The sequence below is a fragment of the Algoriphagus sp. NBT04N3 genome (assembly GCF_019443765.1).
GTDB lineage: Bacteria > Bacteroidota > Bacteroidia > Cytophagales > Cyclobacteriaceae > Algoriphagus > Algoriphagus ornithinivorans.
In genome coordinates this window covers 4333207-4794579 of sequence record NZ_CP048415.1, presented here as the reverse complement: position 1 = coordinate 4794579, position 461373 = coordinate 4333207, and the positions used below count along the sequence as shown (strand labels likewise).

The following is a 461373-nucleotide window of genomic DNA, read 5'->3' as shown; positions in this document are numbered from 1 at the left end:
CGGCGTGGTACTCATGCGTTTTGATAATGGAGCCTCAGGAGTCTTGATGGCCTCACAAACAGATACTGGTTTAGAAAATAATCTTAAAATCCGTGTATTTGGAGACAAGGGAGGAATAGAGTGGCAGCAAGAGGATAATAACAGCCTGATTGTTAGATACCCTAATCAACCAGCTCAGATTTTCCGAGCAGGAACTGGGTATTTGGGTTCATTGGCTCAGGAAAACACCAGAACTCCCGCAGGACACCCTGAAGGCTATGTAGAAGCATTTGCAAATTTGTACAGGAATTTCGCAAGATGTATCTACGCTGAAAGAGCAGGACAAACTCCTAAAGCAGAATGGGAAGATTATCCAGGAATTGAAGATGGAATCCGAGGAATGGCATTCATTGACCATGTATTGGCAAGCACCCAATCAGAAACCAAATGGACTCCATTTATAGTAGAAAAGTAAACTCATAACCTAAAAAACCTTTATAAAAATGAAAACGATCAAAGGACCTGCAATTTTTCTTGCACAGTTTGCTGATGACAAAGCTCCTTTTAATAACCTGAAAAACATCTGTCATTACATGGCAGATCTGGGATATAAAGGTGTTCAGATTCCATCATGGGACGCTCGAATGATAGACCTTCAAAAGGCAGCTGAAAGTAAAACTTATGCAGATGAAGTTGCCGGTACCGTAGAAGAAGCCGGCTTGGTAATCACCGAGCTTTCTACCCATCTTCAAGGACAGCTTGTAGCTGTTCATCCAGCTTACAATGAATTATTCGATGGCTTTGCTCCTGCCAATCTCAAAGGAGATCTTAAAGGAAAAACTGAATGGGCTACCCAGCAGTTAAAATATGCTGCTAAGGCCTCTCACAACCTTGGATTGACTGCGCATGCCACCTTCTCTGGCGCATTGATGTGGCACACTGTTTACCCTTGGCCCCAAAGACCAGCGGGACTAGTAGACACTGGATTCACGGAACTTGCAAAAAGATGGACTCCTATCCTGGATGAATTTGACAAATATGGGGTGGATGTCTGTTATGAATTGCACCCAGGAGAGGATTTGCATGATGGAATTACTTTTGAAATGTTTTTGGAAAAAGTCAATAACCACAAGAGAGCAAATATCCTTTATGATCCAAGCCATTTTGTATTACAGTGCTTGGACTATTTGCAGTTTATTGATTTCTATCATGATAGAATCAAAATGTTTCACGTAAAAGATGCCGAATTTAACCCTACCGGAAAACAAGGTGTCTATGGAGGTTTCCAAGGATGGGTAGAAAGAGCTGGAAGATTCAGATCTTTAGGTGATGGACAGGTTGATTTTGGCGGAATTTTTAGCAAACTTTCGCAATACGATTTTGATGGATGGGCAGTATTAGAATGGGAATGTGCAATCAAGCATCCTGAGCAAGGTGCAGCTGAAGGCGCTCCATTTATTGATGCTCATATTATTCGAGTTACAGAGAAGGCTTTTGATGATTTTGCCGGCACTGGAGCAGATGAATCCTTCAACAAAAAGATTTTAGGAATTTAGAAAACCATATTTAATCAATTTAACATGAAAATTACAAAACCATTAAGCCTTGGAATGTTGGCATTGGCAGGATTAGCCTTTGCTTGTGGAGGGGGAGAAAAATCCTCTGAGAGCGCAGCCACCGAAACAGCTGCTGCACCAGAGCCAGCGAAAGAGATCAGTTTAGAAGAAAAATACCAAGATGATCCTATATACATCAAAGGCTTGGAGAAAATTAAGGCTTCCGACTGTCAGTCTTGCCACATGGTGGAAAGAAAAATTGTAGGGCCATCTTACGCAGATGTAGCGGCAAAATATGAAAGCACCGAAGAAAATGTAGCTATGCTTGCTCAGAAAGTCATCAATGGTGGTGTTGGAAATTGGGGAGAGGTACCAATGCCAGCGCATCCAGGATTGAGTGAGGAAGATGCCAAGGATATGGTGAGATATGTTTTGCTTTTGAAAAAATAAGAAAATGAAGAAAAGTTATTGGATAATGACTTTGGCAGCCGGTCTAATGATCGGCTGTTCTGGTCAAAAAACAGAAGAAACCGAAAATACAGAAGTTGTAGCTGAAGCACCTGCTGAAGAGTGGATCAGTCTATTTGACGGACAAACCTTCAGTGGCTGGCATAAGTATGGTGGTGGTGAAGTAGGAAAAGCCTGGAAAGTAGCAGATGGAACTCTTTATTTGGACGCTGCTAATAAAGACGGATGGCAAACAGGAGACGGGGGAGATATCGTTACTGACGAAGAATTTGAGAATTTTCACCTGAAATACGAATGGAAGATTGCTCCAAATGGAAATAGCGGGGTCATTTTCTTCGTGCATGAATCTCCAGAATACGACTACTGCTGGCAGACAGGCCCTGAGATGCAGGTTTTGGATAATGAAGGCCATCCTGACGCTAAGATCATCAGCCATAGAGCAGGCGACCTTTATGACTTAATAGTGAGTAAGGAGGAAACGGTAAAACCAGCTGGAGAATGGAATCAAGCTGAAATTATTGCTGATAACGGAAATCTTACTTTGGTTCTAAATGGAGTGAATGTGGTAGAAACAACTATGTGGACTCCTGAATGGGAAGCCTTGATTGCAGACAGCAAGTTTAAAGACATGCCTGGCTTCGGCAAGTACAAAAAAGGCAGAATAGCTCTTCAGGATCACGGTGATGTGGTTCATTATCGAAATATCATGTTGAAAAAGCTCTAAGAAATAAGGCCTCTAATTGATTTAGAGGCCTTTATTTTTATAACCTGGTCGTATGTTCTTTTTTGATGTAAGCTATTTTGTCTTTCCACTCAATTTCATACCAGATATCCTTACTGGACTTGATTTTAATCCGGTGACCGGGTTCAACTTGATCCACTAATTCTCCACCAGCAGTAGGCTTAGACACGATGAATGTAGGGCTATGGGTAATTAAGCCAGTTGAAGGGCCTTTCAAGAAATTATTTACAAGGAATATGGAGCAAATCAACAAAACTGTAGGCCAATAAGAAGTAGATTTTTCTTCTTTTCGTCCGGTCCACCAGGTAGTAATCATAGAGAAAACCAAGAATAAGGAAAGAAGCCCCACAATGATCTCCTTGTAATCCACCAGAAATAAGAGGAAACGCCCCCCATCACTTACTTCATAACCATATAAAGTAGTTTGACCGGTCAGACTCTTGATTTTAGAAATAGTCTGTGAATTTGGGCTTTGATCGTAATACTTGCTCAAGTAAAGTGTAGCCTGCTCTTTATCTCCCATACCTTCTGCAATGAAGGCCATTTTCAGAAGCATTGAAGGAGAATAAAGCCCGGATTGATAGTTTGGAACATAAATTTCCATGGCTTCCTTGTAACTTCGAAGCTCAAACAAAGAATCTGCTTTTTGAAGGTCATTTACATTAGCCTGACAATGAATACTTTGCAAGAGTATTGTGAAAAATAATAAAAGTTTTGCGAGAAAGATTGATTTTGAGTTTGGCATTTATAAATCAGAGTCATAAATTTGCAGTCCAATTACGGCAATGATCTAACAAAAAGCAAGGTTAGGTAGTCGATTTGAAAAGATAAAAACAGAGAAAAAAGCGTTAAAAAACGTCAAATCTCACTAATGATTCCGTAGCTCAGCTGGTAGAGCATAACACTTTTAATGTTAGGGTCCTGGGTTCGAGCCCCAGCGGGATCACAAAAAATTGATTCTCATGTAGGGCGAGAAGTTTATTCTGATGAGCGAAGCGAAATCGGAAAGCCCCAGCGGGATCACAGTAAATTGATTCTCCTACAGGGCGAGAAGTTTATCCCGATGAACGGAGTGATATCGGGAAGCCCCAGCGGGATCACAAAAAATTAACTTGCAAGAAGTTAAAAAGAAAGTTTTTCAAGGATTTACTTGAGAGTTTGTGGAGAAGCGAAATAATTCTAATTTCGCAACTTCAATTTGAAAGGATAGAGTTATCAAAGTCTTCGGGGTGTAGCGTAGCCCGGTATCGCGCCACATTTGGGATGTGGAGGTCGTAGGTTCGAATCCTGCCACCCCGACTTATTTATCCAGGTCCTGTAGCTCAACTGGATAGAGCAACTGCCTTCTAAGCAGTAGGTTTCAGGTTCGAGTCCTGACAGGATCACTTTATCGCAAGCGGAATTACGTTCCGCTTTTTCTTTGATTCCGTAGCTCAGCTGGTAGAGCATAACACTTTTAATGTTAGGGTCCTGGGTTCGAGCCCCAGCGGGATCACAAAAGCAGGCTAGAAATAGTCTGCTTTTTTGTTTTATAAATCATTCCACAAAGCTTGGATGGCGAGAAGTTTATCCCGATGAGCAGAGCGAAATCGGGAAGCCCCAACGGGATCACAAAAGCAGGCTAGAAATGGTCTGCTTTTTTGTTTTATAAACCACTCCACAAAGCTTGGTAGGGCGAGAAGTTTATCCCGATGAGCAGAGCGAAATCAGGAAGCCCCAGAGGGATCACAAAAGCAGGCTAGAAATGGTCTGCTTTTTTTGTTTTATAAACCACTCCACAAAGCTTGGTAGGTCGAGAAGTTTTTCCTGGGCGAAAGGAGTAATTCAACTTGGATAGATGGCTCTATATGATTCGAAAAAGAGGCTGTCTCAAAAGTGCAATTTGTCACATTGAGCGAAGGCGAAATGTAGGCCACATCGATAGAAATGGCCTTCGGCTCCCTGCCTGACGTCAGGCAGGCGCTCAGGCTGACACTAGAGCTAATTCTGAGATAGCCTCTTTAAATACTGATTCTCCCAAAATCACACTCAAATATCTACCTAAAAATTCAATGGATCCAGATGCTTGAAGTGACCATTTTGTTTGATTTTTTCCCTCGCTTGTTCTACTGCCTTGATAACCGGTATCATTCTTTTAAAATGACTGATCATATAACGCATCCTATCTTCTTCACTTGTCAACTGAAGTAATTCCAATTCTTCTTCCAACTTTAAGCCGACTTTATGGGCATAAGTAAAGGATGTAACTTCTTTTTCATTGATTTCATGAGGGTAGTTCAAGAGGTATAAAATCTCCTTAAGATAAAAGAGAAACTCAAAATTCAGAGCATCTGTCACCACCGGATTATTGGGCAAAAACTCAACCTCTCCTCCAGCATAGAGCTTACCCTTCATGGGATTGTCAAAATTCAGGATTTTAAAAGCCCTCAGGCCTTTGGTCATAATATCCAACCTTCCATTTTCATAGCGCTGATATATTCGCTCCAGCTTCACCTCAGTGCCAAACCCGGTCAATTTATCGAAGAAGGAACAAACGCCGAAAGTGATTTCTTCCTTTTCCACATCATTCAATAGCTGCCTATATCTAGGCTCAAAAATATGGAGATTCAATTTCTCCTCTGGGAAAGCTACTAGTTTAAGTGGAAATAATCGAAGGTACATCTTTTTGAATTTTAGATGGTAACCATATATACGGGGATTTAGTTATTTCGGCTTCATCAAAAAAAAGCCCCGAATTTTTCGGGGCCTTGAGGTTTATTTCTTTGCAATGAACGTCAGTAGGTCAACTACCTTATTTGAGTAGCCCCACTCATTATCGTACCAAGAAACCACTTTAACAAAAGTATCTGAAAGCTGAATTCCAGCCTCAGCATCAAAAATGGAAGTTCTTGGATCTCCAATGAAGTCATTAGAAACTACTGCATCCTCAGTATAACCTAAGACACCTTTCATGGTAGTTTCGGAAACCTCTTTCATTTTAGCACAAATTTCCGCATACTTGGCAGGCTTCTTCAATCGTACAGTCAAGTCAACTACAGATACATCCGGAGTAGGAACTCTAAATGCCATTCCTGTCAACTTACCATTCAATTCAGGAATTACTTTACCAACAGCTTTAGCAGCTCCTGTAGAAGATGGGATGATGTTTTGACCAGCTCCTCTTCCACCTCTCCAATCCTTAGCGGATGGACCATCTACCGTTTTTTGAGTAGCAGTAGTAGCGTGCACAGTTGTCATTAATCCTTCTTCAATTCCCCAGTTATCATTCAATACTTTGGCAATTGGAGCAAGACAGTTAGTAGTACAAGATGCATTGGATACAAACACCATATCATCTGTGTAGCTATCTTCATTAACACCCATTACAAACATTGGGGTGTCATCTTTTGAAGGGGCTGACATAATCACCTTTTTAGCTCCTGCGTCGATGTGGCCCTGAGCGGTCTCTTTTGTCAAGAATATACCTGTAGACTCAATTACATAATCTGCACCGATTTCACCCCATTTAAGGTTAGCAGGACTCTTTTCGGAGGTCACACGGATAGCGTTTCCATTTACGATCAATTGACCATCTTTTACTTCCACAGTACCTTTAAATCTGCCATGAGTGGAATCGTACTTCAACATGTAAGCCATGTAGTCCACGTCGATCAAATCGTTGATCCCCACAACTTGAATATCATCTCTTTCTTGTGCCACTCTAAAGGCAAGACGACCGATTCTTCCGAATCCGTTAATTCCTACTTTAATTTTGCTCATAATTATTTTGATTATTGTATAGGTTTGATTCCTAAATCTTCCCGGAACCAGCCACTTTTGGCTAAAAAACTTCTGGGTTGGCTAAGTTATTACAATTTTTCGGCTAGCCCAAACGCAATATCCAGCAAGATATGGATGATTTTAAATTCCCTGTTTTCAAACGATTTCGAAAAATGAAAATTCAAATTCTTTTAAAGATTAGTTTTTTAAGTGAGCTTTTAAGTACTTTAAAAATGACCAAGCAAAAATCAAATGTTTGTAAATGCCATCAATGAAGTTGCAGGCTACACCCGGGCTATACACTCCATTTCCAGAAATTTTGGAGGGACACAGGTTAATCGTGGATCTGCCACCCTGTTTTTTGTCAATTCAGAAGGCTGGGCACTTACCTGTAAGCATGTTGCTCAATGGCTTTCCCAAGCTGATCAGATAAACAGAAACTATACCTCCTTTCTTCAGCAGAGCCAAGGAATGAGTGGGAAGCAACAAAACAAGCTAGCTCAAAACTTGGGACTTGGTCCTGATAAAGCTTCAGAAATGAGAATCACTTTTGTGGACTGTGTGGATTCCATGAATAACCTGAAGTTTATTCTTCATCCAGACTATGATTTGGCTTTGATCAAGTTTGAGGGAGTCGGCAACCTATTAGTAAAAAACTTCCCTTATTTCATGGAAGATGAGAGCGCTGTTCAGCAGGGTGCCATGCTCTGTCGTCTGGGCTTTCCATTTCCGGAATTTTCAAATTTCAAATTTGATGCACAATCCCAGACTTTGGTTTGGACCAATGAAGGAAATGCACGATCTCCCCGATTCCCAATAGAAGGCATGATTACCCGGTTTTTAGGAGATAATAAAGGGCAGGTTTATGGGATAGAAATGAGCACTCCGGGTCTGAGAGGTCAAAGCGGGGGTCCTTTATTTGATCCAGATGGAAGGATTATAGGAATGCAATCCCGAACGAAGCATTTGCACCTAGGTTTTGATATCGAGGATAAGGAAGTAGTAGCTCATGGCAAAACCAAAAAAATCAATGATTACGCTTTTATACATCTAGGTGAATGTATTCATGTGAAAGTAATCAAGGAGTTTTTAAGCAAGAATCAGGTCTCTTTTCAGACAAAATAAAAAACGGATCTTTTATCACCCCTGAAAAAGATCCGTTCCTGAAAAGTTGCTTAACGCCTTTAAATATCAAACAATAATCAAGTTTAGTTGAAAATTTAATTTTGATTCATTTTGATAGATAAGTGTGATACTTTTATAAATAAGTGTGGCTATATCAAGTTAATTGTCTTGCCATACGTTCAATAGCCGCTTTTGCCTTTTGGATAGCATGTTTTACTAAATCAGCTTTAACCACTCCATTTCCGAATTGCTCTTCTTCTTCAAGCCATCGTTCCGGATCCTTTTTCCCTTTTGATTGATTAATGCTACGGGTGGTTATAGCAATGTTTTCAGGAAGATTGACGATTTGGGCTATTTGCATATCATCCAACCTGTCCTTATACCGGGAATAGATCAATTCTGAAGGATAGATATGATCATAGTCATATGCATCACCTCCCCAGAGTTCCTGGCCTGTATAGCTGTCAATATAAAATGCTCTACCGTTTCCTTCCTTGATAGCCTGAGCATGAAGCTCGGCCTTCACTTTTTCAAAAGCTTTGTTGATTTCTCCTCGATGATAGGGTCTGGACATGGTTATGTAGATTATAAAGTTGGTGCATGATTTCCTTTGTTGGATCCTTTAGGATGACGATAGCAGGGAAGTGAAGTTAAAACAGCTAAACTGCGATTATTTGTACCACAATATTTACAATCATAAACAGCCTTTTCTGAACCTTCATAAAGCTTATGTTTTCCTTTATTTGGCCCCAAAGGATGCCTAAAACAAGGTGAACTTGTCAGGTTAACAATGGAATTGAATTTAGTACCGCAGTATTCGCAGAGGTGGGTAGGCATAATAATTATTTTTGTTCTATAAGCTCAGGTTTTATTATTGTTGTTAGAAAATGAGAAGCATAATTATTTGCTATGTTTTCAACCGCGTTTATAGTTTTTTCGAGTATCAATTCAAAATTCTCTTTCTTAAATTTTTCAATAGTTTCGAAATGATAATACCTTGGTTCGCCGATTGAAAACCCATTGTAAATTATCTGTTCGGAATACCCTCGATACAAAGTGTTAAAAAATACTCCATCTTCAATCACTAAAGATGGAGTGATTGTCACAGTTAATTTTTTGCGCTCATCCTCCTTCCCTTTCTCAATCCCTCTTAAAAATTCTTTTTCAAGTTTTTCTTCATGTATATTTTTAAGAATATATTCTCCGCCCTTCGTACTTTGATAAAATATTTCTCTTTCCTTTTCATAAGCACCGTCTTTTTTTGATCTGTGTGATGAAAAAAGTAGGAATACAACTACTCCTAATATAAACCCTATAAAAACATTGAATAGGGGTGGGATTTGTGAAATTAATTCCATTTTAATTTTAATATTTTTAGACTACAATTTTTTTATATATCACTTTAAATTATCCTCTTTCATCGAAGTAGTTTTATTTGAATTCGGGTTGTTTTTGAGAATCTTTTTTTTTAAGAAGAAGGCCTGTTACTATGTTTAGGATAGTTATTTTAAAATCACTACTTTGAATAATAAAATTAAATTGATCGGTTTAAATAAAATTTAAAAATATATACTTGATAATAAACACCTAACAACCGTCCCCTTTTCACCCACAAAAAATAATCACCCTTACTTCAGTGCCTTTTTTACTGGATACAAACTCTACACTTTGTTCGGTATAGCCAGGTAATAAACTGAGCTTCTCCCGAATCATTTCCATGCCCTTGGATTGATGGGAAGATCCTTTTTTTGCCTTGATACCTTCTCCATTATCCTTTACTGTGCAAAGAATTTGGTTCTTGGATAAGATCTCATACTGAACCAATAGCTCTGGATTGGGATGGTCTACTGAAAAAGCATGGTTGAACACATTCTCCACCAATGGCTGAATAATCATTGGCGGAATTTTCAGATCTTGCTTTCGCTCTAATGCATCTCCCTCTATGGACCACTTCACCCGATTGTCCATACGGATATTCTCTACCTCTATATATTGTCTGAGATAGTTGATTTCATCCTCCAAAGTGATAAGAGCCTGACTGCTTTGATCTAAAGTACTTCGAATCAGCTTACTGAACTTACCTAAATAAGACAAGGCCTGCTTGGTTTCCTTTTTGAGAATGTAGTACTGGATACTATTGATGGCATTAAAAATAAAATGCGGATTCATTTGAGATTGTAAAGCCTCCAGCTTGATTTCCACAATGCGTTGCTTTAGCGATGATTCACTTCTAATTTGATTTAGCCTAACTTTATATATCACAAAAAATATCCCGGAAAGTAAGACAGCCATCAAAAGGAAAAACCACCATTGCAAATAGTAGGGCCTGGCAATATCAAATCTCAATAATTGATTTGAAGTGATTTTACCCGAAAACAAATCCTGCACCTGCACCTCCAATTGGTAACTCCCGGCAGGCAAATAAGGCAATTCGATCAATGCATCCTCGCTGAATTCTGTCCATTCAGCTCCAGGCTTGATTCGATAATGGTAGCGTAATCTTCCATTACTTAGGTTAGCTTTTGGCTGAAATCTGATGCTTAAAGAATTTTCCTCTGCGCCAAGGTTCAACCTGCTATTCTGATAAGCGAACCATCGAAAATTTTCCTGATCGATGGCCTTTCCATTTATTTTGAGATCCGTTATTACCAACTCAATAGGCGGGTATTCTTTTGCAATCAATTCAGGTAAATTGATGATGTAATATCCTTCGTCTAGTCCTACATAAAGCTTATCCTCAATTCTTTTTGCAGTTTTGAAAATCCTATTGAAAACCCCTTTCTCCTCGGACCAAAATCTGAGCTCACCCTCCTCCAGAATATGAAGTCCCAGCTCAGTACCTATAAAAATCACCCCTTTATATTCCTCTATGAATAAAATGGAACTACCCAACAAATCCTCTTTGGGCCATTTTTTAAGAATCTCAAACTTGGGATGAACTTGAACCTGATATAAGTCGCCAAACTCCGTCCCCAAAAGCAAAATCCCATTGCCTAAGGAGTGCATAGTCTTAAACTTTGACTCCTTCCACAGGCCCTCATTTTTATAAGAGAAAAAGCTCTGACCATCCCAATGGTACAAACCATGAAAAACGGAAGCCAGATAAGTCCTTTGGTCCCCCTTGACTACCTTAGCGATCTGCAATGGAGTATTGGAAAGCTCGGGTTCAAAATAGGTGTATTCAAAATTTCCAGGATTGGAATAGATTCTTACACCAGCATATGGGTTGGTTTCTAAAAGCAGCCCATCCGGAGTGAAACCTATACTATATGCATGTACCGGTAGATAAGTCCGAATTCGACCTTCCAAACTCATTTCGAAAATTCCCACATTGGTATTTACCCACCAGGATTCCCCTTCTTTATGCAATTCGTAATACTCAATTTCCTCAGCTGGAATAGCTGGATCTAATTCAAAAAATCCATCCAAATGTTTAGGTATTTTATGGGGAAACTTCTGATAGAATTCGGATTGTACTTTTTTGAAATCCTTTGAATAAACCTCGGCAAAGCTTCCTTCCTTTTTTTGAATTTGGAGTCCGTCTTGACTTAAAATTGCCAATATATCGCCATCCCCAGCTATTCCTTTTACTTCCCTCTCTTCAAAGCTATTATAGGTAATCACATCATCCAGCCTGATTTGATAAAGGCCTTTGTCCTGAGACCCTAAATAAAGCATTTTCCTTTTTTGATTGACAGCACCAGCAAGGATGAATTTGGAATCTACACCCAACCATTCTCCCACATCTTTCATTTGCCCTTTATCAAGGAGAAAAACACCTCCATCCTTTGAAAACAAACTGGCCGCAATCAAATAGTCTTCTTGATTTACTCCATTCAAATGCCCCCAAACTATAGATTGCCCAAAACTTTGAGTTGGTTTTTCCCCTTTTAAAAATTGGTCTATACTCAACTGCTGAATAGAGCCTTTGTCACTTAAGAATAGTTGATTTTCTTTTGTAAAAAAAGAATATATGGGAAGCCAATCATTAACTTTTACAGCTTCATAACTTCCTCCTTTCAACCTAAGCTCAAAGCTTCCACTTCTATATGTCGAGTAGAAAATCTTATTCTCATATTCAAAAAATCCAGCAGTATAATTCAAATCATTCCCTCGGATAGTAGATGGAATAGATGTGATTTGGAATGTTTGCAAATCCGCCACACTCACCCCGTCTTCAGTCCCGATCAACATTTTATCCTCGTAAGGATAAAAATGCCTAATCCTATTATCTGCTAATCCATCTTTCTGAGTAAAAACGCGGAATTTTTTTCCATCGAAAACCGAGACCCCTCCACCGTAGCTTCCGAACCATAAATTTCCATTTTTGTCCTCTGCGATAGCCCAGCAACTGTTGAATGCAAGTCCATCTGTTTCAAAAAAATTCTTAAACCTCCCATTTTCGAATTTGGAAAGTCCATTCTCGGTTCCAATCCATACTATCCCTCGAGAGTCAACAAAAAGGGACCTAATTGCATTGTTTGGAAGTCCATCAACTGTAGTATAATTATAGGAAGGTACTTGCTGGGAATTTCCTGAAATTGAAACGCACCAAAACAGGAATGAAAGAAACGCGAGTTTTTTAATAAAAGCCCTCATTGAGATTAGCGCTCTTTCTGACAGACACTGAGACTTTATCTCCATTTTTTAGGATCATGTAGCCCTCTTTCTTTTCGTATTTCTGAAATTTTGTACAATTAGCTAAAATGGAATGATGAAGTCTTACAAAAAGATTGCTGGTTTCTAATCGCTTTTCGAAATACCCTATTGACTTTGAAATAAGCCTCCTTTCTCCACCCTCCAAATAGAATTCAGTGTAATTGCCCTCTGCTTTTAAGTAAAGAATCTTTTCTAAAGGGATATATTCATCTAATTCCTGAGATTTTAAGACAATTACTTGATGCTTTTTTAATTGTTTTTCGATAAGAAGTAAAGTTTCATCAATTGGCTTATTCTTCTTAAAAAAGCGTGAAATTGTTTTATGTAATTCGTCGATATCAATGGGTTTGAGCAAGTAATCAAAAGCCTCATTTTTGATCGCATCAATCCCATGCTCTTTGTGGGCAGTAGTAAAAATGACTTCAAAATCTCTCTGAGGAAATTTTTCCAATAAATCAAAGCCATTCTTTTGTGGCATTTGTATATCCAAAAAAATCAAGTCAGGTTCATGCTGCTGTATAGCTGGCAATGCTTGATCGACAGAATTACACATTGCCAAAATCTCAAATCTTCCCGGAAAATTCATTTCCAATAGAATACTTAGAGATTCTAGGGCATGCTTTTCGTCGTCAACAAGGATGGTCTTAATCATAACCTCATATTTCTAATAAAAAATTAATATTGAAATTAAGATTTAAAAAATCCCAGATTCAAGTAATAAGTGCAACACTAAAGGTTTAAGGAAGGAAGCCTAGGCTTCCTTCCTTAGGCTGAAGAATTAAATTAGTGTTGTCATGCAGAAATTCAATCATCTCAGCCCAGAGCAAAGGTACCAAATCGAAATTTTAATCAAACAAGGGGTGACTCAGACCGGTATTGCCCGAGCTTTAGGAGTTCATAAAAGCACCATTTGTCGGGAGCTTCGTCGGAACACGGGTCTACGCGGGCGCAATGCGGGTGAATATGTCGCTCGTGTCGCTCAAAACAGAACCGATGAACGGCATAAGCTTAAACCCAAGAATATCCGTTTCAAGGCTGAGCTAAAGGAACAAGCTCGAGTTTGGCTCAAGGAGGAAAAACTGAGTCCGGAATTGATTGCTGCCAAATGGGAATTGGATGGAAACCGGGCGTGTCCCATGAAACCATTTATCAATGGATTTGGAAAGCCAAGAAAAGTAAGCATTGGTCATTGACCAGAGATCGGGAGCTTTATAAATGCCTCCGCCATGGGAAAAGAAAGCGAAAAAGAGGCAATTACAGAGATTCCAGAGGAATCATAAAGGAAAGAGTGCCTATTGAACAACGACCTGCTGTTGTAGCCCTAAGGGAGCGAATAGGCGATATAGAAGTCGATCTGATGATGGGTAAGAACCACCAGTCTGCTCTTCTGGTCTTGGTAGATAGGGCTACCCTGATTACCACTATGGAGAAATTATCCGGTAAGAATGCTGATGCTATTGAACAGAAATTAGCTAAGCGAATCCAAAGGATTGGGCCTTCCTTTTTCAAATCGATCACCTTTGATAATGACATGGCTTTTGCAAACCATCACTTGATTCGAGACAAATACAATATCCCAACCTACTTTACTCGGCCGTATACTTCGCAGGATAAAGGAACTGTCGAAAACAGAATAGGATTGATTAGAGCTTTCTTACCTAAAAAAACTGACCTCAATGAAATCTCAACAGAACAAATACAAGCAATCGAGGCTAAAATCAATAACAGACCCGTTAGAAAGTTTAATTACCTTAGTCCAATACAAAAACTCAAACAAAAATTAGGTGTTGCACTTATAAGTTGAACACGGCAATTTCAATCAATATATGAGTGTCTAAATTTTCTCCTTAAGTGATATTATTCCTACAAAAACGTCCCCCAGATTAGCATTCCTAGTTTGTAGCAAACAAAAAAAGCCAGACAATTTGCCTGGCTTTTCTTTCATTATTATATCGTTCAGCTTAACTGCTTCAACAGCTCATTGAAACTGGTACTCGGTCTCATGGCCGTGGATGCTTTGGATTCATCCGGTCTGTAGTAGCCTCCAATATCTACTGGCTTTCCTTGAGCCCCATTGAGTTCAGACTCGATCTGGTCAGCTTTATTCTGGAGCAATTTGGCTAGAGGAGCGAATTTTGCCTGAAGGTCTTGGTCTTTTGTTTGAGAAGCCAAGGCCTCAGCCCAATAAAGCGCCAAATAGAAATGACTTCCTCGGTTATCCAACTTTCCAACAACCCTTGCCGGAGACTTATCATTCTCCAACCACTTTCCTGTTGCCTGATCCAAAGTCTCAGCTAGCAACATCGCCTTTTCATTATTGAATGTTTGTCCCAAATGCTCTAGAGAAACAGCCAAAGCCAAAAACTCACCCAAAGAATCCCATCTTAAATGTCCTTCCTCGGTAAATTGCTCGACGTGCTTTGGTGCTGAACCTCCTGCACCAGTTTCGAACAAACCTCCTCCGTTCATCAACGGTACGATGGATAACATTTTTGCACTGGTACCCAACTCAAGAATTGGAAATAAGTCTGTTAAATAATCTCTCAATACATTTCCAGTCACAGAAATGGTATCCAAGCCTTCCTTGATTCGGGATAAGGAGAAATTGGTGGCTTCCACAGGATTCATGATATAAATTTCCAATCCATTCGTATCATGATCCAATAAATAGGTATTCACCTTTTTGATCAATTCTGCATCATGAGCTCTTTGAGGATCTAACCAAAATACTGCAGGAGTATTGGAAAGTCTTGCTCTAGTTACAGCCAATTTTACCCAATCCTGAATAGGGGCATCTTTTGTTTGGCACATTCTCCATATATCTCCTTTCCCTACCGGATGGCTTAAAAGCTCTTTTCCTTCCTGAGTCACCACTTTCACAGTTCCCTGGAAAGGTATTTCAAAAGTCTTATCATGAGATCCATACTCTTCTGCTTTTTGAGCCATCAGCCCTACATTAGGAACAGATCCCATAGTAGCAGGATCAAATGCTCCATGCTTTCTACAGAAATCTATCGTAGCCTGATATACTCCGGCATAGCTTCTGTCTGGAATTACCGCTTTAGTATCTTGAAGTTTCCCAGCTTTATTCCACATCTGACCTGAACTTCGGATCATTGCTGGCATGGAAGCATCTATAATCACATCGCTTGGTACATGCAGATTGGTTATTCCTTTGTCGGAGTTCACCATAGCCAAATCAGGGCTATCCGCATAGCAGGCATCAATATCAGCCAGAATAGCGGCTTTTTCGGCGGCTGGAAGTTTTTCAATTGCAGAAAGCAAGTCACCAAACCCATTATTGACATCAACTCCAGCCGCTTCTAGAGCTGCTGCATGTTTTGCAAATACAGGTTCAAAGAAAACCTTTACTGCATGCCCAAAGATGATGGGATCAGAAACCTTCATCATGGTCGCTTTCATATGAAGTGAAAAAAGCACTCTTTTTTCTTTGGCGTCCTGCTTTGCCTTTTTCAAAAAGGCTTTCAAGGCAGCAATGCTCATTGTTGAAGCATCGATTATTTCTCCCGCTTGAATTTTTAAGCCTGTTTTTAAAATTTCTTTTTGCCCCTCTGCTCCATGAAGCTCAATTGTAACTACAGTTGCTTCGGGTAAAGTGACCGACTTTTCACTTCCGTAAAAATCCCCCTCAGTCATACTGTCTACGTGGGATTTGGACTCTGCAGACCATTTTCCCATGCTATGAGGATGCTTTTTTGCGTATGCTTTTACAGCTTGAGGGGCTCTCCTGTCAGAATTACCCTCTCTTAATACCGGGTTTACTGCAGAACCTTTGATTTTGTCGTATTTAAGTTTAACCGTTTTTTCTTCCTCAGTTTTAGGTTCCTCAGGATAATCCGGAAGCGCATATCCTTTTGCCTGCAATTCTTTAATTGCCGCTTTCAATTGTGGAACTGATGCAGAAATATTCGGAAGTTTTATAATGTTAGCCTCAGGTGTCTTGGCTATTTCACCCAGTTCAGTCAATGCGTCATTGATTTGCTGCTCAGGCTTAAGATATTCAGGGAAATTTGCGATGATTCTTCCTGAAAGGGAAATATCCCGAGTCTCTACAGTCACTCCAGCAGATTTCGTAAATGCCTGCACTATGGGTAATAAAGAATAAGTGGCCAAGGCAGGTGCCTCGTCAGTTAATGTGTAAAGAATTTTTGGGGTTTGATTGCTCATGATAAGAACTATACGAAATAGGTGTAAAAGTCATTTTTCCCTGAACCTTTGAAGTTTCTAATTCCAACAGGTGAATTTTGAAAAAAGAGAAAAAAGACCTGAAAATTATGGGGCTAAAATACGGAAAATATCCTTGCATCAAATCCCGTCAGTGGAATAGAAGGCCTTATTCCTGTACTCTTCTGTCAATGGTGAAATCGTCTGCGTCCATCCAAGCCGGAAATTTAGAACGGTAATTTTCCAATTCGGTTTTTTCTAATTCAATTACCTCCACCCCCTCTTTTTCTCCTAAATGAATCAGTTCCTTTCCTTTGAAATCAAAAACTGCGGAATGACCTACATAAGGAACCTCATTTCCGTCGGTCCCTACCCGGTTTACTCCAACTGAATAGGCCAGGTTTTCAATTGCTCTGGCAGGCAAGAGCTGATCCCAGGCTGAAGCTCGCGGCGCAGGCCAGGAGGCTACGTAAAAAATCAGGTCATAAGCCATTTGATCATTCAGACGGTAATTTCTTGACCAAACTGGAAACCTCAAATCATAACAGACTTGCGGGCAAATTTTCCAACCCTTCAACTCAAATATAGGTTGGCTTTTCCCTGCTGCATAATGATCATGCTCATCAGCCATTCGAAAAAGGTGTCTTTTGTCGTAATGCTTCACTGATCCATCCGGGGTAACCCAAAGCAAACGGTTATAGTAATTTCCATTTTCCTGAATAATCGCACTACCCGTTACTACTGCTTTGGTCTGAGCTGAAATTTGCTTCATCCATTTGCAGATAATCAAATTCATAGGCTCTGCCAGCTCAGGAGCATCCATACTGAAACCAGTAGGAAACATTTCCGGAAGGATAATGAGATCTACTTTTTCCTTGATACCCCATATTTTCTCCTCCAACATGGAAAGATTTGCAGTTTTATCTTTCCAGTAAAGATCCGTTTGGATAAGCGCTATTTTCAAAGAGCTGGAATGACTCATTTAAGCGGGTAAATCATTCTATAATCTGTAGATACTTTCCCTTTACTTACTTCAATCAATTTGGATTGCACCAACCTCTTTTTCAGGCCTTTTAAATAATCCACAAATAAGATGCCTTCTAAATGATCGTATTCATGCTGAATCACTCTTGCTGTCATTCCCGAAAACTCTTCCTCTTTCAGGTTCCAGTTTTCATCAAAGTACTCAATGGTTAATTTTTCAGGCCTGATGATTTCAGCTCTGACATCAGGTATACTCAAGCAACCTTCTTCAAAGCCATAATCATCTCCATACTCGTCAAGAATGATTGGATTAATAAATGCTCTGCGAATCCCCTTTTCCTCATCATTTTCATCCAGCATCAAGGAACTGTCAATTACAAAAAGTCGAACCCCTTGATTTACTTGGGGAGCTGCCAAACCTACACCATTAGCATGATCCATAGTGGCATACATATCCTCAATTAATTTCTGGATATCTTTTCCTTCTTCGATTTCTTCAGCTTCCTTTTTCAGGATAGGGTTTCCATATGCGACGATAGGATATATCATTTTCTTTCTAAATACGATTGTAAAATTATTGCTGCACTGACTTTGTCCAGATTACCTGCTTTTTCTCTTCTGTCCTTTTTTTTGCTCCCCATTGTGATCATGGATTGCATAGCCATTTTAGAAGTGAATCTCTCATCCACCAATTCAGTTTTCAAATTGGGAAATGCCTTTTCTAGCTTTTCCTTCAAAGCCAACACTTTTGGAGTCATTTCCGTTTCCATACCGTTCAATTTGGTGGGATAGCCCAATACTATTGTGCTTACTTCTTCTTTTTGAAAATAATTCTTGAGAAAATCCATGAGTCGATAGGTCTCAATCGTCTCAAGAGGATTGGCCAGCATCTGCATGGGATCTGTGACCGCTAAGCCAGTGCGCTTAGTTCCCAGATCAATGGCGATAATTCTGGGCATTAGTTGATTCGAATTTTATTGGTGATTTTTCTGACAGCTTCCTTCTCCAGTTCAATTGCTTTTGGAAATAAAAGTTCGTCTTCAATCTGTGCATGAATGACTAGTTCTTTTTCAAAATTCTGTAATTCATGATAAAGAACCTTCATGGTCAAAGGCGCATTTTCTTCCAGTGTATAGTCAGAAGTTAATTTTCTAATTCCTTCCATTTCATCATCATGAATTTCATGAGCGTCTGCCAAAAGATGAATAGGGTCCTTTTTCAATATTTTCAGTGCATCATGCAGGGCAAAATTTCCCTCTTCTACATCCTGCAATAACTCTATACGTTTGAAGAGTCTACTTTCTTCCTCATGAATATGGTGGATAAAGTCCTCCACAAACAGCGGGAACATAATCCTCAAATCATTCAGCAAAGCTTGATAGGTTTTATCAACCTGTATTCCTGAAATCAAATTGGAAAGAAAAGGGAGTTCCTGTCTAACAAAATAATAGTGCTTATTCTTCAGATAGGCTACCAGTACTTCGATGGGATTGAGATAAAGCTCCTCATTTGTAGGTTCCTTTTTAGCAGCCCAGGCCTCCAATTCAGTGATCAGCTGACCTGGTTTAACTTTATGCTTTTTGCAAACCTGCTCCAGGGAATGTGTCTCGTATTGGTAAAAACTGATTCCAAAATAATGCAGCACGGAAGCAAACACATAGTTTTCCGATACTAAATCACCTACTAAGATTTTATTGAAATCTTGCCTCGCCTGCATTTGACAAAAATAAATTATTTTAACAGAAAAATGGGGATTTAATCCGACCTTTATCTGTTCCCCTCGTATAAACATTTACTATGTTTATCCAAAACAACTTTTAAACACTGGTTGAATCCGGTAGTTTATAGGGAGAAAATAACCAACTGAAAAAGTAATATCGTGAGCGAGACAAAGAATTCAAAAGCACAGATCCGACTTCCAATTATTCTAGCTTTGGCTATATCTGCGGGAATTTGGATCGGAGCTACTTTTGCTGAACCCAAAAGCAATCAAAATGACTTAAGAGCCGCTCTTTACAAGCTTCAGGAAATCATGACCTATATCAACAGAGATTATGTGGATAGCGTCAATACCAACGAGCTCGTAGAGTATGGCATCAATAAAATGCTGGAACAGCTAGACCCCCACTCCAGCTATATTCCTGCCAGGGACGCCACCTTGGCGCAGTCCCAATTAGATGGAGAATTTGATGGGATTGGAGTGGAATTTGGGATCATCAGGGACACTATTTACGTGGTTGCCCCATTGACTGGTGGCCCTTCAGAAGCTCTTGGAATTCAATCTGGTGATCAAATCATTAAAGTAGACGGTAAAACGGTTGCAGGCACTGGAGTGACCAATCGGGATGTATTTGATTTATTGAGAGGTCCAAAAGGCTCGAAAGTGATGGTTGATATAAAAAGAAAAAATCAACCCGAGCTGATTTCCTATGAAATTACCAGAGATAAAATCCCTCAATACAGCATCAATGCTTCTTACATGGTCAATAAGGAAATCGGATATGTGAAAATTACCCGATTTGCGGCAACCACCTATGATGAGTTCAAAGAGGCAGTAGCTGATTTGAAAGGTCAGGGAATGAAAAAATTGATCATAGACCTTCAGGGAAATCCGGGAGGCTATATGGGAGCAGCCATCAATATCGCAGATGAAATTTTGGGAGATCGTGCTCTGATAGTTTCTCAGGAAGGCAAAGTTGAGCAATACAGTCAAAAGGCCTACGCCTTCAGACCGGGGATCTTCGAACAAGGTTCTGTCATTGTTTTGGTCAATGAGGGCTCAGCATCTGCTTCTGAAATTCTTGCTGGTGCGATTCAGGATAATGACAGAGGACTAATAGTGGGCAGAAGATCTTTTGGTAAAGGCTTGGTTCAAATGCCAATTGACCTTTCTGACGGAGCAGAACTCCGATTAACTATTGCTAGATACTTCACGCCTTCAGGAAGATCAATTCAAAAGCCATATGGCCCGGATTATCAAGCCTACGAAAGAGACTGGATGGAGAGATATGAGCATGGAGAATTCTTTTCAGCTGATAGTATCAAATTCAATGACAGTCTTAAATACGAAACCAAAAAAGGCAGAATAGTGTATGGAGGCGGAGGAATCATGCCTGATTACTTCGTGCCATTGGATACCACCTACAGTTCGGCTTACGTGAGTCGCTTATTTAATTCAGACTCTTCCAGAGAATTTATCCTAGACTACTCCAACAAAAACAAGGACAAGTTTACAGGAATGAGTTTGGAGGAATATTACAAAAGCTTTGAAGTTTCAGATGCTATGCTTCAGGAATTGATTAAAGTTGGAGAGAAAAACAAGGTAAAGTATGATGCCGCAGATTTCTCGAAGTCAAAAAGCTATTTAAAAACCTTGGTTAAAGCTCATTTGGGAAGACAAATTTATGATGATGATGCTTTCTACATGGTCGTAAATGATATCAATGAAGTATACCTCCAAGCAATCAAACTCTTTGATGAAGCCGAGCGAATTGCTTTGGCTAGCAATCTAAGATCAGTCAATGAAGAATAAACCCAATCCTTTCCTAATCAATCAAAAGGGCAGCTGCAGAGCTGCTCTTTTTTTTCATTAGGCAAGAAAAACTTACCTTCCTAATAATAAACCTAATTTACCCACCTATGAAAACCTTACTTTCAGTTCTATTACTAACTATGGCCAGTTCCGCATTCGCTCAAATAAAAGTTAATCATATAGCTGTTCATGTTTCCAATCTTGAAAAAAGCATGAGTTTTTACGAAACAATCTTGAACTTGGAGGAAATTGAAGAACCCTTCAAAGATGGGCTGCATGCATGGTATGATATAGGAGGTGGCGCCGCTTTACACTTAATTGAAGTTGCCAATACACCCACAGAAATTTCTAAAACAAATCATCTCTGCTTTAGCATGGATGATATGGATGCTTTCATCATTCGATTGAAAAGTAAAAATTATCCATTTGAAGATTGGCCGGGAGAGAAAGGAAAAATCACAACTCGTCCTGATGGAGTCAGACAAATTTACATCCAAGATCCTGATGGATATTGGTTGGAAATTAATGATGATTATTAAAAAGAGAGCCCCGATCACTCGGGGCTTTTTTATTTAATCCTCGTAAATCAATTGAGGCCAACTATCATTTCCCAAATTGATATCAGGGAGAATCTTGTCTGGATCAATTGTCACTTTGGTTACTTTTTTATCTGTTCGAATCAAATGATTCCAAGAATCACCTCTTTGCCAAATTTCTACTGGAAGCATTTGTCTTTCCTTGCTTCCATCTTCAAACTCAATTTCTAATAGTACAGGCATTGGAATTTCTCCTTTATTACTTAGGATAGCTAGATAATTACCACCATATGGAATGACTGCATTGATCCCTAAATCAATATTTCCATTTCCATAGAACCATCCCTTCCAATACCAGGATAAATTTTCACCCGCTACATTTTCCATATGGTTAAAAAAGTCTGAAGGCAATGGATGCTTATAAGCCCAAGTGTTAATGTAGGAGCGGAATGCATTATCAAATCGCTCAGGCCCCAAGATATATTCTCTCAGCACAATCAAACCAATTCCTGGCTTCATGTAGGCAACCATTCCCAAGTTCCCTGTATTTGCCACGTCTGGGTAAGTATCTATCCCTTCTCTGTTCTCATTTTGAAAATAATTATTGTATCTCCTAGTTTGATTCAAGTTTGAAGAGTACTCTCCTTCGTTGAAGGCTAAAGTGCTATAATGGTTGATAAAGGTATTGAAGCCTTCATCCATCCAAGCGTATCTACGCTCATTATTCCCTACAATCATCGGGAACCAATTATGTCCAAATTCATGATCAGTCACGCCCCATAAACCTTCACCTTTAGATGTATATCTACAGAAGTTCAACCCAGGGTACTCCATACCTCCAATGTCAGCCGCCACATTAGTTGCTGTCTCATAAGGAAATTCGAACCACATCTCAGAATAGTGCTCAATAGACGCTTTGGAATATTCAGTAGATCTCGACCACGCCTCTTGCCCGTCTGATTCTTTAGGATAAACTGATTGTGCTAGAATCGTTTTGCCGCTAGGCAAATTAATTTTAGCCGCATCCCAGATAAATGTTTTAGAGGTAGCAAAGGCCACATCTCTGGAATTTTTAATCTGGAAATGCCAAGTGATCATTCCATCCTGCTTAGGCCTGGTCAAGGTGGTATTTTTAATTTCATCAGGAGCAATCAGGTAAACCGTAGTATCACTTTGCATAGCTTTAGCATAGCGGTTTTGAAGCTCTTTGGACAAAACCTCCTTAGGATTCATCAATTTACCCGACCCCACTACTACATGATCATATGGTACAGTAATTTTATAATCAAAATCTCCATATTCTAGATAAAACTCTCCTGCACCTAGATAAGGCTCCACATTCCATCCTTCTACATCATCAAAGACAGCCATTTTGGGATACCATTGCGCAAAAGCATAAATCCAACCATCATTAACTTTCAATCTTCCCATTCTATCCATTCCTTTCTGTGGAACCTTGAAAGAAAAATTCATAGAAATACTCGCTTTCCCTCCTTTTGCAGGAATCGGTTCATTGAACCAAACCTGCATTCTGGTATCGGTAATGATATGCTTTGAGGAGATAGATCCTTTTGATCCTACTTTTGCCTGTACAGCAGAAATATCAAAGCCTCCATCGGTATCTCCGTTGTAGCGGTTTCCCTGAACAGGAGTAGTCAATGTCCCTCTGGAATCTGGTGTAAAGCGATTTTGCTCCAATTGCAACCAAACAAAGTCCAAGTTTTCCGGGCTATTGTTGGTGTAATTAATGGTAATTTTCCCAGTTAATACATGAGCGTTCTCATCGAGAGTTGCCTCGATTTGATAGTCGGCCTTATTCTGCCAATAGTTTTCACTGGGTTTACCGGAAGCCGTTCTGGTATAAGTACCTTTCCGGTCCATAAATTCTCCAAAATCCGCCTGATTATTATCCAAACCTTGCTGCGCATAGGTAAAATTTCCAAGCAACAAGCCTGATAATAACAGACCTGAAAATAATTTTCTGATCATATTCGATTTTTTGTTGGACTTAAAAATAAGCACTATCAGCAATTCCTCAAGCGGAATTCTTTCAAGCGGGTGAGGGATTAACGAATTTTTACAAATGCCTAAAAATTGGAATTAGGATTTTTTGAAGTCAATTTTACGCATCCTAAAATAATCACCAATGAGAATTTTGATTTTGGCAACCTTGATCAGTTTCAACCTGAATCATGCAAATGCTCAAACAGACAGTACTACCCAAAACTTAAATGAAGTTATCATTCAAGAGAACAGGATTCAAATTCCTTTCTCTAAACAAAGCAGAAATATATCTGTAATTACCAAACCCCAGATAGAGACAACTCCTGCTAGAAGCTTACAAGAAGTCTTAGCATTTGTTCCTGGAGTGGATGTGAGACAGAGAGGAGTCACAGGCGTACAGGCAGACATTGGCATTAGAGGTGGTTCATTCAACCAGACTTTGATGCTATTGAATGGAATTAAACTCACCGACCCACAAACAGGTCATCATATGATGAACATTCCTGTACCTTTAATCAATATTGACAGAGTAGAAGTATTAAAAGGTCCTGCTTCAAGGATTTTTGGGCAAAACGCCTATGCAGGTGCGATCAATATTATCACAGAGCTTTCAGATCAAAAAAACCTAAGGGTTCAAGGATATGCCGGTGATTTTGGAATGAAAGGGCTGAATTTTGCTGGTTCTTTGCCAAGTGGAAAGTACAAACAAAACCTTTCAATTTCCTACGATGACTCCAATGGTCACTGGTACAATTCAGACTATCAGGTTAGCAATATTTTCTACGAAGGAGGTTTGGATTTAAATGACCATCATTCTCTCCGAGGCATGATTGCTTATACTGACAGAAGTTTTGGAGCGAACGGCTTTTATACAAGTGCATTCCCAGATCAGTGGGAAAGTCTGCAAACTACTTTAGGGGCACTGAGCCACACTTATACCCAAAACAGATTTAAGTTAAATAGTCGTGCCTATTGGAGGAGAAACAAAGATGAATACCGATTGAGAAGAAATGAACCTTCTTTCTATCAAAACTTTCATACTTCAGACATCTATGCTCTTGAATTGAATGGTAGCTATGAAAGCAAAATAGGAACAACAGGATTTGGAGCTGAGGTTAGGCAGGAAAAAATTGAAAGTAATAATCTTGGAAACCATGAACGGGTTTTGGCTGGTTTATTTTTGGAACATTTGATCCAATTGGGTTCAAAAACGGATCTAAGAGCCGGCGTGTATAGCAACTACTATAATGATTATGGTTGGAAGCATTTTCCCGGCTTAGAGTTAGGCTTCCAAGCAACCGAGGAAATTCGATTGTATTCCGGATATGGAAAAAGCTTTAGAATCCCCACCTATACAGATTTGTATTATGTAGGGCCAACTAATATTGGAAATCCAGACTTACAACCTGAGCAAGCTCAAAACTTTGAAGTTGGTGCAAAGTGGACAAAGGCTGGATTATTTGCCGAGTTGGTCTATTTCAATAGAAACACAGACAACTTGATTGAATGGGTACGCCCTGATGCAAACACTCCTTGGCAGCCACAAAACTTCAACGAGGTCAGTTTTAATGGGATTGAAGCAGCTTTTACTTACAGATGGCAAAGAAGAAGTTCTATGCTACAAATAAAAGAATTGATGCTATCCTATAATTATATAGATGCTAGTTTAGTAAATCAGCCGGGAGTGGAAACCAGATATGCATTTACTGCCTTGAGAAATCAGATGATTGGGGGCTTTTTGGTGGGACTAGGCTCTAAGATTGAACTGAATACTAAGATGAGATATGTAGAAAGAATCAGTCAAGACCCTTATTTCTTGTTAGACATGAGATTGGATTACAACAGAATAGGGAAATTGGGCTTTTTTGCGGAAGTCTCCAATATGACTAATACTGACTATATTGAAGCAGGAACTGTTCAGATGCCTGGACGCTGGTTGAGAGCTGGGTTTATGATAAACCTTGATTAAAAAATTTAGAGTATTCTGCATTTGGGATTTCAAAACTTCGCTTATCGAGATTTGAAATCCCAAATTTTTATTTTGTGATCATTGAGCTTAATCGTCAATATTTTTGAAAAAATTAAATAATTAGGGTTGAAGTGCTAATCTACTTTAATACACAACGCCCTGATGATTGGTGAGGTGTTTTTGGACCATTTCACCTAAATCCTCGCAAGTATGGCCCACATAAAACTTATCGAGCTGAGTAGAATATAATATGTAAAAGCAGCAAGGCATAAAACAGTAAAGCTCCAGTTTGCACTGAGGCTAATGTGGGAGCTGAGTCCCGAAAGTTTTCGGGAGAACCCCGACCCTCCCGATTGTATCGGGATGCGCTGAACCAACTGAGCTATGATTTAGCATTCTATTAATTCTTTGATTCTTTTTTTACTTTTCCAGCTTTTTACCTGTCTTTCTCTTGAAAATGCCTCTTTTTTATCATTGTATTCCTCAAAGTATACCAATTCCCAATCCTTAACTTTTGAAGTAAATCACTGATGATTGTTGAGGTGTTTTCAGATTCTTTCAACTAAATCCTCGCAAGTATGGCCCACATAAAACTTATCGAGCTTAGTAGAATATAATATGTAAAAGTAGCAAGACATAAAACAATAAAGCCCCAGTTTGCACTGAGGCTGATGTGGGAGCTGAGTCCCGAAAGCTTTCGGGAGAACCCCTGACCCTCCCGATTGTATCGGGATGCGCTGAACCAACTGAGCTATGATTTAGATTCTATTAATTCTTTGATTCTTTTTTTACTTTTCCAGCTTTTCACCTGTCTTTCTCTTGAAAATGCCTCTTTTTTATCATTGTATTCCTCAAAGTATACCAATTCCCAATCCTTAGCTTTTGAGGTAAATCCCTGATGATTGGTGAGGTGTTTTCGGACCCTTTCACCTAAATCCTCGCAAGTATGGCCCACATAAAACTTATCGAGCTTAGTAGAATATAATATGTAAAAGTAGCATGGCATAAAACAATAAAGCCCCAGTTTGCACTGAGGCTGATGTGGGAGCTGAGGGATTCGAACCCCCGACCCTCTGCTTGTAAGGCAGATGCTCTGAACCAACTGAGCTAAGCTCCCATTTATCTAATACTACCTTTGGCTCCTTTAGACTCTCTCAATATTCCTGAGACCCCCAACTCTCCCGATTGTATCGGGATGCTCTGAACCAACTGAGCTAAGCTCCCATTTATCTAATACTACCTTTGGCTCCTTTAGACTCTCTCAATATTCCTGAGACCCCCAACTCTCCCGATTGTATCGGGATGCTCTGAACCAACTGAGCTAGCTCCCATTTATCTAATACTACCTTTGGCTCCTTTAGACTCTCTCAATATTCCTGAGACCCCCGACTCTCCCGATTGTATCGGGATGCTCTGAACCAACTGAGCTAAGCTCCCATTTATCTAATACTACCTTTGGCTCCTTTAGACTCTCTCAATATTCCTGAGACCCCCAACTCTCCCGATTGTATCGGGATGCTCTGAACCAACTGAGCTAAACTCCCTAAAATGGAAATAACAAAATTAATGTGGGAGCTGAGGGATTCGAACCCCCGACCCTCTGCTTGTAAGGCAGATGCTCTGAACCAACTGAGCTAAGCTCCCATTTTATTGTCTCTTTCCTTCCGAAAGGGAATGCAAAGGTAATTTCTATTTTCAAATCCCCAAATATTTTGATAAGCAAAAAACTTAATCTTCTGAAAATGAGATAAAATATTTTTCATTGGACCTTCCTTCCTTCATAATTTCTCAATCTTTAACCTAAGCCTTATCAATTCCTGGAAATTTTTAAGAAAAGAAATAGGCTCCTTGGTTTTTCAAACAATTTCCTTATTATATAGTTATATAGATAAAGTTTTATTTTAAAAGTTTCTATCATGATTCCGAAAAAATCCTCTTCCCAGATAAAAAATGAAGATCAGTATGAAGCACTTCGAGATAAAGGTATGAGTAAACAAAAAGCAGCTCGGATTGCAAATACCCCAAAAGAGGAAATGGATTTCAACAGTAAGCCTTATGAATCCAGAACCAAAAAAGAGCTTTACCAAAAAGCCCAAGAAATAGGAATCAAAGGTCGAAGCAAAATGTCCAAAAAGGAATTGATAGAAGCTTTGAGATCAAATTAATTTTTAACCTTAAAAAAAATACTATGGAAAATCAAACTAAGAATATTGCCATTTTAACAGAAACTGGATTTGAAGAAATTGAATTAACAAGTCCAAAAAAAGCCCTAGAAAATGCCGGGTTTAATGTTCACGTTATCTCCCCACAATCCAAAATCAAAAGTTGGAACAATGGAAATTGGAATATGGAGTTAAATGCAGATAAACTTTTATCAGATGCGGATCCTTCCGAATATGATGGACTTATGATTCCTGGAGGGGTATTGAACCCAGATAAATTAAGAAGAAATGAAAATGCAATAGATTTTATAAATCAATTTTTCGAATCAGGAAAACCCATCGCAAGTATTTGTCATGGCCCTCAGGTTTTAATCGAAAGTGGAGCTCTGCAAGGTCGAAGAATGACCAGCTTCCCAAGTATCAAAACCGATCTGAAAAATGCTGGAGTAAGGTGGGAAAACCGAGAAGTGGTAACAGATCAGGGCTTAGTTACAAGTAGGAATCCAGACGATTTGAACGCCTTCAACAAAAAAATGATTGAAGAATTTCGTGAAGGTATTCATACCAAAAACAAAACAATCTAATTCAAAAAAAAGGCTGTCGAAAACTCGACAGCCTTTTCTATTTCAATTATATATCAAACTTAATCCCTTGCGCCAAAGGCAATGCAGTGGAATAATTAATCGTATTAGTTTGTCTTCTCATATATGCCTTCCAAGCATCCGAACCAGACTCTCGTCCTCCACCGGTTTCTTTTTCTCCTCCAAAAGCACCTCCAATTTCAGCACCTGATGTTCCGATGTTGACGTTTGCAATTCCGCAATCAGAACCTGCCGCTGACAAAAATGCTTCAGCCTCTCTCATATTCGTAGTCATAATTGCAGAAGAAAGTCCCTGAGGAACTCCATTTTGAATGGCTATAGCCTCAGCTAAAGTCTTATACTTGATCAAATACAAGATTGGTGCAAATGTTTCATGCTGCACAATTTCAAAATGGTTTTCCGCTTCATAAATGGCCGGCTTGACATAGCATCCAGACTCATAGCCCTCACCTATTAAAACTCCTCCTTCAACAACTGCTTTACCTCCCTCCTCTTTTACTTTTTGGAGAGCGTGCTCATACATTTTAACAGCATCCTGATCTATCAGAGGCCCGACATGATTTTTTTCGTCCAGAGGGTTCCCTATCACCAATTTGCTATATGCCGATGCAAGACGCTCTTTAATCGAATCAAAAACAGATTCATGAATAATTAATCTACGAGTACTAGTACATCTTTGTCCTGCTGTGCCTACAGCTCCAAAGAGTGCTCCTCTGATCGCTATATCCATATCCGCATCTTCTGTGATGATTATGGCATTGTTCCCGCCAAGCTCAAGCAAAGATCTTCCCAATCGCTCTCCAACTGCTTTACCTACCAATTTCCCCATTCTGGTAGACCCAGTGGCAGAAACTAAAGGGATTCTGGAGTCATGGGAGAGCAATTCCCCCACTTTATAATCTCCTACAATCAAAGAAGAAATCCCCTCAGGCATTCCATGTTTTCTGAATATTTTTCCAACTATCAACTGACAGGCAATTCCGGAAAGTGGCGCCTTTTCTGAAGGTTTCCATACGGTCACATCCCCACAAACCCAAGCCAAAGCCGTATTCCAAGACCAAACAGCTACAGGGAAATTAAATGCCGAGATAATTCCCACAATCCCTAAAGGATGCCATTGTTCATACATTCTGTGGCCAGGCCTTTCGGAATGCATCGTTAAGCCATACAATTGGCGGGATAGACCCACAGCAAAATCACAGATATCAATCATTTCCTGCACTTCTCCCAAACCTTCTTGATAGGATTTTCCCATTTCGTAGGAAACCAATTTCCCAAGATCAGCTTTTACTTCTCTCAGCGCATTTCCAATTTCCCGAACGATTTCCCCTCTTTGAGGGGCCGGAATAAGACGCCATTTTTCAAAGGCAACCTGAGCAGTTGTTATTACTTTCTCGTAAGTTTCCTCATCTGTCACCTGTACCTTTCCGATTAAAGTACCATCAGCAGGAGAAATAGAGGCGATATATTCTTTTCCGGAATCCATCCAGTTTTCACCGGTAGAAGAGCCCAAATTTTCTGATTTAATACCCAGTCTTGCTAGGGATTCGGCTATACCAAACTGCTTACTCATACATTTAGAATTTTAGGAATACCTTCAAAGCTAAAATAAAAGGAACCTTAGCCCAAGAATTCGATCAATCTTTCTTTATTAAACGCAATGGATTGATTTTGGAAAAGCCACGCTTAAAACCTTCTCCAGGCTGAAATTTGTAGATAAAATTTATCCTATAATTCCCGGTCTCTTTGCTTAAATCAAAATTATCCAGGCGAACCATCTGATTGTTTTTCAGGACATAATTTGCATTGATAGAAAACTTTCTGGAATTGTACCCAAAAAAGCCTCTTAAGAAATAAGTGGGTACTATGCCCCATTGATCTAAATCAGAGGATTCATTCCATTGCGTGTAAGCCAGGCTTAGATTTCCAGAAAATACTCCTGTAAGAAAAAAACCTCCTCCGAAAACTACTGTACCTGCGAATCCCGCATTAGGACCAACCTGAAAAGATCGGTTACTGGAAAAATTACTTTCTCTTTGGTTTTCGAAAGCCGGCAAAAGCAATGAATCCCCTTTGATTGATCCACCATAAACCTCAAACCCTACAAAAGGTGAGAAGGCTGATCTCTTTTGAATAAATGACTGGTTAAATGCAGCCATCAAAGAGAGCTGTTCCCCATTAAATAAGTAATTAAAATTTAAACCCAATTTCCGCAACTTGATATCTTCGCGGAGATAAGGTGAATCAGAATTAGAAAGAAAATCTGACGGGATACTATATCCATTGTAAAACTGTCCAAATACATCTATGATCATGTTTTTTGGATAAAGATGTGCCTGTAAATCCAGGTACAATGGCCAATCTTGTTGCCTGTCTGGATTGAGAAAGCCTACTGGCATAGCTAGATTTAAAGTAAGCTTTTGATAAGTAAAGCCTATACCCAAATTATTTCCTGAATTAGGCTGAAATCGATAAGTATTTCCATCCGCAGTCTTTTGGATCAGGTCAGTATATTTTTTTGAGAAATAAAATCGAAGACTGAAAAGCTCAGGAGTCTCCTCAACATAATTAGAGTCCAATTCAAATTTTTGCCCATAAATGGGATCAAATACCAATATACTGAAAACAATAAGTGGGAGGAAGATTCGCCGAAAAGCCATTTTTATTCATCTTGATAATTTCAAAATATCCAAAAAAAAATCCGGATCGCAAGGACCCGGATTTCTTTAGAAAACTGTTAGAGTTCGAAAATTGAGGCGATAAAACCTCGTGATTTAAAAAGAATAGTTGACAAAAGTTGTTTAATCACCGGAATAAAGTTAAGAATAGGATTTAATTATCCAAATTAAAATTTGCATTTATTGCATAATCTAATTCATAATTAGCACTAGTCAATAAATTTCAAAATTTTTGGGTTCAATTTATAGAGTTTGAAATAGACTTTCTTTGAGTTAGTTTGCAGAATTATGGATTCCGATATGCCTTTAGTCTCTGTAGTAATCCCCTGCTACAATCAAGCCTCTTTTTTGAAAGAAACCATTGAGTCAGTCCTGAAATCAACCTATCCTAAGATTGAAATAATCATAGTGAATGATGGAAGTACCGACCATAGTCTGCAAGTTGCCCTCAAAGCAGCTTCTACCAATCAGCAAATCGATGTGATTGACCAAGAAAATTCGGGAGTAGCTGCTGCTAGAAATAATGGTATTCAAAAAGCAAAAGGAGAGTTGATTTTACCGCTGGATGGAGATGATCTTATTGCTGAAGATTATATAGAAAAATCCGTCGAGCAGTTTCAAAAAGATCCAGAGGTAAAAGTGGTTTATGCCCAAGCTGTGAAATTCAATGAGCAAGGGACTAAGCCCTGGAATCTCAAAAAATTCAGCAGAAATGCATTGGCAAGAGATAACATGATCTATGTTTCCGGTCTATTCAGAAAATCAGATTGGGAGGATTGCGGTGGCTTTTCTGAAGATATGAAAATGGGAAGGGAAGACTGGGAATTTTGGATCAAAATGCTCAAAAATGGAGGAAAAGTGGTTCAATTACCTTTTGTGGGATTTTTTTACAGGCTTAGTCCAAATAGCAAGCGAAAAAGAACTGGTACCAACGAAATGAAAAAAAAGCGCATCGCTTATTTAAATTCTAAACACAGCGATTTCTTCGAGAAAGAATTAAACGGGCCTCTTAGATTTCAAAGAACCTGGAGTAAACCTTACAATACGCTGTTAAAATGGGTAAATAATTTTTTTTCTTGACTCTTTAATTTCTTTATCAAAAACCTTCAATTACTTAAATGAAAAACTCTTTAAAGAACAAAGCAAAGCAATTCTGGAAGGATTTCAGGTTTAACCTGAGCGCCACCGAAAACCCGCTTTTTATGAATTTTTATAAGCATCTCTATCAACCAAAAAAAGGGAGCATTGCTGAATTTTTATCGGAATACTCTTTGAGTAAGCAAGGTGACTTTCATGTGATTCAAATAGGGGCCAATGACGGAATAACGAATGACCCGATCCATAAATTTATTAAAAGAGATAGATGGAAGGGAGTTTTATTAGAGCCGCAACCAGATGTTTACAGGAATTATCTCTCGAAAATTTATGTCAAAAACAAAGGCCTGCATACGCTCTGCGCTGCAATTGGAGAAAAGGATGGTAAGCAGAAACTTTATAAAATTGGATTTAGCACCATGAGATGGGCCACGGGACTTGCTTCATTTTCTTTGGAAAAGCTAAAGGAAAACTTTGCATCAGGGGTAGTACAGAAAAACTGCGATCGGTTTGGAATAGAGATTCCAGAAGATCCTGAGAAGCAAATCACTTCCGAAGAAGTCGAAGTGATAAGTCCTGTTACTTTATTGGAAAAATTTAAAATCCCGAAAATCAATCTTCTCCAAATTGATGCAGAAGGTTATGACCTAGAGGTGATTAAAATTTTTGAAATTGAAAAAACTCAACCCGAAGCTATCATTTTCGAAAATGTGAACTTACCAGAAGATGAATTAAAAGCCTGTCTTCAACTTTTGAAAAACAACAACTATCTATTGAAAAAATTCGGGAGAGATACCTTAGCCCTTCATTCCTCCAATACTGAAATGGCACATTTGGTGTTGAGTTCGAATTAAATCTTATCCAATCCCTTCCAGTATTTTAAAAAGTAGTATTTCAAAGGGTTCTTATATTTCAACTGCTTCCAAGGTCTACTTCCATGTGGCCTGTGCCATACCGGTGCATCCATAAGCACGAAATTCTCAAATCCACAATCTAAGGCTTTTGTAGAAATGAATGTGTCGTACCAATCCTTGGCATCATCCAGTCCGGTAAAATCATAAGCCTTCAGAAATGGAAGAGAAAATAGTGTACAGCAGAAACTCAAACTCCGTTTTGTATTGATCTCAGTCTCTTTTCTTCCTTTGAATTTCAAGTAAGGAAAATTGACAACTCCTGCTTCATCAACAGTAACAGCCCCAGTCAAGCCAGAGCCTGAATGGGATTTTTGATGCGCTAAAAGTTTACTTATCGTATCCGCCTTCACCACCACATCCGATTCGACCACCAAAAGTGGCAAGCCCAATTCCAAAGCTTTCTTCTGAGAAGTCTGAAGTACCAGTTTATAATTTGGAGAAGGGTGATCTGTGATTTCTTCTAAGTGAATCAATTCATAGCCGATTTCAGCTTTCTTTTTCTCTAATTCCACTTTTGTCTCTTCTGTGCTAAAATCATTAAAAATGATATGATGCACTTCAACATCAGAATTGGAAATAGCTCTAGCTGTGTCCAATGTGGTTTCTATGGAGTTTTTAACCGGCGTTATTACTAAGACTTCTGCCATGAATCGATTTTTGAACAAAAGTAAACCATTCTTGTGGGCAAAAAAATAACCCCGACTTTCGCCGGGGCTGTATAGTTAGGCTAACTCAGCCAATGCTTTTTTAATTCTTTTCATTGCTTCTTTGAGCTCATCTTCTGAAGCAGCATAACTCAAGCGAACGCAATTAGGAGCTCCAAATGCACCTCCTGTCACTAAAGAAACGTGAGCAACATCCAATAAATAAAGACATAAATCATCAGCATCTTTGATGGAATGCCCATGAGCCGACTTCCCAAAGTATGCTGTCACATCCGGAAAGAAATAAAATGCGCCCTCTGGAATATGAGTTTTGATACCCGGAATTTCTTTCAGTAGGTCCAATACAATTTGTCTTCTGTTGAAATATGCTTCCGCCATATCCTTAGAAGGAGTCTGATCACCGGCAATGGCGGCCAAGGCTGCTCTTTGAGCAATTCCTGTTCCCCCTGAGGTAAATTGTCCTTGGATTTTTTCCACAGCTTTTGCTATCTCTACAGGAGCACAGATATACCCTACTCTCCATCCAGTCATGGCATAGCCCTTAGAGAATCCATTGACCGTAATGGTTCTTTCAAACATGCCAGGAAGAGATGCAATGCTGAAATTTTTTCCTGTGAAATTGATCAATTCATAAATCTCATCTGCAATCACCATCAAGTTTGGCTTCTTTTTGATCACTGCTGCTATAGCTTCCAATTCCGTTTGGCTAAATACCGAACCGGTAGGATTACAAGGAGAAGAGTAAATAACTGCCTTGGTTTTATCTGTCAATGCATCTTCCAATTGAGCTGCTGTAGCTTTGAAATTATTTCCTAAAGTACCCTCAATCAAAATAGGAACTCCTCCCGCTAGCTTTATGATTTCAGCATAACTCACCCAATACGGAGAAAAAATAACTACCTCATCTCCTTCATTCAACAAACACATGAAGGTATTGGCAATGGAATGCTTTGCTCCTGTAGAAACTACAATATTCTCCGCTTTAGCTTCTGAGATATTATTTTCATCTCTCAACTTTTTAGCCAGAGCCTCTCTCAGATCCTGATACCCAGCTACAGGAGGATAAGAAAAGTACTTTCCTTCGTCAATAGCTGATTTAGCTGCTTCCTGAATGTGTTTGGGAGTCTTGAAATCCGGCTCGCCGAGACTCAATCCAATAATGTCAATTCCCTGGGATTTCAGCTCTCTTGCTTTTTTTGCCATAGCAAGGGTTGCTGACTCCTCCATATTCAAGATGCGATCTGATAGAATAGAATTCATTTTTACAGTAGGTTTTTTACAAATTCCTCAAAAATAGGCAGAAGATTATTAATTCTAAACAAAGAAGCTGATTTGATGATGAATTGCTTTTATGAAAGTACCATATTGATGACAGGAATATCCAGCGTCATTCAGATTGCTTGCAAAAAACTGATAATAATCGTTTGAAATGTTATTTTTGAATAAAATACTCAGAGCGGATTTCCGTTTTTTATTACATGAATAGAATTTATTCCATTCTTCTTTTAACCCTGTTTTTTCAGTCAGCTCTTTTTGCCCAAAGCAAGGAGAAAAAAACCGATCCTGATTCTACAGGAGTAGTAAACTCTTCCCTTTTACCGACCACCATGCCTCTTCTGCTTTTTGATGATTCTAAAGAAAAAGAAGAGAAAAAAGAAAAAAAGAAGAAGGCCCGTAAAAACATCTGGTTTGGAATAAAAACTCAAAAAGGCTTCATCCGAAATAATATTCGGGGACAGCAGATTTATGAGTTCTTCAATTACACGGATTTGGAAAGAAAATTAGATCCTTATATTCGTGATGTTTACTGGTTTGACCCTAAAGATCGCGGTATCAAAAAAGAAGGTTTCGCCAAAGGCAAGGGTTACTTATTGCATGGACCTTACGAAAGAAGAGTCAATGATGTAGTGGTTGAAAGCGGGATGTATTATTATGGTACCAAGCATAAAACCTGGATGCTTTTTGATAGTAAAAATGTCCTTCAGGACAAAGACCACTTTACAGAAGGCTGGCCAAGAGAATCCAAAATCACTTATTATAACAGAAGCACCCAAACCGTAGAGGAAATCACTCCAATCCAATACGGACTGGAAGAGGGGAATTACTTCTATTTTTATGAAGACCGACAAATCGCCGTCACAGGAGAATTCCAATATGGTGAGAAAGTTGGCTTATGGACTGAATATTGGGACACCAACAATAGTAAAACCATCCGAAAAAGGGAGATTCAATATCCAGAAACTCCTTTTGCTGACAATTTCAAACCCTACATTCGAGCAGAGTGGGACAAGGATGGAAATCTCGTTTACAGAAACCCGAGAGCTATCAATAATTAATAGAAGGCATCCTCAAATTGACGGAAATTGATGTTTCCACTTTTATCCTTGTAAACAGCCACTATATCAAAGCGAATATCCTTATGCCAGTCTTTTTCATGGACATAAGCATCTGCTGCTTTGACCAGCAACTTCTTTTTGGTAAAATCCACAAACTCTTCTGCAAAGCCAAAACCAGTCCCTGAACGAAACTTCACCTCCACAAAAATCAAAATCCCCCTGAATTTCATGATTAGGTCGATTTCGGCATGTTTAAAGCGGTAATTTTTGTCCATTAACTCATAGCCTTTCCCAATTAACCATTCGGCAGCAAGCTCCTCGGCCATTTTGCCTTTATCATTATGCTCAGCCATCTTATATAATTGCTTAATTTTGAAAAATCGAAGAACGAATTCAACTCATTGGCGGTTGAATAAAAATCCATTTGGAGACTTGAATGAACGAAGTAATTAATAAAAAGGTTGAGTTCCGCGATTTAGGCTTGATGGATTATCAGCATGCCTGGGATTACCAAGAAGAGCTTTTTGCTAAGACTGTTGCCCGGAAAATCCGGAATAGAAACCTCCCGATTGCTGAACAGGAAGCAACCGACAACTACCTCCTTTTTGTAGAGCATCCGCATGTCTACACTCTAGGAAAAAGCGGCAAAGAAGAAAACCTATTATTGGATGAAGCGGGATTGAAAAGCCATCATGCCACCTACTATAAAATCAACCGAGGCGGAGACATTACTTATCATGGACCGGGACAGTTGGTTGGGTATCCCCTATTGGATTTGGACAACTTTTTTACGGATATCCATAAGTACCTCCGTTTGTTAGAAGAAGCAATTATTTTGACTTTGGCTGAATATGGGATTGAAGCGGGGAGAATAGAAGGCCTCACTGGAGTTTGGTTAGACCATATTGCACAAAAAAACCCAAGAAAGATATGTGCTATGGGAGTAAAATCCAGCAGATGGGTCACTATGCACGGATTCGCCTTTAACATCAATGCTGATCTCAGTTATTTTGGACACATCATCCCTTGCGGGATTGACGATAAAGCAGTCACATCTCTTAACAAGGAATTAGGAAAGCCAATTCCTATGGAGCAAGTAAAAGAAAAAGTTAAAAGGCATCTCAGTCAGCTTTTTGAGATGGACTTATTCGAAAAATGAATTAGCGGAAAAGGATTTCCTCTTTGGAAGAAGAGCAATTACCTCATTTCCCCAAGCCATTGAAAATTTATACAGATGAAAAAAGATATTGACTTTTCTCCGGTAACTGGAGTCAAACTAGCTATCGCAAAAGAAGAAACAGCAAGTGGAACTGAGTGGGGAGTTTATATCATTAACCTCAACCTAATCGAACTCAACACCGTCATGATTACTTCTAAAGGATATGGGGAAATTGACGGAGAGCAAAAAAAGACCTCAATTTTGAGACATATGATCAAAGAATTAGGACCAGAATGTGTGGCTAAGATTGAGCCGATAGACCCACAGGTTTTTGCTCTGACCAATGAGTTTTGGGTAAGCTACTATATTCTTGACCAGATATTTGACAAAAAGTTTATATTTACTCCAGGCAGTTTTGACCCCTCACTGCAGCGCATGATCCCCGAATTAGGTTTGGAAGGGGTTTTACATAGTTAGAATAAAGTATGGCTGATTTTTTTGAGCAATTAGGCGACATATTGTTTTTAGATATTGAAACCGCCTCTCTGACCGAGAAATTTGAAGATCTTGGGGAACGGTTGCAAGAGGAGTGGGTCAAAAAGGAAAAACTCATCAAGAATACTGATCACGGCAAAATAGAACCAGGTTCTTTGTATTTTGACAGAGCAGGGATTCATGCGGAATTTGGTCAAGTAGTCTGTGTTGGTGTGGGTTATTTCCAGTGGAAAAAGAAGGACAAAAAACTGATTTTTCGTTCCAAAGTTTTTTCAGATCCCGATGAAAGGGAACTTCTTGTTGACTTTTCTAGCTTATTAGAGAAGAAAAAATGGATTCTTTGCGCACACAATGGGAAAGAGTTTGATTTTCCCTATCTATCCAGGCGAATGCTGATTCAGGGAGTTCCGCTTCCTGAGCCTTTACAGATTGCAGGCAAAAGACCATGGGAAATTCGTCACCTCGACACCATGGAGCTGTGGAAGTTTGGCGATTACAAGTACTACACCCGACTTGAGTTACTAGCTTCTGTTTTTGGAATACCTTCTTCCAAGGAAGATTTGGATGGAAGTGAAGTCAATGCCACTTTTCATTTGGAGAAAAACCTGGAAAAAATCAAAAAATATTGTCTAAGAGATGTAGAGGTCACGGCAAGAGTTTACCTTGCTATGAATCCACAGATTGACGAAATGAACCTTGAAGTTGTCCAACTGGACGATTTAAAAAAAGAACATAAAAAATAGGGTGTATTTCTTTTTACCTTAACCAAAACAAACACCCAAAACATGGGAAGAAAATCAAATAGAAAAAGTTCTAACAAGCAAAACGGAGGAAAGAAAACGGATGCCGCTTCATTGGCCCGTAGAATTCTCCAATTTTTAGATGCGAATTATGGGCAGGAATTCAATGCCAAACAGATTATCAAAAAACTGGATATAAGAGACTCTCTTACTAAAGGTGGAGTGGAGCCAGTTCTTCATAAACTCGTGGAAAACGGGTCAGTCTCTAAAAGTCCGAGAAACTATTTTTCATCTACTCAAGACCCGGATTTCATAGAAGGAACTGTAGATTTTGTAAATCCTAGGTTTGCTTTTGTAATCCCCGATAATCCGGAAAAAGTAGATGGAGACATTCTTGTCAAAGAAGCCGACCTCAAGCAAGCCTTAGATGGCGACAAAGTCAGAGTGATGGTATATCCTCTAAAGGGAAAAACTGGAAGGACTGAAGGAAAGGTGTTGGAGATTCTCGAAAGAGACAGAGATGAATTCGTCGGAAGAGTAGAAATTTCTCCACGATTTGCATTTGTGGTGCCTGATTTTAAAAAAATGCACAAAGACATCTTTGTTCACAGAGGTGATCTAATGGGTGCTGAGCATAATGAAAAGGTCATTGTCAAAATGACTGAATGGAGAGAAGGAGATAAAAATCCTACCGGAAAAGTCATCAGAGTGCTCGGCAAAGCGGGTGTGCATGAAGTAGAAATCCACTCCATTATGGCAGAGTTTGGGTTGCCATTTGAATACCCTCAAGAGGCAGATCAAGAAGCAAACGCAATTCCTGAAAAAATCACTTCCAAAGAAATTAAAGCAAGAAGGGATTTCAGAGACGTGACCACTTTCACTATTGATCCGGCAGACGCCAAGGATTTTGATGATGCCATTTCTTATAGAAAATTAGAAAATGGAAACCTGGAAGTTGGAGTCCATATCGCAGATGTTACCCATTATGTGAAGCCTAAAACAGCTTTGGAAAAAGAAGCTTATGACCGAGCTACATCGGTTTACTTGGTAGATAGAACCATCCCAATGCTTCCTGAAAGGCTAAGCAATGGTCTTTGTTCGCTTAGACCTCATGAAGATAAATTAACCTTTGCCTGTGTGTTTGAAATGGACTCCAATGCCAATGTGCTGAATCATTGGATTGGAAGAACTATCATTCATTCAGACCGAAGATTCGCCTATGAAGAGGCACAAGAGAACATAGATAATCAATCCGGAGACTTCTTTCAGGAGTTAACGCTGTTGAATGACCTTGCAAAGCAGGTACGAAAAAGAAGGTTCCAACATGGTGCTGTCAATTTCGAAACTGTGGAGGTCAAGTTCAAATTGGATGAAAAAGGCACTCCACTCGGATTGATGATTAAAGAGCGAAAAGACATCCACAAAATGATTGAGGAGTTCATGCTCTTGGCAAACAAATACGTTGCTGAGTTTATCTTCAAAAAGAGAAGTGGTGCAGACACCTTCGTATACAGAACCCACGATTCTCCAGACATGGAGAAGCTGGAAATATTTTCAGGTTTTGCCAAGCGTTTTGGTCATCAAATGGACTTGGATAACGAAAAGAAAATTTCTTCCGCTCTCAATAAATTAATGGATGAAATCCAAGGCAAGCCGGAGCAAAATGTATTAGAGCAACTTGCTATCCGAAGTATGGCTAAGGCTAAATACACCACTGAGCCCAAAGGTCATTTTGGTTTGGCTTTTCCACATTACACCCACTTTACCTCCCCAATCCGTCGATATCCTGACATGATGGTGCATCGACTTTTGGAACACTATCTGGATGGAGGCAAATCACCAGACGCAGAAGCCTGGGAACAAAAATGCGTACACTCTTCCGAACGGGAAAAGCGTGCAGCTGATGCAGAAAGAGCTTCTATCAAGTACAAGCAGGTAGAATATATGGCTCTGGCTGAAGAGAAAGATTATGACGGAATCGTCTCTGGGGTGACTGAATGGGGAGTCTTTGTAGAAATCACTGAAACCAAGTGCGAGGGAATGATCCGAGTACAGGATATGGACGATGATTACTATGATTTCGACCAGAAAAACATGCGACTTATTGGGTCGAGAACAAAAAAAATGATCACTTTGGGTGACAAAGTGAAGGTCCGCGTAGTTAATACCGATATTGACCGAAGAACCATCGATTTGGAATTTGCAAACAATGACGAAAGAAAGCCTCGCGCACGCGCTTTTAGATAAATTAGAGTCCTTTATCAGGGAACAAAACTTTGGAGAAGATCCCAAGGAACTTTACGAACCGATCACCTATATTCTCAGCTTGGGAGGAAAAAGAATAAGGCCTCTTTTGAGCTTGCTGGCCTATGGACTTTATAAAAAAGATCCTAAAACCATTCTGAGCCAAGCGAGTGCTGTCGAGGTGTTCCATAATTTCACCCTGATGCATGATGATATCATGGATCAGGCCCCATTGAGAAGAGGAAAAGCTACTGTTCATGAAAAATGGAATGAGAATGTAGCTATTCTTTCCGGGGATGTCATGTTGGTACGAGCCTATGATTTATTGCTTCCTACGCCTCATACCCTTCTTCCCAAAGTCATTCGTCTCTTCAATAAAACCGCTGCAGAAGTATGCGAAGGGCAGCAGCATGATATGAATTTCGAAAGCAGGGAAGAAGTTCATGAGGATGAGTATGTCAATATGATTCGGTTAAAAACTGCTGTTTTGCTAGGCTTCGCTTTAGAATTGGGTGCAATCCTAGCAGAGGCATCCGAAGAAGACTGCCAAAAAATTTACAATTTTGGGGTAAATATCGGTATAGGCTTTCAGCTTAAAGACGACCTCTTGGATGTATTTGCAGACCAAGCAAAATTCGGCAAGCAAGTGGGCGGCGACATCATTTCAAACAAGAAAACATACCTCCTTATCAAAGCGCTGGAACTTGCCCAAGGAGATGATAAAGAATTGCTTAATTTTTGGTTAACACAAAGTGAATTTGACAAGGAAGAAAAAGTTCAAGCTATCAAGGGACTCTATGAGAAATTAGGAATCCGAAAAAAGGCGGAGGACAAAATGAATCATTATTTCTCAGAAGGCTTCCGGCAGTTGGATACGCTTCATTTTAAAAATGAGGATTTTTATCAAAACCTCAGAAAAATCACTGAAGACCTGATTCACAGGGAAAAGTAATATGGAACTTTCGATCACTGTAATCCTGATTATTATCACAGTAATCAGCAGCTTTTACGGATTCAATAATCACAGCTTCATCGAAAGGTGGATGTTTACTCCCTACAAAATCAAACATCAAAAGCAGTGGGATAGATTTATTCTTTCTGGTTTTATCCATAAGGATTATATCCATCTCCTCTTTAATATGTTTACTTTCTACTTTTTTGGGAGAGTAGTAGAACAGTTTTTAGCATACCAACTTGGGAGCAGTCTCGGAGGTGTTGTATTTGTTCTGTTTTATATTCTGGGAATAATTATCGCGGATATCCCCACATACTTAAAGCACCAGAATAACAGTTATTACAGAGCTTTGGGAGCATCGGGAGGAACTGCTGCGACTGTCTTTTCCAGTATCATCATTCTTCCTTTAGCAGATATTTGTCTTTTCGGGATCATCTGTCTTCCAGGATTTATCTTGGGCGCCTTATTTCTGATTTATTCCTATACCAAAGGAAAGCAGGACAGCGATGGAATAAACCATGATGCCCATCTCTATGGAGCGCTTTTCGGAATCATTTTCATCCTGATTCTTTCTCCTAGCAGCGCTGTGCATTTTATAGATCAAATCAGGAATTGGAGGATTTTCTAAATAAAAAACGAGGTCCTTGGCTAAGATCTTACCCGCTACAATTTTTCTAATTGTCTGATATTTTTATCTGCAACAGACTTTAAAAGTTGTGAAAGGTTATCTCCTTTCTCTTCCGCATAGACATCCGGCCCAGGGATTCCCACTCGCATTCCTACGATTCTGACAGCAGATGATCCATGTCCTTCTGTTGAAAAATAAATGTCGACTGCATTGATTTTGGACGCGTGACGACCAATCTTATCTATCTGGTCCCTAATCAGTTGCTGGATAGAGGAGTCAATATCAAAATCAACTGCTTGTACGTCTATTTTTATGGCTTTATAGTTTTCTGTGTAATTCATGGAAATAATTGATTGTTATTTTAGTTGATAATATAAGAATTTCTTTTTATATTATATGTAGAAATTTTAGTATAAATCCTTTTTAAAACTCAAAATCAATAACCAATTATGAAAATTTTTGATAGAAACTTATTCTTGGAACTCACTCAGAAAGAAAGTGAGCCATTCATTTCTATTTATGTGCCTACATCACGTAAAAGCACAAACGCCTACAAAGACGACCAAACACGATTTAAAAATCAATTATCACAAGTCGAAAAAGATTTAGAAAAGAATTGGGGTATGGATGAAAGAAACATCTCGAAGGCACTTCGTCCTGCTCATCAATTATTGGAAGACTTTAATTTTTGGCAACATAATTCGGACCTATTAGCGGTATTTCTAGCTGATGGTGAAATGGAGTATTTCCAGGTTCCGATTCCAAGAGTAGAATCTATGAATTTTATAGGAACTAAAGCTTTTACAATGCCATTAGTCCCAGAACTCAATGATGATGGTCACTATTATTTATTACTGCTTAATTTGGATAGAATTCGTCTATATGAAGCAACAAGAGATGTCATTCAGGAAATTATTCTTGACGAAAAAGAAGTTGCCGTTTCATTTACTGTAGAAGAGGAAATAGCCGAAAATCAAGGTCATTTACAGGGACAAGGCGGCGTAGGAAGCGCTGGAGCCATGTATCATGGACATGATGGTGGATCGGATGAAGAGAAGAAAACGACAATCCTAAACTATTTTCATCGTATGACCAATATGCTGGAACCGCTTCTCTATAAAAACCCACTTCCCCTTTATCTCGCAGGAGTTGACTATTTGATCCCATTATTCCGCGAAGCTAGTAAATACAATCATTTACAGGATGGCCATGTCAGTGGAGCCTTCACCGAAAAAGATGTGATGAGTCTTCATCAAAAATCTTGGCAATTGGCATCAGACTATTTTTCTTCTGAGAGAAGAAAGCGAATGAATGATTTCGAAGAAAAGCAAAGCGAGGGCTTATCCATTCAAAATGATAAAACCGCATTGATTAAAGCTGCCCATTCAGGTGCCTTGGACACACTTTTTGTTGATGAAAAACATGAGCATGTTTGGGGTACATTCGACACCCAAAAACATCAGGTAAATTATCAGGAATCAAAGGATAAGCACAGTCACTGTTTGATTGATTTGACAATCAGTCAAACCATCAAAAATGGAGGTAAGGTTTTTCTAATGAACTCAGACTCCCTCCCTGCAAATGATATCATGGCTGGTATTCTCAGGTATCCCCTGAGTTAAAAAAAATAAGCCCCGGAAAATTCCGGGGCTTCATCATTTAAGGTTTATTGAATTACTTTTTGATATCCAGTTTGGTTCGAAGCTCCTCAATATTCAGAATCTTCGAAATCTCCTCCTGCTCCAATTTTTTGAATCTCGCAAGTTGCACATCAATTTGCTGAGTTAATTCTTTTCTCACTTCTACAGATTGATCAGTTGGAGGATAATCTCCATTTCCAACCACGCTATTTAAATGAGCCAATTTATTATTCAGCCTGATCGGATAGTTTAGAGGATCTTGACCGCTTCTGTTTTTGGTCTGGTACAAGGTCTCTTCTATCTCCTGCATTTGAGCTTTGATTTGCTCCAGGTTGGCTGGCTTATTTTCCATACTATCCAGTTCAGCTCTGTACTGACGAATCAATTTAATAGTCTGATGCGTTTCTGTCAGCTTGCGGTTCACATTCATGAGAAACTCAAACTGTTTTTCCAATCCCCCCTGAGTGGTTTCATATCTAGGATCTGCCAAAACTTTGAATCCTTGCTCCTGTCTTTCCCCATCCAAAGTAACTCTTACCTTATAATCGCCAGGAACAACCTTTGGCCCTCGAAGATTAGCAGCCCACATGATGAGACCATCAAATCCTTCCGCATCTTCTACTCTTAAATTCCAATTGAATTCATTGCTACCAGCTTTCACTTTTAAAGTATCCCCTTGATAGCCTTTGGTTGAGAAAGTCCTGAGAACATTATTCCCATTATCCAAAAACTCAATTTTAAGCTCCTCTTTAGGCTCCTCTTTGATAAAATAATACACCAAAACTCCTCCAGGTCTGTTGGTCCCCATGGTCGGAGACTTCCTTTTCACACCATCTATTCTATAAGAATCCTGAGGTTTAAATAGATGCAACTTTTTATTCTCAATACCTGGCTCTGCCTGATGCAAAACAGTTAGATCATCGATAATCCAGAAAGAACGTCCCTGCGTGGCAGCGATCAAATTATTATCCTTGATGGCCAAATCAGTAATCGGAACGATGGGAAGATTCATCTGCAAGGAATGCCAATTTGCACCATCATCTTTTGAATAATACATCCCAGTCTCGGTACCTGCGTAAAGCATTCCCTTCTTAACAGGATCTGCACGAATTACCCTGGTGAAATGCTCTGCATCTATTCCTTTGGTAATTTTTGTCCAGGTTTTACCATAATCCTTGGTCTTATATAAGTAAGGTTCAAAATTCCCACTTTTATAACCAGTTGCTGCAAAATAAGCCTCACCTGCTTCATATGGACTCGCCTCAATACTATTGATCTGTAACCATTCCGGCATGGCGGAAGGAGTCACATTCACCCAGGTTACCCCATTATCTGTAGTCACATGCACCAATCCATCATCAGAACCAGCCCAGATTACTCCCTTCTTCACAGGAGATTCTGCAGCTGTGAAAATAGTGGCATAATACTCTACAGAAGTATTGTCTTTGGTAATTGGACCACCGGATGAACCTAATTTACTAGCATCATTTCTGGTCAAATCAGGCGAAAACACTTCCCAGCTTTGTCCCTCATTAGTGGATCTATGAAAGCGGTTACTGGTAGTGTAAAGCATATTAGGATCATGCGGGGAGAAGAAAATCGGGAAGTTCCATTGAAATCTATACTTCATGTCTTCCGCTCCATGTCCCATTGGATTATCAGGCCAAACATTGACTGTTCTGCTGATTCCTTTATCATGATCCTCTCTGGTTAAAAGACCTCCATAAGATCCACCATACACAATGTCATTATTCTTGGGGTCCGGAGCGATCCAACCAGACTCCCCGCCTGCGGTAGGCTCCCAGTCATCTTCAGTGATTCCTCCTCTTCCATCTACTCTGTGGCGGATTCTAACAGTTGAATTGTCCTGCTGCGCACCGTAAATTCTGTATGGAAAAGAATTGTCAGTGGTCACTCTGTAGAATTGGGAAGTCGGCTGATTCATATAAGTGGTCCAATTGGCTCCACCATCTTCGGAAACTTGCGCTCCACCGTCATCGGCGATAATCATACGCTGATTGTTATTTGGATCTATCCACAAATCATGATGATCTCCATGAGGTGCATTAGCTCCTTTGAAAGTTTTCCCGCCATCAGTCGATTTGTGATAGCTCACGTTTAGCACATATACTGTTTCCTCATCTTGAGTATCTGCATAAATTCGGGAATAATACCAAGCTCTTTGTCTTAAGCTCCTATCCTCATTGGTTTTGGACCAGGTTTGTCCTGCATCCGTGGAAGTATACACTCCACCGTTATCATTTTCAATGATGGCATAAAGCCTGTTAGAATTCAATGGAGAAACAGTTACCCCCATTATTCCCAAAATCCCTTGAGGAAATCCTTCTTTGGATGTAAGGTCTTCCCAGTTTTTACCCCCATCTGTGGACTTAAACATTTTTGATCCAGGTCCACCGCTTTCCAATGAATAAGGAGTTCGCTTGATCTCCCAGGTTGTTGCATATAGGATATCAGGATTATTGGGGTCTAAAATCAAATCAACAGCACCGGCCACGTCGGAAACAAAAAGAACTTTTTCCCAAGTAGCCCCTCCATTGGTGGTTTTGTAAACACCTCTTGTAGCATCAGGCTTAAATAAATCACCCAAAACCGCAGCATAAACCACATCAGGATTGCTTGGATGAATTCTTAGTCTTGCAATAAACCGGCTTTTATCCAAGCCTGCTCTTTCCCAGCTTTTGCCGGCATCCTTACTTTTCCAGACTCCGTATCCAAAAGACACGTTTCCACGGACTGTTTTTTCTCCTCCTCCTGCATACACTACACTAGTGTCACTTTCAGAAACAGCTACAGCGCCAATAGAGCCACCGAAAAAGCCGTCGGAAACAGACTTCCAGGTATTCCCGGAGTCAACAGTTTTCCAGACACCTCCACCTGTAGATCCGAAATAGTAGGTATGATCAGAGCCTGCTACTCCGGTAACTGCATCGGATCTGCCTCCACGAAAAGGGCCAACGAGCCTCCATTCGAGGGCTTTGTAAACAGAAGGATTAGGTACATTTTGGGCTTGGGAAGAATTTGCCTGAAAAATAAAACAGAGCAAAATTCCCAATAAACCCAATGAAAATCGATTTCTCATAAGGATAATATTTGGTGGTTTCTTGAAGATAAAAAATTAGGATAAGTCTTCGACTCTATTGCTAAAAAATTGATCAGTGGTCGGAATTCTTTTTTGGCTAGAAACAAAAAAACCCTTTCCGAGGAAAGGGTTTTGATTTTCGTTTAGTAGGTATTAAGCCTCAGCTGGCAAAACACTTACGTAAGACTTACCGTCTGCTTTCTTTTTGAAAGTTACAACACCGTCAGAAAGTGCAAACAAGGTATGATCTTTACCTACACCCACGTTGTTTCCAGCGTGATGCTTGGTACCTCTTTGTCTTACAATAATGTTACCGGCGATAACTTGCTCGCCTCCAAATTTCTTCACACCCAATCTTTTGGAATGTGATTCTCTACCGTTTTTGGAACTACCTACACCTTTTTTGTGTGCCATGGTCTGATTCGTTTATGGTTTTCTAATAGAAAACTTAGAGTGTAATATTTTCAATCAATACTTTGGTGAAGTCTTGTCTGTGACCGTTCTTCTTCTTGTAGCCTTTTCTACGCTTCTTTTTGAAGACGATGACTTTATCACCTTTAACATGATCTAGCACCTTGCCAGATACCTTAGCGCCCTTAATTAAAGGTGCACCAACAGACACATTCCCATCAGCTTCTGCTAATAGTACTTGGTCAAATTCCACGGAAGCGCCAGTTTCTGCGTCTAGCTTTGGAGCATAAACAAACTGATCTTTTGTTACTTTGAACTGCTTTCCTGCGATGTTTACAATTGCGTACATGTGTTTCTTTCTAGATTCTTTGTCGAAATCGGAGTGCAAATATAAGGAAGAGTATTTGAAGAAAAAAATGGCTTCATAAAATTATTATGGCCTTAAGAATTACCTATTCAGCAACTTACATCTGCGCCAAAAGTATTTATCAGTAATCCCTTTTTTCAGGAGCTTTAAAAGCCAAGATTTGTATTAACACATTCAGAGCTTCGCAAAGATAAAAAGTAGCAAGAAACAGGGCAAGGAATCGTTGGACTCAAGCAATTTTAAAAGACAGTAATATTATCGGTAGAAAATTCAAACAGCTGCTCATACCTGATTTTCAGCTGTTTATTTCATTTTAAATCGATTGAATAGAATTGAACCTCGGTCAAAAATCACTTGAATTTTGTTAAAAATATTTTTTTCAAAAAAACTGAAAAAAGTTTCAACGCCTCAAAATGCCCATTTCAGCTTATCTTTTACTTTATTTGAATACATATAAAGTATTGTATTTATGATATTTAAATAGTTTTTGACCATTGTTCAAAAAACACCCTAATTCAGTACTTCGGGGGTTTTATTTCTGGATTTTGGTTCACATATTTGTTCAAAGGCTGTTCTAAAAAGGCAGCCTTTTCTATCCCCAGCAACGATTACTGAAGAGCTATTTGTCTGAATTTAACTTATTTAAAACATTATCAAATAAACCAAAGAGAACGATGCAAGCAGAACCAATTTTAGAAGAGAATAAGAATCGCTTTGTTTTATTCCCCATCCAGCACGCAGACATTTGGAAATTTTATAAACAGGCAGAAGCCAGCTTCTGGACGGCTGAGGAGATTGATTTAGGACAAGATATGAGAGACTGGAAAAACCTGAATGATGGGGAGCGCCACTTTATCTCTCACGTATTGGCTTTCTTCGCTGCAAGTGATGGTATAGTAAATGAGAACTTGGCTGAGCACTTTGTCGCAGAGGTTCAATATACAGAAGCTAAATTTTTCTATGGATTTCAAATTGCCATGGAAAATATTCACTCAGAGACCTATAGCTTATTGATCGATACTTACATCAAAGATCCGGTTGAGCGAGACAAATTATTAAACGCCATCGAGCACATTGACTGCGTCAAGAAAAAAGCAGACTGGGCATTGAGATGGATTGATAATGGAAGCTTCCAGGAAAGATTGATTGCTTTCGCAGCTGTAGAAGGAATCTTCTTTTCCGGTTCTTTCTGTTCGATTTTCTGGTTGAAGAAAAGAGGACTAATGCCAGGGCTTACTTTCTCTAATGAATTGATTTCACGGGACGAGGGTCTTCACTGTGACTTTGCTTGTCACCTTTATACTCAACACGTACAAAACCCGCTTCCAAAAGAAACTATCAAAGAAATTATCATGGACGCAGTTGCCATCGAAAAGGAATTTGTGACCGATGCACTTCCGGTAAGATTGATAGGAATGAATGCAGATTTGATGTGTCAATACATCGAATTCGTTGCGGACCGATTATTGATGGAACTAGGATGCGATAAGGTATGGAATAGTACAAATCCATTTGATTTCATGGATATGATCTCCCTTCAGGGTAAAACCAACTTCTTCGAGAAGCGAGTAGGTGATTATCAAAAAGCCGGAGTGATGAAGTCCAATGATGCAACAGAATCAGCACGCTTCTCTTTAGGGGAAGATTTTTAACCAAAACCACTTTACCCAACCATTAACCTCACCTGAACTATGCTAGTAATAAAAAGAGACGGAAGACGCGAATCAGTTCGCTTTGACAAAATCACAGCACGAATAGAGAATCTGTGCTATGAGCTGGATCCTAAATTTATACAGCCTATCGAAGTTGCCAAAAAGGTAATTGATGGTTTGTATGATGGAGTAACTACCTCTGAGCTAGATAATCTAGCCGCAGAAGTTTGCGCTTCATTGACAGTGAAGCATCCGGATTATGCGATACTTGCTGCACGGATTGCCATCTCTAACCTGCATAAAACAACCAGTCAGTCTTTTTCTAATACCATGAAAAGACTTTACACTTATGTCAATCCGATCACAGGTGAGAATGCGGCATTGATTGACCCGGAAGTGTATGGCATTATTAAAAAGAATGCGGCAAAGCTAGATGCGGCGATTGATTACAAAAGAGACTTTGGATACGATTACTTCGGCTATAAAACATTAGAAAGATCCTACTTGATTCGTTTGGATGGCAAAGTAGTAGAGCGTCCACAGCATATGTTGATGCGGGTAGCCGTAGGTATTCATAAAGAAGATTTGGATTCTGTAATAGAAACTTACAATCTCCTTTCTGAAAAATGGTTTACTCATGCGACTCCTACCCTCTTCAACGCAGGTACTCCTAAGCCACAGCTTTCCTCTTGCTTCCTTCTGACTATGAAGGATGACAGTATTGATGGAATTTATGATACATTAAAGCAATGTGCTAAAATCTCACAATCTGCAGGAGGTATCGGTCTTTCTATCCACCATGTAAGAGCTAAAGGTTCTTATATCAAAGGAACCAACGGCGTATCTAACGGAATCGTGCCGATGTTGAGAAACTTCGATATGACCGCACGATACGTGGATCAAGGAGGAGGAAAAAGAAAAGGATCTTTTGCCATCTACCTAGAGCCTTGGCATGCTGATATCAAAGACTTCTTGGAGCTTAAGAGAAACCATGGTAAGGAAGAAATGCGTGCCAGAGACTTGTTCTATGCACTTTGGATTCCAGATCTATTCATGAAGCGAGTAGAACAAAACGAAACTTGGTCTTTGTTCTGTCCTAATGAGTGCCCAGGTCTTTCCGATTGCTATGGAGAAGAATTTGAAAAGCTATACGAAAAGTACGAGCGTGAAGGAAAAGCAAGAGAAACCATCAAAGCTCAGGAATTGTGGTTTGAAGTTTTGGAATCTCAAATCGAAACCGGCACTCCATATATGCTCTACAAAGATGCAGCAAATGGTAAGTCCAATCAGAAAAACTTGGGAACCATCAAGTCATCCAATCTTTGTACAGAGATTATAGAATACACTGCTCCAGATGAGGTTGCTGTTTGTAACCTTGCTTCTTTAGCACTTCCTAAATTCGTAACACAAGGACCTGATGGAAAGCTTTCCTTCGACCATCAGAAATTATATGAAATCACCAAAGTAGCGACTCGTAATCTCAACAAGGTAATCGATGTCAATTACTATCCAGTAGAAGAAGCGAAGCGATCCAACTTCAGACATAGACCAATTGGTTTGGGTGTGCAAGGATTGGCGGATGCTTTCATCATGCTGAGAATGCCTTTTGACTCACCTGAAGCAAAAGGATTGAATGAAGACATCTTCGAAACCATCTATTATGCGGCTGTAGAAACATCCATGGAGTTGGCCAAAGTGCAAGGTACTTATGAAACCTACGAAGGTTCACCAGCATCCAAAGGAGAACTTCAGTTTGATATGTGGGGCGTGACGCCAAAATCCAACAGATGGAACTGGACAGAATTGAAGGAGAAAGTGAAGAAGTATGGTTTGAGAAACTCCCTGCTAGTAGCTCCTATGCCGACTGCCTCCACTTCTCAAATCTTAGGAAATAATGAGTGCTTCGAGCCTTATACTTCCAATATTTACACTAGAAGAACATTATCAGGTGAATTCATTGTAGTGAACAAGCACTTGATGAAAGATCTGATCAAGTTAGGCTTGTGGAATGATAACATGAGAAACCGATTGATCTCCACCAATGGTTCTGTTCAGGATGTACCGGGAATTCCACAGCACATCAAAGATATTTACAAGACTGTTTGGGAAATTTCTCAGAAGGTGATTATCGATATGGCAGCAGATCGAGGAGCTTATATCTGTCAGTCACAAAGTATGAACGTCTTCTTGCAAGACCCGAACTTTGGTAAGCTTACATCCATGCACTTCTACGCTTGGAAGAAGGGATTAAAGACTGGTATGTACTATTTAAGATCTCAGGCGGCAGCTGCAGCGATCAAGTTCACCCTAGATAAGAGCGCCTTAGAGCCCAAAGAAGATAAAGCACAAGTAGAAACCGTAACCAAGTCCACCAAACAAGAGGCTGTACAATGCTCTTTGGACAATCCGGATGACTGCGAAATGTGCGGAAGTTAAATTTTAGAGTTCGTCAATTGGAAAAAGCGTCTGGGAATCTCAGACGCTTTTTTTTGCAAAAGCCTAGTTGACTGTCTCCAACTCAGAAATTAATTGATAATAAAATATTAGATTGACAGCGATTCAATTGATATCAAAAATTTACTTTTCAGAAAAAAACTCAATTAACCACAATATGTTGAATTCGTCTAAAATCCAATCTCAACTTCAAAATCTCAGCACTGATACTCCAGCCCAATTCGGTATCATGACTCCTCAGCATATGGTGGAGCATATGACCATCACAATGAAACTTTCCAGTGGAAGAATCAAACTCCCGGAATTTGAGCCGAATGAAAAGCAGCTAATGCAAAAACAGGCATTGATTTATACTGATATAGAATTTCCCAAAGGAGTCAGAGCACCCAATTCAAATGGGGAATTGCCTGATTTGAGATTTCCGGACTTGGAAACTGCCAAAGAAAAATTAGTACAAAGTGTTCAAGAGTATGAGGAGGCTTTTGAGAACAATCCCAAGTTCAGGTCAATACATCCTCGATTTGGATATCTCACATTCGATGAATGGGAAAAATTTCATCATAAGCATTTCAAACACCATTTTGGCCAATTCGGGATTTGGTAAAACAAAAAGAGGTTAGCGTTTCCACTAACCTCTTTTTGTTTATCTATTTTCAATTAAGCCATTTCCTCTTGATTAGCATATTCCTCCACAGGAATACAGCTACACATCAAGTTTCTATCTCCGTAGGCAGAATCAATTCTTCTGACAGTAGGCCAGAATTTATTGTCTCTTAAATAACCCAAAGGATAAACAGCTTTTTCTCTTGAATAAGGCAGATCCCATTCTCCGATCAATACCATATTGGCAGTATGCGGAGCATTCTTCAATACGTTGTTCTCTTTTTCTGATTCCCCCCTCTCGATTTCTCTGATTTCTTCTCTGATGGAAATCAAGGCATCACAGAATCTATCCAATTCCGCCTTTGTTTCAGACTCTGTTGGCTCAATCATCATGGTACCCGCTACTGGGAAAGAAACCGTAGGAGCGTGGAAACCATAATCCATCAAACGCTTCGCGATATCCTCCACTTCTACTCCAAATTCCTTGAAGCTTCTGCAGTCGATGATCATCTCGTGAGCTGCTCTTCCTTTGGTTCCTGTATAAAGGATAGGATAATGACCGTCTAATCGCTCTTTGATATAGTTGGCGTTTAGAATCGCCATCTTGGTAGCATTAGTAAGTCCATCGCCTCCCATCATCGCAATGTAGGCATAGGAGATAGGCAAGATACTTGCGCTTCCATAAGGAGCTGCTGAGATAGAAGATACTGCCTGAGTACCCCCAGTTTTCACCAAAGGATTTCCTGGAAGGAACGGGGCCAAATGAGCTGCCACACAGATTGGTCCCATGCCAGGTCCACCTCCACCGTGAGGAATACAGAAAGTCTTGTGCAAGTTCAAGTGACAAACATCCGCCCCGATTCTACCCGGAGAAGTCAAACCTACTTGTGCATTCATATTCGCTCCATCCATGTACACTTGACCACCAAATTCATGAATAGTCGCACAGATTTCTTGGATCGCTTCTTCAAATACTCCGTGAGTGGAAGGATAGGTAACCATCAAAGCTGACAAGTCATTTGCATGAGCTGCCGCCTTTTCCTTCAGGTCAGCCAAATCAATATTTCCTTTTTCATCACATTTCACCAAAACTACTTTCATCCCTGCCATTACAGCAGAAGCCGGGTTGGTACCATGAGCTGATGTTGGGATCAAGGCTACATTTCTATGCCCTTCGCCACGGCTTATGTGATACGCACGGATTACCATCAAACCTGCATACTCTCCTTGCGCTCCAGAATTAGGCTGCAAAGAAGTATCGGCAAAACCGGTGATTTCTGTTAACCAAGTTCTCAAATTGGTAAATAACTCCTGATAGCCTAAAGCTTGATCCATTGGAGCAAATGGGTGAATCTGCCCGAATTCCGGCCAAGTTACAGGAATCATTTCTGCAGTTGCATTCAATTTCATGGTACAAGAACCCAAAGAAATCATGGAATGAACCAAAGAAAGATCTTTTGCTTCCAAACGCTTGATATAGCGAAGCATTTCATGCTCTGAATGAAAGCTATTGAATACTGGGTGGGTTAGGTAGGCTGACTTTCTATTCAAAGCTTCTGGTAGTTCCAAGCTCAAGTTGCTTACCAACTCATCCAAGTTTAAGGTATGCTTACCTTCTTCTGTAGCAAAAATATTGACGATGGTTTTAACATCTTCCAGAGTCTTGGTTTCGTCAAAAGAGATGAAGATGGACTCTGACTCGTAACGGAAGTTCATCTTCTCACCCAAAGCCAAGCCTCTTACTCTTTCGCGGGAAACCTCATTCATTTTCACCTCAATGGTGTCGAAGAATGTCTGCTCTCCTACCTGGAGTCCAACTTGCTTCAGAGCCTGAGCAGTTAATTTTGCAAAGCCATGCGTTCTCAAGGCAATATCCTTCAATCCCTTAGGGCCATGATATACTGCATAGAAGGAGGACATCACCGCCAATAGTACCTGTGCGGTACAAATATTGGAAGTTGCTTTCTCTCTTTTTATATGTTGCTCTCTGGTTTGGAGCGCCATTCTATAGGCTTTATTTCCAGCTCTATCGATGGAAACACCGATGATTCTACCCGGAATTTGTCTTTTGAACTCTTCCTTAGTGGCGAAAAATCCTGCATGAGGACCTCCATAACCCATAGGTACTCCAAATCGCTGGGCGGAACCTACGACAACATCAGCTCCCATTTCTCCCGGAGGTGTCAGTAAAGTCAAGGCCAGTAAGTCTGATGCAAAAGCAGTCAATACTTTATTTTCTTTTGCAGCAGCCACTATCGCTGAATAATCTCTCACAGCACCATCAGCGTCCGGATATTGGAACAAAATCCCGTATAATTCCGGATCCGTCACATCCATTTGCTCGATAGACCCAAATACCAATTCAATCCCTACAGGTTCTGCTCTAGTTTCCAAAAGCGCCTTGGTCTGAGGGAAAATTTTCTCGTCTACAAAGAATTTATTCGCATTCTTCTTTTCTCTCGGCTTCACAGAATGAAGCATAGTCATCGCCTCAGCTGCAGCTGTACCTTCATCCAATAAGGAAGCATTTGCCAATTCCATTCCGGTCAATTCGCTGACTACTGTTTGGAAATTGATAAGCGCTTCTAATCTACCTTGAGCAATCTCGGCCTGGTAAGGAGTGTAAGCAGTGTACCATCCCGGATTTTCTAGGACATTTCTCAAAACCACTCCAGGAACAATGGTATCATAATAGCCCATTCCGATGAAGGATTTGAAAACTTTGTTTTTGGAGGCGAGTTTTTTGAAGTCTCTCAAAAACTCGGATTCCAGCTTAGCTTTGGGAAGATCCAATGGTCTCTCCAATTGAATGGATTCTGGAACAGTTTGGTTGATTAATTCCTCCAGGGAAGAGGCTCCGATTTTATCCAACATCTCTGCGATCTCTGCCTCGGTCGGGCCATTGTGTCTGCTCTCAAACTTGACAGCATTAGAAAGGTTAATCTTCATACGAATTGAATGGAAGCTGTAATGAATATTTGGGTTAGAAATACTTTGTCTTTCTGGCGGCAAAGGTAATATTTATCAACAGATAATCTTCTCTAAACCAGTAGAAATTCACCCTCTCAACACTCCTTTCCTGTAAACAGTTTGTGGGAGGCTCAAATTTTTGTATAGCTTAGGGGCCTAAATAAAACTTTATCAAAAAATTCGAGCATGATCCGTGCTTAATATTCAATCATGCAAGAGGAATCGAAGCTTTAAAGCGACGGTTTTTTTGAATTAAAATCAAATTAAAAACTATATGAACAAACGATTTGCGTTGACTGGAGCGCTTGCCTTGGGTTTGAGTCTGGGAGCAATTGCACAAAATCCAGTGCAGGTGAAATATGCCAATACAATTACGGCAGAAGACTTGAAAGAATATCTGACCTTTTTGGCATCCGATGAGATGAAAGGTAGAGATACCGGTTCTCCGGAAGGATTGATTGCCGCTAACTATTTGGCGGATTTTTACAAAAGTTTGGGATTAACAGGACCAGTAGATGGCAGCTATTTTCAGGCAGTTCCTTTGGTAAGCAGCAAGTTTGACAAAGTGACATTGCAGGTAGGCAAGTCAAAACTGGTTGAAAACGAGGACTTCGTTTTCGTTGGTGATGCCAATATGAAGAAAGCCTCCAAAACTGAATTGGTATTTTTAGGCCTTGTTAATGATGAAAATTTGGCCAAAGTAGATGTAAAAGGCAAGCTCGTTGGAATTTGGGCTGTGGGTGAACGCAGTAATAATTTGCTGAATGCAGTGATGGACGCAGGAGCAGCAGGTGCTGTAATTGTAACCATGGAAGGTCAGGCAAATTTTGACAGAATTGCAAACAGATATAAATCACTAGCAGGTCGCGGAAGAGTAGGGTTTGATCAAGCCACCAACCAAAGACCGGTATTCATGGTCAGCTCAGAAAAAATGGGTGAGCTATTTGGTACCCCGGTGGATGTTTTGAAAGAAGCTGCCAAGTCAAATCCTTCCAGCATCAAATCTCAAAAAGCGTCTTATCAGGTAGTGAAAGATAAAACTCCTTTGGAAGCTTATAATGTATTGGGCTTTTTAGAAGGTACCGACAAAAAAGAAGAAGTATTGGTTATCTCCTCTCATTATGATCACGTAGGTGTAAGCTCTACCGGCGAGGTTTTCAATGGTGCAGATGATGATGGTTCAGGTACTGTATCTGTGATGGAAATTGCTGAAGCATTTGCCACAGCAGCCAAAGAAGGTCACAGACCAAGAAGATCAATCTTATTTTTGAATGTAACCGGTGAGGAAAAAGGATTATTAGGCTCTCAACATTATTCTGAGAATCCTATTTTCCCAATTGCAAACACCGTGAATAATATCAATATCGATATGGTAGGACGTATTGATTATGAATATCAAAATGCTGAAAACAAGGACTATGTCTATGTAATTGGCTCAGAGATGCTTTCTACCGATTTGAAAAAAATCAACGAGTATAATAATATCACCTACACCGATTTGATTTTGGATTATCGTTATGATGCGGAAGATGATCCTAATAGATTTTATTACAGATCAGATCATTACAACTTTGCAAAGTTTGATATCCCGGTGATCTTCTTCTTCAATGGAGTTCACGATGATTACCATCAGGTAACCGATACAGTGGATAAGATTGAATTCCCATTGATGGAGAAAAGAGCCCATTTGATTTTCCACACAGCTTGGGATCTAGCAAATAGAGAAAACAGAACCCGGGTTGACGGGACAAACACTAGAACGGATAGATAAAAAAATAGCCCTGAAAATTTTCAGGGCTATTTTTTTAATTCTTCCTATTCTTCGTTTTCAATTGGTTCCTATTCTTTTTCTTACCGGATTTCTTGGCCTTTACTTTTTCCCCTTTGCCAATATTCTTTTTGGGTTTGGCCTTTTTTTCATGAAAAGCTCCCTTATAATCCGGATTGTCTCTTTGCTTCAGCTTGTCTAACTCACGCGCATAAATCTGATTCTCCGCAAATGGAGTTTCTGTAATAGTGACAGGCTTGGGAATTGCATATTCAGGCACTTCCATACGAATCAGCTCTTCGATTTTCTCAAAATGCCAAGCTTCCGCAGGATTAATAAATGTGATGGCCTTTCCTTCCTTCTCTGCTCTGCCGGTTCTACCTATTCTATGCACATAATCTTCATAGATCAGCGGCACATCAAAATTGATTACGTGAGAAACCATCGTCACATCCAAACCACGGGAAGCCACGTCAGTCGCAACCAAAATCCGCACATTTCCGGATTTAAACTCATCCATGGAGTTTATTCTGGTATTTTGACCCTTATTAGCATGGATTACCCGGATTTCACCAAACTCATTCTTATTTAGAAAATTATAAACCTCCTCGGCATTTTTTCTGCTTCGGGTGAAGATAATTGCCCGCTTCACAGATTCACTGTCTAGCAAATATTCCAAGAGGTAGATTTTAGTCCGAATATTTGGTACATAATATTTGACTTGACCAATCGTCTCAGCAGTAGTTGCGGAAGGCGTAATTTCCACTCTTTCCGGAAATTCTAAAAATTCAGCAGCCAAGCGATCTACTCGGGGCGCAAAGGTGGCTGAAAAGAGTAAATTTTGTCTTTTGACAGGAATCACTTCCAAAATAGACCTAATCTGAGGCATAAACCCCATATCCATCATCTTATCTGCCTCATCCAGCACCATGGTTTTAAGCTCCTTGGTGATCATCACTCCTTTTTTGTATAAATCCAAAAATCTCCCAGGAGTAGAAATCACGATATCCACACCTGCCTGGATTTGCTCAATTTGAGTTTTTGGACCAATACCTCCGTATAAACTCACGATTCGTAAATCAGTGTAAGTAGCCAATTGATGGCAAACTTCCTCGATCTGCATGACCAGCTCACGGGTAGGTGCCAGAATCAGGGCTCTCGGAAGATTCCCTTGGGCATATTTGACCTTCATCAGGATAGGTAAGACATAGGCTGCCGTTTTTCCTGTTCCGGTTTGTGCAATTCCCAACACATCATGGCCAGCCAAAGCCAAAGGAATTGCTTTTTCCTGAATAGCCGTTGGAGAAGTGTAGCCAGCTTCGGCCACTGCATTTAGCAATTGCTTATTCAGCTTAAATGCATCAAATCCTACTGCCTCATTGCTCATGATTCCTTATTTTTGGGAAAACTTAAAAGATTGAAGATGAAAAGTATTCTGATCACCGATGCAAATATAGTCAATGAGGGCCGGATCTTTCGGGGAGATATTTTAATCCAGAAAGGAAGGATCGCCAAAATCGGCGAAAAACTGACTCATGAACAAGTAGACCAACATATTGATGCAAATGGAAAATACCTCTTCCCCGGGGTGATTGATGATCAGGTACACTTCAGAGAACCGGGGTTGACACACAAAGGTGAAATTTATACTGAAGCAAAGGCTGGAGTAGCAGGAGGCACCACCTCTTATATGGAAATGCCCAATACTGTTCCTCAGGCTGTAACTATTCCCCTTCTCGAGGAAAAATATGCTAGAGCCAAAGAAGTGTCATTGGCCAATTATTCATTCTTTTTCGGAGGAACCAATAACAATTTGGAGGAAATCCTGAAGCTTGATTTGAAGAATGTCTGCGGCTTAAAGGTTTTCCAAGGATCTTCTACCGGAAACATGGTCGTCGACAATATTGAGTCTTTGGAAGGGATTTTCAGAGAGTATAAAGGTCTTCTGGCTATCCACTCTGAAAATGACCACATCATCGCTGCCAATATGGCGGAGTACAAAGCCAAATATGGAGAAGATATTCCTATTCAAGCACATCCAAAAATCCGTTCTGAGGAAGCTTGTTACGATGCCTCTAGCAGAGCAGTTGCTATGGCTAAGAAGTTTGGAACACGACTTCATATTCTCCATATCAGTACTGCCAAGGAATTGAGCCTATTTGACAACAGTATTCCATTGGAAGAAAAAAAGATCACAGCAGAAGCATGCATCCATCATATGTGGTTTTCGGAAAAAGATTACGACACAAAGGGCACCTTGATCAAATGGAACCCTGCTGTAAAAACAGCCAATGATAGAGATCAGATTTTCCAAGCGATATTGGATGATAGAATAGATGTAATTGCCACAGATCATGCTCCTCATACATTGGAGGAAAAAGATCAGGTTTACACTAAAGCTCCTTCTGGAGGACCATTGATTCAACACAGCTTGGTAGCCATGTTGGATTTTTATCATCAGGGAAAAATCAGCTTGGAAAAGCTCGCTGACAAAATGAGTCACAAAGTAGCCCAACTATTCAGAATCGAGGAAAGAGGATTTATTCGGGAAGGGTATTTTGCGGATTTAGTCTTGGTTGATCTCAATGCTCCATGGACAGTCAGCAAAGAAAATATCCTGGCAAAGTGTGGCTGGTCTCCTTTTGAAGGACATACATTTCAGTCACAGGTGACGCATACGATCGTTTCTGGACATTTGGCGTATGCAAACGGACAGTTTGACGAAAGTAAAAAAGGAGAGCGGCTAACTTTTTCAACAAATATTTAGGACCATCCTTGCGCTGATTAAAGCGAATACTTACCTTTGCCAACCGATTGAGAAATGAGTTCTCAATCCAAAACAAATGGTGATTGTAGCTCAGCTGGTTAGAGCGCTGGTTTGTGGCACCAGAGGTCGCCGGTTCGAACCCGGTCTTTCACCCATAACCCCTCCTAGTGAGGGGTTTTTGCTTTAAATAGGGTGCATTTGGCACAACATTTGACAAATTCAGACCAAACTAAACCAACTTGAGATGTTTACTTTGTTCAAATCCTCACCAAAATTCCCTGTGGTAAAGCCTGTGAATATTCATCAGGTGAGAAGCTACATGGTAAAGTTTGAGGAGTCCTTGCGCAACTTTGAAGAGATTCAAAAAGAGGCAGTTCACTCCTAATTGAAAAAATCAACCAAGGTTATGGCAACATAACCTTAATTTTTGCCCTTTTCATTTTTTCTATCAATACAAAATTCTATTTTAACGGGCTACAATATTAGCCCCTATGAGTTATATCCATTTTGATAAAACCCAGTTGATTAATCTGAATTATTCTCTAGATAGAGAAATCATTCGGACCAACCGATCTGGAACCTATACCAGCACCTCGATAATCGGATGCAACACCCGAAAATATCATGGACTTTTAGTTGCTCCTCAGCCTCAAATCGATTCCCAAAATCATGTTTTCCTTTCAACGGTACATGAAACAGTCATTCAACGAGGTGCAAGTTTCAATCTAGGTATCAGCAAGTATCCTGGTAATTACTCTCCTAGAGGCCACAAGTATCTGGAAGATTTTGATTCAGAGCCTATTCCAAAACTCACCTATAGAGTAGGCGGAGTATTGTTACAAAAAGAGCTAATTCTGGACACCAACAGAGACCGAGTAATGATCCGATACACCTTATTGGAAGCTCATTCCCCTACAAAAATCAGGATTTCTCCTTTCTTGGCATTCAGAGGTTACCACACCCTTTGCAAGGAAAACAATGATATCAACAAAAAATTCGAGAAGGTACCCAATGGAGCAAAATTCAAGCTTTATCCGGTGTATGACCCATTGTATTTACAGCTTTCCAAAAAGAATGAATTTGTCTCGGATCCAAACTGGTATCACAATGTAGAATACATTCTGGAAAGAGAAAGAGGCTACGAATACCAAGAAGATCTATTTGTTCCAGGATACTTTGAATTTGACATAGAAAAAGGAGAGTCAGTGATTTTTTCCGCTGGCTTGACAGAGGCAGACCCCAAGACGAGAGAAAGGGCTTTTGCCAAAGAAATAGCAAGAAGAATCCCTAGAAGTAATTTTGAAAACTGTCTCAAAAACTCTGCTTCCCAATTTATCAGAAGAAGAAATGGGGACACAAGAATCATTGCAGGTTACCCATGGTTTGGTTGGTGGGGAAGGGACACATTCATTGCTGCTCCTGGATTGACACTAGCTAATGGAGATTCTGAAACATTTTTGGAAATCATGGATACCATGTCCAAAGATCTCAAAGGTCCCTTATTCCCAAATGTGGGAAGCGGAACCTACACCAATATGAATTCCATGGATGCTCCTCTCTGGTTCTTTTGGTCATTGCAACAATACATTCAATTTACGGGAGACAGTAAAACCGTTAAAAAGAGATACCTTGATAAACTTAAAGGAATCATAGACGGATACAGGGCTGGAACTGACTTCAATATCCACATGCTGGATAATGGGCTGATTTATGGAGGAGAAGAAGGAATCTGTCTCACTTGGATGGATGCGGTAACTCCAGATGGTCCGGTTACGCCAAGAACAGGATGTCCTGTTGAAATTCAGGCCTTGTGGTACAATGCCTTATGCTTTTATCATGAATTATCAGGAGATCAAGAAATAGCCGAGTTGGCGGAAAAAGTAAAATCATCTTTCGAGGCCGAATTTTGGGATGAGGAAAAAGGCTATTTGGCTGATGTGGTTCAAGGAAATGAAAAAGACTGGTCCATTCGTCCCAATATGGTTTTCGCCACTTCCTTACCTTATACTATGCTCAGCGAAGGGCAGAATGATCAGATCTTGGAACTGGCAAAGTCCAATCTTTTAACAACCAGAGGCCTGAGAACTTTAGCTCCGGATGACCCGGCATATAAAGGATATTATTTTGGGGACCAGATCAGCCGTGATCAAGCTTATCATAATGGAACGGTTTGGGTTTGGCCGATGGGTCATTTCGTGGAAGGCTATATCAAGCTTCACGGGAAGTCTGCCAAGAATTTTATAGGAAAAATTATTAAAGGATTTGATGGTGTCATGACACAATATGGTGTTGGAACAGTTGCCGAGATCTTTGACGGAGATCCTCCACATAGACCAAAGGGAGCTGTATCTCAAGCCTGGAGTGTTGCGGAATTGCTGAGAATGATGGAATTGGTCAAGAGTTTATAAATAGATTATGAAAGTTTTAATGTTCGGTTGGGAATTCCCGCCACATATTTCTGGAGGACTAGGAACAGCCTGTTATGGATTGGTCAAGGGATTGGCCCATCATAATCAGGATATCATTTTTGTAGTCCCAAAATTATGGGGAGATGAAGAACCCCTGGCTGATTTTGTCAATGCAAGTGATGTATCCATCGATTATCGGGAACGAAAATTCAAGAAAATCTGGAAGAATCTGACCTATCTGGAGGTTAGTAGTTTTTTGGTGCCTTATCTGGGCCCTGAGGAATATAAAAAGTTCACGGATTATGCCATTCATGACAGAACAGATGTAGACGAAAGTATTTTTACTACCAAATATGAGTTCAGTGGAAAGTATGGCAAAAACCTCATGGAAGAAGTAAGCCGATATGCCTTAACTGCGGCTCAGATCGCCAGAGACAGAGATGATTTCGAAATTATCCATGCACATGACTGGTTATCTTTCCCTGCCGGTATCGCGGCCAAGGAGATATCAGGAAAGCCATTGGTAGCTCATGTACACGCTACAGAATTTGACCGCTCAGGCCAATCTGTTAACCAGCCTGTTTATGATATAGAAAAAGCAGGAATGGAAGCTGCTGACCACGTTTTAGCAGTAAGCCAACTGACCAAAAATATTATCATCAATAAATACGGAATTCCTGCTGAGAAAGTCAGTGTCCTGCACAATGCGGTTTTGGATGCAAGCATTATCAAATCCAAATACAATAAGAAGGTTCCTGAAAAAATCGTGACCTTCTTAGGAAGAATTACTTTCCAAAAAGGCCCTGAATACTTTGTAGAAGCCGCAAAGAAAGTACTAGACAGAGATCCAAATGTGCGCTTTGTCATGGCAGGATCCGGAGACTTACTCAATAGGATGATTGATCGGGTAGCCGAGCTGAGGATGGCTTCCAAATTTCACTTTACCGGATTTTTGAAAGGAGACGACGTGGATCATATGTATGCCATTTCGGATGTGTATGTGATGCCTTCTGTATCTGAACCCTTCGGTATATCTCCTCTGGAGGCAGTGAGGCACAATACTCCAGTTATCATATCCAAACAGTCGGGTGTAGCTGAGGTATTGGTCAATGCTATCAAAATAGATTTTTGGGATATCGATGCGATGGCGGATTCCATTTTTGCCTTACTGCATTATGATGGTATTTCCAGGATGTTCAAGGAGTTGGGAAGCCAAGAACTTAAAAAATTAAAATGGGAACATGTGGCTGCCAAATTAGTCACTGTCTATGAAAAAACTTTATCCACGAGACCATGAGAACTATCTGTTTTTACTTTCAGGTTCATCAACCCTACCGATTAAAACCTTATCGTTTTTTTGATATTGGAGAAGACCACTATTACTGGGATGACTTCTTGAACCGAAGTGTAATTCGAAAAGTAGCTCAAAAATGCTACCTGCCAATGAATGCTTTACTATTGGAATTAATCCAGAAGCATCACGGGGCATTTAAAGTGACTTTTTCTTTTTCAGGAACTTTCATGGATCAATTGGAGGCTTATGCACCCGATGTATTGGAAAGCTTCCAGCGTTTGGTGGCAACCGGACAAGTAGAGTTACTGAATGAAACTTATGGTCACTCCTTGGCAGCTCTGAAAAGTAAGGAAGAGTTTGCCGGAATGGTCAAGCAACATCAGGATAAAATCAAGCAGCTCTTCAATGGGTACCAACCCAAGGTATTCAGAAACACTGAGCTGATTTATTCAGATAAAATCGGAGCCATGGTAGCCGATTTAGGCTACAAAGGAATATTGACGGAAGGTGCCAAGCACGTGCTGGGCTGGAAAAGTCCCAATTACGTGTACCAAAACTCCATCAATTCCGACCTCAAAGTATTGCTTAAGAATTTCCGGCTTTCAGATGATATTGCCTTCCGTTTTAGCAATAAAACATGGGAAGACTATCCATTGACTACAGACAAATTCATCAATTGGATTAATGCTATTCCTCAAAGCGAGCAGGTCTTAAACCTCTTTATGGACTATGAAACCTTTGGAGAACATCAGTGGGCCGAAACCGGGATTTTTGATTTCATGAGAGCCTTGCCGGAAGCTGTATTCAAGCATACAAATTTTGGTTTCTCCACTCCTTCTGAGGTAATTGATAAAGTCCCTGCAGTCAGCCCTATTCACGTGCCAATTCCTATCTCATGGGCAGATGAAGAAAGAGATTTGACTGCCTGGCTAGGGAATGATCTACAGGACGAGGCTTTTGACAGATTGTATGAATTAGAAGCCATGGTCAAAAAGACCAAGGACCCGGATTTGATGAGAGACTGGAATTATTTACAGACTTCAGATCACTTTTATTACATGTGTACCAAATTCTTCTCTGACGGAGATATCCACTCCTACTTTAGCCCATATGACACTCCTTATGATGCATTTATCAACTATATGAATGTACTGAGTGACTTTGTATTGAGAGTCAAAGGAAAAATTAAGGAATTAGAAAAAGCATGAAAAAAGGCCGTCGATGACGGCCTTTTTTTGATCTCAATAATATCTTTTACGGATATCCGCTTTCTTACCAGTATTGACAAAAATATGGCCTATTGTCTGCTGAAAAGATCAGAATCCCGAAGCTTCGGTCTTCGGTCTTCCAACCAGTCAAGCAAGGAAAATAAGGCAACTGGCATGATCGCGGATAATCAGATTATCTTAATGGACTTTCCTAAATCAATAACTCTCGGAATCATTCGGGAAATCCTTGTTTTTTACATCCCTGATATAATTTTTAAAGGCATCAGTCATTACTTGTTGCAAATCAGCATATTGCCTCAAAAATCTAGGTTTAAACTCCTGAGTAATACCCAGCATGTCATGCATTACCAAAACCTGCCCGTCTACATGCGGTCCAGCTCCAATACCTATAACAGGGATCTGCACTGACTCAGCAACTTTCTTCGCTAAGGAGGCTGGAATCTTTTCCAGAACAATGGCAAAGCATCCGCATTCTTCCAAAATTTTTGCGTCCTCCAAAAGCTTTTTAGCTTCTGCCTCTTCCTTTGCACGAACAGTATAAGTCCCGAATTTATAGATGGATTGAGGAGTCAAACCCAAATGTCCCATCACCGGCACACCGGCACTCAAAATTCTACTCACAGACTCCTTGATTTCAGCACCGCCTTCGACTTTTACTGCGTGAGCTCCAGATTCCTTCATGATTCGAATCGCAGATCTCAAAGCCTCAGAACTGTTTCCCTGATAGTTTCCAAATGGAATATCCACTACTACAAAAGATCTTTTGACTGCTCTAACTACTGAACTTGCATGATAAATCATTTGATCCAGCGTAATTGGTAAAGTAGTCTCGTGTCCGGCCATCACATTGGAAGCGGAGTCACCCACAAGAATGATATCTATTCCAGCAGCATCAACAATAGTTGCCATAGAAAAATCATAGGCTGTAAGCATGGAGATTTTTTCTCCACGTTCTTTCATTTCCTGCAGAATATGGGTGGTGATCCTTTTGATATTAGCCGATGAGTGAACAGACATGAAATATTAGTGAAGGTGAACGAAATAATTTTCTTCGGATAAATCTACTTTAATATGCTCGTTAAGGGTAGTAGAGAGCTCATAACCTGTATAATCAGGTCGAATTGGAAAAAGGCCATGAGCACGATTCACTAATACGGCCAATTCCATTTTGTCAATATCTTCTTCCAAAAATGGCTTGATTGCATAAACAATAGTTCTACCCGTATTCAATACATCATCCACAACGATGAGAGTTTTGCCGGAAAGAACTACCGATTGTGACAGTTCTACTTTAGAATGTGCGATGTCGGATTTATCCAAAACTATCTCCACTTCTTCCACTGCTAGATTCGAGATGCTTTTAAGCTCTTTTGCCAGAAGCTGAGACAGAATTAGCCCCATTCCACTGATACCTGCAAAGACAACTCCAGATGAATAGAGATTTCTCTCGTAGATTTCGTATGCCATCCGGGTGATCTTTTTCCGGATTTGTTGGTGATTGAGTACTTCGCTCATGATTTGTTTTAAAAATGAAAATTAGGCCAATTTACCCTGCTTTCAAAATTATGACTTAACGGTGTGAATCTTCTTCATTTAAAATGTTCACATAACTTTCGTATCTGTAGGGGTGAATGTATCCTTCTTCCAGTTGTTTGAGAATTTTACATCCCGGCTCATTTACATGCTGGCAGTTATTATACTTACACTCTCCCAAATGCGCCCTCATCTCAGGAAAGTAATGAGAAAGCTCATATTCTTCGATTTCTAATATTCCAAATTCTTTGATTCCGGGAGTATCTATCAAGTCTCCTCCTTCTTTGAGAAAAAACATTTCTGCAAAGGTGGTTGTGTGAACCCCCTTACTGCTGTAGCCTGAGACTTCTTTGGTTTCCTGTCTTGCATCAGGAATTAACCTGTTCAATAAAGTAGATTTCCCCACACCAGAATGACCTGAGATTAGAGTGGATTTTCCTTGAAGGTGAGGAATCAGAAGATCCTTCAATTGCTGGTTTTCCAGGGCTGAAACCTCGACCACAGGATATCCCAATGGTTCATATATTTCATGAATATCCTGCAGCCAATCTTGAGCGTCTTCCCCTTCCATCAAGTCCATCTTGTTTACCACTAAAATGGCGGGAATTCTAAAACTCTCCGTGCTTACCAAAAACCTGTCAATAAAGCCAAGAGAGGTTCTGGGGTTTTTCATGGTTATCACCAACATGGCTTGGTCGAGGTTGCTGGCAATGATGTGAGAAAAATGCTGCTTCCGGGTGGATTTTCTAATCACATAATTTTCTCTGGGAAAAATTTCCCGAATCACTCCAGTAGCCTGACCTTCTTCTAAATCCAAGCCTACCCAATCGCCCACCGCAATGGGGTTGGTTAGTTTGAGTTCATCTTGTTTGAACTTTCCTTTAAGTCTGGCCTGAATCATCTCTAGGTCAACCTGTACAGTATACCAGCTCCCTGTAGACTTGATCACTCTCCCTTTCATGATTTCAGATATTTAGAGGTATAGGCAAGAATTTTAGCAGATGCCCCTAGCTGAGACTCAACCCAGTTTTTAGCGGCTTGTCTTGCATTTTGCATAAATAAGGGGTTTTTGAGAGCATCAAATTTTTCATTTAACTCCTCTCCATCCCTAACTGAAAACCCACAGCCCTGAGCTATTGCTTCTTCAGCTTCCGGAAATTTATTTACTTTTCTTACTTTCCCAAAGATAACAGGAACACCAAAACCTATGGGTTCGAGGATATTGTGTAACCCTTCTCCAAATGCACCTCCTACATAAGCGATTGTGGCATATTGGTAAAGCCTGCTGAGCATCCCAATATTATCGATAATTAAAATAGGGGATTTCTCAGTTTGATCCCATTGAGAATAAAAAAGCGTCTTAGTCTGAATTTGATTACCCCAAGTTTGAAGATGCTTTGACTTAATATCATGAGGAGCAATGATAATTTGATAGTCCGAATTGGAATTGATAAGCGGAATCAACAAGTCCATATCCTCCTCCCAAACAGAACCTAATACCATGACTTTTGAATCTCCCACCCATTTAGTGATCTCTGGGAACTCTTTTGCCATCATCGCATTCTCAGCAACTCTATCAAACCTGGTGTCACCTGAAAGGCTGTGATTTCTATAGCCTATTTGATTCAAAAGGGATTGACTGTGCTCATTTTGACAGAAAATATGATTAAAGCTTAAAATCGGAGTCCGAAAGAAGCCTTTCCTCGTAAAGTAAATTTGATCATCTCTAAATGAGGCGGCAATCAGAAATGTAGGGATCTTCTTTTGATTCAAACATTGAAGAAAATTAAACCACAAGTCATATTTCACAAAAAAGCTCACCTTCGGCTGAAGAATACCCAGATATCTTGCGGCATTTTTACCTGTATCTATCGGTAAATAACCAATGTAATCCACCTCATTTGGGGACTTTTTTTGAGTTGGAATAAATCCGGAGGGGCTATAAAAACTTACCGCTATCAAGTGATTAGGAAAGCTGTGCTTTAATCCGGAGATGACAGGTTTAGCCTGTTCAAATTCTCCCAGCGAGGCAACATGGAACCATATTAAGGGCCCAGAGTTAGCTTTTCTAAAACTTTCCAGATCTGTAAATAGATTTTTACGGCCTTTGTAAAAAAGTTGAATCTTTTCGGAAAACAATGAAATCAGAGGCAATGCAAAACTCAATAAATGCATTCCAAGATTATATACCCACTTCATCTTTCAAAATTAGGCTTTAATCCCAAAATTCCTTTGTTTCACGTTTTTGGAAAAGGAGTTTCTTCAGCTTTCTTCAAAAAAAGAGAGAGCGAAGGGTGAAATTCCACCAAAAATTAATTATTTTCAATGTTACTGTTAAGCCACCCACCAAATTCAGACTGTTATTTCAAATGATTAAAGTACTATTTGTTTGTCTTGGAAATATATGTAGATCGCCCCTGGCAGAGGCAATATTCAATCAAAAAATTAAAAATTCCGGTGTAGAGGTTCACTTTAAATCTGACAGCGCTGGCACTTCTGATTTTCATATAGGAGAGCTTCCTGACGAACGAACATTGAAATGCGCCGAACTGCATAAAATTCCCATCAAACATCGAGGAAGACAAGTAAATAGAACTGATTTCAGGGATTTTGATTACATCATTGCGATGGATGAGAGCAATCTCAAAAATTTGAATACCATGAAAAGTAAGTGTGGGTTTCCCGACAAGGAAATCCATCTGATGCGGGATTTTGTACCAGGAAATGAAGGCCTTTCTGTTCCTGACCCTTACTATGGAGGAGAAGAAGGTTTCTTGGAGATTTATAGAATACTGGATGAGGCAATAGACCACTTTTTGAATCAAGTAAAAGTCACCCATCAGCTTTATGCTTGATCTGAATGAGATCTATGAACAAGTACTTTTTGACAGTTTAGGACCCTTAGCCGAACTTAAGTCCGCTTCATTAATTGCAGCTGGCAGCCACAACCAAGGAATAAGGCTGGATAGTAATGAAGGCAGTTTTTTTCTCAAGCTCAATTTTGACCATGAGAAGGACATTCTTTACAAAGAAGCAGAGGGCTTGGACTTACTTAGAAAGTCTACTTTTATCAAAATCCCAAATGTCTTTGGATGTGGAAGAGTGGGTGATTACAATTATTTATTGTCAGAATTTATCCCTTCCGGAAGATATCAACTTGACTATTGGGAAAACTTAGGATTGGGTCTAGCTCATTTACACTTGACCAATCAAAAAGAATATGGGTTGGAAAATGACAATTACATCGCCTCCCTTCATCAAAAAAATTTGACATCAGATTCTTGGTTGGATTTTTTCATAGAACAAAGACTGGAGCCATTGTTAGGGAAAGCTTATTTTGACCGCTTGATTCCGCTCGACTTCTTAAAAAGATTTCAAGAAATCTATCCCAAACTAGAATCTGTTTTTCCGGATGAAAAACCGGCGCTTCTTCATGGAGATCTGTGGTCTGGAAATGTAATCGCAACCAGTCAAGGAGAACCCTGCTTGATTGATCCTGCAGTATATTTTGGTCATCGGGAAATGGATATAGCATTTAGCCGACTTTTTGGAGGTTTTGACAACAGGTTTTATGAATCCTATGAATCGATTTTACCTTTAGAACCAGGTTTTGAATCCAGAATGGGCATATACAATTTGTATCCTTTATTGGTACATTTGAATCTATTTGGCGTCGCCTACTTACCTGGAATAGAAAAAATTGTAAACCGATTTCGTTGATGAGCTTTTTGATCCGCCCCTATCAAAGCCAAGATTGCAAAGCAATTTTGGAAATAATCAATGATAGTATCCTCAATACATTTTTTAATTATGATTACCATGTAAAAACGCACGAGGAAGTTTCCCGGAATTTCGATCAAAAACTAAATGACAATATCCCAATTCTAGTGGGTGAAATGAATGGGAAAGTAGTGGGCTATGCGACTTATGGGAAGTTTAGGGCCAAACCCGGATACGACAGAACTATAGAGCACAGTATCTATTTGGATCACTCCGCCCAAGGAAAAGGCTTAGGGACCGCTATGCTAAGACAATTGATTTATCTGGCTAAAGACCAAGGATATCATGTAATGATAGCTGGCATGGATTCTGAAAATCATGGAAGCTATCGATTTCATGAAAGATTGGGATTCAAAGAAGTTGCAAGACTTCCTGAAGTATCATTTAAGTTTGATAAGTGGCTGACCCTAGTTTTTATGCAGCTGAATCTGGAAAATTTAGCCTAAAAGAACTTTCTCGCCTGTTTTTACAGCTTCGAAAATCGCATCAATGATTACCATATCCTTTAAGCCTTCCCTTCCGTCAACAGGGATTTTGGGAGTGACACCATCAAAAATTATAGCAGCCATCTGATCCATCTGGGTCGTCTGATGAGTGACATGGGGCTCATTCAAAGGACCTTTATGGGTTTTTCCCTGAATCGGACCATAGCCTGTGGAAGGCTGCATTTCTGCAAAGCCTTGGGTCCCATTTAAGAAGAATTTATCCAAATTATTCATGCTGTAAGTAGAAAGGCATGAAGCAACTACCCCAGAAGGAAAGCCCATCTGAAATGTGATGGTTTCGTCAATCCCATCCTTGAACTTGACTGGGTCGGTCTTCACTTCCTGAGCAGTTACCCAAATCGGCTCCTCCCCTACCATATACCTCGCACCATTGATTGAATATATACCGATATCCATCATTGCGCCCCCTCCTGATAATTCTGGATTGAGCCTCCATTGAGTCGGATCCCCAATTTTAAATCCGCTCAATCCTTGGAAAAATTTGATATCTCCAAACTCTCCTTTTTCTCGCATTTCCACCGCCTTCAGCGTATTTGCTTCAAAATGCATTCGGTATCCGATCAATAATTTCACTCCAGCCTGATCACAAGCAGAAACCATTTCAGCTGCATCAGAAGCATTCACAGCCATAGGCTTTTCACAGATAACATGCTTGCCCGCCTTAGCTACTCGGATAACCTGTCCTTTGTGTAAGGCATTTGGTGTGATCACATAAACGGCATCTATATCCGGGTTATCCTTAATGGCATCGAAGTTTTCATAGTTATAGCAGTTTTTGGCAGGAATTCCATATTTAGATTGCCACATGGCAATTTTGGACGGAGTCCCGCTGATCACACCTACCAGTTTTGCCCGCTTACAATCCTGCATCGCTTCTGCGACTCTGGTACCATAACTTCCCAATCCCATAATGGCAACCCTCAAAATTTTATCCTGATCGAATATTTCGGAAATAGGGCTAGAAAAAACAGAAATTGCTGGAGTAGAAAGCACAATAGCCGTTGCACCTGCCTTTTGGAGAAAAGATCTTCTTGAGTTCATGGATTAATAGGTTGATTTATTGAAAAATACGGATAAAAAATGATTTCTCTTCTCATTGGTAAGTTTAAGATTGCGAAATCCATATTATCAGCATGATCCATAAAATCCACCTTTCGGAATTACTCTTTTCTTCTGACAAACTGGACTGTGTTTCTCGTACTTTGCTCCAACAAGATTTCATATCCCGGATTGAGATCGCTGAAATCCTTTCTGTCGGGGTGCAGTACAGTCAAAAGCTCCAATCCTTCATTGTATCTAATGATGAATTTATTTTTTAAGGAATTAACAAGCTGCTCTAATTTGAAAAGTTGCTGATCTATAATAATCGAAACTGATATCGCCGAAGTCTGAAGAAAATTTACCCGAAGTTTGAGTACATTCAACTGCTCATAAATAGTATGTATTTGCTCCTCTTCAATGAAGGTAAAGTCCGTCACCCGAAACGTGACTAAAATTTGATTTTGCTTTAAAACGATGGTAGGAATTGGATTTTGTTTTCCTAGTTGAAAGATTTTTGTACCGGCAGCTTCTGGTTTCAAAAAAGATTTTACAAATAAGGGGATACCAGAATTAGCCAGGGGTTTGATGGTTTTGGGATGAATCACCGAAGCCCCATAAAAGGTCATTTGAGCAGCCTGCTGGTAATCAAGTTCATCAAAAAGCTGCGTGTCCTCAAACAGCTTAGGGTCTGCATTTAATACTCCTGGTACGTCCTTCCAAATAGTCACAGAGCCGGCATCTAAACTTGTAGCAAGTATGGCTGCGGTAAAGTCAGACCCCTCTCTTCCTAAAGTCGTGGTTCGACCTTCAGTGTCAGCTCCGATAAAACCTTGGGTAACGACTGGAAACTGATCTAAAATCGACTTCAGATTTTTTTGGCAATTCTGCCTGGTCTTTTCCCAGTTGATTTTCGCAAATCTAAAATCACTATTGGTGGAAATAAATTCTCTGGCATCTTGCCAAACTGAGACCAAGCCAATTTCACAGAGATATTCCATTACGATTCTACTGGAAATTAACTCCCCAAATGCCACTACCCGGTCATAATATTCATCGTAATTATCTTTGGTTATAGGATTCACTAACAATTTTTCCAATTGCAAAAAGTAATTATCCAACTTAGGAAATATCGTGTGATCTGCGGGGAACAAATCTTTACATATCTCTAAATGATAATTTTTTAAAATTGTACTATTTGAAGAAATATCTTCTTCTTTCATTCTCAGTTCCAGTAATTTCTCCAATGCGTTAGTGGTCTTACCCATGGCAGAAACTACGATTACCATATTTTTTCGCAATCGATTACGCAAAATTTCAGCTAAGTTTTTGACTGCTGAGGCATCTTTTACAGAAGCTCCTCCAAATTTGAAAATTTGTGTTTTGGTCATAAAATATTATTCCTAATTTCGAGAGTATATAAACCCAAATATTGTACTTTTCTAATCCATGAAAATTCTTCCTTATCAGCCAGACCAAAGCGGGATGGCTTATTCTGTCGGAACAACTCTGGACCGATTTATCAAATCTAAGCAAAGTGATTTCCCTTTTGCTTCCGGTGAACTTTCCCAACTACTTCGAGACATCGCTTTAGCTGCCAAGATAGTCAATAGAGAGACGAATCGCGCAGGCCTTGCCAATATCGGAGGTGCATTTGGTCAAACCAATGTACAAGGTGAAGAGCAACAGAAGTTGGACGTAATAGCCAATATACGTTTTATGAGAGCTCTCAGTAAAGGCGGGGAAGTTTGCGCAATTGTATCTGAAGAAGAAGATTCAGTCATAGATTTACAAAACGGTTCGGGAAAATATGTAGTCGCGATAGACCCTCTTGATGGCAGTTCCAACATTGATGTAAATATCAGCATAGGAACCATTTTTTCAATTTACAGAAGAAAAACACCTGTGGGAAGCCCTATACAAGAAGAAGATATCATGCAGCCCGGAAAAGAGCAAGTTGCTGCTGGGTATGTGCTTTATGGCTCCTCCACCATGTTGGTCTATACCACAGGGTTTGGTGTAAATGGGTTTACCTACGAAAATTCCCTCGGAGAATTTTTCCTTTCTCACCCAGCTATACAAGCGCCTAAAGATGGAAAAATCTATTCCATTAATGAAGGTTCAGAATTAGAATGGACCCCAGGTGTAAAAAACTACGTTGACCATTGCAAAAAGTCTCAATATTCTGCGAGATATATAGGTTCGTTGGTTGCAGACTTCCACAGAAACTTATTAAAAGGAGGTATTTACGGATACCCATCTACTCAAAAAAATCCTAACGGAAAGCTTCGGCTCCTTTATGAGGCAAATGCTTTAGCATTTATAGCCGAGCAAGCTGGAGCGATAGCAACAGATGGGGTACAGCGAATTTTAGATATTCAGCCTGAGACACTTCACCAGAGAACTCCACTATGGATAGGGTCTGAGAAAATGGTAAACGAAGCTATGGGATTTTTAAATAAGAAAAGGGAAGCAGTAAATCTTTAGAACTAATGGCTGGGTTTTGAGGTTAAGTAAATTGGATGTTTTTATCTTCACACTCCAAATTCTTAACATATGAAACTAAACAAAACCTTTTTGGGACTAGCACTAGCTGCCAGTTCTCTATCCATTTATGCATGTGAATCGAAAGATGATCTTGACATAGCCAGTGATGAGCCAATTGATGAAACTTTTGCGGTTCAGACTGAGAAAATGTTGATCAATGTAGACACGCTTTATTCTGATTTGGAAAGTCCATGGGGAATGACCTGGCTACCTGATGGAAAAATGCTTTTGACTGAGCGAAAAGGAGAAATCCTGATTTTTGAAAACGATAAATTCACCGGTCAAAAAGTACAGGGGCTACCCAAGGTACATGAGGTAAATCAAGCTGGGCTACTGGATGTTCAAGCTCATCCAAATTATGCTCAAAATGGATGGATTTACATTTCTTATGCCAAACCAAAAGGAGGAAATAAAGGTGCTACTACCATCATGCGATTCAAGCTGGAGGGTAATCAAGCAGTTCAACAGGAAGAATTAATTGAAACTACTCCAGAGTGGGAAGGCGGAAGACATTATGGATCCAGAATTGTTTTTGATAAAGACAATTATTTGTTTTTCTCCAACGGAGATAGAGGAGACACTCCTTCCAATGCGCAGGATTTGACCAATTCTCATGGTAAAATTCACAGAATCCATGATGATGGCAGAATCCCTTCTGACAACCCATTTGTGAATGAGCCGAATGCTATCAAATCCATTTGGACCTACGGAAATAGAAACCCACAAGGCTTGGTTTATGATAAAGCTAATGACAGAGTATGGGAGGCTGAACACGGGCCGATGGGTGGCGATGAGCTTAACCTGATCGAAAAAGGCAAAAATTACGGCTGGCCAGTAATCACCTACGGACAAAATTATGATGGAACTCCCATCACAGATATCACAGAAAAAGAAGGAATGGAGCAACCAGTAACCTACTATGTTCCTTCTATTGCCACATGCGGGATGACTATTGTCACTTCCGATAAATATCCAGCTTGGAAAGGAGATATTTTAATTGGAGCATTGGCTAAAATGCATATCAATAGAGTAGATATGGATGGCACTAAAGCCCTTTCGCAGGAAGTGATGCTGCAAGATATCGGTAGAGTAAGACAAGTTTCCGAAAGCCCTGATGGCTATTTGTATGCCATCACAGAAGGCACTGGACTCCTAGTCAAATTGATCCCGATCCGATAACAAAAAAGAGGCTGTCTCATAAATAGTTTTCACATTTAGAGATATTCGATTTTGCGCAATAGAGGCCGATTTTTGATTTTCGGCCTCTATTTTTTTGACCGGGGTTCACATGAGTTGTTTTTTAGGGTCATGGATGGATACTGTGCTCCACTTGCTTTTGTCTTTGTTTTGGGATGAAAAAATGGACATTTAAGGCTGTTCATCCCGCCTTTTTGGCCAGGTTGTGGGCAATGGCCAGAAGGCCTGTTTCAACGGCCACTTTTGCGCTACCGCGGAGCATGAAACGGCTTCTGCCCTTGTTGTATTTGAAGTGTCCGAAGACCGGTTCGACATCGATGGCCCGTTGCTTTCTTTTCTGAATACCTCGCTCTGAGGTTAGCCGTTCCTTTGCTTTGGCTTTCTGTTGCTGGAGTCTTGTGTTGACCTTGATGACTTTGTTTCCCTCCCCGGGATGGCAAGCTGCGGAGAGTGGACAGCCGGAACAGTTTTTAGCCTGATAGTGGCGATAGTGTTGAACGAATCCGGTTGATGTTTTACCGGTGCTTTTCCCGCTCTTTTCCATGGGCTGTCCCATGGGGCAGATGTAGCGGTCGTTTTGCGGGTCGTAATGGAGGTTGTCGAGTAGTCCGTAGACTTTCTTTGCTTTGGATTCCTGTTGAAGTTCTTTGTGGAAATAGTTGTACTTGACGAAGGCTTCGATCTGGTTTTCCTCCAGGAAGCAGTAGTTTTCCTCACTGCCGTATCCCGCATCGGCTGTGTAGCTGGAGGATAGAAACCGTAGAGCTGACAGTATTTTTCCAGATGAGGTTTGAGGGTCAGCGTATCGGTGGGATTGGGATGCAGGGAGTAGTTGACCACAAACTGTCCGTGGGTACTGAGCTGAAGGTTGTAGGCGGGCTTGAGCTGTCCGTTTTTCATGTGGTCTTCCTTCATCCGCATGAAGGTGGCATCGGGATCGGTTTTGGAGTAGCTGTTGCGTCCTGCCAGGATCTGTTCTTTTTGGTCATATTCTTCCAGTTTGGCCGGCCAGTGCTTTTTGGCGTAGTTTAGTTTCTGCTTCACTTTTTTGTCCACAGGCTTGTCCTGCAGGGCCCGGTTGATCTTGTCCACGGTCTGAGACACTTTCTCCGGACTGGGGTTGATAAAGTCGGGCTCTTCGGCTCCCAGCTCCCGGGCGGCTACCGAACCTGCGTATTCCCAGAGTTCCTGGAGCTGTTTGCTGATCCGCTCCTTGTTCTTTTTGATCGCCTTACCCCAGACAAACGTGTAACGGTTGGCATTGGCCTCTATCTTGGTACCGTCGGTATAGACCTCCTTGATATCCAGAAGGCCTTCTTGATGAAGCAGCAGTACCACTTTGGAGAATATATCGCCGATCACCGGCTTGAGCCGTTCGGAACGAAAGCGGTTGATCGTGTGGTGGTCGGGACGCTGCATCCCCGAAAGCCACATGTACACGATGTTTTCCCGGGTAGCCTTCTCCAGCTTACGGGACGAAAAGCAATTTTCAAGATAGCCATAAACCAAAATCTTCAGCAGCATCCGGGGATGGTAGCTGCTGGCACCGTTTTGCCAATAATAGGCATACACCGAGGAAAGATCGATCTGATCCATCACCGAATTAACGGTTCGGGCTGGATGATGGGCTGGAATTAATTCTTCCAAACTCGGAGGAAGAAGCATCAGCTGGTTGGGAGAATAGTCTTTAAAGACTATATTCGTGTCTTGTTTTTGCACACCTCAAAATACCTATTTTGAGTTAAACAAGAAAGGCTAGCCGAGAAATCAGCTAGCCTATTAAACTATCTACTTTTGAGACAGCCTCTTTTTCTTTTCTATTAATTACTTAGACAAAATCAACATCCACATTGAATGGGTACTTCATCAAAAACTGGAGCGCCTCCTCAATTTCCAAATCTTCAAAAAGTACGCGGTACAAGTTTTCTGTAATCGGAGCGCGTAAATCCGCTGCTTCCAAAAACCCTTTGATAATTTTTACAGTATTGACACCTTCGGCCACTTCTTCCATACTGGCTTGAATCTCTGTCAAACTCTCGCCTTTGGCCAATCTATATCCTACTGTAAAGTTTCTGGAATCCACGGAATTACAAGTCGCTACCAAGTCTCCTATTCCTGCAAGTCCAATGACGGATTTTAAACTTCCTCCTAAAGCATTACTTAAATGAGCCATTTCCACCATGCCTCGGGAAATCAAAAGCCCTCGGGCATTTTCTCCCAAACCAAGCCCAGCCAAAGCCCCTGAAGCGATCGCAATGATATTTTTCAATACTCCGCTAAGCTCCACCCCAATGATATCCGAATTACCATAAACCTGAAATTTATCAGACCTTAAAAGTCGCTGGCCTTCCATGATTACCTCATTGTACTTGCTGGCAATTACGGTAGCAGCCGGCTGACCTTTGCTAAGCTCTTTAGCCAAATTAGGGCCTGCTAGGCATCCCACCCTGACAGCAACTGTCTCCTGTTGAATTACTTCACTCATGGTCAAAATCTGGCTTCTTTTGATTTTTTTGACGGTGTCTAAAGTTTGACCTTCGGGAAGATTCAAACAAAGTCCTTTGGTACCATGAATCACCAAATGGTAAGGATGTAGAAATGGGGCAAACTTTCTTGCAACCTCCTGAAAACCAGAAGATGGAACCATAAAAAAAAGAATATTACACTCTTTACAAAGAGTTTCTGGGTCAAAAGTCCCCTGAATGCTGGCATGCAAGGCCTTACCTTGGGCACTGCTTTGGGTATTGATTTCGTCAACTACTTCTGGCTTTCTGGCATAGACCATTACCTCGCTTTTTTCAGCAAGCATATTGGCTATGGCCGTACCAAAGCTACCTACTCCTACTACGCCTATGGTACTAGATTTAGAAGAGTTTTTCAAGGCCATATCCATGTAGTCTGTTGTGATAAAAATATAATAAACTCATATCCTCAGTGACTATGTCTCCCTGACGATTTTTAATCAAAGGTCTTTTTGCATGATACATTCCCACATTATCCAATCCATGAGAAATAATCTCATCCATAGATCTTTTCATGTGCGGAGCAATATTAATCTGCCCATCTTCCTTTAGTGATAGAATTCTTTCATAAACCATTTCGCAGGCTTCTCTAAACTCCTGATAGGGCAAAAATATTTCTTCCTCAGGCAAGCGTATCAAATCGAAAAGGTCCAATTTATTATTCCGCTGTTTGATCAATTCGAAGGCAGTAAAAGCTACCAAGTGTGAACTGAAAACTCGGTTGATTTTATGAAATTCCTCAACTATGCGCTTTCCGAGCATATTGGTATACTCTTCCTCCCGCTGCTGATCTACCGTAATCTGGTTGTTGGAAATAAAATAATCTCGGGGGTCAATTTTTCGTCCATATTTATCAAGACTATCTCCATTTTCATCCACATAATTCCCCAGCACATCCATGGCTTTCCCTACAGAAACTGAAATATCAGAACCTTTGGTAAAGAATTTCACCAGGAACTTAGAGATCTTGTAAGAATTAGAAAACTCGTCATTCTCTTTGTAATAGCGTTCCTGTCCAGTGATGCTCAAATAATCCTTGATCAAACTAGGTGCTTCCAAGACAAAATGATAATTGATAGTCACCGGAACAATGAAGATTTTACCGGAGATATCATTGATATTATTCTGATAATTAGTCCTTTGCGCTTCGATAGCAGTACTTAACAGCCCTAATTTCAACTTGGACTCAATCATACCACTTCGGCTCCGGGTTCCTCCCGGAAAAAATAATGAATGGCATCCAAACTGTATTGCCTCTTTGGAATAAGTCTTTAAGGTTTCCAGATACATAAGATTCTTTTTCCTTCTATCCACCTTATAGGCTCCCAAAGCATTCATGAAATAAGCGAAAATCGAAATGTTAAATAGGTTAAGACCTGCCCCATAAATAAAGGGAGGCAAGCCCAAAACAGAAATTATCCAACCAATCAAAATACTATCCAAGTTGGAAAAGTGAGTTGGAACCATGACTATAGTTCCTTTAGTTGCCAGATCCCTCAATTGATCCGTTTCACCTGTTATTTGGATTTTATCCTGAAGTGTATATTGGTTACTGAATATGGATTTAAACCCTTTTACTCTGGCAGCATTCAGTAATCTGGAAAAGCCATAAGTGACTACGCTTCTGGTAAATTTATAATGTTGATGATTGAAATTACTGGCAATTTCCTCAGAATAACGATTGGTAATTCTTTCCAGAATCTCCTTATAGGCCTCCAGTCTCTTACTTCTATTTAACTTGGTCTCTGAGTTGATCTGGAGTAATGCAGCCTTGACTTTTCCCCAGAATTCTCCTTCATCATCCGGGTCAACAACCCAGGGATTTTGCTTAATTCTAAGCTTTTCCCTGTACAGGGTAGTCTCCAACTCCTCTTTGAGAATATCAGGGTTTTTGCCCGTCAAAGTAAGAATTTTATCCTGCGCACTGGCTGAAACTCTGGAGACAAACTCCTTCCTCTCTCTTGCCAATTTCACGACAGGCCATTCATCCTTACTGGGCAAAATTGGCTCGTACCGATGTTTGATATATTTCTCCTCCAAAATGGAAAGTGGGTTTAATAAAAGTGAATGCCAAAGATAAGGAAAATGAACTTGTAGCGGGAATCTTAAGCCTTAGGAACAGAGGGCTCTGATTTCGACTTCAGGAATAAAGCCACTACCAGAGTGGTAATCAATCCCATGACTATTGCGCCAATCAGGGATTGAACGGATCAGTCCTAAAACTTGGGGGATTTGAGTGAATCGAGTTTCTTTGTTAAAAAAAACAATTGGAAGAAAAGGATTACCTCAGTTTACTTTTGCCTCAGGGGCTTTTGGAATTTTTCAAGGTTACCTCGGCAGCCTTTAAGGACAATGCTTATCATATTTATTTGGAAGAGCTCAACATTCATCCTGAACATCTTCAGGGAGTAAAGCTGGTTTCCAAAGGTTTTTTTGAGGAAGTTACCGTACAGGATTTCCCCCTGAGGGGTAAAGCTTGTTTCCTGAAAATAAAGCGGAGAAAGTGGTTGAATGAAGAGACGGGAAAGAATGTAAGCAGGGACTGGAATTTGGTAGCTAACGGCACGCGAATGACACAGGAATTCGCGCTTTTTTTAAAAAGGAACGACTGGACTCGTCCCCTGTAAGTTGTAAGAGTCTTGCTGAAAACTTCCATGTGAATGGAAAGGTCCTTGAACATCAGTATGTTTTTCATCTCAGTGACTTTCAGACTTGGTCTCAGAAATTCCATGCCAAGGATTGGATTCTCTTTCCGGAAAATCTGGGCACCCACCTCAGCATTGATGAAACATCCCTTTCTCAGGGAGAGCTCTATACCGTACTGACCAATAAAGCCGCCAAAGGCAAAAAGGGAGCGTTGGTTGCTATGATTAAGGGGACTGACAGTGAGCGGGTAATTGATGTGCTGAGAAAATTACCTGAGGGCAAACGAAAGAAAGTCAAGGAAGTTACCCTGGACATGGCTGCCAGCATGGAACGAATTGTCCGCAGGAGTTTTCCTAAAGCACTGTTGGTTACCGACCGCTTCCATGTCCAGCAACTTGTTCATGAAGCCGTACAGGAAATGAGAATTGCCCACAGATGGGAGGCCATCGAGCAGGAAAACAAAGAAATGGAACTGAGCAAAGAGTGTGGCAAGCCATTTATTCCTAACAAGAAAACGGAGATACTGAAAAACAGCTTTTGGCAAGGAGTAGATATTTGCTTTTTAAGGCAGAGGATTCCTGGACGCCCTCACAGGCACACCGGGCAGAAATACTTTTCCATCGCTATCCTGATTTAGAAAAAGCTTATAAACTGTCCAGGTCTCTGGCCAGAATCTATCAGACCAGCAAAATCAAGGGAGTAGCCTTCACCAAACTAGCTCAATGGTACAACGAAGTGGAGCAGGCAGGATTCAAATCCTTCAACACCGTATCCAGAACCATCCAAAATCACTACGAAACCATTCTCAACTTCTTTGAAAACAGAAGCACAAACGCATCGGCTGAATCATTCAATGCAAAAATCAAAGCGTTCAGAGCACAGTTCAGAGGTGTGTCAAATGTCGAATTCTTCCTCTTCAGACTTTCCAATATCTATGGATAAAATTTTAGCCTCCCCAGATATTCAGACTGATCCGATTGAACCATATAGCTTTTTAAATTGAAATAGGCTTCCGCATCAGCCAGGGTCATTTTCCCACTCGTAACTGCATGTTCGATTACGTTGGTAAAATATTCGGGAGTGATATAAGTACTGATAACATATTGAGCTAGGGGACTGAGTAAAGCAATAATTAGGGTCATAATCAGACCTGTGACCACTCCCTGTTTGTAGCTCATTCTCCCAAAATATGTATTTCTCTTTTTATCCAATAAGGCAAAAACATAAACCAGGATCGCAGGGATAGCAAAGAAGTTCGTGTAGGTAGCGTGATCAGCTATTTTTTCATCATGCCAGCCCATGGATTTTTCAAATAACATCCACAAAAGCATAGTCAGAATGAAAATAAATGCCCATTTGAGCTCTATCTTAATATTTTTCATAGTGATTTGGGTTAGGTGATGGGGCGATATTTATACAAATTACAAAATTTCAGAAACGTTTATACTTTTCTGTTGTTTCTCAGGTATCAAATAGAATCCCTTGTCTAGGAACTAAAGGGTATTATTTTTACGCCAGCAAATCCCAATGAAACCAGATCTCAAACAAATACAGGTGCCGATCGAGTCGGAAATGGTTGTTTTCGAACAAAAATTCCGCGACTTCATGAAAAGCAAGGTGAAGCTGCTCGATCATATCACCAATTATATCGTGAAGCGGAAGGGCAAGCAAATGCGGCCCATGTTTGTGTTTTTGACGGCTGGAGTCTGTGGAGAAATCAACGATTCCACCCACAGAGGTGCGGCTTTGATCGAGTTGCTTCACACGGCAACCCTTGTTCATGATGATGTCGTGGATGATGCAAATTATCGCAGGGGCTTTTTTTCCGTCAATGCATTATGGAAAAATAAAATCGCTGTCCTTGTCGGAGATTATTTGCTTTCCCGAGGCTTACTTCTTTCAGTCGATAATGGGGATTTTCATTTGCTCCAGATAGTTTCCAATGCAGTCAAAGAAATGTCGGAAGGCGAACTGCTTCAGAGCTATAAAGCCAGAAAACTGGATGTAGACGAGGAAGTATATTATGAAATTATCCGTCAAAAAACAGCCAGTCTAATTGCTTCATGCTGTGCTGTTGGTGCAGCAAGTGTCAATGGAGACCTAGAAATGGTCAGCAAAATGCGTGAATTCGGAGAAAAGGTGGGCATGGCCTTTCAAATCAAAGATGATCTTTTTGATTACGGAGAAGAAGAAATCGGGAAACCTGTAGGGATTGATATCAAAGAGAAAAAGATGACTTTGCCTTTGATATTTGCTTTGAGTAAGGCGGATTGGTTAGAAAAAAAGAAAATCATCCACCTCATCCGAAATAAATCCAACGATAAAAAAGCTGTAAATCAGGTTATTGATTTTGTAAAAAAGAGTGGAGGTTTAGAGTATGCCAAGGAAAAAATGAATGGATTTTATCAGGAAGCTCTGGGCATTTTGGAAGGATTCCCAGAATCTGAATACCGAGCCTCACTTTCAGCTTTAGTCAGCTATACAATAGAAAGAAAAAAATAAGACCTCTTCGAAGGTCTTATTTTTTTTCTAAAACACTTTTTGACTCAGCTTATCTTATCAAAGTTCGCTTTCAAGTCAGGCTTATGACTATTCATAAGAATTGATCGTTTGAATTTTTCCATCAGGTAAATGGACCAATTCTGCCATTTTGATATTTCTCAAGGGTGTTTTACCTGAAAGCTCTGTATCATGATAAAATAAATACCATTTCCCCTCGAAATTGACAATAGAGTGATGATTAGTCCAACCTTCTACGGGTTCCAAGACATTTCCCTGGTAAGTAAATGGACCATAGGGACTATCTCCAATGGCGTAGGCTATAAAATGTGTATCACCCGTTGAATAGGATAGATAGTATCTCCCATCATGTTTATGCATCCAGGCAGCCTCAAAGAACCTTCGAGCATTATCTCCTGCTTTAATTGCTTCACCATTTTCATCCAGGATCAAAATCTCCTTCGGCTTCTCTGCCAAACCGGTCATTGCATCATCCAATTTGGCAATGTATGGCATCAAAGCTTTTTGATCTGGCCCCGGTAGCCCATCCATTGGACCCTTTCTTCCCTCAACGAGTTTTTGATCTTCATACCATTGAAGTTGTCCTCCCCAGATTCCTCCCCAAATCAAAAAATACTCCTCCTGATCCTGAAAAACAGCAGGATCCATACTGAAAGTACCTTTGATTGGTTCTGCCTCTGGTTTAAATGGACCTTCTGGGCGATCTGAAACGGCGACCCCAATTTTAAATATCCCCTGTTTATCTTTTGCTGGGAAATAGAGATAGTATTTTCCATTTTTTTCGGCAGCGTCCAGAGCCCATAACTGTCTACTTGCCCAAGGAATATCTTCCAATTTCAAAGCCACTCCATGGTCAGTGACAGGCCCATTAACCTTCTCCATAGAGAAAACATGGTAATCTTTCATGTCAAAATGAGAGCCCATATCATCTTCTTCCACATCCGTTTCTATATCATGGGAAGGGTAAACAAATAGCTTTCCTTCGAAAACATGAGCTGATGGATCGGCTGTGTAGATATGCTGGACTAAGGGTGAATGGGCGAATATAGGTTCGGGTTCTGACTCAACCTCAGTTTCAGTAGTTTTTTTCGGCTGAGAACAAGCTGCTAAAAGCAGGAATAAGCTTAAGAATTGGTTTGAAAATTTCATGGTTAAATTAGGTTTGAATGGGTTTGATTTTGAAAATAAGAAAAGGCATTAGAAAAACCTACGGGAAAACATTATCAAATTTTCTTAAAAGAATTTACATTTGATAGTATCAAATGATACTATAAATGAAGCCTCCTTACGATATCAATCCTAAGATTTTGAAATGGATAAGCTCCATTTCGGAGAAAATTGGTGAGGCAAATGCGCTTTTTCTAAGCAAACCTTCTCCCCAACTCCGGAAGCAAAACCAAATCAAGACCATTCACTCATCGCTTCAAATAGAAGGAAATACCTTAAGTGAGGATCAGATTACGGCAATTTTAGAAGACAAACGGGTGATTGGGCCGCAAAAAGATATTTTGGAAGTGCTCAACGCAGTTTCCATTTATGAAAAATTGGATTCACTGAAATCAATTTCAGAAAAATCCTTCCTTTCTGCACACGCAACTTTGATGAACGGATTGATCGAACATCCCGGAAAATATAGAACTCGAGGAGCGGGAGTGGTCAAGGGTTCGCAAGTGACACATCTGGCACCACCTGCTGAAAATGTACCTGGACTAATGAAAGATCTTTTTCATTACCTGAAGAAGGACCAAGAACTTGTCTTAATAAAAAGCTGTGTATTTCACTACGAAATGGAGTTCATTCATCCTTTTTTGGATGGAAATGGAAGAATGGGTAGGCTTTGGCAGACGATAATTCTAAAGGAAAAGTATCCTGTCTTCGAATCTTTGCCTTTTGAAACATTGATTAACAGAACTCAATCGGAGTATTACGAGGCTCTCGCGCTGAGTGACAAAATGGGAAAGTCGACCGTATTCATCGAGTACATGCTCCGAATTCTCGATGCTGCACTCGAAGACCTGCTTCGAGTCAAAGGAAAAACCATCAATCCGGAGGATCGAATGACCTACTTTCTATCTTTGGGAAAAAGCCAATTCACTCGAAAAGACTACATGGAAGTGTTTAAGACCATTTCCACAGCCACAGCAAGTCGAGATTTGAAGAAAGCGGTGGAAAACAAAATCCTCTCAACTGAAGGAAAAGGAAATCAGGTTAAATACACTATAAATCCCATTTATTACTAGAATTTGCGCATCCTTACATGCTTAGTTTTATTTTGATTTTCATCCCGATTGTTTCTTTCATAACCATAAACATTACATTTTGGTGGTTGGACATCTCACTAAAAAACAGAGGATGCAAAAATGAAAACTCAAGTCCTTGGTTCGCCTATGCTAAAGACTTCTCAAAACTTCTAGATTTAACTTATCAGAAGGAAAATTCAAAACGCAAACAATATCAAATTGCTCTTGGGATACTAATCAGCTCTTTGGTAATCATTTTTGGATGTGGCATTATAGCTCTCTTACAATTTTCGTGTGAAATTTAAAAAAGCAACACTAGGTAAACTACCCCAAACATCGATTTCAAGAAGTACCAGGCAATCTCCAAACCGGATAGTGTTTTGATATGGCGAACTTCAAAATTTCAAAGTCGGAAAATCAAAAAATAGGCTAGCATAAAACCTCCTAAATTAGCCTATCTAAAAACCCTTTAAATTCTTCAAAGCTTTTACCCATCGAGAGCACTTTCTTTTCTCCTTCCAGAAAAGCTGCCAATCGATCCGGCAAAACCAATTTTTCATTCAATGCGTCTTCCACCACGTCTCTGAATTTTCCTGGATGGGCTGTTTCTAAAAACACACCAACATACCCTGGGTTTTCAGCCATGAAATCTTTCAAGCCTAAATATCCCACTGCTCCGTGTGGATCAAGAGTGTAGCCTTTGGGCTTGACATCCTGTATTGCTTCGATGGTCTGAGCATCGGTGTAGAAAAAACCTTTGATATTTTTCCGAAACAGCTCCTCATTTCCATCATAAAGCGCCTGAAGTCGAGGAAAATTACTAGGATTCCCCACATCCATAGAATTGGAAACTGTAGGTACAGATGCTTTGGCTTCAAAAGGTAACCCCTTTAAATAATCAGGGACTATTTTGTTGAGATTGGTTGCAGCGACAAAATGGTCTATAGGCAATCCCATTTTCCAAGCCAAAACTCCAGCCGCCAAATTACCAAAATTACCACTTGGCACTGAGAAAACGATCTTTTTCCCATCTTTAGGCAGTCTTGAATAGGCATAGAAGTAATACAGGCACTGAGGGATCCATCGGGCAATATTGATAGAATTAGCTGAAGTCAGGAGCAAGCTTTTATTCAATTCCGGATCCAAGAAAGCCTGCTTGACCAAAGTCTGACAATCATCAAAAACTCCTTCCACTTCTATCGCAGTAATATTCTGTCCGAGAGTGGTAAACTGTTTTTCCTGAAGCTTACTGACTTTCCCTTTTGGAAAAAGAACAATAACTTCGACTCCTTCTACTCCCAAAAAACCATTGGCCACAGCACTTCCCGTATCTCCTGAGGTCGCTACCAAAACATAGACTTTTTGATCAGTTTTGGCAGTAAGCATGCTCATTAATTTGGAGCAAAAGCGTGCTCCAAAATCTTTAAACGCCAATGTAGGTCCGTGAAATAACTCCAAACTGTAAACCCCTTCCTCCACTTCAACTATTGGAGCATCAAAAACAAGAGTATGATCCACCAAGGCTCGGATTTGCTCATTTGTCAAGTCTTCCGAAAACAAGGCCTCAATCACCTTATAGCCAATTTCCTGAAAACTCTTGGATGAAAAACTTTCTATCAGTTGCTGAGGTAAGAAAGGAATCCGCTCGGGCAAGTACAAGCCCTGATCTGGAGCCAATCCTTTGATCACAGCTTCTGCTAAACTGACTTGGTGTTTTGGGTTATTGGTGCTGTAATATTTCATCAATTATTCTGTTAAAATATAACCACCATCTGTATTGATGGCAGAAAAATACACATCCACGCCCAATCCTATACTTTGATAAACCTCCTCCGCGGCCTTGGCAATTTGGACAGCTTTTTCCTTTCCTTTGGATAAACAAAACAGTGTTGGACCACTGCCCGATATTCCCATTCCCAAGGCCCCGGCACCTTTTACTGCCTCTCTTACTTCATAAAAGCCAGGAATCAATACCGCTCTGTAAGGCTCCGCAATGACATCTCTCAATGATCTTGAAATCAATTCATAATCTTCTTCATATAGCCCGGCAATCAATCCAGCCACATTTCCTGATTGAATGGTAGCGTGTTTCAAGGGAATGGCTTCTCTCAAAACTGATCTGGAATCAGCTGTTTTCAATTCAAAATGTGGGTGCAATAAGGTACAATACAGATCCTGAGGAACATTCAGCTTAATCACATCCAAAGGATGATAGTCTCTGATCAGTACAAAACCTCCCAACAAGCTCGGGGCTACATTGTCTGCATGGCCGGCTCCGCAGGCAATTTTTTCAGCAGCTATTGCAAAAGGAAGAAGGTCTTTTTTCTCATAAGGACTGCCCAAAAATTCATTTGCCGCAACCAAAGCAGCAACAGCACTTGCTGCACTCGACCCCATGCCCGATCCAAGCGGCAATCCTTTTTCCAATTGGATAGAGATCCCAGGGTTAACACCCAAGTCCTCAACCATAGCTTGAATAGCTACCGCACAGGTATTCTTAGCAGCGTCCAAAGGCAGTTTTCCATCGTCTCCTGAGATTGAACTTACTTCCAGGCCGGGATTTTCCTTTTCATTCAACTGCACAATATCCCCCATGCCCTCAATGGCAAATCCTAAAATATCAAAGCCGCAGGATACATTGGCGACAGTAGCAGGAGCAAAGGCTTTTACGGTTTTCATTACTCGCGGGTGTAGTTACCAATCCTAATCACGTCAGCGAAAACTCCGGCAGCCGTCACATCAGCTCCTGCACCTGGACCCCGAATGATCATCGGTCTATCCAGATACCTTTCAGTAGTCAAAAGGATCATATTGTCACTTCCACTCAAACTGCTGAATGGATGTGCATTTGGAAGGGAATTCAGACCAACCTTTGCTTTTCCATTCTCCAGAGTTGCCATAAAGCGAAGCTTTTCTCCTTTTGATTCTGCTTCCTTGAGTAGTTTCTCAAACTCCGAATCGTGTGCTTGAAGCTTCTGGAAAAACTCCTCCACCGTAGCAGCTTCTCTGCAATCTTCCGGAACCATACTCTGAATAGTGATGTCTTCAAATTCTAAAGTTTGTTCGGCCTCTCTTCCCAAAATCAGAATTTTTCGAGCCACATCCATTCCGCTTAAATCGTCTCTTGGATCAGGTTCGGTGTAGCCTTTGTCTTTGGCAATTCTGACTACCTGAGAAAAAGGATCTCCTTTTTCCAGTTCGGAGAAAATAAAATTCATAGACCCACTTAATACGGCTTCAATTCGAATTACTTTATCACCGGAAAGCATCAGATCCTGAAGGGTGTTGATCACAGGCAATCCTGCTGCAACATTGGTTTCATAGAGAAATTTCACTCCTCTCTTTTTCGCCAGTTTTTTAAGCTCTTTATATTGCTCCATTGAGCTGGAGTTCGCTTTTTTATTAGGGGTTACGATTGCCACCTTTGCACCTAAAACTCGTGCATAGGCATCTGCTACGCTTTGACTCGCTGTGCAATCCACAAAAACTGAGTTGGAGAAGTTCATTTCTTCCATAGTCCGGATAAACTCCTCCAAGTCCATCTTCTGATCTTGATCACTCAACTCATGTGGATTTTTTAAATCAAATCCATCTTCATGGAAAGCCATGTAGCGACTATTGGCCATTCCGTGAATTTGAATATCCAGCTCATTATCACCTTTCAGTTTCTCCTGTTGAGTTGCAATCATTTTGATCAATGCCTTGCCTATCAAGCCCACTCCAACCAAGAAAACGTGAAGCACCTTATTTTCAGAAAGGAAGAAGGCTTCGTGTAAGGCATTGAGAGCTTTTTGTAAGTCGGCCTGAGGTATGACCGCAGAGATATTCAACTCCGAGCTACCCTGGGCTATAGCAGCCACGTTGATATTGTTTCTTCCCAATGCTCGGAACATCCTTCCGGAAGCACCTGGATTTTGCTTCATATTTTCTCCTACTACCGCAACAGTGGAGAAACCATGCATAAGCGTAACCTCATCCATCTCACCGGATTTGATTTCATAATAGAACTCCCGCTCCACCACTTCTTTCGCCAAGTATGCCTCGGCTGTTTTGATAGCCAAACAGATACTATGTTCGGAAGATGCCTGAGAAATTAAGACAATATTCACTTTAGCCTCTGCAAGAGCCTTAAATACCCTACTTCCCGTAATCCCATCTAATAGAGAGGCTCCCTGCACATTGACAATGGAAATGGAGGACATGGATGAAATCCCTTTGATCAATCCACCTTGAGTCACCTCCCCATTGATTAGCGTGCCTTTGTTGGAAGGTTCGAAGGTATTCTTGATATAGATTGGAATATTCTTCTTCATCGCCGGCTGCATAGTCGCCGGAAAAATCACTTTTGCTCCGAAGTGAGAAAGCTCCATCGCCTCATTGTAGCTCAGCTGAGGAATACTAAATGCGGTATAAACCAGCTTGGGATCTGAAGTCAAGACCCCCGATACATCAGTCCAGATTTCTAAGTCCTCCGCATCTAAGGCAGCCGCAAAAATAGCCGCTGTATAGTCCGAACCTGATCTTCCTAACGTGGTAGTCTCCCCTTTTGCAGTAGAAGCAATAAATCCTGTAATGATTTTGATTCCATCATGCTTTAGAAAATATTCTTTGATCAGGTGATTGGTCACTTCAAAATCCACTCTGGCCTGACCGAATCTGTCATTGGTTCGAATTACCTCCCTTGCATCCAAAAATTGGGTTTTAATGCCTTTGGCAGCTAAAGCCTCGGCCAAAATAAAAGTAGAAAGACGCTCCCCGAAACTTGCAACATAATCCAAAGTCCGATCAGAATTTTCCTTTATCAGGTAAATTCCATGGAATAAATCTTCCAATTCATTGAAACGGACCTTCACATAGGTCATGACAGTAGACTGGTTTTGTACTGCTATTAGCTGCCTTACCATATCCAGATGCTTTTCCTCCATAGTCTGGAGTAGATCTCTGTAAACCTGATCACCTTCTCTAGCTAGGCGGGCAATCGTCAACAAACTTTCTGTCACACCGCCAAAAGCAGAAAAAACAACAGCTACATCTTGTTGCTTATTTTTCTCCTGAATAATTGAAAAAACTTTCCGAATCGTTTCTGGAGTTGCTACAGAGGAACCTCCAAACTTGATGATTTTCATAAGTAAATAGAATGATTTTGAATGAATAAAATGCCTTAATAGGCTCAGGGGCGAGTACTTTGAGATTAAACGGGATTACCCCGTAATCGTGGTCATTCCTGTAAAAAAAGTAGAAATAGAAGTCATGCCGGACATTGACATAATGCCCTTACAAGTGTGAAAAATATTTCTTGCTGCAAAAACCATGACTTAGAAATTGACTTTACAATCTTAGGCAGTAATTTCTTTTATGCCAAATAATACGCTATTAATTTTCAATTATTTAATCAAAAGGGAGTGAAAAATATAAATTTGATAATTTTAAATATTTTCTAATTCAGTCTTTTAGATTGAATAACGCCTGATATTCAAAATAAAATTTTCTCAATACTGTCTATTTTAGGATTTAAAAAAAGCTTATACGCAAAATTAGTTTAGTATTATTTTGGAAAAATATTTCTATCCAAAAAAAGTCCTCAGGTTTATTCGATAATCATGAAAAATAAAAAGCCTGATATCCGGGGGAATCAGGCTGATGCAATAGTATACTTAATTCTCAGCAAAGCTTATTGAACATCTAAAATGGCTTGTGGCTTTCCTCTGAAAAGGACATTCTCTCCTTTCTTTTTCCCAATTAGCACTTGTCCTAAAGGGGAATTTCTGCTCAGTAGAAAATATTTCTTGCCTTCTACTTCCAATTGGCCGATTGAAGCCGAAATCAGGAAAAAGTCTGTTCCCAACTGAATTAAAGACCCTTCCCGTACTGCCTCCGAATTGGATTTGATAGACTGAACCCTATAAATCTCATCCAAGTCCTCCTGAAGCTTTTCAATGGTGCCTTCGATGGTTTTTAAGTCCTGGGTCATCATCTCTCTTCCAGTCTCAAACTTATCACCTGCACTACTTTTCGTATCTTCTAAAATACCTTCAGAAACAGCCTTTCTTTCCTGCTGAAGTAGGCTAATTTTTTCTTTCAGCTGTCTGATAGCAGCCTGAAAAATCTTTTCTTTTAATTCCTGCATAAAATCAACATCCCTCTTTACGACGGGTATCAATGATGTAAACTATTTTCCAACCTTCGGACATTTTGACCAACTGAAAAGAATTGACTCCGCAGTGGCTAAAATTTCCATTGACGTAAAACTCATAGGGCGTCCATGCAGCCGCCATGTTTCCGTCTATTTTAATTTGATAATCTAGGATTCGTTCATCCAATTCTGTCTCAACCGGTGTACTAGCTATCCTTTTCCCAAAGTCCTCCACAGAATTACTTCCAACTCTTGTACCTGATGGGTCAGCTATCACGGTTTGCATCATTGCATCTGAGCTGAAAGATTTCATAACCATTTCAGCATCTTTTGCTCTCATACCGTCAAAAAGCGACACTATTACTTCTTTGACGGCTTGCTCTTCAGATTGAGCTAAAGTCGGAAATAAAACACCAAAACTTAAGGCTAAAAGACAAAGTATTTTTTTCATAAATCAAGCTTCTCCATAAAGTTTGAAAGTCATATTTCTCAAGGCCGGATTATTGACAGCATAATGCATCGCCTCTGCAATTTCTTTAGGACTTACCCATTTGCTAAAATCCGAATCGGGCATAGCCTCTCTGTTTGGCGGAGTGTCAATAATACTTGGAACGAAGACATGAGAACGAATATTGGTCTCTTTGGTTTCGGTTGCTAAAATTTCTGCCAAAGACACAATCAGCCTTTTACTCATAGCATAGGCGATCGTAGCAGAAGCGTCTTCTAATTGCAAAGCAGGGCGTGCACCCACAAACAAGAAAGTACCTTTTTGCTGCTTCTTCATAAAAGGAAGGAATCCTCTTACCAGATGATATGCGCTAAAAAAATTGAGAGAAAACATTTTTTCAAAATCAGACTGCTTGGCATCCTCAATAGATCCCATCGCAAACCCTCCAACTATCATGGCCAAGGCATCCAATTCATTGTATTGAAGCTGATATTCCTTGACAAACTCGGCCACAGACTCCTCATTTGTTACATCTACTTCGTAGCTATCATCCGCATCTTCCACTTCCTCGTCTTTCCCTGGTTGAAGTAATGCGATAACATGATATCCTTCTCTTTTAAACTTTTCTACAACAGCTGAACCTAAGTTTCCGGCAGCGCCGGTAATGATGATATTTCTACTCATATGCTAAAAACACGATTGATTATTGCTAAAATTAGGCTTTATTTTTCGATTAAGTTATGAATCACCTAAAAACTAGTATACGAACCAAGGAGAATAGAAAGCGCTGGAACTTCGCCATCAAACTGATTCTCTTGATTTTACTGGAATTTATTTATGAAGGGGAAACATATTTGAGACCTCTTTTGGATAACTATTCCCTCCTAAATCATGTAATCAGAGCATTGATATTTCTACTCAGTGCCAACCTGATTATTTCTTTAGGAAGGATCATTACATTAAGACTTTACCTCCAAAAAACTGCGGAAACCAAAGTCCTTCCCAACTTTGTGGTTGGGATAGGAAGGATCTCCGGGATACTCAATTCTCTTGCACTCCTCATTTCACTGATGCTAGCCTTTGGCATTCGGCCTTTGGAGTTTCTAACTTCCATCACCATTGTAGCGGCAGCGATTGCATTATTGACTAAAGACTACATCACCAGTATTGTCAATGGTTTGATCATCATGTTTTCTGAGCAACTGGAAATTGGAGACAAAATCACGATTGGGAAGAACACAGGGTTTATTAGAGATTTTACCTTGATGAATACTGTCCTTAAAAGTGAGACCGGGGAAATCATCATCATTCCCAATTCCATGATGCTTACTTCGGACGTAATCAATTATTCAAAAAATAACACTCATCAGGTAGTTTTTGATGCAGAAATGCCCTACTCCACAGATCTTCAGTTGATCAATTTGGAAGAAAAACTAGGCGAGGTTTTGAAGCAATTTTCTGATTATGTGATATTGGAAGGAGCTCAGTTGAATGTACTGGAAAGGAAGTCAGACAATGTATTGGTACGCTATCAGTTCCCTATCAAATCCGGTGAGAAATTGATTGAATCTCAAGTTAGAAAAACCATCAATCAGGCATTCCTAAATTGGAGTAATGAACACAGAAAAGCCTAATTATTTTGACCTTGTCTATCAGGTAGTCAAAGAGATACCCGAAGGCAGAGTTTGCTCTTATGGGGCCATTGCCAATTATTTGGGGCTTAAAAGCGGCGCCAGAATGGTAGGCTATGCCATGAATGCCGCTCACACTTTACCAGATGTACCTGTGCATCGTGTGGTTAACAGAAACGGCTTACTGACTGGCAAACATCATTTTCAAACTCCTACTAAAATGCAGGAGCTTTTGGAATCAGAAGGCGTTCAAGTTGAAAATGATCAGGTCCAAAACTTTGAAAACCTATTTTGGGACCCTGAAAAGGAATTAGGTTTTTGATCACTTTTTAATCCTTCCCAAATAGAGCCCCAAATACATCAGGAGTCCATTCAAGATCAAGGCTTCAAAGCCAAACTTGTATCCCCAAAGCCATTTTTCAGAATTATAGCTGATCACAAAGGTGATTAAAGGAGCCATTATTGCCATTAAGGGAACCCAACGGTCTTTTACTTTCAATTTTGTAAATAACCCGAAAGCATAGAGGCCCAATAATGGGCCATAGGTGTAGCCGGCTATGATAAAAACCGAGTTAATCACACTCTGATCATTGATCCAATGAAAGATCAGAATGGCAATAAACATCACGAAGGTAAATGCAATGTGGACTCGCTTTCTAATAGCTACTCTCCTTTCCTTAGGATACTTCCGTTCTATCTCTAAGAAGTCAATGCAAAATGAAGTTGTCAATGCAGTCAGTGTAGAATCGGCACTCGAATAAGCTGCAGCTGTGATTCCTAAAACGAAAATAATCCCCGCAAAAGCGGAAAAATGCTGAGTGGCCAAAAGGGGAAATAGCTCATCGGTTTTAGCCGGCAATTGAACACCCTTGGTTTCAGCATAGAGGTAAAGCATCACGCCTAGTGACAGAAACATCAAATTTACAATCACCAAAATGATGGTAAACCAAAACATGTTTTTCTGTGCATCGCCTATATTCCTACAGGTGAGGTTTTTTTGCATCATATCCTGATCCAAACCTGTCATGACGATGGTAATGAATGCTCCAGAGATAAATTGCTTGAAGAAATTGGTTCCTGCTTTCCAGTCCCAATTAAAAATCTCCGAGCGAGAATCTTGTGAAACAGCGGTGAAATATTCGGAAATACCGGAGAAGCTTAATTCATCTCCAACAAGCTTGATACAGACTACCACAGCCAATAACATGAAAAATGTCTGAAGCGTGTCCGTCCAAACTACCGTTTTGATCCCTCCTCTATGCGTGTAAAGCCAAATTAGACCAACAGTGATCAAGACTGAAACCCAAAAAGGAATACCTAATGAGTCAAATAAAATCAACTGTAGAACGGATGCAACCAAAAATACTCTGAGCGATGAACCTAAAGTTCTTGATAAAATAAAGAAAAAGGCACCCGTTTTGTATGACCAAAAGCCAAATCTATCTTCCAAATAGGAATAGATGGATACTAAGTTAAGTCGGTAGTAAAGAGGCAATAAAACCTTGGCAATGGTAAAATATCCCAGGGTATATCCTAAAACAACCTGGAAGTAATAGAAGTTAGAATTACCTACCTCACCGGGAACCGATATAAAGGTTACTCCGGATAAAGAGGCGCCAATCATACCGAAGGCGACCAAAAACCAAGGAGATTGACGGTCACCGGTAAAAAAAGTATCTGCTGTGATTTTTCTGGATGTAAACCAAGAAATCAGGAACAACATCAAGAAATAACAGGAAATGACAAGCAGAACAATTTGGGGATTCATAGCGCATCGTTGGTGAGTCGCCAAATTTGTCTAATATTCTTAATTTTGCAAAATGATTGAAATGAGTACACCTTTCCCACAGGTAGAAGAAGAAGACGTATTAGTAGAGGAATTACTGGATCTTGAGTCCCATGATCTGGTGGTATTCAATGATGATATCAACACCTTCGATCATGTAATCAATGTGTTGATTAGAGTTTGCAAACACACGAGAGAACAGGCCGAACAGTGCACCATAATTATCCATTATAAAGGTAAATGCGCTGTAAAAAAAGGAAGTCAAGAAGAGCTAAAACCCATGTGTGAAGCTATCTTAGATGAAGGTATTCAAGCCACAATAGTATAAACATCACCCTGTGAATTTTCCTTCCAAATTAATTGAAGATGCAGTAACCGAAATTTCCAGATTGCCTGGGATCGGAAAAAAAACTGCATTGCGCTTGGCTTTACATCTGTTGAAGCAAAGTGAAGCACATACTGAGGCCTTAGCTCTTGCATTATCGAGAATGAGGCAAGAAATCAAGTATTGCAAAATCTGTCACAACGTTGCTGATGAAGAGGAATGCAGTATTTGCAAAAGCCATAGAAGAGATGGCTCAATCATCTGCGTAGTTGAAGATATGAGGGATGTTCTTGCCATCGAAAACACGAATCAATATCAGGGAAAGTACCATGTACTAGGTGGCGTGATTTCTCCCATTCAGGGGATCGGTCCAGAGGATCTTAAGATTGAATCTCTAATCAATCGGATTGAAAAGGCTTCCGAATCCGAACCAGTAAAAGAGGTTATTCTAGCTTTAAGCGCAACCATGGAAGGGGATACTACGGCCTTTTATTTGGCAAAGCGCCTTAAAGAAAAAGGCGTTTCAGTTAGTACAATAGCCAGAGGAATACCAGTGGGAGGCGAATTGGAGTTTACAGATGAGGTCACTTTGGGCAGGAGTATTATGACAAGGATAAATTATAACACCGATTAATTTTTGTTTGGCTAATTGAATCCTCAGCTTATATTTGCAATCCGTTTGGGGGATTAGCTCAGCTGGCTAGAGCGCTACACTGGCAGTGTAGAGGTCATCGGTTCGACTCCGTTATCCTCCACTCAAAGCTTCACAGAGACGTGAGGCTTTTTTATTTTCAAATCAGCTCAGCCGAATAGAGCGTACCGTAAGCATGCGGGAAAGTCATCGGTTCGACTCCTTTATCCTCCACTCAAAGCTTCACAGAAATGTGAGGCTTTTTTTATATTTCCCCAGTTAGCTCAGAAGGCTAAATCTTCCCACTCAAATACTAAATGAGTTTAATTTTTTCGCAAAATTGAGGATTTCCAAATACCTTGAAAGAATTCTAATTCTTCGGTGGAATAATAGTAGCATACCAATAATTATATACGTCTATGCAGTACTTGATCTAATAGCCTATCCATGAAATCCATGCTCTTTCTAGTATGTATACTATCCTTAATTTCTTGCCTTAACGAAAGACCATGTCAAAATTTTGAATTGGGGGAAACATTTGGATTCTCATACCAAGAACAAGTAACTCATTGCACAGAACCTATATCTATTACATTTTTGGAATTGAGTCAGGACTCACGCTGCCCAGAAAATGTCACATGCGTCTGGCAAGGATTGGCGCAGATCAAATTATTGGTTTCTGTCAACGGACAAGAGAAGCCTTTTGACTTAAGTACCTACCCTCCTCATCAAGGTATTCCTTCGGAAATTGTTTTTTTAGGGTATAAAATCGCATTAGTGGATCTCAAACCTTATCCAAATACCACTAAAAAATATAGGATTGAGGACTATCAAGCCTATTTACTCATTGATAAGGTGGAAGAGTAATCGTATCTTCCCCTATGAATTCAAGCAAAGCAATTTCCTTTTCATTTCTACTTTATTTAATCCTCTTTACTAGCTCTTGCGCATGTGATCCTGAAAAAATTGCAGGATTAGTTTTTAGCGGAATGGAAAATGTGATGGGGAAAGGATTCATGCCATCCGATGAAATTCGGGCTTTAGGAGATTTTCAAAACCTGAGTGTTCAGCTAAGCAAAAACTCCACCCAGGATGGTAAGCAAAGCACAATTTTTCTCCTTTTAGAAAATGGAGATCCACTTTTAATTGGAAAACAACCTGAAATTTTAGCCAGAAAATGTGCTGAAATTTATGTCAGAGATTTTGAAAATGCCTCAGATTATCAGCAAATTACTGTGCAGTTTATTCAGAGAGATCTAAGTAACCCTGATAATTTCGCAATGCAAGAGTATGAATTTCAGGTAGCTGATTTCTTTTCTAACCCTCAACCCTAACCAAATGAATATTCCTGAAGAATTTAAAAAACCACCCCAAACACTTGGTGATTGGGTAATCAACGTGCTAATCTCAAAACTTCCTCTGATAGGATTTATCATGCTGATCGTATGGGCTGTGGACAAAGACACAGAGCCCAATAAAGCAAATTGGGCAAAAGCGGAATTAATCATGAAGTTGATCGGCTTTGCAATAGCTGTGATTATCATTTCAATAATTGGTTTCAGTTTCTTTACCCATTTTGCGGATGAGGTAGATTGGTCACAGATTGATTAATGAAGTTTAAAGCTATCTGTACCGACATTGATGGTACACTCCTGAATTCCGAGAGGGATTTATCCCCTCGACTCAAGAAGGTCATAGAAGCCTTTTCTCCGGAAATACCATTGATTCTGGCAAGTTCGCGCATGCCTGATGCGATGCGGCATTTGCTTAGAGATTTGAATAGAGAAAAACAACCCCTCATTTGTTACAATGGAGGCTTTGTCATTGATTCCGATGGAAAAGTCGTGGATTCAGTGGAAATTCCTCTTCACCTAGTTCAACGAATCTTAGAATTAAGTCAATCCACCAGCATTCATATCAGTTTGTACCAAGGTGAAAGTTGGTTTGAACCCAAGGAGGATTATTGGTCAGCCAGAGAAATCAAAAACACCAAAGTGACTCCAACATGGAAGGACACCACTCTGGTTTTGAAAGAGTGGGAAAACTCCCAATCCGGAGCCCATAAAGTCATGTGTATGGGAAACTCGCAAGAAATTAGTTGGCTCTTTGGGGAACTGCACTTCCTCTATGGAGACCTACTCCATTTGTACAGATCGAAAGACACCTACATAGAAATCGCTCCCAAAAAGATTTCAAAGGCAACCGCTTTACAAATGATTTTAAATAAATACTATGATTTCGGCATGGGGGATGTTATAGCCTTTGGAGATAATTACAATGATATTGACTTGCTACAATCTGTCGGCTGGGGTGTGGCAGTTGGCAATGCGAGACCGGAAGTGAAAGCAGTGGCTAAGGAAGTCACACTTCACCACAAGGAAGATGGAGTCGCTGCAGTTTTGGAAAAACTTATTGGCTGATTTTCCCGCTTTTTGATTTCAAATTTCTGATTTACAAAATTCCTGAACCATCCTCCACATCTTCGATGGCCTTGGCTAAAAAGTCATTGAAAGGCTTCATTTTCCTAAAACCATCTAAGGCTAAATTGATAAAGTTGCCGGAGTTTACATCTTTTTCAGCAATCGGGTGGGATACAGTGAAACTTTTCAACCGGAGATATTCTATGTAAGGATGGTCCGCCTCATAATCTCTGGAGCTAGTTTTCAACTTATCCCCTTCAATTCCAGAAAACAATTTTTTAAACTCTGGATCAGCCTCTATTCTTTCCAATTCAGCTCCTGAATAATCAATTTCCTTCCTAATCTTTTTCAAGGTTTCTGCCATTGGCATCCAGATGCCTCCTGCAAAAAAAGAGTTTCCAGGCTGAACTTGCACATAATATCCAGGCCCTTCTGATTTTTTCCCTTTTGGGGAAAAGTAAGCTCCAAAATTGGTCTTATAAGGATCTTTATTGGCTGAAAAGCGAATATCCCGATTTTGCCTAAACACACAATCCTTAGGTTTGAATGCTGATAATTCAGGTTCAACTTCAGACAATTGCTTCAAGATCACTGAAACATCTTCCAAAAATTCCGCTCTCGTCTCCTGATACCACTTTTTATTGGCATCCATCCATTCTTTGTGATTGTTTTCTGAGAGAGCTGATAAGAAAGAGAGGTAGGGTCGCATAGGAATTATAATAGGAAAATCAACAGTTTTATTAACTCATTTCTAACCTTGTGGTTTAAATAAAGTCTACCAATCCCTCCAATTTCATCCCCCTGCTGCCTTTAATTAAAACTCGCTTCTCGAGGTTTGTAACCTCGAGAACTTATCCAAGGATTTGAAATCCTCTTTTAAAAACTGCTATCTCACCCAAAAACAGCTAAATCTAAAGGGCCTTTTCTAATTCCTAAATAGTCCCCTGCACTACTCATCAAATAATCTTCAGGCTTTTCTACAATACCAGCCCGAACCGGATTTTCATGAATATAATTAGCCTTAATTTCAAAAAATTGATGCGAAAATATCTCTTCTCCATGATAACCTTTTTCCCAAAACCAAATATGGTCTTCAAATGATAAGGTCAAAGCCAACCATTTTTTCCTACTTTCTTTTGGGTTTTCTATTATAGCCTTATATATCATTTTTGAAGTATACTTTCTTAAATCCCTAATAATATCAGACAGATTATTATTCTTAGCTTGAATAATCAGATGACAATGATTAGTCATAATTACCCAAGCATAAACTTCTAAGCCCTTATATAGCTGACAGTATTTTAAACTTTCTAGAAAAATTTCAGCATAACACTTTCGAGAAAAAACATCTACCCATTGATGCACCGTAAAAGTGACATAATGGACAGCTTCTTGATCTTTTACAATATACTCTCGTCCCATCACAAAAAATTAAATAAACAGCTAACTACTAAAATACTATTAGTAGTTAAATAATCAATTGTAAAAAGATTGAAAATCTTAGGATAAATCCTCGAAATTTCAAATTTCGAGGAGCTAGTGGTTTAAATGAACTCCACCAAACCTTCCAATTTCATTCCCCGGCTTCCTTTGATCAAAATCAGATAATCCTCCAATTGACTATCCTGAAGCCAGTTTCTAAAGGAAAAAGGATCTGGGAAATACAAAGCTTTGGGCGCTTTTTCCAAGGCAGACACAACCAACTTTCCGGTGAAGCAAACCTTATCAATTTCATACTCGCTCACAATTTCTCCTAGTTTTCTATGCTCCTCTTCCGCATGCTCACCCAATTCAAACATATCCCCCAAAATGATCATCTTATGCTTTTTCCCTTGCATTGTTCCAAAGGTTCGGATGGCCGCCTCCATAGAAGATGGATTCGCATTGTAAGCATCTAAAATGATCAAATTACTTCGCTTCTCCACCAACTGAGAACGCATATTGGATGGCTTGTAATCGACTATTGCCTGTACAGCTTGATTCATGTCTACGCCAAAAAACTTCCCAACTGTCAAGGCAGTGGCAATATTTCCAAAATTGTATGCACCTATCAGAGATGAAAGAAAGATCTCCTGATTCCCCTCCACTGAGAACTTCACAAATGGATCAGCTCCATGAAAAGAAACCTCACAAAAATCACCTTTGGCAGGATACAAAACAGGCTCCTCAAAGCGCTTAATCATGTTGGATAAAATCGGGTCTTGAGAATTTATAAAGACAGTTCCTTTATTCTCTCTCAAATGCTGATAGAGCTCAGTTTTGGTTTTTAGAACCCCCTCAGGCCCACCCATTCCTTCCAAATGAGCCTTACCAATATTGGTGATAAACCCATGAGTTGGCTCTGCGATTTCGCACAACTCCTGTATATCTCCCTGCTTGTTGGCTCCCATTTCAACAATCGCCAATTCATGACTTTGATTTAAGGCTAGTAAAGTCAGAGGCACTCCAATATGATTATTCAAATTGCCAACAGTAGCTAAGGTCTTGAATTTGGTTCTCAAGACTGCATTCAATAATTCCTTAGAAGTAGTTTTCCCATTGCTCCCAGTCAAACCGATAACCGGGATATCAAACTGATGTCGGTGATAGTTGGCTAATTTTTGCAGACAAACCAGTGCGTTTTCACAGATAAAATATCGCTCATCATCCTCCTCAAAATAGGCTGCTTCATCGATCACCACCGCCGAGGCGCCCATTTCCAAAGCTTTTGAAGCAAACTCATTGGCATTGAAATTTGGCCCTTTGAGTGCAAAAAAGATATTTCCGGGATCGATTTTTCGGGTATCTGTACTGACTCCTGTACTTTTTAAAAAGAGCTGATAAAGTATGGCGATGTTCATAAGCTTCAGAAATTTCACTCAAAATAAAGCAATCATTACATCTTTGAAGCCATCTCTTCGTATTAAATTTAGTCTTCGGAATCAATTGCCTTTATGAGATTTATCCTTTTTGCCTTTTTATTTTTCAGTTCCCTCTATGCCAGCGCCCAATCTGTTTTTTCATTTGATTCTAGCAAAAGCATCAGTAAAAACAATGAAATCTTCCCTGCAGGTCTGAGTCCGGGGATCAATTCCGCGCAAATTCAGACTATTGACCTGACTAATGATGGAAAAGATGAATGGGTTGTATGGGACATTAATTCACGCATACTAAGCGTTTTTGAAAAAAATGGAGAAGATTTCATCCATAAACCCGAATTAACCTATTTATTCCCAACTGATATCAGTGGTTTTTTGGTTTTAGCGGATTTCGATCAAGATGGAAAAAAAGACCTTTTCACCTCCACTCCGCTTGGGATTAAAGTTTACAAAAACAGTTCTACTGGCAATCAGGTCTCTTGGACTCTCGCACAAAATTTCCTGAGGCTGGATGGGGCTGGAAATATTCCGGCAAATAATCTGGACACTCCTTTGATTCAGGACTTGGATAATGACGGAGATTTGGATTTGGTCATTTTCAACTTTGCTCAAGGTGACTACTTGGAGTTTTATAAAAACACTTCAATAGAAAGAAAAGGCAGTCCTGATGTAGATGGTTTTGCTTTTCCTGAAAGCTTCTGGGGAAATATCAGCTTTTGTAGTTGTGAGGGAATCAATTTTGGAACTCGCTGCGACGGAAATCCCATCAATTTTAGAGAAAACCCTGAAACTAACCGTATCCAACATGCGGGAGGGCACAGTGTACTCTATCAGGATTTTTCCGGGGATGGGATTTTCGATTTGGTTTTAGGAAGAGATGAGTGTAGTGTTTTGTTTTATCTCCCCAACCAAGGAAGTAATACTCAGCCTGTTTTTTCTACTTTTTCAAATACCGTCCCAGAATACGGACCACTCCCTGTATTTCCCATATTCCATGTTGGAAAGCAGATTGATGATCAGTTGATCATCTCTCTAAACACCAATGAAACTTCGGCTCCATTCCAAATTGATTTTTCCAACTCCATCGTAGCCCTTTCCAAAAATTCAAGTACACAAAATCCTATTCTACAAAACCAACTTTTGGATTTAGGGGAAAACTCAAGGCCGTTTTTTAAAGGAAACGTTTTTGCAGGAGAATTATGGATTAGTGCCAACAAAAAAACAGGCAATAAAGTGAGAGGTGAGCTTTCTAGATTAAGTTATTCTGGAAATCAATTTCAGGTACTCAATTCAGATTATCTCAATCTGTCCAGTTTGGACTTACTGGATCTGCAAGTCATAGAGTATGGAAGTGTCAAAAACCAATCTTACCTTTTGGTTTCAGGCCAACGTACTAACAATGGAATACCATCCCAAGTCTTGCTCCATAATCAGGGTAGCAATTATCCGGATTTTAGTCTTTCTGGCTTATCGCTTCGGATTGGCGATCAACTCACTTTTTTTCCCTATCAAGGAAAAGATCATTTACTCATAGCCTCGCAAAATGGCAGTTTAACACTCTATGAGGTAGACTTGGAAGGGAAGACTGCCATTTTAAAAAGTAATAATTTCTTGGGCTTCCAGGACAATCCTGCTAATCGAAACCTCAGTGTTGCAGTAAGAATTCAAGAAAATCCTGATTTATATTCTGTGGATCAAACAGGTCGGATATTTCTGGTCAAAGACATGATGAATTCGGAAGTTCGTGAGGAGGTCCTGGTCAAAATTGGTGATCAAAATATCCCATTCAGACTGGGAAGAAATACATGGATATCGATTGTCAACCCCGGATTTGATGAAAATACCGATCTGATCCTTGGAAGTCGGGCCGGTGGAATTTCCTATTTAATAGCTGTCAATTCCAGCTCAGGCGAAGAGGAAAGTTTTTTAGCGAAGGTATACCCCAATCCTTCATCTGGACCATTTAAGGTGATTTCCAACAAGCCTGGAACCGCAAGGCTTGTCAATGCAATGGGACAAATCTTAGTAGATGAAATAGCTATTCCTGCCAATAGGGAAGTGGGAATCCAGGCTCAAGCCCTTCAGCCTGGAGTTTACTTTTTACAATTAGAAACTCTCGATAGAGAAGTCCTAGTGAAGAAAATCCTAATCAGGTAATCGACTTTAGGAATTCCTGAATTGAATAAATAGAACTAATAGCAGATTCTGATACTTCCTAACTGCTGTATATAAATTAGAATTTACAATTTTAAGTTTTTCAGTTTTCATCCTTAAACTTTTCCATTTGTCTCAATGCTTCAAATCATCTAGCTTAGGGTCAGAATTATAAATCCAATGAAAAAAATATTCTTATTCCTTTTTGCAGCCCTATTTGCATGGGCTTGTGCTTCGGGGCCTGAAAATCCCGCTGACTCCGTTTTTATCAACGGAATAGTCTACACGGTAGATGAATCTAACCCCAAGGCAGAGGCAGTAGCTGTAAAAGACGGCTTAATCCTGGCTGTTGGCACTACTGCTGAAATTCAAGAATACATAGGGGAAAATACAGAAGTCATCGACCTTGAAGGTAAAACCATGACTCCTGGCTTTATCGAGTCCCATGCTCACTTGATGGGAATCGGCTACAACAAGCTGGAGCTGGACCTCATGTATGTCAAAACCTATGACGAACTGGTAGAAAAAGTGGCGGAGGCAGTTGCCAAGGCCAAACCGGGCGACTGGATCACTGGTCGAGGATGGCATCAGGACAAATGGATCCAAAAGCCCGAGAAAATGGTAAAAGGTTTTCAAACCAATGAGCCTTTGAATGCAGTATCCCCCGACAATCCTGTTTTCCTCAGGCATGCTTCTGGCCATGCTTCCTTTGCCAATGCAAAAGCCTTGGAATTGGCTGGAATCGCTAATCTGAAAGGTGAAAGACCGGGAGAAGTAGAAGGTGGTGAAATTATTGTAGATGACTTGGGAAATCCAACTGGCGTATTGACCGAAAGGGCTTCCAATCTAGTGGCAAGATTAGTCCCGGAAGAAACTCCCGAAAGAGCAGAGGAGGCATTGACTTTGGCTTTACAGGAATTGGTAGAAAAAGGAATCACTTCATTCCATGATGCAGGTTCCGGTCAGGATGTGATTGATTTGGTTCAGAAATTTAAAGACGAGGGTAAACTTACCGTTCGTCAATACATCATGCTTACCGGCCGTCAGCCTGAGCTTTTGGAGGAATGGTATAAGAAAGGTCCGATGATAGACTCCGAAGATCACTTACTGACAGTACGTTCTATCAAGCTAAACTGTGATGGAGCTTTGGGGCCAAGAGGTGCCTGGTTGCTGGAAGACTATGCTGACAGACCGGGGCATCGCGGACATGAGACGCTTCCAATGTCTGTCGTAACTGAGGTATCAGAAAAGGCCTTGCCGCTAGGTTTTCAGGTTTGTTCCCATGCTATAGGAGATCGCGCTAATCAGGAGATTTTGGATAGATATGAGGCAGCTTTTGCCAAATTCCCAGATGCGACCGATCACCGATTCAGAATTGAGCATGCCCAGCATCTGCATCCGGATGATATTCCGAGATTCGGGGAATTGGGAGTGATAGCGGCCATGCAGGCCATTCACTTGAGTTCAGATCGACCTTGGGCCATAGACAGACTGGGTGAAAAGCGCATCATAGACGGAGCTTATGTTTGGCAGAAGCTATTCCAAACCGGAGCGAGAATCTGTAATGGAACGGATGCGCCTGTTGAGCCAGTAGATCCAATCCCTTCCTTTTTTGCATCCGTAACCCGCAAGACTTTGGAAGGACTTCCTGAGGGAGGCTATGAAGGCGATCAAAAAATGACCCGTGAACAAGCTTTGAAGTCCTACACGCTAGACGGTGCATATGCCGAGTTCGAAGAAGATTTCAAAGGCTCCATCGAAGTAGGCAAAGCAGCTGACTTCACAGTTTTTGATCAGAACATCATGGAGGTAGCTGAGGATGAAATACTAAAAACCCAGGTTGCCATGACGGTGATGGGGGGGAAAGTGGTTTTTAAAAGACAATAATTAAGGCCTCTCAAGGTTAGTTGAATTTTAAAAAGTTCCCTTTATGGGAACTTTTCTTATATATTTGAATTTAGAAACATGTGAGAATAATTGCAAAACGGACTTTGCGGGAATTTTGGGAAAAACATTCCGATTCTGAACAACAGCTAAAAGCTTGGTATCGAGAAGCTGAAAAGTCCCAATGGAGTAATACCCACGATCTAAAAAGAGCGTACCCAAACGCCAGTATATTGGGAGAAAATAGAGTAGTATTCAATATTAAGGGGAATCACTACCGATTGATTGTAAAAATCAATTTTGAATTTCAGTTATGTTGGATTCGCTTTATTGGTACTCACGCCGAGTATGACAAAATCAACGCAAATACGATCTAATATGAATATCAAGCCTATCAAAACTGAAACAGATTATCAAAAAGCACTGATTCGCCTTGACGAGATTTTTGATGCTCAAAAGGGAAGCAAGAAAGGAGACGAACTGGAAATACTTTCTATTCTAGTCGATCAATATGAAAAAGAAAATTTTCCGATTGATCTACCTGATCCCATCGAAGCTATCAAGTTTCGAATGGAGCAGATGGATCTCAGAAATAAAGATCTTGCTGAGGTGGTAGGAAATAAAAGTCGGGTAAGTGAAGTGTTGAATAGAAAAAGAAAACTTTCGCTGGATATGATTCGAAAACTGAACACCTATCTTCGAATTCCTACAGAGGTATTGGTTCAGGAATATTGATCCCATGATTTATTTAATTTTTTGTTTAGGATTACTTTTTCAAATTCAAGAAGAGCACACCAATGCACTACCTTAGGATAGTGTACTAAAAACCCAGTTTGCAATGACCGTGATGGGGGTAAAGGTGTTTTTCAAAAAGTATTGGGTAGAAATCTGAATTCAGATTGTAAGTTGTGTAACCTTCCAAGTTTTGAAAACCTGGAAGGTTTTTTTGAGGTATTTGCCAACTATCGAATTTGCTAAAATTCAATTTTCCTCTGGAGAGAATTCGTCTAAATTAGGTTTGGAAAATTGATTAGTGGTTTTTCAGATACTTCATAAATCCGCGAACCTTGTCAATACTACTAGCTTTTGTATTTAAATGTTGAGAAAAAATATTAAATTTTTATGCCAATATTTTAGTTGATTTTCGGAACAATATTCTAAATCATTAATAAATTTATAGGAGGGGGCAAAAGAGTATTTCGTTAAATCATGTTTTATGTTTTTTTTTTAAAATTTAACCAAGAATTAATTGACTTTAATATTATTTTGTGTTTTAGATTTTTCTATTTACAATTGATTGTTCATTTAACTAAAAACACATTTGTTAGGAAATAGAAATTATCAGCAATAGTCACAATGCTTGGAGTATTTTTCCTCTCCTAACTTAGCATGGAATTAACGTTGGAGCCTGGGAGCAATGCTTCTGTTTTCAATTCATTTGCAACTCCGAGATTTTCACAAACAATGGGTGGAGAGGATTCTATGTGTGACCCAATTACTGATCAATGTGGTCCACTAATGAGAAAATCTTCTGGAACCCGCTATTGTTGCGCCAATACAAATAGTGATTGTTGTTATATGGCAGAATGTTAATTGTTATTTGAGTATTTGGCACAGGAATAAGCCTAAGCCATAATCCCTTCTATCTTATATGAAAAGCAAATTTTGGCTAGTGGCCTTTATCTTATTACTAAATTGTACAAGTAGATCACCAGAAAAGATTAAGGAAAGTTACATTGTTATTGATCAAGGTATTCCGTCCATTAATGATGTGGTTGATTTACCTAATTTCATAACTATAAATAAAGTAATTTCTTTAGAAACAACTGACAGCTCACTAATTGATTTTGTCCATAAAGTGGTCGAAGATGAGTTTTATTTTGTCCAAGGAGGAAAGTCTGTTTATAAATTTGATAAATCTGGAGAATTTATCTCAAAAATCTCAAAGGGCAAGGGTGGTCCAGACGAATTTGTTAATCTAACGGATATTTTAACCTTAAATGATAAAGATAGATTATGGGTTTATGATTCTCATGCTAGAACGATTTTTCAATTCGACTACAATTTTAATCTCGAAATTAATTACACCTTAGACTATCCCCTTTTTGGACTTGAAAAGCTGGAAAATGGTTTAATTGGTACTCCAGGATATATGTTGGTATTAGAAGATCCTTATTCATTGTTTTATTTTCAGGGTGACAATCTAGAAGCTGGCTATAAATTCGAAAAAACTCTTCATCCATTTGATTTAGAGAAATCAGATTATCTTCATGTTATGAGGCACGATTTCTTCTCTGAACTTGAATCAGGTGGATATAATTATGTGAATTCTTTTAATGATACTATTTATCATATAAGTAAAACTGGAGATGTTTACCCATCTTATTTTATTGATTTTGGGAATAAGAAAGTTCTCGAAACAGATTTGACTGAGAAAGGATATACTTCAATCGTTGATGTCTTTCAATTTATCAATTCTACTGATAAGTCCTTTAATGTTGGGAATGTATTTGAATCAAATAAATTTCTAATTTATCGATTTTTCAATCAGGGAAAAGCCTTTTTATCCGTATATGACAAATCTACTGGCAAGTTGGTATCAGGGCATCGCATTAAATTGGACAATATTGGTAAATCAATAGAGCTACCTTTGGATGAAGAAATTAGAATTGGGTCATTTGGAGATGGGAGGGGTTATTTAGTATTACCTTCTGAGTCAAGCGTCTTAGGTGAATTCCAAAAAGAATTTGGTGTAGTAGATGGAGATAATCCTTTGTTATTAGTTTTTAATGAAAAATAATCTAGTTTTAATTGTATTTTGGCTTTTTTTAGGGTGTTCAGTTGAGGAATCTCCTCTCTAGGTGTAGAAGAAGTATCGTTAGGACTAGGTGAAGTTTGTCCACCCTGCAAACCAGCCTCTCGCTAAAAAGCTTTACAAAAGCTTTTCATGACGCTCGATCCTACCTTTCTATCCAAACAATTTTGTAATTTTCCTCCGCTATCCTGGACGAAGTCCTACTTTGAAAGGGGGTCAGTTTTGAGCTTCAACCCGGAGAAAGTCTGGGGCTATTTGCTCCAATATGCAGTGTTTGCAACTAGGAATAATTTCTTTTGGTTTTGCGCTTGGTCAAATCTGGCCAGTCGCAGGTGGTGCACTGACAGTGGCAACAGTTGGGAATTGTTTTGCAGCTTGGTGATTATGGGTAAATTGATTGGAGAGAGAATGGTGCCTAAGATGTTAAGAATTCTTGCGAGTATGGGTGCTTCTATGTACTTCTTTTACTTGGCATTTAGTCCGAATATAAAAAATGAGAAAAGTCAATTTTACTCAATCATTTTAATCTCAGTGATCACCTTGATTACATCTATCTTCATTCTCTTAAAAAATTGCGATAAAAAAAAGCCGGCTTCCTAAATAAAAGGAGGCTTCAATTTAAAAGGCAATTTAGCGTAGATTAATTCTACGCTTTTTTATTTCAAGGGATTTGAAGTTTCATCCCTGGGTGTAGATTCCTCTCTGATCCATTGAAATTCAATTGGCACTTTTTGAGATTTGCAATTCCACACTCGCATTCTTACAATACCGATAGCTATCGTGATGAAATTGGCCTAAATCCCCACCAAGGTCTATACTTTGGATCGTATCCTGATTCTGGAGCAGGGCAAGTTCAATATTTCCGGTACCCCTCATCAACTTCTAGCCACAGAAAACCCATTCTCCGCTGCCTATCGGTATATTCTTCAACCCAAACCAAACGCATCATGGCAGGCCTAAAGTACTACGAGCGCACCAGGCTGTTGATCGAGCTGATTGAAAAGAAGAAGACTTGGAGTCCAGAGGATTTGGCTAAAAAGCTTCAAGTCCATAAACGAACTGTCTTTCGGATCATTGACGATCTTCGTCTTTCCGAGTCAATTGAGATAGTTTTCTGTAGAGAATCGAAAAGCTACATTTTTTCTGAAAAAAAATAATTGGGTGACAAGAAATGTCACCGAGTCGAATTTATGTTTGAGTATTCTAAATTAAATTTCTAACTTTAAACAACAAGATTATGAAAGAATTAAGTATTGAACAGATGGAGATGGTGAGTGGGGGATCACTACCAGGTTGTTTTACAGGAGCTCTTGGTGTTGTAGGTCTAGTGGCAATGGTTGCTCTAGTACCTACAGGTCCAATTGGATGGGCTACAGCCGGGTGGTTATACACAGGGGCTGTTGCAGGTGGAATAGCTACTGGAGCTTCCATAGGGGATTGTATATTCAATTGAAATGAAATGAAGGCTAAATTAATTTTCCTTTGTCTTGGAACTATTTGTCTGGGTTTTTTGGGGTACTTATTATTTCTTACTGATTTTAATTTAACATCTACCAACAAGTATATTTTCCCAATAATATTTTCTGGATTACTATTACTATCAAATATAGCGTTCTTTGTTGGATTCAGTAAATTGAAAAAAAATTGAATGGAAGTAAACCTCAGAGTTAAACAGTTATTTTATTAAGCGTAGAAAAATTCTACGCTTTTTTTTATTATCAATTTGTAATTTCACTCTAAGAAAATCTAATTTAGGATTTTGTTTTCTATTATAATTTTAGCTAAAAGACAGCCTATTCGTCGCCCATCTCTACTTCCACTATCCTAGTTGAAGCCCGATTTTAAAGGATATCAATTTTGAGCTTCGGTCTGGCGAAAGTCTGGGTCTCTTTGCTCCTGTGGGAACAGGCAAAAGCACGCTAGTGGATCTGATCCAAAAATTCTACCAGCCTGAATCGGGAGAAATTCGACTGCCTTTCTTAAAGAATCCAAATCCTACCTTATCCGAGTTGCGGGACCAACTAGCAGTGGTCCATCAGAAAGAAAAGATCTTCAACAGCACTGTACTCGACAATATCGTCCTGAGCAGTGATCCTAAGGAAATAGAAGACAAAGTCCAAATCATGCAAGCATTGGGTTGCCTTCCACTCTTTCAGGACCTCAGTCAAGGCTTGCTAACCCTGTGCGGAGAAGAAGGCAGGAATCTATCCGGAGGGCAGCGACAGCTCGTCGGCTTGGTTCGAGCCTTGGTGAAGCAACCCAAGATACTGATACTCGATGAAGCCACAGCAGCGATGGACTACCGCATGGAGCGAGCGGTGATGGATCTGATCCGGCGCTACCTTCATCATACCGGCGCCGGACTATTACTGATCACCCATCAGCCCACTCTGGCAATTACCTTAGACCGCATCCTGATCCTGGGGCAGGGAAAGATCAATACTTCCGGCACCCCAGCCCAACTGCTGACAACAGAAAACCCATTCTCAGCAGCCTACCAGTATATGCTTCAACCCAAACCCAACACATCATGGCAGGACTGAAGTACTACGAACGCACCAAGCTTCTGATCGAGTTGATTGAAAAGAGGAAGACAGGGAGTCCGGGAGAACTGGCTGGTAAGCTTGGATTGAAAGAGCGAATGATCTATAATGTGTTGGATGATTTGCGCCTTGCTTTGGGAAAAGATATATCTTACTGCAAAGAGAAAAAATCTTACTTTTTTTCTGAAAAATATTAATAGACTGCAAGGAAATTGCAGTGACCTGAATTTATGTTTGAGTATTCTAAAACAAATTTCTAACTTTAGAACAACATGATTATGAAAGAGTTGAGTATCGAAGAAATGGAGATTGTGAGTGGGAGTGGAAATGGTAGATGTTTTTTAGCTGGACCATACTGGCTTCTTGAAACGGCAGTGCTTGGTTCGTTGGCAATAAATTCCGGCTCACTTGTAACAGCTTGTTTACTAACTTAACTAAAATAAATATGAAGGAATTAAATAAAATTCAATTGGAAAACATTAAAGGTGGTGATCTTTCCAATAGGCAGTGTTTGCAACTAGGAATAATTTCTTTTGGTTTTGCGCTTGGTCAAATCTGGCCAGTCGCAGGTGGTGCACTGACAGTGGCAACAGTTGGGAATTGTTTTGCAGCTTGGTGATTATGGGTAAATTGATTGGAGAGAGAATGGTACCTAAGATGTTAAGAATTCTTGCGAGTATGGGTGCTTCTATGTACTTCTTTTACTTGGCATTTAGTCCGAATATAAAAAATGAGAAAAGTCAATTTTACTCAATCATTTTAATCTCAGTGATCACCTTGATTACATCTATCTTCATTCTCTTAAAAAATGGCGATAAAAAAAAGCCGGCTTCCTAAATAAAAGGAGGCTTCAATTTAAAAGGCAATTTAGCGTAGATTAATTCTACGCTTTTTTATTTCAAGGGATTTGAAGTTTCATCCCTGGGTGTAGATTCCTCTCTGATCCATTGAAATTCAATTGGGCACTTTTTGAGATTTGCAATTCCACACTCGCATTCTTACAATACCGATAGCTATCGTGATGAAATTGGCCTAAATCCCCACCAAGGTCTATACTTTGGATCGTATCCTGATTCTGGAGCAGGGCAAGTTCAGTATTTGCGGTACCCCTCATCAACTTCTAGCCACAGAAAACCCATTCTCCGCTGCCTATCGGTATATTCTTCAACCCAAAACCAACACATCATGGCAGGACTGAAGTCCTATGAGCTCACCAAGCTCCTGATTGAGCTGATTGAAAAGAAAAGACGGGCAGTCCAGAGGATTTGGCTAAAAAGCTTCAGGTCCATAAACGAACTGTCTTTCGGATCATTGACGATCTTCGTCTTTCCGAGTCAATTGAGATAGTTTTTTGTAGAGAATCGAAAAGCTACATTTTTTCTAAAAAAAAATAATTGGGTGATAAGAAATGTCACCTAGTCAAATTTATGTTTGGGTATCCTAAATCAAATTTCTAAATCTAAGAACAACACAATTATGAAAGAGTTGAGCATTGAAAAAATGGAGATGGTGAGTGGGGGAAAAGACTGTGAAGATGTTGCAGTTTTTGCAATTACAGTAACAGGTGTTTTAGCTATTGGTGCATTAACCGCTACAACAGGTGGTTTAGGATTAGGCGTAGCGGCTGGACTATCTGGTTACTTTGGAACCATGGGTGTATTATTATGTGGAATGATGTAATTATGAAAGAGCTAAATTTCGATCAATTAGTCAATGTTAAAGGAGGAACGACCGGAGAGGCAATATGTCATGGATTAGCTGTTTCAGCCGGGGTTATGGGAGTTGGTGCTGCCTTAAATTGGTGGAATCCTGCTGGTTGGTTTATGGGAGCCACTGCCGCAACAGGAATAGGTTGTGAAATATATTATGGTAAAGATTGGATTGCTTCAAAATTCTGATGAAAGCTCTAAGTGTGATTATTGTTATTTCAGGATTGATTCTGATTATTTATATCTTTCTCTACTTTCTTGAAATTGTAAATTTCAATAATTGGTTCTACGCTATAAGCATTCTTTCTCTATTTTTAATATTTATATATTCATTCTTAAAAAAAGGGAAAGAAACATCAAACTAAAATCACTATGTAAAATATAAAATACAGTGAGGAAAAGTGGTGTACAGTAGGCAATAGGCAGTTTGGGAAATCAGAATTCTTAAGTTAGAAATCTGAATAACTCACAGACCTTCCAGGTTTCAAAACTTGGAAGGTCTTTTTTGTTTTATGACCCTAAAAGCAAAGAAAGGCATCTTTATGTATAAAATTTCCAGATATAATAAAAACTCCATTCAGAAACCTTCAGTTAAGCTTTTCGTTGATTGTGAAAATAGTTTATAAAAAGTGATTCAGGTCATGGAAAAAAAATTTGTGAAATTCGTCCTCACCGTATTTTTAACATTATGCATTAGTATTTCTTCAGCCCAAAACACACAAAAATCCCGAAACTACTTCCCAGGAAACTATTCCAATCAGCCCATCATCACTTTAAAAGAAGGATTTTTCAACAAAACCACCTATTACCTTGACGGGGAAAAATCAAGTCCGAAAGAGGTCACTGCCTTCCTCAATTCATTAAAAAATGAAGACTTTAAATTCCAGAGTTATCAGCGAAAAAAGAATTTGGGTATGGGTATCCGGGTCTCGGGTATAGCCGTGACTATTGGCTCCATCGCCTATCTGTTTACAAATGATATTACCCCAGCCAATGTCCGCCCATGGTTTTGGGCTTCTTTTGGGGGAGGGGTTTTACAAAGCACTGGAAACATTCTTGTCGCTGATTCAGAACGAAGAATTCAACGAACTATCAATGATTTCAATGCCTATCATTATTCGGGAGGCGCAGATGCATTTCTGAGCATGGATATCATAGATGGTTTTTTAGGTCCAAAAATCAATATCTACGAAGGCCCTATGCAGCTGGAAAAAGATCAGGTTTTAACACGATTTCAATCCAATCCGGAGGCCTTACGGCTTTATGAGCAGGTTCTGAAAAGAGAAAAAGTGAGCACAGTAGCCAACGTAGCCAACTCAGCCCTCGGAATTGGAATTTTCTTTCTGGCGGTTGGTTTCGAATCCCAGTCTTCCAGTCAGAATGATCTGCTAATTCCCTTGACATTCACTGGAGTTGGGTTGAATATTTTTTCAAGATTTTATGAGCGAAAAACAAGGAATCTAACACGAGATGTTCTTTATAAGTATAATTATCAATAGCCTTAACTGATTTCGATTGAGCGAAAACAAATTGATCTAGGAAATAAATTTGAAGAATCTCCTTATTTCCAAGTGCACTTAATTTTTAAAGGTGCAACAGGATTGCTTTTTTCAACCATTCTTCCCAATTTCTAATCGACTATGTTCATTTTTCCCTAATTTCCTGCTTGAGAAAAAAGAATTACAAATGATCAGAAAACAACTACTCACACTCTGGGCACTTTTCCTTTTTGCCAGTATGGCAATTGCCCAAGACAGCAAACCCATTACTTGGAAAGACATCCCCACCTGGAAATACATGCCAGGTTCAGCTTTTGAAATCTCCCCAGATGGCAAATGGACGGTCTATGGATTAGTTCAACTGGAAGGGGACGGAGAAATCATCCTCCAAAAAGTTGGAGATGAATCCTCCAAAAAAACTTTCAAAATCGGCTCCACCAGCTACCCATCCATGCAATTCAGCGAGGATGGTAAGTGGTTTGTCTATACAGAGTATCCTACCTTTTCGGAGAAAAAAGCGAATGAAAAAAGCAAAGGCAAATCCTTAAAAAACAAGGCTATTCTAGTCAAATTGGGTACGGATGAAAAGAAAGAGTTTGAAAACGTGAGCAACTATGCTTTCAATGGAAAAGCTTCCTCTGTCTTGGCCATCAACCTTTCCAAAGAAGGCAATGGAGATGCAAGAGGCTCGGATTTGTTGATTTACCATCTCAATTCCGAAAAAGCTCAAAACCTCGGAAATGTAGCTGACTTTTCATTTAACAAAGCCGGAAACTATCTAGCCTACACGGTAGATGCAGCCAACCAATCCGGAAATGGCTTGTATTTGATGAATGTGGCAGCCAATAGCATGCAGATCTTGGATTCTGATAAAGCTTCCTATCGTTCCTTGGCTTGGACAGAAAAGGGGGATGCTTTCGCCGCTTTGAAAATGATCAAAGACAAAAAGTACAAGCAGGACAAGGGACAAGTAATCGGAGTGAAAAACCTTGCTTCTCCTCAAGTAACTGTTTACAATCCTGAAAAGGACTCTGTTAATTTCAATCAAGCCTATACGATCTCCCAAAACAGAAGACCCATGTGGTCGGATGATTTGACTCGTTTGTTTTATGGCATCCATCCATTGGAACTGGCAAAAAAAGAGGAGGCCAAAAAAGAGCTGGATCAAGATTCGGTAAAAAAAGCGGAAGCTGCAGCCATGCAAAAAATCATGGCAGATACGACGATCAAATCGATTTCCGATCTACAAAAAGCCATCGCCAAATTGGACTCTGGCAAGGTAAAAGGCAAAAAAGAAAATGATGCAGACACCCCGGATATGACCATCTGGCATTGGAATGACAGTCGCCTACAATCCAGACAACAGGTCATGATGAATCAGGATAAAAATTACAGTTTCTGGGCTATGTATGATGTGAATGCCGGCAAGCATATCCAATTGCAAGACAGCAGCATGAGAGATCTGAACATTCTGGATAAGCAGCGCTATGCTTTGGGGTCCGATCTGCAAGCTTATGAATTGGATGGAAATCTTGATGGACAGAGCTATCGTGATTTTTATATCGTAGATCTAAAAACTGGCGAGAAAAAGGAACTCTTCAACAAGTTTTACCTCCCCTCCTATTCTTCCTATCCACGTGAATCTCCGGACGGGACGAAGCTGATTTACGGATTGGACGGGCATTTTTATATTTATGATATTCCTACAGCTCAGAGTAAAAACATCACGGAAGGACTACCTACCACCTTTGTAAATACAGAAGACGATCACAATGTAGAAAAGCCTATGAACGGGGCATTGGGCTGGAGTTCAGATAGCAAGTATGTGATCTTGAGAGACGGTTGGGATATCTGGCAAGTTCCTGTAGGATCTGGTAAGGAAACAGCCATCAATTTGACCGTCAACGGCAAGACTGATCAGATTCGCTATCAATATCGATTTGGATTGGATCCTGAGGAAAAAGGCATAGATCTCAGCAAGCCAGCTTATATCCGTATGTATGGAGAGTGGACCAAGAAGTCTGGTATTGCACAGCTTTCTCCTGCGAAAAAAGGCGGCTTGACTCCCGGTGCCAAGGTTTTGATATGGGATGATTTCAATGTGGGAAATCTTTCCAAGGCCAAAAACGCAGAAACCTATTATTTCTTCCAAGAGAAATTCAACGAGCCTACTCAAGTTTACCTGACAGACGCATCCCTTTCTAATCCCAAGCAAGTCACCAACAATGCTCCGGATGCAGAGAAATATGCATGGTCAGCTGGAACTATGTTGATCGATTATGTCTCTGACAAGGGTGACAAATTGCAGGGTACGCTGTTTTTACCTGCAGGCTATGTAGAGGGCCAAAAGTATCCAACTGTGGTCTATTATTACGAAAAGCTATCTCAAACCCGTCATAACTGGTCCAACCCAGGATACAGTGGAACAGGATGGAACCCTAATATCTATACTTCCAATGGATTTGCGGTATTCATTCCAGATATCGTGTACAAACTGGATGATCCAGGCATGTCGGCTGTTTGGTGTGTGATTCCAGCAGTCAAAGAAGCCATCAAAACCGGGGTGATCGACGAAAAGAACATCGGTATCCATGGGCACTCATGGGGAGGCTATCAAACTTCCTTCCTGATTACGCAGACGGACATGTTCAAAGCTGCAGCTGCTGGTGCACCTTTGACCAATATGATTTCCATGTATGATTTGATCTACTGGAATTCAGGTGGTGGAAATATGTCCATCTTTGAAGCCTCGCAAGGCAGATTCAGAGGCGGTCCTTGGGAAAACTGGGAAGCCTATGAGCGGAACAGCCCGGTGTATCACGTGAAAAATGTGACTACACCGCTATTACTCTTGCACAATGACAAAGATGGTGCAGTGGACTTTACCCAAGGCATCGAGTACTATTCGGCTTTGCGAAGATTGAAAAAGCCCGTCGTGATGATGCAATACAAAGGCGAGAACCACGGTTTGAGTAAACTGGAAAACCGCAAAGACTACAGCGTTCGGATGATGGAGTTTTTTGACCATCACTTGAAAGGTGAAGCAGCTCCTGACTGGTGGAAAAGCGGTGTGAATTTGCTGGACTTGGAGGAGCATTTGAAGGGAAGAGCTTTTTAGCAAGTCAGAAAGCTTAAGTATGAAATCTAAAAAAAACACCGACCTAGACAGATCGGTGTTTTTTTTTTTGAAAGGCTTAGTTGTATTTAGTTCATGACTCGACTTTTTGTTCAAATTTTATTGATCCTAGGTATAGTTACTAATTCTTATGCCCAGCAGGATTTAGGCTTAGAGAGGCAACTTTTAGTAAAGGCTTCCCCTTTAGCTTTCTTGGAACCTGAAACGATTGTTCTTCAAGGTGGCATTGAATACTTTTTTAGCAACAAAATCAGTATTCAGTCTGAGGTAGGTATAAATGGAGGAATTTTTGGAATTAAGGCTGACCGAGGTAAAAATGAAGATTTTAAACTTTGGCGAACTAAGAGCGAGATAAAATTTTACACCAAAAAGAATTATTGGGCACTTGAATTATTCTTTGTCAATAAGGACTTCATTCGAACCGATGATTACTACAGCCAATCTGGACAAACCTTTTATTTTGATCAAGCAAGGATTCGATTTCAAGTTATCGGTAGTGGAATCAAGTTTGGCCGACAAGTCTATACATCCAAAAATATCCTAATTGACTCTTTTGGAGGGCTCGGATTTCGTGGACGTTATAGACAGATCAGTCAGGTGGAGTTATCTGAAAATCAGAGTGAGCGGTTGAACGAGAATTTCTTTGATTTTTCAGAGCGATATCGATTCAAAGGATGGGATTCCGTTCCTCATTTGACTATAGGTGTTAAAGTCGGGATATTGACTGGAAAATAAATCCCTCTCTATCAAATAGTTTTTTCTATTCTAAATTAAAGCCATTAGTTAAGGGATTCATTCCAAAATAAATTCGTCTCATTAGAGGGCTCCAGACTTAGAAAATGCTGAAATGCAGCACGAAATTTTCCCTTAAATTTGGGATTGACCTCCACTGGAAATAACCGGAAAATCGGATACTTTTCCAATAGCTTCTCAAATGCTGAATCGAAATCAGGAAATTCTTCCAAATAAGTAACTCCTTCTTTTTTATCTATTTCGTAGCTAGGTTCAAAATCAAAAAAGCCGGATTCATCCGTAAGAAAGAAGAATCTTTCTCCGTCTTCTTTTTTAAATCTAAAAAAGTTGATACTTCCTCCTTCTGCACCTATTTCGCAAATTCTTTCAAAATCCAAATTAAACTCCACATCCTCCAATACACCCATGAACACTAACTCGGTATCCTCTTTCATTTTTACCGAAGGAAAATAATCCAATCCCGCATGACTAACCCGCTCCAAAGCCTCCTCTACCTCTACTGTCAAGGCAATGATTTCTGTAGGAATGCAAAGGGACCTTGCCTTTTTTATCAAGGCAAAAAGACCATCATCAAAACCATCAGCGTGATACTCTACCACAACTGTCTTTTCATCCATCAAGGCAAAAAAAGCCTCGCTACAGGATTTATTAATGGCATTTAACTCGCAATCTTCATTATCCATTGCTTTAAAGCTACCGTACAATTCCTTGGCTTTTCGGGCAATATTAAAAATGCATATATTCTTTTTTCCGGCATATTCCTGCTCTATGAAATTGCTTTTTCCAACTCCGGTTGGTCCGATTACAAATAATATTTTCATGACTTATTGATCCGTTTGGCATAATTCCACATCACTGCCCAAATCTCATGGTAGGCATTAAGCTTATCTTTTTGATCCGGAGTATCCGAGATGGCATTTTTAAAATTTGGATAATCAATATCCCATACTTGCTGAGAAATAATCTCTACAGCAGCCTGCTTGCTAACAAATACCCGAAATCGGTAATCCCCTTCTGGGGTTTCAATAATTGATTCATCAGGAAAAATAGTTTCCAAATCCTTTCGGACTCTCGCTCTGACTAATACCTGATCCGGCTTTTCACGATGCTGAACCACCGACAAAAAGCCATTTTTACTAGCTATCCACATAATTTTATTATTTCATTACGTAGATAAATTTAAACAATAAAAAACTTATTAAATAGTTTTTGACACTAAGTGTCATTATATAGTTTGAATTAAAGGAGTAATGAAATCAAACAAAAATTCTATTGTGAAGCAGAATCAATCTTTAAAAATTCCTTCCCATTCCAAGCCTCCAAGTCTTCTTTGGCGATTAAAATGCTTTTTAGTAGGTAGCTCAGGATATGAATATTCGGGTCACTCGCCTGATCAAAATCGCTCAGCATAAACTCCAGACCTTCCATCTCTACCAAATCCTTGATGTCTTTAAACTCGCCGGATAAGGCAATTTCTTTCAAAGACTGCATGACTTCCTGTTCTACGAAGTCTAAATTTTCAAATGCTTTTTTGACAAAAGCTTGGTAGATGAGATTTTCCATGGCCTGAAAATTAAAGGGCTATGAATTTACATTCCTTTTTTCTGATTTTCAATGAGTTGACAAAAAATGTCTCAGAAAAATATTCACATCAAAAAATATTTTCTGACTTACTTACAAAAAGAAAAGGACCCAAATCAATTAGCATTTTTTTTATTCCTGAGTCATTTGGGCGAAATTGAAGGTACAAACCAATTTTTCTAAGGATGGAAATTCAAACTTTTGACTCAATCATCATCGGTTCAGGACAAGCAGGAAATCCTTTGGCTTTCTTTTTAGCTGCGAAAGGCCAAAACGTAGCTTTGATAGAAAAAGGAAAACTCGGCGGAACTTGTGTGAATACTGGTTGCACCCCTACCAAAACTTATGTCGCCTCTGCAAGGAGGGCTTGGGAAGTCAATCAGGCGTCGGAATTGGGGATTTCAACTGAAAAAAGCCCTACTGTTTCTTTGGAGAAAATTTGGAAAAGAAAAGAAAAAATCATCTCCTCCTCAAGAAATGGGATTCAAGACGGAATTGAAAGCAATGACAATATCACTCTTTTCAAGGGTGTCGGAAAGTTCACAGGACCCAAAGAAGTAGCTGTTGGGAATCATAGGCTAAAAGCCGAAAAGATCTACATCAATGTGGGAGCCAGACCCAGAATTATTCCTGGGTTTGAGGAAGTTCGGTTTTTTACTAACGAAAGTATTCTTGATTTAAAGGAAGTCCCTCAACATCTCATCATCATTGGAGGAAGCTACATTGGATTGGAGTTTGCTCAGATTTTTAGAAGATTTGGTAGCAAGGTAACCGTATGTGAAAAGGGACCACGTATCATCCATCGAGAAGATCATGATCACTCGGAAATGATTGAGCAAATTTTAGAATCTGAAGGGATTCAGTTTGAATTAAACGCCAATTGCCTCTCAGGAAAAAATTGGGGAGATTCCCAAGTGGAGGTTCAAATGGATTGTGGAGGCAAAGAGAGAAGGATACGCGGATCTCACCTTTTACTTGCTACGGGAAGAAAACCCAATACAGAATCCTTGGGACTAGAGCTTGCCAGAGTTCATCAAGATGAACATGGCTTTCTTTCGGTAGATGATTTTCTAAAAACCAATAAGGAGGGGATCTACGCCTTAGGAGATTGCAATGGAAAAGGAGCATTTACGCATACAGCCTATCATGACTTTGAGATTATAAAAGACCATATTTCAGGAAATAAAAAGAAAAAAGTCAGCGATCGCCTACTCAACTATGCCTTGTATGTTGACCCTCCATTTGCTCGGGCTGGAATCAATAAATCAGAGGCTTTGAGATCTTCCAAAAAGTATCTTCACGCTGAAATGCTGATGAAAGATATCAATCGGGCCAAAGAAAAAGGAGAACCTCGGGGCAAAATGGAAGTTTTGGTAGAAAAGAGCACTGGCTTCATAGCTGGAGCGATGGTTTGCGGAACAGGTGCTGACGAACTGTTAGGAATATTTCTGACAGCTATGTATGGCAAAATCAATTATGAAATTCTAATGAACTCTGTTCAAACTCATCCCACTGTAGCCGAATTGATTCCCACACTTTTACAATCTCTTCAACCGCTTGATGTATGAAAATTTCAAATAAAATTCTCGCAATCTTCAACCTGTTCATCTTGATAGCATTGATCTATTGGAATTATAAAGTCAATACGCTTGGAATAAATGGGAATACGGTAGGATCACTCAGTAGGGAATATGAAAATCTATTTACTCCGGCCTCTTATGCTTTTTCTATTTGGGGTTTGATTTTTCTGAGTTTGACAGCACAGGCGATCTATTTGGTAAAATCAGCCTTTTCACAAAATCAAGTTGATTTCATTCCCAAAATGGCCCCCTTCTTAATCCTAGCTAACCTCCTCAATGGAGCTTGGCTTTGGTTCTGGTTGACTGAACAAACAGGCATTAGTGTACTGATAATGACAGGCATTTTAGCCTCCTTAATCTTGGTTATTTTAAGACTGAATATGGAGCGCTGGAACGCTCCAAGAAACATCATTGCATGGATCTGGTGGCCTATTTGTCTTTACTCTGGATGGATTGCGGTGGCTACGATCGCTAATTTTTCGGCTTATTTAGCTAAAGTAGGTTGGACAGGAGGTTCGAATGAACTCACTTGGACCCTAATAATGATACTAGTCGCAACGGCTTTAAATCTTTGGATGATTTATACCAGAAATATGAGGGAATTTGCCTTGGTAGGGGTTTGGGCTTTGATAGCTATAACGGTAAGGCATTGGGGAGTAATTCAGGAAATTCAGTGGATCTCTGCCGCAGGAGCAGTTACTATCATCTTGTATGCAGGAGCACACGGTTTTAAAAACAGAAAAAGCAATCCTTTTTACCCGAAAAACAAGCTTTAAAACACTTAAAATCAACAGATAACAGTGAAAAACAACATTAGCGTTTTTTCTCTCTTTTTTTCAAAAAATAAATAATCGAAAAGACTGAAATCATCGGATTTTTTAATTCTATTTTTGCGGAAATATTCAAAAGAATCTTTAACCCTTTATTCAGTTTACTATGGTAATTTCTCTGATTCTTTTGGTGGTAGGTTTAGTATTACTGGTAAAGGGTGCCGATTGGTTGGTGGATGGAGCATCCGTACTTGCCAAGAAAAAAAACGTCTCTGATTTAGCCATTGGTTTAACCATCGTTGCCTTTGGTACATCTGCTCCCGAATTGATTGTAAATGCCATTGCCGCCACAGAAAACTATCCTGAAATAGTTTTTGGCAACGTGATCGGCTCGAATAATTTTAACCTTTTCATGATTCTGGGAATAGCAGGGCTAATCACTCCCCTTGCTGTTCAATCCAGTACAGTTTGGAAAGAAATTCCCTTTTCTCTTTTTGCGGCCATATTGATACCTGTTCTCGTAGGTTCATTCTTTTATGATTCGGGCTTTGAATTAGGGAGAACCCAAGGCTTGATTTTATTGGCCTTTTTCTTGGCATTTCTTTATTATGTGGCTACCCAGTTGAAACAAGACCCGGAAGCAACGTCAGGCGAAATCCCTCCTTACTCAAATCTGAAAATTTGGAGTCTAATTGTTTTAGGTTTGGCGGGTCTAGTTGGAGGAGGCAAGTTGGTGGTGGATAATGCAGTCAGTATGGCTCAGACATTGGGAGTAAGCGAAAAAATCATTGGTTTAACCATCGTGGCAGCAGGTACTTCCCTACCCGAACTGGCAACTTCTGTTGTAGCTGCAATGAAGAAAAATGCAGATATAGCCATTGGCAATATAGTAGGGTCTAATATTTTCAACCTTTTACTCATATTAGGCGTAAGCTCCCTCATTCGCCCACTGGAGTATAACCCATCATTTAATATGGATATACTTTTATTGAGCGGTGGAACCATCTTTCTATTTCTTGCCATGTTTACCGGCAAAAGAAAAAAGTTGGATCAATGGGAGGCATTATTGCTACTCTTGGCATATCTGGTATACACCGGATTCCTGATTAGCGGAGAAATTTAATTATACGCATGAGCATGATGTTACTCGCTGATTTGAATTTAAGCCTTCCGATTACCCATCCGGGGATGAAATTCCTGATCATTCTGGTCATCATTCTTTTAGCGCCCCTTCTTCTCACCCGTCTTAAAATCCCTCCACTTCTGGGCTTAATTGTCGCCGGAGCTATCGTTGGTCCCAAAGGGTTTGGATTGATGGAGCGAGATAGTGGAATTATCCTCTCCGGCACAGCTGGCTTGCTTTATATAATGTTTTTGGCAGGCTTGGAAATAGACTTTCAAGACTTTAAATCTCATAGCAAAAAAAGTTTGGTCTTTGGAATGTTGACTTTTTTGATACCCATGGGGCTTGGTACTTGGGTAGGACTATATCTCTTGGATTTGTCCATGATTTCTTCCGTCTTGTTGGCAAGTATGTTTGCTTCACATACCCTCATAGCTTATCCGATTATTTCAAAGCTGGGGATCACAAAAAATCGTGCTGTTACGGTAGCTGTTGGGGGAACATTGATTACAGACACTTTAGCCTTATTGATTTTGGCTGTAATTGTTGGCATGAGTAAAGGGCAGGTAGATAGCATTTTTTGGATCAAGCTAATGGTTTCATTGCTGATTTTTTCTGCAATCGTTCTCTGGGTAATGCCCCGGTTTGCCAAATGGTTCTTGAAATTTAATGAGGATGCCATCCTTCAATATGTGTTCATTTTAGGCTTGGTCTTCGCAGGAGCATTAATGGCTGAAATGGCTGGCCTGGAGGGAATCATTGGCGCATTCATGGTTGGGTTAGCTCTCAACCCTTTAATTCCAAGAACCTCGCCATTAATGAATCGGGTGGAGTTTGTAGGCAATGCCATATTCATCCCCTTCTTTTTGATTGGAGTAGGAATGTTGGTGGATTTCAGGGTGTTTTTTCAGGATGAGGAAACTATCAAGGTAGCCGTTGTCATGACCGTTACAGCCACTTTAGCCAAATATCTGGCTGCCTTAGGTACACAAAAAATCTTCAATTACAGTGCAAACGAAAGAAGGATAATCTTCGGACTAAGCAATGCCCAAGCTGCTGCCACTTTAGCTGCAGTATTGATCGGCTATAATTTAATTATTGGAATTGACGATGCCGGAAACGCCATTCGACTTCTTCCTGAAAGTGTCTTAAATGGCACTATCGTGATGATATTAATTACCTGTACACTTGCGTCCATAGAAGCTCAAAGAGGAGCTAAGGGAATCGTCATCAGTGAAAGTGATTTGTCTGACCAAAATGTGGCAGATTTACCTGAGAGATTTTTGGTTCCTGTCAGAAATGAGGAGACCGCAGAGGAATTAATCAACTTAGCAATCAATCTCAAATCTCCAGACTCTAAAAGCGGGATTTATGCCCTCAGTATTATCAATCCGGAACAGCAGGACAGCAATGCTGAGGTAAAAGCCCAAAAAACGCTCAATAAGGCCAGTGAAAGGGCCGCCGCTACGGATCATAACTTGTATGAATTGCTCCGATACGACACGGATGTTTCCAAAGGGATTTCCAGTGTGGTTTATGAAAATAAAGCGACTGATTTAATCTTAGGATTACACGTGCAGCAACCATTTGATGAGTCTTTTCTTGGTAATCTTACCCAAGGGCTATTGAATAAAGTCAACACGACTACCTATATCTATCGCCCTTTCAGCCCTTTTTCCAGCCAAAGAAGGATTTTAGTGGTCATTCCACCGAAGGCAGAGCAGGAGTTAGGTTTTCCTTTTTGGCTGATTAAAATTTGGAATCTGGCAAAAAATTCTCATGCAAGAATGATTTTCTATGTTTCTGAACCATCCAGAGAATACATAGAGGAAATTCTGGCTAATAATCCTATCCGAATAGAGTTTAGAGAATTTGCCGGTTGGGAGGAACCAGAAAATCTCCATATCCAACTGAGAAAAGATGATTTTGTAATCTTGATTTTAAGTCGAAAGGGTAACCATTCTTATCATCCCAAAATGGAGGACTTGCCGGATTTAGTCAACCGCTGGCTGAAAGAAAAAAGCTTTCTACTAGTTTATCCTAATCAACCATTCTCAGGTTCTTTTCCTGCTATGGATTTTCTTCACAGCACCCTTCCTGGCCCTTTGGATCAGATGGAATTAATTTCTCAGGCTGTAAATAAGATTTTTAAAAAAGGGAAAAATCAAAAAGGGAATACCCCCAAGTCTAACTAATTCCAAATTCGGAAAGACCAAGAATTTGAAAACCATGGAATTATTATTTGTTTTTGGTTTATAGATGCCACTTTTTCACCACAGAAATAAATTTCATTTTTCAAATGGGGCTATTGTTTTAACTTGAAACAATAAACTCAGCCTATACCTATGTTCTCGTTTTCACCCTTTTTTGGGAAGAACTTTTCGTTTTTCCTGATAATCCTTTTGCTTTCCTTTCCACTTTTTGCGCAGGAAAATACTGGAAAAATCAAAGGGAATGTCATCGATCAAAGTACAAGAAAAGCCTTGCCATTTGCTACCATTGCTATTTACTCGGAGAAGGATAGTTTAATTGGGGGAGGAATTACAAGTGATAATGGCAAATTTTCCATTGAACTACCAAATGGAAAATTCTATGCTCTTGTAGAGTTTATGGGCTTTGAAGCGAAAAAAACCAGCTTGTTTTCGTTAGAAAAAAACAACAACACATTGGATTTAGGAGAAATTTTGCTGTCTCCTTCTGCGTCTGATTTGGAAGAAGTTTTAGTCCAGGGCGAAAAAACATTCATGGAACTATCTCTGGACAAGAGGATATTCAATGTCGGGAAGGATTTGGCAAATGCAGGAGGAACAGCTTCAGATATCCTCATGAACCTACCTTCAGTTGCAGTCGATCCCGAAGGAAATGTCCGTCTAAGAGGATCTGCGAATGTCAGGATTTTAATTGACGGCAAACCATCTGGATTAGTCAGTTTTAAGGGAGCCGCAGGACTCAGACAATTACAGGCCAACATGGTAGAAAGGGTGGAAGTGATCACCAACCCGTCAGCGAGATATGAAGCCGAAGGAATGGCTGGCGTCATCAATATCATTCTGAAAAAAGACAATCAGCAAGGAATTAATGGATCTTTTGAAGTGATTGGAGGGACTCCTTTGAATTTAGGATTTTCCGCAAACCTAAATTATCGCAAAAAAAGGATCAATTGGTTTGTCAATTACAGCTTTGCAAGAAGGCATCAGCCTTATGTGAGTGAACTCTATCAAGAAGTATATGAAAATGGACAAACTCAGATTTTAATCCAAAATAATTCCGGTAAGGTCAAAGGCTTCAATAATTCGATACGGGGTGGTTTGGATTATTTCTTCAATGAAAAAAGCATATTGACTCTTTCTTATCTCTGGAGAAGGAGTGATGCGAGAAGAATTACAGACATACGGTATGAGGATTATCTAAACAGTCTGAATAATTTTTTAGGCTATAGCTTAAGAAGGCAAGATGAAACAGAACAGGAGCCGAATTCTGAAATCTCTTTAAACTACAAGCGGAATTTTGAAAAGAAAGGACATGAATTAAATGCAAACTTCACTTATTTGAACTATTGGGAAAATTCTGATCAGTTATTTACCGAAAATAGATTTAATAGTAATAATCAGCCATTAAACTCTCTAGTTCAAACCTCCTTGAACGATGAGTATGAAAATCAATACCTCCTTCAGTTGGATTATGTAAAGCCCATTTCAGCGGAAGGGAAGTTTGAAACCGGATTCAGAACTAGCTTTCGGGAAATGAAAAATGATTTTGTTGTCTCCGAAGAGAACGAAAGCGGTCAATTAAATCCAATTCCTGGTTTGGATAATATTTTTATATACAATGAAAATATTCTTGCAGCTTACACGATTTTGGGAAACAAAAGTGGCGATTGGAGCTATCAGGCGGGCATCAGGGCGGAGTACACCGATGTAGAGACCATTCTTTCAGAAACCAATGAAAGAAACCCAAGAAACTATGCAAACTTATTCCCTAGTGCCCATCTAATCTATAATATTTCTAAGGAAAATGCTCTTCAAATGAGCTATTCAAGAAGGGTTAGACGCCCTGTCTACAATGATTTGAGCCCATATGTCACTTTTTCTGATCAAAGAAACTTTTTTAGTGGCAATCCAGATTTAGACCCTGAATTCACCGATGCCTTGGAGCTAGGCCATATCAAGTACTTTGAAAAAGGAACACTCTTTACAACCGCATACTTCAGAGACACCAAGGATAAAATAGAAAGAATCAGGACGGTGGATGAACAAGGGTTTTCAGTCACCTTACCTTTCAACCTTACTGGAGAGCAAGCATTTGGTCTGGAGTTGAGTGCTGACTATAAAATCATATCCTGGTGGAAATTGGATCTAAATCTAAACTTTTTCCATGCATCCATAGACGGAAGTAATATTCAGACCGAATTTCAAGCTAAAACCTCCTCTTTTTTAGCCAGGCAAACCTCCAGATTTACACTCAAAAATGGCTGGGATCTTCAAGTAAGATCAAATTATGATGCCCGTCAAAAAACTGCCCAAGGGGTCAGAAAAGGAATATTTTTCATGGATTTTTCTGCCAGCAAACAAATCTTAGCAGACCGGGGAAGATTGATATTTACTGCCAATGATATATTCAACTCCAGAAGGAACCGCTACATTACTGAAGGCTTCAATTTCTACACAGAGGGTGATTCTCAATTTATCCGAAGACAATTAAATCTAACATTTAGCTATCGCTTAAAGCCATAAGCCTGAATTGGAACAATCGTAATGCGTCAACTTATAATTTCCATCCTTCTAATAGCCTTTGCCAACTCAGTCTGTTTTGCTCAAAAAATCAATGCAGCCTATCGCCTTCCTATCCAAAAGGCTGTTTCTCCTATTACCATCGACGGGGTTTTGGATGAAAAAGCCTGGGAATTGGCAGAAGTAGCTACCAACTTTTTCATGATTACCCCGATGGATACTAGCTATGCGCAAGTTCAAACGGATGTGCGAATGACTTACGATGAGCAAAATTTATACATCATTGTAGTCAATCATCATTTGATGGAGGGGCCATACATGGTAGAATCGCTTCGTAGAGATTTTTCATTTGGAAAAAATGACAACTTTTTACTCTTCATGGACCCATTTGATGATCAGACCAATGGATTTACGTTTGGAGCAAATGCCGCAGGAGCACAATGGGACGGGATTATGTTTAATGGTGGGAGTGTGGATTTAAGTTGGGACAATAAATGGACTTCCAAAGTCAAAAATTATGAAGACAAATGGATATTTGAGGCAGCGATCCCATTTAAATCCATTCGTTACAAGAAAGGAATCAAAGAGTGGGGAATCAATTTTTCCAGGCTTGATTTGAAGGCTACAGAAAAATCAGGCTGGGCACCTGTCCCCAGACAATTCCCGTCCGCATCTTTAGCTTACACTGGAATATTAGTCTGGGATAACCCTCCGCCATCAGCAGGAGCTAATGTATCCATCATTCCTTATGCCTTGGGAGGAGTTGCCCGAGATTTTGAATCTGAAAGCGGCAATATTTACAGAAGAGAAGTAGGGATGGATGCCAAGATTGCTTTGACCTCTTCTTTAAATTTAGACCTTACTGTCAACCCGGATTTTTCTCAGGTAGAAGTGGATAGGCAGGTAACCAACCTAGATAGATTTGAATTGTTTTTTCCTGAAAGAAGACAGTTTTTTCTTGAAAATGGAGACCTGTTCGCAAATTTCGGTTACAGTACAATTAGGCCATTTTTCTCAAGAAGGATAGGCTTAAATGCCCCAATTCAGTTTGGAGCCCGACTCAGTGGGAAAATTAATAAAGACTGGAGAATCGGAGCTATGAATATGCAAACAGGGGAAGTGGAATCAGATGGCCTTCCTTCTCAAAACTTCACAGTTTTAGCCTTGCAAAGACAGGTAGGCGCACGATCCAATATCACTGGTATTTTGATTAACAAGCAATCTCTGAATTATGATCCGGATCCCAAATCGGAGCAACCTTTATATAGCCAGTTCAACCGAAATGCAGGATTGGAATACAACTTGGCCTCCTCAAACAATCTCTGGACCGGAAAAGCCATGGTTCTTAAAAGCTTTGGGCCAGATGGAACACAAGAAGGATTTGTTCATGCGGCGAATCTCAGGTATGCTTCAGGTAATCTCAGTTGGAACTGGCAACATGAATATGTCTCTGAAAATTATACTGCGGAAGTTGGTTTCGTGCCTAGGAATGGATTTTACAAGATTAGCCCGACAGTAGGATATCGTTGGTTTCCCAAGAGTGAAAAAATCCTTTCTCATGGTCCTGATGTAGGGACTACATTCTTCTTCAATACTACCGGTCAACAAACAGATAAAATCATTAATGCCGCATACAGTGTGAGATGGAGAAGCCAAAGTAACCTAACGGTCCGGATGGGCCATGATTTCGTGAGACTACAACGTCCCTTTGATCCGACCAATTTCTCCGGAGAAACTCTTCCAGCTGGATCTATACACAAATGGAATAGCTTGGGAGCTGAGTATAACTCCAAACCCCAAAGCCTTTTTACTTACAGTTTTTCCACCAGAATAGGAGGTTATTATGCCGATGGGGATCGATTTAATATTAGCAGCGAATTGGGATATCGATTCCAGCCTTTTGTCAGCATCGCAATGAGCACCAATTACAACAGGATTGTTCTTCCAGAGCCTTGGAATACAACCAATTTTTGGCTAGTAGGTCCTAGACTGGATATTACCATGACCAATACAGTCTTTTTCACGGCATTCGTTCAGTACAATGAACAGATTGAAAACATCAACCTAAACACTAGGTTTCAATGGAGATTTAAGCCGGCCTCAGACTTGTTTATAGTCTATACCGACAATTATTTACCAGCCCCTTTCTATACCAAAAACCGATCAATTGTTTTGAAATTCACCTATTGGTGGAATGTTTAGGGAGTCAACCAGTTACCTTCCCATTCATTTTCTTCATTAAAAACGATTCTTAAATGTCCATTTCTGGATAGTTGTAAAACCTCTATTTCTTGAGGAACAAACTCTAAAACCGTAAAAAAGTGAACACTGGAGTCACCTTCCTTCCAGCCATCATCTGGGCTCGAAATCTTAGTTCCCGGAGCTTGATCCCCAGTATATTCAGACCTTCGGTGACTTGGAATAGTTTGCCATGATTTATTCGACATTTCATCTTGAAAATGAAGGATGGTCTGTACTTTCACTCTGATTTGTACCTGCTTTTTGGGATGATATAAATGAAGCGTCGCATGGGAGTTTTGCTTCAAATCTGAGCATTTTTCAGATCTATAATCTGTATAAACAAAAAAGTGAAGCTCCTCGGTTAGCTTTCTTAAAACTACAGTCCGAACAGAAGGAAAATCATTAGAAACCGTCCCCAAATTCACCCAATGGAATGGGTGCTTGGCATCCAGCGCACCACGATGCAATTCATGTTTGACAGCTTGCCAGATTTCATCTTTGGTGTCTTTATCCTGAAATAGCATTATTGTTCGATTGAGTTGGCTTCAATATAAACAATCTCATTTTCTTCCAATTCTAAATTGATCTGAATCGGATTGCAACAGACTTCACAGTCTTCTATATATTCTTGCCGCGAAACTGATGGGTCTAGGAGCATGGAAATTTCTTCGAAGCAATAAGGACATTGAAAAAAGTGCTCGATCATAGTGCTTTTCTTTAATTAACTTCTAAAAAGGAATTAGAGTTTAAAACAAAAAACCCCGGATTACTAAATCCGAGGTCATTTTCCATTCGATTGAATTAGACTTCAACAGATGCCTCTACATTTTTGAAGTAGACTTGTTTGTCTGCATCCAAATCCACCAAGACTGCGGAGTCATTTTTAATATAGCCTGCTAATATCTGCTTGGAAAGTTCATTTAAAATCAATCGCTGCATAGTTCGCTTTAGAGGTCTTGCACCAAACTGCGGATCAAATCCAACTTCACCTAGATAATCCAATACCTCAGTGGTAGCTTCTATCTCGATATTTGATTCAGATAATCGCTTTTGGATTTCTCTCCATTGGATATCCACGATCTTACGGATGATCTTTTTATTTAAAGGCTCAAACATAATCGTTTCATCAATTCGGTTGAGGAATTCTGGTCTGACAGATTTTTTCAGTAAATCAAAAACCTCGGCTTTTGTCTTTTCCAAAACCTCTTCCTTATTCCATTCCTCCATTTCCGCAAAGCGTTCCTGAATCAAATGAGAACCTATATTGGTAGTCATGATAATGATCGTGTTCTTGAAGTTGGCAATTCTACCCTTGTTATCTGTCAACCTACCATCATCCAAAACCTGCAATAGGATATTGAACACATCTGGATGGGCTTTTTCAATCTCATCTAGTAGAATTACGGAGTAAGGTTTTCTTCGGACGGCTTCAGTCAACTGTCCACCTTCATCGTATCCCACATATCCTGGAGGTGCTCCCACTAGCCGGCTGACGGCATGCCTTTCCTGATATTCGGACATATCGATCCGCACCATGGCATTTTCATCATTGAAGAGATATTCTGCCAAGGCTTTCGCCAGCTCAGTCTTACCGACTCCTGTGGTACCCATGAAGATAAAGCTACCAATTGGACGCTTCGGATCCTGTAAGCCAGCTCTGCTCCGACGAACGGCATCAGAAAGTGCAGCTATGGCTTCTTTTTGTCCGGCTATTCTTCTACCCAACTCATCTTCTAAATGAAGTAATTTTTCCCGCTCAGATTGAATCATCTTGCTAACTGGAATTCCAGTCCACTTAGATACTACAGATGCGATATCTTCATTATCCACCTCCTCTTTTAGTAGGGGAGAACCTTGTTGCATTTCATTAAGCTGTTTTTGGAAAGACTCCAGCTTTTTCTCGGATTCGACAATTTTACCGTATCGGATTTCTGCAACTTTCCCAAAATCCCCAGCACGTTCTGCTTGTTCAGCTTCAAGTTTGAATTTATCGATATTCTCCTTCTCCCGTTGAATACCCATAATCACAGCCTTTTCACTTTCCCATTTGGCCTTTACGGACTGACGCTTTTCGGATAGCTCGGCTATTTCCTTACTCAAAGTAGCCTCCTTATCCTTGTTCTTTTCTCTCCGTATCGCCTCTCTTTCAATCTCGAGCTGCATGATTCGCCGATTCAATTCGTCCAGTTCCTGAGGCAATGAGTCAATTTCCATTCTCAGTTTGGCCGCAGCCTCATCCATCAAGTCGATAGCCTTATCCGGCAGGAATCGATCTGAAATATAGCGTTGGGAGAGCTCTACAGCAGCAATTACTGCATCGTCTTTGATTCTTACACCATGGTGCAATTCATATTTATCTTTGATACCTCTCAGGATAGAAATTGCATCTGCCGCATCAGGTTCATCCACGATCACCGTTTGAAAACGTCTCTCTAATGCCTTATCCTTTTCGATGTACTTCTGATATTCTTTCAAAGTGGTCGCACCAATCGCATGCAGCTCCCCTCTTGCCAAAGCAGGCTTCAATAAGTTGGCCGCATCCATGGCTCCTTCGCCTCCACCTCCGGCTCCAATCAGCGTATGAATCTCATCTATAAAGAGAATAATTTCTCCGTCGGAATCGGTCACTTCTTTAATTACAGCCTTCAATCTCTCCTCAAATTCCCCCTTGTATTTGGCACCTGCCACAAGCAAGCCCATATCCAAAGAAATCAAGGTCTTAGATTTGAGATTTTCAGGTACGTCACCCGAGACAATTCGTTGAGCTAGTCCCTCCACAATAGCAGTCTTACCTACTCCGGGCTCACCCAATAAGATCGGGTTGTTTTTAGTCCTTCTTGCCAGAATCTGTAACACTCTACGAATTTCCTCATCTCTGCCAATTACTGGGTCGATTTTACCCTTTTTGGCTAAATCATTCAGGTTTTTGGAATACTTTTCCAAAGCCCTGTATTTACTTTCAGCGTTAGGATCAGTCACTTTATTTCCTTTTCTAAGTTCTTTGATACCTTCAATCAGAGGCTTTTCAGCAATACCCTGATCTTTCAACAATTGTGCAGTGGAATCTGAACCCGCTAAAATTCCTAGCAGCAGGTGTTCTATTGCCACATATTCATCTCCAAAAGTTTTGAGGTAATCCTTTGCTTTTGTGAGAGCCTGATTTGCAGAGTTGGAAAGGTAGGGCTGTTGATTTCCCCCACTAACCTTTGGTAGTTTCCCTAATAACTCTTCCAACTTCTGAGAAGCTAATTGTTTATTGGCACCGAGTTTTTTGAAAACAAACTCAGTAACATTCTCATCTTCGGAAAATATCCCTTTCAGCAAGTGAGCCGTTTCAATGGAGGGTTGCCCCGAGGCAATTGCCAGCTCAGCGGCCTTTTGGATAGCTTCCTGAGACTTGATGGTGAATTGTTTAAAATCCATGTATTGATAGTGGTTTAGTTACAAGTTTACCGCTTTCTATTTTGAAAATAGACAAGCTAATATCCTTGCATCAAAAGTATCGCCAATAGGATTTTTCAGCCAATCTGTCTGAAAAAGAATGTATTTATTGAAAAAATAGGAAATTTTGTCATTGAAAGAGATCCCTATTCCTTTAGAATTCGAATCACTTCAGTGTTCTGCGCATTGGTTAATTTAAGCAAAAGGACCCCTGTTGGTAGGCTATCCAGTTCCTGCTGAATTAATCTATTCAGTTCCATAATTGAATTGGCCTGGAAACTTGAAGAATATCGGCCAGCAGTATGTGTAAGCTGAACCGAGATCTCGTTTCCTTCTAAGAGATTTTTTTCAGTTGGGGAAACTCTCAAATTAGATCCTCTTACAGGATTCGGAAATGCTTGCCATTTGGAAACTTGAGAAGCCGGAGTGGCTAGCTGAGCTAATAATACCTTTCCGACATTCTTCTTCCCGGAAAAATCTACTTGCACCAAGCGATAATAAAGTCGGTCAGAATACAATGGTGGAAACTCGTCCATGAATTTATAATTAGTAACATTGTTAGTGAAGCCTTGACCCTGAACCGTCCCGATTACTTCAAAACCATCTACTCCATTGATAGACCTTTGTATCTGAAAATAATCATTTTCATATTCCTTCAGTGTAGACCATTTAAAGCTAACCTTTCTTTTTTGTTCGTTAACTTCCAAAGCGTATGAACCGTATTCCACCGGCAGAATTCTGGCAAAATCATAGCGAATCAACACTATTCCGCTTCCTCCTCTACCACCCGTGAAAGTATTAAAAGGAGAACTGCTTCCACCAGCTCCTCCTCCAGAACCCGTATTAGCACGACCGGGCTGGCCATTTCCTGAGACAACTGCATTACCTCCTACACCAGAACCTCCTGGTGCAGCATCACCCACTCCTGAGCCCGGGTTACCTGCTACTCCACCACCTCCACCGGCAAACATTCTAGGGATTTCTGCTGGCAAACCTGTTGGTAAGAGATTAGTGTAAAAGCCAGTAGATGAACCTCTTCCCAATCCTCCTGCCCCACCGGCATTATTGTTGTCAGGTTCTCCTCCGGGGCTTCCAATTCCGCCTCCGCCACCACCACCGGTCACGGAGGTATTTCCTCTACCACGACCACCTGGGTTTCCAAAAGCAGAATTTACTGCTTCTCCACCAAAAATGGGATCTGAAGCTCCCGTTCCGTAAGATCCTACTGAACCTCCTCCAGAGCCTCCTCGATTACCTCGGCGTTGATCATTATAATTGGAATTATTTCCCTCTATAGCAGAATTAGCACTTCCACCGCCCCCGCCACCTATCGCAGTTCTATTGGTAAAGTTTGGACTTGGGCTTGATACTGTACTGTTTTCACCATTTTGCGCCCGAACATTAATCAAAGTTGCTCCGAGACCTCCAGATCCAACTGAAATGCTCAAAGGTTGCCCTTGCTCTTCAGCATTATTGACTTGAAATTGCAATTGATTGGGATTCGTGATATGAATGACCTGACCAGCTCCACCTCCACCGGCTCCTCTATTCCCGGAATCACTTCGCTTACCTCCGCCTCCACCACCTGCGATTACCAGCATTTCAGTCAACTCAGTTAAACCCTGAGGTGGTCTCCAGCTATTCGTAACTCCTCCGTTATTACAAAGGAAGGCTACGATGACAAATTCGTCTGAAGAAGGTGTCCCAAAAAAATATTCTCTAACGCAGGCATTGATGGTATTTGTCCTTTTGAGTTGTGTTTGTGAAAATGCAGGATTAAACCCCAAAAGGCTAAGACCAAAAATCAATAAATAACTTTTAAGTATATTTTTTTTCATCCTCTTTCACTATTCAACTTTAGGTTCAGTCAGTTATAGCTACGAGGAGTAATTCTATTCTGGATTAATTACTAAATAATAAAAAAAACACCTCTCGTATGGAGAGGTGCTTGAAATAAATTCGAAAGTTCAGACTAAATAAGGAGGCTACTTTTTCGCATAATCTTCTACTGCCTGCCAAACTCTGAAGATATTTTTATAGCAAATTTTCTCAATATCCTCTTTAGAATAGCCTCTTTTCAAAAGTTCTGCAATCAAATTGGGGAACATGGAGACATCTTTCAAACCAGTGGGTAACGAGTCGCCTACCCCATCGAAATCAGAGCCAAAGCCTACATGATCAATTCCTACCAGATTAACTACATGGTCAATATGGTCAGCCACTTTCTGAACAGAAGGGAAAGGGTTATTAGCCGCTGCATAAGATTCCGCATATGCTCTGAAAGCAGAATCGCTTCTGCTTAGATTATTTTCAGCCATATAGTTCACTAAATGCTCTCGCACTTTGGAAGAGCCCGCCGCATAAGCAGAATCAATAAAACTCCCACCAAAATTGATCATCATCACTCCACCGTTTTTGGCCATAGCCTGAATCAATTCATCACTCATATTTCTCTCAAACCCAGGGGTAAATTTTCTAGCTGAAGAATGCGAGGCGATTACTGGAACTTGGGTTATTGCCAAGGCATCCTTAAATGTTTCATCGGAAACGTGACTTAAATCCACCATGATCCCCACTCGGTTCATTTCCTTGACTACTTGCTCTCCATATTCAGACAGCCCGCCGTGAGGTCTTAATGAATCATAACTGGAATCTCCGATCAAATTTGCTTTCCCATGGGTCAAAGTGATATAGCGGATACCTCTCTGATGAAAATACTCCACGTTGGAAATATCATCTTCCAAACCAGCTCCATTTTCCATTCCCATTGGTAATGAGACTAGGCCTTTGGCAAAGTTGGCCTCTACATCCGCAGGACTGTAAGCCATGGCAAATTTATCCGGAAAGGTCTCGGCTAGTCGCTCTGTCATGAGAATCAAGGAATCCGCCAATGCTTTGGAAGCTCCTGGGATCTGCTGATTTCCGGCTGGGATATAAATTGACATGAAAGGAGCATCTAAGCCCCCCTCCTTTGCTCTCGGAAAATCAAAATTTCCGTCAGGGGTTCTAACAGAAACATCCAGAATCTCTCTTTGCAAAGTAAATCCTCCCACCTTCATTCTGTAAGGCAAGTCAACATGACCATCTACCATGATGGTGTTTTGGGCTATTTCTTTAGCAATTTCCAATCGTTCTTCATCGGACATTTGAGTGTAATCCACCTCTGTGTTTTCAGAAGTTTGACAAGAGGATAGAATCGCCGCAAATGCGAGAAAGCTCAGGTATTTTTTCATCATAAGGTTGGTTTCAAATTGGAATATAAAACCTTTTGAAGAATGACTCAGAAAAAATCCACCAATGGTTAAACCAGCCAAAGAATCATTGATTTCTAAGCTCAGAATTATAAAAATCCAAAGAATCAATTGAATTATCGTAAATTACATTTAACCAATATCAGCACCATGAAAAAAGCCATTTACATTTTTGTCATTTCAATTTTAATCATCTCTTGTTCGGAGAAGTATAACTCACCCATTCAAGTTGACATCGCTTCAGAGTTGGAGCAAGAGCTAAAAGACGGTAGACTTCTAGTTATTTTTTCTCCGGACAGTACTCCCGAACCAAGATTCGGAATCAATGATGAAGTGAGTAGCAATCAAGTTTTTGGGATGGATTTCGAAGGTTTCGAAGCAGGCAATCCTATCATTCTAGACCCAGAAAGCTTTGGATATCCTATTGAGCAACTCAAGGATTTCCCAAAAGGAGAATATTACGTTCAGGCTTTTATTCAAAAACATGAAACTTTTGAACGCGCTGATGGCCACACTGTAAAACTTCCCATGGATCAGGGAGAGGGCCGCCAATGGGCAAGAGCTCCAAAAAATATTTACAGCACTCCGAAAAAAGTCCTTTGGGACGGAGAGAATCTCAGCCTGACTATTGACCAGGAAATTCCACCTGTTCAAGAACCCGAAGACACAGAATACATCAAGCATATCAAAATCAAATCAGAGTTACTTTCCAAATTTTGGGGTCGGGACATGTATTTAGGCGCTCATGTTTTGATTCCTGAAGGGTTTGATCAAAACCCTAATCAATATTATCCCCTGATGGTTTTCCATGGGCATTTTCCTGATGATTTTGGAGGATTCAGAACCATCCCTCCTGATCCGGAATTGGGAGAAGATGATTACAGTGCTCGCTTTGGAATATATGGTTATGCCAAACTTCAGCAGCAAGAAGCCTATGATTTTTACCAAAAGTGGATTTCACCGGACTTCAAGCGATTTATTATCATAGAAATCCAACATGCTAATCCATATTACGACGACAGTTATGCTGTTAACTCAGAGAATTTGGGACCATATGGAGATGCGATCACCTATGAATTGATTCCTTTTATAGAAAAGCAATTCCGGGGAATAGGTGAAGGATGGGCTAGGTTTTTATATGGAGGATCCACGGGTGGATGGGAGGCTTTGGCCGCTCAGGTATTTTATCCGGAGGAATACAATGGCTGTTTTGCAGCATGCCCTGACCCTATAGATTTTAGAGCATACACCACTGTCAATCTATATGAGGATAAAAATGCGTATTTCTTAAATGGGACGTTCAGAAAAACTCCTAGAGTTGGCAAAAGGAACTATTTAGGCCATGTATCTGCTATGTTAAAGGATATGAACCATAAAGAATTGGCTCTTGGTGGAGAAAATAGCCGCTCAGGAGATCAATTTGACATATGGCAAGCGGTATATTCTCCTGTAGGTAATGATGGTTATCCCGAGCCTATTTGGAATAAAAAGACCGGCGAAATTAATCCTGGGGTAGCGGCTTATTGGAAGGAAAATTTCGACCTCCGATATATTATGGAAAGAGATTGGAAAAAGCTCGGACCAAAATTGGAGGGAAAAATCAATATTTATTGTGGTGATATGGATAACTATTATCTCAATAATGCAGTTTACCTCACTGAAGCTTTTTTGGAGCAAACTCAAGATCCTTATTATGCTGGAGAAGTAGCCTATGGGGATAGAGCTGAACATTGCTGGAATGGTGATCCAAGCCTTCCCAATTACATCACTCGTCTTCGCTACAACACCATGTATTTAGATAAAATTGAGGAAAGACTGAAATCTACAGCTCCATCAAATTTTAATCAACAAAACTGGACACTAACCAAAAATTAAAAAAATGAAATCAACTATCAAACTTGGCCTACTTGGCCTATCAGCAAGCTTTTTATTTGCACAATGCGGACCACAGAAAACCGAGGAAACCGAAGAAGTTGCAGTAATTGAGGAGGTAAAAACACCAACGCTCACCAAACTTTGGGAAACACCTGCCACACTAGAGACAGTGGAATCAGTTCTTTACGACGAGGCGACAGGTACAATTTATACCTCCAACATTATTGGCCAAGATCCATTGGGTAAAGATGGAAAAGGTTCAATTTCAATTATTGACAATGAAGGAAATATTGTAACTCAAGATTGGGTCACTGGACTGAATGCTCCAAAAGGAATGGGCATCAGTAATGGAAAATTGTATGTCACAGATATTGATCAGTTAGTCGAAATCGATATTGCAACGGCGAAAGTTTCCAACAGGTGGCCTGTTCAGGGAGCTCAATTCCTGAATGATGTGGCTACTCATGATGGTAAAGTTTATTTCACAGACATGAATACTGGAAAAGTTCACATGTATGCTGATGGGAAAATCAGCACCATCTCAAAAGGACATGACAGTATCAATGGTATTGCAGTTGCGAATGATGGAACTATCTATGGTTTGGATGCATCTGGCTTGAAGAAATGGAATGCAGATGGTACCGCTGAGGTGGTCAACAATGCGGTAACAGGAGGAGATGGATTGGTGATCTTAGGAGACGGAAACTTTGTGGCTTCAAGATGGCAAGGTGAAGTATGGTTTGCTAGCGCTGAAGACCAAAGCATCCTACTAGATACCAAAGCTGAAGAATCCAATACAGCAGACATTGGATACAATCCATCAGAAATGATCGTATATATCCCTACCTTCTTCAAAAACAAGGTAGTAGCTTATAAATTGGATTATTAAGATATAGCTTTAAAGGTCAAAGGGGCTGTAAAATCAGCTCCTTTTTTCTTCTCTAAGTAGTTTAAAATCCACTCATGGAAACTCAAATAAGGAATAGAGTTTTTCCGTGCCGATTCTGCATTATTGTCCTTACCTTTATAACGATTCTAATTAGCAATAAATAAAAGAATCAATAACCCGAATATTATGAGTTCAAAACCTATCAATTACGAGCTGGAAAAAAACATGGAAGTCATTTCCCAGCTGGATGCCATCGTCGGTGATGCTGTGGATAATGTGCTGGTTGATCCCGATGACTGTTGGCAGCCATCTGATTTTCTTCCAGATATGTCCAATCCAGAAGCGATTGAAGACATTAAACTATTACAGATGCGGGCGGAAGGGATTCCAGATACCGTTTTGACTTCTCTGGTAGGAAACATGATCACTGAAGAGGCATTACCTTCCTATCAGACTTATTTTAATTTGTTAGAAGGAATCAATGAAGAAAGAAACCTTCTTTCTCCTTCAGGTTGGGTAAGATGGTCAAAAGCTTGGACTGCAGAAGAGAACCGTCACGGTGATCTTTTAAATAAATATCTCTACCTAACAGGAAGAGTGGATATGAAGGCAGTAGAGCAAACCATCCACCGTCTGATTTCGAATGGATTTGACCCAAAATCTGAATCTGATCCATATCAGGCTATGATTTATACCTCCTTTCAGGAAAGAGCTACTAAGATTTCCCACGTAAACACAGGTAAACTTGCCGATAAAGCAGGAGATCATGTGCTTTCAAAAATCTGTAAAACTATTGCGGGTGATGAAGCAAGACATGAAAAGGCTTATAAAACCTTCATGTCTAAAATTTTTGAAATAGATCCTAGCGGCGCTATGGTAGCCTTCGAAAAAATGATGCGCAAGCAAATTGTCATGCCGGCAGTATTAATGGGAGAAGGTGGAAGCCGTCAATCTTTGTACAAAGATTTCTCTGAAATCACACAAAAAGTAGGAATCTACACAGGCTGGGATTATGCTAGAATCATTCAGCACTTGGTGGATCACTGGAAAGTTGAAGCTGTAACCGGCTTAAATGATATGGCCGCAAAGGCACAAGATTACTTATCAAATCTTGCAGATAGATATATGAGATTGGCAGACCGAATGAAAGCACCTGATGAGGTGAAGTTAGCTTGGTTGAAATAATTAATGCCAAAACCACGAATAAAAGTCCTGTCTTTACGGCAGGACTTTTTTTGTATATTTCTATTCTTCAAAAAGCTAAACTTATGATTCAAAGAATATTTCCACTGACTCTCTTATTGCTGTTTTGTTTACAAATAAGCTATGCGCAGTCATTCAAAATCAATTCAGACAGACTTCATGCCTCATTAATGCAGCTTTCCACCTATGGAAAAAATGAAAAAGGGGGAACGGATAGAGTTGCATACAGTGAATATGATCTACAAGCTAGGGAATATGTTATCAGTCTGATGAAAGATGCAGGCCTGAGTGTTTCCGTGGATTTTGCAGGAAATATTATTGGAAGAAAAAAGGGAACAGATGATACTTTAAAGCCCATTGCATTTGGATCGCATATAGATGAAGTACCTAATGGAGGAGATTACGATGGACCTGTGGGATCGATGTCATCCATTGAAGTTATCAAGACCTTAGCTGAAAATAATGTTACCACTAAACATCCTTTGGAAGTAATCATATTTACCAATGAAGAAGGTGGAGTAGTAGGAAGTAGAGCTTTGGTAGGCCAATTGAGTAAAGAGGCACTACAAGTAGTAAGTAATGCAGGAATCACTCAATATGAGGGCATCAAAAAATTAGGAGGGAATCCTGACAGAATCAATGAAATTAAAAGAAATCCGGGTGATTTGGCGGCTTTTTTAGAATTACATATTGAGCAAGGAGCGAATCTCTACAATGAAAAGAAAGACATTGGTGTGGTGGAAGGAATTGTAGCCATTGACTGGTGGGATATCACTTTTACAGGATTTGCCAATCATGCCGGTACTACTCCAATGAATCTTCGAAAAGACCCTATGCTGGCAGCGGCAAAGTTCATTCTAGCGGTAAACCAAACTGTGAAATCCTACGAAGGAAGACAGGTAGCAACAGTTGGAAAAATTCAGGCATTCCCTGGAGCTGGCAACGTAATACCAGGAGAAGTTAAGCTCAATTTAGAAATGCGGGATCTCTCTTCAGAAAAAATTTGGACTATTTATAAGGACCTGGAAAAGCAAGCCCAGAGTATAGCAGAGGAATTTGATGTTGAGTTTAATTCCAAACATATTGAGGTTGCATCCAAACCAGCATTAGCTGACCCAGAGGTCAGAAGGGTAATTCAGGCTCAAGCAGAAAAACTGGGACTTTCAACTCTAAGCCTTCCGAGTGGAGCTGGCCATGATGCTCAAGAAATGGCTAGAATTGCTCCCATGGGTATGATCTTTATTCCAAGTAAAGATGGAATTAGCCATGCACCTTCTGAATTCTCCAGCAAGGAGGATATTGCCAATGGCGCCAACGTACTTCTTTACACCATTTTAGAACTGGACAAGAAGCTTCAATAATCAAAAAAAGCAATTCACTAAACTTTTTTAGGGCTTTTTCCATTTACATGTATATACATTAATTAGCTATGAGAAAGATCAAAAAAATACACAAATCAGAATATAGACCTATCGCAGACCTAGTTACATATAGTCCTATGCCGACGCGGTCTTTACAAATGATAGATCCTTTTTTGTTTTTGAATCATCATGGATTTCAAACATACCCTGAGCATAATCAAGGTCTACCGTTTGGACCTCATCCACATAGAGGAATGGAAACAGTAACCTTCATTTTGGAAGGTGATATCATGCATAAGGATTCTAGCGGGCATGAATCAGTAATTGGGCCTGGAGGAGTTCAGTATATGACTGCTGGGAAGGGCTTGATACATGCTGAAGTTTCTAGCTCTGAATTCAAGAAAAAAGGTGGTGACTTGGAGATTCTGCAATTATGGTTGAATCTTCCAGCTGCGAAAAAAATGATGGATCCGAATTATGTTGGCTTGCAGAAAGATGAAATTCCAACCTTTGAGCTGAGCGAAGGTAAAATTCAGGTGCAGCAACTCTTTGGTGAATGGAATGGTGTAAATGGCGCTTTTGAAGGTACTTTCCCTATTACCATGAGCACCATTTATTTAGAAGACGGCAGCCAGTTTACTAAGGAGATCCCTGAAGATGAGAATATCTTTTTTTACTTGGTTCGCGGTGAGGTAACAGTCAATCAAGAAGAAGTTCAATTCCGACATTTGGTAGAATTTGAAAATAAAGAATCTACTCTTTCCGTGGAAGCTCATGAAAAATCAATTCTAATTTTAGGCCATGCTAAGCCTTTCAATGAGCCAGTTGTGGCTCAAGGACCATTTGTCATGAATTCTCAGCAAGAGATCTATGAGGCTTATGAAGATTACCAGCAAGGAAAATTTGGTTCTTGGAATGGTTAAGAATCTATAATGTCTTGGGAGATCAGCCGATAAATTTCAGCGATTTGCTCATTGTAATTTAAAAAGCGATGATGGTCTTCCAAAACTTCATAATCTTCCCGAATGGCAGGACCAGTTTGCGCTTTTTGAGCCCCTATCTGTAAACTTTTTGAGATAGTTTCAATAATTAGAGGTTTGATCATTTCGAAATCTAAGCCTTGCCTTCTCATTATTTCCTCAGCAATTCTGATCATGTGGTTTGAAAAATTACTAGCAAAAACAGCTGCCACATGCACTGCCTTTCTATCTTTGGATCTCACCAAATAAGTTAAGTTAGAAATACTTTTTGCCAGCTTTTTTAGCTTTTGCAATACCTCCTGATCATCAGATTCCAATAAAAAAGGGACTTCTGACAAATCCATTTTTTGTCCCATGGTGAAGGATTGCAATGGATATAATATTCCAGTAAAGGTAGCTGAGCTATAACCTAATATATCCAATGGTGTAGTTCCGGAAGTATGAACCAAAATACTTCCCTCTGGCAAAATAACTGAATCGGCAATTTCAAGTATGGCATCATCTTTTACTGCCAGAATAAATATCTCAGCTTCACTTTCCGAAAAATCCAAGTCCTCTTTAGCTTCTGCTGCATAAACTCGCTCAGTGATTCTCCCAGCCTTCTCAATATCTCTGGCATAAACCTCCGTAATCATATGCCCTGCATCCTCCAAGGCCGGAGCTAAATGCCAGGCTACATTTCCTGCTCCTAAAATGGCTATTTTGAACTTCATGACGGAATTAAGCTATTTTTTAGGCAAAATAAAAAAGCCATTTCCCAAAAGAGAAATGGCTTTATTCAATCAATTTCAATCTTATATATGTAAGGCTCTATTATCAGTAGCCGCCAAACAGGCCTCTTTAAACGCTTCAGTATAAGTAGGGTGAGCATGGGACATTCTCGCGATATCTTCTGCAGAAGCTCTGTACTCCATCGCAACCACTGCTTCAGCGATCATATCTGCAGTTCTAGGTCCAATCATATGTACTCCCAGTATTTCATCGGTCTCTGCATCAGCTAAGACTTTGACCAAGCCATCCGTATCCATAGAGGCTCTTGCTCTACCTGATGCCATGAATGGAAATTTCCCTGACTTATATTTTATACTCTTTTCCTTCAATTGCTCTTCGGTATATCCAACAGAAGCAACCTCCGGCCAGGTATAGACTACTCCCGGGATCAAGTTATAATTGATATGTGGTTTTTGACCGGCAATTGTTTCTGCAACAAAGGTACCTTCTTCCTCAGCCTTATGAGCCAACATAGCACCTTTAACTACGTCACCAATAGCATAGATATGTGAGGCGGAAGTTTGCAAATGCTCATTCACTTCCACTTGCCCTCTGTCATTCAACTTGACACCAGCAGCTTCAGCATTCAGGCCTTCAGTATATGGCTTTCTCCCAATAGAAACTAAAACATAATCGCCTTTGATCTCGATGGTTTCTCCTTTTCCGTTTTCAGCCTTTACGATTACTTCTTTTCCTTTATTTTCTACAGAAGTCACCTTGTGCTTCAAATAAAACTCAAAGCCTAATTTCTTTAAAGACTTTTGAAGCTCTTTGCCCATAGTCTTATCCATAGAAGGAATCAAAGAATCCATAAACTCAACCACAGAAACTTTGGCTCCCATTCTACCATAAACGGATCCTAGTTCCATTCCAATCACACCACCGCCTATCACGATCAAGTGCTTTGGAATTTCCTTCATTTTCAAAGCTTCGGTAGAAGTAATCACTCTATCCTTATCCAGCTTAATAAAAGGCAAAGAAGCTGGTTTAGAACCTGTAGCTATAATGATATTTTTGCCTTGAATCTCTTCAGAATTACCATCCTCTTTAGTCACTTTGATGGTATTCTTATCTACAAAAGAACCCATTCCGTGGTGTACATCAATTTTATTCTTCTTCATCAAAAATTGAATCCCATCCACATTTTGTTTGACCACATCATCCTTTCTGGAAATCATCTGCTTCAAATCCACTTTCAGATTACTCAAATTAATACCATGAGTTTTGAAAGTATGGGCAGCATTATGATAATGCTCTGAGGAGTCAAGTAAAGCTTTGGAAGGAATACAACCTACATTGAGACATGTTCCGCCCAATGTTGAATATTTTTCAATAATGGCTGTTTTCATGCCCAATTGAGCAGCTCTAATCGCTGCCACATATCCTCCCGGGCCGGAGCCAATTACTATAACGTCGTACATTTTTTATCAAGTATTATGTACCAAGTATCAAGTACTAAGTACAACAAGGTTAAACATTTAAACTTTGCTTAAGTCTGACTATCATGTTTTGAATATGCTCAAGTTCAGTTTCTATTTTTTCAAAATCATCTATACTAACATAGCCCAAGCGGTTAGAAATAACCATTTGGGTATCTAACTCAAAAGAAGAGCCTAGTGAAATACCAAGGAAATGATCAAATTCCTTATTAGTATTCCTTCCTGCACCTTCTGCAATATTTGAAGGAATAGAAATTACACACTTATTCATTTGAGAGATTAATCCAAAGCGCTCTTGAGGAGGAAGATTTTCCGTAATCTTGTAAACTTCAACAGCTAAATCTATGGCCTTCTGCCATACTTTGAGTTCTTTGTAACGATGCATTTTGAATTTAATTTAGTTAAACATTTTTTTTATTAATTTAACTAATCAATTCAAATTTTAATACACTTTGTACATCGTACTTTTTACTTTGTACAGTCGTTTATACTCCAAACAACAACCTAGTTGGATCTTCCAAGAGTTGCTTCACGCGAACCAAGAAGCTTACAGACTCTCTTCCGTCAATGATTCTATGATCGTAAGAAAGTGCTACATACATCATAGGAAGAATTTTCACTTCACCGTTAACAGCCATCGGTCTTTCCACAATATTATGCATACCGAGAATAGCAGATTGAGGAGCATTAATGATCGGAGTAGACATCATGGAGCCAAATACACCTCCATTAGTGATGGTGAAGGTACCTCCAGTCATCTCTTCAATGGAAAGCTTATTATCTCTTGCTTTGGTAGCCAATCTTACCACTTCTTTTTCAATCTGATCGAAGCTAAGTCCTTCAGCGTTTCTAATTACTGGCACGACCAGACCTTTTGGAGCGGAAACAGCAATTGAAATATCACAGTAATCATTATATACAATCTCATTCCCATCAATTTTGGCATTGACAGCTGGCCATTCTTGAAGAGCAACACAAACAGCTTTGGTGAAGAATGACATGAAACCAAGTCCTACACCATGCTTTTCTTTAAACTGCTCCTTGAATTTGGATCTCAAATCCATAATTGGCTTCATATTGACTTCATTGAATGTCGTCAACATGGCTGTTTCATTTTTCACAGACACCAATCTTCTAGAAACAGTGCGTCGCAATGAGGACATTTTTTCTCTTCTCTCTTCTCTGGAACCACCCTGAGTTGGTTTTTGAGCAGGAGCTTCTGCCTTGCTTTCCGACTTGGATTCTGACTTAGGAGCTGGCGCAGATTTTTGAGCATTTTGTGCATCCTCTTTTGTAATTCTTCCGTCTTTTCCAGTTCCTTTTACCTCCTCTGGCTTAATTCCTTTTTCAGAAAGAATCTTAGACGCTGCCGGAGAAGCATGACCTGATGCGTAGCTGTCCTTATCAGATGAAGAAGATGAGGTTGAGGCACTTTCGGAGCTGGACTTTTCAGAAGATGAAGTTTCAGGCTCTCCTTCAGTTACTTCAATCTTACAGATCAATCCTCCGATTTCAAGTGTATCACCCTCTTTTGCCACATGTCGAAGTATTCCAGAAGCTTCAGCAGGTAATTCGAAGGTTGCTTTATCTGAATCCACTTCAGCAATGATATCGTCTAATTTGACATAATCGCCATCGGCTTTGATCCAATTTGCCAGCGTAACCTCAGTGATAGATTCACCAACAGTTGGCACAACCATTTCCTTTACTTCCCCTGTTTTAGAAGAGGAGGAAGAAGATGATTTAGACTTTTCCTCAGACTTTTTGGAGTCTTTTGACTCTTCACTTTTGACTCCTGAATCTGATTCTTCTATTACACAGATCACAGCGCCAATTTCCAATGTATCACCTTCCTCTGCTTTGATTCGTAAGGTACCTGCAGCCTCTGCCGGCAATTCAAAAGTTGCTTTATCAGATTCAAGCTCACATAGAACTTCATCCATCTGAACTGAATCCCCATCTTTTTTAAACCACTGGCCTATGGTTACTTCGGTGATTGATTCACCGACAGCCGGAACTTTGATTTCTTTGCTCATGTGTTTTTCTGTTGACTTTTACCAAAAAATGGCAAAAGAGGTAAAAGGAATATTCTGGATTTGCGGTTAATTACAGTTTTAATGCTTTGGAAACAATTGCTTTTTGTTCTTCTACATGGACTTTGTTATATCCGGTAGCTGGAGATGCACTCATCTTTCTGGCAATCACATCCATTGGAAGTTCTTTATGCAGAAGTCTCAACATATAATTCCAGTAGCCCATATTTTCTGGCTCTTCCTGAACCCATACTACTTCCGCGTCTTTGTATTGCTTCAATGTTTCAAAAATCTGCTTTTTAGGCAGTGGATGTAGTTGTTCAATACGAACAAGCGCTACATTCTTCACTTTTTCTTTCTCTCTCGCTTCTTCTAGGTCATAGTATACTTTACCAGTACACAAGACCACTCGCTTCACATCCTTGGTGTTTACAGTAGTATCAGGAATTAATTCTCTAAACTTACCCGAAGTAAATTCATCTATAGGTGACATTACCTTAGGGTGACGCAACAAGGATTTTGGAGACATCACAACGCATGGCTTCCTAAATTCCCAAGCTAATTGTCTTCTTAATAAATGAAAGAAGTTGGATGGCTCGGTGATGTTAGCCACCACCATATTATATTCAGCAGAAAGCTGCAAAAATCTTTCTGGTCTCGCATTAGAGTGCTCTGGACCCTGTCCTTCATACCCATGAGGAAGTAGCATAACCAGTCCATTTTGCTTTTGCCACTTGGATTCACCGGAGGAAATAAACTGGTCAATCATGGTTTGGGCTCCGTTTGCAAAATCACCAAACTGCGCTTCCCAAATGGTCAATGAATGCGGATTAGCCATGCCATATCCGTACTCAAATCCCAAAACAGCATATTCTGAAAGGAGAGAGTTGTAAATATGGAATTGTCCCTTTCTATCTTTCATTTCTTTCAAAGAATTGAAAGGCTGATTGGAATTGGCATCGTGTAATACTGCATGTCTGTGGGAGAATGTACCTCTTTGCACATCCTGACCTGTAAGTCTTACAGTTTTTCCCTCAAGTAATAGAGATCCATAAGCCAATAATTCAGCAGAAGCCCAGTTCAATGACTTGGACTTGAAGAACATATCTTTTCTCTGCTTCATTTGAGCCTCAATCTGCTTAATTGGCTTGAAGCCTTTTGGAATGGTGGTTAATGCTTCGGCCACTTGATCAATTACTTTGGCATCAACTCCTGTTTCTGGAGACTGATCAAAGTCTTCCGGCTTGGATCTTCTCAAGCTACCCCATTCTCTTTCAAACTTAGTAGCTTGATAAGGAAGTGGTTTTTCTTTAACCATGTTTAGACGATCTTGTAGAAGTTGTCTAAACTCCTCATCCATTTGAGATGCAATTTCGGCATCGATATCCCCTCTTTCGGTCAATCGCTTCACGTAAATCTCTCTAGGGTTTGGATGCTTGGAGATGATATTATAAAGTTCGGGTTGAGTGAATTTAGGTTCATCAGACTCATTATGACCATGACGTCTGTAGCAAACCATATCCACGAAAATATCCCGACCAAATTTTTGTCTGAATTCTGCAGCTAACTTCGCCGCGAAGACTACTGCTTCCGCATTATCACCATTAACGTGAATTACCGGAGCATCGATGATTTTAGCTACATCTGTACAATAGATAGAAGATCTTGCATCATCAAAATCAGTAGTAAAACCTACTTGGTTGTTGATGACAAAGTGAATGGTTCCTCCCGTGTTGTAGCCTTTCAAACCAGCCATCTGAGTCACCTCATACACAATACCTTGACCCGCTACTGCAGCATCCCCATGAATCAAAATAGGGAGTGCCTTGGTTTTATCACCCTTATGTTCTGAATCGATTTTTGCCCTGATAAATCCTTCAACCACAGGATTGACTGCCTCTAAGTGTGATGGATTGGGAGCCAACTTCAAGTGAACTTTCTTGTCTTCAGGAGTAACGATATCAGAGGAGTAACCCATATGATATTTTACGTCCCCATCTCCCATAGTTAGGTCTGGCTTGGCTGTACCCTCAAATTCAGAGAAAATCTGCTCATAGGTCTTTCCCATTACATTAGCAAGTACATTTAGCCTTCCCCTGTGAGCCATACCTATCATTACTTCTTCCACACCTCCTAGAGCAGCTGTATTTATTACAGCGTCTAAGAATGGAATAGTACTTTCACCGCCCTCTAAAGAAAAACGCTTTTGTCCAAGGTATTTGGTGTGTAAAAAGTTTTCAAAAACAACAGCTTGGTTGAGTTTAAATAAGATTCTTTTCTTTTCATCAGTGGATGGATTAAAGGCTAAAGCTTCCTTCTCAACTTTGGTTTTAAACCAATCCAGCATTTCGGGATCTCTGATGTAGAGATATTCGAAACCCATTGGACCCTCATAGATGGTTTTAAGTGCATCTATTATCGCAGAGAGTTTTGATTTTCCGATACCAATTTCATTACCCGCTTGGAACTCGGTATTCATATCATCTTGACCCAAACCAAAATCATCTGGATCAATCAGGGCTTTTCTATCTCTTCTTTCCCGAACTGGGTTTGTTTTAGATCTTAAGTGAGCTCTTGATCTGTGCGCATGGATTAGAGCCCTAACTTTAATTTCTTTTGGAAGCTGCTCCATGTCCATAATTGTACCTGGAGTAGCCAAAGAACCATTTTTAGGAGTCGATGCAGTAGATTCTGCAGCCTGGCCATTTTCACCTTCACCGTAATTGGTTAGGGCAAAATCAAATCCATCAAAAAATTCTTTCCAGCTAGGATCTATGGATTCTGGGTCTTGTTTGTAGGAATTATAGAGCTCATCTATATAGGAAACATGAGCGTTGGCGATGTATGAGAATTTGTCCATGGTTATTTTTTGAGAACAACACAAAACTACTCCCAAATGTTCAGATTAAAAAACCGCTTATTTGCTTTTCCAAATATACATATTAAATAAAAAAAGAGCGACAAATTTTGCCGCTCTTTAAATTCAAAAGAATTTTATTATCTCAATCCAGCAGGCCAAGGCTTACCAGAATTAGATTTAATTGTTACTAGACCAGTTTCTCCATCAGAGTTTAGCCACTGAATTACGAGATCCTGAGCATTTACACTTACTACAGTCATGGAGTAAGAAGCACTGTACTTATCAGATCCACTCATGGTCAACTTACCACAAGCATCATTGATTCGTACGTTACCACTTCCCCACGAGTCCCCATAGCAGTTCCAGAAACCGAAGGTTCCGTCTGTAATTCTATAAGCACCAGGAGTAGAAGCAATCGGGGTGAACGTAGTAGTTCCAGAAATAGTACCAGGACAAGAGCCATAGATAGACTGCATGTTCGTTTGAGTGAAGTTGTAAGTTCCTCCAAGGTCAGAAGGACAAATCACACTCACATTGTACTGGAATGGAGAAGCATAGAATGGTGCACCAGCAACGTTAGTAGTAACGTTATCACTGGAGAATCTTCTGCCAAACTTGTCATTCAATACTAATCTGAATTCGAATACATCCGCACCTTCAATTTGAGCAGGTGTTAAACCTACTGCAGAGATAGCTTCAGAAGCAGGGATCTCGAAAGAAACTCTTAAGAATCTAGATTCTGAATTTGGAGCGAAGTCAGACTTCTGAAGAGTTCTAACAAGAACATCGTTCGCTGGAGTATACTCAAGACCAACACCAGGGATCAATCGTCTGTGACGAACTCGAATTTCCACTGTTTCAACAGTGTTTCCATCCTCAGCATCTACGGCTTCCAAAGTCAAAGCAAATTTAGAATTCGCCAAGTCAAAGAAGTTAAAGGTAGTGCTTGTTCTTGAGATAGTTCTCAAATAAGCCGCCGTATCAAAGTCGGAATATGGGATATTCGGCTCTACAAAGTCTCTACAGGAGCTGAGGAAAATCAAAGCGCCCATCAGTAGACCGAAACTATATTTTATCATTTTCATATTTTTCAAATTTATCGGTTATTGAACCCAAGCGTTTCCTGCAGGATTTGTATCCCAAAATACTTGTACGGACTGATCAGGTTTTTGAACCGCTTTGGTATTTGTAACCATATAGTTGTTTGGATAGAAGAATGATCTTGGGAAAATTCCAGGATTCTGCTCCAAACCAGGTTGCATAGGTGAAGGCTTACCTGTTCTTCTATAAAGGTTATATGATTCAATTCCATTACCGTACAATGACAACCAATACTCTCTACCAATGATACCCATTTTGGCATCACTAGAACTAGTAGCATCAAATTCGTCTCCTACATACTTCAAGTAATTGTCAATATTGGTAGTCAAATTGATACCCTGAGCGGTTAAGAATGCATTGATAGCGCCACCTTCAGAAGTGCCTCTACTAAATGCAACTACATAATCCATATGCTTCTTGATACCGGACAACAAATAGTCCTTAGCACTACCGGTTGTACCCAAAGTCTGTGCAGCCTCAGCTAACATAAAGTCAACATAAGCAGCCAACATGATTGGATGGATTCCAGCACCCTGAGCTCCCAATGAAGGGTTGTTTACAGGAGAAGCAGAGTTATTATCAAATCTACCTCCAGCTGGGAATACACCCCAAGCAGTTCTCTTCAATCCATCTGGTGGAATACCGTCTGGATCTAGGTGATCACGACCCCAATATCCTCTCTGACCAGGAAGACAGTAGATAAAATTACCTACTAAATAGTGTGGCGGAGGAATCTGAGTAATACACTCAATTTCATCTGGATTGGTAGAATTAACTAATACCTGTCTGTAGAAATAGAATCTTGCACGAGGATCGTCAAAACCTTTAGCTTCAGTCAAATGCCACATGTAGAAAGTAGACTGGTAGTCTCCACCACCTTGTGTATACTGACCTGCAAATCTAGGATGACGAGAATCAGGATCAGCTCTTGTTGTTCCAAAACGGAATACGAAATCATCACCTGTCTTCAACATATTGTTTTCTGCAATCAAAGCATTGATAGCTGAAGTTGAACCAGCTCGATCAACCAATTTTCTGTTCAAATGGTATCTTAACTTCAAGGTATTCACCAAACGAATCCACTTGGTGTAGTTACGGTTGTAGTAATAATCATTTGGTGTACCAGAAGAAGGGTTAGCTGCAAAGTGAGCAGCTGCTTCATTCAAAGCTGCTAAAGCAGCGTCATAAACAGCAGCACCTTGGTCTACTGCAGGGTTGAACTCGTTAGGGTCCAAAGCCTGAGAGAATGGAACATCGCCATATGAATCTACCAAGTTAAACAAGACCATTGCCTTGATTGTCTTAGCGATACCTAAGTGTCTTTGGAAATTTGAAGCTTCAGCTAAAGGCTCCAAGAACTTGATATCTGCCAAAATATTCGCGTAAGCATTAGTCCAATATCCGTTTGTAGTAACTGGAGTATAAGCTCCTTCGTACTGAGCAGAACCTTGGTTAATAATACGAGTTAATCGCATTCCATCATCTCCAACAGTGTTGAAGAAGGACTGATAATCTAACTGAATTCTGTTTAACAGAAAGTCAGGAGAAGCTGTGTCTGCGTTTACAGCATTTGGGTTTTCCAACAAATCTAGGTCACAGGAAACCGCAAACAGTGTGCTGACAGCCAGCAATAAACTATATATTCTTTTTTTCATCTTAATTTCTGTTTGGGGTTAGAATGTAAGTGTTACAGTACCACCAAATCTTCTAGAGCTAGGACCTGTTACAAAGTCGAAGCCTAATCCGTTACCAACACCTGTTCCCAACACGTCTACGTCATAGTTCATGTTTGGAGGGAAGTTCAAGGCAAGGAACCAAAGGTTTGTACCACTCAAGGCGATAGAAGCTCTCTTAAATGGAGTCTTAGACATCAAGTTCGATGGGATTTGATAACCCAAAGAAAGTTCTCTCAATCGAATCATAGAACCATCGAATACGTTTGGCTCATCCGTTGCACCCTGATAACCTGCAAAGAAGTAATCAGAAGCAGTGATTTGAATATCGTTTGGAGTTCCATCTTCTTTCACACCTGGCATAATGAAGGTCAATTCTCTATCAACAACCGGATCTTTGGTTACACCTCTTGCTAGAGTTGCAGTCACAGTGTTGGAGAAAATTGCTCCCTTATGTCTGTACTCCATCATTGCATTTAAGGTAAATCCTTTGTAAGTAAAGGAGTTAATCCAAGAACCTGTCCAAGCTGGGTTTGGATCACCTAATACTTTCAATTCAGCAGAAGGCTTATACAATCCGTTAGAAAGAACAATTGGCTGACCAGTTTGCTCGTCTCTTTCAAATCCTACACCCTTGATAATATTGAACGGCTGACCAGGAATAGCGAAGTTACCCAAGGTAGTAAAACCAGCAACAACGATCTCTTCCAAACCTCCACCTAACTCGATGGTCTTAGATCTATAAAGACCCCAGTTTATAGTAGAATTCCATGCAAAACCTGAAGCGGTAGATACTGGAGTCACAGTTGCCTGGAATTCAATACCTCTGTTTCTAATTTTACCAATGTTGATTGCAGTTGAAGTAAATCCAGTAGCAGGATCAATTGGAGCTTGAGTAATTAAATCTCTTGTATTCTTCTGGTACAAGGAAATGTCAAACTTCAATTTGTTATTGAACATCACTGCTTCAATACCGAATTCAGTTTCTTCGTGTAACTCAGGCTTCAAATTTGGATTACCCAAAAGGTTGGATACAGAGTGAGTCTGAGTAACGGCTCCATCTCTTTCAAAAGCACGGGCACTTTGATTCAAAATGTTTCTCGTTCTATATGGAGAAGGGAAACCAGCAGAAGTACCATAACCTAATCTCAATTTCAAATCATTAATAGTGCTGCTGTTCCAGTTGAACGCAGTGCTAGGAAGGAAGGAAACTGATGCTCCCGGATATAGGATTCTTCTGTTTTCAGGCTCAACTGTTGAAGTCCAGTCGTTTCTTGCAGAAAGGTTAAAGAATAAATAATTAGAGTAGTCCAACGTTACGTTAGCATAAATACCCATTCTTCTTTCTTCTTGAGTAAAGTTCAAACCTCCACCGCTATATGCATCATTACTAGATGAGTTGGTGAAGTTAGAGTGACGGAACAATCCGAAAGCCAACTGTCCTTGAGAAGCTACACCATTTTGAGCATAAGTGTCATATCTGGAGTTACCACCAATCAAAGCACTCATACCAAATTTATCGGAGAATTGCTTCTTCCAGTTGATGATCAAATCTTGGTTCCAGATACTATTTGTAACGTTTACTGATCTGTAATAACCAGAAGTTGTTGCCAAAGAAGAAGAAGGTCCTCCTCTATTATATCTCAATTCCTGCAATTCTGTATATGTATCCAAGCCGATTCTATAAGTAATAGAAAAGTCGTCGGTCAAATCATAGTTGATTGATGTAGAATTGAAGAAACGCTGTACATCAGAAGTATTCTGATAATATCTCACCAACCAGTTAGGGTTAACGATATCATTACCTCCTCTGTAGTATACAGAGCTTCTATCAATTGGGTTTTCAAAAGGAAGACCACCCAAATCCACAGAACGAGGAGTATACAATACGTGAGCAAAAACAGATGGAATACCACCAGAAGGTCCGGAACCGAAGGCTGCGTTAACTGGAGGAGACTGTAGGTCTGTAATTGCGAAAGTGAAAGAAGATCTAACAGAAAGTTTGTCAGAAACTGCAGAGTTAACACCCAAACCGAAGTTGTACTTCTTCAATTCGTTGCCAGGAGTAAATCCTTCTTCGTCAGTATAACCGAAAGAAGCGTTGAAGCTAGTCTTGTCTGAACCACCTGCAACTTGAACAGATGTATTAGAAATCAAACCGGTTCTGAAGAAAATCTCAGAAGGATCAGCATATGCCTTATATTCATACTGTACTGGAGTACCTCCTACAATTCCATCAACCCAGAACTGTGGGAAAGCTTCTCTTACTTTTTGTACAGAAGAAGTAGCATATGGGTGGTTTACTGTTCTTCCTTCATCCATTCTTGGACCGAAGTTAGAGAAGAAGAAACCAGGCGCTTGCTGGAAACCATTACCATAAACCTGACCATAAGTAGGCAAAGATGCCGCCTCGTTGGTAAATACAGATTGGTTGATAGTTACCTCAGCAGCTTTTCTCTTAGATGCTCCTGATTTGGTAGTGATCAAGATCACACCGTTTCTACCTTGGTCACCGTAAAGTACGGTTGCTGACAAACCTTTCAATACAGAGATAGCCTCAATATTGTTAGGGTCAATATCCAAGAAACGAGAAGATGTGGTCGCACCACCTGTAGTAAATCCGTTTTGGTTGTTTGTGCTAGTGTTGAAAGGAACACCATCTACAACGAACAAAGGCTGGTTAGAACCGGTAGCTGAGGAATAACCTCTAATTACCATGTTGGTACCAGAACCTGACATACCGTTGGTAGATGTAATGTTTACACCTGGCACTTTACCTTGCAAAACACGAGCTACGTCTTGCTCAGGTCTGTTCTCGAGCTGCTCATTACCTACAGAGGTAACTGCATAACCCAAGGCTTTCTTTTCCCTTTCAATACCAATTGCAGTTACTACCACTTCTGATAGTTGAGCTGCGTCAGTTGTAAGGGTTACGTTAATGACGGTTCGGTTGCCTATCGCCTCTTCTTTGGATACAAGACCCACAAAAGAGAAAATCAGCACATTCGAACCCGCTGGCACGCTGATGGAATAATTACCATCCAAATCGGTGGTAGTACCCACTGTCGTACCCTTCACGAGGACGGTTGCACCCGGCAAGCCTAGTCCATCTTCGTCGGAAATTACCGTACCGGTAATTACCCGCTGTTGCGCCGACACCTCATAGCTGAGTGTCATGGTGAAAAGCGCAACAACAAAGAGTAAAGCTTTTCTCATAAGGTATTTAGTTTAGTTGATATGTAAAGAAAATCTCTTTCAGTTGAATTTCAAAATATTCAAAATCTGAAATTATTATTCTATTTGTCATGTATTTTATTGTTTAAACACAATTTTAAAATAATTTAAACCTTATTATTCATATGATTAGTTAATTATTGACTAATTTGAAGCCTTTTTTAAAATCAAGCGGTAGAAATTTTGTATAAGCGGTGTAAAAAGATGATTATTTGGCAAAAAGCGGTTATTTAACAAATATTAACTGATTTGCATGGTATATAATTAGATGACAAAATTTTATTTTGAATTATCAGGCCCATAATATCATTTTTAAAAAAAATATTACACGGATTTATTTCTTAAAACCCTATATAGTTTTTTCAGTTATTGGTTTTAAAAAATATAACCCAATATATAGGCTGGTAATCCAATTTTTATTTTGACGCTAAAATTGAAGACTTATAGCATTTCAGAAAAAATTAAAAAAATCTCAAATCAGGGTTCAAATCTTTTAAGATGACTTTATTTTTTTGCGAATTCAGAAAAAATAGGTTCAAAAAAATAATATGTGACTGAATTTTAAAACGAATATCTTAAAGTAAGGGCAGCTTCATCTTCCCAAAGAGTAGTAAAATCAGCAAAATTATATGCGGGTTTCCAGTAAACTCCCAAATAAAAATTACTCCGGTTGATATTATACTCTAAACCCACTATTGCATCTACTCCAAATACATTATAGTCCTGATCAATTTTGTAAACCCATGGAGGTTCACCCTTCCCATCTTTCCACATGCCATAGTGGGCTCCTCCGCCAACATACCATTCCAGCCCCTCAAATTCTCTGATATCCCAGTGGTGTTCATACAGCAAAGCTCCAACCCAACCCTTCCATCGATTATATACCAATAAGTCTATGGCTCCTTGTTCGGAGATGAACTGCTTGACCGTTCCTCCCAAGTTGGTTCCCCCAACTACTCCCACCATGGTATTGTAAGCTCTAACTTGGGCTTTCGCAGAAGGAATTTGGAAAAACACTACTCCTGCAAACAATAGCACAAACACAATCTTTTTCATCGACATTATAAATTCAAGACTAAAATGTAAGGACTTTTTGAGGATTTATACAAAAGTCCAATGGAATATCATGCGCTTCTTTAGGTAATTCTTTCTCTGGTCCAAAAAAACTCAAGCCAAGCTTAATTGGCTCATAACTCAACTCAGACAAAAATTTATCATAATAGCCTTTACCAAAACCTAACCTTGCTCCACTTTCATCATAAGCTAATAATGGGATGAAAATCAGGTCTATTTCAGGCTTTTCTATCAAATCAAATTCCACAGGTAATGGAATCCCCCACTTATCTTCAACAAATTCTACGTTTTTTGGGACGGTAATAGTTTGGAGCGTATTGGTTGAAACTTGTACCATGGAGGTATATAAAGGAACCCCTGCTCTCCAAAAAAACTCAACAATGGGAAAGGTATTTACCTCACGCTGCTTTTTTATCGGTAAAAAAATATGGACGCTATGGAATTTTTGATCCTTCAACCATTCAGTTGAGTTTTTAAAAATTAATAAGGAAGCCTCCTCTAGCTCCTTATCGGATAAGGATTTCCGCTTTTTCTTATAAAGCCTTCTGTATTCATCTTTTTCAGTCCTCATATTTCAAAACCATCATTCTGAAATCCATGGGGTCAAAATTTTCAAATAGCTTATCAATCAATAATTCATCTGCTAGATAAAACTGCATCATATTAACCACTCTCTCCTGAGGACTGCCATTGGGCTTGAGGTAGTCCTCTATATCATCTACTCGACTGAAGGCTATTTGATGTCTCTTTTCTTCAGCTTTGCGGAGCTTATCAGACATTTGATCCAAAATTTTCAAACTCCTCACCTTGGCAGCTTCAAAAGAATCCTTTAGACTTTTCTCCAAAGATTCAGCCTCTTCCCCTCTATTATCAAAAAGTAATGCTACTTGTTCTCTTTCTTTTTTCATTTGAATGTCGGAAAAGGCATTCTTGGTAACAAAATCCTTTTTCCACGCCTCTTTATCCATAAAAATAGAATTCTCATCCCATCCCAACTTTTCAATTTTTCTAAGAATTTCTTTACTCAAAATCAAAGCAAAATTCCTTGGTAACAATACGGGGAAGGGAGTTTGGAAATGATCAAATACACCCTTCAGCTGCAACCAATAGGCTACCTCAGCAGGTCCTCCCAAATAGGCTAAATTTGGTAAAATCATCTCTTGATAGAGGGGTCTTAATACCACATTTGGGCTGAATCTCTCCGGATGATCTTCCACTAATTTTAGAATCTCATCCTGCGAAAACTTCAAGTCTGAATTTAATACAATATAATTATCTCCATGCTTTTCTATTCGCTCTCGCAAACCCTGATCCAAATAGAAAAAGTTGATTTCTCTTGGAAAAATCTGTCCGGAATAACCTAAAGTCTCCAAGGATTCTGTTTTCAATACCGCCTCTTTGTGGGGAGTATGATCGATCAAATCTGACTTGATTACCTCCTTAAACAGTCCTTTCAAACCCGCATCATGACCATCTACAATCAGCAAGCCTTTTTCTCCAAATAATTCGTGAACATATTTTCTGACAGCTTCTTTCAGCGTCTTGGAGCTGGAATATGCTTGCTTAAAAACATCATGTACAAAAGGAATCTCTTTCAAAAATTCTTGAAAACTGGCTTCTAACTCAAAATCTCCAACAGCCCCGCTTTGATCGGAATTCCATTGATATTTTTTCCCGTCTAATTTGAAATAATTGATCTCATCAAAATCATGATCTTCACTTGCCATCCAATAAACAGGAACAAAATGCTGATTAGGATATGCTTTGTTTAGTTCCTCGGCAAGTTTGATAGTAGATACAATCTTATAGATGAAATAAAGTGGCCCAGTGAATAAATTCAATTGATGACCCGTAGTTACGGTAAAAGTATTGGGGTTGGCAAGTGCTTCTAATTGTTTTTTTTCTTCTTCAAAAAGTTCAATTCCCTCATATTGATTAGCTAAACTTTGACAGAGAATTTTCCTCTTATTTTCTGGAAATTCTTTCTTTTCTATAGCCTGCTTGAAACTCTCGATTTTTGGCAGATGTGTATAAAACGGTCTCAATTCTGCTTTTCCCTCTATGTAATCCAAGAAAAATGATGAAAACTGATGAGTTTCTCTGAGATCTACGCAGTATTTTTTCATGAGGGTGATTGGTAATTTCGTCTAGGCAAACTGATGGCTATCAGCCAAAGTTCGGTTTTTTTATTAAAAATCACGCTTTCTTACATCAATGGAAGATAGTTTCTATCAAATATCCCTAACAAAAGGAACAAATTCTCCAGATTTGACTTTTCACTAAAATATATGTCTCCATCAAAAAGCTTAGCTTTGCGACCTTATGATGCTTCAATACGAACGTTTTTTTCTAGACAATGGACTTGAGCTGATTGTCCACGAAGACCAAAGCAGCAAAATGGCTGTCTTCAATTTATTATATAAAGTTGGCTCCAAAAATGAAAGCCCTGGGAAAACTGGTCTTGCTCATTTTTTTGAACACTTGATGTTTGGTAGCTCTGCCAATGTGAAAGTATTTGATAGGGAGCTAGAACGTGTAGGTGGTAACTGTAATGCTTTTACAAGCCCTGATATCACCAACTATTATATGACTTTGCCTGCCTCCAATCTAGAAACAGCTTTCTGGTTGGAGTCGGATAGAATGCTACAGCTGACTCTCAATGATAAAACTATAGAAACTCAGCGCAAAGTGGTCTTAGAGGAGTATAAACAGCGATATCTTAACCAGCCTTATGGAGATGTATGGCATCATTTGAGGGATTTAGCTTATGAAGTTCACCCCTACCGCTGGCCTACAATCGGAAAAAGCCCAGAAGATATTGAGGGATATACCAAGGAGGATGTATGGGAGTTTTATAAGAAAAATTATGCCCCAAACAACGCCATTCTTGTAGTGGGAGGTGCGGTGAAAGCTAAAGAGGTTTTGGCCTTAGCTGAGAAGTGGTTTGGTCCTATTCCAAAAGCCACACTTGCACCTCATTTAATTCCGATGGAAAATGAGCAACAAGAAAAACGTCAAAGAGCAGTGCATTATCCTGTGCCCACAGATGCGCTTTACAAGACTTTCAAAATGCCAGCAAAAGGGGAAGATGGCTTCTTAGAGGCTGATTTGATTAGCGATCTTTTGGGCTTCGGAAAGTCTTCTATTTTGGAGCAAAGGCTGGTGAAAAACGGGAAATACTTCGCTTCTGCCGGTGCCTATATCATGGGATCCAATGATCCAGGTTTACTGATTTTTTCAGGAAAAATGGAGAAAGGAGTTAAAGCTCATGAAGCTGAAAAAGCCTTAGACGAGGTATTAGCAGATTTCCTCTCTAAAGAGATTTCAGATGAGTCCCTGGAAAAAATCAAAAATCAAGGGAGAGCGATGAAAACATATGAGTCAATCCAGCTTACCAATAGAGTAATGAACTTGGCTTTCTATGCAAACCTGGGGCATCCCGACCTATATTGGAAAGAATATGAGAAAAAGTCCTCCATAGAATCTTCACAAATAAAAAATTGGGCAAATAAACTTTTGGACGAAACTCAATCGTCCACTTTATATTATCAAAGCAATCAAGTATGAATGGATTTCGGGTAGGTTTTGGATACGACGTACATCAGCTGAAAGAAGGATATGATTTTTGGCTGGGTGGAATAAAACTGGTACATGTCAAAGGAGCTGTAGGACACTCCGACGCAGATGTGCTGATTCACGTCATTTGTGATGCCTTGTTAGGTGCTGCAAATATGCGGGATATTGGCTACCACTTTTCTGATAAAGACCCCAAATACAAAGGAATCGATTCTAAAATATTGTTGAAGGATGTGATGAAACTCATCCGGGATGAAGGTTATGAAGTTGGAAATATTGATACCACCGTTTGTCTACAGGTTCCAAAAGTAAACCCTCATATACCTGCAATGAAGACATGTTTAGCAGAGGTAATGAGCTTACCAGAGTCCTCCATTTCTGTAAAAGCGACCACTACGGAGTGGCTAGGATTTGTCGGAAGAGAAGAAGGTGTTTCAGCTTATTGTGTGGCTTTAATTTATAAAGTATGAGTGCTAAAGTGAAAATCATCACCACAGAAGATGGTTCTCATTCTCTGTATCATGAGGACCTCAAAGAAACCTATCATAGCTTTCATGGAGCTTATCGAGAGTCTCTTCATGTGTTTTTGATATATGGCTTGGATTCATGGCTGACAAGAAATCCCCGAAAATATCCTATACGGATTTTTGAAGTGGGTTTCGGAACAGGCCTGAATGCCTGGTTGACTTTAGTGTGGGCGGAACAAAATCAAATTCCGGTTCTTTATCATACAATTGAACCTTTTCCTTTGGAAAAAGACATCTACAGCCAACTGAATTACATAGATCAAAACGATGCTATCTGGCATTACCATAAGTATTTCGAAGCATTGCATCAGTTACCTTGGAATGAGGGAGGCCCTGTATCGGAATATTTCAATTTTAAAAAAGACCAGGTTAAGCTAGAGGATGCCCAATTATACCCTTCAGATGTAGTATTCTTTGATGCTTTTGCCCCAAGTAAACAACCGGAATTATGGGCTAAGGATTTATTGGAAAAAGTTGAAAAGTCCATGCGTCCAGGCGCTGTATTGACTACTTACTGTGCAAAAGGTCAATTTAAGAGAGATCTCAAAGAACTGGGACTGGATGTTCAAAACCCTCCTGGACCTCCGGGAAAGAAAGAAATGACAAGAGCCTGGAAAAGTGAAAATCCAGAAAGCTGAAATGAGAACGGGCAAAGAAAGAAAAAGAATAACTTTGGCCTTCCATTTGATACTTTTCAAAAAAACTAAATCACTATGTTAGCAATACTTTTTTCGATTTTATTAAGCCTTTTCCAAGTTGATGCTTCAGAAAGTGCCAGGCTCCAAAGGCTTGTGGAAGAGAGGGAAAGTCTCTTTCGCCAATGGCAGTCCTCGGAAAATAAAAAGTCTGGGATTTTTGGAAATCGCACCAAAAAAGACATGACTGAGACCAATGAATGGCTGGAACGAATTATATCGAAAGACAATCAGATTATTGAAGAACTCAAGCTGAGTGGGTCCATAGAAACCGCCGTAATTGGTCAAGAAAAAGAGGATTACAAGGCAATTACCATGAGTTTGGAACAAGACGTTCAAGCTTTGAAAAGAGCTTTAGCTGAAAAAGAAAAAGTAGCCCAAGAAAGGCTTTCTGATAGAAGGACCTTCGAGTGGACTACTGTAATTTTTTTCCTTTTTACTTTAGGATTGGGCTTCTGGATTTATAAAATCAAGAAGAGAAATTAATTGATACGGATATAAGTCATGGGCGGAGCATCGACACAATCACCATTGGCATTTAAAAACCAACATTCTTTTTGAAATTCAAAGCTTTGGCCATCAGGAGAAAAAGTTAAATCGCCTACTGGAGTCCAAAAAAGGTCTATTATACCAGGTTTAAGTGATTCTTTGGGACCATATCGACTAGTTACATATGTATCGTTATGCCCATTAAAATAAAATAAGCCTTCTGAATAGTAATAGGTGAATCTGTTATCTTGGTAATTATACCAAGAATCAGCTATTGAATGATAGCCAATGATTGGTCCAGTCTCTGATTTCCTGGCGAATTCCATTACTTCCATCAAACTGTCATTTTTAATTGTAAGGGAATGGACAAACCAAACATCCAGAGAATCTACATATGAACGGTTCTCCCAAGTTCCTAAAAGTGGATTTCTCGGCCCATCCGAATCCTGACAGCCAAAAAATGCGGCTGTCACCAAACAAATCAAAACATAAAAGAGGTTTTTCATAACGAATAAAATTAGTTGATATAACCTCTACGAAAACCTTCGAAATTTTGATACATCAAAAACTAATTATTTTTTTAATCTGGCTAATGGTGTTCTGCCTCCTTTGGTTACTTGATCCATTGAAACCAGAATCTCTGCGTCAAGAGGAACGAAAACATCTACTCTTGATCCGAATTTGATAAACCCGAATTCTGCACCCTGATCTAACTGGGAACCTTCCTTCACATACCATTTGATTCTTCTGGCCACTGCACCGGCTATTTGCCTCACCAAAATTTTCATTCCGTCATCCAGCTTCAAAACCATGGTAGTTCTTTCATTTTCCGTACTGGATTTAGGATGCCAAGCTACCAAGTATTTTCCCGGATGATATTTAAAAAACTCAACTACACCACGGATTGGAGATCTATTAACATGCACATTGACAGGTGACATGAATATAGATATCTGCTTTCTTTTTTCTTTAAGATACTCGTCTTCAAAGGCTTCTTCAATAACGACTACCTTGCCATCAGCCGGAGCCAAAATCACTCCTTCTTCCTTTGGAATCTGAAAGATTGGATTTCTAAAAAATTGCAACACCAGCAAATAAATCACAATACTACCCAAAATGCTGACATTGAGCCAAAATCTCGCATCTGGATAGAAGTAATATAATAGATAGTTGGCTGCCACTAAAATGATCAACAACCAAAATAATAAAACTCGTCCTTCTCTGTGTATGGTCATAATATAAATGATAAGAGGCGTGAAATTACTTCCACGCCTCAAAGATAAGTGATTCTTACAATTGATGCTTTTTAGAAGCCACCACGATAAGTATAAGTTTTCGCAACTTTATCAATTGCAACGATATAAGCAGCAATTCTCATTGGCACATCATACTTCTTAGAAGCCTCATATACATGCTCAAATGCATCTTTCATGATCCGGTCAGAACGTCTGTTAACACGGTCTGCTGTCCATTTATAACCTAATCTGTTTTGAACCCATTCGAAATAGGATACAGTAACTCCGCCGGCATTTGCCAGAATATCCGGAACAGCCATAATTCCTTTTTCATTAATTATGGCATCAGCCTTTGCCGAGGTAGGTCCATTAGCACCTTCTACAATCAGCTTCGCCTTGATGTTATCAACGTTTTTCGCAGTGATTACATCTTCCACAGCAGCAGGAACCAATACATCTACTTCCAATGTCAGTAAATCCATAGGATCATCCATTCTATCACCTCCGGTGAATCCTTCTAGGTGCCCTCCATTGGAATCTCTGAACTGAATTGCTTCCTGTATGTTGATCCCTTTCTCATTGTAGAAAGCTCCTGTATGATCAGAGATAGCAACTATTTTCAATCCTCTTTCTTCCAAAAGCTGAGCAGCCCAAGAACCTACGTTTCCAAATCCCTGAACAGCGCATGTAGCTTGGAAAGGATTGATTTTCAGTTTTTGCATCGCAGCCAAAGCTGAAACCATTACCCCACGACCAGTTGCTTCGGTTCTTCCTAATGAACCACCAAGTACCAGAGGTTTACCGGTAACTACTGAGTTCACAGTCATTCCATGAGCTTTGGAGTATTCATCCATCAACCAAGCCATTTCTCTTGGTCCTGTACCCATATCTGGAGCAGGAATATCCTTATCAGGTCCGAAAACATCAATCATAGCCATGGTATAGGCTCTCATTAATCTTTCGATTTCTCCTTTGGACATTTCACGAGGGTTACATCTAACGCCTCCTTTACCTCCACCGTATGGAATATCTACAACAGCACACTTCCAAGTCATCCAAGCAGCCAGTGCTCTTACTTCATCTATATGTACATCAGGTGCAAATCGAATCCCACCTTTTGCTGGTCCAAGAATATTGGAATGGACCACACGGATTCCTTCGAAAACTTGAATTTTTCCATTATCCATGGTGATGGGTAAGGAAACAATTACTTGACGGGCCGGATTTTTCAACACATTGTAAACCTCATCAGAAAGTCCCAGCTTTTCAGCTGCAATGTTGAATCGTTCCATCATTGACTCCAAAGGATTCTCTTTATCCTTAATCGGAGCCGGTTCAATGTAAGCCATATTGGGTTTTATTTGAGTAGTGAAATGCGATACAATATTAAGTAGTTTTTCAGATTCCCTAAGCCAGAATTAGAAGATTTTCAAAAAAGCGGTGATAAAAGGGGCGGATAATAACAATCCGTCAAATCTGTCCATAAATCCCCCATGTCCCGGTAATCCTTTTCCTGAATCTTTTATTTCAATGGATCTTTTGAAAAGAGACTCTATCAAGTCTCCATACGTACCTGCTATGATGATGATCCCGGAGATCACCAACCATTTCCAATCTTGGATAGAGTGAAAATATCGTGCCACCAAAAAGGCGACTGCTATGGCCGAAAAAGCTCCGCCCAAAAACCCTTCCCAAGATTTTTTAGGTGAAACCCTCTCAAATAACTTTGTTTTCCCAAACTTGGTTCCTGCGAAATAGGCTCCTGTATCCGAGGCCCAAAGAATCAAAAGGCTCCCTAGAATTATTTCAAAATGGTAGACCTGATCTACCGAAAATACCGCAAGGTTTAACAAAGAGAAAGGAACTGCTACATAAAAAATCCCCAAATAGGTGAATGCAACCCCTGTAAATGGTTTTTTATCTGTTTTCTTATACAGCTTGATAAAAAAGGTCAAGGAAATGATCGGGAATATCAGATAAAGATATTCTTGTGGCAAACGCTCCTTTTCTATCATAAACGTCAGCGTAAAAATCATGAGTCCAAGGAAAGTCCCAAAGCTCTTCAAAGGCAACATCCCATCCAAACCACAAAGCTTATAGAATTCCATTTGGGCAAAGCCCAAAATTGCTGCAAAAACTATGAAATAGGTCCAATCTGAATAAATGATAGAAGAAATTACCACCACTGCACCGACTAAGGCTGTGATAGCTCTTTGCCCCAAATTACTGTAATTATTAATATTAAAACGAGATCTCATTTTGAATAAAATTGGTGGCCTTCATGAGATTTTCCTTGCTGACATGGACTTCATATACCCCTAGAAACTGATAAGCTGTTTCTTTTTTGCTTAGCACTACCGCTGGAATATCGTTTTCTTCCAAAACTCCTTTGACTATTTCAGCTCTAATCTGCTGTGGACTTTCAAACACCTTGATCCAGTTCTCCATTTGATTGGGGCTTATATTTCTTAAAGTAATGGATTCCTGCCAAAAGTACCAATAATCCACCCAAAGCTAGGGGATATGAGACATTATCTGTGGACTCCAAATCAAAATCTACCAATCCTTGGTTGGAGGCATAGACCAATAATACGGTCAAGGAATTATTGAGAATATGGGCAATAATCGGATACACCAAACTACCTGAATACACATATAAATATCCAAAGATAGCTCCCAAAAATACCCTAGGCACAAAGCCATAAAATTGAATATGAATTGCTGAGAAAATAATGGCAGTCAACCAGATGCCCCAGTGAACTGAGCCTGTATATAAGTGTAACTTAGGCTGCAATACACCCCTGAAAAACATCTCTTCACCAATACCTGCAAGTACCCCAATCACCAACAAGCCTGTCAATAGCTCTGGAACAGATTGAAAATCAGTTAAAAACTGAGTTAACTGCATCAATTGGTCCTCCATGGCTTTCATCCAACTTTCCAAGGCCGAAAGAGATTCAGGCAAAACCAATTGAGAATTCCAATACACCAAAAGTCCATTGAAAAACATAGCCCCAAGGGTAATTGCTACCATGACCCAGAATTTCTTGAGACCAAACCTTGAAATCTGTAAGTCCCAGTTTAACTCTGCTTTATCAATCCATTTAATTATGATCCAAGCAGCAAACCAAAAGCCTATCCCTGAGCCAATACCCTGAATAAATAACATCGCCATGCGACCATTGGGAATACTGCTATCCCCTGACATGAGGGACATGATCTGAGAAATTGATAAATCAAAAAGGGGAACTGCGAGGGCGAGGGCAAGAGATTGGAGTAAAATCAGGACTCCAAAACCTACTAAAACTATGACTACCAAGGACAAAAGCCAGCTCTTGCGCTTACCTATTTCTGCTTGAGTTTCGTATATCTCCATATTTGAGTGTAAATTTACGCCAAATTTAGAATTAGCAGTGGTAAAGATAGGAAAGTTGGAGTTGGGAGAATTCCCATTATTGTTGGCACCCATGGAAGATGTGAGTGATCCTCCATTTCGTGCTGTGTGCAAACAAAACGGCGCAGACTTGATGTATACTGAGTTTATCAGTTCTGAGGGGCTGATCCGAGACGCAGCCAAAAGCGTCCAAAAACTCGATATTTTCGATTATGAGCGTCCTATCGGGATTCAGATTTTCGGAAATGAAATTGAATCTATGAGGGAAGCTGCTGCTATCGCCGAAGAAGCCGGGCCTGACATTTTGGATATTAATTATGGTTGTCCTGTTCATAAAGTAGCCTGCAAAGGTGCGGGAGCAGGTATTCTTTTGGATATAGACAAAATGGTATCCATGACTGCTGAAATTGTCAAAGCTGTCAATATCCCAGTTACAGTGAAAACCAGACTAGGCTGGAATCACGAAACCATTCGCATTGTAGAAGTTGCAGAAAGACTACAGGACGTAGGAATTCAGGCTATTAGTATACATGCAAGAACCAGACAGCAGATGTATAAGGGTGAAGCGGACTGGTCGTATCTCAATTTGGTAAAGGAAAATCCCCGATTGCACATACCAGTCTTTGGAAATGGAGATATAGATTCTCCTGAGAAAGCTGCAGAATACAAGGCAAAATACAATGTGGATGGGATGATGATAGGAAGAGCCTCTATAGGTTATCCCTGGATTTTCAACGAAATAAAACAATACCTTCAGAACGGAGAGAAACTTCCAGCCCCAGATTTGGATGAAAGAATTGCCGTAGCAAAAAAACATCTGGATTTTTCAGTAGAATGGAAAGGTGAAAAATTAGGAATACTTGAAATGAGAAGGCATTACACCAATTATTTTAGAGGAATGCCCAATTTCAAACAATATAGAACCGAAATGGTAACAGCAGAGTCCTATGAACATGTTTGCGAAATTCTCCAACAGGTAGCTCACGCTTATGCTGATTATGAATTTTCTTAATTCTAACTTGAGCCCCGACAATTGTTGGGGCTTTTTTTTGACTTCTATTCTGTTTTTGGCAAAAAAATCAAAAGACATCACAGTCATTTTCATCTCAACTTTGAATATTTGGGCTTGATCAACTTTTTTAAACAATTCTGAGTTGAATTCGCTTTTTTTGCCGTGCATTACTCACCCACCCAAGCGAATGTCAACTGGAGAATCTGAAAACACTTTAAAAAACTGGGGCTTCTTAATCGTTTTAGCTTTAGTTTGGGGAAGCTCTTTTATTTTGATAAAGAGGGGGCTGAATGTGTTTTCCCCCGGAGAGCTTGGCGCCTACAGGATAGTTGCTGCGGCTACCTTTCTGCTTCCGCTTTCGATTCCTAAAGTAAAAAACCTAAAGAGCCATCAAATACAAAACCTTATTTTGGTGGGCCTCGTGGGAAGTTTCATTCCTGCATTTCTATTTGCAAAAGCACAAACCCAGCTAAGCAGCTCCCTAACTGGGGTTCTGAATGCTCTTACCCCATTATTCGTTGTTTTGGTAGGTGCTATATTCTTTAATTCAAAAATCACCAGACGAAATGCCATAGGACTATTCATAGCCTTTTTAGGAGTGGTAGTTCTGGTAACCGTCAAGGAAGGGAGTGGATTTGGAGCTTTTTCGGACATCAATGCCTATGCTTTCTTTGTCATTTTGGCCTGTACTTGCTATGGCTTCAACCTCAACCTGATCAAGTTTCGATTTGTGGAACTTAAGCCGGTAGAGATCACAGCCATCTCTTTGCTCATGGTTTTGCCTGCAGCACTGATCTATTTAATGGCAGGAACTCAGTTTTCCTACAAGCTGGTTTCGGTGGAAGGCGCTTGGACTGCATTGGGATACGTTACACTTTTAGGAGTCTTGGGAACAGCCCTAGCACTCATCATTTTCAATATGATGGTGAAAACAGCAAGCCCGGTTTTTGCAAGTTCTGTTACCTACCTGATTCCAATTGTAGCTATTATGTGGGGAGTTTGGGACGGAGAAGTTTTGCTATTTGGGCATTATGTTGGAATAGCGGCGGTGATCTTGGGAGTATGGATCGGGAATAGAAAAAAGAATAAAAAAATAGCATGATTATCTGGAATCTTGCCAGTAGCCATCTAGTCTTTACTTAAATGGGTTAGACACTTTGATTTCTATCATCAGAGAGACCGAAGCATCCAGATTCTGATCCTTTGGGCTCCACTAAGGTGATTTTTTTACTTAATGGAAGAAATTCTGATTAACATGAAAAAATTTTTATTTACCCTCATAGGCCTTCAATTCCCTTTTACTCATTTCGGCTGTAATTAGCTCTTTGGGATGCTCCACTCCGAATGAGCTCGATGACTCAACTGCGGTTTCCTTGCCTGCTATCCAAAATTTAACAGGCTCTACCATATATTTTAGCTTCCCCAGATTATCCTTTTCGATTTTAGTAACGGTCATTCTAATATGACGTCCATTCTCATAATTTTCACCTCCAGATATAGCCAAAACATCTCCGGGAAAGACCTCTTGACCTAGCTTTACTTTTTGAGAACCTCCTTTCAATACCATCAATTTGGTCCACGTACCATCCTCATGGTATATTTCTATATAGTTCTCTTCCCTTGTAAAAGCTAGATTTTCTTTGCCTTCGATCAAGTCCATATTCATATCTACTATTACTCCCTTTCTAGGAGCTACAATTTCCACTTCATCATCAAATCTAAAAGAGACTCCGACATAGGTGTCATTATTGGCTTCTGAACGAATCCTGTTTTCAATATGGGTCATTTTGCCCCCAAGAACTTTCACGCCTTCCTCAACAGGGATTAAATAAACTGGTTCTGTTTTAGATTTAGCATAGATATTTCCTTTCAGATAGGTGTATTTAAATGAAAAATTAGTTCCCTGATTAGCATTCACCTTTTTAAGAGTCGCCACCTTGGACTTACCGGGGTTGGCTACTCCCAGGGCATAAGTCCCGCCTGTAGGACTAAGATTTTGAAGGTTGGAAAACTCAAATTGGATCGTATAGGGAATTAGACTACTGTTTGTAGCATAGATTTGAACATTTCCATCGGAATCTCTTTCTGATTCAACTGTTATCTGGGCAAAAGAAGATGAAAATATGAAGAGGAAAAAGGAAGCAAAAAGGGTTCTCATGAAAATATATGGTTTGAATCTAAAAATATAGCCAATAAACTAATTGCACAATTTTTAATTCAAAATTCTTTCATTCGCTCTCTCCATGCATAGGCTAACATGGGGAGTTGTTGATAACTGTTTATTCCTGCCTTGACGCCTTGAGACTTTAGGAAAATATCATTCGTTTTCCTACTTATCTCCAATGATATGGGTTGATACTTAGCATTTTCAGCCTGAATGGACCTAATATCATTACGTACACTTACATCCAAGGTCTTGAGCCATTCTTTATACTGGTCAGGGGCCATTCGATAATAATCTCGGATTTGGTAAAGCAAGAGTCTCAGTTGACCTGAGTACCTCAAAAGAGGATCATTGGAATTGGTACAAATTACCCAAGCTATAAAGTTTGCTTCTCCTTCGTCTGTCACTCCATAGCTGTGCGCCATTTCATGAGCAACGGTAAATGGTCTTTCCAAAGGATGAAGCGTGGGGTCTATGTAACTTTCACCGGTAAAAGGGAAATAAATCCCCAATATCCCCATTTTACGCATGAATCCGGGTGGTGGAAATAATTTGGTTCGTGGTCTTCCTGTGAAATTCAAACCCAGCAAATCCAGATTTTCACTCATATTTCCTCTTACCAATTTTTCCAATTCAGGATAGGCTATTATTTCTCCTATAGCCGCGGTATCAGTGGAAATTTGCCCTCTGTATTGAGTCACCAAGCGTTGGGTGATCTGAACTTCAGATTTGATTTGCTCCAAATTCAGAGACTTAGGTGTCAAAGAAAGCTGTTTGAATATGGGTGTTCGCTGATAATTAAATCCCCAAAGAACCAAAAAGAAAAAAACTATGGCTCCCAGACTATTGAGCAAGGACCTAATACTGAGTATGCTTCGATTTTTCCAGCCTTTAGTTTTGTAAAAATTGCGGATAAAGATCCCTATTAAAATTACAATGGAGAGGATAAAAAGATAAACGCTGGGGAATGGCAAATGCCCCAGCGTTAAATCAATCACATTTCTAATTCCCGGAAAGAATGTTCTGGAATAAATATCATCAGTCGCTTCTGGATAGCGAATTGCCAACCATCTTAAACCCAGAGCCATCAGGCCAAGGATTGTCCACGACCAATCTCTCTTTCCCATTATTTATAATATCAGATGCCTTCAGCCTCTACTTCCTTCACTTCGGGAAGCATGCGGGTAAGCAAGTTTTGGATACCTGCTTTGAGGGTAACTGTACTGGAAGGACATCCTGAACAGGCTCCCTGTAAAAGAACCTTCACCACACCGTCTTTGAAGGAATGAAATACGATGGCTCCACCATCCTGCTCTACTGCTGGACGGATATATTCATCGAGGATTCCTTTGATCTTTTTGACAATTTCGGAGTCATTTTCATCAAATAAAGGATCCTTATCAAAACTAGCTTGAACAGGCATTTTCCCTGCTTCCAAATATTGTTTGATATGATCTCTGATGATGGTCTGAATTTCAGGCCACTCTACTTCCTCCGATTTGGTAACTGTGACAAAATTAGAAGCTATGAAAACGCGTTCCACTGCAGAGAAGTTAAACAATTCTTGAGCCAATGGGCTATTTTCGGCACTTTCTGCATTGGGAAAATCAAAGCTCAAACCGTCTTCCACCAACATAAAATTGGCAACAAACTTCAAGGAATTCGGATTTGGGTTAGCCTCCATGTAGAGGTGAACCGGTCTTGCTTGTGCTTTTAGCATCAGTTTATCAGTTTTTTGTTGAAATAAACCCTGATCAAGGCGAATAGTTCCTGCAAAGGTAAGTTTCCATTCGGAATTATTTCATAGGCTCTCCGGTTGCTGCGTACCAAATCCCCCCATATAAATGCTTTAAAAAATCCGGATCCTCATAAGCGGACTCCACATGGCCTAAAGCTGTATAAAATACCCGTCCGCCGTCAAACTCATGATACCAAGCCATAGGATGATTTGCCCCATTACCTTTAGCTACTTGATAGGTTGATTCATCTGCATTGAGAAGCACTTTAATATTGGGATTGATATTTCTGAATTCATATAACTCATCCGTCCAAAGCCAATTTTTTGGTAAATGCCAAGTGGCCGGATGATTGGAATCTACTACTTCTAATCTCAGAGTTTGCTGCTTGGGATGAGCTAAAAAGTATGCTCCAATCAATTGATTGTACCATGGCCAATCGTATTCTGTATCTGTGGCTGAGTGAATCCCAACTACACCTTTACCACTTCTTACAAATTTTTGAAAAGCCGCCTTTTGCTCCTCATTGAAAATAGTCCCTGTAGTACTCATCAGGATAATGACATCGAATTTCTCCAAATTCTCATCTTTGAAGTAGTTGGCGTCCTCTGTCGTATGAACAGAAAACACATGGGTCTGACCCAATTTTTTCAAGGCAACCACACCGTCTGGGATGGACTGATGTCTGAAGCCAGCAGTTTTACTAAAAACCAAAGCCCGGAATTGTTGAGCTTGGGACTGCATCAAACCGGCAGTTAGGAGACAAGCTGTAAGTAAAAGGAATTTAAGTTTCATAGGTTTTTTGGGGTTTGAGTTGTTATCAAACACAAAATACAAAAAGCTAGAAGTCAAAAAGTATTTTTTTTATTATCGGCTAATTAAGAGCCCATTTAAAGCTTACCATCTAAATCGATCTCGGTAAGAAATTACAAAGCTATTCCATAGGACCCCACCAGATAATCTCCTATTGATCAAACCACCAATGAGGGGTATCGTTTGTACTATTTGGAAATTCACTGCATCGGAGGCATGTTTTTGGATATTTATCCAGCGGTCTATTTCGTTCGTAAGTACAGATCTCTGGAAGGAAAAAAGGCACGTCTGCTCTTGTGGTGTAAATTCTTTTTTGACTCACTTTTGCCACTTCGAAATATCCCAAAACAACTTCTTCAGGATCTTTGTCATTATACAAATTACCTCTAATCGGAGCTGGTGGAGTATCGAACACTGAGCCAGTATTATTGACCAAAACTTTTACCTTTTGCCAATAATCAAAAGACTCCCTGGAAATACTCACTTGTCTGACATTGAAATAATGTCTACTCAAGAAGGACTCATCCACCACGCGTTGGGCTACTATCTGCCTATTTTGATTTGTAGAAAAACCGGAGGCTTGTCCATTAAACAACGCAATTCTTTCTGGATCAGGAAAGTCAAAAACGTAGCAATCTGGGGGTGCTTTGTTGAAAGGGTTAGGAAAAAATGTCAAATTCCAATAGTAAGCCTCGTCCACATCCCATCGTAAATAGTAGGGCTCAATAGTTTCAGGAAGGCTAACTTCAGTTTGTATAGAGATGAAAGCAGTTTCGGGAGCCCCTTTAAAATTACCACGGACAAACTCATAGCTCAATTCATCTTCTCCAACAATATCAGGCATCCTTTCCGGAATAGACAGGTATCGCTTTCCCTGAATGATTATCTCAAGGTGATATTCTACCCCTGATTTGAATTTCACTTCTCTGCCGAGCATGTATTTTCCAGGTCCGATTTCATTGAATCTACTCTGGGAATTATCACTCCCTATAACAACTACTTGAGCACCCCTTACAGGTCTGGGCAAATCATTTAAAACCAAATATTGCCCTGAATATAATGGCTCCCTGTTGGCCGAAGTGGTTTCTGAAAGGAATACAAATTTATCTTCATCGAGGTTACTTATCTGTCCAGAAACTATGAGCTTTTCTGTTCCTTTATCCAAAGGAAAAGTAATCTGATCTATGCATGAGGCAAACATCAAAAAAATCAATGCCAAGCAAAAAGTTGTAAGATGTTTATTCATTTTCTCCTCCTATCTGAATGCTATACGTAATTGAGGGGAAAATAGCTCCTAAAACTGCCAGTCTGTAAGGCCTCAATTGCCTGCTATCCCCATCTTTTTGCCAAAAAACTGAATATGCATTTCGCCTCCCTAAGAGGTTATAAATGCTAAAGTTGAGACTATCGCCCTTCTTTGAAAATACTTTTTCGAAAGTGTACGAAATGTCAACCCGAAAGTAATCCGGTATTCTATACTGATTTCTCTCAGAATACTCCGGAATAATCAATCCATTTAAAATGTAACTTGAATTGACAGCGCTGACTGGTCTACCACTGGCATAATTGACAGAAAAGTTAAACAATCCTCTTGGGTACATTTTTCTGCTAAGAATAAAATTTATCTCATGCGGCTTATCATAATTGCTTGGATACCATTCTCCCTGATTGATCTGCTTTTCTTCAAACTCCCCCAAACTTCTGAAAAAGGACCTGGAATAGGTATAAGCGAGCCAACCTGTAACAACTCCTAGATTCTTTTTAATCATGAATTCAGCACCATAGGCTCTTCCTTCCCCAAAAACTAATTCGGTTTCCATCTGAGGATTTAAAAAGATCTGAGCAAAATCTTTGTATTCTACTTGGTTCTGAATTTTTCGATAAAATCCATCCACAGAAAACTCCCACTCATTCCCTTTACTATTTCTGAAAATGCCAAATGAAAAATTATCAGATCGCTGAGGGGGAATATATCTTGTGCTCAATTGCCAAAGATCAATTGGAGTGGGCCCGAAAGTATTGCTTACTGATTGTATGTATTGATTAAGCCTGGAATAGCTCAATTTGGCTGAAAGGTTTTGACCAAAATTCTGACGTAAGGAAATCCTGGGCTCAAACCCATTATAATTGGCTAAAGATCCTCCTTCAAAAAACTCCTGTCCAATAGTTTCTCCCCTAGTGATTGGAGCATTTTCCCTGTAGACAAAAACGGTATCAGGTCCTTTTTGGCTATAAAATGAGTATCGTAAACCCGCCACAATAGCGGTATTTTGACTAATATCCCATTCTAGACTTGAAAATAAAGCGCTTTCCAGACCTTGTTCTTTTCCAACCTGCTCAGTAGCTACATTTGATCCTTCAAAAAAGGGACTTAACTGCTCGGATTTCCCTGAATAATAGACAAGTTCGGCTCCATTGGAAATGGAAAAGCGATCAGAGGCCCATACCAAAGTGACCTTTGCCTGCTGATAATCCATCCCATTTTCTACTTGCGCAGCATCGATTCCCTCAGGGTCGAAAAAAGTATTGGAAAATTCCCCATTGGCTAATAAAGCTTTCAATGATAGCTGCTCTCCCAAGATTCCTTTATACTTGATGGAACTCACTCGATTTGACCAATCATAGCCGAATTCATCAGAAAATTTAAAATAATCGCCCGTCATCAAAGTGTTTACTTCCAAATCATGCCCTTGAGCCAAGTTCCAATTCAACCCTATGTAGGCATCATGGAAATTTAGTTCGGAGTTTTTGATATCTAAGTCTCTAGCTTGCTGCAATAACCAATTGGCGTTGGACACTCGCCCGCCAATAATTAAACTTGCCTTTTCCTTCTGAATAGGGCCTTCTAGCATCAGTTTCGCATTGGAAGTACCAATACCCGCTAGCCCAGACCAATTCTCTTTAGAACCAGAGCGCATTGCAATATTTAATGCTGACCCTGCTCTACCCCCTAAATTCGAGGGTAAATTTCCTTTGTAAAGAGTAAATGATTCCGTCACATCGGTATTAAATGCCGACAAAAATCCTAATGCATGATTGGAACTCAAAACTAAAACTTCGTCCATCAACAGGAGATTTTGATCGGTTTTTGCTCCCCTTACATTGATTCCTGAAGTACCCTCACCGACTGAGCTGACACCTGGCAAAAGTTGTAACCCTTTAAAAATATCAGCTTCTCCCAAAAACGCAGGAATTGCCTTGAGTTCGCGCGTGGTCAATTTTTCTATTCCAGTTATTGGATTTCGCACATTTCTATCAGGCTCATCAGAAAGTACTACTACCCCTTCTAACTCATAACTTTTCTCCTCCATAGAAATAGAAATAATTCCATTGTCAAAAAGTGACACTTGAGTAAAAACCGGAATTTTTGAAGTATGCCTGAAGGTGACCTTGTGCTCTCCTGGAGCAAGCTGAATAAAATATGTTCCAAATCTATCGGTACTGATTCCCGAATAAAATCCATCTACATGAACTCCTACCCCATCAATCCCCTCGCCACTTTTCTTGTCGGTAATTTTACCTGTGAGAATATAATTAATAGGATGGTTTCCTTCCTTTTTTCCAAATTGAAAACTCAAAGAGTCGGTTTGAGCGTAGGAGTTTATTGCCCAAAAAAACAGCAGGAAAGAAAATATCAGTTTTGCTTTAAGCATACTTGATTCGAGTATCAAAAAAATATGAAATTCGTATATGATAAATGTAATTATCAATCCGATAAATTACACTTCAAAAATGTCAAAGCTTTAGAAAAACTTGACAAAGCGTATTTAAAGGATGATAAAGGCATTAAAATGCTTTAGCTATTACTATTAAATTTACACATTAGAAGACCATAAAATTCGAATCATGAAAAAGCTAATGCTTCTTTTGCTGACAATTCTTGTGTTCGGTGCCTGTAAAGAATCAGAAGAACCGCTTCAGGATGCTTTTGTATTTGGGAGATGGTCAGCCTTTTGTACGGGCAACTGTATTCAGATTTACAAGCTGGAAAATGATAAGTTGTACGTAGACAACTTAAACTCATTTAGGGAAGCCGCCACCATTACTTATAAGCCTACACCTTTAAGTAATCAGTACGTAGCGAAGGCAAAATCACTAAGAGATAGCTTTCCCCAATCATTGTTGGAAAATCCCTTCTCTGTAATTGGATGCCCGGATTGCGCGGACCAAGGTGGTATTTATTTGGCTTTTGACAATCGTGAAGGGACTCTATATTGGCAAATAGATGCAGATGAAACTACCTGGCCTGAAGTGATCAGGCCTTATTTGGAAGAATTGACTGAATTTATAGATCAGTTGCCACAGGATTGATTAAAGAGCCTGAATCAATTCCTTCATAACTCTCGCCATGATAGGTTCAGCTTTGGCAGCTGCCTCCAAGACTTCCTGAAGGGTAATTTTCTTTATTTTCCCTTCTACACCTAGATCAGTTATGGCGGAAATTCCAAAAACCTCAATTCCTGATTGTCTGGCCACCAAAACCTCCGGAACTGTACTCATGCCTACTGCATCAGCTCCAATAATCCTCAAATATTTATATTCTGCAGGAGTTTCCAAATTTGGGCCTGATACGCCTGCATACACTCCTTTGTGTAATTTGAAGCCTAAATCTTTTCCGATCTTTTCTGCCTTTTCAATCAGTCTTTTTGAGTAAGCATCACTCATGTCCGGAAATCTTGGCCCAAACTCATCCGGATTGTGACCTCTTAAAGGGTTTTCAGGAAATAGATCTATGTGATCGCTGATTATCATGACTTCTCCTACCTCTTGATTGGGATTTAGCCCTCCGGAAGCATTGGAAACGAAAAGTCTTTTTACACCCAGCGTCTTCAAAACTCTTACAGGAAATGTCACCTGCTTCATAGAGTACCCTTCATAGTAATGGAATCTTCCCTTCATGGCCACGACTTTTTTGCCGCCGAGAATTCCAAAAATAAGTTTGCCTGAATGACTTTCAACGGTGGAAACCGGGAAATGAGGAATATCCGCATAATCGACTTCCAAGTCAGGATCGATCTGGTCACCCAGTTTACCCAATCCAGTGCCGAGAATAATCATATTCTCTATAGGCTCAGGATAAAGATTTTTCAAAAAGTTGCTCGCTTCTGCAATTTGAGATGGATAAGTCATAGAAGTTTAGGTTTATCGCAAAGATATTAATATTGCCCTAGCTACGAACTTTTACCCCCTTTAGCTTGTATAGCTTTCAGCATAATTTGAAAAAAATGATTAAGATCATAGTCGGAACAAACCGCAAAAACTCTGTTTCCAAACAAATCGCCCTATACTATCAAGGCCTATTGAGTCAAAAAGGAGTTGAATCTGAAATTCTGGAATTGGAAGATTTGCCTTCGGATTTTATCGAGACAGCTCTTTATGAGAATAATGGAAAAAATGAGGAATATAATTCATTCCATCAAAGGGTAGCAGATGGGAAAAAGTTTGTCTTCATCGTCCCTGAATACAATGGGTCATTTCCAGGGATTTTAAAATCATTCATTGACGGGATGACCTATCCCAATACCTTTAGAAATAAAAAAGCCGCACTAGTCGGCCTTTCTTCTGGAATCGGGGGAGGTGGCATCGCATTGAGCCACCTCACCGATATATTCCATTACCTAGGAATGCATGTTCTTGCTCTCAAGCCGAAGCTCGCTAAAATTGAGCAAAATATGTCAGATAACCTGCTCACCAACAGGCTGTATGTAGAACTGCTGCAATCCCAGGCAGAGATGCTGCTTGATTTTTAGGACTTAGTCCACATTATCATGCAGAAACCTGTTGTTTCCCAGGATTTCGTTATCATCGTTGACATTGAATTTGCTGATAGTATTCTCTGAACTATGCTCAGGCTCATTCAATGTCACATTTTTTCTCAAATAAGCAGGAACCTCCATTTTTTCTTTCAATTCTTCAGGAGTCGGGTTAAACGAACGGTTTCCTTTTAGCTTCTCAAATCGCTCATGCGCTCTTTGAATAGCTTTTTGCTTCATTTGCTCATAGTAATCATTTGCATAAACCGGCTTGGAAGGCTCTTGATTAGAAGGTAACTCCTGCTCCTTTTTCTCCTCTTCAGGCTCTTCTTCATAAAGATCATGAACGATCTTTTCAGGCTGAGATGGCTTGGATTCAGTAGGCTTACTTTCCTCTCTCTTTGTAAAATCAAATGTAAAGGTTGACTCCTGCTTTTCCTTTTCAGGCATAGGTGTTGGCTCTTTTGGAGCTATCGGTGCCTTTGGAGTAGTAAAAACGAAGGTGCTTCCATTACTGATCGGCTCCTCTTTCACCTTTTCAGATTTTCCGGAATCCAAGTTGATCACCGTCTTTACTTCTTCTGATTCCTCAACTTCAGCAGTAGGCTTTTCGACAATAGGAGCTGGGATCGGAGCTGGGGTAGGAGCCACACTTTTCTCCGGAGTTCTTCTGGCACCTTTCAGTTTATCCATTTCGAAACCAGTTGCGATGACAGTAACCCTGATCGCCTTACCCAATTCCTGATCAATACCCTGACCAAAAATCACTTCAGCATTATCTCCTGCTTTTTCTTGGATGTATTCAGTGATCTCACTCAATTCGTCCATAGAAAGCTCTTCTTCTTCCCCTGACATAATTGACAAAAGGATTTTCTGAGCTCCTTTGATATCTACATTATTCAATAGTGGAGAAGAAATAGCCGCACCAGCTGCTCTGATAGCTCTGCCTTCACCTTCCTCAGTTGAAGATCCCATCACGGCTGCTCCGGCATCTTTCATTACAGTCTTAACATCTTCAAAATCCACGTTTACATCTTGATGAATCGTAATGATTTCAGCGATAGATTTTGCTGCTGTTGTCAGGATGTCATCTGCTTTACCGAATGCGGTTCTGATTGCCAAGTTTCCGTAAATCTCACGAAGCTTGTCATTCAAAATTACCAGGACAGTATCGCAAGTTTCACGCAAGGACTCAATCCCTTCCTGAGCTACCGTCATTTTCTTTTTCCCTTCAAACATGAAAGGAGCAGTCACGATACCTACTGTAAGGATGTTCAGTTCTTTTGCGATTTTGGCAATGATAGGAGCTGCTCCTGTTCCGGTTCCACCTCCCATACCTGCGGTAATAAATACCATTTTGGTATTGTCTGCCAATAGCTCACGGATTTCGTCCTGAGACTCAATCGCTGCATTTTTTCCTTGCTCAGGATTCGCTCCTGCACCAAGGCCTTCAGTTAGGTTTGCACCTAATTGCAATCTTAAAGGAACAGGACTTGACTTTAGAGCCTGCGCATCGGTATTGACTACCACAAACTCTACATCCTTAATTCCCTGACTGTACATGTGGTTTACGGCATTGGAGCCACCACCACCCACGCCAATTACCTTGATAATTGACTTTTGATTCTTTGGAAGATCAAATCTGTAATCTTTCATGTTATCTGACATATTATTTAATTGGTGAATTAGTTATTTTCAATTTGATAGGGTTAGGAAATAGGGAAATAAGCAGCAGGACCGCTTATCTCCCCCCAATCATAAGCCCTAGTAATTACCGTCGTCTCCTATATCATCGTGAATAATGCTCTTGAGCTTATCCCCGATGTTTCGGAAAATATCTTTTGGATTAAAGTCTTTTTTAATTGCTTTAGGCTGAACACCCGCATTAGCCAAGCGCTTGTTATAATTCTCCTCACGATCATCCAAAGCCTTAAAACCTGCTAATACAAGTCCTACTGAAGTGGCAAACATAGGACTCTTCACTTCTTCAATTACTGACTTGCCCAAGTGCTCATTTGGATATCCAATTCTGGTATCCAATCCAGTCATGTATTCGAAAAGCTGAGAGATAAACTGCAATTGAGAACCACCACCAGTGATCACAATTCCTCCAGCCAATTTCTTATAATGGCCGCTCTGCATAATTTCATTTTGGACGATCTCGATGATCTCTTCCATTCGAGCCTGAATAATAGAGGCCAGATTACGGATAGAAATTTCTTTTGGAGGTCTATTTCTCAAGCCTGGGATAGACACAATTTCATTTGGATTCGCCTCTTCTGCGATCGCTTTTCCAAATCGTGTTTTTAATAGTTCTGCCTGATTGTGCATCACCATACAGCCCTCTTTGATATCCTTAGTAATAATGTTTCCACCTAAAGGAATCACCGCTGTATGACGGATAATATTTTCGTAGAAAATGGCAATATCTGTAGTTCCACCACCGATGTCCACTAAGCAAACACCAGCCTCTTTCTCTTCATCACTCAAGACTGAAAGTGAGCTCGCCAATGGCTCAAGAATTAACTGCTTGGAAGTTAAATCCGCTCTCCTTACACATCGGTTGATATTATTGATAGCTGTAGTCTGGGCAGTGATGATGTGAAAATCTGCTTCCAGTCTTGTTCCGGACATACCCACCGGATCCTTTATTCCACCTTCATAATCTACCGTATAATCCTGAGGCATGACGTGAATAATTCTATTTCCCGGAGGAACCAGAATATTCTCCATTTCTGAAGAAAGCCTGCGCACATCTTCTATGGTAATTTCATCCTCTGTAGGCGGACGCATGATGCTTCCACTTTGAATTTTGCTCTGAATATGTTGTCCGGCAATTCCCACGATTACCTCGCCGATTTCAACATCAGCCATTTCAGAAGCTTCTTCTACAGCTTTTTGGATCGCATGAACAGTCTTGTCAATATTGGTGACGACACCCCGATCTACCCCATCTGACACAGCCTTGCCCATGCCTAGGACTTCGAGTTTTCCATATTCATTCTTGCGACCCACAATGGCACAAATTTTCGTTGTACCTATGTCGAGTCCGACGATTAGTTTTTCGTTTTCCATATCCAAGCTATTATTCACAAACAATTTGATCCTTAAATTTTACACTCACCCTGCTATAGGTATCCCAGCCTTTTCTGGGTAATATTTCTTTGTAGAAAATCTTAATTCTGTCAAACTTATCCTGAAGATTGAAAGCATCTCCAAATTCAATGATCTGACTTCCTACTTGTTGATACATTCTGATATCTGTTGGAGAATTGACTTCCAACTCAGTGATTTGTGCGGACCAGAATTTGTCTGCCGCTATATACCAGATTAGATCCATCAACTCAGGCATTTCAGAATTGACATCTCCTTTATTCATCAATTTTTCAGCATGCTTGCCCTCCAAAATCAACACTCTACTGGTGTAAGTTGGAGAAGTTGGAATAATCAGGCCTTCCACCGTGATGTAGCCATCTGCTGCCGTAGGTCTTGCTATTCTTGCAATGGGCTGATGTTGCTGAATTTCCAGATTTAAAATTCCCTTTTGTCCAATCGTAGCTTGCACAGATTTCACAAATGGATGTCCTTCTATCCTTTTTTCAATTTCCTTCAATGGAACCTCTTCTATCATCATGCCCACCTTCAGCTCCGGAAAAGACTCACTGATAATTTGTCGTATTTCAGATTCTTCCACGAAATACAATCCACTGACTCCCCCTATTTTGACTTCACTTCCTTGGAAGGTCTTGTATAGACTTTGCTTTTCCACAAAACCTATGAATCCTACCAGCACTAAGCTGAGTAGAATAAATACCAATGATTTCCTCAGTCCTGTATTTTTCATGATTCAGAACTATTTAAGCGTGAACGGGTCCAATTCGCAATTTCAGGCACTAAACGATCTATATCTCCAGCACCTAATGTTACCAGCACTTCAGGATTGGTTGATCTCAAATATGCTGTCAAATCAGTCTTCGCTAAAACTTGCTTTTTCTGGGACTGAATACCTTCTAAAAGCATTTCAGAATTAACTCCTTCAATTGGCAACTCTCTGGCAGGATAGATATCCAGTAAAATCACTTCGTCTGCGAGTGATAGGCTTTCTGAAAATCCAGGAGCAAAATCTCGGGTTCTTGTGTATAGATGAGGTTGAAAAACCACGGTCACCTTTTTTCCCGGGAACATGGCAATCACCGAGCTCAAACAAGCTCTGATTTCCTCCGGATGGTGCGCATAATCATCTATAAATACCAAGCCTCCTTCATTGACATGTATTTCAAATCTTCTCTTCACGCCTTTGAATGAGCTGATTCCTTTTCGAACCTGCTCTTCAGTAACCTGATGATCCAGACATACGGCAATGGCTGCCAACGCATTTTCCACATTATGAAAGCCAGGAATAAATAATTCCAGCCCTTTTATTTCTTTGTCACCGTCGACATAATCAAAGACAAATGAGCCTGGCATTGCTTTGATATTTTCTGCTCGGATTCCTTCTGATCTCAGCCCATAAAATCTGGTTTTTTCTAAAGGAAGTGAGTCTTCTCCCAACCTATAAGCCGCATTGATTTGTATGTATAGCTTCCCTTTCTTATCCAGCAATCCTACAAACTGTCGGAATCCATCCAGGATGGTGGCCTCATCACCGTAAATATCCAAGTGATCTGGATCAGCACTGGTAATTACCGCCTCATTAGGGTGCAATCTCAAAAATGACCTATCAAACTCATCGGCCTCAACTACCATGATTGGCTCACCCTTTTGATCATTCAGAATCAGATTGCTTTGATAATTCTGAGTAATCCCTCCTAAGAATGCTGCCACTGGTTTTCCTGCTGTTTTCAACATATGAGCAATCAAAGAGGAAGTTGTGGTCTTACCATGAGTACCGGCTACTGCGATACTTCTATGGGATGAAGTCAATACTCCCAATACCTCGGATCTCTTTTTCATCTCATAACCCTGAGAGGTAAAAAACTCCAATAAGGAAGAGTTCTTAGGAATCGCCGGAGTCCAGATCACCAAAACCTTGGATTTATCAGCTAATATATTTTCAGGAATATGCTGGTCAGAGTCCACAAAGGATATAGCAATCCCCTCTTTGACCAATTCCTCAGTCAAAGGAGAGGGGGTTTTATCATAACCCGCTACAAAATAGCCTTCATGCTGAAACCAGCGGGCCAAGGCACTCATGCCTATGCCGCCAATTCCGAGGAAGTAGACGCTATTTTTTCCCTTGAAACTCATGCGATCAGTTGTTCCATTTCATTGACAATAGTTTCAGCTGCGAAGGGCTTGGCTAACTTTTTTATATTTTCTCCTAAGGATTTGACCATCTCAGGATTCCCTAAGACTTCATCTGTTTTCTTTTTCAATTGACCGACTGCCTCCCTGTCTTTCAGCATCACCGCTGCATTATTAATGACAAAGGCCATGGCATTTTTCGTTTGGTGATCTTCAGCCACATTAGGAGAAGGGATGAAAATCACAGGTTTTCCAACCAATGAAAGTTCGGATACCGACAAGGCTCCAGCTCTCGAGATGATTAGATCTGCAGCGGCATAGGCCAAGTCCATTTCTCTAATGAATTCTCTCAAATGGATATTTTTCAGTTGAGCCTTCTCTGTTGCTGCCAACATATCCTTGAAATAGAATTTGCCGGATTGCCACAGGACCTGATATCCATCTTGGTCAAAGGCTTTCATGTCCTCCAGCATTCCCAGATTTAAAGTTCTCGCTCCAAGAGACCCACCTAGTACCAGGACAGTTTTCAAGTCTGATTTCAAACCAAAATGAGCCAAGGCTTTTTCCCTTTTGCCTGCTAGATTTAAAATATCCTTTCGAACAGGATTGCCGGAATAGACAATTTTTTCTTCCGGAAAAAACTGTCCCATATCAGGATAAGCCACGCAGATTTTTTGTGCTCTTTTCGCCAATATTTTATTGGTAAGGCCAGCGTATGAATTCTGCTCTTGAACCAGAGTTGGAATTTTTTTGCTTTGGGCTGCATACAACACAGGTCCGCTGGCATATCCTCCTACACCTACCACTACTTGTGGCTTAAATTCTTTGACAATTCCAAAAGCTTTGGATAGGCTTTTCAGTAATTTGAAAGGGAACTTCAAATTGGATAAGCTCAAGCTTCTCTGAAGTCCAGCCACCGGAAGCCCTACAATCCTATAGCCTGCTTCAGGAATTTTCTGCATTTCCATTTTACCTAATGCACCCACAAAAAGCACCTCACTGTCCGGATGTCTTTCCACCCAGGCATTAGCAATAGCGATGGCCGGATAGATATGTCCTCCGGTTCCTCCTCCACTAATGAGTATGCGATATGTTTTTGTAGTTTCTATGATAAGGCAGTTTTAAGTTTTGGTCGGTTCATCGCAGAACCTGTCTGAATTTCATCCTGATGATCCCCTCTCGATACGCTGAGAATAATACCCAAGGAAATCCCTGTAAATACCAATGAAGTACCCCCCATGCTCAATAAAGGAAGGGGTAAACCCGTAATCGGCCCCAAGCCTACAGCGACCGCCATATTGACTAAAGCCTGAATCACCAAAGCAAAGCTCAAACCAGCAGATAGCAGACCTCCAAAGGCCTTATTGGAGTTCGAGACGATTCTCATGCCTCGATAGAGTAAAGCGAGATAGAGGAACAATACAGAAACGCCTCCTACCAATCCGTATTCCTCGATAATGATGGCGTAGATAAAATCTGAATATGGGTGTGGAAGAGAATTTCTCTGCTCAGAATTTCCTGGCCCTTTACCTGTTACTCCGCCAGTTGCAATAGCGATATAGGATTGCTCAGCTTGGAAAGGCACTTCACTTTCATCCATGAAAGCCTCAATCCTAGCCACGAAAGTATCACCTCTTTGACCTAGAAATACTGCTGAAGTCAAGCCCAAAATCCCCACCATTATCACTATGAGCAGGTACTTCACTGGAACTCTTCCGATAAACATGATCAACAGACAGGTTGCCAAAAGCAAAATTGCAGTAGACATATTAGCCAAGGCTATCAGCAAACAGATTAGGCCTATAGCAATAATGATAGGAAGGAAGGTGCTTTTGAAATCTTTGATGTTATTCTGACGCTTGGCAAGCATAGCCGCCAAAGCAGCAATCAGAGCCAATTTTGCCAAATCAGAAGGTTGGAATGCCTGATTAATCACCGGAATGGTCAACCATCTATTGGCTTCATTGATATTAGATCCAAATAAATAAGTGATTAGCAATAATGGCATGGATAAATACATGGCCAAACGAGCATACAAGGCATAGTTCTTATAAGGAACCTTATGGGCTAACCACATCACTAAAAGTGATACAAAAACAAGCGTTGAGTGTCTGATAAGATACAATTCAGTATTGCCTCCAGCATATTTATAGGCAAGAGAACCAGTAGCAGAGTACACTACCAGGATACTGAAAAGAGAAAGCAATATCACGATGCCCCAGATTATTGGGTCACCTCTGAAATGCTCATCTATCCATGTCTTAAACTGACTCATGCGCTTTCTTTTTCATTTAATTTCTGAACCGCCTGTCTGAATTGATTACCGCGATCCTCGTAATTTTTGAATAAGTCAAAACTGGCACAGGCAGGAGAAAGGAGAACTATATCCCCGCTTTCGCCTAATTCCAAACCCCAGCTCACAGCTTCTTTGATATCCTCAGTCTCCCGAATACTTGGAATAGTATTTTGAAAAGCCTTTTTCAACTTTTCATTGTCCTTACCCAAGCAGATCAAAGTCTTTACTTTTCCTTCCACTAATGGAAGCAGTACTGAATAATCATTCCCTTTATCCACTCCCCCAGCAATCCAGATCAAAGGATTTTGAAAGCTTCCTAAAGCATAATATGTGGCTTCCACATTGGTCCCTTTGCTGTCATTGATAAACTGCACTCCTTCAATCTTTCCAACAGGCTCCATTCTATGAGGAGCATTCTGAAATGTCTTCAAACCTTTGATTAAATCCTCCTGACTTACTCCAGCTATGGTGGCAGCAGTGCATGCAAAAAGTGCATTGAGAATATTATGCTTTCCTTTAATTGGAAGAATCTCTGTGGGAATAGTGTATGAGCGGCCTTTCACTTTAAGCTCCAAGTTTTCTTTGGCCAAGAAAGCTCCCATTTCAGGCTCGCTCTCGAGAGAAACTGGAATGTGCAAAGCCTTGATTTTTTTGGAAGCTACTCCTTGCTTACTTAGCTTATCTTCTTGATAGAAAACAGCAAAATCCTCCGTTTTCATATTTTTGAAAAGCCGCATTTTAGAAGCGATGTATTTATTCACATCATAATCGTACCTGTCCAAATGATCAGGAGTGATATTGGTCAACATGGCTACTTTAGGCCGGATGCTAAGCATTCCATCGATCTGAAAGCTACTGCATTCCAGTACCCACCATTCATGATCTCTTTCTACCAATTGTCCAGCCCAACTTTTACCAACATTTCCCGCAAGACCAACATCCAATCCAGCAGACCTCATCAAGTGATAAGTGAGCAAGGTTGTAGTGGTTTTCCCATTGGTTCCAGTGATGGCAATTACTTTTCCTTGAGTGAAATGATGCGCAAATTCCAATTCATCAATCACTGCAATTCCTTCGGAAGTAGCCTTTTGAATCAATGGCGTTTTCTCAGAAATACCCGGGCTTTTTATCAGTAAATCACAATGAAGAATTCTCTCTTCACTATGTGTGTTTTCCTCAAATTCTATCTCGTGGGATTCTAGTGTAGCTTTTCTTTCCGCAGAAATAGGCCCTGCATCACTTACAAAAACAGCATAGCCTACCAGCTTGGCTAGCATCGCTGCTCCCAAACCGCTTTCTCCTGCTCCTATGATGGCTACGCGTTTCATTAACTTATCTTAATTTTAAAGTTGCCAAAGTGATGACTGCCAACAAGATTCCCACAATCCAAAAACGGGTTACAATTTTGGCTTCTGGAATACTTTTCTTTTGATAATGATGATGTAAAGGAGACATTAAGAAAATGCGTCTTCCTTCTCCATATTTTCTCTTTGTGTATTTGAAATAGCTGACTTGAATCATTACGCTCAGATTCTCCACTAGAAAAATCCCGCACATAATAGGAATCAGAAGTTCCTTTCTGAGTGTCAATGCCAAAACTGCAATCACTCCACCCAGCATCAGCGAACCCGTATCCCCCATAAAAACCTGAGCTGGATAAGCATTGTACCAAAGGAAACCAACACAAGCTCCTATAAAAGCTGAGGCGAAAATCACCAACTCCCCTGAGTTAGGGATGTACATGATATTCAGGTATTGGGAAAAAATCGCATTACCACTTAAATAGGCAAAAATTGCAATCGTTAAACCAATTATGGCCGAAGTCCCTGCTGCCAGACCATCTATTCCATCGGTAATATTAGCGCCATTGGACACAGCAGTGATAATGAATATCACTACTAAAATGTATAAAACCGGAGTCATGGACTCACCCAAGAATCCTAAGATTGATTCATAGTTTAATTCATTGTTCTTGACAAACGGAATGGTTGTTTTTGCAATTTTAATATCCTGATAAGCAGGGGTCTCTACAATTCCTTCTTCAATAGAAACAGGATTTTGAAACTCCCTGATTACCACATCTTCATGGAAGTAAAGCGTAGCTCCAACGATGATTCCTATCCCTATCTGACCTATGATTTTAAATCTTCCGGCTAGTCCTTCTTTGTTTTTCCTAAATACTTTGATATAATCATCCAAAAAGCCAATTCCTCCCAGCCACACAGTTGTGATAAGAAGAAGGAGGATGTAAATATTGTCTAAGTCACCAAATAATAGAGTTGGGATTAAAATCGCTGCTATCATCATCAGCCCTCCCATTGTTGGAGTCCCTTTCTTTTGAGTTTGTCCCTCAAGACCTAAATCCCTGACGGTTTCGCCGATCTGCTTATTTCTAATCCAGGCAATGATTTTATGCCCAAAGGTGATGGTAATAATCAATGAAAGAACTGCCGCCATCCCAGCACGGAAGGAGATATAGCGAAACACCCCTGCTCCAGGAATGTCCAAAACCTTATCTAAATAATCAAAAATGGGATATAGCATCTTAGTTTTGTTTCAGTTCATTTAAGATTTCACTTACCACCTCTTTATCATCAAAATGGTGCTTCACACCTTGAATTTCCTGGTAATCCTCATGTCCTTTCCCAGCAATCAGAATAATATCGCCTGACTTGGATAGCATACAAGCCGTCCGGATAGCTTCTCTTCTGTCTGTGATGGTCAAAGTTTTTCGTAGATCAGTGGGACCAATTCCCGCTTGCATATCTTTCAGAATCGCCTCTGGCTCTTCAAATCGGGGATTATCCGAAGTCAAAATCACTTTATCACTCTCCTGAACAGCAATTTTTGCCATCACAGGTCTTTTGGTTGTGTCACGGTTGCCTCCACAGCCTACCACAGTGATCAACTGCTCACCTCCGCCTCTCACTCCATTGATGGTTTTGAGTACATTTTCCAAAGCATCCGGAGTATGCGCATAGTCTACAATCGCTGTAATTCCCGCTATGGAAATCTGATCAAACCTGCCTTTGGCTCCCTTAATGGCGGACAATGAAGTCATCACTTCATCCTCATCCTCTCCTAGTAATACAGCTGTTCCAAGTACACCCAAAAGGTTATAAGCATTGAAAGCCCCAATCAATCGGAACCAAACCTGTTTCCCATTGATGTCTAATTCCAGGCCTTCCAGCGTGTTGGAAATGATTTTTGCCTTGAAATCAGCATCAGACTTCAAAGCAAAAGTTTGATGCGTTGCTTTGCAGTTTTGAAGCATCACCATACCTCTTTTATCGTCGCTGTTGACAAGTGCAAAAGCATCCTTTGGCAAATCATCGAAAAGCTTTTTCTTGGCTTTGATGTATTCGTCAAAGGTTTTATGGTAATCCAAATGATCGTGGCTGATATTGGTAAATACTGCACCAATTAGCTTCAGCCCTGCAATTCTTTCCTGAACAATAGCATGAGAGCTGGCTTCCATAAAGCAATGGGTACAACCGGCATTAGCCATTTTGCGAAGCAAAGCCTGCACACTAACCGCATCCGGTGTGGTATGTGTAGCAGGAATAACGTCCTCGTTGATCTTATTTTCAACAGTGGATAATAAGCCAGTGCTATATCCCATTGAAATAAATAGCTGATGCAAAAGGGTTGCCGTGGTGGTTTTCCCATTAGTTCCGGTAATCGCAACTACCTTAATCTGGTGAGAAGGATTGTCATAAAAATTAGAGGCCATGATCCCCAGAGCTTTCGCAGAATTCTGAACTTGAACCCAGGTAATTCCCTCTGAAAGATTTTCCGGAAGATTTTCACAAACAATGACCTTTACCCCTTTTTCAAGAGCAGCATTGATGTACTCATGTCCATCTACTTGAGTTCCGGCAATAGCTACAAAGGCCGAACCTGAACTTACTTTTCTACTATCAAAGACAATATCCTTAACCTTCACTTCCATATCTCCGGTAGTGGCGATCAATGATACTTTATATAATATGTCTTTTAGCACTTTCTTCATCCCAACACCAGATTTATGGTTGTATTCGGTAGAAGCTTGGTTCCTGGTTCTAGAGATTGCTCTTGTACCAAGCCTTTTCCGCTGTAATTCACTTTCAAGCCCTTGTTTTCCAAAATGAAAAGGGCATCCCTCAAGGACAGACCTGAAACATCAGGGACCATTGCCTTTTCGGTATCATTAATTTTCCAGCCTACTCTATTATCCTGAGCGACTACTTTTACCCAATCATCAGCCTGAACAGCATTGGCTTTTACTCCCAATTGCTCCAAGATCTGATGCACTTCCTCTGCTTTTCCTGCTTTTACAAATGGCAAAGTGGAAGTGGAGGCTTCGGCACGTAATATTTGAGAAGGTCCCGTTGGATTCAACTCTATATCCAAAGCATAAATCCTGTCTGCTATTTCTTTAAAAACCGGTGCTGAAACATCTCCCCCGTAAGCTGCAAATCCATTTGGGCTATCGATTACTACAATCATGGAGTACTTTGGCTTTTCTGCCGGGAAATATCCTGCAAAGCTGGTGTAGTATTTCTGGGTATAGCGACCGTTGATTAATTTCTGAGCGGTACCCGTCTTACCTGCTATTTTGTAATCGGCATTGGAAATATTCTTAGCTGTTCCGTTTTCCACTACTCCCTGCAAAAGCTCTTGCAGTTGCTTGATGGTTTTTTCAGATGCAATTCTTTTCCGAAGCACTTCCGGCTGATATTCTTTTTCAATTCTATTTCCTTTGATCACTGCCTGCACGATATAAGGCTTGACCATTTCGCCACCATTCGCCACCGCATTATATAAAGCAAGCGTATGAAGAGGGTTAAGCTTTATCTCATATCCGATAGAAATCCAAGGAAGAGAAGTTCCGTACCACTGTTTGCTGCCAGGCTTTTTAAAAAAAGGCTTGCCTTCCCCAGCCAACTGGAAACCAAAAGGCTGATTGATTCCAACCTTTTCCACATAGGATAAAAATTTGGAAGGACTGGATCCAAAGTGCATATCCACTAATTTGGAGATAGCCACATTAGAAGATTTCTCAAAAGCCTCACGAATAGTGATAGTGCCAAATCCTCCATTTTTTGCATCTCGCATGGTTCGGTCATAAAATCTATGAGCACCATTTCCAGTCTCTATAGATTGATTCAAGCTCACTTTATTTTCTTCCAAAAGTGCCAGCATGGAAAGTAGCTTGAAAGTAGATCCCGGCTCGGTATTGCCTTGATCTCCTATGGCGAAGTTGTAGTTTTCTCCGTAGCCCTTGCCGTTTTTGTTTCTTTGAAGATTGGCAATTGCTTTGATTTGCCCGGTTTTCACTTCCATGACAATCACGGATCCAAAAGCTGCTTCCCTTTCTATAAGTTGCTTTAGCAAAGCAGTTTCGGCCACATCCTGAATATTGACATCCAAAGTGGTAATCACATCATATCCATCTTCAGGCTTGATATCTTCTGCGTCAAAAACAGGCTTCCAACTGCCACCAGCTAACCGCTGAAACAATGCTTTTCCGTCCTGGCCTTTCAAATACTCATTGAAGCTATATTCGATTCCAGCCCCGTATTCATTTTCATTCAAAAAGCCGACAGTTCTGCTGGCCAACTCATTGAATGGTCTGTATCGCTTTTCTACTTTTTCAAACAAAACGCCGCCGCCTAATCGCCCATCACGGAAAATCGGCCAGTTGGACATTTTTTGCATATCCTGATACCCTATCTGCTTTCGATTCAAGACCAGATATCTTTTATTGTCCCTACGGGCATCCGTGATCATGCGCTTATATGCAGTTGCAGATCTGTCTTTATAAAAAGCTGAAAGCATTTTGGCCAAAGAATCGATTCCCGCATTATAGCGGTCTGACTTGGCAATTGTCGGATCCATAGCAACTCTATAAAAAGGAAGGCTAGTAGCCAAAAGACTGCCATCGCCGGCGTAGATATTACCTCTTGTTGCCGGTACTTCTCTGTATTGAAAATTGATAGTCTCTGCCTTTTCTCTCCATTTATCTCCTTCCTCAAACTGAATTTTGGCAATACGAAGCGGTATCGCTGCTGTCGCAAGCGCAATCAGGATGAAAACCACCCTCACTCTTAGCACTATGGATCGCTTGATATTCACTTCTTGACTTCTATTTTGATAGGAGGTTGTTCTAATTCAATTATACCTTGAGACTCTACTTTTTTAGCCAGCTCTGATTGCATGGAACTGAGCATATATTCCGCCTCAAGCGTTGTGACATCTGCTCTCAGATCCTCCACTTCCTGCTGTGCTTTTTCTATTTTTCGGACCATATTTTCAGCCCGGTGATTACTCCATATATATATAAGTGCCAGCATCACAATAAATCCTACAGGAGGAACCAGCTGTACCGGAACTCCTTCTCCAAGAATTTTTGTCACATCCAGCTTTTCCTCTATCCAGGAGAAAATAGTCTTTCCTGAGCCGGATGACTTCGGCTTATTTCCAGACTTCAACTTCTTTCTAAAGGTGTTCTGACTCATTTTCCTGTCTTTTTAGCTACCCTGAGCTTCGCACTTCTAGCTCTTGGATTAGCTGCTATTTCCTTTTCATCAGCTACTACTGCTCCTCTACTCACCGGCTCCAAAGGCCTCATGGGATTTCCATAAAAGTCCTTTTCCAACTCACCCTGAAATTTTCCCTTTTGGATCAGGTTTTTAACTAACCTATCCTCCAGGCTGTGGTAACTCATCACGACCAATCGACCCTCCGGCTTCAACAGCTCAACGGCGCTCATCAGCATCTCTTCCAAGGCCCCCATCTCATCATTCACTTCAATTCTCAAAGCCTGAAATACCTGAGCGAAATATTTGAATTCCTTTCCTCGAGGCGCATATTTTTTGAGAAAAGCTGTGAAGCCTTCCGTCGTTTCAAATGCTTGCTGTGCTCTTTCAGCTACTACTGCCTGAGCAAGCGTTTTTGCATTTTTCACCTCTCCGTAGATTCCGAAAATCTTATGCAGCTTACTTTCATCATAAGTATTCAGCACTTCTTTGGCAGACAGTGGCGCTGACTGATTCATCCTCATATCCAAGTCACCTTTGAATCGGGTAGAAAAACCACGACTAGGTTCATCGATTTGATGAGAAGAGATTCCGAGGTCTGCGAGGATTCCATCTACTTTCTTCACCCCATATAGGCGAAGGTATTTTTTGATATCTCTGAAGTTGGCCTGAATGAAAGTAAACTTAGGGTCAGCCGGAATATTCGCTTCAGCATCCTGATCTTGATCGAAACCATACAAATGACCTTTGTCCAAATGCTTGAGAATTTCTCTCGAATGACCACCGCCTCCAAAAGTCACATCTACATAGATGCCGTTGGGGTCAATAGCCAAGCCTTCAGTGCATTGGGCGAGCATCACTGGAATATGGTACACAGACTCAGTCATAGCTTCAGGAGAGATACTTTTCCATCAGGCTGGACAAGTCCGCCGGATCTTCGATGATATTATTCAGATAATTTTGTGGATTCCAGATTTCAATCCTGCTTCCCATCCCTACGACTACCACATCTTTCTCTAACCCAGCGTAGGTTTGGTAAAGCTTGGGGATCAAAAGTCTACCGGCATTATCCAGTTCCACTTCCACACTTGTGATGAAAAATGTCCTTTGAAGCATACGCTGCTCAGGATTGTTGATGGATAATGCTTTGATCTGGTTCTCCAATTTTTTGAACTCGACCATTGGATAAAGTGCAAGACATTTGTCTTCAGCCATGCGAAGCATTAGCGTAGTACCGTTAGCCTCCGGAATCGCCCCTTTAATCTTGGAGGGCAAGACCAGACGACCTTTCGGATCCAGCTTACATTCATATTGACTGTTGAACATTTCTTCTTAGCGCTTTAAGACGAGTTTGTAGTAAAGACAAAAGTAATAAAATGCTTTTCACATTCTACCACTTTCCCCCACTTTTTCCCACTTTAACTTAAAAGTAGCCAAAAGTTTGATCCAAGCCAATATTTATCAAAAAATTTATCAGATTTTTTTACTGGTATTCAGCGCTTTAAGGATGATTTCATGACGTTTAAAAAATCCTCAAAATGAGCAAAAATCGAACATTTTTGAACAGAATAAGTAATCAACACCCAAGATCTTGTCAGTTTTAGTAAAAAAAGTGGGGCATTTTCCCATAAAAATTCATGCCAATCAGATTTTTAAAGACTCCTTTAAGAAAAAATATATTTTTCCTTTAGGCAAAAAAAATAGACTCCACAAAAAAACCCGGTCAGTCAACCGGGCCTTTTTAGATTATCAACACACAATTTTATTTTTTGGAATCTTCCTTAGTTTTTTTGAATTCAGCTTCGATAGCCTTTCTAAACTCCTCCATTTTCTTGGCATTTTCTTTCTGCCATTCTTCCATTTTTCTTTGAAACTCCTCGATTTTGGGTTGTTGAGATTTCTCCCATTCTTTCATCTTGGCTTCAAACTCCTTGAGCTTTGGCTCTTGTTCCTTTTCCCAAGCTTTCATTTTTTCCTCCCAAGCTTTTACCCTCGGTTCATTTTCTTTTTCCCAAGCTTTCATTTGTTGCTCAAACTCCTTCATTCTTGGCTCCTGAGACTTTTGCCATTCCTCCATTTTCTTTTGCCATTCTTTGAGCTTAGGTTCAAACTCCTTCATTGATTCCTCTGCTTTTTTAGCCCAAAGCTCAGCCTTTGCTTCCCATTCTTTTACCCACTTTTCTCTCTCTTCTCCGGACATTTCTGAGGTATCAGACAAGTGCATTGGAGGCATCGGAGGCATATTAAACCCTTTCAAAGGCATGTTGGGCATAGGCGGCATGCTCTCCATGATTTCCATGTCGAATACCATAGGAGGCATCATCTCTTTAGGAAATTCAGGAACAGCCATTACCATAAAGTTTTCTGAGAATTCAGGGGCTACCATCATGTCAAGCTTAGGAGCTGGACTTAAGGAAGGTCCATTTTTGAATATCATGGATGTCTTCCCTTTCATAATAATAGTGTCCCCATTTGAAATCAAAGTATCCCCTTTAATTTGATACCGGAAACTATTAGATCCCTGGCCTTTCAGAATAAAAGTATTACCTTCTGACTCCCAAATCATAGGCTCTTCACCTTCGACTTTTATTACTTTTTTGGTTTCCTCCTTTTTACTGGTATCTGCCTTTGTCCAAGTAGGCTTAAGCTCACTTTTTGGGATGAAATCACCCAAATCCGGGTTTTCTAGATACACATTTGGTTCTTCTCTTTCTGTGTTTAGCGGAGAATCCTGCTGGGCACTTGCCATCAGTCCCGCACTTAATAATAGGGTTAGTAGCATGGGTAGTGAAATAATAGGGTTTTGTGGATAAATCTGGGCTGGAAATCCCATCATTCTTTTAATTCTATGAAGGGTTGGATTCCTTCTTTTACTGGCTGTCATAGCCAATTCCGGTGCGTTTTGTTGTTTAAAATTTAATACTTCGGCCAAACTATAAGCGAGTTCCTTGGGCTCCACCCCCGTCGACACTGCCAAATCATCGGCTGCATTTTCTCTCAGTTCTTTAACAGTCTGATTCATCCACCAGAAACATGGATGGTAAAAAAAGAATACCTCCATCATAGACTGCATCAAGTTGGTGAGGTAATCATACCTTTTGATATGGGCCAGTTCGTGTGCAATAATTGCCTCCAACTGGCTTGGACTAAGATGAAATATTAATCCAGCAGGTATCAGAATCATAGGCTTGAAAATCCCAAAGGTCAACGGAGAAAGGCTATTTTGGGTGATCCTTAAACTCACATTTCTATTGATCCCCAATCTTTTTCTCACTTTTTCAACAGCAGCAAGCAGGGTATAATCCTCAGTGTTAATACTAGTTTTTCTTAATCTCCTAATCTCCGAAAGACTGGTAAAAAGTCTCATCAAGAAGAGTATAGAACCAAAAAACCAAAAGTTGACGAATAAGGGAATTTGGGACTCTATCCATAAAATAGACGACTCGATCCAAGAAAGATTAGACTCTGCAATTCCTCCTGATAGTTGAAAAAAGATCAGTTCTGAGCTGGTAGTTAGCTTACTTCCAATTGCTGGGAGAACGGAAAACTCGTACCAAAGTGTAGCGAATGTAACTATCAAACTCATGCCTAAGGCAGCCACTGCAAATTTGTATTTGAATTCCGGGGATTTCTTGGAAAATAGCTTCAAGGCTATCCATAGAAAAGCGCTAATTAATATCAGCTGCCAGATGGAATGGACCAAGGTCCAGCCCAAGGCCTGCAGGAGATTTTCCGGAATCCAATCATTCAATAGATTCATGATTTTTTATTTTCAAGTTGGTCTAAAAAGTTTCGGATCTCATTCAATTCTTCTTGGGAAGGGTTTTCTTCTCCCAATGCCTGAATCACCAAGGATTTGCTCGAGCCCCCAAAAGCGGTGCTCATCAAATTTTTCAAAAGTGATTTTTGCGTTTCTTTTTGATTGGTCAAAGGACTATAGATATGAGTTCTACTTTGCTCATTTCGAGAAAGCATTCCTTTCGCATGCATGATCTGCATAATCTTTAAAGTGGTAGTATACCCAGTATCTTTGGTCTCCGCCAACTTTTCATGTACCTGTCGTACACTTGCTTCTCCCATCTTCCAAAGGATAGATAAGATCTCCAATTCTGCTTCTGTTGGTTTATTCATGTGAGTCTATACGATTGTCTTCGTACAAAGTTTACGAAAAGTGTCGTATTATCAAAAAAAGTACGATAAGAATCGTATTAAAATCTGTTAAAAAATTTACCTTCAATACATTATTTTAGTCTAGACAAGGCCTTTTCACCTTTTCTCTCCAGACCAGCCCGAAAAAATTCACCCAATCCCGGCCAAGTTCCGGCTATTTTGGCCAGCAATCCTCTTCGTTCCGGAATACAAATCATCCGTTTTGGCTTTTTTATTAATTGGACGATAGCCTCGCGAACATCAACAGGAGTCAGTACTTTTTCCGGACCGCTGAAGCTCAAAACTGATTCTTTCGGATAATTTAGTTGCGTTTCCAGCATGGGGGTTCGGACTAAATCAGGACAGACAACTGAAACTTCGACACCATACTCTTCCAATTCTGCCGCCACAGCAAGTGAAAAACCTCGAATCGCAAATTTGGAAGCTGTATATAATGAAAGCCCTGCAACAGGTGCTATTCCTGCCAGAGAGGAAATATTGATAATATGCCCAAACTCCTGATTTTTCATTTCCCTCGCAATCAGAGTAGTGCCTAAGATGCTACCTTTTGTATTGATATCTAAGTGATAGCCAATGTCGCTGATTTTATAATTCAGCAAAAATCCAGGCTGGATTACACCTGCACAATTAATAAGGTGAGATATGGGAGTGAATCGTCCTTTCGCAAGATCAATAGCTTTGTTCCAAGTGTCTTCTTGAGTGATATCTGCTGCGATCAAACTGATTTGTTCATTTTCCTGAAAAGACTCTTTCAAAGTTTTTTCATCGGTATCAATCAAAATCAGATTAGTGGAAAGCTTGGCAAAATAACTCGCCAGCTCCAAACCGATACCACTTGCAGCACCGGTAATTATCAGTAAGGTAGGGTTCATTGTTGGGGTGATCAGGCTTTTAAGATAATCAATTTTTTGAATCGTGAACTTTCATTAAGACTAGTTAGTTGTATAGACATTCAATTTTAGAACTAAACCAATTATTCTTTATGAGTACTAAGCAAGCACTTTTACAACCTGTAGAGGTTGGAGGCATGAAACTTTCCAATAGAGTTTGGATGGCTCCAATGACCAGAAGTAGAGCTAACAATGAGGAGAATGCTCCTTTTGATATTCATGTAAAATACTACGAACAAAGAGCTTCCTCTGGATTAATTATCACTGAAGGTTCCCAAATCTCTAAAAAAGCGGTGGGATATGTTAATACCCCGGGTATTCACTCCAAAGCGCAAGTGGAAGGTTGGAAAAAAGTAACCGAGGCAGTTCATGCCAAAGGAGGTCATATTTTCATCCAGTTATGGCACGTAGGAAGAATTTCTCACCCTGATTTTCATAATGGGGAATTACCACATGCCCCATCTGCGATCAACCCTAACTCCAAGTCTTATACTCCAGAGGGATTCAAGGAGACTGTCACTCCAAAGGAAATGACTTTGGAAGATATCAAACAAACTATCCAAGATTTTAAAAATGGAGCAAAGAATGCCATGGAGGCAGGCTTTGATGGAGTAGAAATCCACTCTTCCAACGGCTATTTGCTTCACCAATTTTTCAACAACTCTTCCAACCAGCGAACTGATGAGTATGGTGGAAGCATAGAAAACAGGGCAAAAATTCTATTTGAGGTCATTGACGCCATTAAGGAAGTGATGCCTGAAAACAGAATTGGTGTAAGACTGAACCCTTCCTTGCATGGAGCTTTTGGAATGGAGGCAGATGAAGAGACAATTCCAACATTTGATTACATAGTCAATAGGCTAAACGATTACAACTTATCGTATCTACACCTATCAGAGCCTTTCACCGATGTATCAGAGATCTCTTATTTGGAGTCAAACATCGCAAAGCGATACAGACCGATATATAAGGGTACTTTGGTGATCAATAATAATTTTGATCAAGAAAGTGGAAATAAAGTGATTGAGGAAGGATTAGCCGATGCTGTGGCATTTGGTAAACCATTTATTTCTAATCCTGACTTGCCTGAGAGATTTGCGGAAGGTGCGCCTTTGCAGGACTGGGATCAGGACACATTTTACACTCCCGGAGAGAAAGGTTACACAGATTATCCAAGCTTGAAAGAGTCAAAAGTTGGTTAATTCACCTAGAGAGGCCGGTTTATCCGGCCTTTCGCTTTATATTTAAATATGTGTTTGGTAGCATTCTCCTGGCAAAATCATAGCGAATATCCCTTGGTAATCTCAGCCAATCGGGATGAGTTTTTTGAAAGACCCACAGCCCCTTTGCAACTCTGGGAAAGTGACTTTATTGCTGGAAAAGATCTGAGAGGTGGAGGTACGTGGATGGGGTTTCATTTAAACGGCCGTTGGTCTTTTTTGACGAATTATCGGGATTTCAGGAAAATGGGCTATGGGGAAATTTCAAGAGGAAAACTGGTACAAGATTTCCTGGAAGACAGCATTTCTCCCAAAGATTATTTGAAAGAAATCGAAAAGGAAAAAAATCGTTATGAGGGATTCAATCTCTTGGTTTCGGACGGAAAAGAGCTTTTCTACTTTAGTAATTTTGGGAATGGAATCCAAGAAGTCGAACCCGGAATTCATGGATTGAGTAATGGCTTGCTCAATGACCCTTGGCCCAAAACTGAGTTGGCAAAAAAGCAACTGAAGGAAACCCTCGAACAGGATCCAAGCAACAGCAAGCTCCTTCAAATCCTAAAGTCCAAGCAAACTTATGCTTTGGAGAAATTACCTGATACAGGAGCTCCCAAAGACTTAGAAATTGCTTTGTCAGCACAACTTATCAGAGCTAACGGCAATTACGGAACTCGCTCTGCAAGTTCGGTTTTATGGAACAAAAACAACCTTATTTCCATTCAAGAAAGGACTTTCGATTGGGACGAGAGTAAATTCAAGGATGCTTCAGCACAAATTCAGACCTATTAAAGTATATGAATAAAATTTTTGATGTAATTATAGTTGGGGGAGGCCCCATTGGATTAGCCTGTGGGGTGGAAGCCCAGAAGCATGACTTAGACTATTTGATTTTGGAAAAAGGAGCTCTGACGAACTCCATTTATAATTATCCGATCAATATGCGCTTTTTTTCTACTTCCGACCGATTGGAAATGGCAGGTATCCCTTTTATGTCGGTAGAAAATAAGCCTACCCGAACTGAAGCCTTGGAATATTACAGGAGGATATTTTTTCACTTCAAACTCAATGTCAATTTGTATGAGGGGGTAGAAAAATTGGAAAGACCTGGAGACCATTTCCAGATCACTACTTCCAAGGGAATTTACCAAACCCGGAAAATCGTATTGGCCACAGGTTTTTATGATTTGCCAAATCTGATGAATGTTCCCGGTGAGGAATTGCCCAAAGTGATGCACTATTATAAGGAGCCATGGCCTTTCATAGGACAGAAAATACTGGTGGTTGGAGGAGCTAACTCAGCAGTCGATGCCGCTTTGGAAACTTGGAGAAAAGGTGCTGAAGTAAGTATGGTTTTACTTGGTGATGAAGTAGATGACAATGTGAAATATTGGGTGCGCCCAGATATCATGAACCGGATAAAAGAGGGAAGTATTCGTGCATTTACCCGGTCCAAGGTGAAGGAGATCAAAGAAAAAGAAGTCACCATCTCAACTCCTGAGGGAGACGTCACGATTGCCAATGACTTTGTATTGGCGATGACAGGCTATAAACCTAATTTTGCCCTCTTGGATCAGTTAGGAGTGGAATTATCACTGGACGATAAGCGCCAACCCTGCTATGACCAAGCCAATCAAGAGTCAAATGTATCGGGCGTATATTTGGCCGGAGTAGTCTGCGGCGGATTGAATACACGGGAGTTTTTCATCGAAAATTCCATTGTACATGCTGAATCGATTATGGCAGATATCGCGAAAAAATTAAATTGATTTATTCAATTTTCAGAGTGCCCCAGAATACAGTAAACTTTTCTGATTCTTCTCCTGGAATTGGTTTTTTCATCCAGTGGATTTTATCCCCAATAATTTGAAAGCTTTCGTAATGCATTTCTGGAAAATCAACAGAAAATATTTGACCTTTCATATCCATAAACACTGTTTTTCGCCTTGTCTCCTCGATGATTTGAGCGAACGAATCCTTGGTAATCTCCTTATTTTTATATCTGGTATAATTGTCTTTATCTGTAGGCTTGGTACTGTAGCTTAACAAAAACCCTCCTTCTACCTTTTCCAAAGCCTGAATTCTGGCAGGAAATGGCTCGTTCACTTGATCGGTGATCTGAGCCATTTGAATAGAACCTGGCTCCCAGCCTTCATTTTCTTCGAAACCTGGCAGCTCAATTCGTTTAGCGGATTGAAATTTCGGATTTCCATCATTCCATAAATAGGTATAAAGAATAGGTTCATTTTGAAAAATTACAAAAAGCTTATTTGCAGATTCATCTACAACGAAGTTTGGTCTAAAATCTTCGAAAGGATAAATTTTCCCATTCAGAAATTTGGAACTCTCTGGGAATTGTAAAATAAAACGATGTGCTCCGGTTTCTAGATTTGTTAAGACCAGATTATTTCGATTCTGAAGATAAGCTGGATTATATTCTCGCTCAGCTTCTAATTTATCTAAGGAATATAGAATGAAATTTTCTCCTTCGATATTGACCAAATCGGTGTTTCGAAAAAGATTAAACGGGCCTCCAAAACTCCATTGATTGGCGACTGGACTTGCTCCATTGATCAATTCTCCATCTTTTGTAAAAACTCTTAAACCCTGATTAATATCAATTAAAACAAGTTCACCTGAATTTGTAAGATTTAGATTCTTTGTAGCCATCGAAAAGGCTCCCGGTACATCTCCTGTTTTAGTCCACTTATATTCCAGCTTTCCACTTTCCCGATCAAAAACATAAATAGTGGACGCCGGTGCATCACGGAAGATCAAATGCTTCTGATCTCCATCCTGAAATATAAAGGTGCTAGCTAAGATGTCTTTGACAACAGTAGAGTCTTCTGCAACCAAAGAAATAGCTTTCCCATTTATGCTTTGGTTTTCTTTATTGCTTGTTGGTGAACAGCAAAAAATCAAAAAAAGAACTGGAATAAACAGTAGAGATTTCATTATACAATTAAAATTAAAGTGCTAGTATAAAGAGAATCAACTAAAAATCAAGACATGCTTGATAGAAAACCAGAACTAATTACAAATTGCCTACCTTTGTGGAATCTATGAAAAAGAAGCCATTCAACGTTGTCTATGAGGACAACCACCTTTTGATTGTAAATAAAGCTGCGGGAGTTTTAGTGCAAGGAGATAAGACAGGTGACAAAACCCTGACTGATTACTGCAAGGATTATATTGCAGAAAAATACAATAAGCCCGGAGCAGTTTTTTTACATCCCATCCATCGCTTGGACAGACCGGTAAGTGGATTGGTGGCTTTTGCCCGAACCAGCAAAGGTTTGGAACGTATGATGGAGCTTTTTAGAAAAAGAGATATTCATAAAGTCTATTGGGCAATCGTCAAAAAGCGACCAAGAGAAGAGATGGGTAAGCTCACCCATTGGCTTACTAAGGACGAGCAAAAAAATGTGGTCACTGCGCATGAGCGTGAAGTTCCAGGGTCCCAAAAAGCTGAACTGAATTATAAAACTTTAGGCAAACTGAATGATCACTGGCTGATAGAAGTGAGGCCTATCTCAGGGCGTCCTCATCAGATACGTGTTCAATTAGCTTCTTTGGGTTGCCCGATCCGTGGAGATTTGAAGTATGGATTTGCGAAGCCCAACCCTGATGCCAGCATCAACCTTCATGCTTTCAATTTAGTCTTTGTTCACCCAATCAAAAAAGAGAAGCTATACCTCAGAGCCGCTTTACCGGAAAATGAATTCTGGGAGCAGTTTTATGAGTTTGAAGAAGTTAAAGCTAAAGATCAGCATCTGGACAATACGTTCTCTGGTTGATTAATTGGTTAGCAACGATGATGTTTTTTAAGCTCCCGCGAAGAGGCAAAGTTGCAAAGGGATTGAGAGAAAGAAAATTCCATTCCTATTGAATGGAAAAAAGGCGATAAACCTTTTTCTACCCAGCTTAAATCCCTACGGGATTGAGGTTGAATAAAATACTCTTCCACTCTTGGCCACTTTGCGGGAGATTTATTTCGCCGAAGGCGTATTTCCATTAAATCTTCAATAAAATCCCCCTTGCCCCCTTTGTTAAAGTTTAAGTCCTTAAATGGGTTTACGTTTCCAAAGGGGGATTTGACCCGTATCTTGCCGCAGGCATATCTTGAAATATCTTTTTATCTCCCGAGAAGAGGAAAAGATGTAAAGAGATAAAGAGAAAAAAAGTTCCATTCCTACGGAATGAAAAGAAGAAGATAAGCCTTTTACTACCGAGCTCAAATCCCTTCGGGATTGAGGTTGAATAAAATACTCTTCGTCTCTTTGCTACTTTGCGGGAGAGCTATTTCGCCGAAGGCGTATTTCTATTGTATTTCCACTGTATTTCGATCCCTATCTTCCGCAGGCATATCTTGAAATATCCTTTTTTCTCCCGCGAAGTGGCAAAGTTGCAAAGGGATAAAGAAGAGGAAAGTATCATTCCTACGGAATGAAAGAAAGGCGATAAACCTTTTTCTACCTAGCTTAAATCCCTACGGGATTGAGGTTGAATAAAATACTCTTCCTCTCTTTGCTACTTTGCGGGAGAGGTATTTCGCCGAAGGCTTATTTGGAAAATACCTTTTTGAAAATATTTTTCTAACTTGAATACTATGAAAGCTTTGATAGGACTTCTTTTAATCTGTTTTCTGATGATTTCTTGTAAATCCGAGAAGAAAGAAAAGACAATCTATATTGTTCGTCACGCAGAAAAACAACTGGTTCAGGATCCGGATCCGGAATTAGCTCAGGTAGGGTATATCCGGGCTAAAAAGCTTGCTCAAATCCTGAAAGACCAGGAAATTAAACACATATTCAGTACTAATTATAAAAGAACTCAACTCACTGCACAGCCAACTGCTGAACAAGCCGGTGTAGAAATTCAATCCTATGAACCTTCCAACCATGATGAGTTGGTCGATAAACTCCATGAATTGGAGGGAAATGTACTGGTTGTAGGACATAGTAACACCGTCAGTCGTTTGGCCAATTACTTTATCGGTGAAGGAGAAAAATTCAATGACCTTACCGAAGATGAATATAATTTCATCTATGAAGTCAAACTTAGCAAAGATGGTTCGGCGGTATTAAGGAAGCTCTACAAGGATTATTAAACCACCACCAATTCAATCCCCTTTTCCTCCAGCTTTTCACGGTAGATTTCGGGTATACCGGAATCAGTAATTATTACATCTATATCCTCCAATTCGCAGATTTTTCCAAAGCCTTTTCTGCCAAACTTCCGGCTGTCTGCCAAAATTATTGTTTTCTGAACAGACTGGATCATCTGAGCATTTAAATGAGCCTCCATCATATTGGAGGTCGTCAAGCCATGTTCCAAACTAATGCCATCCACACTCAAAAAAAGTTTGCTGCAAGCAAAACTCTGAAGCATTTCTTCTGCATAATGTCCCACTACAGAGCTACTACTTTTTCTGACAACCCCACCTAGCTGAACTAACTCTACATCCTGCATGTCCATCAGGGCTAAAGTCACATTCATCGCTGCAGTAAGAACAGTCAAGGGTTTATTTCTGGGAATAGCCTGGGCTAAAGCGACCACCGTGGTGCCAGAGCCAATGATGATTGCTTCCTGATCCTCAATGTAGGCTAAGGCCTTCTCAGCAATCTTGGACTTCTCCTCCACCTGCTCCAACTTTTTTACCTGAACAGAGCGGTCAGAAACATAAGGAGAAACCGAAGTTGCACTGCCATGGGATCGATACAATAGCCCCTTATCCTCCAAGACTTTTAGATCCTTTCGGACAGTTACCATAGTGACATCCATAGCCTTCGCTAGATCTGACACTGTCACAAATCCAGCCTTGTCTAATTCCTCCAAAATAAAACGATGTCGCTCTGCCTGTGTCATATCCAATGAATTTTGACTAAATTAAGTAAAAGAAAGCAAAATGGAGTAAAAATCTATTTTTTACTTTCTTTTAGTTTCTTTTTATTTCTTTTTGAGTTATTTTTACTGACAAATGAATAGAGAAGAAAACATTAAGCAAATTTCTGATACTTCCAGAATTTGGGATATTGCTGTGATTGGAGGAGGGTCATCCGGTTTGGGAGTGGCATTAGACGCCATATCCAGAGGTTTGACCGTGGTATTGTTGGAAAAAGCTGATTTTGCAAAAGGAACCTCTAGTAGAAGCACCAAACTGGTGCATGGAGGAGTTCGCTACTTAGCCCAAGGCGATATAGGCTTGGTGTTGGAAGCCCTGAAGGAAAGGGGTAAACTTTTGCAAAACGCACCTCACCTGACAGAAAACCAGCCTTTTATTATTCCCATCTACACTTGGTTTGACAGAGTTCAATACAGCGTGGGTTTAAAGATCTACGACTGGATGGCAGGTTCACTAAGATTGGGTAAGAGTAAATTCATATCAAAGGAAGAAACCATCAGACGCCTACCTGCAGTCAAACAAAAAGGACTGAAAGGAGGAGTGGTTTACCACGATGGACAGTTTGATGATGCCAGACTAGCCTTGGCCATAGCGCAAACTGCAGATGATGCCGGAGCCTGCATTCTCAATTATGCATCCGTCAAAGATCTGATCAAAAATGAAAATGGAAAAATTACGGGTTTGAAAGTCAAGGATGAATTGGACGGTACCAATTACACCCTTCAGGCTAAAATGGTGGTCAATGCCACGGGAGTTTTTGCTGACAAAATTCTACAAATGGACCAGCCAGGATCCCCTAAAATGATCCAACCTAGTCAGGGCATTCACTTGGTTATGGATATGGATTTTCTGGGCGGAAAGGACGCACTGATGATCCCCAAAACCAAAGATGGAAGAGTACTTTTTGCAGTTCCATGGCATGGAAAACTGGTAGTAGGCACCACAGATACACTTCGTGAAAAAGCCAAACTAGAACCCGAAGCTTTGGAAAAGGAAATTGACTTTGTGTTAGAAACAGCAGCGGGCTATCTGACTAAAGCCCCAAGTAGAAAAGACGTAAAAGCTGTTTTCGCAGGATTGCGACCATTAGCAAGACCTAAAGAAGGCAGTACCAAAACCAAGGAAATATCAAGAAGCCATAAGGTGATCGTTTCAGAAAGTAAGCTCGTGACACTCACGGGTGGAAAATGGACTACCTACCGGAAAATGGGAGAAGATACAGTCGAACATTTTCCTGAAATCTCAGGTGAATTATTAGTGCCGAGCCAATCCTTTGAAATGAAACTTCATGGCTATACCGAACGCGTGCCGGAAGGTCACTGGTCAGTGTATGGCTCAGATGCCAAAGAAATAAAAGGGCTGGCAAAAAGCGATCCCGCGCTTTCTGAAAAAATCCATACTGATTTTCCAAACCTGATGGCTGAGGTTCTTTGGGCTGTCAAAAATGAAATGGCAGTCAGAGTAGAAGATGTTTTATCCAGAAGAATTCGAATGCTCATTTTGGATGCTCAGGCCGCCTTGGACTCTGCTGAGAAAGTAGCTCGACTCATGGCCAAAGAGCTTCAAAAAGATGAAAATTGGATACAGGAAGAGTTAATTGCATTTAAGAAAGTCGCCGAAAAGTATTTAATTAAAGCTTAGAATTTTTCTTTTTAACATAAATCCAGACAATGACCCAAAACAAACCCTACATCATGGCCCTTGATCAGGGAACCACCAGTTCCCGAGCGATCATTTTTGACAAAAAAGGGCAAATCGTTTCTGTTGCACAAAAGGAATTCAAACAACATTTCCCCAAACAAGGCTGGGTAGAACATGATCCTGAAGAAATATGGAAATCACAGTCCTCTGTGATGATTGAATCTGTGGTCAACAAAAGCATTGGCATCGACCAAGTAGCAGCCATAGGCATTACCAATCAGCGTGAAACCACCATCGTTTGGGATAGAAAAACAGGAAAAGCGCTTTACAATGCTATTGTTTGGCAAGACAGAAGAACTTCCGCCTATTGCAATGAATTGAAAGATCAGGGTCATTCAGAAATGATTGTTTCCAAAACAGGATTAATCATTGATTCTTATTTTTCAGCCACCAAAATTCGTTGGATTTTAGAGAATGTAGAGGGAGCAAGAGAAAAAGCTGAAGCTGGAGAACTAGCCTTCGGAACCGTAGATTCTTGGATTATTTGGAAACTCACCAAAGGGAATTGTCATATTACAGACATCACCAATGCCAGCCGGACCATGTTGTATAATATCCATGAGCAAAACTGGGATGATGAATTACTGGAACTATTTAACATTCCCAAGTCCATGCTTCCTGAGGTAAAATCCTGCTCTGAGGTGTATTGCGAAACAGCAGGTGATGTTTTGAGCAGTAAAATCCCCATCGCGGGCATTGCAGGAGATCAGCAGGCCGCACTTTTCGGGCAACTTTGCACAGAGCCGGGAATGGCGAAAACCACTTATGGCACCGGCTGCTTCTTAGTCATGAATACTGGTAAGGAGGCTGTGAGCTCAAAAAACAAATTGCTAACCACAGTAGCGTGGAAAATCGGAGATGAAATCAATTATGCACTGGAAGGATCCGTGTTTATAGGAGGTGCAGCAATTCAATGGTTAAGAGATGGGATAGAGCTTTTTGGAAACGCTAAAGAAACTGAAAAGCTTGCCCTAAGTTTAGAGGATAATGACGGCGTTTATTTTGTACCAGCTTTGGCCGGTTTGGGAGCGCCTCACTGGGATCAAAATGCCAGAGGAGCTTTCTTCGGGATTACGCGGGGAACAACAATTGCGCATTTTACCAGAGCTGCCTTGGAAGCCATCGCTTATCAGGTATATGATGTGCTGAAAGCAATGGAAAAGGATGCCGGAGAAAAGACCAAAGAACTCCGGGTAGACGGAGGAGCAACTGCCAATAATTTTTTGATGCAGTTTCAATCGGATCTTTTGGAGTGCGAAATCAAAAGACCGGAAATCATCGAAACAACAGCTATTGGAGCAGCATTTTTGGCCGGATTAGCGATCGGATTCTGGAAAGACCGAAAAGAAATTCAGGAACTTTGGAAAACAGATAAAAGCTTTCAGCCCGATATGGAAAAAGAAAAACGGGAAAAATTTCTACATTTTTGGCACAAAGCGGTCGAAAGATCAAAAAACTGGGTAGAATAGCATATGAATCCATACGTTGCAGAAATTATAGGCACAGGCCTCTTGCTTTTATTAGGCTCTGGAGTAGTTGCCAATGTGGTTTTACCACAAACCAAAGGACATAACTCAGGCTGGCTGGTCATTACCACGGCTTGGGCTCTGGCAGTATTTACGGGAGTGGTGGTTGCGGGACCATATAGTGGAGCACATCTCAATCCGGCGGTCACTGTCGGTCTAGCTTTAGCTGGAAAATTTGATTGGGCTATGGCTCCAGGATATATTGGCTCTCAGGTATTAGGCGCAGGATTAGGTGCATTCTTTTCATGGCTCATGCATGTCGACCACTTCAAAGTGACCAAAGATCCGGGAGAAATTGCGGCCCCATTTGGAACCAGCCCTGCTATTCGAAATTTGAAAAACAACTTTATTTCGGAAGTTATAGGAACCTTCGTGCTAATTTTTGTCATCCTCTACATTACAGGAGCAAAAATCGAAGACGCTGATCAAACTCCGATTGGATTAGGTTCTGTAGGAGCGCTCCCTGTGGCATTTCTAGTATGGGTGATTGGCATGTCTTTAGGAGGAACAACAGGCTATGCAATCAACCCTGCCCGGGATTTAGGTCCTAGAATAGTACATCAGCTATTACCAATCCATGGAAAAGGCAGCTCTGATTGGAGCTATGCCTGGGTTCCAATCTTAGGTCCTATTGCCGGAGCAGCATTGGCAGCCGGGCTTTATTTTTTGGTTGGAAGCTAAATTGTTTACGATTTGAGAGTTCAGATTTACGGTCGTTTAGTATGATGATTTCGGAAAATGGAGCTTTTGACCGAAGACTAACTGAACGGTGAACTCTTGAACTCTGACCAAATGAACAGCCAAACTTCAGATATTCAAGATTACTTCTTATTCATCTCCATATAATCCACCGTCAAATAGCTAAGCGTTCTGACTCCCAAAAGAAATCCGCTTTCATCTATAAAAAAGTCCGGTGTATGATGAGAAGGCGTAATCAAAGGATCTCCGCCTTTTTTCATACCTCCCAAAAAGAAAAAGAAACCAGGCTTCTCTCTTTGAAAAAAGCTGAAATCTTCAGCTCCTGTTACCGGAGGCATTGCAATCACATTCCCTTTACCTGCTGCTGATTCTACTGAGGGCAGCACTTTCGCAGTCAACTCAGGTGGATTCACGGTTGAAGGATAAAGCTTACCAATATTTACATCGGCTTTAGCCCCTGCACTTTCTGCAATATTGGTGATGATTTCTGTAATTCTTCGATGAACCAAAGCTTGTTGTTCATCTCCGAAAGTTCGGATCGTACCAATCATTTCCACTTTTTCTGGGATGATATTATGACGGATTCCACCATGAATAGCGCCCACTGTAACTACAGCAGGATTTTCGGTAATATTTACATTTCTTGATAAAATGGTTTGCAAACCCATAATAGCCTGTGCTGAAGTTACAATAGGGTCAACACTAGACCAAGGTGATGCTCCATGCGCTTGGGTCCCCGTAATGGTCACATTCAAATTGTCAACAGCAGCCATAAATGGACCGGATCGGTATCCAATTTTACCTGCCTCAATTTGAGCCCAAATATGCAATCCAAAAATGGCGTCTACATCTTCCATCACTCCCTCTTTTACCATGAGTTCGGCACCTGCAATATCCGCATCATAAACTCCTTCTTCCGCAGGCTGAAAAATAAACTTTACAGACCCTTTTAATTGATCTTTCATACTTGCCATCACTTCAGCTACTCCCATCAAAATCGCCATATGGGAATCATGCCCACAGGCATGCATTACACCTGTTTCCTGTCCATTGTAAGTAGCTGTATTCACCGATTTGAATAGCAAGTCATTTCTCTCGGTCACTGGAAGTGCATCCATATCTGCTCTTAAAGCTACCATAGGACCCGGCTTCCCTCCTTTAAGAACACCCACCACGCCAGTTACTGCCACATTCTCTGTGACCTCCATTCCCAAAGATCGAAGATGTTCGGCAATGACTTTGGCTGTTCGGAATTCCTGATTTCCCAATTCCGGATATTTATGAAAATCCCTTCTCCACTCGATTACTTTTGACTCTATGGAAGTCGCTTTTTTATCAATGGCAGGCTTCAAGTTCGATTGTGAAAAAGCGGTAGTGGAAAGCAATAAGAAGGGAAGTATTAATCGTTTCATGTGTCTATAGTTTGATTTTAAAGGTCACATGAAATGCACAGGATAATAATTCCTCCAGCATGAGATTTATTCTCATGGGCATTTCATGTGTAATTAATTTTCAATGGATTTTAAATATACAAAATCCAGTATCACCTGAAGGAAAAATAAAAGACCCAAGCCTTATTAAAACCTGGGTTCTTTTAAATGTTATATATATCCGGTTCTTCCAGTAAGATGGAAATACGGCTTATTCTCAGCAAAAAAGATCAGAATCCGAAGCTTCGGTCTTCGGTCTCCTGTGCTGAGCGAAGTCGAAGTATCCAATCGGTCAAGCAAAGAAAATATAGCAACTGAGAAGACTGCGGAAAATCAGAAAAAATATTCACACTACTTATTCATATAGTCCACTACGAAATAACTCATCACCCTCAAACCTAAAATAAATCCGCTCTCGTCTATGTAAAAATCAGGTGTATGATGAGAAGGTGTTTTGGTAGGATCTCCTCCTTTTTTCATTCCTCCCAAACCGATAAATAGCCCTGGTTTTTCCCTCTGGTAAAAGCTGAAATCCTCAGCCCCGGTTACAGGTGGATTAACCCTCACATTCTCTTTCCCTGCAGCAGCTTCTAAAGTAGCCACCATTTTGCTGGTGAGATTAGGGTCATTCACAGTGGATGGATATAGTTTTTGAATATTTACTTCTGCTCTGGCACCGGCACTTTCGGCAATATTGGTAGCAATCTCAGTAATTCTTTTATGAACTAGCGCCTGCTGCTCTTCTCCAAAAGTTCGTATGGTTCCAATCATCTCCACTTTTTCAGGAATGATATTATGTCGAATGCCTCCATGAATAGCGCCTACTGTTACCACAGCCGGATTTTCTGTGATATTGACGCTTCTGGAAAGAATGGTCTGCAAACCTGTCACAATCTGGGAGGAAGTCACAATAGGATCCACTCCTGACCAAGGAGAAGCACCATGGGCTTGGGTACCGTGAACGATGATCTCCAAATTATCAACCGCAGCTTGTGCAGGTCCTGATCTATAGCCTATTTTACCCACTTCAGTTTGGGCTGAAATATGCAGACCGAAAACAGCATCCACATCTTTCATCACTCCTTGCTCTACCATTTGTTTTGCACCCCAGGTAGACACTCCTGGCTCATATATTCCCTCTTCAGCAGGTTGGAAAATAAATTTTACATTACCCTGTAATTGGTCTTTCATACCTGCCAGGATTTCTGCAACGCCCATTAAAATAGCGACGTGGGTATCATGCCCGCATGCATGCATCACACCAGTTTCCTGACCATTGTAAATAGCCGTTTTTGTGGATTTAAAAGGTAGGTCAACTCGCTCGGTTACCGGTAAGGCATCCATATCAGCACGAAGTGCAACAGTAGGTCCTGGCTTCCCTCCTTTCAAATATCCTACTACTCCAGTCACGGCCACTCCTTCAGTTACTTCTATTCCTAAAGACCTCAGATGATCAGCAATTTTTTTAGCAGTTCTAACCTCTTGATTCCCGAGTTCGGGATTTTGGTGAATATCTCTTCTCCATTCAATAACCTTGGACTCAATTTCGGCAGCTTTTTTATCTATAGCAGGCCGAAGTTTTGTTTGGCCAAAAGCCATCCCGCTTAGCAGAACAAAGGGAATTATCAGTTTTTTCATAATATGATTGGGGTTTGTAAAAGAAAAGCAAGTTAGATATTTCTGATTTTTATAAAGAAACAGCAGGAAAAAATACCTTACTACCGAACCAATTCCATCCAATCTGCTTTTTATTAAAAAGCTTTTCTATGGAATTAAAAAATAAAACCGCCATTGTCACCGGTGTCAGCAAGGGCATCGGTCTTGAACTTGTTAAATTATTATTGGAAAAAGGAGTGACTGTAGCAGGTTGGAGTAGAAATCAGCCTAAACTCGAGCATCCAAACTTTCACTTTTTCACATGCGACGTTTCTCAGGAAGAAAGTGTTGAAAAGGCTTTTCAGGCTACTACTCAAAAATTAGGGACTGACATTCGCATTTTGGTCAACAATGCCGGCTTTGGTATAGCTGGAGCAACTGAGTCTTTTTCTTCAGAAGATTGGAAAGCAATGTTTGATACCAACGTCCACGGTATTTTCTATACTACCAAGAGAGTAATCCCTGGCATGAAAGTGGCAGATGAAGGGCATATTCTGAATGTAGCTTCTATTGCAGGACTGAATGGTGTAAATCAATTTGCCGGATATGTGGGCACCAAACACGCCGTAAGAGGAATTTCACATTCCTTGTACATGGAGTTACGTGACTTTGGCATCAAAGTATCAACCATCTACCCTGGTTCCATTCAAACCAATTTCTTTGATGACATTCCAGGCATGCAAGCCCACGAAAATATGATGCGCCCTATAGATGTGGCGACTACCATTGTTCAGACTTTGGAAACGCATCCAAATTACTTTGTAGTGGATGTGGAATGTAGACCTTTGAGACCTAAGGGTAAGAAGTAAGTCTGAAATCTAAAATCAGAAGTCTGAAAAGACTTGACTAAAGGCAGCTATCAAAAACTGAGTACTTAAATACTTGCCTTTCCACAGGCAATAACTATTTTTGTCCTAGACCTTCTCAACCGGGTTTTTGCCCATGCCATGCGGGTGAACTCCCGGTTGGTCTCTTTTATAGCCTATGTCCTTAGAAGTCTCTCACTTATGTAAGAATTACGGTTCTCAAAAGGCCTTGGATCAGGTAACTTTTTCTGCTTCGCCTGGGAGAATTCTTGGATTTCTTGGACCAAATGGCGCTGGCAAATCCACTACCATGAAAATTATTACTGGATATTTAGCCGCAGAAAGCGGTAATGTTCAGGTCATGGGAAAAGATGCCTTGACTAATCCTAAAGAAGTGAGCCCTCTGATTGGTTATTTGCCCGAAAAAAACCCGCTCTACCAGGATATGTATGTAAAAGAGTTTTTATCCTTTGCTGGCGGACTTTATGGTCTTTCTGGTTCACAACTCAAAAGCCGGCTAGCAGAAATGCTGGATAAAACAGGTTTGATTCCAGAACAACACAAAAAAATCTCCCAGCTTTCAAAAGGTTATCAACAAAGGGTAGGATTAGCCAAAGCCTTAATTCATGATCCTCAGGTAGTGATCTTGGATGAACCTACCACCGGGCTGGACCCCAACCAACTTGTAGAAATTCGCAAGTTGATTCAGGAGGTTGCAAGAGAAAAAACATTGATTCTCTCCACCCATATCATGCAGGAAGTGGAAGCTATCTGCCAAGATGTGGTCATCATCAATAAGGGAAAAATATTGGCCGCGGACTCCTTGCAAAATTTACAGTCTGGAAATCAACAAAGCACCTTATCCTTGGAAACTGAGGAAGAGCTTCAGCTTGATTGGTTTTCAACTATTGGAAAAGTCACTTTTGGAAGGAAAGGTCCGAATGAAATTCAAATTCAGGTATCAGATCCCAACGCTGGAAGAAAAGCTATCTTGGGAGTTGTCTCAGAGCGAAATCTTAACTTGGTTAACCTGAGCCAAAGCAAGAAAAATTTAGAAGAACTATTCCGGGAAATCACAAGATGAAAAGCCTATTCATTAAGGAAATCAATGCTTTTTTCGGTAGTCTCCTTGGCTATTTGATTCTAGCCTTGTTTCTTGTCGCCATAGGCTTGATCGTTTGGGTTTTCCCCGAAACCAGCGTCTTGGAATATGGCTATGCCGATTTGGAGCCCTTATTTACTTACACTCCTTACGTGTTTACTTTTTTGATCCCAGCGCTTTCCATGCGTGCCATTGCTGAGGAAAAAAGAAACCAAACGTGGGAGCTATTAAGAACTGCGCCACTTTCACTGACTCAAATTATTATAGCCAAATATTTAGCATTGCTTTGCCTAATTATTTTGGCCGTACTGCCTACCCTGCTCTATTATATCAGTATTGTTCAGCTAGGCGATCCGATTGGTAATTTGGATCAAGCCGGCTTTTTTGGAAGCTGGATTGGGTTATTGATGATCGGTGCCGTCTTTGGTGCTGTGGGAATTTTCGCTTCCGCACTAACCTCTCAACAGGTGGTCGCATTTGTATTGGGAGTTTTTCTTTGCTTTCTGATCTACTTTGGCTTCACGGCAATTGCTGATTTGCAGCTGGGAGCTATTTCTTATTGGATAGAAGAGATCAGCCTCAGTTATCATTATGTCAATCTGAGCCGTGGAGTGATTGACTCCTCTGATCTCTTCTTTTTGGCAGGGATGATTTGGCTGTTTTTGGGAGCCTCCATTTTAGTATTGAAAAATAAATGAGTCGGTATTTCGGACATATCACCAAATCTTGGGGAATCCTGCTTGGAGGACTACTGCTTTTGGTTGCAACAAGCCAGCTGCTTCGTTTCAGACTTGATTTGACGGATGATAAACGGTACTCACTTCACCCGGCCACGGAGGAAGTTTTGGCGCAGCTAGAAACCCCTCTTCATGTGGAGATATTACTGGTCGGAGATCAGCTTCCGGGTGGAATGAGGAGGCTTCAAAAATCTATCGAAGAAACTGTAAGAACCTTTAATGCATACAGCAGCGAAAAAATAACTTTTTCCTATTTCGACCCATTGAGTTTGCCGGCAGAGGAGCAGCAGGAGTTTGTGGTTCAATTGGCAGATTACGGAATCAACCCGACCAACTTGATGGTTAATCAAAATGCAGGGCAGAAAAGTCAATTGATTTTCCCCGGAATTCTAGTCTACAATGAAGAATTTGAAACCGGTGCTTTGGTATTGAAAGGCGAAGAGGGAATGAGTCAGGAACAAATCCTGAATCAATCCATCGAAAATCTTGAATTTGAATTAAGCAATGCTATCAGAAAACTAAGTCAGCCTAGCTCTGCAGCCATCGCTATGCTCATCGGCCATGGAGAAATGGCGGAAGATGATGGATATGGTCTGGTAGAAGCTTTAGATGGTGATTTTGAGATTTTCAAAGTACCCTTGGAACAAGCCCGAACAGTAGAGGACCTCATCAATTTTCAAATCATTTTCATTCAAGGTCCGCGAGAATCCTACACAGAAAGAGAAGTTTATCTGCTGGACCAATATGTGATGCGGGGTGGTAATCTGGTCATTTTGAGCGATGGGGTTGCTGTAGATATCAACCAGGCAGGAGGGGAAGGAACATTAGCAATGCCTTTTGAAAACGGCTTGGAAAACCTCCTTTTCAAATATGGAGTCCGAATCAATAAAGATTTGATTCAAGATTTGAACTTTGGCTATTTCCCTGTTATGGGCGGGAATTTTGGGAATCAGGAACAATTAGTCCCTTTACCTTGGCCATTTTATATTCAGGCCAGCAGAATGCAGCAACATCCTATCACCAAAGGCTTAGATGTGGTGTACATGCGATTTGTTAGTAGTTTGGATACTGTATTGGCTCAGGGAATTCGCAAGACTCCTTTGCTGTTTAGCTCAGATTTCGCGAGAATTCTCCCGGCTCCAGCCAGAGTCGCTTTTCGGGATATGCAGGAAGAGCCTGACGTGGATCAATTTGCTACTCGAAACCTTCCTTTAGCCTACTTATTGGAAGGGGATTTCACCTCCTTGTTTAAAAATAGGTTTATTCCTGAAGAATTTGCCAAGGAGAATTTCAAAGAAAATGGATCAGGCAAAGTGGTGGTAATTGGAGATGGCGAGGTATTTCAAAGTCAAAAGGACCCAGTTTCGGGTGGAATGCTGACATTGGGAGACGATCCATTCAATCAACTGGTTTTTGCCAATAAATTATTCCTGAGGAATCTTTCTCAATATTTAATTAATCCAGAAGGGATTATTGCTTCCAGAAACAAAGCTTTCCAAATTCGACCATTGAATAAAGTAAAGGTGGCTCAGCAAAAAAGTTTTTGGCAGACCATCAATGTTTTGGTGCCCGTCCTGATATTGCTGATTGCGGGAGGATTGATCTCTACTTGGAGAGTTAGAAAGTTTTCTAAAAAAACTATCTAGCTTTAATTTCAAGAAATCAAGATAATATTTGTATATGAAAAGCGTTTACGGACTTTTCAATCCGATTTTATTTATAAATTTACTCCCATTCCAAAAGTAAAATACAACTAAGCCCTACGATATGAAATTTATTGTTTCCTCTTCTGCCCTTTTAAAGCAGCTTTCGGCGATCAATGGTGTAGTCACCACCAATCCGGTAGTTCCGATTTTGGAAAATTTTCTTTTTGAAATCAAAGACAGTTTATTGACGATCACTGCTTCGGACCTTCAAACGTCAATGATTACTGAAATCAACGTAGAAGCCAAAGAAGACGGAAATATCGCAGTACCTGCAAGGATTTTGATCGAAACGTTGAAAAACCTTCCGGAGCAGCCTGTAACTTTCAGCATAGATCATGACACTTATGCTGTGGAAATCAGCTCTGATAATGGACGCTATAGATTGGCTGGAGAGAATGCCACAGACTTTCCAAAAATCCCAACTGTCAATAATGCGACTACTGTGGATATGTCCACAGAGGTACTTTCCAGTGCTGTTTCCAATACCATTTTCGCGACCAGTTCTGATGAATTGAGACCTGCAATGACTGGTGTATATATCAACCTTAGCGATACCAATACTACTTTTGTAGCAACTGACGGTCACAGATTGATACGCTATAGAAGAGTGGACGTGGCTTCTTCCAGTCCTGCGAGCTTAATTATTCCAAGAAAAGCACTCAATCTTCTAAAATCCACTTTACCATCCGAAAATGTACCGGTAAGTGTGGAATTTAACCAATCGAACGCCTACTTCAAGTTCAACAATATTAAAATGATCTGCCGTCTGATTGATGAGAGATTCCCGGATTATGAAAACGTAATTCCTGCGGACAATCCAAACATCATGACCATCGATCGTCAGGACTTATTAAGCTCACTTCGTCGTATCGCGATTTATGCCAATAAGACCACACATCAGGTGAGATTGAAATTGACCGGATCCGAATTGATGATCTCTGCGGAGGATTTGGATTTCTCTAATGAGGCAAATGAGAGATTATCTTGCGAGCATGATGGAGAGGATATCGAAATCGGATTCAACGCCAAATTCTTGGTGGAAATGTTGAACAATCTTTCTTGCAAAGAAGTCAGCCTGAAGTTCTCCGCACCAAATAGAGCAGGTTTGATTTTGCCAGCTGAGCAGGACGAAAATGAAGATATCCTGATGCTCGTAATGCCTGTAATGCTCAACAATTACGTGTAATTAATCAACCAAACAACCCTATAGCTTAAAGCCCGGTTCTGCATTTGTGGAATCGGGCTTTTTTGTAACCCTCCAAGGGATTTTAAACCCTTGGAGGGTTCGTCAAAAGTTACTTTAGATCCTTGACTTGATTCTTTCAAAGATTTGAAACATCTTCCAAGATCATTTTTAATTAATAGAATATGTGGAGAAATTTAATCTTCATTTTGCTTTTTATCTTTTTCTCCTGTGCAAATAAGACTGATCAATTTTCATTTACTCCTATACAAGTAGATAAGTCGCTATTAGTCTCTGAAATAGGAAAAAGCTTGGAAATCATTGAGGTCAAAACGAAGTATCCAATTTCTGGTACCCCAACTATCCGCAAATCTGATCATTATTTTTATTTGTTTGAAGAAGGAATTGTATTTAGTCTTCATCAGATAGAAAAGAGTGGCGCGGTACGAAAAAGTATTGATTTTGGATTTGATGATAAATTGAATGCCAACGCAATTACCCAAATCATTACTCAAAATGATAGTATTGGAATAATCACCTATGGCCAGCAAATCACTTGGTTAAATGAAGAATTAGAAGAGACTGGAACAGAGAAACTACCTTTCAAGGCTAAAGTTCATTTCAGAAAAGATTCAAATACAATAGCGTACACAAATGGTATAGATGATGGAGAATGGGACATTGTAAGCTACGGTTTCAGTAGTTCCAAATCCTATTTACCCATTGATAAAAACCGGTACCGCTTTTACAACCAGACTTTCTCACCTTTTTCCAATTGGAATGGAAAAACACTATTCTCTCAGGCATTTAATGATACAATTTACATTTGGGATCAAGTCGATTTCAAACCGCTATTTCAGGTAGATTTTGGAGCAAATGCTGTAACAAAAGATCGATTTTCCCAAATTCAAGGTGCAATGGATATGCTTCAGCTTTTCAATGAAAAGAAATACAGCTACTTACTAGGTGAAATCTATGGTTTGAATGGGAATAGAATACTATTTGGACTGAGTCAAAAAGGGAATCAAGCTTTGGGTTTATTGGATTTTAATTCTGGTGAATTGAAAATCTATCGTGGTTTGGTCGACAATTCAATTTCTGGGATCAACCTATTTGCCCCTCAGTTTGTAGAGGATGGAATATTGTATTTTGGTGTTTCCGGAGAACGGATTCTAGAGAATTCCGATAGGCTACCGGATTCCTTTAAACATAGATTATCCAATGATTATGCAAACTCCTATTTTATCTATTGTTTGGAGCTTAAAGATTAAAATCAATCGATTTACTAAAATTCCTCATCTCTAGTGATGATTTAAACCTTCGAGGTCTGAGAAAAGACCTCAAAGGTTCTTTTTCGTATCTCTCACCATTTTCAGATACAAACCCTCCACTCTTTCTCTGGCTCAGGGATGGCAGCAAAAATGAATCGGATAATCTTGTCTTTAGATCCTGATTTTTTAATATAGGAACCCAAAAAGCCATAATGGAACCTTTTCTCCCCAGCCAGTTTCTATATCATCACTAGCTATCAAATATTTTTCTTCACTGATGACTTGTTTGGAGGATTTGTTTTTCCCACCCACTTCTAAAGTTAATCCATTCACCCAAAAGTCTCCTTTTTTGGGCTCAAACACTTCGTATCCTGCATTCAGCAACTGATTTAGGAGGAAAGTCTCTCGAAGAGCTCCTTTATCCGGGGAGGAGTTGATGGCAAAAGAAAGGTTTGTGTTTTCAAGATATAATTTATCCGGTTTTTGTAATCTTGAGATTCCTTTGCCTTTTGTAAGTAAAACGTTTAGAATTCTTGCATCTTTCAACTGATAGATATGCTCTAAAATCCGATCTCTAGAAATACTTAGTTTAGCGGAAATAGCCGAAACATTGGGTTTGAAGGGGGCAGATTCAGCAATCACTCCAAGTAATTTTTTGACCTTAGCGGCTGTGCCGGCATTATAGGAAGAGATATAGGCCAGGTCTGTGTCTACTACTGTATTGATTATTTGTTCGAGTTTAGATCCATACTCATGTTCACCTTCTATAAAAACTGGGAGGTATCCTCTGCTGAGGTATTTTTCAAAATGGGGCAATGGACGGAATTTTGAAATTACTTCTTGGCTTATTTCCCGATGCCTTTTTTGTAGATCCTCAAGGGAAAAAGAAGGAAAGTCAACCACCTCAGATAGCTTAAGGTATTCCCTGAAGGATAATCCAGGTAGGGAGTAACTAATTACCCGTCTGCTTAGGTCCGATTCTCCTCGATAAATATCCAAGGCAGAAGAGGCTGAAAAAATCACCTGAAGCTGGGGTAACCCATCATAAATATTCTTCAGTTCCCTCGACCAATTGGGGTATTTGTGCACTTCATCTATCAATAAAACTTGGCCTCCCTTCTGAAACCAACTCATAGCAGTATCCAATAAAGTATTTTGATAAAACCAAGGATGATCTGCTGTGACATATAGGCCATTTACCTGATTTTTGGATAAGGTGAATTTGAGGTGCTGAAGCATGAGTGTGGTCTTTCCTGCACCCCTTGGTCCTTTAATACCAATCATTCGCTGATTCCAATTGATCTTTTTACTCAAAAACCTTTGAAAATCCTCTTTTATTGCCAGCAGCAATGAATCCTGAAAATCAATCAATACTTGCATAATGAAGTTTTAAAACTACATAAAAATACAAATTTTATTGTTTTAAAACCACAAAAAATATATAAAGTCATTTTCTTTTGGCCGAGCTACTTTGGCAGATCCATTTCGGTTTTCTGATTTTCCAGATTGAAGTTGTTTATTAAAATCAAAAATATTGTTTTCGTAAAAAAGATAGATCGGAGATTAAACCTTCGAGGTCTGGGAAAAGACCTCAAAGGTTCTTTTTAGTATCTCTCACCATTTTCAAATACAAACCCTTCACTCTTTCTCTGGCCCAGGGAGTTTTTCTCAGAAAAGATAGACTGGACTTGATGGAAGGGTTATGCGTAAAGCAACGTATGGTAATCCGCTCTCCGAGTTCTTTCCAGCCATAATGTGCCACCAATTGCTCCAAGATGGTATCGAGTCGAATCCCGTGAAGAGGATTGTTAGGTTGATGTTCCAAAGGGTTAGAGTTATTAGGAATTAGTTATAAGTTATTGTTATCTCGCTTCGTTAGAAGCTGGACTATTTCATTGGATTTATAAATCCTGCCTTCAGAAAAGCAGGACAACTTTCTATCATTTGTACTTCTGCCCACCGGCCTACTGGACACTGCCTACTGCTTACTGCAAACTGCCTATTGATCACTGTCTACTTCACCGGCTGTATCAAATCCCATAAATTTCCATAAAGGTCTTTGAAAACCGAAACGATTCCGAATTCCTCTTTGGCAGGCTCCCGGATAAATTCCACACCTTTGGAAATGTAGTTTTCATAATCTCGATAAAAGTCATCGGTATACAAGAAAAACATTACTCTTCCTCCTGCCTGCATTCCGATTTGCTTTTCTTGGGCCTCATTCGCTGCCTTAGCCAAAAGCAGATGACAGCTCGAACCCGGAGGTGACACTCGAACCCATCGCTTGGTTTCGGAAAGTTGGGTGTCCTCCAAAAGTTCAAAGCCCAAAACATGAGTATAGTAGGTGATCGCTTCGTCGTAGTCTTTGACTAAGAGAGAAATTTGTCCGAGTTGTTGCTTCATGTTTCAAATTAAATCATACCTGATGGCATAAAAAAAGGCCAACCTAATAAGTTGACCTCTTTCCAATCTTTATGTTTTCAAAAATTATGCTTCCACTTCTTCCAACTTAGGTGCAGCTGGAAAATCTATTGGGAATTGTGCCAAATTGTGGATATAGTTGGAAATAGTTTTATCAGCAATTAAGATAACCACATCGATCAAAGTGATTTCACTATAACCAGCATCAAAAAAACCTTGAACAACTTCCTTCGAAGCAGATCCTCTATTAACTGTTATTGATTTCGCTAATTTGACCAATGCATCCAATTTAGAATCAAAAGAGGCAGATCCTTTTCTTAATTCTAAAATTTGCTCATCAGAGAAACCATTCATTTTTCCAATGGCAGTATGCGCAGACTGGCAATACTCACAGCCATTTACTTGGCTTACAACCAAGTTCACAACTTCTTTTTCTTTTGCCTTTAAGCTGGTTTTTCTATTTGCCAAGGCCAAATAATCAGCTAATGCTGTATCACTTTTAGAATAGTAGGAATATAAATTAGGCACAAATCCTACAGCCTTTTCCAAACCTGCTAAAATCTCCTGATTTTTTTCTGATACTTCTGCTCGGGTTGGTACTGTGAAATTTTTCATCGTGGTATTGTTTTTTTTGGTTGAAATAAATTAACAATACAAAGATGCAGGGCTAAGGTAAGGCGGGGTTAGTCCGTTTTTCCCGAGGAGTTGGCAATTTTTCCCAATCGGAGGTTTTCTCTGAAGTCGGAGGGAGAAAGACCCTCATTATTTTTAAAAAAGCGGCTGAAGCTCTGCACATCTTCAAAGCCCAGCTCGTAGCCAATCTCGCTTATGGGCTTGTCGGTGTAGCCCAAAAGCCTTCGGCCTTCCAAAATTATCCGGTCATGGATATAGCTCAAGGGACTTTTGGCTCCCAGTTTGGAAAAGGCATTACTGATCGTTTTGGGTGATTTGAAAAGCAATTCGGCATAATCCGCCACTTGGTGTTTGCATCGGAAGTGCATTTCAACCAAAAAGTTAAACTCCCGGATCAAATCGGATTTTTGGTGATCTAGCTTTTGCAATTCAGATTGTTGGCTGTAAAGTCTTGTGCAGAGAATGAGCATTCGTTTCAAAAGCATTTGTAGCATTTCGAGTTGCAGCGAGTCTGGCTCCTCCCGGATTTCCATCTGAAAAACTCCCCATAGTGCTTCCAGTTTGGCTTTATTCTCAGCATCCAACTCGATCACCGGGAGCTTGGATGAGCCGTAGAAGAGAATCCCCTTGCAGCCCACTTCGGAATCATGATCCAGAATGCAGAAAAAGGGTCTATTGAACCTTACCATACGTGCTTTTGGAAGGCTTTTGACGGACAATTTATGGAATTCAGTGAGGCAAAGGATTTGGTCCGCTTCGAAAGACAAACAAGCTCCGTCAATAATCAACTCGGATTTTTCCAAAATCCATAAAAAAGCAAGCTCAGATTTCCCCTGATTGGGGACTACAGTACAGCTCGTTTCAGGAATACATTCCAGTTGCAAAAATTCACCTGTGGGTCCATTAAAAATCATCTCTTTAAAACCAGATTGAGCGGTATTTGATTCCAATTTTGGACTTCTTTTTGAAAAAGATGATCAATGCCCCTCTTTAGTGATCATTCCCAATTGATTCAAAGTTTCACGCTCTTTTTGATAGCTTTTTCGGATCACCCAAATAAATCCCAGCCAAAACCCTAAACCGGTGACCAGGCAATACACAAAGAAAGCGAAAGAGAGATGGGGTTGAATAGCAATCAAAAAGAAGCTAAGCCCAATTCCATAGGTCAGATAAATGATGGGCGTCCATACAAATTGAATTCTTTTGCGGTTTTCATAGTATCGGCGGACTTTTTCCACAAAAACAGCCGTAGCCTGATGAGGTTGGAGCTGACGGAGCTGAAAGCGACTCCACAACTCCAAGAATACCCGAATCCCGAGGGAGCCAAGCATCAGCGAAAGTCCCATGATCAATTTCCAATCTCCAAATTGACCAATTTCATAAAAGAAGAAAGCTAAGACAAGCAATGTGGTCGATAAGATTCCTATAGTCCAATATTGGTCTTTTTTCAGCTTTTTGAGAGCTGACTTGGCCAAACTCAGTATTTGGTCTGCCTGTAGTGTGGGAGACTTTTTAACTTGTGAATTATAAATCGACTGAAGGGGATCAAGTGTTTCCATGGCTGATACAGGGATAAAGTTGTTTTTTGATTCGATGAATTTTGACGCGAAGATTTTCCGAACTCAGGCCCAAGGTTTCTTCAATGGTGGCGTAAGGGATGCCCTCCAACACCATCAATATAAGTAGTCGATTTTGAGGGCTGAGCTGATCAATGCAGGCATACATGCGTTGAATCTGTTGCTCCTTTTCAGGATCGTATTCCGACTGAGGTTGAATCGCTAATTCCATTGCTTTTTGGGCTTCTTTCTTTTCTTTTTTCAAATGAAGCAAGCAGGTATTCACGGCAATTCGATAAATCCAGGTTTGCCAATTCGCTTCCTCTCGGAATTGCTTTCTGTGAATCCAAGCTTTTACGAAGGTTTCTTGTAAGGCGTCCTCAGCCAAGGCACTGTCTTGTCTGAAATAGCCCAAGCAGAGCCGGAAGACCGCATCCTTGTGTTCCTCAAATCGGGTTTTGAATAGTTTTTCTTCTTTGCTGCTGCTCAAGGCTTTTTTCGATGGCTAATTATTAGAGTATGCTTCTTGGGTATTGTTACAAAATCCGAAAATTTTTTCTCCAATAGAAAAAATCTAGAAATCTGTAACAATCTGAAGGGGGCACACTCTAAGCCTTAAAAATCACAAAAAATGAAAACGACTACGAAAACCATGAACGCACACCAATTAGATTTGCTCGACGAGTGGAGAACCGAACTAAGTATACGCTGTAAAAATGGAATCAATTTTATTTTTGGAGCGGCATTAATCTGGGCAGGAATTGCAGTGATCTGGAATCTTGAGTTGAGCTTGTACAATCAAAGTATTCTCACTTTTTCTATTTCTGGACTAATGCTCCCACTGGCATGGGGCTTCGGGAAAATCATGAAAACGGCTTGGAATGTGGAAGGAAATCCCCTGAATAAGGTTGGGATGATTTTCAACCTGGCTCAACTCTTTTATTTCCCTTTTCTATTTATCCTTTTGGGAAATAAGCCTGAATACTTTGCCTTGGGTTATGCCATCATCACCGGAGCACATTTCTTTCCCTATGCCTGGTATTATAAGACCAATTGGTTTGGGTTTTTTGCCGGGCTGATTCCATTTGGATCGTGGATCCTTTCCATTTACTTCCCAGAAATGATCGGACTGATCCCTGCTTTTGTTTCGGGCTGTTTGGGGATTTTGGGGCTGGGATTGGTGAGGGATTATCGATTAAAAATCGGGCAAGGTAATCAGGCAGCAATCCTTTGAGGTTTCAAAAATCAGCTGTTCAGGATTTGCAATCCTGAACCAGGATCCTAGGATTTTCAATCCGGATACATCTTTTAGTCTCTGTTTTAAAGAGAATTGGGATTTAGTGAATAAAAATCTTCTGATCGAGCTTCGAGATTACAAATCTCGAAGAGCTGAGAGCAAATTATAAATATGCTTTATCCAAGAAAAATAGGTATTAAAAAATGATTAAACTTTTGATTTTTTAGTTGATTTAAGAGAATATTTTTTTAACTTTTAGTCTTTAACTTCTAATTTTTCCGACCTATGGATCATCAGGAACAAATAATAATAATGGTCTTAAAGTGATAACTGGTCTACGATGAAAAAGTCAATAGTTTTATTTGCTCTAGGTGTTTGCTGTCTCTCCTGTAACCAAAACAAATACCCTATCGGTATTTTTCCAGAGGAAGCGACCAATTTGTCAGTAATCAATTCCCCATTTGATGATGTTAACTCAGACATACCTGCAATCACATTTGGATTTAAAATTGTTTTTTTCATCCAATCGAATTAATTCCCAACCCAATCACTTTAATTTGGTGGAATCTAATCTTGGATTTTATTGGGATAAATCAGAGGGATTCTTAAGAGTAGATCAAGGAAATACTCTTTTTGATACTTGGTTGAGAGATTGGGTGAGAAAAACGGAAACGAATTTCAATGAAAAAGGTCCTTACACCTTCATTGATTCGGAAGCTGGAGAAATTTTGCTTTTTAGCCGGGACAATTCCGAGGGCGTTTATTCCATTCTTTCCGAACCCCGAGAAGCTAACTCACAGGAGATCGATGGTGCTGAGGCATCTTTGAGACTAATGGAAAATGGATCGAGTGAAATGTACCCCTCCTTTTATGGAGGCGATTATTTGAAAGGTGCTGGAGTAGAAAGCCAAGGCCGACCTGAAAAAATGCTATTCAGCTCGGATCGGGATGGGGTATTTGATATTTATGAGGTGGATCTTCCGGCAAGCGGGTCCGTGCTGGAATTCCTTCAAAGTGCCGAAGAAAAGGAAATCCAAAAAATCGGGATCAATACCACGTCTAATGACCACATGCCATTTGTCTATGGGGATATGCTGGTATTTTCCTCAGACCGTCCGGGAGGATATGGAGGCTACGATTTGTATTACTCGTTTCGCAGCGGAGATGGCTGGACCGAGCCGGAAAACTTTGGCCCCAAAGTCAATTCCGAATTCGATGAATACCGACCTGTGGTATCGGACGCTTGGGAATTTGAAAATCAATTGATGATTTTCTCCTCCAACCGTCCCGGTGGATTGGGTGGATTTGATTTGTATTTTGTTGGTATCCCGAAGTTTTAAATTGCAAAAATTAAAGTCAATGTTTGAAACCTTCGAGGTCAAAAAGACCTCAAAGGTTAGCTTCCTGGATGAGCAAAGACATGAGCTGAATAATATTCCTCCAAAAAACGATTGATCTTTTTATCCAAAGACCAAAGTTGCAGTCCGTTTTCCAGACACGCTAAAATAATGACAGTGTCAATAAGGCCTATTCCCTGATTCAACAGTTTGTATTTTTGGGAAAAAAGGCCTGCGTGGTATCCAAGATTTGAATCTTTGATTTTTGGTGTGTTTTGATAAAAAATGTCCAGTATTTCCATTTCTCTTTTCCCTCTTGCTCCCTGGACCAATTCCCCAAAAATGATATTCAAGGTCCAAACTGATCGTTGGTCTAAAAGACTCTGGCAGCTTGAGAAATAAGATGGATTGGCTTTGAAATACTCAATCCAAATGGAAGTGTCAAAGATTACGCCCATTAAGAATTGTTTTTATTCCTAAGTTCCTCTGCCGTCCAATAAAAGTCTAGGGGTTCAGCCACAATTTCCTGAGCAGCGGATCTAATTTTTTGAGTAGCAATATATTCCTCCAAAGCTATTCGGAGCGTTTCGCTGATGTTTTTCGCCTTAGAAAGCTCCATGGCTTCGGCAATCAACTCATCAGATATCAAGGCAGTTACTTTCATTGTAATCAGATTTTGCCCTAATATACGATGATTGATCGTATAATTGTTTCAATATATAAAACCTTCGAGGTCTCAGCTGTTCAGGATTTGTAATCCTGAACCACGATCATAGGATTTTTAATCCGGGTACACCTATTAGTTTGTGTTTTAAAAAAGAATTTGGATTTAGAGATTAAAAATCTCCAGATAGAGCTTCGAGATTGCAAATCTCGAAGAGCTGGATATCTGAATAGCAGTGCCGGAGATTTCTACGGGATAAGAAAAGGGCCCATTCGATTGGCAGAATTTGGGTAATATAATTTCCCCTTTGAAGATTAAAAATCTTCCGATCAAGCTTCGAGATTGCAAATCTCGAAGAGCTAGTTCCTCTTTCGAAATGACACCTCAAAGGTTCTTGCGTTTTTTCAGCTTTCTGATTTTAGCTTTCTGACTTACTCCACTTTTTTCCTCTCCCCTCTAAACGTTCCATTCGGCTGAACAAAGCTCACGGCGATGATTTCCCCGTCTTTTTCCTCAAACTTGACTTTGAAGCCTTCCAGCACCTTCAGGTTAAACTCGTGTTCCCCGATATTGACCAGTTCGTACTCAGGCTGACCGGGCACAAAGGCATAGAGTTTTTCCTCCTTGATGTAAATCTTCACTTCCTGCACGCCCATCAGGAGATAGGCTCCTTCGTACTTTTTCAAGTCATCTACCGAAAGCTCATTTTCCTTCGGAGTCCGCTTAAATTCGATCGGATCCAAGGCAGGTTCTAATGAAGCTTTTAGACCAGAGATATCTCCAGTCATATTGCTGACAAACTGCAAGACAAAAGGATTATCTCGATTCGGTTCGCCTTGGTAGATCAAAAACAAATTGAACGCGTCGTAGTCTTTGTGCTCCAAAAAACCACCCAAGAGCCCCGTCTGCAAAAAGAGCGTATCATTTTTCAGGTCAATCTCCATCTTGCCGTAGCCGGGATGTTCGTAAGTGCCGGTATAGTCCATCAGTATGTGGGAAGGTTTGGTCAGGCTGGCTTTGGCCGTAGAGTCGGCAGCCGCTTTGGCTTTGGCTTGTGCTTCTTTGGCTTCCTCGAGTCGCTTGACAGTCTCGCCCAACCAATCTGCAGGCTCCAGATTCAGCATGCGATCGGCAATCATATTCCGGACGACATTGGGAAGGGGAGAGCCATTTTGATTGGTCAGAATCATGATTCCCAGACTGTCTATAGGGAAGAAGGAGGCGGAAGCTGAAAATCCGTCGATATTTCCCCCATGCTCCACCCGGTAGTGACCTCGGTAAGAGGCCAAAAACCAGCCATAGCCATAGTTGGAAAACTGTACATCGGGATGCTCTTTGGAAGGGGTGCCAGCAGACACCACCATCTGGGCACTCATCGCTTCCTTGACGTAGTCTTCGGGGATGATTTGTTCGCCCTTGAATTTCCCACCGTTGATCCAGGTGATGAGCCAGTTGGACATTTCGGACACGCTGGAGTTGATCGCTCCTGCAGGACCCATAGCTGCGATATTGTAGTAATCCATCCGCTTGGTTTTTCCATCCAAGTCCACCGAGTAGCCAAAGGATTTGTCTGCCTCCTTTTCCATCTCCGGAATGCGGAAATTGCTTCGGGTCATGCCCAGTTTATCAAAAAAGAGTTCCTTGACATTCTGCTCCCAGCTTTTGCCCGTGAGTCGGGCACCGATTTCTCCTTGGAGGAAAAACATCCAGTTATTGTAATACCACTGTTGCCGCAATCCGGTGAAAGGCTCCTGGAATTCGATGCGCTTGATCAGTTCGGATTTAGACTCGGAAGGAAACATAAACCAGGAAAAGTCATGCCTAGGCAACCCGGTCCGATGGGCCATCAAATCCTTGACGATGATTTGTTCATTCATCCAGGGTTCTGCGAACCGGAGTTCTGGAATGTATTTGCTGGGCCTCTCGTCAAAGTCGATTTTTTCATCCTTTCTCAAAACACCCAAAACTGCCGATGTAAAGGCCTTGGAAGAGGAACCGATGGCAAAAAGGGTGTTTTCAGTTACCGGAACCTGATTTTCTACATCCTTGTAGCCAAATCCTTTGGCATAGACGATTTTATCCTTTTGAACAATAGCTACAGCAAAACCTGGCGTATTCAGCGCAATGCGGGCTTTTTCGAGTTCGGTTTCGAGTTGTTTAAAATTAAAATTTTTACTCTGTCCGTAACCGAAGGAAATCGATAGTAGGATCAGAATCGGAGTTAATAATTTTTTCATAAGTGGGTATTAAAGGTCTTCTACAAAAAAGATAGCATTTTGATTCAGGTCATACAGGCCAAATTCATGGGTTCCCCAAGGAGTATTCAAGCGAAGCTTATCTGGAGGGATCACTCCTTTGGTGACTAAAGCTTCGAAATAGGTTTGGATGTTTTTTACAAAAATCCGGACGACTGATCCCCCCAACAAGGGGTCCTCAGGAGTATCAGCATGCCATTGAAGATGAAGCCAAATCTCATTTAGCCTAATTCCTGCATACATCCCATCTCCAAACTCCCTACTGAATCCCAAGTTATTGCTATACCATTCCACATCTCTTTCGATATTCTGGGAGGGAAGGACAGGGACTGCTTGGAGAAACTCAGTGGTCACGATATGTCAAAGTGTTTGTTGTAATCTTTCCAAAATCTCCCGGATTTCCACGATGCTTTCCCACTCTCTATCCCGCTCTCCATGTTCAATGCCTACATAGCCGTGATAGTCATGGGAAAGAACGATTTTCATCATCCGCTCATAGTCCAATTCAGACTCATTTCCGGCATCATCCCAAACTTTCGGCTTGAGACTCACTCCGGTAGCCAGTGGCATGAGTTCGTCTACACCTCGATAGGAATCGTAAGAAACTTGATTTCCATCCACTGCTCCAATTCTAAAGTTCCCGAAATCTGGAAGGGTTCCCGCCAATGGATGTTGAACATTCCGGATAGTTTCTGCCAGCCATTTTCCATTGGAGGAAAATCCTCCGTGGTTTTCGATCACGATATGGGTCCCATAAGGAGCCGCAAATTCACAAAGCTGCCGAATGCCGTCGGTTACCAATTTGGATGCTTCGGTCGCATCAGCAGGGTTTTCCGACCAGGCAATATCTGAGTAGCCGTTAACTCGTACAGTATGACATCCCAAAAATTTTGCAGCCTCTATCCATTTTTTATGTTTTTCCACGGCTTCTTTCCGGTCTGCATCGGATCGAGCTCCCAACATCCCCTCCCTATCTACCATAATCAGAACCTGAGTAATCCCTTCATTTTCGCAGCGGGTATTCATTTCTTTCAAATAGGTCTGATCCTGGGCTTTGTCCATAAAAAACTGGTTCACATACTCCACGGCCTGGATGCCATGCTTTTTAGCTTCCAAAGGAAAATCCAAATGATCCAGTTGCTTAGAGAAAAGGAGTCTGTTGACCGACCATTCCGCCAGGGAGATTTTAAACAAGAGGTCGGACTTATTTTTGGCTAAAGTCAATTGAGGAAGGCCCAAGCCAAGGGCGGTTGCGGCCAAACTGGAAGTTTTGAGGAAGGTTCTTCTATTGGTCATAGGGAATTGGGTTAATGGTTTTTGAGTTAGTAGTAAAAGGAATAGGATAAGTTAAGATTTTTGAAGAAGATTGCTTTGAAGTATTTGGATAATATGCTGGCAGACTGAATGGTAGTTTGTGGCGAGAACTCAGAACCTGCCTTCTGCCTACTTTTCAGATTTATCACTTTAGCCTTCAGCTTAATTAAAACTCCCATCCAGCTCGATATTCCCTTGTCAGCAAGCGATTGGCCTCTTCATCATTGGTGATCTTGACCAAGTTGGCGTCGAATTCAACCTTTTTGCCAGCTCGAAGCGCTACAGCTCCCAAATTAATCGTATCAGTAATGCACTGGGCTCGGGTAAAGCTCCCCGGGGTCTGTCGCTTTTCCAGCATGGCATCTACCCATTGGTCGGTTTTACGGTCTACTTCCCGGGAATTAATCCGTTCGGAATCTCGGTCTGCCATCATGGTACTTTCCGGTAAAAGCACCGGATTTTCTCCTCGGAACCCTCCCAGGATTTTTCCTTTAGAACCCAGGATCAATAAACCTTCCTCGGGAGTGTCTTTTCCATCGACTTCCAATTCTTCACAGGCAAAGGGCTTCATTCCCCCATCATACCAAAAAAGGTCAAATGCAGGTAGTGAGGCTTGGGCAGGAAAATTCCATTTAATAGTGCAGCTAGCCGGAAAGGCGACGTCATTCTTTACCCACTGATAGACCTGATTGATTTCCTCACGGGTAGTAGTGCCAAAAGCCCGAGCGGAAACAGGACTTCGATCAATGCCCAAGGTTTCAAAAAGCGGAAATAAGCTGTAATGCCCCATATCCGCCACCGATCCTCCGCCGAATTCATACCAGCCCCGGAAGACGTTATGCGTATAGTTTTTGTGATAAGGGATATCCGGCACAGGCCCAAGCCAAAGCTCCCAATTCAATCCCTCTGGAATAGCTTGAGCTTCTGAAGGTCTCTTGGTCCACTGCTGCCAGACAGGGCGATAGGACCAGTTGTGGATTTCCTTCAATTCGCCGATCAATCCCGAATCCATCCAGGCTTTAATCTGTCGGTATTCAGGTCTGTCCGACCATGCCAGAAGATGAGTAACTAATCCGGTATCTTTCGCCTTTTGGATGACTTTTCTACCTTCCAAAAGTCGGTTGGCGATGGGTTTGTGTGTGACCACATGCATTCTCTGATCCATAGCTGCCAAAGCAATCGGCGCATGAGTATGGTCGGGAGTCATGATTTTGACAGCGTCGATTCCTTTTTTTTCTTTAGCAAAAAGCTCCCGATAATCCTCATAGCTAGCGCAACCCTTGTATTTGCCAGAAGGCTTATTTTTGGCATAAAACCTCTCCACATATTCCTGTCCTATGTCCCGCCCTCCTGGGATTCCGGGTTTTCCTTCCCACCAAGTATCGTCACCAAGGGTTTCTCGGATATCGTTTCGGATGCCGTGAGGAGACCAATCGATGTAATCGGTGGAAAATTTATTCACATCGCAGACGGCGACCACCCGAACTTTAGGATTTTGTAAAAGTGATCCCATTTCCCGTAAGCCTTGAGTTCCGCAACCAATATTGGCTACCGTCAATTGATCGGAGGGAGGGATTTTCCCTAGTCCAGCAATCACATTAGACGGCACAATACTAAAAGAGGCGGCGAAGGTGGCGGTAGAGGCCAGAAAATCGCGACGGTTGATCTTTGACATGGTTTAGGTCTTTTGGGTTTGAAATGGAATTTAGGGAATTCCGATTAAAAAAGTTTGCTTATCCCTCTAAGATCATTTGCTGGCAAAGGCTTGACTATCACTAATACAAGCCTCCAAGGGTTTTTATTTTTTCAATATTGACAAAATTGATACGTCATAAACCAAAAAAGGTAAACCCTTGGAGGGTTCTATAAAGTCATTCAAAGAATCTAGGTAAAATGTCAGAATAATCAAAAAACGGATTTGATCCATTAAAATATTCGCTGCTGTATTTTTCTTCGCCAGTTGCTCTAGTCCGTTGTATTTTAGTTTAAGCAAATTTCAAAATCCCTTAGTTAATTAACACTTATGACTACTTCTTTGAAAAGAATCGAAAAGGGAATCATCCAAAACTGGAAAGTTATTTTGGTTCTCGGGCTTTTATTTCTTTTGATTTGGAACTATCCGGATATTAAGCAAGGAATTGTAGACGGGTGGAGAGCGTATTAAGTAATTCTATTGCTGGCCCCCCTTCTGTTCCAAAAGCTGGGCAAAATCCTATTAACCATCCAAGGACTTTGCTTTTTCTTGAGCTGCCAATCTTTGACTTTCTGACCTACTCTGACGCAGGCTAAAAATTTATCGGAAAAGCTTATCTTATGAAGTTAAATACTTCTGTCATGCAAAAGCTTTTCTTCCTCACCCTGATCAGTTCTGTTCTTTTCTCCTGTCAGAAACAATCCTCAGAACCCAGCCAAATAACAAATCCCAAGCGTCCCAATATTGTCTGGATCGTTTGTGAGGATATGTCTCCCGAGCATTTGGAATCTTATGGAGGCACAGGTGGAAAGACGCCACACTTGAATGCTTTGGCAGCCGAATCCTTACAATACCAAAATGCCTTTTCCACAGCAGGAGTCTGTGCTCCCAGCAGGGCAGCTTTGATCACCGGAGCATATCAGAGTTCCATTGGCGCCATGCATATGCGAACCACCGGAATGTCTGCCAACGCCTTAGATGCCTATCCTCCTGGGTTTAAAAGTTATTCCGTTGTATTGCCAGAAGGTATGCGCACCTATCCAGAATATCTCCGGCTCAATGGCTATTACACCAGCAACAATTCCAAGGAAGATTACCAGTTTCAAAGCCCGGTGACCATGTGGAATGAAAGTGGCAATAAGGCTCATTGGAGAAACCGCAAAGATCCCGATCAGCCGTTTTTCTCCATTTTCAACTTTACCATTACTCATGAGTCTCAGGTTTGGGCACGGGAAGGAAAGGATAGCCTGTTGGTCGATCCAAAAAAAGTAACAGTCCCCCCTGTGTACCCCGATGATTCCCTGACCAGAAGGACTATTGCCCGATTTATTACCAATGTGATGCGGATGGATCAGCAGGTGGGAGAAGTTATTGCCCAGCTCAAGGAGGATGGGCTCTATGAGAATACCATCATTTTCTTTTACTCTGACCATGGTGATGGGATGCCCTATTTCAAGCGGGAATTGTACGATCGGGGTTTGAAAGTGCCTTTGTTGGTCAAAGCTCCTTGGATAAAAGGCGGGACGAAAACCGAGGAGCTGGTCAGTTTTGTGGATTTTGGGCCTACTGTACTTTCGCTTGCGGGAATTCCAATCCCCGAGACGATGCAGGGTCAGGCGTTTTTGGGACCTCAGAAAGCAGAACCTCGGAAATATGTCTATGCAGCTCGGGATCGTATGGATAGTGAATACGATCGGGTTAGAGCTGTTTCAGACGGGAGATTTAAATACATCCGAAATTACATGCCAGAGAAGCCCAATTATCAGAATATTCAATATCGACTTCAAAACCCCTTGATGGGTCACCTTTTGGAACTGAATAAGCAAGGAGAACTAAATGAAAATCAAGCCCGCTGGTTTGCCCAAAGCAAACCCGATGAAGAATTGTACGACACCCAATCTGACCCTTGGGAATTTACCAATCTGGTAGGTAATCCGGACTACGCAGAAAAGCTTGCTGAGCTACGCAAAGCACATGAGGATTGGGTTGTGAAGTACGGGGACAAGGGTGAAATGAATGAAATGGAAATGGTACGAAGCTGGTGGAATGGAGGAGAAAACCCTCCCGTCACTGCCGAGGCTGAGGTAAGTTTCTCCGAAGGAATGGTTACTCTTACTTGCCCTACACCTTCAGCTCTGATCGGATGGAGAAATTCCAGTGGCGAGACTTGGAAGATATACACCGAGCCTTTTGAGGCGGTGGTAGGAGATTCATTATATGTGAATAGCCACCGAATAGGCTTTGAGGCGGCGGAGGTTTCCAGAAAGTTGGATTAGGTTATCCGTCCGGCTTTTAGATGAATTATATACCAAATTTTATTTTAGGGTATAATCATCTGTTCCAAGTCAGTTTGATCTCCCCTCCAAATATTGAGATCAATTTGTTCCCCAATACCTGGAAGGCTTCCCTTCTCTGTAAACTGCCAAATCAACCACCCGCGGGTTTGAGGCTCTTGAACTCGATTATAATTAGCAACCCAAATTGGATATTGATCAAATCCCTGATTGTGCAGTACATCCCAGAAAAACTTATCTCCAGTATAAATCATGGGTTTTACCTTGTAATGAGCCTCCACGATTTTTAACCAATTCTTCAGACCCTCTCTTAATTTTTCCTTGGGCTGGATAGTACTGTGCTTTTCAATATCCAGCACAGGAATCAAATCCCCTTTAACAAGCTTGGTATTTCTGATGAAGTTTTGAGCTTGTTTACTACTATTTTCATTTGGGCGGTAATAATGATATGCTCCTCTTTTCACAGGTAAATTAGAAAAGCCTTTCCAATTCTGTTGGAATCTTGCATCTATCCCATCTTCGCCCATTGTTGCTCTCACGAAAACAAATTGTACACGATGATTTTCAAGTTGTAATTGGAGCCCCGCAAAATTAATCCTGCCTTGATATTGACTGACATCTATTCCCAAAATGCCTGCTGGAAAATTTCTAAAAACGTGCTGCAGCTTCAGTTCCTCTCTGTAAGGAGGGGCGCTTCTAGTATACTCACCTAAACTCCGATTGATCTTCTTTTGAAATGTCGAAAGAAAAAGACCGATACCAACTAAGAGAAAAAATAAAACAACGATGATCCAAGACCAAAAACCTGAATTTTTCTTTCGGGGCATAGAAGAATTAAAACTCTCGTAAATATGAAAAAAGAATATTTAATTCGAAAGACCTCTTAGCGAGTCCAAGTGATTTAGGTCAGATTAGACAGACGGAATCTGGCTCGCCCCATAAAGGATTGAATTAGATCTCAGGTTTTATTGGATATTGGGATTTGGCAATGCTTGAATACACTTCTTGCAAAGCCGGAAAGGCTTAAAGTGTTGAAGTCAGATCCTTACTGATTCTGGTTGCTTCGGTATTTCTAAGCCCAAAACTTTAAGTCTATAGCATCCAGACCTAAACCTCTACTTTATCTCAAAAGCTGCCGATTCCCAAGGGCCAAAATCCAGGTCGATTTTTACTCCTTATTCAATACTCGAGAATCAAGTTTCCTTTTTGTGTTAACCAAACTAATAAAACCACTAAAAGAATATAGTAAATCCAAATTTAAGTCCAAAAGCACTTTGTGGTGTTGTCAAATCCAAATCGTTTTCCTTGAGCGAAGTAGCATTATAACTGGCCATAAGGTCAAACGAACTTCTTTCGCCCAAAAGAAAGGCCAAACCTAAACCTCCCCCCGCATTGGATACTCCGAACTTAGTGTCGGTTTCAAGGCCTGATCCTGATGTCTCCTGATTCCTTGTTCCAAAAAGAGTATTGATTTCTGCAAAGGGAATAATTTTTTTAGATGAGAAATAATACCGGGCAAATGGACCGACCCCAAAAAAGGAAGAGGTGGATTTAAGCTCCACTCCGCCGGTCTCGGTGCTACCACTACTTGTCGAAAGGGCCAACTCTAAACCTGTCGCAAACCGGTCGGTGATAAAGTATCCTCCTTTCGAAGAAATAAAAAAAGAGCTCGTCCTGTCTTCCAATTCACTTCCATCAGCTAACTCCAAAGTGGAGCGATTAAATGCCAGACCCATCAGGCCATCACTTTGACCGATACCCAAGGAGGTTCCCGCACTGAAGAACAGTTTTCCTTTTTCCGTTTGAGCCATTGCCCCTATTGCAAAAAGATTAAGAAACAATAAAATCCAAATATTCTTCATTTTGTAATTAATTTTGTTTTGATTCTACCTACCTATACGCTTCAAAGCAATAGGCATTATTACCTGTCAGAGAGATCACTTTTCCCTTCTTTCCGTTTTCTCCTGGGAGGGTATATATAGCCGTTCCCCAGAATATCTCATTGGGAAATTCTCCGATCAGTTTGGGATCGATCTTCCAAACAGTCTTTCCCTCCCGGATATCTATCGCATGGAGCCTGCCGCTTGCTCCCCCGTTGAAATAGACCACCCCATTCATATAGCTCATTTTGCTGCTAGTACCCGAGCCCCGAGTCTTCCAGAGCTGATTACCGGTCATGGGGTCAAGCGCATAGACGTATTGATCCTCATTGTTTACGATGACCATATCCTCTTCGATCAGGAAGTTGGAGAAGAAAATCTCCCCGTCAAATTTCTTTCGCCAGTACTGCTGTCCGTTACGGAGATCATGGCAGGCCAGCTCAAATCCCACGGCCATATAGATTCTATCCTTATAAATCACCGGAGGATTAAGCAGCACTCCATTGAAGCTTTTCTCAGGATTGATGATGGCTTTCTCATAGATCCACTCCCGTGTGCTCTGATCGTAGAGCCCCAGGTAGGACTGCCAGAAGAACTCAAAAAAAGGCTCCTGCCAGACCACTGCCAGATACTCTTTTCCGTCCAAATCCACCGGCAGGGCTGCGGTCACATCCCCAATCCGATTACCCGGAAAGAAATAGTCCATCGTAAAGTTTGGGATCAGGTACTCTTCATACTCCCCATTTAGGATATTCCCTTTGAAAATGACCGTTTGGTCAATACTGTCGGGAAATGAATCGGATCTGCCGAAAAGATAAAAGTCTTCATCTTTGCCATATACATGTGACCAGAATGACCTGTCCAAATTATTCCTGCTTTTCCATTGAGTTTGGCCTGATTCCAAATTAATTCCATAAACTCGACTTCCATTAGTGTAAACTATAAGGTTTGCGAATTGATGAGCTCTACTTATTTGGATTTCTTCTGTGGCTTGAACGAAACGATCATCCCATTCCCAAAGGGTATTACCATCTTTTGGATTGACCATTGTTAGCATTCTACCTTTTGTTCCTTTGGTCATGGGAATGATTGGATTCCCGCCGGAATAAATTGGATAGTTTAAGGTTCCATTGAATTCTGGTCCAAAAAGATGAAGACTTTTTTTCCATAGATAAGGAAGGGAAATCACTTCCCCTTCCTCATTTTTTTTTAGCTTGGATTCATCATTATCCCATAAGAAACAGGAGCTGACTAAGATGGAAGCGAGGCAAATAACTCCTAAGCTAATCTGTTTCATTATCTTGGAGGCGTTAGAAATATATCTCCCCTATCTCTGAAGACCTCATTAAGACGAGCCCTCGTTGCATCATTCGGCTGCCCATTCAGCTTGCTGTTAGACATATTCAGCACCTCGATATGATTGGCACCCTGGATAAAGTATCGGTTGGAAGCCGGAAGCGAAGAGATGTCCTGACTATAGCTGGGAATAAATCCGTCGGAAGGATAATGGACCATCACCTGTCGGGTCCGCTCGACAAACCCCCACTCGCCGCAGGACTCATCACGATCTCTACCCACATCATCTATTAATAGTTGCTTACCTGGGATAGCCTCACAGGGGACCCAAGTCCATACCCAATAGGTTTCAGGTTCCATTCTACTGGACTTGGTAAGTCCATTCCAGATTGTCTCACTTTCATTGAGCCAGTCAACTCCTTTTTTCCATTGCACTGCCTTGTTTGCGTTGATGGCTGCCTGAACAAACAACACCGGATTAATAAATCCTAAAATCGCATTTACAATTGTACCTGCAGTTCTGGCAACAAAAAAACCATTGTAAATAACCTCAACTCCGGTAATCGCATCAGGTAATAGTTGATCGCTTGGATTAGTACTATTTCGTGTAATTGTGCTACTCAATAATCTCCAATGTACAGGCCTATTTTCCTGTGCGATCATACTAAGCCGTGGGATGGAAGAACTGTAATTATCAATTTGAGATAGAAAAGGACTTCCCATTTTCAAATCCGCTCTTGCCTGGGCAGAGCCAGCATATTGACTCAATAAGTCGTTGGTAATTAGCAGTTCACAGATTTTACTGGTGGTTAAATTAGCCCCAAGTGCCGAGGTGAAACTCAGAGTTGCTACGTTCCAAGGAATCCCAAAAAGCTCAGTGAGAGGACCTGCACTTAAATCGTTACAGGCGGTTTGACTTGCAGAATATAGACTATTATCCTCAAAAGAATTGGCTATTCCTGCCCCCGAGTTTGGAGTTGCTATGGTAATCAACCCATTTATCCTCCTTGAGGAGGAAGGGCTGACTCGGTCTAAGTTTCTCAGTACAACCCCGCCCATACTATGACCGATTCCTATATTCTGAGAATTTACAGGAATGAAGCTTGATACAGAACTAGTCGAAGCAGTAACTCCAGAACTGGAGGGATAGGATGGTCGGGAACTGTTCATTCTACGCTCGGCCTCAAATATAGAAGCATAATGCTGCCAGGCTGTGCTGTTATCGTTGAGTCCGTGAACCCAGTAGGTATTTTTATTTTGTGCCTGCAGTCCTAATGCCAGAAAAAAGACGAAGAAAAACGGACATATTGAATACTTTTTCATAGCTAAATCAATTGAGGGAAATGTTTAAGTCAGAAATTTTGGTCAATGTCACTTTGGTGATTTCCGCCTGTTCTTCAAGGAGAAGAGGTTCTTCCACTCGAATGGCATCAAGTGCCTCCGTTGCCCCTTTTGCATAGCCATAATAGGTAGTCTGGAGGATTTCATCACCTTCAGAATATATCCTATTTGCTACCATTCGATTTTTTTCTTTATCAATCAGCATGACATTGATGCCTGTTTGTCCGGGTTCAAATTGCGCCATATCTACTCGGATGGTGACATAGGCTTCATTTTCTTCCAAAATCTGAAATTCCTCTACTTCCCGCACTATAGGATTACTTGCTTTGATTTGTGCCAGAAAATTTTCCAAGTTTGCTTTAAAAAACTGAGACTGGAAGTTTCGCAAGGCTCGATTGATATCTTCCTTGGAATTGGTGTCTTTGATTTTTTTTATTTCTGTAATCCACGTGGAGTAATCCAATCGTTGCATGGGTTCTGACCCCAATAAGGCTCCAGAACCGTCATACCAAGAGATTTTCCCCCCGTAGATGACAGTCTTTTTGACAGGTGGTCGATCATCAGGTAGATCTTCATGAGGGATTTTAATTCCTTCATTTTCAGACAAGTGATTGATTGTAAGTTCCGCTTCTCCAGTTTCATGAAGCAAAAATTCCACCCGCTGCTTCTCTTCAAATGGATTGAGTGCCGACAGGGAGTTTTCACTCAGAGATCCTAAGTCCCCCTGATAGTCTGTGGAGATAACTGATTCCCAAGAAACTTGCATTAGGCCTTTATTCCCTAAAAGTGGATTTCCTTCCGCGACTTGATCTCCGGTGATTACTTCCTGACTACATCCAGACAGGACCAATGTGACAATTACGAGGGCATTTAAAAAGGTGAAATCACCTAAGCCCCCCCCTAGATTGACTAAAAAGGCAGAGAGAAATCATCTCTATCCTTTCATTTTTAATTTTTGGATTCATGAAAAGTTGATTAAGGTTTAAAATAAACTAATCAATTATAATAACGAAAGGCCAAATATTCAAACTGTTGTCAAAAATTAATTAAAACTTAATTACACAATCACCTCACTTCAAACACCGCCGACTCCCAAGGCCCAAAGTCCAAATCAATTTCAGCCCCCTGATCGCTGACCCGTAGCTTGGTCTTTTTCTTTCCAAACATTAACTCTTTGAGCTCCCGTTCGCCTTTCTCTAGCTTCCAAGCTTTCAACAATTCCGGAGAAAGTTTAAGCGTTGTTTTCACCGATTGGAATTCATCAAAGTTGGTTACTACGATCAGTTTCTGGTTTTCGTCCCAGCGGGCAAAAGCGAAGGTTTTGTTGGTATAGGCTGGGTTTTGAGATCGGTTGAAGGAATGCAATTCCATATACTCTCCCATCAGCGCCGAACTGTTTCTGGTGAAGTTCAGCACCTCGGAATAGTAGTTTCGAAGTGCTTTTTCATTTTCAGAAAGCTGCCCTCCGTCAAATTTCCCTCCATTCATCCACTTCTGATGCTGCGGTACCCCGATGTAGTCAAAAATGGAGGTTCTACTCGGATCACCAAAACCTGCATCTTCTGCTCCTAGTTCGCCAACCTCCTGTCCGAAATAAATCATCGTCGGAGAAGTAGAAACCGTTGCAGAAACCACCATGGCGGGCATGGCTTTCCAAGGGTTCCCGGCAAATTCCGGACTGGCGATGCGTTGCTCGTCATGGTTTTCCAGGAAGTGAAGCATGTGATGCTCTATATCACGCTGGGATTCAAAAATCGCAGGGAGATAATCCGTAGACCCATGCCCGTACATGATGTTTTTCAAGGTATCATAGAGCTCTACTTTATCGTAGAGGTAATCCATTTTTCCTTTGAAAAGGTAATCCCGATACAAGGCAGGCTGATAGACCTCTGCCATCAAAAAAGCATCCGGCTTGGTATTTTTTATATGGGAATTCAAATAAGACCAAAACTCCACAGGCACCATCTCGGCCATATCAAAGCGAAATCCATCCACGCCCTTACCCAACCAAAACTGGGTGATGTCCTTGAATTTTATCCAGGAATCCGGTACCTCTTTTCCCTGCCAGAATTCATAGTGCTTTTTCCAGTCCAAGGAATCCGCTCCAGCAGGTAATTCTTCGAAATCTTTGCTACCATCCGGTTTGATCCCATAATTGATTTTGACCGTTTCATACCAGTCATAGAAGTCAGGTTGAGCCAATCGGGAACCATTGCCTGTCCATTTGGCAGGCACTTCTTCGAATTTCCCGTCAGCTAAGGGATGCTTTTCTCCGCCAAGAGGTTGGTAGCCATTTTTGGGTTCGGGCACCTGAAAGGCTTCTCCCGGGATATAATAGAAGTTGTTGTCTCTGGCATATTCTACAGATGTATCATCATCCGCTCCAAAGTCTTTCACTCCTTCGGGATTATTTTTCCCTTCATAATGACGCGATACATGATTGGGTACGATATCGATAATCACCTTCATTCCATGCTTGTGAGTACGGGCGATCAGCGCTTCAAATTCCTCCATACGCTTGGTCACATCCACCGCCAGATCAGGATTGACTTGGTAGTAATCCCGTACGGCATAAGGTGAACCTGCACGTCCTTTGATCACATCCGGATCGTCCGAACTCACCCCGATCTCCGGAAAATCTCCGATGACGCCGTGATGTGGTACTCCGGTATACCAGATGTGTGAAATCCCCAGCTTTTTGATTTCTTCCAAAGCGGTATCTGTGAAGTCATTGAACTTCCCAACTCCATTTTCTTCCTTGGTTCCCCAAGGTTTGTTGTTCGTATTGGCATTGCCAAAAAGTCGGGTAAAAACCTGATAGACAACAATTTTTTGAGGTTTCATGGCTTCAGTTTCTGTAATTTCAGGGGAATTGCTTTCGCAGGAAACAAGAGTAGCTGCTAAGGCGGCAAGGGATAAAAATCTCTTCATGAGTTTATCTAGTCAATCGATACAAAAGGAGCGTGTTTCTTTTAATTAGTAAGGGAAACTGTTTCATATTGATGGTTTCTCCAGGTGCATGAGCTCCTGAACCTGAAGCTCCCAAGCCATCCAATCCTGGTAAAATATCAGCCACATAAGCTATGTCAGCAGCACCTCTGCTTCCTGGATCACCGGGTTTCACTTCCCCCAATCCCATATCCAAACTTACCTGATTCAACACAGCCGCTAATTCATAATTTTCAGGTCTGGGAGTCATTGAAGGGATGCCATCACGAAAAGTTATTTCAGCATCCGTTTGATGAAGATTTTTAGCTACGATTTCCCGCATTTTGGCTCTTGCAGCTTCTTTTTGAGCTTCACCCAAAAATCTCAAATCACCAGTTACAAAAGCCTCTCGAGCAACGATATTGGTTTTGCCCAAAGCCTCTCCTTTTCCAGTTTCTGAATCGTAAGAAATATCCGAACCCCCAATAAACTGACCCGGATTGAAGGTCAGGTACTTTTCTTCAGCAAGTGCTTCCCGGAATTCATTTAGAATCCTAGAAGCTTCATAAATAGCACCATATCCCGCATATTGTCCAAAAACCCCGCTGGAGTGGCTTTGACGGCCTGTAGTCTTTAAGGTCCAACCGCTGGAACCTCGTCTGGCTACTGTCACTGAGTTGAAACCCTGAGCTGTTTCGTAGCCTAAAGCGATATCATGAGACTTGGAACGCTCAATGAAATCTCTTCTGGAAAGCTCATTGTCACCCGAACTCTCCTCGTCGCCCATAAAATACACGGTCACGCTTCGATCTTCCAATAGTCCGAGTTCATGAAGCGCCTTCAAACTTGCAAAAACCAGTACATCGCCACCTTTCATGTCATTTGCGCCTTGTCCGGTGGCCGTGCTGTCATTGAGCCAGGTGAAAGGAGTGAAGGGCATGTCTTTCTCGAACACTGTATCCAAATGACCTATTAAAAATAGTTTTTTACCCTTAGAACCTTTTCGGGTAGCCACAAAATGACCTGCACGGTTTACTTCAGCAGGAACTTCCACCCATTCAGTCTGAAAGCCGATTTTTTCAAATTCACGGGCGAAAACACGGCCTACTTCTCGCACGCCTTCTTTATTGAGCGAGCCGGAATTGATGTTTAATACCTCTTCTAATAAAGCAACAGTCTCTTGGTAGTTTTTGTCAACCAGTTCTAGAAGCTTTTTCTCTTCTTTACTGAGTTTTTGTTGAGCAAATGTCAAAAAAGGCAGAATTGCCAAGATGATGATACAGGCAGATTTTTTCATAGGTGGAAAAATAGGGGAAAAATCCTGAGGGGGCAACTGCTCAACCTTAGAAGCTTGATTTCTATAGTAAGTCTAATTTTAATAATCAGGAATATTCTTACCCAAAATGATATCACGATTAATTGTCAATATCCCATTTGCCAACTTTGGTAGAAAAATACCTGAGCCACCTCTTTGGGGTCTTTTTCTTTTTTCCTCTTCTGTTAAAAGTGGGTCATCGAGGAAAATAAAATCATCAATGTAGTAAGGAATAGTGCTTGGCTCTTTGACTGTAATGTGGATGTGTTCAACCTCCTCTCCTCCAGGATAAGGAGCAGGTCTAAATGTAAAAAATGAATAACGACCGTCCGAACTGGTTTTTACCCAACCTCTGATATGTCCATGTCTTCTTGCCCAGCCCTTTTCGTCTCCCTTTTTTTCATAGATACCCTCCCGGTTAGTGTGATAGATGTATAAAATCACATCCTTTGCAGGAATTTTTCCATCTTGTTGGTACACGGTTCCAGTCAGCATCAATTTTGGGTTATTCTGAAGAAAACCCGGAAGCGTATCCACCGAATTGAGTTTTTGATCTCCAAATTCCATAAGGGCTTCACAGCCTTCGCACGGACCACCCACTTTTCTAACTTGCTTGGGGCTATCTTGACCATTGCAAGAAAAAACCACAAAAATCAAAAGGGATAATATTATTGCAGTTTTCATATCCTCGATGAATTAATTAATATGCATGATTTCAGATAATTAAGTTAGCTGTTTTAACTGTCAAAAACGCCTCTTCTACGATTTTTTATCCCTCGATAGATTAACATAAAAATCAAGGTCAAGCCATGAATTATAGAGATAACATTAAGGTCTATAAATTTTTCATTTTCTATAATACAGATTCTGCCTGCCTGACCTGCTAAGGCAGGCCGTTGGCACTCCTTGGGTCTCAATCTATGATTATTGCCCAGAATTGAATTCTGGCCTGTCTGCCGAGGGCAGGGCTTGGACAGAACGTGCCGTTGGCACTACCCGCTTAAAATAGAACTTGATATAATTTTTAAAAGAGCCAGAAAAGCCCTGAAGGCGCGCTCTTTAAAAACCCTGCCAGGCAGAAGGCCCCAAATTCAATTGGGGGACCAAATAAAATGAACCAACTCAGAGCCCCAAAGGGGCGATCTGTATTATAATTCAAATTTTTTCTATTTTCGAATCCAACCAAGTCCTCAAAACTTCGTTACTTCAAGAAAATCACCAAAAATCATATTTATGAAAACCCTGTTTGCAAGTCTTTTCCTAATCCTTTTTACTTCTCTTTCTCTTCAAGCACAAAATGCAGATGCAATTTTGGGTGTTTGGAATAACACGGAAAAAGACGCCAGAATTGAGATTTACAAAGAAAATGGAAAGTATTTCGGCAAGATCGTATGGCTCAAAGAACCAACCGAGAACGGAAAACCCAAACTGGATAAAAACAATGCAGATAAGTCCTTGCGAAACCAACCGATCATGGGGATGAAACTTTTAAAAGGATTTGTTTACGATGATGGATCTTGGGAAGATGGGACGATTTATGATCCCAAAAATGGCAAAACCTATTCCTGCGTAATGAATTTGAAAAACCCGGAAGTTCTGGAAGTGAGAGGATATGTTGGGTTTTCTATGCTGGGAAGAACCGTAGAGTGGACTAAACAAAAATAGTCTTCCCTCATCATCACTTTTAAAATTAACTCTGTTTTCACCAAAAAATTGGCTAAACTTAGGTTGAATAAACCTATTGTAAATGGCCAATTTTAATATCGATGCAGATAAAAACCTGACCTATGATGCTATCGTCATCGGCTCAGGAATCAGTGGTGGCTGGGCAGCAAAAGAACTTTGCGAAGCCGGACTAAAAACCCTCGTCCTCGAGCGGGGACGAATTGTGGAGCATGTGGTGGATTATCCCACCATGACACTGGACCCCTGGGATCATGAACTCCGTGGAGGACTAACACCTGAGCAAAAAGCTAAGCACCCGAAAGGGGGAAGATCTGGATTTATCGGAGCTTTTAACGAGCATTTTCATGCGAATGACCTCGAAAACCCATACACCGAAGTAAAGCCTTTTATGTGGGTTCGTGCTCACCAAATGGGAGGCCGATCCCTGCTTTGGGGAAAGCAGACCTATAGATGGTCTGACCTAGATTTTGAGGCCAATGCGAAAGATGGCCATGGCGTAGATTGGCCGATTCGATACAAAGACATCGAGCCTTGGTACACCCATGTGGAGAAATTTGCCGGAATTAGTGGTGAAGCCTTAGGATTACCTCAATTGCCGGATTCCCATTTTTTGCCACCGATGGAGTTGAATTGTGTTGAAAAACACGTCAAGGAACGAATTGAAAAGGATTTTAATGGGAGGAATTTGATCATTGGACGGGTAGCCCATCTGACTGAGCCTTTGAACGGAAGAGGCAAATGTCAATTCCGAAATCGATGCGATCGTGGCTGCCCTTATGGAGCCTATTTTTCAAGTAATGCGGTTACTCTCCCAGCGGCTAATGCAACAGGTAACCTAACCATTCGGCCTTTTTCCATTGTTCAGTCGGTCGTTTATGATGAGCAAAAAGGAAAAGCTTCTGGTGTAAGAATCATTGATGCGGAAACAAGCGAGGAGATTGTGTACAAGGCTAAAATCATTTTTGTCAATGCCTCCACTTTAAGCACCACCCAGATTTTGATGAACTCTACTTCTAATCGTTTTCCAAATGGCTTGGGAAATGACAGCGGAGAACTCGGGCATAACCTGATGGATCATACCTATCGGGTAGGTGCAATGGGAACCGTGGAAGGTTTTGAAGATCAATATTACAAAGGTCGTAGACCGAATGGAATCTATATTCCCCGCTATGTTAACCTCAAAGATGGCCCTCAATCCGACAAGTTTGTGCGAGGATTTGGTTTCCAAGGTGGTGGAGGAAGAGCCGGTTGGGGAGCAGGAAGCAATCAGGAGGCTTTTGGAGGAGATTTCAAAGACGGCTTGATGAAACCCGGTCCTTGGGAGTTTTTCATAACCGGATTTTCAGAATGTCTTCCCTATCATGAAAATCAAGTCTATCTCAACAAAGATGTCTTGGATAAATGGGGACAGCCAACACTATCTATTGATGCAGAATGGAAAGCCAATGAATTGGCGCTAAATGATCAGGCTCGACAGGACGCCAAAGAAATGCTAGAACGTGCGGGATTGAAGGATGTGATGGAGTTTGACAATAAACATGAGATGGGCTTCGGCATCCACGAAATGGGAACGGCAAGAATGGGGAGAGATCCAAAAACTTCAGTACTCAATGGAAACAATCAGGTACATGGTTGCGCAAATGTTTATGTAACAGATGGGGCTTGCATGACTTCTTCCTCCTGTGTCAATCCATCTTTAACCTACATGGCATTGACCGCTCGGGCTGCCAATCATGCCGTATCTGAACTCAAAAAACTCAATCTCTAAGCCATGAATAGACGCGATGCACTAAAAAAATCAGCTTTGGCATTGGGAGCAGCAGCTGGAGCACCTACCTTGATTAGCCTACTTCAAGCTTGTGCCAAAACAGATCGATTGACTTGGACTCCTCAATTTTTGAGTGAAGATCAAGCCAGATTTATATCTTCTTTTGTGGATTTTCTTTTGCCAAAAACCGAAACTCCGGGAGGATTAGATGTGAAGGCAGATGTATTCATAGATCTGATGTATGCTAAAACTTATGATGAGGCAGGGCAAAATCAGGTTGTTGCGGACATTGAAAAATTCAATGCTGATTGCAAGACAAAATATGGTAAAGTCTTCGCCGAGCTTTCGGCAGAAGACAAATCAAATTGCTTCAAAGAGCATGAGGCAAATTCTCCAAAATTCCCTAAAACTGTTTGGGGAGGTGCGGTGGGACCTCGAGAACCAGTGGAATTCTACCGAGGATTGAAATCTACTGTACTTTGGGCTTATTTCAGTTCGGAAGAGATTGGTAAAAATGTCCTGAGCTATGATCCTATACCTGGCGAGTACAGGGGTTGTATCCCGCTTTCAGAAGTGGGTAATAGTTGGAGTCTATAAAAAAAGCAAGGTCACCATGACCTTGCTTTTTTTGCATAAACTTAGCCTCTTTATTTATCAGTAAACAACAAGTCTGCTTTCATTTTCATCGGAATTCTCATCCCATCCGGCATTTGTGGATTCCCTTCCAAAACAGTCGCTCCTTCTATCTCTTGAGATACCCTAGCTTCGTAAACCCATCCGGTTTTTTTATCTAACAAAATATCCGACTTCATCGTACCGGTCATTTCGGATTTTACACTCATCCCCTGCATTTCTACAGCATTAGGGTTGCTGTTAATACTGCCCATTCCTGAGATTTTATGGTAAGACTCATCTGTACCCAAATAGGTGTATGCTGTGTTGACTAGGGTATTGACTCCTGAACTCAATTGACTTTCAATAGTCCAGTTCTCACCCACAGCTACTTGCTCCGTTGGGTAAATTGCCATGATCATTTCGAGATTTCCTCTTAGACTTTCTTCCCCAAAAGTACCTGAAACCTGCTCTTTCATTTGGGCCTTTTGCTCTTCACTTATTCCCGGAAAGTCTTGGAACATTTTCACATATAAATTTTCAAAGCCTGCGAGCTCCTGAATTCTTCCATACTGCGTGACTTTTATAGAAAAAGGAACCCCCACCATGTTCGTAAACATTTTGGACATAGGATTGGTATCATCCCCACTTTTCAATTTCATGCCTCCACCTTGAGGCATTTGCATATCCAATTCGATATGCTTGTATTGCACCTCCATATCATATACACCGTCAGAGAAATCTTTGACGAGATAAGTCATTTCTCCAAGCATTTTCATGGCGATATCCATTTCCATTCCTTGCACATTCTGGGCGATGGACATGGAGGACTGGTTTTTTTGAGAGTAGGTTTCCCCTACTTTGAGGTTGAGTTTAAGATCCGTTTTCTGAGCCCAAGTGGCAGAAAAAATCAAAAACAGGCAAAAGAATACTGTGAGTTTTTTCATTGTAATAGATTAAATATTTAAGATCCAAATTAACACTTTTTTCTTCCCTCTTTTTTAGTCGGTTAAATTTTATTAAAGAAAATTCCTATCCTCTTCCACCACAATTTGCATCACTTTTCCCCACCTATGAAAGAATCACCCTACCTTTCAAAGGCTGCTAGACTACTTTTCCTTCCTTGGCATTTCTTTGGCCTAAAGAGTAAATACTACTTTTAAGAGTTACGGCCATGGTAAATATTGACTTGCATTACATCTTATCCAGCTACTGGAACGAGCTAAAGTCTCAGCTAAAAGCGAAGCACCCCTGCCTTACCGACGAGGATTTATGTTATATTCGTGGAAAAGAGGATCAACTTTTTGAGAGGCTGGAGAGCAGACTGGGTAAATCCACCAAAGAAATCATGGAAGAATTACGGAAATTTTAATACCAATCAATTTATATTTTAACCTAAAACACAAAATCATGAAAACGAGAATTTTTGCCATCGCTTCCGCATTGACTGTCAGCTTCGGCATGGCTTCCTGCGGAGAAAAATCGACTGAGAACGAAGAGGTGATAGAGGTGGAAGTAAATCTTGAAGAAGAGAAGTCTGAACTTAGAAAAGAGCTAGAAAGAATTCAGGCGGATATTGATAAGCAAATCGCCGAATTGGAAGCTAAAAAAGAGAAAGCGGATGCCGAAATGAAGGCCGAAATTGAGGAAATGCAAGAGGAGCTTAGAGGTGAAAAATCAGACTTGGAAAAGGCAATGGAAGACATCCAAAAAGCGAGTGAAAATACTTGGAGCGATGTAAAAAAGTCGGTTAATAAAACAACTGCTGATATCGAAAAAGAGTGGAAAAATCTAAAAGGTGAAGTAGAGAAAGCCTTTGAAAAAAATTAAGGCTTTTAAGAATAGAAAAGGAGCGGATTTTTCAATTCGCCCCTTTATTTTTTAATCCACTTTTACATTGGTAAACCAAATCACTCGCTGGCCATCTTGACCTTTATGATCAGTAGCCATGGTGATAGGCCCGAAGGACTGTTCATTTTCCCAAGTCCATGTACGACCATCAGGTCCATTGCCTTTTCGGAAGGTCCATTCCAAAATTTTATAATTCTCATCCAAATACAAATCGTAGGCATCGCCCGGTGTGTAGCCATCTTCAGAATTATAAACAATTGTAAGCTTGGTAGCATTCGTACCTGCTATTGGAGAAGCAACATTCTCTTCTGAATCCCAAGTATAGCCAGTATCCCAAGCTAATTGGAACGGATACATCATCCAGTATTTATCATTGATAAAGCCACGGTCCACTGGAGGCAAAGAGTCGGCATCCAAAGAATAAGTCATGGTGGTATCAGGCCCGGAATAATAAACCGTGTTTTCTCTCAGATTCCATTTCCAATCCCGAGTAAAAACGTTGATAGAATCCCGCTGTACATTCCAAGTATAAGCAATGCTGTTTACCTGGTCAAAATTATCAAATCCGTAGGCTTTTGCTACTTTCATAGGTAGGGTATCCTCTACTACTTCCTTTTGTTGGCAAGAGGCAAAGGCTAAAACTGCACAAACAATCAGTGTGATTTTTTTCATTGTCAAAGGTGGTTTTTATTCAAAGATAACAGAGTCAGGAATTGGATTGTTTTTTTATCCATTTTTTGAATTTCCTAAGCTCATAATATTGATATATAGGTTTGATTATCAATAAATACCGATTTAAACAAAGTAAAACTCGAAACAAAGTAGAAGGAAAAATCTTTTTCTGATTCTTTTTGACACCTCTAAGAATCTTATCCGCGACTTGTTCAGCTTTTTGAGAAGGAAATGGTCTTGGTATTCCTTGTCCCGCCCGATCAAAAAATTTGCTCTGGGTGGCAATTGGGAAAGCCAAACTCAACCATTGTTCATCTGACTCTAACCAAGCTGCCTGAGCCCAAGCTAAAAGGGAGGATTTGGTGGCAGAATAAATCCCATACCCGGGCAATGGCCAATATGCCATCGCCGAACAAGTAATGGTTAGATATAGACTAGGGAATTTTTGTCTTAGAACAATCCCCAATTCCAGTACAGCAAACACATTGAGATGAAAAAGCTCTTCGATTTTGTTTAATCCCTGCTTTTCAAAGGGTTCATAATAGGCCTTTCCAGCATTGGCAAAGCAATAGTCCAGTTGCTTCCAGTTTTGGGCAAGCCAAAAAGTAATTTCTTCCAAAGCCTTTTCCTTCGCAAGATCCAAAGTCAAAATTTCAATTTCAGGAAGTTGAGCTTTCAAGCCCTTAAGGCCATCTGCATCTATATCTACTGCCAAAATCTTTGCCTGAACCAAATAAAGCTGCTGAACCAATTCTCTCCCTATTCCGGAAGCAGCCCCGCTTACCAAGACAAAAGAATTGGCAAAGCTCTTATTCATGAAAGGTTGGTTTGGGAAAAAATATTTGAAAAGGTTCTATTTTTACTGCAAACAATGGTCGCTGTAAGCTGATATCCGGGAAAAAATCTTTGTGAACCTGCTTGACATTTACCTTCGCCAGCTTCGCTTTGCCACTTCCTCTAGGTTTGGTGTAATAATCCACTCCATCCCAGCGCTGATGCAAATCAATAGGTAAAATCCCAGTACTGGCGGGAAACCTGAATCCGAAGCTTTTGACTTCGCAGGAAAATAATTCAAGCTCTTTGGACTGAACCCTGATCAAAGTTGTATTGCCCTCTTCATTCCAATGGATCTTCGCAGTCTCTTTGGGTATTCCCCAATTAGCTCTTCCATTTTGGGTGCTGGACTCGGAATCCACATAGATTTTAGTAATTGATTGCCTGCCAGAACCTTTAAATTTCCCCGGAATGAGTAATAACTCCTTATAAGGACCAACTGGGCTTTCTTCGTAATTGACCAGCATCACATAGCCCAATCCGCCTTTATATTTTCCCTGAAGATGCAATGGCAATCCTGCATGCTCTTCTACCCATTTCTTGGAAAAGCGATAGACCATGATAATTCCCTGACCTTTCAGCTTCCAAGGTGCAGGAGCCTTTTTATACAATTTGAGGGATTTACCCTCATCTATTGAGTGATTTTCAGGCATAGGGTGAAGGGCTAATGGAGGTCCAGCCTCCGTCAATGATTAAGGTTTGTCCGGTAATATGTCTTGCGGCATCGGAAAGTAAAAAAACTGCTGAATTGGCTATATCTTCCACAGAAGCAGGTCTGCCCAAAGGAGTCAGTTTGGACCAAGTCTTCGCATAATCAGGGTCTGAAGTAGTTCGCTCTGTCAAGGTAGCGCCTGGTGCGATTGCATTGACCCGTATTCCCAATGGAGCCAATTCCAAAACCAGGTTTTTGGCGAGCATTTCCAAAGCTGCCTTACTCATGGCATAGGCGGATAAATTCTCATGACTTTGATGTGCAGTAACAGAAGATGTCAATAATATGGCTCCTCCCTCTTCTTGTTCTTTCATCACCTGTGCACTGGCTTGGGTCAGTAGAAATGAACCCAACAAATTAACCCGCATGACCTCCATGAAGTCTTTGCTGGAATAGTCCAAAAAACTCCCGAAAAGAGTAATCCCGGCATTCGCAACAACCTGATCTACGCTACCGAAATTATTGATAGCTAATTCAATCATTTCTTGAATCACTGATTCATCAGCAGCATCTCCAGAACAGCCAATGACCTTACCTTTACCCTGGCGAGAAAGGGTGGCAACTGCTTCCTGAGTCAAGCTTTTCTCCAAATCATTTAAAATCACATGAGATCCTTGATTGGACAACTTTCGGGCGATCTCTAAGCCAATGCCTTGCCCTGCTCCGGTGACAATGGCTACTTTCGCTTTTTTCATAGTTTCTAGGTCAGTACCCCAGATTTATTTAGGGTATAGTAAATCAGATTAATGTGAATCTCTTTTTACCTCAGAACCTGAACTCCCCTGCAGAAAATCAAAATCAACCCCATCATGCGCCTGATTCACTTTGTCCAAAAATAAATTCACGTAACCTCTCTCATAAGGAAGTTGGGTAGGCTGAAAATTCTTTCTTCGGTTTTCAAACTCTTCCTCACTGATCAAGAGGTTAAGACTCCTCGCTGGAACATTTAACTCAATCCAATCACCTGTCTGCACAAGTGCTAATGGTCCCCCTATGGCCGACTCGGGCGAAACATGAAGAACTACAGTTCCATATCCTGTTCCGCTCATTCTGCCATCTGAAATTCGAACCATATCTTTAATCCCTTTCTCCAAAATCTTAGCTGGTAAGCCCATATTACCCACTTCCGGCATTCCCGGGTAGCCCTTTGGACCTACATTTTTCATCACTAAAACTGTATTTTCATCCACTTCCAAATCAGGGCTATCAATTCTCGCTTTGTATTCGTCGATATTTTCAAAAACCAGTGCCTTCCCTTTGTGAACCAATAAATGCGGACTGGCTGCAGAAGGCTTTATAACCGCTCCATTTGGACAGAGATTTCCTTTCAAAACTGCAATCCCGGACTCTGGCTTGATCGGATTAGTCAACGTACCAATCAGATTTCTATCATAACATTCTGCTGAAGCTATATTTTCTCCAATAGTCCTCCCGTTGACTGTGATACAGTCTTTGTGTAGATGGGACTCTATCTCCTTCATGACCGCTGGCATTCCTCCGGCATAAAAAAGATCCTCCACCCAATGTTCTCCTGAAGGCTGCACATTAGCGATCAGAGGTATTTTGGAAGAAAAATGGTCAAAATCAGTCAAATCAATATCCACTCCGATTCGCTTGGCAATCGCTGTAAGGTGAAGAATAAAGTTGGTTGAGCCTCCGATAGCTGCATTGACCATAATAGAATTTTCAAAAGCTTTCCTGGTCAAAACTTTACTCATTTTTAAATCCTCCTTGACCATTTCCACGATCCGAATACCGGCCATATGGGCCAAGACTTTTCTTCTGGAATCAGCGGCTGGGATGGTAGCATTATCGGGCAAAGCCAAACCTAAAGCTTCTACCATGGCTGCCATGGTCGATGCGGTACCCATTGGAGCGCAATGCCCTCGGGAACGGGACATCGCGGCTTCAGCTTCTATAAATTCTTCCTGAGAAAGCTTCCCCAGTTTATAATCTTCTGCAAACCTCCAGACATCTGAGGTTCCTATCTTTTTGCCTTTAAATCTTCCGACCAACATGGGCCCTCCAGAAATCACCAAAGTCGGCAAATCCACAGAGGCCGCACCCATTACCAAAGAGGGGGTAGTTTTATCACAACCACACATCAGGACTACACCGTCCATGGGGTTGGCCCTTATACTTTCCTCCACATCCATGGATGCCAGATTTCTAAAAAGCATGGCTGTGGGCTTGATGGAACATTCACCTAGAGACATGACGGGAAATTCCAAAGGGAAACCTCCGGCCTCCCAAATACCCTGCTTTAGGGATTCCGCTAATTCTCTAAAATGGGCATTACAAGGGGTAAATTCAGACCAAGTGTTACAAATTCCGATCACCGGCTTTTCTCCCTCAAAAAGATGATGGGGAAGACCTTGGTTTTTCATCCATGAACGATAGATAAAACCGTCCTTGCCGGTTCTTCCATACCATTCCTGGCTTCTGAGTTTCTTTTTTGACATAGGTTATCTGGGTTGAGAAATTTCTCAGAAGATATAAAAAATTGGAAACAATTCCCTGCAGGAAAGGACGGGAGGTAATAAATGTATGAATCGAACAAAAAAAATCCCGAAGCGTATTTCTTCGGGATTAAAATTTTGAGGAAAAGCTGAAAGACTATAATCTTTCAATATCTGCTCCTAAAGCATTTAAGCGTTTGTCGATATATTGATATCCTCTATCAATCTGCTCAATATTATCAATCACAGATGTACCATTTGCCGACATGGCTGCAATCAACAAGGCAACCCCTGCACGAATATCAGGAGAAGTCATTCTGATTCCTTTTAATGGATATTTTCTATCCAAACCAATCACGGTGGCTCTGTGTGGATCACAAAGAATAATCTGTGCACCCATATCTATCAGTTTATCCACAAAGAACAATCTGGATTCAAACATCTTTTGATGTACCAAAACTGTTCCTTTGGCTTGGGTAGCAGTTACCAAAACAATAGAAAGCAAATCCGGGGTAAAACCTGGCCAAATTTGATCCGCTACGGTTAAAATAGAGCCGTCGATGAATGTCTCTATTTCATAATGTTTTTGCTCAGGAATAAAGATATCATCCCCTCTGAATTCCATCTGAATTCCCATTCTTTTGAACGTATCCGGAATGATTCCCAATCTGTGAATCTGGCAATCTTTGATGGTGATTTCAGATTGAGTCATGGCTGCCATCCCTATGAATGAGCCAATTTCAATCATGTCAGGCAACATAGTATGCTCTGTTCCCCCCAGCTTTTCTACTCCTTCAATATGCAAAAGATTGGAGCCAACACCGGTGATTTTAGCACCCATTCGGTTGAGCATGTCGCACAATTGCTGTAAGTATGGCTCACAAGCGGCATTGTAAATCGTGGTTTTTCCTTCGGCCATCACCGCAGCCATTACTATATTGGCTGTACCTGTTACAGATGCTTCATCCAGCAGCATGTAGGTACCTTTAAGATTTTTTCCATCAATATGGAAAATCTCATTTTGGGCATCGTAATGGAATTTGGCCCCCAATTTTTGGAAACCATAAAAGTGAGTATCCATTCTTCTACGCCCGATTTTATCACCTCCTGGCTTGGATAGTTTTCCCGTTCCAAAACGAGCCAAAAGTGGACCCAAAATCATGACAGAGCCTCTCAACGCTGAAGCTTTGGCTAAAAAGTCTTCTGTTTCTAAGTAATCCAAGTTGACATCATCTGCCTTGAAAGAATAGGATTCAGGTCCCAATTTGGTGACCTTCACTCCCATATCTCCCAACAATTCTATCAGCTTGTTGACATCGCGAATAGCGGGGATTTTGTGGATAGTAACTTTCTCAGAGGTGAGCAATACAGCACAAAGTATCTGCAAAGCTTCATTTTTTGCTCCTTGGGGGATGATTTCCCCTTTCAATTGATTTCCTCCTCTTACTCGAAAAGATGCCATTTAGTTTCTGCGTTTTTTATGTCCTCCGTTATTTCTTCTACGGTTATTATTCCCGCGTTTATTTTTCCCGTTAGAAGTGGATTGCTCATGTGTAGGCACTTTGAAATCTCTTCTGGTATTGGATTCAAAAAGTCCGTTTTCTTTTACTTTATCTAGGTCGATATGAAGTTTTCCTTTGGAAAGTGTCTTGATATCATCCAAAATAATTCCATCGTCGAAATTATCTCTGTTCCAGGTTGAATGAAAACTTCTCATTAGCTGACCGATGTAGATAATGGCTGTTTCCTGCTCCTCATCATCCTCAATCTCGATGGCCTTTTCAATCAGCTTTTCAATATTTCGGCCATAATGCTTGAATCTCACTTCTCCTCTTGGATATCCTACCGGCAAAGGTTTTTTGCCTAAGAGCTCCTTTTCAGGCATAGGGAAAGGTCCATCTACGTCCAATCTAAAATCTGACATGATGTATAAATCATCCCAAAGCTTCTGGTCATTTTCCTGCTTCAATGAGGGATTCAACTGCTTGATGATTTCCACAATTGTGTAGGCACTTGCCGTACGCTTTTCCCTGTCTTCAATGCCGCAGACATGGTCTACCAAGCCTTGAATGTTCTTTCCGTATTCTTTCATTTGTATTTATTTGTCTTTTTGAGGCTTATGAATCCGTCTTGAAGGACTCAGGCCAATCCCCAAATGATCCGCTTCAAATAGCGCATGTCTGGAGAGTCTTGCAATTTTAAAACCACTTCTATCCGTGGTTATTAAACTCTGCTTGATTTCAAAATCAGTAATTTCTTTTATTTCGCTCTTTTAGCTCTCTTTTTTATTCTCTTAAAAGGTAACAAAAAATCACCATTAGGCAGAGAGATAGGTAATTAGTCAATAATTCTGAGCTTCGCAAAGCTAAGTAATAAAGTCTTCTCTCCAAAATGTTCAAACTGAATCGTAGCCTTTCTGTTAAGACCTTCAACTTCAATCTTTTGAACCTTTCCAAAACCAAACTTCGGATGCTCTACCAGTTGTTCCGCCTGTAAATTATTGGTGTTGCTTGGTTTGAAGTCAGGACTTGGCGTATGAATCTTCATTTGAGCAGGTACTCGGGACTCCGGCTTTTTCTTAATGCCTATGAAACCCGGCCTTTCTGCACTGCTTCCGGGTAAACCCTCCCGTCTAAATGCTCCCGGCATCTCTCTGGTCGCGGAAAGTTTTTTACTCACTTTGATACAGCTTGGATCAACCTCTTCCAGGAATCTGCTAGGCTCACAATTCAGCAATCGACCAAACCTATAACGAGTCAAAGCATAGGTAAGGTATAATTTTTCCATCGCCCGGGTAGTCGCCACGTAGAACAGCCTTCTCTCCTCTTCCAAGTCTTCCCTGCTCTGCATCATCATCTGGGAAGGAAACAAATCCTCTTCCATTCCTACCACAAAAACCTGCTTAAACTCCAAGCCTTTGGAGGAGTGAATGGTCATCAAGGTAATGGCATCGGTGGTATCCTTGTCCCGGTCATTGTCTGTCAAGAGGGCAATTTCCTGTAAAAATGCTCCCAGACTTTTATCCTCATTTTCTTCATTGTCCACGTACTCTTTGATTGCATTGAGCAATTCCTGTACGTTTTCATATCTGTTGAGTCCTTCTATGGTTTTATCCTCATACAGTTCTCTCAATAGACCGCTCTGCTTCGCAATGGAATTAGCTGCTTCATAGGCGTCTTTCCGCTCCACTTCAATCTGAAAAGCTTTGATCATGGTAGCAAAATCATCCACCGAGCTTCCTGCTCGACCGGGTAAAAAATTTTGAGCATTTTGAACCACATCCCACAAAGGCATATCATGATCGTAGGCAGCAACCAAAATTTTCTCCAGAGAGGTATCTCCAATTCCTCTTTTGGGGTAATTGATGATGCGCTTAAAGGCCTCTTCGTCTACCGGATTAACGGTAAATCGCATATAAGCCATCAAGTCTTTGATTTCTTTACGCTGATAGAATGAAAGTCCTCCTACAATCTTATAGGTCAGATTCATCTTTCTCAGGGCTTCTTCTATAGCTCTAGACTGAGAGTTAGTCCTGTAAAGAATGGCAAAGTCGCTGTTATTAAGCTTTTTGTTATTTTTTTCTTCGAAAATTGTGGTCGCAACTATTCGCCCCTCTTCATTATCTGAAGTTGCCTTGATCAGCTCGATCAGATCTCCGTCAGGGTTGGAAGTCCAAACGGTCTTTTTCAGTTGTGCTTTATTTTTATCAATGATGGAGTTAGCCGCCTCCACGATAGTCTTGGTAGATCTGTAATTCTGCTCCAGTTTGACCACCATCAGATCTGGATAGTCCTTTTCGAAATTGAGAATATTCTGGATATCCGCTCCGCGAAAAGCATAAATACTTTGGGCATCATCTCCTACCACACAGATATTTTGATGAACTGCAGCCAGCTTTTTGGTAATCAGGTATTGAGAAAGGTTAGTATCCTGAAACTCATCCACCATGACATATTTGAAGCGCTGCTGGTATTTGTTCAATACATCAATGTGATCTCTGAAAAGCACATTGGTATTAAATAGTAAATCATCAAAATCCATAGCTCCCGCTTTAAAAAGTCGATCTTGATAGCGCTGATAAATATCTCCCATTTTGGGTTTCATGGCTGCCTCATCATCCGCTTTGACAAAAGGATCAGCTTGATAGGCCTGCCAGGAAATCAATCGGTTTTTGGCCCCGGAAATTCGGGAAAGCACCACTCCTGGTTTGTAGACTTTATCATCCAATCGCATTTCTTTGACGATGGTACGGATCAAAGACTTCGAGTCATCTGTGTCATAAATCGTGAAATTGGAAGGATAGCCTATTTTTTCGGATTCAACTCTCAAAATCTTAGCGAAAACAGAGTGAAAAGTCCCCATCCAGGTATTGCGCGCATCCAGACCTACCAAAGACTCAATCCTGTGCTTCATTTCTGCCGCCGCCTTATTGGTGAAGGTGAGCGATAAAATCTGAAAAGGATCTATACCTCTTGCATAAATGAGGTGAGCGATCCGATAGGTCAAAACCCGGGTCTTTCCAGATCCTGCGCCCGCAATAATCATTACCGGCCCTTCTGTATGTTCTACTGCTTCCCGCTGCGGGGGGTTAAGTTCTTTGAGATAATCCATTTTTGAAATACGAAATACGATTTACGATTGACGCGGGCAATTAAAAACCTAAGGCCAAACTCTCATCTCAGCCTTATTTTCAAATCTTACACCCTTTCCAACGATTAACTTATATCTTCCAGCGCTTATGGCTCCAAAGATACATGTCCGGCTGCTCCCGGATATTTTGCTCCAGCATTTCACAAAACTTATCCGTGATGGAGTGCGGAGCATGCCCCTCATAAGGAGGTTGCGCTAGAGGTATATATTCATAGCGATAATGTCCTCTTTTAACCTTGGTCATTTTACCGTAGTGAACATGTAAGTTCATTTTTTTTGAGAGAAACTCTGCTCCTTCAAAAAACACTGCCGGCCTGTTCATAAACTCCCGCTGATAGCGATTTTCTGATGAGGGAGGACGCTGATCAGAACCCAAAAGAACGATCCTCGGATCTTTTCCCAAGGTAAGCATCCCTCTTCTAAACTCCTTTTTTTCGGTCACATATCCGCCAAATCTTGTCCGGATTTTTTTCATCAGTTCGTTGAAAAAGGGATTGTTGACCTTGAGATACACTGTCTCAACCGGTACTTGGGAATACAAATTTGTACCTACTACCCCCATTTCCCAATTGAAGATGTGGCCTGCCATCATTAGTGAACTCACCTCATTTTGAACAGGTTTGTCCAGATCCGGTTGATTGACTATCAGGAACCTTTGTCTGAATTCTGCCTCCGATATTGTCAGTATTTTGATCGTTTCGGCAAATGTGTCAGTAAAATTCCTGTAAAATCGGTTTCGGACCTTTTTTCGCTCCCTATCTGATAGCTCGGGAAAAGCATGCATGAGATTCTCATCTATGACCTTCTTTCTATACCGAATTACAAACCTGGCAATCAGGTAAAGAAAATCCGTGAGCAGATAAAGTATGGGTAGCGGAAGTCGGGACAGCAACCGAAAGAAAAACATAGTAAATCGGAGGATTAGAGGCAATAAGGCCTTTTCGTAGCAACAAAATAAAGGAAAAGCGGGGAAAACTTCCCGATTCCTAGTTATAATTTAACCAGATCATTACTTTTGAATCTTATGTCGGAAGTACAGCGCAGAAAATATTCTCAGGAAGAGAAAAATTCCATCTTTGATGGGGAGTTTATGCCTCACATAGACTCTATGTACAACTTTGCCTACCGACTCACCTTTGATGAGGATGATGCCAAAGACTTGGTGCAAGACACCTATCTGAAGGCCTATCGTTTCATCAATTCGTTTGAGCAGGGAACCAATGCCAAAGCATGGCTGTTTCGCATCCTGAAAAACAGTTTCATCAACGAGTATCGTAAGAAGAGCAAGCAACCTGCTAAAGTAGATTATCAGGAAGTTGAAACTTATTACAACTCAGATGATGTTGACTTTCAAGGAACCACTGATCTCCGTGCAGAATCTGTCAAAGACATGTTGGGAGATGAGATTTCCAATGCTTTGAACAGTTTGGCGGTAGATTTCAGAACGGTCATTATCTTGTGTGACCTGGAAGGATTTACTTACGAGGAAATGGCCAAGATCTTGGATATTCCAATCGGAACAGTCCGATCAAGGCTTCACAGAGCCAGAAATTTGCTGAAAGAAAAATTAAAAGGGTATGCCCAGCATATGGGATACAATACGGACGAGGAGGAATAATTATCGAATACGCATGGAAATGAATCAAGAATCATCCGGGCAGCGGAAAATGGAATGCAGCGATGTAAACAAGTGCTTTGAGCTGCTGGAAAGTATTTTAGACGGAGAAATGGGCGATCCGGGCAAGGAAGTGCTCAAGGAAAAATTGGCGAAGTGCCAACCTTGTTTTGAGCATTTTCACCTGGAGCAAGCCATCAGAGAAGTGCTAAAAAACAAGTGCACCAAACAGGCTGTCCCCAATGAATTGGCGAAAAGCATCCGTGAAAAAATTCAGGAAGTGAAATAAATCCGGATGACTCAAGGTAAAGCAATTATTTTTTCGGCACCCTCAGGATCCGGTAAAACCTCGCTCGTCAAGCACCTGATCCAGCATGTGCCCAATCTGGGATTTTCGATTTCTGCCTGCACCAGAGACAGAAGAGGCAGACATGAAGTTCATGGGAAAGATTACTATTTTTTAACCCAAGAAGAATTCATTAAAAAAATAGATGAAGGAGCCTTCATTGAATGGGAGGAAGTCTATGCCGGAAACTTTTATGGCACGCTCAAAGAAGAAATTCAGCGCATCTGGGATTCCGGCAAGGCGGTGATTTTTGACGTGGATGTCAAAGGAGGATTGGCATTGAAAAAATACTTCGGCGATCAGGCATTGGCTATTTTTGTCAAAGTCCCTTCCATTGAAGTGTTGAAGTCAAGGCTGAATGAGAGAGGCACGGAAACGGAGGAATCTCTTTCCCGCAGAGTTTTCAAAGCAGAATTTGAAATGAAATTTGAGCCTCAGTTTGACGTCAGCATCCTTAATGACGATTTTGAGAGATCCTCTCAAGAAGCAGAGCAATTGGTCAGGGAATTTATAGCCTCTTAAGCCGTGAATATCGGACTCTTCTTCGGTAGCTTCAATCCTATTCACATCGGTCATCTCATTATTGCCAATACCATCTACGATCGGACCGACTTAGATGAAGTATGGTTTGTGGTCAGTCCCCAAAATCCCCTGAAAAAAAGAAAGTCACTCATCCATGAGTTTGATCGGCTTCGCATGGTTGAATTGGCAATCGAGGATAATTTTCATTTCAGGGCCAGTGATGTGGAGTTTCACATGCCGAGACCCAGCTATACAATAGATACCTTGACCTATCTCAGTGAGCAGTATCCACAGCATAATTTCAGTATTTTTTTAGGCTCAGATAATCTGAAACAGCTCCGCAAATGGAAAAACTATGAACAGATTTTGGAGCATTACCAAGTCTATGTCTATCCCCGTCCAGGTGAAAAAACAGATTTCACTCACCCTTCTGTACAGGAAGTAGACGCCCCTTTACTGGATATCTCGGCGACTTTTATCCGAGATTCTATTCAATCCGGACATTCCGTCAAATACCTCTTGCCCAGACAAGTGGAAGAGTATATTCAGGCTAAAAAACTATACTTTTAGCAAACCTTGGCCAATCAGGCTACCGATCAAAAAAAAAAAAAAATGCCTTCTACGTAAATTTTAGATTTTTTTTTTAATTGTTTGGTTTTGATAAATACAACTACTACAATAGATTAGTTACAGCTTCAGAGTTGAAGTCGTTTTTGGGCCAAAAACTTTTTAGTAATTCTAACTTTTAACAAAATGAAAAAAGTATTATTTGGAATAGCCTTTTTGGGGGCTATGGCGTTTTCGGGTTTTAGTACCAACGCAGAAGCTGCCAGATGCTATCAGAGAATGTACTGGTGTGCAGGAGAGCTTGAAGCATACAATTGTGAAAATTATGCAACAGGGAATTTATGTTCTAAAGTTTATGCGCACTGTTATAAATGTGATGCAATCACTTAACTAAGTTCAAAAATGCTTATTCGGGAGTAAATAGCTCCCGAACTTTTTCAAATAACTACATCATGAATAAAATATATGTAATTCTTTTTTTGATAGGGACTAATTGGGCATGCTCGCAAGAAAGCCCCATTAATTCAGATCCCCGTTTGATATCGATTGATCTTGAAAATTCAAAAGTTATCAGTCAGGAGTATTTTGAAATACTTGAAATTATCCCTCTGGAAACAACTTCAGAAAATTTAATGACTTTAGATGTTAGAGTAAGAAAGACTCAAGATTCTTACTACATCATGGATCTTGGGATGAGAGATGCGATCCACCGATTTTCTCTAGAAGGGAAATATTTAGGTTCTGCCGTTTCTGTAGGTGAAGGTCCAGATCAAGTTCTTGGCATGCAGGATTTTCAAATAGTTGAAAATGGAGATATTCTTATTCTATCTTCAATTGGAGATCAATCTTTCCTGTATAGGCATTCTATCACTGGGAATTTAACAAAAGAATTTGACATCGATTATTTGGCAAGTTCCTTTACAGTTTTGGGATCTGGAAACTATTTATTTTCAGGAGGACATAATCTCCCCTATGTTACAGAGAGAGTTATTTTAACTGATTCTACCGGAAAGAAAATAGATTCATTTTTACCAAATAATTATCAAAATGAAATGATTCCAACGGCTGAAAGGAACTTCTATGAATCCGAAAATAGTATTCTGTATTCAGAAATATTCAATGATACTATTTATAAAGTAGAAAATTTTCAGTTAAAGCCATTGTCCAAAATGCATTTTGGCAAATACTCATTACCATCAGATTTTTGGAATATCAGCGTTTTGGAAAGTCTGAAAAACATATCAGAAAAGGGCTTTGCAATTTATAAAGCTGCTTTTGAAACTAGAGATTATATACTTTTCAACATACATATTCAAAAAAAAGGAGGGTCATTTAAAAAGCTGGCAATCGTCAATAAGTTAACAAGGAATACCCAAATTCTAGAAAGTACAGCTTTGGAAGGCGACCCTTTTAATGAGCCTATTCATATTTCTGATAACCAAATCACATTTTTTTCTAGTCACTCTACAGTGGTTGATAAACTCGGAAAAACCATCCCCGATACATTGAAAAATAAATTAATGGAGGGAAAGTATGACTATCCAGTTATGTTCAAAGTAAAAGTTCCATCCTCGATATGAATAAAATTCTTTTTTCCTTTCTTATAATTCTGATAGTCTCTTGTCAAAAAAAGACGGTCTCAGAATTAAGGTTTCATGAAAATCTTGAATTGGTCAATACCGGAGAGGGACAAATTAAACCTTGCTTACATTGCCAAAAAAAACTAGTTGCGTACTTTGGGATGAACAATACACGTTCACTTACATATTTTCAAATGACCCTTAAAACCTTCAAGAAAATTCCCTCATTGTACCCAGACTTAAATGTCATATATGTATTTGGAGGAAAAAATGTGAGCAAAGGGCTTGATCAAACATTTTTAGAAGAATTTCTGCTAAAACATGAAGTTCCCTTTGCAGTCCTTTATGATGAAGAAAACACTTTCTTTGACCTCAATAACCTGCAGTTTTTCCCGTATGAGTTGAATGATATCCAAATTTATTTAGTAGATGACCAGAAAGTTGTGGAATCGGCGGAACCTGGAGTTCCGGAATTATTCGATAAACAGGTCAAGCAATTTCTTTCAATCAATTAAATTATATATAAAAGTTACGTTTAGTATAAAGAAAACTGAAGAAGGAGGATTTTGAAATGGCTTAAAGCTCAATCTGTTATAATTCAAACAACTCCTTTAGCCTAAATAATTACATTTTCTTTACGAGTGGAATAAAGAAGAGCCTTTTTTGCATCCTATCCCCTTTTTTACTTATTTGCTAATGACCCATTAGCCGCACTATTTTTTTCAAACCTTAGTTAAGACCTTATGAGCAAACATACCTATGACTCCGGCCTGATCGGTAACTGTGCCTATATCGCCCATATCGAAAAAGACACCAATATTTCCTGGCTTTGCATGCCCCGATTTGATTCGGATTTTATTTTTGGTGGAATGCTGGACCGAAAAAAAGGCGGGAAATTTACCGTACTGCCAGAATCCGGAGATTATACTTCCACACAAACTTATGTGGAGAACACCAACATTCTCGAAACGATTGTAAGAAATGGAAGTGATAGCTATAAGGTAACGGACTTTGCACCGCGCTTCAAAAACTATGATAGATATTATAAGCCTCTGATGCTGATTCGTAAGGTGGAGCCTATTTCTGGATCACCAAAGATAAGAATCGAGTGTCAGCCTGTAACTGAGCGGGGTCAGATTCAGCTTACTCCAAGTCAAGGCAGCAATCATATCAGATACATGGGAATTGATCAGGAGTTGAGACTCACCACCAATGCTCCCCTGACTTATGTCTGCGAAAAAAAGTCCTTTGCTCTCCAGAGACCCGTTTACCTGGTTCTTACCTACGGAAGACCATTAGAAGCACCAATAGAATCTACCTCAGAGCGATTCTTGCAATCCACCCGTGAGTACTGGCAAGCTTGGGTCAAATCTACCAGCATCCCCAATTTTCACCAAAGACTGGTTTTGAGATCCGCGTTGATTCTGAAAATTCACCAATTTGAAGATACCGGAGCGATTATCGCAGCTTCAACCACTTCATTACCTGAATCCCCCGGTTCTACCAGAAACTGGGATTACCGCTATTGCTGGATTCGTGATACCTATTATACCCTGACCTGTTTCAACAGTTTGGGACACTTTGAAGAGTTAGAAAAGTATTTTGAATATATCCAAAATCTACCTGTTGGGCCTGAAGGAAGATATCAGCCACTGTACTCCATTTCGGGTCATGGATTGTTGGTTGAGGAAATATCTGATTTGGATGGATACTTAGGCAACAAGCCAGTAAGATTTGGTAATCAAGCCTATACCCATATTCAGAATGATCTATATGGACAGGTTTTGGTTTCTTTGCTTCCCCTATACTCTGATCATAGATTTACAGAGTCTGAGCGGAGTCACTCTGAGCCCATGATTATGAATCTTTTGGATAAGATTGAGGCCACTATGCATGAGAAAGATGCAGGATTATGGGAATTCAGGAATCTGGCTCAAGAGCATTGTTATACCTTTTTATTTCACTGGGCAGGCGCCTGTGCTGCCGCAAAAATCGGTATCCGAATGAAGAATGAAGCGATGTATCAAAAAGCGATCGCACTTCGGGAAGAGGCAGTGAAAAAGATTGAGGCCTGTTATTTACCTGATAAAAAAGCTTACGCTCAGGCAATAGGAGCCCAACATATGGATGCCTCGACTCTGCAATTAATTACCATGGGTTATTTCGGAGACGATCTGGAGCGGGCAAACAATCACTTGAAGCAATTGGAGAAGGAATTGTTGGCAAAGGATTTTCTTTTCTATCGCTATAAGCACATGGATGATTTTGGTGTGCCTGAAACCACGTTTTTGATCTGTGCATTTTGGTATATCGAAGCATTGGCTTGTGTGAATAGATTGGATGAGGCCATTCAGGGATTTGAAACTTTGACCAAGTATTGCAATCATTTGAATCTCTTTTCGGAGGATGTGGATCAGGCTACAGGAAGCCAATGGGGGAACTTCCCGCAGGCTTATTCCCATGTGGGTTTGATGAATGCGGCCTTTAGGATAGGAAAGAGATTGGATATGCCGAATTTTCTGTAATACTTATTTTTTCTCCCTAGAAGAATAGTAGGCAGAGGCAGTAGGCAGTAGGCAGAAGCAGTAGGCAGTAGGCTGTTTGGAACTCTTGCGAGTCATAAATAATGCCGTCACCGCGAGGAACGAAGCGGTCTCATCAAAGTTAGAACTTGAAATAAATCTTTGCGACTTTGCCTCTTGGCGGGAGGTTTTATTTCCCGCAAAGATTAGAAGAGGCGAAGAACAGTAGGCAGATGCAGTAGGCAGTTGGCTGTAGGTAGTTTGGAACTCTCGTGAGTCATAAATAGAGGCGTCTCCGCGAGGAACGAAGCGGTCTCATCAAAGTTAGAACTTGAAATAAATCTTTGCGCATTTGCCTCTTGGCGGGAGATTTTTTCTTGCAAAGAATGGAAGAGGCGAAGAACAGTAGGCAGAAGCAGTAGGCAGTAGGCAGTTTGGAACTCTTGCGAGTCATTAATAATGCCGTCACCGCGAGGAACGAAGCGGTCTCATCAATGTTAGAACTTGAAATAAATCTTCGCGCCTTTGCCTCTTGGCGGGAGATTTTATTTCCCGCAAAGAATGGAAGAGGCGAAGAACAGTAGGCAGAAGCAGTAGGCAGTAGGCTGTTTGGAACTATTGCGAGTCATAAATAATGCCGTCACCGCGAGGAACGAAGCGGTCTCATCAAAGTTAGGACTTGAAATAAATCTTTGTGCCTTTGCCTCTTGGCGGGAGACATTTCCCATGAAAGAACCCAACCATCTCTCAAAATATTCTAGCAGCTAGCATTTCTATCTTGTAGATTCGTGAAAAATTTGAACTATGCTTTCCAAACGCCTTTATTTAGTCTTGTTGATTTTTTCTAACCTAACCTTGCTTTCATGCAACAGGGATATTTATCATCAAAACAATAAGGCCCACCAAAAACAGGTAAAAGAAGCCACTTCGGTTTTATTGGAGGTTCCTAAAACTAAAATCAAATCCCCCGGAGATACAACAGTCTTAAATGATCAGTGGGTAGGCACCACCAATTTTAGCATTCGCAGGCCAAACTTTGTGGTAATCCATCATACCGCGCAGGATTCTTTAGCTCAAACCATTAAAACTTTTACCCTTACCCGAACGCAGGTGAGTAGTCACTATGTGATAGGAAGAGATGGAACAGTGGTGCAAATGCTCAATGATTATTTACGATCCTGGCATGCAGGAAGAGGGAGATGGGGAAATGATACAGATTTGAACTCATCCTCTATAGGAATCGAGTTGGATAATAATGGTTCGGAATTTTTTCCTGAGGAGCAAATCGAAAGCCTAATCAAAGTCCTGAAGTCACTGAAAGAAAAATATAACATACCCACCGCCAATTTTATTGGTCATGCGGATTTGGCACCGGGGAGGAAAGTTGATCCCAGTGTTTATTTCCCATGGAAAAGATTGGCTGAGGCTGGATTTGGCTATTGGTATGATGAAAAATTACTACAACCTGAATATGAAGGGAAGCTTCCTGAAAACTTCAATGCTTTGGATGCTTTGAGAATTATAGGATATGATATAAGTAATCCTCAGGCTGCTATTCAATCATTTAAAATTCACTTTACCAAGGAGAATATCAATAGTCCGGAATTAAGCCATTTGGATAAGCTGATTATCTATGATTTGTATTTGAAGTATAGGTAAGTTAAGACTCCCGCAAAGAGAAGTAGGCAGAAGCAGTAGGCAGTTTGCAATTAAATTATAAATAGTGGCGTCACCGCGAGGAACGAAGCGGTCTCATCAAAGTGTCGGCTTGAAATAAATCTTTGCGCCTTGGCCTCTTGGCGGGAAAAATTAATCCCGCAAAGAATGGAAGAAGCAAAAAGCAGTAGAAAGATGCAGTAGGTAGTAGGCAGTTTGGAACTCTTGACAGCCATAAATAGTGGCGTCACCGCGAGGAACGAAGCGGTCTCATTAAAGTTAGAACTTGAAATAAATCTTTGCGACTTTGCCTCTTTGCGAGAGAATTTATTTCAGGAGGCGAATCCGACTTTATTTCGCGAAGCGTATTTCGATTTATTTCTTTATTTCTAAGCCAGTACTTTCAAATTCTTCCATACCTACGGCATGGAGGGGATCCTCTTTTCATTTTGCTACCAAGCTTAAATCCCAACGGGATTTATCTTACTCACAAATAAATCTTTGCGCCTTTTCCTCTTGGCGGGAGAAATTAATCCCGCAAAGAATGGAAGAAGCAAAGTTTGAAATTGAAAGCAAGCGCTTATTTCAGGAAGCGAAGCCGACTCTATTTCGCGTAGCGTATTTCGATTTATTTCTTTATTTCTGAGACAGAACTTTCAAATTCTTCCATACCTACGGCATGGAGGAAGCCTTCTTTACATTTTACTACCTAGCTTGAATCCCTACGGGATTTATTTCTCTCACCAATATATCTTTGCGCCTTTGCCTCTTGGCGGGAGATTTTTTCCTGCAAAGAATGGAAGAGGAGAAGAACAGTAGGCAGAAGCAGTAGGCAGTAGGCTGTTTGGAACTATTGCGAGTCATAAATAATGCCGTCACCGCGAGGAACGAAGCGGTCTTATCAAAGTTAGAACTTGAAATAAATCTTTGCGACTTGGCCTCTTGGCGAGAGATTTTTTCCCGCAGATCAGCGCAGAAAAAAAAACAGATTATCACAGATCTGGCCAGAGGTCCAAAGCTGATTTTTGTTTAAATCAATAATTTCCTTTGCGTCGCTGCGCCTTTGCGGGAGAATTTATTTCGCGAATAGTATTTCACTGAATCAATTTACCCAAGAGATTCCTCACTTGTCTAAAGGACTTGATATTATAATTAGCTTGGGTATATGCATAACCGACTCTGATGGAATAGGCATTTTTTGGCATTGCCTTGAATGTGTCCTCATCCGTCCAATCATCACCGATAGCCAAGATAAAGTCATATTCATTGCCCTTCATCATGGCAGTAGCAGCTCGACCCTTATTGATATCAGGACGTTTGATCTCCAAGACCATATTTCCTTCTAAGACCTGTAAATTATGTCCTCTGGCCATATATTTCAAATGACTAAACAGCTCTCTCATTCGCAGATCTCCCAAGCCACTTTCTACCTTTCTGTAATGCCATACGAGGGAATGATGTTTCTCTTCTATGAAAGCTCCGGGAGTTCGCAAAACATAATATTCCATCACAGAGCGGATGTCCTCTTTCCAGGAATCATCCACATCGGCATAAAGCTCCCAGTCACCTTTATTCTCTTTATGCTTCACCCATACGCCATGCTCCGCAATCATGTCCACATGAAAGCCTTTGAACCAAGTTCCCAAAGTGTCTTTATCTCTTCCAGAGATAATTACCACCTGTGCTTTTTGGCTCAATCCTTTCACAATAGCTTTTAATTCAGCATCTGGTTTGGCATCCTGAGGATTAGCTACAAAGCCAGTTAAGGTACCGTCGTAATCTAGGAATAAAACAGGCTTTTTAGCCTCTTTGAAGCTTTTCTGAATTTCTGTAATGACTTTGGTATCAACGTCCTTAGACGTCAATTCAGCTTGCTTTTGCTTGACATGTTCGATTCTATCCATGAACACTTTAACCCACTGAAAAATATCATACTTTTTGAGGCTTTCCTGCATAGATGAGATACGGGCCTTTTGCTCTGCAGGCTTCATGGTCAATGCTTCATAAATGGCATCTACCACTCCCTGTTGATCATTAGGGTTGACTAAAACTGCATCCTGTAACTCCTTGGATGCTCCCGCCATTTCTGACAAAATAAGCACCCCGGTTTGATCAGTTTTGCTTGCTACGAACTCCTTACAAACCAGATTCATTCCATCTCTCAATGGAGTCACCAAAGCAATATCAGACATGCTGTAGAATGCACTCAATTCCTCAAATGGGAATCCTCTGTAGAAGTAATGAACTGGTACCCAATTCAAGGTGGAGTAATCAGAATTCATCCGCCCAACCAACAAATCAATCTCTTCTTTCAGCTCTTTGTATGACTGAACTTTGTCTCTGCTCGGCACCACAATCATGATCATCGAGACTTTGCCATGCAGCTCCTTATGGTCTTTCAGCAATTTATTGAATGCTTCCAGGCGCTGAGGAATTCCTTTGGAATAATCCAATCTATCAATGGTGATGATCAGCTTCTGATCAGCCACTTGCTTTCTAAATTCCTTGACAATATTCTGCGTTTTTTTGCTTTTAGCCTGCTTCGCAAATTTGTCATAATCAATCCCCATCGGGAAAGAGTCTACATTGATAATGCGATTTTCTGCCTGGATATAGCCGCTTTCGCTGGACATCCCTGTGATTCTACCCACCGCACTCAGGAAGTGGCGCATATCATCATATGTATGGAAACCTATCAAATCTGCTCCACAGACGCCCTCGAGCAATTCTCTTCTCCAAGGGATCATTCGGATGATTTCATAAGAAGGAAATGGAATGTGCTGAAAAAATGCAATAGTTGCGTTAGGCAAAACCTCTCTCAGCATTTTCGGTAAGAGCAAAAGCTGATAATCATGCACCCAAATGGTATCATCTGGATCAGCTTTTTTAAGTATTGCTTCGCAAAATTTTTCATTGACCCTTTTATATGCTTCCCAATGCTCTGCATTATACACCATGTACTGGGTAAAATAGTGAAATGCAGGCCAGAGGGTTTCGTTGCTAAAGCCTTCATAAAACTGCTCCACATCTTCCTTCGAAAGGAAAACCGGTGCCATTTTCAAATCATGAAGCTCTAGAATGATTTCAGCTCGCTGTTCGGGATCATCCACGGTATTTCCCGGCCAACCAATCCAGATGTTTTCTCCTGATTTATAAATGGATCCCAGGCCGGTAGCTAATCCTCCGGCTGAAGGTTTGAATTCGAAGCGTCCATTTCTATGACGCAGGGAAATAGGTAGTCTATTGGATACAATGATGGTTTTTGCCATGGTAGGTTTAGGTTAAAAACATGAAAGGAATAAATCCTTAACAAAAAGGTGATAGCTAAATATAAGCAAAAAGGGAGTAAAATTGAGCCCCATTTTTAGATTTCATCTTTCCTTAACCTATGCTTATTGATGAAAAAGTGTTTCGAAATAAAAATAAAGGGGGCACTAAAAACAAAAGCCCCGGGATTTCCCGAGGCTTTTCAATTATATTTTTTGAGTTGATTATAGGCTAAAAGCAGCTTTAATCTTCTCCACATAGTCTAGTTTCTCCCAAGTGAAAAGCTCAACATCCAGCTTAATTTCATCTCTATAAGGAGAAACAAAGGTTTTGGTTACTACCTCGTTTTGACGACCCATGTGTCCATAAGCAGCAGTCTCTTCATAAATTGGGTTTCTCAATTTAAGTCTCTGCTCAATAGCATAAGGACGCATATCAAACAGCTCCTCTACTTTTCTAGCAATCTCTCCATCGGAAAGACCAACTTTGGAGGTTCCGTAAGTATTCACATAAATTCCCATTGGAGCAGCAACTCCAATAGCATAAGATACTTGCACCAACATTTCGTCAGCAATTCCCGCAGCTACCATATTTTTGGCAATATGACGAGTAGCATAAGCTGCTGAACGGTCTACTTTCGATGGATCTTTTCCGGAAAATGCCCCTCCACCGTGAGCTCCTTTTCCACCGTAAGTATCCACGATGATTTTTCTTCCCGTCAAACCTGTATCACCATGAGGTCCACCGATTACGAATTTTCCGGTTGGGTTGATGTGATATTTGATATCTGAGGTGAACAGTTTTTGCAACTCAGGCTTCAACTGAGCTTTCACTCTCGGGATCAAGATACTGATGATGTCCGATTTGATTTTTGCCAACATAGCCTCTTCCTCATCAAAGTCATCATGCTGAGTGGAAACAACGATCGCTTCAATTCGCTGAGGTACGTTATCGTCACTGTATTCGATGGTTACCTGTGCCTTGGAATCAGGGCGTAAGTAAGTGATATCCTTATTTTCCCTTCTCAAGGCTGCCAATTCACGCAAAATCATGTGAGAAAGGTCCAAAGCCAAAGGCATGAAGTTTTCAGTTTCATTGGTAGCATAGCCAAACATCATCCCTTGGTCACCTGCTCCCTGCTCTTCAGGATTTGCTCGGTCCACACCTTGATTAATATCCGCAGACTGCTCGTGAATAGCAGAAAGCACTCCACAGGAGTTACCTTCGAACATGTATTCACTTTTGGTATATCCAATTCTGTTGATCACATCTCGGGCAATCTTTTGCACATCCAAATAGATATCGGATTTCACCTCGCCAGCCAAGACTACTTGACCTGTGGTTACGAGCGTTTCACATGCAACTTTTGAATTGGGATCGAAGGCTAAAAAATTATCTATCAGCGCATCGGAAATCTGGTCAGCGATTTTGTCAGGATGACCCTCAGACACTGACTCTGAGGTAAATAAATATGCCATAAACTTACGTTCTTATGCTTGTTTCAAAGAAAGCCCAAAAATAGGGGAACTGAAGGAAATAAAAAACCTAAACTTATATGTCTTTCAGGATTTAATGCCCTGGTTTTTCAGAAAAAATGTGGTTTAGAAGAATTGGTGAAATTTTCTAAAAACCTGACAGCTCTTGGTATCACGTTTGAAATTGGTGTGAATGATATTTCATGGCTGAGAATAAAAAAGGAGGTCCATTGCTGGACCTCCCATTTTTTATTAAGTATTATGAAATATTAAAAGCCAGAAACATTCAATCTTCCACCTGTAACAGTCTTCCCTGATAAAGATGCAGTCGGTGTGGTTGAATTTAAGATAGCTGCTTTGATTTGTGCAGCACTTGCAGTTGGATTTAGTGAAGCATATAAAGCAGCTGCACCAGTCACATGAGGTGTCGCCATGGAGGTTCCGTTATAACTTGCATAGCCTGAACCAACAGAAGCCTTCCTTCCTTTTCCAACAGTGACAGGAACTGTAGACCAAATTCCTGAGCCAGGAGCTCCTAAATCAACAGTAACTGCGCCGAATTGAGAAAAGCTGGAAAGAGCTCCTGAACTGGTGATTGATGCTACTGCAATGACATTTGGACTGTCATAGTTAGAAGGATAGCTTGGAGAAATATCATTGTCTGTGCCTGAATTACCAGCTGCAGCGATAAATAAAATTCCTGCAGCATTCGCACGGTCAATCGCATCTTTCAATGCTTGCGAATAGCCTCCGCCACCCCAAGAGTTATTAGTAGCAACGATATTCAACCCATGTCTCACCTTCAAGTCAGTGAAATAATCCACTGATTTAATTGCATTGGAAGTAGTTCCGCCTCTAGAGCCCAAGAATTTAGCTCCGATCATTTTTACATTCCAAACTACACCTGCTACACCTATGCCATTACCTCCGACACCGCCGATAGTACCAGCAACGTGAGTACCGTGATCATCCCCTGTTCCGTCAAAGAGGGAGTTGTCGTTTCCGTCAAAATCCCATCCATATACATCGTCAATTAGCCCATTCCCATCATCATCAACACCATTACCCGGTATTTCGCCAGGATTTACCCCAGCATTTCCAGATAAATCCTCATGTTCGTACATATAGCCTTCGTCTATAATTCCAACATAGACAGTTGAGCTTCCAACCTTATTTGCTGCCCAAGCCGTAGCCGCTCTGCTGCCAAATTGGTTTCCTCCAGCTGACATTCCCCATAGTTGATTATTGGTGAAATAAGGATCATTAGAAGTAGCAAAATGCTGGTAAATCCAGTTTGGCTCTGCATATTCCACTTCAGGCATAGCTTTCAGCTTTTCTATAGCTTCCATGGTGCCAATTTTAGTATCCACTAAAATCAAGTCCCCATTTGGACCGCTTTTTCTTGCGTTGGCTAATTCCATAGCACCGGTTTTGATTTCCTCTACTACAGTACCTCCAATTGCTCCTAAAATGTCCGCGGAAATTCTGGATCCAGTAGTAGCTGTTCTCATTTTGATCAGCAACTGACCGGGAACAAAGTTTTGACCAAGATCAAGCTTGATCTGTTCTGAAACTGAAGGCTCAATTTCGGCAACATCAGTACAAGAAACTGCTAGCCCTAACAAAGCAGGGAAAACCAGCGCATGTTTAATTTTTATCATATGATTGATGGTTAAAGATTTTTGGGAATTTATACCTTTTACTGAATATTATATCATAGATGAGTCCTATCGAAAAAGAAAATTTTCTATCCTTTCAGTTAACTTTAATTCCCATTTCAAACCTTTTTTTAACCAAGCTTTGCAAATAAAAAAGCCATTTGATGCGTCTTGATTTTTTTATAAGCTGAAAATTGGATTTTCCCTAAAATAAAATGCTTTATACTCCTCTTTGGACTAATTAAAAAGAGCGATTAATTCCAAATTTTCTTTGGTTCAACAAGCCAATTTTGGCTGAAAAAATTTTTAATTTTTTTGAAAAAAAATTCAACTTTTTTTTCTTCATCCCCCATGCGCAATAAAGTTTCGGTAACTTTTATCCTCTATCCAATTTCAACTATGAAGAAGACTGTTCATTTCTTACTGATAAACTTGGCAATATTTTCAATTTGCTCTTGCCAAGTCCCCAATGACACATCTACCTCGGATCACAAAAGTTCAAGCCAGTATTCTGATTTGGTCAACCTTTTTGAAAGATGGAGATCTTTTGAAAATCCGCCACTTCATGATGGAGCTCCGGATTATCGCAAAGCAACTTTTGAACTACGACACACCAAGTTTAGGGAATTACAAAAAGAATTATTAGCGATAGATACCTCTGGATGGGCTATTCCTGAAAAGGTGGATTGGAGAATCGTTTGGGCAGAAATGAATGGGTACGATTTCAATGATAGGGTACTTCGTCCTTGGGCAAGAGATCCTGCATTTTATAAATCACTTTGGATGGAAAGAAGCGATGTTCCTGCTCACGAGGGCCCAACGCATCATGGAACTCTTGAATTTTGGCAGTACGAATTCCCCTTGGATGAAACTAGCAAAGCGAAACTTTTGAAAGAGCTTCAGGCTATCCCTTCGCTCAATAAGCAGGCTGAGTCCAATCTCACTGGAAATGCAAAAGAGCTTTGGGAGGCAGGAATTCCGACCATCGCTACGCAAGTTGAAGACTTGAAAGGTCTTTTGCTCATCTCTGAAATCAGCAATGATCCGAAATTGGCAGAGGCTGTAGAGAATGCGGTTAATTCAACGGAGGGATTTGTAGAATGGCTTATCAAAGAATCAGCAAATAAAACCGGAGAGTCAGGAATTGGTAAGGAGAATTACACCTGGTATCTGCAAAATGTCCACTTGGTGCCTCTGACCTGGGAGGATGAGGTGATGATACTTAAAAGAGAGTTGGCTAGAGCCTGGTCTTCTTTAAAATTGGAGGAACATCAGAACCGAAACCTACCTCCTTTAGCGGAAGCAAATACGGCAGAGGATTTTGAAAAGCTAACAGAGAATTCTATTCAGAAATTTATGGAGTTCTTGAAGGATCAAGAGATTCTCACAGTAAAGGATTATTTCGAACCTGCCCTGAGGGAACATCGAGGCAGTTTCATTCCCAAAGAAAAGCGTAATTTCTTTACCATAGGAATGCATATTGATCCACTGCCTTTGTATTCGCATTTTTATCATTGGTTTGAACTGGCTATCATGGATAATGAACCCCATGCCAGTCCGATCCGGAGAGGACCGCTACTTTATAATATTTTCGATTCCAGAAATGAGGGAACAGCAACTGCTGTGGAAGAGATGTTTATGGATGCAGGCCTGTACGAGGATTCCCCAAGATCTAGAGAAATCGTCTATATCATGATTGCTCAGCGTGCAGCTAGGGGATTAGGTTCGCTCTATGCACAGGCAAATGAAATGACCATGGTGGAAGCGGGTGGTATTCATTCGGATTATACGCCTAGAGGTTGGATGAAAACAGAAAAAGAACTCCTGCTATTTGAGCAACATTTATATATGAGGCAGCCTGGATATGGATCGAGTTATATTACCGGAAAATATCTCCTCGAAAATACCCTGGCTGAGTTTGCAAGAATTAAAGAGGTGAAGGAGGAAGAGTTCAGGTTGAAGGATTTCTTTGATCAATTGAATGGAATGGGAAGTATTCCGATTGCATTGGGCCAATGGGAAATGACGGGGGTGGATCCGATGCAAGGGATGTGAAAATTGTGCCATACCTACGGCATGGAGATGTGCTCTGTAGAAACCTTTTGCTACCATGCTTAAATCCCTACGGGATTTGCTTTGGCTTGAATTATCTCTTTGCTTCTTTGCCACTTGGCGGGAGATTTTTTCCCCGCAAAGAATTAAAGAGGCAAAAAGCAGTAGGCAGAAGCAGTAGGCAGTTTGGAACTCTCGTGAGTCATAAATAGTGGCGTCACCGCGAGGAACGAAGCGGTCTCATCAAAGCAATAACTAGAAATAATTTCTTCCCAAATAAATCTTTGCATCGCTGCAAGAGGGTTTATTTCAAGAGTCTAAGCCGACTTTATTTCGCCAAGCGTATTTCAACTGTAATTCTTTTTTCAGAGACGAAACTTCCAAACTCTTCCATACCTACGGCATGGAGGTGATCTTTGAATACACTTTTACTACCTAGCTTAAATCCCTACGGGATTTGCTTTGGCTTGAATTATCTCTTTGCTTCTTGGCCTCTTGGCGGGAGATATTTCGCCCGCAGATTAACGCAGAAAAAGACACAGACCTGACTGCCGTCAGGCAAGTCTTTCACAGATCTGGTTTTAGGACAATATCTAATTATAGTATTCTTTGCGCCGCTGCGAAAGAATTAATTTCCTCAAATAATTTTATCTAAAATCCCCCTTGCCCCCTTTTATTAAAATTGAGATCCCAATTTAGTACAGAATTCCAAAGGGGGAATTGATCCGATTATCGCCGAAGGCTTATCGTGAAAAATGTATTTCAGAACCCCAATACCTAGAAAGAAACTTTTATTTTAGAAATGGAGTATATACTTTTAGTATTACTTTAGGAATTTATGAAAACATTATCCTTAAAATTAGACGAAAACATTTTCGAAGAAACTGAAGAAATGATTAAGCTGAAGGGCATTGCCAGAAATAGATATATCAATGAGGCCTTAGATTTTTATAATCAACTTTTGAAAAGAAAAGCACTTGCTGCTGATTTTTCAAAGGCTTCCAAAATGGTGAAAAAATCTTCCATGCAAATCAATCAAGAATTTGACAATTTAATCGATGAAGGTTCAATATGAGATTTGGCTGGTCAATCTCAATCCTTCGAAAGGAACAGAGCCTGGAAAAATCCGACCAGCAGTCATTATCCAAACAAATCTTTTAAATCAGGTTATGCATCCTTCCACCCTGATATGTCCGATAACCAGCCAGCTAAGTTCAGAGGAAAATATTTTGAGAGTAAAAATCGAAGGAAAGAAAACTGGATTAAGTCAAAATTCAGAGGTTTTAATTGATCAAATAAGGGCAGTTGATAATAGAAGATTTATTGATCGAATAGGTAAATTAGACAATGGAAAAATTCAGGAATTAAGAAAAAAACTGAAAGCAGTTTTAGATTTTTGAAGTCTAATTGAAGGAACGGATCGGTCCTAAAAAACTATAGCATCAAAAATCTTTTAATCTGAATAATTTTGCGCTTTAGCTACTTTTCAGGATTTTTTTTCCCAAAAACTGACTGTCGATAAACCATGCCAAAACTCGAAATTCTTCCATATCTACGGCATGGAAATGAGCTCTGAAAAAACCTTTTGCTACCTAGCTTAAATCCCTACGGGGTTAGCTTTATCTTAAATTATCCCTTTGCTTCTTTGCCACTTGGTGGGAGATATTTCGCCCGCAAAGAATTGAAGAGGCAAAAGGAGTAGGCAGTTTGGAACTCTCGTGAGTCATAAATAGTGGCGTCACCGCGAGGAACGAAGCGGTCTCATCAAGGTTAAGACATTAAATAAATCTTTGCTTCTTGGCCTCTTGCCGGGAGATTTTTTTTCCCGCAGACCTGACTGCCGCCAGGCAAGTTCAGCGCAGAAAAAAACACAGATTATCACAGATCTGGCCAGAGGCCCAAAGCTGATTTTTATTCAAATCAATAATTTCCCTTGCGTCGCTGCGCCGCTGCGAGAGAATTTATTTCAGGAGGCGAAGCCGACTTTATTTCGCGAAGCGAATTTCGGGTGTATTTCTTTTTTCAGAGACGAAACTTCGAAATTCTGCCATACCTACGGCATGGAAATGTGCTCTGAAGACATCTTTTCTACCCAGCTTAAATCCCTACGGGATTATAATTATTTTTAAATTGGACTTCGCTTCTTGGCCTCTTCGCGGGAGATATTTCGCCCGCAAAGAAATAAAGAGGCAAAGTGAAGCGTATTTCAATCGTATTTCTTTTTTCAGAGACGAAACTTCGAAGTTCTTCCATACCTACGGCATGGAGGGAATCCTCTGGGACATCCTTCCACCTAGCTCTAATCCCTACGGGATTTTTATTTGTCTTAACGAGGCCTTTGCTTCTTTGCAACTCCGCGGGAGACATTATCCAGGAAGCCTATCTTTTTTTCACCAATGCCTCCGTGACTTCATTCATCGCCTTAACCTTGTATTCAAAATCACCCTTCAAGGTGTCCCGATAAGCATTCAGATTATCCAATAAATCATCAATCTCTTCAGGCAATACTTCCTCCAATAATTGGCGAAGTCGCTTGGCTGTTGTAGGTGATTTTCCATTGGTAGAGATGGCAATTTTCAAGTTTCCTTTGGTGACTATCCCGCCCAAGTAGAAATCACAAAGGGCTGGAGTATCTGCTACATTCACCAAAAGAAAGCGCTCCTTAGCCTCATTTCGGATTTGAAGATTTACCTTTTTATCATCCGTTGCAGCAATTACCAAGTGTTTTCCACCCAAGTACTTTTCATCATAGCTATCCTCAATCAAGGTAACTGTTTCTGCTTTTTCCGCCAGTTCCAAAAATTCCGGTCGGAACATTTTTGACACCACGGTTACCTGTGCCTTGGGACTCGATTTTAGCAAAAACTCCAGTTTCTCAGTGCCCACAAAACCACCTCCAACTAAGAGAACATTGAGTTCGTGAACTTTCAGGAAAATGGGATATAGATGGTTCATTTTTTAGATTTATAGAGTTTAGAAAGGAGAGAATAGAAATATGAAATACAATGGAAATACCTTAGAAATAAGCTCGACTTTGTCGAGCGAAATAATTGAATAACTGATCTATGTTATATTTCACGACCGCAGGGAGTCTATTTCACCGAGGAATGCGAGGGATATTTCAATCGTATTTCGCAAAGACTTATTTCGCCAAGGGCATATTTCTATTGCATTTCAATTTTCACAAACTCACGATACACTTCCTCCAGTCTCATACTTTCCCTCACAACTTCTCCTATGATGATGATTGCTGGCGATTCCACCTGATTTTCTACTGCTTTTTGAGCAATGTCATAGATAAAACCAGCCGTGATTTTCTCTTCTCTAGTAGTCCCACTTTGGATGATGGCTACTGGAAGATTTTCCCTTCCAGCATTGCGATAGGTTTGAACGATTTCATTCAGTTTCTTGGTACCCATCAAAACCACAACAGTTGCAGTGCTCTGGGCAGCTAAGGCTAAATCTCTGGATAATTCGCCAGCAGTAGTTGTGCCAGTAACCACCCAGAAACTCTCAGAAATTCCTCTTTTTGTAACAGGAATACCAGCGGCAGCAGGAACTGCTACAGCAGAAGTTATCCCAGGAACCACCACAGTGGGAATCCCAAAATTCTCTATATACTCAATCTCCTCACCGCCTCTCCCGAAGACAAAAGGATCTCCTCCTTTCAAGCGTACTACATGACCGTGTTTTTTTGCCAAGCTCACACAAAGCTGATTGGTGTCTTCCTGAGGTTTGGAATGCCTGCCCACGCGCTTGCCAACAAAGAATTTGATGGCAGATTTGGGAGCATGTTTTAATAAAACCGGATCAATCAAAGCATCATACAATACCACATCTGCAGTGTTTAAAGCTAAAATGCCTTTCAAAGTGATTAACTCTGGATCACCCGGACCCGCGCCAACCAAACTTACCTTGGGATGAATTTGCTCTCTCATGCGTTCACCTCCTCCTCTCTATAACTTTTCAATGCCTGATAAATTTCCAAAGCCTGCTTGGCGTAAGCTCTCGCAAATTCCGGAGTAGGCTCATGCTGATTGATTTGGTAAACTTTCTCAGCGAAAGTGGAGTCTAAGGTTACTTTTCCGCTACTGACAAAATGCTCATCAAAGAGGGAAATAATATTTGCATAGCTATTGGTACTGATATCTTCGCTGAGCAAAATAGCTTTGGCAGCATTGATCAAACCTGCATAGTGATGATAAATGCTGTCAGACCATCTGCCATTTTCCAAAGCTTCTTGTCCCAAATCCAATTTCTCTTTGGCTTCCAAAAGCAAGGTTGCCACTAAATCAATCACAACTCCAGCACATTCACCCACGCCTACTGCTACCTCGTAATTTTCATTTCTGCCCCAGTCTACCCGATCTTCTTCGGTCACTTTTGCAGGGTCCGCCAACTCTTTCAGCAATTCATAGAAATACATTTGTCCTTTCTGATCATAATAGCTGAGGAAGTCCAAATCTTCGCCATTCGCTTCAAAATCATCCAATAACAATCTTAAAGCCTGAGGTCCTCTTTTACTCGGGATTTTGGTTACTTTATCTGCAAAACGACCATTTCCATCACCCAAATTTCCACCACCAAGCAATACTTGCAAGGCAGGAATCACCGTCTTACCAACACGCATAGACATGCCCTGAAAACCGATATGTGCCATATTATGCTGGCCACAGGCATTCATACATCCGGAAATTTTAATCACCAAATCCTGATTTTTGAGGTATTGCGGATACTCGTTAAATATGACTTTTTCCAACTCTGAAGCAATTCCCGTAGAGCTCGCGATCCCCAAATTGCAGGTATCAGTACCCGGGCAGGCAGTTATATCACCCAAGGAATTATAGCCTCTTTCTGCCAAACCGATTTTCTTCAGTTCCTGATAGAAAAAAGGCACCAAATCCTCCCGAACATCACGTATCAGGAAGTTTTGACGAAGCGTAAATCGAAGCTCATTATTGGCATATTTTTCAATCAAATCCGCCAAAGCTCTGGCCTGAGAAATGTAAAAATCTCCCAGCGGAACACGCACCCCGATCGCTACATAGCCCTCTTGTTTCTGAGGCAAGACATTAGTCAGTTTCCAAAGCTCATAATCCAAGCCCAGCTCGGATTTCAGTTCAGGTTTTTCAGGATTAGGTAGGCTTTGGGCAACCTCATAGCTTGCCGCATCAATGGGATAGCTGGCAAATGGAAGGGCTTTCTTTTCCTGCTCGACCAATTCTAAAAAAGCATCCAGACCTAAATCCTTAACCAAAAACTTCATCCTGGCTTTATTCCTTCTGGCCCGCTCTCCATGCCGGTCAAAAATTCTCAAAACTGCTTCGATATAGGGAATCAGCTGATCCGTTTCCAGAAAATCATAGACTAGGTCCGCATGTCTAGGTTGGGAACCTAAGCCTCCACCGAGTAGCACCTTAAAGCCTCTCACCTGCTTACCATTGATTTCTTTGATTTTGGGAATAAAGCCCAAATCATGCAGATAAGACAAGCCGGTGTCATCCTCCGATGAAGAAAAGGCCATCTTGAATTTTCGGCCCATTTCTTGGCAAATCGGATTTCTCAGGAAATACCGAAAAGTTGCATCTGCAAATGGAGTAACATCAAAAGGCTCTTTGGGATCTATTCCTGCCAATTCGGATGCTGTCACATTCCTTACCGTGTTGCCACAAGCTTCCCGTAAAGTCACATCATCCTTTTCGAGTTCGGCCCAAAGTTGTGGTGTGCGATCCAAACTCACATAATGAATCTGAATATCCTGACGGGTAGTGATGTGCAATCTCCCCGTGGAATATTCTTCCGAAACTTTGGAGATTCTTCTTAGCTGAGGGGCAGTTACTCTTCCATAAGGCAACTTGATCCGGATCATTTGCACTCCGGGCTGCCGTTGTCCATAAACGCCTCGAGCTAGTCTCAGGCTACGGAATTTCTCCTCGTCGATTTTCCCTTCTTTGAAAAGCGCGATTTTCCGCTCTAATTCCAGAATGTCGCGCTCTACGATGGGGTTTTCCAATTCGGTTCGAAAACTTTGCATAGCGTAATAGTTTTATATCCCTATCGGGATTATAGGTTAATAGGTTTGAAAGAAAGCCAAGGTTTAGGACTTGGCTGATCTTTAGATTTTTTTTCTTCTTTTACTCCACTCAATGAAATTAACTCAAATCCCCCTAACCCCCTTTGAAAAGGGGGATTTGATCTCGTTTCTGAATTTAAAGTATATCGCCTTCGACTCCGCTCAGGCTGACAATAATTTAATTCTTCTACTTTATTATTTTCCAAATAATTGAACAGTTCGTCATACTTCTTAAATCATCCTTTCTTCCAACCATCTCTAAAACAGGGAGATTTGGAAGCATTTCAGATTTCATACTTTAGAATTCATACTTAATCAATGAATCCTACCGAAACCGTATCAAAGCTTCCTTCATCGATTAGGATAAAAGCTCCGTTCGATTTATTGTTTTGATAGGAGTCGTAATGAATTGGTTTGCTCAGACGAAAATGGACCTTTCCAATATCATTCAATTTAAGCTGTTTGGTTTCCTCTTCACCAGAGAAATCCGCATGGACCTTGGCTTCGATGCGATCTACTTTAGCCAACACCCGATTGACTCCATGCTGAAGGATATATTTTTGTCCAACTTGGAGCACTTTTGAGTTTACCTGACAAAGTGTGGCAGCAAGGATTTTCTCACTTTTAGGTTCCTCGCCAACTTTCACAATCATATCTCCCCTACTGCAATCCACCTCGTCATCCAAGGAAATGACCACTGAGGCACCAGGAGCTGCTGCATTCACTTCTTTTTCAAAGAAATGAATGCTCTTGATAGTAGACTCATTTCCGGATGGAAGGACGGCTACTCGGTCCCCAACCTGAAGTTCATTGCCATAGAGTTTTCCAGAGAATCCACGGAAATCATGGTAGGCTTCTGTTTTTGGACGGATTACGTATTGAACAGGGAATCTGGCCACCGCACTTTCCTGCAAATCCTGAGGCTCCAAAACCTCCAGATGATCCAATAAGGTATTTCCAACATACCAAGGCATTGCTTCTGACTGTCTGGCTATATTTTCACCTTTCAAGGCTGAAACGGGGATGAAAGTAATCTGTTCTTCGGAAAAGGAACTCTTAGCCACCAACCCATCAAAATCGGCTTTGATTTTTAGAAAAACATCTTCCTCATAATTCACCAAATCCATTTTATTGATCGCCACTACCACATGAGACATGCGAAGCAAATTGGCAATGAAGAAATGTCTGTAGGTTTGTTCGATAACACCTTTTCTGGCATCAATTAAAATGATTGCTACCTGGGAAGTAGAAGCCCCTGTCACCATATTTCGGGTATATTCCACATGCCCGGGAGTGTCGGCTACGATAAAATTGGTTTTGGCGGTATTGAAATAAATATGCGCCACATCAATCGTAATCCCTTGCTCGCGCTCGGCAACCAAACCATCCGTTGCCAGGGAAAAATCCAAATAATCGTACCCTCTTTGTTTGGAGCTTTTTTCAATAGCCTCAATCTTATCTGTAGTCAGGGAGTTGGTATCATAAAGCAAACGCCCAATCAAGGTACTTTTGCCATCATCCACCGATCCTGCAGTTGCGATTTTGATTAATTTTCTTCCTTGGATGTCCATATTATTTTTTGATATACAGTTGAAATAGATTGAAATAGACCTCACTACGTTAGGCGAAATACTTACCATCGGTTCAAGCCGAGTATTTCTTCCCGCTTGCGGGAATTATTTCTATCCTATTTCAACCGTGTTTCTTTTTCTTTTTGAATGTCTCGCTTCTCGTATCTAGATTCTTGCTTCTTTTTAAAAGTAACCCACCTTTTTCCTCGTTTCCATCGCTGCTTCTGAGCGTTTGTCGTCTATGCGGGCTCCACGCTCGGAGAGTGTAGATTCCCGAATTTCAGCAACCACATCTTCCAATGTTTTGGCTTCGGAAAGTACTGCCGCGGTACAGGTCATATCTCCAACGGTACGGAATCGAACCCATTTTTCTACCACCTCTTCATTCGCTTCGCGAAAGACGTGCTCATTAGCGGTCCAAATCAATCCATCTCGGAAAAAGACCTCCCGCTTGTGCGCAAAGTAGATGCTTGGAATCGCAATATTCTCTGTTTTGATATACTCCCAAACATCCAATTCAGTCCAATTAGAAATCGGGAAAACCCGCACATTTTGCCCTACATGGATTTTACCGTTTAGCATATCGAATAATTCCGGCCGCTGATTTTTTTCGTCCCATTGGCCGAAGTCATCCCGAACGGAGAATACCCGCTCTTTTGCTCTGGCTTTTTCTTCATCTCTTCTTGCTCCACCGATACAGGCATCAAACTTGAACTCCTCGATCGCATCCAAAAGGGTGGTAGTCTGCAAGGAGTTTCGGCTGGCATAGCGCCCTTTTTCTTCACGAACTTTCCCTTGATCGATGGAGTCTTGCACCTTTCTGACAATCAGTTCCAAGCCTAGCTCCGCCACGAGTTGATCCCTGAATTCTATGGTCTCCGGAAAATTATGCCCTGTATCCACATGCAATAGCGGAAAAGGAATTTTAGCTGGAAAAAATGCCTTTTGAGCCAATCTGACCAAGGTAATCGAATCTTTTCCTCCAGAAAAAAGCAAAACAGGGCGCTCAAATTGCGCCGCCACTTCCCGAAGGATATGGATGGATTCTGCTTCTTTGGGGTTAGGTATGAATAGGTTTGACATATGGAAATACAATTTTAATTTATGTTTTACGCCGTCTTCGATATTCGACATTCAGCGTTCATCATTCGTTATTATTTTCTTTATTCTTTCCAGAATTAGATATTCTTTGGCTAGTTTTTCAATCTTCAAATTTTTTCAATTTCGAATTTCGAACATCGAATAATGAATTTCGAAGTATCATCTGACATTAGTCATTGAGATCCCGAGAATCGGGAGAAGCAATCTTTTCAAACACTTTTTAAATTATGAGACTGCTTCACCCTGCGGGACTCGCAGTGACGTCAATCTCAGACTTCTGCGAACTGCAAACTGACCACTGCTATCTGGAATGCAACCCACACTCCTTTTTTGAGTCTTCCCACCACCAGCGCCCGTCACGGGGATTTTCTCCTGGAAGAATAGCCCGTGTACATGGAGCGCAACCTATGCTGATAAAGCCTTTATCATGAAGTGGATTATAAGGGATTTTATGTTCCTCGATGTAGGAAATCATCTGTTCAAAAGTCCAATCCAATAAAGGATTGAATTTCAGTATCTGATTGGCTTCATCCCATTCGATCCGCTTCAAGTCGCTTCTATTGGCGCTTTGCTCAGCACGAAGTCCCGTTACCCAGACTTCATTTCCTGCCAAAGCTCTTTTCAAAGGTTCTACTTTGCGGACAAAGCAACAGGATTTACGATTCTCAACAGATTCATAAAATCCGTTGATCCCTTGCTCTGCTACTAGGTTTTCTACCGATTCCCGTTCTGGATAGTAGACTTTAATTCGCGTTTGGTACTTGCTTTCCGTGCGTGCCAACAATTCCAAAGTCTCCGGAAACAACCTTCCTGTATCTAAGGAAAAGATTTGAATAGGTAGATTTTGGGAAGCAATCAATTGAGTAATGACTTGATCTTCCTGACCCAATGAAGTAGAGAATACCACCTTTCCGGGAAAAAGATCCGCAATCAAAGCCAAGCTTTCCTTGGCCGTCAATTGATCTAATCTGTGCTCAAGATCTTGCATATTCTTTTTCAGGCTCATGCTCTTTTGTTTTTGTTGCAGACTCCCATACCCGCTCGTGCAGGTAGTACAAGAGGATTTTAGAGACTACTTCTACCGAACCGATTGAAAGCGCCATGGTCAATTGACCCGTCACAATAAAGGAGATAACAATGGTATCAATAGTCCCCACGATTCGCCATGAAATAGACTTCATGAGACTCTTCAAATTACTGTCTGTCCCTTTTTTGGACTCAAACCATTTTTTAATGTGCTGATCTAAAATCATATAGGTTTCAACGGGAGTGAAAAACAAAAGTATATAAAGCCTACATATTTTATAGGGTTTATGGTAAAAAATTTTTGTTAAGTTTTTAAAATATCAGCTAATGTCTTGTTTTCCAGTATTTTAAGAGTCTCATCTCGAACTTGAATCATCACCTTATTGATGCCACAAGTTGCTTCATCTTTGCATTCGTCGCAGGGTTCGTAGTAATTCAAACTCACACAGGGGAGCATAGCAATAGGTCCGTCGAGGAGTCGAATCACTTTGGAAAGTGGAATATCTTTTGGATCTTTGATCAAATAATAACCTCCCCCTTTTCCTTTTTTACTTCCCAGCATGCCAGCTTTTTTGAGTTCGAGCAAGATATTCTCCAGGAACTTATGGGAGATCCCATGCTCTTCGGCTATATCATGGATCAGCACTGTTTTTTCATCCCGGTGCTTGCCCAGATAAGTGAGGGCATGAAGGGCGTACTTGGTTTTTTTGGAAAGCATAAACAAAAATAATCCAATTCTTGGAATAGCCTAGTACGGGAGTGGGGAATAATAAATCCCCAAATTTCTAGGGGATTTTAATACATACCTAAATCTATTTTACATCATCTCTTTCATTTTAAAATTAAATTACATTAATCGATTAAATCTTGAGGTTGCTCTTTCCGCTTGAAAGTTGGACTAGTTATGCAGCGATTTTAAAGTTATAAAATTCATTTGGTGTTTTCATTTCTAATGCAGAATGTGGTGCATATGTATTGTATTCATTCATCCACTTCTGTATTTGCCTGTGTACGGTTTTTGGATTATCCAGGCAGCTCTCATAGACATAATCTCGTTTAAATGTAGCATTGAAGGCTTCACACATCCCGTTTGATTGTGGTGAATAGGTTGGGGTATTACAATCGATTATATTCCAGGATTTCAAGCTGGCTCTGAGCTTTTTTTCAATGAATTCCGGTCCATTGCCATGTAAAAACTGCAGTGTATCCGGTTCAGGCAAACTCTCTCCAAAGCGGATATGTAAGGCTTCTTGAACCATTAATTCAATATCAACTGCCTGCATATGTTTTCCTGCTTTCCAGGCGATGATGGACCTGTCACAACAGTCGAGAAGAAAGGCCACCCGGAGCTTTTCCCCATTCCAGCATTTAATCGAAGTGATATCACTAGCCCATCGCGTATTAGGTGTTTCTACTGCTATCTGCCCTGTATGGGATCTGCTGCTGCCTCTGGTTCGGTGTCGGGTAATCAACAACCCTTCTTCCTTCATGTAGCGGTGCACCATGTATTTGGTCACGTTGAGCCCATAATCCCGTTTGAGCAGCGCCTTGACCCGGGGTACCCCATAGGTGGATTTCTTTGCCGTGATTTCTACAACAGCCAGTTTCATCTGCTCACACAGTTCTTTTCGCACTGTCCTTTTTCGTTCAGGATAGGGCTTTGCTTTATAATATACAGAGGATTTGGCGACTCCCAGTGTCTTGATAATCCTATTCATGCTTACTCCGAATTGTCTGGATAACGATTCAATTTCTTGTTTCGAAGTTGATCCATCTCTAACTTTTTTTTTAGGATCTTAATATCCAAAGTAGATTCCCCGAGAGCCTTCTTGAGCTCTTCATTCTCTTTTCTAAGCATTTCCAATTCAGCTTTGGAATGTAGGTCACCTTGATTTTTGATACTCATAATGGCTCCTGATTTAGCAAGTGAACGCCAGCTATACACCTGACTGGTGATCAGCCCGTGTCGGCGACAATATTCAGGACAAGATAAGCCAGAACTTTCCCAATCTTCTACAATAAAGGCTTTTTGTTGTGAAGTGAGTAGCTTTCGACCACCGGAAGAAAGTCGCGCGTTTTTAAGTAAGTCTTCGATCATTTTGTTCCTAAGTTTAGGCAACAAAACTGGTCCAGTTATTTAAGCGGTTAGGAACAATTTCACCTTGACACTAATTTACCAAAAGTTATTTTCAATAATACTTGATTTATTATATATGATTTTAGAAGACCCTAAAAAATAGTCGTTATAATAATACTTTTTTAAGATCGTAAAGCATAATTTTTTCATTAACCTTATCTATTCCAATTAGAAAAGATTCATCCTTATATACTTCTATATTACTTAAGTATTCGTCTACCAATAAATTAGCAACCAAATTCCCTTCCCAATCTATTACTTTAATTAATGGTTGAATTTCTTTTTGTTCTATTTCAACATTCAACTGATTATAATATAGACCATAAATATGATTAGGTGAAGAGGTAGAGTATTTGTAATATACAGGATAGGGAGGAAATGTTCCTTCTTCTTTCAATTTTGGATTCTCTGTTATATAATGATCCGATTCTCCAAGATAAGAATTTTCCAAATTTCCATTGAAGTCAAATATATCTATTCGATCAAAAGCATCCATAGAGGAAGCTATTTTTTTAGAACCTTCGTTGACATGTATATAAGAAAAATATAGAGAATAGAAATCAAATGGACTTAAGTTTTGGTCCAATACTTGAGGAAACAGGTCTGAAACCCAAGATGAATCCGCTTTTAAATTATAAAATTTAAGTCTCCCAAATTCTTTTGAATCAATACCAGGAGTTGATACAATAATTGAATCATTCAGAAAGGTTATTGATTGGCTTAACCCATGTTTACTATCAATGTCATAAGTATAGTCATAAACTTCAACTGAATCTTTTATAAGTCTATCAAGATTCAATAGTCGGACTCTATATTTAAAACCGTCATTCAAAACCAAATAATTTGTTCCATTTTTTGATAAAGTTTGACCATTTACTCTGATTGCCCCCCATTCATCAGGTCCTTCTCCAAATGGCGCAAATCTAGCAAGTGGTTTTTCTAGATTGGACTTATGATATAAAGCTAATCCATATCCTACCTTTTTATTCATTTTAAGAAGGACATAGTCTTGAAACGTGTAAAAACTAGAAACGCCTACTTCATCTTTTAATATCTCAATTCCATCCATTTTAATTAATGGGACCTCAATATTTTTAGAGTTCTTACATGAACAAATTATTATTATAAGCGCGATATATACTTTAAATTTTTTTCTCAAACCTATCGAAATTAAAAAAGAGCCCAAAAAATTGGGCTCCAAAATATTTAAACTGAACATTGTCTAGCATTTCCAAATGCCATTCTTCCCTCAACTTTTTCACAAGTTCCACAATCGTAATAATCAAAATCCTCGGCGTCACGTGACTGTGAGTAACAGTCTACAGTCCCACCTCCTCCAAGTGTCTGACCTATCACTGATGATGAGAAAGAAGTCGCAATAATGAGTGCAAATGCAATTACTTTTATTTTAGCTTTCATTTTTCCTAATTTTTAAGTGTTACATAATCTAATACTGCCATATCCTCTTCGCCCATCAACTTTTTGACAAGTTCCACAATCATAATAATCAAAGTCATCTTGAGTGTAGGATTGGGAGAAACACTCAACCGTATTGCCCCCTCCGCCCCCGAGGGTTTGGGAAAATACTTCAAAATGCCAAAAACAAATAAGGCATAGAATTAATAATACAGAGATTTTTTTCATTTGCTTTAAAGATTTAAAATTGATGTTTTTATTAAAAAGGCCGTGTTCAACTTATAAGTGCAACACCTAATTTTTGTTTGAGTTTTTGTATTGGACTAAGGTAATTAAACTTTCTAACGGGTCTGTTATTGATTTTAGCCTCGATTGCTTGTATTTGTTCTGTTGAGATTTCATTGAGGTCAGTTTTTTTAGGTAAGAAAGCTCTAATCAATCCTATTCTGTTTTCGACAGTTCCTTTATCCTGCGAAGTATACGGCCGAGTAAAGTAGGTTGGGATATTGTATTTGTCTCGAATCAAGTGATGGTTTGCAAAAGCCATGTCATTATCAAAGGTGATCGATTTGAAAAAGGAAGGCCCAATCCTTTGGATTCGCTTAGCTAATTTCTGTTCAATAGCATCAGCATTCTTACCGGATAATTTCTCCATAGTGGTAATCAGGGTAGCCCTATCTACCAAGACCAGAAGAGCAGACTGGTGGTTCTTACCCATCATCAGATCGACTTCTATATCGCCTATTCGCTCCCTTAGGGCTACAACAGCAGGTCGTTGTTCAATAGGCACTCTTTCCTTTATGATTCCTCTGGAATCTCTGTAATTGCCTCTTTTTCGCTTTCTTTTCCCATGGCGGAGGCATTTATAAAGCTCCCGATCTCTGGTCAATGACCAATGCTTACTTTTCTTGGCTTTCCAAATCCATTGATAAATGGTTTCATGGGACACGCCCGGGTTTCCATCCAATTCCCATTTGGCAGCAATCAATTCCGGACTCAGTTTTTCCTCCTTGAGCCAAACTCGAGCTTGTTCCTTTAGCTCAGCCTTGAAACGGATATTCTTGGGTTTAAGCTTATGCCGTTCATCGGTTCTGTTTTGAGCGACACGAGCGACATATTCACCCGCATTGCGCCCGCGTAGACCCGTGTTCCGACGAAGCTCCCGACAAATGGTGCTTTTATGAACTCCTAAAGCTCGGGCAATACCGGTCTGAGTCACCCCTTGTTTGATTAAAATTTCGATTTGGTACCTTTGCTCTGGGCTGAGATGATTGAATTTCTGCATGACAACACTAATTTAATTCTTCAGCCTAAGGAAGGAAGCCTAGGCTTCCTTCCTTAAACCTTTAGTGTTGCACTTATTACTTGAATCTGGGAAGCCTCATCGATAAAAACTTGAACTAAACTTACCCCCCCCATCCATAAAGTCAAGAATTTGACTAAAATTTTTTCAGATAGGCCCATAAGCAATTGATTATCAGCTATAAAAATTTATTTCTAGAAATATTTATATTTATAACTTCCTGAAATACAATTTATTAATAAACAACTGATTTTTAAGGTATGAAACACTAAAAATTGTGTATGAATAAAAAATCCCCGTCGGGTAGATGGGGATTGGGCTAACCTTTGAGTCCCGATTTCTATCGGGATTGAAACCCCAAGGTTTGAATATTTAGATAAGTAAAGAAGACCTTCGAGGTCTTGAAGACCTCAAAGGTCATCAAAGGTTAGATCAACTCTACACTTCTTTTAACAAATGCGGTGAGGTCCTTACCGGTTAGAAGTCCCTGAGACAGTTTCGCCAAGTCAAATGCTTGCTTGGCCAGTTGCAGTTGGGCTTCTTCTCCTTCAGCTTTCAAGATTTTATCGACCACTGGGTGATTGCCATTAATGGCTACTTTATAGCTATCCGGCATTTGTCCATAGAAACTCATCGGTCCTCCACCCGTCTGCGCCATGTCCTTCATTCTTCTCATCCACTCTTCCATCGTAATAGTCACTGGCATTTCTTCAGGACTCAAGCCTTCAATCTCCACTGTGTAGGATTTATTATCGATGGCTTTTTCGAAGAGCTCCTTCACTTGCTTGCTTTGATCTTCGGTAAGCAAATTCGCATAGCTATCTTCTTTCTGGATTAGTTTTTCCACTACATCCGCATCGACACGCTTGAGTTGAGTTTTCTCCAGCTTGGTCTCAATATGCTGGATAAAGTGGCTATCAATCGGAGAATCCAAAACCAACACATCATAGTCTTTCTTATTGGCAGAGGCAATAAAGCTGTCTTGCTTATCCACGTCTGTGGCATATAAGAAGATAGTCTGCTCGTTTTTATCCTTCTGGATAGTTTTCACCTTTTCGGTGTACTCATCCAGCGTGTAATACTCATCTTTGGTATTTTTGAGCAGGGTAAATTCTTTGCCTTTTTCATAGAATTTATCCTCTGAGATCATACCGTACTTCACAAAAAGTCCGATGTCATTCCACTTGGCTTCGTAGGCCTTTCTGTCCTTTTTATAAAGCTCAGAAAGCTTGTCCGCTACTTTTTTCGTGATGTAATTGTTGATTTTCTTCACATTTCCATCAGCCTGTAGGAAGCTTCGGGATACGTTGAGCGGAATATCAGGAGAGTCGATTACTCCATGCAAAAGCATCAAAAATTCAGGGACAATATCTTTCACCTCATCGGTAATGAAGACTTGGCGACTAAACAATTTGATTTTATTCCGCTGCAACTCGAATTCGTTTTTCACCTTCGGGAAGTACAAGACACCCGTTAAATTGAATGGGTAATCCACATTTAGATGAATCCAAAATAGCGGATCTTCACTCATAGGGTAAAGCTCCTTGTAGAAGGCCAGATAATCCTCGTCTTTGAGATCACTTGGGGATTTGGTCCAAATCGGGGAAGTGGTGTTAATGATATTGTCCACTTCAACGGATTTCCATTTCTTTTCTCCTTTATCATCGACCCCATCTTCTACGGATTCGGTTTTGGTGCCAAACTTGATCGGAACAGGCAGGAACTTGCAATATTTGTCCAGGATGCCTTGGAGCTTCCACTTGTCTAGGAATTCTTCTGAATCTTCATTGATATGAAGAACGATCTCTGTTCCGCGGTCTTTACGCTTACCCTTTTTGATTTCAAATTCAGTGCTGCCATCACAAGTCCAGATCGCCGGTTCAGCTCCCTCCTGATAGGAAAGCGTATGAATTTCCACTTTTTTGGCCACCATAAAAGCAGAGTAGAAACCCAAACCAAACTTACCAATGATCTCATTGGCGTCTTTGGCATCTTTGAATTTCTCCACAAATTCGGTGGCACCGGAGAAAGCAATCTGGTTGATGTACTTTTTGATCTCCTCAGCTGTCATCCCCAGGCCTTTGTCAGCGATGGTGATGGTTTTCTTTTTCTCATCAAAAGAAACCTCCACAGTGATGTCACCCAATTCTCCTTTGTACTGACCTAATGTCGCAAGGCGCTTGATTTTCTGAGTAGCATCTACGGCGTTGGATACGAGTTCACGGAGAAAAATCTCGTGATCGGAATACAAAAACTTCTTGATGATCGGGAAAATATTCTCGGTATGAATCGAGATGGTACCTTTTTCCTGCATGGGTATAAATCAGTTTGGTGAATACAATAATTGACATCATTGGATTATCAATGCCTGTTCCAAACCCAAAAAAGTGACAAGATGACAGATTTGAAAGTGAGAAGGTAGAAGCGAGAAGGATGAAGGAAATTGGGATTTGCGAGTTATGTCCCGAGAGCTTTCGGGGTAAGATTGAGGACAATGAGAGGCGAGAAGCGAGAGAATTCAAAATAACGACATTCATATACTCAATTACACATCCCAGAAAATATCGAATGATTCACCCCCTTAAAGAGCTGGACTGAGATTAGTGAATTAAACACTAATTTTATGATTGTGAAAAAAGAACAAAGACGATGGAGTAAGGAAGAAAAAGAGCGGATGCTCTTGGATATCCAGCGATTGGGTGTCATAGCGGGCTGCCGTAAACATGGCATAGCCCCCTCTCAATATTATGACTGGTCCGAACGGTATAACGCCCAAGGGGTTGACGGATTAGAGAACAGACGGGGCAAATCTCAGGAACAGGAGCTGATTCGTCTCCGAAAGGAGTTGGCATTGGCCAAGGAAATTATTGCTGAGAAAGAACTGGAGAAGAAAATGCTGTCTGAGCTTTTAAAAAAAAAGATTGCAGAATGGAACAGAGGAGAGAAGTCGTAAACCGTTATTTGCAACAGGGTTTGAGGACTGCCGCTGCGCTACCTCTCGCCGAAATTCCGAGAAGCACTTACTACTATAAGCCCAAACAGGGAAAAGCAGGAAGAAAGCCTTCTACACATACATCCACGCAGTCTGGGGAATTAATGTCCAATGGTCAGGTAGTGGAGTTGATCAGATCCATCTGTTTAGAGCCTTTTCTGAATTATGGAGCAGACATGATGTGTCTGGAACTTAAAAACAGAGGATTGCTGATTAATAAGAAAAAGGTTTACAGACTGATGAAAGAACACAGACTGATCTACCCCCCTATAAACTGGACAGAATTAGTTAGAGGTATTGAATTTAAATTATTTATTGATTTTGTTCGTATTGCAGAATGAACATCTTCACAGGGGGAACCGGAGCCTAGGCTTGGTTTCTCCTTGAAGAAAAATTTTACTTTCTTTCCATTAGTCCTTAGCCCTATTTTTTCTTGATTCCACAGGGACAAAAACTGCTCAGGGGATTTTCCAAGAAGCTCCTTTTTGATTCTTTTTCGATTATATACCCTGAAGAATTCTGAAAAAACTGCCCTTGCATGAATCAAATCCTGAAACTCGTAACCGGAGGTAACAGACTTTGATACGATGTGATGAAAAGATTCGATATGCCCATTTTGTTGCGGCACTCCAGGCTGAATAAATTCATGTTCGAAGGGTAGCTGCTGAATAGCTGATCGAAGTTCTTTAGATATAAATTGAGGTCCGTTATCGGTTCTAATCCGCAGCAAAGGTTGGGACTCCGAAGTCTCAGGATACTCTTGAAACATCCTCTTAATAAGGGCCACCACCTGGCCAGCCTTCATTCTGTAATCCAAGGTCCAAGCTAGCGCTAAACGGCTAAATGTATCCAGCGCAGTAAGCAGATAAGCTGTCCTGTTTGCTCCCGAAACATAAATGTACTTGATATCCAGTTCAATGGTCTGGAAAGGAAATTGCGCACAGGGACTGTTTGAAACTACCCGCTTTCGGCTTTTGGTTTCGTTCCTGGCCCTTTTTGGATAGAGGAGTCTTGATTCACCCCCTTAAAGAGCTGGACTGAGATTAGTGAATTAAACACTAATTTTATGATTGTGAAAAAAGAACAAAGACGATGGAGTAAGGAAGAAAAAGAGCGGATGCTCTTGGATATCCAGCGATTGGGTGTCATAGCGGGCTGCCGTAAACATGGCATAGCCCCCTCTCAATATTATGACTGGTCCGAACGGTATAACGCCCAAGGGGTTGACGGATTAGAGAACAGACGGGGCAAATCTCAGGAACAGGAGCTGATTCGTCTCCGAAAGGAGTTGGCATTGGCCAAGGAAATTATTGCTGAGAAAGAACTGGAGAAGAAAATGCTGTCTGAGCTTTTAAAAAAAAAGATTGCAGAATGGAACAGAGGAGAGAAGTCGTAAACCGTTATTTGCAACAGGGTTTGAGGACTGCCGCTGCGCTACCTCTCGCCGAAATTCCGAGAAGCACTTACTACTATAAGCCCAAACAGGGAAAAGCAGGAAGAAAGCCTTCTACACATACATCCACGCAGTCTGGGGAATTAATGTCCAATGGTCAGGTAGTGGAGTTGATCAGATCCATCTGTTTAGAGCCTTTTCTGAATTATGGAGCAGACATGATGTGTCTGGAACTTAAAAACAGAGGATTGCTGATTAATAAGAAAAAGGTTTACAGACTGATGAAAGAACACAGACTCCTCTATCCAAAAAGGGCCAGGAACGAAACCAAAAGCCGAAAGCGGGTAGTTTCAAACAGTCCCTGTGCGCAATTTCCTTTCCAGACCATTGAACTGGATATCAAGTACATTTATGTTTCGGGAGCAAACAGGACAGCTTATCTGCTTACTGCGCTGGATACATTTAGCCGTTTAGCGCTAGCTTGGACCTTGGATTACAGAATGAAGGCTGGCCAGGTGGTGGCCCTTATTAAGAGGATGTTTCAAGAGTATCCTGAGACTTCGGAGTCCCAACCTTTGCTGCGGATTAGAACCGATAACGGACCTCAATTTATATCTAAAGAACTTCGATCAGCTATTCAGCAGCTACCCTTCGAACATGAATTTATTCAGCCTGGAGTGCCGCAACAAAATGGGCATATCGAATCTTTTCATCACATCGTATCAAAGTCTGTTACCTCCGGTTACGAGTTTCAGGATTTGATTCATGCAAGGGCAGTTTTTTCAGAATTCTTCAGGGTATATAATCGAAAAAGAATCAAAAAGGAGCTTCTTGGAAAATCCCCTGAGCAGTTTTTGTCCCTGTGGAATCAAGAAAAAATAGGGCTAAGGACTAATGGAAAGAAAGTAAAATTTTTCTTCAAGGAGAAACCAAGCCTAGGCTCCGGTTCCCCCTGTGAAGATGTTCATTCTGCAATACGAACAAAATCAATAAATAATTTAAATTCAATACCTCTAACTAATTCTGTCCAGTTTATAGGGGGGTAGATCAGAAATATCGAACATCGAATGATGAATGTTGAATATCAAAGTTCTACTTCGACCTTAGAGCAGAGATAAATTTCAGATTTACGGCGATGAGAGACGAGAAGCGAGAAGAGAGAAGAGAGAAGCGAGAGACGAGAATTCAAAATAACGATACTCAATTACACATCCCAGAAATATCGAACATCGAATGATGAATGTTGAATATCGAAGTTCTACTTCGACCTTAGAGCAGAGATAAATTTCAGATTTACGACGATGAGAGACGAGAAGAGAGAAGCGAGAGGCGAGAAGCAAGAGACGAGAATTCAAAAATAGCACTGACACTCAATTAATCAATTACTCAGTTACACAATTACTCCTTTCAAAATAACTCAATAACCAAATTGCCAGAGTAAACACTAAATAAAAAAACTTTACACAATCTGTCCCTTTCAAGTCCATTTTTTATTATTCAAACAGCAGTTTTTATATAACATTTATTAGATTTTTTGAATTTTTTCAAGTAAATTACCTAAGGGTCAAAAATTTACCTCCACAGGTTTTTGTGGTTGACCTCTTTTCATCAGCTGAGCCCAACTAATAATTAGCTGAAATGGTATATTGACATCGGTTCTGAGACCTTCCATTCTAAGTTAGTTTTTCAGGGTCCTCAGTTATCTGAATCTTTTCAAAAAATAATTTCTATGAAATACTGCTTCTTTTTCTTGGTGCTTTTGGTTGCTCCCAATCTTTACGGCCAGTCTAGTTCATCTATTCAAACTAAGACCAATGAATTTTTAAATACTTTGGAAAGTGAACAAAGGCAGCAAATCAGCATAGCTTTTACCGACAGCGCAAGAATTGACTGGACAAACCTCCCCCTAGGGCTGGCCCCAAGAAATGGATTGGCCTTCGGTGAGCTATCTGACAAAAGCAAAATTGCCTTTCATCAGATTTTGAGTGAAATCCTCAGTTCCCAAGGATATCTCAAAACTTTCGCCATCATGCAAGTAGATGATATACTGCATGAACTTTTTGAAATAAAATACCAGGAGGGGGCTATCAATGAAAACTCTATAAAAATGATACGCGGTCTCAACTGGGATTATGGCAACTATTTTATTGCGATTTCGGGCAATCCGCAAACGGACCTTGTCTGGGGCTTAAAATTTGAAGGGCATCATATTTCCCTGAACTTAACTGTATCAGGAGATAATTTTTCAATGACTCCTTTATTCCTCGGTTCAGATCCTGCTGTAGTAGAAAACACCCAATATGCAGGGCTTAGACCCTTGAGCAAGGAAGAAGATTATGGCTTTTGGCTGGTGAATACACTCAATGATGAGCAAAAAGCCAAAGCAACACTAGCCATGGAGGTTCCCGGTGATATCATCACCAGCCCGGGAAGGCCGCAGTGGCTAGAAGAATATCAGGGAATCAAAGGTTCCGAAATGTCAGAAGCCCAGCAACAGATATTGCACTACTTGATAGAAGAATATATAGCCAATCTAGAACATGAAAAATCCGAGGAATACCTGCAAAAACTACATAGTGCAGGTATGGACCAAATATATTTTGCCTGGATCGGAAGTTATGAGCCGATGAAACCGCATTATTACATTATCCATAGTCCGGATTTTCTAATAGAATATGATAATGTTGGATTCCTGGATAATGCCAACCATATCCACACCATTTGGAGGGAAAAAGGCAATGATTTCGGTGAAGACATTTTGAAAAAACACCGAATGGCCCATCATCATTAAACCTAGTCCTTACTCACAAAATTATTATGAAATGCCCATGAGAAAAAAATATCACACAGAGGAATGATTATCCTGGGCATTCCATCTGACCTCTAAAAAACAAATTATAAACAGATGAAAAAAGGAGCATTTTTAATTCTTGTATTTTCATTGACAGTGTTTGCTGCCAAGGCTCAACTCAGGCCACAGGTAGAAATCAAAACTAGCTATGGTCCTATAATTATCGAACTCTATCACGAAACTCCATTACATCGTGATAATTTTTTGAAATTGGTTCAAGAAAATGTTTATGACAGCCTCTTGTTTCACCGGGTGATTGAGAACTTCATGGTTCAGGCCGGAGATATCAAAAGCAAAGAAGCTGTCATTGGTGATCCACTAGGTAGCGCAGACTTGCCTTACCAAATTCCGGCAGAAATCCACCCAGAACTCTTTCATCAAAAAGGAGCGCTGGGAGCTGCCAGAACCAATAATCCTGCGAGGGCTTCTAGCAGTACACAGTTTTATTTGGTTCAGGGAAAAATCCAAAATGACAGTCTCTTAACACATAATGAAGGAAGAATCAATTCCTTTTTACAAAGACATTTTGCTGTCAATAATCCCAATAACAAAAGCTTGCTCGACTCTATTGAACAAGCCAGAGAGTCCAAGGATAGTTTACTGCAAGCTGAATTGGCAAGTCGATGGGAAAGCAGAGTAAAAACTCAAGATTTTGATTCATACACAATTCCAGAGCATCATAGGAAAATTTATCAAGATATAGGAGGAACGCCTCATTTAGATCAAAACTATACGGTATTTGGGCAAACCATCTCAGGCATGGAAGTAATAGATGCAATCGCTGCTGTCGCTACTGACTCCCGGGATCGTCCAAAAGAAAATGTATATATCCTCAAGATGACTTGGTTAAACCCGCCTAATCCTTAGAAGACATGAAGAAATCTAGTCTGATTTTCTGTTTTTCACTGCTGTTTTTTGCCTGTAAGGAGACGCTCCCTACCGAACAAAAAAGCGAGCTTCCTAATATCGTCTTTATTTTCACTGACGACCTAGGCTACGGCGATCTAGGTTGCTTCGGAGCTACAGATATCAAGACTCCCCATATTGACAGAATGGCAAAAGAGGGGATCAAATTCACTTCGTTTCTCTCTGCCTCCCCTGTTTGCAGTCCTTCCCGAGCCGGCCTTTTAACAGGTAGAATGCCTCAGAGAATGGGCATCAATTCAGTTTTTTTCCCGGAAAGCTTCACCGGAATGGATCAGGAGGAGATCACTTTTGCAGAGATTTTAAAAGAGAAAGGCTACCGAACAGGCATTGTGGGAAAATGGCACTTGGGGCACATGGAAAAGTTTCTACCCTTGAACCAGGGTTTTGACACTTATTACGGCATCCCTTACAGCAATGATATGGAGTCGGTAGTCTATCTCAAAGATTTTGAAGTGGACTCGATTCAAGTTAATCAGCGGTTTACGACCAAGACCTATACCGAGAAATCCCTGCAATTCATAGAAGATGCTGGAGAAAACCCATTCTTGCTCTATCTGGCTCACAACATGCCCCATGTGCCAATTTACGCATCGCCGGAGTTTGAGGGAAGTTCTGAAAGAGGCTTATATGGAGATGTGATTCAAGAAATAGACTGGAGTGTTGGGGAGATTTTGAGGAAGCTGGAAGAAAAAGGACTGATGGAAAATACATTGGTGATTTTCTCTTCCGATAATGGTCCATGGCTGGTTATGGAAGATCATGGAGGTTCGGCAGGTCCACTTCGAGAAGGTAAGCAATACACTTTTGAAGGGGGAGTCAGGGTTCCTACCCTAGCGATGTGGAAAGGCAAAATTGCACCCGGCCAGGTATATGAAGACTTAGCCACTCAAATGGATTGGTTTCCTACTTTTTGTAAAATAGTTGGTACCGAAATTCCGCAAGATAGAGTCATTGACGGAAGAGACCTTAGCACGGTTTTATTTGAAAACGGAACCCGTGAGGGGAAGGAATTTCTATACTTCATGGGAGCAGATCAAAGAGCCTATCAGGAGGAAGGATGGAAAGTGAAGAGGCCTTTTGGGGGATATCAGGGAAGTCCGGGAATGAAAGCTGTAGCTCCTCATGACACCTTGCTATTTAATTTAAAATCTGATCCGGGAGAAACCCAAAATCTAGCAAAGGAAAACCCGGAAAAGCTAGCTCAAATGATGCGAGCTATGGATTTGGCAGTCCAGCAGTTGGGGCCATTACCGGAAAGTAAAATTGTCAGAAGTCCTTCCGATAATAGCCATTATGAGTATTTGAAACAAAAAAGACAGAAAGGTGAAAATTAGATTTCACTACATATGGATATTTTTAATCAGCTGCTCTATAGCAAGGGGGCAAGGGCAAATTGTTGCCCAAATCGACAGTCTTTGCGAGCTCTCCTATCAGCAATATGGGGACTATAATTATCTGGAGGCCATCAAATGTGCCGAAAAGGCATTAGAAATCAGCAAGGAACTAGACTATTCAACTGGCCAGATTAAAAGCGAATTTTACAGAATCATGGCCAAGCAGGAATATGAACCCTCAACTTATAATCCTAAGCCCATAGAGGATCTGATTCCCAAACTCCAGGAGGCTGGACTTGATAGAGAAAAAGCTCGAGCACACACTTTTGTAGCTGGTATTTATGCCTTTTTTGGAGATATAGAAAAATCCATAGAAAACCACCTCATTGCATTAGATATGTATGAGGCCAAGGATGACTCCCTCGGGCTGGCAAGTGTACATAATAATATGAGCTTGGTTTATTATGATCAGCATGATTATGAAGAAGCCTTTTTCCACGCCAGAAAATCAATGGCCTTGGAAAAATCTCAAGGAGACCCTCAAAGAATTCACTCCAGCCTAAATAATTTAGCTATCATTTTTGAGCATACCGGTCCACTGGATTCTGCTATTTATTACCACCAGATGGCTTTAGAAAAAGCCTATGAAAGCAATAGCCCCTATTCCATAGGATTATCTCTGAGCAATTTGGGGAATAACTATGCGATCAAAGGAGATCTAGACCTTGCAGAGAAAACCTTATTACGCGCCTTGGAAATCCGTGACTCTTTAGGGTATTCGAGAGGCTTAGCCTACACACATAATAGGCTGGCAAGTCTTTATGTAGAAAAAGAAGAGCTAGGAAAAGCACAGATCCATGCCGAAAAATCTCTGGAAAACGCACAATCTGCCTCCGAGGTCAAAGTCATTCGAATGGCCTATGAAAGACTAATGGAAATCGCAGAAGAAAAAGGCGACTACAGAGCAGAATTGGATTATTTGAAAAAAGCTACACAACTTAAAGATAGTATCCGGAACGAATCCAATACCAAGGGCATTACCCAAATGAAACTCAACTATGAATTTGCCAAACAGCAACTTTTAGACAGTATTCAAAACGAACAGGAAAGGAGGGAAAGTGCCTTGTTATTTGACGAGCAACTGAAGGTCGCAAGAAACCAACGCATCATTTTTATGGTAAGTGGTGTTCTCTTTTTGGTGTTAGCAATCGGCTGGTGGAGAAGATACAAGTTTGTGAAAAAATCAAGTTTAATCATTCAGCGTGAAAAGGAAAGATCAGATAAATTATTACTGAATATACTACCGGCAAAAGTTGCTGAGGAGTTAAAAGAAAAGGGAAACTCAGAAGCTCGGGATTTTGAAGAAGTCACTGTCATTTTCACAGATTTTGCTGACTTTACCAAAAAAGCTCAGCACCTCACCGCCAAGGAATTGGTGTATGAATTAAATATTTGTTTCAAAGCTTTCGATTTGATCATGGAAGAGTTTGGATTGGAAAAAATCAAAACCATAGGAGACGCCTATTTGGCAGCCGGGGGATTGAATAATCAATCTAATGTACATGATGTAATCAAGGCTGCTATTAAAGTCAAAGATTTTATCAATCAAAGAAACTTTGATCCATCCATCCCCTCCAAAGCCAAATTTGATATGCGGATAGGTATTAACACGGGACCTGTGGTAGCTGGTATAGTGGGTATCAAAAAATTTCAATATGACATCTGGGGAGATACAGTAAATACAGCTCAGCGAATGGAAGCTTGCTGCGGTCTCAATAAAATCAACATCTCCGAGCTCACTTATAATCTCATCAAAGACGATACAGAGTTATGTTTCGAGCATAGAGGAAAAGTACAAGTAAAAGGTAAGGGCTTATTGAATATGTGGTACGTTGAACCAAAGAAAAATCAACTTCAAAAATTCCAGGAAATTCAAATGCAAAGCATTAAATAAAGGAATCCTCCTAAATATCAATGATTAAGCAATCTTTTGTGGATGTTTTGCCTATCTGCTCATTTACTCATTAGCGAATTGCTTGGACAGGCGAGTCTTTCGGAAGCTGACTCTTAGCCATTTTTTTTCTAACTGGCAGAAAAACAGACAAACAAGGACAAAAACACCACAAACTAAAAGCCTTCCAAAAAGTTCTAACTTTTTCTTATTTCAAATCAGTCTAATTACAATTAATTGATTTACAGCTATTTAAATTGATTCTATGCAAACAGCCTATTAGATTAGAATTTAAACTAAACAAAACTATTATGGCTATCAGATTAGGAAATAATTGTCAAAACTGTGAAAATTTAAAAGCTGACAAAGTATGTAAAGTCCATGGTGTAGAAGTTTCAGGCAACTATACCTGCGATCAATTTGAAATGAAGGCAGCACTGAAAGATGATAGAAATTGCACTACCTGTTTGAGATACGAAAGAGAGGATTGCGCTAATCCACAACACGCTGCTCCTGGTATGATGTGTGCCAGCTGGGCTCCCAACAGAGTGAGTGCCTAAGGCTTTAAATAACTTCTGTAAAAGCTTCCCCAATAGAGCAAAACATGCCAGTTTAACTCTGGTTATTGCTTCTTTAAATTGGGGAAGCTTTTTTTATTCATACCATTTTCCAACTAGGATCTGGAGACTTCTATATAACAGGAGATCAACCTAATTAGCTGATTTTTATAAGAAATGCTTATCTTCTGACAGAATCTAATATCCTGAATGAGAGCGACTCTGTATTTATTTTTGTTTTTTCTTATTTTTTCCTGTTCAAGAAAAGAAGAGGCTCCTCAAAAAAAGCTTCCAAATATCCTTTTGATTGTTGCCGATGATTTAGGTTATGCAGATTTAGGATCCTTTGGAGGAAACATAGAAACGCCAAATTTGGATCAACTTTCTGCTGAAGGAATTCGATTCAGTCGCTTTCATACAGCCCCTTTTTGTGCTGTCACAAGAGCCATGCTATTGACCGGAAATTACAGTCATGTGGCAGGAATGGGTTCGCAGGATTTGGTCAGTGATGTACCCGGATATGAAGGCAAACTCAGTGACCGAGTCATTCCTCTTCCTTCTTTGCTCCAAGAAGCAGGATATCACACCTACATTGCTGGCAAATGGCATTTAGGCTTGACTGAAGAAGCTAATCCTGCCAACAAGGGTTTTGAAAATTCCTTTGTCACCTTAGAAGGCGGAGCCAATCATTACAGTTCGCGTGGGATATTTCCAGAAACTCCCGAATCCATTTACACTGAAAACGGAGTTGAAACAAATTGGCCAGAGGGAGCCTATTCCACTGATTTATACACGGATAAACTTCTGGAATATATATCCTCCAATTTGGATGATCAACAGCCTTTCTTTGCTTTTGCAGCCTATACTTCTCCCCACTGGCCTCTTCAAGTAGATGAAAAATATTGGAAAAAGTATAAAGGAAAATTCGATGCGGGATATGAACAATTAAGAGCTGATAGATTGGAGTCCCTTAAAGAAGCGGGAATGATTCCAAGCAATTCTCAGGTTCCTCCTCTCCACCCTGCTATCAAACCTTGGAACTCATTGAGTGCTGAGGAACAAAAAAAAGAGGCCCGAAAAATGGAGCTTTATGCAGGAATGGTGGATAATTTGGATGAAAATATTGGTCGACTTTTCTCTTTTTTAAAGGAAAAAGGAGCCTATGAAAATACGCTAATCATTTTCATGACTGATAATGGAGCAGCTGGAGAAGATTTCTTCTATTCGGATTATTTCGGGCCATTCTTAAAAGAATATTACACAGACGAATATTCCCAAATGGGAAAAGAAAACTCCTTTATTTCCTATGGCCCGCAATGGGCGGAGGCAGGAAGCTCTCCTTTTTATCTCTATAAGGGCTTTACCAGCGAAGGTGGAATGACTGCTCCTTTAATCATCTCAGGAAGTCCTGTCAATCTCAAAGGAAAAATCCATGATTCATTTCTAAGCGTCATGGATATCGCCCCAACTATTTATGATTTGGCAGGCATCACATACCCGGATCAATTTCAGGAGAAAGCAGTGCAAAAACCCGTAGGGGAATCTATTCTTCCCATCTTGAAAAATGAAAAGTCAGAAGCTCATGATTCCACTTATGTTTTCGCTTTGGAGCATAGGGGCTATGCAATGCTCCGAAAAGGAAAATGGAAGCTTTTGAATTTAAAAATTCCTTTCGAAAGGGAAAATTTTGGTCTATATGACCTTGAAAATGATCTAATTGAGCAAAATGACCTTAAAAACACTTTTCCAGAAAAATATCAAGAGCTTTTGAAAGACTGGGATACTTGGTCCAAAAAAGTGGGCGTACAAACTCCAACTCCTCAACCCAAAAAATAATTCTACGCTATGTCAGAAAGTAAATCGGGAGAACTGAAACGAGAACTGGGTTTGATGGGCGTCATCACCAATGTTTTAAGTATTTCCATAGGCAGTGGGATATTTCTTTTGCCCGCTCTGGTCTATGTAATTTTGGGCCCTTCCAGTATCCTGGCCTACATTTTTTGTGGGCTGATATTTCTCTGCTTAGGACTATGTTTCGGCGAGCTGAGTAGCAGAATTCCCGACACCGGTGGGATGTACGTGTATATCCAAAGAGCATTCGGACCCATGGCAGGTTTTGTTTCTAACATTCTCTATTGGCTGGGAGTAGGTGTCTTGGCTTGTGGTGCCTTGATGAATGCTTTGGCAGACATAGCAGGAACCTATTTTCCCGTTTTCCAGCTGACTTGGGTTAGAATCACTTTTTTTGGAGCCATTATCATTTTCAGCTGCTTTCTTAATATCAAAGGAATCAAAGACAGTATGCTTTTCATCAAAGTTTTGACTTGGACCAAAGTCCTTTCATTAATGTTATTGGTGATTTTTGGTTTTACAAGAATTGACCCTGCCAATATCGCTTGGCAGGGATTCCCGGAATTCGGGAAAATCGGAGAGGCTTCCATTTTATTGATTTTTGCTTTCCTGGGCGGAGAGCTAGCCTTGGCTTCAGGAGGGGAAATGAAAAATCCCAGCCGAACAGGCCCTTTAGGTTTCATTATAGGTGTAGTCTTGGTGATTCTTGCATTTTGTGCCATCCATCTTGCCGCACAAGGTGTATTGGGCACTTCCATGCTAAGCAACCAGGAGGCTCCTTTGGCTGAACTGGCAAAAGCGCTTTTCGGTGAAGTAGGCTTTTTAATAGTCTTAGCCCTTTCTTTTATTGCTGTTTGGAGTACGCTCAGCTCTATTTTGACATTGCTTCCTAGAGTTCTTTATGCAGGAGCCAAAGACGGCTTATTACCCGATGTCTTTTCCAAGATTCACCCAACTTATAGAAGCCCTTTTGTGGCGATAGTTTTTCTGGGTTTTCTGGAGTTTGGGTTTGCTGCTTCGGGGAGCTTTAGATACTTGCTGGTATTAGTGACAGGAGCTTCCTTACTTATCTATTTTGGGGCAGTTTTGGCTTTTCTCAAACTTCGATGGAATAGCAAAAATCAAGACCCGAAAATTTTCAAGGTTCCCGGAGGAAATCTGATTGGCCTTATCACACTTATAGCTTTGGCTTGGGTGTTCTTTCAATTAACTAACAAAGAGCTACTGGCACTGGGGATATTTATCCTAGTTTTAATTTTACTCTATATTCCTGTTGCTATTTTTAAGAATAAAAAATTGAGAACTATCAAAAAGAACATATAAAATCAAGATGGGACAAAGGCAACCAGCAGGGATGTATTAAATCCATGCGAAGATTCCATTTGTCCTAAAAATTTAAATTATAAACACATGAAAAAAATACTCTTACTCTGGATTATTTGTCTGGGAATGATTGCCCAAGTAGAGGCTCAGGTAAAGACAGCCCTTCAGCCACTGGACCTTTTCGATATGGAATATGTCACTGAGCCCAGCATATCACCGGATGGAAGCAAAGTGGTATATGTCCGTAATTTTAAGGATATCATGACTGACAGAGACTATTCAAATCTCTGGATTGTCAATAGCGATGGAAGTCAGAACCGTCCCATCACTCAGGGAAATCAGCGGGACTACGCTCCTGTATGGTCTCATGATGGAACCAAGCTTGCATTTCTTTCAAATCAACAAGATGACAAGACCAAGCTTTTCGTCCATTACTTTGATACCCAAACCTCCGTTGCCCTGACCAATTCGGCTGTTCCTCCGGGCTCTGTCTCTTGGTCTTACGACAATCAGAGTTTGGCCTTCACCCAATTTGTGCCTTCCACTCCAAAATCGCTACTCAACATCCCATCAAAACCTACAGGAGCGGACTGGAATGCAGCCCCTATCTACATTGACGAGATGGTCTACAGGAGAGATGGAGCTGGCTATGTAAAACCTGGAAACAGACAGATTTTCACCATTGGTTTAGCCGGTGGCACTGCCAGACAATGGACTTCGGATGACCACAATTATGGAAGCCCGGTGTGGTCAAAGGATGGAAAATCTTTGTTCTTCTCCGCCAATCTTAGAGAGAATGCAGAGTTTGAACCAGCTAATTCAGAAATCTATCAACTGAACTTAACTGATGGAAGTATCAAAGCATTGACTAACCGATTTGGTCCTGACTCTGGCCCGGTGCTTTCTCCTGATGGGAAAAAGATTGCCTACACAGGGAACAATGACACTTTTCAGGGATATCAGGTCACTCACCTATACGTGATGAATACTGATGGCAGCGGTGTGAAAAATTTAACGGAAGACCTGGATAGGGATGCCTCCAATCCTCAATGGGATGCCAATGGACAAGGCATCTATTTTCAATATGATGAGTTTGGCGATACCAAAGTGGGTTATGTAGCCCTGACCGGCAAAGTAAGAACCATAGTTGATGGGCTGGGAGGATTGGATTTGGGAAGACCCTACAATTCGGGAACTTATTCTGTTTCTGCCAACAATAAAATTGCATTCACAGAAGGAGGTCCAGAACACCCGGCAGATTTAGCCATTTGGAGCAATGGAACTAAAACAAGGGTTACTCGCCTGAATGACGACCTTTTCTCCTACAGGAAAATCGGAAAAACTGAAGAGTTATGGTGGGAATCCAGTTTTGATGGTAAAAGAATCCAGGGCTGGATTGTAACGCCTCCGGATTTTGATCCTTCCAAAAAGTACCCTTTCATCCTGGAAATTCACGGAGGTCCATTTGCCATGTACGGACCGTCTTTTGCGTATGAAATTCAAGCTTATGCGGCTGCGGGATATGTGGTGCTCTATACCAATCCTAGAGGGAGTACGGGATATGGTCAGGAATTTGGCAATTCTATTCACCATGATTACCCAAATCACGACTACGAAGACTTGATGTCAGGCGTAGATGCTGTTATAGAAAAAGGCTATATCGATACGGACAATTTATTTGTGACAGGGGGCTCTGGCGGTGGTGTCTTGACTGCTTGGATCATTGGAAAAACCGACCGATTTAAAGCTGCCGTCGTCGCGAAGCCTGTAATCAATTGGTACAGCTTTGTATTGCATGCAGATAATCCAGTATTCTTCACCAAATACTGGTTTGGAGCAAAACCATGGGAAGATGTAGAATACTATCACCGACGATCACCAATCTCTTTGGTGGGAAATGTAAAAACTCCAACCATGCTGTTAACGGGAGAGAACGACTATAGAACTCCTATCTCTGAGTCTGAGCAATATTATGCGGCACTCAAGCTTCAGGGTGTAGAGTCTGCTATGGTTAGAATTCCCAATGCCTCTCATGGCTTAGTCAATAGACCAAGTATGCTATTAGGTAAGAATGCAGCGATTTTGAGTTGGTTTAATCATTACAGAGACAAGAAATGAAACTTGTTTTCGGGATCATATTAATACTATTGCCTATATGCTCTATTGCGCAAGAATCTGAAGAATCGCAGATTCTTGCGCTCAGGGCAAAATCCAATGCAGCCCTAGGCGCTTTTGATGAGGAGCTCAATGCTACTTTTTTGACGGACGATATTTTGATTACCACTGGGGCGGGAACTTTGATTTCGGGAAAAACTAAGCTTTTGGAATATATCAGGAAAGCAAGTGGCCCAAGGATGTATTGGATAAGAACTCCCGATGAAATCATCGTCAACCCTGAAACTCAACTTGCTTGGGAAAGTGGAACATGGAAAGGATTTGCGGAAGGTTCGGGAGAATCTATCGTAGGAGGAAATTATGCAGCCCAATGGACCAAAAAGTCCGGGCAATGGTTGATTCAGTCAGAATTGTTTGTGGCTTTACCTGACATCGAATAGAATATTATCATTTTCCTTTAGGAATAAGGACTCCTTACTAAAAGTGTCATATTCTGAAAACCAGATAATTACCCGTAAAAAATAATAGGCTAACTAAAGAAAATGACTATTTTTAGTTAGTTCTAATTGTTTGATGGTATGGTTTTTTGTTTTTTACTCAACCTAATTCTATTTATTGGCCCCAAAGACTCCCTCATTACGGTGACTAGCTCCATGATGGACCGGGATTTAATTAGTTTAGGCAGCTTAGAAGATTGGAAGTTCCAAGGAGGAGATAATTTAGAATGGGCAAATCCATCCTATGATGATAGTGATTGGACCCGCTTTTCCCCTTCAGGTCTTTCAGAACCTATACCAGATTCATTATGGAATAATTATGGTTGGTTTAGGCTAAGCTTTAAGGCAGATTCCAGTATCTACGAGCAACCTTGGAATTTATACTTTTACACTTGGGGGGCGGCAGAAGTATACCTAGACGGGAAATTAGTTCACACCTATGGAAAATTCTCTTCCACTCCTGAGGAGGAGAAGACTTTTATGCCAATTAGCAAACTCCATAGGCCAATTCAGATTCTACCAAAAGAAAAACACTTATTGGCTGTCAGGTTTTCTTACCATAATGGGAAAGTATATAAAAAATATTTAGATATTTTAAGTGGAAGTTTTGGTTTTGGTATTGGAATAACAGGAAATCAAATAAACGATCTAATAACAAAGGATGAGAACAACAATAAAATTGTAACTTATTCGGCAATCTCAATGTTATTGATTATATTTATACTTTTATCCTTTTTCATTTATTTAGACCCGAAAGACAACACATATTATTATGTAAATTTTATAATACTATTTTGGATATTTCATTCAATCACTCCATTTATTTTTAAGCTAAATGACTTTAGTATTTTTTCTTATATATTAATTGGCATTTATTATGCAATTCTCACTTCAGGGCTGGCAATTTCTTTTTATCCCTTCGCTATCAGCTCTATTTTTAATCTAAAGCCCTCTAAAACATTTACTTATTTACCGTACTTTGTACCAATATTGGCAATATCTACAATCATTTGGCCTTTCACATATTCTCTTTTATTCCGAGGCCTATTTTTAATACTGGTAATAGTATTTACTGTTAAAATTCTCATTAAGGTAAAAAATGAAAAGCAAAAGGGTGTTGGAATTGCAACTTTTGGTTTTTTAGGATCTCTAATAGGTATTTTGATTGCAGTGTTCTTCGAAAATTTCTTCAATATACCAAATACAATTTTTTCAATTTTTAGAGTAATGACATATGTCTTTATCCCACTTGGAATGGCATTACTAATTGGATACAGATTTTTTCTCTTAAATATTAACTTAGAGAATCAAGTTGTAGAGAGAACCGCCGAACTTAACCAATCTCTAGAAAATTTAAAGTCCACTCAAGCCCAACTGATCCAATCAGAAAAAATGGCTAGCTTAGGAGAATTGACGGCAGGAATCGCACATGAAATTCAAAATCCTTTAAACTTTGTCAACAACTTTTCAGAAGTTAGCGAAGAGCTAATTGACGAACTTCAAGAAGAGATAGAGAATGGGGAGTTTGATGAGGTCAAACTTATTGCTTCAGATTTGAAAGAAAATCTTTCTAAAATAAACCATCATGGCAAAAGAGCCGGTGCAATTGTAAAAGGAATGCTTGAACATAGTCGTAGCAATTCCAGAGAAAAGTCAGAAACAGATATCAATGCGTTGGCAGAGGAATACCTTAAATTGAGCTATCATGGTCTAAGAGCCAAAGACAAAAGCTTTGAAGCATATTTCAAAACTGATTTAGATCCTGATTTACCTAAAATAAAAGTAGTAACTCAAGATTTGGGAAGAGTATTTTTAAATCTTATCAACAATGCATTCTATGCAGTCAATGAAAAAGCAAAACTGGGCAGTAACGGCTATCAACCTGAAGTCATCGTCTCCTCCAAAAAGAATGAAAATGGAGTGGAAATTTCAGTCAAAGACAATGGAAATGGAATACCGGATGCCATTAAAGAAAAAATCTTCCAACCTTTCTTCACTACCAAGCCAACAGGCTCAGGAACTGGTTTAGGGCTTTCTCTTTCTTACGATATTATCAAAGCGCATGGAGGGGAGTTGAGAGTCATAAGCGAAGAAGGAAAAGGAACGGAAATGAAAATTACACTTCCTATCCACAAGGATTCATGATCTCATTTTTCCGAAAAATCCGCCAGAAACTCTTAACCCAAAATAGGGTCACAAGATACCTAATCTATGCCTTTGGTGAGATATTCTTAGTGGTCATCGGGATTTTGATCGCGCTTCAGGTTAACAATTGGAAAGAAAAAAGGAAGAACTTGAAATCCTAAAAGAGTGCAAATCAGAGTTAATGACGGATCTGAAGGAAATCAATCTAAACATTTAGGAATTAAGATAAAGCCAGAGTTAGTTAAATCTAATCATTGATTGATTGGCAAACGATGCCACCAATCATGGTTCACTTGCCTCCTATTTTTATAACACACTTCTTCCTATTCATTTTGTCCACTCAATTAGTTTCTTTGAAACGGCCAAGCCAAAAGAATTAGATATAATCTCCAATTCCGATCTTCGGAAGCAATTGATTTCTTTATATGATTCTCAATATGACGGTTTCTTGTAGGTAGAAAATGAGAAATTAGAGAACTAGTCGCATTTGGACAGTCTGCATGGAAGTTTAAGAGCCTTCTCCATAAACCAAGCTCCCTTCATTTCTATAACTAGCTTAGAATTCCTAAGCCATCCAGACCTATAATTAGTTCTTCATCTCAATAATTCTTCCTGGAGTCCAAGGGGCTTGATTTGCATCGAGTTCCGTATTGATCGCTGGTACATTTACCTCTACCAATTCCTTTAAGCTTGCGATGACCGGGCTCAAATATTTTTCAGCTATTCTTTTCACCTCTTTCGAAGTTGTCGTGGGATCCGTCAAACTTGTGGATCCAGCATAAATGGCTGTATTCACCCGGCTTATCAGTGATGGCGCCTGATCGATTTCAAGTTGGTTTTTGATTGGGTCTCCAAACATGGTCAACTCAATCTCATCCAAGGTATTTTCCATGGCATTAATTTTTTCGTCCAGCGAAGCGCTTTTCACCACTCTTGCAGCTGCCTGAAAATATTTCAAAGCTTCCCGCAGTTGATTGTAAGAATTTCTAGCTCCGTTTGCCGATTTGGATAGTTCCATCAACTGCTGATGAAAAGCCAGCATAGCGGCTGGATCTGAGATAGGGACCGATTGGTTATCCAATGTTTTTACCTCGAATGGAACTGCTGCAGTGAGAGGAGTTATTTCTCCATCGATACTCTTGGCCAGCTCCACAGTATAGCTCCCAGGAAGCACCATTATTCCCGAAGAAAGATTCTTCATCGGATCTGCGAGACTGGTATTCACTTGATCGATTGCAGGATATGTTAAATCCCAGTATACCCGATTGATGCCATCTGATGGACTACTTCTAATCTCATTGACCACCTCACCATTCACATCTTTGATGGTAAAAATCAGAAAAGGTTTTTCTTCCTCTTTCTCAGCTTGAAGTTGCTCGTAGCTCGGATAATAAACAGTTTCTCCAGCTTTTCTTTTCTCCCCTTCAGTTTTCTTTCGCTCACTTTCAAGGGTAGGATATTTCTCTTTTAGAAAATAGGTGAATGCTGCTCCAAATGGCGGATTTTCACCCAAGTAATAGGTTTCTCCCTGAAATCCTTTTGGGCCCAACCAAGAGATGGTTTTACTTGCAGCGATCGGACTGTAAGACTCATATTGCAAAGCTTCAGAAACAGGGAAAATATGCGCTTCTTTTTCCAAAAGTTCATTGGACAATTCTCGTAGTGCTGAATAATCATCAAGGATATAAAATCCCCTTCCAAATGTACCCAGCACCAAGTCTTTTTCTCTTTCCTGAATATTGATATCCCGTACCGCGATGGTGGGCAGTCCTTTTGATAGTTTTTGCCAATATTGGCCCCCATCAAGCGTAGTAAAACATCCAAACTCAGTCCCAACAAATAACAAGTTTGCTACCTCTGGGTCTTCTGCTATTGCATAAACTGATCCCCTCTCGGGCAGATTTGCTTTGATGGCTGTCCAGCTTTTTCCCATATCTGTGCTTTTCAAAAGATAGGGTTTAAAATCGCCTCGTTTGTGATTATTAAATGCCGCATACACAGTGTTCTTATCATGAGCAGAGGCGATGATTTCATTTACATAAGTCATGTCAGGCACGCCTGGGAATGAATTGTAGCGCGTCCAACTTTCCCCTCCATTTGTTGTCACATGAATGAGTCCATCATCAGTTCCAGCATACAGTAGATTTTCATCTATTGGAGATTCTGCGATTGCCACGATATTCCCAAAAGGCGTGGTGGATTCATTTTTTGCCACGGCATCCATGGGCCAAACCTTCCCCATCACTTCTAGCTTATTTCGATCTATCCCTCTTGTCAGGTCACCGCTCACTTCGCGCCAGCTTTCACCCATATCATCACTTCGATGCACTCGATCGGAAGCATAGTACAAGCGCTTGTGGTCATGACTGCTTACAAGCAAAGGTGAATCCCAATTCCAGTTGTAGGAATAATCTCCATCCAATGGCTGTGGGACAATATTCTTTGTCTGACCTGTTTTTCGGTCAAATCTGGCCAAATTCCCATACTGTGATTGACTATAAATAATATCTGGATTTTCAGGATCCACATGGGGTTCGAAACCATCACCCAGTGTGGTCACAAACCAGTTGCGATTGCTGATTCCAGTCGTCTCAGTTGTCTGCGAAGGTCCCCCAAAGGAAAAATTATCCTGAGTACCTCCATAAACATAATAGAAGGGGTAGTCATTACTGACTCCTAACTTATAAAATTGAGTGACGGGAAGATTTGGGAAGAAGCGCCAAGTTTTCCCTCTATCCCAGGATTCATAAACTCCCCCATCATTTCCATTGAGTAAATAGTTTGGATTCTTAGGATCAATCCAAAGCGCATGATTATCGATGTGCTTATTCTGCTCACCTACATTATTGAAAATCTTCCCTCCATCTTCAGAAACGGCCGCGTAGGTATTCATCACATAGACCAGGTCTACATCTACCGGATCAGCGATCACCTCCTGATAATAATTTCCACTGGATGAATAGTCACTTTGTCTGACCCAGGATTCTCCAAGATCTGTGGATTTGTAAAACCCACCTTTATCCTCTTGCGCTTCTACCACTGCGTAGATCACGTCCGGATTAGCAGGAGAAATATCCAGCCCAATTCGGCCTAAATCACCACTCGGAAGTCCTTTGACAATCTTCCGAAAACTCTTTCCACCATCGGTAGATTTGTAAACAGAGGATTCAGGCCCTCCACTGATGTATGTAAATACATGTCTTCTTCTTTGGTGCGCTACAGCATAAATCACATTGGGATTTCTTGGGTCGAGGTGGACTTCATGGATACCGGTATGCTCACTGATATCAAGAATCTTAGTCCAGTTGTCTCCCCCATCTGTTGTTTTGTATAGTCCTCTATCTCCTCCAGCACTCCAAAGTGGGCCCGTTGCCGCTACATACACCACATCTGAATTGTACGGATCAATGGCAATCATCCCAATATGCTCAGATTCTTTGAGCCCTTTATGCTCCCAGCTTTTTCCTCCATCCATACTTTTGTAAACTCCATCTCCATAGGCCACACTTCGCTGGTTATTATTTTCACCAGTGCCTACCCAGATGACGTTATGGTTATTTGGATCCATCTCCACCACCCCGATCGAGTAAGACCCTTGCGAATCAAATACCGGCTCAAAATTGAGCCCTTTATTGGTGGTTTTCCAAACTCCGCCTGCAGCAACCCCCACATAAAATTCACTTGGATTATCTGGATTAACCGCAAAATCTGCTATCCTGCCAGAAGTGAATGCAGGCCCGATAGATCGAAAAGAAAGACTATTCCAAGCCGTCTCATAAATGGCAGGTTTTCCCTCTTCCTTTTTTTGAGCCTCAGCAAAAAAAGTTAAGCCGGTTAACAAAACTAACAACAGTTGAAAAGCGATGATTTTTTGTAGCATGGGAAGTTTCTTAGGTTGATAGCGAGGAATTTAGAAAAAATCTAAGAAAATAACTGGATTACTTCCTGAAAAGGCCTTATTGATACAAACAGAAGTTCTAGCCAAATGCAATGATATTTACATCAAATCCAGAAATGGATATCAGATAGTATTGCCAAAAAACTGCGAGAAATCCATCAAATATGATACGACAAAATCTGTAGTAGGAATCTTTAGCCAAGACGAAAGCTTAAAAAAAGATTTACGATCCCTCATTGGAAATGAGACCGGCAAGGTCAATAATCTTATGACAATAAAAACACAATTGAACGACCTTGTCGAACTACTTCAAAACTTGGTTTTAGAATAATATTTTTTAAATCTCCATGAACAGGTTAAAATCAGCAAAATCTTTGGCTGAAGCATTTTCTATGACCTAGTTTAAAGGCCAAGTATTTTGCAAAGGCTTGAGCTAATCGGAAAAGAATCTATTTCCTTCGGAAACTTTTTATCCACATTCATCCCGATCTAATTACTCTCCTTACCCTGAAAAATTATCTTAATCAAAGAGTGGAATTTCGAGAACATTGGAAAAACAGAAAACTGATAAAAGATAATGTAAATTTCTACTCACTTAGATATTTAGTTAAAGTTGAACTTATTTAGCTTCCCATAGAAATTTCAAATACAAATTATTGCATTTAACAGCAGTTTTTGTATTTTAGGAAGAATAAAATCAATGGAGAGTAAATTTCTCACTGAAAGAATTTTTGACTTATCGGCTTTTACTTATAGCGTTCTATCCTGAAAAATCCCACACGGGGATTTGACAAGTTTGCAATTGAAATTAGATCTAATGGATTGAAAAATCAGGCCAGAACTGTTCACAGTGACAATATTTAAACTTTATTAATCTTTTAATTTTCATTTTATGCCTGATTCAAACACTTTCGACCCCAATGCAATGAACGTGGGGAAATACCTAGCCTACAGACTCCACCAGTTGGGCGTAAACCAATTATTTTCGGTTCCGGGAGATTATACCAGTGACCTTTTAGAAATCATCGACACCTACAAAACCCCCAAGGGTGATCGGTATCTCAACCGAATTGGAAATTGCAATGAGCTCAATGCAGGGTATGCAGCAGATGGCTATGCGAGAGCCAATGGACTTGGAGCTGTCGCAGTGACTACCGGAGTCGGATCCTTCAGTTTGCTGAATGCAATAGGAGGCTCTTTCGTAGAGAGCATTCCTGTAGTAGCAATTATCGGAACGCTGAGTAACACCAAGCTCATGGATGAAATCAATGCAGGTGAACTCTACCATCACAATGTCAGCACCGAGGATACTAATCGCACCGTGTACTCTCCAGTCACGGTAGCATTTGAGCGAATATCCAACCCTCTGAAGGCAGCCTCTCAGATTGATTCGGCTATCATAGCCTGCATCAGTGAAAACAAACCAGTAGCAATCGAAATCATGGAGGATTGTTATTACATGCCTTGTGCCGAACCAAAAGGAACATTAAGTCCGGTAAATGGATATGAGTCTTTACCTATTCTTCAAAGCATGGCGGCACCACCAACTTCAAATAAATATGCTGGTCAGATTGTGAGTGCTATAGAAAATGCAGCTAATGCAGTTTATGCGAAAATATCAACAGGAAAGCCGCTATTTTGGATAGGAAAAGAGATCTCAACCAAGAGACTGCAGTCTAAATTCATTACCCTACAACAAGCCATTGGAGCTCCTTATGTCACGTCCTTCTTGGGCAAGGCAGTGGTTTCGGAGGATAATCCTTGGTTTCTGGGGATGCATGACGGGGTTTTTACGACTGAACACACCAATTTCTACTTGCAGCAATCCACTGCCATTATCGGATTAGGTGTATGGAATACAGACTTGAATACCTTTGGGTCCAAAAGCCCCGAAACAGGAAATATTTCTCCGGTATTCGCCTCACGAGATATGGTGAAAGATGGGGAAAACCTCTACGTACAAGTCACGCTGGAACAGGTGATGGATGCTGTAATTGCATTGGTCCAAAAAAACAAATATAAATCTAAATGGGAGCAACCAAGCCCTCCGCCACTTCCAACCATCCCTGCACCAAAAACTCAAATCACTTACGATTCATTCTTTGCAGTACTCGATCAACATGTCGATGAAAACCACCTGATCGTGGCAGATATCGGTCTCTCCTCATTCGGAGGGTCCTCTTCGCTAAAAATCAATAGGCAGGATGGATTTCTAGCTCAAAACATCTGGGCATCCATCGGATGGAGTGTACCTGCAGGCCTAGGGGCATCTTTCCGAGATAATCTACGAACATTTGTGATAGTGGGTGATGGTGCTTTCAAATTGACCTGTCAGGCCGTTTCTACCATGGTACAAGAAGGTCGAAATACCGTCGTATTTGTACTGAATAATAAGGTCTATGGAGTGGAACAAATGCTTTTGGACTCGGACCCTTACAAGAAGGACTCCTCTGCACCATTTGAAGAAGCCAATATCCTTCAGGAATGGGATTATATAAACCTCATGAAAGGCTTTTCAAATAATGCGGGGAAAGCTAAAAGCGCAGTAGTCAATACCATAGGTGATTTGCAGTCCCTATTGGAAAATATAGCTAGTGATACAGCCTCTACCTATCTAGTGAGCATCAATCTCGACGAGCGAGACTACCCTTCAGCTTGGAAGCTTTTTGTATACAAATAAATCTTAAACTCTAATTCTTTTTATCATGAGTACCAAATCAAAAAAAACAAGTAACTCCACTGAAGTCCTAATTGTCGGAGCTGGAATGAGCGGACTTTTCACAGCTTGGCGTTTACTGAAAGAAAAACCAACAACCAAGGTGACCATTTTGGAAAAAATGGGACAAGTAGGCGGAAGGCTTGAAACAACTTTTGTGGATATCAAGGGGCATGACGGAAAAACCTACAAAGTACACGATGAAGAGGGAGGAATGCGCTTTGTCCCCAGAGGAAAAGGGATGGAGCATCTATGGGGATTAATTGATGCTATCAATGAAGAAAACAAGAAATATCCGGAGGCACAGCTAAATACGGTAGATTTCGTGATGGGAGATGACAACAACCGCTACTACGTACGAGGAAAGTCTTTCTCTCAAGCCGAGGCTAAAAAAGGTAATCAGGCTATTTGGGCTACCTTATTCAATTTGGCACCCAATGAACAAGGCAAAGATCCTTCGGATATTTTGAAGGAAGTCATGAATGATATTCAGGACCAAAACAGCATCAAACGTCCCTCCTCTCCTGCTGAATGGGCGCACTTCCGAAACAACTGTACTTATAAAAATTTTGAAGGAAAGGCTATTCCAATCAATAAGTGGGGATTTTGGAGTATTCTCCGCAATTATGGCCTCACGGAAGAATGTATTGAAATGCTGAGTCACGTAGTTGGGTTTATGGGACCTTTTCAAGACTACATCAATGCAGGAGAAGGACTTCAGATTTTATTTGATTTTCCAGATCCTAAAAACGCTCATTTTCAAACGCTCGAAAAAGGATTTCAATCCTTGCCCAATGCCTTGGCTGCCTTAATCAAGGGCGCTGGTGGAAGCATCCATTTGAAGGAAACTGTCAAATCTGTCACCAAAACTGATTCTGGATACAGTATCGATACCTCTCACGGATCATACACAGCTTCTAAGGTGATTCTTGCCATTCCAAAAAAGCCTCTTAAGGAATTGATCAAAGTCTCGCCGATTCTATCAGGAAATGAAAAGTTTATGAGTGCAGTCAATAGTGTTCAAAACATGGAATTGACCAAGGTAGGGCTCTATTTCAAGGAGCGATGGTGGCATCAAGCTCAGAAAATAAACCTAACGAATGGGCCTAATTTCACAGATCTTCCACTGGGCTCTGTTTACAGCTTTTCACAGTTTCCTGCAGACTCGATTGCGGACAACAATTACAATGGCCCTGCTGCTTTGACTCAATACACAGACTACATCCGAGGAAACTTCTGGAAGGAAATGCAAAATGTAGGCGAAAGCTATCAGTCTGAGGAATTCCCAAAGAACCCTCCTGGTACAACTGCCTGCTCTACATCCTTGGTCAATGAAATCATGCGGCAAATCAAATTACTCTTCGGATTGGATGAGGATGCCTATGTGCCCAAGCCAGTATTGACTACCTATCGAGTTTGGGGTCAAGCACCGTATGGTTTTGGCTATCACCAGTACAAGCTCAATATCGATGATCTCAAAGATGTCTACCCCCATATTACGTCACCAGCTAAGGACTTATTTGTATGTAATGAATCCTGGTCTCCCGAGCAGGGATGGGTAGAAGGGGCACTCATCATGAGTGACTATGTCCTACAGCAAGAAGCATTTGGGCTTCCAGCCTTTGCTACGGATTCTTTCGCCCGCACTATCAAATCATAAAATCTTTTCAATCATGAAAGCAAAAACAATTAAAGGAAATTCATTGGACGAAATCAGTCAGGCCCTTGAAGCCTCTCTTTCAGATGGATATATGCCTACCTTAGCCATCGTATTTCTATCCATCAAGCAGGATCGGGCAGCTATTTGCCAACTATTAGAGCAAAAAGACATCAGTATTTTCGGAGCAACCACTGCAGGAGAATTTATCGATGGGGATATTGGTGAGGAGTCCGTGGTAATTATGCTTTTGGATATGAAAAAAGAATATTTCCACTGTGTACACTTTGAGACTGGGGATGAGAATATTTTGGATGTAGCCAAGAGAGCGGGAGAATTGGGATTGAAAACCTTTAAAAACCCAGCCTTCATTATTGCTTCAGGGGGTATCAGTACCGATGGAGAAATGATCATCAAAGGAATAGAAAATGCCGTAGGTCCAGAAGTCACCATTTTTGGAGGTATGGCGGGGGATGATTTTACCATGACAGGAACTTTTGCCTTTACTAACGGCCATTATGATATCACAGGGATCGTAGTATTGATTTTAGACGAGGACAAGATTTCTATTGCAGGGTTGGCTACAAGTGGCTGGCAACCTGTAGGTACCGTTAGGACCATCACCAAGAGTGAAGGAAATACTGTTTACACCATTGATGATGAACCCGCACTCGATGTGGTCATCAAGTATATGGGCGTCAATAAAAACATCGATGAATGGAAAGAGGTCATCGTGAATGTGGGTTCGGAATTCCCTATGCAAATCCAACGGGAAGGAACAGAGCCTGTAATTAGAGCCCCATTATTCGCCAACAAAAACGATCGGTCTTTAGTCTGTGCGGGCAGTGTTCCGCAAGGCTCTAAAATCCGATTTTCGCTAGCTCCGGATTTTAATGTCATCGAAAAGGTAGTAGATGAATGTGAGGAAGTGAAAAAAAATGAACTTCCAAAAGCTGATGCCTTGATTATGTTTTCGTGCAAAGCCAGACACCTTTCTCTTGGCCCGATGGTCAGCGACGAAATCGACCAAGTCAAAAATGTTTGGGATGCTCCTTTAGCTGGATTTTTCAGTTATGGTGAAATGGGAAAATCAACCAAAGGCAAACACGAATTTCATAATAACACCTGCTCATTAGTCGGACTATCTGAGAAATAACTATTAGAAAAAAGAAAAGGGAGGAAAACCTATCGAAAAGAGCCCTCTTTTTTCTTTAGAATCATTTTATGAATAAAAATATTCAGACAATTTTGGAGTTGATCTCCCAGTCAGAAAAGCTTTCCCAAGAAGAAAAGGAGCAACTGAATCGCTCCGCAAAGGGTCTAGAAAGGGATCTTAGCATCGTTGAGTTTAAGCTCGATCGCTCTGAAAAGATGCGAAGGACTACCTCCATACTTTTGGAAGAAACTATCGAAGAATTGGATAAAAAAAGGCAAGCCGTAGAAAAGCTTGCCTTGATCTCTTCCAGACAGGCATCCCTCGAACGAATCAGAGCGGAAATCGCCTCTATGCGCAAAGCTGAAGATTTGGAGGAGATTTCCCCGCTGATTTGGCAAGAACTATCCAAGCTTAAAGTTCCCTACATACGATGTGGAATTTTCATTGTAGAGGAGGAAAATCACTTAATGCATGTATTCCTAAATACTCAGGATCAACAATCAATCGCTGTTTTACATATTCCTTTTGATGCAACAAGCTTGACTCAAAACGTACATACCTTTTGGAAAAAGCAAGAACGCCATCAGGAAAAGTGGAGTGAAACGGACTTTATCAATTGGGTCGAAAGCTTAAGTGAAAAGGGATTTATTTCTTCTCAAAAAGACTATGTTGCCGGGCCTGTTCCTAAACAACTCATCCTTGAATTTTTTCCATTCAAGCAAGGAATGCTTTATATCGGAAATTCAGAGTCTCTTTCTACGGAGAATGAAGAACTCTGCCAAACTTTGGCAGGTAACTTTTCGGTAGCCTATGATCGGTATGAAGATTTCACTAAGCTAGAAATAGCCAAAAAGAATGTTGAAATCGCATTGAAGGACCTCCGGATTACACAAGACCAATTAATTCAGCAGGAAAAACTTGCTTCTTTAGGCCAGCTTACTGCCGGTATTGCTCATGAGATCAAAAACCCACTGAACTTTGTCAATAACTTTTCGGACCTCAGTATAGAATTGGTTAACGAGGTTTTAGAAGAGATCAATGCGGCCAAAGCCTTTAACAATACCCCCAAAATGTCGGCGAGATTGGAAGAAATGACCGATCTGCTACACACCATCGAAATCAACCTCAAAAAAATCTACGAACATGGGTCTAGAGCTAACGAAATTGTGACCTCCATGCTTCAACATTCAAGAGGCGGATCCGGTGAAATGAAAAAAAATGATTTAAATGAATTGATTGGCGAGTTTTCGAATCTTGCCTTTCATGGTATGAGAGCTGGCAAAGACCCAATTCAACTCGAACTAATTCTCGAACTAAAACCAAATCTTCCTAAAGTACCACTGATCAAAGAGGACTTTTCCCGAGTCATCATTAACCTCTGTACCAATGCCTTTGATGCCTTAAAAACAAAGGTCAAAGAACATGCATTAGATTATAAACCTTGTCTTACCATTCGAACTCGGTCAGACAAAAATTCAGTCTTTCTCGAAGTAGAAGACAATGGTCCAGGTATCCCTGAGAAAATTTTAGACAAAATTCTTCAACCCTTTTTTACTACCAAACAAGGAAAAGAAGGAACCGGGTTGGGACTGAGTATTTCTCATGATATCATAAAGGCCCATAGGGGGCAACTCACTATCGAAACCTTGGCTGGAAGAGGAACCAAATTTATTATAGAATTACCTATGACCTGAACGCTAAATCACTTTTGAATAATATAAAATTTCGAAGAACAGACTCTGTTCGAGTGTGATTGAGATTGTTCTTAACTACTAAATTCTGAGAATTATGGCACATCCAAAAAAATCCCTTTTTCACGCTCCTCGCATAAGCCTTGCTATTCTCCCGCTTTTTTTAATGCTGATCAGCTTTTCCACATCCGCCCAAATCAATTCATCTAAAGGCGTACCTAGTTATACCAATTATGTATTCGGGGGTAATTCTTTGGCAGGGCAGCAAGTCTGGAATGTCAATCAAAATAAAGAGGGCTTTCTCTTTGTAGGGACTAGCTCAGGCCTACAAAAATTTGATGGTAAAAATTGGAATCTTTTAGCCTCTCCAAGTACAGAATTCAATACCAATATTCGATCCACGCTCTCGGCATCGGATGGAACTTTTTATTATGGTGCCTTAGGGGATTTTGGAACTGTTGTTTCGGATTCCACTGGCAAAATCAAAGAACGGTCACTTTTAAAAGGCTACCCCGCTGATTTTATTTTTAACGATATCTGGTCTATCCGAGAGAGCAAGGGAAAAATTTATTTCCAGGCTAGAGAGGCAATTTTCGTTTATACTCCTCCAAATGGGAATGGAATACCGGATTCCATTAAAGAAAAAATTTTTCAGCCTTTCTTTACTACCAAGCCAACAGGCTCAGTAACTGGTTTAGGACTTTCTCCTTCTTACGATATTATCAAAGCGCATGGAGGGGAGTTGAGAGTCATAAGCGAAGAAGGAAAAGGAACAGAAATGAAAATTACACTTCCTATCCACAAGGATTCATGATCTCATTTTTTCGTAAAATCCGCCAGAAACTCTTAACCCAAAATAGAGTCACGAGATACCTAATCTATGCCTTGGGTGAGATATTCTTGGTGGTCATCGGGATTTTGATAGCGCTACAGGTCAATAACTGGAATGAGGAGCGAAAGGAGCATAAAAAAGAGCGAGAGCAATTGTTTTTCGCTTTGGAAAACCTGAAAACAGATTCGATCAGCATCGATAGTATCAAGTCACGAACAGATAAAATCCTGGCTGTTCACCACAACCTTATATTACTTTCAGAAAATAAAATAACTGACGAAGCGGTCGGAAACTTGGACCTGATCCGGGCTTCAGAACCCAATATTTTAATTATCAAAAAGAATAATCCCAACCTGCCCAATGAGGTAAAAGATCAGGAATTGCGGAGGATTCTTTTAGATCATTATCTGCTCATTGATTGGCTGGAATTCACTATTTTAAATCATAATGAAATCATTGAAGTCATGGTAAGACCATTTCTCGCGGAAAAAAAGCTGCTGAATTTTGGTCAGCAAATTGAAACCGATAGACAGAAATTTGAATTGATCAATGACGAACGATTTTTTGAAGAGTTTAAAAATGAAGAAATCAAGCAAGTTTTATTTGAATCAGGGATAAAGCTGAGAATAATGCGATCAAACATTGAAAGTTTCGCTCAAAAGAATGAAGATTTAAAAAAAGCTATCATGTCATATCTCAATAAAAATTGATTCCCTATTTCCGAAAAATTCGAAAAAAACTGCCCTAGCAAAATCGTATATACCGCTATCTGGCATACGCGATAGCAGAAATATTATTTGTGGTCAAGGAAATATTGGTAATTCTTTAGGTATACTACCGGAATGAAGTCACACCATCTGAAATGCTGGGATTACATTTTAGAATTAAACGGGTAAGTAAAAATTAAATTTTTACTAAAACACAGAAAAATGAAAACAGAACTTTGTAGATCAATTCAGGAGAGAATTCTCCCATTTTTAGTATTTCTGGCAATTTTGAGTTGTGAGTCCAATACAGCTACAAGTCCTAGGACACCCCAATTTAACCATGTGTATTTGCATGTATCAGACATGGATAGATCATTGGATTTTTATACCTCAGCGTTCGATTTGGAAGTGACCAAGCACATAAAAAAATTAAAGCGAACCTTGGAAGATGGCCAGACGGTAGAACAGGAGATCAATTTGGCTTTACTAAAATTTCCGGGACATTATTTCGCTTTGGAAATTGGAGAAACACTTGATTCTCTTCCCAATAATACTAGGGCCAACTATGCACATGTGGGGATAGAGGTAGAAGATATTGAGTCAGCAAGTGAGCGAATTATTAAAGCGGGAGGATTATCCTCTAGACCGATTACGCAGGTGGAAACGGAAAGCATACTAGCTAAAACCGCTTTCTTCACAGGTCCAGATGGAGAAACCATAGAACTCATGCAAATCATTTCAGGTAATTTTCAATTATGAAACGAATCCTTTCCGCCCTCAAAGAAAAATGGCCAGAGTATATACTGGAGATTATCGTACTGGTCATTGGTATTTTTATTGCCTTTGAATTGAATAATTATGGCGAAAATCAAAAAAGAAAAAAGGTAGAAATTGAAATCCTGAAAGGATGCAGGGCAGAGCTTAAAACAGACCTAAAAGATATCAATCTCAATATTAATGATTTTAAAAAATCACTTTTCGCGTTAGAGACCTTTATCGACTTGTTGGAAAATGATGGACAATATCATGATTCTCTGGCAGCATTATTTAACTATACATTATTACCCATTCATTTTGTGCATTCTACCAGTGCCTTTGAAACCCTTAAGTCTAAAGGTTTGGATATCATATCCAATCCGGACATCCGGACCAAACTTGTCAAAGTTTATGATTCACAGTATGATTTTTTTCTCCAAGCCGAATCAGAGGAATTGGATGAAGTCCATTATGGGTTGAGACATATATTTCCCGGAAGGTTTGAGTCTGGGTTAAACTTTCCAAAATCGAATTTTGACGGAGAGCTAATTCCACTGGATTTTGAGGCATTAAAAAGTGACATTGAATTCCTATATTTTATCAAAACTCAAAGAAACAGAACTCAATCCTACTTGGATTACTTTTATGCTAATTTGAAAGAAGACGTAGAGACCATGATCAGCGACCTGGACACAGAGCTTAAACGTCTTGAATAATGAACATCTAGAAAGGCCGGGTTTGATCTTGAACCCGCGATTCCTGTCAGTTAGGCAAAGCCTTTTTCGTAGCTAATCAGTCAAGACAAAGATCAATGTGTAGCAATTTCTAATTGAAGTAAACCACATACATTAGTAATACGCTAATAATCAGGGATTTTTTAGTATCTTCTCAAGAAAATTTTGCTCTATTGATCTCATTTTTTAGAAAAATCCGTCAAAAACTCCTGCAGCAAAACAGGGTTACCCAATACCTAGCATACGCAATAGGAGAAATATTTTTAGTAGTCATCGGAATATTGATTGCTCTACAAGTGAATAACTGGAATGAAAGCAGGAAATCAAGAAATTTTGAGCAAGAGATTCTTTCACTCATTGATCAAAATCTAAGTCGAGACTCTAGCGTGATTGCTGCGGAGCTACAAAAAGCTCTCATTGCGAATGCGACCACTGATTCCATTTTAGATCAGGTGGAAAAAGGAGTTTTTGAGGAAAATCTCTATGTATGGATGGCAAAGGTCATCAGGTTTGAGAGGTTCAAGTCTCAATCCAGTGGCTTTGAAGTTTTAAAATCCAAGGGGATTGATGTGATTTCAGATAAGGATCTCCAAATCGATTTAATCAACTACTATGATGAAGTCCTATTCCGTCTAAATCAGGCCATATTGGATGTGGAAAATTCATTCAATGTAGATTGGATTCCAGTGGTCAAAAGTGAATTCTATGATTTTGATTATGAAGACAGATTGGAACCCAGAAATCTGGAGGATTTTTTTAAAAATCCTAGTCATATAGTTCTCTTCAAAATGTTTCAGGATAATCGAGAGGGCTCAATTAGCAGAATGGAAATTGCATTAGCTGAAATTTCCAGCTTGAGAACATCCATAAAAAATCAGCTGAAATGATCTCCTTTTATCGTAGAATCCGCCAAAAACTTCTGCAGGAAAATAGGATCACCCGCTATTTAGCCTATGCATTAGGAGAGATTGTATTGGTTACGATTGGAATTTTGATCGCCCTTCAGATTAATACCTGGAAAGAAGAACGAAATGATCATAAAAGAGAAATTTCCTTTTATCAATCAGTTTTGATTGATCTTGAAAGTGATCAGCAAAGATTAGAAACTCAAACAAAATTTTATCAAAACAGAATTGAAAACCTTACCTGGTTACTCAAAGAAATAAGACAGCCTAATGAGGCAATTAATCCTGGGGATTTTGGAAAACACACCGAGCCTCTTTATTACAGCGAGTCCGCGATTAGCTTTGATACTAGCTATGAAGCTGCCAAAAGTGCTGGATCAATTGCTGCTTTTTCAAATAAAATACTATTGAAACAACTGGTAGAATACTATTCCAGTTTTCAGGAAATCGAAAACGTACTGACCTCCACTCTAAGATTTATTGAAAGCACTTTTGAACCACTGATGGCAAGTTTACCGAATAACTTTTTGGATAAGGAAAGCTCAGACCAAGTCTTGATCAGTCAGGGCAATCAAAACTTTTATCTCCTATTAGAATCAATCGAAGACCTAAGACCCTGCGTATCCCCAGAGGAACTCAAAAAATTTCTAAATCAACCGGAATTTGAATCCTATGTGGTCGCGGATTTGGGCAGGTCTTTTAATATGATAAGCAAACTGGATAGTAGAATTACACAGTTACAGTCCATTCAAAAAGATATAAAGCAATATCTTGAAAACTAACACCCTTCCAAAACTTGTATTTTTTCAATAAAAATATAAATGAGCCAACTTATTTTTTGTCAAATTAAATTGAAAATCAGACACATATATAGTGGTTTGTAAGCTGTATTTTGTATTTTAAAGCAACCAACTTTTATTTTCCTAAGCCACTTAGCCTTTTACCAACAACAAAGGCAATTCAACTAAACATAAAATCAGGCACAAACCCCAAAGTTTTCCCCACACCATTCACTATTGGATATAAAAACTCCAACAAATATGGGTGAATAGGAAGCTCTCGGGATCCTGCTTGAAAATCTTTTTAGACATAAAAAATGATAGATATTGATGCTTCGAGGGAAGCTTCGGCCTTGAAAGTTTACCATAAATTTTGGGACAGCTATATCAAGGGGAATATTCCCATTTTTTCCTCCACCCTGGATGAGGATTTTGAGATGATTGGCACCTCTGAAACGGAGGTGTGCCACAATAAGGCTGAGGGTATAGCTTTTTTTAAAAATCAGATCGAGGAGATTGTAGGAAAAGCAGAGATGAGAAACAGAAACATCATTACTAAAGCCATTGGGGAGATGTTTTTGACCATAGAGAATTGCGACATCTACGTGATTTCTGAGCCAGAATGGGCTTTTTATTCCAAATTAAGGATTTCCACATTGCTTCACGAGACGCCCTTAGGTTGGAAAGTGCTCCACCAACATGGATCACTTCCGGACATGAAGGTTGAAGACGGGGAAACCATGGCCCTGGAAAAGGTCTCTCAAGAGAACCTTGAACTTAGACAGGCAGTCAAAAGAAGAACTGCAGAACTGGAGAATAAAACCAAGGAACTGGAAATTGAAGCTGCTCTTGAGCGCGTTCGGGCAGTAGCTATGAGTATGAAAAAGCCTGATGATATGCTGGATGTTTGTCAAATCATAGCTGATCAGTTGAATGCTTTTGGAGTGGAGCAAATCCGGAATGTTCAGACTGCCATCATCGATGAAGTAAAGGGGCATTACCTCTGCTATCAATACTTTCCAGCCTATAAAAAAACGGCAATAGAATTAACCGAGTATTTCAAAAGTCCGGTAGAACATGAAATGGTTCGGCAAATGTTGGCTTCCAAAGATGGACATTTTATCGGGAGCATTCAGGGAAAAGAACTCCAGGAGTTTGCGGCCCATAGAAAAGCAGAAAATCATTTTTCAGACCCACTATTGGACCAATCTCAGGAACTGAGTTATTGCTTTCTTTCTATTGGGAAAGGTGGTTTGGGTCTTTCGCTTTATCATGCATTAAACCAGGAAGTTCTGCACATATTCAAGCGCTTCCATCAGGTATTTACTCTGTCGTACAGGCGCTTTCTGGATATTCAACAGGCAGAGGATCAGGCCCGGGAAGCTAAGATTGAAGCGGCGTTGGAGAGAGTTCGCTCCAAGAGTTTGGCTATGCACCAGACCAGCGAATTGCAATCTGTCATTCATACCGTTCATGAAGAATTGCTTCGCTTGGATCTCTCAATTTTCGGAGGCTCATTTATCGTGATCAACAGTGAACTGGATACAGAACTCAAGTGCTGGGGAGCCGGGGGCACGGCCGAAACTTCTGAAGAAATTCATATTCCCCGCTTTGATAAGCCTTTCTATACCAACCTGCTTGAAAGAGTTAAGAAAGGCCCCAGTTTCTTCACTGAGGAATTTACCTTGGAAGAAAAAGTCGAATTTTTCACCTTTTTGTTTAATCACCCACCTTGGTCTTCGCTCAGTAACAAAGAGAAAAAACAGACCTTGGAAACCAAAGGAGGATATACCCGATCCTGTGTGGTATCTGAACATACCAGCATTTTTATCATCAATCATGAAGGTGTTCCTTTTTCGGAGGCGGATAATGCCATACTGAAACGTTTTGGGAGAGTATTTGAGCAATCTTATACCCGGTTTCTAGATCTTCAAAAAGCAGAAGCACAGGCTAGAGAAGCTCAGATTGAAGCGGCTCTTGAAAAAGTGAGAAGCCGAAGTATGGGCATGCACAACAGTGGGGAACTTCACGAAGTCATCAAGGTGGTGTATGAGCAGTTTCGAGCGCTGAAAATCCCAATTGAGCATACGGGATTTATCATGGACTATAAAAATCGGGAGGACATGAATATCTGGTTGGCTGATGAAAACCAAGTACATGCCCAAATCACTTTTCCCTATTTCGATTCTCCACATTGGAATAGTTTCCGGGAAGCAAAAGCCAATGGCAAGGACTTTTTCACCAACCTCCTTGACTTTGAAACCAAAAACCGCTTTTACAGAAAGCTCTTTGACTACATTCCAGACTTACCTCAGGAAACCCAGAAATTTTATTTTTCTCAACCGGGTCTTTCCATCTCTACAGTACTGATGGATAATGTAGGGCTCTATTTCGAAAATTATACCACTACCCCATTTACCCAGGAAGAAAACCAGATCCTAAGACGTTTTGGGAAGGTATTCCAGCAAACCTATACCCGATTCCTTGATCTTCAAAAAGCAGAAGCTCAGGCAAGGGAGGGGCAAATTGAGTTGTCTTTGGAAAGAATTCGGGCTAGGGTGACTTCCATGCAAGAATCCACCGACCTATTAGATATTATGGTCAGTATCCGAAGTGAATTCGTATCGTTAGGCCACGAAGCCCAATATTTCTGGTACATGCGCTGGCTACCTGACAAATATGAGAAAGCCATGACCTCTGGAGATGGAGCACAGGTAGGCATGGTCATGACCTTACCTCGGCATATTCATGGAGATATCCCATTGGTTGCCAATTGGGAACGAGGCAGTGAACCTACCCTGATTTTTCCGATGGATATTGACACCGCCATGGACTATGTTCAAAAAATGGTCTCTTTAGGCGATTTTGAAAAGGTAGACCCAAATGCCCCAACCATGGATGATATCAAGCATATTGGAGGGCTCACTTTTATTATGGCAAAGACATCTCAAGGAGAAATCGGCTATAGTTTACCCGGATATGTGCCTAATCCTCCTGAAGAAGCTGTAAGCACCTTGACCCGATTTGCTGGTGTTTTTGACTTAGCGTACAAGCGTTTTGAGGACTTGAAAAAGGCAGAAAAAGATTTAGTGGCGATAAAAGCAGCAAAGTCCAAAGCTGAATCTGCTTTGAAAGAGCTGAAAGCTGCTCAGGAACAATTGATTCAGCAGGAAAAACTGGCGAGCCTAGGACAGCTGACCGCAGGTATTGCTCATGAGATTAAAAACCCCTTGAATTTCGTGAATAACTTCTCTGAGTTGAGCAAGGAACTGATAGAGGAAGTTTTTGAAGAGTTGGAAAAGCTTGATGAATCGGATATCAAACAAGAAATCATGGATATTTTAACAGATGTCCAAAGCAATCTAACCAAAGTTCATGAGCACGGTAGCCGTGCAGATGGGATCGTAAAATCTATGCTGCAGCATAGTAGGGGAAGTGCTGGAAAAACAAGCGCAATCCGAGTAAACGAATTCGTAAAAGAATTTAGCAATCTGGCTTTCCATGGTATGAGGGCGGGAAAAAATCCTATCAACGTCAAACTGGATTTTGATTTGGATGAAAATGCCGGAGAGGCAACACTCGTGATGGAGGATTTTTCAAGAGTTATTTTGAACATCGCAAACAACGCCTTTGATGCGATGCGTGACAAGCAGAACTCTACCAAAAACGGGGAATATCTACCTAGTCTGAAAATCAAAACAAAACGACTGAAAAACAAGGTGCTGATCAGTATCCAAGACAATGGGCCCGGAATTCCTGACGGAATCAAAGACAAAATCTTACATCCCTTTTTTACAACAAAAAAAGGTACCGAGGGAACAGGCCTTGGCCTGAGTATTACCCATGATATAGTAAAAGCTCATGGGGGAGAAATTAAAATTGAAAGTGAAGCCGGCGATGGAGCAAGTTTTCTTATCTCATTACCCATAAGCTAATACCAGATGGAAAGATCGAAGAAAGAACTATTGGAAAAGACCTACCGGGAATTTATGAAGGTAGGATTAGAGTCCAATGAGCCCAATCTATTAGAGGGACTGGTAGATGAGAACGTCATGGGTTTTGGTACCGCAATGGATGAGAAAATCCTGGGCATTGAGGAGTTTAAAAAACTGCTGAATAATCAAAAAATCCAAAGTGAGAGTTTGGACATCACATGGAGGAATGAGCCGGTTCATCGATTTATTTCTGAAGATGAAAATTCCGCGGTCTTTGCAGAAAATATTTATGCAACCATCAAAACCGGTGAAGAAGCGGTAGAAATGTATATGCGCTTTTCTACAGTATTGAATTATTCTGGTAAGCAATGGAAAGTAGTTCATTGGCATGGATCAAAGCCTGAGGAAGTAGTGAGTGAAAAGGATACCTGGGGGATTGACATTTGGAAACAAAAGACTGAAGAGCTAGAAAAACTCGTCAAAGAAAAAACCGCCGATTTACTGGAAAAAAACAGGGAATTAGAGATTGAAGCGGCTTTGGAGAGGATTCGGGCGCGGACTATGGCTATGCAGTCCAGTGACGAGCTAGCAGCTACTGCTTCCTTATTATTTCAAGAATTGCAGAGTCTTGGAATTAGTACCTACAGCTCTGGATTTACTATTTGGGACGAAGAACAAAAACATCTTATTTCTTGGATGTGCAATGCGGATGGATCCATGAACCCTCCATTCAGAATACTCATAGAGGAAAACGATTGGCACAAGCGCCAATTTGAATCTTGGAAAAAGGGGGAAAGCTTTTTAAAGAAAGACTTTTCAGGAAAAGAGATGCAGGACTATTTCAAGTATTTGCATTCCTTCCCAATGCTCAAAAAAGCATTTCAAAAATCAATGGATGCAGGATTTCCTTTGCCAGAAAGGCAAATCCACCATGTGGCAAATTTTGCTTCTGGCAATCTGTTATTTATTACACTAGAACCCCTATCAGGGGCCCAGGCTTTATTTCAACGATTCGCCAAGGTATTCGAACAAACTTATACTCGCTTTCTCGATCTTGAAAAAGCAGAGAACCAAGCACGTGAAGCACAAATAGAGACCTGTCTTGAGCGCGTGCGCTCTGCTTCTTTGGCTATGCATCAAACTGACGAGCTAGCAAATGTCGTGAGTGTACTTTTTTCACAATTTGCAGAGCTGAAACTCGAATTCTATCAAGTCTGGATAAATATTTTTATGCTGGAAGAAGGGGTTTCGAATTGTTGGTTTTCCCCAGTTGAAGAAGTCATAGACGAACCATATACTGCGATTGTCCCCTTAGCACCTTTTGAAGACTCATCCATCAAAAGCTGGAGAGGCGGTGAAAAATTTTCTTACCTGTCTTGGAAAGGCAAGAAGGAAGTTGACAAAATTATGGACGAGTTGAGCAAGATGACAGGCCATCCGAGCTTTAAGCAAATTCAGAAAAAGAAAAAGATGAATCGGATGGAGGTCATTGACTGCAATCATAAGTATGGCGTTGTAGCATTGGCTAAGAATAGCGATATCACCGAAGAAGACCACTCAATTCTCCTGCGATTTACCAAGGTTTTTGAACAAGCTTACATACGTTTTCTCGATCTTGAAAAAGCAGAATTCCAAGCACGTGAAGCCACAATTGAAGCAGCATTGGAGAAGGTCCGTTCAAGATCACTTGCCATGCACAAAAGTGATGAATTGAATGAGGTAGTAGCTGTGCTTTTCGAAAAATTGAAAGACTTAGAAATACCTTTTACAGCTGTTGGAATCGCTACCGGTATTGAAGATTCAAAAGACCTCAATGCATTTGTTTGTGGACAGAATGAAGGAGGTTTGGTCATCACCAATTATCGTCTCCCCTACTTTGAGAATCCTGTACCGAAAGATTTATACCATGCACTGGAAAAGCAATTGGATTTTTTTGAAGGACATTATTCTAAAGAAGAAAAAGATGCTTTTTATCATCATTTAATTGAGCACACTGAAGAATTCAAGCAATTGCCGGAAGATATCCTTCAGATGATATTCAATAGTGAGGCCTATTGCATTTCCATGATAGCAGTCAAAAATGCTGTGTTCAACATCAATGATTTTGAAGGGAAGTCCTTAGCCCAACATGAAATTGATACCATCAAACGATTTGCAAAGGTTTTTGAGCAAGCCTATACCCGATTCCTAGACCTCCAAAAGGCAGAAGCTCAGGCAAGGGAATCCGAAATTCAATTGGCCTTAGAAAGGGTGCGCGCCAGATCCATGGCTATGAAAAGTACGGATGAACTGCATGAGGTACTTAGTGTTTTATTCCGACAATTTGACCAGCTCGGAATTCATCCTATGAATGTTTTTCTAAGTCTTTTTGACCGGGAAAATAGAACACTCACCTATAGGGCTTCCGGAAAGTCAAAACACAGACAACCACAAAAGCAGGTTGTTCATGTAGATAGTATGGAAGAGTTAAAAGGGATTTATGATAAGTTTATTAATGACAAATCCGACTCGGTAGAAGTTATTTTTTATTCCAAGGAAGTCCTTCCTCAGGTTTTTGAAATATTCTCTGAAACCTTTGATGCGATGCCGGAGGATGAAAGAATGAAGCTAGAGTATTTCCCAGATGGAGGCTATTCCATGGCAGGCTACACACCCTTTGGTTACTTGGGCTACGACCATTTGCGACCTGCTTCTCCCGAGGAAAAAGAAATCTTGTCTCGCTTTTGTAAAGAGTTCACAAGAGTCTACCAACGCTTTTTGGACATTCAAAAGGCGGAAGCCCAAGCCCGAGAAGCTCAAATTGAGGTTGCACTGGAACGGATTCGTGCCCGTGCAATGGCCATGCATCATCCGGATGAATTGTCTGAAGTTTTAGCCTTGATGTTTGATCAATTAAGCCACTTGGGAGTCGATGCACATTGGACCCATTTGACACTGATCAACTTAGAAAATAACACATTTATCTATCGAATGACGAGCAAGGATGGTAAGCCTGTGCATGCCGAACAGGTAGTGCAACTCGATGCGATGGATACATGGTCTCATACTGTGGAAACTTTTAAATCTCAAAACCCTGAAACAATCACTCATATCCACTTTTCACCAGATGTGCTGCCAAGAGTTTGGGAATTGTTTGACGGAATTTTCTCATCCCTACCAGAGGAGTCAAAGATCAACCCGAATGACTTTCCGAATGGGATTCACACAACTGAGGCAAATTGCAAATTTGGATACTTGGGAATCAATCAATCCCGAGAAGCAACAACAGAAGAGAAAAAAATATTAGGCAGGTTTGGCAGTGAGTTTGGCCGTTTATACCAACGCTATCTGGATATTGAAAAAGCACAAAAGCAAGCCCGTGAGGCTCAAATCGAAGCATCCCTGGAGCGTGTAAGGGCGAGAGCCATGGCCATGCACCAAACTGATGAGTTAACTGATGTGCTCTGCGTTCTATTTGATCAATTCGACTTACTAGGAATCAATCCGGTATTGACTCATTTGACTTTATTTGATGAAGCGAATGAAACCTTTAGCATCAGGCTGACGACCACCGCTGACAATGGCGTAGTGGCAGAACAGCTAATCGATATTCATGCCATTGAGGCTTGGAATCAGGCCTTTGCCCAATGGAAAAGCTGTGAGCCCAATTCGGTAAATACCATTGATTATGCTCCAGAAGACCTCCCTTACCTATGGGAATTACTATCTGAAGTGATGAGTGCTTTGCCAGAGGGTCACAAAATAAACCCTGAAGACTTCCCAAATGGACTTTTTACCACTCAGGGTCATTTCCAATTTGGCTATCTGGGTTTCAACCACTCCCGCAAAGCCACTGAGGAGGAAAAAAATATAGTCAGTCGCTTTGCCAGAGAATTTGGTCGAACTTATCAGCGCTTTTTGGATTTGGAAAAAGCTGAAGCACAAGCAAAAGAAGCTCAAATTGAGGCGGCTTTGGAAAAAGTAAGAAGCAGATCCATGGGTATGCAAAACACCATGGAAATGCAATTGGTAGCCAATGAAATGCGGGAGCAATTGCTGGCCTTGGGAGTTCCATTGGACGCCATGGCTATGAGCGGGGTAATTGAAAACGACTCGGATTACGATGTCTGGGTAGGAGGAGCTATTTCAGAAAAGCCCCTTCGAATCACCCACAGCAGCGGTACCCAAGTCCAACGCGAATACAATCAAGTCATCAAAGAGCGACCAGAACTCTTTATGAAAACCTATTCAGGTAAAGTCATGAAAGAGTATTACCAACAATTGTTGGACACCAATTCCTTCAATCCGGAAATAGAGAAATTCATGAAGGAAAGTTCTGCGTTTACGACGACTTTAACTTTCATGAAAAACTCAGGATTACAAATCCTCCGGTATACTGATGAGCCCTTTTCTGATAGTGATAATCAAATCGTCATCCGTTTCGGTAAAGTTTTCGAGCAAGCCTATATAAGGTTTCTGGACTTGCAGAAAGCAGAAGCCCAAGCCAGAGAAGCTCGAATTGAGGCAGCCTTGGAGAAAATCAGGTCTCGGACCATGGGCATGCAAAGCAGTGCTGAATTACCCGAAGTAGCCAATTTGCTTTTTTTGGAAGTCCAGGCATTAGGGATCCCCGCATGGAGCTGTGGGTATAATATTCTGGCTGAGGATAAAAAAACAGCTACCTGCTGCATGAGTAGTGAAGGAACCCTTCAAACCCCATTTCAGCTTCGCCTTTATGGTGAGGCCTCTTTCGATGAGATGGGTGAATTCATTCAGAGTGACGATACAATGTTAGTTCAGGAACTTGGAGGTAAAGCCTTGGAGGAGCACTATACATACATGAAATCATTCCCGGACCTGAAACCCACTTTTGACGAAATTGAAAGACTTGGGCTTTCGCTGCCCACCTATCAGATCAATCACTTGTGTAAATTCAACCAAGGGTTTATTCTATTCATCACCTATGAAAAGGTGCCCGATTCACAGGATATATTCAAAAGGTTTACCAAGGTTTTTGATCAGACATATACCCGATTTCTGGATCTTAAGAAAGCGGAGAAACAAGCTCAGGAGTCCAAAATTGAAGCCGCTCTTGAACGGATACGGTCCAGAGCTATGGCCATGCAAACGTCCGATGAGTTAAAAGAAGTAGCTCTGGAGCTGCGTACACAAATGGGGATGCTGGGCCAGAAAAATCTCGAGGTGTGTGCCATTCATCTGTACGACCTGCATCCAAACCATTTTGAGTCTTGGGGGGCCATGCATCCACACGGGAGTGAGAGTGAAATTATGCAATCCATGGCTATTTTTCCAAAATCCGGAAGCCTGATCATTGAAGAAATGATGGACTATTATGCATCGGATCAGTCGGACTATGTTCTGGTCAATGAAGGTAAAAAATATAAGCAGTGGTTTGAACTGATGAAAGAGCATGCTCCGGAGATATACTGGCACCTTTCAAAAGCCAAGGCTGATACTTCAGGAGACAAATTGAAAGCCTATTGGGCCATGTCGGAGTTTTCAGGCGGAGCGTTGATTATGGTCACCTATTCTTATCCCGATGAGGATTCCAGAAACCTTTTGCGCAGAACAGCGAACGTTTTCGGCCTAGCCTACAAACGGTTCAGAGATCTCAAGAGAGCTGAGGAACAGGCCCGGGAGGCGCAAATTGAAGCTGCGTTGGAGCGAATCCGATCCCATTCCATGGGTATGCAAAGCGCTGCAGATTTTGGGGTGGTGACTACTGAGATGTTTGACCAACTCCGGAATTTTGGGGAAGATTTATTCGCGGCAGGGATAGTCTTTTGCGATAAGCATGAAGGCCATGTAGAGCAATGGCACAGTATTCCGGGTGGAGGTATGCTCAGCCCGTTTATTGTCCCCATCGATTTAGACTATATTCATCAATATCGATATGATCAGTGGAAGGCGGGAAAAGAATTGTTCTCTATCGAAATTCCCGGTGATTTTATTGAGCAACACTTCAAGGATATTTTTGATCTTCCTTCCGCTCAAGTGGCTATAAAAGATCTTGAATCAAGAAATGCTCCCATGCCAGCCGCCCCGCCTTGGGAAATTGATTACGGAGCCTCCTTTAAAAACGGCTATATCCTAATTTCCTCACTCAAGTATCTGGAAACAACCGATATACTCCCTCGTTTTGCAAAGGTTTTTGAACAAGCCTATACCAGATTTCTCGATCTCCAAAAGGCTGAAGAGCAAGCAAGAAATGCTCAGATAGAAGCGTCTATGGAGCGGGTCAGAGCAAGAGCGATGTCTATGCAGAAACCGGATGAATTGGTGGATGTGGCGACTCTTCTCAGAAAAGAAATGGGGCTCCTGGGAGTTGAGGAATTGGAGACCAGCTCCATCTACATCCACCATGCAGATGAAGAAACTACAGAATGCTGGTATGCTATCCAGGATGATAAAAAACTGATTTCCGACTACATGACTATCCGCTTGGAGGATACATGGGTAGGAAGAGAAATGCTATCATTTTACCAATCAGGCTCTTCCAAAACCTCCATAAAGATGCAGGGCCAGCACCGTACGGAATGGATATCCTATTGTGCAGAAAAGTCACATCATTTCAGTATTCAGGAGTTTTATGGAAACCAAATTCCGGAGCGAACCTACCATCTCTACAAATTCAGTCAGGGATTTATGGGAGCCGCATCACCTGGCGAAATTTCAGACGAAAGTTGGAAGCTTTTGAAAAGGGCTGCCAGCGTTTTCTCTTTGGCCTACACCCGATTCAGTGATTTAAAACAAGCGGAAGCCCAAGCGCGGGAGGCTCAAATAGAAGCTGCTTTGGAGCGGGTTAGATCCAGAACCATGGGAATGCAGCGATCTGAAGAACTATCCGAAACAGCCTCAGTATTATTCGAACAGCTACAAAATTTGGGAGTAACCCATGAGCGAATCAACATCGGGATTATTAATGAGAAAAATCAAACGATTGACTTCTGGATAACTGCTCAAGGCGGCAATAAACTGGACAGTAGATTTTCGGGTAGAATCACAGAGGAAACCACGCTCTCCAAAGCCTATCAGGCTTGGAAAAAAGGAAAAAAATCCTTGGTAATAGACCTTCAGGGAAAAGAATTGGATCAATGGCTTCAATTTATGAAGGAGGAGATCAGAATCCCATTTAATCAAAAATACCAACACAATCGACGGGTACAGACTGTAGGATTCTTTTCCAAAGGTATGTTGGTAGTCACCAGTCCCGAGCCATTATATGAAGAGGCGCTTTACCTACTTGAAAAATTTGCTGGAGTTTTTGATCTGACCTATACCCGATTTACAGATTTAAAGATCGCAGAGGCGAATGCAGTTCAGGCAGAAAAGGATTTGGAAGCAATTAAACTGGCAAAATCCAAGGCTGAATCGGCTTTGAAAGAGCTGAAAGCTACCCAGGAGCAACTGATTCAGCAGGAGAAGCTGGCGAGCCTGGGACAGCTGACGGCCGGCATTGCCCATGAGATCAAGAATCCATTGAACTTCGTCAACAACTTTTCAGAATTGAGCAAAGAGCTGATAGAAGAGGTTTTTGATGAACTAGCAAAGTTAGAATCATCGGATATCAAAGAGGATATTATTGACATCTTAACGGATGTCAAAAGCAATCTCACCAAAGTACATGAGCACGGAAGCCGGGCTGATGGAATAGTCAAATCCATGCTGCAACATAGTCGGGGCGGTGCAGGAAAAGCCTCTTCCATCGGGATAAATGAGCTGGTTAGAGAATTTAGCAATCTGGCATTCCATGGAATGAGGGCAGGAAAAAACCCTATAAACGTAAATCTGAATTTTGACTTAGACGAAAATGCCGGAGAAGCAACCCTTGTCATGGAGGATTTTTCAAGAGTCATCTTGAATATTGCCAATAACGCCTTTGATGCAATGCGCGATAAACTGAATTCCTCAAACAACGGGGAATATCTTCCTAGCCTGGATATCAAAACTAAGCGGCAGAAAAATCAGGTATTGATCAGTATTCAAGACAATGGCCCCGGTATTCCAGATGATATCAAAGACAAAATCCTCCAGCCCTTTTTCACTACCAAAAAGGGCACTGAAGGAACAGGGCTAGGCCTCAGTATCACAAATGATATTATCAAAGCCCATGGTGGTAGATTGGACATTCAATCACAACCAGGACAAACCATTTTCAACATCCATTTAAAACTTTGACAAATGGAATCAAAAATCATCAAAGGAAATTCGCCCACCGAAATACAGTTAGCACTTGATAATTCTTTAAGAAGTGGATTTAAACCTACGCTTGCCATCATTACTTTATCGGAAACGGAAAATGCAGAAGATTTACGAACGCAATTTGACCAACATTCCATCAAGATTTTTGGTATTACTGCACCTCAAAAATTTACAGGGCACGGTATTGATGAGCACAATATTGTAGTGATGTTATTGGATATGAATCCAGACTATTTCAGGATTGTCCTAAAAGAATATCATGATTCTTCAGCCTACGAAGCCGGATTAAAAACCGGAAAAATCGGCAAAGAAACATTCACGAACCCTGGCTTTATCATTTCACCCATAGATTTTAGAATGTCTGGTGACGAGGTGATCAAAGGATTAACTGAATCAGCTGGCAAGGAGGTACCTATCATGGGAGGAGTTGCCGGCAATCCCAAGGATTTCTCAGGAATTTTATTCAACAACTCTTCAAAAACCTATGCAGGAATATTGGCACTGATTATAGACCGTGATAAGGTAATGATGAATGGGCTGGCTGTTTCGGGTTGGAAACCAGTAGGAACCAGCAAAAAAATCACCAAGAGTAAAGGCGCTTGGGTATATAGTATAGATGACCAACCAGCTGTAAATGTCATCAAGCGCTTTTTAGGAGAAGAAATAATCACCGATGAAAAGCAAGGCGATGGGTTGCTTCCTTCGGACTTGGGTTATCCCTTACAGTTTGAAAGAGCCTCTGGCAATGCTATTATGAAACCAGTAATTTTTTGGAATACTGCCGACCAGTCCATCATGGTAGGCAGCGAGGTGAAGGAAGGAGAGTCTTTTCGATTTTCACTACCTCCAGACTTTGATGCCATCGATATCGTGGTAGGAAGTACCCAGATTATAAAGGAAAAGAGCATGCCTGAGATAGATGCCTTGCTCATTTTTTCCTGCATCGGTCGACTAGGGACTTTTGGTCCCATGATTTCATCAGAAATAGAGGGACTTTCCGAAACCTGGAAAAAACCTATGCTAGGCTTCTTTTCATTGGGTGAATTTGGAAAACTAGATGATGGCCCCTCTGAATTTCATGGTACCACTGTAAGCTGGGTAGCCTTAAAAGAAAAATAAATTCCCATCAACCAATAAAACTATGAAGGCGAAATCAATCAAAGGAAAAACCACCGCAGAAATAAAAAGCGCGCTTACCGAAAGCATGGCAGATGGATTCCATCCTACGCTAGCAATCGTTTTTCTGTCAGTTTCCCAAGACAGAAAGGGAATCAGCCAATTGCTTGATGAAGCGGGCATTGCGGTATTTGGAAGCAGTACCAATGGGGAGTTTATCGACGAAGACATAGAGACAAAGTCTGTAGCTATTCTCCTTCTAGATATGAAAAAAGAGCATTTCAGAATTTATGCTGATGAGTTTAAGTCAAATAACTACCAAGAAACTGCTAAGAGCATCACTCAAAAGGCAAAAAAAGAATTTGAACAGCTCGCTTTTCTGATAGCGACCAGCAATGCAGCAACGGATGGGGAAGAAATATTACTTGGATTTAGAAAGACGATCGGTGAGGAGGTAAATGCCTTCGGCGGAGCTGCGGGTGACGATTATGCTTTTGAAGAAACCTGGGTTTTTACCAATGAATGGGAAAGCAATAATGGAATGGTATGCATCGCCTTGGATGAATCAAAAGTAAAAGTAAGCGGTATTGCTACCTGCGGATGGAAAGCAATGGGAACCGAAAAAATAGTGACAAAAAGCGAAGGGAACCATGTCTTCACAATCGATAATGAGCCGGCACTGGATATCACAACCAAGTATGGTGGACTGGAAAATATCAGTCCTGATAATAAAGACCTTTTAATTGAAATCGCTGCCAACTTCCCCCTTCAACTTCAACGGGAAAATGGAGACCCTGTCATGCGGCCTCCTTTGGTTGTGGATTGGACCGACCGCTCCTTTTTCACTAGTGGCACTGTACCTCAAGGCTCAAAAATCCGCTTTTCTCTTCCCCCTGATTGGGATGTGATGGAAAAAGTAGTGAAAGGAGTTCAACAACTCAAACAAGATGAAATGCCTGAAGCAGATGCAGTGGTGGTGTTCAGTTGTGCGGGTAGAATACTTTCGTTTGGTCCCATGATGAATGCAGAAATAGAAGGTGTAAAAAACGTGTGGAAGGTTCCAATGGTAGGAATGTTTTCGAATGCCGAGCTTGGGAGAATGGCCGGTGGTAATCTCGAGATGCACAACCTAACGACCTGTTGTATAGCCCTGAAAGAAAAATAGAAATGGATAAAAATCTTCAAGAGGTGTCAGACTTCATACAGCAGGAGCCCAATATTTCTCCTGAAGTCAAGGAGGCTATGCTGAAGTCTTTAAAAGATGTGGATAAAGAACTTCAGATTTTATCCTTCAAGCTAGACCGAACCGAAAAAGTAAAACGGACCACCGCCATTTTGCTGGAGGAAACCATTGAAGAACTGGAGCATAAAAGAGTCGCTGTAGAAGAAGCTTTGGCAGAGCTTAAATCTGCCCAGGCCCAGCTGGTCCAACAAGAAAAGTTGGCCTCACTTGGTCAACTCACAGCTGGCATTGCCCATGAAATCAAGAACCCTTTAAATTTTGTCAACAACTTTTCAGAATTGAGCAAGGAATTGATCGAGGAGGTTTTTGAGGAACTGGAAAAACTGGATTCATCAGAAACCAAACAAGATATTATCGACATTCTCACTGACGTACAAAATAATTTGACCAAAGTTCATGAGCATGGCAGCAGAGCTGACAGTATAGTCAAATCTATGCTACAACATAGCCGTGGAAGTACAGGAAAAGCAAGTTCAGTCCGGATTAATGATCTGGTCAAAGAATTCACCACGCTAGCCTTTCATGGAATGAGAGCGGGCAAATACCCGATTAATATGAATTTGGATTTTCAATTAGATGAAAATGTTGGGGAGGCTAATTTGGTAATGGAAGACTTTTCTCGGGTTGTTCTGAACATCGTCAATAATGCATTTGATGCAATGCGCGAAAAGCTAAACACTACCAATAATGGGGAATACCTACCTCGCCTTCAAATCAAAACTCAGCGTTTAGAAGACAAAATAGAACTTAGCTTTCAGGATAATGGACTTAGGATTCCTGAAGAAATCAAAGACAAAATCCTTCAGCCATTTTTCACTACCAAAAAAGGGACCGAGGGAACAGGCTTGGGATTAAGTATTACCCATGATATTGTAAAGGCACATGGGGGTGAGTTGACAGTAGAAAGTGAGGAGGGAAAAGGTTCCATATTTATCCTCAAACTTCAAAAACCTAATTGATATGATTTCCCTATTCCGAAGGCTACGGCAAAAACTCCTGATCCAAAACCGATTATCCCGATACCTAATCTATGCTTTGGGAGAGATATTTTTGGTGGTGATTGGGATTTTGATCGCCCTTCAGGTCAATAATTGGAATGAAGAAAGGAAAACCAAAAATCGTGAGCGGGATGTGCTCAAACGCCTGCAGCAGGAGATGGTGCAAGACAGTTTGAACCTGGAAAGCAGCATTAGTCTGGTAAAATATAAAGCAGAGCAAGCAGAGCGTCTGCTTCGTGCATTTGAGATTGATTCAGAAATAGAGAATCCTCCTGAATTTGTAAGAGACGTTTTTCTGGTGGGGCGAGGCGGCAGTTATCTTCCATATATCCCTGCTTACAATGAGTTAGTGGCCAATGGTGAATTGGGGATCATCCAAAATGAGGAGATCATTAAACAAATCTCATCCTATTTGAACAGGATGAACGGCCTGCAATCATTTTTGTACGACGAGGGAGATACAAGGAGATCAGTCTACAATGCCCACATACACCGGTACTTTTCAGCTTTGATTATGAATGAAATCTGGGAATTAGGTACCCAAACCGAAAAGCTGACTGATGACATCATGGAGTCATATGAAACAGATATTCCAGGCTACCTATCGGATCCTGATTCTGATTATCATATGCGGAATGTAGCCGCTGTAAATCTGGAATTAAAGCTTCTGTATGAGCAATCGATGGAATCCTTTACAGCTCCTATTCTGAACTTAATTAATCAGGAAATCGACAAAAATTAATCCAAAGAAAAAATGCTCAGAATCTTTAGACATATAAGAAAATGGTTGATGGAAGAGCGTAAGATCCGAAGATATTTGCTATACGCCCTTGGCGAAATCCTATTGGTAATGATCGGTATTTTGCTTGCCCTTCAAGTGAATAACTGGAATGAGCAGCGGAAAGCCAAAATCAAATCAATCACTTACCACGAAAGGATTCTTGAAGACCTTGATATCTTCATCAGTGAAACTAACCAGGCAATGAAACGCTCTACTTCAATCAGAAATTTAATCTTGGAAACTTTAGATTTTTTGGAATCAAAAAACCTGCCTGAGGATAAAGTTAGGGTTTTTGAAAATACGCTTCACTTTTATTACCAGATACCCTACCGGCACCCTTCCCTAACTACCTTGGATGAAATGCGGAGTAATGGGGACCTTAGTCTTATTGGTAACCTCGATCTTAGAAAAAAGCTAATCCAGTTGGATCAAGATATTCTGTCCAATGATGAAGTGCTTGTACAAATAGGTTATCAGAGTCAGAATCCTGTATTTTATATAGATCAATTTGTGCGCTCAATACCTGACACCAGCAGCCTTACTTCTAGGGGAATCAAGGTCAATTCGAAGTTCAATTTTGAATCAATGGCAAATGATGAAAAGCTGATCAATTATTTCTCAAAATTTTCAGTGCAATGGTCCCATCATATTATGTTTTCCAAAGGATTGAATGAATCAGCCAATGAGTTAAGGGAAGCAGTGTCTCAAGAATTAGAAAATCTAAAATAATGCTCCGATTCTTCCGACATATTCGAAAAAAGATTCTATTCTCTGACAATACCAGAAAGTATGTTCTTTATGCCCTTGGGGAAATTTTTTTGGTCATGATTGGGATACTCTTGGCTTTGCAGGTCAATAATTGGAATGAAAAAAGGAAAGAACGAAACTTGGAAAATCGCTATTTGCAGAGATTGGCAGCAGATTTAGAGAAAGACATAGAAAGTTTTTCAACTTCTCTTGAAGCCAATGAAAGTCGAAAGAAGCGGGCCGAATTTCTTTTGGAAGCTATGGACTCTTCGGAGCTAATTAGTTGGGAGCCAACCTACTTTATTGAAAGTATTGAGTATGCCGGATACACCTATGATCCCGTGATTTCCGATCACATTTTTGAGGAAATAAAATCTAGCGGAAGGTTAGCCATTATCCAAAATGAAGAGCTCAGAACGACTCTTTCCACCTATTATTCAAATCTCAACAATCGGGATCAATACAATTTTATTCGCCAGGAATTCCAAATCGACTACCTGAAGTTTTCCCGTGGTATCCTTAGCCCGGAGCAACAAATAGGAGTCGGTAGCTTTAGCAGCTCAGAAACTTACACTCCAGAAGAGGCAATGGAAGCATTCAGTAGAATGATGGCTAAGCCTGATTTTCTGGAAATATTGCCCATAACGATTCAATCCAAAACCAGGACTAGCGAAGTTCTGAACAGATTTAAGAATCAAGCTGAGCTGCTTCGGGAAATGATCATCAATCAAAAAAACGAACTCTAAACATGCTCCGCTTCTTCCGCCATATCCGAAAAAAACTAATCGAACAAGACAAAGTTCGCAATTATATCTGGTACGCTTTGGGAGAGATTTTTTTGGTCATGATTGGGATACTCTTGGCTTTGCAGGTGAACAATTGGAATGAAGAGAGGAAAGAGAAAAAGCTTTCCGATGAGTACCTAAGCAGAATAGCGGAAGATTTGGATCGCCTAGTTGAAATAAGTGGAAATCAAAAGCAGAAAATGCGAGAAATCCTTTCATCCATCACAGAAGCCCAACAATTGCTGGAAAGAGGAACTCCCCTCTCTGATTACGAAAAGGAAATAGTGGATTTTGCGAAAGTATGGTTTCCCAGGACAACCAACCAATTGCCCACCATGCTCACCTATGAGGAAATGAAAGAAAGCGGCAACCTCAACCTAATTCGCAATATCCCCTTACGAAATGAATTGGCGGAATTGTACAGTTACTTACTCCAAGTGAAAAGCACCTTCGGACGATTGTCTGCTGATACGGAAACTCAGTTCACTGATTACAACAAGTATCTATGGGCGCACACTAACCCTAAAACTCTGGAAATCACCAATTCTTATGATTTTGATGCCATGTCTAGAGATAAAGAGTTGATCAATACATTTTCAAGAATATCAGTTTATTAGAGAGGGTTTGTCTTTTATGGAAAGAGTAAATGGCCTTGGTATAGGTCTAAAAGAAGAAATGAGTATTCAAGCTTTTAATTAAAAAAATGAGACATTTTATCAGATCCACAGTCCTAGCACTTTTGATGGGTTACTATTCTCCAATTGAAATTTTTGGGCAAACAAAAAGCCCCGTTTTTCGAAATATTACCTCGGAAGATGGCCTGCCTACTACCTCAGTAACGGATATAGACCAAGACACTTTTGGATTTATTTGGATAGGCACTTGGGACGGAGTATATCGATTTGATGGAAAAAAATATGAGAAGATTTTTTATGACGGACGCTATATAGAATCTGATCAGGAGGGAGGCGTATGGATTTCAATACAAACAGGCCATTTAGGATATTATAACCCTTCCTATGACAGTGTCTTATTTTTTGAAAATATAGACGAGAGAATCAGATATCTTGACCTCAAGATTCTTGAAAACAAAAATGTACTTGTCGGAACAGGATCTGGAATCAAGCGATTTGACCCCGTCTCACAAACCTTCATCCTGGAAGAAGGCCAAAAAAAAGGAGCTGTTCGTGAGTTAAATGAAGGTAAAGACGGGAGATTGAATTTTTTATCTTTTCAAGAAAATAATATCCAAATAGGAACCCGATCTCCAAAAGGGAAATACAGCTACGAAGATTTCCCAATTGACGAAAATAACCAAGAGAAAACTTCTTTTAACCAAACCTCACCAACGATAGTATTCCCATATGGGGGTCAAGGTGCGGTCATTTTTAACTCCAACGGATTTGCTAAAAGGGAAAGCCCAAATGAAGATTGGAAATTTTTCAGGGTAAGTAGTCCTGAAATTTTAAAAGTGAAAGGTTTTGAAGAATATAACTCTTACAAACTTCAAGGGAATTATCTCTGGCTAAATCAAATCGATGCTATTAGCAGGATTGATCTGGAAACCGGGGAGATGGAAACAATAAACTCTGAAATTAACAATTCCCGAGGGCTGCTACCCATGGAGAGTGATCATGGTTGCAATTTATACATTGATCGCCAGGGGATTTTGTGGGCTTCTAGATTCTCCTATGGTTTAAGTTTACTCAACTTATACCAATCGGACTTCGGCCTTCTTCGGGATGAAAATGGCAATGTAATCGCAGATATTTTATCTGCGGTCGAAATGGAGGACAGAACCTTTTGGGTGGGTGCCCGAGCATCATTGGAAAAGGGGCTCATACATTTTTCGGAAGACGGAAAAACAATAATAGAACGCATAGGTGCTGAGAAACCACTTCCTTCTGAAGGGAAAACCATCGGAAAAGCATTGTCTCATTACTTCCCTTGGAAAACAATTGTTTCTTCTGACGGAACTCTTTGGGTAGGTACCGGGCAACCAGGCCCTAATTATGGAGGACTAAACCGAATACCGCCTAATTCCAATCAAATAATTCGCTATAAACATGATGCCTCTGACCCCTACTCTCTTTCGCATGATTGGGTTTTCAATATTTCAGAAGATCCTCAAGGGAAACTTTGGATAACCCATAATGAGGGATTAGACTTTTTTGATCCGGAATCTGAAAAGTTCACAAAAATCGATCGTGAAAGTAAATTTTTGGATATAGATGCTTACTTGGTTGACCCTAATGGACATTTACTTGGGGTTTTGGAAGAAGCTACTATTTCGGGAGAGTCAGGCCAATGGCTTTTTACTTTAAATACCCAAACAAAAGAAATCAAGAAATTAAATCTTAAAGGCAAAAGGGAGCAAAACTACTTTACAGCCCAACCTATAATTGATAAACAAAATAGAGTTTGGGTGGCCATGAGGAAGGGCTTCGGTTACACTGATTTAACCTATGAAAAATTCTTGCATTGGGTAAATCTGGAAGAAACAGCATTCCCTGATTTGGAAATCAATGCAATTAGCTATGATGATCGCGGGGAAATTTACTTTGCCACATCCGATGGAATAATCCAATATTCTCCTGATTCCGGGAACTTCCGGCGCTTCGGTTTTGAAATGGGGCTCCAATCCTTGCTGTTCGGAAGGTTAAACTACCGGGGTGCATCAGGAAAAATTTTCTTTTCTGGAAACAGCGGAGCAAATATTTTTCATCCAGACCAAATCAAAACCAACCCTTATCCCCCTGAGATTCTTTTCAAAGAAATTCTACTGGACGGTAAAAGCTATCAGAGCTTTTTGGACTCAGCAGAAAGGCAGCCAAGCTACATGCTTTCCTCTCTAGTAGTCCCTCCAGGTATTACTACTTTGGTTGTACAATTTGCTGCTATTCATTTTGGTGGAAATGGGCAAAATCAATCCCAATACAGGTTAGTCGGGTTCAATGAAGACTGGCAGGATGCAGGCACCAATAGCAGCTTGACTTACACAAATCTGCCTGTCGGCAAATATGTGCTTGAGGTAAGGTCCATGAATCTAGATGGAGTTTGGAACCTGGAACCTGAAACTCTTAAGATTACAGTACTCCCTCCCTGGTACCTGACTTGGTGGGCCTATTCTATTTACGCGGTAGTAATTATTTTATTGGCTATGTTTTTTATCCGGGAGCAAAGAAGAAGAGCTGCCAAAAAAGAACGGGATAAGGCAATAGACAGAGAGCTGGCCCAAGCCAAGGAGATCGAAAAAGCCTATGAAAATCTCAAGGCAGCCCAAGAGCAACTCGTTCAGCAAGAAAAACTCGCTTCTCTAGGACAACTCACCGCCGGCATCGCCCATGAGATCAAAAACCCACTGAATTTTGTCAATAATTTTTCAGAAGTTTCAATGGAGTTGATCGAGGAAGCTTTGGAGGAAATTCATCAAATTCAGGAAAATGAGCATGCTGTAGAGACAGGCGAAATTCTTTCGGATATCAAATCAAATTTGATAAAAATCTATGAACACGGTACTCGCGCCAATAGAATCGTCTCCTCCATGCTGCAGCATTCCCGAGGTGGAGAAGGTAAAATGGAACCCACCGATCTCAATGCCTTACTGAAGGAATATGTCAATTTGAGTTTCCATGGAATGCGCGCAGGGAAAAATCCGATCAATGTAGACATAGAGATGAATCTCGATGCCAAAGTCCAAAAGGTCAATCTAATTTCAGAAGATTTTTCCAGAGTCATCGTCAACTTATGCAACAATGCCTTTGATGCCATGCGGAGCAAAATGAATTCTGAATTGTATCAGCCCAAACTCTCGGTGCGAACAAAGGCAAAGGGAAATCTAGTCATCATCGAAGTAGAAGACAATGGCCCTGGCATCCCCGATGAGATCAAGGACAAGATCCTTCAACCTTTCTTTACCACCAAAAAAGGAACAGAGGGAACAGGCTTGGGATTAAGTATTACCCATGATATCATCAAGGCCCACGGAGGACAATTGGATATTAAAAGTGAAATAGGAATAAGTTCTGAGTTCAAAATTTCCTTACCTACTAAAATTGTGTAAAATTAAAAAAGTACAATTATTACTTTATCAACAAAGAGGAAGCTTTTTGATTAATAAGTGTAATTTAATGACATAATTCACTGATTTTCAATTGTTTTTTTGGTATTTTAGCTATTATTTCAAATAAAACACCTAAATCCCATCAACTATGAAAAGGTTAATTTTAATTATGCTGTTTGGCTTGACTTTATCTGCTTGCCAGCAGGAACAAAGGTACACTCAACAATCTCCTGAAATCGATGCCGCAAGGGCATTATTGGCAACTTCTGCCTCGGGAGATTTTGAAGGCCAAAGGGAATATTATGCTGCAGATGCACAGATATTTTATAATGCTACTGAAGATAATCCTACTTCCGTGGATAAAATGATTGAGGAGCAAAAAGCTCAGGCAGATGATTTCTCCAATGTATCCATAACAATAGAAGATAGTGCTATTGAAATGGTCACCACTGATAAAGGCGAAAAATGGGTGAATTGCTGGGGAGTCTGGAAAGGAACCCATACTGCATCTGGAAAATCTTTCGAAGTTCCATTTCACGAGACATTTCAATTTGTAGATGGAAAAATTGTCAAGGACTTTGGTTATTGGGACAATGCTCCAATTATGATGGCGATAATGGAATATGAAAAATCTCAAGCCGCAGCAGCTGACTCCACCATGATGAATTAAGACTTGTCTTATCCCACCTAAAATCCCCATCTCTATGGGGATTTTTTTTATTTTAGGACCTTACAAACTAATTTTTAAACAATTTCAACTATGGGACTCTTCTGGAACCTAATCCAACAAAGCCAAATTTCTGATCAGAAAGCCAGAGCCTCTACGCTGGAAGCACGCGTGGCCTACCTAGAAAATGAATTGCACAAAACCCAACAGATTTTAAAAAAAACACTTCAAATCCTAGAGGAGCATACTGGCAAAGATTTGAATGGGGATGGAAAAATCGGATAAGCTTAGATTTTACGAATACTTCTCATTAAATCCTCCTTATACATTTTGCTAACAGGAATTACCTTGCGCTTGATCTCCAAGTGTGAATCGGCTACAGCATCAAGCTTTCTGATATTCACTACATAAGAGCGGTGAACTCTCAAAAAATCCTTGTTTTCCATTTTCTGGCAAAATGTATTTAATGGACTGACAATCAAATAATTTTGAGAATTGGTAATGATATTACAATAATTTCTTTCGGCCTCGATATAAAGGATCTCATCCAACATTATTTTGATTAATTTCCCATTATTTCGGATAAAAATTCGATCGTCTAAGCTTTCAATAAAAGAATTGCTTTCAGGTATTTGCCCCCCCTTTCCTTGGATCTTCTCTTCAACTAACTCAATGGTTCTTTGTAAATTAAGCTTATTGAATGGTTTAGATATAAATGCATCTGGCTTGGTTTCTTTTGCCATTTGGAACGAAGCCTCGTCTGAATTGGCCGTAAGATAGATTAAAGGAATGGAAGCCTTTTCCTGGATTTTCTTAGCTGCTTCCACCCCATTTATCCCCCCTTTCAGTTGAATATCCATGAGAATGATATCGGGTCGGTTCTCTAAAGCATGATTAACTGCCTCTTCTCCTCTGGACTCTATTCCTGTCACTTCATATCCTAACTTGGATAGCTGCAAAGAAATATTTGCAGCGATAATCATATCATCCTCCACAATCAAAATTCTCGTCTTCTCACTCATGCCGCCTTCTTTGTTTTAAATTCGAAAAAAACTTCTGTTCCTTGTTGGGTGCTCAAGGTCATCTTTCCATCCAACTGCTTAGTAAGGAGCTCCACTAGCTGGGTACCAAATCCAGTTCCCTCTATTGATTTGCTTTTACTCATACCTTTTCCATTATCTGCTACCCTTAGATAAAGATGCTCTTTATCCTCTTTAAGGCTAACCATAATTTCCCCTTTACGTCTATCCGGAAAGGCATATTTCAATGAATTGGTGATTAGTTCATTAACGATCAAACCTATTGGAATAGCGCGATCCACATCCAACTCCAAAGTATCCATGTTGACTTCCATACTTATTCGATCCGTGGCATCAAAGGAGTCAATGATGTATGAACCCAGATTTACGAAATAATTTTTCATCTCAATAGCCGCCAAATTTTCCCCTTGATATAGATTTTGATGGATCATGCCCATACTCTGAACTCTGTTTTGGCTCTCCACCATAATATCCTGAAGTTCCGAATTATCGATTTGGGCCGTTTGCAAAGCCAAGAGACTGGAAATCGTCTCCAGATTATTTTTGACACGATGGTGGATTTCTTTCAGCAGAAACTCCTTTTCTAAATTTTGTCTTTCCAGAAGCTGGCTATATTTTTTTCTTTTGACGAAAACCCGATAAAGAAAAAAGAGGAAGAACACCATCAATGCAGTGATCAAAAGGGTGAAAACTTGGATAATTTTCTGACGCTTAAGAGCTTCTTCCTGCAGGGAAATAATACTTTCTTTTTGATTTACATCCATTGCTGTTTGCAATTGGGCGATTCGCTGATCTGCTTCTGCATTGAACACTGCCTGATTGAGTTCATGATACTTTTTAAAAGCCCTGTATGAATTGGAAATATCCTGTAAGCCTTCGTATGATTCAGCCAATTCCCTATAAATCAACCCTAAAAAGTAGCGGTCCCCAAAATCCTCAGTAGCTGTCCGGATACTTCGGTTAAGGTATATGGTGGCTTCCTCATAAAAGCCTTGTTCTTTTTTCACTTTCCCCAGAGAAAGCAAAGAGCGAACAACCATAAACTCATTCTGTAATAGCTCGGCGTATTTAAGTGCCTCCTTCCCGGAATTTTCGGCATTTGAATAATCCTCCAACGCTAAGTATAAATCTGTCAAGGCAATGTAGGTATCGCTGAGGTTATTATAAAAGCCGTATTTCTTGCCTATTTGGGTGGAGCGTTGAAAATACGGAAGAGCCTCTTGATACCTGCCAAGCATAACCAAATTATTGCCAGTGACATGCAATGTGAAGTCAAAGTCCAAGTCTTTGATGCCCCTCTGCTCAAAAAGCGCGAGCGACTTCAGGCCATACTCCAACCCTTCTTCTGATTTTCCCTGCTTCCAAAACAAATTGCTGATATCTGAATAAGCCATAGCAATGGCTTTGGTATCGCCGTATTTTTCTCCCAATTGAAGCGTTTGACTGGCAAATTCAAAGGCTTTGCCCAATTCTCCTCTACGCTCATAGACATAGCCTAAATTAGTGAGTAGTAACCAAGTCTCTGATTCAGGTAACTTTTCCAGCGCACTTTTCAAAACTTGCTCTGCTTGATCAAGTTGCTCCATTCTTAGCAATACAGCTCCCTGAGCTACTTGCATTCGCCCCTCCCAGATTTTGCTTCCATCTTTTTGGGCTTCTTCTAATCCTTGTTTGATAAAGAAGAGTGATCTTCGAAGGTTTCTCGTGTGCGTATAATAGCCTAAATCCCACAACATTTGAAGCCTTACATCAGACCCCTCAACTTTTGGGAGTGATTTTTCAATCAATTCAAGATATTCTGGACCAAAGTCATCTGTGTTTTCAAAAACAGCTTGATATTCAATCAATCCCTCATTATTGGAAATTTGGGCAAAACCCGAAAGTTGGCAAAAAAGTAAAAAGAAGACTAAGATTCTTTTCATATTGGAAAATAAACAATTTTTAGTATTTAAAAGTCATTTTTTTGCATTTTAAATGCCTCTGATAAAAAACTGCACTAGTTCGGACAGAAAACAACTAGCTCCGTCCTCCTTTACTTTTTGAATTGCAAATTCAATGAGAGATTGAATCAAATAATCTTTTAACCTAAAAAAATAAAGATGAAAGCAACACTGAGAAAATTGTTAGGGTTGGTACTGCTAATTGCGATCAGCCCATTTGTAAATGCTCAAGATGCTCCTTTGGGACCACTAACTTCTGTCACTGAGTTTACTATTAAGCCTGGTCATACCATGCAATTTCGAGAAGGTATCAAAGCATGGAAAGAATGCTATTTAAAAGACGGAGGAGAATGGACTTGGCGAATGTGGGAAAGACAGCAAGGAGAAGGCACTGTTTACATTTTGGCCACCAACATGCCAAATTGGGCTGAAATGGATAAAACTGATGAAAAAGGAAAGGATTGCCGATTACTTGCCCTCAGCCTGATTAATCCTCACGTGGAAACTGCAACCAATCATATTACACGCTTTATGCCGGAAATAAGTAATTCTAATGCCTTTGGAGCCAACCTTATCAGGGTAAGCTTTTTCAAGCTTAACCAGACCAATGGCTATAAAATGATGGAAGTGGTTAAAGAAGTTGAAGCGATACGCAAAAGCTCTGGGTTGCCTATTCGTGGGTATTGGTATAATTGGCAAACCGGCGATCCTAGCAGTCCAAACTACCATGTGGTAACAGGATATAAAAATTATGCTGAAATGGATGTAATGCAGGATAGCGTTTGGAAATCTGTAGAAGATGCGTCCGGGAAGAAAACAAGAGATGAGTTACAAGCAAAATTCCGTTCGTCTTTAGAAAGCACTTGGAGCTATATCTACAAAATGGACGAAGAAATTAGTCATCTTGGAAATAATTAAAAGTAAAGACTTCTGCTTTTGACCAATTCAACTGAATGCCGAAGTATTGATGAAAGGTCAATCAGTCAAAATAAGGAGATCCTAGATCTCCTTTACTTGGCTTTCATAAAACTGGTGAAACCCTGAAAATTTTCTAAGAAAGATTTCAAAAAAATAAGGAATGAAGATCATGGAAATGATGCAAGCAGGAACTGATACAGCTTGATCTGATGGAAATAAAACGGTGTCTTTAAACCTGGTATAGCATTTCCAAGACACCGAAACCGCCATGATTTCTTGACTTCATATCGACTGTCCATTTTTTCTAAGTAAGCATTAAGACTTAAGCATTTTACACATCATGGCAAAAAACAGCACTCTTGAAGCATTCTCCTTTAAAACTTGGTTTACCTGGTTGGGTGTTGCTTTTATGGTTCTATTAGCAGGAAAATTTATCCTAAATGATGCGCTCCCATATTTCGGATTGGAAGAAGGTGTGTTCGGGAGATTTTGGGTGATGAAATGGCCATTAATCGGACATATTTCTGGAGGTTTAATTGCCTTAAGCCTTGGTCCTTTCCAGTTTTGGACCGCTTTTAGAAATAGGTATCTCAAAGCTCATCGGATGATGGGAATGGCCTATATCTCCGGAATTCTGGTTGGAGTAATTAGCTCAATTGCGCTATCTCTGACCACTGGTATCGCTATTCATTGGACTTGGAGTCTAGCTCTAATAGGCTTGGCTATAGCTTGGTTTGGTACCACAGGAATGGCTTTTCGGTTTATTCTTTTGCGCAGAATCAGCCTCCATAAAGAATGGATGATCAGAAGCTATGTGGTGACCTTTGCCTTTGTCCTCTTTCGCTGGCTCACAAGCCAACCATTTTATAATGAGCTTGGCTCATTTATAGAGACCGGCCCCACGGCCATTTGGCTTTCTTGGGTAGTTCCGCTCTTTATCTGCGAGATCGTACTTCAGTGGAATAAAAAATAAATTCCCTATCCTATATATCAGGTAATCATGATTAAGAAAGTCATGCTATATATTCTTTCTCTTGTACTTATACTTATCATAGGGTTTGAGGCTATTGGACCAGAAGACGAAGAAGGGCTGGAATTTGAACCTTGGCAAGAGTTTGACCTTTCGGCCGGAGAAAGTCCAAGGCTTTGGATGCGAAAACCCAATATCCCGCCACATTTAAATGACACAATATTCAAAAATATTGAAGAATGGATTGAAGGATTTCGACAAGTAAAAACTATTCCCTTTTCACAATTATACTGTGACCAGCTCTCAAGAAAGAAACAAGGAGATATTGGAGCTTTATATTACTACTCTAATGGAATTGAAAATGCAAACTTCAATTCAGGGGAGTTGATCTATAAAAAATAGACTCATTCAAACAGCAAGAGTTGAAAAACTGAATTTATAGAATCCAACAAGAAGATGGTGGAATTTGTAGCTTCAAATCATTCAGTAGGTTTCGCTAATACTATAGAATGCTTTGAAAATTTTTTGGTTACAGTTTCACTGCTTACTCTTGAAAGAAAAGAAACCTTAAATACTAAGAAAATAATCAGCTTATATTGTATCAGGTATACCTATAAAAATTTAATAATGAGAAAATTAATCCTAATACTTATTTTTCAATTTGTACTTACCATTGTCTACAGTCAAAACCATCGGGCAAGAGATTTAGGAATCCCCTTGGATGGAAAAACAGGAAAACTCAATGCCATCACTGATGTCAAAGGCTTAGAAGTCGGTCATACCACACTGATATCCGGAGAGGGAGAATTGATAGTAGGGGAAGGTCCTGTCCGAACAGGAGTGACCACTATTTTCCCCAGAGGCAAGCAATACGATCCCGTTTTCGCAGGCTGGTATAGCCTAAACGGAAATGGGGAAATGACAGGAACTACTTGGGTGGAAGAATCCGGTTTTTTGGAAGGACCCATTGCCATTACCAATACCCACAGTGTAGGTATAGTCAGAGATGCGGTGATAGAATGGGAGTTTAAAAACAATCATTTTGATCCATTACCAGGTGAACCAGACGTATTTTGGGCATTGCCTGTAGTAGCCGAAACATACGATGGGGATTTAAATGATATCAATGGTTTTCATGTTAAAAAAGAACATGTTTTTGCTGCTTTGGAAAATGCAAAATCCGGACCTGTAGCAGAAGGTAACGTTGGCGGTGGCACCGGGATGATCTGTCATCAATTCAAGGGAGGAATAGGCACCTCCTCGCGTGAAATTATGATCAATAATACCACCTACACTTTAGGCGTGCTTGTGCAGGCCAATTATGGCACTCGTGAATCACTGACTATTGCCGGAGTACCTGTAGGCAAAGAAATTTCCGATCGACAGATTCTTTTAGATCCATTGAATCGCCAAGAAGAAAGAGGATCCATCATTGTGATCGTGGCTACTGATGCTCCGCTGCTTCCCCATCAATTAAAAAGATTAGCAAGGCGAGTACCTATAGGAATCAGTCGAGTAGGTGGATATGGAGGGAATGGCTCCGGTGATATTTTCATTGCCTTTTCTACTGCCAATTCTGGGGCTGCCGATCGAGAAAATAATCAACAGGTAGACATGATTCCCAATGATCAAATGTCAGCCCTTTTTCTGGCAACCGCCCAAGCGACCGAAGAATCAATTCTGAATGCCTTGGTAGCTGCAGAAACCATGGTGGGGAAAAATAATACGACGGTATACGAACTACCAGAAGACGAAGTCGTCGAGCTGTTAAAGAAGTACGGTAGAATCAAATGATAACCTCAACATGAAAAAAATTTTAGCAATAGTTGGCTGGGCACTTTTTCCCATAGTGGTTTCTTTCGGCCAGACCAGAATTATTGATATGCACATTCACTCCTACACGGAGAGTGATTTTGGTGTGCGGGAACCTTCCGCTACAGATCACTATGGAGTAAAGAGTTCAGCAAATGCTGAGCAACATCGCATAGAGACTTTTGCGGCATTTGAGCGGTTTAATATCGTTAAGGCTGCTGTCAGTGGTAATCCCGAAAGTGTTCGAATCTGGAAGGAAAAAGATAAAGATAACCGTGTAATCAAGGGTATTTTATCTATTTCCCCAGATGATTACGAAATAGATATTGAGCGGTTTGAGCAAATGATCAAAGCAGGTGAAATCGAAATCTTTGGAGAATTGGGTCCCTACTACGGCGGTACCACGCTCAGCGATCCCATTTGGCAACCTTATCTCGAGATTTGTGAAAAATATGACATTCCAGTGGCTGTGCATACCGGAGGTGGAGACCCAGGAGGCACCTATTCCTGGTCCCCAAGAGCAAGACTGAAACTAGGTGATCCTTATTTGATAGAAGATGTTTTGGTCAAGTATCCCAAACTACGGGTGTATCTGATGCACGCCGGAGGAGAGGATTGGCCGGAACATGCCATTCGATTGATGGCCTACTATCCCCAGCTTTATACGGATATTGCTGTTTTACTTTGGGTGGAGCCCAACACTCAACGATATGTCACGGATTTTCTCAAAAACATCAAGCATGCAGGCTACCTGGATCGAGTGATGTTTGGTTCTGATCAAATGATATGGCCTTACGCAATCGGGAAGTCTATCGATTTTTTGAACAGTTTGGATTTCCTGACAATTGAGGATAAAGAAGGGATATTTTATGGGAATGCGGCGAGATTTCTGCGATTGGAAGATTAAAAAAAAATATCCTAACCCTGAAGGAAAATAAAATCTACTCATAATGGTTTTGAAATCACTTTTGGAAACACAATCACCATCCTTTCGGCAGGCATGATTCTTTATCTATTAAAATCTCAGCAGCATTTAACCACGCTGAATTTTCCTCTTGGTTGGAGTTTCAGCACTGAGCCGCCTTTCGGAAAATTTTATCAGTAATTGGAGACATAGGAATAAATCAATTTTCTCCTTTTATTTAAAAATGAAGACTCAATCTTTAAAATTTGAGAGTAAAACCTATCTCATCACAGGAGCCACCAGTGGCATGGGAAGAGCCGTAGCGAAGGCTTTTGCAAATGAGGGAGCCAACCTCATCTTAAGCGGAAGAAATGAAATTGCCGGAAATGAACTTGTCGATGAATTGGGAGATCATGCCATTTTCCTTTCTGGAGACGTCAGTGATCCCGCCTATAATCAAAAACTAGTAGACTTAGCGGTCACAAAATATGGACAGCTTGATGGCATTTCTGCCAATGCAGGAAGATTGGGCTTAGGCTCTATCACTGATTTATCACCAATGGAATGGCATAGAACCCTAGACGTGAATCTGACCTCAATTTTTTACCTCCTAAAAGCAGCACTTCCTGTATTACAAAAAAGCAGTCAAGCTTCAATTACCATCAATTCTTCAATTGCCGGCTTTAAATCCTTTCCTAATCACCCGGCTTATTGCGCATCCAAAGCTGGTTTGATAGCACTTGCCAAACAAGCCGCAGTAGATTATGCCCCAAAAGTTCGTGTCAATTGCATCTGTCCCGGGCCGGTGGATACCCCACTGATTCATGATTCAGCGAAGGCCTTTCCAGATCCTGCAAAAGCTGTAGAAAATGCCGGCAATAATACCCTGATCCAAAGACTGGGAAAGCCTAAAGACATTGCTAATTTGGTTCTTTTTCTAGCCTCAAAAGAGGCTTCTTGGATTACCGGAAGCGTTTATACAATTGATGGAGGGATTATGGCAAAAGGTTAAAATCAAAGAGGGCCTGCATAATTGCAAGCCCTCTTTGTAGGTCAATTCTTCCCATTCTTAAAACTCAAATCCGGATAAGCCGGTGGCGTTGGAACCGGCCGTGGGTCTTTTTGAATCAACTCTTGCAAATGCTCAATCGCTGCATCCAATTGGGCGTCTTTTCCATCGAAGGTTGCCTTAGGCAGATTGATGACTTCGATATCAGGAATAAAACCAACTCCCTCAATCAGCCATTCTGTCCCATTTTCAGTTTCCCCATACACCCCATTCATCGGAGCCCGGGCAATGCCATTATCTGAAAGCGTATTCACACCTGAAAGCCAAACTTCTCCTCCCCAGGTTCTCGCGCCGATCGCTTTGCCTAAGCCCAGTCTTCTGAAGCCTTCGGCAAAAGCCTCTCCATCAGAGGCAGTAAATTCATCCACTAGCAAAACCAAATGCCCTCGGAATGCATAATTCATATTCCAGTAAGGTTCTCCCGTGCGGCTTTTCCAGTAGAAGAAAGCTTCTCGCATCAATTTTTCCAGAATAAAGGAATCAATGTTCCCACCGCGGTTGTGGCGTACATCGATGACCAAGCCTTTCTTCTTAAACTGAGGATAAAAATCCCGATACCACTGTCCGATATCGCCTGAAGTCATGGCTCTTAAATGCACATAGCCAATATCTCCATTGGATTTGGCTTCGGTTTCCAATCTTCGGGTGTACTCCCAATCGTTGTATCGCAGGTTGCTTTCTTGCCCCGAACTCATAGGCTCGACTATAAAGTCTCCCTTTCCGGCTACTGCTAGGCGAACTTGCTTTCTGGCCTTATCTCGAAGCAAAACCTGCATATCCGCTACTTCCAAAACTGAAGTCCCATCGATATGTGTGATCACATCGCCTGTTTGAATGCCGAAAGCAGGATGGCTTAAAGGTGATTTCTCATCAGGATAGTCAGGATCGCTTTGGAAGATGTAGTCGATCCTGTAACCTTGATTAGTCTTAGTAAAAAGCCCTCCCAGCATTCCAAACTGAATATTGTCATCTCCATCCCGGGTATCACCTCCACGAACGGAAGTATGCAAAACGGAAAGCTCTCCTATCAGCTCTCCTATCACATCTGAAAGCTCATTTCGGGTAGTCACCCTATCTACTAGAGGAAGGTATTTCTCGTACATTTTATCCCAGTCTACCCCATGCATACCTGCGTCGTAAAAATAATCGCGCTCCATGCGCCAAGCATCAGTATAGATCTGCTTCCAGTCTTCCCGAGGGTCTATACTGAACCTCCACCCATTCAGATCCAACTTATTTTTGGATAAATCCGAAACAGGAGATGTCCCTAGCTCCACTAAAAAATGATTGGCTCCTTGCCGAAGCAAAGCATATTTGTTGTTGGCTGAAACTGCATAACTGTTGATTTTGTCTGCAAAAACCTTTTGCTCAGACTTTTCAGAAATTGGAGTCATCATCAGTGCAGGCTCATCTTCATTGGAAGCACCACCTCCGTAATACACTCCCGGACCTGGGCCAACTCGATGGTAGTACAAGGCCTTATCTGTCACGATCAGATTTTTGTAATTTCCCGCTGTAACGGGTACTTCTTGTACGCGTTCCATCAGTCCCTCCTCATCGATCTTCACGCTTACAGGACCCTCTGATTTTTTCTCCTCTGCTTTCAGCTCATTTTTTGGAGTAAAGGGAGAAATCAAACCCTTTTGAAGCGGAATATGATAGATCTTCATCTGCTTTTCCCAAAATGGTTCCGGTTGACGCTGCCCCCAAGGACTTCCCACTTTAGTCTCAAAATTCCGGTCTGAAAGGAAATAAATCCACTTCCCATCAGCGCTCCATTGCGGGTTGAGACTGTTGGTGCGATCGGAAGTCAAGGTAACTCGCTTTTCCGTAGTCGGATTGAAGACAAAGAGTTGGGTAAATGTATTTGAAGCTGCCTGCCCATAAGCCAGCCATTGGCTGTCAGGCGACCAAGACATACTGCCATGCAGGTCTTCATCTGTAAGGTTGGCTTTGACTGCTTTTCCCGTGGCAAGATTTCTAATCCATAGATCATTGTTGAGATCGATCCAAGCCAGCCATTTTCCATCCGGTGAAGGAGTCAAATTGAATCGAAGCGTGGTTCCATTATCTGTCAATTGCTTTCCCTGATCCAAACCCAAACCAGAGTATTGATGGATTTCAAACTCCCCACTTTCATCGGAAAAGGTCAAAATATCCTTGGAATCTGTTGTAAAAACTGCATCTCGATACCGCACCCCATCTTTTCTACTTAGGCGAATCATTCTTCCATCCTTTGCAGGAAAGACAAAAACCCGACCCCGAGCGGTCAAAGCCACTTTTTCTCCATTATTGGACACAGAAATATTCGTGATATAGCTGGCAGGATTGTCTACCCAATTTTCCCTCAACTGATCAAAATCCGAAACTAGATTGATCGCAATTTTTCGGGATTCGCTTTGTCCCAAATTCATTTGAAACAGATCCGCTCCTGAACGATAAACCAACGTATTTCCAGAAAGGGAATACTCCCTCACATCATAAGATACTTCTTTGGTGTGCTGTTGGATATCCGAGCCATCCGGTTTCATGGACCAAACATTTTGGATTCCATCCCTTGAGGAAATGAAATAGACACGTCCTTGGTGAAAAATAGGATGATGGTCTTCGCCGGCGTAATCTTTGGTCAGTTTGACCGCCTCCGCAGCTCCATTACTGTATTTCCAAAGTTGTCTGGCTGTTCCTCCTTGATAGCGTTTAGTGACATTGTTGTGATAGGTAGGTCTTACAAAAAAGTAGGTGTTTGACTCCCGATCAAAACTTCCCTCTGCGGCCATTTCCAAAGGAAGAACTTCCTTTACTCTAGAATTTACATCTACCACAACGGTCCTCAGTCGGGGCAAGGTGGAATATTGATTGGTGGTATAAGCCAGTTCTGTGGCTGATCTCCAAGCTACAGGGATAGATGCAGAGGGTTCGTAAGTCAACCTTTTGGGTAAACCTCCGGAAATCGGCATTACATAGACCTCAGTAGGGCCTTCATAGCTGGCGGCGTACGCAACCCATTTTCCGTCGGGGGAGATTTTGGGATCGGACTCATCCCCAGGATGCGTGGTTAGGCGAGTTGCCATTCCACCAGATACTGATGCAGTCCAAATATCTCCCTCTGCTACAAAAACCATGGTATTTTCATGCAAATCCGGATGCATAAAATATCCCGGTTTTTCTTGGGCCTTAGATTGATTATAAAAAATAGAAATAAACAAAAACGATAGTATGGTCGCCTTATACATAGATTAATGATTTAATTAGTATCTAAGAAATCTAAGAAGAAAAAAGGAAAGTACTTTCGACGAAAGACCAAAAATAATTATTCGGTATCCATCCTTATTCACACAGGAGTCAAGACTTGCTGTTGCTTATCCCCAAAAAAGGATTTTGTGATTATTAAAAAATCTTCTGTTTTCTATCTGTCTATAAAACAAGCTAATTCAGTCAGAATTTATTGTTTAAAATATTTTTTTCTTACGCGCATTATTTTATAACTTACTGTATATCAATTCATTCAAACAATCAAAGATTGGATGCCATGTTGCCTTCTGAAGAAAAAGAAAAAGCTGATTTAAACTATTGTAAATGTATAATTGAAGTTGGTATAATTGGTCTTTTAGGCATCTCTATTTTGACTTTAAATTATAGCCTCTCCCAATTGATAAATCTTCAATTATGAAAATCCTTTTTAGAAGCCAATTAAAATGATTATTGTGATTTTCGAGAATGCTCTCCTCCCCATTATTGGTACATTATTTTAAGTGTCCTCTATTCTTAAACAATTACACCGTAGAGGGGTAATTATTGATGCGATTTTTTTATCCTGGTAATAGAGATCTTAAATATCATTTTAGATTGAAAGAAATCTTAACCCTTACTAAATGAAATAAAGAAATTTTTAAGCTATTGCTACAATTCGTACATTAATGCTGAAATTCAGGCTTTTGGAAAAAATAGAATCTTTTGAAATGTCTTTCTTATTAAAGCTGAAATTGAAAATTTGTCAACCCATCGCCTAATCTAGGTTTCATGAAATCAATTTTTTTACGAGTTCTTTTTATTACACTTTTTTTTGAAGCTTGCAGTCCACGGGCAGAAGAGGGAAATTCAAGACTTCCTGAAGATTTACAGCCACCCAATAAAACCACCCTTTCCGATTTATCGGAAGAACAAAAGCCTAAACAGTTTAGCCTGGGAGTAGAGTCTGGTCCGGAAATAGTTTCATTAGTCAGTCAAAGCCAAAACGGGATTGACCCTCCCTATAGGGTGGAATTGCCTAAACTCAGAAACGAAGACGGTGAAGTTATTCTGGATGCTCAAGGGGATCCTTATTTCCTTGGTGCAGGAGGATTGTCACAGTTTAATAAATACACTTCAGATGATGGATTGGCATTAGACGCCATTCACTGTGCCATTACAGATAGCAGAGGCCATATTTGGTTTGGTACGAATGGAGGAGGGCTGAGCAGGTTTGATGGAGTGGAATTTACCAATTACAAAAAAATCCACGGACTACCCAGCATCACCATCAGAAGCATTTTTGAAGACTCCAATGGAAATATCTGGATCGGTACCGCAGATGGTGGATTAAGCAAGTTTGATGGAAAGTCATTCACTAATTATCTGGCAGACCAACTCGGAAGTCTGGTTATATGGGCTATTGGTGAAGACAATGAAGGAAACCTGTGGTTTGGCACAGACAGGGCAGGAGTCAGTAAATACGATGGAGAAAAATTCACCAATTTCTCTACTGAAAATGGCTTAGGAAACGATATAGTTATCAGTATTCTTAAGGATAAGGAAGGCAATATGTGGTTTGGCACCTACGGAGGAGGTGTCAGCAAATACGACGGAAAAACCTTCAAAACTTATACCCTTAAAGACGGATTGTCATCTGATCGAATCAGATCAATTTTTCAAGACAGTAAAGGTACCATTTGGATGGGGACCTTAGGAGGAGGCTTGACCAAATTCGATGGAAAAAGCTTCCAAACAATCGGGATAAAAGAAGGGTTGGCTGGATCGGTTGTACGCTCGATTTCTGAGGACAAAGACGGAAATATTTGGTTTGGAACGGACAGAGGTGCCAGTCTTTGGGATGGAAAAAGATTTAAAACTTATACAACTGAACAGGGCCTAGCAGGAAATAACATTCAGGATATGACCTTGGATTCTGGAGGGAAAATGTGGTTTTGTACCGACGGAGGTGGAGTCAGCAGGTTAGATGGATTTGGTTTTACGAGTTTTACAACAAGCCATGGAATCTCCGGAAATATCATTCTAAGCGGAATGGAGGATCAAAAGGGGAATCTTTGGTTTGGTTCGGCAGATGGAGGAATCAGTAAATTTGACGGACAGTCTTTCACATCTTATTACCCTTCCCAAGGACTCGCCGGTGAAATAGTTTTTAGTATTCTGGAGGATAGGTCAGGAAAAATATGGATAGCCACTGCTGGGGATGGCCTGAGTATTCTGGACGATAAAAAATTCACGAATTATTCGGTGGATCAAGGATTACCCTCCAATGAAGTTTATGCCTTGGTGGAAACACAAGACGGATCTATATGGATAGGGACTGATAATGGAATCTTAAAATATCAGGAAGGCGAACTCCTTCACTTTACTTCAGAACATGGAATGGCCGGAGATGGAATCATCAGCATCCTGGAAGATCGGGAGGGGATTCTCTGGATAGGTACATTTGACGGAGGCCTGAGCCGATTTGATGGAGAAACTTTCATCAACTTTACCACCAATCAAGGCTTGATCGATAATGGAGTGAATCGCATTAAAGAAGACCAAGACGGAAATCTGTGGATAGGCACCACTTCTGGATTCAGTTTTTTAAGCAAAACAAAGAAAGAAAGTATTGCTAGTTGGGACCCATCAAAAGGATCGCTTTTTCAATCTTATAACAGTCAAGATGGACTTCCTGACAACAATGTTCTTCAAATCGTAGATCTTCCCGGGAACAAGATGGCAATAGGTACCAATCAGGGGATTTCCATCTTCGACTTTTTTCCTGACTCAGTGGATGCTATCCAAAATTTGCAGATTTATAATTCGGATAATGGATACCCTGTCAAAGATTTGACTGATGGGCAAAATGCCATGTTTTTAGATTCCAAGGGTATTCTCTGGGCAGGGACAGGAAGCGTCAAAACAGGACTGGCAAGAATTGACCTAGAAAAAATTTCCAGAAATGATTCCAAACCCAAGCTACTTATCAAACAAGTAAGGCTCAATGAAGAAGTCATCTCTTGGGAAACCTTGGCTTCGAGCAAAATTTCTAATCAGGCGGCTAAAACCACTGAGGAATTGCTAACCTTCAAAAAAATCCTCAATTCGGAAGAAGAAAGTGATCTACAGGAACGCTTCAAGGGAATTACCTTTGATAAAGTCAGTGAATTTTTCCCGGTTCCTATCAACCTCACACTTCCTTACAAACACAATCATCTCAATATTGAATACGGGACCAATGAATTGTCTAGGCCATTCTTGATAGAGTATCAATACATTCTGGAAGGCTATGATGAGGATTGGAGTCCGGTACTTAAAAGGACATCCGCTACCTTTGGTAATATTCAGGAGGGAGATTACACTTTTAAAGTTCGAGCAAGATACTCAGGACCCGCATTTGAAGAAGGGGCTGATTGGACCGAAGCGACCTTATATTCTTTCACCGTTTTGCCCCCTTGGTATAGAAGCTGGTGGGCCTATTTGGGCTATGCAGCTCTTTTCCTTTCACTCCTTTATCCTATCAATATTTACCAAAGGAATAGGGTGCTGAAGGCAGAGAGAGAAAAGGCCAAGGAAAGGGAACTCGAGCATGCCAAAGAAATTGAAAAAGCTTACGAAGATTTAGCTTCTGCACATGAAAATTTAAAGGCTACCCAATCCCAACTGATACAGGCTGAAAAAATGGCTTCCTTGGGTGAGTTGACAGCTGGAATTGCTCATGAAATTCAAAATCCACTGAATTTTGTAAAAAACTTTTCTGAAGTAAGTCATGAACTTATGGACGAGATGAATCAGGAGATTCATGAAGGAAAATTTGATTCTGCCAGAATATTGGCGGGAGATATCAAAGAAAATCTGGACAGAATTGCCACTCATAGCATGAGAGCGGATGCGATTGTCAAAGCAATGCTTCAACACAGCAAAGCCAGCGTGGGCAATAAAGAACTCGCAGATCTCAATGCTATCTGCGATGAATCCCTGCGACTGAGCTATCACGGGGTCAGGGCTAAAGAAAAAGACTTTAGCGCCGAATATAAAACAGAGTTGGCTTCCAATATTCCGGAAGTGGAAGTAATCCGTCAGGAAGTTGGAAGGGCATTGATCAATATGTGCAACAATGCCTTTCATGCTGTCCATGAAAAGTCTCAAAAAACAAAGTCTGAAAACTATAAACCTGAAGTAAAGATTGCCACCAAGAAAACAGATAAGGGAGTGGAGATTATTCTTTCCGATAACGGGATGGGTATCCCTGAGGATGTGATTGGAAAAATATTCCAGCCTTTCTTCACTACCAAACCTACAGGGCAAGGAACAGGCTTGGGACTCTCTTTGAGCTATGATATTATCAAGTCTTACCAAGGTGAAATCAGTGTAAAAAGTAAAACCGGTGAGAATTCAGGGACAGTTTTTACTATCTTTCTACCTACTAAACCAAAATCTAAATCATAAATTTTACCCAAACTAGCCTACTATGGTTTTAGGAATAATTTCTTTGATTTTGTTATACTATCTCAAGCAACCCATGGGCTTGATCACGGTATCTGCAGAATGGAAACGAATTTTCAACGGTGGAATGGTCGCAGCAGCAGCTATTATTGGAATTGCTGCCGTTAAGATCCCCTTAATCAGTGGGCTTGCCACTATTTTATCTTTTGTTCTGGCAGCTATTATTGTCGTGGTGACACTTAAGAACCCTGAGCTTCACCATCGCAAAGGAATGATATACGCCTGGCTTCCTATCATGGCAGTTAATGTGCTGGGAGAATCCATTGAACTCATCAATAAATCATTTTATACCGAATGGGAAAATTATTTTGGAGTAGCTGAATTTTTTGCCTTTATCTGGGCTATTGCCATGTGGATTAATAATTCCAAACAAAGAAAAGCCCTGGAACAGGAAAAGCTAAAGGCTCTAGCAAGAGAGAAAGAATTTAAAATAACTGAAAGTCTCAAAAATCAATTAGAGAGACAAGTTGAACAAAGAACCAAGGAGCTGACTGAGCAAAAAAATGAATTGGAAAATACCTTATCTGAGCTAAGAGCAGCACAAAACCAATTGATCCATGCAGAGAAGATGGCCTCCTTAGGAGAATTGACGGCAGGGATTGCTCATGAGATTCAAAACCCGCTCAACTTTGTCAATAACTTTTCAGATGTCAGCACAGAGTTGTTGACCGAACTCAAAGAGGAATTGCAAGCCGGGAAAACTGAAGATGCTATGGAAATTTTGGAAGATGTGATCCAAAACCTTAACAAAATCCATCACCATGGCAAAAGGGCTGATTCCATCGTGAAAGGAATGCTACAACATAGCAGAAGCAATACCGGTCAAAAAGAACCCACAGATATCAATGCATTAGCAGATGAATATTTAAGGCTTTCCTATCATGGATTAAGGGCAAGGGATAAAAGTTTCACGGCTGATTTTAAATTAAATCTAGACCCTAAAGCCGGAATCCTTCAGGTAGTTCCCGGAGATTTGGGCAGAGTATTTCTCAACCTGATCAACAATGCCTTTTATGCTGCTGACGAAAAGAAAAAAGAATTGAATGCCAAAGGTGAGAAAGACTTTATGCCTACCGTCACCGTCAACACCAAGAAGATCAGTACAGGTGTTGAAATCCAAATCTCAGATAATGGAAAAGGTATCCCAGCTGAAATTAAAGAGAAAATTTTCCAGCCTTTTTTTACTACAAAGCCAACTGGAAAAGGTACAGGTTTAGGGCTTTCTATGAGCTATGACATAGTCACCAAAGGACATGGAGGTGAAATAGTAGTAGACAGTAAACCTGGTGAATACACTGTTTTCACAATCAAATTACCGAAATCATGAAAACAGGAAAGATCAAAATGTCTAGGGCCGAATGTTTTTCTGGAAAAGCCAATTGCAATTTTCAAGAATTCCAGACCCTAAGTCACAACCCTAACAATCAATCCATAATCAGATGAAAAGCAAAATTTTAATAGTTGATGATGAAAAAGATGTGGAAATGCTATTTCGTCAAAAGTTCAGAAAAGAGATCAAAAGTGGAAGCTTAGAGCTTTGCTTTGCTTTTTCAGGTGATGAAGCTTTGACAGTTTTAGACAGCGAGCATCCCCCTCAGGTAGTTTATGTTTTTTCAGATATCAATATGCCTGGTATGAGCGGATTGGAGCTTTTGGAAAAAATCAAAAATAGATTTCCCCAGATCAATGTCAGTATGATTTCTGCTTACGGGGACAGTCAAAATTATGAAAAAGCCATGAGTTCAGGTGCAAAGGAGTTTTTTACCAAACCCATTGATTTTGATTCCCTTAAGAAAGAAATTGGAGCTTTGATGTCAGAAAAAAACTAAGAACCCATGGTCAAGATTTTGGTAGTAGATGATGAAGCGGATTTGGAAATTCTGATCAAACAGAAATTCCGGAAAAGAATCCGTGAAGGTGAGTTCGATTTTCAGTTTGCACTCAACGGCAGAATAGCCTTGGAAATCATTGAAGAAAATCCGGATATTGATTTGATCCTGAGCGATATCAATATGCCTGAGATGGACGGTCTGACCCTGCTTTCCAAAGTCAAAGAAAAAAACTCACTGCTTAAAACCGTCATTATCTCGGCTTATGGAGACATGGAAAATATCCGGACAGCCATGAATTTGGGGGCTTTTGACTTCATTACCAAACCCGTAGATTTCCGTGATTTGGAAATCACTCTTGATAAGACTATTCAGTACAGAAACCAAATCAAATCCACCCTTAAAGCCCTCCGTGAAAACAACATTCTCAAAATGTATGTGGATGAAACGGTGTTGAACTTTATGGGTAATAAGGAGCTGGAATCAAGCTTGATGGAAAATGAGACCATCGATGCATCAGTGGCTTTTATTGACTTGGTAGCATTTACAAAAATCTCTGAAAACGAAGAGCCCAACGTGGTTGTGGGACTACTCAACGAATATTTTGACCTAATGGTCAAAGAGATTATCGAGGAGAAAGGAAGTGTGGACAAGTTTATCGGTGATGCAATTATGGCAGTTTTTCAGGGGGAGAATCACTTCGAAAGAGCCATCAAGGTTGCACTTTCCATCCGGGAAAAAATGGCTCAAATCCCGGTTTTTTCAGAAGAGACAAATTTCAAACCTGAAGTATCCATCGGAATTAACTCGGGTGAGATGGTCTCAGGAAATATAGGTTCCCGTTCTTTGAAAAGATTAGATTATACAGTCATTGGAGATACGGTGAACGTAGCCGCCAGATTACAGACTGCGGCTAATCCGGGCCAAATTTTAGTCTTGGAAAAATGTGTCGATCAAATTAAAGATAGCTTTACTTTTTCTACCATTGGGGAAATGAAACTTAAAAATAAAGCTCATCCTGTCAAGGTTTTGCAGGTTGACCATATAAACAATTAGTCTCACCTGCTTAATCTCAACATAAATCTTAATCAATCCCTACAGAATTTAGTCTTTGTCCAATTTATAATCAAATGAAAAAACTTACCCAACCTGCACTATTGGTGGCATTAGGAGCTACCATGTCTATGGCAGCTATGGTTCCTGGTGGCAGGGAAAACCCAAAATCACTGGTGAATCACACCATTTCTCAAGACAGTACCCAAAAAGACTCCCTAGATTATCCAAAATTCAAGGACCTGCCCCTCAAGCCTGAGCGGGAAGTAAAATTTACTGCGAAAGAAGGAACCTGGATGAGTTTGGATGTCAGTCCTGATGGCAAAACAATCGCTTTTGACCTGATGGGAGACATATACACGATCCCAATTGAAGGTGGAAAGGCAAGCCCGATTACTACAGGAATTGCCTATGAGACTCATCCCCGATTCTCTCCTGATGGAGAAAAAATCTTATTCACTTCTGACCGAGCCGGAAATGATAATCTCTGGTATATCGATATGGTCAAGAAGGACACGGTTCAGGTAACCAAAGATAAAAATGGAGATGTACCTGGAGCTGCTTGGACACCGGATGGTAAATATATCATCGTGAGTAAAGGCCGTCGTATTCCGAAGCTATGGATGTACCATATAGATGGAGGCGGAGGAATTCAACTCAATGAAAACCCTTCCTCGATGAAAACCATCGACCCAGTGGTAAGCCCAGATGGAAAAAAAGTCTATTTCTCGCATAGAACAGGCGCTTGGAATTACAATGCCATGCTTCCACAATATCAGGTTGGACATTATGATTTTGAGGAAGGAAAAATCACAAATATCACCAGCCGTTATGGTTCGGCCTTCACTCCTACCTTATCCAAAGATGGAAAGTGGATGGTTTATGGATCCAGGTGGCAAGATAAAACCGGTTTGGTCCTTAGAGACCTCAATACAGGAGATGAAAAATGGTTAGCCTATCCTGTGCAGCGGGATGAGCCGGAGTCCATCGCGCCTCAGGGAGTATTGCCTGCTATGGCGTTCACTCCGGATAGCAAATTTATCATCGCTTCCTATGGAGGGAAAATATGGAAATTGGCTGTAGATGGCAGTCCGGCTGTAGAGATCCCATTCGAAGCAGATGTGAAACTGGCAATGGGTCCAAGGCTCTATTTCAATTATGAAATCAAAGACACCACCGCTAAACTGGCTACACAAATCAGAGATGCTGTTCCTTCACCGGATGGCAAAAAACTGGCCTTCACGGCACTCAATAGACTGTATGTGATGGACTACCCGAATGGCGAACCTAAAAGGGTTACGAAAAATGAATTTACCGAAGCCATGCCTTCATGGTCTCCAGATGGAAGCCAGTTGGTATTTACCACTTGGGATGAAAAGGCAGGTGGACATCTTTATAAAGCTAGTTTCGGAAGAAATGGAGCAATAACAAAGCTTACTACAGAAAGTGCTCTTTACATGGGACCAGTTTGGGGACCTAATAATAAAATTGTGGTATTCAAAGGCGATAAGCGTCTCATGGAGGAAGCAGAAGGACCGGGAGTTTCCGGAGCTGAATCTATTTTAGCATGGATGCCGGCTTCTGGAGGTGCATTCAGAAAAATCATGGATGCCCGAAATATCGGAAATGCACATTTTACAAAAGATACTACCCGTATTTTCCTAAATGGACCTGGAGGCACGCTGATGAGTGTGAAGTGGGATGGAACGGATGAAAAAACCTATGCTAAAATATCTGGTATTACTCCTTTTGGAACAGCAGCAGGAGATCATGAGGGACATGAGCATAATGAGGATTTCTCTTCTGTAAAATACATTATGGGTAAGCCTTACGGCACCGCCGATGCAGTTAATTATTGCATGCTCCCTGAGGGAAGTAGCGCCCGAGAGCCTCAAATGCAACCATCCAGCGCCAGTACGATTTTGATGGCTCCGGAAGGTGATTTGGCACTGGCTCAAATCAACAACAATGTATATGTGGTAACAATACCAAAGGCTGGGAAAACTCCAACCATCAACGTGGGAAGTCCTGAATCAGCCAATTTCCCTGCACGTCAACTTACCGAGATCGGTGGAGAATGGCCAGCTTGGGAAGCCAATGGGAAAAAAGTGCATTGGTCTTTAGGAAACGGACATTGGGTATATGACATAACTCGGGCAGAGTTTATTGAAGACTCTGTAAAAACAGCCAAAAAGCTAAAGAAACTAGCTGATGCTGACAGTGTGGCTACCTTGAAAGCTAAAGGAGAAGATGCGGTTAAGTTAGCAGATTCTCTGGCGAAAGCTGAAAAGAAAAGGATAGACTCCTTATTCAAAGCAGACAAAGAATTGGCCAAAGCAGATAGCATCCACAAGGCTAAGCTCAAAGAAAAAGAAGAATATAAGCCTGCTGAGCATCAGGTAAAAGTATACTTCGCAAAGGATACTCCTAAAGGAACAATTCTTCTTCAAAATGCAAGAATCATCACCATGAAAGATGAAGAAGTCATCGAAAATGGAGATATCCTGATTGAAAACAATCGAATCAAGGCAGTCGGAAAAACAGGAACCCTCAACGCGGGGAATGCGAAAGTCATAGATGCAACAGGTAAGACCATCACTCCGGGCTTTATTGACACCCATGCTCACATGTGGCCAACCTGGAATCTTCACAAAAATACCGTTTGGATCTATGCCGCTAATCTAGCTTATGGCGTGACCACAACCAGAGATCCGCAGACGGCTACGACTGACGTATTGACTTATGGTGACATGGTGGAAGCAGGAATGATTCCAGGTCCTCGGGTTTATTCTACAGGTCCTGGAGTAGGATTCTGGATGTATAATCTAAAATCTCTGGATCAAACCAAAAATGTACTGAAGCAATACAGCAAGTATTATAATACCCAGTACATCAAAATGTATTTGGTTGGAAATAGACAGCACAGACAGTGGGTAATCATGGCAGCTAAAGATCAAAAGCTAATGCCTACTACGGAGGGCGGCTTGGACTACAAACTGAATATGACCCAATTATTCGACGGATATCCAGGACATGAACACTCTATCCCTGTATACCCACTTTACTCAGATGTGATACAGACTATTGCTGAAAGTAAAATGGCGGTAACTCCTACCCTTTTGGTAGCTTATGGCGGACCTTGGGCTGAAAATTATTATTACACCACAGAAAGTCCACTGCATGACCCTAAACTGAACAGATTCACTCCATATAATGAGCTGAATTCCAAGGCCAGAAGAAGAGTTGGCGGACTGGGTGGTTGGTTTGCTCCGGAAGACCATGTCTTCGAAAAACATGCCGAAGGAATCAACGAGTTGGTAAAGCGCGGAGGACTGGCAGGTGTAGGATCTCACGGTCAGCTACAAGGCTTGGGCTATCATTGGGAGCTATGGTCAGTGGCCAGCGGAGGAATGAGCAGCATGGATGCTTTGAAAACTGCCACTATTCTGGGAGCTGAAGCTTTAGGTTTAGACAAAGACCTGGGAAGTATCGAGACTGGAAAATTGGCGGATTTGGTAATCATGGAATCCAATCCTTTGGAAAATATCAGGAATACCAATACCATCACACATGTGGTTAAAGATGGCAGATTGTATGATGGTAACACCTTGGATGAAGTTTATCCCAATCCACGAAAATTGGATGTAAGCTCTTGGACCAAGGAGGCTCCAAAAGTGACCACCAGTTTGAAAAATTAAGCAGAATTTGAGGAGGAAACAGCCAAGAATTGTCTTGGCTGTTCCTTTTTTTAAGGAAAGTCTAATTTTTTTGAGCCAAAAGTGAAATAATTACTCTTTGTTCTTGGCAAACTACTAAATTTTTATTTCCTTAAATTAGGATTCAGAACCCTTACTATAAACTAAAAGCTAGCGCTTAGCTGCAAAAAATGATTTTTTACCCTATGCTACCAGAATGAAAGAATCGTCAGCCAAATCGATTGATTGGAAAACTATTTTCTCCCCCCACTCTTTAGTGTACTCAATTTGTGGTGTAGCTCTTGCAGCGATTGCATTAGAGGCTTTCATGCTTCCCAATAAATTTTTGGATGGAGGAGTAACCGGTATAGCCATCTTGGTCAATTTGGGGTTTGGAATCAATTTAAACCTGCTTTTGGTAGTTATCAACCTTCCTTTCTTATACATGGCCTGGAAGATGATAGGAAAGACATTCGCCATTCAGTCAGGCTTTTCGGTCTTTCTTTTGGTTCTGGTTTTACATTTCATGGAAATACCTACCGTAACAGAAGACAAGGTACTGATAGCTGTTTTCGGAGGTTTTTTGATGGGTACAGGAATAGGGCTAATTATTCGAGGCGGAGGCTTAATTGATGGCTTTGAAGTCATCACAGAGTACTTCCATAAAAACTCTGCCCTGACTGCCAGTGAGATAACTGTTTTTCTCAATAGTCTGATTATGCTCTCCGCTGCGTATGTTTTTGGCATAGAACCTGCAATGTATTCTATACTGACCTATTTTACCGCAATAAAGACTACTGACTACATTGTAGAAGGCTTCGAGGAGTACACCGCTTTGACAATTATTTCTAAAGAACACGAATTGGTCAAAGAATTGATAGTCAAAGACTTTAAAAAAGCAATTTCGGTATATAAAGGGGAAAGGGGCTATCTCCCTGAAACCTTTCATATTAAGCACCCTTGCGATATTATTATGACCGTAGTAACCCGTCTGGAAGTACATAGAATCAAATTAGCTATTCAGGAAATCGATCCTAAGGCCTTTTTCTATGTCCAAACTATCAAAGAAGTAAAAGGCGGAGTCATTAAAAAAGTAGGAAAAAAGCATGTATGATAGACTTTGAGCAAATAAAACGGAAAGTTTACAGGAATATATTGGAGCAATTGCCTTCCTACCTGACCTATCATAATCTGGCCCACACAGAGTATGTGATGGATAAAGCTATCTTTTTGGCCAGGATCGAAGATGTATCAGAAAAAGAGCTCTTCTTATTGAGGCTTGCTGCCTTGTTTCATGATACAGGCTTTATAGAAAATCCAAAAAACCATGAGGAAATAGGTTGCGGAATCGCAAGAAACTACCTTTCTGAAGATATTTCCGAGTCAGATCTATCCAAAATCTGCGGAATGATTATGGCTACCAAAATCCCTCAATCTCCAACCAATCAACTGGAAAAAATTATTGCCGATGCAGATTTGGAATATCTGGGAACCAATGAATTTGAAAGACAAGGGAATAAGCTTTTTGATGAATTAAAGCATTTCAATCCAAGTTTTTCTGAGCAAGCTTGGAACGAGCTTCAACTGACATTTTTAGAAAAACATGAATATCACACTGATTACTGCAAAAAATTCAGGGAACCTAAAAAACAGGATAATATCGATTCAGTAAAAGAAAAACTGAACCTAGTCTAACCTTTTACAGCATGATATATTAAATCATATACATCACCAGCTTCAATTTTTTGATGAGAAATCAGCCCTTTTCCCCCCACTATAAAGGGCTTATCAATATCCTCCTCTGGAATTCTTCCATGAGCTCCTTTTACCAAGCCAGCATCCAAAGGGATCACATCCATTAAGTATCTAAAGCCTAGTTTTTTCTTCAGGACTTTTGAACCCACTTTCAGTAAAGGAACTTTGATTTTCGGATCTAAAAATAACTCCACAGGATCATATCCTGGCTTTCGATGAATATCTACACAGCGCGCATAATCTGGCGCCTTGGCATCATCCATCCAGAAATAATATGTAAACCAAGAGTTTTTATCAGCTACCACCACCAGATCCCCTGATCTTTTGTGATCTAGCCCATATTCCACTTGATCATTTTTATCCAGTACCTTTTCTATTCCAGGAGTACTTCTGAGTAAACTTTTCACCTCCTCGAAAATGGCCTCATTTTGAATATGTACATGGGCCACCTGATGGTCTGCCACAGCAAAAGCCTGCGAGGTGCCAGCATCTACAGTTTCCAGACCCAACTCATCTTTTACCTGAATCCATCCTGCAGACCTCAAAATCCTATTAATGTGGATTGGTTGGTTCACATTGGTGATCCCATACTCAGAAAGCAGTAATACTTCAGCCCCCTGTTTTTCAAAATAAGTAATCAAGTCTTCAGCCACTTGATCAATTTCCTGCAAGTCTTTTCCGATTTTTTCGAAATCTATTCCATGTCTTTGCAAGCCATAATCTAGATGTGGTAGGTAAATCAGGTTGAGCGTAGGATTGTACCACTCATCGACTTTTTTTGCGGCATCAGCTATCCATTGAGTTGCCGAAATATTGGTATTGGGACCCCAAAAAGAGAATAAAGGAAATTGCCCAAGCTCCTTTTGCAATCTATCTCTGAGTTCCATAGGCTGAGAATGACAGTCTGGAAGCTTTCTTCCATCAGCCGGATACAAAGGACGCGGAGTAACTGCATAATCCACGCTGGAATACATATTGTACCACCAAAAAAGATTAGCACAAGTGAATTCTGGGTTTTCAGCTTTTAAATGATCCCAGATTTTGGGTGATCTAACCAGCCTGTTGGATTGTCTCCAAAATTTAATCTCACACTCATCATAGAAATACCAGCCATTTCCGACTATTCCATGTTCGGAAGGATATTTTCCAGTGAGATAGACAGACTGTGCAGAGCATGTTACTGCTGGAAGAACAGGTTCAATAATAGCTTTTTTCTTGCCTTCAATCCATGATTTGAGAAAAGGCGTGTGCTCGCCAACCACTCGGGAAGAAAGCGCAACAATATCCAGCACTACCGTTTTTCTCATCATTTTTTCATGTTTTGAATTACCCAATCTAACTCTCTGGAAATAGATTCTCCCATATCTAGCCTCATTTTTTCAGGTAAAACTTCCCAAGTATAGGTTTCCACCTCCAAATGGTTAGTTAATCCTGGATTCAAGGCCAATTCATTCAAAACCTCAACAATACTGCTTTGAGTAGAAAGTAAGTCCCCATAGCTTTCTATAAATAATGGGACATGAAAATGAATCCTCCATTCCTCTTCGTTGGCTGATTCGATTTTGGCTAAGGCATCCGGCAAATCCGGATAAGAAACCAACTTACCAGTTGGATACCTTCCCACAACCTGATGGAGATAAGTTGACTCCACAAAAGGCTCTAGTTTTTGCTTAATCAATTTTTTATCATCCCCCAAAAGGAGTTTCAGGGCAGCAGATATTTGGATTTTCCCGATCTGGATTCCTGCGCTGGCAAACTTGGCAAAAGTCTCAGAAGGCTTTTCATAAACAATCGCAAAATGGCAAACGTCATAACAAACCTGAATATGTCGCCTGATCAATTTTTCTGCTTCAGCTTCATTGAGATGCCTGGATTTAGCCCAAGTTTCCTTTGCAATTGGGAGTAAATATTCCTGAAAAAGCCAGATCATCTCACCTGAATTTTCCAAAATACCGTCCGGTTCAGGCTCAATATCCAAATGCAAAAATTTGCCAGTTTCTCTTTCAATCAAAGCCAACTCCTCCACTACCTGCAATAAATAATGGCTAGCTTTGACCATGGCAGCATTTAGATCTGATTCAGATTGGAACCAGTGCCTATAAGATATGGGAGAAGTAGAAATTCCTCCGTCCAATCCTTCAGGAATTAATCCCGCCAATATTCTGAAGGATCTAATCGTATAATCCCTTCTCTCTTCAGTAGTCCAATCCGGGAAGTGCACTTGATCTTTTACTGTAGTTCGGTGAAAATCTCCATACGGGAAACCATTTAAGGTGAAGACATAGGCATTTTCGGATTCTAACCAAGCTTTGAATTCTGCTATAATTGACGGCTTTTGGAGCTCCAAACTTGCTTCATGAGATAATCTCAGGCCTATTCCAAAGGATTGCTGAAAATTGAGATTACTCCTGATTTCCGGGATATATCGCTGTAAATTTTGAAAAGTAGCCCCCCAGCTTTCTCCCGGGTGGATATTACTACAATAGCTTAAGTGAAAATCTGAAATATGCATTCTAGGATTTGCTTATAGCTTCTTGATTCCAATCTTTTAGCATTTTTACTGCCTCTTCAATCATAGCATGATCCATTTCATGAACTTCCACTCCTTTACCCAATCGCTCCAAAAGCATAATGGTTAGTTGGCCTCCCAAATGTTCCTGAAATTCTCTCAAACCTTTGATTAAATTTTCACCGGATAATTCCGGCTCGTACAATGAAAATCCGAGATTTTGTAGCAATACAATTACTCTATCCAGATCTTCTTTGGCTATCCAGCCTTTCAAGTAAGAATATGTGGAATCCAAAGCAATTCCTATGGCTACTGCCTCGCCATGTCTAACTCTATAGCTGCTTAGATGCTCCAGTTTATGGGCCGCCCAATGTCCAAAGTCCAAAGGTCTTGAGGAACCCATTTCAAAAGGATCTTTCCCAGCTATATGATCCATGTGCATTTGAGCACATCTCATAATCTGTTCTTTCATTGGCTCCAGCGAGCGGGACGCTAATTGAGCAGCGTGCTGTTCCAGCCACTCAAAAAAGGAGAAATCTTTAATCAAGGCAACTTTGATAGCCTCAGAAATTCCACCTCTCCAATCTCTATCATCTAAGGTCTCCAAAAAATTAAAATCATTGATGACAGCAACTGGAGTGGTGAAGGTTCCCAAATAGTTTTTCTTCCCAAATGAGTTAACAGAATTTTTCACTCCCACACCGGAATCGTTTTGGGATAGAACTGTGGTCGGTACCCGGATCAATCTTATCCCTCTATGAGAAATTGCCGCTGCGAAACCTACCATATCCAAAACGGCTCCTCCTCCTATGGCTACTATGTAAGAATGTCTGTCAATTCCATGAATATGGGTGGCCTCAACTACTTTCTGATAGAAACTCGCATCATTTTTACAGGCCTCCCCGCCAGGAACTATCAAGGGATCCGCACATAAAAAGAATGAGTCCGAATTTGATTCGGAATACTGTTGAATTTTATCGGAAAGGGATTTGTGGTGCTGCGCAACTCCACTGTCAATGATGAAAAAAGTCTTACACTTTCTACCCTTTTCAAAAAGGGAAGCAAAGAGCTTATTTTCTTGATTGAAAATATCTTCGGAAAAACAGACCGGATACTCAAAAGAAACTGAAAACCGCTGCTTTAAAATGGTATTCATACAAGGATAATAGGTTATTAGGGCTGAAAGTTCTCAAATGATTTGAAAACCAATCCTAAAGTAAATCAAGTCACGGCAAACTTCTTAGCCAACCATAAAGAAATCGGCAGAAGCAATAAAACTATAGCACCGATTATCCATCCTTCAAAGGCTGCAGCTAATGAAGCATTGACTATGATCAAAGATATTACTGCTGCTTTGACAGATTTTCCGATTAAGGCAGGTTCCTGTTTTTGAATAGCTCTAGTCAAAGGAGGAAATATCATAAAGGCTAATAAAATCAAAAAGGGAAAGACTTCCCATGAATCAGGTTTTTGGACTTTCGCCAGAAAAGTAATCCCAGAAATAACCAATATATACAACCCAAAACCACCAAATAGCGCTTTTTTATTTTTTCCATGCACTTCTCCACGACTCACCATAGTAATGGCTGCTACATAAATCAAGGGCAAAACACCAATTGGCCAGAGTTTTTGCAAAACCTCCGGAGCAACAGCTACACCAAGCAGTAGATTTCCAGTCCTGCAAAGTCCCATATTGATGGGTCCAAAGAGTTGCTGATGCTTCCCCCAAAAATCATATAGTAAAGCGCAAATAGCTATTGCAATTGCCAAAAAGCCTGCGAAAATGTTGACCAAAAAAGCAAAGAAAATACCTCCCAAAAGTAAGCAGGAAGCCATAAGAATTGCGTTCTTTTTGGAAGCCCTTCCGCTAGGAATAGGTCTTTCGGGTCTCTCCACCGAATCCAAATCGGCGTCTGCTATGTCATTAAAAGCTACTCCTCCCCCATATAAACCTATTGTACTGATCGAAAGCCAAAGCAAATTTTGCCAAAAATCTCCAGCTCCCTGACTCCAGTCTACCTGCATGAAAGTCCAAGCTCCGGCTATGGCAAAACCTGCCCAAATATCAGCAATAGCAGTTACCACATTAGCTGGGCGGGTTAACTGAAGGTATGCAAATAGGCTGCCCTTACTCATAGATTAATTTTCCACGCGATCAGAAGGTCCTTCGACTCTAGGTACCTGCCCACCTCTAAGCACAGAGTTCCCTCCCATTTTTTTGGTCTGATCGATTGGAGGCGCATTCAACCAGTCTTTTTCATCCATTTGGCCAGAAAGTGAAAATGCAGCCAAGGCATTTTTGTAAGTAACCATCTGCACGTGCTCTTCAGGTATGCCCATTTTTCTCATAAGGTCGGCTGTCTTTGGTACAGCCAAAGGGTCAGATATCCCCCAGTCAGCTGCCGAGTTCACTATGATTCGCTCAGGGCCATATTGCTTGACAATTTCTACCATTCGTTCGGAACCCATTTTGGTATGCGGGTAAATCGTGAATCCAGCCCAATAACCTCTATCCAAAACCTCTTTGACTGTTTCCTCATTGTTGTGATCTACAATGACCCAGCCCGGATCCATGCCATGCTCCTCTGCCACATCCATGGAGCGGTAAGTTCCCTTTTTCTTATCTCTATGTGGGGTATGAATCAGTACGGGTAGGTCCACTTCCTTAGCCAATTCCAATTGTTCCCGATAAAACCTATCCTCAGCCTCCGTTTGATCATCATAGCCAATTTCTCCTATTGCCACTACGCCTTCTTTTCCCACATACAAAGGCAGCAATTCCATGACCTGTTCCGCCAAAGGAATATTATTGGCTTCTTTGGAATTCAGACCCATGGTGCAGTAGTGGACAATACCGAATTGACTGGCTCGAAAACGCTCCCAACCTACCAAAGTGCTGAAATAATCCTTGAAGCTACCCACTTCTGTTCGGGGCTGTCCGAGCCAAAATGCGGGTTCAATAGTAGCCACAATCCCGGCTTTTTGCATGGCTTCGTAATCATCGGTAGTTCTGGAAACCAAATGAATATGGGGATCTATATACATGGACATGATTTTCTATGGTTAAGTAATTCTTTGCAATAATTAAAGACGAGTTTGTTGGTACTCCTGACCAATGCTTTCCCAGGTGATGAATTTGGACTCAATTCCATGAATCAAGTTAGGGAAATCTGCCAAAAGCCCCTTCCCGGGAGGAAAATCACTTTGATACAAGGCCAAAGCCCCTCCTTTTTTCTCCAACTCATCTGCCGAGCTCATCACCTTTTTGAGGTCTTTGAAGAATTCATCATTTAAAAACGGAGAAACCAAACGCCATAGCTCCGGCATTACGTTCCTTCCTGCTGCCCATCTTTCATGGGCAAAATCAGAAGCAATTTCTGCCAATGCAGGATTTCTTCTACTATCCTGATTTTGAATCCGATATAGAGGTCTCTGCATAAAGACGGCTTTCAGAACCATCTGATTCCAGTTGGCCTCCGGAAAATAAGTGGAAGGGTATGGATTGTTTAATGCAATAGCATCAAATATTAAAGCGACGTTTGTCCTACAACCATCAATAGCACGAGGAAGCAAATCTTCCTGAAAGGGCATAAGAGGAAGAGCTGCAAATAATGCCTGATGCTCATGCATATCGGCTGTTTCAAAGAGCTGATTTATTGCATCAAACCAAACTTGCTTTTGCTGAGGATAATGAAGCAGCAAATAGGTACGGGCTGTTTGCAGGACGTTCCAAAAAGAGGGTTCAAAGCCTTTGCTAAGCTTTTCTGCTTCTTGGGCCTTTTGCTCTGAAATCTGTAAAAGATCTTTACTGAAATGACGTGAAGCCTGACTAAAAGCCAGAAAAAAGCCTGTCTTGGAGCCTGATTCTTTAAATTTTTCTACTTTTTGATTCAGCCAAGCAATGGATTTTTCATCGGCTTGTTGTTGCAAAAGAGTCATTAAGAATGCAGGAAAATTTTCAGTTTGGGTCATTGTCAATTGAGATTGCTCTACGCCTGTAAATAAACTCAATCAAAAATTAAATTCCATCAATTTTGGGAGGAGTGGGGGCATTTTGGATTTTTTTTATCAAAAATAAATAACTGTGAAATTTTCCATGTGACATTCAGTTTATTAGTTCAGAGAACTAATAATCCTATTTGAATACGATAATTTTTTATATTTTTACGAGGTATTTTATGAATTGGACAGCACGACTTTTAAATTTTATTATTGACTCCACAGCCTATTTTTTATTGCTTGTTGGGTCAACATTTGTTTTTGGAGCAGAAGTACTTCAAAATCAGAGATATGTATTGATACTGGTTTATTTCCTATACTATTTTGTTTGCGAGGCACTCTTTCAACAAACGGTTGGAAAAAAAATTACCGGAACCAAGGTAGTTGACTACCATCATCACAATAAGCCAAGCCTTGTTCAGATATTAATCCGAACTGTTTCCAGAATAATACCTTTCTATTTTATAAGCTACTTTATGTCTGGGAAGGGTTTACATGATCATTTTTCAAAAACAATTTTAATAAAACCTAACTAAATCCATTCTTATGAAAAAAGTTTTAAAATCCCTTAGCATTGGACTACTAGTTGTTTCTATGTCAAGTTGTGCCACAATTTTTGGTGGACCAGTTTCAGAATATCAAAGAACCAAGCCTGCGCCGGGTGAACCTCAAAGAAAAGTTCGAGTGGCTGCTTTGATCGCTGACATTGTTTTATTCTGGCCAGGAGCCATCGTAGATTTTGCCACAGGGGCAATTTATAAGCCTGAAGGAAAATAAATTTATGAGGCTGTCTCATAAATAGTTTTCACATTTAGAGATATTCGATTTTGCGCAATAGAGGCCGATTTTTGATTTTCGGCCTCTATTTTTTTGACCGGGGTTCACATGAGTTGTTTTTTAGGGTCATGGATGGATACTGTGCTCCACTTGCTTTTGTCTTTGTTTTGGGATGAAAAAATGGACATTTAAGGCTGTTCATCCCGCCTTTTTGGCCAGGTTGTGGGCAATGGCCAGAAGGCCTGTTTCAACGGCCACTTTTGCGCTACCGCGGAGCATGAAACGGCTTCTGCCCTTGTTGTATTTGAAGTGTCCGAAGACCGGTTCGACATCGATGGCCCGTTGCTTTCTTTTCTGAATACCTCGCTCTGAGGTTAGCCGTTCCTTTGCTTTGGCTTTCTGTTGCTGGAGTCTTGTGTTGACCTTGATGACTTTGTTTCCCTCCCCGGGATGGCAAGCTGCGGAGAGTGGACAGCCGGAACAGTTTTTAGCCTGATAGTGGCGATAGTGTTGAACGAATCCGGTTGATGATGTTTTGGGGTGCTTTTCCCGCACTTTTCCATGGGCTGACCCATGGGGCAGATGTAGCTGTCGTTTTGCCGCTCCAAATGCACGTCGTCGAGAAGTCCCTAGACATTCTTGGCTATGCATTCCTGTTGAAGTTCTTTGTGGAACTAGTTGTACTTGACGAAGGCTTCGATCTGGTTTTCCTCCAGGAAGCAGTAGTTTTCCTCACTGCCGTATCCCGCATCGGCTGTGTAGCTGGAGGGATAGAAACCGTAGAGCTGACAGTATTTTTCCAGATGAGGTTTGAGGGTCAGCGTATCGGTGGGATTGGGATGCAGGGAGTAGTTGACCACAAACTGTCCGTGGGTACTGAGCTGAAGGTTGTAGGCGGGCTTGAGCTGTCCGTTTTTCATGTGGTCTTCCTTCATCCGCATGAAGGTGGCATCGGGATCGGTTTTGGAGTAGCTGTTGCGTCCTGCCAGGATCTGTTCTTTTTGGTCATATTCTTCCAGTTTGGCCGGCCAGTGCTTTTTGGCGTAGTTTAGTTTCTGCTTCACTTTTTTGTCCACAGGCTTGTCCTGCAGGGCCCGGTTGATCTTGTCCACGGTCTGAGACACTTTCTCCGGACTGGGGTTGATAAAGTCGGGCTCTTCGGCTCCCAGCTCCCGGGCGGCTACCGAACCTGCGTATTCCCAGAGTTCCTGGAGCTGTTTGCTGATCCGCTCCTTGTTCTTTGATCGCCTTACCCCAGACAAACGTGTAACGGTTGGCATTGGCCTCTATCTTGGTACCGTCGGTATAGACCTCCTTGATATCCAGAAGGCCTTCTTGATGAAGCAGCAGTACCACTTTGGAGAATATATCGCCGATCACCGGCTTGAGCCGTTCGGAACGAAAGCGGTTGATCGTGTGGTGGTCGGGACGCTGCATCCCCGAAAGCCACATGTACACGATGTTTTCCCGGGTAGCCTTCTCCAGCTTACGGGACGAAAAGCAATTTTCAAGATAGCCATAAACCAAAATCTTCAGCAGCATCCGGGGATGGTAGCTGCTGGCACCGTTTTGCCAATAATAGGCATACACCGAGGAAAGATCGATCTGATCCATCACCGAATTAACGGTTCGGGCTGGATGATGGGCTGGAATTAATTCTTCCAAACTCGGAGGAAGAAGCATCAGCTGGTTGGGAGAATAGTCTTTAAAGACTATATTCGTGTCTTGTTTTTGCACACCTCAAAATACCTATTTTGAGTTAAACAAGAAAGGCTAGCCGAGAAATCAGCTAGCCTATTAAACTATCTACTTTTGAGACAGCCTCATTTTTTTGAATTTACATTCCACCAGCGGTTCGAATTTTTCGGCTACTTCCTATACTTTTAGAACCTAAACAAAACACCTATGAAAAAACGATACCTTTTTGGCATGGGTCTGATGCTACTTTTTGGCATACAGGCAAAGGCCCAAGATCAAGTTATTGATAATATTATCAAAGAAGCCCGGGACAACTCCCAGCTTAAATCAATCGGTCATGAACTGATGGACGGAATTGGACCTCGTTTGGTAGGTTCTCCACAAATGCAGAAAGCTCATGACTGGGCAGTAAAAAAATATCAATCCTGGGGCATAGAAGCCCGCAATGAGCAATGGGGCGAATGGAGAGGATGGGAAAGAGGGATTACCCATATCGATATGATGGAACCTTGGGTGAAGTCCCTTTCGGGAATGCAATTAGCCTGGTCTCCTGCATCCCCTAAAGGTGGTGCTATGGGAGAAGTGGTTATCATCCCTGATTTAGCAGACGAAGCTGCATTCAAAGCTTGGCTTCCTTCTGTTAAAGGAAAATATGTGATGATTTCAGCCCCGCAGATCACCGGTAGACCGGATTATAACTGGGAAGAATGGGCAACGGAAGAATCTTTTGAGAAAATGAAAGAAGAACGAACTGAGCTTAACAGGGCTTGGAACGAAAGACTTCAAAAAACCGGACAGGGAAGAAGGGAACTACCTCAAGCTTTGGAAGATGCTGGAGCGTTAGGTATTATCACTTCCTATTGGTCTCAGGGTTTCGGAGCGAATAAAATCTTCTCTGCCTACACCAAAAAAGTGCCAACAGTTGATGTTTCATTGGAAGATTATGGAATGCTATATCGACTTGCTGAAAGTGGCAAAAAACCAAAAATTCATATCAACGCACAGTCCAAAGAAACCGGCGTAGTTCCTACATTCAATACCATTGCCGAAATCAAAGGAAGTGAAAAGCCAGATGAATACGTAATGCTATCCGCGCATTTCGATTCTTGGGATGGAGGAACCGGAGCAACAGATAACGGAACCGGTACTATCATGATGATGGAAGTTATGAGAGTGTTGAAGCAAGTTTATCCAAACCCAAAAAGAACTATTCTGGTGGGACATTGGGGTTCAGAAGAACAAGGCTTGAATGGTTCAAGAGCATTTGTAGAGGATCATCCTGAAATGATGGATAAGATTCAGGCATTGTTCAACCAGGATAACGGAACCGGAAGAGTAGCCAATGTATCAGGTCAAGGCTTTGTAGATAGTTACGAATACTTGGGTCGCTGGATGAATAAAGTGCCTAAAGAAATCACTAGAGATGTGGAAACCACTTTCCCTGGAAATCCAGGTGGCGGTGGATCTGACTATGCATCCTTTGTAGCTGCAGGAGTTCCTGCCTTTTCATTGAGTTCACTAAGCTGGTCATATTATAACTACACCTGGCATACTAATTTGGACACCTATGACAAGATTGTTTTTGACGATGTGCAAAACAATGTGATTATGGCCGCCATCATGGTTTATATGGCTTGCGAAGAACCAGATATGGTATCCCGCGAAAGAAGAATTCCACTTGGTAGAAATGGTGAGCCCACAGAATGGCCATCTATGAGATCTCCTACCAGAAAGGGAGGAATGGATTAATTTTTTTCAATCTATTAAAAGAGGCTGTCTCAAAAGTGCAATTTGTCACATTGAGCGAAGTCGAAATGTAAGCCAAAACGATAGAAATGGCCTTCGACTCCGATCAGGCTGACAATAGAGCTAATAATGAGACAGCCTATTTTTTATTCCCAATACTTTTTGGCCCACTCGATAAAGTAAGGCCAGTTCGGTCCCACAGTATGCCCTCCTTCATGTTGACGAAATGCTATTTCACCTGACTTAAGGAATGTTCCAAGAGGCGGAAACTCAGATGTGGGCAGTCCCTTCATACCCAAAAATTGATATACAGGGCTTGCTAAAACGCCAGCCTCAAACATCCCTTTTGCATCAATCCATTGCCCCTCCACCTCTGGTGAACCCACTGAGATAAAAAATGGTCTCGGGGCACAAAGGGCAATCAATTCATGCGCGTCTATAGGTAAATCATTCTGATTCAATGGACCTGCATATTTGATAAAATTGGGAGCAAACCAATGATATTCGGCTGAACTCGCAAGATTTTCTATTTGCTCCCCAAAAATTCTCCTGAGTAATTTTGCTCCTCCAGCACCTGAACTTCCAATCAGGCCGAGTGAAAATCGTGGCTCATAGGCCAAGGCTACCAATGCCGCTTTTCCATACCTGGATAAGCCCTCAATTGCAATCTTTTCCTGATTGATTAAATCATCAGATTCCAAAAAGTCTAAAGCTTTACTTGCACCCCAAGCCCAAGCCTTGAGTGTACCCCAATCATCCAACTTCCTAGGTTGCCCCTCATTCACCAAGCCAATAATTCCAGCTCTTAAACCTGCGCCATGATCAGCTTGGTAGCTGGTGGGAATAATTACTCCGAAAGCCCAACCTTCTTGCAAGAGGTGCTCCTGCCAGCTGGGACCTTGTTGAGCCGGTCTCCTCATCCCTGCAGGCCAGTTCCAACCAAACTCCATCACCAATGGCACTCCCTCCTCGGTATTCTTGGGCACCCCGTATTCAAAATCTATTTCCACTTCAATTGCAGGATAGAAAGAGTTGTCCACCTTTCCTTTCAACTTTCTATATCTGAATTCTTGCTTTCCAATAAGACTATCCTTCTCCTCCACAATTATCCAATTTACCTTTAGTAAGTTGGCTGGAGTTTTCCCGTACATTTCCAAGTCGAATAAACCGTAAAGCTCCTTTTTTCTTCTCTCCCAATCCTCCAAACTTTGGACAGAAGAGCCATTTTCAAAAACCAAAGGATCGGGAACCTCCTTGTACTGTTTGGCTTTACTTTCGTCTGAATTTGCAGCATTCGGAGCAGAGGGGTTTCCTGAAGGTCCTGGGCGGAGACTTTCAATTCCTAACTTTTGAAGCATCAGTTGATGATCAGCATGGCTTAACTTGGCAATTGAATCCCTTTCAGTTTGAGAAGTTTGGGCTTCAACTTGATTTATAAAAGCAAGAATGATTTCTGAAATCAGGAAATATCTAGGCATAAGTTTAAGCATTACACCTATAATCTAAAGCTTTTCAGAATTTATTCTCAAAAGATTTTATCAATGGGAAATCAATGAATTTTAAAGCTTTGAAAGGCAATGCGACTTAGCTATCTTGAAGTAAATACAAATCTGATTAGCTTATGAAGCTTGTTAAAGTCTTTCTGCTACTATTCTTTATCTCCTCGCAAGGGATCGCTCAACAAAAATTACTAGAAGAGGCATTTATCAGGGCAAGTAATGAAGGCTTTTCCGGAGTGGTCCTGGTAGCTGACCAAGGAAAAATACTTTTTGAAAAAGCGAGTGGAATGAGGTCCTATGAGTCAAACACTCCTTTACAAAAAGATGACATCTTCGAAATGGCCTCCGTTTCCAAGCAATTTACAGCTATGATGATCATGCTATGTAAGGAAAAAGGCCTTTTGGATTTTGATGATCCTGTTTCGGATTATTTGGAAATCCCATATAAAGGCATCAGCATCCGTCATTTATTAACTCACACTTCAGGACTCCCAGACTACCAGGCCATCATGGATGAGCACTGGGATAAAAGTAAAGTTGCCGGCAACCCTGATATTTTGGAGTATTTAAGAATCTATGCCCCTCCTATTCTTTTTAAACCAGGGGAACGATATGAGTATAGCAACACAGGCTATGTACTATTGGGTAGTATTGTAGAAAAAGTAAGCGGGAAGGACTTTGTGGTTCTGTCCAAAGAATGGATTTTCGAGCCATTGGGCATGAAAAATACAGCAATCAGAAGTTTAGATGAAAAATCCAAAGTCCGCAATTTTGCTGCAGGCCACTTAAAGGATGAGAATGGAAATTATGTGAATGCCAACCGATTTCGAGCATCGGATTATACTTTATGGCTAGGAAATAGAAAAGGACCTGGGAGAGTGAGTTCCACTGCCCAGGATCTTTTGAAATGGGATCAGGCTTTGTATACCAACAAACTAATTTCCCCCAAAACTCTAGAGGAGGCATTTAGCCCATATCGACTCAAGGACGGCACCAGAAGTTATTATGGTTTTGGATGGGATTTAGAGCCCAAAAGTCCATTTGGTAAAATGGTCAAGCACAATGGTGACAATCCGGGCTATCAGACCATCATTGTTCGATTTATCGAAGAAAATAAAACCATCATTATTTTAAATAATAATGTCCATCCTGCCATGATGCGTTTGGTAGAAGCGGCTACACTATCTTTTGGTAGAAAATGACGAAAGAAGTTTACAGAGACTCAATTAATTCGATAGCTCTATTTAACCTTGTTTTGGGATCACCATTGATTTTTTCCCATGGAAACTTGCTTTCTATAGCAAGATGCTCATACCAATCCATAAAAAACTGCCTCATTTCCGGCTCTGGATGCTCTCTTTGAGGATCTGGCTCCCAAGGTAAGTCAATATCCGTCAATAGAATTAAATCGTAAGCTCTCCTTCCTATTTCCTGAGTCACCCAATCATGCACTTTACCAAACTTGTGCTGAGACCAAACATGAATCACCCTAAGATCAGTATCACAAAAAAGTAACTTCCGTGCCTGTTGAAATTTCTCATCTTCCAAAGCCATCTGACCTTTGGCGATTTTCAAAAGGTCGGAATAAGAATAATTACGGTCCAGCATTTCTAGGTATTCTCTAGCAAACTCCGGAACCCAAGGTTCATCGTAATGAACAGCCAAATCCGATGCTAAAGTACTTTTGCCCGTAGATTCAGGGCCCAAAATCAAGATCCTTTTAGGATTTTGCATAATTTTTTGCAGATTTTATCCAGGCAAATAAGCCCATAAATGCTAGGACTGTGAAAAATAGAAATTGAAAAGAAGTTAAAATCAACCCTTTGTAAAAGTACAAAGGAACTGAGACTAAATCAGTAATAATCCAACAAATCCAATTTTCAACTTTCTTTTTGGCCATCAACCACATGCCTACAAATGCAGAAGATGTGGTAAATGAATCCCAATATGGAACATCAGAATCTGTAAATTGAGTCAATACAAAGGAAAGGATTCCGTAAGAAGCTAAAAATATAAAGCCGGAAATAATCCAACCTTTAGGCTTAAGCCAAGTGACGGGCACAACAGCTTGATTAGGTTTTGGATGCGTCCAGACATACCAGCCGTAAATGGACATGCTGAAATAATAGGCATTGATCCCCATATCTGCATAGAGCTTATATTGGAAACAAATCCATACATAAATCAGGGTAGAAATGATCCCAGTGGGATAAACCCAGATATGCTCGCGCATGGAGTAAAACACGGAAGCGATTCCAAAAAATACGGCTATAGCTTCGAGCCAAGTCATGGCCTTCAAACCTTCCGCAAATCCATCCACCAAAAACTGAATATCCATGCCACGAAATAAGGGAAAAAGTTGGAAGTACCTCGACTCTGCGAGGGGCAAAATATCCTTTCATGGATATTTAAAATCTTATAATCCCAAAGCAACCATATCTTGAGTTTTTCAACAATTCAAGATATCCTACTGCTTTTAAAGTGAGTGCTCAACCTTTCAAGAGGCAATCTTTGTGTGAAGTGAAAAGAGACGACAAAAGATAAGGTGTAATTATGTGTAAGTTAGAACACCTGTTAAACGACATTTTTGAGGTATTAGGATCTTTCGATTATATATTTTATTAAATGTTCAGTGCTACTAAAGTGGAGCTTAATTTAAAATCTATTTTCCAGATTTTGGTATTCTCCAAAAAGTTATCCCCCATAAAGTCACGAAGCCCCTTCTCCTACCTTCTTTACCGGTGATAAAAGCATAGGCCGGTAGAAAATCCATTTTTAAACCGCAAAGGCGCAGGGATCGCAAAGAAGATCGCAGGTATTAAATAGGTTTAGTTGATTTTATAAATAAAATATAGTTAATTAATCAAAATTTTTTTTAGCAATGACAGAAAATGAAATTTCTTCTAAGATAATTGGAGCTGCAATCAATGTGCATAAACAATTAGGACCAGGTCTTTTAGAGAGCAGTTATGAGGCATGTCTTGCATTTGAGCTTGAGGATCAGGGTTTATTTTTTCGACGGCAGGTTTTATTGCCAGTTACTTATAAAGAAATGAAACTTGATACAGGATATAGAATTGACCTTCTTGTGGAAGAAAAAGTGATTGTAGAAATGAAATCTATCGAAGAATTTAATCCGATCCATTTAGCTCAAGTATTGACATATTTAAAACTTTCCAATCTGAAATTAGGATTATTATTGAATTTTAATGTTGTGAGATTAACTGATGGGATTAAGCGAGTTGTAAATAACTTGTAAGTTTTCTCTGCGCTTTTTGCGCCTCAGCGGTGAAAATTTTAAATATCTAGGTAAAAAAAATTACACAGATGCGGCGCTATGTGAAATTTTAAGACAGTCTTACTTACGTTTGGTATGTTAAGCCCTCATTGCAATGAAATAAACTTTCCCATGACTTCTAGGGTTAGATGATTAACTTTGTCCCCTATGACTTTGAGCACCTTGACTGAGAAAAAAGACATCGATTCACTCGATCCCAAAGAATACATCATTATCAAAAACGCGAGGGTCAATAATCTAAAAAACCTGAGCGTAGCCATCCCCAGAAATAAATTTGTTGTCGTTACCGGCCTTTCGGGCTCCGGTAAATCCTCTCTCGCCTTTGACACTCTTTTTGCCGAAGGCCAACGCATGTATGTAGAGAGTTTGAGCTCTTATGCAAGGCAGTTTTTGGGCAGAATGGAAAAACCGGAAGTAGAATACATAAAAGGTGTAGCTCCGGCCATTGCAATACAACAAAAAGTAAGTACCAAAAACCCTCGCTCCACTGTAGGGACAACCACTGAAATCTACGATTACCTTAAATTATTATTTGCGCGAGTTGGGAAGACTTTCTCTCCGATCTCTGGAAAGGAAGTCAAACATCATACAGTCACTGATATTGTAGATTACATTCTATCCTTCGAGGAGGGAGAGAAAGTGATGATCTCCTGCCCTCTGCAAGTAGCGAGAGGTAGAAAGGTTGAGCAAGAGTTGGAACTTTTGTTACAAAAAGGCTATACCCGAATTCTGATTGACGGGGAAGCCTATTTTGTAGAAGAACTTTTAGAAGAAAAGAAAGTACCCAAAGGCGATTATGAAATCCTGATAGATCGTGCAGCTGTGCGAAAGGATGACGAAGACAACCAGTTCAGAATTGCAGACTCCATCCAAACCGCACTTTTCGAAGGCCATGGCGACTGTAAAATCACGATTCCCGGCAAAGAAACCAAAGCATTTTCAGACCGCTTCGAATTGGACGGAATGAGCTTCGAATTGCCTTCTGTTAATTTTTTCTCTTTCAATAATCCTTATGGAGCATGTAAACGCTGCGAAGGCTTTGGAAATGTATTAGGGATAGATCCGGACCTCGTAATTCCAGATAAAACCATGTCTGTTTACGAAGGAGCTATTGCACCTTGGAGAGGAGAATCCTCCCGCTCATGGTTAGAACCACTCTTGAAAAAAGGAATTGAGTTTGATTTTCCCATCCATAGAGCCTTTGAGGACTTGACCGAAAAAGAGCAGGCTTTGCTATGGACTGGAAATAAGTATTTCAAAGGCTTAGACGCATTTTTCAAAGACTTAGAAACCAAAACTCACAAGATCCAATATAGGGTGATGCTTTCCAGGTTCAGGGGAAGAACTACCTGTCCTGAATGCCGTGGAACCAGACTTCGGAAGGATGCATCCTATGTGAAAATCAATGAAAAATCCATTACCGATTTGGTATTAATGCCAATTGACGAGGCTTTAGGATTTTTCAATCAATTGGAATTAGCTCCACATGAAGCGAAGGTTGCGAATAGACTGCTCAAGGAAATTGTAAGCCGCTTGGAGTTTATGGATCAGGTAGGTTTAGGCTATTTGACATTGAACCGACTGACCTCCACACTATCAGGTGGGGAATACCAACGGATCAAGCTGGCCACATCACTGGGTTCAGCTTTAGTCGGTTCCATGTATATCTTGGATGAGCCTAGCATTGGACTTCATCCCCGAGACACGGATCGCCTGGTTGGGGTTTTAAAATCGCTTAGGGATATGGGAAATACGGTGATCGTAGTGGAGCATGAAGACAAAGTGATGAAAGCCGCGGATCAAATCATAGATATTGGCCCGGACGCGGGAGTCAATGGAGGTGAATTGTTATTTCAAGGCCCCATCGAAGAATTAATCTCTTCCGGTCAAACTCATACCGCCCGGTACCTGAGAGGGGAAGAAAAAATCTTTCAGAAAAATGGAAATCGGAAGTGGAAAGATTCCATCATCGTCAAAGGCGCCCGGGAAAACAACCTGAAAAACCTGACGGTAAAGTTTCCGCTGAATACCCTGACAGTGGTCACGGGGGTTTCCGGCTCAGGAAAATCTACGTTGATCAAAAAGGTACTCTATCCAGCTTTGGGTAAAATGCTGGGAACAGTCATAGATGAAAGCGGAAAATACGACAAGATTGAAGGGGATTTTAAAAAAATCACCCAAGTGGAGTTTGTGGATCAAAACCCGATAGGAAAATCCTCCCGCTCCAACCCAGTGACCTATGTCAAGGCCTATGATGCCATCCGAACCTTATTTTCGGAGCAGCCTATATCTAAGCAACGGGGCTACAAACCGGCATTTTTCTCCTTCAATGTGGACGGAGGAAGATGTGAAAACTGTGCAGGTGAAGGGGTCACTACAGTAGAGATGCAGTTTATGGCGGACATCCATCTTACTTGCGAATCCTGTAAAGGCAAGCGTTTCAAAAATGAGATTCTCGACGTCAAATACAAAGACAAGGATATTTCAGAAGTCTTGGATATGACCATCGATGAAGCCTTGGAATTTTTCAAAGGAAAAACTCAGATCATCAATCGACTACAACCTTTACAAGAAGTCGGCCTGGGCTATATCGGGATGGGCCAAAGCTCCAACACCCTTTCTGGTGGTGAAGCTCAGCGAGTGAAACTAGCCTCATTCTTAGGGAAAGGAGGCACCAAGTCAGGAGATCATGTGCTGTTCATTTTCGACGAACCCACCACCGGGCTTCATTTCCACGATATCAGCAAACTCTTGCACTCTATTAACGCCTTAATCGATCAGGGTCACTCTGTGATCATCATTGAGCATAATACCGAGGTCATCCGTTCTGCCGATTGGGTAATTGATTTGGGCCCAGAAGGAGGGAATAAAGGAGGACATCTGACCTTTGCAGGAACTCCAGAGGATTTGGCGAAAGAAGATGAAAATTACACCGCGAAGTATTTGAGGGAGGGGTTCGCTTAAACCTTTGAGGTTTAAAAAACCTCGAAGGTTTCCTATCCTCGCATAATAATTTGGGATCTTAGCTCAGTTAGTTTATAGCGATCCTTTGACAGAGCAAAGGTCATGGGTTCGTCCTCGATATTCTTATGGATTAGGCAAGGGGTAAATTATAATTTATTTCATGTTTTCTGTTGTCTCGGATAAGAGCAAAAATCCTGTTGATGAGTTTTGCTCTCACCGCATTGATTACAGTCATTTTATTCTTCCCTTCAGCTACTTTCCGCTCAAAATAGTCTCTAAACTCTCCTTTCATTTTAACTGCTGAAAGAGCTGCCATATGGAACAATGTCTTGAGATGAATATTGGCTCTGTAGGAGACCTTTCTCCTAGACTTTTGGCTTGTCCCGGATTCGAAGGCAAACGGAGCAACTCCCACATGACAGGCAAACTTCCTCCCAGAACCGAACTTGGTAAATGCTCCAGTTGCGATAATGGTGTGTAAAGCTACTTGTTCCCCGATCCCATCAATAGAAGTCAATATGGCTTTTTGCTCAGAAAGGGTTTCATTGGCTTCAAGTAAGGTTTTGATTTGTTGGTCTATATCCTTGATAAGTTTGCTCAATGACTCGACTTGCTTTTTGAGTCTCCTACTTCTTGCTTTATAAAGCTCTTCATCCATAAAGCCTTTCAGATCTTTAATATGGGTTTTGTACTTGGCTCTTTCTTTTATAAACAACTCTCTTTCACTGGATAGGGAACGAATCGCTTCCAAAGTAGTGTCTTCTACGGTTTGGATTTTGGCTTTGTCTTGATGCCTTTTGGCATAATCGGCTATTCGGATGGCATCCACTCGGTCGTTTTTATATCGGGTGACTCCTGACCGCTGTTTGATCTCTGCACCTCCTTCCAGCCAGAGTGCTATATTATGTTCCAAACAAACTTTTCGCAGAGGATAGCCATAGTGTCCGGTATGTTCAGCACATATCAATGCTTTACTCATGTCGAAGGTCTTGGAAATCTTTCTAAAGAATCGTTTAATGGATAGTGGTTTGTTTTCAACCTTGAAACTTTCCACTTCTCCATCACGGCTAATCAGGGCAAGATCAAGAGATAATTTGCTAACGTCAATTCCGATAACTGTTTCGAATTGCATACTTTTGAAATTAGATAATTGAAGTAAAAAGAACCTTTACCTAATAACCTTAACAGGTTTGACTGATATCTTATACAGGTCTTGGTTCTTGAATCCTGTCAGTCCCAAATATCGAGTTAGGCCTCTTACACCTAAAGCTATCGCTGGGTCGCTGACAGGGCTTCAATTATACTCCAAATCCTTCTAGTTTACTATCTGACAAACCTAAGGTAGCTATCGGAACCCTTAGATCCCACTCACAAAGCACAATGTCGATTCGATAATGTGCTTTTTTTATTTCTTTATGAAGGCATTTTACCATGAAAATCGAAAGTATAATTTACGATTTTCATAGTACTTGACCATTTGGAATACTTTTCCAAGTAGCTTTTTTTTCGCTTTTCCATTGCTGGTTTTATCTCTTTGGCTTTAAGCCTTAAATTCGGCATTCAATGAAATTTTCTCTTATGCAAAAACGACTACTCTTCACCCTTTTCAGCTTGGTATGCTGGACTTTCGCGCAAGCGCAAATCCAAACACCTGAGCAGTTTCTAGGCTACAAGCCCGGTGACCGATTCACTCCTCATCACCGCATGGTGGACTACTTCGAACACGTTGCCGCTAATAATCCTAATGTCAAACTCATCCAATATGGAGAAACCAATGAAAAGCGTCCGCTGATCATGGCTATCCTTTCCAGCCCTGAAAACATGGCTAACCTGGAGCAAATCCGGACCGACAACCTCAAAAGAGCAGGTTTGATGGAAGGAACCCCCTCTACAGCTATCCCAATTAATTGGATGTCTTTCAATGTGCATGGAAATGAATCTGTAGGGATGGAAGCGGCTATTTCAGCTTTTCATACACTTGCTAATCCTACTAATGCAAAATCCCAGGAATGGCTGAAAAATCAGGTTATCATCATCGATCCAGCCATCAATCCTGACGGTCGTGATCGTTATGCCATGTGGTACAACCAAAAGATGAATACCATCCTCCAGCCCGATCTTCAGTCTGTGGAGCACAATGAGCCTTGGCCCGGAGGTCGCGCCAACCATTACCTTTTTGATCTCAACAGAGACTGGGCATGGCAGGTGCAAGTAGAGTCTCAGGCCCGATTAAAAGTGTATCAGCAGTGGATGCCGCAATTGCATTTGGACTTTCATGAGCAAGGCATCAATAATCCTTTCTACATGGCTCCTGCCGCTGAACCTTTACATGAGCAATTGACTGCTTGGCAACATGAGTTCCAGGATATTTTTGGAAGAAATACAGCCAAGTATTTCGATGATATGGGTAGATTTTATTTTACCAAAGAGCGATTTGATTTACTCTATCCTTCTTATGGAGATTCTTACCCTATGTTTAACGGAGCAATCGGAATGACCATAGAGCAAGGTGGAGGAGGTCAGGCTGGCCGAGGCGGTTTCAATGCCGTAGGAGATACAGTAACGCTGAGTTACAGAATTGAAGGACACTATACCGCTGCTATGTCTGCTGCCGAAGTAACCAGCCAGAATGCATCAAAACTTCTGGAGCAGTTTGCGAAGTTTTACAAAGAGAACTCAACCAATCCGAAGGGGAAATACAAAAGCTTTGTTATCAAAGGAGAAAGCAACCCGGCACAAATTGCCAAGTTATTGGAGCTATTGGATAAAAATGGAATCCGGTATGGAAAGGCAGGAAGTAAATCAGGTTTGAGAGGTTTCGAATATCAAAGCGGAAAAAGTGCAGCTTTCAGCACCACAGATAAAGACATTGTTATCTCGGCCTATCAACCTAAATCAGTTTTGGCACAGGTCTTTTTCGAGCCCAATCCTCAACTGAATGATAGCATCACTTACGATATTACTTCATGGGCCTTACCATATGCCTATAATTTGAAAGCCTACGCTTTAGAAAGCAGACTTGACCCAGCCGGAGCTTATGAGAAAGTAAGTTTTGCGGAAAATATTCCTGGAAAAACGCCAGTAGCTTATATCGCTAAATGGGAAGGAACAAGAGATGCAGCTTTTCTTGCAGCACTTTTAAGAGAAGGCATACGAGTAAAATATCCTGAATTCCCTTTCAAAACAGAAGGGAAAAGCTTCCCAGCCGGCACTCTGCTAATCACTAAAGGAGGTAATGAATATGTCGCTGACTTCGATAAAAAAGTTACGGAAATTGCCAATCAATTTGGTATCTCCCTTGAAACAACCATGACTGGTTACATGGAAGAAGGCAAGGACTTTGGTTCACCTAATATCCGAATTATCCAGGCCCCAAAAGTTGCATTGGTGGGAGGAGCTGGAACTTCTTCTCTGAATTACGGTGAGCTTTGGCATTTCTTCGAAAAGGACTTGAATTATCCACTTTCAAACTTGGAATTGGACAACATGGCCAGATATGACCTAAGCAAATACGATGTAATCATTCTCCCATCCATGTGGGGCGGAGGACTGAATAAAGCAGCTCAGGATAAAGTCATGGAATGGGTTCGCGCAGGTGGAAAGGTTATTGCCATTGATGGTGCAGTAAATCTTTTTGCAAACAAGGAGGGCTTTTCTCTGAAAACTTTCGATACCGATGAGGAGAAAAAATCTGCTGAAAAAACAGCTGACACCTTGGCTAGAAAAGAACGATTAGAGCCTTATCAGGAGGGAGAACGTTTAGCAATTTCAGGCGGAGCTGCAGGAGCCATTTACCAAGTTGATATGGATGAAACACATCCTTTGGGCTACGGAACCCAAGGTAAATTCTATACGCTGAAAAACAACTCCAGCAAATTTGCCTACCTGATCGACGGAGTCAATGCAGGGAAAATCAGCTCCAATGACTCCTACAGAACTGGCTACATAGGCTATAAAATCAAATCCACAATGGGAGGATCCTTAGCTATCGGTTCGGAAAGACAAGGTCGTGGAGAGATTGTTTACTTCGTGGATAATCCTATTTTCCGTGGTTTCTGGGAATCCGGAAAATTAGTACTGAGCAATGCAATTTTCTTGGTTGGACAGTAGGGAAAGGATGAAATATAAATTCTGAAGGCTGAAATCAAAAGCTAAAGTAAGAAAGCTGAAAGCCGACTCCTTAAAATGGGGTCGGCTTTTTTACTCAGGAGCGGAGAAGTGAAAAAAGCATTTTTACACATTTGATTGTGCATTTTTTTGTATTTTTGCACAAATGAATGTGCAAAATGGACGAATTACTTGAAATCTCCCATTCACTAATCAATAATACAAGCCTTGAATTTGAGCGATATTTAAAAGACCAGATTGCTTGGGATGAAAAACTGATTGGTATCAAAGGGGCTAGAGGAACAGGAAAAACTACTTTAATTCTCCAATACCTTAAAAAGAAAAAAAGCGAAGGACTGCTCGTTGCTTATTTTTCATTGGACGAATTGTATTTTTTGGAAAATAACCTTCTTCAAACTGCAAAGACTTTTTACCAAACAGGTGGTAAAGTATTGGCATTGGATGAGGTTCATAAATATCCAAGTTGGTCTCGAGAGCTTAAAAATTTACATGATCGCTACCCAGACCTTCAGATTATTTTCTCTGGATCTTCGATTATTGATATCAGCAAACAGGAAGGGGATATTAGCAGGCGAGCGATCATGTATGAGCTACATGGACTTTCCTTTCGTGAATACTTGAAAATTAAACATAAGCTAGCTCTTCCTCTCCTCAAAATGGATCAAATACTTTTCCCAGAAGGAGATATTAGACAGCTATTTCCCAACGATTTTAAACCTCTCTCCTATTTTAATGATTATTTGACTACTGGCTATTTCCCTTTTTCAGGAGAAAATAAGGAGCTTTATTTTCAGAAATTGAGGCAAATGATCAGAACAATTGTGGAATATGACATGGCAGAAATAAAAGGCTTTGACATCAGAAACGGTAAAAAATTGCTTCAACTGCTTTATATTATTTCACAACGGGTACCCTTCAAACCTAACTTAAGTTCGCTTGCCGAGAAGACCGCCATACATCGAAATTCACTTTCACTATATCTTAGCTATTTAGCAGAAGCACGCTTAATTGATCTCCAATATCCCGCAGGAATCAGTATATCAACGCTTCAGAAGCCTGAAAAAATTTTTTTAAACAACACCAACTATCTCTATGCCTTGGCTGAAATTAAACCTGAAAAAGGGACAGTTAGGGAAATATTTTTTCAAAGTCAGGTAAAAGTAAATCATCGATTAAATTATTCACCTTCAGTTGATTTTTTGGTAAATCAAGAATATCATTTTGAAGTCGGTGGAAAAAGTAAAACTCGAAATCAACTGCTCAGTGATAAACATTTTCTGGTAAAAGACGATTTGGAATTCCCTGCTGGAAAAAGTCTACCTCTCTGGATTTTTGGCTTTATGTATTGATTTTCAATTTCTTTTTCTATTTTATCATAATGAAACAATAAACCATAAATTCCCTTACCTATGAAAACCAACAGAAGAGATTTTTTTAAGAAAGTTGGCGCCGGAACACTCGCCGCTTCCATCCCATTCGCTTCACAAGCACATGCACTTTCCTCCGCACCGAAAGCGGCTTCGGAGGATCAGTTTCTCCAAATCGGAGATAATTTAGCAATCGCCAATACCGACTCAGGAAAAGTACGAGGCTATATCCTGAATGGCGTATTTACCTACTTGGGGATACCCTATGGAGCAGACACTGCTGGAAAAAACCGATTTATGGCACCCAAAAAACCTGAGCCCTGGACTGATGTCAAACCTACTATTTGGTGGGGAAACACCGCTCCCCAGATTATGGATAATCGGTATGCAAATGTCCACTACTCTTTTGCGGATCATTGGAACTATGACGATGTCAGTGAAGACTGTTTGCGCCTAAACGTATGGACCAACGGAATCGCTGATGGGAAAAAGCGCCCAGTGATGGTTTGGCTTCACGGAGGTGGATTTACCAATGGAAATGGAATTGAGCAGGATGGCTATCATGGGGAAAATATTGCCAAAAATGGAGATATCGTCTTCGTATCTATTAATCATCGATTGGGACCAATTGGCTTCACTGATTTATCCGGTGTTGGAGGCGATAAATATAAAGACTCAGGAAATGTTGGCATGTTGGATATCATTGCGGCTTTGAACTGGGTAAAAACTAATATTTCAAATTTTGGTGGAGATCCTGGAAATGTCACCATCATGGGGCAATCCGGAGGAGGTGCGAAAGTAACCTGCACCATGGCCATGCCCGCTTCAGAAGGTAAGGTGCATAAAGGTGTTGCGCTGAGTGGCAGCATGCTTCAAGCTAATGACAAAGAATATGCGCAGACTTTGGGTCGCTATGTCATGGAGGAGGCAAAACTAACGCCTGCTACGCTGGATCAAATTCAGGAAATTTCGTGGAGAGAGTATTTAGATATCGCAAATCGTGCTTTAGTTCGAATGCGGAAAGATAACCCTCAACCAGGCTTCCGAGGCGGTTTTGGTCCTGTTGCTGATGGAGTGCATATTCCGAAAGGTGAGTTCTTTTCAGAAACTTCAGACCATGCAGCCAATATGCCTTTGATGGTTTGTACCACATTCCATGAATGGAACCCAACCCGAACCAATGCCGAACTGGAAAAAATAGATAAAGCCGGGGTAGTGGAGCAGCTAAAAGGTAGATTTGGTGAACAATCTGATGCTATTTATGCCGCTTATGCAAAGGACTTTCCAAATGCATCTCCGGCAGATCTATGGGCAATGATCCTATCCAACCGTCAGGGTGCTATCAACACTTCTACTGCGAAAGCCTCCCAATCTGCGCCTGTTTATTTAGCCTGGTTTGGTTGGGAACCCAATCTTTATGATGGACGCATGAAAGCATTTCACTGCATAGATATCTGTTTCTGGTATCAGAATACCGACCGCATGTACACGCATACTGGAGGAGGAGCCAGACCAAGAGCCTTGTCTGATAAGATGTCTTCTGCATTGCTGGCCTTTATGAAAACAGGGAATCCGAATGGAGGAGGCCTTCCAAATTGGCCAGCATATCAGGTTGCAAATGGAGAAACCATGATTCTTGATGATACCTGTCAAGTGAAAAATAAGCCGGATGCCAATGGATTAGCAGCTTTGATAGCTTAATTTAAATTTGCTCCAATACTAACCCGAACTGGACTTGGATTTCGTTCTGAACCTTCACAGTACCAAAAAACTTAACAGGCGGATTAATTGAGAAGTCTGAAAAAGTAACTGTTTGCTTTCCGCTGAGTGTAGTTTTTCCGTTTTGCTTGATTTGCAATTGACAGGAAATCGGAAATCTTCTACACACACCAGCAAGAGTAATTTCAACATTCCCTTTGAGACTTTCAGAGGGGGTGTTGGGGTTGGTTCGGACAAGATCTAAAAACCTTACTCTTATTTCAGGATGTTCTTCTGCTCTGACAGTTTCATGAAAATCTTTGGTCATCAACTTGTTGTAGCAATTGAAATTGGTTGAATTCAACACAATTTCTCCAGACCAGTGAGCAATGTGCTTTTCGGGAGAAAGCGTTTCAATTAATATATCATTCCCCTGATAACCTAAAGCTGCACATTCGAATTGATTGACATTGGTTTTACCTAAAATTTCAACCACACTTTCCTTAGATACCTTCCAATGCGTAATCTCTACTTTACGCTCTAAGCTGAAACTGAATGACAGTATTACAATAATAAGAGAGATCAATATCTTTTCCATAGCTGTAAAACTTTAAAATCGGCCCCGTTTACAGGGCCGATTGGGGTGGTTTAGTTTCTGGATTAGAAACTAATCGCAGCTTCCAAGTTCACACCTTTGAAGCGACCTTCAAAGTATTTGCTATCCGGAGCAAAACCGTCCTTATACTCTTGATTTACATATTCTAATTTTAGAAGCACATTCTTAGTCATAAACCAACCTCCGCCTAAATTCAATCTTGTAATCTTGGTATCAGGAGCAGTGCTATTTGCATTACCATTCACTGAGTTCCATCTGAGTCCTAGGTAAAACTGCTCGGTGGTACCAAATCTGTAAAGTGTTTCTGCCGCTACTTGAGTGAATTGACCATCTCCTTGGTCTGGAGAGTTGTTAACCACTTCATAGATCCCGAAGAATTCCAAGCCTCTATATTTGATGAAAGGGTTGAACTGCATCGCGGTCATTTGCTTGAATCTTGGATTAAATCTTCCCTCGAAATCACTTGCATTTCCCTCCAAAGCCTGCATCACTCCGTAGTATCTAGAACCAGCTCTGTCTCCTCCGTACAACCAAGTACCTGTGGTAGTACCATTATTCAAGTACCAAGAACCTGTTAATCTTAGGCGTAAATCATCACTCAATTGCTTATCAAAACCCAGTTTTCCGTAGAAAGAAGCCTTATTGTCAGAGTTATCATTGACAATTACATTTTGATTGAGTTTACCATTGGTAAGACCAATGACTCCGATAAACCCATTATTTTGAATGGTTAATTCTCCGAATGCCTCAGTAGAAAATGAGTCCATTATATAGTTTCCGATGAAAGGATTGTAAATCACTCGGGCATTATCAGATCTTCTAAAGTGAGCATCCCCGTAGTTGAATTCATCCAAACCAACAGTTATGGTTGCAACACTCATAAAACCTTCCATAAAACCAGGTCTGATAAAGTCCAACTTATCAATTTGAAGGTGACCACCTTTTACCCAAGCTTCTACATGGTGCTTAGAAGAAAGATAAGTTCTCAAATGCAATCTCATACCATCAGCTAATTGGGTGTTGATGTTAAGATTAGCAGAAGGAAGGTTGAAATTGGAACCTAATTCCACCAAATTATTGAGATTGTTGTAGTTATTAATGGTCTGAAATTGGAGTGCAAAATCACCTCCAACGAATACTCTTACCTTATCAAAGGTACCTTTCGCTTCTTTCGGAGTTTCAAATACATTTAGACCTTCTTTATCATTGGATCTAAAATATTGTAACTCGGTTTTTTCTTGTGCATTTGTTGCCAAAGGGCTCAGCGCCATGAGAATTATCGCCAATGTGCCAAACCAGGTTAATTGCTTTTTCATAACCAATTGAGATAAGGGTTAATTTTTTTGTTCGTAAATCGCTTTGTAAGAAATCTGTAAATCGTTACCGGTTTTGATGGTGTTGAATACAGCAGTCGGTGGACTAAGTTTGAATTGAGTAAAGGTGATCGGAAGATTACCGGAGAAAAGGACAGAATTTCCATTTACCTGGTAATTGACCTTCATTTTTACAGTTTGACTGACTCCTGCTATACTGAGTTTTCCGGTGGCCATCAGGTAGTTGCTCTGAATTTCGTCCAGACTGATTAATTGAAAATCAACTGACTGAAACTGCTCTGCTTTAAGAGCTTCATAAGCATTTTTATCCATGGAGCTCTTTCCGCTTTTCAGGGATTTCACAGGAACTTTTATCGTCAAACTTTGAATTCCTTCCAGCTTTCCACTCAATAGATTTATGGATGCCTGGCCTTGTAAAGGACCTTCGGTTACCATATCCCAATCATGAATTGTAGAAGTGCCGGAAACTTTTACCTCTGCTGAATTTTTGATTGTAAACAACTGTTGCTGAGCGTATCCAACTTGTATTTGGAGTACTCCCAAGATCAGCGTCAACAGTATGTATTTTGTAAGCCTTTCCATCGCATTAAAGGGTTAGTGAACTTGTTTGTTGATCCAAAAGTAGGTTCAGCGATTGGATTAAAACTTGACGAGAATTGGCTAAAAGGATGACTTTTATCAGCTTTTAAAGAATCTACAATAAAATAGCTAAGTTATTCTTTATACTGTTTGGAATGTATTTTGTATCTATTACGGTATTTTATTTTAAAAAAAATCAGCAAGACAGTATTTATATCTTACTTCAATGATTTCGCCTCTTAATAATTTCGTGGACTCAGCTAAAAGTTTTTGGCTTTAGAATGATGAAAATAATATCGGCTTTCAATTAAGAGCAAACCAGCTTCTCGGTTAAAATCAAGGAAATGATCAGAGAATCTTGCATTACATAACAACTATGCCCATGATAATCCACTTGATTTTTTAATATCACCTTCAAGCTCGATTTCAACCGGTTGCATTAAATTTTCCTGATACATTCCTCAAAATTCTGCTTAAAAGCGATTTCTTTTCCCATAAATTAGGCGCTCTTATTCAGACAACTATGACAGATTTTAAAAACTATAAAGTACCCTATTCGATATCCTCAGACTATTCTGAAAAAGTGGCTTACTTCTCTATGGAGTTTGCCATTCACCAACCTTTAAAAATCTATTCAGGTGGCTTGGGATTCCTTTCAGGCTCACATCTCAGAAGTGCCTATGAACTAGGACAAAACCTGATTGGTATAGGCATCCTTTGGAAATACGGCTATTACGATCAGACGAGGCATCATGACCAAACACTTAAGCCAGAGTGGTACGAAAAGACCTACAGCTTCTTGGAGGATACAGGGATCAAGTTTCAGGTAACAGTTCATGATGTGCCAGTTTGGGTCAAGGCTTTCTATTTGACTCCGGATACTTTCAAGTCTGCGCCCTTGTTTCTATTGAGCACAGACCTTCCTGAAAATGACTATCTCAGTCAGACAATCACTCATAAATTATATGACTCCGACACTGCAGCCAAGATTGCGCAGTGTTTACTATTGGGTATAGGCGGAGCCAAATTATTGGATATTCTCAATTTTAATCCGGATGTATATCATTTGAATGAAGCTCATGGAGTCAGTGCCGTATTTCATCTAATGAGAAAATTCGGCAGCAAGAAGGAAGTTCAAAAACGACTGGTCTTCACCACGCATACCCCAGAGGAGGCCGGAAATGAAAAACACGATATTCATCTACTGAATAAAATGAGCTTTTTCAACGGATACTCTGTGGATGAAGTGAAAAAACTCACCGGTATGGAAGGTGATGTTTTCAATCACTCGTTAGCAGCGCTTCGATTCGCCAGAAAAGCGAATGGAGTCTCTGAACTCCATGGAAAAGTCAGTAGGCAAATGTGGAAATCCTACAAAAACATCCCGGAAATTACCCACATTACCAATTCCCAAAACTTCAAATACTGGGCGGATAAGCAACTCTATCATTACATGGAGCAGGACGATGTGGCTCTTTTTGAAGATAGAAAGCAGTTTTTGAAGAAAAGAGCATTTGATATCGTAGCAGATCAGACAGGTAAACTCATGAACCCGAAAGTACTGACTATCGTTTGGGCCAGAAGATTTGCCAGTTACAAAAGAGCCGAATTGATCACTCGGGATATCCGCAGATTTGATGCTTTGATGCGAAACTCCAAGTATCCTATTCAAATCATCTGGGCGGGTAAGCCTTATCCATTAGATTACAATGCCATTTCTGTTTTCAACCAGCTGGTTCATTTGAGCAAGCAATATCCTAATATGGCAGTGTGTACAGGTTATGAGTTGACTCTGAGCAAGCGTCTCAAGCAGGCGTCTGATATTTGGCTGAACAATCCACGTGTGCCGAGAGAAGCCTCTGGCACTTCGGGTATGACCGCATCCATGAATGGAGGGGTAAATCTTTCCACTTTTGACGGGTGGATCTGTGAATTTGCAGAGCATGGAAAAAACAGCTTCATCGTTCCTCCAGCTAACTATGCATCCATGCATGTGGAAGAGCAAGACGAGTACGATTTGAATAAGCTCTATGAAGTGCTGGAAAAAGAAATCCTTCCGCTTTATTACGATAATCCAGAAGGCTGGAGAGCCTTAGTTCAAAAAGGCATGAAAGATGTCATCGGCTTTTTTGAAAGTAATAGAATGGCGAAAGAATACTATGATTTAATGTACAAATCCTGATTCAAAAGATATTTAGACCATTCTGTAAAGCTCAAATCGGATAATTCGATTTGAGCTTTTATTTTGCCTCTCTATTGTATGTAATGATGAAAAAAGCCCTACTCCTTCTGATCCTTTTACCAATTTTCACTTATGCTCAAGATGTAATGCCTCCACTTTTGCCCTGGAAAGGAAAATCGGAAGCCCTCATTGTAGCGAAAGATCATCCTTGGATAACTCCAGGAGAAGCAAGCGACCTGAAAAAATCTCCAACTTATGAGGAAACCTACCTTTGGATCAAAAAATTAGCTGACTCCAGTCCTTACCTCCAACTTAAAAGCCTAGGCAAAAGTGAACAGGGAAGGGATATTTGGATACTCATCGCTTCCAAAAATCAATTTTTTGACGGAGAAAGGTTAAAAAAGGAAGAGAAACCACTGATATTTTTCCACGGGGGAATCCATGCCGGAGAGATCGATGGAAAAGATGCAGGCATGATGTTGATCCGCGATATCATCCATGGAGAAAAAGGCCACTTATTGGATCAGGCCAATATTCTTTTTATCCCCATACTTAATGTGGATGGACATGAAAGAAGAAGCCCTTATGGCCGTGTCAATCAAAGAGGGCCGGTAGAAATGGGTTGGAGAACCAATGCCAAAAACCTAAACCTCAATAGGGATTTTACCAAAATCGAAACTGCTGGAGTTGAGGCCGTCATAGAAGTGATCAATGAATATGAGCCGGATTTATATGTGGATGTGCATGTCACAGATGGTGCAGATTATCAATATGACATCACTTACGGCTTTGTAAAGACAGGAGGATATTCCCCTGCTATCAGTCAGTTTTTAGCTAATACTTTTCAGAAAGAAGTTGATGCTGCTTTGAGTAGCAAGGGTCATATTCCAGGTCCTCTTCTATTCGCTGCGAATGGGGATGATTTTTCCTCCGGAAATGTAGCCTTTTCTTTCAGCCCCAGATTTTCTCATACCTATGGAGATGTTAGGCATTTACCCTCCATTTTGATAGAAAATCACTCTCTAAAGCCATTCAGACAACGCGTATTGGGAACTTATGTCTTCATGGAACAAGCGATTTTGACCATGGCTAAGCATTTTGACGCAGTTAAAAAAGCGGTTGCTGTGGATCAAAATCAGGCAAAGGAATCCCTTGATGTGAAATTCAAATTTAGGGAGAGCCCAGCCGACACCATGCAATTCAAAGGGATAGCATCCAGAAAAGAAAAATCTTCCCTAACTGGATCCGAATATGTGGTTTGGGAAGGTAAGGCAATCACTGAGGAAGTCCCTACCCTTTTGATGGACGTGCCTGTGCAAACAGTCCCTATTCCCAAAGCTTATTGGATTTCCTCAGAGTGGTCGGAGGTCATTGAAAAATTAAAGCTACACGGGATTGATTTGGAAATCTTGAGTGAGCCAAAAGACATCAGGCTAGAATACTCCAAAGTAATAGACTTTAAAATGGGCAGTCAGCCCTATGAAGGCTTAATGAGAGTGCAGGAATTTTCTTCAGAAAAAATCTACCGAACGCAAACTTTCCTTCCAGGCTCCATAAGAGTCAAAACTGACCAAGCTTTGGGGGAACTGGCAGTAATTTTATTGGAAGAGGAATCCGTGGACAGCTTTTTTCAATGGGGATATTTCAATTCCGTATTCAGCCAAACAGAATATATGGAGACTTACATTATGGAGCCTTTGATTGCTCAAATGCTAGCAAAAGATCCAAAGCTCAAAACCGAATTTGAGACGAAAAAATCAGAAGACCCTGACTTCGCTAAAAATGCGAGAAGAATCTATCGCTGGTTTTATGAAAAGACCCCTTATTTTGATCAAAACTGGAAAGTGATTCCAGTGGGAAGAGAATGGTAAATAATATGAAATTCCCATGAGGAAAAATCTCACACAACTTGTCCCGAACTTGTTTCGGGAGGGGGATGCCCCGATAAATCGGGGTAGGGCATTCCATCTGACCTCTAAAAATCAAAATATAAACAGATGAAATCGAGCACGACCCAAAGTGACACACAGAGAGACGCCCCGATGTATCGGGGAACCAATGCGAAGATTCCATCTGACCTTTGAAAAACAAATTATAAACAGATGAAAATAGAGCATATAGCCATTTGGGTAGAGAATCTGGAGAGCATGAAAAATTGGTATTGCCATTACCTGAGCCTTGAAGCAGGAGAGCTTTATATCAATCCAAAAAAAGGGTTCAGTTCTTATTTTTTAAAATTCCCCAATGGTGCAAGACTGGAGCTGATGAATAGACAAGATCTGGAAAGCAGGGCAGAAGGATCAAAAATATATTCAGGCTATGCTCATATAGCTATTTCTTTAGGCTCGAAAGAAAAGGTGGATGAAATGACCCAATTTTTCAAATCTGCGGGCATTCCGATTTTAGATGGACCCAGAACTACAGGCGATGGATATTATGAGTCTGTAATATCAGATCCTGAAGGAAATTTATTGGAATTGACAGTTTAATTGAGGAAAATACCCAATTCTGGAAACCAGACAGGCAGTCCTCAGGTTATTGGAGTAGTTCTGGTAATCAATCGATAATTGAGTACCTTCGCCGTTTAAAATTGCCCATCGATTTATGAGTCAATCCACTGCTTCTCAGGAAGAATTTATTGAAATTTTTGGTGCCCGAGAGCATAATCTGAAAAATCTGGATGTCAGAATTCCCCGCAACCAACTGGTGGTGGTGACAGGTCTGAGCGGAAGCGGAAAAAGCTCCCTCGCTTTTGACACCATTTATTCGGAAGGACAAAGAAGATATTTGGAGAGCTTTTCAGCCTATGCCCGCTCTTTTTTAGGTGGGATGGAAAGACCCGACGTAGATAAAATCAATGGGCTTTCGCCTGTAATTGCCATAGAGCAAAAAACCACCTCGAAAAATCCTCGCTCCACAGTAGGTACTGTTACCGAAATCTATGACTTCATGCGATTGCTATTCGCAAGAGCAGGAGAAGCTTTTTCCTATGAAACAGGGAAAAAGATGGTGAGGCAAACAGAAGACCAGATTATCGAGCAACTTTTCTCCAAGTTTGAAGGAAAAAAACTCTATATCCTTGCTCCGGTAGTCAAAGGAAGGAAAGGACATTACAGGGAGCTTTTTGAGCAGATCAGAAAAATGGGATTCTCCAAAGTTCGGGTTGATGGCGTGGTAATGGAAATGGTTCCCAAAATGCAGGTGGACCGTTATAAAATTCACGACATTGAAATTGTAATCGATCGTATTGTCGCTGATGAGTCCGATAGATTTAGAATCACTCAATCTCTCAAATCTGCCTTGCAACATGGCAAAGGGGTGATCATGATTCGGGATGAGGAAGGAGAAATTCATCATTTCTCCAAGTACTTGATGGATCCGGAAACAGGACTTTCTTACGATGAGCCTGCCCCTAACACTTTTTCTTTCAATAGTCCATATGGAGCCTGCCCTACCTGTAATGGGCTCGGGATTACTGAAGAAATCACCAAAGAAAGTATCATTCCCGATCCCAGTCTGAGTATTACCAGAGGGGGAATTGCTCCTTTGGGCGAATATAGAGATATCTGGATATTTAAGAAAATTGAGGCGATCCTGAAGCATTACAAATGCAGTATGAGTACGCCTATCAATAAGCTTCCTGAAAATGTGGTGGACGTCCTGCTCTACGGAGATAAGGTGGAAGTAGCTGTGGACTCGGTGAAATATCCAGGAACGAAGTGGCATACAACCTTCGAGGGGATCGTCAATTTCCTCCAAAAGTATCAGGAAGGCAGTTCTGAAAAAATTCAGGACTGGGTTTCGGAGTTTACCATCACTCAGACCTGTCCGGATTGTAATGGATATCGTCTGAAGAAGGAAGCACTGCACTTCAAAATCGACGATACGCACATCGGTGAATTAGCTCATAAAGATATCCGAGCTTTAGGAGATTGGTTTGAAGGCGTGGAAAGCCGCATGACTGAGAAGCAGCAGATCATCGGTCAGGAAGTATTGAAAGAAATCAGAAAGAGGATAGGTTTTCTCTTGGATATTGGCTTGGATTATTTGACGCTCAACCGACCATTAAGAACGCTTTCTGGTGGAGAGGCTCAGCGAATCCGTCTGGCAACCCAGATAGGTACTCAGCTTGTGGGAGTGCTTTACATTTTGGATGAACCCAGCATTGGCTTGCACCAGCGGGACAATGTCAAATTGATCAAGGCGCTACAAAGCCTAAGAGATCTTGGTAATTCGGTGCTGGTAGTGGAGCATGATAAAGACATGATGCTCGAATCCGATTTTGTGCTGGATATGGGACCGGGAGCAGGAAGACACGGCGGACATATTGTTGCATCAGGCAAGCCCGAGGAAATTCTGAAGCAAGGAGGAGTAACTGCCGATTATCTGAAAGGGAAACTTGGGCTACCAATTCCCAAAGAACGCAAAAAAGGAAAAGGCGAAAGCTTAATTCTCAAAGGTGCAAGTGGAAATAATCTGAAGAATGTAGATTTAGAAATTCCACTAGGCACTCTGACTTTGATCACCGGCGTCTCCGGATCAGGGAAAAGTACTTTGATTCATGAGACATTGTATCCCATTTTGAGGCAACATATTTATGGATCCAAAAAAGACCCCATGCCTTATGAGAGCTTCAAAGGCTTGGAGCACCTGGATAAAGTAATTGAGGTGGATCAGTCTCCGATTGGTAGAACACCAAGATCAAACCCCGCCACTTACACGGGAGTATTTTCAGATATCAGGACACTTTTTACAGAACTTCCGGAGGCTAAAATCAGGGGATACAAACCGGGAAGATTTTCCTTCAATGTCAAAGGAGGAAGATGTGAGGACTGTGAGGGTGCCGGGATGAAATTGATTGAGATGGACTTCTTACCTGATGTCCACATCCCATGCGAAACTTGCAAAGGAAAGCGCTACAATCGGGAAACTTTGGAAGTACGATTCAAAGGAAAATCCATTTCCGATGTATTGGATATGACGGTAGAGCAGGCAGTGGAATTTTTCCATAACCAACCGAAAATCCTAAGAAAGATCAAGACTTTGAATGATGTGGGTTTAGGTTATATCACACTTGGACAGCATGCTACTACGCTATCCGGAGGTGAGGCGCAGCGGGTGAAATTGGCAACTGAGCTTTCCAAAAAAGACACTGGAAAAACCTTCTATATTCTGGATGAACCCACGACAGGACTGCACTTTCAGGATATTGAGATGCTGATGAAAGTTTTGCAAAAGCTGGTAGACAAAGGCAATACAGTTTTGATTATTGAGCATAACCTAGATGTCATCAAAGTAGCTGATTATGTGGTGGATTTGGGGCCTGAAGGAGGAAACAAAGGGGGAACTATAATCGCAAAAGGCACACCTGAGCAGATTGCGAAGAATGCAAAAAGCCATACAGGCAAGTTTCTGAAAATTGAATTAAATAGCTGATTCAAGGCCAAATCAGTGCTATATTCCTTTTATCACAATCCACTGATTCCTTTTCATAGCTTCAGTATATTTGAGGTTCTATGAATAGAATTCGTTTATACTGGTTGCTACAAATTCTGGGCTGGGGAAGCATTGCTTTTGTCCAGATACTTTTTGCATCCCTTTCCTCCACCGGAATCAATCAAGTTCAGGTTTGGGGCTTTATTGTTCTTGCGGTATTTTATCTGCTTTCAACTCATTTTATTCGCTACATAATCAAAACCTACGATTGGTTCAAGTTGAGCATTCCTCAACTTTTACTGCAGTCCGTCCTGGCAATGTTGGCTCTGAGTTTAGTCAATGTGGTTGTACAGATTCTAATCAACATTGCTTTTGGGATATTAAACCCACAGAATGACTTTCAGCTACTGGTTATTTCAGCCAACCTGTTTATAGCTTTTCTTTTTTATGCCATGTGGTTTTTGCTGTATTTTCTGTTTCACTTTCTGGACAACTACAACAATACCCTAAAATATGAGGCGAAAATCAATCAAATCCGCCTCAACCATCTGAAAAGCCAGCTCAATCCACATTTTATTTTCAACGCTTTGAACAGCGTGAGAGCTTTAGTGGATGAAGATCCGGACAAGGCGAAAAATGCGATCACGAGAATTTCGAATATACTTCGCTTCTCACTGATGATGGATAAAAAACAGACCATTGATTTTGAGGACGAACTGAATACGGTAAAAGATTATCTCATGCTAGAATCCATCCGCTTTGAAGAAAGGCTGCAGGTAGAATATCAAATTGAAGACGAGGCCTTCAATTACAAAATCCCGCCAATGATGCTACAGACCATAGTGGAAAATGCCATTAAGCATGGGATTTCTAATTTGGTAAAAGGGGGGATCATTGAGATCAAATGCAGGGAAGGACTGGAGGATGATTTGTATATCCAAGTTAAAAACAGCGGCTATCTCAAAACTCCTCCGAGCTTGAAGCCCAAAGCCGATGGAGGCCATGGTTTGAGTAATACGGTACAAAGGCTTAAGTTAATTTATGGGGATAAAGCTAGGTTCCGTATATTCAATTCCGGGAATCAATTTGTTATCACCGAAATCAAAATCCCCAAACAAAGAGTAACTTTAGAACAATAAACTGAAAAAATATGCGAGCCATAGTTATTGATGACGAAAGATTGGCAAGAAAAGAGCTGATCAACTTATTAAATCAGCTGGAAACCGTCGAAGTAGTCGGAGAAGCAGTGAATGTGGAGGATGCCAAGGAGAAGATAGATCAACTCAATCCCGATGTGATTTTTCTGGATATTCAAATGCCGGAGAAAACAGGTTTCGATTTGTTGGAGGAGCTGGACAATGTTCCTCACGTAATTTTCACCACAGCTTATGACGAATATGCACTGAAGGCATTCCAGGTAAATGCTTTGGATTATTTGCTGAAGCCTATCGAGCCCAAAAGATTAGAAGAAGCTATTCAGAGACTTTCAGGCAAGATTGAAAATCAAATCAAGCGTGAAGAAGAAGCTGCTTCGACTAATAATAAAAAATTGACCTTGGATGATCAGGTATTTGTCAAAGATGGAGACAGATGCTGGTTTGTTAGGTTGTCCAATGTAAGGCTATTCGAATCCGACGGAAATTATATTAAAGTCTACTTCGATAATTTCAAGCCAATGATCCATAAGTCCCTGAATGCCTTGGATGAAAGACTGGATGAGAAGTCCTTTTTCCGTGCCAGCAGAAAGCATATTATCAACTTAGGTTGGGTCGAAGGTATAGAACCTTGGTTTAATGGAGGCTTGGTTGTCACACTAAAAGGAGGAGACAGAATTGAGGTAAGTCGCAGACAGGCAGCACGATTCAAGGAAATGATGAGCTTATAACTTTCATAACCAAAAAAAAGCATTTGATTTCCCGAATTAAATTCTGTAATTAGTGGAAAAGTAATTTTATATCGCTTTTTTAACCCGATACATCCACTAAAACGCATTATCTGCCAAACCCATGAAAGAAGAGCGGATTTTAATAGTCGAAGACGACCCAAGTATTGCAGAGAATATTCAGGAAATCTTAGAGCTCCTTGGCTATGTCAATATAGACATTGCCAACTCGGCCAATCAGTGTATCAAGGTCATCAAAAAATATCGTCCGGATTTGATATTTATGGATATCAAATTGAAGGGTGATAAAGATGGAATTGAACTGGGGGAAATTGTAAAGCAGATGGTGGATGCACCTTTGGTGTTTGTGACATCTTACTCAGATCCTACCATCATTGAGCGTGCAAAAAGAATTGCCCCTGCAGGGTTTATTGTAAAGCCTTTCAACACCAATGATATCCACGCTATCGTGGAAATCGTGCTTTATAATAAAAGAACCAAGCCTGCTACGGAAACAGCTGCCGTAGTTGCTCCAAAAGAAAGCCCTTATTTGGTCACCGATGCGGTATTTATCAAAGCAGACAATGCTTTTGAAAGAGTGCCGTACGATGAGATTTACTATGTAGAGGCAAATGGAAATATGGTGACTATTTTCACTAAAAATAGAGATTATAGCATCCGCAAGTCCATGAAAGAAATTGAGGAAATTTTACCTTCCCAGTTTTTCCTACGGGTTCAGAAGTCTTTCATCGTTCATTTGGGACAAATTGAAAGCTTTAATACCAAAGAAATTACTCTGAAGAAAGGATCGGTAGTACAAGTTGGAAGACAATATTACAATAGCTTCTTAGCCAAGTTGAATACAATTACGGAAAGTTAAGTTTACACCCACCGACCAATTTTTAAAAATCCTGCTTCCAAAGAGGCAGGATTTTTTTGTACCCTCCAAGGGTTTTAAATCCCTTGGAGGGTTTATTATCATCAAGTAATAAATCGTAAAAGATTTTAATAATCCAGGAAAATGATCCCCTTTTGATTTGATAAAATCAGAAGCAAAATCAATGATATTATCAATATCCAAAGGTTAATTGGGGAAACAAATGATCTTATAATTCAGTATATTTAGCTATGGATTATCAAAAATATATCGAAATCAGAGCAGATAGGAGGTTTGGAAGGCCTTGTATTAAAGGAACCCGAATTTCTGTTTATGATGTACTAAACTGGTTATCCAATGGAATGTCAAAGGAGGAAATTCTTGCTGATTTTGAAGAGTTAAATGAAGAAATGATACATGCGTGTTTAGCTTTTGCAGCAGATAAAGAACATAAACTTCAGTTCACCACTTGAAACTACTTTTTGATCAGAACATATCATCTAAGATTGTTAGACTTTTAGAGGAAAAATTTCCAGGTTCCACACATGTTCTTTTTGAAGGGTTAGAGAATGCTCCAGACTTGAAAATCTTTAATTTTGCAAAGAAAAATGGATATGCAATTGTCACCTTCGATTCAGACTTTGTTGATTTGAGTCTAGTAAAAGACTCTCCACCCAAAATTATTTGGCTCAGATCTGGTAATTTGACAACCACTAATATTTCCAGACTTCTTTTAAACAATTCCAGTAACGTTCAACATTTTTTGGAATCCAAAGAAAAATCGATTTTGGAAATAAATCGATAAAATTCAGTGAACTAAAAACAACCCCTCAGAAAGAATTTATTGTTCTAAGTAAAAGAATGCAGAGCAGGGAATAATCGGAAAAAATATTTTATAAAATGGATATCCGATTCCATTAAATTTAGATTTTTAGCAAGCAGTATCATTTTCGATTCCACCTTCTCATACCGCAAAATGAAAATTCCTGTTTTTAAACTGAAGGAAGATTACTTGCAGAGTAATAAAACCTCCTCAAACAATCTTCAATTAGTATACTAAGCTTTCTTTTTTGTATAATTAAAGAACGGTCAGTTTTTAAAAGAGCTTCCCATTCTTTCGCAGGAAAATGAATTGGCTATAAATGTTAATGCATGAAAAGACTTAGAATAAAAGAGAGTATTAAATTTTTTCTTGAACGCCAGTTTGTCAAAGGAGCTTACGTTCAATTGCTGTATGTAGCATTATTGATTGGATTGATATCACTAATTGGGGGGCTGCTTGTCTTGCCATCAGGAGAACCCACAGGGAATCTTGGAGAAGCGGTTTGGTGGGCCTTTTTACGATTGTCTGATCCTGGATATCTAGGGGATGATGAGGGCAACTGGAGACGCTTTGTATCGACAATACTTACGGTGCTAGGATACGTGGTATTCTTGGGTTCGATGGTGGCCATTATTACCACTTGGATGAATACCAAAATCCGAAGCCTGGAACAAGGTTTTACGCCGGTTGCTGCAAAGAATCACATCTTGATTTTAGGCTGGAACTCCAAGACAAGCTATACTGTAGGAGAAATTATTCAGTCTGTTGGCAGATTAAGAAGATTTTTGAAGTTTTATGGAGCCAGAAGACTGAACTTGATCATTCTTGCAGAAGATGTGACACCAGAGCATGTTCAGGAACTTCGAAGCAATCCTCTGATTGGAAAAGCTGCTGATGACATAGTACTTCGCTCCGGGATACCCATTGACCCTGAAGACCTCAAACGAGTCGACAGTCTCAATGCGGCTGCTATCATTATTCCAAGCTCTTCCTATACAGATCAAGAACTAGTTACCCCTGATGTAGAAACTATTAAAACTTTATTGTCACTCAATGCCGCCGCAGAGGAATCTTCCGGAAATCAAAATTTCCCTTATGTGGTGGCTGAAATCCAAGATGACAATAAAATAGACGCCGCCTATCGGGCCTACTCCGGACCGATGGAGGTAATTGGGAGCAACACCATTATCAGCAGGCTGATTGCTCAAAACATACGACTTCAAGGCTTATCTGTGGTATACAATGAGCTTTTAAGTCATAGTGTACACAACAATCTATATTGCAGAGAATACCCTGAAGTCAAGGGGAAAACAATTCATGATCTCAGGTCGGCATTTCCAAAGGCTGTCATCTTAGGTCTTGTGAGGCATAATGGAGAGGAACCTACTCCCATGCTCAATGTAGCACCGGAATTTGTACTGGAAGAAAATGACAGGCTGGTGCTTATGGCCAGAAGTTCCTCGGATATTGAACTGAAAACCAATATAGCCAACAATCCAGAGCCCCCTATTCAGATCAAAGAAAAGTTGAAAGTAGAAGAGCAGTCAGGAGTTGTAAAAATCCTGATATTGGGATGGAATTTCCACATTCCAGCTTTGGTTCGGGAGCTGAGCACCTATGAAGATGAGTACTATGATATTACCATCGTGGCAGTTTATCCCAAAGAAAAAAGAGAGGCTAGACTGGAAAAAATAAAAAGCATTTCAGAGCGGATAAGAATTCAGCATCTAGAAGAAGACTTTGTCAACGATAACATCCTGCAAAAGATTGATATTTCTGCATTCGATAATATTATCTTGGTCAGTAGTGGGAGAATTCTAGAAAAAGAAGAAGCCGATGCCCGAACCATTGTGGGCTATGTCTTGCTGGAAGAACTTCTAGAAAAACTCGATAAAAAGCCCAATGTCCTATTAGAACTTTCAGATCCGCACAATGAGACCTTATTGAGGAAATACAAGGCAGAAGTGATTATTAGCCCTTTAATCCTAAGTAATCTCTTAGCTGGTACTGCTTTGCAAAGAGAGGTAAACAGCATTTTTAAAGAGCTATTTACTGCGGGAGGAGCAGAAATCATTTTCAGAAGCATACAAGAATATGGCTTGAATCCTGGGCAGATTCCTTTTAGACAATTAGAAGACAAGGCATCTGAATTTGGAGAAATTGCTCTGGGAATATATAAGCCCAATTCCTTAAAAAAGGAGCAGCAACTGATTCTCAATCCTGAAAAAAATAGAAATCTAGAGATCAGTTCTGAGGTATTATTGGTGGTTTTGACGACGGTTTATTGATTGATCTTCAAAGCTATACCTATTGCTATATTGGCAGGTGGACAAAAAATCATGATAATCTTCATTAAAACCTAAGAAGAAAGGAAGTGGTTTTTAAAATTTATTTTAACTTGTTTTATCGTTTATTTTTTTCCGATGAAAACAATTTTTATCAAGAGCGCTATCATTCAGAAAAAGGCGGCAGTTCTGTTGGAATTTGCTTTTGATCATGAGTTGAAAGAACTAGTCAAGACTATTCCAGGAGCAAGGTGGAAGACGGATTTAAAGGTTTGGGCAGTCCCCTACTCTGATGATATTATATCTAATCTTTTAAACTTATTTAAGGGCAAAGCTTGGCTGGACTATAGCAACTTTAAAAAATTGGTGGAGCCGGAGGAATCTCAACACATCAAGCTGGCGCCAAGCAGTGCGCGCTCACTTGCTGAGCTCGAAAGATTTACGGACTGGATGCGAAATAGAAGATACTCTGAGTCTACCATTAAAAATTACACACAAAGCCTCAGTTTATTTTTCAGATTTACAGGGAACAAAAACCCGGAAGAAATTACTAATGCTGATTTGGAATTATTTCACAAAGATTATATCCTAAGTAGAAACTATTCTGCTGCCTTCCAATCCTTGGTCATCAATGCCGTGAAGTTATATTTTTCAAACAGGCTCAAACGAAAACTGGAACCGATCGAAATTGAAAGACCCAAAACCCCAAGATTATTGCCTCACGTCCTGAGCAAAGAAGAAGTAAAAGCCATCCTAGGAGCTCATCAAAATATCAAGCACCGTACGATGCTGAGTTTAATTTACGCTTGTGGTCTTAGAAGGTCCGAGCTCTTGAATCTAAAACCACAGGACATAGATTCAAAACGGGGCATGCTACGAATTAATCAAGGAAAAGGCAAGAAAGACCGTTTGGTGCCAATCAGTGAGAAAATTCTAGAACTGCTACGCGAGTGTTACAAAAATGAAAAACCTAAAGTATATTTATTTGAAGGGCAAGTGGCTGGAGAAAAATATAGTGAAGGGAGTCTCCAAAAAGTTTTGAAATCAGCTTTAGACAAATCAGGTATCAAAAGGCCGGTTACCTTGCATTGGTTGCGTCACTCTTATGCCACTCACTTATTGGAAAGTGGGACTGACCTACGATATATTCAGGAATTACTCGGACATAATTCCAGTAAAACAACGGAGATCTACACCCATGTAAGTCAAAGAAGCCTTCAAAAAATTCAAAGTCCCTTCGACAGTCTATAAAAAATAAAAGTTACCAAAGGTGCATATACTTGACCTCATTGGGCAAGTATATTTAAAAAAGGTACAGCAATAAATAAGTTGGCAGCAAGCGTAAAACGACAACTCAGTTAGGCGACAGTAGATGTACACCCTTTTTGTCACTTCGTTAGTAATTCAATTATTCGTTTATTATCTTGGATTACAGCATGGTCAAGAGGTGTTTTACCTCTATCGTCTTTTATTGATTTATTAGCTCCTGATTCTAAAAGTAATTTTCCCATTTCATAAGTTCCAAAATTTGCAACAAAGATAAGGGCAGTTGCTCCATTGAAATTTTGAATATTTAAGTCAGCACCTGACTTGACTAGTAAATTAATTTGACTGGAATAACCTTTAAAAATAGCCCCCATTAGTGCCGTATTTCCAGAATTATCTTGAGCATTTACATTTGCCCCTTTAGAAATCAAATATTGCGATAGTGAAACATGATTGTTATAGACTGCCAATATTAATGGCGTAAATCCCTTTTCATCTTTGGTGTTAATTAACGATGAGTCTGATGCTACTAATTTTTTTACACCATCAATGTTTCCTTTTCTACATTCATCTAATAATATTGAACTTTGTTGAGCTACAGCTCCTTGTAAACATCCTGTTAGTGTAAATAAAAGAAGAAGTAATTTCATATTTATCGCATTTTAAATTTATTTCGTTCGGGCCAGTTCTAAGACCCGAACGAAATAATTATTCTTTATCTAAAATCTTTTTCATTAAATCCAAGACCCTTGGCGAGTCGAGTACCAAAATCATTGTCTGCACGGTAGAAGTATGTTATCATAGTTTTTTGAACTTCTTTGTCTTTAACTTGTCCCAAGTCGCCTACCAAATTGCTAATTAGATTATCTTTCTCTGCTTTTGTAAGAGAGCGATAATAATCCCCAGCTTGACCAAAATCATTAGTTTTTGAAATGTTGTTTTGCGTTAGTACCACATTATTAACTGGAGTTTCAAAGTATTTGTATTCGCTGCTTTGATTAACAGCAACCTTTCTGCTTGGTTGATAATTTACATCTGGATTTTCAAATCTGTCATTTCCAGTACTTGCGTAGCTATCTGCATTATAATTTACAACTTTGTTTTTGGGCTTATTAACATCGAGTTGAAGATAATTTGGCCCAAGTCTGTGTCTGTGCGTGTCAAAATAAGAAAATAATCTTCCTTGAAGCAGCTTGTCTTCAGATGGCTCAACCCCTGGAATCAATGAACCAGGTGAAACTGCCATTTGTTCAATCTCTTGAAAATAATTTACAGGGTTTCTATTTAAAGTCATCGTACCAACTTTAATTCTTTTAACCTTATCCGTTGGCCATATTTTAGTTGCATCTAATGGCCAAAAATCAAAATTATTAAGTTCTGATGGCTTTAGAATCTGCACATACAAATCCCATTGGGGATATTTCCCTTCTTTGATATCATTGTACAACGAAACAGTAGCATGTTGCCAATCTTGTCCTTGTTGTATGGCAGCTTCTTTTACAGTCAAGTTCCTCTCACCTTGTTTAGGTTCCCAATGGTACTTTACATAATGAACTTCTCTCTTACTGTTTATCCATTTAAAAGCATGTACACTACTTCCTATCATATATTGATATCCTTGAGGAATACCATAATCTGTATAAAGACGTGTAAGCATATGTGTTGCTTCTGGTACATGTGAGAAAAAGTCGAAAAATCTGTTAGGGTCTTGTTTGTTCGTTATTGGAGATGGCTTTAATGAATGAACCATATCAGGGAACTTCATTGCATCTCTGATGAAGAATACGGGCAAATTATTGCCCACTATATCATAATTACCCTGTTCAGTATAAAATTTAACGGCAAAGCCCCTTGGATCTCTTACTGTTTCAGGGGAACCCGTACCATGAATTACTGTTGAAAACCTAACAGCAACATCAGTTTTTTTACCGATACTTTGAAAAGGTACAGCCATCGTGTAAGCAGACATGTCAGCTGACGATTCAAAAACACCAAATGCTCCTGCCCCCCTCGCATGTACTACCCGTTCTGGAATTCTCTCCCTGTCAAATGCTGCCAGCTTTTCAATTAAGTGGATGTCCTCTAACAATACAGGTCCTTGTGTACCTACAGTTTTAGAATTTTGATTGTCGCCAACTGGTGCCCCATAGTTGGTTGTCATCTTTTGAGCCAAAGCGGGCATAGCCGCAAGGCTTATTGCAATGATTAAAATTTTAGACTTCATATTTTTTTACGTTTTGATTCGTGACAAAGAAAAAAAAGGTTTGCTTATCAAACAAATTGATATTTTTGTAATCCTTATTTAAAATATCAATATGACTCTGCAACAGATTAAATATGTTCTTGCGTTAGACTCGCACAGACATTTTGTTAATGCAGCTGAAAGCTGCTTTGTTGGGCAATCAACCCTAACCATTCAGGTAAAGAAATTGGAAGAAGAAATAGGCGTAACATTATTTGACAGAAACGAACACCCGCTAAAGCCAACTCCTTTAGGTGAAATATTTATTGCAAAATCCCGTCAAATAATGAGAGAAATACAAGAACTTAAGGATATTTTTAATGATGAACTCAGTCAAATAAAAGGGATTTTTAAAGCCGGTATTATACCTACATTGACCCCTTATCTATTGCCAACATTTGTAGATTCTTTTTTTAAAAAGCATAATCAAACTTTTTTTGAAATTGAAGAATTAGAGAGCGAATCAATTATTCAGTCGCTTAAAATTGGAAAATTAGATCTAGCAATAATGGCAACACCTTTGAATGACACACAGCTTCGAGAAATTCCCCTTTTTTACGAACCGTTTCTACTGTTTGCCCATGAAAAGAACCAAATGCTGAAAAATCGAAAAATAAAGATAAGCGAATTAACCTATACGGATATTTGGCTTCTCAAACAGGGACATTGCTTTAGAAACCAAATAATAAATATTTGCGACTTAAAGCATTTGAATCCAAATCGAAATATTCTATTGGAAGGAGGCAATATCGAAACTCTAAAAATTATGATTAAACAAACATCAGGTTACACACTCATACCTGAATTAGCTTTCAATGAAAATTTGGATAAAAATAATGTAATCAGATTTGAAGCTCCAGAACCTTGCAGAGAAATTAGCCTTGTAGTTCATAAAAACTTTAACAAAGAAAAATTGATTGAGGAACTACGGAAATCAATACTTGCAAGTATTCCAAAAAAATTTAAAACAAATGAAAGATTTTATACCGTCAAATGGAGATAACGAGACAGTACTTGTTTGTAAGAATATTCACACGTTGTCTATAAAAAATAAGAACGCCAGCTGCCAGTCGAGTAGGTAAAGGGGAATTCCACCCCTAAACCTCTCACAGAACCGTACGTGAACCTCTCGATTCATACGGCTCTTATTATGCAGTCGGTTTATAGTCTATCAAGTTAGACTAACTTGTATCCCAGTTCCCAATGGTAGAACAGGTTTGGATAAGAGACCGTAACTTGTCTAAGCCATTTCACTGCTTTGACCTTGCTTCCTTTAAAGCTCTTGTACTTGTTCAGAATCCACCTGATCAATCGATGGTGCAGATAATAGAACACCGGTTTTAGACTTCTTCGGCTTATCTTCCCATAGTATTGAACCCACCCTCGTATCTTTGGATTTAGCAATATGGCCAGATCCTGAATACCCCTTTGGGTTTTGTTATGGAAATTGAGCTTTCGGAGTTCTCCGTTGATGCGCACTTTGGACTTTCGGCTCATCTTACAATCAAATTGCAGAAAGCTTCCCCATTTCTTAATCTGTTTCTCATGGGCTGAAAACTAAAGCCCAGAAAGTCAAACTGTACAGGGTAATCATTCAGATTTCTGCCTTCCTTCTTACAGTAAACAATTTTCGTCTTTTCGGGATGGGCTCTCAAGCCGCATTTTTCTAAACGATCCTTCAAATCTGTAAGTGTTCTGACAGCTTCCTGATAGCTACTGCAATGGATAATAAGGTCATCAGCATACCGAACCATGATTACGGATGGATGGAATTTCTCCAGCCATTTATCAACACAATAATGCATGTAAAGATTGGCAAGAAGCGGGCTGATTACCCTCCCTGAGGAGTACCTTTTCCCGTGGATACTTTGACCGCACCATCCTCAAGTATGACTGGTGCTTCCAGCCACCTTTTGATGTACAGCAATACCCATTTCTCTGAACGTGTGTCTTTCCAAAGCTTTCAACAAAAGCTCATGGTTCACATTTTCGAAGAACTCCTGTATATCCAAATCTATAACCCAGCTGTATCGACGTACATTCTGTTGTACGCTTTGGATTGCTGTGTGCGCATTTTTGTTCGGGCGGTATCCGTAGGAATTGTCCACAAATACTGATTCCAGCCTTGGTTCTAGGTACGTCTTTACTACCTGTTGGGCAATCCTGTCGCTTACAGTGGGAATTCCCAAAGGACGGGTCTTACCCCCTGCCTTGGGTATTGTTACCCGCTTTATCGCTGGTGCAAAGTAACTTCCAGAAGCCAGTCTGTTCCAGAGTTTGTACAGTTCTTTGGAACGTACCCTGTCAAATTCCGACAGGCTCTGCTGGTCAATCCCTGCACTACCTCCATTACTTTTTACCTTCTTGTAGGATTCCCAAACCATCTCTTTGGTAATTGGTACCGACTTTGTCTGTTCTTTAAAAATCATCCTTAACTAGTTAAGTTGTTCTTAAATTAAAACTGCATAATTGAAGCCCTTCGCTCCGCTCCCATTACAGGAGTTTCATCACTACTACGACTTCATCCGTCACCTATATACTCATCAGTAATCAACTCACAGGTATTGCCTGCTTGTGTTTTCCTTTTGGCATAGCATATAGGCTTCCTGCGATTCCACAATAAAGCCTGAATAGAAGTCATGCCCCCTTTATGACGGTTGCCGTATAGACAGTAAATTAGGCACCTTCTATACTTATCTCCGGCCTCTCGATATAAACCGGATTTTGACAACGACTGGTCTTTTCGTCACTTCATCGGAAGGTTCGCTTTCGCTCATCTCTTCTATCCTTACCTGACCATTTAAACAGCCTTTTCTTCTATCGCTTCACACATCATTGTTACCGCAGATGCATCATAGAAGTGGTTTGGTGAGTGTTCCTAAACAACCCTCACCGAGGGCCTGCCCTCATCTTTATCATAGCTTACACAGCACACATCGAGTAGACGGCCGTGAGCCATAGGCCCACGGTGCGCCTCTCACACCACCGTACGTACGGGTCTCGTATACGGCGGTTCATTGAATCTCAGGCTTTGATTTAGAGTAATAGTCCAGCATACTTAGATAACCTTTTCTTCTCAGTCTAGAGAGCGTAATTGTTGTTCCGAGTATGGGACTTTGGGCCACAGCCCATCCTCCTTTTCTGGTCCTGCTCCATGCGTAAGCATGGTCATGATCCACTCCAAGTCTGATTAGGTTTTTACGTTTTCGCTCGGGTTTCTTCCAGTCGTGCCAAATACAATATCTGAGTCGGTTCCTCAGCCACTCGTCGAGTTGTTTGAGCTTGGCCTGAATACTGGCCAGTCGGTAATTGTTTACCCATCCCATCCATACCTCATTGAGTTTTTGAAGCCTTTCCTCAAAACTGTATGGCAGGGTTTTCTTGGTGATCCATTTGAGCTTACGTTTCAGGTTTACCCAGCTTTGCTTCTTCACTATCAGTTGGTATTTGCCCTTTACCCTTTTTTTGTATGTTGGCACGAAGCCATGACCTAGCAGCTCAAAGTCAGAGGGTCTTCGGATTCCGCTTTTCTCCTTGTTGATAGGCAAATCCAGTTTGTTCTTCAGAAACAGATAGACTTCATTGCCTACTTTTTGGGCGGATGCTTTGGACTTAGTATAGATACTGAAGTCATCGGCATAGCGCACGAATTTCAACCCTTTACTTTTGAGGTACTTGTCCAGTTCGTCCAATAATATATTGGACAGCAATGGACTCAGGGGACTTCCCTGTGGCATACCCTTTCGGCGTTTGTGCAGTTTTCCATTGATCTGGATTGGTGCTCTCAGCCATTTTCGGATCAGCCACAAAGTTGTGGGACATTTTACCCTATTGTAGATTAACTGAAGCAGTTTGTAGTGTTGTACCTCATCAAAGAAACCTTTCAGGTCAATGTCCACAATGTCCTGATAGCCATCATTGATGTTTTTCAGGGCTTGTGTTACTGCTCCGTGAAGGTTCTTTCCGGGTCGAAAACCGTGGCTCTCCTCTTCGAAAGTTAATTCGAATCGGGTGGCTAATTGCTGGCTAACTGCCTGTTGAAGCCATCTATCCACTACGCATGGGACTCCGAGTAATCTGGTTTTTCCGTTACTCTTTGGGATTTCAACCCCTCTGATAGCTTTAGGTACGTACCTCCTTTTCAGGATGTCGGTTAATACAGCTGTCCTGCCTTGGTCGATAAACGACTTCAATTCGGTCACCTGCATACCGTCCACTCCCGATGAGCCTTTATTACCCACTACTTGACGGTAGGCTTTATAAAGGTTTTTGGATTGAAGTACTCTTTCTATCATTACTTTGTTCTCCTTGTCCGCTTAAGAATAGGCTATCTCGCATGTGCGGGATTCCTATCCGAATTAGGACGCGATTCAATGTTCAGTCCTTCGTTATTCAGTGAGACCTCTGCAGTATTTACAGCTCGTTTCCGATAACTACTATGACCTCGGCTGACTTCTCTTGGACATTCCAGACGTCCAGAGACCTCCCTCGGTAAGATGAATATCCTTGTGTCTATCGCTGCTCTATCTACTATTTTGGCTTATCTCTGTTTCCAGAGCTTAGGACTTCGGCATGATGTGCTACCTCATCCAGCCTCATAGCCTCAGTATAGAGTTCCTTTTCGTCAGTACAGACACCGCAGTCTGGCTTACTTCAGTGCATACCTCACGGTAAACCACCTTGCCACTTGCTTGGCTTCGGGTAACGACTCCCGCGCTTAAGGGACTTTCACCCGTTGGAACGACCATCTTTTTGGTCTATATTCACCATTCAAGGCACACACATGGGTTTGGCGTCATGCGGGGTGAAGTGCTTAAATTCAAGTGTAGTTTTTCAAATCAACTTTAGTGCTGGGTTGACAGTTTTGTGCCCTGAAATCCCGCACGAACGCCAAGCCCAAAAACGTTGAACTAAACCGACTGCGTCGGCAGTCCATTTCACAACAAGACACATTGTTCTCATTTTGAGATGCTAAGGTTATTTTTATTCCATGTTTCATTCTAAATCTTTATTAAACATGGAAAAAAAAGCCTCCGACAGCGCATGCTCCAAGAGATGCGGGTCAGAAATTACTCTCCCAGAACCATCACCACCTACATCAGCCTGGTGGCTGCAATGGCCAGACACTTCGGCAAGTCACCGGATCTCATCAGTTCGACAGAACTCAAAGATTATCTTTTTAAGAAAGTAGCCCAGGATCAGCTTTCCCCTTCTGCCATTAACCAGATTATTAGTGCTTTCAGGATACTTCAGGTGGATGTTCTGGGCAGCGATTGGGATCCGGTCAAAATCCGCAGACCCAAAGTTCCCAAGACACTTCCTGTGGTTTTTTCCAAAGAAGAGGTCACTGCTATTCTGGCCAGTCTCAAAAACAGAAAACACTACTGCCTGGTGGCACTAACCTATGCGGCAGGACTCCGGCTAAACGAAGTAGTGAATCTCAAGCCTGCTGACCTGGACAGCTCCCGCATGCAGATCCGCATCAGTTCAGGTAAAGGCAACAAAGACCGTTATACCTTGCTTCCCGCAGGACTTCTAGATCAACTCCGAGCTTATTTTCGTTCCTACAGACCCAAGACTTACCTGTTCGAAGGTATGATCCCCGGCCAGCCTTACAGCTGCAGGAGTGCACAGGAAGTTCTCAAAAAAGCCTTAAAATCTACCGGGATATCCAAAGATGCCTCCTTTCACACCCTCAGACACTCCTTCGCCACCCACCTCATGGAGCAGGGAACCAGTGTGCGGATTATTCAGGATCTGCTTGGGCACCGGTCTCTCAAAACTACATCGGTCTATCTTCATGTCTGCAAATTTGAGCCTTCACAGATCAAAAGCCCTCTGGACACCCTCTGATGGAAACCGTCAATCAGCGGACCTCCGGCACCGAACTTGCCGATGTCTTCAGGGCTTGTGGAAGGGAGTTCGCTTCCGATCTTCACCTTTCAGCCTGCCAGCAAAAGGCCTTCTCCTCAGTACTCGCCTGCAGGACTGCCGCCATGGGCAGTCACACCCTGCTCTGCGACCGGTGTGATCATCACAAAATCTGTTACAACTCCTGCAGAAACAGGCACTGCCCCAAATGTCAGTATGCCCGTCAGCTGATCTGGGTGGAAAAACTCAAAGCAAGGATCCTTCCCGTCCGGTACTTCCATCTGGTTTTTACCATACCCGAGTCACTGCGGCCCTTGTTCTACCTCAATCAGAAAATCTGCTATGATCTGCTCTTTGCCTCCAGTGCACTTGCTGTAAAGAAAGCCGCTCTCAATCCCGACTTTCTGGGAGTAGAAACAGGAAGTCTTTCGGTACTCCACACTTGGGGACAGGCATTGACCTACCATCCCCACCTTCACATGCTTGTCCCGGCAGGGGGATTAGACCCGGACCGGATGCAGTGGATCCATGCCCATCGCAAGTTCTTTGTCCCGGTAAAAGCGCTGGCCTCCATTTATAGAGGTGTCTTCATCTCGGGTTTGACCAAACTTCTGATTCAAAACAGCCTTCGTATTCCTGATAGTCAAACTGATAGCTATACTCATCCGGATCAACTCAAAAAGGTGCTGTATGCCAAAAACTGGCACGTATACATCAAAAAAACGTTCAGAGGTGCCAATCAGGTCATCAGCTATCTGGGACGGTACACCCACAGGGTAGCCATCAGCAACAGCCGGATTCTGTCTTGCAATGACGACTGTGTCAGCTTCCGGTGGAAAGACTACCGTGACAACAAACAAAAAATAATGACCCTTCCAGTACGGGAATTCGCCTCACGGTTCCTCCGGCATATCCTGCCCGACAACTTCTACAAAATCCGATACTACGGAATTATGGCCTACTGTGGGGGAACCTCCAAAATGGAGCTCTGCCTGGAACTGCTCGGTAAGCCACTGATCCGATCTCCTCTAGAGGGACTGGCCACCTACCAGATTCTTGAAAAAATACTAGGATCTCAGGCATTTTCCTGTCCTTGCTGTCAAAATGGACGAATGGTACATGATCCCAACCTGAAAAAAACAAGAGCCCCGGAATAAAAAAACAAAAACTAAGTTCTTTGAAACCTGAAAACCGATTATATTGGGTAAATCAAGTATCCGGGGAATATTACGTCCAATTGCATGCAAACACTAATAAACAAGGAGCAAAAAATACCCAAATTTGGCTTCAAAGTGAACTTTGAGCCTTGGAAATACCCAGAAAGCAACAAAGAAATACCCATAGCAAACCACGGCTTCGTTCAACACAGTTTTAACCGCAATCTAGGATACCGTCTTTCCAGGGCTTCTCTTTTTTGGCCAGATTGCGTTTAAAACTCTTTACGTTGTGGTGCAGGATAAAATGACCACCGATTTAAAAAACTCGTATCTTTAAGAAAGATTAAAAATATGGAAACTATTAGAGTTGATATATTGAATCCCAAAGCTAAAGCCCTTTTGAAAGATTTGGCAAATTTAGATTTGATTAGGATTAGAAAAGAAAATTCTGATAATACTTTTTCTGAAGTATTGAAAAAATTCAGGAATAAATCAGATAAAGCCCCAAGTTTAGAAGAAATTACTAAAGAGGTTGAAGCAGTCCGCAAAGCCCGGTATGAAAAATAGAAGGGTAATTCTAGACACTAACCTGTGGATAAGTTTTTTGATATCTAAGAGACAAAAGGAATTGGATGAACTTCTTGAATCTGGGGAAGTAACACTAATTTTTTCGTAAGAATTGCTTGAAGAGTTTTTTGAAGTTTCAGAAAGGCCCAAATTCAAAAGATTTTTTAAAAAATCAGATGTCAAAGCACTTCTTAACCAAATTGAAACTTTTGGAGAATTAATAAGGGTAGAATCAAAAGTCAATGAATGTAGAGATCCAAAAGATAATTTCTTATTGAGTCTATCGATTGATAGTAACGCAGATTTCTTAGTAACAGGAGATTCTGACTTATTAGTATTAGGGAAGATAGAGAAGACAAAAATAGTTTCTTGGGCTGAATTCATTTCTCAAGAATAAAAATCACAGCCTGTCCCGCTTTAACGGGAACACCACAACATCACCTTGGATACAGCCTACCCACCGCCTTTAGGTTTGCAAAGTAGAATTATTTGAGAAAATCAGAGCTAATATCTTAACGATTATTAAGTGACTCAGATATTGAATAAATTAAAAAAGAATGGGGTGAACTTTCGCCACGGCTAGGCTAGCGACCTCTTGCCTGTATCAGTCCCCATTCTTAGTTGAGTTGCCAGTAACCAGTTAGAATTTTAGGCTTTAGGCCTGTTAAAGGTTTTAGTTTCCGCAACTCTCATTTGTTAAACTTCAATGTCTAAATTATGAAATTCAAATCAATTATTGGAGTCGATGTAAGTAAATCTACACTTGATGCCTATCTGAAGATCAACCAATGCCACGCAGTCTTTGAAAATAATGAGAAAGGTTACCAGGAGCTGGTGGAATGGGTAATGGAAAACTCTGGGTTAATACTCGCAGAAGAACTGCTTTTCGGATTTGAATCCACTGGGATTTATTCTTCAGAACTTGCTTTGTTTCTTGAAAAGCACTCCCTACCATTTTATATCATCTCAGGACTTGAATTAAAGCGATCCTTGGGAATAAGAAGAGGTAAGTCAGACAAGGCAGACTCTAAAGACATAGCTGAATATCTTTATGAAAAGCAGGAGAAGATTATCCCCACTGTTCTTCCCAAAAAGGTCATCCAGGATCTCAAAAAGCTGTTTAATTACAGAGAGCGACTTGTAAAAGACAGAGCAGCTTACATCACCCGTATCAAAGAATATGAAGCTGTAGTTTCAGAAATCAAATTAAAAGTCTATCAAAAATCCAATACCGAAGTGATCGCTTGTTTGGATAAGCAGATCCAAACCGTGGAGAAAGAAATAGACAAACTTTTACGCAAAGATGAACTGTTAATGAACCAATATAAGCTGATTAACTCTATCAAGGGCATAGGCCCACAGACAGCTGTTGCACTTATCGTCTTAACAGAAGGGTTTACCCTATTCGATAGCTGGAGAAAGTTTGCCAGTTATGCAGGAACAGCACCGTTTCCCAACCAGTCAGGTACATCCTATCGAGGGAGAACCAAAACCAGTCCGCTGGCGAATAAGAGAATTAAAACACTGCTGACATTATGTGCAGGCACAGCCATCCAATACAGCACTGAGATGAAGACCTATTACAAGAGAAGAACCGGTGAAGGGAAAAGCAAAATGAGCACACTTAATATTATCAGAAACAAACTTATTGCAAGGGCTTTTGCTGTTGTCAACCGAAATTCCAGCTATGTAGACATACTAAAATATGCCGCATGAAAAAAAACTGAAAATCTTCTTGTTTAAACCTTAGAATACAGGCAGGCGGGCGGTTCCGAGTAAATTGAAAGTTTAGTATCTTTAAAAAGTTAGGAGTAGGTTGGAAGAGGAAGGCTCCAAAAGCCTGCCTGGCGTCAGACAGGCCCGCCGTCTCCAAGCTGAATCCCGTTACAGTCAACAAATTAATCCGAACCTAACATGAAAAATAATATTGTACTTTTTGCCTTAATCGGATTAATAAATACTTCCATATGCTTTGCCCAAGATGTTCATATCAAAATCGGAGTGAAGGACAGTATTTATTCTGAAATTTTAAATGAAAATAGAAATCTAATTGTATCGCTTCCTGAAGATTATCAATCCTCAAACAAATTATATCCAACTCTTTTTCTTCTTGATGGGAACGAAACCTCACTTTTGAATACCATTGTGATAACCCGTTATCTCCGAGCAGAAATAATAATCGTGGCAATTCTCAATACAGACCGAGATAGAGACATGATGCCATTGAGCACGCCAACCTACAAAGTGGATAATCCCGGAGCAGCCCATTTTCTTTCCTTTTTAGAAAAAGAACTTATACCGCACATCGATAAAGAATATCGCTCAAATAGACAAAGAACAATCCGAGGCACATCTCTCAGTTGGTTATTTGTCATGTATGCATTTTTAGAAAGGCCAGAATTATTTCAAAACTATATTGGAAATAGCGCCGGCTGGTATGCAGATATGGATCCTTTTTTCAGTGATCTAGCCGATAATGCGTTCAAAAACAAAGAACGTTTTCTTGGTAAGAAATTATTTGTGGCAAACTCATTGGTTGATTCCTTTGATCCTAACAAAGAAGTTCACTTGGCCATGCTTGAATTTGCTGAAAAAGTTGAATTGGAATTAGGTGCTAACTTTTCATTCAAGTACGTTACTTATGATAATTATGGTCACGTACCCTATCCAAGTTTTTATGATGGGCTGAAATACATCTTAGGAGATAATTATGAAAAACTGCTCCTTACGATATATAACTGCAATTAGTGCCAATTCTCCTTGGCCATATTTCATTCTGAATTAATATTTTTTGTGCTAAACAAAAATTGCCCAAATACTGCCGGCTATTGGAAATTGACGTGGATTTAGAATAAAAGAAATTCCTTATCTTGAGGGAGTTAGGAGCAGGAAAAAAAGGAAAAGACTTTGAATATGATATTTTCCTAAGACTGTCTAGATGCCTAATCCTTTCAAAACACTCTCAGACCAATTTTAAACCTAAACAAATTAATATTCTCCTCTATGTCAACTATAGAAAAGAAAATTATCCAGCGATCAATCCTACTTGTTTGCTTACTTTTCACCACCACACTTGCATTTGGACAAGATCAAATAAAAGCTGAAACTGCTCTGAAAAGTGGCAGTCCCGCAGATGATTTGCCTCCATATATCAAACTTGTAAGCGGTTTTGGTGAGCGCCCGGATTGGTCTCATGACGGCCGATTTATTCTTTTCTTAGACAAACCCATGGGGGAAGTATATGAAATGGAGCTGGCAACCGGAGTAGTACGCCCAAAAACCAGACATTTCAACCATTATGGTTTTACCAGGGCCATGTATTTATCCAATGGAGATATTCTCCTCGCAGGTCCTAAGGAGCTTTTTGATCCAACTATCGCAGAGGAAAGAGATATTGCGCGTGACATGACATGGTTGTATGTGCTGGATAAAAGTGGTCAGAAGCCCCCAGTTCCTTTGAATACTCTCTGTGCTGAAGGTCCTGCTGTTTCCAGAAATAGGTTGAGAATTGCTTGGACACATCGAGATCGCCAGTTGCCTGAACTCGGAAAAAACCGGGCTAAGCTATTGATGGCCGAAATAGTTTATGAAGATGGAATTCCCAAATTATCCAGCGAACGAGTGATTTTTGATTCAAAGCAGTTGCCATTTTCTTTAGGCCATGCAAGCCTTGAAACTCAAAGTCTTGTTCCTCCACACGACACCCAAGTAACCTTTTCAGTCTATACCATCAATAATGGAAATAATACGGACGTCTATATGGTAGATAGCGAAACCGGAAATTATAGAACCATCACTAATTCTCCCTGCTGCTATGATGAGCCGGAAGGAATATTCCCTGATGGTTTGCACACATTGGTTGAGCATGGTAACTCTGAAAAAAATGCTTGGCCTTTACTGGATCTGTATAAATTGAAATTAGATGGGTCAGGAGAAATGCAAAGATTAACCCATTTCACCAACTATAAGGGCTACAAGGCCAATCAAGGAGTAATATCCGATGACGGAAAGTATATGTGTTTTCAGATCGGAAAAGACAATACCGAGCCGGGTGTGGGTTTTGGATTTTTGATTATGGATTTGGAAGAAGCCGCAAAACACTTGGAGGGTTTCAAGACCTATGATCAATAATGATGGTAATGTGAGGTAGAAAACTGAATGGTCTGATCCATAATTATTTTGAAAAAAATAAATCAAATGAATGCTGAATCTGATTAGCCGGAAGTTTACTATCGCATAGAACTTCAACCCATCCTCCATTTACATAGACTTTCATTCATGAACGGCTTAAGGATCGAAGAAATAGCTGAAAGTGACATCCCCAAAGTCACTGAATTGATGATTAGACTCTGGCCTGAATGTAGCTATGAAGAGGAGTCCTTGAACTGTCAAAAAATTATCGATTCACATAATCAAACAATTTTTTCAGCTAAGCAGGGCTATAATCTTTTCGCATTTGTCCACCTTTCCCTGAGAACTGACCATGTAGAAGGATGCAGTAACTCTCCCGTAGTTTATGTAGAAGGACTTTTTGTAGAGCCACCATTCAGAAAACAGGGAGTAGCCAAAGCTTTACTCAAAAAAGCGGAAGAATGGGGCAAGGATAACAATTGCAGCGAAATTGCCTCAGACGCGGAGATACAGAATAATGAAAGCCTAGCTTTCCACAAATTAATTGGTTTTAAAGAAATCAATAGAATCGTCTGTTTTTCAAAAAAAATTTCTTAACATACGAAAGAGAAAGACTAATTTTATTCAACTGAAAGCCCTATTCTGATTAGTTAGCTTGAGTATATTTTTTTCAACATATTCAATTTCATTAGAGAGTCCAGCCTCTCTTTTTAGAAAATTTTTGAGCTAAATTGGAAAGTCTTCGTCATTGAATTTTCTTTTTTTTGGGCATGATACAGGATTATGATGTGATAAGCTGCAAAGGACTTCCTCTCTTTGAAAAAGCGCGGATCAAGGCTCCTTTCAGCTACAGTACTCAACTGGAAGAGCGCGCTTGTTTCTTCTATGTACTCGACGGAAGTTATGAAACCATTGATCCCTTTGGGACAGTCGTCTTGGACTCCAAAGAGGCTTTGATTAAGAGATGTGGGCAACATATTTCAAAGTATATCAAGACACCCGAGAAAAGCCAATGTGAAGCGGTTGTCATTTACTTTTATCCTGAAATCATAAAAGAGGCCTACAAAAATGAAATCCCCGATTTCCTTACCGATTCAAAAAAAGCACTTCCTCCAATTCGATTCTCCTCCTCAGATTTGATCGATAGCTTTATCAGTAATCTTATGATCTATTTTGAAGAAAAAAATCTGATGGACGATGAGCTGGCAATAATAAAGCTAAAGGAAATAATTCTGCTTCTTTTAAAGACCGAGCAACAACCATCCGTGTTAAGATTCTTTTCGGATATTTTCTTCCCCAGTAAATTAAAATTCACCTCGATTATCGAAAACAATCTTTACTCAAGGGTAACCATAGATCAGCTGGCTTTCTTATGCGGTATGAGTGTTTCCAGTTTCAAGCGGGAGTTTAACAAACAATACCAAGAAAGTCCAGCCAAGTATTTGAAAAGGCGAAAACTTGCCCATGCTGCCAAACTTCTGACTACTTCATCCGATAGAATCAGTGACATAGCTTACGATTGTGGATTTGAAGATGTCACTACTTTTTCCAATGTTTTCCGACTGGAATTCAATATTTCACCTTCTGATTATCGAAAGAGCCAAAACACAAATTCTTTGAACCAAAGCGGAAAATGATCCCCGGCCAGACCCTAGATATTTGTACTGTTCATTAAACATAAAAACACAGTACAATGGAAAAAACAATCGTAACAGTCACACTTCCAATACCTATGGATAAGGCATGGGAAGTAATCGGTGCAGTAGGAGGCGTGGATACTTGGTCTCCCATCATCAAAAGTTGTAGAATAGAGTCCACCCGTGAGGGAGGATTAAAACGCTACTGCAGTGCAGAACAAGGAGAGTTGATCGAAAAGATCTTGCTTTTGGATCATCAAAATCATGTGCTCAGCTACGCCATCACGGAGCAGCCTATCCTCCCAGTCAGTTCTTTAGTCAGTACCATAGAAGTTTCCGGAGATGACTTTCAGGCGGTGATTAAAACCACCTCCACATTTGAAGTCAATGATGGCGCTAATCCTGTAGAAATTAAATCAATGATCGAACAGATCTATACGGGAAGCTATGCAGGCATCGCTGCTTTGGTTACTCAGGCAGCTTAACATCAAATTTCATCCCTAACGACTCATTCTTCAAAAAGTCCCTTTCTAATGACTTAAGTCCTGCTTTTGGGTTTAATGCATAGAAGGGAAAACAGTAGATACGTCAATAACTCACAAATCAAATTTTAAAAAACATGAAAATTCTAAGCATATTATCCACCTTATTTATTCTTTCCCTATCCTATATATTCGGGGCTACCGAAGAAAAAACCGGAGAGATCACCTTCAAAAAAGGAACACTTGTAGAAGTAGCACTTTTGACCATTCAACCTGGAAAAGAAAGTCAGTTTTACGAAGAGTATTTCTCACAGGCCTTACCACTTGCTCCAAAATATGGCGCAAGGCCCATTGGCTCATTCATGGTAGAAAAAAGAGATCAAGGGAATAGTCCAGCACAAATGGTTATCTTCTTCGAATGGGAGAGTCTAGAAAAAAAGCGGGCTTTCGAGAAGGATTTTGATTTTCTCAAGATCGTTAATATCCGGAATGACGCATTGAGCTTCTTGAATACCGGGTACTTCCAGGTGGACAAAGACATTACTTATTCATTGAAAGAAAGCGGCACTTATGAGTTTGCAGCCTTGTGGTTGGATCCTAATAATGCCCCAAAACTGGAGCAGTATTTTCAGGCGGTTTTGCCCTTGGCATCTGATCCAAAAATTCAGTTTGAATTGATCGCTCAGTTATCTAGTCTAGGCGTTGAGGACAAGAACTATCATCCAAACATCATTTTCTTTTCGGAGTGGAAAAAGGGAATGGAAGGCAGAAATGAGTTGGCTACAAGAAAGGAATTCAAAGACAATTTGCATCTTCGGGAAACTGCCAGCCCTTATAAAGATTTATTATTGATCAAGCCAATCCTGAATTAAATAGAAGCCCTTAGTAACTACTAGGCAAATCAAAAAAGAAAGCAAGGGATATCTTGCTTTCTTTTTCTTTTTATAGCCATTTCCAAATTGAGATTGATTAAATCACCAACTAATTATAAAAGAGAGGACCGATTTTCAAGTTGGAAATACGGAAAGGACCAATGCTGTCTTATGATTGCTAATTTGTGAAAAAAATGGATTTTATGATTAAAAGTGACTGAAGCTTTAAAGAATTCAATCAAAATTGAACTTTGAAAAGTGCCGTTTTTGGGTAAGTTCGGCCATGGAATTCAAAGAATTTCCAGCGATATTTAAGTGATATGAAACAGGAAACATGACTGAATCACAATTAAACTAGCTTTAGACTATAAGATCCCATGGAAAAAGAAGACCTCTTCAAGCTGACAGATGAAGAACTATTGATCGAAAAAAAGAAGTATCGAAAAGGGCAACTATTCAATGCAGTGGCCATTGGTTTTTTGGCTGGAATCCTGATTTTTGGTTTCGGGGCTTGGGCTCTTTCTTCTGATAAAAAGCCGGGGTTTTTGATACCCATGATTTTCCCGATAATCTTTATTTACCGATTGGTAAAAACCCCAAATAAAAATACAGCCTTGCAGGAGGTTTTGCGTGAGAGAAATCTCATTTAAGTAACTTCTATTTCTCCTTTGATAGGAATTGAAATTACAAAAAAGTTTAGGATAGAAACCTTACGTAATAATGCAACAGATTCATTTAAAAAAAGTCCTCCAATTACTTTTTTACAGCTTTCTTTTCATCATTCTGATTGGGAAAATCTCAGGCTGGATTTGGGGTTTTGATAATGAATACGATGGTATGATTAATTTAGGGACGTTTGTATTAATTGGAGCAGCTTATATTTCAGCTGCTATTGCTTGGAATTCTAATCTCTATAGATGGATATTCCTGATATGCGGAATCTATCTAATTGTGATGAATTTCTTGGATTTTGAGCTAAAATCAATTCTTGGGATTGCATGCATTTTAACTCCTTTGCTTTTGTCAAGAATTTCTTCAGAAAAGCCGAATCAATTCATTGAAAAATAAAAATCCACAGCCCTCCCATTATAATAGTGGAAGGATTCGAAAAACAAATGATAGATAACCTGCCTATTTGGATTGAACTTCTGTTTTTAGCCAGCTTTGGGCTAACGATCGCATTTTTTTACTTTTCAAATGGCAAGCCCTTAAAATTGACTGCTTTCATCCTTGTTTGGTCTCTGGCTCAATCGATTTTAGCATATCTGGGTTTTTATCAAGAAACTCAAGCCTTCCCTCCCCGATTTGGATTGGTAATTCTTCCATCGATAGTTTTTGTTGTCTATGGCTTACTTCCCAAGCAGCAAAAATGGATTGCTGAAAAAAGAGATAGCCTTATCAGCACCCTTTTACATTCCATTCGTATTCCGGTTGAGATAGTGCTTTTTGGGCTTTTTAACCATCAAATGGTACCAAAGTTGATGACTTTTGAAGGCCGGAATTTTGATATTTTAATAGGAATTTCTGCCCCTATCATGGGGTGGTTATTTTTTAAAAAGAAGGTGAATAAAAGTATGATGCTTGCCTGGAATATTATAGGCCTTTGTTTCGTCCTTTTTATCCTGGTCAATGGAATTCTCTCAGCGGAGCTCCCATTCCAACAATTTGGCTTTGAGCAACCCAATCGTGCTGTCAATTATTTTCCTTTTGTTCTTTTACCAGCCACAATTGTTCCTATAGTAATCTGGACTCACCTTTCAGACATCTTTCAACTTGGGAGGAAATTTTAACTCCTGAAGGATTGATACCATAAAATACAAGTTTTTCTCAAGGGTTGTTATCAAAAAAAAGGCAGGTAAAACCCGCCTCTTTCATTTAACCAAACAATCAACCAAATTAACCCTTACGAGTTTTTCTTTAGGTCTTAAATGATAGGTGTCAATTCGCTATCAGACCTGTTAATTTCATCCTCAGAGATTTGGATCATCTCTGAACCTTTCGCTTCACCGATTGAAGTAGAAGTTGGTTTAGTATATTCAAATCGGGCAGTTTGCTGTGCAAGACTGGTTTCAGTTTTCGCTTTCCATACGATTGTCAGTGCCATTAGTAAACCCAGTGCCGCACAGACATTTTTTTGGGTAAATAGTATTGCTTTCATGGCAGTAAATAGTTGGTTTGTTTTCGTATGGTACCTATATGCCAAAAACTGACCCAAACTTAAAAAAGGCCCTAATTCGCTTAATTTTAGGGTTTTACTTCCTGAGTCTGTACGGTTTCGTACAGCAATTCCCCAAGTGCGGACAAAATCCCGAACAAAATTTGGTTGCACCAACAAAACCCTTTTTTAGAATCTTTTAGAAAAATTATGGAGACCTAACCCTTCCAAGAACAATGCTCCTCGGAATTTGCAATTCTGAGGCCCTATCGTAGGATTTGCAATCCGAATAAAATCACCTCTTCAAAATGCAATCACAAGTCCTTCTTCCTTCTGAACTTTGAACCCTGAACTTTCTCTTCCATACCTACGGCATGGAGAAGTCTCATCTACCTCTTTCTACCTAGCTCTAATCCCTACGGGATTAAAACTAGCCCAAGCCGTATTTCCAAAATATCTTGACGAAGGAATACCTTTTTCAATGCTCCTTGGACCCACGATTTTATCGGGAGCAACTTCGTGGCTCTAGCCTAGGATTTGCAATCCGTATTTATGACCATTCTAAAAATGATTTGATCATTACCCTTACCACGAATCACATGAACATTGAACCCTGAACCTTGCATATCTATTAAACAAAGAAGGCTTAAACCCTCAAATCAATTTAAGGTCACATTACGTATATTTAACCCTAGTCACACAATTAGGCTCTTTTACTGTTAGACAAGTAAGACTTACATCCTTGATGGGAAAACAAGCCTTCATTTTCCATTAAAAAGATTTTGAAATTTGAAGCCTATACCGAGCTAATACTTCATGAGAAAACCATTAAAAATATTTCTTCTAATTTTTACCCCTTTACTCATCGTCTCCATTTTTTTGTTGGGAATTTTATTCAGCCACCAAGACCGATTAGTACAGAATGCAATCCAAAGAATCAATGAACAATACGATGGATTCTTAGAACTCGAGGATTCTCATATCGCGCCTTTCGCAAATTTCCCTTATATCTCCATTGATCTAGAGAATGTCAGTTTTTATGAGTCAAAAACTAAGGACAAACCACCTTTGTACCAGGCCTCAGATATTTATTTGGGATTCAACTTGTTGGATCTGCTTAGAGGATATTACCACGTAGAAAAAATTCGAATTCAAAACGGGCATTTGGATGTAATCCAATATCCAAATGGAGATATCAATATCCTACTCGCAAAAGGAATAGATCAGACTTCCTCAAATTCTTTAGAGAGTGAGTTTAATGTGGACGTAAAAGAACTGCTCATTGAAAATTTTACGCTGCTTTATGAAGACCAAAATACCGGTCAGGACATAGTAAGTAAAATAAATTCCCTTACTTCCCAAATTCAGGTTTCAGAAGAGCATTTCTATATTGATTTGTTGGGGGACTTAATCTTGGATGTGGATCAGAATAAGCAGCATACTTTCTTTTCTGACAAAGCAATCAGCCTTAATCTGGAAATAGACTTCAATCAAGCCACCCAAATCATAGAAATTACTCCCAGCTATATTGAATTGGAAGGCTCTAGATTAGGAGTTGCAGGCACACTTGATTTGGACGATGATCTGAATACCAATTTGAAGCTAGAAGGACAAAAACCGAATTTTGACCTCTTTGCAGCCTTTGCTCCAAAAGAAGTAGGTGATGCTTTGAAAGCCTATCAAAATGAAGGGGACATCTATTTTATAGGAACAGTCATCGGGAAAGCAGCAAATGGAAATATGCCTGCCATCAATGTGGAATTCGGTTGCGAAAATGCCTGGTTTCTCAACCCCGGGGTAAATAAGCGAGTAGATGATATGCGATTCTCTGGTTATTTCACCAATGGAGAAGAGAGAAGCTTGGAGTCTTCAGAAATTCAGCTAAAAAACTTTTATGTAAGGCCTGAAAAAGGATCCTTTCAGGGAACATTTTTTATCAAAAATTTCAAGGACCCCTTTATCAATGTGGATCTACATGCAGATCTGGATTTGGAGTTTCTTAGTGAATTTTTCAATGTGGAAATTTTGGACGAGTTACGAGGAGAAGTGACTGTAGATATGCATTTCAAGGAGATTTCTGATTTGGCTTTTGCCTTCGATGAGTCAGCACCCTTGAAAAATGGAATTGACAGTGAAATAACTGTCCGCAATTTGAGCTTCAAATTACCCCATCACCCCATCCCTATCAGCAATGCCAATATGCGAAGTGTCATGCGTTCGGGAGCAGTAGTTTTAGACACTTTATCATTCAATTTGGGTGAAAATGACTTCAATTTCAAAGGAACTTTAAGTGATTTCCCAGCAGTATTTCACGGATACAAAACCCCTGTCAAAGCATCTTTTTTGGCCTCGAGCAAAAAAATAAAATTCAAGGAAGTGTTGGCATTTGATCCTGCTTTGGCAGATTCTACAACAGAAGAGATTTCCGATTTCTCCATCAAATTAGCATTCGAGACGACTGGCGACCAACTTTCTAATTTTGAGTATTTACCAAAAGGAGAGTTTTACATCGAAGATTTCTACGGGAAACTCGCACATTATCCACACACCTTTCATGACTTTCATGCAGATGTAATTATAGATGAAGAAAATCTTGTCTTGAAGGATTTTTCAGGAGAAATCGATCAAACCGATTTTCATTTTACTGGGCTTATTGAAAATTACCCCAAATGGTTTCAACCTATAACCAAAGGAGAAAGCAGCTTTGAATTTGACCTGACCAGCAATTTCCTTCATCCAAGTGACTTGCTGACCTATCAAGGCACAAATTATCTGCCTGAGGAGTATAGAAATGAAGAGTTTGTCGACTTAAAACTTCATGGGAAACTTGACCTGCATTATGATAGCCTGTTTCAGTCAGCAGACTTCTATTTAACTGAGTTAAGCACTAAAATGAAGCTGCATCCCCTCAAGCTAGAGAAATTTAACGGCAGGGTACATTTTGAAGATGAGCACCTGCTTGTTGAAAACTTCTCAGGTAAAATGGGTAAAAGTGATTTTCTGCTTAACCTCACCTGGTATACTGGTCAAGACCCAGTATTACAAAAGCGAGACAATGTCTTTAAACTGACCTCCTCCAAGCTAGACTTGGATGCTTTGATGAATTACAATGCTTCTGCAAATACCAAAACACAGCATGATTCGGCGTTTAATATTTTTGAAGTGCCATTCTCGGATTTTAAGTTTTCAGTCTCAGTTCAGGAATTGAATTATCATACTTTTTGGTTGGAGGACTTTTCATTTTCTGGAAGAATGACGCCCGATCATTTTATCTATTTAGATAATATGGAGGTGCATACGGCTGATGGAAAATTGAATGTGAAGGGCTATTTCAACGGTTCAAATCCAAAGGAAATCTATTTTTCGAGCAAGATGAACGCAGAGAAATTGGACTTGGATAAGTTGATGGTGAAGTTTGAAAACTTTGGACAGGATTACTTAATCAATCAAAATCTTCATGGAAAAATCAGTGGTACGATTGAGAGCAAGTTTTTGGTTTACCCTGATTTGACCCCTATCATTGAAAAGAGCTCTGCAAAAATGGATTTGACTGTTCACAATGGAAGTTTGGTGAATTTTACTCCTCTTCAAGCCATGTCTAGCTATTTTAAAGATAAAAACCTCAACCTAGTCCGATTTGATACACTTCAAAACACCTTCAATCTTCAGAATGGAGTCTTGGAGATTCCACGTATGACAATTAACTCCAGTTTGGGCTTTATGGAAATTTCGGGGAAACAAGGTTTGGACTTGACCATGGATTACTATCTAAGAATTCCGCTAGGTCTTGTCACTAAGGCAGGTTTCCAGTCTTTATTTGGTAAAAAACAGGAAGAGATCGATCCAGAGAGGGAAGATGCCATTGTCTATAAAGATCAGGATAAGCGCATCAGATTTGTAAATCTTAATTTGACAGGAACTCCGGAGGATTATAAAATCGCTCTTCGAAAAGAAAAAAATTAAAGGGTCGCAATCATAGGCACTGATCCTAAGGTTCGGCGATAGTCTTAAAAATCCAAGATCTTCTATCAGGGTTTCATTAAACTAAGTCGCATAGCGACGAAAGATCATCTAGCCAGAGATTTTAATCTCTGGAAATAATTGGCTAAATGTCCGCCCAAGTCCCAATGGAAACTTTGAACTCTGAACCCTAAACCTTCTCTTCCATACCTACGGCATGGAAAAGCCCCATGTATCTTTTTCTACCTATCTGTAATCCCTACGGGATTAAGATTAACCCAAGCCGTATTTCCGAAATATCTTACCGAAGGCATACCTTCTTCAATACTTCTCGGATCCACGATATTATCGGGAGCAATTCCGAGGCCTTATCGTAGGATTTGCAATCCGAATGAAATCATCAGTGCGCCATTTAACCATCCAGCTCTAAACACTTCCCTAAGGCTATGGAAACTTTGAACTCTGAACCCTGAACTTTTCCTTCCATACCTACGGCATGGAAAAGCGCTACATATCTTTCATGGCTCTACCAAGCTATAATCCCTACGGGATTAAGATTAACCCAAGCCGTATTTCCGAAATATCTTACCGAAGGCATACCTTCTTCAATACTTCTCGGATCCACGATATTATCGGGAGCAATTCCGAGGCTCTTTAGTAGGATTTGAAATCTGAATAAAATCATCAGTGCACTATTTAACCATCCAGCTCTAAACACTTCCCTAAGGCTATGGAAACTTTGAACTCTGAACCCTGAACTTTCTCTTCCATACCTACGGCATGGAAAAGTCTCATCTATTTCTTTCTACCTAGCTCTAATCCCTACGGGATTAAAATTAGCCTCTATACCATTCCATTAACATCATCTCTTAAGCATCTCTTGCTGGCAATTTGATTTCTTCCCAAACCATGATTCAAGATCTGCACTAGGTTCCTCCCTTCCTTAAGTCTAATATCTAAGGCTCCTAAGAAGCTCTTATCAACTCACTACGTGTAAAACATGCGGAACCCATATCGAATTCTGTCGATCAGCAATATTCGTGAAGGAGCGGGGGGTCGTCGTGGCCGCGGGGTGTGGGCTGGTTTGTGGGGGGAAGCTTAGCCACGACAAGGCTTTTGGTTACTTTTTGCCTAAAAAGTAACGAGAGAAAAGATTCTACATAGCTCAATTCCCTACGGGATTTAAATTAGCCCAAGCCGTATTTACAGAATATCTTATCGAAGGCTATGGAAACTTTGAACTCTGAACCCTGAACTTTTCCTTCCATACCTACGGAATGGAAAAGCTCCATATATCTTTTTCTACCTAACTCAAATCCCTACGGGATTAAAATTAACCCAAGCCGTATTTCCAAAATATCTAGCCGAAGGCATATCTTCTTTATCTTAAAAAATATCTTTTCAAATTTTTCGCCAGACAATAATTGAGTTTCTAAAAACCTTCAAAATCCACTTTCTCTCCCAAAACAGCTAAAAACAAAATGCCCCGCAAATCTTTGACTTACAGGGCTGTATCACTAATAATCTATTCTATAACAACTCATTCGCCAAGTTGGCCAATTCAGACCGCTCTCCTTTCTCCAGCTTGATGTGTGCATATAGCGGATGATCTTTGACTCGATCTATCAAATAAGACAAGCCATTGGACTGAGAATCCAAATATGGAGTGTCAATCTGGTGGACATCCCCTGTAAATACAATCTTGGTGTTCTCTCCTGCTCTGGAGATAATAGTCTTAATCTCATGAGGAGTCAAATTCTGAGCTTCATCCACAATGAAGAAGATATTGGACAAGGATCTACCACGTATATATGCCAATGGCTGAATAACCAACTTTTCCTGATTAACCAATTCAGTAATTTTCTGGAATTCCTTATCTGTTTCCTTATACTGATTTTGGATAAACTTCAGATTGTCCCAAAGTGGCTCCATATAGGGGTTCAACTTGGACTTAATATCTCCCGGCAAATACCCGATATCCTTATTCGATAGGGGTACAATAGGTCTGGCCAAGAATATTTGTTTATAATCTCTCCTCTGCTCCAAAGCACCTGCCAAAGCCAGCAAAGTTTTACCCGTTCCTGCTACCCCCTGAATCGAAACCAACCTGATATTCGGATTAGTAATCGCATCCAAAGCAAAAGTCTGTTCGGCATTTTTCGGTTTGATATTATAAGCCAGTTTTTTATCCACTCGCTCCAGGATATTCTCTTCCGGATTGTAATAGGCCAAAACCGAATTTTTATCACTTCTTAGGATATAATAAGCATTGGCTTTTCGCTTACGCGTGCCCAGGACTGTTTTAGCATCAATATATCCTGATTCATAAAGCTTGTTGATAGCCGCCGGATCCACATCATCCAACATATACTTCCCAGTATTTTCGAGCTCATTGATGTTCTTGATCTTACCGGTTTCATAGTCTTCTGCATGGATCTCCAAGGATTTCGCCTTCAACCGCAGGTTGATATCTTTGGAAACCAAAATAACCTTTCGGTTTTTCTCATGCTCTTTCAAATAAAGGGCTGCATTAAGAATCTTATGGTCATTTTTCTCCTCTCCAAAAATCACGTTGGCATTGAGTTTATTCTCCGGATTCATCAATACCCGGAAATTTCCCTTCGTCTTTCCATTCAATGGAGTCCACTCGTGAATCATATGGTCTTGGGAAAGCTTATCCAACAAGCGTATAAACTCCCGAGCCTCGAAATTCTTGGTGTCATTGCCCTTTTTGAACTGATCCAGCTCTTCCAACACAGTAATCGGAATCACCACATCATGTTCGGCAAAATTCATAATGGAATTATGTGCGTACAGGATCACGGATGTGTCCAGCACAAAGATTTTCCGCTCTTTTTCAGCTTTGGCTCTAGGCATGTGCAGGATGTTATTAGTGGTAATAGGTATGATATAAGTTAGAAAAATATCGTTTCCATTCCCTACCTTTTAACAATAATTTATTTACCTGTCGAGCACCTACCTTGCTATTTAATTGACAATCAATCAAATAAAAAAAGGCAGAAAATTGAATTTCTGCCTTTCTCAATTTAATACCAAGACTCTTAATCCAACAAGGCTGCAATATCTTCCTGATCCAGACTTTTCATAAAGCTTTCTTCCGTTGATATCAACTCTCCGGCCAATGCCAGCTTGCGATTTTGAAGAGCCATTATCTTTTCTTCTACTGAGCCTCTACTGATAAATTTGTAGATGATGACTTTATTTTCCTGTCCAATTCTATGCGCTCTGTCTATTGCCTGAGCCTCCACAGCTGGATTCCACCATGGATCCAATAAGAATACATACTCCGCTTTGGTCAGGTTTAAGCCAACTCCACCGGCTTTCAGTGAAATTAAAAAAACCTTCACATCCTCCTGCTCCTGAAATTTTTCTACCTGAGCTTGTCTATCCTTTGTGGAACCATCCAGATAGGAATAGGTGATTCCCTGCTCTTCCAAATATTCTCTGACAATGGAAAGATGTCTCACAAATTGGCTAAATACCAAAACTTTGTGCCCCTCCGAAATAGTGGACTGCAACATGTAGGTAATATCCTCCAATTTTCCGGATTCTCCTTTGTAATCCTCTCGTACCAGTTTCGGGTGATTGGCAATCTGCCTCAATTGAGTCAAGCCTCTCAACAAGGTAAATTGCTGTGCTCCTCTTCCAACTAGAGAACTCTCCCCAATGATCTTCTCCCGATAGTAAGACTTTACTTCTTCGTAAACTTTCTCCTGCTCCTCTGTCATGGCAGAGTACTTCACATTGGTAATCTTCTCAGGAAGATCAGTAGCTACCTGAGATTTAAGTCTCCTCAAGATGAAAGGCTTGATCATGGAATGGAGCTTGATGGCTTTATCCTTATCATTCTGCTTTTCTATTGGTTGAAGAAACTGCTTTTTGAAAGAATTCTGATTCCCTAATAAGCCCGGATTCACAAAATTCATTTGAGACCAAAGATCCATCGTGCCATTTTCAACAGGAGTACCTGTCAGAATCAGCTTCTGCTTGGACTTCAATTTATTGACTGCATTCGCAATATTGGAACCGGGATTTTTGATGGCTTGGGACTCATCCAATATGATGTAGTTGAAGTAAAAATCCTTCAAAATATTGACATCCAAACGGGTAATGCCATAGGAGGTCAGCACCAAGTCGTAATCCCTGAATTTCCAGGGATCTTTGATCCTCTGTGTTCCGGTATAAACCAATATTTTCAGTTCGGGGGTAAACTTTCGAGCTTCCAATTCCCAGTTGTAAATCAAGGAAGTAGGCATGACTAACAAAGAACAAAAACCGGGATTCTCCTGCTTTTCATGGGCAAGCAAGGCCAAAGTTTGAACCGTCTTACCCAAACCCATATCATCCGCCAAACAGCCTCCGAAACGGAACTCATTCAAGAATCTTAACCAATTGTAACCCGCCTTCTGATAAGGTCTCAATTCACCTTCGAAGTAATCCGGCAATTCATAATCATCAATAGCCTCAAAATCACGCAACTTTTCGAGCTTTCGAGTAAGCGTCAATTGCACCAGGTTTCCTTCCTCCAACTGCTTGGCCAAAGCCAAATGATGCTTGCGCATAATAATGGAATCCTGGGCAGTCCCTTCCTCCATAAAAGAAAACAACTCTGAATAATTGACAAACCAAGATGCAGGAATTACAGCGATCTCTCCATTGGGCAATTCAAAATCTGTCTTACCCTGCATGATCAGCTTTCGGACTTTGGCAAATGGCACCAGATAGATACCAAACTTAATCTGCGCCTTAACATCAAACCAGTCAATGTTTTCATTAACCTCAATGTCGATATTTGCCCTTCCTAGGTGATATACCTTACCGGAGGCATTTTTACGCTGAATGATTTTAATTTTCTTTTCCTCCAGCGCATCTTCATTTTCCCCGATCCACTCAAAAGCTTTGGATTTGGGTAGAGCTACTTTTCCATCTCGGACTTCCAATCCCAGATCTTTCAGGAATTTGCCAAATGCTTTTTCTTTCTGAAGACTACGTATCGTCTTTTTGAATAGAAATTCCCCGTCTTTTTCAATCAAGGATACTGAATTGCCCACAGAACTGTCGGTGCCTTTTTCCACTGGAAAATCTGTGTCTCCATATTGAAAACGGAGCTCAAATATAATTTTGTCCTCCTCAAGCTGCTCACCCTCCTCGCCAAAAAGATTGTTGCCTTGATTTCCCGGCAAATCCTGTATTTTCAACAGAACCTCGGGAGTACCTCTGTCGATGGTGATTTCAAATCCTCTGGCATCTACATCGTATTGGGTTAGCATTGGAGCCATAAACTTCCTGAAATAGGTAGGCTCCATTTTCTTATCGATGAGGATAAATTTTTTATTCAAAAATGGTTGTAGCTTCTTTCCATCAATATCTTTTTCAAAGTGAAAAAGCTGTGAATTCACAATCAACCAAGCTGGCTCTTTACAGATAAGATAACCTCCTTTATACTGCCACTCCAAGCGCTCCCCCTTAAACTTAATAGTAGGGTAGTAATGGGTATTATCTGGATTTTTATGAAAATGAAAGATGACAGTTGCCCGCTCGGCATTAACCTGAATTTCTTTCCAAGCTGGATTTCCATCACTTCCCATTTCAAAAAGTCTTTTGCCGATAAGTAGCGGCAATATCTTGGACCTCTGAATTTCCAACCTTGCCTCGACCAAGGCTTGAGTATTCTTATCCTCGGTTTTGGAATCAAATATCTTCGTTAAATAGTCCTTAGGACGAATGTTTTTCTTTTTGGGGATAAAGCTCTTGATGACTTCCTCCGGTTGCATCGCATCCATCATCTTGATAAGCTTGTAATCCTTTTCATCTAAGCCAGAGTCAAACTCCTTGGCATTCGCGGAACTGATGTTTTGAAAGGCATAAGAAAGCCTTCCTTTGTCATCCAATTGTACCACAAAGGATTCAAATAATAATCCTAGAAATTCATGATTAAAAATAGAATATACGATCTGAAAGGGCTTGTCAGAATCTACAATCATAAAATTATAAGATCAGGAATTGCCCGCTCAAACAGGGGATTTGAGCAAGACAAATACGGTGAGAGTTGAGTTTTTTTGAAATAATTAGCTTGTAAATTAATAAAAATACGGGCAGAAATGGATTGATATCGGCCTTTTTTAGAAAAATTGACATAAAAAAGCCCGTTTCTTTGAAAAAAACAGGCTTGAATTATACTTATTCTTGAATCTCAACTTTTTCTTCAGGGATTTTTTCTTCCTCTTTTTCTGGAAAAAACCTGCCTTGGAAAATCAATATAATAGCAACTCCTATGAAAATGGATGCATCAGCTATATTGAAAATCGGCCAAAGAGCTGTGTATTGACCACCCCAAAGAGGTAACCACTCCGGCAAATAGCCTTCCCAGATATCAAAATAAAACATATCTACCACCTGCCCATGAAACCAGGGAGTAGGTGCATCATAAGGTGCATTATTTAACCAAACACCATAAAATATAGAATCTACTAAATTACCTATTGCACCTCCTAATATCATAGCAATACATACTATAAATACAGGATGATTTTTCTTTTGAATTATATAATACAGATAATAACCTATTCCAAACATAGCTATCAAGCGGAAGCTGGTCAAAATCATTTTACCATATTCTGTACCCAACTCCATCCCAAAAGCCATTCCGGGATTAGTGGTATAGTGGAGCTTAAACCAGTCTCCAAAAATCTGAATCTGTCCGGGAGTGCCAAAGTCCATTTGGAAATGAACGAGCATCTTCACCACCTGATCCACTACAATCACCAAAAAGGCAATCCCGAAGTATTTTATGTATTTGTTCATCGTTTCCTATTTGCTATTTAGGCTTTTTCCACCAAAACAGCCAATTCAAAATCATCCATATCCAGGACAGTCCCGGTACTTGCTTCTTTGCTGACTTCCAAACTCAAAGCCTGCGTTTCGGACTGAATATAATCTCCAAACCCTCCTACAGATTTATTGACCAATTCGTTGGTGTCCGCTACTTTGATTCGGATTTTATCCTGCACTTCCAGCCCCATGTCTTTTCTGAGATTCTGTATTCGGTTGACCAAATCTCTGGCTACTCCCTCTTGCTTCAATGCATCAGTCAAGGTCACGTCCAAGGCCACAGTCACTCCGGCATCAGAAGCTACGGACCAGCCCGGAATATCTTGAGAAGAAATCAAAACTTCCTCCAAAAGCAACTCAATGGTCTCTCCTTCTACTTCTATCGGGTATTTTCCATCTCGCTCAATTTGGGCAATTTCTTCCTGCCCCCAAGATTTGATTGCGGCAACGACGAATCTCATCTTTGGTCCCAGTTTTTTACCCAAAACAGGGAGATTAGGTTTTACATCTTTCACCAAAACTCCGGAAGCATCGTCGATAAACTCAATCTCTTTGATGTTTACCTCAGACTTGATGAGTTCAGCTACGTGCTCGATTTGAGCCTGAACTTTCTTATTCAATACAGGAATCAAAATTCTCTGTAGCGGCTGACGGACTTTCAGCTTTTCCTTCTTTCTCAAGGAGTGAACCAAGGAAGAAATCGTCTGAGCCAAATCCATGCTCTCCTCTAGATCTTTATTGATCAGAGATTGGTCTGCGGATACCCAATCAGTCAAGTGAACGGATTCTTTTCCGGCTTCACCTGCTTCATTCAGATTTTTGTACAACCAGTCAGAATAGAAAGGAGCAAAAGAGGACATCAGCTGCGTCAAGCTTAACAGACACTCATACAAAGTTTCATAAGCCGCTTGCTTGTCCTGGTTCATATCGCCTCTCCAGAATCGTTTTCTGGCTAGTCTTACATACCAGTTGGATAGCTGATCCACAGTAAAGTTCATGATGGCACGGGTTGCCCTAGTGGCATCGTAATTATCCATCGCTTCCTCCACTTCTGTGATCAAAGACTGAAGTTTGGAGATAATCCATTGATCCAACTCTGCTCTTTGTGCCACAGGTACCGCTTTAGTTTTATCATAAACAAAAGCATCCAAATTGGCATAAAGTGCGAAGAAGTTATACGTATTCTGAAGCGTTCCAAAGAAGCGTCTTTGCACTTCGGTCACTCCGTCTAAATTAAATTTGAGATTGTCCCATGGGTTGGCATTGCTGAGCATATACCATCTCAAGGCGTCCGGTCCATATTCTTTCAAGGTCTTGAATGGATCCACAGCATTACCCAATCGCTTGGACATCTTATTGCCGTTTTTATCCAAAACAAGCCCGTTGGCAATTACATTTTTGAATGCCACAGAGTCGAAAAGCATGACAGCGATAGCATGCAAGGTAAAGAACCAACCTCTCGTCTGATCCACCCCCTCTGCTATGTAATCGGCCGGATAATTTGCTTTGAAAATATCCTCATTTTCGAATGGATAATGCCACTGCGCGTATGGCATGGCTCCTGAATCAAACCAAACATCAATCAAGTCCGGTTCGCGAAGCATTTTCTCTCCTTTTTCAGAAACCAAAATCACATCATCCACATAGGGACGGTGAAGATCCAGTTCTTTCCCTTCATAAGGAGACTTCTTCATAAATCCAGCTGCGATGGATTTTTCTATTTCTGCTTCCAATTCGGCGATAGAACCTATGCACTTTTCTTCACTTCCATCGGAAGTTCTCCAGATTGGAAGAGGTGTACCCCAGAATCGTGAACGGCTTAAATTCCAGTCTACCAGATTCTCCAGCCAGTTCCCAAAACGGCCTGTTCCGGTAGCTTCAGGCTTCCAGTTGATGGTCTTATTGAGCTCCACCATTTTGTCTTTGAAGGCCGTAGTTTTGATAAACCAGGATTCCAAAGGATAGTATAATACAGGCTTATCAGTTCTCCAGCAATGTGGATAACTGTGCTCATACTTCTCAACCTTAAAGGCTTTGTTTTCATTTTTCAGAATGATGGAAATAATCACGTCGGTATTTTTAAAATCCGCCGCGTTCTCATCATCCTCCGTGTAGTTTTTCACATAAAAATCATCCACTCCATACTCCTTATGAGCAGTGATTTCATGCTCCTTCATTTTTGCAGCTAGGTATTCTCCTACTACTGGAAGGAATTTTCCTCTTTTATCGACAACCGGGATATCATTACCCAATTCATCCTGAACGAAGATGCCTGGCACATTATTCTGTACCAAGGTTCTAAAGTCATCCGCACCAAAGGCTTTGGCTAGGTGCACGATTCCTGTTCCATCTTCTGTGGTCACATAATCCCCAGAAACTACCGTAAAGGCCGGATGAGGCAATGCCAAAGCTTCGATTGGAAATAATTGCTCATACTCCCAGCCCAACATGTCTTTCCCTTTAAATTCCTCCACCACTTGGTAAGGAATCAATTTATCACCCGCTTGATAATCCTCCAGCTTCAGTTCTGAAGCTTTTGGATTCAAATAAGCCCCCATTCTGGCCTTTGCCAAAATCACGTTTACAGGCTCATGGGTGTAGGGATTAAAAGTTTTCACTTTGACATAATCCAGGTTTTCACCGATAGCCAAAGCGGAGTTGGATGGTAAAGTCCAAGGCGTGGTCGTCCAAGCAAGGATATAAGTATTTTCCTGCCCTTTTAGCTTAAACTGTGCGGTGATTGAGGTATCCTTTACATCCTTGTAAGTACCCGGCTGATTCAGTTCGTGGGAACTCAATCCCGTACCGGCCGCAGGCGAATAAGGCTGTATGGTGTAGCCTTTATACAAAAGCTCTTTATCATAGAGCTTTCTCAGCAAGCTCCAAAGCGTCTCAATGTACTTGCTGTCAAAGGTGATATAAGGATCATCCAGATCCACCCAATAACCGATTTTCTCAGTCAGGTCATCCCATTCATTTTTGAAACGCATGACCGTTTCACGGCACTTTTTATTGTATTCCTCTACGGAAATCTTCTTCCCAATATCCTCTTTGGTGATTCCCAGCTCCTTTTCTACTTGGAGTTCCACGGGCAATCCATGCGTATCCCAACCGCCTTTACGTTTTACCTGAAAACCTTTGAGCGTTTTGTATCGGCAAAAGATATCCTTTAGCGTTCGTGCCATCACATGGTGAATACCCGGGGTACCGTTTGCAGACGGTGGCCCTTCAAAAAATGTAAAAGTCTCGGCTCCCTCCCGGTTGGCGATTGATTTTTCGAAAATTTGATTCTTTTTCCAATACTCCAAGACTGACTCTCCTATTTGAGGGTAGTCAACCTGTTTGAATTCCTGATACGTTTTCACAGCCAATATTTGTCGAATGATTTGGATGTCGGGTCTTTTGGGCGTGCCCCCGCCGAAAAGGGCGGGGTCGGGCTATCCGCTCTTATCCTCCTGCTACGCAGGATGGATACCGCTTCTATCCCTCACGCGGGGCATCCCGCTCAAAACAAGCCACAAAGATAGCAGAAAAGCGCTTTTCTAAGAAGTAAAAAGTAAATACATCATGGACTCTAAAAAATAGGGGCTTTGCAATGGAAAAGTTTGACCTCCTCAGGGTCAGGATAGCAAGGTCGGGCTGCTTCCTTTTCCACGGGTTGCACCTGCCTACCGGCAAAGGTAGGCCCGTGGTTATTGAAAGGTTCAATCCTTTCAGGATTGTCAACTATGCTGCAGATCCGATTTCTTCAAAAGAGAAAAAATTGAACAACTCCAGCTCAAATTTTCAAGATAAAAATCAGATGAGAAATCACCAACCTATAACCAACCACGAAGTGGTTGAACCCCTCAATAGCCATCAGTGAAACTGGTGGTAAAAGAAAGTCCATCTACCATCGAGCATTCCAACTCTGAAGGAGTTGAACTCTGTACCCCATAAAGTTTGACCCATTCAGGGTCAGGATAGCAAGGTCGGGCTCCTTCCTTTTCCACGGGTTATACCTGCCTACCGGCAAAGGCAGGCCTGTGGTTATTGAAAGGTTCAATCCTTTCAGGATTAATATTACCCAAGTCATCAATGAGGTGTTGGGAGCGATCCTCTTAAATTCTTAAACGCCTAACACTACTCTGCAGAAACCGCCAACCCAACCACGAAGTGGTTGAACTCCTCAATAGCCGCCAGTGAAACTGGTGGTAAAAGAAAGTCCATATACCGTGATGCATCCCAACTCTGAAGGAGTTGAACTCGTTACTCCATTAAGTTTAATCATTTCAGGATTTTTTCACAAAGCACTGACTTTTATCAGTTCCAAACACCAATTTGATCAAAGGATATGATCAGAATCATTCGTAACTTATAGGACATCAATGAAGGAAGACCATGAAAATCAATGCCAAAATACTCTTGATGACAGATTTTTCAGAGGTAGCAGGTTATGCCCTTTTTTATACCAAGCAACTGGCATCCAAACTCAAAGCCAAAGTAGAGGTAATGCATATTCTCGGCACTCCAGTGGACTGGGTTAGGCTGGACAAGGATAAGGAAAAGTTTTATCCGGAGACACTGAATGCCATTGCCAATGCCAAATCCAATCTTTCATCAATAGTCCATGATTTAGAAAAGCAGGGCATTAATGCCCTTTCTTCATTAATCTACAGTTTTGGTTCGGAGACGGTTTTTGAGCATGTTCAAAATGCCGAACCGGACTTGGTGATAATGGGATCCGAAGGCAGAGGAGCAAAAAAACCCTTTTACCTTGGCTCTACTGCCCAAAAGGTGCTTAGAAATATTAAAACTCCTATCCTGATTGTAAAAGAAGAACCAGCTCACAAGGAGATCAAAAAGATTGCATTTCTATCTACCTTGGAAAAAAGTCAAAAGCCTATTTTTAAAAAACTTAAAAAACTGGCAGACTTATTAGGAGCACAGCTGGATTTAATTTTTATCAATACTCCCTATGATTTCCATGAAAGTGCTGAGATTGATGAAATGTTCAATGAGATGTTGGAGTCAGATAATACCACACAGCATTTCTTGATCAATGCAAAGGATGCCGAAAATGGAGTTATCTACTATGCAGAAAACAATCAACCAGATATTTTAACTTTAGCTAAAACAGAAAAATCAGGATTAACCAAATTCTTCAACCCAAGCCTAACAGAAAATCTAGCCAAAACACACAATTTTCCTATTCTTTCAATTTGCCTAGAGGAATGAATTGCCTCGTCAAGAAAAATCTGATTAAATGGTAGAATTAGAGAATAAAGTGATTAAAAAAATGAAACTTATTATTTTTGAAAATGTTATCTTATGAGATAACTTTGAATGGATGACTAGGAGTATTATTTTTCATAAAAATCATTTCATCGAATTTTATCAAAACCTAGATATCAAGGCAAAAAATAAAGTTCAATATGTTCTGGAACTTATCAAGCAGGTCGAAAGGGTGCCTGAAAAGTTTCTAAAACATCTAGAAGGAACTAATGGCCTTTATGAAATAAGAATAGAGTATCAATCAAACATTTATAGAATTTTCTGTTGCTTTGACGAAGGTAAATTAGTTATCCTCTTTAATGGGTTTCAAAAAAAATCTCAAAAAACTCCCAAAAAGGAAATCGAAAAAGCTGAAAGACTGATGAAAGATTATTTTGAATTAAAAAAAATGAGAGATGAAGGACTATAGCAAAATCAAAACCTTCGATGAACTAATTGAATTAGAACATGGAAAGGTTGGCACTGAAAGCAGAAACAGATATGATGAAAATGCCCAAATGTTTATCATAAGTGAAATGCTAAAAGAAGCCAGAAAGGAGGCAAAACTTACACAAGAACAATTGGCTGAAAAGGCCGGAACGAAAAAAAGCTATATCTCTAAACTTGAAAATGGTAAGGGAAATATCCAATTGTCAACGTTGATTAGGATATTTGAGCAAGGGCTTAATAAAAGAATAGGTTTAACTTTCCTATAGTAATAAATGGGAAAGTTAAACCTTGGAATTCTACTTTATTTCTTCAACAATCTCGCGATGTAAAATCCGTCAAACCCGCTTTCCTGAGCCAATACTTTTTGATCTTCGATCAATTCGAAGTCTTTCCCTGCCTCAGAAGCCAGAAATTTTTCAACCTGCTTTTGATTTTCAGAAGGCAGGATACTGCAAGTCGCATAAACCATCTGACCTCCTTTTTTCAACATGGAAGAATAGCTTTGAATGATTTCCTGCTGGGTTTCCTGCACTTTAGCGATAGAGTCCAGACTCAGCTTCCATTTGGTATCCGGATTTCTTCTCAGCACTCCTAAACCCGAACAAGGCACATCCAATAACAAACGATCCGCTGACTCTTTCAATCTTTTGATAGTCTTAGAGCCTTCGATCACTTTCCTTTCTATAATAGAAACTCCGTCTCTTCTTGCTCTTAGCTTGGTTTGCTGCAGCTTCCACTCCTCCACATCCATGGAAAGCACCTTCCCCTTATTCTGCATCAGGGCAGCTAAATGGAGGGACTTCCCTCCAGCACCCGCACAGGCATCGATCACACGCATTCCTGGCTCCACTGCCAAGGCCTGAGCTACTAACTGAGAAGAAGCATCCTGAACTTCAAAAAGGCCTTCTTTGAATGCCGGATTGCGGAAAACATTTTGTCTTTGCTCCAAAATCAAAGCATCTGGATATCCTTTCACAATGTAAGTTCGGATTCCATCTTCCGCCAATCGGTTTTTCAATTGCTCCCGGGTGATTTTCAAAGTATTTACCCGAAGCACTACTTCTGCCTCTTCATTCAAAGAGTGAATTTCCTGATCCCACTTCTCCCCCAATTCCTTCTTCCCCAACTCATACAACCAATCTGGAATTGATTCCAAAATGGCTGGTTTGTCCAAGCTCTCGTACTTTGCTTTGATTTTGTCAGGGTTTAATCCGGAAAATTCCTCCCAAGGTGGAAGTTCATTGCCTTGCATAAGCCAATAAGTTCCAAACAAATCCCAGTAGCTTTCAGAAGGACTCAAATAATTGATCAGCCTCCACCAACGCACCATTTCATAGGTGGTTTCTGCGATAAAAGAACGATCTCTCGCTCCCCATTTGGGATTGGATTTAAGGGTACGCTCTATGACCTTGTCAGCGTATTGACCTTCTTGAAAAATAGATTCTAAAGCGGTATGTACTCCGCGTATGGTATTATTATGTAGTTTCATCAGAAAGAAATTCTGCACAAAGGTAGTTTTTCTTTCTCAGACTAGCCGAAAAGAAACTCAAAAGGGTTTGAAGGTCAATGAAATTCTGATGCCTTCCCGGGGAACTGCTGAACCAAAATAAAAATAATCCCCAGCGTAAATATCTCCTAAAACCGAAAACTGATTCGGTTGACCCATATGATTGCTGATCATTGGCTCCTTCTGAATGATTTGTTTTCTAAACTCAAGAAAATTCGCTCTAAGCCCTACATCAACCCAATTATTCAAAGCATAAGAGAAACTTACATCTAAGCCCGTTCTCCAATTTGTCTCCTCCACAGGAATAAGAAATGGGCCGGGAACTATAGAAAGACAATTCAGACATGGCCACCAAAACAGATAGCTATAATCTGGATAAAATTCCAATTTGGCATTTGCTCCTCTTTCCCTCATCGAAAAAAGATTGAAATTGACAGAGGTCCTTTCTCCCAATGTGATGGATTTTTGAAGAAATAATCCAAATCCCACCAATTCATTTTGTAAGCCAACCAAAACGGGATCTCTGGCGATTCCAACAATACTATAAGAATTACCATCTTCTGCGGGAGGCCCATAAATTGACCTGTTTGTATATCCTGTCTCCTGAGGCTCATAATAAGAATGATGAGAACCCATCAAGCCCAAAGACCAGCTTTTCCCTAATGGGATTCCTGCGAAAAACCTACCTCCCCCAAACCTTGCTTTTTCAGGAGCAATACTTTGGGTTTGCTTCAAAGCCTTCTCCCAATAAACCCCATCCAATTCAAACCAAATCCCTTTTTTCTCCTGGCAATAAGCACTTACAGAAATCAGGAAAAGCATAGAAAGCAACAGTAATTTTCTCATCATTCCTCAAGCATTAATATTATCGGACAACTTTCCCACAGTCAGGGATGTGCTTACCTTTACGGAGCTAATTCATTTTTCGCTACTATGATCAATTACAATAGTTTGGTAAAAAAATGGGCCCAATCCCTGGAGCTTTACGATTTCTCGGAAGCGCAAAACTTGGTGGAATGGCTATTTGAACATCATTTAGGCTTGAGAAGAGTGGATATGATGCATTTTTTAGAGGAAAAGGATCTGCCTCAGGCTCTTTTGTCAGATTTTGAACGTTTGAAAAAAGGAGAACCTATCCAGCAAATTTTAGAAAAGGCCCCTTTTTACGGGAGAGAATTCAAAGTAAGCAGAGATACGCTGATCCCTAGGAATGAAACCGAAGAGTTGGTGCATTTGATTATCAAAGAAAATCCCCAACCTCATTTAAGAATACTGGATATCGGTACAGGCACAGGCTGTATCCCAATATCTCTGGCTTTGGAAATGAATTCAGCGGAAGTTTATGGCTTGGATATTTCCGAAGGGGCTTTGCAAATCGCCAGAGAAAACGCTAAGGAATTCAAGACTGATGTCAAATTTTATCAAATAGATATCCTGAAAGAGGAAATTCCTTTAGATGATTTGGATATTTTGGTCAGCAATCCACCTTATATCCCTGAAAAAGGAAAAGCACTTATGCACAAAAACGTATTGGATTTTGAGCCAGAATTGGCGCTTTTCGTCCCAGATGAGGATCCGCTTTTATTTTACAGGGTCATTGCTGAGAAAGCCAAAAAATGCCTGAAAAAGGGGGGGAAGCTCTATTTTGAAATTCATGAATATTACGGTCAGGAAGTACTGAACTTGCTGAATAAGCAGGGCTACAGCAAGATTGAATTGATCCAAGACCTTAATGACAAGGATAGAATCGTGAAAGGTATTTTAGGATGAGGCCTTTTGACAAAAGTTTTTAATCAGAGCCAAGGTTTCGCCTTTTCGCTCAAACATGCCCATGTGCCCGGTATTTTCTAGTTCGAAATAATCAGTGAACAAGTAGCTTTGTTTTCTACTTGCCTCTAATTTAACCGAGCCGTCCTCCGTGCCTGCAATCAATAATTTTGGACCATGAAAATGCTCCAAAACTTGGGTTCGGTCTTTTCTGTCCCGCATCGCTTCTGTAAATGCGATCAAACCCTCCAAAGTTGATTCCTTTGCCTGTTCTAGAGCTGTCTCAATAGCTGTGGAAAGTTCTTTTCTTCTGTCCTCCGGGAAAAGCTGAGGCACAAATGAGGTTACAAATTTGTCAACTCCGTTTTTCTTTAAAAAGGTAATTGCCCGATTTCTCATCTGCTTTTTATCAGCATCATCTGCGAAAGCCGTACTATGAAATAGTCCAACAGCCTTTAATTTCTGCTGCATCAATTCTAAAAGTGCTAAGGTCACATAACCCCCCAAAGAATGGCCAATAACTATCGGTTCGAAAATTTCATTTTCTTCCATCCATTCCTCCAACATCACTGCAAGCTCCTCTAGGCTGAGGTGTGATTTTTCCAAAGGACTATTTCCAAAGCCCGGCAAATCTGGACAAATAACTCTGTAATTTTTACTCAGCTCTTCTGCAAAATCTGCCCACATGGCTCCAATTTCACAGAACCCATGAACCAAAACCACAGGCTGACCCTGTCCTTTTTCAAAAAAATATACAGAAGACATAAATTATTTAGATGCTCTTGGCTACTTCGCTCATGCTTCTAACAGCATCGGCAATACCATCCGGGTCAAATCCGCAAGCTCTGTGCAATTCGATTTGCTCGCCATGCTCAACCACTTCATCAGGGATGCCCAGACGCTTCACCTGAGCCTGATACTCATGATCCATCATCCATTCTAGTACAGCCGAACCAAATCCACCCATCAAACAACCATCCTCTACGGTGATTACTTTCTTGAATTTCCCAAAAACCTCGTGAAGTAATTCTTCATCCAAAGGTTTTACAAATCTCATATCATAATGAGCCGGATTTAATCCTTCAGCAGAAAGTGTCTCGCAAGCCTCCACTGCATAATTTCCAATATGTCCGATGGTCAAAATAGCAACCTCTTCACCTTCCTTCACTATTCTTCCCTGACCTAGTGGAATTTGCTGGAATGCTGTTCTCCACTCAGGCATGACACCATTTCCTCTTGGATATCTGATGGAATAAGGGCCCTCATGAGAAAGGGAAGAGAACATCATATTTCTCAATTCCTCCTCATTCATAGGAGCAGCTACTACCAAATTTGGAATACATCTGAAATACGCCAAATCATAAGCACCATGGTGGGTAGGTCCATCCGCACCTGCGAATCCAGCTCTATCCAAACAGAAAACAACTGGAAGGTTTTGCAAGCATACATCATGGATCACCTGATCATAAGCACGCTGCATAAAGGTGGAATAAATATTACAGAAAGGCTTTAGTCCCTGGGTGGCTAAACCTGCAGAAAAAGTTACTGCATGTTGCTCTGCTATCCCTACATCAAATGCACGGTCGGGCATGGCCTTCATCATAATATTGAGAGAGGATCCGGAAGGCATAGCTGGAGTTACCCCCATGATACGCTCATCCTGTTCAGCCAACTCTACAATCGTATGCCCGAAAACATCCTGATATTTTGGAGCCTGAGGCTTTGAAGGGGTCTTTTTATAAATTTCTCCGGTTACTTTATCAAACAAGCCCGGTGCGTGCCAGGTAGTCTGGTTCCCTTTTTCGGCAGGCTCATAGCCTTTTCCTTTCACTGTTACACAGTGGAGAATTTTAGGACCAGGGATATCCTTGAGATCGTTTAGGATTTCAACCAAATGGTTGACATCATGTCCGTCAACAGGACCGAAATAACGAAGATTGAGTGATTCAAATAAATTGCTTTGCTTCAGCACAGCTGACTTGATCGCTCCTTCCACTTTGGAAATGACTTCCTGAGCTGAACTTCCAAATTTGCTGAACTTACCCAACAACTTCCATACTTCATCCTTTACCTTATTATAGGTGTGGGAAGTGGTAATATCCGTCAAGTAATCTTTTAAGGCACCGACATTAGGATCGATCGCCATGCAATTATCATTGAGAATGATCAGAATATTGGAATCTGAAACACCTGCATGATTCATCGCCTCGAATGCCATCCCACCTGTCATAGATCCATCGCCAATAACGGCTACATGCTGAATGCCCGAACCTTTATACTTGGAAGCGATCGCCATCCCAAGCGCAGCGGAAATAGAAGTACTGGAGTGTCCTACACCAAAAGTGTCATAAACACTCTCTTTTCTTTTAGGAAAACCGGAGATACCTCCGAAAATTCTATTAGTATGAAATTGATCTCTTCTTCCAGTCAGAATTTTGTGGCCATAAGCCTGATGACCTACGTCCCAGACCAATTGATCCTGAGGAGTGTTCAATACATAATGTAAAGCCACAGTCATCTCAACCACACCCAAGCTAGCGCCAAAGTGCCCACCGTAAATAGACACGTTGTCTACGATGAAGTTTCTCAATTCATCACAGATTTGTACCAATTTCTCTTTAGGAAACTTTTTAAGGTCTGCTGGGCTGTTAATTTGAGCTAATAATTCTCCTGGTTCGATCAGCATGTATCTTTACATTTTAATGGTCTGGAATGGTAAACTTCCCTAGCTTAGGTTTGTTTTTTAGTTAGCATAGCAACTAAATCAAAGTCTCCATTCTCTGACCTGAATTTCAATTAATTTGTCTTAATTGAATATCTTTGGCCACAAGGTGGCAAAATTAACCAATAATTTAAATATCCCTTGAGTTTCGAAATCAAATTACCGCTCTTCGAAGGTCCTTTCGACCTCATGCTCTTCTTCATAGAGCGGGACGAATTGGATATTTACGATATTCCTATCTCCAAAATCACCAATGATTTTCTGGACTATATCCATCATTTGGAGCAAATGGAAATAGAGGTTGCCAGCGAATTTATCCTCTTTGCTGCCACCCTGATGAAGATTAAATCGAGAATGCTTCTTCCCCGACCGGAATTAAATGAGGATGGAGAGGAAATCGATCCAAGAGAAGAACTCATCAGAAATCTTCTGGAATATAAAAAATATAAGTCAGTAGTCGAGGAATTAGCCTCTTTGGAGGAAGAAAGACTTTCGAAACAAAAGCGCGGAAATATCGCTTCGGAACTAAAAGCCCTCAATAAGGTTGATGATGTAGACGCAGAAATGCAAGACTTGGATCTCTACAAGCTGTTAAAGGTTTTTCAAAAATGTATGGCCAAAATGGCCGCTCGTGTGGAAGATACCAAGCATACAGTAATCCAATATCCCTACACCATCGAGCAACAAAAAGATTTTATCTTGGAAAAAATCAGCTTCAAAAAACAAGTTCCTTTCACTGAATTCATATCCTACAAACCTGAAAAAATATTTGTTATCTACACATTTTTGGCAATTCTGGAATTACTACAACTTTCTTTAGTAACAATCGTCATTGGAGAGGGTTTTAATAACTTTTGGGTAGAAAAGACTGAGCCGGTCGCTACAGCCTAATATGAAGCTAGACAACAAAAAAATCTTTAAAACCCTCAATCCAAACAAAGTTTGGGTACCGATCTTAATCGGATTGGGCATCGTTTTCGGAATGTTCTATTTCGATCCGAGCGTCGATGCCCAAACTTTAAAAGGGGTATTCGATGCTTCTGCCCCCTACGTGATTCTGGCCATTTTGGTCATAATTTTTAGAGATGCGGGATATGTCTACAGGATCAGGGAAATCACTCAAAGGGAGCTGACCTGGACAAGGTCCATTTATGTGATCATTCTTTGGGAATTTGCCTCTGCTGTTACTCCCTCAGTTGTCGGAGGTACCGCTGTAGCTATTTTTATCTTAAATAAAGAAGGAATCAAATTAGGTAGAGCCATTTCATTTGTGATGGTTACCGCCATTCTCGACAACCTCTTTTTTGTCATAGGAGCGCCTATCATTCTGTTCTTTGCTAAAGGCAATATTTTCCCCAACAGTCAGGTGCTGGAAAATCAATTGGAAAATAGCTTACAGGCTATTTTTTGGATCAGTTATGCACTTTATGCCGCCTACAGCTTAATCATGGCTTTGGCTCTTTTTTACAGACCACGGGTTTTCAAGTGGGTTTTGATCAAAATATTCTCTATCAAATGGCTGAGAAAATGGAAGCATGATGCCCAAGAATACGGAAATCAAATCATCGAAGCTTCCAAAGAATTAAGCGGTAAAAAATTAAATTATTGGCTTCCTGTAATTGCTGCTACCATATTTATTTGGAGCTCTCGTTATTTGATGCTGAATGCACTGATATCTGCTTATGTGCCTTTGTCAATAGAAAATAACATCATTGTTTTCGCTAGACAGGTAATCATGTGGATCGTTATGATGATTTCACCTACTCCAGGTAGCTCGGGTACTGCGGAGTTTTTCTTCGGGCAGTTCTTCACCCAGTTTCTAGGCAATTACACCTTTGTAACCAGCATTTTTTGGAGGCTTCTATCCTATTACCCATATTTGATTCTAGGAGCGATTTTCCTTCCAAGATGGATTCGCCAGGTTTTTTTCAAAAAGAAAACAACTAGCCAAGAATAAGATGATGAATGCCTTAACTCCTGAGCAAATTGCCTCCATTACCGGTGGGAAATTGCTTGGGAAAAATCTATCCCTTGAATTAACACGGGTCAGCATTGACTCTAGGCAAATTCTGAATCCCACACAGACGCTTTTTGTTGCTTTGAAAGGAGCCAAAGCGGACGGCGCTAAGTTTATCCCGCAATTAATAGAAGAAGGAGTACAGGTATTTTTGGTTTCTGAATCCTTTCAAATCCAGAATAAAGAGACCTGCTATATAGCTGTTAAGGACACAAGAAAGGCGCTCCAGTCACTTGCCAAATATCAACGTGAACTTTTTGAAAAGCCTGTGGTCAGCATTACAGGTTCTAACGGAAAAACCATAGTCAAAGAATGGCTGGGACAGATTCTAAGTCAAAATTATGCCGTAGCAAAAAGTCCCAAAAGCTATAATTCTCAAGTAGGATTACCCTTATCCGTTTTCGAAATTCAGCCCTATCATCAGGTAGCTATTTTAGAAGTCGGCGTTTCCAAAAAAGGAGAAATGGAGGCTTTGCAAGCTATTGCCCAACCCAATTTGGGAGTCTTTACCAACATTGGAACTGCGCACGATGAGGGTTTCGAAAGCCGGGAAGAAAAAATTAAAGAAAAGCTTCAACTCTTTAAGGATTCGGCCCTTTTGGTATACAACAAAGACCAAAAAGAGCTGAGTAAAATCATTGAGACAGCAATCGAAAATGAACGATTAATTGCTTGGTCCGACCAGCCTGGCGCTGATTATACACGAGCTATCAAATTTCAGGATGAGCTCACCAAAATCATTCTTATAAAATCTGATTTAAGTACTTTCACTTTTTACACCCGGTTCTCAGATCAGGCTTCCTTAGAAAATCTGACCCATACAATTGTATCTGCATTGAGTTTGGGCATGCTTTCAGATTCTATTCAAAAAGGAATCAATTTGCTGAGACAGGTGGACATGAGACTGACCCTCAAACCGGGAATCAATGATTCTTTGATTATTGACGACACCTACAATAATGACTTGGCAGGGCTGAGGGTATCATTGGATTTTATGCGGCAACAGAGGCCCAAGAGAAGAAAGATTTTATTTTTATCCGAGTTTCAACAGCAGGGTCAACCCGAAAAAATCTATCCAGAAGTAGCCGAACTGATCAACTCCCATTCCTTAGACCTGGTAGTTGCTGTAGGGGAAAATATCCATCCTTTGCAAGAGTTGATTCAAAGTGAATTCAAGGCCTTTGCAAGTACGCAGGAACTTTCAGAGTGGGTTGGGTTAGAAAACTTTTCTGATGATCTCATATTGATCACCGGTGCAAGAGCTTATCATTTTGAGCAAATAGTTAACCAGCTTCAGCAGAGAATTCACGGTACAACTTTAGAAATCAACCTCAACGCACTCACACATAACTTTAACTTCTACAAGAGAAGAATTAAACCAGAAACCAAGGTAATGGTCATGGTGAAGGCCTTTGCTTATGGAGGAGGTGCAGTAGAAATAGCGAATCATCTTCAAACTTTAGGGGCTGATTATCTGGCTGTGGCATTCACTGATGAAGGAGTCATACTGAGAAAGCAGGGAATTCAACTTCCTATTATGGTTTTGAATCCGGTACAGGAGTCGTTCGAACTCTGCAAAACCTACGATTTAGAACCGGTTGTTTTCAGTTTGGAGTTCTTTACCAGTTTGGGGAATTGGTGCAAAAACAATCAAACCCAATTGAAAGTCCATTTAGACTTGGATACCGGAATGAG

At 40.5% G+C, this 461373-nt stretch carries 389 protein-coding genes, 8 tRNA genes and 4 pseudogenes (2 of these 401 cut by a window edge); 215 read left to right on the top strand and 186 right to left on the bottom strand.

Annotated elements, in window-relative coordinates:
* The 4 genes in view from GYM62_RS20910 to GYM62_RS20895 are tightly spaced (at most 28 nt apart) and all read left to right on the top strand, a layout consistent with a single transcriptional unit that may run on beyond the window.
* Window positions 1-454 carry the 3' portion of a Gfo/Idh/MocA family protein gene (locus GYM62_RS20910; RefSeq protein ID WP_144603917.1) on the top strand. Its footprint begins 716 nt before the window's first position, so 454 of the gene's 1170 nt are visible here — the last part of the coding sequence; its start codon lies off the left edge, out of view; it ends in the stop codon at window positions 452-454.
* Between the two features lie 28 nt (window positions 455-482).
* Window positions 483-1535 carry a sugar phosphate isomerase/epimerase gene (locus tag GYM62_RS20905; protein ID WP_091655416.1) on the top strand — a complete coding sequence of 351 codons (1053 nt, stop codon included), beginning with the start codon at window positions 483-485 and terminating at the stop codon, window positions 1533-1535.
* Window positions 1536-1559: 24 nt separating this feature from the next.
* Entirely contained in the window at window positions 1560-1985 is a 426-nt protein-coding gene (locus GYM62_RS20900; RefSeq protein WP_091655417.1) for a c-type cytochrome, read from the top strand.
* Between the two features lie 4 nt (window positions 1986-1989).
* Complete coding sequence (locus GYM62_RS20895) at window positions 1990-2727, top strand: DUF1080 domain-containing protein (protein ID WP_091655418.1); 738 nt, start codon at window positions 1990-1992, stop codon at window positions 2725-2727.
* Between the two features lie 37 nt (window positions 2728-2764).
* Here the strand turns inward: GYM62_RS20895 and GYM62_RS20890 are convergent, their stop codons facing one another.
* Window positions 2765-3433, bottom strand: a complete 669-nt coding sequence (locus GYM62_RS20890; RefSeq protein ID WP_255590457.1) for a hypothetical protein — start codon at window positions 3431-3433, stop codon at window positions 2765-2767.
* Between the two features lie 185 nt (window positions 3434-3618).
* On the opposite strand from GYM62_RS20890, the gene GYM62_RS20885 reads away from it, so the two are divergent.
* The 4 genes from GYM62_RS20885 to GYM62_RS20870 all read left to right on the top strand — a co-directional run bounded on the left by GYM62_RS20885 (window position 3619) and on the right by GYM62_RS20870 (window position 4240).
* Window positions 3619-3691, top strand: a tRNA-Lys gene (locus tag GYM62_RS20885).
* Window positions 3692-3970: 279 nt separating this feature from the next.
* Window positions 3971-4044 (top strand) — tRNA-Pro (locus tag GYM62_RS20880).
* 12 nt (window positions 4045-4056) lie between these two features.
* Window positions 4057-4130, top strand: a tRNA-Arg gene (locus tag GYM62_RS20875).
* 37 nt (window positions 4131-4167) lie between these two features.
* A tRNA-Lys gene (locus tag GYM62_RS20870) sits at window positions 4168-4240 on the top strand.
* A 545-nt stretch (window positions 4241-4785) separates the two neighbouring features.
* Here the strand turns inward: GYM62_RS20870 and GYM62_RS20865 are convergent.
* Entirely contained in the window at window positions 4786-5406 is a 621-nt protein-coding gene (locus tag GYM62_RS20865; RefSeq protein WP_219957836.1) for an LON peptidase substrate-binding domain-containing protein, read from the bottom strand.
* 93 nt (window positions 5407-5499) lie between these two features.
* Window positions 5500-6504 (bottom strand): type I glyceraldehyde-3-phosphate dehydrogenase, encoded by a 1005-nt coding sequence (gene gap / locus GYM62_RS20860; RefSeq protein ID WP_144602792.1) that lies wholly within the window; start codon window positions 6502-6504, stop codon window positions 5500-5502.
* A 252-nt stretch (window positions 6505-6756) separates the two neighbouring features.
* On the opposite strand from gap, the gene GYM62_RS20855 reads away from it, so the two are divergent.
* Window positions 6757-7629: a serine protease gene (locus GYM62_RS20855; protein ID WP_219957835.1), complete on the top strand. Its 873-nt coding sequence runs from the start codon at window positions 6757-6759 to the stop codon at window positions 7627-7629.
* A gap of 154 nt (window positions 7630-7783) precedes the next feature.
* Here GYM62_RS20855 and GYM62_RS20850 read toward each other — a convergent pair whose 3' ends face one another.
* The 4 genes from GYM62_RS20850 to GYM62_RS20835 form a co-directional block, all read right to left on the bottom strand.
* The gene (locus tag GYM62_RS20850) at window positions 7784-8203 is read right to left on the bottom strand and encodes a hypothetical protein (protein ID WP_219957834.1); all 420 of its coding nucleotides are present in this window, start codon (window positions 8201-8203) and stop codon (window positions 7784-7786) included.
* Between the two features lie 268 nt (window positions 8204-8471).
* Complete coding sequence (locus GYM62_RS20845; protein ID WP_219957833.1) at window positions 8472-8987, bottom strand: hypothetical protein; 516 nt, start codon at window positions 8985-8987, stop codon at window positions 8472-8474.
* A 247-nt stretch (window positions 8988-9234) separates the two neighbouring features.
* Window positions 9235-12228, bottom strand: a complete 2994-nt coding sequence (locus GYM62_RS20840) for a histidine kinase (RefSeq protein WP_219957832.1) — start codon at window positions 12226-12228, stop codon at window positions 9235-9237.
* Window positions 12212-12940 (bottom strand): LytTR family DNA-binding domain-containing protein, encoded by a 729-nt coding sequence (locus GYM62_RS20835; RefSeq protein WP_091655429.1) that lies wholly within the window; start codon window positions 12938-12940, stop codon window positions 12212-12214. Before GYM62_RS20835 ends, GYM62_RS20840 begins: the two co-directional genes overlap by 17 nt.
* Window positions 12941-13082: 142 nt before the next feature.
* On the opposite strand from GYM62_RS20835, the gene GYM62_RS20830 reads away from it, so the two are divergent.
* Complete coding sequence (locus tag GYM62_RS20830; protein ID WP_219957831.1) at window positions 13083-13481, top strand: helix-turn-helix domain-containing protein; 399 nt, start codon at window positions 13083-13085, stop codon at window positions 13479-13481.
* Window positions 13394-14092 (top strand): IS30 family transposase, encoded by a 699-nt coding sequence (locus tag GYM62_RS20825; RefSeq protein ID WP_219956729.1) that lies wholly within the window; start codon window positions 13394-13396, stop codon window positions 14090-14092. Before GYM62_RS20830 ends, GYM62_RS20825 begins: the two co-directional genes overlap by 88 nt.
* Window positions 14093-14244: 152 nt before the next feature.
* Here the strand turns inward: GYM62_RS20825 and GYM62_RS20820 are convergent, their stop codons facing one another.
* The 5 genes from GYM62_RS20820 to GYM62_RS20800 form a co-directional block, all read right to left on the bottom strand.
* Complete coding sequence (locus GYM62_RS20820; protein WP_219957830.1) at window positions 14245-16476, bottom strand: NADP-dependent isocitrate dehydrogenase; 2232 nt, start codon at window positions 16474-16476, stop codon at window positions 14245-14247.
* A gap of 166 nt (window positions 16477-16642) precedes the next feature.
* Window positions 16643-17455, bottom strand: a complete 813-nt coding sequence (locus GYM62_RS20815; RefSeq protein WP_219957829.1) for an amidohydrolase — start codon at window positions 17453-17455, stop codon at window positions 16643-16645.
* Window positions 17452-18006: a peptide deformylase gene (def, locus tag GYM62_RS20810; protein ID WP_219957828.1), complete on the bottom strand. Its 555-nt coding sequence runs from the start codon at window positions 18004-18006 to the stop codon at window positions 17452-17454. The genes GYM62_RS20815 and def overlap by 4 nt, the downstream gene beginning before the upstream one ends.
* Window positions 18003-18416, bottom strand: a complete 414-nt coding sequence (ruvX, locus tag GYM62_RS20805; protein ID WP_219957827.1) for a Holliday junction resolvase RuvX — start codon at window positions 18414-18416, stop codon at window positions 18003-18005. The genes def and ruvX overlap by 4 nt, the downstream gene beginning before the upstream one ends.
* Window positions 18416-19174: a hemerythrin domain-containing protein gene (locus tag GYM62_RS20800; RefSeq protein WP_219957826.1), complete on the bottom strand. Its 759-nt coding sequence runs from the start codon at window positions 19172-19174 to the stop codon at window positions 18416-18418. The genes ruvX and GYM62_RS20800 overlap by 1 nt, the downstream gene beginning before the upstream one ends.
* Window positions 19175-19336: 162 nt before the next feature.
* Between GYM62_RS20800 and GYM62_RS20795 the strand changes: the two genes are divergently transcribed.
* Window positions 19337-20989: a S41 family peptidase gene (locus GYM62_RS20795; RefSeq protein WP_091655435.1), complete on the top strand. Its 1653-nt coding sequence runs from the start codon at window positions 19337-19339 to the stop codon at window positions 20987-20989.
* Between the two features lie 107 nt (window positions 20990-21096).
* Complete coding sequence (locus GYM62_RS20790) at window positions 21097-21528, top strand: VOC family protein (protein WP_219957825.1); 432 nt, start codon at window positions 21097-21099, stop codon at window positions 21526-21528.
* A 33-nt stretch (window positions 21529-21561) separates the two neighbouring features.
* Here GYM62_RS20790 and GYM62_RS20785 read toward each other — a convergent pair whose 3' ends face one another.
* On the bottom strand, window positions 21562-23514 hold the full coding sequence (locus tag GYM62_RS20785; RefSeq protein WP_219957824.1) for a M1 family metallopeptidase: 1953 nt from the start codon (window positions 23512-23514) through the stop codon (window positions 21562-21564).
* Window positions 23515-23671: 157 nt separating this feature from the next.
* Here GYM62_RS20785 and GYM62_RS20780 point away from each other — a divergent pair, with 157 nt between their 5' ends.
* On the top strand, window positions 23672-25498 hold the full coding sequence (locus GYM62_RS20780) for a TonB-dependent siderophore receptor (RefSeq protein WP_219957823.1): 1827 nt from the start codon (window positions 23672-23674) through the stop codon (window positions 25496-25498).
* 389 nt (window positions 25499-25887) lie between these two features.
* Here GYM62_RS20780 and GYM62_RS21225 read toward each other — a convergent pair.
* From GYM62_RS21225 to GYM62_RS20760, 4 genes and pseudogenes are all read right to left on the bottom strand, one after another.
* Window positions 25888-26001 (bottom strand): annotated as a pseudogene (locus tag GYM62_RS21225) (hypothetical protein); the annotation flags it as partial.
* Window positions 26002-26249: 248 nt separating this feature from the next.
* A complete protein-coding gene (locus tag GYM62_RS20770; protein WP_219957822.1) occupies window positions 26250-26504 on the bottom strand; it encodes a GIY-YIG nuclease family protein in 255 nt (84 codons plus the stop codon).
* A gap of 36 nt (window positions 26505-26540) precedes the next feature.
* Window positions 26541-26615 (bottom strand) — tRNA-Val (locus tag GYM62_RS20765).
* Between the two features lie 452 nt (window positions 26616-27067).
* A tRNA-Val gene (locus GYM62_RS20760) sits at window positions 27068-27142 on the bottom strand.
* A gap of 272 nt (window positions 27143-27414) precedes the next feature.
* Between GYM62_RS20760 and GYM62_RS20755 the strand changes: the two genes are divergently transcribed.
* On the top strand, window positions 27415-27663 hold the full coding sequence (locus GYM62_RS20755; protein ID WP_219957821.1) for a Rho termination factor N-terminal domain-containing protein: 249 nt from the start codon (window positions 27415-27417) through the stop codon (window positions 27661-27663).
* 23 nt (window positions 27664-27686) lie between these two features.
* Window positions 27687-28244: a type 1 glutamine amidotransferase domain-containing protein gene (locus GYM62_RS20750; RefSeq protein WP_219957820.1), complete on the top strand. Its 558-nt coding sequence runs from the start codon at window positions 27687-27689 to the stop codon at window positions 28242-28244.
* Between the two features lie 46 nt (window positions 28245-28290).
* Here the strand turns inward: GYM62_RS20750 and GYM62_RS20745 are convergent, their stop codons facing one another.
* Window positions 28291-29835 carry an aldehyde dehydrogenase family protein gene (locus GYM62_RS20745; RefSeq protein WP_219957819.1) on the bottom strand — a complete coding sequence of 515 codons (1545 nt, stop codon included), beginning with the start codon at window positions 29833-29835 and terminating at the stop codon, window positions 28291-28293.
* Window positions 29836-29899: 64 nt separating this feature from the next.
* The gene (locus GYM62_RS20740) at window positions 29900-30922 is read right to left on the bottom strand and encodes a DUF4421 domain-containing protein (RefSeq protein ID WP_219957818.1); all 1023 of its coding nucleotides are present in this window, start codon (window positions 30920-30922) and stop codon (window positions 29900-29902) included.
* A 306-nt stretch (window positions 30923-31228) separates the two neighbouring features.
* Here GYM62_RS20740 and GYM62_RS20735 point away from each other — a divergent pair, with 306 nt between their 5' ends.
* Together GYM62_RS20735 and GYM62_RS20730 are read left to right on the top strand one after the other, a co-directional pair.
* Window positions 31229-32020, top strand: coding sequence for a glycosyltransferase family A protein (locus tag GYM62_RS20735; RefSeq protein ID WP_219957817.1), 792 nt, complete (start codon window positions 31229-31231; stop codon window positions 32018-32020).
* Window positions 32021-32058: 38 nt separating this feature from the next.
* Window positions 32059-32889 carry an FkbM family methyltransferase gene (locus GYM62_RS20730; RefSeq protein ID WP_219957816.1) on the top strand — a complete coding sequence of 277 codons (831 nt, stop codon included), beginning with the start codon at window positions 32059-32061 and terminating at the stop codon, window positions 32887-32889.
* On the opposite strand, the gene GYM62_RS20725 is transcribed toward GYM62_RS20730, so the two are convergent.
* Both GYM62_RS20725 and GYM62_RS20720 read right to left on the bottom strand, forming a co-directional pair.
* Window positions 32886-33596, bottom strand: a complete 711-nt coding sequence (locus GYM62_RS20725; RefSeq protein WP_219957815.1) for a glycosyltransferase family A protein — start codon at window positions 33594-33596, stop codon at window positions 32886-32888. The two genes, GYM62_RS20730 and GYM62_RS20725, sit on opposite strands and share 4 nt — an antisense overlap.
* A 75-nt stretch (window positions 33597-33671) precedes the next feature.
* On the bottom strand, window positions 33672-34874 hold the full coding sequence (locus GYM62_RS20720; RefSeq protein ID WP_219957814.1) for a pyridoxal phosphate-dependent aminotransferase: 1203 nt from the start codon (window positions 34872-34874) through the stop codon (window positions 33672-33674).
* Between the two features lie 218 nt (window positions 34875-35092).
* On the opposite strand from GYM62_RS20720, the gene GYM62_RS20715 reads away from it, so the two are divergent.
* The gene (locus GYM62_RS20715) at window positions 35093-35950 is read left to right on the top strand and encodes a hypothetical protein (protein WP_219957813.1); all 858 of its coding nucleotides are present in this window, start codon (window positions 35093-35095) and stop codon (window positions 35948-35950) included.
* Here the strand turns inward: GYM62_RS20715 and GYM62_RS20710 are convergent.
* Window positions 35947-36303, bottom strand: a complete 357-nt coding sequence (locus GYM62_RS20710; protein ID WP_091655447.1) for a YraN family protein — start codon at window positions 36301-36303, stop codon at window positions 35947-35949. The genes GYM62_RS20715 and GYM62_RS20710 overlap by 4 nt on opposite strands.
* Window positions 36304-36386: 83 nt before the next feature.
* Between GYM62_RS20710 and lipB the strand changes: the two genes are divergently transcribed.
* The 6 genes from lipB (at window position 36387) to GYM62_RS20680 (ending at window position 42171) form a co-directional block, all read left to right on the top strand.
* Entirely contained in the window at window positions 36387-37109 is a 723-nt protein-coding gene (gene lipB, locus GYM62_RS20705) for a lipoyl(octanoyl) transferase LipB (RefSeq protein WP_219957812.1), read from the top strand.
* A 75-nt stretch (window positions 37110-37184) separates the two neighbouring features.
* Entirely contained in the window at window positions 37185-37586 is a 402-nt protein-coding gene (locus GYM62_RS20700) for a hypothetical protein (protein WP_091655449.1), read from the top strand.
* A gap of 8 nt (window positions 37587-37594) precedes the next feature.
* On the top strand, window positions 37595-38347 hold the full coding sequence (locus GYM62_RS20695) for a 3'-5' exonuclease (protein WP_091655450.1): 753 nt from the start codon (window positions 37595-37597) through the stop codon (window positions 38345-38347).
* Between the two features lie 42 nt (window positions 38348-38389).
* On the top strand, window positions 38390-40591 hold the full coding sequence (gene rnr, locus GYM62_RS20690) for a ribonuclease R (RefSeq protein ID WP_219957811.1): 2202 nt from the start codon (window positions 38390-38392) through the stop codon (window positions 40589-40591).
* Window positions 40554-41540 (top strand): polyprenyl synthetase family protein, encoded by a 987-nt coding sequence (locus GYM62_RS20685; RefSeq protein WP_219957810.1) that lies wholly within the window; start codon window positions 40554-40556, stop codon window positions 41538-41540. The genes rnr and GYM62_RS20685 overlap by 38 nt, the downstream gene beginning before the upstream one ends.
* 1 nt (window position 41541) lies before the next feature.
* On the top strand, window positions 41542-42171 hold the full coding sequence (locus GYM62_RS20680) for a rhomboid family intramembrane serine protease (protein WP_091655453.1): 630 nt from the start codon (window positions 41542-41544) through the stop codon (window positions 42169-42171).
* A gap of 35 nt (window positions 42172-42206) precedes the next feature.
* On the opposite strand, the gene GYM62_RS20675 is transcribed toward GYM62_RS20680, so the two are convergent.
* A complete protein-coding gene (locus tag GYM62_RS20675) occupies window positions 42207-42512 on the bottom strand; it encodes an HPF/RaiA family ribosome-associated protein (protein WP_219957809.1) in 306 nt (101 codons plus the stop codon).
* Window positions 42513-42620: 108 nt separating this feature from the next.
* Here GYM62_RS20675 and GYM62_RS20670 point away from each other — a divergent pair, with 108 nt between their 5' ends.
* A complete protein-coding gene (locus tag GYM62_RS20670) occupies window positions 42621-43793 on the top strand; it encodes a hypothetical protein (protein WP_219957808.1) in 1173 nt (390 codons plus the stop codon).
* Between the two features lie 52 nt (window positions 43794-43845).
* Here the strand turns inward: GYM62_RS20670 and GYM62_RS20665 are convergent, their stop codons facing one another.
* From GYM62_RS20665 to rplU, 3 genes are all read right to left on the bottom strand, one after another.
* The gene (locus tag GYM62_RS20665) at window positions 43846-46911 is read right to left on the bottom strand and encodes a glycosyl hydrolase (protein WP_219957807.1); all 3066 of its coding nucleotides are present in this window, start codon (window positions 46909-46911) and stop codon (window positions 43846-43848) included.
* 153 nt (window positions 46912-47064) lie between these two features.
* Entirely contained in the window at window positions 47065-47325 is a 261-nt protein-coding gene (gene rpmA, locus GYM62_RS20660; protein ID WP_091655457.1) for a 50S ribosomal protein L27, read from the bottom strand.
* A 34-nt stretch (window positions 47326-47359) separates the two neighbouring features.
* Window positions 47360-47671: a 50S ribosomal protein L21 gene (gene rplU, locus GYM62_RS20655; protein ID WP_091655458.1), complete on the bottom strand. Its 312-nt coding sequence runs from the start codon at window positions 47669-47671 to the stop codon at window positions 47360-47362.
* A gap of 692 nt (window positions 47672-48363) precedes the next feature.
* Between rplU and GYM62_RS20650 the strand changes: the two genes are divergently transcribed.
* From GYM62_RS20650 to GYM62_RS20640, 3 genes are all read left to right on the top strand, one after another.
* Window positions 48364-49341: a ribonucleoside-diphosphate reductase small subunit gene (locus tag GYM62_RS20650; protein ID WP_219957806.1), complete on the top strand. Its 978-nt coding sequence runs from the start codon at window positions 48364-48366 to the stop codon at window positions 49339-49341.
* Between the two features lie 39 nt (window positions 49342-49380).
* Window positions 49381-51777 (top strand): ribonucleoside-diphosphate reductase subunit alpha, encoded by a 2397-nt coding sequence (locus GYM62_RS20645; RefSeq protein WP_219957805.1) that lies wholly within the window; start codon window positions 49381-49383, stop codon window positions 51775-51777.
* 175 nt (window positions 51778-51952) lie between these two features.
* Window positions 51953-52399, top strand: coding sequence for a hypothetical protein (locus GYM62_RS20640; protein WP_091655462.1), 447 nt, complete (start codon window positions 51953-51955; stop codon window positions 52397-52399).
* Window positions 52400-52452: 53 nt separating this feature from the next.
* Here the strand turns inward: GYM62_RS20640 and gcvP are convergent, their stop codons facing one another.
* Entirely contained in the window at window positions 52453-55347 is a 2895-nt protein-coding gene (gcvP, locus tag GYM62_RS20635) for an aminomethyl-transferring glycine dehydrogenase (RefSeq protein ID WP_219957804.1), read from the bottom strand.
* Window positions 55348-55642: 295 nt separating this feature from the next.
* On the opposite strand from gcvP, the gene GYM62_RS20630 reads away from it, so the two are divergent.
* Window positions 55643-57139 (top strand): M28 family peptidase, encoded by a 1497-nt coding sequence (locus GYM62_RS20630; protein ID WP_219957803.1) that lies wholly within the window; start codon window positions 55643-55645, stop codon window positions 57137-57139.
* 34 nt (window positions 57140-57173) lie between these two features.
* Here the strand turns inward: GYM62_RS20630 and GYM62_RS20625 are convergent, their stop codons facing one another.
* A complete protein-coding gene (locus GYM62_RS20625; RefSeq protein WP_219957802.1) occupies window positions 57174-58523 on the bottom strand; it encodes a DEAD/DEAH box helicase in 1350 nt (449 codons plus the stop codon).
* Between the two features lie 36 nt (window positions 58524-58559).
* On the opposite strand from GYM62_RS20625, the gene GYM62_RS20620 reads away from it, so the two are divergent.
* From GYM62_RS20620 to GYM62_RS20595, 6 genes are all read left to right on the top strand, one after another.
* A complete protein-coding gene (locus GYM62_RS20620) occupies window positions 58560-59903 on the top strand; it encodes a dihydroorotase (RefSeq protein ID WP_219957801.1) in 1344 nt (447 codons plus the stop codon).
* A gap of 78 nt (window positions 59904-59981) precedes the next feature.
* Window positions 59982-60057 (top strand) — tRNA-His (locus tag GYM62_RS20615).
* 90 nt (window positions 60058-60147) lie between these two features.
* Window positions 60148-60288, top strand: coding sequence for a hypothetical protein (locus GYM62_RS20610; protein ID WP_175557941.1), 141 nt, complete (start codon window positions 60148-60150; stop codon window positions 60286-60288).
* A gap of 106 nt (window positions 60289-60394) precedes the next feature.
* The gene (locus GYM62_RS20605) at window positions 60395-62311 is read left to right on the top strand and encodes an amylo-alpha-1,6-glucosidase (RefSeq protein WP_219957800.1); all 1917 of its coding nucleotides are present in this window, start codon (window positions 60395-60397) and stop codon (window positions 62309-62311) included.
* Window positions 62312-62318: 7 nt separating this feature from the next.
* On the top strand, window positions 62319-63608 hold the full coding sequence (locus GYM62_RS20600) for a glycosyltransferase family 4 protein (RefSeq protein WP_219957799.1): 1290 nt from the start codon (window positions 62319-62321) through the stop codon (window positions 63606-63608).
* Complete coding sequence (locus GYM62_RS20595) at window positions 63605-64813, top strand: glycoside hydrolase family 57 protein (protein ID WP_219957798.1); 1209 nt, start codon at window positions 63605-63607, stop codon at window positions 64811-64813. Before GYM62_RS20600 ends, GYM62_RS20595 begins: the two co-directional genes overlap by 4 nt.
* A gap of 216 nt (window positions 64814-65029) precedes the next feature.
* Here the strand turns inward: GYM62_RS20595 and panB are convergent, their stop codons facing one another.
* The 4 genes from panB to GYM62_RS20575 are packed head-to-tail and all read right to left on the bottom strand — an operon-like array spanning window position 65030 to window position 68566.
* Window positions 65030-65851 (bottom strand): 3-methyl-2-oxobutanoate hydroxymethyltransferase, encoded by an 822-nt coding sequence (gene panB, locus GYM62_RS20590; protein ID WP_219957797.1) that lies wholly within the window; start codon window positions 65849-65851, stop codon window positions 65030-65032.
* A gap of 6 nt (window positions 65852-65857) precedes the next feature.
* Window positions 65858-66349, bottom strand: coding sequence for a phosphoribosyltransferase family protein (locus GYM62_RS20585; protein WP_091655473.1), 492 nt, complete (start codon window positions 66347-66349; stop codon window positions 65858-65860).
* 55 nt (window positions 66350-66404) lie between these two features.
* Complete coding sequence (gene rsgA, locus GYM62_RS20580; protein WP_219957796.1) at window positions 66405-67328, bottom strand: ribosome small subunit-dependent GTPase A; 924 nt, start codon at window positions 67326-67328, stop codon at window positions 66405-66407.
* On the bottom strand, window positions 67325-68566 hold the full coding sequence (locus tag GYM62_RS20575; RefSeq protein WP_219957795.1) for a 3-deoxy-D-manno-octulosonic acid transferase: 1242 nt from the start codon (window positions 68564-68566) through the stop codon (window positions 67325-67327). Before GYM62_RS20575 ends, rsgA begins: the two co-directional genes overlap by 4 nt.
* Before the next feature lie 170 nt (window positions 68567-68736).
* On the opposite strand from GYM62_RS20575, the gene GYM62_RS20570 reads away from it, so the two are divergent.
* The 3 genes from GYM62_RS20570 to GYM62_RS20560 are packed head-to-tail and all read left to right on the top strand — an operon-like array spanning window position 68737 to window position 70593.
* Window positions 68737-69222, top strand: coding sequence for a low molecular weight protein-tyrosine-phosphatase (locus GYM62_RS20570; RefSeq protein WP_219957794.1), 486 nt, complete (start codon window positions 68737-68739; stop codon window positions 69220-69222).
* Window positions 69215-70087 carry a fructosamine kinase family protein gene (locus GYM62_RS20565; RefSeq protein ID WP_091655477.1) on the top strand — a complete coding sequence of 291 codons (873 nt, stop codon included), beginning with the start codon at window positions 69215-69217 and terminating at the stop codon, window positions 70085-70087. Before GYM62_RS20570 ends, GYM62_RS20565 begins: the two co-directional genes overlap by 8 nt.
* Entirely contained in the window at window positions 70087-70593 is a 507-nt protein-coding gene (locus GYM62_RS20560) for a GNAT family N-acetyltransferase (protein WP_219957793.1), read from the top strand. Before GYM62_RS20565 ends, GYM62_RS20560 begins: the two co-directional genes overlap by 1 nt.
* Here the strand turns inward: GYM62_RS20560 and GYM62_RS20555 are convergent.
* Entirely contained in the window at window positions 70585-71694 is a 1110-nt protein-coding gene (locus GYM62_RS20555; RefSeq protein ID WP_219957792.1) for a Gfo/Idh/MocA family protein, read from the bottom strand. The genes GYM62_RS20560 and GYM62_RS20555 overlap by 9 nt on opposite strands.
* A 119-nt stretch (window positions 71695-71813) precedes the next feature.
* Complete coding sequence (locus tag GYM62_RS20550; RefSeq protein WP_219957791.1) at window positions 71814-73082, bottom strand: aspartate kinase; 1269 nt, start codon at window positions 73080-73082, stop codon at window positions 71814-71816.
* A 58-nt stretch (window positions 73083-73140) separates the two neighbouring features.
* Between GYM62_RS20550 and fbp the strand changes: the two genes are divergently transcribed.
* Both fbp and GYM62_RS20540 read left to right on the top strand, forming a co-directional pair.
* On the top strand, window positions 73141-74178 hold the full coding sequence (gene fbp, locus GYM62_RS20545; RefSeq protein ID WP_219957790.1) for a class 1 fructose-bisphosphatase: 1038 nt from the start codon (window positions 73141-73143) through the stop codon (window positions 74176-74178).
* Window positions 74179-74247: 69 nt separating this feature from the next.
* Complete coding sequence (locus GYM62_RS20540; protein WP_219957789.1) at window positions 74248-75417, top strand: PQQ-dependent sugar dehydrogenase; 1170 nt, start codon at window positions 74248-74250, stop codon at window positions 75415-75417.
* Window positions 75418-75616: 199 nt separating this feature from the next.
* On the opposite strand, the pseudogene GYM62_RS20535 reads toward GYM62_RS20540, so the two are convergent.
* The 3 genes and pseudogenes from GYM62_RS20535 to GYM62_RS20525 all read right to left on the bottom strand — a co-directional run bounded on the left by GYM62_RS20535 (window position 75617) and on the right by GYM62_RS20525 (window position 79997).
* Window positions 75617-77100, bottom strand: a pseudogene (locus GYM62_RS20535) (IS1182 family transposase).
* A gap of 163 nt (window positions 77101-77263) precedes the next feature.
* A complete protein-coding gene (locus tag GYM62_RS20530; RefSeq protein WP_219957788.1) occupies window positions 77264-78322 on the bottom strand; it encodes an NAD(P)H-dependent glycerol-3-phosphate dehydrogenase in 1059 nt (352 codons plus the stop codon).
* The gene (locus GYM62_RS20525) at window positions 78300-79997 is read right to left on the bottom strand and encodes a 1-acyl-sn-glycerol-3-phosphate acyltransferase (protein ID WP_219957787.1); all 1698 of its coding nucleotides are present in this window, start codon (window positions 79995-79997) and stop codon (window positions 78300-78302) included. The genes GYM62_RS20530 and GYM62_RS20525 overlap by 23 nt, the downstream gene beginning before the upstream one ends.
* A gap of 227 nt (window positions 79998-80224) precedes the next feature.
* Here GYM62_RS20525 and GYM62_RS20520 point away from each other — a divergent pair, with 227 nt between their 5' ends.
* Together GYM62_RS20520 and GYM62_RS20515 are read left to right on the top strand one after the other, a co-directional pair.
* Window positions 80225-80584, top strand: coding sequence for a transposase (locus tag GYM62_RS20520; RefSeq protein WP_219957786.1), 360 nt, complete (start codon window positions 80225-80227; stop codon window positions 80582-80584).
* A gap of 29 nt (window positions 80585-80613) precedes the next feature.
* A pseudogene (locus GYM62_RS20515) lies at window positions 80614-81545 on the top strand (transposase).
* Here the strand turns inward: GYM62_RS20515 and GYM62_RS20510 are convergent.
* Entirely contained in the window at window positions 81536-81985 is a 450-nt protein-coding gene (locus GYM62_RS20510) for a DUF4199 domain-containing protein (RefSeq protein WP_219957785.1), read from the bottom strand. The pseudogene GYM62_RS20515 and the gene GYM62_RS20510 overlap by 10 nt on opposite strands.
* A gap of 145 nt (window positions 81986-82130) precedes the next feature.
* On the opposite strand from GYM62_RS20510, the gene GYM62_RS20505 reads away from it, so the two are divergent.
* On the top strand, window positions 82131-83105 hold the full coding sequence (locus tag GYM62_RS20505) for a polyprenyl synthetase family protein (protein ID WP_219957784.1): 975 nt from the start codon (window positions 82131-82133) through the stop codon (window positions 83103-83105).
* An 87-nt stretch (window positions 83106-83192) separates the two neighbouring features.
* Here GYM62_RS20505 and GYM62_RS20500 read toward each other — a convergent pair whose 3' ends face one another.
* Window positions 83193-84272 (bottom strand): glycoside hydrolase family 43 protein, encoded by a 1080-nt coding sequence (locus GYM62_RS20500; protein WP_219957783.1) that lies wholly within the window; start codon window positions 84270-84272, stop codon window positions 83193-83195.
* 125 nt (window positions 84273-84397) lie between these two features.
* Here GYM62_RS20500 and GYM62_RS20495 point away from each other — a divergent pair, with 125 nt between their 5' ends.
* Complete coding sequence (locus GYM62_RS20495) at window positions 84398-85363, top strand: Fic family protein (protein WP_219957782.1); 966 nt, start codon at window positions 84398-84400, stop codon at window positions 85361-85363.
* A gap of 444 nt (window positions 85364-85807) precedes the next feature.
* On the opposite strand, the gene thrC is transcribed toward GYM62_RS20495, so the two are convergent.
* The 6 genes from thrC to GYM62_RS20465 all read right to left on the bottom strand — a co-directional run bounded on the left by thrC (window position 85808) and on the right by GYM62_RS20465 (window position 92628).
* The gene (gene thrC, locus GYM62_RS20490; protein ID WP_219957781.1) at window positions 85808-87106 is read right to left on the bottom strand and encodes a threonine synthase; all 1299 of its coding nucleotides are present in this window, start codon (window positions 87104-87106) and stop codon (window positions 85808-85810) included.
* Between the two features lie 3 nt (window positions 87107-87109).
* Window positions 87110-88042 carry a homoserine kinase gene (locus tag GYM62_RS20485; RefSeq protein WP_219957780.1) on the bottom strand — a complete coding sequence of 311 codons (933 nt, stop codon included), beginning with the start codon at window positions 88040-88042 and terminating at the stop codon, window positions 87110-87112.
* The gene (gene thrA / locus GYM62_RS20480; RefSeq protein WP_219957779.1) at window positions 88042-90489 is read right to left on the bottom strand and encodes a bifunctional aspartate kinase/homoserine dehydrogenase I; all 2448 of its coding nucleotides are present in this window, start codon (window positions 90487-90489) and stop codon (window positions 88042-88044) included. Before thrA ends, GYM62_RS20485 begins: the two co-directional genes overlap by 1 nt.
* Window positions 90490-91034: 545 nt before the next feature.
* Window positions 91035-91490 carry a hypothetical protein gene (locus GYM62_RS20475; protein WP_219957778.1) on the bottom strand — a complete coding sequence of 152 codons (456 nt, stop codon included), beginning with the start codon at window positions 91488-91490 and terminating at the stop codon, window positions 91035-91037.
* Between the two features lie 4 nt (window positions 91491-91494).
* Window positions 91495-91947, bottom strand: a complete 453-nt coding sequence (locus GYM62_RS20470; protein WP_219957777.1) for a nuclear transport factor 2 family protein — start codon at window positions 91945-91947, stop codon at window positions 91495-91497.
* A gap of 3 nt (window positions 91948-91950) precedes the next feature.
* Complete coding sequence (locus tag GYM62_RS20465) at window positions 91951-92628, bottom strand: SDR family NAD(P)-dependent oxidoreductase (protein WP_091655493.1); 678 nt, start codon at window positions 92626-92628, stop codon at window positions 91951-91953.
* Between the two features lie 56 nt (window positions 92629-92684).
* Between GYM62_RS20465 and GYM62_RS20460 the strand changes: the two genes are divergently transcribed.
* Window positions 92685-93578, top strand: coding sequence for a mechanosensitive ion channel family protein (locus tag GYM62_RS20460; RefSeq protein ID WP_219957776.1), 894 nt, complete (start codon window positions 92685-92687; stop codon window positions 93576-93578).
* Window positions 93559-93897, top strand: coding sequence for an MGMT family protein (locus GYM62_RS20455; protein ID WP_219957775.1), 339 nt, complete (start codon window positions 93559-93561; stop codon window positions 93895-93897). Before GYM62_RS20460 ends, GYM62_RS20455 begins: the two co-directional genes overlap by 20 nt.
* Here the strand turns inward: GYM62_RS20455 and GYM62_RS20450 are convergent, their stop codons facing one another.
* Window positions 93898-95343: a sodium:solute symporter gene (locus tag GYM62_RS20450; RefSeq protein WP_219957774.1), complete on the bottom strand. Its 1446-nt coding sequence runs from the start codon at window positions 95341-95343 to the stop codon at window positions 93898-93900.
* 61 nt (window positions 95344-95404) lie between these two features.
* Between GYM62_RS20450 and GYM62_RS20445 the strand changes: the two genes are divergently transcribed.
* The 7 genes from GYM62_RS20445 (at window position 95405) to GYM62_RS20415 (ending at window position 98737) form a co-directional block, all read left to right on the top strand.
* Entirely contained in the window at window positions 95405-95689 is a 285-nt protein-coding gene (locus GYM62_RS20445; protein WP_219957773.1) for an ATP-dependent Clp protease adaptor ClpS, read from the top strand.
* A 10-nt stretch (window positions 95690-95699) separates the two neighbouring features.
* The gene (recR, locus tag GYM62_RS20440; protein ID WP_219957772.1) at window positions 95700-96320 is read left to right on the top strand and encodes a recombination mediator RecR; all 621 of its coding nucleotides are present in this window, start codon (window positions 95700-95702) and stop codon (window positions 96318-96320) included.
* A gap of 47 nt (window positions 96321-96367) precedes the next feature.
* Window positions 96368-96441 (top strand) — tRNA-Ala (locus GYM62_RS20435).
* Window positions 96442-96842: 401 nt separating this feature from the next.
* Window positions 96843-97184: a hypothetical protein gene (locus GYM62_RS20430; RefSeq protein ID WP_219957771.1), complete on the top strand. Its 342-nt coding sequence runs from the start codon at window positions 96843-96845 to the stop codon at window positions 97182-97184.
* Window positions 97185-97198: 14 nt separating this feature from the next.
* Window positions 97199-97651 (top strand): hypothetical protein, encoded by a 453-nt coding sequence (locus tag GYM62_RS20425; protein ID WP_219957770.1) that lies wholly within the window; start codon window positions 97199-97201, stop codon window positions 97649-97651.
* Between the two features lie 4 nt (window positions 97652-97655).
* Entirely contained in the window at window positions 97656-97928 is a 273-nt protein-coding gene (locus GYM62_RS20420; protein WP_091655500.1) for a hypothetical protein, read from the top strand.
* Entirely contained in the window at window positions 97928-98737 is an 810-nt protein-coding gene (locus GYM62_RS20415) for a Cof-type HAD-IIB family hydrolase (RefSeq protein WP_219957769.1), read from the top strand. Before GYM62_RS20420 ends, GYM62_RS20415 begins: the two co-directional genes overlap by 1 nt.
* 31 nt (window positions 98738-98768) lie before the next feature.
* Here the strand turns inward: GYM62_RS20415 and GYM62_RS20410 are convergent, their stop codons facing one another.
* From GYM62_RS20410 to murF, 3 genes are all read right to left on the bottom strand, one after another.
* Window positions 98769-99446 (bottom strand): DUF2461 domain-containing protein, encoded by a 678-nt coding sequence (locus GYM62_RS20410; protein WP_219957768.1) that lies wholly within the window; start codon window positions 99444-99446, stop codon window positions 98769-98771.
* A gap of 182 nt (window positions 99447-99628) precedes the next feature.
* Complete coding sequence (locus tag GYM62_RS20405; protein ID WP_219957767.1) at window positions 99629-100159, bottom strand: transposase; 531 nt, start codon at window positions 100157-100159, stop codon at window positions 99629-99631.
* A gap of 122 nt (window positions 100160-100281) precedes the next feature.
* Window positions 100282-101577: a UDP-N-acetylmuramoyl-tripeptide--D-alanyl-D-alanine ligase gene (gene murF, locus GYM62_RS20400; RefSeq protein ID WP_219957766.1), complete on the bottom strand. Its 1296-nt coding sequence runs from the start codon at window positions 101575-101577 to the stop codon at window positions 100282-100284.
* A 93-nt stretch (window positions 101578-101670) separates the two neighbouring features.
* Between murF and GYM62_RS20395 the strand changes: the two genes are divergently transcribed.
* The 15 genes from GYM62_RS20395 (at window position 101671) to GYM62_RS20325 (ending at window position 118070) form a co-directional block, all read left to right on the top strand.
* Window positions 101671-103752: a T9SS type A sorting domain-containing protein gene (locus GYM62_RS20395; protein ID WP_219957765.1), complete on the top strand. Its 2082-nt coding sequence runs from the start codon at window positions 101671-101673 to the stop codon at window positions 103750-103752.
* Window positions 103753-103929: 177 nt separating this feature from the next.
* Window positions 103930-105636: an amidohydrolase gene (locus tag GYM62_RS20390; RefSeq protein ID WP_219957764.1), complete on the top strand. Its 1707-nt coding sequence runs from the start codon at window positions 103930-103932 to the stop codon at window positions 105634-105636.
* Window positions 105637-105716: 80 nt separating this feature from the next.
* Window positions 105717-106010, top strand: a complete 294-nt coding sequence (locus GYM62_RS20385; protein WP_024284562.1) for a type II toxin-antitoxin system HigB family toxin — start codon at window positions 105717-105719, stop codon at window positions 106008-106010.
* Window position 106011: 1 nt separating this feature from the next.
* On the top strand, window positions 106012-106368 hold the full coding sequence (locus GYM62_RS20380; protein ID WP_219957763.1) for a type II toxin-antitoxin system HigA family antitoxin: 357 nt from the start codon (window positions 106012-106014) through the stop codon (window positions 106366-106368).
* A 916-nt stretch (window positions 106369-107284) separates the two neighbouring features.
* Window positions 107285-108433 carry a 6-bladed beta-propeller gene (locus GYM62_RS20375; RefSeq protein WP_219957762.1) on the top strand — a complete coding sequence of 383 codons (1149 nt, stop codon included), beginning with the start codon at window positions 107285-107287 and terminating at the stop codon, window positions 108431-108433.
* Window positions 108434-109395: 962 nt separating this feature from the next.
* Window positions 109396-109605 carry an HTH domain-containing protein gene (locus GYM62_RS20370; protein ID WP_219957761.1) on the top strand — a complete coding sequence of 70 codons (210 nt, stop codon included), beginning with the start codon at window positions 109396-109398 and terminating at the stop codon, window positions 109603-109605.
* Window positions 109606-109709: 104 nt separating this feature from the next.
* Window positions 109710-109901, top strand: coding sequence for a hypothetical protein (locus GYM62_RS20365; RefSeq protein ID WP_219957760.1), 192 nt, complete (start codon window positions 109710-109712; stop codon window positions 109899-109901).
* 385 nt (window positions 109902-110286) lie between these two features.
* Window positions 110287-110991 (top strand): ABC transporter ATP-binding protein, encoded by a 705-nt coding sequence (locus GYM62_RS20360; RefSeq protein WP_219959503.1) that lies wholly within the window; start codon window positions 110287-110289, stop codon window positions 110989-110991.
* Window positions 110979-111188 (top strand): HTH domain-containing protein, encoded by a 210-nt coding sequence (locus tag GYM62_RS20355; protein WP_091655510.1) that lies wholly within the window; start codon window positions 110979-110981, stop codon window positions 111186-111188. The genes GYM62_RS20360 and GYM62_RS20355 overlap by 13 nt, the downstream gene beginning before the upstream one ends.
* Before the next feature lie 248 nt (window positions 111189-111436).
* Window positions 111437-111610: a hypothetical protein gene (locus tag GYM62_RS20350; RefSeq protein ID WP_175557942.1), complete on the top strand. Its 174-nt coding sequence runs from the start codon at window positions 111437-111439 to the stop codon at window positions 111608-111610.
* A gap of 857 nt (window positions 111611-112467) precedes the next feature.
* Window positions 112468-112671, top strand: a complete 204-nt coding sequence (locus GYM62_RS20345) for a hypothetical protein (RefSeq protein ID WP_091655513.1) — start codon at window positions 112468-112470, stop codon at window positions 112669-112671.
* Window positions 112672-112673: 2 nt separating this feature from the next.
* Window positions 112674-112889, top strand: a complete 216-nt coding sequence (locus GYM62_RS20340) for a hypothetical protein (protein WP_219957759.1) — start codon at window positions 112674-112676, stop codon at window positions 112887-112889.
* 452 nt (window positions 112890-113341) lie between these two features.
* Window positions 113342-114199, top strand: a complete 858-nt coding sequence (locus GYM62_RS20335) for a hypothetical protein (RefSeq protein WP_219957758.1) — start codon at window positions 113342-113344, stop codon at window positions 114197-114199.
* A gap of 187 nt (window positions 114200-114386) precedes the next feature.
* Window positions 114387-117317, top strand: a complete 2931-nt coding sequence (locus GYM62_RS20330) for a prolyl oligopeptidase family serine peptidase (RefSeq protein WP_219957757.1) — start codon at window positions 114387-114389, stop codon at window positions 117315-117317.
* Window positions 117318-117410: 93 nt separating this feature from the next.
* Window positions 117411-118070 (top strand): DUF3575 domain-containing protein, encoded by a 660-nt coding sequence (locus GYM62_RS20325; protein WP_219957756.1) that lies wholly within the window; start codon window positions 117411-117413, stop codon window positions 118068-118070.
* A 44-nt stretch (window positions 118071-118114) separates the two neighbouring features.
* Here GYM62_RS20325 and GYM62_RS20320 read toward each other — a convergent pair whose 3' ends face one another.
* The 3 genes from GYM62_RS20320 to GYM62_RS20310 form a co-directional block, all read right to left on the bottom strand.
* A complete protein-coding gene (locus tag GYM62_RS20320) occupies window positions 118115-118909 on the bottom strand; it encodes a hypothetical protein (protein WP_219957755.1) in 795 nt (264 codons plus the stop codon).
* Window positions 118906-119238, bottom strand: coding sequence for a hypothetical protein (locus GYM62_RS20315; protein WP_219957754.1), 333 nt, complete (start codon window positions 119236-119238; stop codon window positions 118906-118908). Before GYM62_RS20315 ends, GYM62_RS20320 begins: the two co-directional genes overlap by 4 nt.
* 119 nt (window positions 119239-119357) lie before the next feature.
* Window positions 119358-119651 carry a hypothetical protein gene (locus tag GYM62_RS20310; protein ID WP_219957753.1) on the bottom strand — a complete coding sequence of 98 codons (294 nt, stop codon included), beginning with the start codon at window positions 119649-119651 and terminating at the stop codon, window positions 119358-119360.
* Window positions 119652-119854: 203 nt separating this feature from the next.
* On the opposite strand from GYM62_RS20310, the gene GYM62_RS20305 reads away from it, so the two are divergent.
* From GYM62_RS20305 to GYM62_RS20280, 6 genes are all read left to right on the top strand, one after another.
* Complete coding sequence (locus GYM62_RS20305; RefSeq protein WP_219957752.1) at window positions 119855-121237, top strand: mercuric reductase; 1383 nt, start codon at window positions 119855-119857, stop codon at window positions 121235-121237.
* Entirely contained in the window at window positions 121234-122025 is a 792-nt protein-coding gene (locus GYM62_RS20300) for a hypothetical protein (protein ID WP_219957751.1), read from the top strand. Before GYM62_RS20305 ends, GYM62_RS20300 begins: the two co-directional genes overlap by 4 nt.
* A 160-nt stretch (window positions 122026-122185) precedes the next feature.
* Window positions 122186-123142 (top strand): calcium/sodium antiporter, encoded by a 957-nt coding sequence (locus GYM62_RS20295; RefSeq protein ID WP_219957750.1) that lies wholly within the window; start codon window positions 122186-122188, stop codon window positions 123140-123142.
* Between the two features lie 8 nt (window positions 123143-123150).
* Window positions 123151-125337 (top strand): cation:proton antiporter, encoded by a 2187-nt coding sequence (locus GYM62_RS20290; RefSeq protein WP_255590452.1) that lies wholly within the window; start codon window positions 123151-123153, stop codon window positions 125335-125337.
* Between the two features lie 150 nt (window positions 125338-125487).
* Entirely contained in the window at window positions 125488-127875 is a 2388-nt protein-coding gene (locus tag GYM62_RS20285) for an outer membrane beta-barrel family protein (RefSeq protein WP_219957749.1), read from the top strand.
* Window positions 127876-127896: 21 nt separating this feature from the next.
* A complete protein-coding gene (locus GYM62_RS20280) occupies window positions 127897-130074 on the top strand; it encodes a DUF5916 domain-containing protein (RefSeq protein WP_219957748.1) in 2178 nt (725 codons plus the stop codon).
* Here GYM62_RS20280 and GYM62_RS20275 read toward each other — a convergent pair.
* From GYM62_RS20275 to GYM62_RS20255, 5 genes are all read right to left on the bottom strand, one after another.
* Entirely contained in the window at window positions 130071-130637 is a 567-nt protein-coding gene (locus GYM62_RS20275) for a pyridoxamine 5'-phosphate oxidase family protein (RefSeq protein ID WP_219957747.1), read from the bottom strand. The two genes, GYM62_RS20280 and GYM62_RS20275, sit on opposite strands and share 4 nt — an antisense overlap.
* On the bottom strand, window positions 130637-130819 hold the full coding sequence (locus GYM62_RS20270; protein ID WP_219957746.1) for a CPXCG motif-containing cysteine-rich protein: 183 nt from the start codon (window positions 130817-130819) through the stop codon (window positions 130637-130639). The genes GYM62_RS20275 and GYM62_RS20270 overlap by 1 nt, the downstream gene beginning before the upstream one ends.
* Before the next feature lie 95 nt (window positions 130820-130914).
* The gene (gene clpB, locus GYM62_RS20265; protein WP_219957745.1) at window positions 130915-133536 is read right to left on the bottom strand and encodes an ATP-dependent chaperone ClpB; all 2622 of its coding nucleotides are present in this window, start codon (window positions 133534-133536) and stop codon (window positions 130915-130917) included.
* 164 nt (window positions 133537-133700) lie between these two features.
* Window positions 133701-135392 (bottom strand): T9SS type A sorting domain-containing protein, encoded by a 1692-nt coding sequence (locus tag GYM62_RS20260; protein ID WP_219957744.1) that lies wholly within the window; start codon window positions 135390-135392, stop codon window positions 133701-133703.
* A 147-nt stretch (window positions 135393-135539) separates the two neighbouring features.
* Entirely contained in the window at window positions 135540-136787 is a 1248-nt protein-coding gene (locus GYM62_RS20255; RefSeq protein WP_219959501.1) for a dipeptidase, read from the bottom strand.
* Window positions 136788-136955: 168 nt separating this feature from the next.
* On the opposite strand from GYM62_RS20255, the gene GYM62_RS20250 reads away from it, so the two are divergent.
* From GYM62_RS20250 to GYM62_RS20230, 5 genes are all read left to right on the top strand, one after another.
* A complete protein-coding gene (locus GYM62_RS20250; RefSeq protein ID WP_219957743.1) occupies window positions 136956-138680 on the top strand; it encodes an alpha/beta hydrolase-fold protein in 1725 nt (574 codons plus the stop codon).
* Between the two features lie 4 nt (window positions 138681-138684).
* Window positions 138685-139569 (top strand): SMP-30/gluconolactonase/LRE family protein, encoded by an 885-nt coding sequence (locus GYM62_RS20245; protein ID WP_219957742.1) that lies wholly within the window; start codon window positions 138685-138687, stop codon window positions 139567-139569.
* 186 nt (window positions 139570-139755) lie between these two features.
* A complete protein-coding gene (locus GYM62_RS20240; protein WP_370627647.1) occupies window positions 139756-140754 on the top strand; it encodes an acyl-ACP desaturase in 999 nt (332 codons plus the stop codon).
* A gap of 83 nt (window positions 140755-140837) precedes the next feature.
* Window positions 140838-142133, top strand: a complete 1296-nt coding sequence (locus tag GYM62_RS20235; protein ID WP_255590451.1) for a Zn-dependent hydrolase — start codon at window positions 140838-140840, stop codon at window positions 142131-142133.
* A gap of 68 nt (window positions 142134-142201) precedes the next feature.
* A complete protein-coding gene (locus GYM62_RS20230; RefSeq protein ID WP_219957741.1) occupies window positions 142202-143056 on the top strand; it encodes a pirin family protein in 855 nt (284 codons plus the stop codon).
* On the opposite strand, the gene GYM62_RS20225 is transcribed toward GYM62_RS20230, so the two are convergent.
* From GYM62_RS20225 to bshC, 11 genes are all read right to left on the bottom strand, one after another.
* A complete protein-coding gene (locus GYM62_RS20225) occupies window positions 143053-143826 on the bottom strand; it encodes a Rossmann-like and DUF2520 domain-containing protein (RefSeq protein ID WP_144605423.1) in 774 nt (257 codons plus the stop codon). The two genes, GYM62_RS20230 and GYM62_RS20225, sit on opposite strands and share 4 nt — an antisense overlap.
* A gap of 81 nt (window positions 143827-143907) precedes the next feature.
* On the bottom strand, window positions 143908-145305 hold the full coding sequence (gene lpdA / locus GYM62_RS20220; protein ID WP_219957740.1) for a dihydrolipoyl dehydrogenase: 1398 nt from the start codon (window positions 145303-145305) through the stop codon (window positions 143908-143910).
* A 49-nt stretch (window positions 145306-145354) separates the two neighbouring features.
* Window positions 145355-145708, bottom strand: a complete 354-nt coding sequence (locus tag GYM62_RS20215; RefSeq protein ID WP_219957739.1) for a four helix bundle protein — start codon at window positions 145706-145708, stop codon at window positions 145355-145357.
* A 100-nt stretch (window positions 145709-145808) separates the two neighbouring features.
* Window positions 145809-147359 (bottom strand): 2-oxoglutarate dehydrogenase complex dihydrolipoyllysine-residue succinyltransferase, encoded by a 1551-nt coding sequence (gene odhB / locus GYM62_RS20210; RefSeq protein WP_219957738.1) that lies wholly within the window; start codon window positions 147357-147359, stop codon window positions 145809-145811.
* A 70-nt stretch (window positions 147360-147429) separates the two neighbouring features.
* Window positions 147430-150216 (bottom strand): 2-oxoglutarate dehydrogenase E1 component, encoded by a 2787-nt coding sequence (locus GYM62_RS20205; RefSeq protein WP_219957737.1) that lies wholly within the window; start codon window positions 150214-150216, stop codon window positions 147430-147432.
* Window positions 150217-150353: 137 nt separating this feature from the next.
* Window positions 150354-151301 carry a hypothetical protein gene (locus GYM62_RS20200; protein WP_219957736.1) on the bottom strand — a complete coding sequence of 316 codons (948 nt, stop codon included), beginning with the start codon at window positions 151299-151301 and terminating at the stop codon, window positions 150354-150356.
* Between the two features lie 18 nt (window positions 151302-151319).
* Complete coding sequence (locus GYM62_RS20195; protein ID WP_219957735.1) at window positions 151320-152972, bottom strand: SusD/RagB family nutrient-binding outer membrane lipoprotein; 1653 nt, start codon at window positions 152970-152972, stop codon at window positions 151320-151322.
* An 18-nt stretch (window positions 152973-152990) separates the two neighbouring features.
* The gene (locus GYM62_RS20190) at window positions 152991-156206 is read right to left on the bottom strand and encodes a SusC/RagA family TonB-linked outer membrane protein (RefSeq protein WP_219957734.1); all 3216 of its coding nucleotides are present in this window, start codon (window positions 156204-156206) and stop codon (window positions 152991-152993) included.
* Between the two features lie 579 nt (window positions 156207-156785).
* Window positions 156786-157280, bottom strand: a complete 495-nt coding sequence (locus GYM62_RS20185; protein ID WP_091651054.1) for a hypothetical protein — start codon at window positions 157278-157280, stop codon at window positions 156786-156788.
* Window positions 157281-157299: 19 nt separating this feature from the next.
* Complete coding sequence (locus GYM62_RS20180) at window positions 157300-157869, bottom strand: 5-formyltetrahydrofolate cyclo-ligase (protein ID WP_219957733.1); 570 nt, start codon at window positions 157867-157869, stop codon at window positions 157300-157302.
* The gene (gene bshC, locus GYM62_RS20175) at window positions 157859-159424 is read right to left on the bottom strand and encodes a bacillithiol biosynthesis cysteine-adding enzyme BshC (protein WP_219957732.1); all 1566 of its coding nucleotides are present in this window, start codon (window positions 159422-159424) and stop codon (window positions 157859-157861) included. The genes GYM62_RS20180 and bshC overlap by 11 nt, the downstream gene beginning before the upstream one ends.
* A 199-nt stretch (window positions 159425-159623) precedes the next feature.
* On the opposite strand from bshC, the gene GYM62_RS20170 reads away from it, so the two are divergent.
* The 4 genes from GYM62_RS20170 to GYM62_RS20155 all read left to right on the top strand — a co-directional run bounded on the left by GYM62_RS20170 (window position 159624) and on the right by GYM62_RS20155 (window position 162582).
* Window positions 159624-160865: a pitrilysin family protein gene (locus tag GYM62_RS20170; protein WP_091651065.1), complete on the top strand. Its 1242-nt coding sequence runs from the start codon at window positions 159624-159626 to the stop codon at window positions 160863-160865.
* The gene (gene ispF, locus GYM62_RS20165; RefSeq protein WP_219957731.1) at window positions 160862-161344 is read left to right on the top strand and encodes a 2-C-methyl-D-erythritol 2,4-cyclodiphosphate synthase; all 483 of its coding nucleotides are present in this window, start codon (window positions 160862-160864) and stop codon (window positions 161342-161344) included. Before GYM62_RS20170 ends, ispF begins: the two co-directional genes overlap by 4 nt.
* Window positions 161341-162039 carry a tRNA (5-methylaminomethyl-2-thiouridine)(34)-methyltransferase MnmD gene (gene mnmD / locus GYM62_RS20160; RefSeq protein ID WP_219957730.1) on the top strand — a complete coding sequence of 233 codons (699 nt, stop codon included), beginning with the start codon at window positions 161341-161343 and terminating at the stop codon, window positions 162037-162039. Before ispF ends, mnmD begins: the two co-directional genes overlap by 4 nt.
* 75 nt (window positions 162040-162114) lie before the next feature.
* Window positions 162115-162582, top strand: coding sequence for a Clp protease ClpB (locus tag GYM62_RS20155; protein WP_091651079.1), 468 nt, complete (start codon window positions 162115-162117; stop codon window positions 162580-162582).
* On the opposite strand, the gene GYM62_RS20150 is transcribed toward GYM62_RS20155, so the two are convergent.
* The 6 genes from GYM62_RS20150 to GYM62_RS20125 all read right to left on the bottom strand — a co-directional run bounded on the left by GYM62_RS20150 (window position 162579) and on the right by GYM62_RS20125 (window position 167196).
* A complete protein-coding gene (locus GYM62_RS20150) occupies window positions 162579-163091 on the bottom strand; it encodes a hypothetical protein (protein WP_219957729.1) in 513 nt (170 codons plus the stop codon). The genes GYM62_RS20155 and GYM62_RS20150 overlap by 4 nt on opposite strands.
* Before the next feature lie 66 nt (window positions 163092-163157).
* Window positions 163158-163820, bottom strand: coding sequence for a phosphatidylserine decarboxylase family protein (locus tag GYM62_RS20145; RefSeq protein WP_219957728.1), 663 nt, complete (start codon window positions 163818-163820; stop codon window positions 163158-163160).
* Window positions 163821-163891: 71 nt separating this feature from the next.
* Window positions 163892-165169, bottom strand: a complete 1278-nt coding sequence (locus tag GYM62_RS20140; protein WP_091651090.1) for a Glu/Leu/Phe/Val dehydrogenase — start codon at window positions 165167-165169, stop codon at window positions 163892-163894.
* 69 nt (window positions 165170-165238) lie between these two features.
* Window positions 165239-166078, bottom strand: coding sequence for a phosphatidate cytidylyltransferase (locus GYM62_RS20135; RefSeq protein WP_091651093.1), 840 nt, complete (start codon window positions 166076-166078; stop codon window positions 165239-165241).
* Complete coding sequence (locus tag GYM62_RS20130) at window positions 166062-166268, bottom strand: putative signal transducing protein (RefSeq protein ID WP_219957727.1); 207 nt, start codon at window positions 166266-166268, stop codon at window positions 166062-166064. Before GYM62_RS20130 ends, GYM62_RS20135 begins: the two co-directional genes overlap by 17 nt.
* Window positions 166243-167196: a CPBP family intramembrane glutamic endopeptidase gene (locus tag GYM62_RS20125; protein WP_219957726.1), complete on the bottom strand. Its 954-nt coding sequence runs from the start codon at window positions 167194-167196 to the stop codon at window positions 166243-166245. The genes GYM62_RS20130 and GYM62_RS20125 overlap by 26 nt, the downstream gene beginning before the upstream one ends.
* A gap of 37 nt (window positions 167197-167233) precedes the next feature.
* Between GYM62_RS20125 and dusB the strand changes: the two genes are divergently transcribed.
* Both dusB and GYM62_RS20115 read left to right on the top strand, forming a co-directional pair.
* Window positions 167234-168226, top strand: coding sequence for a tRNA dihydrouridine synthase DusB (gene dusB / locus GYM62_RS20120; protein ID WP_091651101.1), 993 nt, complete (start codon window positions 167234-167236; stop codon window positions 168224-168226).
* A gap of 187 nt (window positions 168227-168413) precedes the next feature.
* Window positions 168414-169328 carry a DMT family transporter gene (locus GYM62_RS20115; protein ID WP_219957725.1) on the top strand — a complete coding sequence of 305 codons (915 nt, stop codon included), beginning with the start codon at window positions 168414-168416 and terminating at the stop codon, window positions 169326-169328.
* A gap of 165 nt (window positions 169329-169493) precedes the next feature.
* On the opposite strand, the gene GYM62_RS20110 is transcribed toward GYM62_RS20115, so the two are convergent.
* The 6 genes from GYM62_RS20110 to GYM62_RS20085 form a co-directional block, all read right to left on the bottom strand.
* On the bottom strand, window positions 169494-170384 hold the full coding sequence (locus tag GYM62_RS20110) for a peptidoglycan DD-metalloendopeptidase family protein (protein WP_219957724.1): 891 nt from the start codon (window positions 170382-170384) through the stop codon (window positions 169494-169496).
* A 59-nt stretch (window positions 170385-170443) separates the two neighbouring features.
* Window positions 170444-171517, bottom strand: coding sequence for a DUF3810 domain-containing protein (locus tag GYM62_RS20105; protein ID WP_219957723.1), 1074 nt, complete (start codon window positions 171515-171517; stop codon window positions 170444-170446).
* An 11-nt stretch (window positions 171518-171528) separates the two neighbouring features.
* The gene (locus GYM62_RS20100; RefSeq protein ID WP_219957722.1) at window positions 171529-172110 is read right to left on the bottom strand and encodes a NifU family protein; all 582 of its coding nucleotides are present in this window, start codon (window positions 172108-172110) and stop codon (window positions 171529-171531) included.
* 76 nt (window positions 172111-172186) lie between these two features.
* Window positions 172187-172921, bottom strand: a complete 735-nt coding sequence (locus GYM62_RS20095; RefSeq protein ID WP_219957721.1) for a ThuA domain-containing protein — start codon at window positions 172919-172921, stop codon at window positions 172187-172189.
* A gap of 169 nt (window positions 172922-173090) precedes the next feature.
* The gene (locus GYM62_RS20090) at window positions 173091-174185 is read right to left on the bottom strand and encodes a DUF4249 domain-containing protein (RefSeq protein WP_219957720.1); all 1095 of its coding nucleotides are present in this window, start codon (window positions 174183-174185) and stop codon (window positions 173091-173093) included.
* Window positions 174178-176592: a carboxypeptidase-like regulatory domain-containing protein gene (locus tag GYM62_RS20085; RefSeq protein WP_219957719.1), complete on the bottom strand. Its 2415-nt coding sequence runs from the start codon at window positions 176590-176592 to the stop codon at window positions 174178-174180. Before GYM62_RS20085 ends, GYM62_RS20090 begins: the two co-directional genes overlap by 8 nt.
* Window positions 176593-176785: 193 nt before the next feature.
* Between GYM62_RS20085 and GYM62_RS20080 the strand changes: the two genes are divergently transcribed.
* Entirely contained in the window at window positions 176786-177250 is a 465-nt protein-coding gene (locus GYM62_RS20080; protein ID WP_091651130.1) for a hypothetical protein, read from the top strand.
* Here GYM62_RS20080 and GYM62_RS20075 read toward each other — a convergent pair whose 3' ends face one another.
* Entirely contained in the window at window positions 177251-178069 is an 819-nt protein-coding gene (locus GYM62_RS20075) for a purine-nucleoside phosphorylase (RefSeq protein ID WP_219957718.1), read from the bottom strand.
* Between the two features lie 95 nt (window positions 178070-178164).
* Here GYM62_RS20075 and GYM62_RS20070 point away from each other — a divergent pair, with 95 nt between their 5' ends.
* The gene (locus tag GYM62_RS20070) at window positions 178165-178689 is read left to right on the top strand and encodes an NADPH-dependent FMN reductase (RefSeq protein WP_091651988.1); all 525 of its coding nucleotides are present in this window, start codon (window positions 178165-178167) and stop codon (window positions 178687-178689) included.
* Window positions 178690-178692: 3 nt separating this feature from the next.
* Here GYM62_RS20070 and ftsZ read toward each other — a convergent pair whose 3' ends face one another.
* From ftsZ to GYM62_RS19990, 16 genes are all read right to left on the bottom strand, one after another.
* Window positions 178693-180348, bottom strand: coding sequence for a cell division protein FtsZ (ftsZ, locus tag GYM62_RS20065; RefSeq protein ID WP_219959499.1), 1656 nt, complete (start codon window positions 180346-180348; stop codon window positions 178693-178695).
* Window positions 180349-180456: 108 nt separating this feature from the next.
* Window positions 180457-181767, bottom strand: a complete 1311-nt coding sequence (gene ftsA, locus GYM62_RS20060; protein ID WP_091651994.1) for a cell division protein FtsA — start codon at window positions 181765-181767, stop codon at window positions 180457-180459.
* Window positions 181768-181777: 10 nt separating this feature from the next.
* Window positions 181778-182536: a cell division protein FtsQ/DivIB gene (locus tag GYM62_RS20055; protein WP_219957717.1), complete on the bottom strand. Its 759-nt coding sequence runs from the start codon at window positions 182534-182536 to the stop codon at window positions 181778-181780.
* Window positions 182533-183939, bottom strand: a complete 1407-nt coding sequence (murC, locus tag GYM62_RS20050; protein ID WP_219957716.1) for a UDP-N-acetylmuramate--L-alanine ligase — start codon at window positions 183937-183939, stop codon at window positions 182533-182535. Before murC ends, GYM62_RS20055 begins: the two co-directional genes overlap by 4 nt.
* Window positions 183936-185045, bottom strand: a complete 1110-nt coding sequence (murG, locus tag GYM62_RS20045) for an undecaprenyldiphospho-muramoylpentapeptide beta-N-acetylglucosaminyltransferase (RefSeq protein WP_370627676.1) — start codon at window positions 185043-185045, stop codon at window positions 183936-183938. Before murG ends, murC begins: the two co-directional genes overlap by 4 nt.
* The gene (locus GYM62_RS20040) at window positions 185042-186211 is read right to left on the bottom strand and encodes an FtsW/RodA/SpoVE family cell cycle protein (RefSeq protein ID WP_091651145.1); all 1170 of its coding nucleotides are present in this window, start codon (window positions 186209-186211) and stop codon (window positions 185042-185044) included. The genes murG and GYM62_RS20040 overlap by 4 nt, the downstream gene beginning before the upstream one ends.
* Window positions 186208-187560, bottom strand: coding sequence for a UDP-N-acetylmuramoyl-L-alanine--D-glutamate ligase (gene murD, locus GYM62_RS20035; RefSeq protein WP_219957715.1), 1353 nt, complete (start codon window positions 187558-187560; stop codon window positions 186208-186210). The genes GYM62_RS20040 and murD overlap by 4 nt, the downstream gene beginning before the upstream one ends.
* A 4-nt stretch (window positions 187561-187564) precedes the next feature.
* Window positions 187565-188776: a phospho-N-acetylmuramoyl-pentapeptide-transferase gene (mraY, locus tag GYM62_RS20030; RefSeq protein ID WP_091651148.1), complete on the bottom strand. Its 1212-nt coding sequence runs from the start codon at window positions 188774-188776 to the stop codon at window positions 187565-187567.
* Between the two features lies 1 nt (window position 188777).
* Window positions 188778-190244, bottom strand: coding sequence for a UDP-N-acetylmuramoyl-L-alanyl-D-glutamate--2,6-diaminopimelate ligase (locus GYM62_RS20025; protein WP_219957714.1), 1467 nt, complete (start codon window positions 190242-190244; stop codon window positions 188778-188780).
* Window positions 190241-192349, bottom strand: coding sequence for a penicillin-binding protein (locus tag GYM62_RS20020; RefSeq protein WP_219957713.1), 2109 nt, complete (start codon window positions 192347-192349; stop codon window positions 190241-190243). The genes GYM62_RS20025 and GYM62_RS20020 overlap by 4 nt, the downstream gene beginning before the upstream one ends.
* Entirely contained in the window at window positions 192346-192732 is a 387-nt protein-coding gene (locus tag GYM62_RS20015) for an FtsL-like putative cell division protein (RefSeq protein ID WP_091651155.1), read from the bottom strand. Before GYM62_RS20015 ends, GYM62_RS20020 begins: the two co-directional genes overlap by 4 nt.
* Window positions 192729-193640 (bottom strand): 16S rRNA (cytosine(1402)-N(4))-methyltransferase RsmH, encoded by a 912-nt coding sequence (gene rsmH, locus GYM62_RS20010; RefSeq protein ID WP_219957712.1) that lies wholly within the window; start codon window positions 193638-193640, stop codon window positions 192729-192731. Before rsmH ends, GYM62_RS20015 begins: the two co-directional genes overlap by 4 nt.
* Window positions 193641-193644: 4 nt before the next feature.
* Entirely contained in the window at window positions 193645-194079 is a 435-nt protein-coding gene (gene mraZ, locus GYM62_RS20005; RefSeq protein ID WP_219957711.1) for a division/cell wall cluster transcriptional repressor MraZ, read from the bottom strand.
* Between the two features lie 436 nt (window positions 194080-194515).
* Entirely contained in the window at window positions 194516-196513 is a 1998-nt protein-coding gene (locus GYM62_RS20000) for a M56 family metallopeptidase (protein WP_219957710.1), read from the bottom strand.
* Complete coding sequence (locus tag GYM62_RS19995; protein ID WP_091651166.1) at window positions 196510-196884, bottom strand: BlaI/MecI/CopY family transcriptional regulator; 375 nt, start codon at window positions 196882-196884, stop codon at window positions 196510-196512. The genes GYM62_RS20000 and GYM62_RS19995 overlap by 4 nt, the downstream gene beginning before the upstream one ends.
* Window positions 196885-196994: 110 nt before the next feature.
* Window positions 196995-197795, bottom strand: coding sequence for an SDR family oxidoreductase (locus GYM62_RS19990; protein WP_219957709.1), 801 nt, complete (start codon window positions 197793-197795; stop codon window positions 196995-196997).
* A gap of 110 nt (window positions 197796-197905) precedes the next feature.
* Between GYM62_RS19990 and GYM62_RS19985 the strand changes: the two genes are divergently transcribed.
* From GYM62_RS19985 to GYM62_RS19975, 3 genes are read left to right on the top strand one after another with little or no spacing between them, the layout of a single operon-like run.
* Window positions 197906-199015 carry an alkene reductase gene (locus tag GYM62_RS19985; protein WP_219957708.1) on the top strand — a complete coding sequence of 370 codons (1110 nt, stop codon included), beginning with the start codon at window positions 197906-197908 and terminating at the stop codon, window positions 199013-199015.
* Between the two features lie 48 nt (window positions 199016-199063).
* Window positions 199064-199822: an NRDE family protein gene (locus GYM62_RS19980; protein WP_219957707.1), complete on the top strand. Its 759-nt coding sequence runs from the start codon at window positions 199064-199066 to the stop codon at window positions 199820-199822.
* A 5-nt stretch (window positions 199823-199827) separates the two neighbouring features.
* Entirely contained in the window at window positions 199828-200799 is a 972-nt protein-coding gene (locus tag GYM62_RS19975) for a YpdA family putative bacillithiol disulfide reductase (protein WP_219957706.1), read from the top strand.
* Window position 200800: 1 nt separating this feature from the next.
* Here GYM62_RS19975 and GYM62_RS19970 read toward each other — a convergent pair whose 3' ends face one another.
* A complete protein-coding gene (locus tag GYM62_RS19970; RefSeq protein WP_219957705.1) occupies window positions 200801-201985 on the bottom strand; it encodes a hypothetical protein in 1185 nt (394 codons plus the stop codon).
* 107 nt (window positions 201986-202092) lie between these two features.
* Here GYM62_RS19970 and GYM62_RS19965 point away from each other — a divergent pair, with 107 nt between their 5' ends.
* Together GYM62_RS19965 and GYM62_RS19960 are read left to right on the top strand one after the other, a co-directional pair.
* A complete protein-coding gene (locus GYM62_RS19965; protein WP_219957704.1) occupies window positions 202093-202827 on the top strand; it encodes an RluA family pseudouridine synthase in 735 nt (244 codons plus the stop codon).
* Between the two features lie 812 nt (window positions 202828-203639).
* Window positions 203640-204140, top strand: a complete 501-nt coding sequence (locus GYM62_RS19960) for a histidine phosphatase family protein (protein ID WP_219957703.1) — start codon at window positions 203640-203642, stop codon at window positions 204138-204140.
* Here the strand turns inward: GYM62_RS19960 and GYM62_RS19955 are convergent.
* Entirely contained in the window at window positions 204137-204898 is a 762-nt protein-coding gene (locus tag GYM62_RS19955; protein WP_219957702.1) for a DeoR/GlpR family DNA-binding transcription regulator, read from the bottom strand. The two genes, GYM62_RS19960 and GYM62_RS19955, sit on opposite strands and share 4 nt — an antisense overlap.
* Before the next feature lie 112 nt (window positions 204899-205010).
* Here GYM62_RS19955 and GYM62_RS19950 point away from each other — a divergent pair, with 112 nt between their 5' ends.
* The 3 genes from GYM62_RS19950 to GYM62_RS19940 are packed head-to-tail and all read left to right on the top strand — an operon-like array spanning window position 205011 to window position 208843.
* Entirely contained in the window at window positions 205011-206576 is a 1566-nt protein-coding gene (locus GYM62_RS19950; protein WP_219957701.1) for a glycerol-3-phosphate dehydrogenase/oxidase, read from the top strand.
* Between the two features lie 29 nt (window positions 206577-206605).
* Complete coding sequence (gene glpK / locus GYM62_RS19945; protein ID WP_219957700.1) at window positions 206606-208105, top strand: glycerol kinase GlpK; 1500 nt, start codon at window positions 206606-206608, stop codon at window positions 208103-208105.
* Between the two features lie 3 nt (window positions 208106-208108).
* On the top strand, window positions 208109-208843 hold the full coding sequence (locus GYM62_RS19940; protein ID WP_219957699.1) for an MIP/aquaporin family protein: 735 nt from the start codon (window positions 208109-208111) through the stop codon (window positions 208841-208843).
* Between the two features lie 140 nt (window positions 208844-208983).
* On the opposite strand, the gene GYM62_RS19935 is transcribed toward GYM62_RS19940, so the two are convergent.
* The gene (locus tag GYM62_RS19935; RefSeq protein WP_219957698.1) at window positions 208984-210273 is read right to left on the bottom strand and encodes an amidohydrolase; all 1290 of its coding nucleotides are present in this window, start codon (window positions 210271-210273) and stop codon (window positions 208984-208986) included.
* Between the two features lie 369 nt (window positions 210274-210642).
* Window positions 210643-211929 carry an amidohydrolase gene (locus tag GYM62_RS19930; RefSeq protein ID WP_219957697.1) on the bottom strand — a complete coding sequence of 429 codons (1287 nt, stop codon included), beginning with the start codon at window positions 211927-211929 and terminating at the stop codon, window positions 210643-210645.
* Between the two features lie 128 nt (window positions 211930-212057).
* Here GYM62_RS19930 and GYM62_RS19925 point away from each other — a divergent pair, with 128 nt between their 5' ends.
* From GYM62_RS19925 to GYM62_RS19900, 6 genes are all read left to right on the top strand, one after another.
* Window positions 212058-212756, top strand: coding sequence for an SDR family oxidoreductase (locus GYM62_RS19925; protein ID WP_339816463.1), 699 nt, complete (start codon window positions 212058-212060; stop codon window positions 212754-212756).
* Between the two features lie 175 nt (window positions 212757-212931).
* Complete coding sequence (gene gldA, locus GYM62_RS19920) at window positions 212932-213837, top strand: gliding motility-associated ABC transporter ATP-binding subunit GldA (RefSeq protein ID WP_219957696.1); 906 nt, start codon at window positions 212932-212934, stop codon at window positions 213835-213837.
* Window positions 213834-214553, top strand: a complete 720-nt coding sequence (gene gldF / locus GYM62_RS19915) for a gliding motility-associated ABC transporter permease subunit GldF (protein ID WP_219957695.1) — start codon at window positions 213834-213836, stop codon at window positions 214551-214553. Before gldA ends, gldF begins: the two co-directional genes overlap by 4 nt.
* Window positions 214550-216238 (top strand): gliding motility-associated ABC transporter substrate-binding protein GldG, encoded by a 1689-nt coding sequence (gldG, locus tag GYM62_RS19910; protein WP_219957694.1) that lies wholly within the window; start codon window positions 214550-214552, stop codon window positions 216236-216238. The genes gldF and gldG overlap by 4 nt, the downstream gene beginning before the upstream one ends.
* 121 nt (window positions 216239-216359) lie before the next feature.
* On the top strand, window positions 216360-217484 hold the full coding sequence (dnaN, locus tag GYM62_RS19905; RefSeq protein ID WP_091651216.1) for a DNA polymerase III subunit beta: 1125 nt from the start codon (window positions 216360-216362) through the stop codon (window positions 217482-217484).
* 182 nt (window positions 217485-217666) lie between these two features.
* Window positions 217667-218752: a 6-bladed beta-propeller gene (locus GYM62_RS19900; RefSeq protein ID WP_219957693.1), complete on the top strand. Its 1086-nt coding sequence runs from the start codon at window positions 217667-217669 to the stop codon at window positions 218750-218752.
* A 186-nt stretch (window positions 218753-218938) separates the two neighbouring features.
* Here GYM62_RS19900 and GYM62_RS19895 read toward each other — a convergent pair whose 3' ends face one another.
* The 7 genes from GYM62_RS19895 to GYM62_RS19865 form a co-directional block, all read right to left on the bottom strand.
* The gene (locus GYM62_RS19895) at window positions 218939-220132 is read right to left on the bottom strand and encodes an ATP-binding protein (protein ID WP_219957692.1); all 1194 of its coding nucleotides are present in this window, start codon (window positions 220130-220132) and stop codon (window positions 218939-218941) included.
* Between the two features lie 211 nt (window positions 220133-220343).
* Window positions 220344-220577, bottom strand: a complete 234-nt coding sequence (locus tag GYM62_RS19890; protein ID WP_219957691.1) for a VF530 family DNA-binding protein — start codon at window positions 220575-220577, stop codon at window positions 220344-220346.
* Window positions 220578-220765: 188 nt separating this feature from the next.
* On the bottom strand, window positions 220766-221155 hold the full coding sequence (locus GYM62_RS19885; protein ID WP_219957690.1) for a VOC family protein: 390 nt from the start codon (window positions 221153-221155) through the stop codon (window positions 220766-220768).
* A gap of 84 nt (window positions 221156-221239) precedes the next feature.
* On the bottom strand, window positions 221240-221788 hold the full coding sequence (locus GYM62_RS19880; RefSeq protein WP_219957689.1) for a carboxymuconolactone decarboxylase family protein: 549 nt from the start codon (window positions 221786-221788) through the stop codon (window positions 221240-221242).
* 68 nt (window positions 221789-221856) lie between these two features.
* Window positions 221857-222756, bottom strand: a complete 900-nt coding sequence (locus GYM62_RS19875; RefSeq protein ID WP_219957688.1) for an AraC family transcriptional regulator — start codon at window positions 222754-222756, stop codon at window positions 221857-221859.
* 27 nt (window positions 222757-222783) lie between these two features.
* Window positions 222784-223365: a hypothetical protein gene (locus GYM62_RS19870; protein WP_219957687.1), complete on the bottom strand. Its 582-nt coding sequence runs from the start codon at window positions 223363-223365 to the stop codon at window positions 222784-222786.
* Complete coding sequence (locus GYM62_RS19865; protein ID WP_219957686.1) at window positions 223352-223852, bottom strand: RNA polymerase sigma factor; 501 nt, start codon at window positions 223850-223852, stop codon at window positions 223352-223354. Before GYM62_RS19865 ends, GYM62_RS19870 begins: the two co-directional genes overlap by 14 nt.
* A gap of 141 nt (window positions 223853-223993) precedes the next feature.
* On the opposite strand from GYM62_RS19865, the gene GYM62_RS19860 reads away from it, so the two are divergent.
* Window positions 223994-224596, top strand: coding sequence for a hypothetical protein (locus tag GYM62_RS19860; protein WP_219957685.1), 603 nt, complete (start codon window positions 223994-223996; stop codon window positions 224594-224596).
* A 321-nt stretch (window positions 224597-224917) separates the two neighbouring features.
* On the opposite strand, the gene GYM62_RS19855 is transcribed toward GYM62_RS19860, so the two are convergent.
* Window positions 224918-225121 carry a hypothetical protein gene (locus GYM62_RS19855; protein ID WP_219957684.1) on the bottom strand — a complete coding sequence of 68 codons (204 nt, stop codon included), beginning with the start codon at window positions 225119-225121 and terminating at the stop codon, window positions 224918-224920.
* A 38-nt stretch (window positions 225122-225159) separates the two neighbouring features.
* Between GYM62_RS19855 and GYM62_RS19850 the strand changes: the two genes are divergently transcribed.
* Entirely contained in the window at window positions 225160-225939 is a 780-nt protein-coding gene (locus GYM62_RS19850) for a hypothetical protein (protein ID WP_219957683.1), read from the top strand.
* A 56-nt stretch (window positions 225940-225995) separates the two neighbouring features.
* Here GYM62_RS19850 and GYM62_RS19845 read toward each other — a convergent pair whose 3' ends face one another.
* The 6 genes from GYM62_RS19845 to GYM62_RS19820 all read right to left on the bottom strand — a co-directional run bounded on the left by GYM62_RS19845 (window position 225996) and on the right by GYM62_RS19820 (window position 231844).
* Window positions 225996-226394 carry a PIN domain-containing protein gene (locus GYM62_RS19845; RefSeq protein ID WP_219957682.1) on the bottom strand — a complete coding sequence of 133 codons (399 nt, stop codon included), beginning with the start codon at window positions 226392-226394 and terminating at the stop codon, window positions 225996-225998.
* On the bottom strand, window positions 226394-226600 hold the full coding sequence (locus tag GYM62_RS19840; RefSeq protein WP_144602159.1) for a type II toxin-antitoxin system VapB family antitoxin: 207 nt from the start codon (window positions 226598-226600) through the stop codon (window positions 226394-226396). The genes GYM62_RS19845 and GYM62_RS19840 overlap by 1 nt, the downstream gene beginning before the upstream one ends.
* A 431-nt stretch (window positions 226601-227031) precedes the next feature.
* The gene (locus tag GYM62_RS19835; protein WP_219957681.1) at window positions 227032-228837 is read right to left on the bottom strand and encodes a serine hydrolase; all 1806 of its coding nucleotides are present in this window, start codon (window positions 228835-228837) and stop codon (window positions 227032-227034) included.
* Window positions 228838-228846: 9 nt separating this feature from the next.
* Window positions 228847-229209 (bottom strand): glyoxalase/bleomycin resistance/extradiol dioxygenase family protein, encoded by a 363-nt coding sequence (locus GYM62_RS19830; RefSeq protein ID WP_144602161.1) that lies wholly within the window; start codon window positions 229207-229209, stop codon window positions 228847-228849.
* Window positions 229210-229215: 6 nt separating this feature from the next.
* Complete coding sequence (locus GYM62_RS19825) at window positions 229216-230151, bottom strand: TIM barrel protein (protein ID WP_144602162.1); 936 nt, start codon at window positions 230149-230151, stop codon at window positions 229216-229218.
* A gap of 184 nt (window positions 230152-230335) precedes the next feature.
* A complete protein-coding gene (locus GYM62_RS19820; RefSeq protein WP_219957680.1) occupies window positions 230336-231844 on the bottom strand; it encodes a Gfo/Idh/MocA family oxidoreductase in 1509 nt (502 codons plus the stop codon).
* A 348-nt stretch (window positions 231845-232192) separates the two neighbouring features.
* Between GYM62_RS19820 and GYM62_RS19815 the strand changes: the two genes are divergently transcribed.
* Window positions 232193-232333 (top strand): hypothetical protein, encoded by a 141-nt coding sequence (locus tag GYM62_RS19815; RefSeq protein WP_219957679.1) that lies wholly within the window; start codon window positions 232193-232195, stop codon window positions 232331-232333.
* Between the two features lie 170 nt (window positions 232334-232503).
* Window positions 232504-234138, top strand: a complete 1635-nt coding sequence (locus tag GYM62_RS19810; protein ID WP_219957678.1) for a sulfatase — start codon at window positions 232504-232506, stop codon at window positions 234136-234138.
* A gap of 44 nt (window positions 234139-234182) precedes the next feature.
* Here GYM62_RS19810 and GYM62_RS19805 read toward each other — a convergent pair whose 3' ends face one another.
* The 8 genes from GYM62_RS19805 to GYM62_RS19770 form a co-directional block, all read right to left on the bottom strand.
* The gene (locus GYM62_RS19805; protein WP_219957677.1) at window positions 234183-234983 is read right to left on the bottom strand and encodes a glycoside hydrolase family 25 protein; all 801 of its coding nucleotides are present in this window, start codon (window positions 234981-234983) and stop codon (window positions 234183-234185) included.
* Window positions 234984-235388: 405 nt separating this feature from the next.
* The gene (locus GYM62_RS19800; RefSeq protein WP_219957676.1) at window positions 235389-236018 is read right to left on the bottom strand and encodes an outer membrane beta-barrel protein; all 630 of its coding nucleotides are present in this window, start codon (window positions 236016-236018) and stop codon (window positions 235389-235391) included.
* Window positions 236019-236046: 28 nt separating this feature from the next.
* Complete coding sequence (locus GYM62_RS19795; RefSeq protein ID WP_219957675.1) at window positions 236047-237333, bottom strand: PQQ-binding-like beta-propeller repeat protein; 1287 nt, start codon at window positions 237331-237333, stop codon at window positions 236047-236049.
* On the bottom strand, window positions 237333-238655 hold the full coding sequence (locus GYM62_RS19790; protein WP_219957674.1) for a hypothetical protein: 1323 nt from the start codon (window positions 238653-238655) through the stop codon (window positions 237333-237335). The genes GYM62_RS19795 and GYM62_RS19790 overlap by 1 nt, the downstream gene beginning before the upstream one ends.
* A 7-nt stretch (window positions 238656-238662) precedes the next feature.
* Window positions 238663-239439, bottom strand: coding sequence for a hypothetical protein (locus GYM62_RS19785; RefSeq protein WP_219957673.1), 777 nt, complete (start codon window positions 239437-239439; stop codon window positions 238663-238665).
* Between the two features lie 299 nt (window positions 239440-239738).
* On the bottom strand, window positions 239739-241604 hold the full coding sequence (locus tag GYM62_RS19780; protein WP_219957672.1) for an alpha-amylase family protein: 1866 nt from the start codon (window positions 241602-241604) through the stop codon (window positions 239739-239741).
* A gap of 4 nt (window positions 241605-241608) precedes the next feature.
* Entirely contained in the window at window positions 241609-242898 is a 1290-nt protein-coding gene (locus GYM62_RS19775; protein ID WP_219957671.1) for a M20/M25/M40 family metallo-hydrolase, read from the bottom strand.
* 78 nt (window positions 242899-242976) lie between these two features.
* Window positions 242977-243600 carry an intradiol ring-cleavage dioxygenase gene (locus GYM62_RS19770; protein ID WP_219957670.1) on the bottom strand — a complete coding sequence of 208 codons (624 nt, stop codon included), beginning with the start codon at window positions 243598-243600 and terminating at the stop codon, window positions 242977-242979.
* A 549-nt stretch (window positions 243601-244149) separates the two neighbouring features.
* Between GYM62_RS19770 and GYM62_RS19765 the strand changes: the two genes are divergently transcribed.
* The 3 genes from GYM62_RS19765 (at window position 244150) to GYM62_RS19755 (ending at window position 246967) form a co-directional block, all read left to right on the top strand.
* Entirely contained in the window at window positions 244150-244581 is a 432-nt protein-coding gene (locus tag GYM62_RS19765; protein ID WP_219957669.1) for a DUF2147 domain-containing protein, read from the top strand.
* An 82-nt stretch (window positions 244582-244663) separates the two neighbouring features.
* Window positions 244664-246370, top strand: a complete 1707-nt coding sequence (locus tag GYM62_RS19760; protein WP_219957668.1) for a GMC oxidoreductase — start codon at window positions 244664-244666, stop codon at window positions 246368-246370.
* Window positions 246371-246373: 3 nt separating this feature from the next.
* Window positions 246374-246967 (top strand): gluconate 2-dehydrogenase subunit 3 family protein, encoded by a 594-nt coding sequence (locus GYM62_RS19755; protein ID WP_219957667.1) that lies wholly within the window; start codon window positions 246374-246376, stop codon window positions 246965-246967.
* A gap of 50 nt (window positions 246968-247017) precedes the next feature.
* Here GYM62_RS19755 and GYM62_RS19750 read toward each other — a convergent pair whose 3' ends face one another.
* Complete coding sequence (locus tag GYM62_RS19750) at window positions 247018-247929, bottom strand: DUF6263 family protein (protein WP_219957666.1); 912 nt, start codon at window positions 247927-247929, stop codon at window positions 247018-247020.
* 227 nt (window positions 247930-248156) lie between these two features.
* On the opposite strand from GYM62_RS19750, the gene GYM62_RS19745 reads away from it, so the two are divergent.
* Window positions 248157-248354: a general stress protein CsbD gene (locus tag GYM62_RS19745; RefSeq protein WP_219957665.1), complete on the top strand. Its 198-nt coding sequence runs from the start codon at window positions 248157-248159 to the stop codon at window positions 248352-248354.
* Window positions 248355-248392: 38 nt separating this feature from the next.
* Window positions 248393-248812: a hypothetical protein gene (locus GYM62_RS19740; protein WP_219957664.1), complete on the top strand. Its 420-nt coding sequence runs from the start codon at window positions 248393-248395 to the stop codon at window positions 248810-248812.
* 51 nt (window positions 248813-248863) lie between these two features.
* Here GYM62_RS19740 and GYM62_RS19735 read toward each other — a convergent pair whose 3' ends face one another.
* The 9 genes from GYM62_RS19735 to GYM62_RS19695 all read right to left on the bottom strand — a co-directional run bounded on the left by GYM62_RS19735 (window position 248864) and on the right by GYM62_RS19695 (window position 259067).
* Window positions 248864-249505 carry a hypothetical protein gene (locus tag GYM62_RS19735; RefSeq protein ID WP_091651316.1) on the bottom strand — a complete coding sequence of 214 codons (642 nt, stop codon included), beginning with the start codon at window positions 249503-249505 and terminating at the stop codon, window positions 248864-248866.
* Window positions 249506-249539: 34 nt separating this feature from the next.
* Window positions 249540-250322 (bottom strand): SDR family oxidoreductase, encoded by a 783-nt coding sequence (locus GYM62_RS19730; protein ID WP_219957663.1) that lies wholly within the window; start codon window positions 250320-250322, stop codon window positions 249540-249542.
* Window positions 250315-250992 (bottom strand): acetoacetate decarboxylase family protein, encoded by a 678-nt coding sequence (locus GYM62_RS19725; protein ID WP_219957662.1) that lies wholly within the window; start codon window positions 250990-250992, stop codon window positions 250315-250317. The genes GYM62_RS19730 and GYM62_RS19725 overlap by 8 nt, the downstream gene beginning before the upstream one ends.
* Window positions 250985-251746 (bottom strand): SDR family NAD(P)-dependent oxidoreductase, encoded by a 762-nt coding sequence (locus GYM62_RS19720; protein ID WP_219957661.1) that lies wholly within the window; start codon window positions 251744-251746, stop codon window positions 250985-250987. Before GYM62_RS19720 ends, GYM62_RS19725 begins: the two co-directional genes overlap by 8 nt.
* Before the next feature lie 48 nt (window positions 251747-251794).
* Entirely contained in the window at window positions 251795-253513 is a 1719-nt protein-coding gene (locus GYM62_RS19715) for an IlvD/Edd family dehydratase (RefSeq protein WP_219957660.1), read from the bottom strand.
* A 154-nt stretch (window positions 253514-253667) separates the two neighbouring features.
* On the bottom strand, window positions 253668-254972 hold the full coding sequence (gene murA, locus GYM62_RS19710) for a UDP-N-acetylglucosamine 1-carboxyvinyltransferase (protein WP_219957659.1): 1305 nt from the start codon (window positions 254970-254972) through the stop codon (window positions 253668-253670).
* A complete protein-coding gene (locus GYM62_RS19705; protein WP_091651332.1) occupies window positions 254973-255602 on the bottom strand; it encodes a DUF4290 domain-containing protein in 630 nt (209 codons plus the stop codon).
* Window positions 255603-255847: 245 nt separating this feature from the next.
* Entirely contained in the window at window positions 255848-258121 is a 2274-nt protein-coding gene (locus GYM62_RS19700; RefSeq protein ID WP_219957658.1) for an ATP-dependent helicase, read from the bottom strand.
* 109 nt (window positions 258122-258230) lie between these two features.
* A complete protein-coding gene (locus GYM62_RS19695) occupies window positions 258231-259067 on the bottom strand; it encodes a lysophospholipid acyltransferase family protein (RefSeq protein ID WP_219957657.1) in 837 nt (278 codons plus the stop codon).
* A gap of 117 nt (window positions 259068-259184) precedes the next feature.
* On the opposite strand from GYM62_RS19695, the gene GYM62_RS19690 reads away from it, so the two are divergent.
* The 9 genes from GYM62_RS19690 (at window position 259185) to GYM62_RS19650 (ending at window position 266971) form a co-directional block, all read left to right on the top strand.
* Window positions 259185-259778, top strand: coding sequence for a sigma-70 family RNA polymerase sigma factor (locus GYM62_RS19690; RefSeq protein WP_091651340.1), 594 nt, complete (start codon window positions 259185-259187; stop codon window positions 259776-259778).
* 13 nt (window positions 259779-259791) lie between these two features.
* Window positions 259792-260064 (top strand): mycothiol system anti-sigma-R factor, encoded by a 273-nt coding sequence (locus GYM62_RS19685; RefSeq protein WP_091651343.1) that lies wholly within the window; start codon window positions 259792-259794, stop codon window positions 260062-260064.
* Window positions 260065-260070: 6 nt separating this feature from the next.
* On the top strand, window positions 260071-260643 hold the full coding sequence (gene gmk / locus GYM62_RS19680; RefSeq protein WP_091651345.1) for a guanylate kinase: 573 nt from the start codon (window positions 260071-260073) through the stop codon (window positions 260641-260643).
* A 3-nt stretch (window positions 260644-260646) separates the two neighbouring features.
* Entirely contained in the window at window positions 260647-261213 is a 567-nt protein-coding gene (nadD, locus tag GYM62_RS19675; protein ID WP_091651348.1) for a nicotinate (nicotinamide) nucleotide adenylyltransferase, read from the top strand.
* Window positions 261214-261396: 183 nt separating this feature from the next.
* Window positions 261397-261600: a hypothetical protein gene (locus GYM62_RS19670; protein ID WP_219957656.1), complete on the top strand. Its 204-nt coding sequence runs from the start codon at window positions 261397-261399 to the stop codon at window positions 261598-261600.
* A 62-nt stretch (window positions 261601-261662) separates the two neighbouring features.
* Window positions 261663-262790, top strand: a complete 1128-nt coding sequence (locus GYM62_RS19665) for a 6-bladed beta-propeller (protein WP_219957655.1) — start codon at window positions 261663-261665, stop codon at window positions 262788-262790.
* A gap of 227 nt (window positions 262791-263017) precedes the next feature.
* Window positions 263018-263305 carry a hypothetical protein gene (locus GYM62_RS19660; protein ID WP_219957654.1) on the top strand — a complete coding sequence of 96 codons (288 nt, stop codon included), beginning with the start codon at window positions 263018-263020 and terminating at the stop codon, window positions 263303-263305.
* A 228-nt stretch (window positions 263306-263533) separates the two neighbouring features.
* The gene (locus GYM62_RS19655) at window positions 263534-265315 is read left to right on the top strand and encodes a glycoside hydrolase family 15 protein (protein ID WP_091651359.1); all 1782 of its coding nucleotides are present in this window, start codon (window positions 263534-263536) and stop codon (window positions 265313-265315) included.
* An 801-nt stretch (window positions 265316-266116) separates the two neighbouring features.
* The gene (locus GYM62_RS19650; RefSeq protein WP_219957653.1) at window positions 266117-266971 is read left to right on the top strand and encodes an N-acetylmuramoyl-L-alanine amidase; all 855 of its coding nucleotides are present in this window, start codon (window positions 266117-266119) and stop codon (window positions 266969-266971) included.
* A 1091-nt stretch (window positions 266972-268062) separates the two neighbouring features.
* Here the strand turns inward: GYM62_RS19650 and GYM62_RS19645 are convergent.
* The 3 genes from GYM62_RS19645 to GYM62_RS19635 form a co-directional block, all read right to left on the bottom strand.
* Window positions 268063-270237, bottom strand: coding sequence for a bifunctional alpha,alpha-trehalose-phosphate synthase (UDP-forming)/trehalose-phosphatase (locus tag GYM62_RS19645; protein WP_219957652.1), 2175 nt, complete (start codon window positions 270235-270237; stop codon window positions 268063-268065).
* 222 nt (window positions 270238-270459) lie between these two features.
* Window positions 270460-271713, bottom strand: coding sequence for a methionine adenosyltransferase (gene metK, locus GYM62_RS19640; RefSeq protein ID WP_219957651.1), 1254 nt, complete (start codon window positions 271711-271713; stop codon window positions 270460-270462).
* 266 nt (window positions 271714-271979) lie between these two features.
* Complete coding sequence (locus GYM62_RS19635; protein ID WP_219957650.1) at window positions 271980-273371, bottom strand: S8 family peptidase; 1392 nt, start codon at window positions 273369-273371, stop codon at window positions 271980-271982.
* A 396-nt stretch (window positions 273372-273767) separates the two neighbouring features.
* On the opposite strand from GYM62_RS19635, the gene GYM62_RS19630 reads away from it, so the two are divergent.
* The 3 genes from GYM62_RS19630 to GYM62_RS19620 all read left to right on the top strand — a co-directional run bounded on the left by GYM62_RS19630 (window position 273768) and on the right by GYM62_RS19620 (window position 276820).
* Window positions 273768-275423, top strand: a complete 1656-nt coding sequence (locus GYM62_RS19630) for a hypothetical protein (protein ID WP_219957649.1) — start codon at window positions 273768-273770, stop codon at window positions 275421-275423.
* Between the two features lie 835 nt (window positions 275424-276258).
* Window positions 276259-276495, top strand: a complete 237-nt coding sequence (locus tag GYM62_RS19625) for a hypothetical protein (RefSeq protein ID WP_091651383.1) — start codon at window positions 276259-276261, stop codon at window positions 276493-276495.
* Window positions 276479-276820 (top strand): type II toxin-antitoxin system PemK/MazF family toxin, encoded by a 342-nt coding sequence (locus GYM62_RS19620; RefSeq protein ID WP_091651385.1) that lies wholly within the window; start codon window positions 276479-276481, stop codon window positions 276818-276820. Before GYM62_RS19625 ends, GYM62_RS19620 begins: the two co-directional genes overlap by 17 nt.
* A 979-nt stretch (window positions 276821-277799) precedes the next feature.
* Here the strand turns inward: GYM62_RS19620 and GYM62_RS19615 are convergent.
* The 14 genes from GYM62_RS19615 to htpG form a co-directional block, all read right to left on the bottom strand.
* A complete protein-coding gene (locus GYM62_RS19615; protein WP_219957648.1) occupies window positions 277800-278375 on the bottom strand; it encodes a bifunctional precorrin-2 dehydrogenase/sirohydrochlorin ferrochelatase in 576 nt (191 codons plus the stop codon).
* A 209-nt stretch (window positions 278376-278584) separates the two neighbouring features.
* Window positions 278585-279358 (bottom strand): uroporphyrinogen-III C-methyltransferase, encoded by a 774-nt coding sequence (gene cobA, locus GYM62_RS19610; RefSeq protein WP_219957647.1) that lies wholly within the window; start codon window positions 279356-279358, stop codon window positions 278585-278587.
* Window positions 279355-281454, bottom strand: a complete 2100-nt coding sequence (locus GYM62_RS19605) for a HEPN domain-containing protein (protein WP_219957646.1) — start codon at window positions 281452-281454, stop codon at window positions 279355-279357. The genes cobA and GYM62_RS19605 overlap by 4 nt, the downstream gene beginning before the upstream one ends.
* A 350-nt stretch (window positions 281455-281804) precedes the next feature.
* Window positions 281805-283064: a sulfate adenylyltransferase subunit 1 gene (locus tag GYM62_RS19600; RefSeq protein ID WP_219957645.1), complete on the bottom strand. Its 1260-nt coding sequence runs from the start codon at window positions 283062-283064 to the stop codon at window positions 281805-281807.
* 183 nt (window positions 283065-283247) lie between these two features.
* Entirely contained in the window at window positions 283248-284147 is a 900-nt protein-coding gene (cysD, locus tag GYM62_RS19595; protein ID WP_219957644.1) for a sulfate adenylyltransferase subunit CysD, read from the bottom strand.
* A gap of 319 nt (window positions 284148-284466) precedes the next feature.
* Window positions 284467-285171, bottom strand: coding sequence for a phosphoadenylyl-sulfate reductase (locus GYM62_RS19590; protein WP_219957643.1), 705 nt, complete (start codon window positions 285169-285171; stop codon window positions 284467-284469).
* Window positions 285140-285418 carry a DUF2061 domain-containing protein gene (locus GYM62_RS19585; RefSeq protein ID WP_091651405.1) on the bottom strand — a complete coding sequence of 93 codons (279 nt, stop codon included), beginning with the start codon at window positions 285416-285418 and terminating at the stop codon, window positions 285140-285142. Before GYM62_RS19585 ends, GYM62_RS19590 begins: the two co-directional genes overlap by 32 nt.
* Window positions 285419-285495: 77 nt before the next feature.
* A complete protein-coding gene (locus GYM62_RS19580; RefSeq protein WP_219957642.1) occupies window positions 285496-285909 on the bottom strand; it encodes an Rrf2 family transcriptional regulator in 414 nt (137 codons plus the stop codon).
* Window positions 285910-286093: 184 nt separating this feature from the next.
* Window positions 286094-286942, bottom strand: a complete 849-nt coding sequence (locus GYM62_RS19575; RefSeq protein ID WP_219959474.1) for an IS3 family transposase — start codon at window positions 286940-286942, stop codon at window positions 286094-286096.
* The gene (locus tag GYM62_RS19570; protein WP_219956869.1) at window positions 286912-287289 is read right to left on the bottom strand and encodes a transposase; all 378 of its coding nucleotides are present in this window, start codon (window positions 287287-287289) and stop codon (window positions 286912-286914) included. The genes GYM62_RS19575 and GYM62_RS19570 overlap by 31 nt, the downstream gene beginning before the upstream one ends.
* A gap of 145 nt (window positions 287290-287434) precedes the next feature.
* Window positions 287435-288397 (bottom strand): hypothetical protein, encoded by a 963-nt coding sequence (locus tag GYM62_RS19565; protein ID WP_219957641.1) that lies wholly within the window; start codon window positions 288395-288397, stop codon window positions 287435-287437.
* Window positions 288398-288534: 137 nt separating this feature from the next.
* The gene (locus tag GYM62_RS19560; RefSeq protein ID WP_219957640.1) at window positions 288535-288747 is read right to left on the bottom strand and encodes a hypothetical protein; all 213 of its coding nucleotides are present in this window, start codon (window positions 288745-288747) and stop codon (window positions 288535-288537) included.
* Window positions 288748-289018: 271 nt separating this feature from the next.
* Window positions 289019-290029 carry an IS30 family transposase gene (locus GYM62_RS19555; protein ID WP_219956726.1) on the bottom strand — a complete coding sequence of 337 codons (1011 nt, stop codon included), beginning with the start codon at window positions 290027-290029 and terminating at the stop codon, window positions 289019-289021.
* A 445-nt stretch (window positions 290030-290474) separates the two neighbouring features.
* The gene (htpG, locus tag GYM62_RS19550) at window positions 290475-292361 is read right to left on the bottom strand and encodes a molecular chaperone HtpG (protein ID WP_219957639.1); all 1887 of its coding nucleotides are present in this window, start codon (window positions 292359-292361) and stop codon (window positions 290475-290477) included.
* 309 nt (window positions 292362-292670) lie between these two features.
* Between htpG and GYM62_RS19545 the strand changes: the two genes are divergently transcribed.
* Window positions 292671-293000: a transposase gene (locus GYM62_RS19545; protein WP_219956957.1), complete on the top strand. Its 330-nt coding sequence runs from the start codon at window positions 292671-292673 to the stop codon at window positions 292998-293000.
* Window positions 292976-293380 carry an IS3 family transposase gene (locus GYM62_RS19540; RefSeq protein WP_219957638.1) on the top strand — a complete coding sequence of 135 codons (405 nt, stop codon included), beginning with the start codon at window positions 292976-292978 and terminating at the stop codon, window positions 293378-293380. Before GYM62_RS19545 ends, GYM62_RS19540 begins: the two co-directional genes overlap by 25 nt.
* Here GYM62_RS19540 and GYM62_RS21220 read toward each other — a convergent pair.
* The gene (locus tag GYM62_RS21220) at window positions 293299-293958 is read right to left on the bottom strand and encodes a DDE-type integrase/transposase/recombinase (protein ID WP_219959409.1); all 660 of its coding nucleotides are present in this window, start codon (window positions 293956-293958) and stop codon (window positions 293299-293301) included. The two genes, GYM62_RS19540 and GYM62_RS21220, sit on opposite strands and share 82 nt — an antisense overlap.
* 147 nt (window positions 293959-294105) lie before the next feature.
* Here GYM62_RS21220 and GYM62_RS19530 point away from each other — a divergent pair, with 147 nt between their 5' ends.
* From GYM62_RS19530 to GYM62_RS19475, 12 genes are all read left to right on the top strand, one after another.
* Window positions 294106-294435: a transposase gene (locus GYM62_RS19530; RefSeq protein ID WP_219956957.1), complete on the top strand. Its 330-nt coding sequence runs from the start codon at window positions 294106-294108 to the stop codon at window positions 294433-294435.
* Entirely contained in the window at window positions 294411-295478 is a 1068-nt protein-coding gene (locus GYM62_RS19525; protein WP_219957479.1) for an IS3 family transposase, read from the top strand. The genes GYM62_RS19530 and GYM62_RS19525 overlap by 25 nt, the downstream gene beginning before the upstream one ends.
* A gap of 683 nt (window positions 295479-296161) precedes the next feature.
* Window positions 296162-297223, top strand: a complete 1062-nt coding sequence (locus GYM62_RS19520; protein WP_219957637.1) for a DUF3500 domain-containing protein — start codon at window positions 296162-296164, stop codon at window positions 297221-297223.
* Between the two features lie 114 nt (window positions 297224-297337).
* Complete coding sequence (locus GYM62_RS19515; protein ID WP_219957636.1) at window positions 297338-298150, top strand: peptidylprolyl isomerase; 813 nt, start codon at window positions 297338-297340, stop codon at window positions 298148-298150.
* Window positions 298151-298155: 5 nt separating this feature from the next.
* Window positions 298156-299544: a sulfatase gene (locus tag GYM62_RS19510; protein WP_219957635.1), complete on the top strand. Its 1389-nt coding sequence runs from the start codon at window positions 298156-298158 to the stop codon at window positions 299542-299544.
* Window positions 299534-301498, top strand: coding sequence for an adenylate/guanylate cyclase domain-containing protein (locus GYM62_RS19505; RefSeq protein WP_219957634.1), 1965 nt, complete (start codon window positions 299534-299536; stop codon window positions 301496-301498). The genes GYM62_RS19510 and GYM62_RS19505 overlap by 11 nt, the downstream gene beginning before the upstream one ends.
* A gap of 308 nt (window positions 301499-301806) precedes the next feature.
* Window positions 301807-302055 (top strand): hypothetical protein, encoded by a 249-nt coding sequence (locus GYM62_RS19500; RefSeq protein WP_091651431.1) that lies wholly within the window; start codon window positions 301807-301809, stop codon window positions 302053-302055.
* A 207-nt stretch (window positions 302056-302262) separates the two neighbouring features.
* Entirely contained in the window at window positions 302263-303888 is a 1626-nt protein-coding gene (locus GYM62_RS19495; protein WP_219957633.1) for an arylsulfatase, read from the top strand.
* A 9-nt stretch (window positions 303889-303897) separates the two neighbouring features.
* Entirely contained in the window at window positions 303898-305226 is a 1329-nt protein-coding gene (locus tag GYM62_RS19490; RefSeq protein WP_219957632.1) for an APC family permease, read from the top strand.
* A gap of 87 nt (window positions 305227-305313) precedes the next feature.
* Window positions 305314-307344 carry a S9 family peptidase gene (locus GYM62_RS19485; RefSeq protein ID WP_219957631.1) on the top strand — a complete coding sequence of 677 codons (2031 nt, stop codon included), beginning with the start codon at window positions 305314-305316 and terminating at the stop codon, window positions 307342-307344.
* The gene (locus GYM62_RS19480; RefSeq protein WP_219957630.1) at window positions 307341-307781 is read left to right on the top strand and encodes a nuclear transport factor 2 family protein; all 441 of its coding nucleotides are present in this window, start codon (window positions 307341-307343) and stop codon (window positions 307779-307781) included. Before GYM62_RS19485 ends, GYM62_RS19480 begins: the two co-directional genes overlap by 4 nt.
* Before the next feature lie 537 nt (window positions 307782-308318).
* Window positions 308319-309983 (top strand): sensor histidine kinase, encoded by a 1665-nt coding sequence (locus GYM62_RS19475; RefSeq protein WP_255590446.1) that lies wholly within the window; start codon window positions 308319-308321, stop codon window positions 309981-309983.
* A 586-nt stretch (window positions 309984-310569) separates the two neighbouring features.
* Here the strand turns inward: GYM62_RS19475 and GYM62_RS19470 are convergent.
* On the bottom strand, window positions 310570-313863 hold the full coding sequence (locus GYM62_RS19470) for a glycosyl hydrolase (protein ID WP_219957629.1): 3294 nt from the start codon (window positions 313861-313863) through the stop codon (window positions 310570-310572).
* Between the two features lie 910 nt (window positions 313864-314773).
* On the opposite strand from GYM62_RS19470, the gene GYM62_RS19465 reads away from it, so the two are divergent.
* From GYM62_RS19465 to GYM62_RS19360, 22 genes are all read left to right on the top strand, one after another.
* Entirely contained in the window at window positions 314774-316561 is a 1788-nt protein-coding gene (locus GYM62_RS19465; RefSeq protein WP_219957628.1) for a thiamine pyrophosphate-binding protein, read from the top strand.
* 25 nt (window positions 316562-316586) lie between these two features.
* Window positions 316587-318257: an FAD-dependent oxidoreductase gene (locus tag GYM62_RS19460; RefSeq protein WP_219957627.1), complete on the top strand. Its 1671-nt coding sequence runs from the start codon at window positions 316587-316589 to the stop codon at window positions 318255-318257.
* A 13-nt stretch (window positions 318258-318270) separates the two neighbouring features.
* The gene (locus tag GYM62_RS19455) at window positions 318271-319410 is read left to right on the top strand and encodes an FIST signal transduction protein (protein ID WP_219957626.1); all 1140 of its coding nucleotides are present in this window, start codon (window positions 318271-318273) and stop codon (window positions 319408-319410) included.
* Window positions 319411-319478: 68 nt separating this feature from the next.
* Entirely contained in the window at window positions 319479-321104 is a 1626-nt protein-coding gene (locus GYM62_RS19450) for a sensor histidine kinase (protein ID WP_219957625.1), read from the top strand.
* Between the two features lie 94 nt (window positions 321105-321198).
* A complete protein-coding gene (locus GYM62_RS21215) occupies window positions 321199-321915 on the top strand; it encodes an ATP-binding protein (protein ID WP_370627646.1) in 717 nt (238 codons plus the stop codon).
* The gene (locus GYM62_RS19440) at window positions 321912-322643 is read left to right on the top strand and encodes a DUF6090 family protein (RefSeq protein WP_219957624.1); all 732 of its coding nucleotides are present in this window, start codon (window positions 321912-321914) and stop codon (window positions 322641-322643) included. The genes GYM62_RS21215 and GYM62_RS19440 overlap by 4 nt, the downstream gene beginning before the upstream one ends.
* 219 nt (window positions 322644-322862) lie before the next feature.
* Window positions 322863-323399: a VOC family protein gene (locus GYM62_RS19435; RefSeq protein ID WP_219957623.1), complete on the top strand. Its 537-nt coding sequence runs from the start codon at window positions 322863-322865 to the stop codon at window positions 323397-323399.
* Window positions 323396-324112: a DUF6090 family protein gene (locus GYM62_RS19430; protein WP_219957622.1), complete on the top strand. Its 717-nt coding sequence runs from the start codon at window positions 323396-323398 to the stop codon at window positions 324110-324112. Before GYM62_RS19435 ends, GYM62_RS19430 begins: the two co-directional genes overlap by 4 nt.
* A 191-nt stretch (window positions 324113-324303) precedes the next feature.
* Complete coding sequence (locus tag GYM62_RS19425) at window positions 324304-325017, top strand: DUF6090 family protein (RefSeq protein ID WP_219957621.1); 714 nt, start codon at window positions 324304-324306, stop codon at window positions 325015-325017.
* Complete coding sequence (locus tag GYM62_RS19420) at window positions 325014-325817, top strand: DUF6090 family protein (RefSeq protein ID WP_219957620.1); 804 nt, start codon at window positions 325014-325016, stop codon at window positions 325815-325817. The genes GYM62_RS19425 and GYM62_RS19420 overlap by 4 nt, the downstream gene beginning before the upstream one ends.
* Window positions 325818-326131: 314 nt before the next feature.
* Entirely contained in the window at window positions 326132-329749 is a 3618-nt protein-coding gene (locus tag GYM62_RS19415) for an ATP-binding protein (protein ID WP_219957619.1), read from the top strand.
* A 6-nt stretch (window positions 329750-329755) separates the two neighbouring features.
* Complete coding sequence (locus GYM62_RS19410) at window positions 329756-337927, top strand: ATP-binding protein (RefSeq protein ID WP_219957618.1); 8172 nt, start codon at window positions 329756-329758, stop codon at window positions 337925-337927.
* Window positions 337928-337930: 3 nt separating this feature from the next.
* A complete protein-coding gene (locus GYM62_RS19405) occupies window positions 337931-339070 on the top strand; it encodes an FIST signal transduction protein (protein WP_219957617.1) in 1140 nt (379 codons plus the stop codon).
* A gap of 22 nt (window positions 339071-339092) precedes the next feature.
* Window positions 339093-340232, top strand: coding sequence for an FIST signal transduction protein (locus GYM62_RS19400; protein WP_219957616.1), 1140 nt, complete (start codon window positions 339093-339095; stop codon window positions 340230-340232).
* A gap of 23 nt (window positions 340233-340255) precedes the next feature.
* The gene (locus tag GYM62_RS19395) at window positions 340256-341269 is read left to right on the top strand and encodes a sensor histidine kinase (protein WP_219957615.1); all 1014 of its coding nucleotides are present in this window, start codon (window positions 340256-340258) and stop codon (window positions 341267-341269) included.
* A gap of 1 nt (window position 341270) precedes the next feature.
* Entirely contained in the window at window positions 341271-342050 is a 780-nt protein-coding gene (locus GYM62_RS19390) for a DUF6090 family protein (RefSeq protein WP_219957614.1), read from the top strand.
* 12 nt (window positions 342051-342062) lie between these two features.
* Window positions 342063-342818, top strand: a complete 756-nt coding sequence (locus GYM62_RS19385; protein ID WP_219957613.1) for a DUF6090 family protein — start codon at window positions 342063-342065, stop codon at window positions 342816-342818.
* A complete protein-coding gene (locus tag GYM62_RS19380; RefSeq protein ID WP_219957612.1) occupies window positions 342818-343582 on the top strand; it encodes a DUF6090 family protein in 765 nt (254 codons plus the stop codon). The genes GYM62_RS19385 and GYM62_RS19380 overlap by 1 nt, the downstream gene beginning before the upstream one ends.
* 2 nt (window positions 343583-343584) lie before the next feature.
* Entirely contained in the window at window positions 343585-344238 is a 654-nt protein-coding gene (locus GYM62_RS19375) for a DUF6090 family protein (protein ID WP_219957611.1), read from the top strand.
* An 86-nt stretch (window positions 344239-344324) separates the two neighbouring features.
* On the top strand, window positions 344325-347684 hold the full coding sequence (locus GYM62_RS19370; RefSeq protein ID WP_219957610.1) for a sensor histidine kinase: 3360 nt from the start codon (window positions 344325-344327) through the stop codon (window positions 347682-347684).
* A gap of 148 nt (window positions 347685-347832) precedes the next feature.
* Window positions 347833-348354, top strand: a complete 522-nt coding sequence (locus GYM62_RS19365; protein WP_219957609.1) for an ester cyclase — start codon at window positions 347833-347835, stop codon at window positions 348352-348354.
* Between the two features lie 90 nt (window positions 348355-348444).
* Window positions 348445-348636 carry a hypothetical protein gene (locus GYM62_RS19360; RefSeq protein ID WP_091651520.1) on the top strand — a complete coding sequence of 64 codons (192 nt, stop codon included), beginning with the start codon at window positions 348445-348447 and terminating at the stop codon, window positions 348634-348636.
* 2 nt (window positions 348637-348638) lie between these two features.
* On the opposite strand, the gene GYM62_RS19355 is transcribed toward GYM62_RS19360, so the two are convergent.
* A complete protein-coding gene (locus GYM62_RS19355) occupies window positions 348639-349373 on the bottom strand; it encodes a LytTR family DNA-binding domain-containing protein (RefSeq protein WP_144607425.1) in 735 nt (244 codons plus the stop codon).
* Window positions 349370-351313, bottom strand: a complete 1944-nt coding sequence (locus tag GYM62_RS19350) for a tetratricopeptide repeat protein (RefSeq protein ID WP_144607426.1) — start codon at window positions 351311-351313, stop codon at window positions 349370-349372. Before GYM62_RS19350 ends, GYM62_RS19355 begins: the two co-directional genes overlap by 4 nt.
* 177 nt (window positions 351314-351490) lie before the next feature.
* Between GYM62_RS19350 and GYM62_RS19345 the strand changes: the two genes are divergently transcribed.
* The 6 genes from GYM62_RS19345 to GYM62_RS19320 all read left to right on the top strand — a co-directional run bounded on the left by GYM62_RS19345 (window position 351491) and on the right by GYM62_RS19320 (window position 356947).
* The gene (locus tag GYM62_RS19345; RefSeq protein WP_144607427.1) at window positions 351491-352249 is read left to right on the top strand and encodes a hypothetical protein; all 759 of its coding nucleotides are present in this window, start codon (window positions 351491-351493) and stop codon (window positions 352247-352249) included.
* 340 nt (window positions 352250-352589) lie between these two features.
* Window positions 352590-353222 (top strand): DUF2306 domain-containing protein, encoded by a 633-nt coding sequence (locus GYM62_RS19340; protein ID WP_144607428.1) that lies wholly within the window; start codon window positions 352590-352592, stop codon window positions 353220-353222.
* Between the two features lie 27 nt (window positions 353223-353249).
* On the top strand, window positions 353250-353621 hold the full coding sequence (locus GYM62_RS19335) for a hypothetical protein (RefSeq protein ID WP_144607429.1): 372 nt from the start codon (window positions 353250-353252) through the stop codon (window positions 353619-353621).
* Window positions 353622-353846: 225 nt separating this feature from the next.
* A complete protein-coding gene (locus GYM62_RS19330) occupies window positions 353847-355013 on the top strand; it encodes a P1 family peptidase (protein ID WP_144607430.1) in 1167 nt (388 codons plus the stop codon).
* 10 nt (window positions 355014-355023) lie between these two features.
* Window positions 355024-355938, top strand: a complete 915-nt coding sequence (locus tag GYM62_RS19325; protein ID WP_144607431.1) for an amidohydrolase family protein — start codon at window positions 355024-355026, stop codon at window positions 355936-355938.
* Between the two features lie 241 nt (window positions 355939-356179).
* Window positions 356180-356947, top strand: a complete 768-nt coding sequence (locus tag GYM62_RS19320; protein WP_144607432.1) for an SDR family NAD(P)-dependent oxidoreductase — start codon at window positions 356180-356182, stop codon at window positions 356945-356947.
* A gap of 41 nt (window positions 356948-356988) precedes the next feature.
* On the opposite strand, the gene GYM62_RS19315 is transcribed toward GYM62_RS19320, so the two are convergent.
* Window positions 356989-360237 carry a S41 family peptidase gene (locus GYM62_RS19315; RefSeq protein WP_144607433.1) on the bottom strand — a complete coding sequence of 1083 codons (3249 nt, stop codon included), beginning with the start codon at window positions 360235-360237 and terminating at the stop codon, window positions 356989-356991.
* Between the two features lie 787 nt (window positions 360238-361024).
* Here GYM62_RS19315 and GYM62_RS19310 point away from each other — a divergent pair.
* The 7 genes from GYM62_RS19310 to GYM62_RS19280 all read left to right on the top strand — a co-directional run bounded on the left by GYM62_RS19310 (window position 361025) and on the right by GYM62_RS19280 (window position 373013).
* Entirely contained in the window at window positions 361025-364684 is a 3660-nt protein-coding gene (locus tag GYM62_RS19310) for a two-component regulator propeller domain-containing protein (protein ID WP_219957608.1), read from the top strand.
* A gap of 22 nt (window positions 364685-364706) precedes the next feature.
* Window positions 364707-366068 (top strand): sensor histidine kinase, encoded by a 1362-nt coding sequence (locus GYM62_RS19305; RefSeq protein ID WP_144607435.1) that lies wholly within the window; start codon window positions 364707-364709, stop codon window positions 366066-366068.
* Between the two features lie 112 nt (window positions 366069-366180).
* Window positions 366181-366570: a response regulator gene (locus GYM62_RS19300; RefSeq protein ID WP_144607436.1), complete on the top strand. Its 390-nt coding sequence runs from the start codon at window positions 366181-366183 to the stop codon at window positions 366568-366570.
* Window positions 366571-366576: 6 nt separating this feature from the next.
* Window positions 366577-367626, top strand: a complete 1050-nt coding sequence (locus tag GYM62_RS19295; RefSeq protein WP_144607437.1) for an adenylate/guanylate cyclase domain-containing protein — start codon at window positions 366577-366579, stop codon at window positions 367624-367626.
* Window positions 367627-367700: 74 nt separating this feature from the next.
* Window positions 367701-371321 (top strand): amidohydrolase family protein, encoded by a 3621-nt coding sequence (locus tag GYM62_RS19290; RefSeq protein ID WP_219957607.1) that lies wholly within the window; start codon window positions 367701-367703, stop codon window positions 371319-371321.
* 214 nt (window positions 371322-371535) lie between these two features.
* Complete coding sequence (locus tag GYM62_RS19285) at window positions 371536-372432, top strand: YitT family protein (protein WP_091651556.1); 897 nt, start codon at window positions 371536-371538, stop codon at window positions 372430-372432.
* A complete protein-coding gene (locus GYM62_RS19280) occupies window positions 372429-373013 on the top strand; it encodes an HD domain-containing protein (RefSeq protein WP_144607439.1) in 585 nt (194 codons plus the stop codon). The genes GYM62_RS19285 and GYM62_RS19280 overlap by 4 nt, the downstream gene beginning before the upstream one ends.
* Here the strand turns inward: GYM62_RS19280 and GYM62_RS19275 are convergent.
* The 6 genes from GYM62_RS19275 to GYM62_RS19250 form a co-directional block, all read right to left on the bottom strand.
* The gene (locus tag GYM62_RS19275) at window positions 373010-374380 is read right to left on the bottom strand and encodes an alkaline phosphatase family protein (RefSeq protein ID WP_144607514.1); all 1371 of its coding nucleotides are present in this window, start codon (window positions 374378-374380) and stop codon (window positions 373010-373012) included. The two genes, GYM62_RS19280 and GYM62_RS19275, sit on opposite strands and share 4 nt — an antisense overlap.
* On the bottom strand, window positions 374380-375585 hold the full coding sequence (gene eboE, locus GYM62_RS19270) for a metabolite traffic protein EboE (RefSeq protein WP_144607440.1): 1206 nt from the start codon (window positions 375583-375585) through the stop codon (window positions 374380-374382). The genes GYM62_RS19275 and eboE overlap by 1 nt, the downstream gene beginning before the upstream one ends.
* 1 nt (window position 375586) lies before the next feature.
* Window positions 375587-376738, bottom strand: coding sequence for a 3-dehydroquinate synthase (locus tag GYM62_RS19265; protein WP_219957606.1), 1152 nt, complete (start codon window positions 376736-376738; stop codon window positions 375587-375589).
* A gap of 65 nt (window positions 376739-376803) precedes the next feature.
* A complete protein-coding gene (eboC, locus tag GYM62_RS19260; RefSeq protein WP_219957605.1) occupies window positions 376804-377718 on the bottom strand; it encodes a UbiA-like protein EboC in 915 nt (304 codons plus the stop codon).
* 3 nt (window positions 377719-377721) lie between these two features.
* Window positions 377722-378633, bottom strand: coding sequence for a TatD family hydrolase (locus GYM62_RS19255; protein WP_091651570.1), 912 nt, complete (start codon window positions 378631-378633; stop codon window positions 377722-377724).
* Between the two features lie 33 nt (window positions 378634-378666).
* A complete protein-coding gene (locus GYM62_RS19250) occupies window positions 378667-379554 on the bottom strand; it encodes an EboA domain-containing protein (protein WP_219957604.1) in 888 nt (295 codons plus the stop codon).
* 206 nt (window positions 379555-379760) lie between these two features.
* Here GYM62_RS19250 and GYM62_RS21210 point away from each other — a divergent pair, with 206 nt between their 5' ends.
* Both GYM62_RS21210 and GYM62_RS19240 read left to right on the top strand, forming a co-directional pair.
* On the top strand, window positions 379761-380117 hold the full coding sequence (locus tag GYM62_RS21210; RefSeq protein ID WP_219957603.1) for an RDD family protein: 357 nt from the start codon (window positions 379761-379763) through the stop codon (window positions 380115-380117).
* Window positions 380118-380127: 10 nt separating this feature from the next.
* Window positions 380128-380358, top strand: a complete 231-nt coding sequence (locus GYM62_RS19240; protein ID WP_091651576.1) for a hypothetical protein — start codon at window positions 380128-380130, stop codon at window positions 380356-380358.
* Window positions 380359-380556: 198 nt separating this feature from the next.
* Here GYM62_RS19240 and GYM62_RS19235 read toward each other — a convergent pair.
* Window positions 380557-382041: pseudogene (locus GYM62_RS19235) on the bottom strand (IS1182 family transposase).
* Between the two features lie 222 nt (window positions 382042-382263).
* Between GYM62_RS19235 and GYM62_RS19230 the strand changes: the two are divergent.
* On the top strand, window positions 382264-383805 hold the full coding sequence (locus tag GYM62_RS19230; RefSeq protein WP_219957602.1) for a M20/M25/M40 family metallo-hydrolase: 1542 nt from the start codon (window positions 382264-382266) through the stop codon (window positions 383803-383805).
* Window positions 383806-383948: 143 nt separating this feature from the next.
* On the opposite strand, the gene GYM62_RS19225 is transcribed toward GYM62_RS19230, so the two are convergent.
* Entirely contained in the window at window positions 383949-385280 is a 1332-nt protein-coding gene (locus GYM62_RS19225; protein ID WP_219957601.1) for an acetylxylan esterase, read from the bottom strand.
* 143 nt (window positions 385281-385423) lie between these two features.
* Between GYM62_RS19225 and GYM62_RS19220 the strand changes: the two genes are divergently transcribed.
* Complete coding sequence (locus tag GYM62_RS19220) at window positions 385424-386503, top strand: serine hydrolase (RefSeq protein ID WP_219957600.1); 1080 nt, start codon at window positions 385424-385426, stop codon at window positions 386501-386503.
* 10 nt (window positions 386504-386513) lie between these two features.
* Here the strand turns inward: GYM62_RS19220 and GYM62_RS19215 are convergent, their stop codons facing one another.
* Both GYM62_RS19215 and pnuC read right to left on the bottom strand, forming a co-directional pair.
* On the bottom strand, window positions 386514-387035 hold the full coding sequence (locus GYM62_RS19215) for an AAA family ATPase (RefSeq protein ID WP_144607446.1): 522 nt from the start codon (window positions 387033-387035) through the stop codon (window positions 386514-386516).
* On the bottom strand, window positions 387022-387639 hold the full coding sequence (pnuC, locus tag GYM62_RS19210; protein ID WP_144607447.1) for a nicotinamide riboside transporter PnuC: 618 nt from the start codon (window positions 387637-387639) through the stop codon (window positions 387022-387024). The genes GYM62_RS19215 and pnuC overlap by 14 nt, the downstream gene beginning before the upstream one ends.
* 543 nt (window positions 387640-388182) lie before the next feature.
* On the opposite strand from pnuC, the gene GYM62_RS19205 reads away from it, so the two are divergent.
* Entirely contained in the window at window positions 388183-388560 is a 378-nt protein-coding gene (locus tag GYM62_RS19205) for a GxxExxY protein (RefSeq protein WP_144607448.1), read from the top strand.
* Between the two features lie 186 nt (window positions 388561-388746).
* Window positions 388747-391563, top strand: coding sequence for an excinuclease ABC subunit UvrA (gene uvrA, locus GYM62_RS19200; RefSeq protein WP_219957599.1), 2817 nt, complete (start codon window positions 388747-388749; stop codon window positions 391561-391563).
* 130 nt (window positions 391564-391693) lie between these two features.
* Here uvrA (GYM62_RS19200) and GYM62_RS19195 read toward each other — a convergent pair whose 3' ends face one another.
* Window positions 391694-392695, bottom strand: a complete 1002-nt coding sequence (locus GYM62_RS19195) for an IS110 family transposase (RefSeq protein WP_219957598.1) — start codon at window positions 392693-392695, stop codon at window positions 391694-391696.
* A 446-nt stretch (window positions 392696-393141) separates the two neighbouring features.
* Between GYM62_RS19195 and GYM62_RS19190 the strand changes: the two genes are divergently transcribed.
* The 3 genes from GYM62_RS19190 to GYM62_RS19180 all read left to right on the top strand — a co-directional run bounded on the left by GYM62_RS19190 (window position 393142) and on the right by GYM62_RS19180 (window position 398759).
* Complete coding sequence (locus GYM62_RS19190) at window positions 393142-395673, top strand: M14 family metallopeptidase (protein ID WP_219957597.1); 2532 nt, start codon at window positions 393142-393144, stop codon at window positions 395671-395673.
* A 176-nt stretch (window positions 395674-395849) separates the two neighbouring features.
* Entirely contained in the window at window positions 395850-397040 is a 1191-nt protein-coding gene (locus GYM62_RS19185; protein WP_219957596.1) for an ATP-binding protein, read from the top strand.
* A gap of 60 nt (window positions 397041-397100) precedes the next feature.
* A complete protein-coding gene (locus GYM62_RS19180; protein WP_219957595.1) occupies window positions 397101-398759 on the top strand; it encodes a carboxylesterase/lipase family protein in 1659 nt (552 codons plus the stop codon).
* Window position 398760: 1 nt separating this feature from the next.
* Here GYM62_RS19180 and GYM62_RS19175 read toward each other — a convergent pair whose 3' ends face one another.
* The 3 genes from GYM62_RS19175 to GYM62_RS19165 form a co-directional block, all read right to left on the bottom strand.
* Window positions 398761-399354: a YceI family protein gene (locus tag GYM62_RS19175; RefSeq protein WP_219957594.1), complete on the bottom strand. Its 594-nt coding sequence runs from the start codon at window positions 399352-399354 to the stop codon at window positions 398761-398763.
* A gap of 62 nt (window positions 399355-399416) precedes the next feature.
* Entirely contained in the window at window positions 399417-400688 is a 1272-nt protein-coding gene (locus tag GYM62_RS19170) for a hypothetical protein (protein ID WP_219957593.1), read from the bottom strand.
* 18 nt (window positions 400689-400706) lie between these two features.
* Window positions 400707-401288 carry a YceI family protein gene (locus GYM62_RS19165; protein WP_219957592.1) on the bottom strand — a complete coding sequence of 194 codons (582 nt, stop codon included), beginning with the start codon at window positions 401286-401288 and terminating at the stop codon, window positions 400707-400709.
* Window positions 401289-401808: 520 nt separating this feature from the next.
* Here GYM62_RS19165 and glgP point away from each other — a divergent pair.
* The 11 genes from glgP (at window position 401809) to xerA (ending at window position 416021) form a co-directional block, all read left to right on the top strand.
* Complete coding sequence (glgP, locus tag GYM62_RS19160) at window positions 401809-403467, top strand: alpha-glucan family phosphorylase (RefSeq protein ID WP_219957591.1); 1659 nt, start codon at window positions 401809-401811, stop codon at window positions 403465-403467.
* Between the two features lie 83 nt (window positions 403468-403550).
* On the top strand, window positions 403551-405338 hold the full coding sequence (locus GYM62_RS19155; protein ID WP_219957590.1) for a M14 family metallopeptidase: 1788 nt from the start codon (window positions 403551-403553) through the stop codon (window positions 405336-405338).
* Between the two features lie 231 nt (window positions 405339-405569).
* The gene (locus GYM62_RS19150; protein ID WP_219957589.1) at window positions 405570-405956 is read left to right on the top strand and encodes a VOC family protein; all 387 of its coding nucleotides are present in this window, start codon (window positions 405570-405572) and stop codon (window positions 405954-405956) included.
* A gap of 115 nt (window positions 405957-406071) precedes the next feature.
* Window positions 406072-408903, top strand: a complete 2832-nt coding sequence (uvrA, locus tag GYM62_RS19145; RefSeq protein ID WP_219957588.1) for an excinuclease ABC subunit UvrA — start codon at window positions 406072-406074, stop codon at window positions 408901-408903.
* Between the two features lie 80 nt (window positions 408904-408983).
* On the top strand, window positions 408984-410042 hold the full coding sequence (locus tag GYM62_RS19140; RefSeq protein ID WP_144607465.1) for a sensor histidine kinase: 1059 nt from the start codon (window positions 408984-408986) through the stop codon (window positions 410040-410042).
* Window positions 410043-410053: 11 nt separating this feature from the next.
* The gene (locus tag GYM62_RS19135) at window positions 410054-410788 is read left to right on the top strand and encodes a LytTR family DNA-binding domain-containing protein (RefSeq protein WP_091651629.1); all 735 of its coding nucleotides are present in this window, start codon (window positions 410054-410056) and stop codon (window positions 410786-410788) included.
* A gap of 121 nt (window positions 410789-410909) precedes the next feature.
* Entirely contained in the window at window positions 410910-411665 is a 756-nt protein-coding gene (locus GYM62_RS19130; protein ID WP_219957587.1) for a LytTR family DNA-binding domain-containing protein, read from the top strand.
* A gap of 248 nt (window positions 411666-411913) precedes the next feature.
* The gene (locus GYM62_RS19125) at window positions 411914-412135 is read left to right on the top strand and encodes a DUF433 domain-containing protein (RefSeq protein WP_219957586.1); all 222 of its coding nucleotides are present in this window, start codon (window positions 411914-411916) and stop codon (window positions 412133-412135) included.
* Window positions 412132-412467 (top strand): DUF5615 family PIN-like protein, encoded by a 336-nt coding sequence (locus GYM62_RS19120; RefSeq protein ID WP_091651638.1) that lies wholly within the window; start codon window positions 412132-412134, stop codon window positions 412465-412467. The genes GYM62_RS19125 and GYM62_RS19120 overlap by 4 nt, the downstream gene beginning before the upstream one ends.
* 347 nt (window positions 412468-412814) lie before the next feature.
* Window positions 412815-414773: a hypothetical protein gene (locus GYM62_RS19115; protein WP_219957585.1), complete on the top strand. Its 1959-nt coding sequence runs from the start codon at window positions 412815-412817 to the stop codon at window positions 414771-414773.
* Between the two features lie 135 nt (window positions 414774-414908).
* On the top strand, window positions 414909-416021 hold the full coding sequence (gene xerA / locus GYM62_RS19110; RefSeq protein WP_219957584.1) for a site-specific tyrosine recombinase/integron integrase: 1113 nt from the start codon (window positions 414909-414911) through the stop codon (window positions 416019-416021).
* 137 nt (window positions 416022-416158) lie between these two features.
* Here xerA and GYM62_RS19105 read toward each other — a convergent pair whose 3' ends face one another.
* Together GYM62_RS19105 and GYM62_RS19100 are read right to left on the bottom strand one after the other, a co-directional pair.
* Window positions 416159-416686: an ankyrin repeat domain-containing protein gene (locus GYM62_RS19105; RefSeq protein WP_219957583.1), complete on the bottom strand. Its 528-nt coding sequence runs from the start codon at window positions 416684-416686 to the stop codon at window positions 416159-416161.
* A 65-nt stretch (window positions 416687-416751) separates the two neighbouring features.
* Window positions 416752-418260 carry a catalase gene (locus GYM62_RS19100; protein ID WP_255590443.1) on the bottom strand — a complete coding sequence of 503 codons (1509 nt, stop codon included), beginning with the start codon at window positions 418258-418260 and terminating at the stop codon, window positions 416752-416754.
* A gap of 91 nt (window positions 418261-418351) precedes the next feature.
* Here GYM62_RS19100 and GYM62_RS19095 point away from each other — a divergent pair, with 91 nt between their 5' ends.
* On the top strand, window positions 418352-419281 hold the full coding sequence (locus GYM62_RS19095; RefSeq protein ID WP_219957582.1) for a LysR family transcriptional regulator: 930 nt from the start codon (window positions 418352-418354) through the stop codon (window positions 419279-419281).
* A gap of 173 nt (window positions 419282-419454) precedes the next feature.
* On the opposite strand, the gene GYM62_RS21110 is transcribed toward GYM62_RS19095, so the two are convergent.
* The 4 genes from GYM62_RS21110 to ltrA all read right to left on the bottom strand — a co-directional run bounded on the left by GYM62_RS21110 (window position 419455) and on the right by ltrA (window position 422573).
* Window positions 419455-419775 (bottom strand): group II intron maturase-specific domain-containing protein, encoded by a 321-nt coding sequence (locus tag GYM62_RS21110; protein WP_255590341.1) that lies wholly within the window; start codon window positions 419773-419775, stop codon window positions 419455-419457.
* A complete protein-coding gene (locus GYM62_RS21205; RefSeq protein WP_255590400.1) occupies window positions 419772-420083 on the bottom strand; it encodes a reverse transcriptase domain-containing protein in 312 nt (103 codons plus the stop codon). Before GYM62_RS21205 ends, GYM62_RS21110 begins: the two co-directional genes overlap by 4 nt.
* Window positions 420084-420161: 78 nt before the next feature.
* Window positions 420162-420707 carry a reverse transcriptase domain-containing protein gene (locus tag GYM62_RS21200; protein WP_370627644.1) on the bottom strand — a complete coding sequence of 182 codons (546 nt, stop codon included), beginning with the start codon at window positions 420705-420707 and terminating at the stop codon, window positions 420162-420164.
* 585 nt (window positions 420708-421292) lie between these two features.
* Window positions 421293-422573, bottom strand: a complete 1281-nt coding sequence (gene ltrA / locus GYM62_RS19085) for a group II intron reverse transcriptase/maturase (RefSeq protein ID WP_219957581.1) — start codon at window positions 422571-422573, stop codon at window positions 421293-421295.
* 748 nt (window positions 422574-423321) lie between these two features.
* On the opposite strand from ltrA, the gene GYM62_RS19080 reads away from it, so the two are divergent.
* From GYM62_RS19080 to GYM62_RS19015, 14 genes are all read left to right on the top strand, one after another.
* On the top strand, window positions 423322-424131 hold the full coding sequence (locus tag GYM62_RS19080; protein ID WP_219957580.1) for a site-specific integrase: 810 nt from the start codon (window positions 423322-423324) through the stop codon (window positions 424129-424131).
* Window positions 424131-425306, top strand: a complete 1176-nt coding sequence (locus tag GYM62_RS19075; RefSeq protein WP_219957579.1) for an IS91 family transposase — start codon at window positions 424131-424133, stop codon at window positions 425304-425306. Before GYM62_RS19080 ends, GYM62_RS19075 begins: the two co-directional genes overlap by 1 nt.
* A gap of 351 nt (window positions 425307-425657) precedes the next feature.
* Window positions 425658-425873 carry a hypothetical protein gene (locus tag GYM62_RS19070; protein WP_219957578.1) on the top strand — a complete coding sequence of 72 codons (216 nt, stop codon included), beginning with the start codon at window positions 425658-425660 and terminating at the stop codon, window positions 425871-425873.
* Window positions 425874-425985: 112 nt separating this feature from the next.
* Window positions 425986-426270, top strand: a complete 285-nt coding sequence (locus tag GYM62_RS19065; RefSeq protein WP_255590442.1) for a putative toxin-antitoxin system toxin component, PIN family — start codon at window positions 425986-425988, stop codon at window positions 426268-426270.
* 320 nt (window positions 426271-426590) lie between these two features.
* A complete protein-coding gene (locus GYM62_RS19060; RefSeq protein ID WP_219957577.1) occupies window positions 426591-427589 on the top strand; it encodes an IS110 family transposase in 999 nt (332 codons plus the stop codon).
* A gap of 198 nt (window positions 427590-427787) precedes the next feature.
* Window positions 427788-428621 (top strand): alpha/beta hydrolase, encoded by an 834-nt coding sequence (locus tag GYM62_RS19055; protein WP_219957576.1) that lies wholly within the window; start codon window positions 427788-427790, stop codon window positions 428619-428621.
* 255 nt (window positions 428622-428876) lie between these two features.
* Window positions 428877-430004, top strand: coding sequence for a hypothetical protein (locus tag GYM62_RS19050; protein WP_219957575.1), 1128 nt, complete (start codon window positions 428877-428879; stop codon window positions 430002-430004).
* A 147-nt stretch (window positions 430005-430151) separates the two neighbouring features.
* Window positions 430152-430601 (top strand): aminoglycoside 6'-N-acetyltransferase, encoded by a 450-nt coding sequence (aac(6'), locus tag GYM62_RS19045; RefSeq protein ID WP_219957574.1) that lies wholly within the window; start codon window positions 430152-430154, stop codon window positions 430599-430601.
* Window positions 430602-430774: 173 nt separating this feature from the next.
* Entirely contained in the window at window positions 430775-431641 is an 867-nt protein-coding gene (locus GYM62_RS19040; protein ID WP_219957573.1) for an AraC family transcriptional regulator, read from the top strand.
* A 56-nt stretch (window positions 431642-431697) separates the two neighbouring features.
* Complete coding sequence (locus tag GYM62_RS19035) at window positions 431698-432126, top strand: SRPBCC family protein (RefSeq protein WP_219957572.1); 429 nt, start codon at window positions 431698-431700, stop codon at window positions 432124-432126.
* A gap of 134 nt (window positions 432127-432260) precedes the next feature.
* Window positions 432261-432995: a hypothetical protein gene (locus GYM62_RS19030; protein WP_219957571.1), complete on the top strand. Its 735-nt coding sequence runs from the start codon at window positions 432261-432263 to the stop codon at window positions 432993-432995.
* Between the two features lie 377 nt (window positions 432996-433372).
* Window positions 433373-433645: a hypothetical protein gene (locus GYM62_RS19025; protein WP_219957570.1), complete on the top strand. Its 273-nt coding sequence runs from the start codon at window positions 433373-433375 to the stop codon at window positions 433643-433645.
* 70 nt (window positions 433646-433715) lie between these two features.
* A complete protein-coding gene (locus GYM62_RS19020) occupies window positions 433716-434063 on the top strand; it encodes a hypothetical protein (RefSeq protein ID WP_219957569.1) in 348 nt (115 codons plus the stop codon).
* A gap of 47 nt (window positions 434064-434110) precedes the next feature.
* Window positions 434111-434785, top strand: coding sequence for a hypothetical protein (locus tag GYM62_RS19015; protein WP_219957568.1), 675 nt, complete (start codon window positions 434111-434113; stop codon window positions 434783-434785).
* A 134-nt stretch (window positions 434786-434919) separates the two neighbouring features.
* Here the strand turns inward: GYM62_RS19015 and GYM62_RS19010 are convergent, their stop codons facing one another.
* On the bottom strand, window positions 434920-435153 hold the full coding sequence (locus tag GYM62_RS19010) for a hypothetical protein (RefSeq protein WP_139217449.1): 234 nt from the start codon (window positions 435151-435153) through the stop codon (window positions 434920-434922).
* An 813-nt stretch (window positions 435154-435966) separates the two neighbouring features.
* Here GYM62_RS19010 and GYM62_RS19005 point away from each other — a divergent pair.
* Entirely contained in the window at window positions 435967-439113 is a 3147-nt protein-coding gene (locus tag GYM62_RS19005) for an AsmA-like C-terminal region-containing protein (protein WP_219957567.1), read from the top strand.
* 523 nt (window positions 439114-439636) lie between these two features.
* Here GYM62_RS19005 and GYM62_RS19000 read toward each other — a convergent pair.
* The 6 genes from GYM62_RS19000 to GYM62_RS18975 all read right to left on the bottom strand — a co-directional run bounded on the left by GYM62_RS19000 (window position 439637) and on the right by GYM62_RS18975 (window position 449954).
* Window positions 439637-439795, bottom strand: a complete 159-nt coding sequence (locus GYM62_RS19000; RefSeq protein ID WP_219957566.1) for a hypothetical protein — start codon at window positions 439793-439795, stop codon at window positions 439637-439639.
* Between the two features lie 845 nt (window positions 439796-440640).
* On the bottom strand, window positions 440641-441987 hold the full coding sequence (locus GYM62_RS18995; protein ID WP_091651694.1) for a PhoH family protein: 1347 nt from the start codon (window positions 441985-441987) through the stop codon (window positions 440641-440643).
* Between the two features lie 185 nt (window positions 441988-442172).
* Window positions 442173-445115, bottom strand: coding sequence for a DEAD/DEAH box helicase (locus GYM62_RS18990; protein ID WP_219957565.1), 2943 nt, complete (start codon window positions 445113-445115; stop codon window positions 442173-442175).
* 196 nt (window positions 445116-445311) lie between these two features.
* Window positions 445312-445935, bottom strand: a complete 624-nt coding sequence (locus GYM62_RS18985) for a lipoprotein signal peptidase (protein ID WP_219957564.1) — start codon at window positions 445933-445935, stop codon at window positions 445312-445314.
* A 17-nt stretch (window positions 445936-445952) separates the two neighbouring features.
* Entirely contained in the window at window positions 445953-449327 is a 3375-nt protein-coding gene (ileS, locus tag GYM62_RS18980) for an isoleucine--tRNA ligase (RefSeq protein WP_219957563.1), read from the bottom strand.
* Between the two features lie 483 nt (window positions 449328-449810).
* A complete protein-coding gene (locus GYM62_RS18975; RefSeq protein WP_219957562.1) occupies window positions 449811-449954 on the bottom strand; it encodes a hypothetical protein in 144 nt (47 codons plus the stop codon).
* Window positions 449955-450369: 415 nt separating this feature from the next.
* Between GYM62_RS18975 and GYM62_RS18970 the strand changes: the two genes are divergently transcribed.
* The 3 genes from GYM62_RS18970 to GYM62_RS18960 all read left to right on the top strand — a co-directional run bounded on the left by GYM62_RS18970 (window position 450370) and on the right by GYM62_RS18960 (window position 451931).
* A complete protein-coding gene (locus tag GYM62_RS18970) occupies window positions 450370-451179 on the top strand; it encodes a universal stress protein (RefSeq protein WP_219957561.1) in 810 nt (269 codons plus the stop codon).
* Between the two features lie 112 nt (window positions 451180-451291).
* Window positions 451292-451645, top strand: coding sequence for a type II toxin-antitoxin system RelE/ParE family toxin (locus GYM62_RS18965; RefSeq protein WP_219957560.1), 354 nt, complete (start codon window positions 451292-451294; stop codon window positions 451643-451645).
* Window positions 451632-451931: a helix-turn-helix domain-containing protein gene (locus tag GYM62_RS18960; protein ID WP_091651715.1), complete on the top strand. Its 300-nt coding sequence runs from the start codon at window positions 451632-451634 to the stop codon at window positions 451929-451931. Before GYM62_RS18965 ends, GYM62_RS18960 begins: the two co-directional genes overlap by 14 nt.
* Before the next feature lie 35 nt (window positions 451932-451966).
* On the opposite strand, the gene GYM62_RS18955 is transcribed toward GYM62_RS18960, so the two are convergent.
* Both GYM62_RS18955 and GYM62_RS18950 read right to left on the bottom strand, forming a co-directional pair.
* Window positions 451967-453154 carry an RsmB/NOP family class I SAM-dependent RNA methyltransferase gene (locus tag GYM62_RS18955; protein ID WP_219957559.1) on the bottom strand — a complete coding sequence of 396 codons (1188 nt, stop codon included), beginning with the start codon at window positions 453152-453154 and terminating at the stop codon, window positions 451967-451969.
* A gap of 57 nt (window positions 453155-453211) precedes the next feature.
* The gene (locus GYM62_RS18950; RefSeq protein WP_219957558.1) at window positions 453212-454021 is read right to left on the bottom strand and encodes a hypothetical protein; all 810 of its coding nucleotides are present in this window, start codon (window positions 454019-454021) and stop codon (window positions 453212-453214) included.
* Window positions 454022-454105: 84 nt separating this feature from the next.
* Here GYM62_RS18950 and prmC point away from each other — a divergent pair, with 84 nt between their 5' ends.
* Window positions 454106-454942, top strand: coding sequence for a peptide chain release factor N(5)-glutamine methyltransferase (gene prmC / locus GYM62_RS18945; protein WP_219957557.1), 837 nt, complete (start codon window positions 454106-454108; stop codon window positions 454940-454942).
* Here prmC and GYM62_RS18940 read toward each other — a convergent pair.
* Both GYM62_RS18940 and dxs read right to left on the bottom strand, forming a co-directional pair.
* On the bottom strand, window positions 454934-455704 hold the full coding sequence (locus tag GYM62_RS18940; protein ID WP_219957556.1) for an alpha/beta fold hydrolase: 771 nt from the start codon (window positions 455702-455704) through the stop codon (window positions 454934-454936). The genes prmC and GYM62_RS18940 overlap by 9 nt on opposite strands.
* A gap of 7 nt (window positions 455705-455711) precedes the next feature.
* Window positions 455712-457625 (bottom strand): 1-deoxy-D-xylulose-5-phosphate synthase, encoded by a 1914-nt coding sequence (gene dxs / locus GYM62_RS18935; protein WP_219957555.1) that lies wholly within the window; start codon window positions 457623-457625, stop codon window positions 455712-455714.
* A gap of 177 nt (window positions 457626-457802) precedes the next feature.
* Between dxs and GYM62_RS18930 the strand changes: the two genes are divergently transcribed.
* The 3 genes in view from GYM62_RS18930 to GYM62_RS18920 are tightly spaced (at most 1 nt apart) and all read left to right on the top strand, a layout consistent with a single transcriptional unit that may run on beyond the window.
* The gene (locus GYM62_RS18930) at window positions 457803-458552 is read left to right on the top strand and encodes a ScpA family protein (protein WP_219957554.1); all 750 of its coding nucleotides are present in this window, start codon (window positions 457803-457805) and stop codon (window positions 458550-458552) included.
* 1 nt (window position 458553) lies between these two features.
* Window positions 458554-459618, top strand: coding sequence for a lysylphosphatidylglycerol synthase transmembrane domain-containing protein (locus GYM62_RS18925; protein ID WP_219957553.1), 1065 nt, complete (start codon window positions 458554-458556; stop codon window positions 459616-459618).
* Window position 459619: 1 nt separating this feature from the next.
* A protein-coding gene (locus GYM62_RS18920) for a bifunctional UDP-N-acetylmuramoyl-tripeptide:D-alanyl-D-alanine ligase/alanine racemase (protein WP_219957552.1) crosses the window boundary here: on the top strand, window positions 459620-461373 show its 5' portion. 706 nt of this gene lie beyond the right edge of the window; the window shows 1754 of its 2460 coding nt (coding positions 1-1754); it begins with the start codon at window positions 459620-459622; its stop codon lies off the right edge, out of view.

What these genes read in the sequence shown, in the direction of transcription:
- GYM62_RS20680 (WP_091655453.1), top strand. Translation starts at nt 41,542, where the DNA reads ATGGAACTTTCGATCACTGTAATCCTGATTATTATCACAGTAATCAGC.
- GYM62_RS20015 (WP_091651155.1), bottom strand. Translation starts at nt 192,732, where the DNA reads ATGAGTCAGAACACCTTTAGAAAGAAGTTGAAGTCTGGAAATAAGCCG.
- GYM62_RS19000 (WP_219957566.1), bottom strand. Translation starts at nt 439,795, where the DNA reads ATGATTTTATTCAGATTTCAAATCCTACTAAAGAGCCTCGGAATTGCT.
- GYM62_RS19225 (WP_219957601.1), bottom strand. Translation starts at nt 385,280, where the DNA reads ATGCCTAGATATTTCCTGATTTCAGAAATCATTCTTGCTTTTATAAAT.
- GYM62_RS20900 (WP_091655417.1), top strand. Translation starts at nt 1,560, where the DNA reads ATGAAAATTACAAAACCATTAAGCCTTGGAATGTTGGCATTGGCAGGA.
- GYM62_RS20285 (WP_219957749.1), top strand. Translation starts at nt 125,488, where the DNA reads ATGTTCTCGTTTTCACCCTTTTTTGGGAAGAACTTTTCGTTTTTCCTG.
- GYM62_RS20195 (WP_219957735.1), bottom strand. Translation starts at nt 152,972, where the DNA reads ATGAAAAAAAGAATATATAGTTTATTGCTGGCTGTCAGCACACTGTTT.
- GYM62_RS19135 (WP_091651629.1), top strand. Translation starts at nt 410,054, where the DNA reads ATGCGAGCCATAGTTATTGATGACGAAAGATTGGCAAGAAAAGAGCTG.
- gmk (WP_091651345.1), top strand. Translation starts at nt 260,071, where the DNA reads ATGACTCAAGGTAAAGCAATTATTTTTTCGGCACCCTCAGGATCCGGT.
- GYM62_RS19490 (WP_219957632.1), top strand. Translation starts at nt 303,898, where the DNA reads ATGTCAGAAAGTAAATCGGGAGAACTGAAACGAGAACTGGGTTTGATG.
- GYM62_RS20790 (WP_219957825.1), top strand. Translation starts at nt 21,097, where the DNA reads ATGAAAACCTTACTTTCAGTTCTATTACTAACTATGGCCAGTTCCGCA.
- GYM62_RS20375 (WP_219957762.1), top strand. Translation starts at nt 107,285, where the DNA reads ATGAAAAGCAAATTTTGGCTAGTGGCCTTTATCTTATTACTAAATTGT.
- GYM62_RS19350 (WP_144607426.1), bottom strand. Translation starts at nt 351,313, where the DNA reads ATGAAAAGAATCTTAGTCTTCTTTTTACTTTTTTGCCAACTTTCGGGT.
- GYM62_RS19255 (WP_091651570.1), bottom strand. Translation starts at nt 378,633, where the DNA reads ATGTCCATGTATATAGATCCCCATATTCATTTGGTTTCCAGAACTACC.
- pnuC (WP_144607447.1), bottom strand. Translation starts at nt 387,639, where the DNA reads ATGGATATTCAGTTTTTGGTGGATGGATTTGCGGAAGGTTTGAAGGCC.
- GYM62_RS20390 (WP_219957764.1), top strand. Translation starts at nt 103,930, where the DNA reads ATGAAAAAAATATTCTTATTCCTTTTTGCAGCCCTATTTGCATGGGCT.
- GYM62_RS20425 (WP_219957770.1), top strand. Translation starts at nt 97,199, where the DNA reads ATGAATTCAAGCAAAGCAATTTCCTTTTCATTTCTACTTTATTTAATC.
- GYM62_RS20325 (WP_219957756.1), top strand. Translation starts at nt 117,411, where the DNA reads ATGACTCGACTTTTTGTTCAAATTTTATTGATCCTAGGTATAGTTACT.
- GYM62_RS19440 (WP_219957624.1), top strand. Translation starts at nt 321,912, where the DNA reads ATGATCTCATTTTTTCGTAAAATCCGCCAGAAACTCTTAACCCAAAAT.
- GYM62_RS19870 (WP_219957687.1), bottom strand. Translation starts at nt 223,365, where the DNA reads ATGGAAACACTTGATCCCCTTCAGTCGATTTATAATTCACAAGTTAAA.
- GYM62_RS20600 (WP_219957799.1), top strand. Translation starts at nt 62,319, where the DNA reads ATGAAAGTTTTAATGTTCGGTTGGGAATTCCCGCCACATATTTCTGGA.
- GYM62_RS20865 (WP_219957836.1), bottom strand. Translation starts at nt 5,406, where the DNA reads ATGTACCTTCGATTATTTCCACTTAAACTAGTAGCTTTCCCAGAGGAG.
- fbp (WP_219957790.1), top strand. Translation starts at nt 73,141, where the DNA reads ATGAAAATTCTTCCTTATCAGCCAGACCAAAGCGGGATGGCTTATTCT.
- GYM62_RS19205 (WP_144607448.1), top strand. Translation starts at nt 388,183, where the DNA reads ATGACAGAAAATGAAATTTCTTCTAAGATAATTGGAGCTGCAATCAAT.
- mnmD (WP_219957730.1), top strand. Translation starts at nt 161,341, where the DNA reads ATGAGTGCTAAAGTGAAAATCATCACCACAGAAGATGGTTCTCATTCT.
- GYM62_RS19360 (WP_091651520.1), top strand. Translation starts at nt 348,445, where the DNA reads ATGGGACTCTTCTGGAACCTAATCCAACAAAGCCAAATTTCTGATCAG.
- GYM62_RS19465 (WP_219957628.1), top strand. Translation starts at nt 314,774, where the DNA reads ATGCCTGATTCAAACACTTTCGACCCCAATGCAATGAACGTGGGGAAA.
- GYM62_RS20095 (WP_219957721.1), bottom strand. Translation starts at nt 172,921, where the DNA reads ATGAAACTTAAATTCCTTTTACTTACAGCTTGTCTCCTAACTGCCGGT.
- GYM62_RS20395 (WP_219957765.1), top strand. Translation starts at nt 101,671, where the DNA reads ATGAGATTTATCCTTTTTGCCTTTTTATTTTTCAGTTCCCTCTATGCC.
- dxs (WP_219957555.1), bottom strand. Translation starts at nt 457,625, where the DNA reads ATGCTGATCGAACCAGGAGAATTATTAGCTCAAATTAACAGCCCAGCA.
- metK (WP_219957651.1), bottom strand. Translation starts at nt 271,713, where the DNA reads ATGGCATATTTATTTACCTCAGAGTCAGTGTCTGAGGGTCATCCTGAC.
- GYM62_RS20485 (WP_219957780.1), bottom strand. Translation starts at nt 88,042, where the DNA reads ATGAAAACCGTAAAAGCCTTTGCTCCTGCTACTGTCGCCAATGTATCC.
- murC (WP_219957716.1), bottom strand. Translation starts at nt 183,939, where the DNA reads ATGAGTTTCAAGGGAAAAAATAGCGTCTACTTCCTCGGAATTGGCGGC.
- GYM62_RS19385 (WP_219957613.1), top strand. Translation starts at nt 342,063, where the DNA reads ATGCTCAGAATCTTTAGACATATAAGAAAATGGTTGATGGAAGAGCGT.
- murD (WP_219957715.1), bottom strand. Translation starts at nt 187,560, where the DNA reads ATGAAACGCGTAGCCATCATAGGAGCAGGAGAAAGCGGTTTGGGAGCA.
- GYM62_RS19925 (WP_339816463.1), top strand. Translation starts at nt 212,058, where the DNA reads ATGGAATTAAAAAATAAAACCGCCATTGTCACCGGTGTCAGCAAGGGC.
- GYM62_RS20255 (WP_219959501.1), bottom strand. Translation starts at nt 136,787, where the DNA reads ATGAAAAAATACCTGAGCTTTCTCGCATTTGCGGCGATTCTATCCTCT.
- GYM62_RS20190 (WP_219957734.1), bottom strand. Translation starts at nt 156,206, where the DNA reads ATGAGAAAAGCTTTACTCTTTGTTGTTGCGCTTTTCACCATGACACTC.
- GYM62_RS19060 (WP_219957577.1), top strand. Translation starts at nt 426,591, where the DNA reads ATGAAATTCAAATCAATTATTGGAGTCGATGTAAGTAAATCTACACTT.
- GYM62_RS18955 (WP_219957559.1), bottom strand. Translation starts at nt 453,154, where the DNA reads ATGAAACTACATAATAATACCATACGCGGAGTACATACCGCTTTAGAA.
- GYM62_RS20145 (WP_219957728.1), bottom strand. Translation starts at nt 163,820, where the DNA reads ATGACCATACACAGAGAAGGACGAGTTTTATTATTTTGGTTGTTGATC.
- GYM62_RS19455 (WP_219957626.1), top strand. Translation starts at nt 318,271, where the DNA reads ATGAAAGCAAAAACAATTAAAGGAAATTCATTGGACGAAATCAGTCAG.
- GYM62_RS19155 (WP_219957590.1), top strand. Translation starts at nt 403,551, where the DNA reads ATGATGAAAAAAGCCCTACTCCTTCTGATCCTTTTACCAATTTTCACT.
- GYM62_RS20100 (WP_219957722.1), bottom strand. Translation starts at nt 172,110, where the DNA reads ATGCTAAAAGCACAAGCAAGACCGGTTCACCTCTACATGGAGGCTAAC.
- GYM62_RS19170 (WP_219957593.1), bottom strand. Translation starts at nt 400,688, where the DNA reads ATGAAAAAGCAATTAACCTGGTTTGGCACATTGGCGATAATTCTCATG.
- def (WP_219957828.1), bottom strand. Translation starts at nt 18,006, where the DNA reads ATGATATATCCTATCGTCGCATATGGAAACCCTATCCTGAAAAAGGAA.
- GYM62_RS19320 (WP_144607432.1), top strand. Translation starts at nt 356,180, where the DNA reads ATGAAGACTCAATCTTTAAAATTTGAGAGTAAAACCTATCTCATCACA.
- GYM62_RS20335 (WP_219957758.1), top strand. Translation starts at nt 113,342, where the DNA reads ATGGAAAAAAAATTTGTGAAATTCGTCCTCACCGTATTTTTAACATTA.
- GYM62_RS19410 (WP_219957618.1), top strand. Translation starts at nt 329,756, where the DNA reads ATGGAAAGATCGAAGAAAGAACTATTGGAAAAGACCTACCGGGAATTT.
- dnaN (WP_091651216.1), top strand. Translation starts at nt 216,360, where the DNA reads ATGAAATTTATTGTTTCCTCTTCTGCCCTTTTAAAGCAGCTTTCGGCG.
- GYM62_RS20365 (WP_219957760.1), top strand. Translation starts at nt 109,710, where the DNA reads ATGGAGATGGTGAGTGGGGGATCACTACCAGGTTGTTTTACAGGAGCT.
- GYM62_RS18940 (WP_219957556.1), bottom strand. Translation starts at nt 455,704, where the DNA reads ATGTCTTCTGTATATTTTTTTGAAAAAGGACAGGGTCAGCCTGTGGTT.
- GYM62_RS20710 (WP_091655447.1), bottom strand. Translation starts at nt 36,303, where the DNA reads ATGGCTGAGCATAATGATAAAGGCAAAATGGCCGAGGAGCTTGCTGCC.
- GYM62_RS19895 (WP_219957692.1), bottom strand. Translation starts at nt 220,132, where the DNA reads ATGCAAGTATTGATTGATTTTCAGGATTCATTGCTGCTGGCAATAAAA.
- GYM62_RS20170 (WP_091651065.1), top strand. Translation starts at nt 159,624, where the DNA reads ATGCTTCAATACGAACGTTTTTTTCTAGACAATGGACTTGAGCTGATT.
- GYM62_RS19005 (WP_219957567.1), top strand. Translation starts at nt 435,967, where the DNA reads ATGAGAAAACCATTAAAAATATTTCTTCTAATTTTTACCCCTTTACTC.
- GYM62_RS19030 (WP_219957571.1), top strand. Translation starts at nt 432,261, where the DNA reads ATGAAAATTCTAAGCATATTATCCACCTTATTTATTCTTTCCCTATCC.
- GYM62_RS20295 (WP_219957750.1), top strand. Translation starts at nt 122,186, where the DNA reads ATGGTAATTTCTCTGATTCTTTTGGTGGTAGGTTTAGTATTACTGGTA.
- GYM62_RS19280 (WP_144607439.1), top strand. Translation starts at nt 372,429, where the DNA reads ATGATAGACTTTGAGCAAATAAAACGGAAAGTTTACAGGAATATATTG.
- GYM62_RS20235 (WP_255590451.1), top strand. Translation starts at nt 140,838, where the DNA reads ATGATTCAAAGAATATTTCCACTGACTCTCTTATTGCTGTTTTGTTTA.
- GYM62_RS20820 (WP_219957830.1), bottom strand. Translation starts at nt 16,476, where the DNA reads ATGAGCAATCAAACCCCAAAAATTCTTTACACATTAACTGACGAGGCA.
- GYM62_RS19480 (WP_219957630.1), top strand. Translation starts at nt 307,341, where the DNA reads ATGAAACTTGTTTTCGGGATCATATTAATACTATTGCCTATATGCTCT.
- GYM62_RS19250 (WP_219957604.1), bottom strand. Translation starts at nt 379,554, where the DNA reads ATGACCCAAACTGAAAATTTTCCTGCATTCTTAATGACTCTTTTGCAA.
- mraY (WP_091651148.1), bottom strand. Translation starts at nt 188,776, where the DNA reads ATGCTATATCCCATTTTTGATTATTTAGATAAGGTTTTGGACATTCCT.
- GYM62_RS19960 (WP_219957703.1), top strand. Translation starts at nt 203,640, where the DNA reads ATGAAAGCTTTGATAGGACTTCTTTTAATCTGTTTTCTGATGATTTCT.
- GYM62_RS20180 (WP_219957733.1), bottom strand. Translation starts at nt 157,869, where the DNA reads ATGAGGACTGAAAAAGATGAATACAGAAGGCTTTATAAGAAAAAGCGG.
- GYM62_RS19615 (WP_219957648.1), bottom strand. Translation starts at nt 278,375, where the DNA reads ATGAACCATCTATATCCCATTTTCCTGAAAGTTCACGAACTCAATGTT.
- GYM62_RS19165 (WP_219957592.1), bottom strand. Translation starts at nt 401,288, where the DNA reads ATGGAAAGGCTTACAAAATACATACTGTTGACGCTGATCTTGGGAGTA.
- GYM62_RS20530 (WP_219957788.1), bottom strand. Translation starts at nt 78,322, where the DNA reads ATGGCCTTGAAAAACTCTTCTAAATCTAGTACCATAGGCGTAGTAGGA.
- GYM62_RS20410 (WP_219957768.1), bottom strand. Translation starts at nt 99,446, where the DNA reads ATGCGACCCTACCTCTCTTTCTTATCAGCTCTCTCAGAAAACAATCAC.
- GYM62_RS19705 (WP_091651332.1), bottom strand. Translation starts at nt 255,602, where the DNA reads ATGAAAGAATACGGAAAGAACATTCAAGGCTTGGTAGACCATGTCTGC.
- GYM62_RS19215 (WP_144607446.1), bottom strand. Translation starts at nt 387,035, where the DNA reads ATGCAAAATCCTAAAAGGATCTTGATTTTGGGCCCTGAATCTACGGGC.
- htpG (WP_219957639.1), bottom strand. Translation starts at nt 292,361, where the DNA reads ATGCAGGAAAAAGGTACCATCTCGATTCATACCGAGAATATTTTCCCG.
- GYM62_RS19715 (WP_219957660.1), bottom strand. Translation starts at nt 253,513, where the DNA reads ATGTCAAAAAAGAAACTCAGAAGCCAGGAATGGTATGGAAGAACCGGC.
- GYM62_RS20240 (WP_370627647.1), top strand. Translation starts at nt 139,756, where the DNA reads ATGAGTTCAAAACCTATCAATTACGAGCTGGAAAAAAACATGGAAGTC.
- GYM62_RS19285 (WP_091651556.1), top strand. Translation starts at nt 371,536, where the DNA reads ATGAAAGAATCGTCAGCCAAATCGATTGATTGGAAAACTATTTTCTCC.
- GYM62_RS20420 (WP_091655500.1), top strand. Translation starts at nt 97,656, where the DNA reads ATGAATATTCCTGAAGAATTTAAAAAACCACCCCAAACACTTGGTGAT.
- GYM62_RS19745 (WP_219957665.1), top strand. Translation starts at nt 248,157, where the DNA reads ATGGTAAATATTGACTTGCATTACATCTTATCCAGCTACTGGAACGAG.
- GYM62_RS19655 (WP_091651359.1), top strand. Translation starts at nt 263,534, where the DNA reads ATGAGCAAACATACCTATGACTCCGGCCTGATCGGTAACTGTGCCTAT.
- cysD (WP_219957644.1), bottom strand. Translation starts at nt 284,147, where the DNA reads ATGTCAAACCTATTCATACCTAACCCCAAAGAAGCAGAATCCATCCAT.
- GYM62_RS19755 (WP_219957667.1), top strand. Translation starts at nt 246,374, where the DNA reads ATGAATAGACGCGATGCACTAAAAAAATCAGCTTTGGCATTGGGAGCA.
- GYM62_RS20740 (WP_219957818.1), bottom strand. Translation starts at nt 30,922, where the DNA reads ATGGCTTTTCGGCGAATCTTCCTCCCACTTATTGTTTTCAGTATATTG.
- GYM62_RS20610 (WP_175557941.1), top strand. Translation starts at nt 60,148, where the DNA reads ATGTTTACTTTGTTCAAATCCTCACCAAAATTCCCTGTGGTAAAGCCT.
- GYM62_RS19690 (WP_091651340.1), top strand. Translation starts at nt 259,185, where the DNA reads ATGTCGGAAGTACAGCGCAGAAAATATTCTCAGGAAGAGAAAAATTCC.
- eboE (WP_144607440.1), bottom strand. Translation starts at nt 375,585, where the DNA reads ATGCATATTTCAGATTTTCACTTAAGCTATTGTAGTAATATCCACCCG.
- GYM62_RS20625 (WP_219957802.1), bottom strand. Translation starts at nt 58,523, where the DNA reads ATGAGCAATGAGGCAGTAGGATTTGATGCATTTAAGCTGAATAAGCAA.
- GYM62_RS19855 (WP_219957684.1), bottom strand. Translation starts at nt 225,121, where the DNA reads ATGAAAAAAACAATTTTAAATCCAAATGTGATTGCAGGTATGTCTGAG.
- GYM62_RS19390 (WP_219957614.1), top strand. Translation starts at nt 341,271, where the DNA reads ATGATTTCCCTATTCCGAAGGCTACGGCAAAAACTCCTGATCCAAAAC.
- GYM62_RS19670 (WP_219957656.1), top strand. Translation starts at nt 261,397, where the DNA reads ATGAAAAAAGTATTATTTGGAATAGCCTTTTTGGGGGCTATGGCGTTT.
- GYM62_RS19800 (WP_219957676.1), bottom strand. Translation starts at nt 236,018, where the DNA reads ATGAAGAATATTTGGATTTTATTGTTTCTTAATCTTTTTGCAATAGGG.
- GYM62_RS20700 (WP_091655449.1), top strand. Translation starts at nt 37,185, where the DNA reads ATGAAAAAAGATATTGACTTTTCTCCGGTAACTGGAGTCAAACTAGCT.
- GYM62_RS20300 (WP_219957751.1), top strand. Translation starts at nt 121,234, where the DNA reads ATGAAAATTTCAAATAAAATTCTCGCAATCTTCAACCTGTTCATCTTG.
- GYM62_RS20185 (WP_091651054.1), bottom strand. Translation starts at nt 157,280, where the DNA reads ATGAAAAAGATTGTGTTTGTGCTATTGTTTGCAGGAGTAGTGTTTTTC.
- GYM62_RS19190 (WP_219957597.1), top strand. Translation starts at nt 393,142, where the DNA reads ATGCAAAAACGACTACTCTTCACCCTTTTCAGCTTGGTATGCTGGACT.
- GYM62_RS20090 (WP_219957720.1), bottom strand. Translation starts at nt 174,185, where the DNA reads ATGAATAAACATCTTACAACTTTTTGCTTGGCATTGATTTTTTTGATG.
- GYM62_RS19965 (WP_219957704.1), top strand. Translation starts at nt 202,093, where the DNA reads ATGAAAAAGAAGCCATTCAACGTTGTCTATGAGGACAACCACCTTTTG.
- GYM62_RS19860 (WP_219957685.1), top strand. Translation starts at nt 223,994, where the DNA reads ATGAAAACGACTACGAAAACCATGAACGCACACCAATTAGATTTGCTC.
- GYM62_RS21200 (WP_370627644.1), bottom strand. Translation starts at nt 420,707, where the DNA reads ATGATTTTTAAAGAACAGACAAAGTCGGTACCAATTACCAAAGAGATG.
- GYM62_RS20465 (WP_091655493.1), bottom strand. Translation starts at nt 92,628, where the DNA reads ATGAGTAGAAATATCATCATTACCGGCGCTGCCGGAAACTTAGGTTCA.
- GYM62_RS19565 (WP_219957641.1), bottom strand. Translation starts at nt 288,397, where the DNA reads ATGGATGGAATTGAGATATTAAAAGATGAAGTAGGCGTTTCTAGTTTT.
- eboC (WP_219957605.1), bottom strand. Translation starts at nt 377,718, where the DNA reads ATGAGTAAGGGCAGCCTATTTGCATACCTTCAGTTAACCCGCCCAGCT.
- GYM62_RS20685 (WP_219957810.1), top strand. Translation starts at nt 40,554, where the DNA reads ATGACGAAAGAAAGCCTCGCGCACGCGCTTTTAGATAAATTAGAGTCC.
- GYM62_RS19275 (WP_144607514.1), bottom strand. Translation starts at nt 374,380, where the DNA reads ATGAGAAAAACGGTAGTGCTGGATATTGTTGCGCTTTCTTCCCGAGTG.
- rpmA (WP_091655457.1), bottom strand. Translation starts at nt 47,325, where the DNA reads ATGGCACACAAAAAAGGTGTAGGTAGTTCCAAAAACGGTAGAGAATCA.
- GYM62_RS19130 (WP_219957587.1), top strand. Translation starts at nt 410,910, where the DNA reads ATGAAAGAAGAGCGGATTTTAATAGTCGAAGACGACCCAAGTATTGCA.
- GYM62_RS19685 (WP_091651343.1), top strand. Translation starts at nt 259,792, where the DNA reads ATGGAAATGAATCAAGAATCATCCGGGCAGCGGAAAATGGAATGCAGC.
- GYM62_RS19930 (WP_219957697.1), bottom strand. Translation starts at nt 211,929, where the DNA reads ATGAAAAAACTGATAATTCCCTTTGTTCTGCTAAGCGGGATGGCTTTT.
- GYM62_RS20770 (WP_219957822.1), bottom strand. Translation starts at nt 26,504, where the DNA reads ATGCCATGCTACTTTTACATATTATATTCTACTAAGCTCGATAAGTTT.
- GYM62_RS19305 (WP_144607435.1), top strand. Translation starts at nt 364,707, where the DNA reads ATGGTTTTAGGAATAATTTCTTTGATTTTGTTATACTATCTCAAGCAA.
- GYM62_RS18925 (WP_219957553.1), top strand. Translation starts at nt 458,554, where the DNA reads ATGAAGCTAGACAACAAAAAAATCTTTAAAACCCTCAATCCAAACAAA.
- GYM62_RS20650 (WP_219957806.1), top strand. Translation starts at nt 48,364, where the DNA reads ATGCAAGCAGAACCAATTTTAGAAGAGAATAAGAATCGCTTTGTTTTA.
- GYM62_RS19740 (WP_219957664.1), top strand. Translation starts at nt 248,393, where the DNA reads ATGAAAACGAGAATTTTTGCCATCGCTTCCGCATTGACTGTCAGCTTC.
- GYM62_RS19365 (WP_219957609.1), top strand. Translation starts at nt 347,833, where the DNA reads ATGAAAAGGTTAATTTTAATTATGCTGTTTGGCTTGACTTTATCTGCT.
- xerA (WP_219957584.1), top strand. Translation starts at nt 414,909, where the DNA reads ATGAAAACAATTTTTATCAAGAGCGCTATCATTCAGAAAAAGGCGGCA.
- GYM62_RS19935 (WP_219957698.1), bottom strand. Translation starts at nt 210,273, where the DNA reads ATGAAACGATTAATACTTCCCTTCTTATTGCTTTCCACTACCGCTTTT.
- GYM62_RS20475 (WP_219957778.1), bottom strand. Translation starts at nt 91,490, where the DNA reads ATGCAGGAATTAAAAGAAAAGATTTTTCAGGCTGCTATCAGACAGCTG.
- thrC (WP_219957781.1), bottom strand. Translation starts at nt 87,106, where the DNA reads ATGAAATATTACAGCACCAATAACCCAAAACACCAAGTCAGTTTAGCA.
- bshC (WP_219957732.1), bottom strand. Translation starts at nt 159,424, where the DNA reads ATGAAAAAATACTGCGTAGATCTCAGAGAAACTCATCAGTTTTCATCA.
- GYM62_RS20585 (WP_091655473.1), bottom strand. Translation starts at nt 66,349, where the DNA reads ATGAGCGAAGTACTCAATCACCAACAAATCCGGAAAAAGATCACCCGG.
- GYM62_RS19840 (WP_144602159.1), bottom strand. Translation starts at nt 226,600, where the DNA reads ATGAAAGTAACTGCCTTGATATCTGATGAGTTGATTGCCGAAGCCATG.
- GYM62_RS19650 (WP_219957653.1), top strand. Translation starts at nt 266,117, where the DNA reads ATGCTTTCCAAACGCCTTTATTTAGTCTTGTTGATTTTTTCTAACCTA.
- GYM62_RS20555 (WP_219957792.1), bottom strand. Translation starts at nt 71,694, where the DNA reads ATGAACTCAAGAAGATCTTTTCTCCAAAAGGCAGGTGCAACGGCTATT.
- GYM62_RS19530 (WP_219956957.1), top strand. Translation starts at nt 294,106, where the DNA reads ATGATTGTGAAAAAAGAACAAAGACGATGGAGTAAGGAAGAAAAAGAG.
- murF (WP_219957766.1), bottom strand. Translation starts at nt 101,577, where the DNA reads ATGAACATCGCCATACTTTATCAGCTCTTTTTAAAAAGTACAGGAGTC.
- GYM62_RS19150 (WP_219957589.1), top strand. Translation starts at nt 405,570, where the DNA reads ATGAAAATAGAGCATATAGCCATTTGGGTAGAGAATCTGGAGAGCATG.
- gcvP (WP_219957804.1), bottom strand. Translation starts at nt 55,347, where the DNA reads ATGAAGATTAACCTTTCTAATGCTGTCAAGTTTGAGAGCAGACACAAT.
- GYM62_RS20675 (WP_219957809.1), bottom strand. Translation starts at nt 42,512, where the DNA reads ATGAATTACACAGAAAACTATAAAGCCATAAAAATAGACGTACAAGCA.
- GYM62_RS20840 (WP_219957832.1), bottom strand. Translation starts at nt 12,228, where the DNA reads ATGAGGGCTTTTATTAAAAAACTCGCGTTTCTTTCATTCCTGTTTTGG.
- GYM62_RS20895 (WP_091655418.1), top strand. Translation starts at nt 1,990, where the DNA reads ATGAAGAAAAGTTATTGGATAATGACTTTGGCAGCCGGTCTAATGATC.
- gap (WP_144602792.1), bottom strand. Translation starts at nt 6,504, where the DNA reads ATGAGCAAAATTAAAGTAGGAATTAACGGATTCGGAAGAATCGGTCGT.
- GYM62_RS21205 (WP_255590400.1), bottom strand. Translation starts at nt 420,083, where the DNA reads ATGCATTATTGTGTTGATAAATGGCTGGAGAAATTCCATCCATCCGTA.
- GYM62_RS20495 (WP_219957782.1), top strand. Translation starts at nt 84,398, where the DNA reads ATGAAGCCTCCTTACGATATCAATCCTAAGATTTTGAAATGGATAAGC.
- GYM62_RS20230 (WP_219957741.1), top strand. Translation starts at nt 142,202, where the DNA reads ATGAGAAAGATCAAAAAAATACACAAATCAGAATATAGACCTATCGCA.
- GYM62_RS19375 (WP_219957611.1), top strand. Translation starts at nt 343,585, where the DNA reads ATGCTCCGCTTCTTCCGCCATATCCGAAAAAAACTAATCGAACAAGAC.
- GYM62_RS19760 (WP_219957668.1), top strand. Translation starts at nt 244,664, where the DNA reads ATGGCCAATTTTAATATCGATGCAGATAAAAACCTGACCTATGATGCT.
- GYM62_RS20340 (WP_219957759.1), top strand. Translation starts at nt 112,674, where the DNA reads ATGAAAGAGCTAAATTTCGATCAATTAGTCAATGTTAAAGGAGGAACG.
- GYM62_RS19645 (WP_219957652.1), bottom strand. Translation starts at nt 270,237, where the DNA reads ATGGCAAAAACCATCATTGTATCCAATAGACTACCTATTTCCCTGCGT.
- GYM62_RS20305 (WP_219957752.1), top strand. Translation starts at nt 119,855, where the DNA reads ATGGAAATTCAAACTTTTGACTCAATCATCATCGGTTCAGGACAAGCA.
- rsmH (WP_219957712.1), bottom strand. Translation starts at nt 193,640, where the DNA reads ATGACTGAGTCTGTGTACCATATTCCAGTGATGCTCGCCCAATGCACT.
- GYM62_RS20280 (WP_219957748.1), top strand. Translation starts at nt 127,897, where the DNA reads ATGCGTCAACTTATAATTTCCATCCTTCTAATAGCCTTTGCCAACTCA.
- GYM62_RS19115 (WP_219957585.1), top strand. Translation starts at nt 412,815, where the DNA reads ATGAAAAGACTTAGAATAAAAGAGAGTATTAAATTTTTTCTTGAACGC.
- GYM62_RS20800 (WP_219957826.1), bottom strand. Translation starts at nt 19,174, where the DNA reads ATGCAGGCGAGGCAAGATTTCAATAAAATCTTAGTAGGTGATTTAGTA.
- GYM62_RS20630 (WP_219957803.1), top strand. Translation starts at nt 55,643, where the DNA reads ATGAACAAACGATTTGCGTTGACTGGAGCGCTTGCCTTGGGTTTGAGT.
- mraZ (WP_219957711.1), bottom strand. Translation starts at nt 194,079, where the DNA reads ATGTTCAACAGTCAATATGAATGTAAGCTGGATCCGAAAGGTCGTCTG.
- GYM62_RS19845 (WP_219957682.1), bottom strand. Translation starts at nt 226,394, where the DNA reads ATGGGCGTAATCTTTGACACTTCCATTTGGATTGAGTATTTCAAAGCC.
- GYM62_RS20570 (WP_219957794.1), top strand. Translation starts at nt 68,737, where the DNA reads ATGATTAAAGTACTATTTGTTTGTCTTGGAAATATATGTAGATCGCCC.
- GYM62_RS19570 (WP_219956869.1), bottom strand. Translation starts at nt 287,289, where the DNA reads ATGATCGAAGACTTACTTAAAAACGCGCGACTTTCTTCCGGTGGTCGA.
- prmC (WP_219957557.1), top strand. Translation starts at nt 454,106, where the DNA reads ATGATCAATTACAATAGTTTGGTAAAAAAATGGGCCCAATCCCTGGAG.
- GYM62_RS20085 (WP_219957719.1), bottom strand. Translation starts at nt 176,592, where the DNA reads ATGCTTAAAGCAAAACTGATATTTTCTTTCCTGCTGTTTTTTTGGGCA.
- GYM62_RS20745 (WP_219957819.1), bottom strand. Translation starts at nt 29,835, where the DNA reads ATGAGTAAGCAGTTTGGTATAGCCGAATCCCTAGCAAGACTGGGTATT.
- GYM62_RS20645 (WP_219957805.1), top strand. Translation starts at nt 49,381, where the DNA reads ATGCTAGTAATAAAAAGAGACGGAAGACGCGAATCAGTTCGCTTTGAC.
- GYM62_RS20850 (WP_219957834.1), bottom strand. Translation starts at nt 8,203, where the DNA reads ATGTCCAGACCCTATCATCGAGGAGAAATCAACAAAGCTTTTGAAAAA.
- GYM62_RS19485 (WP_219957631.1), top strand. Translation starts at nt 305,314, where the DNA reads ATGAAAAAAATACTCTTACTCTGGATTATTTGTCTGGGAATGATTGCC.
- GYM62_RS20835 (WP_091655429.1), bottom strand. Translation starts at nt 12,940, where the DNA reads ATGATTAAGACCATCCTTGTTGACGACGAAAAGCATGCCCTAGAATCT.
- GYM62_RS19500 (WP_091651431.1), top strand. Translation starts at nt 301,807, where the DNA reads ATGGCTATCAGATTAGGAAATAATTGTCAAAACTGTGAAAATTTAAAA.
- GYM62_RS18970 (WP_219957561.1), top strand. Translation starts at nt 450,370, where the DNA reads ATGACAGATTTTTCAGAGGTAGCAGGTTATGCCCTTTTTTATACCAAG.
- GYM62_RS20620 (WP_219957801.1), top strand. Translation starts at nt 58,560, where the DNA reads ATGAAAAGTATTCTGATCACCGATGCAAATATAGTCAATGAGGGCCGG.
- GYM62_RS19730 (WP_219957663.1), bottom strand. Translation starts at nt 250,322, where the DNA reads ATGAATAAGAGCTTTGCCAATTCTTTTGTCTTGGTAAGCGGGGCTGCT.
- GYM62_RS19295 (WP_144607437.1), top strand. Translation starts at nt 366,577, where the DNA reads ATGGTCAAGATTTTGGTAGTAGATGATGAAGCGGATTTGGAAATTCTG.
- GYM62_RS19335 (WP_144607429.1), top strand. Translation starts at nt 353,250, where the DNA reads ATGATTAAGAAAGTCATGCTATATATTCTTTCTCTTGTACTTATACTT.
- GYM62_RS20780 (WP_219957823.1), top strand. Translation starts at nt 23,672, where the DNA reads ATGAGAATTTTGATTTTGGCAACCTTGATCAGTTTCAACCTGAATCAT.
- GYM62_RS20560 (WP_219957793.1), top strand. Translation starts at nt 70,087, where the DNA reads ATGAGCTTTTTGATCCGCCCCTATCAAAGCCAAGATTGCAAAGCAATT.
- uvrA (WP_219957599.1), top strand. Translation starts at nt 388,747, where the DNA reads ATGACTTTGAGCACCTTGACTGAGAAAAAAGACATCGATTCACTCGAT.
- GYM62_RS20510 (WP_219957785.1), bottom strand. Translation starts at nt 81,985, where the DNA reads ATGAAAAATATTAAGATAGAGCTCAAATGGGCATTTATTTTCATTCTG.
- rnr (WP_219957811.1), top strand. Translation starts at nt 38,390, where the DNA reads ATGGGAAGAAAATCAAATAGAAAAAGTTCTAACAAGCAAAACGGAGGA.
- GYM62_RS19810 (WP_219957678.1), top strand. Translation starts at nt 232,504, where the DNA reads ATGCAAAAGCTTTTCTTCCTCACCCTGATCAGTTCTGTTCTTTTCTCC.
- GYM62_RS18950 (WP_219957558.1), bottom strand. Translation starts at nt 454,021, where the DNA reads ATGATGAGAAAATTACTGTTGCTTTCTATGCTTTTCCTGATTTCTGTA.
- GYM62_RS19310 (WP_219957608.1), top strand. Translation starts at nt 361,025, where the DNA reads ATGAAATCAATTTTTTTACGAGTTCTTTTTATTACACTTTTTTTTGAA.
- GYM62_RS20350 (WP_175557942.1), top strand. Translation starts at nt 111,437, where the DNA reads ATGAAGGAATTAAATAAAATTCAATTGGAAAACATTAAAGGTGGTGAT.
- GYM62_RS20665 (WP_219957807.1), bottom strand. Translation starts at nt 46,911, where the DNA reads ATGAGAAATCGATTTTCATTGGGTTTATTGGGAATTTTGCTCTGTTTT.
- GYM62_RS20345 (WP_091655513.1), top strand. Translation starts at nt 112,468, where the DNA reads ATGAAAGAGTTGAGCATTGAAAAAATGGAGATGGTGAGTGGGGGAAAA.
- GYM62_RS20470 (WP_219957777.1), bottom strand. Translation starts at nt 91,947, where the DNA reads ATGAAAAAAATACTTTGTCTTTTAGCCTTAAGTTTTGGTGTTTTATTT.
- GYM62_RS19025 (WP_219957570.1), top strand. Translation starts at nt 433,373, where the DNA reads ATGGAAAAAGAAGACCTCTTCAAGCTGACAGATGAAGAACTATTGATC.
- GYM62_RS19980 (WP_219957707.1), top strand. Translation starts at nt 199,064, where the DNA reads ATGTGTTTGGTAGCATTCTCCTGGCAAAATCATAGCGAATATCCCTTG.
- ispF (WP_219957731.1), top strand. Translation starts at nt 160,862, where the DNA reads ATGAATGGATTTCGGGTAGGTTTTGGATACGACGTACATCAGCTGAAA.
- ftsA (WP_091651994.1), bottom strand. Translation starts at nt 181,767, where the DNA reads ATGGAAAACGAAAAACTAATCGTCGGACTCGACATAGGTACAACGAAA.
- GYM62_RS20075 (WP_219957718.1), bottom strand. Translation starts at nt 178,069, where the DNA reads ATGACTTATCCATCTCAAATTGCAGAAGCGAGCAACTTTTTGAAAAAT.
- GYM62_RS18965 (WP_219957560.1), top strand. Translation starts at nt 451,292, where the DNA reads ATGACTAGGAGTATTATTTTTCATAAAAATCATTTCATCGAATTTTAT.
- GYM62_RS18960 (WP_091651715.1), top strand. Translation starts at nt 451,632, where the DNA reads ATGAAGGACTATAGCAAAATCAAAACCTTCGATGAACTAATTGAATTA.
- uvrA (WP_219957588.1), top strand. Translation starts at nt 406,072, where the DNA reads ATGAGTCAATCCACTGCTTCTCAGGAAGAATTTATTGAAATTTTTGGT.
- GYM62_RS20735 (WP_219957817.1), top strand. Translation starts at nt 31,229, where the DNA reads ATGGATTCCGATATGCCTTTAGTCTCTGTAGTAATCCCCTGCTACAAT.
- GYM62_RS19580 (WP_219957642.1), bottom strand. Translation starts at nt 285,909, where the DNA reads ATGCTTTCCAAAAAAACCAAGTACGCCCTTCATGCCCTCACTTATCTG.
- gldG (WP_219957694.1), top strand. Translation starts at nt 214,550, where the DNA reads ATGAGTCGGTATTTCGGACATATCACCAAATCTTGGGGAATCCTGCTT.
- GYM62_RS19240 (WP_091651576.1), top strand. Translation starts at nt 380,128, where the DNA reads ATGAAAAAAGTTTTAAAATCCCTTAGCATTGGACTACTAGTTGTTTCT.
- GYM62_RS20720 (WP_219957814.1), bottom strand. Translation starts at nt 34,874, where the DNA reads ATGAATTCTATTCTATCAGATCGCATCTTGAATATGGAGGAGTCAGCA.
- GYM62_RS19735 (WP_091651316.1), bottom strand. Translation starts at nt 249,505, where the DNA reads ATGAAAAAAATCACACTGATTGTTTGTGCAGTTTTAGCCTTTGCCTCT.
- GYM62_RS19600 (WP_219957645.1), bottom strand. Translation starts at nt 283,064, where the DNA reads ATGGACATCCAAGGAAGAAAATTAATCAAAATCGCAACTGCAGGATCG.
- GYM62_RS20250 (WP_219957743.1), top strand. Translation starts at nt 136,956, where the DNA reads ATGAAAAAAGCCATTTACATTTTTGTCATTTCAATTTTAATCATCTCT.
- GYM62_RS19765 (WP_219957669.1), top strand. Translation starts at nt 244,150, where the DNA reads ATGAAAACCCTGTTTGCAAGTCTTTTCCTAATCCTTTTTACTTCTCTT.
- GYM62_RS20315 (WP_219957754.1), bottom strand. Translation starts at nt 119,238, where the DNA reads ATGTGGATAGCTAGTAAAAATGGCTTTTTGTCGGTGGTTCAGCATCGT.
- GYM62_RS19880 (WP_219957689.1), bottom strand. Translation starts at nt 221,788, where the DNA reads ATGAAAAATTTCACAGTACCAACCCGAGCAGAAGTATCAGAAAAAAAT.
- GYM62_RS20070 (WP_091651988.1), top strand. Translation starts at nt 178,165, where the DNA reads ATGATTAAGATCATAGTCGGAACAAACCGCAAAAACTCTGTTTCCAAA.
- GYM62_RS20715 (WP_219957813.1), top strand. Translation starts at nt 35,093, where the DNA reads ATGAATAGAATTTATTCCATTCTTCTTTTAACCCTGTTTTTTCAGTCA.
- GYM62_RS20565 (WP_091655477.1), top strand. Translation starts at nt 69,215, where the DNA reads ATGCTTGATCTGAATGAGATCTATGAACAAGTACTTTTTGACAGTTTA.
- lpdA (WP_219957740.1), bottom strand. Translation starts at nt 145,305, where the DNA reads ATGTACGACGTTATAGTAATTGGCTCCGGCCCGGGAGGATATGTGGCA.
- GYM62_RS20575 (WP_219957795.1), bottom strand. Translation starts at nt 68,566, where the DNA reads ATGAAGTGGGTATATAATCTTGGAATGCATTTATTGAGTTTTGCATTG.
- gldA (WP_219957696.1), top strand. Translation starts at nt 212,932, where the DNA reads ATGTCCTTAGAAGTCTCTCACTTATGTAAGAATTACGGTTCTCAAAAG.
- GYM62_RS20130 (WP_219957727.1), bottom strand. Translation starts at nt 166,268, where the DNA reads ATGGAGAACTGGATCAAGGTGTTTGAAAGTCCACAGCAGATTAGAGCT.
- GYM62_RS19825 (WP_144602162.1), bottom strand. Translation starts at nt 230,151, where the DNA reads ATGACCAATAGAAGAACCTTCCTCAAAACTTCCAGTTTGGCCGCAACC.
- GYM62_RS20445 (WP_219957773.1), top strand. Translation starts at nt 95,405, where the DNA reads ATGAGTACACCTTTCCCACAGGTAGAAGAAGAAGACGTATTAGTAGAG.
- GYM62_RS20405 (WP_219957767.1), bottom strand. Translation starts at nt 100,159, where the DNA reads ATGGGACGAGAGTATATTGTAAAAGATCAAGAAGCTGTCCATTATGTC.
- GYM62_RS19300 (WP_144607436.1), top strand. Translation starts at nt 366,181, where the DNA reads ATGAAAAGCAAAATTTTAATAGTTGATGATGAAAAAGATGTGGAAATG.
- rplU (WP_091655458.1), bottom strand. Translation starts at nt 47,671, where the DNA reads ATGTACGCAATTGTAAACATCGCAGGAAAGCAGTTCAAAGTAACAAAA.
- GYM62_RS19780 (WP_219957672.1), bottom strand. Translation starts at nt 241,604, where the DNA reads ATGAAGAGATTTTTATCCCTTGCCGCCTTAGCAGCTACTCTTGTTTCC.
- GYM62_RS18985 (WP_219957564.1), bottom strand. Translation starts at nt 445,935, where the DNA reads ATGAACAAATACATAAAATACTTCGGGATTGCCTTTTTGGTGATTGTA.
- GYM62_RS20845 (WP_219957833.1), bottom strand. Translation starts at nt 8,987, where the DNA reads ATGGAATTAATTTCACAAATCCCACCCCTATTCAATGTTTTTATAGGG.
- GYM62_RS19635 (WP_219957650.1), bottom strand. Translation starts at nt 273,371, where the DNA reads ATGATAAAAATTAAACATGCGCTGGTTTTCCCTGCTTTGTTAGGGCTA.
- GYM62_RS20000 (WP_219957710.1), bottom strand. Translation starts at nt 196,513, where the DNA reads ATGAATCTATTGAATGATTGGATTCCGGAAAATCTCCTGCAGGCCTTG.
- clpB (WP_219957745.1), bottom strand. Translation starts at nt 133,536, where the DNA reads ATGGATTTTAAACAATTCACCATCAAGTCTCAGGAAGCTATCCAAAAG.
- GYM62_RS20105 (WP_219957723.1), bottom strand. Translation starts at nt 171,517, where the DNA reads ATGGGAAAGAGAGATTGGTCGTGGACAATCCTTGGCCTGATGGCTCTG.
- GYM62_RS19050 (WP_219957575.1), top strand. Translation starts at nt 428,877, where the DNA reads ATGTCAACTATAGAAAAGAAAATTATCCAGCGATCAATCCTACTTGTT.
- cobA (WP_219957647.1), bottom strand. Translation starts at nt 279,358, where the DNA reads ATGAGAGAGCAAATTCATCCCAAGGTAAGTTTGGTTGGCGCGGGTCCG.
- GYM62_RS20330 (WP_219957757.1), top strand. Translation starts at nt 114,387, where the DNA reads ATGATCAGAAAACAACTACTCACACTCTGGGCACTTTTCCTTTTTGCC.
- GYM62_RS20125 (WP_219957726.1), bottom strand. Translation starts at nt 167,196, where the DNA reads ATGGAGATATACGAAACTCAAGCAGAAATAGGTAAGCGCAAGAGCTGG.
- rsgA (WP_219957796.1), bottom strand. Translation starts at nt 67,328, where the DNA reads ATGAAAGGGAGAGTGATCAAGTCTACAGGGAGCTGGTATACTGTACAG.
- GYM62_RS19195 (WP_219957598.1), bottom strand. Translation starts at nt 392,695, where the DNA reads ATGCAATTCGAAACAGTTATCGGAATTGACGTTAGCAAATTATCTCTT.
- GYM62_RS20455 (WP_219957775.1), top strand. Translation starts at nt 93,559, where the DNA reads ATGAACACAGAAAAGCCTAATTATTTTGACCTTGTCTATCAGGTAGTC.
- GYM62_RS19975 (WP_219957706.1), top strand. Translation starts at nt 199,828, where the DNA reads ATGAATAAAATTTTTGATGTAATTATAGTTGGGGGAGGCCCCATTGGA.
- GYM62_RS19055 (WP_219957576.1), top strand. Translation starts at nt 427,788, where the DNA reads ATGAAAAATAATATTGTACTTTTTGCCTTAATCGGATTAATAAATACT.
- GYM62_RS19180 (WP_219957595.1), top strand. Translation starts at nt 397,101, where the DNA reads ATGAAAACCAACAGAAGAGATTTTTTTAAGAAAGTTGGCGCCGGAACA.
- glpK (WP_219957700.1), top strand. Translation starts at nt 206,606, where the DNA reads ATGACCCAAAACAAACCCTACATCATGGCCCTTGATCAGGGAACCACC.
- GYM62_RS20110 (WP_219957724.1), bottom strand. Translation starts at nt 170,384, where the DNA reads ATGAGAACCCTTTTTGCTTCCTTTTTCCTCTTCATATTTTCATCTTCT.
- GYM62_RS19340 (WP_144607428.1), top strand. Translation starts at nt 352,590, where the DNA reads ATGGCAAAAAACAGCACTCTTGAAGCATTCTCCTTTAAAACTTGGTTT.
- GYM62_RS19560 (WP_219957640.1), bottom strand. Translation starts at nt 288,747, where the DNA reads ATGAAAGCTAAAATAAAAGTAATTGCATTTGCACTCATTATTGCGACT.
- GYM62_RS19345 (WP_144607427.1), top strand. Translation starts at nt 351,491, where the DNA reads ATGAAAGCAACACTGAGAAAATTGTTAGGGTTGGTACTGCTAATTGCG.
- GYM62_RS19070 (WP_219957578.1), top strand. Translation starts at nt 425,658, where the DNA reads ATGGAAACTATTAGAGTTGATATATTGAATCCCAAAGCTAAAGCCCTT.
- GYM62_RS20215 (WP_219957739.1), bottom strand. Translation starts at nt 145,708, where the DNA reads ATGCATCGTTACAAAGAACTCAAAGTATGGCAGAAGGCCATAGATTTA.
- lipB (WP_219957812.1), top strand. Translation starts at nt 36,387, where the DNA reads ATGAACGAAGTAATTAATAAAAAGGTTGAGTTCCGCGATTTAGGCTTG.
- GYM62_RS19995 (WP_091651166.1), bottom strand. Translation starts at nt 196,884, where the DNA reads ATGAATAAACCAACAGAAGCAGAATTGGAGATCTTATCTATCCTTTGG.
- GYM62_RS21215 (WP_370627646.1), top strand. Translation starts at nt 321,199, where the DNA reads ATGGCACATCCAAAAAAATCCCTTTTTCACGCTCCTCGCATAAGCCTT.
- GYM62_RS19290 (WP_219957607.1), top strand. Translation starts at nt 367,701, where the DNA reads ATGAAAAAACTTACCCAACCTGCACTATTGGTGGCATTAGGAGCTACC.
- GYM62_RS19555 (WP_219956726.1), bottom strand. Translation starts at nt 290,029, where the DNA reads ATGCAGAAATTCAATCATCTCAGCCCAGAGCAAAGGTACCAAATCGAA.
- GYM62_RS19515 (WP_219957636.1), top strand. Translation starts at nt 297,338, where the DNA reads ATGAAAAAAGGAGCATTTTTAATTCTTGTATTTTCATTGACAGTGTTT.
- GYM62_RS20355 (WP_091655510.1), top strand. Translation starts at nt 110,979, where the DNA reads ATGGCAGGACTGAAGTACTACGAACGCACCAAGCTTCTGATCGAGTTG.
- GYM62_RS19620 (WP_091651385.1), top strand. Translation starts at nt 276,479, where the DNA reads ATGAAGGTTCAATATGAGATTTGGCTGGTCAATCTCAATCCTTCGAAA.
- GYM62_RS19185 (WP_219957596.1), top strand. Translation starts at nt 395,850, where the DNA reads ATGGACGAATTACTTGAAATCTCCCATTCACTAATCAATAATACAAGC.
- GYM62_RS19605 (WP_219957646.1), bottom strand. Translation starts at nt 281,454, where the DNA reads ATGCAAAGTTTTCGAACCGAATTGGAAAACCCCATCGTAGAGCGCGAC.
- GYM62_RS19700 (WP_219957658.1), bottom strand. Translation starts at nt 258,121, where the DNA reads ATGGATTATCTCAAAGAACTTAACCCCCCGCAGCGGGAAGCAGTAGAA.
- GYM62_RS20605 (WP_219957800.1), top strand. Translation starts at nt 60,395, where the DNA reads ATGAGTTATATCCATTTTGATAAAACCCAGTTGATTAATCTGAATTAT.
- panB (WP_219957797.1), bottom strand. Translation starts at nt 65,851, where the DNA reads ATGTCTGTTCACTCATCGGCTAATATCAAAAGGATCACCACCCATATT.
- GYM62_RS20730 (WP_219957816.1), top strand. Translation starts at nt 32,059, where the DNA reads ATGAAAAACTCTTTAAAGAACAAAGCAAAGCAATTCTGGAAGGATTTC.
- GYM62_RS19400 (WP_219957616.1), top strand. Translation starts at nt 339,093, where the DNA reads ATGAAGGCGAAATCAATCAAAGGAAAAACCACCGCAGAAATAAAAAGC.
- GYM62_RS20640 (WP_091655462.1), top strand. Translation starts at nt 51,953, where the DNA reads ATGTTGAATTCGTCTAAAATCCAATCTCAACTTCAAAATCTCAGCACT.
- GYM62_RS19770 (WP_219957670.1), bottom strand. Translation starts at nt 243,600, where the DNA reads ATGAAAACTGCAATAATATTATCCCTTTTGATTTTTGTGGTTTTTTCT.
- GYM62_RS20115 (WP_219957725.1), top strand. Translation starts at nt 168,414, where the DNA reads ATGTCAACTGGAGAATCTGAAAACACTTTAAAAAACTGGGGCTTCTTA.
- murA (WP_219957659.1), bottom strand. Translation starts at nt 254,972, where the DNA reads ATGGCATCTTTTCGAGTAAGAGGAGGAAATCAATTGAAAGGGGAAATC.
- GYM62_RS20815 (WP_219957829.1), bottom strand. Translation starts at nt 17,455, where the DNA reads ATGAGTCATTCCAGCTCTTTGAAAATAGCGCTTATCCAAACGGATCTT.
- GYM62_RS20505 (WP_219957784.1), top strand. Translation starts at nt 82,131, where the DNA reads ATGAAACCAGATCTCAAACAAATACAGGTGCCGATCGAGTCGGAAATG.
- GYM62_RS20460 (WP_219957776.1), top strand. Translation starts at nt 92,685, where the DNA reads ATGAATCACCTAAAAACTAGTATACGAACCAAGGAGAATAGAAAGCGC.
- glgP (WP_219957591.1), top strand. Translation starts at nt 401,809, where the DNA reads ATGACAGATTTTAAAAACTATAAAGTACCCTATTCGATATCCTCAGAC.
- GYM62_RS19510 (WP_219957635.1), top strand. Translation starts at nt 298,156, where the DNA reads ATGAAGAAATCTAGTCTGATTTTCTGTTTTTCACTGCTGTTTTTTGCC.
- GYM62_RS19040 (WP_219957573.1), top strand. Translation starts at nt 430,775, where the DNA reads ATGATACAGGATTATGATGTGATAAGCTGCAAAGGACTTCCTCTCTTT.
- GYM62_RS19545 (WP_219956957.1), top strand. Translation starts at nt 292,671, where the DNA reads ATGATTGTGAAAAAAGAACAAAGACGATGGAGTAAGGAAGAAAAAGAG.
- GYM62_RS20595 (WP_219957798.1), top strand. Translation starts at nt 63,605, where the DNA reads ATGAGAACTATCTGTTTTTACTTTCAGGTTCATCAACCCTACCGATTA.
- GYM62_RS20155 (WP_091651079.1), top strand. Translation starts at nt 162,115, where the DNA reads ATGTTAGCAATACTTTTTTCGATTTTATTAAGCCTTTTCCAAGTTGAT.
- GYM62_RS19175 (WP_219957594.1), bottom strand. Translation starts at nt 399,354, where the DNA reads ATGGAAAAGATATTGATCTCTCTTATTATTGTAATACTGTCATTCAGT.
- ltrA (WP_219957581.1), bottom strand. Translation starts at nt 422,573, where the DNA reads ATGATAGAAAGAGTACTTCAATCCAAAAACCTTTATAAAGCCTACCGT.
- GYM62_RS19940 (WP_219957699.1), top strand. Translation starts at nt 208,109, where the DNA reads ATGAATCCATACGTTGCAGAAATTATAGGCACAGGCCTCTTGCTTTTA.
- GYM62_RS19540 (WP_219957638.1), top strand. Translation starts at nt 292,976, where the DNA reads ATGGAACAGAGGAGAGAAGTCGTAAACCGTTATTTGCAACAGGGTTTG.
- odhB (WP_219957738.1), bottom strand. Translation starts at nt 147,359, where the DNA reads ATGAGCAAAGAAATCAAAGTTCCGGCTGTCGGTGAATCAATCACCGAA.
- GYM62_RS19015 (WP_219957568.1), top strand. Translation starts at nt 434,111, where the DNA reads ATGATAGATAACCTGCCTATTTGGATTGAACTTCTGTTTTTAGCCAGC.
- GYM62_RS20830 (WP_219957831.1), top strand. Translation starts at nt 13,083, where the DNA reads ATGCAGAAATTCAATCATCTCAGCCCAGAGCAAAGGTACCAAATCGAA.
- GYM62_RS20725 (WP_219957815.1), bottom strand. Translation starts at nt 33,596, where the DNA reads ATGGCAGAAGTCTTAGTAATAACGCCGGTTAAAAACTCCATAGAAACC.
- ftsZ (WP_219959499.1), bottom strand. Translation starts at nt 180,348, where the DNA reads ATGAAAGATTACAGATTTGATCTTCCAAAGAATCAAAAGTCAATTATC.
- GYM62_RS19140 (WP_144607465.1), top strand. Translation starts at nt 408,984, where the DNA reads ATGAATAGAATTCGTTTATACTGGTTGCTACAAATTCTGGGCTGGGGA.
- GYM62_RS19075 (WP_219957579.1), top strand. Translation starts at nt 424,131, where the DNA reads ATGGAAACCGTCAATCAGCGGACCTCCGGCACCGAACTTGCCGATGTC.
- GYM62_RS19450 (WP_219957625.1), top strand. Translation starts at nt 319,479, where the DNA reads ATGAATAAAAATATTCAGACAATTTTGGAGTTGATCTCCCAGTCAGAA.
- GYM62_RS19430 (WP_219957622.1), top strand. Translation starts at nt 323,396, where the DNA reads ATGAAACGAATCCTTTCCGCCCTCAAAGAAAAATGGCCAGAGTATATA.
- GYM62_RS20750 (WP_219957820.1), top strand. Translation starts at nt 27,687, where the DNA reads ATGGAAAATCAAACTAAGAATATTGCCATTTTAACAGAAACTGGATTT.
- GYM62_RS19950 (WP_219957701.1), top strand. Translation starts at nt 205,011, where the DNA reads ATGAATAGAGAAGAAAACATTAAGCAAATTTCTGATACTTCCAGAATT.
- GYM62_RS19775 (WP_219957671.1), bottom strand. Translation starts at nt 242,898, where the DNA reads ATGAAAAAATCTGCCTGTATCATCATCTTGGCAATTCTGCCTTTTTTG.
- GYM62_RS19955 (WP_219957702.1), bottom strand. Translation starts at nt 204,898, where the DNA reads ATGACACAGGCAGAGCGACATCGTTTTATTTTGGAGGAATTAGACAAG.
- GYM62_RS19475 (WP_255590446.1), top strand. Translation starts at nt 308,319, where the DNA reads ATGCCAATTAGCAAACTCCATAGGCCAATTCAGATTCTACCAAAAGAA.
- GYM62_RS19985 (WP_219957708.1), top strand. Translation starts at nt 197,906, where the DNA reads ATGAGTACTAAGCAAGCACTTTTACAACCTGTAGAGGTTGGAGGCATG.
- GYM62_RS19080 (WP_219957580.1), top strand. Translation starts at nt 423,322, where the DNA reads ATGCTCCAAGAGATGCGGGTCAGAAATTACTCTCCCAGAACCATCACC.
- GYM62_RS19265 (WP_219957606.1), bottom strand. Translation starts at nt 376,738, where the DNA reads ATGAATACCATTTTAAAGCAGCGGTTTTCAGTTTCTTTTGAGTATCCG.
- GYM62_RS20290 (WP_255590452.1), top strand. Translation starts at nt 123,151, where the DNA reads ATGAGCATGATGTTACTCGCTGATTTGAATTTAAGCCTTCCGATTACC.
- GYM62_RS20245 (WP_219957742.1), top strand. Translation starts at nt 138,685, where the DNA reads ATGAAATCAACTATCAAACTTGGCCTACTTGGCCTATCAGCAAGCTTT.
- GYM62_RS19520 (WP_219957637.1), top strand. Translation starts at nt 296,162, where the DNA reads ATGAAATACTGCTTCTTTTTCTTGGTGCTTTTGGTTGCTCCCAATCTT.
- GYM62_RS19885 (WP_219957690.1), bottom strand. Translation starts at nt 221,155, where the DNA reads ATGAAGCAACAACTCGGACAAATTTCTCTCTTAGTCAAAGACTACGAC.
- GYM62_RS20310 (WP_219957753.1), bottom strand. Translation starts at nt 119,651, where the DNA reads ATGGAAAATCTCATCTACCAAGCTTTTGTCAAAAAAGCATTTGAAAAT.
- GYM62_RS20380 (WP_219957763.1), top strand. Translation starts at nt 106,012, where the DNA reads ATGAATATCAAGCCTATCAAAACTGAAACAGATTATCAAAAAGCACTG.
- GYM62_RS20450 (WP_219957774.1), bottom strand. Translation starts at nt 95,343, where the DNA reads ATGAATCCCCAAATTGTTCTGCTTGTCATTTCCTGTTATTTCTTGATG.
- GYM62_RS20270 (WP_219957746.1), bottom strand. Translation starts at nt 130,819, where the DNA reads ATGATCGAGCACTTTTTTCAATGTCCTTATTGCTTCGAAGAAATTTCC.
- GYM62_RS20140 (WP_091651090.1), bottom strand. Translation starts at nt 165,169, where the DNA reads ATGGCTTACATTGAACCGGCTCCGATTAAGGATAAAGAGAATCCTTTG.
- GYM62_RS20855 (WP_219957835.1), top strand. Translation starts at nt 6,757, where the DNA reads ATGTTTGTAAATGCCATCAATGAAGTTGCAGGCTACACCCGGGCTATA.
- GYM62_RS18990 (WP_219957565.1), bottom strand. Translation starts at nt 445,115, where the DNA reads ATGATTGTAGATTCTGACAAGCCCTTTCAGATCGTATATTCTATTTTT.
- GYM62_RS20200 (WP_219957736.1), bottom strand. Translation starts at nt 151,301, where the DNA reads ATGAAAATGATAAAATATAGTTTCGGTCTACTGATGGGCGCTTTGATT.
- GYM62_RS19010 (WP_139217449.1), bottom strand. Translation starts at nt 435,153, where the DNA reads ATGAAAGCAATACTATTTACCCAAAAAAATGTCTGTGCGGCACTGGGT.
- GYM62_RS19415 (WP_219957619.1), top strand. Translation starts at nt 326,132, where the DNA reads ATGATAGATATTGATGCTTCGAGGGAAGCTTCGGCCTTGAAAGTTTAC.
- GYM62_RS19325 (WP_144607431.1), top strand. Translation starts at nt 355,024, where the DNA reads ATGAAAAAAATTTTAGCAATAGTTGGCTGGGCACTTTTTCCCATAGTG.
- GYM62_RS19105 (WP_219957583.1), bottom strand. Translation starts at nt 416,686, where the DNA reads ATGAAATTACTTCTTCTTTTATTTACACTAACAGGATGTTTACAAGGA.
- GYM62_RS19720 (WP_219957661.1), bottom strand. Translation starts at nt 251,746, where the DNA reads ATGAAAAAAGCGAAAGTAGCCATTGTCACCGGAGCAGGGCAAGGCATT.
- GYM62_RS19035 (WP_219957572.1), top strand. Translation starts at nt 431,698, where the DNA reads ATGGAAAAAACAATCGTAACAGTCACACTTCCAATACCTATGGATAAG.
- GYM62_RS19315 (WP_144607433.1), bottom strand. Translation starts at nt 360,237, where the DNA reads ATGTATAAGGCGACCATACTATCGTTTTTGTTTATTTCTATTTTTTAT.
- GYM62_RS19470 (WP_219957629.1), bottom strand. Translation starts at nt 313,863, where the DNA reads ATGCTACAAAAAATCATCGCTTTTCAACTGTTGTTAGTTTTGTTAACC.
- GYM62_RS20135 (WP_091651093.1), bottom strand. Translation starts at nt 166,078, where the DNA reads ATGAGATCTCGTTTTAATATTAATAATTACAGTAATTTGGGGCAAAGA.
- GYM62_RS19790 (WP_219957674.1), bottom strand. Translation starts at nt 238,655, where the DNA reads ATGAAAAAGTATTCAATATGTCCGTTTTTCTTCGTCTTTTTTCTGGCA.
- GYM62_RS19355 (WP_144607425.1), bottom strand. Translation starts at nt 349,373, where the DNA reads ATGAGTGAGAAGACGAGAATTTTGATTGTGGAGGATGATATGATTATC.
- ruvX (WP_219957827.1), bottom strand. Translation starts at nt 18,416, where the DNA reads ATGCCCAGAATTATCGCCATTGATCTGGGAACTAAGCGCACTGGCTTA.
- GYM62_RS19970 (WP_219957705.1), bottom strand. Translation starts at nt 201,985, where the DNA reads ATGAAATCTCTACTGTTTATTCCAGTTCTTTTTTTGATTTTTTGCTGT.
- GYM62_RS20055 (WP_219957717.1), bottom strand. Translation starts at nt 182,536, where the DNA reads ATGAAAAATACAGGACTGAGGAAATCATTGGTATTTATTCTACTCAGC.
- GYM62_RS19460 (WP_219957627.1), top strand. Translation starts at nt 316,587, where the DNA reads ATGAGTACCAAATCAAAAAAAACAAGTAACTCCACTGAAGTCCTAATT.
- GYM62_RS20080 (WP_091651130.1), top strand. Translation starts at nt 176,786, where the DNA reads ATGAAAAAGCTAATGCTTCTTTTGCTGACAATTCTTGTGTTCGGTGCC.
- GYM62_RS19100 (WP_255590443.1), bottom strand. Translation starts at nt 418,260, where the DNA reads ATGAAGTCTAAAATTTTAATCATTGCAATAAGCCTTGCGGCTATGCCC.
- GYM62_RS20320 (WP_219957755.1), bottom strand. Translation starts at nt 118,909, where the DNA reads ATGAAAATATTATTTGTAATCGGACCAACCGGAGTTGGAAAAAGCAAT.
- GYM62_RS20040 (WP_091651145.1), bottom strand. Translation starts at nt 186,211, where the DNA reads ATGAGTCAGTTTAAGACATGGATAGATGAGCATTTCAGAGGTGACCCA.
- GYM62_RS19625 (WP_091651383.1), top strand. Translation starts at nt 276,259, where the DNA reads ATGAAAACATTATCCTTAAAATTAGACGAAAACATTTTCGAAGAAACT.
- GYM62_RS20150 (WP_219957729.1), bottom strand. Translation starts at nt 163,091, where the DNA reads ATGAAAAACCTCTTTTATGTTTTGATTTGTTTGGTGACAGCCGCATTT.
- thrA (WP_219957779.1), bottom strand. Translation starts at nt 90,489, where the DNA reads ATGAAAATCATCAAGTTTGGAGGTTCCTCTGTAGCAACTCCAGAAACG.
- GYM62_RS19900 (WP_219957693.1), top strand. Translation starts at nt 217,667, where the DNA reads ATGTGGAGAAATTTAATCTTCATTTTGCTTTTTATCTTTTTCTCCTGT.
- GYM62_RS19815 (WP_219957679.1), top strand. Translation starts at nt 232,193, where the DNA reads ATGACTACTTCTTTGAAAAGAATCGAAAAGGGAATCATCCAAAACTGG.
- GYM62_RS20695 (WP_091655450.1), top strand. Translation starts at nt 37,595, where the DNA reads ATGGCTGATTTTTTTGAGCAATTAGGCGACATATTGTTTTTAGATATT.
- gldF (WP_219957695.1), top strand. Translation starts at nt 213,834, where the DNA reads ATGAAAAGCCTATTCATTAAGGAAATCAATGCTTTTTTCGGTAGTCTC.
- GYM62_RS20825 (WP_219956729.1), top strand. Translation starts at nt 13,394, where the DNA reads ATGGGAATTGGATGGAAACCGGGCGTGTCCCATGAAACCATTTATCAA.
- GYM62_RS19125 (WP_219957586.1), top strand. Translation starts at nt 411,914, where the DNA reads ATGGATTATCAAAAATATATCGAAATCAGAGCAGATAGGAGGTTTGGA.
- GYM62_RS19630 (WP_219957649.1), top strand. Translation starts at nt 273,768, where the DNA reads ATGAAGAAGACTGTTCATTTCTTACTGATAAACTTGGCAATATTTTCA.
- GYM62_RS20755 (WP_219957821.1), top strand. Translation starts at nt 27,415, where the DNA reads ATGATTCCGAAAAAATCCTCTTCCCAGATAAAAAATGAAGATCAGTAT.
- GYM62_RS19330 (WP_144607430.1), top strand. Translation starts at nt 353,847, where the DNA reads ATGAGAAAATTAATCCTAATACTTATTTTTCAATTTGTACTTACCATT.
- GYM62_RS19750 (WP_219957666.1), bottom strand. Translation starts at nt 247,929, where the DNA reads ATGAAAAAACTCACAGTATTCTTTTGCCTGTTTTTGATTTTTTCTGCC.
- GYM62_RS19370 (WP_219957610.1), top strand. Translation starts at nt 344,325, where the DNA reads ATGAGACATTTTATCAGATCCACAGTCCTAGCACTTTTGATGGGTTAC.
- GYM62_RS19435 (WP_219957623.1), top strand. Translation starts at nt 322,863, where the DNA reads ATGAAAACAGAACTTTGTAGATCAATTCAGGAGAGAATTCTCCCATTT.
- GYM62_RS19820 (WP_219957680.1), bottom strand. Translation starts at nt 231,844, where the DNA reads ATGTCAAAGATCAACCGTCGCGATTTTCTGGCCTCTACCGCCACCTTC.
- GYM62_RS20415 (WP_219957769.1), top strand. Translation starts at nt 97,928, where the DNA reads ATGAAGTTTAAAGCTATCTGTACCGACATTGATGGTACACTCCTGAAT.
- GYM62_RS19990 (WP_219957709.1), bottom strand. Translation starts at nt 197,795, where the DNA reads ATGAACCCTACCTTACTGATAATTACCGGTGCTGCAAGTGGTATCGGT.
- GYM62_RS20500 (WP_219957783.1), bottom strand. Translation starts at nt 84,272, where the DNA reads ATGAAATTTTCAAACCAATTCTTAAGCTTATTCCTGCTTTTAGCAGCT.
- GYM62_RS21110 (WP_255590341.1), bottom strand. Translation starts at nt 419,775, where the DNA reads ATGAGCCGAAAGTCCAAAGTGCGCATCAACGGAGAACTCCGAAAGCTC.
- GYM62_RS20550 (WP_219957791.1), bottom strand. Translation starts at nt 73,082, where the DNA reads ATGACCAAAACACAAATTTTCAAATTTGGAGGAGCTTCTGTAAAAGAT.
- GYM62_RS20540 (WP_219957789.1), top strand. Translation starts at nt 74,248, where the DNA reads ATGAAACTAAACAAAACCTTTTTGGGACTAGCACTAGCTGCCAGTTCT.
- GYM62_RS19795 (WP_219957675.1), bottom strand. Translation starts at nt 237,333, where the DNA reads ATGAAACAGATTAGCTTAGGAGTTATTTGCCTCGCTTCCATCTTAGTC.
- GYM62_RS20225 (WP_144605423.1), bottom strand. Translation starts at nt 143,826, where the DNA reads ATGAAGTTCAAAATAGCCATTTTAGGAGCAGGAAATGTAGCCTGGCAT.
- GYM62_RS19525 (WP_219957479.1), top strand. Translation starts at nt 294,411, where the DNA reads ATGGAACAGAGGAGAGAAGTCGTAAACCGTTATTTGCAACAGGGTTTG.
- GYM62_RS20670 (WP_219957808.1), top strand. Translation starts at nt 42,621, where the DNA reads ATGAAAATTTTTGATAGAAACTTATTCTTGGAACTCACTCAGAAAGAA.
- GYM62_RS20785 (WP_219957824.1), bottom strand. Translation starts at nt 23,514, where the DNA reads ATGATCAGAAAATTATTTTCAGGTCTGTTATTATCAGGCTTGTTGCTT.
- GYM62_RS19380 (WP_219957612.1), top strand. Translation starts at nt 342,818, where the DNA reads ATGCTCCGATTCTTCCGACATATTCGAAAAAAGATTCTATTCTCTGAC.
- GYM62_RS21210 (WP_219957603.1), top strand. Translation starts at nt 379,761, where the DNA reads ATGAATTGGACAGCACGACTTTTAAATTTTATTATTGACTCCACAGCC.
- GYM62_RS19220 (WP_219957600.1), top strand. Translation starts at nt 385,424, where the DNA reads ATGAAGCTTGTTAAAGTCTTTCTGCTACTATTCTTTATCTCCTCGCAA.
- GYM62_RS20275 (WP_219957747.1), bottom strand. Translation starts at nt 130,637, where the DNA reads ATGCTATTTCAGGATAAAGACACCAAAGATGAAATCTGGCAAGCTGTC.
- GYM62_RS19590 (WP_219957643.1), bottom strand. Translation starts at nt 285,171, where the DNA reads ATGAGCCTGAAAAAGAATATGCAAGATCTTGAGCACAGATTAGATCAA.
- GYM62_RS19805 (WP_219957677.1), bottom strand. Translation starts at nt 234,983, where the DNA reads ATGCCCCGAAAGAAAAATTCAGGTTTTTGGTCTTGGATCATCGTTGTT.
- GYM62_RS19725 (WP_219957662.1), bottom strand. Translation starts at nt 250,992, where the DNA reads ATGCCTGAAAATCACTCAATAGATGAGGGTAAATCCCTCAAATTGTAT.
- GYM62_RS19585 (WP_091651405.1), bottom strand. Translation starts at nt 285,418, where the DNA reads ATGATTTTAGATCAGCACATTAAAAAATGGTTTGAGTCCAAAAAAGGG.
- GYM62_RS19020 (WP_219957569.1), top strand. Translation starts at nt 433,716, where the DNA reads ATGCAACAGATTCATTTAAAAAAAGTCCTCCAATTACTTTTTTACAGC.
- GYM62_RS20370 (WP_219957761.1), top strand. Translation starts at nt 109,396, where the DNA reads ATGGCAGGCCTAAAGTACTACGAGCGCACCAGGCTGTTGATCGAGCTG.
- GYM62_RS19405 (WP_219957617.1), top strand. Translation starts at nt 337,931, where the DNA reads ATGGAATCAAAAATCATCAAAGGAAATTCGCCCACCGAAATACAGTTA.
- GYM62_RS20025 (WP_219957714.1), bottom strand. Translation starts at nt 190,244, where the DNA reads ATGAAGAAAGTGCTAAAAGACATATTATATAAAGTATCATTGATCGCC.
- GYM62_RS19420 (WP_219957620.1), top strand. Translation starts at nt 325,014, where the DNA reads ATGATCTCCTTTTATCGTAGAATCCGCCAAAAACTTCTGCAGGAAAAT.
- GYM62_RS19095 (WP_219957582.1), top strand. Translation starts at nt 418,352, where the DNA reads ATGACTCTGCAACAGATTAAATATGTTCTTGCGTTAGACTCGCACAGA.
- GYM62_RS19665 (WP_219957655.1), top strand. Translation starts at nt 261,663, where the DNA reads ATGAATAAAATATATGTAATTCTTTTTTTGATAGGGACTAATTGGGCA.
- GYM62_RS18995 (WP_091651694.1), bottom strand. Translation starts at nt 441,987, where the DNA reads ATGCCTAGAGCCAAAGCTGAAAAAGAGCGGAAAATCTTTGTGCTGGAC.
- GYM62_RS19785 (WP_219957673.1), bottom strand. Translation starts at nt 239,439, where the DNA reads ATGCAAGTTTCTTGGGAATCAGTTATCTCCACAGACTATCAGGGGGAC.
- GYM62_RS19695 (WP_219957657.1), bottom strand. Translation starts at nt 259,067, where the DNA reads ATGTTTTTCTTTCGGTTGCTGTCCCGACTTCCGCTACCCATACTTTAT.
- GYM62_RS20905 (WP_091655416.1), top strand. Translation starts at nt 483, where the DNA reads ATGAAAACGATCAAAGGACCTGCAATTTTTCTTGCACAGTTTGCTGAT.
- GYM62_RS20205 (WP_219957737.1), bottom strand. Translation starts at nt 150,216, where the DNA reads ATGGACAAATTCTCATACATCGCCAACGCTCATGTTTCCTATATAGAT.
- GYM62_RS19230 (WP_219957602.1), top strand. Translation starts at nt 382,264, where the DNA reads ATGAAAAAACGATACCTTTTTGGCATGGGTCTGATGCTACTTTTTGGC.
- GYM62_RS20260 (WP_219957744.1), bottom strand. Translation starts at nt 135,392, where the DNA reads ATGAAAAAAAATATACTTAAAAGTTATTTATTGATTTTTGGTCTTAGC.
- GYM62_RS19495 (WP_219957633.1), top strand. Translation starts at nt 302,263, where the DNA reads ATGAGAGCGACTCTGTATTTATTTTTGTTTTTTCTTATTTTTTCCTGT.
- GYM62_RS19835 (WP_219957681.1), bottom strand. Translation starts at nt 228,837, where the DNA reads ATGAAAAAATTATTAACTCCGATTCTGATCCTACTATCGATTTCCTTC.